This window comes from Acaryochloris marina MBIC11017, from assembly GCF_000018105.1.
GTDB lineage: Bacteria > Cyanobacteriota > Cyanobacteriia > Thermosynechococcales > Thermosynechococcaceae > Acaryochloris > Acaryochloris marina.
The window spans coordinates 4,670,443-5,131,815 of sequence record NC_009925.1; the positions used below are offsets into that span (position 1 = coordinate 4,670,443).

395 protein-coding genes, 3 tRNA genes, 3 pseudogenes and 1 riboswitch (2 of these 402 cut by a window edge) are annotated in these 461,373 nt (G+C 47.4%); of the genes and pseudogenes, 216 read left to right on the forward strand and 185 right to left on the reverse strand.

Annotated features, from left to right (window positions below; all coding sequences use genetic code 11):
- Positions 1-201 carry the final stretch of a glycosyltransferase family 4 protein gene (locus AM1_RS21015; protein WP_012164913.1) on the forward strand. It extends 981 nt beyond the left edge of the window, so only the last 201 of its 1,182 coding nucleotides appear in the window; the start codon falls outside the window, past its left edge; it ends in the stop codon at positions 199-201.
- Positions 202-211: 10 nt separating this feature from the next.
- Here the strand turns inward: AM1_RS21015 and queA are convergent, their stop codons facing one another.
- The gene (queA, locus tag AM1_RS21020) at positions 212-1,321 is read right to left on the reverse strand and encodes a tRNA preQ1(34) S-adenosylmethionine ribosyltransferase-isomerase QueA (RefSeq protein ID WP_012164914.1); all 1,110 of its coding nucleotides are present in this window, start codon (positions 1,319-1,321) and stop codon (positions 212-214) included.
- Positions 1,322-1,508: 187 nt separating this feature from the next.
- Between queA and AM1_RS21025 the strand changes: the two genes are divergently transcribed.
- The 3 genes from AM1_RS21025 to AM1_RS21035 all read left to right on the forward strand — a co-directional run bounded on the left by AM1_RS21025 (position 1,509) and on the right by AM1_RS21035 (position 4,238).
- Positions 1,509-1,898, forward strand: coding sequence for a DUF732 domain-containing protein (locus AM1_RS21025; protein WP_012164915.1), 390 nt, complete (start codon positions 1,509-1,511; stop codon positions 1,896-1,898).
- A gap of 676 nt (positions 1,899-2,574) precedes the next feature.
- Complete coding sequence (locus AM1_RS21030) at positions 2,575-3,246, forward strand: TVP38/TMEM64 family protein (RefSeq protein WP_012164916.1); 672 nt, start codon at positions 2,575-2,577, stop codon at positions 3,244-3,246.
- A gap of 218 nt (positions 3,247-3,464) precedes the next feature.
- A complete protein-coding gene (locus AM1_RS21035) occupies positions 3,465-4,238 on the forward strand; it encodes an ABC transporter permease (protein WP_012164917.1) in 774 nt (257 codons plus the stop codon).
- On the opposite strand, the gene AM1_RS21040 is transcribed toward AM1_RS21035, so the two are convergent.
- The 6 genes from AM1_RS21040 to AM1_RS21065 form a co-directional block, all read right to left on the reverse strand.
- Positions 4,235-5,824 carry a glycoside hydrolase family 57 protein gene (locus AM1_RS21040; RefSeq protein ID WP_012164918.1) on the reverse strand — a complete coding sequence of 530 codons (1,590 nt, stop codon included), beginning with the start codon at positions 5,822-5,824 and terminating at the stop codon, positions 4,235-4,237. The two genes, AM1_RS21035 and AM1_RS21040, sit on opposite strands and share 4 nt — an antisense overlap.
- A gap of 106 nt (positions 5,825-5,930) precedes the next feature.
- On the reverse strand, positions 5,931-7,322 hold the full coding sequence (locus AM1_RS21045; protein WP_012164919.1) for a gluconeogenesis factor YvcK family protein: 1,392 nt from the start codon (positions 7,320-7,322) through the stop codon (positions 5,931-5,933).
- A gap of 288 nt (positions 7,323-7,610) precedes the next feature.
- Positions 7,611-8,018, reverse strand: coding sequence for a cell division topological specificity factor MinE (gene minE, locus AM1_RS44280; protein WP_010481093.1), 408 nt, complete (start codon positions 8,016-8,018; stop codon positions 7,611-7,613).
- Between the two features lie 94 nt (positions 8,019-8,112).
- A complete protein-coding gene (gene minD, locus AM1_RS21055; RefSeq protein WP_012164921.1) occupies positions 8,113-8,910 on the reverse strand; it encodes a septum site-determining protein MinD in 798 nt (265 codons plus the stop codon).
- 76 nt (positions 8,911-8,986) lie between these two features.
- Positions 8,987-9,802 (reverse strand): septum site-determining protein MinC, encoded by an 816-nt coding sequence (minC, locus tag AM1_RS21060; protein WP_012164922.1) that lies wholly within the window; start codon positions 9,800-9,802, stop codon positions 8,987-8,989.
- Positions 9,803-9,814: 12 nt separating this feature from the next.
- Complete coding sequence (locus AM1_RS21065; RefSeq protein WP_071819956.1) at positions 9,815-10,717, reverse strand: hypothetical protein; 903 nt, start codon at positions 10,715-10,717, stop codon at positions 9,815-9,817.
- Positions 10,718-10,915: 198 nt separating this feature from the next.
- Between AM1_RS21065 and murG the strand changes: the two genes are divergently transcribed.
- Positions 10,916-12,016, forward strand: coding sequence for an undecaprenyldiphospho-muramoylpentapeptide beta-N-acetylglucosaminyltransferase (gene murG / locus AM1_RS21070; protein WP_012164924.1), 1,101 nt, complete (start codon positions 10,916-10,918; stop codon positions 12,014-12,016).
- Positions 12,017-12,051: 35 nt separating this feature from the next.
- Here murG and AM1_RS21075 read toward each other — a convergent pair whose 3' ends face one another.
- From AM1_RS21075 to AM1_RS21090, 4 genes are all read right to left on the reverse strand, one after another.
- Positions 12,052-13,032 (reverse strand): DUF1517 domain-containing protein, encoded by a 981-nt coding sequence (locus AM1_RS21075; RefSeq protein WP_012164925.1) that lies wholly within the window; start codon positions 13,030-13,032, stop codon positions 12,052-12,054.
- Between the two features lie 205 nt (positions 13,033-13,237).
- A complete protein-coding gene (locus tag AM1_RS21080; RefSeq protein ID WP_012164926.1) occupies positions 13,238-14,263 on the reverse strand; it encodes an ABC transporter permease in 1,026 nt (341 codons plus the stop codon).
- 8 nt (positions 14,264-14,271) lie between these two features.
- The gene (locus AM1_RS21085) at positions 14,272-15,921 is read right to left on the reverse strand and encodes an ABC transporter substrate-binding protein (RefSeq protein WP_012164927.1); all 1,650 of its coding nucleotides are present in this window, start codon (positions 15,919-15,921) and stop codon (positions 14,272-14,274) included.
- A gap of 183 nt (positions 15,922-16,104) precedes the next feature.
- Complete coding sequence (locus AM1_RS21090; protein ID WP_187152896.1) at positions 16,105-16,797, reverse strand: hypothetical protein; 693 nt, start codon at positions 16,795-16,797, stop codon at positions 16,105-16,107.
- A 206-nt stretch (positions 16,798-17,003) separates the two neighbouring features.
- Here AM1_RS21090 and cobA point away from each other — a divergent pair, with 206 nt between their 5' ends.
- On the forward strand, positions 17,004-18,632 hold the full coding sequence (cobA, locus tag AM1_RS21095; protein WP_012164929.1) for a uroporphyrinogen-III C-methyltransferase: 1,629 nt from the start codon (positions 17,004-17,006) through the stop codon (positions 18,630-18,632).
- On the opposite strand, the gene AM1_RS21100 is transcribed toward cobA, so the two are convergent.
- Positions 18,629-21,109, reverse strand: coding sequence for a CHAT domain-containing protein (locus tag AM1_RS21100; protein ID WP_012164930.1), 2,481 nt, complete (start codon positions 21,107-21,109; stop codon positions 18,629-18,631). The genes cobA and AM1_RS21100 overlap by 4 nt on opposite strands.
- Positions 21,110-21,253: 144 nt before the next feature.
- On the opposite strand from AM1_RS21100, the gene AM1_RS21105 reads away from it, so the two are divergent.
- The 3 genes from AM1_RS21105 to AM1_RS21115 are packed head-to-tail and all read left to right on the forward strand — an operon-like array spanning position 21,254 to position 22,763.
- Entirely contained in the window at positions 21,254-21,817 is a 564-nt protein-coding gene (locus AM1_RS21105) for a sigma-70 family RNA polymerase sigma factor (RefSeq protein WP_012164931.1), read from the forward strand.
- Positions 21,814-22,305: a hypothetical protein gene (locus AM1_RS21110; protein ID WP_012164932.1), complete on the forward strand. Its 492-nt coding sequence runs from the start codon at positions 21,814-21,816 to the stop codon at positions 22,303-22,305. Before AM1_RS21105 ends, AM1_RS21110 begins: the two co-directional genes overlap by 4 nt.
- Positions 22,293-22,763 carry a Spy/CpxP family protein refolding chaperone gene (locus tag AM1_RS21115; protein WP_012164933.1) on the forward strand — a complete coding sequence of 157 codons (471 nt, stop codon included), beginning with the start codon at positions 22,293-22,295 and terminating at the stop codon, positions 22,761-22,763. The genes AM1_RS21110 and AM1_RS21115 overlap by 13 nt, the downstream gene beginning before the upstream one ends.
- On the opposite strand, the gene AM1_RS21120 is transcribed toward AM1_RS21115, so the two are convergent.
- Entirely contained in the window at positions 22,747-23,295 is a 549-nt protein-coding gene (locus AM1_RS21120; protein ID WP_012164934.1) for a shikimate kinase, read from the reverse strand. The two genes, AM1_RS21115 and AM1_RS21120, sit on opposite strands and share 17 nt — an antisense overlap.
- 2 nt (positions 23,296-23,297) lie before the next feature.
- Entirely contained in the window at positions 23,298-24,350 is a 1,053-nt protein-coding gene (locus AM1_RS21125; protein ID WP_012164935.1) for a fatty acid desaturase, read from the reverse strand.
- 357 nt (positions 24,351-24,707) lie between these two features.
- Between AM1_RS21125 and miaB the strand changes: the two genes are divergently transcribed.
- The gene (gene miaB / locus AM1_RS21130; protein ID WP_012164936.1) at positions 24,708-26,072 is read left to right on the forward strand and encodes a tRNA (N6-isopentenyl adenosine(37)-C2)-methylthiotransferase MiaB; all 1,365 of its coding nucleotides are present in this window, start codon (positions 24,708-24,710) and stop codon (positions 26,070-26,072) included.
- A 33-nt stretch (positions 26,073-26,105) separates the two neighbouring features.
- Here miaB and AM1_RS42260 read toward each other — a convergent pair whose 3' ends face one another.
- The 5 genes from AM1_RS42260 to petB all read right to left on the reverse strand — a co-directional run bounded on the left by AM1_RS42260 (position 26,106) and on the right by petB (position 30,525).
- Complete coding sequence (locus AM1_RS42260) at positions 26,106-26,279, reverse strand: hypothetical protein (protein WP_012164937.1); 174 nt, start codon at positions 26,277-26,279, stop codon at positions 26,106-26,108.
- Positions 26,280-26,343: 64 nt separating this feature from the next.
- Positions 26,344-27,474 carry a DNA-processing protein DprA gene (dprA, locus tag AM1_RS21135; protein WP_012164938.1) on the reverse strand — a complete coding sequence of 377 codons (1,131 nt, stop codon included), beginning with the start codon at positions 27,472-27,474 and terminating at the stop codon, positions 26,344-26,346.
- A gap of 128 nt (positions 27,475-27,602) precedes the next feature.
- Positions 27,603-28,172 carry a peptide deformylase gene (def, locus tag AM1_RS21140; RefSeq protein WP_010471629.1) on the reverse strand — a complete coding sequence of 190 codons (570 nt, stop codon included), beginning with the start codon at positions 28,170-28,172 and terminating at the stop codon, positions 27,603-27,605.
- A 1,102-nt stretch (positions 28,173-29,274) separates the two neighbouring features.
- Positions 29,275-29,760, reverse strand: coding sequence for a cytochrome b6-f complex subunit IV (gene petD, locus AM1_RS21145; RefSeq protein ID WP_012164940.1), 486 nt, complete (start codon positions 29,758-29,760; stop codon positions 29,275-29,277).
- Positions 29,761-29,877: 117 nt separating this feature from the next.
- Positions 29,878-30,525: a cytochrome b6 gene (gene petB / locus AM1_RS21150; protein ID WP_010471635.1), complete on the reverse strand. Its 648-nt coding sequence runs from the start codon at positions 30,523-30,525 to the stop codon at positions 29,878-29,880.
- 208 nt (positions 30,526-30,733) lie between these two features.
- Here petB and ctpA point away from each other — a divergent pair, with 208 nt between their 5' ends.
- The 3 genes from ctpA to AM1_RS21165 all read left to right on the forward strand — a co-directional run bounded on the left by ctpA (position 30,734) and on the right by AM1_RS21165 (position 33,883).
- Positions 30,734-31,966: a carboxyl-terminal processing protease CtpA gene (gene ctpA / locus AM1_RS21155; RefSeq protein ID WP_012164941.1), complete on the forward strand. Its 1,233-nt coding sequence runs from the start codon at positions 30,734-30,736 to the stop codon at positions 31,964-31,966.
- A complete protein-coding gene (locus AM1_RS21160; protein WP_012164942.1) occupies positions 31,950-33,221 on the forward strand; it encodes an HD domain-containing protein in 1,272 nt (423 codons plus the stop codon). Before ctpA ends, AM1_RS21160 begins: the two co-directional genes overlap by 17 nt.
- Before the next feature lie 245 nt (positions 33,222-33,466).
- Positions 33,467-33,883: a CAAD domain-containing protein gene (locus tag AM1_RS21165; protein ID WP_010471642.1), complete on the forward strand. Its 417-nt coding sequence runs from the start codon at positions 33,467-33,469 to the stop codon at positions 33,881-33,883.
- Positions 33,884-33,975: 92 nt separating this feature from the next.
- On the opposite strand, the gene rnhA is transcribed toward AM1_RS21165, so the two are convergent.
- Positions 33,976-34,749 carry a ribonuclease HI gene (gene rnhA, locus AM1_RS21170; RefSeq protein WP_012164943.1) on the reverse strand — a complete coding sequence of 258 codons (774 nt, stop codon included), beginning with the start codon at positions 34,747-34,749 and terminating at the stop codon, positions 33,976-33,978.
- A gap of 92 nt (positions 34,750-34,841) precedes the next feature.
- Between rnhA and rdgB the strand changes: the two genes are divergently transcribed.
- Positions 34,842-35,417, forward strand: coding sequence for an RdgB/HAM1 family non-canonical purine NTP pyrophosphatase (rdgB, locus tag AM1_RS21175; RefSeq protein WP_012164944.1), 576 nt, complete (start codon positions 34,842-34,844; stop codon positions 35,415-35,417).
- On the opposite strand, the gene AM1_RS21180 is transcribed toward rdgB, so the two are convergent.
- Together AM1_RS21180 and AM1_RS21185 are read right to left on the reverse strand one after the other, a co-directional pair.
- Positions 35,414-35,941, reverse strand: coding sequence for a hypothetical protein (locus tag AM1_RS21180; protein WP_238549032.1), 528 nt, complete (start codon positions 35,939-35,941; stop codon positions 35,414-35,416). The two genes, rdgB and AM1_RS21180, sit on opposite strands and share 4 nt — an antisense overlap.
- Before the next feature lie 106 nt (positions 35,942-36,047).
- On the reverse strand, positions 36,048-36,818 hold the full coding sequence (locus AM1_RS21185) for a TIGR00297 family protein (RefSeq protein ID WP_041660088.1): 771 nt from the start codon (positions 36,816-36,818) through the stop codon (positions 36,048-36,050).
- A 20-nt stretch (positions 36,819-36,838) separates the two neighbouring features.
- Between AM1_RS21185 and AM1_RS21190 the strand changes: the two genes are divergently transcribed.
- Complete coding sequence (locus tag AM1_RS21190; RefSeq protein ID WP_012164947.1) at positions 36,839-37,291, forward strand: VOC family protein; 453 nt, start codon at positions 36,839-36,841, stop codon at positions 37,289-37,291.
- On the opposite strand, the gene AM1_RS21195 is transcribed toward AM1_RS21190, so the two are convergent.
- Both AM1_RS21195 and proB read right to left on the reverse strand, forming a co-directional pair.
- On the reverse strand, positions 37,288-38,199 hold the full coding sequence (locus AM1_RS21195; RefSeq protein ID WP_012164948.1) for a CPBP family intramembrane glutamic endopeptidase: 912 nt from the start codon (positions 38,197-38,199) through the stop codon (positions 37,288-37,290). The two genes, AM1_RS21190 and AM1_RS21195, sit on opposite strands and share 4 nt — an antisense overlap.
- A gap of 68 nt (positions 38,200-38,267) precedes the next feature.
- Positions 38,268-39,383 carry a glutamate 5-kinase gene (proB, locus tag AM1_RS21200; RefSeq protein WP_012164949.1) on the reverse strand — a complete coding sequence of 372 codons (1,116 nt, stop codon included), beginning with the start codon at positions 39,381-39,383 and terminating at the stop codon, positions 38,268-38,270.
- A gap of 763 nt (positions 39,384-40,146) precedes the next feature.
- Between proB and AM1_RS21205 the strand changes: the two genes are divergently transcribed.
- The 4 genes from AM1_RS21205 (at position 40,147) to AM1_RS21220 (ending at position 44,614) form a co-directional block, all read left to right on the forward strand.
- Entirely contained in the window at positions 40,147-41,058 is a 912-nt protein-coding gene (locus tag AM1_RS21205; RefSeq protein ID WP_012164951.1) for an esterase/lipase family protein, read from the forward strand.
- Between the two features lie 75 nt (positions 41,059-41,133).
- Complete coding sequence (locus AM1_RS21210) at positions 41,134-43,101, forward strand: tetratricopeptide repeat protein (RefSeq protein WP_238549033.1); 1,968 nt, start codon at positions 41,134-41,136, stop codon at positions 43,099-43,101.
- Positions 43,102-43,187: 86 nt separating this feature from the next.
- Positions 43,188-43,853 (forward strand): metallophosphoesterase, encoded by a 666-nt coding sequence (locus AM1_RS21215; RefSeq protein WP_012164953.1) that lies wholly within the window; start codon positions 43,188-43,190, stop codon positions 43,851-43,853.
- Between the two features lie 62 nt (positions 43,854-43,915).
- Positions 43,916-44,614: a class I SAM-dependent methyltransferase gene (locus AM1_RS21220; RefSeq protein WP_012164954.1), complete on the forward strand. Its 699-nt coding sequence runs from the start codon at positions 43,916-43,918 to the stop codon at positions 44,612-44,614.
- Here the strand turns inward: AM1_RS21220 and AM1_RS39920 are convergent.
- Positions 44,600-45,732 (reverse strand): IS630-like element ISAcma29 family transposase gene (locus AM1_RS39920; protein ID WP_148215688.1). Its coding sequence is split into 2 segments (ribosomal slippage): positions 44,600-45,306 and positions 45,306-45,732, totalling 1,134 coding nucleotides; the frame shifts between segments, so codons are not numbered across the junction. The two genes, AM1_RS21220 and AM1_RS39920, sit on opposite strands and share 15 nt — an antisense overlap.
- A 76-nt stretch (positions 45,733-45,808) precedes the next feature.
- Here AM1_RS39920 and AM1_RS41130 point away from each other — a divergent pair.
- The gene (locus AM1_RS41130) at positions 45,809-45,982 is read left to right on the forward strand and encodes a hypothetical protein (RefSeq protein ID WP_012164955.1); all 174 of its coding nucleotides are present in this window, start codon (positions 45,809-45,811) and stop codon (positions 45,980-45,982) included.
- Position 45,983: 1 nt separating this feature from the next.
- On the opposite strand, the gene AM1_RS21230 is transcribed toward AM1_RS41130, so the two are convergent.
- Positions 45,984-46,904 (reverse strand): acyl-CoA desaturase, encoded by a 921-nt coding sequence (locus AM1_RS21230; RefSeq protein WP_012164956.1) that lies wholly within the window; start codon positions 46,902-46,904, stop codon positions 45,984-45,986.
- Between the two features lie 148 nt (positions 46,905-47,052).
- Between AM1_RS21230 and AM1_RS21235 the strand changes: the two genes are divergently transcribed.
- Positions 47,053-48,147, forward strand: a complete 1,095-nt coding sequence (locus AM1_RS21235) for an ATP-binding protein (protein WP_012164957.1) — start codon at positions 47,053-47,055, stop codon at positions 48,145-48,147.
- Between the two features lie 2 nt (positions 48,148-48,149).
- The gene (locus AM1_RS21240; RefSeq protein ID WP_041660089.1) at positions 48,150-50,963 is read left to right on the forward strand and encodes an AAA family ATPase; all 2,814 of its coding nucleotides are present in this window, start codon (positions 48,150-48,152) and stop codon (positions 50,961-50,963) included.
- A gap of 21 nt (positions 50,964-50,984) precedes the next feature.
- On the opposite strand, the gene cobJ is transcribed toward AM1_RS21240, so the two are convergent.
- Complete coding sequence (cobJ, locus tag AM1_RS21245; RefSeq protein WP_041660090.1) at positions 50,985-52,823, reverse strand: precorrin-3B C(17)-methyltransferase; 1,839 nt, start codon at positions 52,821-52,823, stop codon at positions 50,985-50,987.
- 287 nt (positions 52,824-53,110) lie between these two features.
- Between cobJ and AM1_RS21250 the strand changes: the two genes are divergently transcribed.
- From AM1_RS21250 to AM1_RS43270, 37 genes are all read left to right on the forward strand, one after another.
- Entirely contained in the window at positions 53,111-53,818 is a 708-nt protein-coding gene (locus AM1_RS21250; protein ID WP_148215789.1) for a hypothetical protein, read from the forward strand.
- Between the two features lie 310 nt (positions 53,819-54,128).
- On the forward strand, positions 54,129-54,602 hold the full coding sequence (locus AM1_RS21255) for a hypothetical protein (RefSeq protein WP_012164961.1): 474 nt from the start codon (positions 54,129-54,131) through the stop codon (positions 54,600-54,602).
- 190 nt (positions 54,603-54,792) lie between these two features.
- Positions 54,793-55,437, forward strand: a complete 645-nt coding sequence (gene cobO / locus AM1_RS21260) for a cob(I)yrinic acid a,c-diamide adenosyltransferase (protein ID WP_012164962.1) — start codon at positions 54,793-54,795, stop codon at positions 55,435-55,437.
- A 10-nt stretch (positions 55,438-55,447) separates the two neighbouring features.
- On the forward strand, positions 55,448-55,972 hold the full coding sequence (locus AM1_RS21265) for a DUF2085 domain-containing protein (RefSeq protein ID WP_012164963.1): 525 nt from the start codon (positions 55,448-55,450) through the stop codon (positions 55,970-55,972).
- A gap of 19 nt (positions 55,973-55,991) precedes the next feature.
- Complete coding sequence (locus AM1_RS21270) at positions 55,992-57,284, forward strand: ABC transporter substrate-binding protein (protein WP_012164964.1); 1,293 nt, start codon at positions 55,992-55,994, stop codon at positions 57,282-57,284.
- Positions 57,285-57,376: 92 nt separating this feature from the next.
- A complete protein-coding gene (locus AM1_RS21275; protein ID WP_012164965.1) occupies positions 57,377-57,832 on the forward strand; it encodes a thioesterase domain-containing protein in 456 nt (151 codons plus the stop codon).
- Between the two features lie 61 nt (positions 57,833-57,893).
- Complete coding sequence (locus tag AM1_RS21280; RefSeq protein WP_083776732.1) at positions 57,894-58,415, forward strand: DUF29 domain-containing protein; 522 nt, start codon at positions 57,894-57,896, stop codon at positions 58,413-58,415.
- 353 nt (positions 58,416-58,768) lie between these two features.
- The gene (rplC, locus tag AM1_RS21285) at positions 58,769-59,407 is read left to right on the forward strand and encodes a 50S ribosomal protein L3 (protein ID WP_012164967.1); all 639 of its coding nucleotides are present in this window, start codon (positions 58,769-58,771) and stop codon (positions 59,405-59,407) included.
- A gap of 41 nt (positions 59,408-59,448) precedes the next feature.
- Complete coding sequence (rplD, locus tag AM1_RS21290; RefSeq protein ID WP_010469327.1) at positions 59,449-60,081, forward strand: 50S ribosomal protein L4; 633 nt, start codon at positions 59,449-59,451, stop codon at positions 60,079-60,081.
- Positions 60,074-60,376: a 50S ribosomal protein L23 gene (locus AM1_RS21295; RefSeq protein ID WP_010469320.1), complete on the forward strand. Its 303-nt coding sequence runs from the start codon at positions 60,074-60,076 to the stop codon at positions 60,374-60,376. The genes rplD and AM1_RS21295 overlap by 8 nt, the downstream gene beginning before the upstream one ends.
- 38 nt (positions 60,377-60,414) lie before the next feature.
- A complete protein-coding gene (gene rplB / locus AM1_RS21300) occupies positions 60,415-61,278 on the forward strand; it encodes a 50S ribosomal protein L2 (protein ID WP_010469319.1) in 864 nt (287 codons plus the stop codon).
- A gap of 41 nt (positions 61,279-61,319) precedes the next feature.
- Positions 61,320-61,598: a 30S ribosomal protein S19 gene (rpsS, locus tag AM1_RS21305; protein WP_010469318.1), complete on the forward strand. Its 279-nt coding sequence runs from the start codon at positions 61,320-61,322 to the stop codon at positions 61,596-61,598.
- A 9-nt stretch (positions 61,599-61,607) separates the two neighbouring features.
- Complete coding sequence (gene rplV / locus AM1_RS21310) at positions 61,608-61,970, forward strand: 50S ribosomal protein L22 (protein WP_010469316.1); 363 nt, start codon at positions 61,608-61,610, stop codon at positions 61,968-61,970.
- A gap of 35 nt (positions 61,971-62,005) precedes the next feature.
- On the forward strand, positions 62,006-62,731 hold the full coding sequence (rpsC, locus tag AM1_RS21315) for a 30S ribosomal protein S3 (RefSeq protein WP_010469315.1): 726 nt from the start codon (positions 62,006-62,008) through the stop codon (positions 62,729-62,731).
- Positions 62,732-62,794: 63 nt separating this feature from the next.
- Complete coding sequence (rplP, locus tag AM1_RS21320; protein ID WP_010469314.1) at positions 62,795-63,214, forward strand: 50S ribosomal protein L16; 420 nt, start codon at positions 62,795-62,797, stop codon at positions 63,212-63,214.
- A 3-nt stretch (positions 63,215-63,217) separates the two neighbouring features.
- Complete coding sequence (rpmC, locus tag AM1_RS21325; protein ID WP_012164968.1) at positions 63,218-63,412, forward strand: 50S ribosomal protein L29; 195 nt, start codon at positions 63,218-63,220, stop codon at positions 63,410-63,412.
- A 53-nt stretch (positions 63,413-63,465) separates the two neighbouring features.
- Complete coding sequence (gene rpsQ / locus AM1_RS21330; RefSeq protein WP_010469309.1) at positions 63,466-63,717, forward strand: 30S ribosomal protein S17; 252 nt, start codon at positions 63,466-63,468, stop codon at positions 63,715-63,717.
- An 11-nt stretch (positions 63,718-63,728) separates the two neighbouring features.
- Positions 63,729-64,097, forward strand: a complete 369-nt coding sequence (gene rplN / locus AM1_RS21335) for a 50S ribosomal protein L14 (RefSeq protein WP_010469308.1) — start codon at positions 63,729-63,731, stop codon at positions 64,095-64,097.
- On the forward strand, positions 64,097-64,444 hold the full coding sequence (gene rplX, locus AM1_RS21340) for a 50S ribosomal protein L24 (protein WP_012164969.1): 348 nt from the start codon (positions 64,097-64,099) through the stop codon (positions 64,442-64,444). The genes rplN and rplX overlap by 1 nt, the downstream gene beginning before the upstream one ends.
- Before the next feature lie 50 nt (positions 64,445-64,494).
- The gene (rplE, locus tag AM1_RS21345) at positions 64,495-65,040 is read left to right on the forward strand and encodes a 50S ribosomal protein L5 (RefSeq protein WP_010469306.1); all 546 of its coding nucleotides are present in this window, start codon (positions 64,495-64,497) and stop codon (positions 65,038-65,040) included.
- 35 nt (positions 65,041-65,075) lie between these two features.
- Positions 65,076-65,477, forward strand: coding sequence for a 30S ribosomal protein S8 (gene rpsH, locus AM1_RS21350; protein ID WP_010469304.1), 402 nt, complete (start codon positions 65,076-65,078; stop codon positions 65,475-65,477).
- Positions 65,478-65,515: 38 nt separating this feature from the next.
- A complete protein-coding gene (gene rplF, locus AM1_RS21355; RefSeq protein ID WP_010469303.1) occupies positions 65,516-66,055 on the forward strand; it encodes a 50S ribosomal protein L6 in 540 nt (179 codons plus the stop codon).
- Positions 66,055-66,411, forward strand: coding sequence for a 50S ribosomal protein L18 (rplR, locus tag AM1_RS21360; protein ID WP_012164970.1), 357 nt, complete (start codon positions 66,055-66,057; stop codon positions 66,409-66,411). The genes rplF and rplR overlap by 1 nt, the downstream gene beginning before the upstream one ends.
- Before the next feature lie 14 nt (positions 66,412-66,425).
- Positions 66,426-66,959 carry a 30S ribosomal protein S5 gene (gene rpsE / locus AM1_RS21365; RefSeq protein ID WP_012164971.1) on the forward strand — a complete coding sequence of 178 codons (534 nt, stop codon included), beginning with the start codon at positions 66,426-66,428 and terminating at the stop codon, positions 66,957-66,959.
- A 59-nt stretch (positions 66,960-67,018) separates the two neighbouring features.
- A complete protein-coding gene (rplO, locus tag AM1_RS21370) occupies positions 67,019-67,468 on the forward strand; it encodes a 50S ribosomal protein L15 (protein WP_012164972.1) in 450 nt (149 codons plus the stop codon).
- 42 nt (positions 67,469-67,510) lie between these two features.
- Complete coding sequence (gene secY, locus AM1_RS21375) at positions 67,511-68,818, forward strand: preprotein translocase subunit SecY (RefSeq protein ID WP_010469295.1); 1,308 nt, start codon at positions 67,511-67,513, stop codon at positions 68,816-68,818.
- Positions 68,818-69,378, forward strand: a complete 561-nt coding sequence (locus AM1_RS21380; protein WP_012164973.1) for an adenylate kinase — start codon at positions 68,818-68,820, stop codon at positions 69,376-69,378. The genes secY and AM1_RS21380 overlap by 1 nt, the downstream gene beginning before the upstream one ends.
- 82 nt (positions 69,379-69,460) lie before the next feature.
- Entirely contained in the window at positions 69,461-69,685 is a 225-nt protein-coding gene (infA, locus tag AM1_RS21385) for a translation initiation factor IF-1 (RefSeq protein ID WP_010469293.1), read from the forward strand.
- Between the two features lie 65 nt (positions 69,686-69,750).
- Entirely contained in the window at positions 69,751-70,509 is a 759-nt protein-coding gene (locus AM1_RS21390) for a C40 family peptidase (RefSeq protein ID WP_012164974.1), read from the forward strand.
- 114 nt (positions 70,510-70,623) lie between these two features.
- Positions 70,624-72,510 carry a serine/threonine-protein kinase gene (locus AM1_RS21395; RefSeq protein ID WP_012164975.1) on the forward strand — a complete coding sequence of 629 codons (1,887 nt, stop codon included), beginning with the start codon at positions 70,624-70,626 and terminating at the stop codon, positions 72,508-72,510.
- A gap of 1,339 nt (positions 72,511-73,849) precedes the next feature.
- On the forward strand, positions 73,850-76,465 hold the full coding sequence (locus tag AM1_RS21400) for a beta strand repeat-containing protein (RefSeq protein WP_012164978.1): 2,616 nt from the start codon (positions 73,850-73,852) through the stop codon (positions 76,463-76,465).
- Positions 76,466-76,569: 104 nt separating this feature from the next.
- The gene (locus tag AM1_RS21405; protein WP_012164979.1) at positions 76,570-77,130 is read left to right on the forward strand and encodes a DUF11 domain-containing protein; all 561 of its coding nucleotides are present in this window, start codon (positions 76,570-76,572) and stop codon (positions 77,128-77,130) included.
- Between the two features lie 242 nt (positions 77,131-77,372).
- A complete protein-coding gene (locus AM1_RS21410) occupies positions 77,373-78,908 on the forward strand; it encodes a DUF11 domain-containing protein (RefSeq protein WP_148215790.1) in 1,536 nt (511 codons plus the stop codon).
- The gene (locus AM1_RS21415; RefSeq protein WP_148215791.1) at positions 78,905-82,969 is read left to right on the forward strand and encodes a TonB-dependent receptor; all 4,065 of its coding nucleotides are present in this window, start codon (positions 78,905-78,907) and stop codon (positions 82,967-82,969) included. The genes AM1_RS21410 and AM1_RS21415 overlap by 4 nt, the downstream gene beginning before the upstream one ends.
- Before the next feature lie 123 nt (positions 82,970-83,092).
- The gene (locus AM1_RS21420; RefSeq protein ID WP_012164982.1) at positions 83,093-84,805 is read left to right on the forward strand and encodes a right-handed parallel beta-helix repeat-containing protein; all 1,713 of its coding nucleotides are present in this window, start codon (positions 83,093-83,095) and stop codon (positions 84,803-84,805) included.
- A 116-nt stretch (positions 84,806-84,921) separates the two neighbouring features.
- A complete protein-coding gene (locus AM1_RS21425; protein ID WP_012164983.1) occupies positions 84,922-87,381 on the forward strand; it encodes a DUF11 domain-containing protein in 2,460 nt (819 codons plus the stop codon).
- Positions 87,382-87,793: 412 nt separating this feature from the next.
- Entirely contained in the window at positions 87,794-90,853 is a 3,060-nt protein-coding gene (locus AM1_RS43270; RefSeq protein ID WP_238549035.1) for a DUF4347 domain-containing protein, read from the forward strand.
- Between the two features lie 134 nt (positions 90,854-90,987).
- Here AM1_RS43270 and AM1_RS21435 read toward each other — a convergent pair whose 3' ends face one another.
- The 3 genes from AM1_RS21435 to AM1_RS21445 all read right to left on the reverse strand — a co-directional run bounded on the left by AM1_RS21435 (position 90,988) and on the right by AM1_RS21445 (position 92,920).
- Complete coding sequence (locus AM1_RS21435; protein ID WP_012164985.1) at positions 90,988-91,419, reverse strand: pentapeptide repeat-containing protein; 432 nt, start codon at positions 91,417-91,419, stop codon at positions 90,988-90,990.
- 255 nt (positions 91,420-91,674) lie between these two features.
- Positions 91,675-92,157: an ester cyclase gene (locus AM1_RS21440; RefSeq protein ID WP_012164986.1), complete on the reverse strand. Its 483-nt coding sequence runs from the start codon at positions 92,155-92,157 to the stop codon at positions 91,675-91,677.
- 61 nt (positions 92,158-92,218) lie between these two features.
- A complete protein-coding gene (locus AM1_RS21445) occupies positions 92,219-92,920 on the reverse strand; it encodes a helix-turn-helix domain-containing protein (protein ID WP_012164987.1) in 702 nt (233 codons plus the stop codon).
- Positions 92,921-93,013: 93 nt separating this feature from the next.
- Here AM1_RS21445 and AM1_RS21450 point away from each other — a divergent pair, with 93 nt between their 5' ends.
- Positions 93,014-93,847, forward strand: a complete 834-nt coding sequence (locus AM1_RS21450) for a sulfurtransferase (RefSeq protein ID WP_012164988.1) — start codon at positions 93,014-93,016, stop codon at positions 93,845-93,847.
- A gap of 225 nt (positions 93,848-94,072) precedes the next feature.
- Here AM1_RS21450 and AM1_RS21455 read toward each other — a convergent pair whose 3' ends face one another.
- From AM1_RS21455 to AM1_RS21465, 3 genes are all read right to left on the reverse strand, one after another.
- Positions 94,073-98,902, reverse strand: coding sequence for a WD40 domain-containing protein (locus tag AM1_RS21455; protein WP_012164989.1), 4,830 nt, complete (start codon positions 98,900-98,902; stop codon positions 94,073-94,075).
- A complete protein-coding gene (locus AM1_RS21460) occupies positions 98,899-100,224 on the reverse strand; it encodes a glycosyltransferase family protein (RefSeq protein WP_012164990.1) in 1,326 nt (441 codons plus the stop codon). The genes AM1_RS21455 and AM1_RS21460 overlap by 4 nt, the downstream gene beginning before the upstream one ends.
- Before the next feature lie 235 nt (positions 100,225-100,459).
- Positions 100,460-100,885 (reverse strand): endonuclease domain-containing protein, encoded by a 426-nt coding sequence (locus tag AM1_RS21465; protein WP_012164991.1) that lies wholly within the window; start codon positions 100,883-100,885, stop codon positions 100,460-100,462.
- A gap of 515 nt (positions 100,886-101,400) precedes the next feature.
- On the opposite strand from AM1_RS21465, the gene AM1_RS21470 reads away from it, so the two are divergent.
- The 4 genes from AM1_RS21470 to AM1_RS21485 all read left to right on the forward strand — a co-directional run bounded on the left by AM1_RS21470 (position 101,401) and on the right by AM1_RS21485 (position 106,230).
- Positions 101,401-102,729: an AAA-like domain-containing protein gene (locus tag AM1_RS21470; RefSeq protein WP_012164993.1), complete on the forward strand. Its 1,329-nt coding sequence runs from the start codon at positions 101,401-101,403 to the stop codon at positions 102,727-102,729.
- Complete coding sequence (locus tag AM1_RS21475; RefSeq protein WP_049783764.1) at positions 102,716-105,313, forward strand: AAA-like domain-containing protein; 2,598 nt, start codon at positions 102,716-102,718, stop codon at positions 105,311-105,313. Before AM1_RS21470 ends, AM1_RS21475 begins: the two co-directional genes overlap by 14 nt.
- Positions 105,314-105,457: 144 nt before the next feature.
- The gene (locus AM1_RS21480; protein ID WP_148215792.1) at positions 105,458-105,739 is read left to right on the forward strand and encodes a type II toxin-antitoxin system TacA family antitoxin; all 282 of its coding nucleotides are present in this window, start codon (positions 105,458-105,460) and stop codon (positions 105,737-105,739) included.
- On the forward strand, positions 105,727-106,230 hold the full coding sequence (locus AM1_RS21485; protein ID WP_012164996.1) for a GNAT family N-acetyltransferase: 504 nt from the start codon (positions 105,727-105,729) through the stop codon (positions 106,228-106,230). Before AM1_RS21480 ends, AM1_RS21485 begins: the two co-directional genes overlap by 13 nt.
- Positions 106,231-106,308: 78 nt before the next feature.
- Here AM1_RS21485 and AM1_RS21490 read toward each other — a convergent pair whose 3' ends face one another.
- Positions 106,309-107,313: a sugar ABC transporter substrate-binding protein gene (locus AM1_RS21490; RefSeq protein ID WP_012164997.1), complete on the reverse strand. Its 1,005-nt coding sequence runs from the start codon at positions 107,311-107,313 to the stop codon at positions 106,309-106,311.
- A gap of 246 nt (positions 107,314-107,559) precedes the next feature.
- Here AM1_RS21490 and AM1_RS37695 point away from each other — a divergent pair, with 246 nt between their 5' ends.
- The 5 genes from AM1_RS37695 to AM1_RS38770 all read left to right on the forward strand — a co-directional run bounded on the left by AM1_RS37695 (position 107,560) and on the right by AM1_RS38770 (position 115,201).
- On the forward strand, positions 107,560-107,910 hold the full coding sequence (locus tag AM1_RS37695) for a hypothetical protein (protein WP_012164998.1): 351 nt from the start codon (positions 107,560-107,562) through the stop codon (positions 107,908-107,910).
- A gap of 72 nt (positions 107,911-107,982) precedes the next feature.
- The gene (locus AM1_RS21500; RefSeq protein WP_012164999.1) at positions 107,983-108,666 is read left to right on the forward strand and encodes a PspA/IM30 family protein; all 684 of its coding nucleotides are present in this window, start codon (positions 107,983-107,985) and stop codon (positions 108,664-108,666) included.
- On the forward strand, positions 108,663-110,204 hold the full coding sequence (locus AM1_RS21505) for a phosphate ABC transporter substrate-binding/OmpA family protein (protein ID WP_012165000.1): 1,542 nt from the start codon (positions 108,663-108,665) through the stop codon (positions 110,202-110,204). The genes AM1_RS21500 and AM1_RS21505 overlap by 4 nt, the downstream gene beginning before the upstream one ends.
- Before the next feature lie 4 nt (positions 110,205-110,208).
- Positions 110,209-110,649, forward strand: coding sequence for a hypothetical protein (locus tag AM1_RS21510; protein WP_012165001.1), 441 nt, complete (start codon positions 110,209-110,211; stop codon positions 110,647-110,649).
- A gap of 202 nt (positions 110,650-110,851) precedes the next feature.
- Positions 110,852-115,201, forward strand: a complete 4,350-nt coding sequence (locus AM1_RS38770) for a TIR domain-containing protein (protein WP_071819957.1) — start codon at positions 110,852-110,854, stop codon at positions 115,199-115,201.
- Between the two features lie 40 nt (positions 115,202-115,241).
- On the opposite strand, the gene AM1_RS21530 is transcribed toward AM1_RS38770, so the two are convergent.
- The 7 genes from AM1_RS21530 to AM1_RS21560 all read right to left on the reverse strand — a co-directional run bounded on the left by AM1_RS21530 (position 115,242) and on the right by AM1_RS21560 (position 125,364).
- Positions 115,242-117,173, reverse strand: coding sequence for a tetratricopeptide repeat protein (locus AM1_RS21530; protein ID WP_012165005.1), 1,932 nt, complete (start codon positions 117,171-117,173; stop codon positions 115,242-115,244).
- 109 nt (positions 117,174-117,282) lie between these two features.
- Positions 117,283-119,292, reverse strand: a complete 2,010-nt coding sequence (locus AM1_RS21535; RefSeq protein WP_012165006.1) for a tetratricopeptide repeat protein — start codon at positions 119,290-119,292, stop codon at positions 117,283-117,285.
- Positions 119,293-119,353: 61 nt separating this feature from the next.
- Positions 119,354-121,270: a tetratricopeptide repeat protein gene (locus AM1_RS21540; protein WP_148215793.1), complete on the reverse strand. Its 1,917-nt coding sequence runs from the start codon at positions 121,268-121,270 to the stop codon at positions 119,354-119,356.
- A gap of 422 nt (positions 121,271-121,692) precedes the next feature.
- Entirely contained in the window at positions 121,693-122,181 is a 489-nt protein-coding gene (locus AM1_RS21545) for a cupin domain-containing protein (RefSeq protein ID WP_012165008.1), read from the reverse strand.
- Between the two features lie 54 nt (positions 122,182-122,235).
- A complete protein-coding gene (locus AM1_RS21550) occupies positions 122,236-122,901 on the reverse strand; it encodes a glutathione S-transferase family protein (protein WP_012165009.1) in 666 nt (221 codons plus the stop codon).
- A 92-nt stretch (positions 122,902-122,993) separates the two neighbouring features.
- Positions 122,994-124,121, reverse strand: coding sequence for a Holliday junction branch migration DNA helicase RuvB (gene ruvB / locus AM1_RS21555; RefSeq protein ID WP_012165010.1), 1,128 nt, complete (start codon positions 124,119-124,121; stop codon positions 122,994-122,996).
- 58 nt (positions 124,122-124,179) lie between these two features.
- The gene (locus AM1_RS21560) at positions 124,180-125,364 is read right to left on the reverse strand and encodes an RtcB family protein (protein WP_012165011.1); all 1,185 of its coding nucleotides are present in this window, start codon (positions 125,362-125,364) and stop codon (positions 124,180-124,182) included.
- A 323-nt stretch (positions 125,365-125,687) separates the two neighbouring features.
- Between AM1_RS21560 and AM1_RS21565 the strand changes: the two genes are divergently transcribed.
- A complete protein-coding gene (locus tag AM1_RS21565; RefSeq protein ID WP_012165012.1) occupies positions 125,688-127,133 on the forward strand; it encodes a sugar transferase in 1,446 nt (481 codons plus the stop codon).
- Positions 127,134-127,171: 38 nt separating this feature from the next.
- Positions 127,172-127,258: riboswitch (cyclic di-GMP riboswitch) on the reverse strand.
- Positions 127,259-128,275: 1,017 nt separating this feature from the next.
- Here the strand turns inward: AM1_RS21565 and AM1_RS21575 are convergent.
- On the reverse strand, positions 128,276-129,073 hold the full coding sequence (locus AM1_RS21575; protein ID WP_010477573.1) for an RNA polymerase sigma factor SigF: 798 nt from the start codon (positions 129,071-129,073) through the stop codon (positions 128,276-128,278).
- 437 nt (positions 129,074-129,510) lie between these two features.
- On the opposite strand from AM1_RS21575, the gene AM1_RS21580 reads away from it, so the two are divergent.
- A complete protein-coding gene (locus AM1_RS21580; protein ID WP_010477580.1) occupies positions 129,511-130,242 on the forward strand; it encodes a Bax inhibitor-1/YccA family protein in 732 nt (243 codons plus the stop codon).
- A 132-nt stretch (positions 130,243-130,374) separates the two neighbouring features.
- A complete protein-coding gene (locus AM1_RS21585) occupies positions 130,375-130,962 on the forward strand; it encodes a hypothetical protein (protein WP_012165014.1) in 588 nt (195 codons plus the stop codon).
- A gap of 1 nt (position 130,963) precedes the next feature.
- On the opposite strand, the gene AM1_RS21590 is transcribed toward AM1_RS21585, so the two are convergent.
- The 4 genes from AM1_RS21590 to AM1_RS21605 form a co-directional block, all read right to left on the reverse strand.
- The gene (locus AM1_RS21590) at positions 130,964-131,875 is read right to left on the reverse strand and encodes a cation diffusion facilitator family transporter (protein WP_012165015.1); all 912 of its coding nucleotides are present in this window, start codon (positions 131,873-131,875) and stop codon (positions 130,964-130,966) included.
- A gap of 15 nt (positions 131,876-131,890) precedes the next feature.
- A complete protein-coding gene (locus AM1_RS21595) occupies positions 131,891-133,084 on the reverse strand; it encodes a 5-(carboxyamino)imidazole ribonucleotide synthase (protein ID WP_012165016.1) in 1,194 nt (397 codons plus the stop codon).
- A gap of 15 nt (positions 133,085-133,099) precedes the next feature.
- Positions 133,100-133,534, reverse strand: coding sequence for an SH3 domain-containing protein (locus AM1_RS21600; protein WP_012165017.1), 435 nt, complete (start codon positions 133,532-133,534; stop codon positions 133,100-133,102).
- Between the two features lie 91 nt (positions 133,535-133,625).
- Positions 133,626-135,149 (reverse strand): AAA family ATPase, encoded by a 1,524-nt coding sequence (locus tag AM1_RS21605; protein ID WP_012165018.1) that lies wholly within the window; start codon positions 135,147-135,149, stop codon positions 133,626-133,628.
- Between the two features lie 262 nt (positions 135,150-135,411).
- Here AM1_RS21605 and AM1_RS21610 point away from each other — a divergent pair, with 262 nt between their 5' ends.
- Positions 135,412-135,966 carry a hypothetical protein gene (locus AM1_RS21610; RefSeq protein WP_012165019.1) on the forward strand — a complete coding sequence of 185 codons (555 nt, stop codon included), beginning with the start codon at positions 135,412-135,414 and terminating at the stop codon, positions 135,964-135,966.
- Positions 135,967-136,225: 259 nt separating this feature from the next.
- Complete coding sequence (locus AM1_RS21615; RefSeq protein ID WP_012165020.1) at positions 136,226-136,816, forward strand: hypothetical protein; 591 nt, start codon at positions 136,226-136,228, stop codon at positions 136,814-136,816.
- Here the strand turns inward: AM1_RS21615 and AM1_RS21620 are convergent.
- Positions 136,776-137,357 carry a thioredoxin family protein gene (locus tag AM1_RS21620; protein ID WP_012165021.1) on the reverse strand — a complete coding sequence of 194 codons (582 nt, stop codon included), beginning with the start codon at positions 137,355-137,357 and terminating at the stop codon, positions 136,776-136,778. The two genes, AM1_RS21615 and AM1_RS21620, sit on opposite strands and share 41 nt — an antisense overlap.
- A gap of 266 nt (positions 137,358-137,623) precedes the next feature.
- Between AM1_RS21620 and glpD the strand changes: the two genes are divergently transcribed.
- The 3 genes from glpD to AM1_RS21635 all read left to right on the forward strand — a co-directional run bounded on the left by glpD (position 137,624) and on the right by AM1_RS21635 (position 141,679).
- Positions 137,624-139,294 carry a glycerol-3-phosphate dehydrogenase gene (gene glpD, locus AM1_RS21625; protein ID WP_041660097.1) on the forward strand — a complete coding sequence of 557 codons (1,671 nt, stop codon included), beginning with the start codon at positions 137,624-137,626 and terminating at the stop codon, positions 139,292-139,294.
- 28 nt (positions 139,295-139,322) lie between these two features.
- Positions 139,323-140,255: an NAD(P)H-dependent glycerol-3-phosphate dehydrogenase gene (locus AM1_RS21630; RefSeq protein ID WP_012165023.1), complete on the forward strand. Its 933-nt coding sequence runs from the start codon at positions 139,323-139,325 to the stop codon at positions 140,253-140,255.
- A gap of 266 nt (positions 140,256-140,521) precedes the next feature.
- A complete protein-coding gene (locus tag AM1_RS21635; RefSeq protein ID WP_012165024.1) occupies positions 140,522-141,679 on the forward strand; it encodes a cysteine desulfurase family protein in 1,158 nt (385 codons plus the stop codon).
- Between the two features lie 13 nt (positions 141,680-141,692).
- On the opposite strand, the gene AM1_RS42265 is transcribed toward AM1_RS21635, so the two are convergent.
- The 3 genes from AM1_RS42265 to AM1_RS21645 form a co-directional block, all read right to left on the reverse strand.
- Positions 141,693-141,845 carry a hypothetical protein gene (locus tag AM1_RS42265; protein WP_175307264.1) on the reverse strand — a complete coding sequence of 51 codons (153 nt, stop codon included), beginning with the start codon at positions 141,843-141,845 and terminating at the stop codon, positions 141,693-141,695.
- Between the two features lie 132 nt (positions 141,846-141,977).
- Entirely contained in the window at positions 141,978-142,484 is a 507-nt protein-coding gene (locus AM1_RS21640) for a gamma-glutamylcyclotransferase family protein (protein ID WP_012165026.1), read from the reverse strand.
- Positions 142,484-144,061: a histidine kinase N-terminal 7TM domain-containing diguanylate cyclase gene (locus AM1_RS21645; protein ID WP_012165027.1), complete on the reverse strand. Its 1,578-nt coding sequence runs from the start codon at positions 144,059-144,061 to the stop codon at positions 142,484-142,486. Before AM1_RS21645 ends, AM1_RS21640 begins: the two co-directional genes overlap by 1 nt.
- Before the next feature lie 207 nt (positions 144,062-144,268).
- On the opposite strand from AM1_RS21645, the gene AM1_RS21650 reads away from it, so the two are divergent.
- Both AM1_RS21650 and AM1_RS44665 read left to right on the forward strand, forming a co-directional pair.
- A tRNA-Gly gene (locus AM1_RS21650) sits at positions 144,269-144,339 on the forward strand.
- A 382-nt stretch (positions 144,340-144,721) separates the two neighbouring features.
- Positions 144,722-144,862, forward strand: a complete 141-nt coding sequence (locus AM1_RS44665; RefSeq protein WP_449222443.1) for a hypothetical protein — start codon at positions 144,722-144,724, stop codon at positions 144,860-144,862.
- 653 nt (positions 144,863-145,515) lie between these two features.
- On the opposite strand, the gene cas12k is transcribed toward AM1_RS44665, so the two are convergent.
- From cas12k to AM1_RS21700, 10 genes are all read right to left on the reverse strand, one after another.
- Entirely contained in the window at positions 145,516-146,454 is a 939-nt protein-coding gene (cas12k, locus tag AM1_RS21655) for a type V CRISPR-associated protein Cas12k (RefSeq protein WP_194290188.1), read from the reverse strand.
- Positions 146,354-146,926: a type I restriction endonuclease gene (locus AM1_RS21660; protein ID WP_012165031.1), complete on the reverse strand. Its 573-nt coding sequence runs from the start codon at positions 146,924-146,926 to the stop codon at positions 146,354-146,356. Before AM1_RS21660 ends, cas12k begins: the two co-directional genes overlap by 101 nt.
- Positions 146,927-146,936: 10 nt before the next feature.
- Positions 146,937-147,272: a type II toxin-antitoxin system RelE family toxin gene (locus AM1_RS21665; RefSeq protein WP_012165032.1), complete on the reverse strand. Its 336-nt coding sequence runs from the start codon at positions 147,270-147,272 to the stop codon at positions 146,937-146,939.
- The gene (locus AM1_RS21670) at positions 147,269-147,529 is read right to left on the reverse strand and encodes a hypothetical protein (RefSeq protein WP_012165033.1); all 261 of its coding nucleotides are present in this window, start codon (positions 147,527-147,529) and stop codon (positions 147,269-147,271) included. Before AM1_RS21670 ends, AM1_RS21665 begins: the two co-directional genes overlap by 4 nt.
- 104 nt (positions 147,530-147,633) lie before the next feature.
- The gene (locus tag AM1_RS21675) at positions 147,634-148,185 is read right to left on the reverse strand and encodes a Uma2 family endonuclease (protein WP_012165034.1); all 552 of its coding nucleotides are present in this window, start codon (positions 148,183-148,185) and stop codon (positions 147,634-147,636) included.
- Positions 148,186-148,251: 66 nt separating this feature from the next.
- Positions 148,252-149,193, reverse strand: a complete 942-nt coding sequence (locus tag AM1_RS37700) for a restriction endonuclease subunit S (RefSeq protein WP_071819958.1) — start codon at positions 149,191-149,193, stop codon at positions 148,252-148,254.
- A complete protein-coding gene (locus tag AM1_RS42270; RefSeq protein WP_012165036.1) occupies positions 149,133-149,534 on the reverse strand; it encodes a hypothetical protein in 402 nt (133 codons plus the stop codon). Before AM1_RS42270 ends, AM1_RS37700 begins: the two co-directional genes overlap by 61 nt.
- A gap of 95 nt (positions 149,535-149,629) precedes the next feature.
- Positions 149,630-149,968: a XisI protein gene (locus AM1_RS21690; protein ID WP_012165038.1), complete on the reverse strand. Its 339-nt coding sequence runs from the start codon at positions 149,966-149,968 to the stop codon at positions 149,630-149,632.
- Positions 149,956-150,369, reverse strand: a complete 414-nt coding sequence (locus AM1_RS21695; RefSeq protein WP_012165039.1) for a XisH family protein — start codon at positions 150,367-150,369, stop codon at positions 149,956-149,958. The genes AM1_RS21690 and AM1_RS21695 overlap by 13 nt, the downstream gene beginning before the upstream one ends.
- Entirely contained in the window at positions 150,362-152,785 is a 2,424-nt protein-coding gene (locus tag AM1_RS21700; RefSeq protein WP_012165040.1) for a type I restriction-modification system subunit M, read from the reverse strand. The genes AM1_RS21695 and AM1_RS21700 overlap by 8 nt, the downstream gene beginning before the upstream one ends.
- Positions 152,786-152,960: 175 nt before the next feature.
- Between AM1_RS21700 and AM1_RS21705 the strand changes: the two genes are divergently transcribed.
- Complete coding sequence (locus AM1_RS21705) at positions 152,961-153,218, forward strand: hypothetical protein (RefSeq protein WP_041660099.1); 258 nt, start codon at positions 152,961-152,963, stop codon at positions 153,216-153,218.
- A 584-nt stretch (positions 153,219-153,802) separates the two neighbouring features.
- Here AM1_RS21705 and AM1_RS21710 read toward each other — a convergent pair.
- A complete protein-coding gene (locus AM1_RS21710) occupies positions 153,803-154,177 on the reverse strand; it encodes a VOC family protein (protein ID WP_012165042.1) in 375 nt (124 codons plus the stop codon).
- Positions 154,178-154,819: 642 nt separating this feature from the next.
- Here AM1_RS21710 and AM1_RS21720 point away from each other — a divergent pair.
- The 3 genes from AM1_RS21720 to AM1_RS21730 all read left to right on the forward strand — a co-directional run bounded on the left by AM1_RS21720 (position 154,820) and on the right by AM1_RS21730 (position 157,873).
- A complete protein-coding gene (locus AM1_RS21720) occupies positions 154,820-155,371 on the forward strand; it encodes a 3'-5' exonuclease (RefSeq protein ID WP_012165043.1) in 552 nt (183 codons plus the stop codon).
- 82 nt (positions 155,372-155,453) lie between these two features.
- Positions 155,454-155,963: a hypothetical protein gene (locus AM1_RS21725; protein ID WP_012165044.1), complete on the forward strand. Its 510-nt coding sequence runs from the start codon at positions 155,454-155,456 to the stop codon at positions 155,961-155,963.
- A gap of 479 nt (positions 155,964-156,442) precedes the next feature.
- Positions 156,443-157,873: a reverse transcriptase family protein gene (locus tag AM1_RS21730; protein WP_012165045.1), complete on the forward strand. Its 1,431-nt coding sequence runs from the start codon at positions 156,443-156,445 to the stop codon at positions 157,871-157,873.
- On the opposite strand, the gene AM1_RS21735 is transcribed toward AM1_RS21730, so the two are convergent.
- From AM1_RS21735 to AM1_RS21755, 5 genes are all read right to left on the reverse strand, one after another.
- A complete protein-coding gene (locus AM1_RS21735) occupies positions 157,857-159,278 on the reverse strand; it encodes a WGR domain-containing protein (protein ID WP_012165046.1) in 1,422 nt (473 codons plus the stop codon). The genes AM1_RS21730 and AM1_RS21735 overlap by 17 nt on opposite strands.
- Before the next feature lie 109 nt (positions 159,279-159,387).
- Positions 159,388-162,054 (reverse strand): response regulator, encoded by a 2,667-nt coding sequence (locus tag AM1_RS21740; RefSeq protein ID WP_012165047.1) that lies wholly within the window; start codon positions 162,052-162,054, stop codon positions 159,388-159,390.
- Positions 162,051-162,446, reverse strand: a complete 396-nt coding sequence (locus AM1_RS21745) for a response regulator (protein ID WP_010480077.1) — start codon at positions 162,444-162,446, stop codon at positions 162,051-162,053. The genes AM1_RS21740 and AM1_RS21745 overlap by 4 nt, the downstream gene beginning before the upstream one ends.
- A 42-nt stretch (positions 162,447-162,488) precedes the next feature.
- Positions 162,489-164,045 (reverse strand): ATP-binding protein, encoded by a 1,557-nt coding sequence (locus AM1_RS21750; protein WP_012165048.1) that lies wholly within the window; start codon positions 164,043-164,045, stop codon positions 162,489-162,491.
- Positions 163,999-164,562, reverse strand: a complete 564-nt coding sequence (locus AM1_RS21755; RefSeq protein WP_012165049.1) for a heme NO-binding domain-containing protein — start codon at positions 164,560-164,562, stop codon at positions 163,999-164,001. Before AM1_RS21755 ends, AM1_RS21750 begins: the two co-directional genes overlap by 47 nt.
- Positions 164,563-165,527: 965 nt before the next feature.
- On the opposite strand from AM1_RS21755, the gene AM1_RS21760 reads away from it, so the two are divergent.
- The 3 genes from AM1_RS21760 to AM1_RS21770 all read left to right on the forward strand — a co-directional run bounded on the left by AM1_RS21760 (position 165,528) and on the right by AM1_RS21770 (position 168,218).
- Complete coding sequence (locus AM1_RS21760; RefSeq protein ID WP_012165052.1) at positions 165,528-166,295, forward strand: class I SAM-dependent methyltransferase; 768 nt, start codon at positions 165,528-165,530, stop codon at positions 166,293-166,295.
- On the forward strand, positions 166,292-167,002 hold the full coding sequence (locus tag AM1_RS21765) for a TenA family transcriptional regulator (RefSeq protein ID WP_012165053.1): 711 nt from the start codon (positions 166,292-166,294) through the stop codon (positions 167,000-167,002). Before AM1_RS21760 ends, AM1_RS21765 begins: the two co-directional genes overlap by 4 nt.
- A gap of 160 nt (positions 167,003-167,162) precedes the next feature.
- Entirely contained in the window at positions 167,163-168,218 is a 1,056-nt protein-coding gene (locus tag AM1_RS21770) for a TauD/TfdA family dioxygenase (protein WP_238549037.1), read from the forward strand.
- A 50-nt stretch (positions 168,219-168,268) separates the two neighbouring features.
- On the opposite strand, the gene AM1_RS21775 is transcribed toward AM1_RS21770, so the two are convergent.
- The gene (locus AM1_RS21775) at positions 168,269-169,960 is read right to left on the reverse strand and encodes an ATP-dependent nuclease (RefSeq protein WP_012165055.1); all 1,692 of its coding nucleotides are present in this window, start codon (positions 169,958-169,960) and stop codon (positions 168,269-168,271) included.
- A 217-nt stretch (positions 169,961-170,177) separates the two neighbouring features.
- Between AM1_RS21775 and hemB the strand changes: the two genes are divergently transcribed.
- Positions 170,178-171,158 carry a porphobilinogen synthase gene (hemB, locus tag AM1_RS21780; RefSeq protein ID WP_012165056.1) on the forward strand — a complete coding sequence of 327 codons (981 nt, stop codon included), beginning with the start codon at positions 170,178-170,180 and terminating at the stop codon, positions 171,156-171,158.
- 76 nt (positions 171,159-171,234) lie between these two features.
- Here hemB and AM1_RS21785 read toward each other — a convergent pair whose 3' ends face one another.
- Both AM1_RS21785 and trpB read right to left on the reverse strand, forming a co-directional pair.
- Positions 171,235-171,975, reverse strand: a complete 741-nt coding sequence (locus AM1_RS21785) for a sulfite exporter TauE/SafE family protein (RefSeq protein ID WP_012165057.1) — start codon at positions 171,973-171,975, stop codon at positions 171,235-171,237.
- A 90-nt stretch (positions 171,976-172,065) separates the two neighbouring features.
- Positions 172,066-173,322: a tryptophan synthase subunit beta gene (gene trpB / locus AM1_RS21790; protein ID WP_012165058.1), complete on the reverse strand. Its 1,257-nt coding sequence runs from the start codon at positions 173,320-173,322 to the stop codon at positions 172,066-172,068.
- A 330-nt stretch (positions 173,323-173,652) separates the two neighbouring features.
- On the opposite strand from trpB, the gene AM1_RS21795 reads away from it, so the two are divergent.
- From AM1_RS21795 to AM1_RS21810, 4 genes are all read left to right on the forward strand, one after another.
- The gene (locus AM1_RS21795) at positions 173,653-174,207 is read left to right on the forward strand and encodes a 2OG-Fe(II) oxygenase (RefSeq protein WP_012165059.1); all 555 of its coding nucleotides are present in this window, start codon (positions 173,653-173,655) and stop codon (positions 174,205-174,207) included.
- Between the two features lie 185 nt (positions 174,208-174,392).
- Positions 174,393-174,650: a ribbon-helix-helix domain-containing protein gene (locus AM1_RS21800; RefSeq protein ID WP_012165060.1), complete on the forward strand. Its 258-nt coding sequence runs from the start codon at positions 174,393-174,395 to the stop codon at positions 174,648-174,650.
- Positions 174,647-175,069 carry a type II toxin-antitoxin system VapC family toxin gene (locus AM1_RS21805; protein ID WP_012165061.1) on the forward strand — a complete coding sequence of 141 codons (423 nt, stop codon included), beginning with the start codon at positions 174,647-174,649 and terminating at the stop codon, positions 175,067-175,069. Before AM1_RS21800 ends, AM1_RS21805 begins: the two co-directional genes overlap by 4 nt.
- Before the next feature lie 708 nt (positions 175,070-175,777).
- Entirely contained in the window at positions 175,778-176,449 is a 672-nt protein-coding gene (locus AM1_RS21810; protein ID WP_012165063.1) for a DUF3318 domain-containing protein, read from the forward strand.
- On the opposite strand, the gene AM1_RS21815 is transcribed toward AM1_RS21810, so the two are convergent.
- The 5 genes from AM1_RS21815 to AM1_RS21830 form a co-directional block, all read right to left on the reverse strand.
- Positions 176,437-178,479: a ribonuclease R family protein gene (locus tag AM1_RS21815; RefSeq protein ID WP_012165064.1), complete on the reverse strand. Its 2,043-nt coding sequence runs from the start codon at positions 178,477-178,479 to the stop codon at positions 176,437-176,439. The genes AM1_RS21810 and AM1_RS21815 overlap by 13 nt on opposite strands.
- Positions 178,480-178,564: 85 nt before the next feature.
- Positions 178,565-178,780, reverse strand: a complete 216-nt coding sequence (gene rpsR, locus AM1_RS21820) for a 30S ribosomal protein S18 (RefSeq protein ID WP_010480754.1) — start codon at positions 178,778-178,780, stop codon at positions 178,565-178,567.
- Positions 178,781-178,812: 32 nt separating this feature from the next.
- Positions 178,813-179,001: a 50S ribosomal protein L33 gene (gene rpmG / locus AM1_RS38775; protein ID WP_010480755.1), complete on the reverse strand. Its 189-nt coding sequence runs from the start codon at positions 178,999-179,001 to the stop codon at positions 178,813-178,815.
- A 101-nt stretch (positions 179,002-179,102) separates the two neighbouring features.
- Positions 179,103-180,464 (reverse strand): four-carbon acid sugar kinase family protein, encoded by a 1,362-nt coding sequence (locus AM1_RS21825; protein WP_041660108.1) that lies wholly within the window; start codon positions 180,462-180,464, stop codon positions 179,103-179,105.
- The gene (locus tag AM1_RS21830; RefSeq protein ID WP_012165065.1) at positions 180,464-181,012 is read right to left on the reverse strand and encodes a pyridoxamine 5'-phosphate oxidase family protein; all 549 of its coding nucleotides are present in this window, start codon (positions 181,010-181,012) and stop codon (positions 180,464-180,466) included. The genes AM1_RS21825 and AM1_RS21830 overlap by 1 nt, the downstream gene beginning before the upstream one ends.
- 257 nt (positions 181,013-181,269) lie before the next feature.
- Here AM1_RS21830 and AM1_RS21835 point away from each other — a divergent pair, with 257 nt between their 5' ends.
- Positions 181,270-181,764 carry a hypothetical protein gene (locus AM1_RS21835; RefSeq protein WP_012165066.1) on the forward strand — a complete coding sequence of 165 codons (495 nt, stop codon included), beginning with the start codon at positions 181,270-181,272 and terminating at the stop codon, positions 181,762-181,764.
- A 126-nt stretch (positions 181,765-181,890) separates the two neighbouring features.
- Here AM1_RS21835 and AM1_RS21840 read toward each other — a convergent pair whose 3' ends face one another.
- Positions 181,891-182,493: an FxLYD domain-containing protein gene (locus AM1_RS21840; protein ID WP_238549038.1), complete on the reverse strand. Its 603-nt coding sequence runs from the start codon at positions 182,491-182,493 to the stop codon at positions 181,891-181,893.
- Between the two features lie 165 nt (positions 182,494-182,658).
- Between AM1_RS21840 and ahr the strand changes: the two genes are divergently transcribed.
- Positions 182,659-183,657 (forward strand): NADPH-dependent aldehyde reductase Ahr, encoded by a 999-nt coding sequence (gene ahr / locus AM1_RS21845; RefSeq protein ID WP_012165069.1) that lies wholly within the window; start codon positions 182,659-182,661, stop codon positions 183,655-183,657.
- Positions 183,651-184,550 (forward strand): SDR family oxidoreductase, encoded by a 900-nt coding sequence (locus AM1_RS21850; RefSeq protein WP_012165070.1) that lies wholly within the window; start codon positions 183,651-183,653, stop codon positions 184,548-184,550. Before ahr ends, AM1_RS21850 begins: the two co-directional genes overlap by 7 nt.
- Before the next feature lie 12 nt (positions 184,551-184,562).
- On the opposite strand, the gene AM1_RS21855 is transcribed toward AM1_RS21850, so the two are convergent.
- On the reverse strand, positions 184,563-184,895 hold the full coding sequence (locus tag AM1_RS21855) for a DUF565 domain-containing protein (protein ID WP_010480766.1): 333 nt from the start codon (positions 184,893-184,895) through the stop codon (positions 184,563-184,565).
- A 21-nt stretch (positions 184,896-184,916) separates the two neighbouring features.
- A complete protein-coding gene (cutA, locus tag AM1_RS21860; protein ID WP_012165071.1) occupies positions 184,917-185,237 on the reverse strand; it encodes a divalent-cation tolerance protein CutA in 321 nt (106 codons plus the stop codon).
- Positions 185,238-185,527: 290 nt separating this feature from the next.
- Between cutA and AM1_RS21865 the strand changes: the two genes are divergently transcribed.
- Together AM1_RS21865 and AM1_RS21870 are read left to right on the forward strand one after the other, a co-directional pair.
- Positions 185,528-187,687 carry an ATP-binding protein gene (locus AM1_RS21865; RefSeq protein WP_063710532.1) on the forward strand — a complete coding sequence of 720 codons (2,160 nt, stop codon included), beginning with the start codon at positions 185,528-185,530 and terminating at the stop codon, positions 187,685-187,687.
- 248 nt (positions 187,688-187,935) lie between these two features.
- On the forward strand, positions 187,936-189,567 hold the full coding sequence (locus AM1_RS21870) for a cyclic peptide export ABC transporter (RefSeq protein WP_012165073.1): 1,632 nt from the start codon (positions 187,936-187,938) through the stop codon (positions 189,565-189,567).
- Positions 189,568-189,603: 36 nt separating this feature from the next.
- On the opposite strand, the gene AM1_RS21875 is transcribed toward AM1_RS21870, so the two are convergent.
- The 3 genes from AM1_RS21875 to pds all read right to left on the reverse strand — a co-directional run bounded on the left by AM1_RS21875 (position 189,604) and on the right by pds (position 192,951).
- The gene (locus tag AM1_RS21875; protein ID WP_012165074.1) at positions 189,604-190,479 is read right to left on the reverse strand and encodes a 6-pyruvoyl trahydropterin synthase family protein; all 876 of its coding nucleotides are present in this window, start codon (positions 190,477-190,479) and stop codon (positions 189,604-189,606) included.
- A 104-nt stretch (positions 190,480-190,583) separates the two neighbouring features.
- Positions 190,584-191,525: a phytoene synthase gene (locus AM1_RS21880; RefSeq protein WP_012165075.1), complete on the reverse strand. Its 942-nt coding sequence runs from the start codon at positions 191,523-191,525 to the stop codon at positions 190,584-190,586.
- Positions 191,509-192,951: a 15-cis-phytoene desaturase gene (gene pds, locus AM1_RS21885; RefSeq protein ID WP_012165076.1), complete on the reverse strand. Its 1,443-nt coding sequence runs from the start codon at positions 192,949-192,951 to the stop codon at positions 191,509-191,511. Before pds ends, AM1_RS21880 begins: the two co-directional genes overlap by 17 nt.
- 247 nt (positions 192,952-193,198) lie before the next feature.
- On the opposite strand from pds, the gene AM1_RS21890 reads away from it, so the two are divergent.
- A complete protein-coding gene (locus tag AM1_RS21890; protein ID WP_012165077.1) occupies positions 193,199-193,738 on the forward strand; it encodes a GGDEF domain-containing protein in 540 nt (179 codons plus the stop codon).
- A 186-nt stretch (positions 193,739-193,924) separates the two neighbouring features.
- The gene (locus tag AM1_RS21895; protein WP_012165078.1) at positions 193,925-194,911 is read left to right on the forward strand and encodes a methyltransferase domain-containing protein; all 987 of its coding nucleotides are present in this window, start codon (positions 193,925-193,927) and stop codon (positions 194,909-194,911) included.
- Between the two features lie 37 nt (positions 194,912-194,948).
- Here the strand turns inward: AM1_RS21895 and AM1_RS21900 are convergent, their stop codons facing one another.
- Complete coding sequence (locus tag AM1_RS21900) at positions 194,949-196,115, reverse strand: glycosyltransferase family 4 protein (RefSeq protein WP_012165079.1); 1,167 nt, start codon at positions 196,113-196,115, stop codon at positions 194,949-194,951.
- A gap of 309 nt (positions 196,116-196,424) precedes the next feature.
- Here AM1_RS21900 and AM1_RS21910 point away from each other — a divergent pair, with 309 nt between their 5' ends.
- The 5 genes from AM1_RS21910 to AM1_RS21930 all read left to right on the forward strand — a co-directional run bounded on the left by AM1_RS21910 (position 196,425) and on the right by AM1_RS21930 (position 202,764).
- Entirely contained in the window at positions 196,425-197,585 is a 1,161-nt protein-coding gene (locus AM1_RS21910; RefSeq protein WP_238549296.1) for a DUF4832 domain-containing protein, read from the forward strand.
- Positions 197,586-197,657: 72 nt separating this feature from the next.
- The gene (murJ, locus tag AM1_RS21915) at positions 197,658-199,043 is read left to right on the forward strand and encodes a murein biosynthesis integral membrane protein MurJ (RefSeq protein ID WP_012165082.1); all 1,386 of its coding nucleotides are present in this window, start codon (positions 197,658-197,660) and stop codon (positions 199,041-199,043) included.
- A gap of 117 nt (positions 199,044-199,160) precedes the next feature.
- Positions 199,161-200,276: a glycosyltransferase gene (locus tag AM1_RS21920; protein ID WP_012165083.1), complete on the forward strand. Its 1,116-nt coding sequence runs from the start codon at positions 199,161-199,163 to the stop codon at positions 200,274-200,276.
- Positions 200,273-201,634 carry a hypothetical protein gene (locus AM1_RS21925; protein WP_012165084.1) on the forward strand — a complete coding sequence of 454 codons (1,362 nt, stop codon included), beginning with the start codon at positions 200,273-200,275 and terminating at the stop codon, positions 201,632-201,634. Before AM1_RS21920 ends, AM1_RS21925 begins: the two co-directional genes overlap by 4 nt.
- Positions 201,631-202,764, forward strand: a complete 1,134-nt coding sequence (locus AM1_RS21930; protein WP_012165085.1) for a glycosyltransferase — start codon at positions 201,631-201,633, stop codon at positions 202,762-202,764. The genes AM1_RS21925 and AM1_RS21930 overlap by 4 nt, the downstream gene beginning before the upstream one ends.
- A gap of 117 nt (positions 202,765-202,881) precedes the next feature.
- Here the strand turns inward: AM1_RS21930 and AM1_RS21935 are convergent, their stop codons facing one another.
- Complete coding sequence (locus AM1_RS21935; RefSeq protein ID WP_049783845.1) at positions 202,882-204,042, reverse strand: DegT/DnrJ/EryC1/StrS family aminotransferase; 1,161 nt, start codon at positions 204,040-204,042, stop codon at positions 202,882-202,884.
- Between the two features lie 2,344 nt (positions 204,043-206,386).
- On the opposite strand from AM1_RS21935, the gene AM1_RS21940 reads away from it, so the two are divergent.
- A complete protein-coding gene (locus AM1_RS21940) occupies positions 206,387-208,882 on the forward strand; it encodes a GumC family protein (protein WP_238549039.1) in 2,496 nt (831 codons plus the stop codon).
- 41 nt (positions 208,883-208,923) lie between these two features.
- On the opposite strand, the gene AM1_RS21945 is transcribed toward AM1_RS21940, so the two are convergent.
- Positions 208,924-209,235: an ArsR/SmtB family transcription factor gene (locus tag AM1_RS21945; protein WP_041660122.1), complete on the reverse strand. Its 312-nt coding sequence runs from the start codon at positions 209,233-209,235 to the stop codon at positions 208,924-208,926.
- 79 nt (positions 209,236-209,314) lie between these two features.
- Between AM1_RS21945 and trxA the strand changes: the two genes are divergently transcribed.
- Together trxA and AM1_RS21955 are read left to right on the forward strand one after the other, a co-directional pair.
- Positions 209,315-209,638: a thioredoxin gene (trxA, locus tag AM1_RS21950; protein WP_012165089.1), complete on the forward strand. Its 324-nt coding sequence runs from the start codon at positions 209,315-209,317 to the stop codon at positions 209,636-209,638.
- A 118-nt stretch (positions 209,639-209,756) separates the two neighbouring features.
- Positions 209,757-210,857, forward strand: coding sequence for an alkene reductase (locus AM1_RS21955; RefSeq protein ID WP_012165090.1), 1,101 nt, complete (start codon positions 209,757-209,759; stop codon positions 210,855-210,857).
- A 139-nt stretch (positions 210,858-210,996) separates the two neighbouring features.
- On the opposite strand, the gene AM1_RS21960 is transcribed toward AM1_RS21955, so the two are convergent.
- The gene (locus AM1_RS21960; protein WP_012165091.1) at positions 210,997-211,473 is read right to left on the reverse strand and encodes a nuclear transport factor 2 family protein; all 477 of its coding nucleotides are present in this window, start codon (positions 211,471-211,473) and stop codon (positions 210,997-210,999) included.
- 235 nt (positions 211,474-211,708) lie between these two features.
- On the reverse strand, positions 211,709-211,840 hold the full coding sequence (locus tag AM1_RS44020; protein ID WP_012165092.1) for a hypothetical protein: 132 nt from the start codon (positions 211,838-211,840) through the stop codon (positions 211,709-211,711).
- Here AM1_RS44020 and AM1_RS21965 point away from each other — a divergent pair.
- Positions 211,839-213,095 (forward strand): ABC transporter substrate-binding protein, encoded by a 1,257-nt coding sequence (locus tag AM1_RS21965; protein WP_049783766.1) that lies wholly within the window; start codon positions 211,839-211,841, stop codon positions 213,093-213,095. The genes AM1_RS44020 and AM1_RS21965 overlap by 2 nt on opposite strands.
- 39 nt (positions 213,096-213,134) lie before the next feature.
- Positions 213,135-215,243: a pentapeptide repeat-containing protein gene (locus AM1_RS21970; protein ID WP_012165094.1), complete on the forward strand. Its 2,109-nt coding sequence runs from the start codon at positions 213,135-213,137 to the stop codon at positions 215,241-215,243.
- Positions 215,244-215,273: 30 nt separating this feature from the next.
- On the opposite strand, the gene shc is transcribed toward AM1_RS21970, so the two are convergent.
- Positions 215,274-217,193 (reverse strand): squalene--hopene cyclase, encoded by a 1,920-nt coding sequence (gene shc / locus AM1_RS21975; protein WP_012165095.1) that lies wholly within the window; start codon positions 217,191-217,193, stop codon positions 215,274-215,276.
- Positions 217,194-217,513: 320 nt separating this feature from the next.
- Between shc and AM1_RS21980 the strand changes: the two genes are divergently transcribed.
- Positions 217,514-218,380: a DUF928 domain-containing protein gene (locus tag AM1_RS21980; protein ID WP_049783767.1), complete on the forward strand. Its 867-nt coding sequence runs from the start codon at positions 217,514-217,516 to the stop codon at positions 218,378-218,380.
- A gap of 84 nt (positions 218,381-218,464) precedes the next feature.
- Here AM1_RS21980 and AM1_RS21985 read toward each other — a convergent pair whose 3' ends face one another.
- A complete protein-coding gene (locus AM1_RS21985) occupies positions 218,465-219,475 on the reverse strand; it encodes an AI-2E family transporter (protein WP_238549040.1) in 1,011 nt (336 codons plus the stop codon).
- Positions 219,476-219,597: 122 nt separating this feature from the next.
- Here AM1_RS21985 and AM1_RS21990 point away from each other — a divergent pair, with 122 nt between their 5' ends.
- On the forward strand, positions 219,598-220,140 hold the full coding sequence (locus AM1_RS21990) for a dihydrofolate reductase family protein (RefSeq protein ID WP_012165098.1): 543 nt from the start codon (positions 219,598-219,600) through the stop codon (positions 220,138-220,140).
- Between the two features lie 578 nt (positions 220,141-220,718).
- The gene (locus AM1_RS21995; protein WP_012165099.1) at positions 220,719-222,041 is read left to right on the forward strand and encodes a S41 family peptidase; all 1,323 of its coding nucleotides are present in this window, start codon (positions 220,719-220,721) and stop codon (positions 222,039-222,041) included.
- Positions 222,042-222,267: 226 nt separating this feature from the next.
- On the opposite strand, the gene AM1_RS22000 is transcribed toward AM1_RS21995, so the two are convergent.
- The 5 genes from AM1_RS22000 to folD all read right to left on the reverse strand — a co-directional run bounded on the left by AM1_RS22000 (position 222,268) and on the right by folD (position 230,285).
- Entirely contained in the window at positions 222,268-223,368 is a 1,101-nt protein-coding gene (locus AM1_RS22000; protein ID WP_315875430.1) for a glycosyltransferase family 4 protein, read from the reverse strand.
- 517 nt (positions 223,369-223,885) lie between these two features.
- Positions 223,886-227,671, reverse strand: coding sequence for a magnesium chelatase subunit H (gene bchH / locus AM1_RS22005; RefSeq protein WP_012165102.1), 3,786 nt, complete (start codon positions 227,669-227,671; stop codon positions 223,886-223,888).
- Positions 227,672-227,827: 156 nt separating this feature from the next.
- A complete protein-coding gene (locus AM1_RS22010; RefSeq protein WP_012165103.1) occupies positions 227,828-228,292 on the reverse strand; it encodes a divergent PAP2 family protein in 465 nt (154 codons plus the stop codon).
- Between the two features lie 41 nt (positions 228,293-228,333).
- Positions 228,334-229,284 carry a geranylgeranyl diphosphate synthase CrtE gene (gene crtE, locus AM1_RS22015; protein WP_041660137.1) on the reverse strand — a complete coding sequence of 317 codons (951 nt, stop codon included), beginning with the start codon at positions 229,282-229,284 and terminating at the stop codon, positions 228,334-228,336.
- Between the two features lie 113 nt (positions 229,285-229,397).
- Positions 229,398-230,285, reverse strand: coding sequence for a bifunctional methylenetetrahydrofolate dehydrogenase/methenyltetrahydrofolate cyclohydrolase FolD (gene folD, locus AM1_RS22020; RefSeq protein ID WP_012165106.1), 888 nt, complete (start codon positions 230,283-230,285; stop codon positions 229,398-229,400).
- Positions 230,286-230,422: 137 nt separating this feature from the next.
- Here folD and sipA point away from each other — a divergent pair, with 137 nt between their 5' ends.
- Positions 230,423-230,650 carry a regulatory protein SipA gene (sipA, locus tag AM1_RS22025; RefSeq protein WP_012165107.1) on the forward strand — a complete coding sequence of 76 codons (228 nt, stop codon included), beginning with the start codon at positions 230,423-230,425 and terminating at the stop codon, positions 230,648-230,650.
- Here sipA and AM1_RS22030 read toward each other — a convergent pair.
- Both AM1_RS22030 and AM1_RS22035 read right to left on the reverse strand, forming a co-directional pair.
- The gene (locus tag AM1_RS22030) at positions 230,647-231,966 is read right to left on the reverse strand and encodes a M16 family metallopeptidase (RefSeq protein ID WP_012165108.1); all 1,320 of its coding nucleotides are present in this window, start codon (positions 231,964-231,966) and stop codon (positions 230,647-230,649) included. The two genes, sipA and AM1_RS22030, sit on opposite strands and share 4 nt — an antisense overlap.
- Positions 231,967-231,971: 5 nt before the next feature.
- Positions 231,972-233,279, reverse strand: coding sequence for a M16 family metallopeptidase (locus AM1_RS22035; protein WP_012165109.1), 1,308 nt, complete (start codon positions 233,277-233,279; stop codon positions 231,972-231,974).
- A gap of 228 nt (positions 233,280-233,507) precedes the next feature.
- Here AM1_RS22035 and thrB point away from each other — a divergent pair, with 228 nt between their 5' ends.
- Positions 233,508-234,437 carry a homoserine kinase gene (thrB, locus tag AM1_RS22040; RefSeq protein WP_012165110.1) on the forward strand — a complete coding sequence of 310 codons (930 nt, stop codon included), beginning with the start codon at positions 233,508-233,510 and terminating at the stop codon, positions 234,435-234,437.
- A gap of 48 nt (positions 234,438-234,485) precedes the next feature.
- Here the strand turns inward: thrB and AM1_RS22045 are convergent, their stop codons facing one another.
- From AM1_RS22045 to glmU, 8 genes are all read right to left on the reverse strand, one after another.
- A complete protein-coding gene (locus AM1_RS22045) occupies positions 234,486-236,825 on the reverse strand; it encodes a GumC family protein (protein WP_012165111.1) in 2,340 nt (779 codons plus the stop codon).
- A 979-nt stretch (positions 236,826-237,804) separates the two neighbouring features.
- A protein-coding gene (locus AM1_RS22050) for an IS630-like element ISAcma25 family transposase (RefSeq protein WP_076611737.1) occupies positions 237,805-238,678 on the reverse strand; the annotation gives its coding sequence in 2 pieces (ribosomal slippage) (positions 237,805-238,347 and positions 238,349-238,678; 873 coding nt in all).
- Between the two features lie 405 nt (positions 238,679-239,083).
- The gene (locus AM1_RS22060; protein WP_012165112.1) at positions 239,084-241,507 is read right to left on the reverse strand and encodes a glycosyltransferase; all 2,424 of its coding nucleotides are present in this window, start codon (positions 241,505-241,507) and stop codon (positions 239,084-239,086) included.
- A gap of 14 nt (positions 241,508-241,521) precedes the next feature.
- Positions 241,522-241,713, reverse strand: a complete 192-nt coding sequence (locus AM1_RS41140; RefSeq protein WP_012165113.1) for a hypothetical protein — start codon at positions 241,711-241,713, stop codon at positions 241,522-241,524.
- 20 nt (positions 241,714-241,733) lie between these two features.
- Entirely contained in the window at positions 241,734-246,368 is a 4,635-nt protein-coding gene (locus AM1_RS22065) for a DUF3131 domain-containing protein (protein ID WP_012165114.1), read from the reverse strand.
- 82 nt (positions 246,369-246,450) lie between these two features.
- On the reverse strand, positions 246,451-247,929 hold the full coding sequence (locus tag AM1_RS22070; protein WP_012165115.1) for a DUF3131 domain-containing protein: 1,479 nt from the start codon (positions 247,927-247,929) through the stop codon (positions 246,451-246,453).
- Positions 247,930-248,142: 213 nt separating this feature from the next.
- A complete protein-coding gene (locus AM1_RS22075; protein WP_012165116.1) occupies positions 248,143-250,149 on the reverse strand; it encodes a hypothetical protein in 2,007 nt (668 codons plus the stop codon).
- 117 nt (positions 250,150-250,266) lie between these two features.
- The gene (gene glmU / locus AM1_RS22080; RefSeq protein ID WP_012165117.1) at positions 250,267-251,634 is read right to left on the reverse strand and encodes a bifunctional UDP-N-acetylglucosamine diphosphorylase/glucosamine-1-phosphate N-acetyltransferase GlmU; all 1,368 of its coding nucleotides are present in this window, start codon (positions 251,632-251,634) and stop codon (positions 250,267-250,269) included.
- Between the two features lie 894 nt (positions 251,635-252,528).
- Here glmU and AM1_RS22085 point away from each other — a divergent pair.
- A complete protein-coding gene (locus tag AM1_RS22085) occupies positions 252,529-252,906 on the forward strand; it encodes an AbrB family transcriptional regulator (RefSeq protein WP_010470848.1) in 378 nt (125 codons plus the stop codon).
- A 502-nt stretch (positions 252,907-253,408) separates the two neighbouring features.
- On the forward strand, positions 253,409-255,541 hold the full coding sequence (gene topA, locus AM1_RS22090) for a type I DNA topoisomerase (RefSeq protein ID WP_012165120.1): 2,133 nt from the start codon (positions 253,409-253,411) through the stop codon (positions 255,539-255,541).
- A gap of 316 nt (positions 255,542-255,857) precedes the next feature.
- Here topA and AM1_RS22095 read toward each other — a convergent pair whose 3' ends face one another.
- Positions 255,858-256,121: a hypothetical protein gene (locus AM1_RS22095; protein ID WP_012165121.1), complete on the reverse strand. Its 264-nt coding sequence runs from the start codon at positions 256,119-256,121 to the stop codon at positions 255,858-255,860.
- A gap of 137 nt (positions 256,122-256,258) precedes the next feature.
- Here AM1_RS22095 and AM1_RS22100 point away from each other — a divergent pair, with 137 nt between their 5' ends.
- Genes AM1_RS22100 through AM1_RS42275 form a run of 3 tightly spaced genes read left to right on the forward strand, consistent with a single transcriptional unit; the run spans position 256,259 to position 258,817 of the window.
- Positions 256,259-257,983, forward strand: a complete 1,725-nt coding sequence (locus tag AM1_RS22100; protein WP_012165122.1) for an IS5-like element ISAcma17 family transposase — start codon at positions 256,259-256,261, stop codon at positions 257,981-257,983.
- 52 nt (positions 257,984-258,035) lie between these two features.
- Positions 258,036-258,632, forward strand: coding sequence for a CDP-alcohol phosphatidyltransferase family protein (locus tag AM1_RS22105; RefSeq protein WP_012165123.1), 597 nt, complete (start codon positions 258,036-258,038; stop codon positions 258,630-258,632).
- A 41-nt stretch (positions 258,633-258,673) separates the two neighbouring features.
- Positions 258,674-258,817: an SMI1/KNR4 family protein gene (locus AM1_RS42275; RefSeq protein ID WP_012165124.1), complete on the forward strand. Its 144-nt coding sequence runs from the start codon at positions 258,674-258,676 to the stop codon at positions 258,815-258,817.
- Here AM1_RS42275 and AM1_RS39925 read toward each other — a convergent pair.
- Positions 258,814-259,811: pseudogene (locus tag AM1_RS39925) on the reverse strand (IS1-like element ISAcma36 family transposase). The gene AM1_RS42275 and the pseudogene AM1_RS39925 overlap by 4 nt on opposite strands.
- Before the next feature lie 60 nt (positions 259,812-259,871).
- Here AM1_RS39925 and AM1_RS22120 point away from each other — a divergent pair.
- Positions 259,872-260,417, forward strand: a complete 546-nt coding sequence (locus tag AM1_RS22120) for an SMI1/KNR4 family protein (protein ID WP_083776735.1) — start codon at positions 259,872-259,874, stop codon at positions 260,415-260,417.
- A gap of 250 nt (positions 260,418-260,667) precedes the next feature.
- On the opposite strand, the gene AM1_RS22125 is transcribed toward AM1_RS22120, so the two are convergent.
- Positions 260,668-261,159, reverse strand: a complete 492-nt coding sequence (locus AM1_RS22125) for a hypothetical protein (RefSeq protein WP_012165128.1) — start codon at positions 261,157-261,159, stop codon at positions 260,668-260,670.
- 441 nt (positions 261,160-261,600) lie between these two features.
- A complete protein-coding gene (locus AM1_RS22130) occupies positions 261,601-262,944 on the reverse strand; it encodes an IS701-like element ISAcma24 family transposase (protein ID WP_012165130.1) in 1,344 nt (447 codons plus the stop codon).
- A gap of 381 nt (positions 262,945-263,325) precedes the next feature.
- Here AM1_RS22130 and AM1_RS44285 point away from each other — a divergent pair.
- Together AM1_RS44285 and AM1_RS22140 are read left to right on the forward strand one after the other, a co-directional pair.
- Positions 263,326-265,374 (forward strand): annotated as a pseudogene (locus AM1_RS44285) (prolyl oligopeptidase family serine peptidase).
- 351 nt (positions 265,375-265,725) lie between these two features.
- Positions 265,726-266,097 (forward strand): cyclic nucleotide-binding domain-containing protein, encoded by a 372-nt coding sequence (locus AM1_RS22140; protein ID WP_012165134.1) that lies wholly within the window; start codon positions 265,726-265,728, stop codon positions 266,095-266,097.
- A 29-nt stretch (positions 266,098-266,126) separates the two neighbouring features.
- On the opposite strand, the gene AM1_RS22145 is transcribed toward AM1_RS22140, so the two are convergent.
- From AM1_RS22145 to psb29, 5 genes are all read right to left on the reverse strand, one after another.
- Positions 266,127-267,212, reverse strand: a complete 1,086-nt coding sequence (locus AM1_RS22145; protein ID WP_012165135.1) for a hypothetical protein — start codon at positions 267,210-267,212, stop codon at positions 266,127-266,129.
- 9 nt (positions 267,213-267,221) lie between these two features.
- Complete coding sequence (locus AM1_RS22150; RefSeq protein WP_012165136.1) at positions 267,222-267,806, reverse strand: PAP/fibrillin family protein; 585 nt, start codon at positions 267,804-267,806, stop codon at positions 267,222-267,224.
- 108 nt (positions 267,807-267,914) lie between these two features.
- On the reverse strand, positions 267,915-268,562 hold the full coding sequence (locus tag AM1_RS22155) for a bifunctional 4-hydroxy-2-oxoglutarate aldolase/2-dehydro-3-deoxy-phosphogluconate aldolase (RefSeq protein ID WP_012165137.1): 648 nt from the start codon (positions 268,560-268,562) through the stop codon (positions 267,915-267,917).
- A 20-nt stretch (positions 268,563-268,582) separates the two neighbouring features.
- Positions 268,583-269,545 carry a DUF362 domain-containing protein gene (locus tag AM1_RS22160; RefSeq protein WP_012165138.1) on the reverse strand — a complete coding sequence of 321 codons (963 nt, stop codon included), beginning with the start codon at positions 269,543-269,545 and terminating at the stop codon, positions 268,583-268,585.
- A 24-nt stretch (positions 269,546-269,569) separates the two neighbouring features.
- Positions 269,570-270,313 carry a photosystem II biogenesis protein Psp29 gene (gene psb29, locus AM1_RS22165; RefSeq protein WP_012165139.1) on the reverse strand — a complete coding sequence of 248 codons (744 nt, stop codon included), beginning with the start codon at positions 270,311-270,313 and terminating at the stop codon, positions 269,570-269,572.
- Positions 270,314-270,688: 375 nt separating this feature from the next.
- Here psb29 and AM1_RS22170 point away from each other — a divergent pair, with 375 nt between their 5' ends.
- Positions 270,689-271,711 (forward strand): hypothetical protein, encoded by a 1,023-nt coding sequence (locus AM1_RS22170; RefSeq protein ID WP_012165140.1) that lies wholly within the window; start codon positions 270,689-270,691, stop codon positions 271,709-271,711.
- A gap of 51 nt (positions 271,712-271,762) precedes the next feature.
- On the opposite strand, the gene grxD is transcribed toward AM1_RS22170, so the two are convergent.
- The 3 genes from grxD to AM1_RS22185 form a co-directional block, all read right to left on the reverse strand.
- Positions 271,763-272,086: a Grx4 family monothiol glutaredoxin gene (grxD, locus tag AM1_RS22175; protein WP_010478029.1), complete on the reverse strand. Its 324-nt coding sequence runs from the start codon at positions 272,084-272,086 to the stop codon at positions 271,763-271,765.
- A gap of 57 nt (positions 272,087-272,143) precedes the next feature.
- Complete coding sequence (locus AM1_RS22180) at positions 272,144-272,416, reverse strand: BolA family protein (RefSeq protein ID WP_012165141.1); 273 nt, start codon at positions 272,414-272,416, stop codon at positions 272,144-272,146.
- 98 nt (positions 272,417-272,514) lie between these two features.
- Positions 272,515-273,159, reverse strand: coding sequence for a hypothetical protein (locus AM1_RS22185; RefSeq protein WP_012165142.1), 645 nt, complete (start codon positions 273,157-273,159; stop codon positions 272,515-272,517).
- Positions 273,160-273,486: 327 nt separating this feature from the next.
- Here AM1_RS22185 and AM1_RS22190 point away from each other — a divergent pair, with 327 nt between their 5' ends.
- The 4 genes from AM1_RS22190 to AM1_RS22205 are packed head-to-tail and all read left to right on the forward strand — an operon-like array spanning position 273,487 to position 277,953.
- On the forward strand, positions 273,487-274,869 hold the full coding sequence (locus AM1_RS22190) for a nicotinate phosphoribosyltransferase (RefSeq protein ID WP_012165143.1): 1,383 nt from the start codon (positions 273,487-273,489) through the stop codon (positions 274,867-274,869).
- Positions 274,870-274,909: 40 nt separating this feature from the next.
- Positions 274,910-275,542, forward strand: coding sequence for a nicotinate-nucleotide adenylyltransferase (locus AM1_RS22195; protein WP_012165144.1), 633 nt, complete (start codon positions 274,910-274,912; stop codon positions 275,540-275,542).
- Between the two features lie 38 nt (positions 275,543-275,580).
- The gene (locus AM1_RS22200; protein WP_012165145.1) at positions 275,581-276,234 is read left to right on the forward strand and encodes an NUDIX hydrolase; all 654 of its coding nucleotides are present in this window, start codon (positions 275,581-275,583) and stop codon (positions 276,232-276,234) included.
- Positions 276,235-276,243: 9 nt separating this feature from the next.
- Positions 276,244-277,953, forward strand: coding sequence for an NAD+ synthase (locus tag AM1_RS22205; RefSeq protein WP_012165146.1), 1,710 nt, complete (start codon positions 276,244-276,246; stop codon positions 277,951-277,953).
- A 19-nt stretch (positions 277,954-277,972) separates the two neighbouring features.
- Here the strand turns inward: AM1_RS22205 and AM1_RS22210 are convergent, their stop codons facing one another.
- Positions 277,973-278,401, reverse strand: a complete 429-nt coding sequence (locus AM1_RS22210) for a phage holin family protein (protein ID WP_012165147.1) — start codon at positions 278,399-278,401, stop codon at positions 277,973-277,975.
- Positions 278,402-278,733: 332 nt separating this feature from the next.
- Here AM1_RS22210 and AM1_RS22215 point away from each other — a divergent pair, with 332 nt between their 5' ends.
- Complete coding sequence (locus tag AM1_RS22215; RefSeq protein ID WP_012165148.1) at positions 278,734-279,768, forward strand: potassium channel family protein; 1,035 nt, start codon at positions 278,734-278,736, stop codon at positions 279,766-279,768.
- A 10-nt stretch (positions 279,769-279,778) separates the two neighbouring features.
- On the opposite strand, the gene AM1_RS22220 is transcribed toward AM1_RS22215, so the two are convergent.
- Together AM1_RS22220 and AM1_RS22225 are read right to left on the reverse strand one after the other, a co-directional pair.
- Complete coding sequence (locus tag AM1_RS22220; protein WP_012165149.1) at positions 279,779-280,381, reverse strand: ExbD/TolR family protein; 603 nt, start codon at positions 280,379-280,381, stop codon at positions 279,779-279,781.
- Positions 280,382-280,414: 33 nt separating this feature from the next.
- Positions 280,415-281,083: a MotA/TolQ/ExbB proton channel family protein gene (locus tag AM1_RS22225; RefSeq protein WP_010478008.1), complete on the reverse strand. Its 669-nt coding sequence runs from the start codon at positions 281,081-281,083 to the stop codon at positions 280,415-280,417.
- A gap of 299 nt (positions 281,084-281,382) precedes the next feature.
- Here AM1_RS22225 and AM1_RS22230 point away from each other — a divergent pair, with 299 nt between their 5' ends.
- The 3 genes from AM1_RS22230 (at position 281,383) to AM1_RS22240 (ending at position 283,948) form a co-directional block, all read left to right on the forward strand.
- Positions 281,383-281,685, forward strand: coding sequence for a YkvA family protein (locus AM1_RS22230; protein WP_012165150.1), 303 nt, complete (start codon positions 281,383-281,385; stop codon positions 281,683-281,685).
- A gap of 42 nt (positions 281,686-281,727) precedes the next feature.
- Entirely contained in the window at positions 281,728-282,165 is a 438-nt protein-coding gene (locus AM1_RS22235) for an acyl-CoA thioesterase (protein WP_041660166.1), read from the forward strand.
- Positions 282,166-282,643: 478 nt separating this feature from the next.
- Entirely contained in the window at positions 282,644-283,948 is a 1,305-nt protein-coding gene (locus AM1_RS22240) for a hypothetical protein (RefSeq protein WP_012165152.1), read from the forward strand.
- A 138-nt stretch (positions 283,949-284,086) separates the two neighbouring features.
- Here AM1_RS22240 and bchI read toward each other — a convergent pair whose 3' ends face one another.
- The 4 genes from bchI to trxB all read right to left on the reverse strand — a co-directional run bounded on the left by bchI (position 284,087) and on the right by trxB (position 288,359).
- Entirely contained in the window at positions 284,087-285,100 is a 1,014-nt protein-coding gene (bchI, locus tag AM1_RS22245) for a magnesium chelatase ATPase subunit I (protein ID WP_012165153.1), read from the reverse strand.
- A gap of 149 nt (positions 285,101-285,249) precedes the next feature.
- A complete protein-coding gene (gene lepB, locus AM1_RS22250; protein ID WP_012165154.1) occupies positions 285,250-285,846 on the reverse strand; it encodes a signal peptidase I in 597 nt (198 codons plus the stop codon).
- A 53-nt stretch (positions 285,847-285,899) separates the two neighbouring features.
- Positions 285,900-286,871: a solanesyl diphosphate synthase gene (gene sds, locus AM1_RS22255; protein WP_010477996.1), complete on the reverse strand. Its 972-nt coding sequence runs from the start codon at positions 286,869-286,871 to the stop codon at positions 285,900-285,902.
- 117 nt (positions 286,872-286,988) lie between these two features.
- Positions 286,989-288,359, reverse strand: a complete 1,371-nt coding sequence (gene trxB / locus AM1_RS22260; RefSeq protein ID WP_041660168.1) for a thioredoxin-disulfide reductase — start codon at positions 288,357-288,359, stop codon at positions 286,989-286,991.
- A gap of 146 nt (positions 288,360-288,505) precedes the next feature.
- On the opposite strand from trxB, the gene AM1_RS22265 reads away from it, so the two are divergent.
- Both AM1_RS22265 and AM1_RS22270 read left to right on the forward strand, forming a co-directional pair.
- Positions 288,506-288,853, forward strand: coding sequence for a DUF3082 domain-containing protein (locus AM1_RS22265; RefSeq protein ID WP_012165157.1), 348 nt, complete (start codon positions 288,506-288,508; stop codon positions 288,851-288,853).
- Positions 288,854-289,094: 241 nt separating this feature from the next.
- Positions 289,095-290,099 (forward strand): phosphoribulokinase, encoded by a 1,005-nt coding sequence (locus AM1_RS22270; RefSeq protein ID WP_012165158.1) that lies wholly within the window; start codon positions 289,095-289,097, stop codon positions 290,097-290,099.
- Between the two features lie 69 nt (positions 290,100-290,168).
- Here AM1_RS22270 and AM1_RS22275 read toward each other — a convergent pair whose 3' ends face one another.
- On the reverse strand, positions 290,169-290,924 hold the full coding sequence (locus AM1_RS22275; protein ID WP_012165159.1) for a metallophosphoesterase family protein: 756 nt from the start codon (positions 290,922-290,924) through the stop codon (positions 290,169-290,171).
- A 215-nt stretch (positions 290,925-291,139) separates the two neighbouring features.
- Between AM1_RS22275 and folB the strand changes: the two genes are divergently transcribed.
- The 4 genes from folB to AM1_RS22295 all read left to right on the forward strand — a co-directional run bounded on the left by folB (position 291,140) and on the right by AM1_RS22295 (position 294,910).
- The gene (gene folB / locus AM1_RS22280; protein WP_012165160.1) at positions 291,140-291,499 is read left to right on the forward strand and encodes a dihydroneopterin aldolase; all 360 of its coding nucleotides are present in this window, start codon (positions 291,140-291,142) and stop codon (positions 291,497-291,499) included.
- Between the two features lie 204 nt (positions 291,500-291,703).
- Positions 291,704-291,862, forward strand: coding sequence for a high light inducible protein (locus AM1_RS22285; protein ID WP_010477987.1), 159 nt, complete (start codon positions 291,704-291,706; stop codon positions 291,860-291,862).
- 587 nt (positions 291,863-292,449) lie between these two features.
- On the forward strand, positions 292,450-294,345 hold the full coding sequence (gene ftsH4 / locus AM1_RS22290; RefSeq protein WP_012165161.1) for an ATP-dependent zinc metalloprotease FtsH4: 1,896 nt from the start codon (positions 292,450-292,452) through the stop codon (positions 294,343-294,345).
- A 202-nt stretch (positions 294,346-294,547) separates the two neighbouring features.
- Positions 294,548-294,910: a hypothetical protein gene (locus tag AM1_RS22295; protein ID WP_012165162.1), complete on the forward strand. Its 363-nt coding sequence runs from the start codon at positions 294,548-294,550 to the stop codon at positions 294,908-294,910.
- A gap of 126 nt (positions 294,911-295,036) precedes the next feature.
- Here the strand turns inward: AM1_RS22295 and AM1_RS22300 are convergent, their stop codons facing one another.
- On the reverse strand, positions 295,037-295,675 hold the full coding sequence (locus AM1_RS22300) for an FMN-dependent NADH-azoreductase (protein WP_012165163.1): 639 nt from the start codon (positions 295,673-295,675) through the stop codon (positions 295,037-295,039).
- Positions 295,676-295,812: 137 nt separating this feature from the next.
- Here AM1_RS22300 and AM1_RS22305 point away from each other — a divergent pair, with 137 nt between their 5' ends.
- On the forward strand, positions 295,813-296,229 hold the full coding sequence (locus AM1_RS22305; RefSeq protein WP_012165164.1) for a universal stress protein: 417 nt from the start codon (positions 295,813-295,815) through the stop codon (positions 296,227-296,229).
- On the opposite strand, the gene AM1_RS22310 is transcribed toward AM1_RS22305, so the two are convergent.
- Positions 296,226-296,618, reverse strand: coding sequence for a hypothetical protein (locus AM1_RS22310; RefSeq protein WP_012165165.1), 393 nt, complete (start codon positions 296,616-296,618; stop codon positions 296,226-296,228). The two genes, AM1_RS22305 and AM1_RS22310, sit on opposite strands and share 4 nt — an antisense overlap.
- Positions 296,619-296,911: 293 nt before the next feature.
- Between AM1_RS22310 and AM1_RS22315 the strand changes: the two genes are divergently transcribed.
- The 10 genes from AM1_RS22315 (at position 296,912) to AM1_RS22355 (ending at position 302,305) form a co-directional block, all read left to right on the forward strand.
- Positions 296,912-297,199 (forward strand): hypothetical protein, encoded by a 288-nt coding sequence (locus tag AM1_RS22315; RefSeq protein ID WP_012165166.1) that lies wholly within the window; start codon positions 296,912-296,914, stop codon positions 297,197-297,199.
- Positions 297,200-297,290: 91 nt separating this feature from the next.
- Entirely contained in the window at positions 297,291-297,641 is a 351-nt protein-coding gene (locus tag AM1_RS22320; RefSeq protein WP_012165167.1) for a hypothetical protein, read from the forward strand.
- Between the two features lie 147 nt (positions 297,642-297,788).
- The gene (locus AM1_RS22325; RefSeq protein ID WP_012165168.1) at positions 297,789-298,199 is read left to right on the forward strand and encodes a cytidine deaminase; all 411 of its coding nucleotides are present in this window, start codon (positions 297,789-297,791) and stop codon (positions 298,197-298,199) included.
- The gene (locus AM1_RS22330) at positions 298,196-298,723 is read left to right on the forward strand and encodes an alpha-ketoglutarate-dependent dioxygenase AlkB (RefSeq protein ID WP_012165169.1); all 528 of its coding nucleotides are present in this window, start codon (positions 298,196-298,198) and stop codon (positions 298,721-298,723) included. The genes AM1_RS22325 and AM1_RS22330 overlap by 4 nt, the downstream gene beginning before the upstream one ends.
- 145 nt (positions 298,724-298,868) lie before the next feature.
- Positions 298,869-299,621 (forward strand): class I SAM-dependent methyltransferase, encoded by a 753-nt coding sequence (locus AM1_RS22335; protein WP_012165170.1) that lies wholly within the window; start codon positions 298,869-298,871, stop codon positions 299,619-299,621.
- 109 nt (positions 299,622-299,730) lie between these two features.
- The gene (locus AM1_RS22340; RefSeq protein ID WP_041660171.1) at positions 299,731-300,027 is read left to right on the forward strand and encodes a hypothetical protein; all 297 of its coding nucleotides are present in this window, start codon (positions 299,731-299,733) and stop codon (positions 300,025-300,027) included.
- 138 nt (positions 300,028-300,165) lie between these two features.
- Positions 300,166-300,417 (forward strand): DUF6984 family protein, encoded by a 252-nt coding sequence (locus AM1_RS42280; RefSeq protein WP_041660173.1) that lies wholly within the window; start codon positions 300,166-300,168, stop codon positions 300,415-300,417.
- Positions 300,386-300,493 carry a DUF6984 family protein gene (locus tag AM1_RS44455; RefSeq protein ID WP_390610016.1) on the forward strand — a complete coding sequence of 36 codons (108 nt, stop codon included), beginning with the start codon at positions 300,386-300,388 and terminating at the stop codon, positions 300,491-300,493. The genes AM1_RS42280 and AM1_RS44455 overlap by 32 nt, the downstream gene beginning before the upstream one ends.
- An 86-nt stretch (positions 300,494-300,579) precedes the next feature.
- Complete coding sequence (locus AM1_RS22350; RefSeq protein WP_012165173.1) at positions 300,580-301,398, forward strand: TlyA family RNA methyltransferase; 819 nt, start codon at positions 300,580-300,582, stop codon at positions 301,396-301,398.
- A gap of 634 nt (positions 301,399-302,032) precedes the next feature.
- A complete protein-coding gene (locus AM1_RS22355; protein WP_012165175.1) occupies positions 302,033-302,305 on the forward strand; it encodes a hypothetical protein in 273 nt (90 codons plus the stop codon).
- 27 nt (positions 302,306-302,332) lie between these two features.
- Here AM1_RS22355 and AM1_RS22360 read toward each other — a convergent pair whose 3' ends face one another.
- The 3 genes from AM1_RS22360 to AM1_RS22370 all read right to left on the reverse strand — a co-directional run bounded on the left by AM1_RS22360 (position 302,333) and on the right by AM1_RS22370 (position 303,913).
- Positions 302,333-302,794, reverse strand: a complete 462-nt coding sequence (locus AM1_RS22360) for a hypothetical protein (protein ID WP_012165176.1) — start codon at positions 302,792-302,794, stop codon at positions 302,333-302,335.
- Between the two features lie 42 nt (positions 302,795-302,836).
- Positions 302,837-303,478 carry a DedA family protein gene (locus tag AM1_RS22365; protein WP_012165177.1) on the reverse strand — a complete coding sequence of 214 codons (642 nt, stop codon included), beginning with the start codon at positions 303,476-303,478 and terminating at the stop codon, positions 302,837-302,839.
- A gap of 108 nt (positions 303,479-303,586) precedes the next feature.
- Positions 303,587-303,913 (reverse strand): hypothetical protein, encoded by a 327-nt coding sequence (locus AM1_RS22370; RefSeq protein ID WP_012165178.1) that lies wholly within the window; start codon positions 303,911-303,913, stop codon positions 303,587-303,589.
- Between the two features lie 145 nt (positions 303,914-304,058).
- On the opposite strand from AM1_RS22370, the gene AM1_RS22375 reads away from it, so the two are divergent.
- The 5 genes from AM1_RS22375 to AM1_RS22400 all read left to right on the forward strand — a co-directional run bounded on the left by AM1_RS22375 (position 304,059) and on the right by AM1_RS22400 (position 309,069).
- A complete protein-coding gene (locus AM1_RS22375) occupies positions 304,059-304,316 on the forward strand; it encodes a hypothetical protein (RefSeq protein WP_012165179.1) in 258 nt (85 codons plus the stop codon).
- Between the two features lie 42 nt (positions 304,317-304,358).
- Positions 304,359-305,159 carry a hypothetical protein gene (locus tag AM1_RS22380; RefSeq protein WP_238549042.1) on the forward strand — a complete coding sequence of 267 codons (801 nt, stop codon included), beginning with the start codon at positions 304,359-304,361 and terminating at the stop codon, positions 305,157-305,159.
- 316 nt (positions 305,160-305,475) lie between these two features.
- Positions 305,476-306,279, forward strand: a complete 804-nt coding sequence (locus tag AM1_RS22385) for a hypothetical protein (RefSeq protein WP_148215797.1) — start codon at positions 305,476-305,478, stop codon at positions 306,277-306,279.
- A gap of 429 nt (positions 306,280-306,708) precedes the next feature.
- Positions 306,709-308,190: a sodium:solute symporter family protein gene (locus AM1_RS22395; RefSeq protein WP_012165183.1), complete on the forward strand. Its 1,482-nt coding sequence runs from the start codon at positions 306,709-306,711 to the stop codon at positions 308,188-308,190.
- A gap of 15 nt (positions 308,191-308,205) precedes the next feature.
- Positions 308,206-309,069, forward strand: coding sequence for an NAD(P)-dependent oxidoreductase (locus AM1_RS22400; protein ID WP_012165184.1), 864 nt, complete (start codon positions 308,206-308,208; stop codon positions 309,067-309,069).
- 16 nt (positions 309,070-309,085) lie between these two features.
- Here the strand turns inward: AM1_RS22400 and AM1_RS22405 are convergent, their stop codons facing one another.
- The 5 genes from AM1_RS22405 to AM1_RS22425 form a co-directional block, all read right to left on the reverse strand.
- Positions 309,086-309,376 (reverse strand): cupin domain-containing protein, encoded by a 291-nt coding sequence (locus tag AM1_RS22405; protein WP_012165185.1) that lies wholly within the window; start codon positions 309,374-309,376, stop codon positions 309,086-309,088.
- A gap of 72 nt (positions 309,377-309,448) precedes the next feature.
- Positions 309,449-310,675, reverse strand: coding sequence for a DUF1501 domain-containing protein (locus tag AM1_RS22410; RefSeq protein WP_041660175.1), 1,227 nt, complete (start codon positions 310,673-310,675; stop codon positions 309,449-309,451).
- A gap of 44 nt (positions 310,676-310,719) precedes the next feature.
- On the reverse strand, positions 310,720-312,207 hold the full coding sequence (locus AM1_RS22415) for a DUF1800 domain-containing protein (RefSeq protein ID WP_012165187.1): 1,488 nt from the start codon (positions 312,205-312,207) through the stop codon (positions 310,720-310,722).
- A gap of 178 nt (positions 312,208-312,385) precedes the next feature.
- A complete protein-coding gene (locus AM1_RS22420; RefSeq protein ID WP_012165189.1) occupies positions 312,386-314,143 on the reverse strand; it encodes a putative bifunctional diguanylate cyclase/phosphodiesterase in 1,758 nt (585 codons plus the stop codon).
- A 7-nt stretch (positions 314,144-314,150) separates the two neighbouring features.
- On the reverse strand, positions 314,151-314,372 hold the full coding sequence (locus tag AM1_RS22425) for a hypothetical protein (protein WP_012165190.1): 222 nt from the start codon (positions 314,370-314,372) through the stop codon (positions 314,151-314,153).
- Between the two features lie 278 nt (positions 314,373-314,650).
- On the opposite strand from AM1_RS22425, the gene AM1_RS22430 reads away from it, so the two are divergent.
- From AM1_RS22430 to AM1_RS22440, 3 genes are all read left to right on the forward strand, one after another.
- On the forward strand, positions 314,651-315,238 hold the full coding sequence (locus tag AM1_RS22430) for a pentapeptide repeat-containing protein (RefSeq protein ID WP_010471163.1): 588 nt from the start codon (positions 314,651-314,653) through the stop codon (positions 315,236-315,238).
- A gap of 347 nt (positions 315,239-315,585) precedes the next feature.
- Positions 315,586-316,605: a response regulator gene (locus AM1_RS37705; protein WP_012165192.1), complete on the forward strand. Its 1,020-nt coding sequence runs from the start codon at positions 315,586-315,588 to the stop codon at positions 316,603-316,605.
- Between the two features lie 11 nt (positions 316,606-316,616).
- On the forward strand, positions 316,617-317,180 hold the full coding sequence (locus AM1_RS22440; protein WP_012165193.1) for a hypothetical protein: 564 nt from the start codon (positions 316,617-316,619) through the stop codon (positions 317,178-317,180).
- Between the two features lie 19 nt (positions 317,181-317,199).
- Here AM1_RS22440 and AM1_RS22445 read toward each other — a convergent pair whose 3' ends face one another.
- From AM1_RS22445 to AM1_RS22455, 3 genes are all read right to left on the reverse strand, one after another.
- Entirely contained in the window at positions 317,200-318,447 is a 1,248-nt protein-coding gene (locus AM1_RS22445) for a 4-hydroxy-3-methylbut-2-enyl diphosphate reductase (RefSeq protein ID WP_012165194.1), read from the reverse strand.
- Between the two features lie 169 nt (positions 318,448-318,616).
- Positions 318,617-319,465: a metal ABC transporter permease gene (locus tag AM1_RS22450; RefSeq protein WP_012165195.1), complete on the reverse strand. Its 849-nt coding sequence runs from the start codon at positions 319,463-319,465 to the stop codon at positions 318,617-318,619.
- A 21-nt stretch (positions 319,466-319,486) separates the two neighbouring features.
- Positions 319,487-320,230, reverse strand: coding sequence for a metal ABC transporter ATP-binding protein (locus tag AM1_RS22455; protein WP_012165196.1), 744 nt, complete (start codon positions 320,228-320,230; stop codon positions 319,487-319,489).
- A gap of 174 nt (positions 320,231-320,404) precedes the next feature.
- On the opposite strand from AM1_RS22455, the gene AM1_RS22460 reads away from it, so the two are divergent.
- On the forward strand, positions 320,405-321,382 hold the full coding sequence (locus AM1_RS22460; protein WP_012165197.1) for a metal ABC transporter solute-binding protein, Zn/Mn family: 978 nt from the start codon (positions 320,405-320,407) through the stop codon (positions 321,380-321,382).
- Positions 321,383-321,414: 32 nt separating this feature from the next.
- Here AM1_RS22460 and AM1_RS22465 read toward each other — a convergent pair whose 3' ends face one another.
- The 3 genes from AM1_RS22465 to AM1_RS22475 form a co-directional block, all read right to left on the reverse strand.
- On the reverse strand, positions 321,415-322,167 hold the full coding sequence (locus tag AM1_RS22465; protein ID WP_012165198.1) for an SDR family NAD(P)-dependent oxidoreductase: 753 nt from the start codon (positions 322,165-322,167) through the stop codon (positions 321,415-321,417).
- Entirely contained in the window at positions 322,164-322,898 is a 735-nt protein-coding gene (locus AM1_RS22470; RefSeq protein ID WP_012165199.1) for a DUF4079 domain-containing protein, read from the reverse strand. The genes AM1_RS22465 and AM1_RS22470 overlap by 4 nt, the downstream gene beginning before the upstream one ends.
- Positions 322,899-322,959: 61 nt before the next feature.
- On the reverse strand, positions 322,960-325,257 hold the full coding sequence (locus AM1_RS22475) for a glycosyltransferase family 2 protein (RefSeq protein ID WP_238549043.1): 2,298 nt from the start codon (positions 325,255-325,257) through the stop codon (positions 322,960-322,962).
- A 319-nt stretch (positions 325,258-325,576) separates the two neighbouring features.
- On the opposite strand from AM1_RS22475, the gene AM1_RS22480 reads away from it, so the two are divergent.
- A complete protein-coding gene (locus AM1_RS22480) occupies positions 325,577-325,954 on the forward strand; it encodes a hypothetical protein (RefSeq protein WP_012165201.1) in 378 nt (125 codons plus the stop codon).
- 103 nt (positions 325,955-326,057) lie between these two features.
- Here AM1_RS22480 and AM1_RS22485 read toward each other — a convergent pair whose 3' ends face one another.
- Both AM1_RS22485 and AM1_RS22490 read right to left on the reverse strand, forming a co-directional pair.
- A complete protein-coding gene (locus tag AM1_RS22485; protein ID WP_012165202.1) occupies positions 326,058-326,267 on the reverse strand; it encodes a hypothetical protein in 210 nt (69 codons plus the stop codon).
- A gap of 486 nt (positions 326,268-326,753) precedes the next feature.
- The gene (locus AM1_RS22490) at positions 326,754-326,987 is read right to left on the reverse strand and encodes a hypothetical protein (RefSeq protein WP_041660180.1); all 234 of its coding nucleotides are present in this window, start codon (positions 326,985-326,987) and stop codon (positions 326,754-326,756) included.
- A 309-nt stretch (positions 326,988-327,296) separates the two neighbouring features.
- Here AM1_RS22490 and AM1_RS22495 point away from each other — a divergent pair, with 309 nt between their 5' ends.
- Entirely contained in the window at positions 327,297-327,698 is a 402-nt protein-coding gene (locus AM1_RS22495; RefSeq protein WP_012165205.1) for a hypothetical protein, read from the forward strand.
- Positions 327,699-328,412: 714 nt separating this feature from the next.
- On the forward strand, positions 328,413-329,003 hold the full coding sequence (locus AM1_RS22500) for an LURP-one-related/scramblase family protein (RefSeq protein ID WP_012165206.1): 591 nt from the start codon (positions 328,413-328,415) through the stop codon (positions 329,001-329,003).
- 4 nt (positions 329,004-329,007) lie between these two features.
- On the opposite strand, the gene AM1_RS22505 is transcribed toward AM1_RS22500, so the two are convergent.
- Complete coding sequence (locus tag AM1_RS22505; protein ID WP_012165207.1) at positions 329,008-330,960, reverse strand: hypothetical protein; 1,953 nt, start codon at positions 330,958-330,960, stop codon at positions 329,008-329,010.
- 1,096 nt (positions 330,961-332,056) lie between these two features.
- Between AM1_RS22505 and AM1_RS22510 the strand changes: the two genes are divergently transcribed.
- The 6 genes from AM1_RS22510 (at position 332,057) to AM1_RS41150 (ending at position 343,638) form a co-directional block, all read left to right on the forward strand.
- Complete coding sequence (locus AM1_RS22510; protein ID WP_012165209.1) at positions 332,057-334,948, forward strand: beta strand repeat-containing protein; 2,892 nt, start codon at positions 332,057-332,059, stop codon at positions 334,946-334,948.
- Positions 334,949-335,713: 765 nt separating this feature from the next.
- Positions 335,714-336,949: a leishmanolysin-related zinc metalloendopeptidase gene (locus AM1_RS37710; RefSeq protein ID WP_012165210.1), complete on the forward strand. Its 1,236-nt coding sequence runs from the start codon at positions 335,714-335,716 to the stop codon at positions 336,947-336,949.
- Between the two features lie 32 nt (positions 336,950-336,981).
- Positions 336,982-337,623, forward strand: a complete 642-nt coding sequence (locus AM1_RS22520) for a hypothetical protein (RefSeq protein ID WP_012165211.1) — start codon at positions 336,982-336,984, stop codon at positions 337,621-337,623.
- A gap of 274 nt (positions 337,624-337,897) precedes the next feature.
- On the forward strand, positions 337,898-340,882 hold the full coding sequence (locus tag AM1_RS22525; RefSeq protein WP_187152899.1) for a two-partner secretion domain-containing protein: 2,985 nt from the start codon (positions 337,898-337,900) through the stop codon (positions 340,880-340,882).
- Between the two features lie 128 nt (positions 340,883-341,010).
- Positions 341,011-342,363, forward strand: a complete 1,353-nt coding sequence (locus AM1_RS41145; RefSeq protein ID WP_187152900.1) for a tetratricopeptide repeat protein — start codon at positions 341,011-341,013, stop codon at positions 342,361-342,363.
- A gap of 123 nt (positions 342,364-342,486) precedes the next feature.
- On the forward strand, positions 342,487-343,638 hold the full coding sequence (locus tag AM1_RS41150) for a CHAT domain-containing protein (RefSeq protein WP_148215801.1): 1,152 nt from the start codon (positions 342,487-342,489) through the stop codon (positions 343,636-343,638).
- Positions 343,639-343,657: 19 nt separating this feature from the next.
- On the opposite strand, the gene AM1_RS22535 is transcribed toward AM1_RS41150, so the two are convergent.
- The 3 genes from AM1_RS22535 to AM1_RS22545 all read right to left on the reverse strand — a co-directional run bounded on the left by AM1_RS22535 (position 343,658) and on the right by AM1_RS22545 (position 347,106).
- A tRNA-Phe gene (locus AM1_RS22535) sits at positions 343,658-343,730 on the reverse strand.
- A 214-nt stretch (positions 343,731-343,944) separates the two neighbouring features.
- Positions 343,945-345,237, reverse strand: coding sequence for a carboxyl-terminal processing protease CtpC (gene ctpC, locus AM1_RS22540; RefSeq protein WP_012165213.1), 1,293 nt, complete (start codon positions 345,235-345,237; stop codon positions 343,945-343,947).
- A 132-nt stretch (positions 345,238-345,369) separates the two neighbouring features.
- Positions 345,370-347,106, reverse strand: a complete 1,737-nt coding sequence (locus AM1_RS22545; protein WP_012165214.1) for a hypothetical protein — start codon at positions 347,104-347,106, stop codon at positions 345,370-345,372.
- Between the two features lie 311 nt (positions 347,107-347,417).
- Here AM1_RS22545 and hslO point away from each other — a divergent pair, with 311 nt between their 5' ends.
- Positions 347,418-348,317, forward strand: a complete 900-nt coding sequence (hslO, locus tag AM1_RS22550) for an Hsp33 family molecular chaperone HslO (protein WP_012165215.1) — start codon at positions 347,418-347,420, stop codon at positions 348,315-348,317.
- 57 nt (positions 348,318-348,374) lie between these two features.
- On the opposite strand, the gene AM1_RS22555 is transcribed toward hslO, so the two are convergent.
- Entirely contained in the window at positions 348,375-350,294 is a 1,920-nt protein-coding gene (locus AM1_RS22555; protein WP_012165216.1) for a vanadium-dependent haloperoxidase, read from the reverse strand.
- Positions 350,295-350,627: 333 nt separating this feature from the next.
- Between AM1_RS22555 and AM1_RS22560 the strand changes: the two genes are divergently transcribed.
- The 3 genes from AM1_RS22560 to AM1_RS22570 all read left to right on the forward strand — a co-directional run bounded on the left by AM1_RS22560 (position 350,628) and on the right by AM1_RS22570 (position 353,779).
- On the forward strand, positions 350,628-351,818 hold the full coding sequence (locus AM1_RS22560) for a hypothetical protein (RefSeq protein WP_012165218.1): 1,191 nt from the start codon (positions 350,628-350,630) through the stop codon (positions 351,816-351,818).
- Positions 351,819-352,031: 213 nt separating this feature from the next.
- Entirely contained in the window at positions 352,032-352,388 is a 357-nt protein-coding gene (locus AM1_RS22565) for a Rieske (2Fe-2S) protein (RefSeq protein WP_012165219.1), read from the forward strand.
- Between the two features lie 395 nt (positions 352,389-352,783).
- Positions 352,784-353,779: a diguanylate cyclase domain-containing protein gene (locus tag AM1_RS22570; protein ID WP_049783770.1), complete on the forward strand. Its 996-nt coding sequence runs from the start codon at positions 352,784-352,786 to the stop codon at positions 353,777-353,779.
- A gap of 40 nt (positions 353,780-353,819) precedes the next feature.
- Here the strand turns inward: AM1_RS22570 and AM1_RS37715 are convergent, their stop codons facing one another.
- The 5 genes from AM1_RS37715 to AM1_RS22595 all read right to left on the reverse strand — a co-directional run bounded on the left by AM1_RS37715 (position 353,820) and on the right by AM1_RS22595 (position 361,413).
- Entirely contained in the window at positions 353,820-355,634 is a 1,815-nt protein-coding gene (locus AM1_RS37715) for an EAL domain-containing response regulator (protein ID WP_012165221.1), read from the reverse strand.
- A 118-nt stretch (positions 355,635-355,752) separates the two neighbouring features.
- Positions 355,753-357,555 carry a putative bifunctional diguanylate cyclase/phosphodiesterase gene (locus AM1_RS22580; protein ID WP_012165222.1) on the reverse strand — a complete coding sequence of 601 codons (1,803 nt, stop codon included), beginning with the start codon at positions 357,553-357,555 and terminating at the stop codon, positions 355,753-355,755.
- Positions 357,556-358,164: 609 nt separating this feature from the next.
- Complete coding sequence (locus AM1_RS22585) at positions 358,165-359,019, reverse strand: M28 family peptidase (protein WP_012165223.1); 855 nt, start codon at positions 359,017-359,019, stop codon at positions 358,165-358,167.
- A gap of 15 nt (positions 359,020-359,034) precedes the next feature.
- Positions 359,035-360,441, reverse strand: coding sequence for a CHAT domain-containing protein (locus AM1_RS22590; RefSeq protein ID WP_012165224.1), 1,407 nt, complete (start codon positions 360,439-360,441; stop codon positions 359,035-359,037).
- A gap of 171 nt (positions 360,442-360,612) precedes the next feature.
- A complete protein-coding gene (locus tag AM1_RS22595) occupies positions 360,613-361,413 on the reverse strand; it encodes an RNA polymerase sigma factor SigF (protein ID WP_010468858.1) in 801 nt (266 codons plus the stop codon).
- Between the two features lie 256 nt (positions 361,414-361,669).
- Here AM1_RS22595 and AM1_RS22600 point away from each other — a divergent pair, with 256 nt between their 5' ends.
- Positions 361,670-363,013 (forward strand): glycoside hydrolase family 113, encoded by a 1,344-nt coding sequence (locus tag AM1_RS22600; protein ID WP_012165226.1) that lies wholly within the window; start codon positions 361,670-361,672, stop codon positions 363,011-363,013.
- A gap of 117 nt (positions 363,014-363,130) precedes the next feature.
- On the opposite strand, the gene AM1_RS37720 is transcribed toward AM1_RS22600, so the two are convergent.
- Positions 363,131-364,378: a PulJ/GspJ family protein gene (locus AM1_RS37720; protein ID WP_012165227.1), complete on the reverse strand. Its 1,248-nt coding sequence runs from the start codon at positions 364,376-364,378 to the stop codon at positions 363,131-363,133.
- 464 nt (positions 364,379-364,842) lie between these two features.
- Between AM1_RS37720 and AM1_RS22610 the strand changes: the two genes are divergently transcribed.
- The 5 genes from AM1_RS22610 (at position 364,843) to AM1_RS22630 (ending at position 372,840) form a co-directional block, all read left to right on the forward strand.
- On the forward strand, positions 364,843-367,032 hold the full coding sequence (locus AM1_RS22610) for an AAA-like domain-containing protein (protein WP_012165228.1): 2,190 nt from the start codon (positions 364,843-364,845) through the stop codon (positions 367,030-367,032).
- Positions 367,033-367,045: 13 nt separating this feature from the next.
- Positions 367,046-370,873: an AAA-like domain-containing protein gene (locus AM1_RS22615; RefSeq protein WP_012165229.1), complete on the forward strand. Its 3,828-nt coding sequence runs from the start codon at positions 367,046-367,048 to the stop codon at positions 370,871-370,873.
- 332 nt (positions 370,874-371,205) lie between these two features.
- The gene (locus AM1_RS22620; protein WP_012165231.1) at positions 371,206-372,060 is read left to right on the forward strand and encodes a methylated-DNA--[protein]-cysteine S-methyltransferase; all 855 of its coding nucleotides are present in this window, start codon (positions 371,206-371,208) and stop codon (positions 372,058-372,060) included.
- A gap of 36 nt (positions 372,061-372,096) precedes the next feature.
- Complete coding sequence (locus tag AM1_RS22625; protein ID WP_012165232.1) at positions 372,097-372,348, forward strand: DUF3303 domain-containing protein; 252 nt, start codon at positions 372,097-372,099, stop codon at positions 372,346-372,348.
- Positions 372,349-372,375: 27 nt separating this feature from the next.
- Positions 372,376-372,840, forward strand: coding sequence for a GNAT family N-acetyltransferase (locus tag AM1_RS22630; protein ID WP_012165233.1), 465 nt, complete (start codon positions 372,376-372,378; stop codon positions 372,838-372,840).
- A gap of 17 nt (positions 372,841-372,857) precedes the next feature.
- On the opposite strand, the gene AM1_RS22635 is transcribed toward AM1_RS22630, so the two are convergent.
- Positions 372,858-373,844, reverse strand: coding sequence for an NADPH:quinone reductase (locus tag AM1_RS22635; RefSeq protein ID WP_012165234.1), 987 nt, complete (start codon positions 373,842-373,844; stop codon positions 372,858-372,860).
- A gap of 300 nt (positions 373,845-374,144) precedes the next feature.
- Between AM1_RS22635 and AM1_RS22640 the strand changes: the two genes are divergently transcribed.
- The 5 genes from AM1_RS22640 (at position 374,145) to AM1_RS22660 (ending at position 377,538) form a co-directional block, all read left to right on the forward strand.
- Positions 374,145-375,881, forward strand: coding sequence for a PAS domain S-box protein (locus tag AM1_RS22640; RefSeq protein WP_012165236.1), 1,737 nt, complete (start codon positions 374,145-374,147; stop codon positions 375,879-375,881).
- A 168-nt stretch (positions 375,882-376,049) separates the two neighbouring features.
- Positions 376,050-376,259 carry a hypothetical protein gene (locus AM1_RS22645; RefSeq protein WP_148215802.1) on the forward strand — a complete coding sequence of 70 codons (210 nt, stop codon included), beginning with the start codon at positions 376,050-376,052 and terminating at the stop codon, positions 376,257-376,259.
- 22 nt (positions 376,260-376,281) lie between these two features.
- A complete protein-coding gene (locus AM1_RS22650; RefSeq protein WP_012165238.1) occupies positions 376,282-376,659 on the forward strand; it encodes a hypothetical protein in 378 nt (125 codons plus the stop codon).
- A gap of 84 nt (positions 376,660-376,743) precedes the next feature.
- The gene (locus AM1_RS22655) at positions 376,744-376,995 is read left to right on the forward strand and encodes a hypothetical protein (protein ID WP_012165239.1); all 252 of its coding nucleotides are present in this window, start codon (positions 376,744-376,746) and stop codon (positions 376,993-376,995) included.
- Positions 376,996-377,073: 78 nt separating this feature from the next.
- Positions 377,074-377,538, forward strand: coding sequence for a hypothetical protein (locus AM1_RS22660; protein WP_012165240.1), 465 nt, complete (start codon positions 377,074-377,076; stop codon positions 377,536-377,538).
- Between the two features lie 2 nt (positions 377,539-377,540).
- On the opposite strand, the gene AM1_RS22665 is transcribed toward AM1_RS22660, so the two are convergent.
- The 4 genes from AM1_RS22665 to AM1_RS22680 all read right to left on the reverse strand — a co-directional run bounded on the left by AM1_RS22665 (position 377,541) and on the right by AM1_RS22680 (position 383,118).
- Positions 377,541-380,357 carry an MFS transporter gene (locus AM1_RS22665; protein WP_238549045.1) on the reverse strand — a complete coding sequence of 939 codons (2,817 nt, stop codon included), beginning with the start codon at positions 380,355-380,357 and terminating at the stop codon, positions 377,541-377,543.
- A 37-nt stretch (positions 380,358-380,394) separates the two neighbouring features.
- The gene (locus AM1_RS22670; protein ID WP_238549046.1) at positions 380,395-381,528 is read right to left on the reverse strand and encodes a TIGR00341 family protein; all 1,134 of its coding nucleotides are present in this window, start codon (positions 381,526-381,528) and stop codon (positions 380,395-380,397) included.
- 48 nt (positions 381,529-381,576) lie between these two features.
- Entirely contained in the window at positions 381,577-382,581 is a 1,005-nt protein-coding gene (locus AM1_RS22675) for a YihY/virulence factor BrkB family protein (RefSeq protein WP_012165243.1), read from the reverse strand.
- Between the two features lie 354 nt (positions 382,582-382,935).
- Positions 382,936-383,118 (reverse strand): CsbD family protein, encoded by a 183-nt coding sequence (locus tag AM1_RS22680; RefSeq protein WP_010481357.1) that lies wholly within the window; start codon positions 383,116-383,118, stop codon positions 382,936-382,938.
- A 202-nt stretch (positions 383,119-383,320) separates the two neighbouring features.
- Between AM1_RS22680 and AM1_RS22685 the strand changes: the two genes are divergently transcribed.
- The 6 genes from AM1_RS22685 (at position 383,321) to ubiG (ending at position 388,072) form a co-directional block, all read left to right on the forward strand.
- On the forward strand, positions 383,321-384,475 hold the full coding sequence (locus tag AM1_RS22685; protein ID WP_012165245.1) for an ISAs1-like element ISAcma2 family transposase: 1,155 nt from the start codon (positions 383,321-383,323) through the stop codon (positions 384,473-384,475).
- Positions 384,476-384,812: 337 nt separating this feature from the next.
- Positions 384,813-384,968 (forward strand): high light inducible protein, encoded by a 156-nt coding sequence (locus AM1_RS22690; RefSeq protein ID WP_012165247.1) that lies wholly within the window; start codon positions 384,813-384,815, stop codon positions 384,966-384,968.
- Between the two features lie 317 nt (positions 384,969-385,285).
- Positions 385,286-385,822, forward strand: coding sequence for a helix-turn-helix domain-containing protein (locus tag AM1_RS22695; RefSeq protein WP_049783712.1), 537 nt, complete (start codon positions 385,286-385,288; stop codon positions 385,820-385,822).
- A gap of 109 nt (positions 385,823-385,931) precedes the next feature.
- Positions 385,932-386,534, forward strand: a complete 603-nt coding sequence (locus tag AM1_RS43285; RefSeq protein WP_049783824.1) for a transposase — start codon at positions 385,932-385,934, stop codon at positions 386,532-386,534.
- A gap of 45 nt (positions 386,535-386,579) precedes the next feature.
- Positions 386,580-387,281: a DUF547 domain-containing protein gene (locus tag AM1_RS22705; RefSeq protein WP_012165249.1), complete on the forward strand. Its 702-nt coding sequence runs from the start codon at positions 386,580-386,582 to the stop codon at positions 387,279-387,281.
- Positions 387,282-387,337: 56 nt separating this feature from the next.
- Positions 387,338-388,072, forward strand: coding sequence for a bifunctional 2-polyprenyl-6-hydroxyphenol methylase/3-demethylubiquinol 3-O-methyltransferase UbiG (gene ubiG / locus AM1_RS22710; protein ID WP_012165250.1), 735 nt, complete (start codon positions 387,338-387,340; stop codon positions 388,070-388,072).
- Between the two features lie 90 nt (positions 388,073-388,162).
- Here ubiG and AM1_RS22715 read toward each other — a convergent pair whose 3' ends face one another.
- Positions 388,163-388,933 carry a nucleoside phosphorylase gene (locus AM1_RS22715; protein WP_012165252.1) on the reverse strand — a complete coding sequence of 257 codons (771 nt, stop codon included), beginning with the start codon at positions 388,931-388,933 and terminating at the stop codon, positions 388,163-388,165.
- Positions 388,934-389,158: 225 nt separating this feature from the next.
- Between AM1_RS22715 and AM1_RS22720 the strand changes: the two genes are divergently transcribed.
- Positions 389,159-391,276, forward strand: a complete 2,118-nt coding sequence (locus tag AM1_RS22720; protein WP_012165253.1) for a hypothetical protein — start codon at positions 389,159-389,161, stop codon at positions 391,274-391,276.
- A gap of 53 nt (positions 391,277-391,329) precedes the next feature.
- Here the strand turns inward: AM1_RS22720 and AM1_RS22725 are convergent, their stop codons facing one another.
- Complete coding sequence (locus AM1_RS22725) at positions 391,330-391,827, reverse strand: DUF4112 domain-containing protein (RefSeq protein WP_012165254.1); 498 nt, start codon at positions 391,825-391,827, stop codon at positions 391,330-391,332.
- Positions 391,828-391,965: 138 nt separating this feature from the next.
- Between AM1_RS22725 and AM1_RS22730 the strand changes: the two genes are divergently transcribed.
- A complete protein-coding gene (locus AM1_RS22730; protein ID WP_012165255.1) occupies positions 391,966-392,442 on the forward strand; it encodes a hypothetical protein in 477 nt (158 codons plus the stop codon).
- A 68-nt stretch (positions 392,443-392,510) separates the two neighbouring features.
- Here AM1_RS22730 and AM1_RS44025 read toward each other — a convergent pair whose 3' ends face one another.
- Positions 392,511-392,645 carry a hypothetical protein gene (locus AM1_RS44025; protein WP_012165256.1) on the reverse strand — a complete coding sequence of 45 codons (135 nt, stop codon included), beginning with the start codon at positions 392,643-392,645 and terminating at the stop codon, positions 392,511-392,513.
- Positions 392,646-393,279: 634 nt separating this feature from the next.
- On the opposite strand from AM1_RS44025, the gene AM1_RS22735 reads away from it, so the two are divergent.
- The 4 genes from AM1_RS22735 to qhpG all read left to right on the forward strand — a co-directional run bounded on the left by AM1_RS22735 (position 393,280) and on the right by qhpG (position 398,502).
- On the forward strand, positions 393,280-394,323 hold the full coding sequence (locus tag AM1_RS22735; RefSeq protein WP_012165258.1) for a ferritin-like domain-containing protein: 1,044 nt from the start codon (positions 393,280-393,282) through the stop codon (positions 394,321-394,323).
- Between the two features lie 71 nt (positions 394,324-394,394).
- Positions 394,395-395,600 (forward strand): LodA/GoxA family CTQ-dependent oxidase, encoded by a 1,206-nt coding sequence (locus tag AM1_RS22740; RefSeq protein ID WP_012165259.1) that lies wholly within the window; start codon positions 394,395-394,397, stop codon positions 395,598-395,600.
- A gap of 59 nt (positions 395,601-395,659) precedes the next feature.
- Positions 395,660-397,072 (forward strand): radical SAM/SPASM domain-containing protein, encoded by a 1,413-nt coding sequence (locus AM1_RS22745; protein WP_148215803.1) that lies wholly within the window; start codon positions 395,660-395,662, stop codon positions 397,070-397,072.
- Positions 397,073-397,080: 8 nt separating this feature from the next.
- Positions 397,081-398,502, forward strand: a complete 1,422-nt coding sequence (gene qhpG, locus AM1_RS22750) for a flavin-dependent monooxygenase QhpG (protein WP_012165261.1) — start codon at positions 397,081-397,083, stop codon at positions 398,500-398,502.
- Between the two features lie 66 nt (positions 398,503-398,568).
- Here qhpG and AM1_RS44290 read toward each other — a convergent pair.
- The 3 genes and pseudogenes from AM1_RS44290 to AM1_RS22760 all read right to left on the reverse strand — a co-directional run.
- Positions 398,569-398,664 (reverse strand): annotated as a pseudogene (locus AM1_RS44290) (IS5/IS1182 family transposase); the annotation flags it as partial.
- Between the two features lie 78 nt (positions 398,665-398,742).
- Positions 398,743-399,384 (reverse strand): alpha/beta fold hydrolase, encoded by a 642-nt coding sequence (locus AM1_RS37725; protein WP_012165262.1) that lies wholly within the window; start codon positions 399,382-399,384, stop codon positions 398,743-398,745.
- Between the two features lie 39 nt (positions 399,385-399,423).
- Positions 399,424-400,362, reverse strand: coding sequence for a malate dehydrogenase (locus AM1_RS22760; protein ID WP_012165263.1), 939 nt, complete (start codon positions 400,360-400,362; stop codon positions 399,424-399,426).
- Positions 400,363-400,814: 452 nt separating this feature from the next.
- Between AM1_RS22760 and AM1_RS22765 the strand changes: the two genes are divergently transcribed.
- Entirely contained in the window at positions 400,815-401,846 is a 1,032-nt protein-coding gene (locus AM1_RS22765; protein ID WP_238549047.1) for a class I SAM-dependent methyltransferase, read from the forward strand.
- A gap of 58 nt (positions 401,847-401,904) precedes the next feature.
- Here the strand turns inward: AM1_RS22765 and AM1_RS22770 are convergent, their stop codons facing one another.
- The 3 genes from AM1_RS22770 to AM1_RS22780 form a co-directional block, all read right to left on the reverse strand.
- Positions 401,905-406,827, reverse strand: coding sequence for a DUF5724 domain-containing protein (locus AM1_RS22770; RefSeq protein ID WP_012165265.1), 4,923 nt, complete (start codon positions 406,825-406,827; stop codon positions 401,905-401,907).
- A 1-nt stretch (position 406,828) separates the two neighbouring features.
- The gene (locus AM1_RS22775) at positions 406,829-407,260 is read right to left on the reverse strand and encodes a hypothetical protein (RefSeq protein ID WP_012165266.1); all 432 of its coding nucleotides are present in this window, start codon (positions 407,258-407,260) and stop codon (positions 406,829-406,831) included.
- A gap of 89 nt (positions 407,261-407,349) precedes the next feature.
- Positions 407,350-407,553 carry a hypothetical protein gene (locus tag AM1_RS22780; RefSeq protein ID WP_012165267.1) on the reverse strand — a complete coding sequence of 68 codons (204 nt, stop codon included), beginning with the start codon at positions 407,551-407,553 and terminating at the stop codon, positions 407,350-407,352.
- 115 nt (positions 407,554-407,668) lie between these two features.
- Between AM1_RS22780 and recA the strand changes: the two genes are divergently transcribed.
- From recA to recD2, 4 genes are all read left to right on the forward strand, one after another.
- On the forward strand, positions 407,669-408,727 hold the full coding sequence (gene recA / locus AM1_RS22785; RefSeq protein ID WP_012165268.1) for a recombinase RecA: 1,059 nt from the start codon (positions 407,669-407,671) through the stop codon (positions 408,725-408,727).
- 76 nt (positions 408,728-408,803) lie between these two features.
- Positions 408,804-409,184 (forward strand): VOC family protein, encoded by a 381-nt coding sequence (locus AM1_RS22790; protein WP_012165269.1) that lies wholly within the window; start codon positions 408,804-408,806, stop codon positions 409,182-409,184.
- A 153-nt stretch (positions 409,185-409,337) separates the two neighbouring features.
- Complete coding sequence (locus tag AM1_RS22795) at positions 409,338-410,114, forward strand: VOC family protein (protein ID WP_012165270.1); 777 nt, start codon at positions 409,338-409,340, stop codon at positions 410,112-410,114.
- 28 nt (positions 410,115-410,142) lie between these two features.
- Complete coding sequence (recD2, locus tag AM1_RS22800; protein WP_012165271.1) at positions 410,143-412,374, forward strand: SF1B family DNA helicase RecD2; 2,232 nt, start codon at positions 410,143-410,145, stop codon at positions 412,372-412,374.
- A 124-nt stretch (positions 412,375-412,498) separates the two neighbouring features.
- Here the strand turns inward: recD2 and AM1_RS22805 are convergent, their stop codons facing one another.
- Positions 412,499-413,995 (reverse strand): amidohydrolase family protein, encoded by a 1,497-nt coding sequence (locus tag AM1_RS22805; RefSeq protein WP_012165272.1) that lies wholly within the window; start codon positions 413,993-413,995, stop codon positions 412,499-412,501.
- A gap of 322 nt (positions 413,996-414,317) precedes the next feature.
- On the opposite strand from AM1_RS22805, the gene AM1_RS22810 reads away from it, so the two are divergent.
- The 4 genes from AM1_RS22810 (at position 414,318) to AM1_RS22825 (ending at position 418,466) form a co-directional block, all read left to right on the forward strand.
- Positions 414,318-414,926 carry a TetR/AcrR family transcriptional regulator gene (locus AM1_RS22810; protein ID WP_012165273.1) on the forward strand — a complete coding sequence of 203 codons (609 nt, stop codon included), beginning with the start codon at positions 414,318-414,320 and terminating at the stop codon, positions 414,924-414,926.
- Positions 414,927-414,990: 64 nt separating this feature from the next.
- Positions 414,991-416,493, forward strand: coding sequence for an efflux RND transporter periplasmic adaptor subunit (locus AM1_RS22815; RefSeq protein ID WP_071819962.1), 1,503 nt, complete (start codon positions 414,991-414,993; stop codon positions 416,491-416,493).
- A 2-nt stretch (positions 416,494-416,495) separates the two neighbouring features.
- Positions 416,496-417,758 carry an ABC transporter permease gene (locus AM1_RS22820; RefSeq protein ID WP_012165275.1) on the forward strand — a complete coding sequence of 421 codons (1,263 nt, stop codon included), beginning with the start codon at positions 416,496-416,498 and terminating at the stop codon, positions 417,756-417,758.
- A 24-nt stretch (positions 417,759-417,782) separates the two neighbouring features.
- A complete protein-coding gene (locus AM1_RS22825) occupies positions 417,783-418,466 on the forward strand; it encodes an ABC transporter ATP-binding protein (RefSeq protein WP_041661007.1) in 684 nt (227 codons plus the stop codon).
- A 395-nt stretch (positions 418,467-418,861) separates the two neighbouring features.
- On the opposite strand, the gene AM1_RS22830 is transcribed toward AM1_RS22825, so the two are convergent.
- The 3 genes from AM1_RS22830 to AM1_RS38780 all read right to left on the reverse strand — a co-directional run bounded on the left by AM1_RS22830 (position 418,862) and on the right by AM1_RS38780 (position 420,115).
- Positions 418,862-419,437, reverse strand: a complete 576-nt coding sequence (locus tag AM1_RS22830) for a hypothetical protein (RefSeq protein ID WP_012165277.1) — start codon at positions 419,435-419,437, stop codon at positions 418,862-418,864.
- A gap of 63 nt (positions 419,438-419,500) precedes the next feature.
- Positions 419,501-419,821, reverse strand: a complete 321-nt coding sequence (locus AM1_RS22835; RefSeq protein ID WP_012165278.1) for a hypothetical protein — start codon at positions 419,819-419,821, stop codon at positions 419,501-419,503.
- A 93-nt stretch (positions 419,822-419,914) separates the two neighbouring features.
- Positions 419,915-420,115, reverse strand: coding sequence for a DUF1328 domain-containing protein (locus tag AM1_RS38780; RefSeq protein WP_012165279.1), 201 nt, complete (start codon positions 420,113-420,115; stop codon positions 419,915-419,917).
- 1,136 nt (positions 420,116-421,251) lie between these two features.
- On the opposite strand from AM1_RS38780, the gene psbU reads away from it, so the two are divergent.
- A complete protein-coding gene (gene psbU / locus AM1_RS22845) occupies positions 421,252-421,671 on the forward strand; it encodes a photosystem II complex extrinsic protein PsbU (protein WP_012165282.1) in 420 nt (139 codons plus the stop codon).
- Positions 421,672-421,800: 129 nt separating this feature from the next.
- Entirely contained in the window at positions 421,801-422,985 is a 1,185-nt protein-coding gene (locus AM1_RS22850; protein ID WP_012165284.1) for a peptidylprolyl isomerase, read from the forward strand.
- 483 nt (positions 422,986-423,468) lie between these two features.
- On the opposite strand, the gene AM1_RS22855 is transcribed toward AM1_RS22850, so the two are convergent.
- Positions 423,469-424,563, reverse strand: a complete 1,095-nt coding sequence (locus tag AM1_RS22855; protein ID WP_012165285.1) for a site-2 protease family protein — start codon at positions 424,561-424,563, stop codon at positions 423,469-423,471.
- Positions 424,564-424,954: 391 nt separating this feature from the next.
- Here AM1_RS22855 and AM1_RS22860 point away from each other — a divergent pair, with 391 nt between their 5' ends.
- Positions 424,955-425,452 (forward strand): universal stress protein, encoded by a 498-nt coding sequence (locus tag AM1_RS22860; protein ID WP_012165286.1) that lies wholly within the window; start codon positions 424,955-424,957, stop codon positions 425,450-425,452.
- A 129-nt stretch (positions 425,453-425,581) separates the two neighbouring features.
- On the opposite strand, the gene AM1_RS22865 is transcribed toward AM1_RS22860, so the two are convergent.
- Entirely contained in the window at positions 425,582-426,163 is a 582-nt protein-coding gene (locus tag AM1_RS22865) for an HdeD family acid-resistance protein (protein ID WP_012165287.1), read from the reverse strand.
- A gap of 367 nt (positions 426,164-426,530) precedes the next feature.
- On the opposite strand from AM1_RS22865, the gene AM1_RS38785 reads away from it, so the two are divergent.
- The gene (locus AM1_RS38785) at positions 426,531-426,671 is read left to right on the forward strand and encodes a photosystem II reaction center protein T (RefSeq protein WP_010480156.1); all 141 of its coding nucleotides are present in this window, start codon (positions 426,531-426,533) and stop codon (positions 426,669-426,671) included.
- 181 nt (positions 426,672-426,852) lie between these two features.
- On the opposite strand, the gene AM1_RS22870 is transcribed toward AM1_RS38785, so the two are convergent.
- The 4 genes from AM1_RS22870 to AM1_RS22885 are packed head-to-tail and all read right to left on the reverse strand — an operon-like array spanning position 426,853 to position 430,512.
- Positions 426,853-428,301, reverse strand: a complete 1,449-nt coding sequence (locus AM1_RS22870) for a sensor histidine kinase (protein WP_012165288.1) — start codon at positions 428,299-428,301, stop codon at positions 426,853-426,855.
- A 38-nt stretch (positions 428,302-428,339) separates the two neighbouring features.
- Positions 428,340-429,056, reverse strand: coding sequence for a response regulator (locus tag AM1_RS22875; RefSeq protein ID WP_012165289.1), 717 nt, complete (start codon positions 429,054-429,056; stop codon positions 428,340-428,342).
- A 44-nt stretch (positions 429,057-429,100) separates the two neighbouring features.
- Complete coding sequence (locus tag AM1_RS22880; protein ID WP_012165290.1) at positions 429,101-430,063, reverse strand: bestrophin family protein; 963 nt, start codon at positions 430,061-430,063, stop codon at positions 429,101-429,103.
- Positions 430,064-430,071: 8 nt separating this feature from the next.
- Positions 430,072-430,512: a tetratricopeptide repeat protein gene (locus AM1_RS22885; protein WP_012165291.1), complete on the reverse strand. Its 441-nt coding sequence runs from the start codon at positions 430,510-430,512 to the stop codon at positions 430,072-430,074.
- 236 nt (positions 430,513-430,748) lie between these two features.
- Here AM1_RS22885 and AM1_RS22890 point away from each other — a divergent pair, with 236 nt between their 5' ends.
- The 6 genes from AM1_RS22890 (at position 430,749) to AM1_RS22915 (ending at position 436,162) form a co-directional block, all read left to right on the forward strand.
- A complete protein-coding gene (locus tag AM1_RS22890; protein WP_012165292.1) occupies positions 430,749-431,669 on the forward strand; it encodes a protein phosphatase 2C domain-containing protein in 921 nt (306 codons plus the stop codon).
- A gap of 214 nt (positions 431,670-431,883) precedes the next feature.
- On the forward strand, positions 431,884-432,315 hold the full coding sequence (locus tag AM1_RS22895; RefSeq protein ID WP_012165293.1) for a response regulator: 432 nt from the start codon (positions 431,884-431,886) through the stop codon (positions 432,313-432,315).
- A gap of 8 nt (positions 432,316-432,323) precedes the next feature.
- Complete coding sequence (locus AM1_RS22900) at positions 432,324-433,568, forward strand: hybrid sensor histidine kinase/response regulator (RefSeq protein WP_041660187.1); 1,245 nt, start codon at positions 432,324-432,326, stop codon at positions 433,566-433,568.
- A 19-nt stretch (positions 433,569-433,587) separates the two neighbouring features.
- Positions 433,588-434,655, forward strand: a complete 1,068-nt coding sequence (locus AM1_RS22905; RefSeq protein WP_012165295.1) for a hybrid sensor histidine kinase/response regulator — start codon at positions 433,588-433,590, stop codon at positions 434,653-434,655.
- Positions 434,656-434,876: 221 nt separating this feature from the next.
- Positions 434,877-435,176, forward strand: a complete 300-nt coding sequence (locus AM1_RS22910) for a sll1863 family stress response protein (protein WP_010474211.1) — start codon at positions 434,877-434,879, stop codon at positions 435,174-435,176.
- 83 nt (positions 435,177-435,259) lie between these two features.
- A complete protein-coding gene (locus AM1_RS22915; protein WP_012165296.1) occupies positions 435,260-436,162 on the forward strand; it encodes a mechanosensitive ion channel family protein in 903 nt (300 codons plus the stop codon).
- A gap of 375 nt (positions 436,163-436,537) precedes the next feature.
- Here the strand turns inward: AM1_RS22915 and AM1_RS37730 are convergent, their stop codons facing one another.
- From AM1_RS37730 to AM1_RS39930, 4 genes are all read right to left on the reverse strand, one after another.
- Positions 436,538-437,848 carry a pentapeptide repeat-containing protein gene (locus AM1_RS37730; protein ID WP_148215804.1) on the reverse strand — a complete coding sequence of 437 codons (1,311 nt, stop codon included), beginning with the start codon at positions 437,846-437,848 and terminating at the stop codon, positions 436,538-436,540.
- Between the two features lie 504 nt (positions 437,849-438,352).
- A complete protein-coding gene (locus tag AM1_RS42900) occupies positions 438,353-442,972 on the reverse strand; it encodes a CHRD domain-containing protein (RefSeq protein ID WP_012165299.1) in 4,620 nt (1,539 codons plus the stop codon).
- A 428-nt stretch (positions 442,973-443,400) separates the two neighbouring features.
- Positions 443,401-444,816, reverse strand: a complete 1,416-nt coding sequence (locus AM1_RS22935; RefSeq protein ID WP_390610019.1) for an ISKra4 family transposase — start codon at positions 444,814-444,816, stop codon at positions 443,401-443,403.
- A gap of 77 nt (positions 444,817-444,893) precedes the next feature.
- Entirely contained in the window at positions 444,894-448,577 is a 3,684-nt protein-coding gene (locus AM1_RS39930; RefSeq protein WP_012165302.1) for a beta strand repeat-containing protein, read from the reverse strand.
- 452 nt (positions 448,578-449,029) lie between these two features.
- On the opposite strand from AM1_RS39930, the gene AM1_RS22950 reads away from it, so the two are divergent.
- Together AM1_RS22950 and AM1_RS22955 are read left to right on the forward strand one after the other, a co-directional pair.
- The gene (locus tag AM1_RS22950; protein WP_012165303.1) at positions 449,030-449,704 is read left to right on the forward strand and encodes a response regulator; all 675 of its coding nucleotides are present in this window, start codon (positions 449,030-449,032) and stop codon (positions 449,702-449,704) included.
- Positions 449,705-449,751: 47 nt separating this feature from the next.
- Positions 449,752-451,461, forward strand: coding sequence for an ATP-binding protein (locus tag AM1_RS22955; protein ID WP_012165304.1), 1,710 nt, complete (start codon positions 449,752-449,754; stop codon positions 451,459-451,461).
- Between the two features lie 322 nt (positions 451,462-451,783).
- Here AM1_RS22955 and AM1_RS44460 read toward each other — a convergent pair whose 3' ends face one another.
- The 3 genes from AM1_RS44460 to AM1_RS22965 all read right to left on the reverse strand — a co-directional run bounded on the left by AM1_RS44460 (position 451,784) and on the right by AM1_RS22965 (position 454,490).
- Positions 451,784-451,948: a transposase gene (locus AM1_RS44460; RefSeq protein ID WP_083776737.1), complete on the reverse strand. Its 165-nt coding sequence runs from the start codon at positions 451,946-451,948 to the stop codon at positions 451,784-451,786.
- A gap of 133 nt (positions 451,949-452,081) precedes the next feature.
- Positions 452,082-452,264: a hypothetical protein gene (locus AM1_RS22960; protein ID WP_012165306.1), complete on the reverse strand. Its 183-nt coding sequence runs from the start codon at positions 452,262-452,264 to the stop codon at positions 452,082-452,084.
- 2,154 nt (positions 452,265-454,418) lie between these two features.
- Positions 454,419-454,490: transfer RNA gene (locus AM1_RS22965), tRNA-Val, on the reverse strand.
- A 222-nt stretch (positions 454,491-454,712) separates the two neighbouring features.
- On the opposite strand from AM1_RS22965, the gene AM1_RS22970 reads away from it, so the two are divergent.
- From AM1_RS22970 to AM1_RS22980, 3 genes are all read left to right on the forward strand, one after another.
- Positions 454,713-455,105, forward strand: a complete 393-nt coding sequence (locus AM1_RS22970) for a hypothetical protein (protein ID WP_012165308.1) — start codon at positions 454,713-454,715, stop codon at positions 455,103-455,105.
- 105 nt (positions 455,106-455,210) lie between these two features.
- Positions 455,211-456,131, forward strand: coding sequence for a thylakoid membrane protein ThyD (thyD, locus tag AM1_RS22975; protein WP_012165309.1), 921 nt, complete (start codon positions 455,211-455,213; stop codon positions 456,129-456,131).
- The gene (locus AM1_RS22980) at positions 456,131-457,342 is read left to right on the forward strand and encodes a glycosyltransferase family 4 protein (protein ID WP_012165310.1); all 1,212 of its coding nucleotides are present in this window, start codon (positions 456,131-456,133) and stop codon (positions 457,340-457,342) included. Before thyD ends, AM1_RS22980 begins: the two co-directional genes overlap by 1 nt.
- 3 nt (positions 457,343-457,345) lie before the next feature.
- On the opposite strand, the gene AM1_RS22985 is transcribed toward AM1_RS22980, so the two are convergent.
- The 3 genes from AM1_RS22985 to AM1_RS22995 form a co-directional block, all read right to left on the reverse strand.
- Positions 457,346-457,762 carry a response regulator gene (locus AM1_RS22985; protein ID WP_012165311.1) on the reverse strand — a complete coding sequence of 139 codons (417 nt, stop codon included), beginning with the start codon at positions 457,760-457,762 and terminating at the stop codon, positions 457,346-457,348.
- Complete coding sequence (locus tag AM1_RS22990) at positions 457,759-460,092, reverse strand: hybrid sensor histidine kinase/response regulator (RefSeq protein WP_012165312.1); 2,334 nt, start codon at positions 460,090-460,092, stop codon at positions 457,759-457,761. Before AM1_RS22990 ends, AM1_RS22985 begins: the two co-directional genes overlap by 4 nt.
- 111 nt (positions 460,093-460,203) lie before the next feature.
- Positions 460,204-461,373: the 3' portion of a methyl-accepting chemotaxis protein gene (locus tag AM1_RS22995; RefSeq protein WP_012165313.1), read on the reverse strand. Its footprint extends 189 nt past the window's final position; 1,170 of the gene's 1,359 nt are visible here — the last part of the coding sequence; the start codon falls outside the window, past its right edge — the gene reads right to left on this strand; its stop codon occupies positions 460,204-460,206.

Consider the following 461,373-nt stretch of genomic DNA (forward strand, 5'->3'; position numbering starts at 1 on the left):
GTCCTCAATCCTCAACGGACCAGAGGCGAACTCCGGACCTTATTACCCGTTCTCGCGGAGCACCCTGAGATGGTGAAACTCTTGGGCCAAAAAGGTCGCCAGCGCGTGCTGGAACGATATTGCCTAGATCGAAACCTGGATCAATTGGAAAAGTTCTACGCTCAGATATTCCAGCAAACCAAGGTCGAAGTTTACCGCTAATCGGACGGGGCTAGAAAACAGGGTCTGGGGAACGTTCTGCAATCACGGCCTCCGGTAAAACCAGCATGGCGTCACCGAAGGAATAGAAGCGGTATTGTTGTGCGATCGCATCCTCATACAAGGCTAATAACCGCTCCCGTCCCACTAGCGCACTCACCAACATCAGCAAGCTCGATTTCGGCAAATGAAAGTTGGTGATCAAACCATCCACCACCCGCCATTGGTAACTGGGATAGATAAATAAATTGGTACGCCCCTGCCAAGGAACCAGCGGGCCATTCTGACAAGCGCCCTCCAGAGCCCTCGTTACAGTCGTTCCCACCGCAATAACGCGCCCCCCACTGGCCTTAGTTGTCCGAATAGCGTCTACCGTTGCTGCCGGCAAATCTACCCATTCCGAGTGCATATGGTGTTGCAAAATATCATCTGTTTCCACAGGCCGAAACGTCCCAATCCCCACATGAAGCGTCAGATGCGCCTGATTAATACCTTCAGATTGGAGACGGGCGAGTAACTCAGGGGTAAAATGCAACCCAGCCGTAGGGGCAGCAACGGCCCCGGGATGTTGAGCATAAACCGTTTGGTATTGTTCAGGCTGGGCAGTAGACTCTTGAATATAGGGAGGTAAGGGGACTTCACCCAGTTGTTCCAGAAGATCCTCAAACGGCTCTTCAACCAGAGACTCAAACTGAATAATTCGCCCCCTTGTGTCTGCATCAGTAGCCAGAATCTCTGCCCGCAATAAGGGACGTTCTGGGGGGCCAAACTCTATCTGGGCCCCCGGCTTTAACCGCCGTCCTGGTCGGACTAGAGCAAGCCAAGTATTCGGCTGTCGAGGTTCCAGCAAAAAGACCTCAACTGGCTGGGCCAGCTCAGAATTCAATTTGCGACCCAGGAGACGGGCTGGAATAACCCGGGTATCATTAAAAACCAGCAAATCGCCAGGCTGCAGTAGCGCGACTAAATCCTGGAAGATTTTATGCTGATGCGCTTGTTGTTGAACTACCAATAGCCGAGATCGGTCTCTAGGCACCAAAGGAGTTTGCGCAATGAAGGTCTCTGGCAGCAGATAATCATAGGCCTGGAGGGTTTGATCTAACTCGGGAGTGGGGCCCAGCATGCTTTCTTTGTTACTGACGGTGAATTGATTGCCCTGACTGCAATGATCAACCAGGTTGGGTATAACCCCCTATTAATTATGGGGATTCTGCTCTACCCATAAGCAGAGCTGATCGTGACAATAAGTATAGGCAGGTATCCCTGCTCACCGCAAAAACGCTGGGGTTAGTGCCGAGGCAGGCACAATTATGGATTACCTATATTATCTAGGAACAGCAAGTTTAGTTTTACGCGTTGTTCAGCATCTTCGCCGATCAACGGAATTACCCGTCGAGTTTATGACCGTTGTTCACCAACTTAACGGTTGGGTGTTGCGCATCAAAACGGCACCGGGCTGGACACAACAAGATTTAGACAATTTCCGTGCCTTTCTGGGCGAACTGGGCATCCCTTACCAAGTAGATACCCGGGTCAGCACCGTACTTCAAGCATTGGAAGCCGGCCAATCTCCGGTCGAAGTGATGAGCCAATACCAAGTTGCAGTTATTGCCCATGGCACGCCTGACATGACTGAAATTGAGGCATTCCGCCAGCAGTTTATTCAAGGTTTAGGTTATTGTCCAGAGACTCTGGCCTAACAGTGTTACAGACTTAATAGACCTCTTGCATAATTCAGCTACTGATATGGTAGAGGATTCAAAATTTAAGTCAGATCGCGGCATTCATTGAGTTAGTAGCACACCATGAAATGAATATTGCAAGAGGTCTAATCTTCCAAGCTCTATCGCTAAAATTATAGGGAATTAGCTTAGATAGGCTTTCCTTAGATAATTTGTGGCGCAAAGCTCAAAGTAAGGCCCTCTGAAAGGGCCTTCATGGTGCATCCTAGGCAGGGGGCAATGCTACACAAGCATTTTGGCAGTCAAACGGCTCACCTCCCCCCTAGAGATGTCCTCAATTAATGTGCATAGATTTAGATAATTGTTATCGTTTTGAGATAGCCATGGGCAATAATGCTCGCCTACGGGGCCTAACCATTGCCTCAGGATATCGGTATTAGTCATCATAATGGTTGTGTCGGTTCCCGAATAAGCTCTGTAATCGCGGCTGACATAAAAAATGGGCCACATTAAGCGCTCTAGGATGAGCCATTTTGGACCTGTGAACCGCTTCAACATCTTCCGACCAAAAGTTATCGTTTAAGTCGGCAAACAACCTGCCCAGTATTTTGTCCGAAAGTTGCATACACTTAATATTAAGCAAAGCTTAAATGCCATCGTTTAAGCCTCTTAAAAGACACTGTATTAACATTTCATGAATAAGAAGCTCAGCAAAATTAGTCTATTTGGGTTAGCTGTTGGCATCTTGGCCGTTTCTATCTGGCTGATCAGAAAGCTAGATGAAGAACCCCTAAAATCCCAAATTGAACTTTACGTTGAGCAACTGGGACCTTGGGCACCTTTGGGAATCTTTGTCCTTCGCTTGATCAGCGTTGTTATTCCTATCATCCCAGGTGTACCTCAGGCCTTACTTGCAGGGAAAATATTGGATTACCCCATTGCGTTAGGAACAATTGTTATTTCTGACCTTTGTTCCTGTAGCATCGCGTTTTATCTCGCCAGACGATTTGGTCGAAACCTGGTCGAAAAACTAGTGGGTAAAAAGTTCATGGGCAGAGTGGATGAGTTGAGTGCCAAACACTTAGAGAAAAACTTTTTCTTGTTAGCCGGTGCATTGATGACTGGAGCATTTGATTTTGTAAGCTACAGTGTGGGGCTAACAACCACCAAATGGAAAATGTTTTTGCCAGGATTACTCATCGCTTCCCTTGTCCGAGGCGGACCGATTGTTGCCATAGGCGCAACTTTGTTTGATAAAGGAACTGGATATTTATATGCAGGCCTCTCGATCCTCGGTGCTTTTTGTGTGGCGATCTTAGCAGGGTGGCTCCAACAAAGAGGAGCTACTTCAGCGACTAAAAAATAAAAGTGCTGCCTCATGGGACTCAGGTCTTTACAAAACGGATGCCTGATAATCCGTCAGATCTATTGAAAGCTGATATTTCATGTGCTTGCTATCCCATCTCTGAGGGAATCAATCTCTTTATGAACTGATTCCCTCAGAGATGCATTAAATTCAGCGATTATTTCCTCCAATCAGCTGGGTACTATGAGAAGTAGGTTGGAAGAGTTAAGTGCCTAACGATGAATCCTCAACGAATTGCAGTGATTGCATCCAATGTATTTCGTGATATTTTCCGTGATCGCGTCCTCTATCTAGCTGCGTTATATGCCATTGGCCTGATTTTAGTGATTTTATTTCTAGGTGAGGTCTCCGCTGGCACCGAGGGGAAAATCAGCATTGATGTAGGACTGGCTAGCATTAGTCTACTGGCGCTAGCCGTGGCCGCATTTGAGGGCGGCGGATTAATTAATAAAGAAGTCGAAAAGCGAACCGCATTAATTTTGCTAGCCAAACCCCTCAGCCGCACTGAATTTGTGCTAGGGAAGCATATAGGGCTATCAGGGGTTTTAACTCTCTTAATTGCCATTATGACGGCGATTTTAGTGAGTGTACTTAGCTGGCAGCAGTTTGCCTTCGAATTCAATAATATTCTCTTGAGCAGTAGCTTTCTGATTTTAGAGATGGCTTTGATTGCAGCCGTTTCCATTTTGTTCGGTGCATTTACCAGTTCTTTAATGGGGACTGTTCTCACTTTTGCCGTCTATTTCATGGGGCACTTCAGCCAAAACCTGCTTAAGCTCAGCGAATCTATTAAATCTGAAAGTGTACAGCAGATTGCCAAGGTGATTTACCTCATTTTCCCTGATTTATCGCGCTTAGACCTAAAAAATCAGGCAGTGCATATCATCACCATTCCGCCCTCACAAATGGCCATGAACGCGGTCTATGGCATCGTGTATATCACCTTACTCCTAGCCATCTCCACCATTATTTTTGCCAATCGAGAATTCTAGAGAGGGCGATAGACTCGATAGTTAATGCTAGGAAAGATGTTATCCATGACTTCTACTTTCTCCAGCCATCCACTATCTACCTGTTGCTTTTTAATTTCATGGTAGAGATGCTGGAATCGGGCCAAGTGGGACCGAGTCCGGCGGACCGCATAGGGAACCATAGTCCCCGTTCGCATGATAAATGCCCAGTCAGAAGACTGAGCCAACAAAAGTTCTCGGGCCGCTTGATTTAAGGCTCGCCATTGCAGATCATCTTCAGGCTCCAATTTAGCCAATTCAATCATTCGTTCGGCAGCCTTATGAAGATGGGGATAAATCCAGGCATTGGTCTCATTGAGCCAGTACTCATGAAATCCCTTGTACCCCCAACTGGACTGGGAAGGGCGACAAACTTGTTGATTCGGCTGCGCTTTCAAGTAATCCGCCAAGTGAGTCATTTCATAAGTCTGTTGATCATGCCAGGACTTTCGGAATAGATAATCAATAAACCAAGGCCCTTCATACCACCAGTGGCCATAGAGTTCGGCATCGTAGGGGGAAACCACAATGGGCGGGCGCTGCATCATCCCCTGCAAATTTCTGATTTGCTGTTCCCGATTAAACATAAAGTTATGGGCATGTTCTGCCGCTTTTTCCCGCGCCCAATAGGGATCATAAAGCGCTTTATCGGAAAGACCCCCACCGCGTCCTGTAATTTTGTGATACTTTATCCCGACATTTTTGCGCTGGCCGTTGGGCATAATGTAGGGCTTGATATATTCGTACTCTGCTTCCCAGCCGAGATCTTTATAAAACTCTCGATATTCCGGTGCTCCCGGATAACCCACCTCGGAGGACCACACCTGCTGGGAGGATTCATGATCACGGCCAAAGGCCGCCACCCCTGTTTCTGTAAAAATAGGCGCATAGGTGCCAAAGCGGGGGCGAGGCCTGGCATAGAGCAAGCCATGACCATCCATCAGGAAGTAGCGCAACCCGGCATCGGCTAGCATCCGCTCCAGTCCCTCAAAATAGGCGCATTCTGGCAGCCAAATGCCCTTAGGAGGGCGTCCAAACGTCTCTTCGTAATGCTCGCAAGCGACCTGTAGTTGAGCCCAAACCGCCTGAGGATACATTTTCATCAGGGGTAAATAACCGTGGGTGGCCCCGCAGGTAATAATTTCTAGGTTGTTCGTGTCTTGAAACTGTTTAAAGGCTGACACTACATCGCGATTGTAGTTCTCCCATACCTCTCGCACTGTATGGAATTCATTGACATAGTGCTCGGCCAAGTAGCGGATATGGCTATTGTGAACATTGCGCTCAACTTCTAGGGTGGCCAGCTCTTCTAATTTCGCAAGATGTTCATCGTACCGATCTTGGAGGAGGGGATCTTGCAGCATAGACACCAAGGGAGGAGTCATGCTCATGGTGATTTTGAAATCAATCCCATCTCGCTTTAATCCTGAGAAGACTTGGAGTAAAGGGATATAGGTTTCAGTAATTGCCTCAAATAGCCACTCTTCCTCTAGGACAAAATCACTTTCAGGGTGACGAACAAAGGGAAGATGAGCATGAAGTACCAGGGCAAGATAACCAAGAGTCATAAATTTTCGTTAGGAAGGGCAGACGGGACGACGGCCATTGACCGAGAGTATTAAATAATAGTAAAGAATGACGGCCCCAATTGAATAGATAGAAACATACAATTTTCTATCTTGATGCATGAGTGGGGTGTTCCATCCGGTTAACTCGCCCATACCATCGCAGTAAAACCCGCGCTAAGCGTTCGGGACTATGGCGAACATACTTGGTATTTTGATCTTCATCCATAACATTGGCCAGAATTACCCGACACCCCAGCCGCATCAGCATTTCTCGGTCTATCACGATGGGATGGGCATTTTCCTGCATATAGCGAGCTAGGGCCATGGAAGAGGGTAATTTTTTTTGCACTAGCACGGCATCAAAGACTCGCTTACCGCAGGCCGCATCGAGGGCCTTAATGTGATCGGCAACGGTGTAGCCATCCGTTTCTCCAGGCTGACTCATAATATTGCAGACATAGATCCGAGGCACCGTTCGACGGGCAATCGCCTCAACGATTTCTGGCACCAGAAGATTAGGGACAACGCTGGTATAGAGGCTTCCAGGGCCGAGAATGATGAGATCGGCATCAATAATCGCTCGAATAGCTTTAGGCAAAGCAGGCGGACGCTCAGGTGTGCAGCCCACACGAATGATTCTGCCTCCTGCAGCCGTAATATTGGATTCTCCCTCAATACAGCGACCATCTTCTAAATCTGCCCAGAGGCTCACGTCGCTGAGGGTGGCAGGTAATACCTGACCCCGGACGGCTAACACTTGGGAACTTGCGGCAATGGCTTGTTCCCAACTATCGGTAATCTCACTCATGGCCGTTAGGAACAAGTTGCCAAAGCTATGTCCAGCGAGTCCATCTCCTGCTTTAAACCGATATTGGAATAGCGCTGTGATCAATTTTTCTTGGTCGGCTAAAGCGGCAATGCAGTTACGCAGATCCCCTGGGGGTAGACCCCCAATTTCACGTCTTAGGCGTCCCGACGATCCACCATCATCCGCCACCGTAACGATGGCTGTGATATTTGAGCTATAAGACTTCAAGCCTCGAAGCAACGTAGACAAGCCGGTTCCGCCCCCAACCACCACAATTTTGGGGCCTCGATTCAAACGGCGATGGACGAGAAGGCGATCCACAACCTCTTCTTGGCTATCTGGGATTAAGACTTCAGTAATGGACCCCAAAGTTCGGGTTTGCCCCCACCACACTAAAAATAAACCCAATACGATTACGAGAGGGCCACTGATCTGTCTGGGTAAGACTTGGGCAAAGAACCGGAGTGCAGATTCGAGAAACTGAATAACATAAAAGATGGGGGTTAAACGGACTAGGATGGCTAATCCTAGACTCGTTAAGAGGACACCGATGGCGCTTAAAAATAACCACCGTTTAATTGATAGTCCAGGAGATAACCAGCGAATGGAACGACCTAACCGTCCGGGAAGATGCTGCAACGATTTGCCTTTATAAGAAGTTATCGTCTGTTTGGGAGATCCCATGAGCATCAACCACAAAAGTGTTTATGTCCAAATTATAGAGAGGTAAAACCGTCCCTATTCACCCTGAAGTCGAGATGTTGGGGCAAGGGCCTGAGTATAGCTTAGGGTACTTTGTCTCTAATTTTTTGGAAATAAAAGATAATTGCATTTCAGCCTGCCGCCTCAAGCATTTTCTCCAAAAATGTTACGGCTCAGCAACTGGTAGGAGAAGAAAAAGTTAGGCAGGATATGGAGGATGGATTCAGAAGAGGTAGGACCGCATTGAGTGATGTAACTTTCAATCCTCAACTTCAATTACAAAGACAAGTCGATGTCGGGCTTAGGGGGCGACTCATAGGAAGATGCAGCATCCGATAGCCTTGGTGCTGGTGCCTCTAGTGGGGGTTCACCAAGCTCAGGAGTATCTTCTAATTCTAATGAAGTTTGAGCATCGGGCTCAAATTTGATACGACGGATCGGTAAATTGGCGATTAAGGCCGTTGCCCGCTGATCGGATTCCAGACTGAAATTGAGTCCCTCTGTATCGATCTCTACATAGCGAGAAACCACTTCCAAAATTTCTCGACGCATCGATTCCATCAGCTCTGGCGGTAGGTTAGCTCGATCATGGGCTAAGACAATTTTGAGCCGACTTTTGACATCATCACGACTAGTCGTCATGTCTTGGCCGAGAAAAAGCCGTTCGAGAAAATCGCTAATCATAGAATTTCAACGTAAGCGTGAACGTCCACAGTCAGAGGTAATGGCTACAGTATGACGTGTAGCTTGGCTGATGTGCTGGAGGATATGCAAAGAATTACCGTTTAAAGAAACGTTTAACCCTCGAGAAAAGCGTATCGTAGGGGGCATTGAGATCTAAGAAATCGATGTCCTTTCCTTCAATCCGCTGAGCAATGTTTTGCAGAGCCATACCGCTAAGAGAAAAGTTCTCTGATAGTACTAAGGGTTCCCCACGGTTGGTCGCCACAATCACCTGCTCATCATCGGGAATCATGCCGATGAGAGGAATCGCTAGAATTTCTTGGACATCCTGAACCGACATCATGTCATTGGCCTGAACCATAGCGGGTCGGATGCGGTTCACAATCAAATTGATGGTTTTGACATGGTGCGCTTCAAGTAACCCCACCACTCGGTCGGCATCTCGAACGGCGGAAATTTCAGGAGTCGTCACAATTAAGGCTTCGTCTGCAGCTGCGATCGCATTCTGAAACCCCATCTCAATCCCTGCCGGGCAGTCGATCAAGACAAAATCATACTTTTTCGTCAACGCATAAGCGAGCTGCTTCATCTGCTCTGGCGTGACGGCATCTTTGTTGCGATTTTGGGCTGCCGGTAGAAGCACCAAATCATGGAGGCGCTTGTCTTTAACCAGGGCTTGTTCTAAGCGACATTGCCCAGCCAAGACCTCCAGGGCTGTATACACGACACGGTTTTCTAAACCCAGCAACAAATCAAGGTTGCGCAATCCAAAGTCAGCGTCTATGAGCGCGACCGAATGGTTTAGCCTTGCTAAGGCCATTCCTAAATTGGCTGAACAGGTGGTTTTGCCCACCCCACCTTTGCCAGAGGTAATAACTATAATTCGACCCATATAACAGAGAGCGTTACAACTTTCGTCAACTCAGCCAAACAAATGATTTATAGTGTATATCAATTTTGTGATTTCGCTAGGGTTGGATCATATTTTTGCTAAAGTCAGCAGCCCGGGCAATCTGGATCCCATCACTAGCGATATAGGCCACTTCTGGATAAAACTGATCCGGGGGAGATTCCGGTGCCCGAGCCACCCAATCCGCAATTCGCAATTGAGTGGGCTCCATCTGTAGAGCCATGATTTGACTTTGTTCATTGCCACTCGCCCCGGCATGGGTGATGCCCCGTAGACGCCCCCAGACCAAAATGTCACCATCCGCAACAATTGAACTGCCGGGATTTAAGTCCCCCATAATCACAACCGTTCCGGGGTGACGGATTTCGGCTCCCGAGCGTAGGGTGGTTTGTAAATAAAGGGGAGCTGAATCCTTCTTTTCGTTATCTAACGTGAACTGAGCAATGGTGGACTGGGCCATGGGCAAGATATGAGCTTGCTGTTCAATGGAATAACCTGAGGTTGCAGCGGCGACAGCCGTTTGCCGACGCTTGGTGTGAATGCGTGTGAGATGCAACTTCGCAGCCCCTAAGGCATTAACAATCAGCTGCAGCTGTCGATGATCGAGGAGGCGATCACCCGTGACCAGCTCCACCAAAGTATTGGGAGGCCAAAATCGCTCACCAGCCTCCAGCTGCTTTTTCACTTCTTTTAGTAAATCTGCCCATTCCAGGGTGGTTTCACTGGGAGCCGGTAAGTAGAGCAATAACTTGCCATCTTCAGCTTCCATATGGAGTTGGACTTCGGCAACCCGAGGCGACTCCTGTTCGGATTCTGATTCGCTGTTAGGGGGAGAAGTGGCGGCAAGTGAAGCCCTAAGCCGTTCTGGTTCCATAAACGCCCTTTTTTACTTGCGTGACTGTTCGGCCGATTTGTTCTTTGGAACGACATTAAGTCGCTGACTGATAATTGTCATGCCACCATCTTGCACCAAAATGGCAGAAATCCACTCGCTCATGGGCTTATTTCCTGCCGTACCGACCTTAAACAGGCCACCAGCGGGTAACAGCTCTAGCTTAAGCTCGGGCTGCTTCAGATAGTTTTCCATCGTGATCGCTTCTTCTAGGGCTAATCCCAATAATGGGTTATCCCCCAGAGGCTCATCCACAATCACATCAAATTCAAATTTTTCGCCAACCCCCACTTCCTGGGGAAGGTTGACCTGCACTTTAGGCGGTTTCCGTCCTGAAGTCAGCTTGCTTTGTTCAGCTAGAATCTCTTGCTTGGCAATCTGTTGTCCGACCCAATGCTGACGGGAGTGAAGGGTAGAGTGCAATTTTACAGGCCCCTGATCTAGGGCCTGAGTACCGGTGATGGTTGTTTTGGTCTCAACGGTATAGCCTTGAGGGGTTTTCTCCCAGGCCACTAACTCAGTTTTATAGGATAAATCCTGGTAATCTTCCCAAAATGTGGCAATCACCTGCTTCAAAGTTTTCCGATTCAGACCATCGCCACTCGTAAAATTGAAACTGTAAAAGCCCAGCAGTTTGGACAGATCTTTTTGGTTCGCCGCCATATCGACTTGAGCGAGCTGCTCTGTCAGGGCAGGTGGAGCATCCGGATCTAGTTGAGCTGTGTCTGGAGCCACGCTTTCAGCATAGGCAAGCTGAGGCAAGCCCCCCATTCCTAAAGCACATAGGCAGACCGTAGACAATCCAACCCCCAACTGACCCATAGCACGGCGGCCCCTATTCATCGGGCGGCGAGACTGAGAAGCAACGGATTGCAAAATGCGGATAAAGTTGTACATGGAATGGTGGTATGTAATGACAAGAACCAAGTCACTCTTTCAGATAGGGTCCCCTGAACTGATAGGAGAGGCTGCATCACCAGTGAGTGGTTCGCTTTGCCACGTTTCCCTGAAAGTAGCATCTCAATTCTAGATTAACTTTCCTATAGAAGGCGAAAACGCTAGAATTCTCAACTTCCACCTACAAGGATAGCAACAGTGAGCAATTCCGAATCGGTTGCCATAACAGAACAACCCCAGCGGTTCCTAATCGCTGCTAGCGGGACAGGCGGGCATTTATTCCCCGCGTTGGCCGTTGCAGAAGTCCTTGAAGCAGAGCAATTTCAACTGGAGTGGCTAGGGGTAAGCAATCGATTAGAAACCCAGCTCGTTCCTAAAAAATATCCCTTACGGACGGTCCCTATTGAAGGACTCCAAACTCGGATAGGTCCAAAGACTCCCATTCTCCTAGGAAAGTTAGCCGTGGCGGTTTGGCAAACCCGTCAACTTCTAAAGCGCGGCCAATTTAAGGGTGTGCTCACTACGGGAGGCTATATCGCTGCCCCGGCCATTTTGGCCGCGTGGTCCCTAGGGTTACCGCGAGTGATTCATGAATCGAATGCCATTCCGGGGAAAGTGACGCGATGGCTCAGTTCGATCTGCACGGGGGTGGGGTTGGGATTAGAAGATGCCACAACATACTTGCCCAAAGACAAAACTGTAGTGGTGGGTACGCCTGTCCGTCCTGCGTTTTTGACTCCTTGTGAACTGGATTTACCGATTCCGCCAGAGGCCACGCTGATTGTGGTGGCAGGCGGCAGCCAAGGCGCTGTCTCAGTCAACAAATTGGTACGAGCCTGTGCACCAGCTTGGTTAGAGACGGGAGCTTGGATCGTCCATCTCACGGGAGCCCAAGATCCAGATGCTCAATCTTTTCAGCATCCCCATTATTTGTCGATGCCGTTTTACGACAATATGGCTGGTTTATTGCAGCGGGCTAATTTAGCCATTAGTCGGGCAGGTGCAGGGACCTTAAGCGAACTTGCGATCGCATCCACTCCTGCCCTCCTAATCCCTTACCCCTATGCCGCTGAGGACCATCAAGCGTTCAATGCGGCCGCTTTTGTTAAAGCGGGAGCTGCCGAGATGTATCGTCAGGATGAACTAACAGAAGAACAACTGAAACAGACCGTGCTCCAATGGATACAGGAACCTCAAGTCTTAGAGGAGATGGCTGTAAAGGCTTACAGCTTAGCAGTCCCCAATAGCACAGAGCGCTTCGCCCAGCTCATTCTTGAGCAGATCGAAGCGTCTCCATGAAATAAATAGGTAACGTATCGCTAGAAGCCCAGCGTCTAGATCATTTTTAGGTGGGGATAAGCCGCAACTAAATCATCCGCACTGAGGGTGTCGGACTCCGCTTGGGGGGTCCATAACACTTCTAGGGCTAGGAGCTGGTCACTGGAAACAGAGCCTACTTGATTGAGAGCCTGGCGAAGATCTTGATCCGATTTAATATCTGGGAGCTTTTGCTTGCCCTGGGCAGCTACCACTAGGGTAACGACAATGTATTCACCAGGGGCCTGAGTCAGGGTATCTGGTGTCTTGGTTAATGTGCCAATGGTGTCTTGGATCTGCTGTTTCACATTCGACAAGGTTTCTGCTTGGAACTTGCTCCGCTCGGTTAAAGCTAAATGGTTAAATTTAGCCTCAGCAGAGACCAGGCGGGTTTGCTCCGATTCAGCACTGGCGTAAACCCAATATTCAGGGTGGCGTAACAGGGCTAAATTCGTTTCTTGCAGAACCTTCGCGAGACCTGTGCTAGATCCAGTATTGCCAGTTTGGGCAATCCGGTCGAGGTCCGCTTTCAGACCCCGGGCTTCGGCTAATAAACCCACTTGAATTTTGCTGACTGTAACAGAGGGGTTGGCAGCGTTTTGGTCATAACTGTTGCCTCTTAAGCTGATGCCCTCTCCATCCCCAGCAATATTTCGGAAGCTAGACACCAAAAAGTTAGCTACGGCAATCAGGATCAGGATGGAAAATAAGCCACCGCCGCCAAATCCAAAGAATGGGATGAGAAAAGGAAAGCCAAATCCACCGCCATAGCCGCCTCGAGCGTAACCGCCCCGAGAATAGCCACCTGAATAGCCCCGGGAAGGGCTGCTGCGATAGGAGCGAGACGGTACAGAACGACGGAAGCTCCCTCCGCTAATACGACCACCCGTGCGGGCTGCTAAGGCAGCATCGGCATTGCTGAAGACTAGGACACCAACGAGCGCGATCGCAACGAGTAGACGGGAAAAAGTTTTATAAATGGGACGTTTTTTATTCATCTTTCGCACTGAGGGCTTACATTAACGCAATCTTGGGAAGAATCGTAGTGAATAGGACTGACCCGATAATCGGTATGACAACCAGAATTATTCTGACAGTCATCGGCAATCCTCTGCCCCAAACCTTGCTTTGTCTTAAGTTTAGTTCTTCTATTTAGTCAAGGGGGAACCCCAACAGAGGGATTACCGAAAACCAACCGTAACCCTAATAGCGAATCCTTGGATCAACATAGGCATTGACGATATCAATGACGATGCTAGACATTACAGTGATGACCGAAACAAAGACGATAATTCCTTGCACTGTTGGATAATCTCTTAATGAAATTGCATCATAAAGTCGATTCCCTAAACCTGGCCAAGAGAAAGTAACTTCCGTTAGAACAGAACCACCCATCATTGCAGAAATTGTAAGTCCCAAAACAGTGATGACCGGAATTAATGCATTTCTCAATGCATGAAATACTAGAATTCGCCATTCAGGGATTCCTCTTGCCCGTGCAGCCTCTACATAGTCTGCTGTGAGTGATTGTTTGAGATTAACTCGAACAATACGCTCAAAAATACCGCTTAAGAAAATACCAAGGGTTAGGCTGGGCAAGGCCAAATGATAAATCGCAACGCCAAATGATTGAAAATCTCCTGCTAATAAGCTATCGACTGTATAAAGACTGGTAGGGCCTTGCGGTGCACTTAGGCGAGTTGAGAAACGAGTGCTATCAGGAAACCATCCAAGTTGAACAGCGAAGAATAATTTAAATAACATCCCTACCCAAAACATTGGTAAGGCATAAGTACCAATTCCAAATATTCTTCCCCAAAAGTCATAACTAGTATCGGGTTTAGATGCCGAAATAATCCCTACAGTAACTCCCAAAACAAACGCAACAGTGAGACTACAAAGAGCAAGCTCTAATGTTGCTGGAAAATGCTGCTGAATAATATTCCATACGGGCTCTCCACGACTACTTAGTGAAGTTCCTAAATCGAAGTTTAGTAAATCCTTCATATAGTTCGTATATTGATGCCAAAGAGGTTGATCTAATCCTAATTGACTACGTATGGCTAACTTCTGAGCTGCTGGGGCTTTCGGTCCTAGAATGGCATCAATAGGATCCCCAGGTGTTGCTCGCATGAGCAAGAATACGGCAGTAGTCACTGTCCATATCATCAAAGGTGCCAACAATAATCGGGCGACCAAATAGGAGCGAAGTGCACGAGAGCGAGACATAGTGACTCCTAGGTCGCTGAACGGCTAAGAGAGGCAAAAGGCATCGCTTGAGTTGGTTCCAGCCGCACGCCTTGGATATCAGGTCGGGCAAAGGCATACTCCTTCCGTTGCCATAGGGGAATAAAGGGAACATCCTGAGCCAGCAGATCCTGAATCGCCTCAAAGGTTTTCTGGCGTTTGTCAGGGTCTTGTTCCTGGCGCTGTTGATCAATCAGCTGATTCATTTTTTCACTGAAATAAAATGACCCTTGTCCAACGGTCGCGCCTTCTTTACAACCTTCCTCCACATTCCCTTCTGAACAGTCTAAGAAAGGATGGATATAGGTATCAGGATCATAGTAGTCCCCACTCCAGTCCAGCATAAACATCGGGTAGGTGCCTTTATCCAAGTTGTTATAGGCCGTTGCTGATTCGATGCTTTTGAGTTCCACCTTGGCTAAATCTTTCAGCTCTTTCTCAATAAAAGCTTTGATCGTCGTCGCTGCAGGGCCATCGCTGGGGACATTCGAGCGATACCAAAATTCCACTTCTAGAGGCTTTTCTGTGGTGTACCCCGCCTTATTCAGCAGCTCTTTGGCCTTGTCTACATTATCCTGATCATCCCCTTGAAACACTGGCTTGCTAGCCTCAAAAATACTAGGGACCAAGCTATAGAGCGGGTCAACCTGGCCATTAAACACTCGATTTTGGATCAGTTGCCGATTAATCGTCAGCGCCAACGCTTGGCGAACCTCTGGTTTCTTCAAGGTTTCATCCCGAAGATTTAGGCTGACATAGGTGATGTTACTACCGGGTCCGGTAATGGCCTGCCAGTCTCCTTTATCAGCTGCTTTCGCTAATAGCTCAATTTGTTCGGGATTCAAAGACTGATAGGCAATATCCACGGATCCGGTGCGAAAGGCGTTGAACAAGTTGGCACTGCTGGTAAAACTTTGAATATCAATCCCTGGATTTGTGGGTTTGTCTCCCCAATATTTGTCAAAGCGGTCTAACCGGATAGAGTCGCTGCGATTGTCTACCAGCTGGTAAGGTCCTGTCCCTACAAAGGTAGAAGGATTAAACTTTCCAGGCCCAATTTCATAAGCTTTGGGAGAAACAGCCACTAACCCCGAGAAGGCTAACAAGTCTGTAAATGCGGCAAACGGTTTTTTCAACTGGATCTCCAGCTCGGCAGCCGATTTCGCAGTGACAGAATCCACCACGTCAGATAATAGGAACGCTGGCTGCCCCCCATTCTGGATAAAGCGATTGAGAGAAAACTCCATCGCCTTGGCGTCAAAAGGGGTGTCGTCATGGAAAACAACATCTGTCCGCAAAGGAATGGTGTAGACCAAACCATCCTCACTGACTTTAGGAAGCTCTGTAGCCAACTGCGGTGCCAGTTCTGTTGTGCCGCTTTTGTATGCATATAGACGGTCTCCCATGTTGTAGAGGAGATTACCTGAAAAGAGTTCTAGGGCATCGGCTGGATCTAAGGTTCTGACTTTCCCCGTTGTGCCTAACGCTAAGCGAGTGTCTGCTCCAGTTGTGGATGGACTGGGTCCTGAATTGCGAGGCTGGCAACCCACAATCAATAATAGGCAACAACAGAACAGACTGAGATAGAACCTTGCCCCTCGCCATCGCCATCTCTGAGCCAGATAGTTGAGGGATTTCAATACAAGATGCGTCAAAAAGTTGGAAGGAGTCAACAAGGGCTTCTCTCGCAAATACAGAAAGACAGTAGGGGCTAGATATGTAAATCATCGAAGATGATTGATCCGGCTCTACTGTCTTGCCATTTTATAGTGAGAGGGCAAAATATGACGCGTCCCTACTCAGGAAATTTTCTAGGCGAAGCCCTATTTCTTGTCTTTATCCTGATCCGCAGATGCTAAGGCAATAGGCTCTTGACCCACACTGACTCTAACTTTCATGCCAGATTGTTCAAGGACAACCACTGGGGCTGCAGGATTACTAAGGTTAATTGACTTCACCAAAACTTGGCCATTGGCGATGCGTTCACCAACCCCCACAGTTCGGGTTGATTTTTCGCCGGGTGCCTTCAGAATGGCCTTAGGCCGACCTCCCAAATTAATCACCCCTGTTACTTTTACCCCTTGAGCCACCTCTGGTTTGGGCAAGGTAGGCAAGACAATCTTGCCAGGAGTCGTACTGGGTTTAGTAGATGGTGATGTAGAACTTGCTGTTGGCGCCGTTGCTTTCGGTGCAGTCCCCTTTGGTACATTCACCGTTGATGGGGGCTGAGTCGAACGAGGCGAGGAAGTATTCGGTACAGCTGGTACAATCTCGGCGAAAGGATCGGTACGACCACTCTTCACCACCCGTAACCGTTCATCAGGATTGGTGGGGCGAGTTAAGACTACCTTAGCCGCGGGGGGAGAAGGAATTTCCGGTGAGGCATCGGGGAAAGACTGTTCAGTAGGAGTCTCGGACGCCTGTTCAGCTTCAGGCTCATCACCCCCAGCTCCCCCACAACTTGCTATCCCCATGGATAACAGGATCAAAGTTACCCCTAATATTGTTTTTCGCATCCGTTTCTCCATCGTCTTAAGCACTATTGTTCACTACTAGAGAGCTGTCATTCTTACGATTTGGTGAGTGATCTGGTTGAGTTTTCCCCGGCACTGTCAGCTCAGGATATGGAAGAGACTGCTTACCAAACCAACATGTGGCCGCAGGAGAATCATCTCTTGCTAGCAATACAAGCTAGGATCGAAGCAGTTGAAATCCAATCGTTTTGAGCGAAAACAACTATTCAACAACTCAAACGCCTAAGTCACAGGGCAAGGTTTTTATCATTGGTGCTGGCCCTGGGGAACATAACTATCTTACGGTTATGGGACAAAACCTGCTTGCTCAGGCTGACGTCATCCTCTATGATGCCCTGATCAATCCTGAATTATTAAACCTCGTAAAGAAAACTTGCTTAAAAATCCCAGTTGGTAAGCGAGGTAAGGGTCCTAGCACTCCCCAAACAGAGATTGATCGCCGGTTAGTGGCGTATTGTTGCCAGGGATATCAAGTTGTCCGTCTTAAAAGTGGTGATCCCTTTGTGTTTGGACGCACCACGTCTGAAGTCCTCGCCTTACACGCAGCAGGTTGTGCGGTTGAAGTGTTGCCGGGGATTTCTTCTGCCCTAGCAGCACCTTTATTTGCTGGCATTCCCCTTACTGATGCCCAATTGGGCCAGCACTTTACGGTATTGAGTGCCCATGCCCCAGAGCGTCTGGACTGGTCTGTTTTAGCCCAACTCGATACCTTGGTGATTCTGATGGGGGCGCGCCAGTTAGAAACCATCGTCCATCACCTGAGACACCATAGCCAGCCCGAACAACATCCGATTGCCATTATTCGTTGGGGAGGTCGGCGTCAGCAGCAAGTTTGGACTGGCACGTTGGGGACGATTGTGGCCCAAACCCAAGGAGAGTCCCTATCGCCTTGTGTAATCGTGGTGGGCAAAGTCGTTAATCTCCAACCAACCCTGGGACTTTCTTTCCCGACCAACAGTGAATATGCTCATAGAAGTGATTCTGCACAATGTTCCATGGGTGCTACTTCTCTTCAGTCAACTTTACCGTTAGCAGGTAAAACGATCTTGGTGACGCGAGCCGTTGCCCAATCCAAGACCTTTAGTCAATCTCTTATGTCGATGGGGGCGACAGTCGTGGATATGCCGGCATTGGAAATTGGCCCGCCTTCGTCTTGGAAGGCGTTAGATGGTGCGATCGCATCTTTAGATCGCTTTGACTGGCTGATCTTGACGTCTGCCAATGGCGTTACTCGCTTCCTAGACCGTCTATTCCATGCCGGCTTAGATACGAGAGCACTCGCTTCCGTCAAGATTGCAGTGGTCGGTCGAAAAACAGCCAAAACTTTAGAACAGCAAGGATTAAAGGCGGACTATATCCCACCTAACTTCGTTGCGGATGCTTTAGTAGAGCATTTCCCAGGGGAAGCACTGACGGGGCAGACCCTGTTATTCCCCAGAGTTGAAAGTGGTGGACGAGACGTTTTGGTCAAACAATTGACCCAAAAAGGGGCAACAGTGGTGGAGGTGGCTGCCTATCAATCACGATGTCCAGCAACCATTGCTCCCCAGGCCCTCCATGCCTTGCGAACTCAAACCGTTGATATCGTCACCTTTGCCAGTTCTAAAACGGTTCGCTATTTTTATCAGCTTCTGCAGCAAGCGGTTGGAGAGGGTAAACCCCAGGCATGGCTTACTCCCCTCAAGGTCGCCTCCATTGGTCCTCAGACTTCATTGACCTGCCAAGAGCTGCTGGGACGAGTCGATATTGAAGCGGAGGAATATACCTTAGACGGTTTAACGCAAAGTATTGTTGACCACTATCAGACTCAAGATTAGGCCTCATTCCATACCAACATTTCCGGGAAATTCCCAGAAATGGTAAACCCCACCCAATACCAAGGGTGACTAAACGGACAAACATCTTGACCTGACTCCTGGGCTGCGGCCTGGAGTTCAGCTTCAATTCGTTCAAGGGTGTTTTTTTGTGAGCTGTCCAATTCTAATGTGTTGCCCAGGGTAATCCACCATTGAATCGCATGCCGGTAGGTGAGGTTGCGAAGCCAGTGCTGAGCCTGACGCAAGGCATGAACAGGATTGCCGTTTTGGTGCAATAGATGATGGACCTGGGTCATCAGCATGATTCGGGAACAGTGATTGACCTCCCACAAGCTGTTGAGCACATGCTGCACCCCTAATGAGAGCAGGCATGTTTCTAGATCTGGAATAGACCCTGGCAACGGTTTAAGGTTTTGGGGACCACCCGAGAGGCAAACCGTTGCATAGGATTGCCAATCCAATGCAAATAAGTCCTTTAGAGTCAATTGCTGGCCATTGGCTAGAACCCAAGCCGGTAAAGGGAGCGTTGAACGATTTGTAGCCGTCACTCCCGTAAAATGAATACTCCCTCCCGAGACCTTGAGCGCCGCCAAGACCGTCTTCTGAGTCAGCTGGAGTCCTCCCAATTGAATATGCTGTCGGTAGGATCGAGCGATGGCCAGGGTCTCTAATTCTGTGAGGTTATTATCTTTCTCCTCATTAGAGCCTTGGGGCGGAACAATGGTTAATAGATGGTCTTGGGGGGAAGACTTTGCGGTCAGTAAATTGAGGCCAATATGCAAACTGGGGAGGAGCGTAATGCTAATCTCTTCTGGGAAAAGGGCCGCCATCGGTAGGTGACGCCATTGCTCAGGTCGCACAAGAATCAGTTCTTGAATACCGGATAATGCGTTTTGGCATAAAGCCTCAATGGCTAAAATCTCTTTCAGTTGGGTTAAGAGTTGGACCCCTTGCCCTTTCAACCAAAAATTAGCCCCCAACCCTAAAACTGAATCCGAATTTTTCTGGGACAGATGCTGGGCTTTATCCCAGTTTTTTTGCCACAACTGCAGGCAAAAATGCTGATCGATCAGAGCAGTATCTAGATCCGTCAGGTGAGCCGATTCTGATTCCAAGGAGTGGGCACAAAACAGCACAGGGTCTTGGTTGGATTTGAGAATAAAGGTATACAGGTGGGCGGGACTGAGATGCCAATAGAGAATGGCTCGCTGAGGATTGAGGAGGAGGGTAAGGTCCGTATATTGATGCTGAACTGGATCGTGATCAGGACCAGATTGCCAATATCCTAAGGTGCGATCTTTGCAGCGTTCTGCCCACAGAATCGCGTCTTTCAATTGATTCTGCTGGACCAGCCAGTCGACCTGCATCTGTTGAAAACCAGCAAATTGTTCTTCTAGCTTTCGATCCTGCTCAGGGGATAGATTGACATCCCGCTTGATGGTTTGTAGCTTGATGGCACCTTCAAGAAGCATGGAGTGAACGGCAGCCGTTTCTTGCAAATGGAACCGCACTTGCAGTAGAGATTGCCAGATGGTTAAGTGATGCTGAGGAAAGGTTTGGAAATCCAGCAAATCTAGGGCTCTTAGATAGCTTAATTTTGCTGCTTTCCACATTTTGGTTGGCGACGGATCTTGCCAAGCCTGTTGAGCTTGAAAATCCCCTTTGCGCTGATGAAGACTGCCACAGCCTAGGGCATAATCATCAGCATCACACCACAGGGCATCAATACCTTGATTCCAAATCGCAATGCCAGCGTCTGCCCCCTGAAGATGAAGCATCGCCATCCCCAGATCGTCCCAAGCTTGCCACAATTGTTTATCGGTCCAGCGCAGGGCTTGCTCGTAGCTATGAATCGCGTCTTTGAAATTACCCAGCTGAATTAAAATGCTGGCCCGGTTATTCCAGGCTTGGTACAAATCGGGTTGATGCTCTAGGGCTTGATCAAAACTTGCGATCGCATCCTCAGATCGCTGTAAATTGAATAAAACCAGCCCCCGTTGATACCAAGCCTGGGCATGGTTAGGCTTAAAGGCCAAGACTTTATCATAGGCGGCTAAGGCAGCATCAAAATCTTTGGCTTTGGTGCAAGCCAGGGCGCGTTTTTGCCAAAAGTCATAATCTTTACCAGAGATTGCGTCAGCGGTGGCAGGCGGTACGGCCTCTGTTTTGACTGGCATAGGCGGGGCTTCTGGCTTGCCCTCGGCTTTGGCTAATAAAGACTCTAAGGGAATCATTTTGAGTTTGGCCTCTGGGCTGCCAAAGAGGCGTTGAGCATTATGGTTCGCCGTGATTGCCTCCCCATAAAACCCTAATTTCTGCAGCACATTGCCACATTGCAGCCAGGCATCTGCGTTCCTAGGGGTCAGAGCCAGACCTTGATGAATACAATTCAGGGCATCAATATACTGATTCTGTTGGAGATACGTTTTTGCCTGCTCCAGCCAAGTCAGGGAATCTGAGAAATCAGGGCTCGTCATACCAAATTTCTCCCTTACCTTGATACCCTGAAGGGGCAGTCAGCCTGCAGCGCTTTTTCGATGTCATTGAACCAATCCTTGCTGAATTCAGTCTAAAGGATAGAGAAGAGCTGCCGGTAATAAATTATTGAAAACAAGTTAAAGGTGAGTACCGAACAACTGTCAACCGACGATTCAGACCATGCCTTAATTCAAGGCTGTTTGCGGGGCAGTACCCAAAGTTTTCGGGTTCTGTATCGTCGCCATCAGGCCCGAGTGCGGTCCACCCTCATGTCTTTATGCGATCCAGAGGTGTTAGATGACCTCGTTCAGGATGTGTTTTTTCGAGTTTGGAAAGGATTACCCAAAATGGAAGGTCGGGCCAAATTTACGACTTGGCTCTATCGCATTACTTGGAATGTGGCCGCAGATTATCGACGGTCAGCAGCCCAGAAGCGGACGCGTTGGCAAGCCCTGATCCATCAACTCCCCAGCCAGTCCACAGAGCCCAATTGGCAGCATCTTCACCATCAGGATTTGATTAAACGTGGCATGGGTCAACTGAGTTTTGAACATCGCAGTGTGATTGTGCTCCATGACTTACAAGATCTTCCCCAGCAAGAGATTGCCGAGATGTTTGAGATTCCCGTAGGCACCGTCAAGTCTCGTCTATACCACGCCAGAGCGGCCCTCCGAAAATTTTTGCAACATGAAGGGATTTCCCTATGAACCACCCTCCCGATCCTGATCTGAACGGATCTGATGCCCATCAAGATTCATTCCCAGATGACGCTCCGTTGGTGAATTTTCTCCAGCGGTATCAACCAGATGTACCCGACGCATCCCCAGACTTGGAAGATAGGATTCTCCATGCTGTTTTGGATGAAGTCACCCAATCCCCTTTAGGTCAAACATCAGGGGAGCAAGGGGGATGGAAGTTGTCCCGATGGGGGATTCCAACGGCGATTGCAGCCACCATCGCTCTGTTCTGGGGCGGATCACAACTTTGGCAAACAGCCCAACAACCTGTTCCACCCGATGGAGAGTTGGAAGCCTTTGTCGCCGAAAGCTGGTCGGGCGCCTTTGACCCCTTCAATGACGAGGACACCGATTTATTGACGGATCCCTGGGATTGGTGGGGGCAGCCGCCTTCCACATCCGTTATTGCTGAAGCCCAAACCGTTATGTGCAAGAGGTCCAGACCATGTCAAGAATAACCAAAGGAGTTGTTATTTGCTTCGCCCTGATTGGAGTATGTTCCCTGGGGCAATGGGTGGGAAATACCTTGCAGCCTAGTGTGGCTCAAGCCCCTGAGCGTCCGCAAAGACGACGGCCTGGACTCTTCCGAGACTTGCAGCTTTCGCGGCAACAGCGTCGAGAGATTCGCGCGATTCGTCAAAAATATGGTCCCCAAACCCGAGAAAAGGCTCAGTTACTGCGACAAACCCGGAACGAGTTAAAAGCCATGATTGCCGGGGAAGCTCCTGAAGCGGAAGTGCGTGCCCAATTTCAGTCCTTAGAGGCATTGACTCAGGAGACCTTGAACCTGCGGTTTGAGAATATGATGGCGATTCGCAAAGTCCTCTCACCAGAGCAACGGCAGCGGTTAGAGCAAAAGCTAGCAGAGCGACGGCGGCAGCGACGGCAGCAGCGACGACTTAATCCTGAGGGCTAGCCTCGGGGCGCAGCACTTTGGTGATCTCTTGGACGACGGATTCGCAGACCGACTCAACGGACTGATCCGGCTTAAGCAAGATGTGAACATCGGCTTGTCGATAGAGGGGCCGCCGTTGAGTTAGCAATTCTTCTAAAACTTGTTGGGGATTTGGTTTTTGCAGCAAAGGCCGGGACTGGTCTGCCTGAAGGCGCTGCCATAGCTGTTCGGCTTCTACATCCAGCCAGATGACGAGGCCATGTTGCAAAAAGCTCCAGTTCTTTTTATCTAGAACAATTCCGCCGCCTGTGGCCACCACGAGGTTGGTGTGAGCAGCCACTTCGGACAAGACTTTAGATTCAACTTGGCGAAAATGGTCTTCTCCCGATTCAGCAAAAATATCGGTAATCGCTTGCCCCGTGAGTTGGGTAATTAGGTCATCCGTATCAACAAAGCCGTAGCCTAGTTGTTTCGCTAAGGCCCGGCCTGTTGTCGATTTGCCACACCCCATCATGCCGACGAGGTAAAGATTGACCCCTTTAAGGTTGAGCATTGCTAATCGCGCTTAGCTGCACGGTGATCTTTAAAGGACCGATAGGCTTTTTCAGAATCGTAGAGATGGCATTCTTCTGAAATTTCTTTCATCAAGGCCCAGTTGAATTCGCGCTCATACACGTACTGACCCCAATTGTCCTTCAGGCTTTGATGGGCCATGCGTAAATTGTAAGAAGGAATCGCGGTAGATACATGGTGAGGAATATGGACATTGATATCGTGGCAGAGAAACTCAACCCAACCTGGATATTTGCAGTGCACTGAACCCACCAGCTGAGCTTCTGCAGCGTTCCAGACTTCTGTGGGTTGAAACGGAATATCGGAGGCGGTGTGGTGAACGATAGTGAAGGTGCTCATCCAGAAGTGGTAGACCATCCAAGGAATCAACCAGAACTTGACGAAGCCCCAAATGCCAGTGAAGTAGATCAGAGTCGGGAATGCGATCGCAGCGAACACTACCACAACGCCGATAGAGAGCTTGACATCACCTTTATCTTTCTCATCAAAGGTGGTCCAGTTGAAGTGGAGATTGGCCCAATGAACAATGGAACCCACCCACCAAAAATAACCGCGAATCAGCTCATAAACCGTTCGAATTACCGGATCAAGGCTTTCATACTCAGCCCCATCAAAGGGCCGCCAGGCATTATCCACATCCAGCTCATTGGTATGGGTATGGTGGAAGTTGTGCAAAATCCGCCAGCAGTGAAAAGGATAGATCAGCGGCATCATAAATAGATGACCCACTACATCATTGACCCAGCGCTTCTTAGCAAAAGAGCGATGCCCGGCATCATGACCAATCACAAAGAAACCCGTTAGTGCTGTGCCCGTAAAGATCCAGGCTAGGGGCAGCAAATACCAAGGAGAATTAACAATTGCGACATAACCTAGAGCCACCATCAGCACATTGATGATCGCCCCTGTCCAAGCCTTTACTGCATTTTGCTTAAAGCATTCCTTGGGCAGAGATTTGATAACATCTTGAAGGGTTATGTCCGGATCGGTGAGTGTCCGCAGTTGAGGGTCAGACTTGACAAGGGATGCAGTCATAGCTGAATTAGGAATCTCCTGAGCTGAAATACGTGATCAAGCACCCTATGGCAGGGGACCAAGCAGGGTGTAATGCTTCAAGCTTGGACGGTTAAATCCATAAGAGGCTATATTGCAAGGCATTTGAGGGTTGAATTAATCGCAAGATAAATCAATATTTCTCAAAAGCACTTTACACAACTAAACCTCTGTTTTTATAACATGATTTGGGGATCAATCGGTGTTTTTGTTAGGGGATTCCTAGGACGGCAACCCGTTTATAGACAGTGACTTTAGCGAACCCTTTCCTGAGTGAATTACCATAGGAACGGTCTCCCTTTTAACCTCATCCAGCCTCTTACTTCGTTACATAACTTTATGAGCTTAGATTCGCGCCGATACCACATCACTACCTATGGCTGTCAGATGAACAAAGCTGACTCTGAGCGGATGGCTGGGGTTTTGGAAAACATGGGCTACCAATGGTCCGAGAACCCAGATGACGCCAATCTGATTCTCTGCAATACCTGCACGATTCGAGACAATGCAGAGCATAAGGTCTATTCTTATCTGGGTCGGCAGGCGAAGCGCAAACATGCGCAACCAGATTTAACCCTAGTTGTTGCGGGCTGTGTGGCCCAACAAGAAGGAGATGCCTTGCTGCGCCGGGTGCCCGAACTTGATTTGGTTATGGGACCTCAACATGCCAATCGGTTGCAGGATTTATTAGAACAGGTGGCCAGCGGTCAACAGGTGTTGGCAACGGAGCCCATTCATATCGTTGAAGATATTACGAAGCCCCGTCGAGATAGTGCTGTCACTGCTTGGGTGAATGTGATTTATGGATGCAATGAACGCTGCACCTATTGCGTCGTTCCTAATGTGCGGGGAGTCGAACAATCCCGTACGCCAGAGGCGATTCGAGCCGAAATGGTGCAGCTCGGAGAACAAGGCTTCAAAGAGGTCACCCTCCTAGGACAGAATATCGACGCCTATGGTCGTGATCTACCCGGCACAACCTCAGAAGGGCGGCATCAGCATACCCTGACGGATCTCCTCTACTTTGTCCATGATGTGCCGGGTATTGAAAGAATTCGCTTTGCCACCAGCCATCCTCGCTACTTTACTGAGCGTTTGATTCAGGCTTGCTATGAGTTGCCCAAGGTTTGCGAACATTTCCACATTCCCTTTCAATCGGGGGATAACGATGTTCTCAAGGCCATGTCCCGAGGCTATACCCACGAGAAATACCGCCGCATCATTGATAATATTCGCGCGATCATGCCGGATGCCTCCATCAGTGCCGATGCAATTGTCGGCTTTCCGGGTGAAACTGAAGAGCAGTTTATGAACACCATGCAGTTGGTCGAAGATATTGAATTCGATTTGCTGAATACAGCCGCTTATTCTCCTCGCCCTGGGACACCTGCGGCCTTGTGGGATAACCAGCTTAGCGAAGAGGTTAAAGCCGATCGGCTGCAGCGATTAAATCGTTTAGTTGGGGTGTGTGCGGAGTTGAGATCGCAACGTTATGCCAACCGCATCGAAGAAGTCCTCGTCGAAGACCAAAATCCCAAAGATCCTACACAAGTCATGGGACGCACCCGCGGTAATCGTCTCACTTTCTTCCCTGGCAATATTGAGCAATTACGGGGAGAAATTATCGCCGTCAAAGTCACAGAAGTGCGCTCTTTCAGTCTGACCGGAGAACCACTATCATCTGTGGCAACTGCCGTTCGCTAGGTGAAGTCTGTCCCCTAGATCATAGCATTGGTTTTAATGCGCTAAAAACTCCTCAACTTTTTTGGCACTCAAGATTTTTCTGTGCTGCCTTAATGCTTCTGAGGCACGTCTAAACTCTTCATCTGTTAAGGGATCTACTCCTTCTTTTAGCCGGAGTTCAATATAGGCATATACTTCTTCGGCACCCATATTATTGAAGTTTTTCATGAATTTCTTCAATGGAAAGTTTTATCGTTTAAATCCTCGCTCAGATCACATCTACTGCATAGTATTAGGAATTGGGCGCATATCTCATCCCTGGGAGTTGATTAACTAGCCCTTGTAACTCTAACTGCAAAATTTCACCCGATACTTCTCCTGCTGATAGTTCAACGGACTGAACGATCAAATCAAAAGGAACAGATCCATCTCCTGACTGCTGGCAAAGCTGACTCACTGTTTTTAGGATTTCTGCTTGTACAGATGGGAGGGTCGAAGGGATCTCTGAAATGCTCGGAGCAGGAGCTGATGACAAGGGCGGCATAGCTCCTAACTGGTCTAGCAACTGACCAATCCCTAAAATGAGTTGGGCACCTCGCTGTACCAATCCTAAACAGCCCATTGCCCGCGGATTATCTAAAGAACCGGGTAGAACATAAATGTCGCGATTGTACTCATTAGCCTGATAAGCCGTAATTAAAGCCCCCGATTTCGTTGGAGCTTCCATCACCAATAACGCACGACATAGGCCCGCTACAATCCGATTACGACGGGGAAAATGGGCTCGATTAGGTTGTGTACCGGATGGGTACTCGCTCAAGAGCAAACCCTGTTGCTCAATTTTTTGATACAAGCCTTGGTTTCGGGGTGGGTAAATCATGTCTACCCCCGTCCCTAAAACGGCAATCGTGCGTCCTCCACCCTCGATACACCCTAAATGAGCCTGGGTATCAATTCCTTCCGCCATCCCAGACACAACCGTAATTCCCCGCTTTGCTAGGGCATAGGCAATCTTTCTAGTCCACCGTTTGGCATATTCAGATGGATCTCGGGTTCCTACAATCCCCACCATTGGGGTACTTCCCTGATTTTCGGAAAGCTGCACTTGGCCTCGATAGTAGAGCAATGGTGGCGAATCCGCAATTTCCGTCAGCATGCGGGGATATGCCTGATCAGCCATGCACCAAAAACTGGGGTTCTTCTGTATATGCTGAGCTAACAGATCCGTCGGATTTGTTGATTGTCTATGCTTCTGAATGGTCTTCAGGGTTTGTGCCCCAATTCCCGTTACCGCTCCAAGGGTGCCGGAATCTGCCGACCACGCCGAGGATAAAGTGCCGAACCGTTGCTGCAAACGCTTGAGCACAACTGGACCGATACCTGGTATCAGAGACCAAGCCAACCAATAGGGGCGTTCTTCCACCTTCTCAGAAACTACCGATACTGTTTACGCACCTAAAATATCGCGTTTGTTCACCTAAAATAACGACTCTGATGGTGCACCAGATCGCGAAGGCTGAGACCAAAGCAAAAAACCTCGGCTCTAAAATCTTAGGCGGCTTCAACTGGCTTAACTGCTTGTTTTGAGAAACCCTGCTTCGTCAATTCTTGGTTCAGCAACAAGCTATTCTCTACTCGGTCTACAAACATAACGCCTGTTAGATGATCCATTTCATGCTGAATGACCCGCGCCAGCAGATCTGTCGCCACAATCACTTGCGGCCTACCTTGCTCATCTTTATAAGCAACTTCAATTTGGGCTGGCCGTCGGACATCTAAATATACCCCAGGGATACTCAGACAACCTTCCTGACCTAACGCTAAGTCATCGCTGTGGCGACGAATTTTAGGATTAAGCAGAATAATGGGTTGATTAGCCGGTTCTTCCGGGTCAGTATCCACTACGATTAGCTGCTTGCCTACGGCCACTTGGGGCGCTGCCAGACCAATACCGTCAGCGCTGTACATCGTTTGCAGCATTTGACGGGCCAATTCCCGGATTTCATCATCCACCTTGGACACTCGCTTGGCTGATTGTCTAAGCACGCGATCACCAAGGGTGTGAATATTTAGAGGAGGATTTTTAAGTTTGCGCTTTTCAACCAGAACTTCAGAAGACATAACCAAGCGTATAGGGTGGAACGATAAAAGACGTAGAGAATTTCTCTATCCTTCAATTGTACTCAATCCAGGCTAGACCCTCAAAACTGCTAAAGCTCAAGCTACCCCATTTATCCTGCAAATAGTAATAGCCGGGTGTATTGAATTCAACACACCCGGCTATTACCTAAGAAGGTCAAGGGAAATGGATTATTGATGTTTTAATCGCAGTTCCTATCTCCCTTGACTTAGGGTCTACGCAATTGATCGCGATTGTGTAGCAAACGCAACAGAAAATGGATGGACAAAAGATACAGAGATGCAATGGTCAGCAGCAGGACGGGGACAGGAATAGTTGGCATGGCAGACGGAGTGTAAGAAGGAAAAAGTAGATTTAGAATTAGCAGTATCAACGCAATGAGGTTGACCTAGCCTACTTTTTTAAGCATGCGAAAACTCTACGATTAATAGGATAGGTTCCTATAAACCGCAGCACGGCAACCTAGGGCAGGCCATTCTTTAAGCACAGGTGCACTAAAAGAATCTCATTACAAAACGGACAAGTTAACTGGCAAAAAAGCTCACTTAACTTATTACTCCCAACACCCAAGGTATACAGAAAAATCACGCAGAAACGTTACACAGTTTCTAGGCGTTTAGCTCTCTAAACAATCGGAAAAAGGTAGTGTGAGCCTCTTTTCCTTTCGGAGAGTATGAATATCAGTTTTTCTAATCCCTTGAATTCTAAGTTAACACAGCTCTCTAGGAATTGTCAGTCCCATTCCTGAGAATTATTAATAATAGTTAACAATCCCTGAAAATGTTCTTGGTTAACATTTTCAGGGATTGAATTTATACAGAAATATTATTCTTGAGAATAAAATAAGATGTTTCCTAGACTCGATGCTTGCCGTTTTTATGCAGATAGAGCTATAAGATTATTTAATGAGTAAGGCAAACACTGCTCAGTTAACTTGAAAAGCCGATAGACACTCGATCTTTCCCTAGCCCTATCAAGCCCAGGTAAGAAGACCTAGAACAAAAAGAGCACCCATTGCTCATTAGCAAATGGATGCTCAGAAAATTAATACCCCTATTGCTTATAAAGCTGAGGGTTCAGAACTTAGAACAATCCCAAGGTCAAAGACTTGTCAATGGGAAGTGTTGCACCAATTCCTAACCATAGGGTGAAGACTACGCTAAATAGGAAGACGCTAGTCGCAATGGGTCGACGGAATGGGTTCTGGAACTTATTCACGTTTTCAATGAAAGGAATAAGCATGAGTCCCAAAGGAATTGTGGTCTGAATGAGGACGCCCAACAGCTTGCTGGGAACTGTCCGCAGAATCTGGAAGACAGGATATAGATACCATTCAGGCAGAATTTCTAAGGGGGTGGCGAAGGGATTAGAAGGTTCACCAATCATGGCTGGGTCTAAGACCGCTAAGCCAATGACCAGGGAGATCGTGCCCATAATCACCACAGGGAAAATATAGAGCAGGTCATTAGGCCAGGCGGGCTCACCATAATAGTTATGGCCCATGCCCTTTTTAAGCTTTTCCTTTAACTGTGGATCGCTTAGATCAGGTTGTTTAAGTATTTTTGCCATGGTTGCGAGTGTTCTCCGTTCTATTTTTGGGTCAGCAGGTGAGGGTTCTCACAAAGACTTACGTCAAAAGTCTGAGACTCCGAAAACAGAAAACCCGATTCAGAGCCTAAAAAGTGTTTACAAAGGACCAGAAATACCTTGCTTCCGAATCATCAAGAAGTGAAGCAGCATAAACACTGCAATCAACCAAGGTAGAACAAAGGTGTGCAAACTGTAAAAACGTGTAAGGGTAGATTGACCAACGCTAGTGCCACCACGTAGCAGCTCAACGATGGAAGAACCAACTACAGGAATTGCTTCAGGAACACCTGACACAATTTTGACGGCCCAGTAACCAACTTGGTCCCAGGGCAGAGAGTAGCCTGTTACACCAAAAGTAACGGTAATCACAGCGAGGACAACGCCAGTGATCCAGGTCAGCTCTCGGGGCTTTTTGAATCCGCCAGTTAGATAAACCCGGAAAACGTGGAGAATCATCATCAAGACCATCATGCTGGCAGACCAGCGATGGATGGAACGTATCAACCATCCAAAATTTACTTCGGTCATGATGTACTGAATGGAGTTAAATGCCTCGGTGACCGTCGGTCGATAGTAGAAGGTCATCGCAAATCCAGTGGCAAACTGGATGATAAAGCAAACTAAGGTAACTCCACCCAGGCAGTAAAAAATATTGACGTGAGGCGGCACGTACTTGGTGGTGACGTCATCGGCAATCGCCTGAATCTCAAGGCGTTCCTCAAACCAGTCGTACACTTTGCTCATAAAGCTAGGGGTTCCAAAAAAATGTATCGCTCTTCATAAAAAATGTAACACAGTGCCTATACACCTTTCAGAAAATCATGGCGGTATTTTCCTGGCTCGCCGCAATTAAACTTATTTTTGAGAATTACGGAAAATAAAATCAACGTTACAAAGCGCTTTTGAGGAGCTGGAGGGGCAAGATAAAGCCGAATATCGTTAGAATTTACAAATGATTAAACGTATTGTTAGCTATATATTTATTCTGCAATTTGCCCTCTCCCTAGCGATTGCCCCTCCTGCCATCGCCTTAACTGAAGAGCAATTGCTCTATAACGAAGCTTGGCGTCTAGTGGATCAAGCTTATGTGGATGACTCCTTCAACCATCAGGATTGGCGGACGGTGCGTCAAAAGGCATTAACCACCCAAATGCCGGATCGGGAGTCTACCTACAAGGCTATCCGCGACATGCTAGATAGCCTTGGCGATCCGTTTACTCGCCTGTTACAGCCAAAGCAATACCAGAGCTTAAAGACCAGTACGTCTGGTGAACTCACTGGGGTTGGCTTACAAATCATTCAAAATGAAGAATCAGGCTATTTAGAAGTACTGGCTCCTATTGAAGGATCACCGGCTGCTAGTGCAGGGGTGCAAGCGGCAGATCAAATTCTCAAAATTGACAATATTCCAACTACGGACCTGTCCCTAGATGAAGCGGCTGAGCGCATGCGTGGTCCCATCGGGTCAACGGTAAAGTTAAAGGTGGAACGTCCTGATCAGGGCGTATTGCTGTTTCCCATCAAACGCGATCGCATTGCCATTAATCCGGTATTTGCTGAATTGCGTCCTCAACCCAACGGTCAAGATATTGGTTTTATCCGTCTACGCCAATTCAACGCCAATGCTACCCAAGAAATGCAGGCAGCGATTACCCGCCTTGAAGCTGAGGGGGCTGAAGGCTACATTCTAGACCTACGGAATAATCCGGGAGGCCTTTTGCAAGCTGGGGTTGAGATTGCCCAGATGTGGCTCGACCCCAGCCCCATCGTCTACACCGTTGATCGCCAAGGGATTCGCAATAGCTTTGACTCTAAAGCCGGTTCCCTAACGGACGCCCCTCTGATTGTTTTAGTCAATCGGGGTAGTGCCAGCGCCAGTGAAATCTTGGCAGGGGCTTTGCAAGATAATGGTCGTGCCCAATTAGTAGGTGAGCAAACCTTTGGCAAAGGTTCGATTCAATCTCTGTTTAATCTGTCGGATGGCTCCGGTCTAGCGATTACCATCGCAAAATATGAAACTCCTAGTCATCGCAACATTAATAAGGTGGGGATTAAACCCGATAAAATCGTTGCCCTCAAAACCCTGCGAAGTGACCAAGTGGGGACGGATGCGGATACTCAATATCAGCAGGCCCTCAAACTTCTGGCAGAACCAGCGGTGATTGCCAGTGCAACCTCTACCTAGTCGGACCTATCATGATCCCTTACATGGGAGTATTACCTTAACGGCCCAAGATCCGGTTGAATCTCTGTTGATTCAGTTGATCGATACCCCTGAATTCCAAAGATTACGGCGTATTCGCCAACTGGGAACCGCTAGCCTTACCTTTCATGGTGCTGAAGGCTCTCGGTTTACCCACTCTTTGGGGGTGATGCATGTCGCCCGGCTGGCCTTTGATCGGTTAATTCAGACTTATCCTCAATTATTGCCCTACCGTGCCCTCGTTCTTTGCGGAGCTTTGTTACATGATATTGGTCATGGCCCCTACAGCCATACTGGCGAGGATATATTTAATAGCCATCATGAGACCTGGACGCGCACCATTCTGAGGGAGTCACCCCGGATGCGCACCTTGCTGGATCAGTTTGACCCAGATTTAGCATCTCAGTTGGAACAAGTCTATTTAAAGACTTTTGAATTACCTATTGTTAGTCAGCTCGTGTCGAGTCAGTTAGACTGTGACCGTCTCGACTACCTTTTGAGAGATAGCTATTTCACGGGGGCGTCTTATGGCCAGCTCGATTTAGATCGCATTCTGATGGCGCTGGATTATGACCCCCAAACCCAGCAGTTAGTTGTGGAGCAAAAGGGGCAAGCCGCCATTGAGCATTATTTGGTGGTTCGCTACTTTATGTATGCCCAGATCTACAATCATCCCAAAAATTTGGCATCGGCTTGGGGCTTAGTGCAAGCCTTTCGGCGGGCCAAAGAACTGTTGAAGGAAGGAAAAATTAGCGCCGATCAAACCGTGAGAGCCTGGTTGTTTCAGACGGACGGTAATTTATCGCTGCAGGATTATCTCGCTGCGGATGATATTGTTTTCACCTACCATCTGCACCTGTGGCAGCAGAGTAATGACGCTATTTTGAGTAATTTATGTCGCCGCCATCTCAATCGAGATTTGCTGAAGGCGATGGATATTACCGATCTGACCGCAGCTCAACAACAAGACTGTTTAGCCCATAGCCAGAAATTGGTTCAGGCGCAAGGCTGGGATCCTAACTACTATACGGGGCTGCAAGTTGCATTGACTCGCGGCTATACCTTGTACCAACGAGGCATTAATTTACTCACGGGGCAAGGGCTGGTGGAAATTAGTGAAGTGTCGGTCCTTGTCCAAGCCTTAATTCAACCGTTTCGACGAGCGTGGATTATTTATCCCCTAGGGATTGAGAATGATCTCAAGCAGATTCCTGTTTTACAGGAGCAACGGCAGTAACAGCAGCTCTACTAAACATAGCTGAAATGGTTCAGCATTGGAGTGAATCATGACATCCATTTCCAGGCGAAGATATCTCTAAAAAAAATGGGTAACATGTTTAAATCACATACCTGCGTACAAGCAATCAATATGTGGTTCTAGGGTCATGTTAGGCTTAACCCGGATTAAGTAGATGATCTTGAGATATAGTTTTATTTCTGCTCGATAAATTATTTTGAAGTTGTTATTCCCTTAAAAACACCATGGATGCTGACCAGGAAACAAAGACGACTGCCAACTTGGATGTAAGTACCGAAACCTCTGGAAGCTTGTCTCCTCTTTCTGCGGACGACTCCACTTCGATTGATGTTAATGAGATTGGCAAGCAGTTAAGAGACTTTGTGGATACGTTCCCCAAACAGGTGGGAGAAACCTATTCCATTTATAAAAAACCTCTAAATCTGTTCTTAGTCATTTCTGCTGCAGCCGTTGCTGCAGCGGTTGCAAATGGCGTTTTAGACGTTCTCAATTCAATTCCTTTCGTTGCGCCACTGCTCGAACTGATTGGTCTAGGCTATTCCGCTTGGTTCGCCTGGAATTACTTAACCTATGCCGAAAAACGACAGCAGTTGGTAGAAGACTATCGTCAGCTCAAAGCTAAAGTTACGGGGCAAAGCTAAAGTTTCAAGTGGGTCTTGCTAACCCACCTCTTTAGACTTGATAGATTTGTGAGGCTGTAAATGCAGCCTCACTTGTTTTTTGGGGCCGATGCCTAGGAGTTAAGACGCTCTAACTGCCACAGAATCTGGTTGCCTTCCCGACGGACACGGGAGATTAGCCAATTGCGCCACACCCATTCATCCCCTCTGCTAGTGACCGCGTTGGCGTGGACCGCCATTAGATCTGCTAATTCAGAACTGCTGATTAGATAACCCTCTTTCGCAATGTGATCGGCAATTTCCAACGTTTCGACTAAATCCTGCAGATGAGAGATCCTCGATTCACTGGCAGGATGTTCTGCATGATCGGGAGGATGTTGATTCACTTCGGGAGAGTCTGGCATGGTACTGGGGGTAATTTGGTGAAGGTCAGGGGTTTGATACTGGGAAAAAGCACGAGCGATCTGATCACATCGCTCATTGCCTTCATGGCCTCCATGAGCGCGGATATATCGCCAGTCTATGGTCGCATCATTAAGTTGATCGAGCTGTTGCCACAAATCTTGATTCAGAACCGCTTTACCTTTAGCTGTTTTCCAGCCTTTACGTTTCCATCCTGCCAACCACTTAGTAATGCCATTTTTGACGTATTCGCTGTCAGTATAGAGGGGAATGGTCTTAGGTAACGGTTGGTCTTGCAACAATTCCAAGATTGCGATCGCAGCCTGCAATTCCATCCGGTTATTCGTCGTTTGAGGCACAAACCCGCCAATTTCATGGCAGGATCCATCTTTGAAGTAGATGACACTGCCCCATCCGCCTGGACCAGGATTCCCTGAACAAGCGCCATCAGTATAGATACTGTCAATATCAGAAAAAGCCGGCATGGTCCGTCATCATCAAAGCAAACGTCGCTCCTATCCTAGGTGATTGGTCGCAAGGATAACAGAACTGATTTTTAACAGAGGAGATCCACCCCATGCCCCCCTTGATTGTGGCTACCCAAAACCCTGGCAAATTGAAAGAGATGCAGCAACACCTGGCCGATTTGCCCTGGGAGTTACAGCTAATGCCCCCGGATCTAGAGATTGAAGAAACCGGCACCACCTTTCGGGAAAATGCCATTCTCAAGGCAACTCAGGTGGCAAAGCACTTGGGGCAATGGGCGATTGCCGATGATTCAGGCTTAGAAGTTATGGCTCTGGATGGAGCCCCCGGTCTTTACTCGGCCCGATATGGCAAAACCGATATAGATCGGATTCAACGTCTGCTGACAGAACTCCAGGGAAAGACCGATCGCAGTGCTCAATTCGTTTGCGTAATTGCGTTGGCCCGACCGGATGGCAGCGTAGCCTGTCAAGCAAAAGGCGTTTGTCCGGGAGAAATTCTGCAGGCTCCGCAAGGCGAGGGGGGCTTTGGCTATGATCCCATTTTCTATGTTCCCTCTCAGCAGCAAACCTTTGCCGAACTCTCGGCAACTGCCAAACGCCAGATCAGCCATCGGGGGGAAGCCATCAAGGTCCTGATGCCCCAGCTATTGGCTTTGGAGACTTAGGGGGAAATAACTAAATGCCACTCAGCATCCGTCTGTTTAAGGGTGGGCTGTGGGGTATCTCCCACCACATAAGGCCCCCAGTATTTTTGCGATCCATCGAGGGCAAAGGCCATCAAGACATCGCCTTGATAGAGCTGCATGGGACCTGAAGGCAAGGAGACTTTGAGGCCACCAATACTGCCTTCTTGGGGGGCAAAATCCCAATGAACTGGCTCTTTGAAGTGGGGTGTGTCAGGGGGGCTGGGATGGTTGGGATTGAGATGACTGCGCAGCACCACGCGAATAGGAAATTGGGTTTGATTACTGATGCGGAGGACATCGGAACGAGGGTCAATGGATAGGTGCGGTTCTTTGTTGGCAATGACCTTGGGCTGGTCTTTGGCCATCGCATCTGGAACTGTCGGTTTTACTTCCAACACCGGCGGCGCTTTTTCAGCGGTGATTGATGGTTCAATCCAAATACTGAAGTAAAGCTGCGTTAACAATAGAGCCCCTGAACCACCTACGACTGCAGCTAGCACCATTGGTACGATCCCAGATTTTGAAGCCATCCTTTTTTGGCCTCCGTATGTTATTGATGCATCATCCTATCGCATTTTCTTCCCCTACACATCTATGAGGAGGAATGCGTTACCGTACTAGCAGTCCTGCCCAAGCGAGGGCCATCCCCATGGCAGCGACTGATCCAATCAACGTATTAATCCCATTCACCACTTCATTGGTCAGCCACTTGAACTGTGATTGCACCGTGGCTCCAATCACACTTTCTAAATTAGTCGCAATAAAAGCCGCAATTACGCACCAGACCACGCCAATCCAGTCGATTAAGCCTACTGCCCAAGCCAAAAGAGCAATCACGACCGAAGCTAGCATACCGGCGACGGTCCCTTCTAAACTAACGGCCCCCTCGGTTCCCCGGGGCACGAGCCGCAAGGTTGTAATCAGAAAGGTGCGATTGCCATAGGCTTTGCCAATTTCACTGGCCGTTGTATCAGAAAGCTTCGTACTAAAACCGCTCACATAACCCAGGCACAGCAAAGGCCGGTAGGGTAGGGGAACCACTAAGGTAGCCAGAGCACATAGGGTTGAGCTGGCGGCAGACCCCCAAACATTCTCAGGGCCTCTAGCCCCAGACCGTTTCTCTGCAATACCAGCGGCTTCTTTTTCCGCCATGCCGATTTTCGTTACAGCGGATCCAGCCAAAAAGTAGAATAGAACGACCCCATAGCCTGGCCAACCCAAAACACCCCAGACGATTACCCCTAAAATCCAGGCATGGACTAATCCTGTAGGTGTTAAAAGCTTGGAGACGAGTTTCCAGCCCACCAAGCCTAACCCTGTATTTAACAAGGCAGCGAGGAGCCAGGGATTCAACTCTCCAATGGCATCAATCAAAGTCATTTTTGGGAACTATTGAAACTATGGATACACAACCGCCCACCACTGACTTCATCCTATTCCACCTGGCTTTTCCTGTCACGAACATCCCAGAGACGAAAGCCTTTTATCAGCAAGGCTTAGGCTGTGAGCTAGGTCGCGAAAGTCCCCAATCTCTGATCATGAGTCTCTATGGCCATCAGTTAGTGGCCCATGTCACCCGTCAACCGCCAGAACCCCAAAAAGGCATCTATCCACGGCATTTTGGACTGGTCTTCTCTCAGCAATCCGCTTGGCAAGAATTGGTTGATCGAGCTGAAAAGCATCAACTTAAGTTTTACCAACCGCCTCGCTTACGCTTTCAGGATCAGGCTCTAGAGCATTTCACCGTTTTCCTAGAAGATCCGTTTCACAATCTGTTGGAGTTCAAGCATTACCGCAATTCAGAGGTGATCTTTGGCGGCCATGAGTATAAACAAATTGGGGATATACCTTAGGTTTTTGAACTTTGGGCTTGAAGGCGCTGGGCCAGATAACGACGCCATCGACTCCAGCCAAATATCGCGACAAACCCGATAATAATCGCCACGATACTAATCACACCGGCTTCCGGACCAAACGCTCCTCCCGTAATCCAAACCGGGCCAGTTACCCTATGGTCAATCCAATGAAAGCTGGTAAACCCACTGACAGGGAAGCCAAACACCACGCCTTCAAAGAAGTTCCAACCTGCATGAATGCCAAGGGGTAACCAGAGTTGCTGGGTAACGAGCCAGGCAAACGCCAGCCAGAGGCCAGCGAGAAAAATAATAATGGTGGAGAGGGCACCAGCATTGGCATTACCGATGTGGCGGGCGGCAAAGAAGATGGACGTTAAAACAATGGCCAAGGCTAAATTGAGCCCTTCCTTGATATTTTGCAGGTAATAGCCCCGATAGGTTAGCTCTTCTTGCCAAGAGGGGCATAGCCCAAGAACTAATAAACCTGCCAAGGTCTCAGCGACAACGGTTCCCATCGAGTCTTGTTGCCACCGATAGCCAATGAACTTCAGCCAGCCAGCTTGGTATTCGATGGTATAAATCCCCCCCATCAACACCCCAGCCAGCAAGAATCCAAATAGTAAATCCCACAACATCCAGATATTCACTTCTAAGCCGATGGAGTCGAAGGAGTGGCGGTCGAGGTAACGACGGGCTAAGTAAATGGAAAGGGTGGTTGCGGCAACGAATAGCAGCTTGTCGAAGATAAAGGCTTGTTGAGTGGCATCTGAGACATTCCGAAAAAAAATAAAGTGAAGAAAGATGTAGAGAACAAGCTCTAGCCCATTCTGGACAACGATTCGCCAGCCCGCTCTTAGCCTACGGGGGCGTCGACCAAAAAATATAGTTCGAAGTTCAATACTCACAGGGCGTACCGGGTCTGTGGGGCGAATATTGAAGATATTTTGATGTATAAGGTCATAAATATGGGGCTTTATCCTGTAATAACCAGATTATCGCGATGCACGACAGTTTCTGCTCCGGCATATCCAAGCACCTGGGGAATATCCTCCGATTGACGCCCCTGTATGCGCTGCAGCTCATCACTACTATAGTTGACCAAGCCTCGGGCAATTTCTACGCCGGCAGAATCATAGAAGCAAACGGCTTCTTGGCTTTGAAACTCGCCTTCAACAGCTGTAATACCTGCTGCTAGCAAAGATTTTCCCAGCGTTGTAATGGCTTTTGCCGCGCCATCGTCCAAAATGAGTTTGCCCGTCGGTACTAAGGCATGAGCGATCCAATGTTTGCGGGCATTGTGGGGGCGAGGATGGGGTTGAAATTGGGTGCCGAGGGATTCTCCCGCTAAGATGCGAGGAATATTCTCAGGGGTTTTGCCTTGGGTAATCACGGTACGAACACCGGCATTGGTTGCGATCGCAGCTGCAGAAATTTTGGTAGCCATCCCACCCGTTCCCCACTGGGACCCTTGGGCACCTGCATTGACATTCAGTGCTGCCAATTCCTCCATCCGTTCGACGGTGACAATGGGCTGGGCATCGGGCTGGATACGCGGATCCGCCGAATAGAGGCGATCTACATCTGTGAGAATAAAAAGCCAGTCCGCCTGAACTAATCCTGCCACTAGGGCCGATAGGGTATCGTTGTCGCCAAACCGGAGCAGCTCATCTACGGCTACCGTATCGTTTTCATTCACAATCGGTATCACACCTAATTTGAGCAGCTCTTGCAAGGTATTGGAGGCGTTGATATACCGACTGCGATCCGCTAAGTCACCACGGGTCAGCAGGACCTGGGCAATAGGCTGCTGCAAACTAGTAAAAAAATCATCGTAGATGCGCATCAATCGCCCTTGACCGACTGCTGCAACGGCTTGCTTAAGGGCAATGGCTTTAGGTCGTTCGGCTAAACCCAAACGGGCACAGCCAATTCCGACGGCTCCAGAGGAGACAAGAATCACTTGGTTACCTTCTTGTCGCAGTTGGCTAAGGACTTCCACAAGGGAGGCAATGGTTGCTAAAGCCAAATGCCCAGTGTCTGGGTTGGTTAAGCTGGAAGTGCCAATTTTAAGAACTAAGGTTTGCGACATATAGTCTCTGGTCGTTTCTGGGGAAGACTAGGCCCACAGATACCTAGATTAAAAGAATACAGGTATCATGCCTTACCTATATCAATTTCAATCATGTCATTTCTAACATTGCCTTGAAGCTAAAGACCGAATTAAATTGAGAACATATGGATTCGCTCGTCCCATAGTGGTAATGGATAGCCTAACTCTAGCTAATGGTGAATAACCATCTTTCTATAGATGATTTGAAACGTTTTGGCGTCCAAATAACATCATCCTTCAATCCTGAATACAACAGCTCTGCAAAAATGTTTCCTGTATGTACATTTATGTACATTCCAAAATCAAAGAGGTCTTATGCATTTTTGGTGGAAGAAATTGAGTTCTAAGGTAAGTTATGGCTGACTAGGCGATACATCGGACCGCTAAGCAACCGGTTATTTGAGAAGTTATTTACCCTAACTCCCATCTCAGATCACCAAAAGAGGGCAAGTCCCAATTAGATGCATCCATTGTTAATGGTCTCATCCAGTGAACCTAGTTATCTTAATCTCAAAGCTTGCTGAAGACTCGCATAATATCAGGATTTTTCCTTGATAATTAGCCGATATCTGTTACGAACACAGCCATGCCTGAACCCTTTACCCTGACAGTCGCTTCTATGATCACAATAAATTCAAGTCACAAACTCAGAAAAGAGATAATGCATCGTGAAAATTGAGGCTAAAGGCCAAATTCCATATCTGATGATTTCTGTTTTATATTCAACATCTGGTGCTAAAACATGAATAAGCAAGGTAAATGGTTGAGAGAACCAAAGAATGGCCTTAACGTGGTGTTTATTCATGGGATTCACTCAAGCGATGATTGCTGGAGATCCAAAAACGGGACTTACTGGCCGAATTTACTAAAAGCTGAAGGTGAATTAGATGATATAGGAATCTACTTGTTTTCCTATCAAACTGGATTCAATGCAGGTTCCTATAGTTTGGGGGACATCGTTGACTCTTTATATGAGCATATAACTAATTTTGATCAGGTCTTGGATAGCGATCGAGTTATCTTTGTGTGCCATAGTATGGGAGGTATTATCGCAAGGCGATTCCTGGTTAGAGAAGAATCGAACTTAATTGATAAAGGACTAAAACGCATTGGTTTGTTTCTGGTGGCATCTCCCTCATTAGGTTCTGATTATGCCAATATGCTTGCCCTTGTATCAGAATTTTTCGGGTATACACAAGCAAAGACTTTGAAATTTTCCCAGAATAATGTCTGGCTCAATGATTTGGACAATGATTTTATTAACCTCAAAGATGCGAATAGATTAAATATTAAGGGGCAAGAACTCATTGAAGCTTTACCCATTAAAATCATTCGTTTCTTTGGCTTCAAAAAACAAATTGTGGAACCATTCTCAGGCGCAAGATATTTTGGCAGATCCTATAAAGTAGCTGGTTCAGATCACATCACAATCGCCAAGCCTGAGGATAAATATGCAGACCAGCATCGCTTACTGATTAATTTCATCAAGGATTTTGAAAAACCCTACAATTTATCTAAAACCCAAGCATCAGAGACACAAGACCTATCAAATCCCACAAAAAGAGATCAAGAAAATCAAATTAGATTGCAGTTCAATAATGAGATATCTGGTGGGGTAGTAAACCAAGCAGAAACTATCAATATTCAGAATTGACTAAAGTCGTCCGACTGGGACCGGACAGAGTTAAATCCCAATATTCATATCCCCAATAATCTTCCCCGTAGTGGTGTGATTGCTTTCGAGGGTCGGGAGGATCTGCTTACTCAACTCCAAAGCCAGCTCAAGAACAATGAGCTAAGTGGTATCACTGGAGTCAGAGGCATGGGTGGAATCGGGAAAACAGAGCTTGTCCTCCAGTACGCGATCTCCTGTTTTAACCAACAACTCTATCCTGGGGGTGTTTGTTGGCTTCGGGCGAGAGATCAAGAAATTGCTACTCAAATTATCAGCTTTGCCAAGGCTAATCTGGGCATCAAACCACCCGATAAACTAGAAACTAAGGAGAAAGTGAAATTCATATGGCAACGATGGCCAGAAGGAGATAGCCTCGTTATTGTGGATGATGTCACAGACTATGCTGCTATCGATCCCTATCTACCACCTGCCTCACAGAAATTCAAGATCCTGATTACCACACGCATCAATCTCGGTTCATCAGTTACTCAAATAGAGATTGAAAAACTCACTGATCAGGCTGCAATTAAAGTACTAAAAGCCATTGTGGGGAAGGATCGAATAGAGTCACAGCTCACTTCTGTGAAAACTCTTTGTCAAAAAGTCGGTAATCTACCCCTAGGTTTAGAATTATTGGGACGGTTTCTAGCAAGGAAATTAGATTGGTCTGTTCAAAAGCTGATTGAAAGACTTGAATCCAAGAAATTAGAAGCGAAAGCCCTCATTGAAACAGAATCAGGAATGACAGCCCGGTTAGGGATTGCCGCTGCGCTGGAATTGAGTTGGGTAGAGCTAAACGACGCAGAACAGAAACTTGCTTGCTTATTGGGGATGTTTTCTGTCGCTCCCATCTCTTGGCATTTAGTTGAGATGAGTTTATCTAAAAAGGATACGGATTGCCTTGAAGAACTCAGAGATGAGGGGTTAATCGACAATAGCTTGCTGAAACGAGTAGGACAAGGCACCTATCAACTCCATCAAATTATTCAGGAATTCTTTCGAATTAAGTTGAATGAGCGCACTGATAAGGGAGAATCTCTAAAAAAAACTTATTGCAAAGTAATGATTGGTTTTACAAAGGATATTAGTGACATTCCAACGATTGATGAGATTGATGAGCTGAAGAAAACTATCCCACACCTTGAAGAAATGATTAATCATTGGATTAGTTATCTAGCAGACGAAGATTTGATCTGGGCATTTGAAGGTATCGGTCGATTTTATGAAGGGCAGGGAGATTTTAGTCTGTCATTATTCTGGAGAAGAAAAGGCGTAAATCAAACTCAGAAAAAATTAAGTGCTAAGAACCCTGATTATTTACGTAGTCTCAGGCATCTAGGATTGTTTTACTTAAAACTGGGTAATGACAAGGAAGCACAACCGCTTTTAGAGAAGGTATTTGAAGAGATAAAAGACTCTGAAGAAGAAGGTGTCTTAGGTATAAGATTACGCAACGATCTAGGAGCACTTTACTTTAGGCAGGAACGGTTTTCAAAAGCTGAATCATTCTATAATAAGGCACTTGAATTAAGTCAAAAGTCATTATTTAAAGAAAATTCTGATATAGCATCAATCCTCAACAACCTTGCAAAAATCCATGAGAAAAAAGGTCTTTCTGAAAAAGCAAAATCTTTATATGATGAAGCTCTAAACCTAGAAGAAATTGGAGATTTTAATTTCGCACAGATCCTCGATAACTTAGGTAATCACTATAATATGAAAAAACAGTATCGAGAGGCAGAACCTTACTTTGAAAAATCTTTAAAAATAAGAAAGAGTACCTTAGGAGAGAAACATCTTAAAGTTGCTGAGAGTCTTAGTAACACTGCTGATAACTATTTTTTTCAAGGACGTTTTCAGGAGGCGGCAAAACTTTTTAAGCAATCGGCAGCTATTTATGAGGAGTTATTTGATTGCGAATATCACAAAACAGTTGAAGTTAAAAAAAGCTTAGAAATTTGCGATCTAGCGATAAGATTTTGGTTGATTCGACTAATAATTAAATTGAGATTATGTTTTTAAGGTTGTGAAGAATGTCTATTTTTGTAGACTTCAAATTATGAGTAATTATCTAACATGAATAGCTAGTAAACCTGAAAGTCATTCTGGTGGGGGATATTCATGTGGGTAAAAAAAGCATTGAGTGGATAAAAACTAGATTCCCAGATCAGGTTATTTATGTGTTGGGTAATCATGAGTACTACGGCAGGGCCTTTCCCAAGCACATTCAGGATCTTAAGCAATTGATCGCAGATACAAATATCCACCTTTTGGAAAATGATTGCTTAGTCATCAATGACGTGACATTCCTGGGGTGTACTTTATGGACAAACTTTAAATTGTTTGGTGAACCCAAAATTGCGGGCTACGAGGCGACTCAGACCATGACGGACTACCGTAAAATTCGTGTGAGCCCGGACTATCGTAAGCTGCGATCCCTTGATACGGCTATCATTCACCAAAAATCCTTGAGCTGGTTGTCTGAAGAGATCAAGCAGCTCAAGACGATGCGGAGCAAAGTTGTAATTGTGACGCACCATGCCCCCAGTAAACGTTCCATTCCCCATCCCTACCAAGAGGATATGTTGAGTGCGGCCTACGCTTCACATCTGGACCCGTTTGTTGCAAACTCCCACGCAACAGTATGGGTTCATGGTCATGTCCATGAAGAATATGACTATGCCATCGGCAATACGCGGGTGATTTGTAATCCCAGAGGTTACCCAGATGAACCTAATGAACGTTTTATCCCTGATCTTGTGATTGAAATTTGACCGCCATCAAAGGCGGTTTATATCATCCGCAGAAATTTTGCTCTTTCCGATGAAATGAACCCATGGCTAATTCAGCACTGACGCTTCCCTATTTCGATCTGATTCTGAAACAACTCGACCAGGGCGACGCTATTTTTGAGCAAGCTTTTGGTCGCCATGTTCATTGGGGCTATTGGGCCAATCCAGATCAGGCTACCTATACGGCCAAGGATTATGGGGCCGCAGCAGAGCAAATGAGTGTTGAAATTTATTCTGCGGCTCAGGTACAAGACCATCAAACCATTTTGGATGTGGGGTGTGGTGTAGGGGGCACCGTAGCCAGCTTGAATGAGCGTTTTACGAACGTCAGTTTATTGGGGCTGAATCTGGATGAACGTCAGCTAGCCTATGCCCAACAAACAGTGACTGCTCGGCCAGAAAACACCATTGAGTTTGTCCAAGGGGATGCTTGTGCGCTGCCCTTTGCCGATCAATCGGTAGATGCGGTGTTAGCGGTTGAGTGTATTTTTCACTTTCCAGATCGCAAGCAGTTTTTGCAGGAAGCGTTGCGGGTGCTTAAACCAGGCGGTTGGTTGGCGATTTCTGATTTTGCACCGTTTGAAATGGAAGGATGGCCCGCTTTTTTATGGCAGTCAAATCCTGTCTTGCCTAGTTTCTATGGATCGTTTGATGTCACCTACACCCTTCAAAAATATCGGATTTTGTCTGGGCAGGTTGGCTTTGGGGCAATGCAGTCTAGTATTCCGTCAAAGATTTATTGATGGGTAAAGTCTGTGTAATTTGACCCTGGCATCTTGCGTCGTGAACCGCCAGTCAATCCATGTTCCCTTTTGGTTTCGGTGCTCATTCCAAGCCCTCACATGCTTTTGTAAGGTTGGAAAATCAGCAATGCGTTGATCTAAACATTGACGAGACAGGATACTTAATTCAATCTCAGCCATATTGAGCCAGCTTCCATGCTTGGGGGTGTAGAAAAATTCGAACCGAGATAAAAGTCTCCTGGCTTCTTCAGGTTCAAAAGCTTTGTAGAGTGAGGAGGGGGAGTGAATATTGAGATTGTCTTGAACCAGCGTGAGGGTGTGGGCCTCAGGGTAAAACACATCCACTAATTCTTTGAGTAGATGAGCATAGTCAATGGCAGTTCGTCGTTGAGTTACTTTCACATATCGCGTGCCTACTATTGGCTCACACAACATAAAGAGATTGGCTGTGCCCTTACGTTCATACTCATAGTCAACACGTTCGGGTTGACCACGTTGAGCCGCGATGGGTAGAGTGATTTCCTCAACCAATTGCTTGGTGGCTTCATCCAGACAAATCAAAGGATTCCTCAAGTCATAAGGACGCTCATAAACCGTTAAGAGCTCCTCCATTCGCCAGACAAATTCTGCATTCTGCTGTGGGGGGATGACCCAACAGGTCTTTCGCCAAGGCTGCAACTCGTTTTTTTTAGAGTTTGTCGGACACTCTCATGACTGAGGTGGTCGATGTAGCCTAATTCCACCATCTGGTCTGCGAGTAAGCGTAATGTCCAGCGAGCATGACCAACGGGGGGTTCACTGCAGCGTAAGGCAATCAGATGAGCTTCTTGTTCTCCTTGTATTTTTCGCTTTCGACCTGCCCCAGAACGTTGATTGATAGCAGCTTCAAGGCCTTCTTCCACAAATCGCATACGCACCCGCTCAATTGTGCGTATGCTGACACCTATCGCTTCATGAATTTCTCGATCACAGCAACCACCATGAGTTTGGTTAGTATCCGCTTTCAGAAGAATGCGGGCATGATTGATTTGCCGAGCACCTCGTTTTCCCGTGAACGTGAAATTCTTGAGATACTGTTGCTCTGGCTCACTCAGAGTGACGATGTACCGTTTACCCATGACGTTCTCCTAGAATGCGTCCATTTCATTCTAGAAAATATACCTGTCAGTCTTTTCTTGACTGAACACTAGGGATGTGACTCAAAATACGCTGCCTACCTATGGATTTTTTCAGCGACTGCCCCTGGCTATTGAGATTTCACCGGATTTATTACCTGCGATCACACAGACACTACTGCTCGAAGGCACGAGTCGTTTAGGCTTACTTCGCTATATGATTTTGTCGTGGCAAAAGCCTGACAGCCGCTAAGTTATCCCTTTCTCCGAGGATCGATGGAGATAAGCTTAGAATTGATTTCGACATTCTGGGGTCGCTGAATATTCCAAGCCAAACCCAACATTTGTAAACTGCGAATTAACCACCAGCCTGGATCTACTTGATGAGAACCATGCCCTAACCGAGCTGAGTTAGGAAAGGCATGGTGATTATTGTGCCAACATTCCCCCATAGTGAGCAATCCCAAGCCTGGGACGTTATAGCCTTGCACCCCTGCGCCATCAATATGCCAATCACGATGGCCCCATCGATGGGCAAAATAGCCCACAAGCCAGTGCCCAGTGACACAAACACTCACGCGGACGCAGATTCCCCAGGCCACCCAAGACCAACCTCCAATGATGTAGAACACCATTCCCCAAGGCACCTGCTGTAAAAATCGAGTTTTCTCTAACCATTTGTAGAACCTGTTAGTTGCGACCCGCCTTTCATAGTGGATGGCCGGGGGGTATCGCAAATACAGATCGCAATGCAACAGCCAAAACCAGTCTTTGCAGAGGTTCTGGCGGCTGGCAAAATAATCATGACAGTGAGGGTGCCGTTGCGCCCAGTCACGCAGCTCATGCATTCGGATAATCGAAAATGGCCCCGCAAACCCCATCAAGGTGCCGCAGTAGACCATGGCTTGTTCTAACCATTGAGGACAGTCAAAACTGTTATGAATTAAGCGACGATGCATACCCACTGAATGCCCCGCACAGAGGGTGATCACGCTGGTGACGGCAAACAGTAGAAACGCATCGCCTGAAAAGGTCAGTGGTCCACCGATCAGCGCTCCTAGATACATGCTGCTGATCCAAGCTGATTTTTGAGGAGACCAGCGGACCTGGCCCAAGCAAGGATCAACTTTGAGATCGCAAGCTTGAATTCTGGCGATATCATGGGCAGTGTTCATCGGGCGGCACCAAATGCTTATCCCCTTTATCTAAACCGGGCTAAGGCTGAGATTACGGTTGGGCGAGAGGGGACTTAGGGGTGACTTGAGGTTGAGTTCGAGCCAATGGATGGACGATACAATTTGAGCAAAGCCTCTGCACGAAACAATGGCACGATCCCTGCGAGTCACCATCGACAACCTGCCGAAAGTGAAACTGGCTTTGCAACGAAACGGGTATCCCAGTCAAAAGGCCTTCGCCGCCGACATTGGCCCGTCCCTCTCCACCGTCAAGAATTTTCTGGGCGGTAAACCCATTGACTACGAAAACTTCCGCGAAATCTGCGATCAATTGGGGTTGGATTGGCAAGCGATTGCCTACACAGAGTCCCCATCGGCACTGGATGCTCCACCTGCTGCCCTGAAAGCGTCACCGTTTATCACCGGGACACCCATTCACCATCCCCGTCATTTCTTTGGTCGAGAAAGACAGCTCAAACGCTGCTTTACCCTGCTCAAACACCATCCATTGCAGAATATGGCGATCATGGGTCCACGGCGGTCAGGTAAAACCTCGTTTCTCCGCTACCTAGAGACCATCCCCACGACTGCACCGGATCAACTGCGACCCCACCAAAAGCAGAATTGGTTGCCTCGTCCAGATCTCTACAACTGGATTTTCGTTGATTTTCAAAATGCCCGCATGTCCAGCCAGGATAAACTACTAGGCTATTTACTATCGGCCCTCAGTTTGCCAGTTCCCGATGCCCTGGATTTAGATGGCTTTATGGATCGGGTCAGTGGTGCCGTCCATCAGCCCACCGTCATCCTGCTAGATGAGATTGGGGTGGGTTTGCAGCGATGTCCTGAGCTAGACGATGCCTTTTGGGAAAGTCTTCGGTCTTTAGCCACAAATCAAACGGCGGGCAATTTGGCCTTTGTTATCTCTGCTCCAGAGACACCCATGGAACTGGCCCAACATAGCGGATTTAGCTCGCCCTTTTTCAATATCTTTGGCTATTCCACGACATTAGCCCCTTGGCAGCAGCAAGATACCTTAGATCTCATTGCAAGTTCACCGATTCCCTTTACGGACGCGGATCAAGCTTGGATTTGCCAGCAGAGTGGGGGCTGGCCGTTTTTGGCTCAAATTTTATGTTCTGAACGTTTGTTTGCCTTAGAAAATGACGAAACCGGGACAGCATGGCAAGTCGAAGGGTTGAAACAGATTGAACCCTATCGATATTTGTTGGATCAGAAATAACGGTGTCGCGCTTACAGGGCTATACCCATGCTCCGCCCCTGCATCCCAACTTAGTTTTGGGGAGTTTGCATCTACTCTGTTGGTTCTTCTTCCATCCTTCGGCCTGGAAACATCACCTGCGCTCCATCAATCTGCGCCCTGATTTTTGTCTAGCGGAGATCAATTGGAGACAACCCCAGCCCTCAGCGCTCAAACGGTTGTTGATACAAGGGTATGTAATTCTGCCTCTGCTGGTTGGGGGTGTTGTTGGTCTGGGGCTATGGGGATTAAGTGTTTCTGGTGCTGATATGGCCTTTGGCATGGCAGTGGGCATGGCTGCAAGTGTCGCTGGCAGCTTAGCTGGGGGAATGGTGGTGGGCGTCGCCGTTAGTTTGGCCAGCAGTTTTATCAGCGGGATTGTGGTGGGACTCCTATTTGGGGTCATGCTGGGAACAACCACCCTCGCCGAGCTGGGTTGGGGGTTGGGGTCAGCTGCAGCGAGTGTGGGGGTGTTGCAGAGCTTTATTCACCCGGTGTCCTTGGTGGGGATTAATGCCTCGAATGTGGCGGCTAGTGTAGCTGTGAGTTTGTCGCCTCGAAAAAGCGATCTCATTCCCGTATCGCAAAAACTAGGTGGTGCAGTGTTGGGGATTGTCCTGAGCCTCAGCGGTCTATGGGCGGTGGCCCAAGCAACAACGCAGCTTCTCCGGCCGGGTGCAATTCCACTTAACACCGTCTCTTTTGCCCTTTTAGGGTTGGGAATGGGGTGCTTTTACGGTATTGCCCTGGGATGGCGAACGCAGCGATGGCGGATTGCAATCCCAATGTGCCTTGGTTTAGGAGCCTTCATTGGCACAGCAGTGGGACTGGGCTTAAACGTTAACAGTGCTGTGGTTCGGGGTATGGTGATTGGCGGTGGTAATGCCGCACTCTTAACCACCTTATTTGCTCTGCCCTATGTGCTGACGGAATCCATCGCTGGTCCTTGGATTGCCGCAATTGTGGGCACCATTGGCAGCGGCGGCGTGTATATCATTTTTGCCAGTCTGATTGGTGGGCTATCCCTGCAACTGACGTTACCGATAAGCCTGGTTTGCATCGCTTTGGGATTAACGATGGCCCAGTGGCGACCTATTTTGCTATATCCCGTACAAATCTTGTGGAATCAGTGTCTGTATCGCCTCGATACCCAAAGAACGGAGCATCAATCTAGCGTCCTACGATGGCATACGGTGTTCTGGGATGAGTTTCAATATCTGCCGTTAGTCGGGCTAGATCAGCATTTAGTCCTGGCTCTGGAGAGTTGGGCACAAGAGGGACAAGCGGCCATCGACTTTATTGATCGCACACCGCAACGATGGGCGGCTCACCAGGCTCAAGTGGAGCTGAATATTCGTAAGTTAGAGCAATGCAGAACAATCGCAGATATCTGCCAGGTTCAGAAGACGATTCTGGGTGAAGCAACGGAGGAGAGTCATCTATTCCGTATCTGTCAGCAGATCAGTTTGGATGTGGATGCCGCCCTACAGCAAAGGAGTTCCTACAATCAGCGGTTGGCTCTGAGCGCGGTCTTGGAACGATTGGATACTCAACGGCAGGTGATACGAGGGGATGCGGTCTATGTCCCGCGGCCAGCAAATAACGACTATCGCATCGCCGGATTCCGCACTATTTTTCAGGCCTGGCATCAGATCATTGCCCAACAGATTGAAACCCTCCAAACCGAGACGGACCAGAACCAAGAAATTGACTCGCCCTACATTATCGGTATCCCTTTAACTGGGCAACAGGCGCTGTTTGTTGGTCGGACGGATATTAGCCAGCGAATTGAACAGCTCGTGCGCGATGATCGCAGTCCGGCTTTGTTGCTGTACGGGCAGCGACGCATGGGCAAAACGTCATTGCTCAATAATTTAGGGCGTTTGCTCCCCCAGACGATTATTCCCTTATTTGTGGATTTGCAAGGGTCAGCATCACGGGCTCAGGATCACACGGGCTTTTTATATAACCTAGCCAAAGCCATGTCAGCCGCTGCAAAACAGTATCGAGGCGTTCAATTTCCCCCTTTGGAACGAAGCGATTTGGCGGTTGATCCTTTTACCCAGTTTGAAGAATGGCTAGATGAAGTAGGGGTGCTGTTGGGCAATCGGACGGCATTGCTAGCTCTAGATGAGTTTGAAGTTTTAGTGGGTGCCTTTGAGCAGGGAAGATTTGACGAATCTGCCATTTTGGGAATGCTACGTCATCTCATTCAGCATCGCCCTCAGTTTAAGGTATTGCTCTCGGGCACTCATACTCTGGAAGCATTCAAAAGTTGGGCTAGCTATTTGATTAATCTGCAAGTGGTTCCAGTCAGCTATTTGACGGAACCAGAAGCGCTGCAGCTGATCACAAATCCCATCCCTGAATTTGAGTTGCAATACGAGCCTGATGCGGTACAGCGGGTGATAGCACTAACCCACTGCCATCCTTTTTTGATCCAACTGCTTTGTGCTGAAATTATTGCCCTGAAAAATGAGCAGGGCATCACGATCCGCCGATGGGCAACCTTGGCAGATGTGGAAGCAGCGGTTCCCCAAGCTTTGACCAGTGCCAGTTTCTTCTTTACCGATATTGAGCAAAATCAAGTCAGTGTAGACGAATTAGCAATTCTGAAATATATGGCAGCTCGGGGAGAAGGGAATGCTATTACCGCTAGCGACTTAAACCAATATCTAAATAAACCAGTAGATAGCCTAATGCGTCACTTGAGACAGCAAGACCTCATTCAATCTGTAGATGGAGGGTATTGCTTTCAGGTGGAGTTGATTCGGCGGTGGTTTGCAAAGGTCTCTTAGACCTAGCTAGTTCGATCTGAGCTAAGTCGAGGGATTAGAAGGAGGGAAATACCCTCTGGGGGTAATCATCCAATCCTGGTGAAACCGAGTGGTGGCATTGCCGATAATCACGGTGCTGAGCATATCTACGGGCAGCGTATCCAGCTCTGATAGCGTTCCCAGATGAGTGGTTTGGTCTGGACGATAGACCGATCTCACCACGGCTACGGGGGTTTGTGGATCTCGATGTTGCAAACAGATTTGCTGGGCTTTGAGTAGATGTTCGATGCGTTTTTGCGATCGCGGATTGTACAGAGCCATGACAAAATCAGCAGCAGCGGCAGCCTCTAGGCGCTTTTCAATCACGGACCAAGGGGTGAGCAAATCACTGAGGCTAATGGCGCAAAAGTCATGCATAAGGGGCGTACCCACTTGAGAAGCAGCTGCTTGCAGAGCAGAAATTCCGGGAAAAATTTGGACGACTGGGGTCTGCCCATCCCAACCATTCTGCTGTAGTGCTTCCATCACTAAACCGGCCATGCCATAAATACCAGCATCACCCGAAGAAATCACGGCAACAGTCAGGCCCCACTGAGCTAAATCGATGGCCCGTTGGGCGCGTTGGCGTTCTTGGGTAATGGGGGACGGTTCAATGATTTGACCAGGACGAAACTGCGATCGCACCAAGTCCACATAGAGGGTATAGCCAATCACCACATCTGCTTGGGTAATGGCCGTTTTGGATGCAGGAGTCATTTGGTCCAGGTCACCAGGTCCCGTTCCTACTAGAAGCAGTTGCCCCCTACGCCCGGTATATTCTTGTTCAGCTTGAGCAATGGCAATGGTGACCGCTCCAGGTTGTGCCGGGTCTTTGAAGATTTGCTTGGTTGCCAGGAGGGTGAATTGCTGGGCAGCTTTAAGGGCAGCGGCTTCAGCCACGCTGGGGGTGCCCACTTCAGCCTTAACGACATCGGAAGGGGTGGGGACTGCTACGGCTTTTAAGTCTTCAGGGGAGTAGCATTTTAGAGGCCAGTTAGCCTGTTGGCAGAGATCCACTAACCCGACTTCATCGGCTTTCAGGTCTAGGGTGGCAACCCCAGCAATGGCTTCCCAAGCCAGTTGATGTTGTTCACAGACTTGTCGCAGGGCCTGTTCCATTAGCTGTCGGGAGGTGCCTCGCTCGCAGCCCATGCCAACCCAGAGAACGCGGGGATGCCATTGGACGCTGGATTGTTTTGGGGATAGGACTTTGGGGCTGATCCAAATTTGGGGCGCTTCAGTATCGCTAACGAATTGATAGGTGTGAGATGGGGGTAAATGAGCTTGCCATAGTTCGGAACCAGCGGCTTGGTGGACAGTGACAGTTTCACCTCGGGCAATGGCTCCAGCGATAGCGTTCCAATCACCAGCCCCTCGTTGCCAGCCGAAGGGGATGCCGAGGGTATCAATGCTAGGCAAGTTAGCGGCATTACTGGCCCCGGTGAGGATAGGGGTGGCCCCGATTTGTTGGGCGAGGAGTTGGGTAAGTTGATCCGCTCTCCCCAGGTGACCACTGCAGAGGCTGAGCACGAATTGGCCGGGTTCATCAAGGACGACAACGGCAGGATCTTGGGATTTGTCGGTTAGGAGGGGGGCGATTAGGCGGACGACGGCTCCGGTTGCAAGGCAACAGATCAGACCCTGATGGTCGTTCCACAAGGTTTGGAGATGGTCTTTGAGGGAGCCGCTATAGGCTTGGGTGTGAGGTAGGTGGGAGAGGGAGGCAGGGACCCAAAGGGTGGCTCCGGTTTGTTGACAGAGGGGATGGAGGGTGTGGACGGCGTTGGGGGTGGTGGCGATGGCGGCTAAAGGCTGGAAGGTTTGAAACAAACGTTGACTCAAGTGGAATGCCTGTAGGTGGAAGTATAGGAGAAGTCTACTATGGCCAATAGAGAAAACTGTTTACTTAACGCAGTTTCAGAATGGCCGAATTGTTTTGGGATATTGGAATACATCCAAGAGGAATGCTCATTGTCAAATCTTGGGGGCTGAATATGCGGACGATAGCGTTCTGCTAATTTATCGAATTGCACCACAGCTCTGGAAACGATTTTCAACCTCTCTAAACTGGGTACTTTGGGTGGAAGGGCACGCTTGCTACTTGTCCAGTCCTAAATCGAGCCATCCCAATGCTCATAGCCTTTATAAATTTCACCTTCCACTTACTCCTGGGGCTGTTTGTGATACTGATGGGTGGAGGAGCTTGCTATATCGGATTCCGAGGCTTAAAACTCACCATCTTTGCCCCCAGCTACCATCCTCGACGTAAAGGCCGAATGATGGCTAAAGGCAAAGCCTGCGCAACCCATCCCAATGAAGTGCAAACGACACCCATCAGCCAAACCGCTTGTATCGCCTATGAATTTTTTATACTAGAGCCACGCAATAATACAAAGGAGGGTGACTCATTCGCCTTCCTACATCGTCAATCTCGGGGACGGTGGAATCTGAGTGTGCAGACATCCAGAGGGCAAGTACAGGTCAAACCAACCGAATTAGAGCTAGATCATATTCATTTTGAAGATCGCCAAGATTTATGGAGTGAATTTACAGAATCCCGATCCGTATCTTTACTAGCCGAACAAAAAATCACATTAAAGCACAAACTAACAGGTACCCGTCGAACCCTAATTTTGAGAGAAAAGGTCATTCGCAACGGGGATGTTATTCGAGTCTTGGGTCGCCAAAAGCACAGCAATCAGTTGCCCTTACTAGAAGATGCCATTGTCACAGACAAACCCATAAGCAGAGTGATTTTAGAATCTTCTCTCGCTCTTCTGGCAGGCTTATTTGTGCTTGGGGTTGGCATTAGCCTCATTAACCATGCATTTCGTTAAAGGATGGCACAATTACTCAGCCTAATTTCATCGCTAGCAGTGATAAACGAGACCTCAAGACGGACCCATTTCGAGAGTCAGAGATAGGAGTATCGCAAACAGAATTTGCCTCTATGTCCTAATCATGCGGTTTTGCCTGGGACATAATCCCAATAAGAATAGTCCATGTTTTTGGCTGACTGCATCCTTACTGTAGGCTAGCCTTGTCATGCAATCGTTATCGGGAGTTCAGGAGCAATTTAGATCACTGCGACGTAAAGGATTTCATATTAGAGATCACTTATCCCTCCAGCTATTACTCGATTCTTGAATGCCCCATCGCCCCTTTCAATTGAGTCAAAGGATTGCTTCCGTTCCAGTGGCGACTAGTGTGGGCTTCTTGTTGGGACCCTTTCTGCTCGGTATTTTGATTAATCTATTTCTGAACAAACTTTTGGGGCCAGCCGTTTTGCCCTATCCCAGTGCTGAGAAAGTAGGAACTGATTATCTATCAGCCATCATTGCCAGAAATAAGAACTATATTCCTCAACACGATTCTTGCACCCACACCGCTTTAATCAACGACATTAATCAATATGGCGGGGCAAAGATTAAAGATATTTCAGTACAATCTGAGTGGCGATCTGGCAATAGTGATCACACCTTCGAAATCACCACCATCCGCTTTAGCTACCACCAACAGGAAGGAGCTTGGCAACCCGGTGAAATCACTGTAATGACCGCATCCAATTTGCTAGAACCCCCGCTCCTTCCTTTTCGCAAAATCATTTGCAGTGGGAGTTAATGCTAATCCACAGCCCCTAGTACTTCATCGCAAACGTTTATCCAGCCCCAAAACAAAGCGATAGGGAAGTCCTCCCTGGCGCTTAGATATTGAAGTTGGGCATAGGTCAAGGCCTCTAGCTAACAAATGATCCCTTTGACCGGAAACCATTACTATTTTAAAGAGCCCAGTCATTGTTACTGATATTCCTATGACTCAATCGGCCTCTTCCACCTCACCATCAACTGACTCGCAACTCACTGCAGAGCAGCATCAGCAGAAAATGCAGCGCCGCAAACAGGTGCAGGATCAGCGGGTCGCCGAGCGATCGCACGAGAAAGGCTTAGTCATTATCCATACGGGAAACGGTAAAGGCAAAACCACTGCCGCCTTGGGTATGGTCATGAGATCCCTGGGACATGGGTATAAAGTCGCCATTGTTCAGTTCATCAAAGGAGCATGGGAACCGGCTGAAAAAGCCGTCTTAGGAAACTGGCCCGATCAGCTTGTGTTTCATGCCATGGGCGAAGGATTTACCTGGGAGACTCAAGACCGCGAGCGCGACACCGCCAAAGCTCAAGCCGCCTGGGAGCAAGCCCTGGCTTATATTCAGAATCCTGACTATCGTCTAGTGCTCTTGGATGAGGTCAATATTGCCCTTAAGCATGGCTATTTGGACGTCACCACCGTAAACGCCGGATTGCAGTCCAAGCCTGCCGACACCCACGTCATCCTCACCGGGCGAGGAGCCCCCAAAGAATTAATCGATCAGGCCGATTTAGTCACTGAGATGACCCTGGTCAAACATCCTTTCCGTGAACAAGGCGTGAAAGCCCAACCTGGTATCGAATTTTAGGAGGATCTTAATGGTACGGACAGTGGAACGGCCCACCCAATCGGTGGAGTTCGTCAAACAACCTCGTCCCTGGCGCAGCATCATTGCCGACGTCATCTTAGTGGGATTAGTGTCTGGCCCACTGGCCGCTCCCTTCCTAGCATCCACAGGGTTACCCATCCTGCCTCAGATCGCCAGCATCATCTACTTTATGGGCGATCATGTTTGTCCCCAACCCGAAATGGGATTAGCATTAATGCCCCCTTATTTAATGGCTGTCTGTATGCGCTGTTTCGGCACCCTGATGGGACTAGTAACCATGCGTTATTTGTTTTCCGTCAATCAAGGCCAAGCGCCCTATTGGCTCAATCGCTATGGTTTGCCCGGTTTGGTTCTGACCATTGGTCTCTGTTTAGTCTATCCCTTTGAACTCTATGCCCAGTCTTGGGGGTGGTGGGAATACAACAACTTTGTGGTTACACTTTTTGGTTTAGTTTCGGGGCTAGGACTAGGGGCCTACATCATGCCGCCCCTCCATCGTGCTCCTCGCACCTAATCCCAACCTTCTGCTGACAATGCTGCAGAAAAATCATCAGTACCCAGCACTGTTCAAGTCCATTGGCAGATGTCTGGGTGTTGTTTTATGCACCTTTCTGTTGAGTGTCTCTTGCATCACTCCAGCCCAGGCAGACCCCATTACCCTCAGCTTTCTGGTCGCTGCCTTTGAAGTCCCCGTCTGGAAACCGCTGATCGCTGAGTTTGAAGCCCAGCACCCTGAAATTCATATTGAGGTGATTGAAGGCCCCAGCACCTCCAATATTGTCGAAGACCTCTACGTATCAGCCTTCCTATTAGGTAATGCGCCCTATGATTTGGTCTATATGGATATCACCTGGGTGGCTAAGTTCGCTGCTGCAGGGTGGTTGCAGGATCTGTCATCACGAGTCACCCCTGAACAGGAAGCCCAGTTCTTAACCGGTGCCTGGTCAGGAGGACAATTCCAGGGCAAACTTTATCGCTACCCTGCCGTACGAGCAGATGTAGGAGCCTTGTATTATCGGCAAGATTTACTCGATCAGTATGGCTATGCTCCCCCTGATACCTTTGCGGATTTGATCCAGATCTCCCAAGATCTGCAAGCCCAAGGAACGCCTTGGGGCTTTTTATGGCCAGGTAAACAGACCGAAGGCACAACCGCCATGTTCTTAGAGGTACTGTCAGGGTTTGGCGGCTATTGGATTGATCCAAAAACATTAGCAGTGGGATTAGATACGGAAGATGCAGTTACAGCCTTAGACTTCCTCGTCAACACCCTGAAAGAGGGGATTTCACCCCCCGGAACGGTCAGCTATCAAGAAGAAGAAAACCGCCGTCTCTTTCAAAATGGGCAAGCCGTCTTTATGCGTAACTGGCCCTATGCCTGGTCTTTGATCAATGCTCTCACTTCTCCAGTCCAAGGCAAAGTCGGCATTCATCCTATGGTGTCTCAACCCGAACAATTGGCAAGGGCTTGCCAAGGCGGATGGGGTTGGGGGATTGCCACCACCAGCTCCCATCCCGAAGAAGCCTGGCAAGCCATTCAGTTTTTCTCTAGCGAAGCGGCCCAACGGCAGGTGGTCCAACAGTTTGGATATCTACCTACCCTCAAATCTCTCTATACCGATCCAGATATCTTGGCTCAGTATCCCCACTTCGCCTTACTCCGGGAGATTCAGAAACAGACGGTTTTGCGCCCTGCCATTGCTCAATACGATCAGGCTTCAGATATCCTGCAACGGTATCTCAATGCAGCATTTACCCAACAACTCAGCCCCAAAGCAGCCATGGTCGCAGCCGCAAGAGAGACCCGTCAATTACTAGCTCACTGATGTCCATGAATCTAATGAGCCGATTATGAAGATAAGGGCTGAACCGATCACTATAAACTGAGGCAAAAAAACCTACCCTACGGACACCAATCGTGACTTCAGACTGTACAGCAGTAGAACAATATCTCCACGAACATATTCCAATTTCGGCAGCCATGGCTGTAACCGTCAGTGCCATACATCCTCAAGTCATCTTATCGGTTCCTCTGCAACCGAATATTAATCATCGCCAAACTGGCTTTGGTGGCAGTATCTCCACCTTAGCGATATTGTCAGCTTGGACTTTTGTCCATATTCAGCTTCAACCTTTACCAAAGCCTTACAGAATCGTCATCCAAGATAACAGCGTGGAATACCTACAGCCTGTCACCAGTGACTTTGAAGCACGATGCGCATCACCCTCACCAGAGACATGGCAACGGTTTCTCAAAATCCTGCAAAGAAAGGGCAAAAGTCGAATCCAACTAGCCGCTGAAGTCTATGCAGTGGATCAATTAGTCGGCACATTTACAGGTAACTACGTCGCTTTGGACATCCAAAAGGCTTAACGCCAAGACAGCTTTGGATATGTCACATTAGTGAGGTAGGTCAAGAGTCTTGGTGGCAATTATGACGGGCACCCAACTCCCCACCTCTGAACAATCTAGTGAGAGTAATGACCGCAGACCGATCAGGAATAATGGCCTAGTTCATCAGCAGTTGTATGACACTGACTTTGTTGAGTGGATCGATCAAGCAGTTGAACTGCTCAAACAAAGTAGATTTAGTGAGCTGGATCTTGAAAACCTGATCGAAGAGGTAGAAAGCTTGGGACGCAGCGAAAAGAATGCCCTCAGAAGTAATTTACGCATTCTTTTATTGCACCTATTAAAGTGGCGATACCAACCCGGCAAACAGAGCGGCAGCTGGCGAGGGGGTATCAGAGAACATCGCATCCGCATTCAAGAAGCCTTTACGGATAGTCCAAGCTTGAAAAATTACTACATAGATAGCTTTGGAGAAAGCTACAGAAAAGCACGACAGCTTGCGGCCGATGAAACAGAGCTAGGTATCAGCACATTCCCCACGGAGAGCCCTTATACACCCGAGCAAGTTCTAGAGAGAGAATTTCTACCAGAAGGGCAAGATTAAGTGCATGAACAGCTTACCAACCTAGAACTCTAATAGCCGCCTCAACCCTGTGAGGACCATGAACGGCCAGTGAATTGAAAATTTATGTAGACACGAATTCATTCCTAGTCTATGATGATTAATCGGTGCTTGTGCAGGATACTGGGTTCCGAAAATAACCCAAGTCCTAAGGGCCGAGAAGCTAATTTATGCTTCTGTTGTTTCTACAATTGACTTGCTCCTCAGATTGGCGTTAACTCTAATGTCTTCCTGGCTTAGAGTTTCGGCAATATTGCGTCTTTTAGGCGTCCTGAGGTCAATTTTTTTGTGTTATAGGGTTCCCTATTGTGTTTAGGTAAGGGAGTCTGCTCACTGTGTCTGTCGGTATTCTAGGAACAAAACTGGGAATGACCCAGGTTTTTGATGAAGCGGGTCGTGCGATTCCAGTCACCGTCGTTCAGGCGGGTCCCTGTCCGGTCACCCAGATTAAAACGGCCCAAACAGATGGCTACACTGCCATTCAGATTGGCTATGGCAGCACCACCGAAAAAGCATTAACACGTCCTGAATTAGGACACCTGAAAAAATCCGGTTCTACTCCTGTGAGACATCTGCAAGAGTACCGTCTCGCTGATGTCAGCGAGTATGAGCTTGGGCAAAGTATTTCCGCCGATCTTTTTTCTGAAGGCCAGCTGGTTGATATTTCCGGTACGAGCATTGGCCGTGGTTTTGCGGGTTATCAAAAACGCCACAATTTCCGACGAGGCCCCATGGGTCACGGTTCTAAAAACCACCGCGCACCGGGTTCAACGGGTGCAGGTACGACCCCTGGCCGCATCTATCCTGGTAAGCGAATGGCTGGGCAAATGGGGAACGTCAAAAAAACCATTCGTAAATTGACCGTTGTGCGGGTAGATGCTGAGCGCAACGTTTTGTTGATCAAGGGTTCAGTTCCCGGCAAGCCTGGTGCTTTGCTCAACATTCAGCCTGCCACCATTGTGGGCGAAAGCTAGTTTTGTGCCGAATGCCTAAAGACGCCTAAAGAGTAAAGAACATGGTTAATTGTGTAGTAAGAAATTGGCAAGGAGAGGACGCAGGTCAAGCAGAACTTGATCTGAAAGTCGCCAACGAAGAGAATGCGGCTCATATCGTGCACCGCGCCCTCCGTCGTCAAATGAATAATGCCCGTCAGGGAACCGCCTCTAGTAAGACCCGCTCTGAAGTTCGCGGGGGTGGCCGTAAGCCCTGGCGACAAAAGGGAACCGGTCGCGCTCGTGCAGGTTCCAGCCGTTCTCCCCTTTGGCGGGGTGGTGGTGTCATCTTTGGCCCCAAGCCTCGGAGCTATTCCACCAAGATGAATCGCAAAGAGCGACGGTTAGCCTTGAGAACAGCTTTTGCGAGCCGAGCCGAAGACTTGGTTGTAGTAGAAGATTTTGGCGATAACCTCTCTCGGCCTAAGACCAAAGATTTGCTAGAAGCAATGGGGCGTTGGGGTGTAAACGCAGACTCTAAAACCCTGCTGATTTTGGCGGACAAACATGACACTATCTATCTGTCTGCCCGTAATGTAGAAAAGTTGAAGCTGATTTTAGCCAGCAACTTAAATGTCTACGATTTGCTTGCAGCAGATCAGATTGTGGCAACCCAATCTGCGATCGCAAAAATTCAGGAGGTTTACAGTGACTAAGGTAACACCCACCAGTTTGGCCGACTTGATTCGGCGGCCCATCGTTACTGAAAAAGCCACCTTACTTCTGGAAAACAACCAGTACGTATTTGAAGTCGATCCCAGAGCGACCAAACCTCAAATTAAAGCTGCGATTGAAGAGCTTTTCGAAGTCAAAGTGACAGGCATTTCCACCAGCAATATGCCGATCAAAAAGAAGCGCATCGGCAAGTTTATCGGTCACAAAGCCCAATACAAACGGGCTACCGTTACCCTTGCACCGGAATTCACCATTAACCTGTTCCCAGAAGTTTAAGTGCCTCCCTCTGACGTCTTTTTTGAAGTGATATAGCAATGGGCATCCGCTATTACAGACCTTATACCGCTGGAACTCGCCAAAAGACGAGTTCTGACTTCGCCGAGATTACCCGCGATCGGCCCGAAAAATCCTTGGTCAAAGCCAAGCATCGAGCCAAAGGTCGCAACAATCGAGGAGTCATTACCAGTCGGCGACGAGGAGGCGGTCACAAGCGTCGCTATCGGATCATCGACTTCTATCGCAATAAGCTAGGTGTCCCTGGCACCATTGCCACCGTTGAATATGATCCCAATCGCAATGCTCGCATTGCCTTGGTCAACTATAAAGACGGCGAGAAGCGCTACATCCTCCATCCCCGTAACGTTCAGGTGGGTACCACCATCGTTGCTGGCCCTGACGCCCCCATTGAAGTGGGTAATGCGCTACCCCTAGAAAGAATTCCCCTCGGTACTGAAGTTCATAATGTTGAACTGATTCCTGGGAAAGGAGGTCAACTGGCCCGTGCTGCTGGAGCCTTGGCTCAAGTCGTCGCGAAAGAAGGAAAAATGGTCACCCTGAAGCTACCTTCTGGGGAGGTCCGGCTTTTCCAGAAAGAATGCTACGCCACCATCGGCCAAGTTGGTAACGTCGAGTCCAACAACATCACCATCGGTAAAGCCGGTCGAAATCGTTGGAAAGCCCGCCGTCCTAAGGTCAGAGGATCGGTTATGAACCCCGTGGATCACCCCCATGGTGGCGGTGAAGGACGGGCACCCATCGGTCGCAGCGGTCCTGTCACTCCTTGGGGTAAACCTACCTTGGGTTATAAGACCCGGAAGAAGAAGAAGCAGAGCAACAAGTTGATTGTCCGTCGCCGCCGCCGTTCTTCCAAGCGGAGTCGGGGTGGTCGCCAGTCTTAATCTATCGTTTGCACTTTATTTGACGTTTCATTCACTCAACCATGTCTCGTTCTCTGAAAAAAGGCCCCTTCGTTGCTGACCATCTTTTAACCAAGGTGGAGAACCTCAACGAAAAAGGCGAAAAGCAAGTTATTAAAACCTGGTCACGGGCATCCACCATCATCCCGCAAATGATTGGTCACACAATTGCCGTCCACAATGGTCGTCAGCACGTACCGGTTTACGTCAGTGAACAGATGGTGGGACATAAGCTGGGTGAGTTTGCCCCCACTCGCACCTTCAAAAGCCATTCCAAAGGCGACAAAAAAGCACGGATGTAGGATAACGCGATGACAACGCAACTCAAAGATATCAACGGCGCATACGCCAAAGCCAAATATATCCGCATGTCTCCTCGGAAAGTGCGCCGGGTTCTGGATCAAATTCGGGGCCGGAGCTACCGAGAAGCCCTGATTGTTCTCGAATTTATGCCTTACCGAGCCTGTGAGCCAGTCTTAAAGGTGTTACGTTCGGCGGTGGCCAATGCCGAAACCAATCGCGGATTGGACCCTGTAGATCTCGTAGTCAGTCATGCCTATGCAGATCAAGGTCCTCGCTTAAAGCGGTTTCGCCCTCGTGCCCAAGGACGGGCCTATCAAATTCAAAAGCCGACCTGCCATATCACCATTGCGGTGAGCGCTGAGGCTAGCTAACCACCTTTATTGAGCCATAGACAGAGGACATTTTTGTGGGACAAAAGATTCATCCAACCGGTTTTAGACTAGGGATCACACAAGATCACTGGTCGCGCTGGTTTGCCGATACCGATCGTTACCCCGAACTCCTTCAAGAGGACTTTAAAGTTCGCAATTACGTCAACAAAAATCTGAGCAATGCTGGCATCGCTGGTGTGCGCATCGAGCGCAAGGCCGATCAGATTGACTTGGAAGTGCGAACAGCTCGCCCCGGCGTAGTCGTGGGCCGAGGCGGTAGTGGTATCGAGTCCCTCCGAGTCGGCCTTCAAAAAGAGTTGGGAGATGATCGTCCCATTCGCATCAACGTCGTCGAAGTAGCTCGCGTCGATGCCGAAGCAACCTTGATTGCTGAATACATTGTCCAGCAGTTGGTCCGCCGAGTCTCCTTCCGTCGAGTGGTGCGTCAAGCCATTCAACGGGCGCAACGTGCTGGCGTCGAAGGCATCAAGATTCAAGTGGGTGGTCGCCTTAACGGTGCTGAAATTGCCCGGAGTGAATGGACCCGTGAAGGTAGAGTGCCTCTACATACCTTACGTGCCAACATTGACTATTCCTACCGTACTGCCAGCACCACCTACGGCATTTTAGGTGTGAAAGTTTGGGTCTTTAAAGGTGAAGTCATCCCCGGTGCAGATGAACAGCCCACCAACCGCGAACCTCAACAGCGACGACGTCAGCAACAGCGACGACGCCAGCAGTTTGAAGATCGTTCTGAATAAATCTTTTGATTCCGTTTAGCCGGCCGCTAGACACAGCTACTCCCTTACCCCCGATTCCTGATTATGTTAAGTCCCAGAAAAACGAAATTTCGTAAGCAACACCGGGGCCGTATGCGCGGTAAAGCCACTCGAGGGAACACCCTCAGCTTCGGTGATTATGGTCTTCAAGCCCTTGAGCCTTCCTGGATCACCTCACGTCAGATTGAAGCCGGACGACGAGCCATGACCCGCTACGTCCGTCGGGGTGGAAAGATTTGGATTCGTATCTTCCCAGACAAGCCGGTTACCATGCGTCCTGCAGAAACCCGGATGGGTTCGGGTAAAGGTGCGCCTGAATATTGGGTGGCCGTAGTCAAGCCAGGTCGGATTATGTACGAAATGAATGGCGTTCCTGAGTCAACCGCTCGGGAAGCCATGCGATTGGCAGCCTTCAAAATGCCTATCAAAACCAAGTTCGTTGCCCGTCCAAAGGAGGAATCTTAAGTCATGGCATTGTCAAAAATGGCTGATTTGAAAAACCTTTCTGTGGATGAGATCGATGCCAAGGTTCAAGAGTTAAAGAAAGAACTCTTTGATCTGCGATTCCAAAAAGCAACCAAGGAAACGATTCAACCGCATCGATTCAAGCACATACGGCATGAGATTGCCCAACTCTTAACTTTAAAACAGCAGCAAAGTTAGGTATTTAGGTTTGGGACTTTACATGTTGGATTTGGACGATTGGAGTTAAACACATGGCTATTAAGGAAAGAATTGGGGTTGTGGTCAGCGACAAAATGGACAAGACGGTGGTCGTCGCCGTGTCCAACCGCGTCCCCCATAAAAAGTATGGAAAAATCGTGGGTCAGACCCGTCGGTATAAGGCACATGACGAAGAGAATGCCTGCCATGTCGGTGACCGCGTACGCATCCGAGAATCCCGTCCCCTCAGTCGTACAAAGCGATGGGCGGTAACAGATGTTTTAGTGGCTGCTAATCGACCCTAGGGACCTGAATCATGATTCAACAAGAAACCACACTTAATGTTGCAGACAACAGCGGCGCTAAACGCTTGTTGTGCATCCGGGTTATCGGCGGCGGTAACCGTCGATATGGTGGCGTTGGCGATGTCATTATTGCCACGGTCAAAGATGCAACTCCCAATATGCCCGTCAAAAAGTCTGATGTGGTCAGAGCAGTGATTGTCCGTACTCGCAAATCCATTTGCCGAGAAAGTGGCATGAGTATCCGCTTCGACGATAATGCTGCCGTTTTAATTAACCCAGATGGCAATCCCCGAGGCACCCGTGTGTTTGGCCCCGTTGCCCGTGAGCTCCGAGACAAGAGCTTCACTAAAATTGTTTCTCTCGCGCCAGAGGTGCTCTAATGGCTAAGAAAAAGTCAACAGCTAAACGCTACAAGATGCACGTCAAAAAGGGAGACACAGTCCAAGTCATTGCTGGCAAAGATAAGGCCAAAGTGGGCGAAGTGATTGATGTCTTACCTAAACTCAGCCAAGTTGTGGTTGAAGGCGTCAACATGAAAACGAAGCATGTCAAGCCTCGCTCTGAAAGTGAATCAGGTCAGATTTCCACCGTAGAGTTTCCCATCCATAGTTCTAATGTGATGCTCTACTCCAACAAGGAAAACGTCGCTAGCCGGGTTTGCTACACCTTTGACGATTCAGGCCGTAAGGTCAGAATGCTGAAAAAAACTGGTGAAATTATTGACTAACGCTCATTTTTGCCCTGACCAAGCCCAGGGCGCTACAGGATAGAAAAGTAATGACAGTCCGACTAAAAACCCTCTATCTCGATACGGCCGTTCCGAAATTACAGGAACAGTTTAAGTATAAGAATGCCCATGAGATCCCTAAAGTCACCAAGGTTTCGGTTAACCGAGGTTTAGGCGAGGCATCACAAAATGCAAAAGCCCTAGAGCGCTCTTTGGAAGAATTAGCGGTCATTACAGGTCAACGACCTGTGGTCACCCGAGCCAAGAAAGCGATTGCAGGCTTCAAAATTCGGCAAGGGATGCCCGTCGGGGTCATGGTTACCCTCAGAGGAGAGCGGATGTATGCTTTTCTCGATCGATTGGTCAATCTGGCTTTGCCCAGAATTCGTGACTTTCGGGGAGTCAGCCCCAAAAGTTTCGACGGTCGGGGGAATTACACTTTAGGATTGCGAGAGCAACTCATCTTTCCTGAAGTGGATTATGACAGCATTGATCAAATTCGAGGGATGGATATTTCGATTATCACGACTGCCAAAACCGATGAAGAAGGTCGTGCCCTGTTAAAAGTTTTGGGAATGCCCTTCCGTGAAAATTAAGTTGTTTCGAAGGGGGCGGTTCATAAGGAGTAATTATGGCAGCTAATGACACTATTGGTGATATGCTCACGCGGATCCGCAATGCGAATCTAGCACGGCATCAAACGACACAAGTCATGTCGACCCGAATGACCCGAAGCGTCGCTTCGGTGTTGAAGGATGAAGGCTTTATTACCAGCTTTGAAGAATCTGGTGAAGGGGTAGAACGACGCCTAGTCATTACGCTGAAGTATCGTGGCAAAAATCGTCAACCGATCATCAACACGTTGCAACGTATCAGCAAGCCGGGGCTTCGAGTTTACTCCAATAGACGTGACTTACCGAGAGTCTTAGGCGGCATCGGCATCGCGATTATTTCCACATCCAGTGGGATTATGACCGATCGAGACGCTCGCCAAACTGGGGTTGGTGGAGAAGTCCTTTGCTATGTGTGGTAGACCCAACCCCCTTGCAGTTATTGATACGGAGTTAGACTATGTCTCGCATCGGTAAGGTACCCATTCCCATTCCTGACAAAGTGAATGTCACGATTAAAGGGCAAGCCGTGACTGTGAAAGGCCCCAAGGGAGAGTTATCCAGAGAGATAACCCCAGAGGTTGCCATTGAGCAGGCTGATAATCTGGTCACAGTAACGCGTCGGAACGAATCACGCATCGCTCGTCAGCGCCATGGTTTATCCCGGACGTTAATTGCCAATATGGTGGAAGGGGTATCCAAGGGATTCGAAAAGAAATTACAAATCCAAGGGGTGGGGTATCGAGCCCAAGTACAAGGTCGTAATTTGATCTTGAACGTGGGTTATAGCAATCCCGTCACCATTGAGCCGCCTGAAGGCGTGCAGGTGGCAGTGGAAAGTAATACGAATGTCATTGTTAGTGGCATCAATAAAGAAGTCGTCGGCAATACTGCTGCTCGAATCCGGGCAGTTCGTCCTCCTGAACCGTACAAAGGCAAAGGAATTCGCTACGCCGATGAGTATGTCCGCCGCAAGGTTGGTAAGGCAGGTAAGAAATAATGAAAACCACTCGCAGAGACGCAACCCGTAGCCGACATCAGCGAGTTCGCCGCAAAGTTGTGGGAACTGCTGAACGACCTCGGTTAGCTGTATTCCGATCGAACCAGCATATTTATGCTCAGGTGATTGATGATGCCCAGCAGCACACCTTAGCTGCAGCATCTACTGTTGAATCCGATCTCAAATCATCTTCTGGAGCAACTTGTGATGCCTCCACTGCCGTGGGCAAGCTGGTGGCTGAGCGAGCCATTGAAAAGGGAATCAAGGCCGTAGTGTTTGATCGCGGCGGTAATTTGTATCACGGGCGAGTCAAGGCGTTGGCCGATGCTGCTCGTGAAGCTGGCTTAGAATTTTAAGTAGGATATTATCCATGGCAAAGGAAAATCGTCGCAAAAACAACCGGAACAAGGAAAAAGACTCCACCTGGCAAGAGCGGGTCGTCCAAATTCGACGGGTCTCGAAGGTCGTCAAAGGTGGTAAAAAACTCAGTTTTAGAGCCATTGTTGTGGTTGGCAATGAGCGAGGCCAAGTAGGCGTCGGTGTCGGTAAAGCCAGCGATGTGATTGGTGCCGTTCGCAAAGGCGTTGCCGATGGCAAGAAGCAGCTGGTTGAAGTTCCTTTGACTCGGTCCAACTCTATTCCCCATCCTATGATCGGTCGGGGCGGAGCCGCCAAAGTGATGATGCGCCCTGCAGCCCCTGGTACGGGTGTGATTGCGGGTGGTGCGGTTCGTACCGTTTTGGAACTGGCTGGTGTTCGCAATGTGTTGGCGAAGCAGTTGGGGTCCGATAATCCTTTGAATAATGCCCGCGCTACCCTCCATGCCCTAGCCTCCCTCCGCACCTTTTCTGAGGTGGCCGGTGAACGAGGCATTGAAGTGGAAAAACTCTATGCTGCTACTTAGTGCTCTGATAGCCTAAGCGAATTAGTTTATTAACCCCTAGCCCCTGACTTAACAAGATCATGAGACTAAACGATCCTAAACCCAAAACCGGTTCCCAACATCGACGTCGCCGTGTTGGCCGAGGAATCGCTGCTGGTCAAGGCGCTAGCTGTGGCTTTGGAATGCGCGGTCAAAAATCTCGTTCAGGTCGTCCGACTCGTCCTGGATTCGAGGGTGGACAAAATCCTTTATACCGGCGAGTGCCAAAGTTAAAGCATTTTACGCTGATCAATCAGAAGCAATACACTACGATTAATGTAGGTAAGCTTAATGAATTGAAAGCGAAGTCCGATGTCACCCTTGAGTCTCTGATGGCCGAAGGCATCATTACATCCAATGATGGACCTTTGAAAGTACTAGGAGATGGTGAGCTAACGGTTGCACTCAATGTGCAGGCCGCAGCCGCAACCCAGTCTGCAATCGCCAAAGTCGAAGGGGCCGGTGGTAGCTTTCAGTCTACTGAGTCTTAACATCTTTCATTTTTAATCGGCTTTTAGAGAGGTATCCCTGACATGGTTGTCAGCAGAGGTAAAACACCATCCGCCCAAGAAACCTTTATGCAAATGGCCCAGGCAGCTGGGCTTAGAGGTCGGGTCTTTATCACCCTGGGACTGTTGATTTTGGTCCGGTTGGGTATTCGTCTTCCGGTTCCAGGTATCAACCGTGCTGCTTTTACATCAACCTTTGCTGGCAACCCTGTCTTTGGCTTTTTAGACTTCTTCTCTGGTGGTGGTTTTTCTGCCCTAGGGATTTTTGCTTTAGGGATTATTCCCTTTATTAATGCCTCGATCATTTTGCAGCTGTTGACCGCTGCATTGCCATCCCTGGAGCGTCTACAAAAAGATGAAGGGGAAGCGGGTCGCCGCAAAATTTCCCAAATCACTCGCTACGTGGCTTTGGGATGGGCCATTATCCAAAGTACTGGATTTGCCATCTTAATCAATAGTGCCGAGGGTGTTGTGTTCAATCCCGGCATTGTGTTTATCGTTCAGATGGTGGTGGCCTTAACGGCTGGCTCCATGTTTGTGATGTGGGTTGGTGAATTGATTACGGAGAGAGGAGTAGGAAATGGCGCTTCTTTGCTCATCTTTTTGAGTATTGTTTCGGGTCTACCTAGCACCTTAGGCAATGCGTTGCAGATTGCTGAACAAGGCGAGGTCTCTAAAGTCATCATCTTGATTTCTGTTTTCATCTTGATGATTGTCGGCATTGTGTTCGTTCAAGAAGGCACTCGCAGAATTCCTATTGTCTATGCTCGCCGCCAAGTGGGACGACGAACCTATCAGGAACAGAAGAGTTATCTGCCCCTCCGCTTAAACTCTGGTGGAGTGATGCCCATTATTTTTGCCTCGGCTATGCTGATTTTGCCCGGCACCTTGGCGGGGCTAACGAACAATGCAACTATCATTGAGTTTGCTGGATATTTAAGTCCCAATAGTTCTCTACCTTGGGTCTATGTGATTTTCTATCTGTCGATGATTGTCTTCTTCAGCTACTTCTACGCATCTTTGGTGGTTAACCCCATTGATATGTCCCAGAACTTGAAGAAGATGGGGGCCAGTATTCCAGGGATTCGTCCTGGGCGGGCAACGACAGAATATGTTGAAAAGGTTTTGAATCGATTAACGCTGTTGGGTGCTTTCTTCTTGGGAGCCGTTGTGTTGGTTCCAGTGGCCGCCGAGAGAGTGGTTGGTGGCGGTATCTTTTCTGGTTTTGGTGCAACATCACTTCTGATTTTGGTGGGTGTTGCGATTGATACGGCTAAGCAAATTCAGACCTATGTGATTTCCCAACGGTATGAAGGGATGGTGAAACAGTAGTGGCACGTTTAATTCTGTTTGGGCCACCTGGGGCAGGCAAAGGTACGCAAGCCGTTACCCTCGCAGCAGACTTTAGTATTCCTCATATTTCGACGGGAGATTTATTCCGAGCAGCTATTTCGGGTAAAACTCCTCTAGGATTGAAAGTTCAATCCTACTTGGATCAAGGGCAATTGGTCCCGGATCAAGTGGTGATTGATATGGTCCAAGAGCGATTGGCCCAGTCGGATACTGCTGGTGGATGGTTATTGGATGGATTTCCCCGGACTATTCCTCAAGCCCAAACGTTGGACAAGCTTCTACAGGAGATGAACCAAAGTTGCGATCGCGTCATCAATCTCCAGGTCCCTGAACAGACTTTGGTCACCCGGATGCTAAGCCGAGGACGGAAGGATGATACGGAAGCCGTTATCCAAGATCGTCTCCAGGTCTACCATACAGAGACTGCAACCATCTTAGATTTCTATCGTGAACGCAACTGCTTAGCGGATATCGATGGCGATACGACAGTGGAAGCCGTGACCGAACGCATCAAAGCGGCTTTGGCAGATCTCACATAATTCTTTATACTCTCTGTGTAGAAGCTGGATAACCTATCATTCGGTAAATCGGTTCAAACTCATCCCTAGGAGGATCAACTTTTTGGCTAAGCAAGATGCGATTGAAATGGAAGGTACGGTCACAGAATCGTTGCCGAATGCCATGTTTCGCGTGGACCTAGATAACGGGTTTAATGTTCTAGCCCATATCTCTGGCAAGATTCGGCGGAACTATATTAAAATTTTGCCCGGTGATCGTGTCAAGGTAGAGCTGACTCCCTACGATTTGACCAAAGGGCGGATCACCTACCGCTTGCGCAAAAAGTAACTCAACGACCCCAGGTACATTGCTCAAGATGCATTTGAGTTGCGATCGCAACTTTATCCATTGCTATGGTGTCCACTGATACCCTGAAAGCGCAGCTACAAGACGGCGTTTTATCTTCGGTTGAGTATCGTATTGTCGCTCCCCTTGATTTACTCGATGCCCCCAACTCCAAAGCTTTAGCAACCCAGGCTTGGCCAGGGCGTCATTTGACGTTTGGTTTGACCGACCTCCCCCAACCCGGGCAAGCCCTTTCGGTTCGCCTTTGCGAAGATGACTATCCTGGCTGGATTCGTCATGAAGCTCTCACGGCCCTCGAACCGGCAGCCCAGTCCTATCAAGCATCGTCTCTCACCCGCGATCAAATCTCGGCTCGCCTGCAATATGTCATTGCCTTTATGCTGGCAGCCATGGACCAACCCAATCAGTATTTATGGGGAGGCACCCTTGGTCCTAACTTTGACTGCTCAGGGCTAATGCAGCGTGCATTTGCCGAACAATGTATTTGGCTACCCCGCGATGCCTATCAACAGGAAGCATTTACCCAAACGTTAACGAACCCAGGATCTGAAATCCAAGACTTTACCCAGATTTTGGAAACGGGCGATTTAGTCTTCTTTGGTCCCATCGAGAAGGCCAATCATGTGGCCTTGTACCTGGGCGACGGCAAATATATACATAGTTCTGGTACGGATCAAGGCCGCAATGGCATCGGCATTGACTTCATTTCCCCTTCTGGAGATGCTGTCACCGAAGCTTATTATGGCCAGATCCATGGTGCTGGTCGGATCATCGAGAGCTATCAGCCCCAAACACAATCTTTCTAAACCTATTTCTGGCAGAAACCCAGGGTATCTGTCTAACCGTCGATATTTTTTGATAGGTCATCCCATCTATCTGGGTTCAATAAAGACATCAGCATTTAGAGGTCATGGGCTGGGATGTCTCCCACTCGATATCGCATTTTAGGGCAGGTTGGACAAGGACAATTTGGTCGAGTGCTTTGTGCACGCGATCGCAACACCGGATCATTAGTAGCCCTCAAGGTACTCAATAAACGAGAACTTCCAACTCGCTTTTTTCTACGAGAGTTGCGGTTACTCGCTAGTTTGCAGCATCCCAACATTGTCTCTGTGCAGACGATTACCTATACCGCCAAAGAACGATATCTGGTGATGGACTATTGCGAAGGCGGTACCTTACGTGAATTAATACAACATCCCGTTCATCTCAGCTTTCAGCAACGGTTGCAGATCATTATTGATGTGCTCAAAGGGTTGGAATATGCCCACCAGAACGACATCATTCACTGCGACCTCAAACCGGAAAATATCTTACTCACCTATACCAAGCAGGGGACAACCGCTAGAATCACCGATTTTGGTATTGCTCGGTTAGCCGAAGAAGCGGGATATGGAGTCTTGGGTCAAGGGGACACTGGGTCTCCCGCCTATATGGCACCCGAACGTTTTTATAGTCAACATTCCTACGCCTCGGATCTCTATGCGGTTGGCGTGATGCTGTATGAACTATTGGTGGATAAGCGTCCCTTTATCGGCCTCCCGGGCGAACTGATGACCGCCCATCTCAATGAAGTTGCTCAAATTCCCCAGGAAGTTCCTTTTCTCCTCCGTTCAGTCTTAAAAACGGCCCTACAAAAGCTCCCTCAGAAACGCTTTAAGAGTGCGACGGAAATGCTCAAGGCCGTCTCCCTGGCTGCAGATATTTTAGCGTCGGAAGATTCCAACTACACCCTTGCACCGAGTCAACAATGGCCAGAGCACTCGTGTCATCTCAATCTTCAACAAGAGCAATATCCGAGTCCCATCCACTGTATACATATACAGGACCATCAAGTTTACCTAGGCAGCCACAACAAAGTGATTTGCCGATCCTATGCCGCCGATTTTCCAGCACCTGGACCGTTTCAAGAGCAGCAGTGGCAGTTCGCATTACCGGTCAAGGACTTATTATGGGGAGGGAGCCAAGCCTGGGTCCGTACCATCCAGGGCAACACCTTTAAGCAGCCCTCTCGCCTACATCCCTTATCCCTTGAGAATACGCCAGACTCCCAACCCTGCGATCTACCTACGGTCGAAAATCTCTCCGGTATTGATTGGAGACAGAATAACAAAATTGGTTGGCGACCCGAACAGAACTGGCTAGCTATTACCTGTGGCCAGCAGTCTTTTGAAGCTGTTCAAGGAGCTGAGCTAGGCGGTCAAGCTCTCTTACAAATATATCAATGGCCCCAGATGCAGCCCATCCACCAGCCTGCTCTCATTCGTAAACCCAACTGGCTATTTGTATTGGACTCCCATTTTGGTGTCGCCATTTCTGTAGATGAAGATCAAAGTCATTTTCAGGGGTTTACTCGCAGAGGTAATGGCTTCCAACCCTTTTCGATGCCCATCCCGCTGCAACAAATGACTCAAAGCGTTGCCAATCCCTATCGATTGTTAGCTGTCAGTCAACATGACCCTCAGATGGCCTTCTTAATTGATTTAAAGCCCTGGCGACTGACGAAAATATCTTTAGCTCTGCAACCGGAACAGATTCTTCCCACCGCTTGGGGATACGTTTTATTGGCAACTCATCAAGTTCTTATCCTGAGTCATGAGGGCCATCCATTAAGCCACTTCCAGTTACCGACAAACCCCAGCGAGAAGATCGCGGTTTGCGCCTGTGCGGAGCAAGGATTTATGGTTAGCACTTGGTTAGATCAATCCGCAACCCTGTATACCGTTGATGTGCGTTCACATCTCCCAGAATGGTGTCGACAGACTCAACTCGATTCTCAAGCAACGACTCACCATAAAACAGCCTGAACCGGAACGCCCTCTAGCAGCAAGAAAAGCACAGCATAGGGTAACAGCATAGGTCTGGTCACAAGAGGTGCTGGCGAATCTGCGTGAACGGCATGATGTATTGCGATTTGCCGAAAAGCATGGACTTTAGGTCTCCTCAAGGCTAGGGTTAATCGACCAGGCTTTAACTATCGCTTTGGCTCCAGTCAGTTAAGGTTGGGATTAATTCTAACTGGCGATAGCTGGATGCGATCGTTTAAGGAACCACTGCTCAATCAACCTGAGCGTTCCGGGGGCCTTAGCCTAAATGGTGTTGGACTGAACGCCGATCCTGTACAGCTTAAAGGGCTAACAGTTTTACACCAAGTAACCGGACCTTTGATGCAGGGTGCTCATCAACCCTCAGGAATCCAGGCTGGGAACATCCACCGAAGTGTACCCATAACCATCCATAAACCCTACATAAAATCCTGCTAGCTTCTAAAGCATAATCAAGGTCTATCGTTCTTACTGCTTCAACATAACTAGAACCTCTAACCCCCTCCATTGACGGTCAATAAAAGCATGGAGCGCTCCAAACTGTAACAAAAGCTACAATCCTCTCCCTAAGCCAGTCATAGAGATTTATATATGGATGCAGGTACCATTAGCATCCGTATTATTACTGAGTGATTTATTTTTTCTATCCAAGGATTCAAATGTTTATGGGTGCTATTGAAGGGGTAACAAACTTTCTCTGTATAAATACGTAATCCAGAATTATAGCTTATTTAAAAAAGTAAGAATAAAGCTATTTAACCCTTGATTATTTAATTAGTTGAAAATGCGAATATATATAAATATTGCATGAAATTAATTCTTGAAAGTCCTTTTGAGTAAAGGCATTAAGAGGATTAATGGCGTAGATATATTTTACAAAATATTCTCATAAAATCTTTTTTGCTCAGGTAGGATAGTTTTTGATTATTAAGTGAGTGAATGTAATCAAACTGCTCGAATCACTGTCCAGAATTAGGTGTCATCCCGGATTTCAAAAAGGGCATACTAAACCTAGACTGATAAATAAGTTAATAAAACCTGGGTGCACTGATAATTCTGTACGGCGTTGCTTCCAACCCAAAAACAGGCTTTCAAGGAAAGGATTAGTCGCCACTATCAGCTCACTGGCTTATGCTCTTAATCTTAAAAATCTCACCTAGAGATGAAGGCAGAGAATGAGCCATTAGCCCTGAGTTTTGAGGATCCAGCTCAAAACAACAGGATATCGACCCAGCCTTAGGCGGGGCAATCACAGCTCATCTCTGCCGGAAGATGCCTATCTTCCTATTGTCCATTACCAAGAACTCAAAGACGACATCATATGACTCAAGATACACCAAAGTCCCCTAGACGACCACGGAAGATTGGCCCTGCCGCCATTGCAGCCTTATTGGCAAGTGGTCTTTTCCAACCTCTTCTTCCCGCCTTTGCCGCTGGAACAGCTGCTGGCCAACAAATCAGTAACACGGCCACTGCAACCTATTCAGAAACGAGTGGTGGACCTACTATCGATGCCACATCAAATACTGTTACCGTCACCGTTGCAGAAGTTGCTGGTGTGACTGCAACTCCTGCCGGTTTCACTGATACAGATGGTGGTGCGGTTGAGTCAGGTGACTTTTTATACTTCGACTTCGATGTTACCAACATTGGAAACACGCTTACAGATATCCATATTCCTTCAACGGTTACCCCTGAGAACTTTACCCTCACACCAGATCCCGCTCTAAATGCAACCGCATCAATTCTGGTCGATATCGGTGATGGGAATGGATTTGTTCCTTTGAGTGGCTTCCCCGGTGGAGTAATTCCCGACGTTGCGGTAGATGACACGATCCAAGTCAGGGTTGTAGGTACTCCCGCTGCTGGCACATCTGCAGGTGCCGATGTCGGCGTTACCTTGGGTAGCACTGGTCCTGACAACAATGGTCCTACCACCCAGAACCAACCCGACCTCCCAGATGGAGCCAATCCCAACGAAATTCGCACCGAGGACGCTGACCCCGGTAACGGTGCTCCAGTTAACGGCGAGCGAGAAGCGAGTGCTACGAACAGTATTGAATTTGCCAGTTCCGTCCGTCCCTTAGCCTTGGCTACTGTCACCAAAATTGCCTCTAACCTGGCTCCTGGACCAACGGCTGCTGCCAATGACGATGAGATTACCTATGACTTAGGTCTAACGGTAGAAAGTTCTTCTCCTAATGCTGCTTTCACACCAGCTGATCTAGAAGGTACAAATATTAGTGTTAATGGGTCAGTCGCTCCTCAGATCTTAGTGTCTGATGCGATTCCAGCTGGTACTGTGCTTTCAACAACTACTCTCCCTAGTGCTCCTGCTGGTTGGACTGTTGTATATACCGAAACAGCACTTACTACCACAGCAACTAACGCCCTATGGACAACTACCCTTCCAGCAACTCCCACTCGAATTGGTTTTATCCATAACGATCCAGGGTTAAGTGATACAAACCCACAGGTACTCCGGACAGATCCAGTACAGGGACCTTTTCAGTTCACAGTAGTCACCTCTGGCTTACCAGCTACAGGTGGACAGATTGCTAACATTGCCCAGGTATTTGGTGAAACAGTCGGCGATCCTGACAATGAAGTTATTTACGATGAGTCTGGCGACAGCAATCCCAACAACTTCAACGACGATGGTACACCACCGGATCCAACGGGTACTAATTATGACCCAACCGCTAATACTGGGGATACCGGTGTTGCAGACCCTGTAACCCAAGGAACGGATACTGGCAACAACAACACGGGTACTGGTCCAGATGGTGAAGACAACGTGGTCAATATTGGCGACGCTGCGGGGAGTGACGATATCCTTAATGGTCCGAATACGGTCCCTGGCGCTGTCGGTCCCACGGACGATAACGATGACTTCACCAACCAGACCACGGATGTTCCTGCTGGGGTTGGTCCAACTGATATCTTTGACCCCGCACCTGAAACCTTTAACAATACGATTCAGAATCCTGCTAGCTCTGGATTTATTTCAAATGTGACTTTACAACCTATTTCTCCCACCCAGGCAGAATCCACGGATGATAGTGCATTAACAGGTCAATATGGCGCTAACAGCGATATTCCTACTGGTACAACGGTTACGATTACTGCGACCGACGATGCTGGTGTTGTTCAGTCTGCTACATATACTTATAACGGTACAACCTTTGACCTGACCGGTAGCAGTACTAATGGTACTCCTGAGACTGCAGGTAACTTCAAACATGTTAATGTCGGTGACTTAAATGCAGGGCAGACCTTAAATTACACAACAGTCGTTGATTTACCTGATGGTAGCGCAGCAGGTACTGCTGATGATGTTGTCCCGAATGATGAGATTCCTGTTCCCATCCTGGCTTTTGCGGATGATGATCCTAGTGGCTCTCCTGGATATAACTTTGCCACTGGTACCCCTGAATCAACTACTAACATCACTCTTGATCGCCTCTATACCGGCTTTATGCGGTTGACTAAGGAAGTACAGATTCTGGATGAGAACGGTGTGCTTATCCAACCTTGGACTTCTGACCAACCCACCATTGATGGAGTTGATGTCCTTCCTAATTACCAAATCGAGTACCGGATTACCTACGAAAATATTTCGACTAATGTTGTCGGTAGTGGCAATACCACCCTAACCGCCTTTGACTTCGAAATTGTTGAAGATGGTAATCCTGTTGTCAACGCTGGCACTGGTGAGCAGAACGTCAACAATAACTGGGCGTCCTTTACTGACCACGAACAAAACACCAGCGCTGACCAAGGCATAGTGGAATATTTCACCAATAGCACTGACGGAACTCCTTTAACCACTTCAGACCCCATTGCTGGAACCAAAGTGGACAAGTATGAGAACCCCGTTGGTCAGGTCGATCCTGGCCAAACTGGTCAGTTCCAGTTCCGCCGCCGCATCCAGTAATCTGCTGCGTCAGGAAGTAGAAGCTATCTTCACTTCCTGACGCTTATCGCAGTCACACCAATTTTCTTAAAGCATTTTTTCTGAATTCAAAAGGTTTTCTCATCATGAAACGTCGTCTATCCATCGGTCTCGGTGTCTTAGCAGTTGCCGTAGCCGTTCCTTTCGCTAGCAGCACCCCTGTTCTTGCTAACTTGCAAAAAGCAGGCGAAGCCCTCGTCCAGCAAATTCTTCAGCCCAAGGTAAAGATGGTGCTCTCTGCCGAGAAGCAAATCGTTACCACTAACCCTGAGGGTGAGCAGGAAATTTCCTGGGAAGCCGTTGAAGGCAATGTTACTGTTCGCCCTGGTGATGTCCTCCGCTACACCTTGCTTAGCGAGAATGCTGGAGACAAGCCTGCTGCTGAGTTGAAAATCAACCAGCCTATTCCGACCAAGACAGCTTTTGTTTTGGATTCTGCCCGAGCCAATGGTGCCAAGCTCACCTACAGCATTGACGGTGGCCAGTCCTATTCTGAAAAGCCCATGGTTGAAGTCACTCAGCCTGACGGCACATTCAAAATGGAACCCGCCCCGGCTGAAGCTTACACCCATGTTCAGTGGGATTACAGCGAATCCCTCAAGCCCATGGCTTCTGTTAAAGCGGTTTACGAAGTAGCGGTTCAGTAATGGACTGAGAGCTATGGGTGAAACCAACTCTCTTTTCGGCTCACCCATAGCTCTACTATCACCGCCTTAAATTTAATTTCCCTTCGGGAAAATAGCATTCTTCAGGCTCAATTCGCAGCCTGATAGGGATCTTATGCCCAAAAATACTTCTTTTACACCCATTTGAACCTGAAAAACACTGTTTTTCAACCTTGTGAAAGAGTCAGCGATTCTATCCGATTGTTCCAGAGGAGATATCTCCCGTGAGACCACCTCACTTGCCATTCCCCAACCAACCCTTCCCCAGGTGGGCTCGTGCTCTGACTTCAACTTTAGTTTTGGGCAGCCTATTTTCGAGCTCTGCCATTTCTTGGGCTCAAACCACGGAGGAAGAAGACTCCAGAGATCTTCTGAATAACACTGCTTCTTATTCCTACACCAACTCCAATACAAACACGCTGATTGAAAGCTTCACCAATCCGATTTCAAATGTGTTGGATCCTTCGTTGCTCGATCCCCGTGGGCAAGTTTTAGGCTGTGGCGGAGAACCTCTCGCGGACTACACCGGGTTTACGGTCGGTCTCTACAATATTGACCCCAATGATCCGACCCAATCGGAACTAGGGAGCTTAGTGTTGTTAACCCGCACTGAAGTTCCTGACATTCCCAATAACGGTATTGCTCTGGGCATCACCCCCAATGGATCTAACATTAACCCATTCCCCCTCACCAATGCCGATCAAGGGACCTACAGCTATCTACTAGACCCCAACCGAGGACAGCTCGCCGTGGGTCAATCTTATATCTTGGTGGTTACGCCGCCGGATGCGTCCATTTACAACCAGCGTCGCGTTCGTCTAACCATTACCTCCATTATTCCGACGGGCAACCGCAACTTGGTGACCTATCGGGCTACTTCCCTCGATGGTTTGCCCATCGCCGCAGAAGGAGAGACCAACTTTGAAGAAACGGTAACCACGATTGGGGATGCTGAGCGAATCTCGTTGCAACTACTGGCCTTAAACTTCTCTTCGACCCTGTGCCAGACCAATCAGATTCAAATTAGTAAGTCTGGGGACCGAGCCAATGCCGCCCCTGGAGATTCGGTGATTTATCGTCTGACCCTACGTAACCTGTCCGATGGGCAGTTAGACACCATTTCTGTACAAGATATTTTGCCGACGGGCTTTAAGCTGCTTCCCAACTCGGTTAGAGGGGCTCTGAATGGAACTGAGGTTCCGATTACGGTTGAGCAAAATGGTCAGAATCTAACCTTTAGGACCGACGCAGTTATTCCTTTAGAAGGGGTCATCAACGTCGTCTATGCAGCACAACTTACCCCAGATGCTATTCGAGGCGATGGTAGAAACTCCGCCTCGGTTCTGGGATTCCGAGTCGATAACAACCTGGATGTTCGGGATGGCCCTGCAGTCCACCGAGTGCGGGTAAACCCAGGCATCTTAACAGACTGTGGCAATATTCTAGGCCGAGTCTTCGTCGATAAAAACTTCGATGGCGAGCAGCAAACGGGGGAACCTGGTATTCCCAATGCTGTGGTCTGGATGGATGACGGCAATCGCATCACAACCGATGAGAATGGTTTATTCCATGTCAGATGTGTATTGCCTGGACCTCGCACTGGTGCTCTGGATTTAACCACCTTGCCCGGTTACACCTTAGCCCCCAATCTCCACTTTATAGAAAGAAATAGCCCTTCGCGTTTGGTCAGACTCTCTCCCGGTAGCACCGTACGCATGAACTTCGGTGTCACACCTACCTTCCAGGAGGAGTCCAAATGATGAAACAACGTTCTTACCAGTGGATGCAAACTGGACTCCTCGGAATTGTCGCAGGTACCAGCGTGGCTTTAGCCCCAAATCTGGTTAATGCCCAAGTCATGGAAGAGGTCCAACCAGCAGATGAATCAACCCTGAGTGCAGATAAGCCAACCGTTCGTGATGCTGAACCAACCTTACATGCAGAAAATTCGGCTGTTAGTGACGCTGAACCAACCCTAAGCGTTGACCAGGAATCCATTAACGAAGCTCCTACTCAAGAGCTTGTTATTGAAGAAGCCGCCGCTGATTCTGCCGTGGCTGAAGAGCCTCAAGTTAATCAACCCCAAACAGCAGCTAGTGATCCTCAGCCAGTTGCTGCCGAAGAAAACATGACTCCTGGCTCAGAAGCTACCAGTTCTGAAAGCCTAAAACAAGATATCCCAGTTGTTGTTGAACAACCGGCTGAAGCTGCACCTAAAGTTGTCGCTGAAGAGGTATCCTCCCCAACGCAACCCACCGTTTCCACGCCTCAGCCCCCAGAATCGTTGATCAAAGACACTCCCCCTGTGTCAGATGAGTCTGAGGTACCCGCCCCTGCTTCTACAGAAGCGCCCACAACTGCTCAGACACCAGCTGCTACGTCAGCTTCAGGGATTTCAATCTTAACGCCTGGTTCTGGGAGTGTGGTTGATAAACCAGCAACCACGGTCATTATTGAATTTGGTGCTGATCAAAAAGTTGAGCTAAGGGTCAATGGTAAGGCGGTTGATAGCGCTCAAGTGGGTCGAACCGAGACCAATTCTGCCACCCAGAAAGTCCGGCAAACTTGGTATGGCGTCATCCTCGATGCAGGTGTCAATACCATTACCGTCAATGAAGTCGGTCAAGAGGCCCCTAGTGCATCGGTTCAGGTAGAAGTGCCTGGTGAGCCGACTCAAATTAAGGTGCGAACGGCTCAAAGTAAAGTTCCTGCCGATGGTCGGTCTACGGCCCAGGTGTTGGGTTACTTGCTAGATGCCAATGGCAACCAGTCGAACTGGGATGCCATTGTCACCCTAGAAGCCACATCAGGAAAATTCGTGGGTACGGATAACAAACCTGATGTTCCTGGATTCCAAGTGGAAGCCATTGATGGTAAATTCACCGCTGATTTACAGTCCAGCATTAGTGCAGGGCTGGTGAGAGTTCGGGCTACTGCTGCTGATATGGAAGGGTTCCATCAGTTTCAGTTTTCCACGCCCATTCGACCTTCGGCTCTACTAACCGGGGTTGTAGATGTGCGGATTGGTCGTCGGGGCACCAACTTCTATGACAGCTTCCGCGAGTTCTTACCTGTCGATGGCGATAATGGGTATGAAGTTGATGCCCGTGCCCAAGCCTTTGGGATTACTTCCATTGGCGATTGGTTATTAACGGGGGCTTTTAATAGTGCTCGCCCCCTGAATGAGGACTGTAACGGGGAATCTACCCTGTTCAAAGCCTCAGGTACAGAGTGCGATTACAACAACTACGCTACCTACGGCGATAACTCCACTACGGATGTAACGGCCCCGTCCACCGATAACTTATTTGTACGATTAGAGCGCACCTCACCCGTCCCCGGTGCTGGTAGTGATTACTTTATGTGGGGGGATTACAACACCGAAGAATTTTCTCGGTCCTCTCAGTTATTTACCGCCACCAGCCGCTCTTTACATGGCTTTAAGGGCAACTACAATATCGGCAATCTGCAGTTGACTGCTCTTTACGGCAATAACACTGAGGGTTTCCAGCGGGATACGATTGCTCCCGATGGCACCAGCGGATTTTATTTCTTATCTCGACGGTTGCTGGTTCCAGGGAGTGAGCAAGTCTTTCTGGAGCTTGAAGAACTGAACCGACCCGGTACTGTCCTGAAGCGGGAGCGGTTAAGCCGAGGGGCTGACTATGAAGTGGATTATGATCGCGGTACGTTGAAATTCCAACGCCCGATTCTACGCACAGATGTCGATGATGACGGCTTTGTGCTGGTTCGCCGCATTGTCACCACTTACCAATTTGAAGGAGAAAGTTCTGATACCAATACTTACGGCGGTCGTGCCCAGTACACCTTTTCTCGGAGCTTAGATCAGGAGAGCTGGGTGGGGGCCACCTACTTCCGTGAGGATCGCGGTAGCCAAGACTTTGAACTTTACGGTGCTGATGCTCTAGTGTCTTTCGGCAAGGATAGTTACCTGGTTGCAGAATATGCCCGGTCCAATAACTCGCTAGATTTCGCGACGCCCGTGAGCGGCAATGCTTACCGGGTTGAAATTGAGGCAAAGCCCACTGACAATATTTCGGGTCGAGCCTATTTCAAACGGGCTGATGTGGGTTTCTCCAACAATGCCACCACTAGCTTTGTTCCTGGCCAAACTCGCTATGGGGCAGAAGTCTTAGCTGCAGTCTCTAAGAATACTAAGCTGCGGGCCAGCTTTGACCATGAGGATAATTTTGGGGTTGCACCGCGTCCGCTTGATTTGTTTGAAGATCTAATCCAGCCCGGTTTCTCTCCCACTCCCGGTAATCCAGTCAATAACTCCCTGACGACGATTACAGCAGGGGTTCTGCAGCGGATTGGTGATTCGGAAGTGAGTTTGGACTACGTCCGCCGCGATCGCACCGATCGTCTCACGGGCCAGGACATCACCACGGACCAGATTCGCTCTACCGCCCGGATACCTCTGACGAAAAAACTGACCTTGCGGGCATTGAACGAGACCACCTTCTCTTCCGAAATTGATCCGATTTATCCCAACCGTACTTCCGTGGGGCTGGAATATGAGGTTTATCCTGGCGTCACCATTGGCCTGAACAACACTTACCTGACCGGTGGACAGTTCGATGATGACTTTATCACTAGTCTAGATATCGCGGGTCAACATACCTTCTCCACCGATACCACCCTCCGAGGTCAGTTCTCGATGATGGGTGACTTGGGGATGGCTGGCTACTTTGGTGTTGAGCAGGGCTTGACTATTGCTCCAGGTCTACGGGCGGATTTCTCCTATGAGCATGTGTTTAACACTGCCTTGCAGCAAACCGCCGCTAGCCAACAGTTTGCCCAACCCTTTGCCTTAGGGTCCGGTGCGTCTGCCTTAGGCTTAACCCCTGGGGATAGCTTTAGCGTCGGTTTGGCCTATACCGACAACCCTGATTTTCAAGCCAATGCTCGCTTTGAATATAGTGATACGGCTCAGGGCAGCAATACGATCATTACGGCGAACGCCTTAGGGCGAGCCACCCGCGACCTAACGGTCTTGGCCAGCTATCAGCAAGCCAGTGCCTCGAACCAAACCCTAGCAGGATTGGGCACCACCCGCGACTTGAAAGTGGGTCTGGCCTATCGGAATCCCGATAGCGATAAGTTCAATGGCTTGCTTCGCTATGAGTATCGCGAAAATCCTTCCACGATTCCTGACACCCTACTGTTTGCTAACGGTACCGGCTCTACGGATCATCTGATTTCAGCGGAGGCCATCTATGCTCCCAACTGGCGCTGGGAACTCTACGGCAAGTTTGGCTGGCGACATAGCAAGTCTTACCTGGCTCAGGATTTAATTGGCACCAGCAGCATTTCTCTGGCGCAAATGCGGGCCACCTATCGAATCAACTACCGTTGGGATATTGGCGGTGAAGTCCGCTGGATTCGTCAAAACAGCACTGGGTTTAATGAGGTCGGCGCTTCTGCAGAAGTGGGTTACTACCTCAATCCCAACTTGCGGTTGGCAGCTGGATACGCGTTTGGCGACGTGGGCGATCGCGACTTCGGTAACTCTCGCTCAGCCAGCGGTCCCTACTTTGGGGTCACCCTGAAGCTCGACAATAATCTCTTTGATGATTTTGGCTTCGGCAAAAATAAGGTGGCTCCTCCGCAGCAGCAGGAGTCTGTACCAGGGAACGGTCAGGTACAAGAAGCCTCAAACCCTGCTTCGACCTCTAAGGCTAAAGCGTCCAATAAAACCACCAAGCCTAAGGCTGAACTGGTCAATACCCAATCTGAAGCGGTTGCAGAGCCCGCGCCTGCACCCCAAACTCAACCTAGTTTTGAAGTCGTCCGATAGCTGAACCTCTAACCCTGTCGTTCTCCCGGACTACGGGGTTAGCGCTATCTCAGACTTCACACCTAATTAAATGACTTCACACCTATTAAATCTCTACCTAGTTTGTATCCCCAAGAGGTAATCATGAAATCTCGCGGCACGCTCCACTCCTCCCCCCGCCTTCCCCAGCCCTCTTCAGGAATGGCGATTGCCTGGGCTTCCTTAACCTCTTTGATCGCCATTTCAGGACTCCTTAGCCCTTGTCAGAAGGGGGACTGCACTGCCCATGCCCAAACCCCTAGGGCTACCCCTACCCCTGTTCAAGTCACGGTGAATAGTCCGTTGGATGGCGAAATTCAGGCCGATGAAGTGGTCACCCTACGAGAAGCGATCGCAATTACCAACGGCGTGCTCCATAAAGGCGACCTCAGCAAGGCAGAACGAGCCCAAATCTCTCCCAGCACAGATCATAGCCGGATCGATTTTGACTTGCCCAGCGATAACACCACGATTCGATTGCAGGCCCTGCTGCCCACCATCACCAACCCCGGTCTTTTGATTGATGGCACCAGCCAAGCGGGTTATGCCCTTGTAGATGGTGACGCCAGTGCCCCGGCACCGGTCGTTGCCCTGACCCCAGCCGAGGATGTAGAGGTGTTTCGGGGATTAACCCTAGCCGCGGATCAGGTCCATATCAAAGCCTTGAGCCTTTATGGATTTACCTCCATCCATAAAACCACTGCGACAACACCACCTGCGGATATTTTTATTGCCCATCGGCTCCTGCCGTCCAAGCGTCTCAAAGAAGACAACCCCCAAGTCACCTATCCCTACGATGACGAGCGGGATATTCCCCCCCAGGGCGTCATTATTGAGGATAACTATTTAGGGATTACACCCCAAGGAACTGCCCCTACTGCCCCTCGATCGGCCTTTGGTATATCCATTTACAACGCCATTGGCACGCGGATTCTCAACAACCGAATTGCTCAACATGATGGTAGCGCTGTAATTACCAGCATCCGCGCCGAACAAACGGAGATTGCCAACAACATCATTGAGCAGAATGGCTTGGCCGGAATGCCCGACGCCATCCGCCTAGAGGGGGATATTGATGGCACCAAAATCCATATGAATCAGATTCAACAGAATGCCGGTAGTGCTGTTTATCTCTTCAAGCCCGAAGGGTCAGTCATGGTTGAAAAGAACCTGATTGCAGACAATGGTCAACGTTTCCGTCGGGCCGCCATTTTGCTGATGGGGGATAATCACCATGTCGTCAACAACACCATTCAAGACCAACCGGGTCCAGGTGTGGTGATCACGTCTTATCCCACGAGCCAGCGCAACTATATCCTCGACAATCGATTTGCCAATCTTGACGGCCTCAGCATCGATTTGATTGCTCGTGAAAACCGTTTTCTTGACCGCTTCTCCCGCATCTCCATCAACCGCGTGGACTTAGCGGATCGATCCAGTACTAGAGTGCAAGACTACCAAGTCGGGGATGGTCCAAATCCCTTACGCAATTCAGACCAACGCAAGCGCGATACCGCCAACCGAGGCTTGAATACGCCTCAGTTTCTCAGCTCCGAATTTTACATTATGGATGGGGCGGTCAACCTGGATGGGGAAGCCGATCCAGGGGCTGAAATTGTACTGTATAAGGTGATGGAAGAGGGTAAGCAAGGTCCTCTTAATGAGCCTGTCACGATGGCCAAATCCGATGAAGAGGGGCGGTTTGCCATCACTCTCACGGACGCAAATCCAGGCGATCGGTTCAGTGCGATCGCAATTCATCCTGACTACGGCACCTCAGAGCCCGCTCGCAATGCCATTGTCTTAAATCTCAGATAAAGCCGTTGCCACGTCTGAATTAACGGCTCATTCCTGATTTGTCTAAATCTTTTCTCTGATCTCACTTAAGAAAAGGAGTGAGATCAGAGTGTTTTGTTCCTGTTCCTCAATGCATTATGTTTTCATTCAATTGTTTTACCCAGAATTCCTATTGCCAAAATTCTCTCAAAAAATTAAAATATGCACTACGCAGTGCAAAATGGTTACCCGTTGCAACGTTTGCCGCTACAGCATTCAGTATTCTTGTAGCTCCTTCCGCAGCACTAGCCCAACGTAACTTTTCCCCACGTTTTAGCACTCAAGCTAGGGGGCGAACCACTATCTTCGGAAATCCGGTTACCACCTGTTCTTCGACTATTGGTCCCAGAAGAGATATTTGTGCAGCGACTCAACAGGCGACGACAGGGAGTGGCATCGACTTCACCAACAACGGTTATTGGATGGACTATGTGGACATTGATAGTGATGGCTCAACATTCAACTCCTCTTCAGTTACTTACAATTTCCCTACCGCGAATCCTGGCTTTAATATCGTCTGGGCAGGACTTTATTGGGCTGGGGAAACTTCAGCTGGCGCTGCAAGCGGTGGTATTCCTGCTGGTGAAGCAGCTATCGATGCTAGCAAGCGGAACGAAATGTTACTGCGTATTCCCGGATCATCAACCTATCAAACTATCACTGCAAGCACCTTAGATACGATCAATACAACCCGATATAGTGCTTTTGCGAATGTCACTTCTTTGGTGCAACAAGGGGGGAGTGGAACTTACTTTGGGGCCAATATTCAAACGGGGAAAGGTCGCGATCGCTATGGTGGCTGGGCGTTAATCGTCGTCTATCAAGATGATTCGGAAATACTGCGAAGTATGACTGTGTTTGATGGTTTTATTCAGGTTGGAAATAATATCGTTGATACTACAATCAGTGGTTTTCTAACTCCAAATGCCGGGCCGTTTGAAGCTGCATTCGGGGCGTTTATCAGTGAAGGAGATGTAGGCCTAACGGGTGACCAATTTTTGATTGATGGGGATGGTGCCAACTCCGATGGCGATGCAACGGACCAGCCTTTCGTCAATATTAGCGATGCCAATAGCCCGACGACCAATTTCTTTAACAGTTCAGCTTCTTTATTTGAGACGCGAATTGGAACCAATACAACGGTCAACACGCCTGATGGCAAGACCCTCGGCCCCATTACCCGGAATCCCGATTATCCCAATTTGCTGGCCCTGGATATTGATATTGTGGAAGCAAAAGATGCGGCAAACAATGCGGTCATCCAAAACAACGCCACAGAAGCAGGACTGAGATTTACCAGTTCAGGGGATTTTTACTATCCCACCGCTTTCTTTTTCAGTGTTGAAGTCTTTCAACCCGTCTTGACCCAGAACTTCACCAAGACAGTGACGGATATCAACGGAGGCGATTTGAATCCCGGTGATATTTTGGAATACACGATCACTTACCGAAATACCGGGAATGATGCGGCGACTGACGTTGTTTTGACGGATGACATTCCCACTCATACGTCTTACGAACCCAACTCTCTGGTCATTACCACCGATCCTGATCCGACCCTGACGACTCCAGCGGCGATGGGAGATGGGACCGCAGATAATGATCGGGCTGAATTTGATAGCGTTAATAACCGCGTGGTTTTCCGGACAGGGATTGGAGCCAATGGGACCAATGGCGGAGAAGTTCCCTTTGACGACCCCAATACACCGATCGCAGAGAACGATACTGTCCAGGTCAAATTTAGAGTGAAAGTGGATGGTGATATTAACGTCTTTCCTACGACCATTTCTAACCAGGCCGCAATTGACTACAACGGTAAGTTCTCTGGCATTCCATTCTCCGGGGTCAGTGATGACCCCACCACTCCCAATGATCCGAATGATCCGACGGATATAGATGTGGTTGAAGCCTCATCGCCCAACCTGATCTTGGTCAAACGCATCACGCGGATTAATGGCAGCACAGTCAATGGTGCCGTGAACCTAGAGAACTATGTGGATGATGCCAATAGCCCTTACGACGATAACGTGGACGAAATCCCCCCCTTTGCTGGACAATCTGATCCAAACCAGGATGACACCACCCACTGGCCAGATGCAGATGCAGCCAATGGCCCTGATGACTATCTAAAAGGAGCGATTGCTGCGGGTGAAGTCAAACCTGGAGATGAGGTTGAGTACACCATCTATTTCTTATCTACGGGGGGTAAGGATGCGATTGATGTACAGCTTTGTGATAAAGTCCCTGCTTTGCAACGTTTTGTACTGGATGCTTATAACGCGGTAACGCCAGCGCCCAGTGGAGGTGTCGGGGCCAATCGGGGGATTGAAGTGGAGTATAACGGCACCATTTTGTCTTATACCAATGATGCCGATGGAGATACTGCTCAGTATTATCCACCTGGCTCAACTCTTCCTGCCCCTTGTAATAATGCCCCGGCTCAATCAGAAGACAATGGTGCTGTGGTGCTTGACCTAGGCACACTCCCTGAATCAACGGCTCCAGGAGCACCAACCGCCTCCTATGGCGCGTTGCGATTCCGGGCCAAGGTAAAGTAGGCTTCTGTAACTTTGCCCCTAAAACCAATACTTAGCTAAATGCAGAGGCATGAGTTCTAACAATGAACGGAACTCATACCTCGTTTATTTGTTTGTACTGGGCACACATTTGGCAAAAGTGAGTGGGGCTTTTTATTCACCCATGGCAAAAATGCGATTCAAAAGGTGAACTATAGCTATAGATGCGGACTATGGCTGTGGATAGTCAACTATAGCTATAAAAAGTCTGCCTTAGGACCTCGACTGAGGGATCAAGATTAATGCTCTGAGCGATCTGATTCGGGGTAAGAAGACTCTGGGATTTTCCTCTCAGAAAGCTCGTGCTGTCTTTGTTTCAGGTCGTTCAATATTAGCCAACATCCAGTAACTTATGATGTTTCTCAAATTCTCTAAGCCATACTTGCCCGCTTCAATGACATTTAAGAAAATACTGACAGGTCTTATTCTATCTGGGGCTTTGGAAAGTGTTGGCTATGGCGGAGCATTACTGGCTAAGGAAACATACCCACACGCTCAGAAATATCAAGTCTCTGCCCATACCCTACTCCAAACTGACTTGGAGCAAACTTCAAATCCTCTTCATTCCGCTCGCGCAACGGATGTGGTGATTATTGATGCGGGTGTCACCAATTCCCATGCGTTGCTAAAAAATATCCCCAGTCAAGCAGCCGTTCACTATCTCAGCCCAACTGGCGATGGATTGGAGCAGATTGGCGATATCCTCAGCAATTATCGAAATCTCAAATCAGTACATTTGCTGGCTCATGGCTCTTCAGCTCAATTGCAGCTAGGCAACTCATGGGTTAATCCCGCAACTCTCAACCATAGGGCCAAACAAGTTCAGTCGTGGCAAGCCGCGCTATCGCCAACAGCAGATATCTTTCTCTATGGCTGTCATGTTGCCTCTACTGTGGAAGGGAAAGCCTTTGTGTCTGACCTGGCCACTTTAACCGGCGCTGATATAGCTGCCTCAGATAATCTGACAGGTGATGCAACCCAGGGTGGAGATTGGACCTTGGAGTATCAGTTGGGTGACCTAGAACCCCATAGGATTTCTCAGCAACTAGCCCTGTCGAATTACGATCAGGTTTTGCAAGTTACCGTTCTCAATTTCAATGACCCAACGCCTTCTTTAGAGCCTGCCACAACGGACGTTTTTCGCTTTCAAAATGTCGCTACTGTGGGTGGACAAAGTATTGACGCCCTAGTCACGGTTAGCAATATCAATAATGCAACCCTCACTAACTTGGATGATAATGGCTCTTTCCCTGAGCGATTCCAACCTGTGATTCGTCATGATGGTGGAGCCAATGCCATCTCCTCTATCCGATTTGATTTTCAGCTCGTTCAAGCGGGAACAACAACTCCTTTAGCCGCGACCAATGTTTTTTTTAGTGCCCAAGACGTTGACGGTAATGGCTCTGCTAACTCTGTTAGAGAATTTGTAGAAGTCATTAACGCGGAAACTGTCTTTATCGACGACCCTACTTTTTTGGAACTCGCAGCCTCATTAGCAGGAGGAATCCGCCATCGAGTTATTAATTCCTCCAATGTGCAAAGTGGTATCGGTACGGACGATCGCTACGAAATTTACAGTTACTTGGGGGATACCGTTACTAACTTTTCGATTGTTGCTGGTAATGATGTGGGATCTGCCAACTGTTCCGGGGCAAGCTGCCCTCGCCAAAACTCTTGGACCTTTGATATTTCCGATATTCAAGTGATCGATTTCAGTGATGCGCCATCTACTTATGGCGTTCCTTCCCATGCTGGCACTGCAGTGACTACGCTTCGACTCGGGACTGCAAGGGATGGGGATAGTGGTCCTATTCCTTCAGCCGATGCTTTAGGAGACGATAACAATGGCTCTGATGATGAGGATGGTGTTACCTTAGCCCCCCTCAATGCCAGTGATACCTCCTATTCGATTCAGGCATCGAGTCTTTCCGTCACCAATAGTACGGGAGGTCCAGCAACCCTACACGCCTGGGTTGATTTTGATGGCAATGGTACTTTTGACTCCGATGAGTATACAAGTCAACCCGTACAGAACGGTATTAGTTCACCAGATGGAGCCTTAACCTGGTCGGGGGCTGGAGTAAGCGGAATGTCAGGGGGCACGACCACCTATGCGCGTTTCCGGATTACGACGGATGGGGGTATTAATGCCAATACTCCGGGTGGATTTGCCAGGGATGGTGAGGTGGAAGATCATGCCCTTGCGATCACAACTCCAGTCAATCCAGATATAGATAATAACTTCTGCCAGGTGAGCAGTGACATGATGTTTATCTTGGATAAATCGGGTTCCGTGAGTCTCAGTGAGCGACGATTACAACGAGATGCGGTTATGGCAATGCTCAATTACTTGGTCGATAACAATATTACGTCTCGGGTAGGTATTGTCCGGTTTGACTCTACAAGTGCCACAGTGATCGGTTATACCGATGTAACGGCTGCTAATCTGCCTACTTTTGAAAGCGCCCTCAATACTAACTATGTCAATATTGGTGGGGGCGCCACCAATTGGGAAGCTGGATTCCAGCAGGCTATTTCCCTGGGGGTATCACCGGGCAGCCCTGATGTCGTTTTCTTCTTCGCTGATGGCAACATCAATTCGGGAGGCAGCCCGAACGATGAAGCGTTGCAATTCAAGCAGGCGGGTGCTCATATTTATGGAATTGGTATCCAAAGTTTAGATATCGATGATTTCTTGGATATAACCGATGGTAGTAATACCACTCAATTTGACGCTGCGCTGGATAATGCTAATTCTGCCGATTATGTAGAAGTTAATAGCTATGACGACTTAGCGGACGATATGACCAGCTTGTTACGTTCACTTTGTCCACCTGCAACCAACAACCCCAATGTGTTACTGGTCAAGCGGATCACCCGCGTGAATGGCCTCACAGAGAATGGGGGCACTAACCTCAATGTTTACGTTGATGACCCCAGCTACGAGTACGATGACAATACCCTCGGTAGCCCTGCGCCCACTCCCTTGGATACCGAATACTGGCCCACTCCAAGCACCTTTTTACTGGGGGCCACCAATGGAGGTCAAACCCGTCCAGGGGATGAAGTTGAGTACACCATCTATTTCCTATCAACGGGTACTTCAACGGCCGTGGGTGTTCAATTCTGCGATAAAGTTCCTAGTTTCCAAACCTTTGTGCCTGATGCGTTTAACGCCGTACCCCCTGCACCTAGTGGAGGCGTCGGAGCCAATCGGGGCATTGCAGTCGAATACAACGGCAGTCTTCTCTCATTTACCAACGATGCAGATGGAGATACCGCTCAGTATTATCCACCGGGTTCCACCTTGCCCGCAGTTTGTGATAATGCCCCCGCCCAAACAGAAGATAACGGTGCCATCGTCGTCAACTTAGGTGATTTGCCCCAAGCAACGGGTGTAGGTACCCCGGCAACTTCTTATGGCGCCGTTCGGTTTCGGGCCAGAGTGAAGTAGGTCGTTGCTACTTCGCACCTATTAATTGAGGTGCAAAGGCTGAATTAATAGGTGTGAAATCCTAGGGGATTTAGAACTCATACCTCATCTTGACTGGAGTCATGACCCGCTCAATTGGCGATTGTTAGGGACTCCTATTCTCCACCGACGCTAATTGGCGTTCCCCACATTTTGACATCCGTGAGATTGATATCAGCAATCACCGCGCCCCGTGCTTCGACGTTGTAAAGGCGGGCTCGGGTCAGGTTCACAGACTCCAAGTGGGTGAGATTGAGGCTGGCATTGGTGAGAAAAGCATCCGTTAAATCGGCTTGTTTTAGCCGTGCCCCGGTTAAATCAGCACCTTCCAAATTCGCTTCTTGTAATTGAGCCCCGGTTAAATCCGCATTCCGCAAATCAGCGCCAATCAGGTGAGTTTGGCGTAGATCGGCATTGGTTAGATCACACCCTGGGCAAGTATTGGTTGCTAAGAGCTGCTGCACCTGTTCAGGATCTGCTGCCTGAACTGGACGTGCCCAAAGTAGGGGTGTGAGGAATGCAAAAGCCACTAATAGTGAGCGTTTCATCGCTTATCCTCCTTTAGCATCACTCTTCCTGGGTGTTTGCGATCGCTAAAATGATTCGGAAGAGAGGTGCCAGTTGGCGATACGGTAGAAGTCCGTACCCTTACATTTAAATCGTCCCATATTGCGAGGGGGAGAGGGGTGGAAATGTTGACACTTTTAACACAGTCATAACATTCCTCAATATTTGCCTAATTGGGGAAATATCCGTTTTTTATCCGTTAACAATCGAATAATTTTTTAAACCGTTGGCTATATCTAAGAGGAAAATCTTTTAAGCACCTTTGAGATGCCAACTTTCAACAACGTTGGGACTAACTTTGGCCCCGGTAGAAACACAATCCCCAATTGCTGCATTAACCCCAACGCGTCTCCCTGCCCCCAATGTTCGACTATTTCCCCCTGTTCTAGGCGGTCAATATGCATCACATCCAGCTTGACCCGTTTCCCCGTCGGTGGGAGTCCTTGGAATTCTCCCAAATGGGTGGCATGGAACGTCCCACAGGTAATCACTTGATCATTCGTTGCAATTACTTGTTCAAACTGATGGTGGCTATTGGTAAAGGCGGTATAAAAGTTCATCCCAAAGGCTTTAAAGGCTTCGGCATTTAAGGGTTCTGGCATGCCAACCATATGGGCGACAAAATTAGGAGCCAACATCTCTAAAGCTTGATCGATCTGGCGGTTATCAAAGGCAGCGTAAAACTCAAGGACGCGTTGTTGATTGTGATTGGCACTCATAAGGTTGCTCTGGATAGATACGCAAAAGGTGGAATCGATGGCCCCGAGGCTGACGCCTGATTCAGGATTTAAGACTGAGGTGATGGTTAGAGCCAGCCTTGTGTTGGGTCACCGTAAAGAGCTGGGCAACCAACTCTGCTCGCGATGATACCTCCAGCTTCCGAAACATCCGCTTGAGGGCCTGTTTAACGGAATTTTCCGTAATCCACAGTTCACGACCAATGGCCGCATTGGTTAATCCCGAGGCCACCAGCTCGGCAATTTCTAGCTCACGGGGGGTTAAGCAGTCTTGTTTCTGGGCATTTTCCTGGTGTTTAACGGCAGCAACCCAAGTCGACAGGTGCAGGCAAATGGCGCTTAAATCTGCTAAGTCTTGGCTATCAAAAGCAGGTTTAGCTTGCTCCCGAGTCAGCCCCACGGCCCCCACTAGCTGCCCTTGGTTCACCAATGGACCAGCCATCACATGCCAGTGATCTAAACGAGGGCAAATCATCCGCCAGACTTTGGGGGAAGTGACTAAGGATTCGTGAACGGGCGCATGACGCTCGGTGATATATCGAACCACAGGATTATGGTCAAGGGAGAGGGCGCGGTCCATCACTTTCTGCAGTCGAGGCTCTAGGACAGAAAGCTGCTCGAAGAAAAATAGCCCTTGCCGTGTACTAGCAAAGTAATGGCCCAGTTGGGGAATGACTTGTTGTCGTAATGCCTGTTCGGTGGGGGCTTGATGAATGGCGGCAAATAACGCTTGAATCGTGATCATCACAATGCCTCAAAGAGTACCCGATCGAGGACTGGGTCTGGGTGGCCTACTTCCCTAATCTTAGCGGTAGTTCTTTTCACGGGAGTACCGTCCATGTCTCAATACGCCCATCCCGAAGTCTTAGTGGATACCCAATGGCTGATGGAACATCTCAATGATTCCAATCTCCGCATTCTTGAAGTGGATATGAATCCAGAGGCTTATAACGATGCCCATATTCCAGGTGCCGTCTTTTGGCCGATCGCTGAACTGATGAGGCCAGACTTGTCCCTCAATTTAGATCCAGTCGCCTTTAGCGCATTGCTGGGCAAGTCTGGGATTAATGCCCATACAACCGTTGTTGCTTATGGCAGCTACCCTGGCACGGGGGCCTTTCTATTTTGGCTATTTCGGCTCTTTGGTCATCCAAATATTGTGGTGCTTAACGGGGGATATCAGCAATGGATCGCTCAAGGAGGAGCGGTAGTTTCAGAGCTTTCTACTTTCCCAGCTACGGAGTATCGGGTGCAAGGACCGGATGCTAATTTACGAGTTTTGTCTGCCGAAGTATTGGCTGCGCTAGAGAGACCCGATCAAATCCTGCTAGATGTGAGAACAGAGGCTGAATATACGGGTGAGTTATACCTGATGGAGCCACCCCAAGGGGATGAAGTGGGAGGCCATATTCCGGGTGCAGTGCATCTGGACCATGCCGAAACGTTGAATGAGGATGGCACATTCAAGTCAGCGGATGAGTTACATACACTTTTTCAGCAGCAAGGGATTACACCCGAAAAGGAGATATTTCCCTACTGTGCCATTGGTGGGCGATCTGCCTATATTTGGTTTGTTTTGACCTATCTGTTGGGCTATCCCCAAGTTCGGAATTATGATGGCTCTTGGCAAGAGTGGAGTCGATTACCCAACGTTCCCATTGATCAAGGATGAAAGTACTTTGGGAGTTTGAATGGCTAGCATTGTTTCAATCAGCTCTATATCGATCTGGGACGATACCAACCATTCGTTGGTTATCCAAGAAAGGGGAGTACAAATTGAGATGAGTGCAATCTTAAAGAAAACACTTGCCCAACCAGTAATTTTAGGCTTAGGGACTTTGATTGAAAATTGTTCTTACTAAAGAGCCATCAAAAATATCACAGAAAGTTTCATGCTTTAAGGCTCCCACAGCTTCACCGTCCGGTCGGAGCTGGCCGTGGCGATGGTGTTGCCATCTGGGCTATAGGTTACACTCAAGACCCGATTACTGTGTCCTTTGAGGGTTTGTAACTCCTTGCCATCGGCGCTCCACAGCTTCACCGTTTCATCATTACTGGCTGTGGCAATGGTTTTGCCATCCGGGCTATAGGTCACACTCCTAACCGGAGCACTGTGTCCTTTGAGGGTCTGTAATTCCTTGCCATCGGTGCTCCACAGCGTCACTGTCTGGTCATCACTGGCTGTGGCAATGGTTTTGCCATCCGGGCTATAGGTCACACTCCTAACCGGAGCACTGTGTCCTTTGAGGGTCTGTAATTCCTTGCCATCGGCGCTCCACAGCTTCACCGTTTCATAATTACTGGCTGTGGCAATGGTTTTGCCATCCGGGCTATAGGTTACAGCACTGTGTCCTTTGAGGGTCTGTAATTCCTTGCCATCGGCGCTCCACAGCTTCACCGTGCCGTCAAAACTGGCTGTGGCAATGGTTTTGCCATCCGGGCTATAGGTCACACTCCTAACTGAACCACTGTGTCCTTTGAGGGTTTGTACCTCCTTGCCATCAGCGCTCCACAGCTTCACCGTGCCGTCATCACTGGCTGTAGCAATGGTTTTGCCATCCGGGCTATAGGTTACACCCCAGACCGCAGCATTGTGTCCTTTGAGGGTCCGTAACTCCTTACCATCGGCGCTCCACAGCTTCACCGTGCCGTTATCACTGGCTGTGGCAATGATTTTGCCATCCGGGCTATAGGTCACACTCAAGACCAGAGCTTCAACAGTTAGTTGACTGATGCCATCCCGAATTTGAAAGCTTTCTTGGTCAAGTAATTTTGCTTTTGTATAAGGATCATAGTCTAGTGATGCCCCCCATTTTTTCGCTAGATTAAACAAATCAACCGCTGTTGTGATTTGACCTTGTTTTGCCGCTATTTCAGCCTGCTCAAGTAAAGCAGGTATAGCCTTAGCTCTTAGTGCAGGCTTAAGTCTAAGACAAACATCCAGATCTCTAAGCAGTAAAGGTTCTCGGATCAAATAATCGTCAAGCCAGTGACAAGCAATATTCAATAATTTCTCAACGTCCAGTATCCACAGCTTCACCGTGCCGTCAGAACTGGCTGTGGCAATGGTTTTGCCATCCGGGCTATAGGTCACACTCCTAACCGGAGCACTGTGTCCTTTGAGGGTCTGTAATTCCTTGCCATCGGCACTCCACAGCTTCACCGTGCCGTCAGAACTGGCTGTGGCAATGGTTTTGCCATCCGGGCTATAGGTCACACTCCTAACCGGAGCACTGTGTCCTTTGAGGGTCTGTAACTCCTTACCATCGGCGCTCCACAGCTTCACCGTATTGTCATCACTGGCTGTGGCAATGGTTTTGCTATCTGGGCTATAGGTCACACTATTGACCAAATCACTGTGTCCTTTGAGGGTCTGTAATTCCTTGCCATCGGCGCTCCACAGCTTCACCGTTGCATCATTACTGGCTGTGGCAATGGTTTTGCCATCCGGGCTATAGGTCACACTATTGACCAAATCACTGTGTCCTTTGAGGGTCTGTAATTCCTTGCCATCGGCGCTCCACAACTTCACTGTCTTGTCATCACTGGCCGAGGCGATGGTTTTGCCATCTGGGCTATAGGTCACACTCCTGACCGCAGAACTGTGGCCCAATAAGCGCTCTTGCTCACGCACCCCATAGATAACGTCTCGCATAGCAGCTAATGCTTGCATAGTCACAACGCCATCAAGATCCTCTGACTGGAGTCTTTGACCCGTTTTGACAGCTTCAATCACCGCATCTTTCTCAAAAAATGCCGCTTTATAGTTCAGCATCGCGAAGCTGGATGCCACTACCTGAGCATTCTTTTCTCCTCTAAGCGCAGCTTGTTGCCCTTTTATCGCAGCTTGTCGCATGGACAGCGCAATTCCTCCAGCAATGATTGCCAGAACTGCTAATCCACCTAAACCGACAGCAGCAAACCTTGCCTGTCGTAACTGCTTTGTTTCCGCACCCTGCCGACGTTCACGCTCTTCCTCTAGTTGAACCATCAGAGGTCGTTGGGTTTCCCGGATAAACGCAGCGATAAAGTCATGAAAAAGCTGGTACCGAATATGATCTTGATCTTGCAGCTCTAGTACAACACCTGACTTTAATAAGATTGTCGAGACTTGCTGCCACCGCGATTCATCTTTTTCTACCCCATTCCCCAATGGTTGAATCGCATTCAACAACTCGGATCGAGTCAGCAGGGGACGAGTGCCCTTAGCATCCGTTAAAGAAAATAGAATTAAGTCGGCAAGTTTCTGAGCATCAGCGTCGCCACATGCAGACACCACCGATCTTAGAAAGCGATCAACGAAAGTATTTTTATCACCTTGGCGTTGATAGGCTTCTAGGGTCTCAATCCCTTCTTCCTGTAGCTGAGTCCCAATTACTTGGAGTTCAACAGGGCGGACTTCTCCTTCAGTCGCTAAGTCTTCAACTAGCTCCTGAACTAATTGTTCCTCTAGTTGAAATTGAGTCTCCTGACTTAATTCATAGATAATTTTTTTGGCCCGCTGAACCGAAAAATTTCCCAGATAGTAGCGGTGACGGGGACTTAAAATATTTTGTAAGGCATCAGCACTGGTCTCGTTATTCGCCTCTAACCGCTCACACTCCAACAGTGTATGGAGATAGTCCTCCCGCAAGGACAGCGATATTTTGACATGATGTAGGGCATCAGAATCCATACAATGTCGTAGAAAAGCCCAAAATTGCTCACGAATGGCTAACGTCGTGGCAAAGAAAAATTCTTCAAATTGGTCAAATATCAACAGGACCTGGCAATTTCCTTTGCTTAGTGCCACCAGTCTATTAACTAATCCCGCGAAGCTTTCTTTTTGATCATCAGCTTGTTCTGCATCCGAAGTAACCGATGTAGCCATAACGGAAGCTAGGCTTTCCTCTTCCGCAAACGATTCTAAGCCGTGAATTGCTACACTTTGCCAATCGGTGTAGCGATTGATCAGAATGGGCGCAATACGTTGAGTTTCGATCCGCTGCTGCCTCAGCTTTGGCAACAGACTTGATCGAATTAAGGAGCTTTTACCCACACCAGACTGGCCATAAAGAACCATTAAACGGATATCAGAACGCAAAATCAGCCGAATAACTGCTTCCAAATCTTGCAATCGCCCGGCTGAAGTCACTTGACGTTCCAAAGACTCTAAGGGTTGGTTTTCAGTTGGTATCGGATCAAAAATTTGGGTCGTTGCCCGTAACGCTGGTAATTTGAACTCGAATTCATCAGAATGTTGAATCGCGTACAACAATCGCATTGAAAACGGTACAAATTTATATTGATATTGAATCCATCGTTTTTGCTGCTCAAACTGGAATGCTCTCACAACATTCCCTTTCTGGCGGTAAAGCTGGGCTAAACAATCGCAAATATCAATCTGCAATTGCGGGTCACGCTGCGGATCGCTTTCCTCACATAATTCCAAGCTCGCGATTGCAGATTCCAAGTTACCTTGATGCTGGTAAGCTTTGGCTAACAATAAGCGATAGAGAGCTTGGCGAGGAACGTGCTGAATATCGGCTTGCTCTAGGATTTCTAGCGCCTTTTGAGAATGCTGCACAGCCTGGTCCCATTGTTGACAATGCAAGGCAACCTCTGCCAGATACCCATAGTCACGAGCCAGATAAATTTCAGGATAAGTTTTCCTGGCGGTGATTTGCGTCCTACCCTCCGCTGCTCCAACATTAAGCTGCTGAGACTCTGCAATAAATGCTTTGGTCTGGTGAAATGTTAGGGCTTGTTGGGTGATCTTTTGCAGTTCATCCCATTTAGCCTGTTGACGCAGGATTTCACATAAGTCCCCCATAAATCTGGCGACTAAATCCTGGCGCTGCCCCTGTTCAAAGGCCCCTAGGCTTAATTCCATCAGCTCTTGGGCTTGACGCCAATCCCAGCGATTTCGCCACCAATACAGGCTTGGATCAGCGGCACATCGAGCCATACGAAAGTAGAGAATGCCGATTTCCCCGGACTGGTAGGCTGCCTCACTTCCATGGGCTTTTCGATAGCCCAGAACAGACTCAAAACAGGTTTTTGCGCTCTCCCGATCACCTGTTGATACTGCCCAATAGCCCTGGACTAAATCGACAGTGGCAATTTGTTCCGCAGATAGCTGCGATCTCCGTTCCGCCAAATCATTGAGGATTAGCCTTAGTTCGTTCTTCTGACTGCCCTTCACCGTGTCATCAACGGTTCCTTGCTGGTGCAAATCCTGTGCCAAAATCTGGTCTGCAACCGTTTCTACCGAGTCGTAGAGGGGCTCAATCGGTAAGGGAAAAGAGATCGTATCAGCCCAGCTAAATAAGTCTGACGCTAACCGAATCATTATTTGCAAACTTTCATCCGTTAGCCAAAGTACAAGGGGAAAATCAAATTGACGGAATTCTTCCCGGACAACGTTGGTCGCCGTCAATAGCTCTTCTACGCTGGTATGTTCTTCCAATCCCTCGACCATCAGCGCCGGAGGAGAAGTCTTGCGGGCTTGTTGCAAGATAAATTGCAGCAAGCGCTCCTCATCCTTTGGCAATATGGCGAGTTCAAAACTACTGGAGTGCTCAGTTCGTAATTCTTGCACCAGTAATCTACGCAGGCTAACGGAATTACAGATCGCCAGAACCAGCGTAAATTCACCTTGAGAAAACTGCAGGATGCGGCTCATCTCCCGCAAGGGTTGAGCATAAATCCCTAAATCAATTTGGGACCAATCAAACTCTAAACTCACCGCAGCTCCTCAGCATCCGTCAGGATGGGATTGATATCAAACCAAGACTGCTCTTCATCCCGATATTCAAAGACAAACAAGCTGCGCAGCAGGGTTTGATAGGCATCTTCACCTCGGACAGCTTTACTCTCTCTAACCTGGCGCAACAACTCCCATTCGTCAGCAGTAATGGGTTTGCTCAAATCATAACGACGTTGGCTAATCACTTGCTCTAGCAACTTGCTCGACACCGGGGGGTCATCTTTCTTTAGGCAGCCATGCATTAACACCAGTAAGTTGCGCACATGTCCCCCACTGGTTTGGCAAAGGCGTTCTAAAGTCGCTTCCGAATCAAACAGTTCTGATAACTGGTCTTGTCCAGCTCGTACTAAAATCATTTGTTTTAGCGCTGCCATCCCGGCCTCGCAGCTACTCTGATCTCGATTCTGCACACGCACCATCGGCAGCAGTTGAGGATCTGAACCAAACCGATTGGATAGCCGTTCTTTCTCGTTGGAAAAGGCAAGAACTAAGGGAATTGTATAGATAACGTGACAAGTAAGTTGCTTTAGTTGCTCACCCCGATCCACAAATAAATATTCAGGTTGAGAACGATTGGGCAGCTTTTCCAGATTGTCAATCCGGTCCAGATTATCCACAATCACGACGAGACCCGCTTTCCCTTGCTGTTGCAGTTGAGTTTTTGCTGGCACCATAATTTCAGTATTAATGGCTTCTAAGATGGTATTCACCCTAGGTTCCAAATGACTGCGCAACAGTGAGCGAACTTCTTTACTATCCCGAGACTTCGTCGTCAATTCGCCAATCCCAAAGGCCAGGGAATATTCACCATCCTTATGGCTCATTCCTACCTTGCTATCCAGGGCTGGAATATTTAATTTCAGGCCAGTCACTTCTGAGTTGAGTAAATCAACCGCACCGTGCAGAATTTTCTGGAAGCGTGTAGGTTCAAGGCAAATATCAGCCTGGGCCAAACTTTGGGTGATTTGACGGGCAATCACCAGCAAAATATCACTGATATCCACATCGGCCAGATCTAACTCTTCAGAGGATTCGAAAAAAACCACATGATAGTTTAAGTCTTCCAATTCCTGTTTCAGACGGGATAATTCCGTGGACTTCCCGCAACCAATATGTCCCGTAAATAATTGACAGGTGGCATCATCCCCAGACAAGTTAATGGTGCGCCGGAGTTCTTTCACCACATCGTTCCCCCGCACCGCAGCAAAATCGATATAGCAGGCACGGTCCTTTGCATCCCCATAATTTAGGGTTTTGCTGGGATTACAAGCCCGAAACAACTGCCCGACATTCAAAACCATGGTTCTCACTGGCAATACAATTTGCTTTCATCATGCCAAAAGTAAGTACAGAAGACTGAAAAATTTACAAGGTTATAGATGCCTTGTTCACAAAATCTCCATAAATCAGCAAGAGAGTATTTTTAGTACAGGACAACACTTTTGTGAGCTAGCTAGGGGTATGTTGTGAAGGAAATCACGAACCCTCACGACTAGATCCAATATTTTTCTAGTCAATAGTTCTAATTATGCTGCATTAGCCCCCTAAATCCCCCATTCTGGGGGACTTTGAGTGTCTATCAATGCTTTGCTCGCTCGCCTGTCGGATTTGCTGAAGTACATGATCGAGGTGGTGCATAACGTCTGAGTTATGGAATCGGATCACTCGGTAACCCAGCTGGTTGAGCTGTTCGGTACGGGCTTCATCATATTCCACCTGCTGATTGTGGATGTCGCCGTCTAGCTCAATCACTAATCGGCATTGGGGACAGTAAAAATCGACAATGAACGAACCAATGGCGTGTTGACACCGGAATTTCAGGCCGCTGAGTTGACGTTTTTGCAGTGCTTTCCACAGCTTTTGTTCTGCTGGCGTTAGATTGAGTCTTAGTTGTCGCGCGGCGGCAACGACGGCTGGGGTTGTGCCGCGAATGCGGTGGTGTTGTGTCTGTTTCTCTCGCATCGTGTTACCCCCAACCCTGTTTCCCATCTAGGATAATCATAAATCTCAAAGTCCCCCAGAATGGGGGATTTAGGGGGCGGATGCAGGGTTTAACGGAGCTTCCAAAACAACTTCTCAACACCGCTCATGATGACGGCAGAGGGTGATGGCTTTAAGTTTTGTACTGCACTGAGGAGAGCATTACACTCAAGCGCCAACCAACATTGGCGTAATATGACACAAAAAAGTGCTTAACCCCAGACAATGCGATCACGCTAGAAAATTTATAAATAAAGGGATAGCTCAATACATCGGCTGTCAATTCTGATTTTTGGTCACAAACCTGGAATATCAATCACATCTTCTCCAAAGTGATTTCAAAACATATATTGCGCGTTATTTCTTCCAGAAATACCTGAAAAAATCCGATTGCGGCAACAGCGCTTGTCCTCCACACTGAGAGTAGCTCAATGCAAGCGAATCACAGATTGACTGAGCTTGCAGAAAAGTACGAGGTCTAGAGGAGTGGAAATGCTGTGATACAGCCTGAACAGCTGATCGACGCTGCAACCGAGGCCATTTTTAAGTGCGATAACGAATACCTGAGAACCATCGAAGTCGATGTCCTGGACGCCTGCCTCGCAGGTCTCACCTACGAAGAAATGGCCGAAAAGCTCGACTACTCCAATCGCTATATTGCCGGTGATATTGCCCCCGCCCTCTGGGCAAAACTAACGCGAGCATTGGACGAAAAAGTGAGTAAGTCCAATTTGAGAGTCGCCCTGGAACGTTTGTATCAACGCCAGCCATCACCGGAAAAACAAACCGCCTATCGCCCCTATCCAGAAGGACCCGTCCCTTTAAATTCTTCCTTTTATATCAACCGATCTGAAGTAGAACGTCACTGCTGCCAAATCATCACCCATCCAGGGACATTAATCCGCATTAAGGCGGCCAAAGGCATGGGCAAAACCTCCTTAGTCAATCGGATCTTGAAAACGGCTGAGGCCCATCCTCTCCAGACCCTATACCTGGATTTTCAGTGGGCGAGTCAAGCCTCCATCAATAACTTAGAACGCTTTCTGCGCTGGTTCTGTTTCCAGATGGGGCGTCAACTCGGGTTAGACAATCAGCTGGATGACTATTGGGATACGGAGCTACTCACCAGTATTGATAACTGCAGCCAGTATTTTGAAGACTATCTGCTTCCGAATATAGAAGCGCCTCTCGTCTTGGCCCTTGATAGCGTAGAGCAGATTTTCCCTTACCCCGAAGTGGCGGGGGATGTTCTGAGGATGCTGAGAAGCTGGCATGAGAAGTCCAAGAGTTCGGCAATCTGGGAAAAAGTGCGACTGGTGATCACCCATGCTACGGAAGACTATGTGTCTCTCGATATCAACCATTCTCCCCTGACGAATGTAGGGGAGCCCATTACCCTAAACCCCTTTGAGATCGAACAAGTTCAATCCTTAGCGGCGCGCTATGACCTGCAGTGGCAGCCATCAGAAGTAGAAAGTTTACAGGGCAGAGTCGGTGGGCATCCCTATCTGATTCATTTAGCTCTCTATAAAGGGGCCGTTGAGCGCAAGACTTTTCAGGAGATTCTGGGGACCTCAGACCAAGAAACGGACATTTACTTTAATCACCTGCTCCGGTTAAGGGAAGAATTACTCCAATCCCAGGATTTAACGGCTGCGTATCGTGCGATCGCAAATTCACCCACAGGCATAGAACTCAATTCCCTCCAGATTTATCATCTGCAAAGTCTAGGCTTAGTCAAGCTCAAGGGTAATCTGGTGTTGCCCTCCTGTAGTCTCTATCAGCAGTACTTCCAGCGAGAGTTAAGCCGAGATGCGATCCCATAAGGTAGGGTTGGGGGAAGCGCAACCGGACTATCGGTATCAAGTCGGGGGCAGCCTACCCGCTTCAGCTCCCAGCTATGTCACCCGAACCAGCGATTTGACCTTCTATAACCATCTGCAAAGCGGCGAGTTCTGCTACGTACTGAATTCTCGCCAGATGGGTAAATCCAGTTTGCGGGTGCAGACCATGCATCAGCTGCGGCAGGAGGGGGTTGTTTGTGCCGCTATTGATCTGACTGGGTTTGGCACCCAGGGCATTACCCCAGAAAAATGGTACGGCGGCATGATCAAAGCCCTAGTTAGTGACTGCCAGCTCGATCTCAACTGGCGAGCCTGGTGGAAGCAGCAGGACCCGGCGACTCCGGTACAGCGGTTGCATACCTTTATCGAACAGGTTTTACTGCCGACGATTTCGCAAAATATCGTTGTTTTTATCGATGAAATCGATCTGATCCTGAGTCAAAACGTGTCCGCTGATGACTTTCTGGCTCTGATTCGGTTCTTCTACAATCAGCGGGTAGATCAGCCCGCCTATCGCCGCCTTACCTTTGCCCTATTGGGCGTAGCCACCCCCTCTGCCCTGATGCAGGACCATGAGCGCACCCCCTTTAATATTGGCAAAGCCATCTATCTAGAAGGGTTTCAGCTCCAGGAAGCCCTGCCATTGGCCCAGGGCTTTCGCGGTAAGGTGCAACACCCAGAACAGGTGCTCCATGACATTTTGGAGTGGACGGGGGGACAGCCGTTTCTGACCCAAAAGCTCTGTCAACTGATGGAAGTATCCCTGCGGGGCGATCCAGAGACCACCGTAGAGCAAGTGGTTCACACCCAGATTCTGGAGAATTGGGAGTCCCATGATGAGCCAGTACACCTAAGAACAATTTGCGATCGCATCCTCTTAAACGACCACAAATCGGTCCAACTCCTAGGGCTTTACCAGAAAGTTTGCAATAGCACCGTCACCACGAAAAGCAGCCCTGAACAAATTGAGCTGCGCCTGTCGGGGCTGGTGAAAGATCAAGAGGGCACCCTCCAAGTCTATAACCGCATCTATGGTCAAATATTTAACCAACAGTGGATCGAGACTACCCTCCAAGAACTCCGCCCCTACGCCGCTGCGTTTAATGAATGGGAACAGTCCAACGCCCAGGCGGACAAGCTCCTAAAAGGAAAAGCGCTAAAACAAGCCCTCAACTGGGCCGTGGGCAAAAGCCTCAGCGATCAGGACTATGACTTTATTCGCCTCAGCCAGGTCAAAGCTGAGCGAGAAAAACTCCAGCGCAATATTTTTCTGCGAAACTTACTGACGGCTATCGGTTTGGGAGGGTTATTGATCGGTGGTCTGCTCTGGGGCAGTGATCGCTGGCTGGCGGATCAAAACCAGCAGACCCTAACTACGATGACAACCCTTCATAAACAAGTGGCTCGGGCAAAGCGCAATCAAAATCAAACGGAGGCTCTGGCTCTAGCTATTCAAGCGGGACAGAAACTCCGCGACCTGGTGCAGGGGGAGCCAATTGTAAGCTATCCCACGACCACTCCCTTACTGGATCTGCAGCAGCTCCTAAAGGACCAAGAACGGCTAGACTCTAAGCAGAACAAAGAGGATCGCTGGAATCTACAGACCCTGAAAGAAGAGGCGATCTGGGATTTAGATATCAGCCCGGATGGCAAAACCATTGCTGTCTCCGGTTGGGGCAATTCGGTCCGACTGTTACAGAACAATCGTCAACAGCGCCTTATTCACCCCGATGCAGAGATGGTGATCAGCACGGACTTTAATCCCCAAACGGATCAAGTGGTCACTGCCTCCCTCAACGGCACTGTTCGCCTCTGGTCCGCCACTGGGCAGGCCCTCCAGCATTGGAATACTGGACAAGATGCCGTTTGGAGTACCCGCTTTAGCCCAAATGGGCAGTATCTGGCCACAGCAGGTTGGGATGGCACCGTTCGTATTTGGGATTTAGAGGGAACGCAGCGCTTTCAGACCTCGCAAAAGCACCAAGGCCCCGTCAAAGATATTCGCTTTAGCCCCGATGGTAAATGGCTGGCCTCTGCTGGAGAAGATGGGGCGATCCAACTCTGGAAACTGTGCGTAGGAGCTACCTGTCCCAACTCGGATGAGGTTCAATCCCTAGACCTTCAAAAAGCATGGAATGGACATAGCGGCTGGATTTGGAGTCTAGATATCAGCCCTGATAGCCAGGTTCTGGTTTCTGCGGGCGAAGATGGCATTATTCGATTTTGGGATCTCGATAACCCCAATGCCCCTCCCCAACGATGGCGATACGGACAAGGTCGTATCACTCAAATTCGCTTTAGCCCTGATGGCCAGTGGCTAGCGATTAGCGGTTGGGATGGCACGGTACAGATTCGCGATCGCAACGGCAGAATTTTTTCCCAATGGCAAAGCCGCCGCCCGGTCACCAGTCTTAGCTTTACTCCCGATCAACAAATGCTCTTGGTAGGAACTGTGATGGGAGATGTCCATCAATGGCCCATTAAATCCCTCGAACAACTCCTCAAGGAAGGATGTCAAACCCTCAAAGCCCTTAGCGACACTCAGGCGAATAAAGTGTGTTCCTAGAAATTTCTTCAGGCAACTCTTCCCAAAATTAAAGACATTATGGCTTGATTTATTCACCGATATCGCAACGCCCAAAAAACTGCATAGCGACAAATTTAATCTAGGGGTACAATGTACCTACGAACTTGTGCGAGAACTATAGCTATGTCCTCTCCGACACAAAGTACTAAGAAGAAGATTAACCTCAAGGTTGACCCCCATCGTGGAGATGTCATCGACAGAGCTGCGGCTGTGGCAGGCAAAACAAGAACTGAATTTATGGTGGATGCCTCTTACCGAGAAGCCCAAGAACTATTGCTAAGCCAAACGACTTTCTATCTATCGAATGGTGGGTGGGATGCCTTTATGGAAATTTTGGACAATCCCCCCGAACCCTCGGCAGCTCGGAAAGCCCTACAAGATCATCAAGCGCCGTGGGACAGCTAACCTTTACCCCTCCCACTGTTCTCAGCCAACATCATGATCTGTCAACCTTTAAAAGCAGTAGTGCCATACTCAATACCTGGCTACAAAAGAAAGCCAAACATAATCATGGCTATGGGTATTCCAGAGTCTTTGTCGTCACACCAAAAGGGTCAGATCAAGTGGCTGCCTATTACTGTTTGTCTGCGGGTAGTGTGCAACGGCAGTGGCTTCCCAATCGGGTTACCAGGAATGCCCCTGATCCAGTTCCAGCCGTTGTTCTAGGCCGATTAGCCGTCGATCAGAGGTATGAAGGCTTAGGTTTAGGACGAGGTTTAGTCAATCATGCTGTTGCTCAAACCCTCATTGCTGCTAATGCAATCGGAGTTAGAGTCTTAATTGTTAAAGCGAAGGATGAAAAAGCGTTTGCCTTTTACCGAGACAAATGTGGTTTTTTAGAGCTGCCTGATATCCCTCTGACCTTGATTGATCCACTACCTAAACGCAAAGTATAAAAAGCAATTTACATTTATGCCAGAATTGCCCAAACGCCTATCCGGTCCGCAGCATAAATGCACGTTTCACTCAAGTGATCATCTATATTCCCCTACCTGCTGCTGAATGAGATCGATATTGGTGCGATCGATAAAACTCGGTCCAGTGGAAATAATCTCGCTAGGAGGGCTAAACCCGTGGCGCTGAATCCAGGTAAGCCATTGCACCGTTAAATACCCTTCCAAATAGGGCTGTTGATCAATGGCAAATAGCGTCGTTCCCTGCTCAATGGCGGTCAGGATAGTCCGACTGAGATCAAAGGTGCCGTGTCGATAAGTGTCTTTTCGATTAGAGATGACCTCATAAAAAGGGACCGCTGCTTCCGGGCCAAGGGTCAAAAAGACATTGACCTCAGGCTTTTGGGCAAGATAGCGCTGCAAAATTTTCTTGGATTCCGCTGGATTAGGCGTAATATTGACCTGCTCAGCTGCCAAACCAGCTTCCTTCAAAGCGTCGAAAAAACCTTGGCAACGCGCCTCCAAATTCAAAGCACTGGGCTGGTGATTAATACAGGCTCCTTTTACTGCAGGGGGAGACTCGCCCAGCAAGCGCTTCCCAGCTTCATATCCTCCTTGTCGCTCATCCGGTCCGATATAGGCTCGGTAGGGAATATTGTCTTGGTCTGGCCCTGACCCTGCATTGTAGGCAATCACTGGAATATTGAACTTCCGCACCGCCCGGGTTAGGGGCGCTCGGAATCGCTCTGGATCAATGACGGCCACCCCAATGGCATCGGGTCGAGTCGGTCCATCGATGGCTGACTCAATCAATTGGGTCACGGCATCAGGGTCGAAGGTGTGGGGACGACGAATGGTGACTTCAACCCCCAAATCCTGGGCAGCATCATGGATGCCCGTTTCCACCACACACCAAAAATAAGCCCAAGGACAGGAGGCATGCTGAATTAACGTCAAATTCAGCATCTCAGTTGCAGGCTGCACCAGGGTGGGACTGTCTACGGGTGCTGTTGTCGTAGATCGCAGGGATGGCCGACAAGCAACCATCATCGCCACGAGTAGACCAATCACAATTATTCGGCGCACAGGACCCTCAGCAGAACTTCAGCACAGAGGAAATTATATCCTGCTCAAAATCGCAACCTGAAAAAACCTGAAAAAGCAGATTTCAATTCCTGAAACAGCAGAAAAAACCTCATTGTTGATCACAAATATCTTAAAGACAATGAGAAAAACAACTGCATGAGAGAGATCGAAAAACAGCTTTTCCAACTATGAAAAAACAGACAGTCAGGATTATTAATCAAAATCTTAGGTGAGAGGAGTCGAGCAATGCAAAGTACTCATTCAGGATGCACTTGGCAAGCATTAGCCACCGTCTCATTTATTGCGGTCCCCCTGATTGCTTATCCAGTTTTCCACTATGCAACCCAAGACCATGCCACGTTCACTGTTGACAAGGCAGAGCGGGTTGTTGATGGCAACTCATCTCGATACCTCATCTTTACTGAAAATGAAACGTTTGAAAATACAGACTCTATTGCCTTCTTTAAGTTCAATTCTTCCGACATCTATGGACGAATAGATGAAGGAAAAACTTATAAAGCAAAAGTCTCAGGAACAAGAGTTCCCTTTCTTTCTTGGTACCGAAATATTATCGAAATTCAAGAAGTGCCAAAATAATTCTCCATCGTTTTTCTGGGTTGAAAAAACGATGAAAATTTTTAGCTTTATTTAGAGGTTGATATCAAAAATATGAATCGCACAAAAACAGTCGTCAGAGCTACCTGGAATTGGCTATGGGGAATGCCCATCGATGCAGGCGGAGACATTGCTGCCCAAGTCAGCGAAGACAGTATCGATGATCTGACTCAGGCCTTTCAAACATTAGTCGATTCGGTGGGTCTGCAAAAAGGCGCTTTAGCGCAGGCCCTCCGGCTCCATGACGAGACGGAGCAACAGGTAAAAGCCCTCAGTGACCAGGCTGAAGAGTTAGTAGCTGCTGGTGAAGATGATGCCGCTCTGGCCGTATTAGCCGAACTGGATGTTCTAGAAGAGTATCGCCCTCAGCTTGAAGAACAGGTGTTATTTGCCAAACAAACCCTAGCGGAAGGAACAGCCCGCATGAAAGAAGCCCAACTGGAGCTGAAAAAGATGCAGGCCCAGCAAAAAATGGGAGCTTCCACCCTGCAGGTCACCCAGGCCTTAGAGCGGGCCAACCAAGCGGCAGGCATTGATAGCCAATCGGCAATGCGACGGTTTGAAAAATCCCAAGCCGCCATCCAACGGCGCAATATCCAAGCCCAAGCCACCTCAGACGTTCAGGGAGAGCTGAAGGGAACATCGAGAGCGATTAAAACCCTCCATGCCCAGGATCGCCTAGCCCAACTGAAGGCGAAGCTAGCCAACCCCACTGTAGAAAATAAGGAGCAATCATGACCGTTAAAAGAAAAGGATTACCCCCCATCGCCTATATCGGTGCCGCATTACTCGTATTTGGAGGTGGGTATATGGGCCTCAATGCCATCAATCTAGGAGCCCCTGCTCCCCTTAACCAACTCGCCTATGGCAATGAAGCCCGACAGCTTACGGTACTGGGCGATACCTTCTCCGGCTACAGCACCTTACGGGCCGACCCCTTCGCCGCCAAGATCACCCAAGCGGATCTAGGCATTCGCTATCAGGATGAATTCGATCAAGCCGCTAGAGCCAAAGCCCTCGGCCAGAAGGCTGACATCATTGTCACCACTCTTGATCAGTATCTAAAGCACCAACCCCAAGGTCGCATCGTCGGCCTGATTGATAAAACCGTGGGTGCGGATGCCGTGGTGCTGAATACTCAGCAATACCTGGAGCTAAAGGGATTGAATGATATTGCCAAGGTGCGTGCCTCCGCTTCAGCTCCCCTAAAGTTGGTTTACTCGGCAGGCACCCCCAGTGAATACCTCGCCAAGCTGCTGGATCTGAAGTTTGAAGGGTTGAGCTTGTCGGATTTTGAAGTGGTGGAAGTGGAAGAGTCCACTCAGGCTTACGAGTTGTTAAAGTCTGATGCAGGAGTTGCGATCGCAATTCTCTGGGAACCCTTCGTATCCAAAGCCCGCAAAGAAGGCAACACCGTCGTTCTCTCCAGCAGTGACGTTCCCGATGCCATTATTGACGTGATTGTAGCCAGCAATCAGCTGATTCAAAACCGTCCCGAAGACCTCAGTCAATTCCTCACCCTCTATTACCAACATGCGGATCAGCTCATTCGCGACTCAAGTGCCCTCAGTCAGCAAATTGGTAAAGACGGCAATCTATCCACCCAGGATGCCACTTCAGTCTCTAAGGGCATCGACTTTTTCACCGCTCTGGAATCCCATCAGTGGATGAATGCTGGCACCTTAGCCAAGCGCATTGAAGCAACTTCAGCGGTTCTTTCCCTCACAGGTGAGACGGCAGGGCTGGTCCAGAATCCCCGTGCCCTCTATACCCAAGACTTTATTGCCCAGGCCGTGACCAATTCTGAACAATTGGTGGCATCTATTGCCGCCACAGATCCTGAGTTGGCCAAAGTACTCCGGGGGCAGAAGTCCTCAACAACCAAAGCCCAGGTCACTCCCCAGCAAATTCAATCAGCTCCGCAGGTGGGTAACTTCAAGGTCAGAGGTGAGGTGAAATTTGCAACAGGTTCTGCGGTGTTATCGGGAGATAGCCAATCCACTCTCAAGGCCCTCGCTCAAGAAATCAACGAATTCAATCCCAGTACCATTGCCGTGAACGTGGTGGGACACACCTCAAAAACGGGGTCCGCTGCCACGAATCAGACGTTGAGTCAGCAACGAGCCCAAGTGGTGGCTAATTTCCTCCGGTCTCAAGGAGTCCGCCCTAATCTGGTGGCAGAGGGCAAAGGCTTCTCTGCTCAACTCCCAGGCGTTGACCCAGCCAGTCCTGCACAACAGCGCACTGAGATCCAGCTCAGACGGGTAGGGGGATAGGGGGATGGCGGAGTCTTTGCGCCAAGCCTACCAGCGCTTTGGCGGTATCCAGCAGTCAGAGGTGCCTTGGATTATCTGGCTCTTAGAAAATCCAGATAGTCCCCTCGCCCTGGCTGGAGCGATTCCCCTCAAGGAGCATGATTACCTACATCTCTTACTCAATCGGGGGAAGTCTCCGGAGGATGAAGCATTTATTATTGGCTTTACGATGGGAAATGATACCACCCTAAATCCCTTTCACCTCTGGGTGTTTAAGTTCGCCGCTCGATTTCTCTATCCCCAGGACTACCGATTCACTCAGCACCATTGCGACAATTTTGATGCCGGGGTCAGCCAGGGAAAGCGACTGCCAACTAAAAACTTGTGCCGCTTTGATTTCTCATCCGTTGAAGAATCCTCGTTAGAGGAGTTGAGAGCTGTCCTTACCATTGATCAAATTCTGTGAGTGAAAAATACTGCAATATCTGAATCTTTGAGTCGGGGTTGGGTAGAAAACAAGAAAACAGTCTCCTTTGGCCTACCCCCAGTTCCTCATCTAAATTGAGGAGAGGGGCAACGAGAGATTGAGATTAAAGGTGAATATTGCTATTTTTTGGGGTTGGATGCGAGGATTCTGGTGGTAGCTATCCATTTGTCAGTAATGCCTGATGACTGAGCGAAAGTTCAAATACGATGTCTTTCTGAGTCATAGCAGTCAAGATAAACCGACTGTTTTGGAACTGGCTGAGAAGTTGCGGGCTGACGGGCTTCGGGTTTGGTTAGACGATTGGATGATTCAACCTGGAGATTTAATCCCAGCCAAGATTGCCGAAGGGTTGGAGCAATCACACACTTTAGTCTTATGTATGTCCCAAAATGCCTTTGGCTCAGACTGGGTCACCCTCGAACATCAGACAATCTTGTTTAGGGACCCCATAAATAAGGAGAGACGATTTATCCCTATATTGTTGGACGAAGAGCCTATTAATGATAGCTTGCGGCCATTTGCCCATATTGATTGGAGGCAACCAACACTTGAACAATACAACCGTATACTCAAAGCATGTCAACCTCCCGCGCCAGTAGACAAATCTCCAAACCAAGAACAGACGACTCTGCATGAGAATGATATTCTTAACCCTACTACTACTGGGGTTACAGACGCGAGATTAGAGCGATTTTTAGCCGGACACACTGCTAACGTCTGGAGTGTTGCCCTCACCGCTGATGGCCGCCGTGCTCTCTCTGGCTCTGCTGACAAAACCGTCAAATTCTGGGACCTCGACTCCGGCCAATGCCTGCAAACCCTCGAAGGACACGACTCTGACGTCGGGAGTATCGCCCTCACCCCCGATGGCCGCCGCGCCCTTTCTGGCTCTGCTGACAAAACCATCAAACTCTGGGACCTTGACTCCGGGCAATGCCTCCAAACCCTTGAAGGACATATTGCTTACGTCGAGAGCATTGCCCTCTCCGCCGATGGTCGTCGTGCTCTTTCTGGCTCTGCTGACAAAACCGTCAAACTCTGGGACCTTAACTCCGGGAAATGCCTCCAAACTCTCCAAGGACACACCGATGACGTCAGTAGTGTCGCCCTCTCCGCCGATGGTCACCGTGCTCTTTCTGGCTCTGCTGACAAAACCGTCAAACTCTGGGACCTTGACTCCGGGCAATGTCTCCAAAACCTGCAAGGACACACTGCTAACGTCTGGAGTGTCGCCCTCGACGCCGATGGTCGCCGTGCCCTTTCCGGCTCTTCTGACCGAACCGTTAAACTCTGGGACCTTAACTCCGGGCAATGCATCCAAACCCTCCGAGGGCACACCGCTAGCATCGAGAGTGTCGCCCTCACCACTGATGGCTGCTGCGCCCTCTCTGGTTCCTCTGACCGAACCGTCAAATTCTGGGACCTTGACTCCGGGCAATGCCTGCAAACCCTTGAAGGACACACCGCTATCGTCGGGAGCGTCGCCCTCGCCACTGGTGGCTGCCGCGCCGTCTCCGGCTCTGCTGACCGAATTGTCAAACTCTGGGACCTCGACTCCGGCCAATGCCTGCAAACCCTCGAAGGACACACCGCTAACGTCTGGAGCGTCGCCCTCGCCGCCGATGGCTGCCGCGCCGTCTCCGGCTCTGCTGACCAAACCATCAGACTTTGGGACCTTGACTCTGGCCAATGCCTGCAAACCCTCGAAGGACACACCGCTAACGTCTGGAGCGTCGCCCTCACTGCCGATGGCTGCCGCGCCGTCTCCAGCTCTGCTGACCAAACCATCAGACTTTGGGACCTTGACTCTGGTCAATGCCTGCAAACCCTTGAAGGACACACTTCTGACGTTGGGAGTATCGTCCTCACCCCCGATGGCTGCCGCGCCCTCTCCGGTTCCTCTGACCGAACAGTCAAACTCTGGGACCTTGACTCTGGGCAATGCCTGCAAACTCTTGAAGGACACATCGCTTATGTCTGGAGCGTCACCCTCTCCGTCGATGGTCGCCGCGCCCTCTCCGGTTCCTCTGACCGAACAGTCAAACTCTGGGACCTTGACTCTGGTCAATGCCTGCAAACCCTTGAAGGACACACCGCTAACGTCGGGAGCGTTGCCTTCACCATCGATGGCCACCGCGCCCTCTCTGGCTCTGCAGACCGAACAGTCAAACTCTGGGACCTTGACTCCGGGCAATGTCTGCAAACCCTTGAAGGACATACCGCTAACGTCGGGAGTGTTGCTCTCACCGCTGATGGCTGTCACGCCCTCTCCGGCTCTGATGATCAGACAGTCAAACTCTGGGACCTCGACTCTGGCCAATGCCTAAAATCTTTCGAGGGACACACCGATTCTGTCAGAAGCGTAATTTTGCAACCGTGCTGCTATTATGCTGCGGCTCGGAACGGTCGGCTATTGGGATGGTCGACGGAAGTCCAACCAACGTCAGTACAGAGTTCTGCTGCGGCCCGTTATACCAATGCCAAGGTAGTCTTAGTGGGGGAAAGTGGAGTAGGCAAAACGGGGTTGGCCCTCCGGCTCACCCAAAATCGATTTGAAGCCACCATTTCCACCGATGCCCACTGGGCTACTCAATTACGACTCCCTCACGATAATAGCCCGGACGGAATTGATCGGGAAATTTGGCTATGGGATTTTGCCGGGCAAGCCGACTATCGCCTGATTCACCAACTGTTTATGGATGAAACGGCCCTGGCGGTCCTGGTCTTTAATCCCCAAAGCGAAGACCCGTTTGAAGGGCTGAGTCAATGGGATCGAGAGATTACTCGGGCTGCACAACGCCCCTTTAAGAAGCTATTGGTAGCGGGACGCTGCGATCGAGGCCGATTAATGGTGAGCCAGAGCCGCATTCAACAGTTTGCCCAAAACCACAGTTTTGTTCAATACTTGGAAACCAGTGCTCTCAGTGGTCATGGCTGTCAGGATTTAAAAACCGCCATAATCGATGAAATTGACTGGGACAGCATTCCCCACACCTCATCTCCCCGCATTTTCAAACTCCTAAAAGATGAAATTCTCCAGCTCCGAGACCAGGGATTTGTCCTGTTTCGCATCAGTGAACTGAAGCAGCAAATGGAGATGCGTCTACCAGAGGAGCAATTTTCCCTTGCCCAACTTCGAGCTGTGGTCGGATTGTTGGCAGGCCCCGGTATTGTCTGGAAGTTGGAATTTGGTGACTTTGTCCTGCTCCAGCCAGAGTGGATCAACAAATATGCCGCCGCCGTCATTCGCAGCGTCCGAGAAATTGGCGAAATTGGCATTATTAATGAAGACAAAATCCTTAGAAGCGACCTTAATTTCACCCTCGATTACCGTCCCACCGACAATAGTGCTCACGAAGGGAATGGAACCAACAGTACCCCCCAGCAAATGGACAGGCTCGATGCCATCCAAGAAGATATTATTCTGCGGGCCATGCATCAAACCTTGGTGGATCGGGGTATTTGTTCTAGAACCTCAACTCCTTCGGGGATGGAGCTGATTTTTCCCTCCTACTGTAAGCGAGAACTCCCTGAAGATCCGGGCCATCCGCCCGTACTGGTCACCTATCGATTTAAGGGGTTTTTGGAAGAAATTTACGCCACTCTAGTGGTCCGCCTGCGCAACACGCCCGTTTTTGAAAACGGTGACCTCTGGCGATTTGCCGCTGACTTCCATAGCCCAACGGGCGCTCGTATGGGCTTACTGATGGAACGCAAGCGGGACGGGGCAGGAGAAATCTCTGTTTACTTTGAGGCAGGTGTTACTGATGACCTGAAAGTGATGTTCACCAAATATGTCCACGAACATTTGCTGACCAAAGGCAAAGACACCCTGCGCCTACGTCACTTTATTTGTCCTCACTGTGGTCATCCCGTCCGCGATACAGAATTGGCGCACAAAAAACTAGAAGAAGATGGCCATCAAGCCCAAATCCGTTGCCAAAATTGCGACCAAAAGTTCGTACTTTGGGATTTGATGGAGCAGAAATTTGCCGATCCAGAGTTCCAACAAAAGGTTCGCGATTTAGAAGCTAAAGCTAAATCTAAGATCGACCACGATAGCCAGGAACTGATTCTGAAGGGACATGCCTTTAGCGTTGCCCAAGAAACAGGCCAAACCTTCCGTGTCCTTGCCCAAAGCAATTGGGGAGTCGATCATGAAATTGAATTTAAAGACTGGAATGGCAACCCTAGCGGCCAAAGAGTCTACCTGCAGCTCAAACCCAGAGAGTCTTTTGCCTACGAACATCAAGAAGGACAAGCAGTTCTGATCCACGCTAGCCCCGACCTTTGTAGCTATTGGCAGCAGCAAGCCTATCCCGTTATGCTGGTCCTCCGGGACAACAGCGGCGACATCCTCTGGATGAATGTCACCGCGGCCTGCCAAGACTCAGAGCGGGTTCGGCCCAATTTTGATCGGAGTGAGTCTACAACCTCAGGCCCCTTAGAGCAAACCATCATCTTTCAGGGCGAACCCTTTACAGCTCTGAACTTACAGCGGATTCGTGATCAGCTCTTGCCACCTCGATAATCATCCTCAGCAAATCCACTCTGTCCCTTGAGCCATGCAATTATTCCGTTTGAGGTGGATTAGACTCTACAGAAGTTTGGCTCTTCGCAAGCCGCAAATCTTCAGCAACTTGGGGATAGCCAGGATTCAAATCATAAGCCGCTTCCAAATGGGGAATCGCTGCCGATGGTTTATTTTGCTGAAGCAACGCTTTCCCTAGCCCGTGTAGTGCCTCAACATTGATGGCATTTAGCTGAGTTGCTCGTTCAAAATCAGCAATAGCCGCCGCCTCCTTGCCTTGCGCCAACAACGCCAACCCCCGTCCACTGTAGAACTGGTGAGTAAAAAATAAATTGCGTGGTTGTAGTTTTAGCGCTTTTTCATAGGCTGGAATCGCCTGATCGGATTTACCCTGTCGACGCAGAATATTCCCCACCGCGAAATGACCTACCGCAAAATCAGGGTCGATCTGAACTGCCTTTTGATAATGTGCGAGTGCCAAGTCATATTGTTTGAGTTCAAAGTAGAGCTGTCCGAGTACCGTCTCTAATTTCGCGTTAGGGGTTGTCTCAATTCCCACAAAAGCCAGGGGGAAACTCACCTTTTTCAATCCTGTTTGCAACAGTTGGCGAGCTTCTTGCTTTTGACCTGCTTGGAGTAGAACCTTACCGAGGGTCATCCGTATAAAAGGATTCTCTGGTGAGTCCTGTACAACTGGACGTAGAACCGTCAGCGCCTCCTCTACTTGACCATTACCAGCTAAAGCCCCACCCAGATTAATCACAATCATATCTGAACCAAAGGGGGCGGACTGCTCGGCCTGATTCGCCTGAAAAACATCCTGAGCTTTTCTCAGGACAACAATCGCCTCTTCCCACCGCTCCAATGTTGTGAGTACAACCCCCATTTCATTCAGTACATGGGCGTTTTTAGGTTGTAGAGCTGCGATCTTCTGATAAGCCTCAACCGCAGGTCCTAAGCGATTGAGTTTTTTGAGCGCTTTCGCTAACCACTTATAAGCATCAGCATCTAGCTCAGCATCGGGTTTAGTCGCGTTTGAACCTAAGAACTGCCGATATTGGGTAAACGCGCCCTCAAAATCTTGTTTTCGAATCAGGGCATCGCCCATCAGGGTATGGGTATAGACGCTTTTCGGGGAAAGTTTAAGCCGTTGGGTGTAATTGGTAATCGCTTCATCCCATCGTCTTTGCTGGGCATAATTTTGCCCCAAGACCAAATAGGCATCTGAGTATTGCGGATCGAGGGCAATGGCATTTTCTAGAAACGGTACACCCTCTTTGACCTTTTGAGTCGAGGTTAAATAGTGTCCCACCTGCAGGTAAGCCCGTGCATCAAGTTGCCTATCCGTTAACGACGCCGATTCTTTGATGAGGACTGCCTGACGGAAAGACTGGATGGCTGGGTCATATTTCTGGGCTTTGACTTGGGTTTTACCCAGGTTCCTCCAAATCGCAGCATTTTTAGGCGTGAGCCGGGTCGCGTAATCGAAGGTTGCGATCGCACGATCCAACTCACCCACCGAAACCAAATTTTCACCTAAATCATTGTAGGCAAGCCCATCAATTTCCTTAGCAGAGAGCTGCTTCGATTCAGATTGATGATATTGACGGTAAATATTGAGGGCTTGGGTTAATTTTTGCTGTCTAATACGGACTCTAGCAATATCGAACTTGTACTGGGCATGCCAGCTTTGTAAGGTTTTCCCCCGTTCAAAAGCAGCAATCGCTTCATCATATTTTTGACAGCTTTCTAACGCCTGCCCCAGGGCGTGATATCCCCCCGCTATTTCATGTTTGGGCGTTTTTTCTAATGCCTTTTCCAGCTCTTGACGCATCCCCGCCCAATCTTGATCACATTCAGCTTCTGTCGGTTGAGGAAACTGAGGGCCACTAATCTTCAGTTGTGACTGAGACCGGCCAGGCATGGCAGATAAGGCCAAAACCAAAGCGAGTGGAAAAGCCAATCGACGCATATTTTAATCCTTCGTATACAGCGGATGGGAAAGGGTTTGTATTCAACAGAGCGTTTTCCTTTTAGAAGAAGGCACCGGCATCAGACGTTCCTCTTCAAGTAGATCGCTACTATTGGCCTAAACGGCTTAATAAGCGACGCCTCCAGATGCTCGTGCGTGATCGTCTCTTCGCATTCTGTAGATCCTTGAGCACTTGAGGATGGCGAGGATTCATATCATAGGCTGTTTCTAGATGTTCAATCGCAGCCAACGGTTTATTATTCCGCAGCAAGGCTTTCCCTAACCCATGAGCAACCTCAACATCGAACGATCCAAGCTGGATTAACCGCTCCAAATCGGTAATGGCTGCATTAACTTTGCCTTGGGCCAGCAATGTGAGTCCTCGCCCCCGGTAAAACTGTTGGATAACCGATAAATCATGGGGCTTGAGCTGCACGGCTTTGTCAAATGCCAGAATCGCTTGCGCATATTGGCCTTGTCGGCGTAATGCCTCTCCAGCAGCCTGGTAACTCAAGGCGAATTTAGGCTCTAAACGAACCGCTTGCTGATAATGCTTGAGAGCCATATCATCTCGTTTCAGGTCGCTATAGATCTGGCCTTGGAGCATTTCCAGTTTGACTGCTGGGGTCGTATCCATATTCGCCACTTTCAGGTAAAAGTGATCTTGTTGGAGCCCCGTTTGCAAAATCTGGCGGGCTTCCCAAACCTTCCCCACCTGCATTAGCACTTTACTCAGGGAATATTTCACTTCACTGCTTATGGAATCTGCTTTAAGGCTTTGTTGAGCTTGTCGCAAAACCTGAAGCGCTTCTGTGGTAAGCCCCCTTTTTGCCAACGCCTCTCCCAGATGAACTGAGATAGTTTCAGCTTTGAACGAGGCTGTTTCCTCCGATTGGCCTGAGTTCACCAGATCTTGGGCCTGCTGAAAAACGTCAATGGCCTGATCCCAGCGTTCCAATTGACTCAGCACTTTTCCCATCTCATAAAGCACCTTGGCATCTTGGGGGTTTAAGGTTGCCAATTGCTCATAGGTTTTCACCGCAGCGTCTAATCGATTATGGTTTTTCTGGGCTTTAGCTAACCACAAATAAGTCTGTGTATCCAGCTCAGCATCGTCAGTAGGAGAAGAATCTGGGCCTAAGAATTTTCGGTAATGGGTAAAAGCCTTCTCAGCGTCTCCTTTACGGACCAATAGATTTCCCATTAAGAGATGGCTAGGACCATCCGTTGGAGAGAGTTTTAGCCTTTGAGTATAGCTGGCAATGGCTTCCTTCCACCGTCTTTGCTGGGTATAGCTGTGCCCTAAAACGAAATAAGCATCTGACAATTGAGGATCCAGTGCGATCGCTTTCTGCAATACGGGGATACTTTGCACCTCATCTATGGCAGTTAGAACGTTACCCATGTGGAGATAGGCACGGGCATTCAGTTGCTTTGCGGTTAAGTCAGTCGATTCCTGCAATTCAACCCTGCGGCGAAACGCTTTCTGGGCTGAAGAAAATTGCTGAGCGTGTAAATGAGCTTGGCCCAAGGTCTGCCAAATTTTTCCATTGTTGGGCGCCAGCTGGGTGGCCTGCTTTAAAGTTGCGATGGTCTTCGACCGGCCTTCGGCCATCGCACCCTCAACGTTCTCCAACGCCATCAAGACTTCCCCCAAACTTTGATGAGCAAGGGCATCAATCTCTTGCTCTGAAGGAGTCTTCGCCCCAGGCTGCTGGTGAGCTAGTATCTCAGCCTGTGACTGATGGAATTGACGATAGATATCGAGGGCTTGACTCAGTTTTTGCTGCTTAACCAGAACCCTTGCCGTACCCAAGCTATAGGGAGAGTTCCGTAAGCCTCGCTCTTGATCATATACATCAATTGCTTCCTCAAATTTATTGCACCGCTCCAATGTCCCCCCTAGATTGGAATATCTTCCTTCAAGGACAAGGGGAGGTGTATTGGCTGGTGCTTGTTCCAATGCTTGTTTCAATCCAGCCCAATCTTGATCACAAGCCACTTGAGGTAGTGGCGGCAATTTAGGTGTTCTTGCTTGCAACTCAAACTGGGGCATCGCCTGAGTCGGCAGCGCAGACAGGGCTAGACCTAATGTGATAGGAAGTGTTAATCGATGCATCTTGTATTTAGTCCATTTCGTAGAGTTTGTGGCGGCGTGATTTATGGTGTTGTAGCAGCCGCTAAGCGTTAAGTTGATCCTTTGCCTTTTGCAAATCCTCGGATAAACCAGGATGTCGAGGATTGAGTTCAAAGGCGGTTTGCAGATGCTGGATCGCTTTAGCGCTTTGCTGCTGGGTTAACAGTGCTTTACCCAGACCATAGTGAGCTGCACTATTTTGAGGATTTAACCGAATAGCTTGTTTGAATGCAGAAATCGCTGTTTCTACCTGCTTTCTCTCGAATAAGGACCAACCCAAGCCGTTATAGGTCTTGTGAGTAACATCCAAACTGTAGGATCTCAGCCTCAACGACGTTTGATAAGCTTCGATCGCTTGATCAAAGTGCCCCAACTGACGTAAGACATCGCCGCGATGATAGTGAGCCAACGGAAACTTCGGCTCTAACTGAAGAGCTTCGTCATAGTGCTGCAATGCCTTGTCATATTGCTGGAGTTCAAAATAAATTTCGCCATGCTTGGCAATCAGGCGAGCCTCATTAGAAATGGGAGGATCAGCATATTCAAATTGAGTCTTTGTGGGATAAACGCTTTGCAATATTTTGCGAGCTTCCTGATGATGCCCCACTTGCGACAGTACTTTGCTGAGGGTCGTTATCGTCAATGGTCCTGTTAGAGAGTTGGCTTGAGCTTGGCGGAGGATGCGAAGGGCGTCGTGTGGGCGGCCATGCTTCGCAAGGGTATCAGCCAACAGACTAGTTACCCTCTCTGGCATTGCATAGGAACTCCCGATAAAGAGGGGCGTTTTTGGCGTCGGTCGGTTTATCAACTTATGGGCTTGTTTTAAGTAAACGATCGCTTCATCCAAACGTCCTAGCTCTGATAGATAAGCGCCGAGTTGGGCATGAGTCCCAATATCCTCAGGCGTTAAGGCAAGAGCTTGCTGATAAGCCTTCACCGCATCAGCCGGTTTATGCTGATATCGGAGGGTCCCAGCTAACAGGACATAAGCCGCACTATCAATAGCTAGCCCTTTTCTCACTTCACGCTGATCAAGCTGAATCAAAGTCCGAAAATGGGAGAAAGCGTTGCCCAAATCACCTTTACGCACCAGTAGAGATCCCATATTCTGATGCACCACCGTATTATCGGGAGATAGCTCCAGGAAACGACGATAGGTAGCAAGGGCTAAATCCCATTGCTTGTCCTCAAAATAGTGCTCTCCCAAAATAAAATAGGCACCCTCAAGATCAGGGTCCAATTCAATAGACTTTTTCAGAAAAACAGCCCGTTGTGGAGATGGGTTATCAATATTGCTTGCAACGCGGTAATAAGCACGGGCATCTAATTGCTGTTCGGTCAGTGAGGTGGAGTCTCGAAGTTCTTCGACTTGCCGGAATGCTGTGAATGCCTGTTGATAACGCTTTTGCTGAATGTAAACCCTACCCAGGTTGTACCAACGCATATCGTTTTGAGCATTGATTTGGATGGCGTATCGATACATTGCGATCGCACGATCCAAGTTACCCTCCTGGACCAAGGCTTCAGCCAAAGCATCATAGGTCAGTGCCTCCAGCTCTAAGGCAGATCCTTTGGTATTTCCCGCAATCAACTGACCTTGTCGATAGACACTAAGTGCTTGAGTAAACTTTTGCTGTTTAACGAGAATTTTGGCAATCTGGTATGTGCTGTGGGAAGAAGCGTGAAAGGTCTGTCCTCGTCGGTAAGCAGACAGTGCAGCATCTAACTGTTTGCACTTTTGTAAGTTATGTCCCAAAAGCTGGTAACCATCTGCAACATGGCGTTTGTCAATGGTTAATGCAGCTTTTTCCAACTGTTGCTTAATAGCATCCCAGTTCTGATTACAAGTGGCAGGAGTTGAATGTCTAATGGGTTTTTGATCTGGAAGCTGTGCCCAAACTTGATAAGGCATTGACGAGAGACCCAGACCTATCAGTAGCGCGAGAGATAAGCGGCGCATGCAGTAATGTCCTTCTATAGTTGATAGCCAGTCGTGAGGAGCTTCGGTATTGGTCATCATCATTGAAAAGACGATCTAACCTGATGCCTTTTCAACCAATCCGAAATACGTTATGCAGATATAACTGGAATCATAGGAGTTTCCCTCACCACAAAACATGAGAGATATCACCCCCGCTAGTGGACTCGATCACAGACACTCTGCAATCGCTCAGGCACTCTAACCCCAACCGGCCAAGCCATAAGCGTCACCCTAACTATCCAAAACCCATGGGGCGATGCCACAGATACACAGCCACCCTGTCCAAGTGAGGTGCAGCGAGTCACAGTTAGCTTATCTCTGCTGTGGTCGTTGGGTATAGATAACCCCATTTTCTGCTCTCAACGGATGGCTGGAGCGTCAAAAATGGGGGAATGCTGGAGCTATTCTTTTTTCTTAGGTATAAAAGGCTGTGTAGCTTCAATGTCTACAAAGTAGGCATCATCACCATCTCGAATAATCCGTTTGCCCAAGCGAGGGAATTCACCAATTTCAGCATGCCTGTGTTCACCCCCCATCAGATAAACCAAATCCTCTTCAAACGGATTGCGAAGATGATGGGCCACAGAAGGGGTTGGAAAGCCCATAAAGTCTCCAGGACCCACTTCATATTCTTGATCTTCAATTTCGGCAATACCCCGCCCCGACAGGATATAGACAAACTCCTCCTCATGGTGGTGGGCATGATAAATAAACGATTCTTTGCCCGGTGGTACCCGACTAAGCCGCAGGACCGCTCGTTCCAAGCCGACCTTTGCTCCTAAATCTCGCAGATGAATTTCGGAATTAGGGTTTAGGGGGTGCTGAAAGGCAAACTCTGGGGTTTGTTCAATAGCATCTGCGCGCAGAAGATAAGGATTGGTTTCAGTCATTTCAGTCTTCCTTTGAAACTTGAGCGTTACACAATAAATTCAGCGCTAAACCAGCTATCTAGAAATAGGCTGGCCGCGCTCAGAGGCTTGAATAATTTCAGATTCGGTTGCTCCTGCCTGCAGCCATTCCTGCATATGCGGATTCTCGAAGATCGTGTGGATATAGTCCTGGGCGATCTGGGGTAAAGACACCCCATAGGTTACGAATCGAGACGCGACAGGGGCATACATAGCATCGGCAACCGAAAATTCCCCAAATAGCCAAGGCCCTGCTTCCCCATAGGTTTGACGGCAAGATTGCCAAACCGAGAGAATCCGTTCAATATTGGTTTGGCAGACTGCAGAAGGCTCCACCCCTGTCCGCCGTGCCCGACAATTCATCGGCATTTCAGATCGCAACGCCATAAAACCGGAATGCATTTCTGCCGCAACAGCCCGAGCTTGAGCCCGGATTGCTGGCGGTTGAGGCCAACCCTGTTGATGGGTCTCTGCCCCATATTCACAAATTGCCAGGGAATCCCAAATCGTTCCCTCATCTGTGATCAGGACAGGAACCAGTCCTGAAGGAGAATAGTTTGCCAGTTGCGATCTCGTTTTATCCGTAAACAAAGGCACCCGAACTTCCTGGAAGGGAACGCCTACCTGCTTTAGGAAAAGCCAAGCTCGTAACGACCATGAGGAATAGTTTTTATTGCCAATCACTAACGTTAGATCTGTCATGGTGACCTCCAAAATGGTGAGGGTTTTGCCTAGGTCTAAAGGATTCAGCGGTTCTGCAATGCAATGGTGCTTCGTTGTATTGAGGGGGCTTGCTAAGACAGCAATCGCATTTGTTCATCGGGGGGCTGATATCCCAGATGAGTCCAGGCTGCAGGCGTCGCCACTCGGCCCCTAGGCGTGCGGTTCAGATAGCCAATCTGCATCAGATAGGGTTCATAGACCTCTTCAATGGTCTGAGAGTCTTCCCCTGTCGCCGCTGCTAAGGTATCCACGCCCACCGGACCACCGTTATATTGCTCAATCATCACTGTCAGTAGCCGCCGATCCGTCCAGTCCAAGCCACAGGGATCGACATTAAATAGCTCTAGGGCTTCCTGGGCAATCGTTTGGGTAATCTCCCCTGAATGCTTGACCTCCGCATAATCCCGCACCCGTTTCAGCAAGCGGTTGGCAATCCGAGGCGTCCCCCTGGACCGCCGGGCCACTTCCTCTGCCGCATCTGAAGTGATTTTGGCCTTGAGGATATCTGCGGTTCGCAACACAATTTGCCCCAGCTCATCGGCTTCATAAAAACGCAACCGTTGGACAAAGCCAAAGCGATCTCTCAAGGGCGACGTCAATGCTCCCACCCGCGTAGTTGCACCGACTAGGGTAAAAGGCTTTAAAGGCAAACTGCGAATCCGTGCAGACTGCCCTTTCCCAATCGTGATATCAAGCCGAAAATCTTCCATCGCCGGATACAATAGCTCTTCCGTCATCCTCGACAGCCGATGAATTTCATCGATAAATAAGATATCCCGAGGTTGTAAGTTAACCAGCAAACCAACAATATCCCGGGGACGTTCTAGGGCGGGCGCACTGGTGACTTTACAATTCACCCCTAACTCAGCTGCCAAAATCAAAGAAATCGTCGTTTTTCCCAGCCCTGGGGGGCCATAGAGAAGGAGATGGTCCAGAGCCTCTTGCCGGGATTTCGTGGCCTGGATGGCAATATCCAAAACCTCTTTCAGTTCTCGCTGGCCAATATATTCGTCAAACCGCTGGGGTCTGAGCTTATCATCTTGCTTACCAACGAATTCTTCTTGCACCGCTTCCGGTTGCAACAATGCATCCGTCTGTTGGGGCTTAGAGTGCTCGACAGACTTCTTGACGGATTTTGCCTGAGAGGGCTTTTTCGACCCATCCGGTTGAGGAGATTGCTTAGAGGAGACAATGGCCATAATAGCCTCCATCATAGCGGCCAAAGGCAGTGGGTGGGAGATCCCCCCAAATCCCCCACTATCCTTTAACGCAGACCACTTGCTTCAGGGTGGCGACCACCTCTACCAAGTCAGACTGATTCGCCATCACTTCTTCAATCGGCTTGTAGGCCCCTGGAATTTCATCCAGAATTCCCTTGTCCTTGCGGCACTCCACCCCTTGGGTTTGTTCAATCAAATCATCCAGGGTAAAGTGCTTTTTCGCCTTGGTTCGAGACATGGTCCGCCCCGCTCCGTGGCTACAAGAGCAATAGCTTTCCAGATTCCCCTTGCCTTTGACAATATAGGACTTCGCGCCCATGGAACCGGGAATGATGCCGTAGTCTTCTTGGCGAGCCCGGACCGCACCTTTACGGGTGACATAGACCTGCTCTCCATAGTGCATCTCTTGCTCCGCATAGTTGTGATGACAGTTAACGGATAGCACCGGCTTGGTGGGTTTGCCCCCAGCCAAATGCTTCTCCACAATCCGCTTAAAGCGGGCCATCATCACCTCTCGGTTATAGCGGGCGTAGTCCTGGGCCCACTGCAAATCCCGCCAATAGGCAGCAAACTCAGAGGTGCCCGCTACAAAGTAGGCCAAATCTAGATCCGGCAATTTCATCTCAGCCAGCTTGGCTAGCTCCTTTGCCGTTCTGATATGGTTTTGAGCCAACATATTGCCGATATTGCGGGAGCCGGAATGCAGCATTAGCCACACCTGATCATCAGAATCCACGCAGACTTCAATAAAGTGGTTGCCCCCTCCCAAAGAGCCCATTTGGCGCAAGGCTTTCTTTTCCAGGTGCTGTACCCCGGTATGGAGATGCTTAAAGTCCTGCCAGCGCTGCCAGTTGTAGACCGACTTATCCGCTTCGTCGTTTTGGTTGAAGCCCACCGGAATCGTAGCCTCAATATCTAAGCGGATTTGCTTAAGGACTTTGCTATCCAGTTGATCGGCGGTGAAAGGCGTTTGCATCGCTCCCATGCCACAACCAATATCAACGCCAACGGCTGCTGGAATCACCGCATCCTTCGTAGCGACAACCGAGCCCACCAAGGCCCCTTTGCCCAGATGCACGTCTGGCATCAAGGCCACATGCTTATAGACAAACGGTAGGGAAGCCACATTCTTTGCCATTTGGGTTTCTGCTGGCCCCAAATCATGATTTGCCCAAGACAGGACAGACTTTGGTGCTGACAGCTTCAGTTGTTGGTAAGACATGGTTTCACCCCCATCCAGAGATCACAAAGATTAACAGCTCTATTCCCCAGCTCAAATCGAGACGAGTCGTAGAAATATCTGTAGTACATATACTACAAAGCTTTTTTGGATTCAGCAACCTTTCTTGTGCCCTGTTCTTCCAGTCTGATCGCCAATGTCAACACCATATCCCTGGGTGATGTTGAATTCCCTACACCAGAAGGGAACGATCACCTCAGGGGAATGGTTACAGCAATATGTCTGAAGTATGGCCAGTATGTTTGGGCAGCAGTTAGCTGCTAGGTTGAATTCTATAAGTTATGGCGTTGTCCCATTCAAGTGTTGTGGTTAAGTTACCTCACTCCTTAGAACCCTCCACTGGCGATATTCGAGCCCCTCAAAAACTAAGATTTGCTAAAGGCTTGATGGGACGTTGGCCCAGAATTAGCGCTTTGTTGGTGAGTGATTTCTTGGCCTTGGGCATTGCCTGGAAAATTGCGGCTCGGTTTAATCAGTTTTACGCGCCCATCCCACCGCAACTGGTTTGGTGGTCTTGGTTAGGGCTACCCAGCTTATTTTGGGTGTTTTCGAGCCTGATGGTTATTGTGCTGGCCTGTGGTGGACTTTACAACACATCAGGAGCCTGGAAACACTACGTTCGCGCCGGCCAGTTGGTCAGCTTGACGTATTTATGGTCCTTAGTGATCAGCTATTTTTATGACCCCAAGCTCGATGCTCCGCGATCGTTATTTTTTACGGCTTGGTTTGGCAGTGTGGTAATGGTGATCGGATTACGGCTGATGACCACCCTGGTCTTAGAACAAATTGGCCTCTTCCACCGCAACAAAATTCCGGTCTTTATTATTGCGCCTGCGGATCGCTTACCCGTGCTCGCTAAAGTGATTCAGCAGCAGTCACAGTATCGGATTGTTGGTGCCGCCCTTTCCTCCACCGCCAATGCTAATAGCATGATGCAGTTAATTTGCAAGACGCCTGCGGTCGAAGTGTTGGCAGAAGAGCTTCCCCAAACGGATTTGGCCTCAATGCTGTATTGGCAACTGAGACGAGAAGGAATTACCCTTCGCCTCTTGCCTTCCAGTGTAGAAATGCTGCATCGCCGAGGCATTCCCGAAATGTTTGCCCATATTCCCACTTTAAGGACAGAAGTCCCGCTATTAGGTGGACTCGATTATCAGGTCAAACGCTTGATCGATATTTTTGCGGCCCTTGGCTTGTTGGTTGTGTTGATGCCCGTTTTTATAGGAATTGCCATTGCCATTAAGCTCACGGCTCCCGGACCCGTGTTCTTCTGTCAAGAGCGGATTGGGCTGGGCGGACGGAGCTTCCAAATGTGGAAGTTTCGAACCATGGTGGTTAATGCAGAGGCACTACAGGCCCAGTTGGAATCTCAGAATCAAAATAAAGATGGCATTCTGTTCAAGGTCAAAGATGACCCCCGGCTGACGAAGTTAGGGAAGTTCTTACGTCGCACGAGCTTAGATGAACTTCCTCAACTGATTAATGTTTTACTGGGACAAATGAGCCTTGTAGGGCCTCGTCCACTGCCCATCCGGGATGTAGAGCGGTTTGACTCTTGGCATCATATCCGCCATCATGTTGTTCCTGGTATGACAGGGTTATGGCAAATTTCAGGCCGCTCCCAGGTGGGCAACTTTAATGAAGCCGCTCGCCTGGATCTGTATTACATCGATAACTGGTCCCTAAACCTAGATCTCGAGATATTGGTAGAAACTGCAAGAATTGTGTTGTTCGGCTATGGTGCGTACTAAAGCGTAGGGTAATGTACCCACCATAAAAATAAAGTCCCTTCGGTATTAACGACCATCATGCCTATAAAGGGTTAGACTCGTTAATTTGCGTCTTGCTCTTTCGAGACAAGTTGCCGTTTCGAGGACTTAACTGAGCTATACGGGGGGATCGATAGCCCATCTATATACGAGTATAAACCGATTTATTCTCCATGACTACAAAAAGCCATTAAATTTCTATTTAATTTGCCCTATAGAAATATACTAAAAACCCGAAATCCTTTCCAGAAAAGGATTGTGGCAAATTAACATTCCCTTACAAAACCAGTTCTCGCATTACAGGATTTCAGAATATTCTGCCAGACTTAAAAAGTGATATAAATCACATTCGATTATCTTCAAACTATCCAACATGTGCCTGTTGTCTACAGCAATAAACCCGCTGTAAATGCCTTAGCCTCAACATTGGGCTCAATCCACCTGTCGCTCATACTGAGGTCATTAAAGCTCTCTCCGGTCCATGTAAACCTGCAAACAAACAACGATGGCTTTTCTGAGAGAACTATCATTGCCCAACAGCCCCTGCTCCAGAAATCGCTGGTCATGATCACCACAACATTTCCATAGCGGTGGCAAGACACTTCTCACATTTCAGAACCAGCAATGGATGTACAACTCTCTTCTTCCCGAGTTGAAATCATATATCCCTAGTGGTCACTAGACAGTTCTTTCAACTGATGTTGCGATCTTTCGAAACCTCTAGCTGAATCCGAACCATAGTTGATGCATGTTTAAAACAGCCGATCTCTCGAAGTTGACCTCATAGGTGATCAATCTTGACGTATTGCCCTGATCCAGATGGGTCAAGATTGCCGACTTTGACGCTTCCAAAGTAGCATTCATCTTTACTGTGCAAGGCAGGAGTGATCACGGTGGCTACATTAATTAGGCAAGAAATATGCTCACTTGATCTGTCCTCGCAATATCAAGCTTGCCGTTTAGAGTATTCGTAGCGCTCTTCACTAAGGATGTGACCAAGGCCATTAACGAATAGTTGCTAGCAAGTTACCCTGCTATCTATCATCTCAGCGCACACTTATCCTGGGATGGTTTAAACCTTAGTTAAGGTAAATGGCTCAGCCATTTAGAGCTACCGAAATCAATTAGACTTCCATTTGTAATGCAGCAGATTTTTGCAAGAGACCGACTAACTCGTCAATTCCTTTCTTGATTCGTCGAGTAACGGTAACGGGGCTAACGCCAATCCGTTGAGCCACTTCTTGTCGAGACAGTTGATGGACAAAGACAGACTCGATCATTTCTCGGGTGCGATCTTCTAGTTGATCCAGTGCTTGCTGAAGTTCTAAGCGATCTTCTTGATTCGTTTGCATAATCTGGCACCGAGCATCCATCAGAGTATCCCCAAGGGTCATCATGGAATCAGACTGCTGATGATGGCCGGAAGAGACGCGGGCATTCAAGCTAAGAGGAACGCGGTTAGATGCTGCTAGCTTAACTGCTCGCCATTCTTGCATAGATAGATCGAGTTCGTCGGCGATTTCTTGATCGCTGGGATGGCGTCCTAGTTCCATCGTTAATGCCTGGCGAACTTTTGCGCCATCGCGACTCAGCTGTTGCCATCGACGAGGGATGCGAACAGTATTGGCACGATCCCGCAAGAAGTGGAGGATTTCGCCTCTAATGTAGGGAACAGCAAATGAGCTAAAGGCATAACCTTGGGTCGGATCAAAGCGCTCGATAGCGGTGATCAATCCCAGGAAACCACATTGTTCTAAATCTTCATAAGGCTCTGCACATTGATGAGCGAGACGGTGAGCCACCTTGCGGACTAATCCCATATTCAAGCGGACCAAACGGTTTCGGAGCTGAACAGAAGGTTTCTGGCGATAAGCAACCAGCATCTCCATTGTTTGGGACTGTAAGGAAGTTTGATAAGCCATAGTTTAATCGTCCTGATGTCCTGTACCTGGAAATCATTATCGAGATACTGAACTTGAAAAACCATCGTTAAAATACGGGACTTTATAAAAATAAATGGAAGAAGCCTACGCATTATTACGTAAGTAGATCCCCGGACAGTCTATTTACATTCGGTAATAATTCGGGAGAAATCAGTATTAACACGGAGTAGTAATGCTTTACCGAAGAAATAACTCCGTATATTTACATTACCTAGACTATCTGTAGCGTCGATGGTCTAGGCATTTATCCCTTTGCAGCATACCCAAAAATTCTCAGGGTTATATCCACTGTAATAAACACCTTATCTTTAGGGGTTACGGATAACCCTAAATTTGTTCCTCCCTACTAAAGAGGGAGATAAGGCAAAATGAGAGGTAGCAGACCAGTCAAAGAGTTTGTTTAAAAGAGGAAGTCCGTGAGTAATACAAGTAATTTTCGTAACGCTATTCAAGAGGCCAGACAGAACGCCCTTGTTGGCCCCAATGTTATTCCAAATGCTCTACCTTACCTAGGTGCAGGCTTAGTTTTAACTGCTGTCGGCGCATGGGGTGGTCTAGGAGTTATTTCTAGCTTTGGCCCCCAAACTTACAGGGCCACTAGTCTGCCAGCGATGATTCTGTTCTTTGTACTCTTCTTCGTGTCACAAAGAGCAGCCACTAAAGTCAATAACAACGTTGCTTTGCCCCTGTTGGCAACATTCAGCTTAGTTACTGGCTATACCCTATCCTTGCTTGTTGACATCGCTCTAAAAACATCCGGAGTAGGTGAAACGGGGTTAGCGATTGCTGCATTGAGTTGTGGCATTACCTTTATTGCCGCTCGTCCTATTGGAGCAAATCTATCAGATGAAGATGGATTTGCCCTCACCAAAACAATTCAACTAGGGGTGATCGCTTTACTAGTTGTCATGTTTGCCCAAGTCATATGTATGTGGTTTGGCATTATTTCTCCTAGCTGGTTGGAAATTGGGATTTCCGGCATTGGCGTACTGTTGTTTGTTGGAGCAGCTGTTGTTGACTTCTTTGTTCTGCCTAGAACTTATGAAGATGAGCAATATTTATCTGCTGCTCTATCCATGTACTTGACCTACGTCAATCTGTTTATCTTTATCCTCAGATTCTTAATCGCAATTAATAGTAGAGATTAACGATTGCAGCCGCTAGTGCTTTAGTTTCAGGGGGTTGGATAATTATCCAACCCCCTGAAACTTTTAAATTTCGAACAGAGTCTTTATAAATGAATAGGAAAAGCACTTAGAAAATATCGACCAGAGGGAAGAATGATCGGTCAAACAATTCTGATGATGGCAGGACTCAGTTTAGGCATGAGTTTGATGGCCAACAAACCGCAAATATCTCCCCCCAATCCCGTCTCTTCTACTGTGGCTAGACCTCCCTATAATTGCTTCACGCGTGAGGTTTGGAGTCCAGCGAAGCAGGCTTGGTGTGATCGCTTTGGTCCTCACTCTGAGAGGGAGCATTGGCCTGATGTAGCGAGACCGGAGGTATGGGAGAGAGATCGCAACCGCTATACGCCAATTAGCCTAGATTCATTCTCCACTGAGGCTGCTTTGACAGGGACTGATCCCAAGTCCATTGCTTTATCCTTGGTCGAGTTACCCGACACTGAGGGAGACTCCCAAAAACGAACCTCCGTCTCGATTCAAAAAGGCCAGTCAGCCGTGGTGATGCTGTCTCAAGTTGGCTTGGCAGATGATTCGGTGCAAGGTCTTCGATACCGCTTTGAATTTGAGCCTCAGGGAATGATTGAGGACGAGGAAAAATGGCAACTCGTTTGGATGGGGCGACAGCAACTCTGTTGGCCAGGCCGAGGGCCAGAAAAATGGACCAACCAACCTTGTCTGTAACTTAGGGATGTTGCGAGCGATCCAGTTCAGCATCTTCCCAGGACACTGGATCTTCGATGGGTTCTAAATGGGTCATCACATGGGTGCCAGGTAAAGCGGTCATAATCGATTGTTCCAAGATGTCGCATAGCTCATGGCCTTTTTGGACGGACCAATTCCCCGGCACTAGAACATGAAAAGAAACAAAATTTCGAGCCCCAGCCACACGGGTACGGAGGGCATGGAACTGAATACCTTGGGATTGGTAGGCCGTTAAAGTAGCGCGAATAACAGCTTGGTCTGCTTCAGGCAGCGCGCTGTCCATCAGCCCAGACATGGTTTCCCGAATCAGCTTGCTGGAGACCCAAGCAATATTCAAGGCAACTAATAGGGCCATGATTGGATCGAGAATCAGCCATCCCGTCAGCTTCACAATTACCAAACCCGCCACCACCCCAACCGATGTCCAAACATCGGTTAATAAGTGGTGAGCATCAGCTCTGAGGGTGATCGAACGTAACCGTTTACCAGCCCGGAGTAAAACCCAGGCCACACCAGCATTGACTAGGGATGAAAGGATGGATAAGCCTAAACCGAGTTCCAACTCTGCGAGGGGCTGAGGATTAAACAATCGAGGTATGGCTGTGATGGCGATGCTAATCGCTGCCACTAGAATAAGAAGCCCCTCTAGACCGCTGGAAAAATATTCGGCTTTAGAATGACCGAAGGTATGTTCTTGATCGGGGGGTTGAGCAGCAACCGTTAAAGCCCAAAATGCCGCTAATGCAGCAATTAAGTTCACACTGGACTCGGCTACATCTGAAAATAAGCCAACGGAAGAAGTGAGCTGATAGGCACCAAATTTCAGCACCATTGTTATCAATGCAGCCGCAATCGATAACAGGATATAAGCTCGGGCAGCCTTACTGCTCATAACGTTATCTACACCTCAGCCCCCATACCAAAGGGCTTCAATTTTATGGGCCATCTCTACGGCCATAACTGAATCTTCAGAGGATAATAACATTGTCGCATGTCCTAGCTTCCGCCCAGGCCGACTTTCTGTCTTGCCATACCAATGAACGAAGGTCTGGGGAAGGGCAGCAATGGCCTGCCGTTTTTGTAAATAATCATGGTGGCTGGTTTCAAATCCCAGTAGGTTGACCATGACGGCAGCGGAAGTGAGGTGAGTTGGCCCTAAAGGCTGACCACTAATCGCCCGTAGATGCTGCGCAAATTGGGAGGTGGTGCAGGCATCGATGGTGAGATGGCCAGAATTATGGGTGCGAGGGGCAATTTCATTGACCCACACTTGGTCGTCAGCGGTTTGGAATAACTCAATCCCCACAATCCCCACCATATCCAGATGTTCTAATATCTGGGATGCGATCTGATCAATTTGTGCCTGAGTTTGGGGCGATAGTTGCACAGGGGCAATAGCCCAATGACAAACCTGATCCTGCTGATGAGTTTCTACCACTGGGAACAGGGAAATCTCCCCCGTGGTAGAGCGAGCTGCCATAACCGCCAGCTCCCACTGAAAGGGGACATAAGCTTCCACCATCAATACAGACGGATCCTGTTTGGCTTGCTGCCAACATTGGGCCAAGTCTGCCGAAGTATGACAAATAAAAGTGCCCTGGCCGTCATAGCCATTGCGCCGCGCTTTAACAACGACGGGAAACTCGAAGGATGGGGGCAGGGAGTCAGATGTTAGGGTTGCAAATTGGGGGACAGATATGCCAAGGGAAGCAAAAAAGCTGCGTTGCTCATACTTATCGAGTAGGGGCGTAAGGCTGGCTAAGCTGGGGCGAAAGCAAGCCCCTTGGGCTTCTAGCTTTCCTAAGGCGTCTAAATCAACAAACTCATTTTCGAAGGTAATGACTTGGCACTGTTGAGCGAGTTGAGCGGTGGCGGCAGCATCCGTAATAGGGGCGAGAATGGCCTGCTGGTCTAGATCCGCCACACTTTGGAGGGCTGAGTCAGAGACGTTGGGGGTTTGGAAAACGAGGTTGAGGTCTAAGGATGGAGCTGCTTGATTTAACATCCAAGCTAGCTGACCACCGCCCAGAACACCAACGGTATGAATGGGGACTTGAGGGGATGTAGGAGCGGACGAAGTTGCGATCGCAAAATCAGACATAAAACCTAGTTATTTTTAAAAGGCTGGCTCAGGCTCTGCTTCTGGTGGTGTTTCCGAAGCGACATCGCCCTGAACCCGTTCAGTATTGCCCATGGACACCCAGCCTTCCACATCCTCGCCTTTTAGGTCAGCTTTAATCTTCTGCCATTTTTGGTCTGGTGATGTTTCAATCACGGTGACGGGCTCTTCGTATTCTAGGACTTTAATAACATCCGCATCCGAAGATCTTTCTTTTCTAAGGAATAAACCGTCGGGGTAAATGACGACTGCTGGATAGGGCTTAGGCTTAGCAGGCGTTGTGGGTTTAGCGTCGTTAGGAAACTTAGGTTTTTCAGGGATTTGGGAAAATCGGTTCAGGTACAAATAGCCAGCACCCACCACTGCTCCCCCAACAATTGTCAAACCCAAGATGATACCAATGACGATTTGAGCGATCTGAGACGGTTTCATACAGGCATCAAGATGACAAAGTTAGTCAAATTCTAAGGGTAGAGAACAATTAATGGTTATTCAAATAAAAATTATTTGCAGCACAGTCCGATTAATCCGGCTGTTGAAGTTGCCGCTGAATGCGCAAGCTTAGTGTACTATGCTTGGACGCTAATCGTGCTTTCCCTGATGCTGCCCAATCTTGGAGAAATTCTACCTGTTCTTGGGCCGTACGGGCTAAAGGAATGATTTGGCTGGCGGCTTCTAAGATATCATCCGTCGTAAAGTCTCGGTTCTGGCTAAATCCCAAATGCATCGCTTCAATAATGCTTTGTTCCAGCTCGGCTCCCGAGAAATCAGGGGTTTCGTAAGCTAATCGCTGTAAATCATATTGATTGAGGTTATGGGGACGTAGCCGAGATAAATGCACCGAAAAAATCGCTTCCCGTTCTTCCTTGGTCGGTAATCCCACAAAAAAGATCTCATCAAATCGCCCTTTTCGTAGCATCTCTGGGGGTAAAGACTGGATATTATTAGCCGTTGCTACGACAAAGACCGGAGAGGTTTTCTCCGCTAGCCAAGTAATAAAGGTGCCAAACACCCGGCTGGTTGTCCCCGAATCCCCCCGACCATCAATGCCTGCAAAGGCTTTATCAATTTCATCAATCCAGAGAATGCAAGGGGCAAGGGCCTCCGAAAGCTGAATCATTTGTCGGGTTCGAGACTCTGACTCTCCAACTAATCCGGCAAATAGACGCCCTACATCCAGACGCAATAGCGGCAGGTGCCAATGGTGGGCAATCGCCTTCGCCGTTAAGGATTTGCCTGTCCCTTGGATGCCGACTAACAATAGACCACGAGGATGGGGTAAACCATACTGTCGCGCTTTTTCAGAGAAGGCACCTCCTCGGCGCAGCAGCCAATCCTTAAGATTATCGAGGCCACCAATATCGGAAATATTTTCCCGAGCGGGATAAAAATCCAGAATCTGGGTTTGGCGAATGGTTTGTCGTTTCTCTTCCAGGATAAGTTCCACATCATCAGCGCTGAGTTGCCCATGGGTTGCGATTGCGCGGGACAATACCCGCCGAATCCGATCCATCGTTAACCCTTGGCAGGAACGGGCCAAATCATCCAAATCCTTACCCGTCAAAGGTTGAGTGGTGGCAGCCAATAGACGTTCCACTTCAGAACGAATGTCTCCTAAATCAGGTAGAGGAAAATCAATCACATGGACCACTTCCCCCAAATCACTGGGAATGGCTACCTCACTGGCGAGCAAGACGATATTCTTGGGCTGAGACTTTAGCAGTCGAGATAGATTACGAAGCTTCCGAGAAATGGCCACATCCTCTAAAAATCGATTGAAATCTCGCAGGATAAAAATCGCAGGGGCAGACGTGGGTAGCTGCTCAATAAGTTCTAGGGCCTGCAAAGGGTTGCGTTGACCAAACCCTGCATCCGTGGGGTTCCCTTGATAGCCATCCACAAAGTCCCAAGTATAGACCGCTCGATTCCCCTGACGTTGAGCCGAATCCGCAATCACCGATTCCACTCGTTCTTCCTCTTGCGTCGGAATATAAATTAATGGATATCGGGCTCTTAGGAGTAACTCAAACTCATGACTGAAACTCATGGGACTAACCCTGACATAGTGAATATTTTTTGAGAGCAAGCATAAATGGCCACGAATTCCATCAACAACCTGTGGATAGATCCCGCTTGCCAATTCTACCTGGGCATTGAGAAGGATTGCATCACGCTGGAATGTGGAAAACTGATGCTTCTCCCTGGGTAAACTGAGTAAACCACCTTATCCATAGGAGATCTTGCACCAACCCAGGCTATCCCAATATGGGACATGGATATGAGGCAAACAATCATCAGGGGGAAATCCCATGTCCATTATTCAATCGACGGATCTGGAAGCACGAGGACTGCTGAATGATCAATCATCAGCACTGCAAATTAAAGGCAAATGGTTTAGGCCTGGCCCTGCTTTTACTAAATCCTTACTACAAACAGCCCTAGAATTCTGTGAGGATGCCCGAAACCAGGGGCGACAATATTTACTCATTGAATTCCCCACCTATTTCATGGCTTGGCAACGCATTCGCCCTAAAAAATCCACATCACCCTCGCAGAAACCGCCCGCTTCCCCACAAGCCATTTCTTCTCAAACTTCACCGCCACCCAAGCCGACCGCTCAGCCTAGCCCACCCACAGAGCCACCCGATCTATCCACTAAAGCAACCCTGGCTAGTGTAAATCGGATCTTTATTAACCGTTGTAAAACGGAGCTGGCTATTCATGTGGGGCCAATGGCTGATTTCTTAACCGAACAGATTTTGAAGCAGTCACCTCAGCTGTCGCCCCAGCAGCTCATTGATGCCCTTGCCCAACAAATACCTGATCCCCAAGCGGCCCTAGCCTTTCGCAAAACCTTGGAGTAAGGTTACTTTTTAAACACAAAGTAAATATGTTCATTTTCTGATATCTACACCCTGGAGAATACTGTTAATCACGAACAGAAACTCTTCCAGGTTTTGATGATGATTAATTTGCGAGCAAGAGATTATTCAGACCATAGGTACTTGTTGCAAAGTAAGTTTACACTTACCGAGTTGACGTTTATACTCATCAATAATTAGCTCTGTTAGCAGAGTGGTTTAGGGGGGATTTGCTTGCTATCACTTCAGCAGGAGGATTCTCTTGAAAGTTATTCAAGTTCAAGATCTGCAAGCACAAGATATTCAAGGCATTAGTGAGCATCAGCTCTTATTTCACGGTCAATTATTTCAGTTAGGGCCTAAAATCTCCAAAAAATTAGAGAAAGCGGTTCTGGAATATTGCCAAATCTCCTGTAGATCCGGTCAAGCCTGCTTGCTTCAAGATGATGGCTCCCATTGGGTGGTCTGGAAACGGGTCAAGAAATCACCTGAACCATCAAGGGCTCTTCCATCCAACTCTGCGCCCAATGTTTTCCAACCGCGCACCCTCTCTCCTCAGTTCATTAGCCGCTGTAAGCAAGAGCTGGCGAACTGCATTGGCCCGATTGCTGACTTAGTCTTTGAACAAACTCTGTCCAGCCTCAACACAGATATCCTTAAACCTCAGGAATTTGTTGCGGCCTTAAGCCAAAATATTCCATCCTCCGCTTTAGCCTCTAGATTCCATGATCATTGCCAACCCGCCTCGGAGGCCGAGATGGTCGCATCTAGAGTTCGATTCATGAAGCATTCTACTCAAGCCGGCGATTATCTCAGCCGTAATAAGCGGGTTCATTCCCCGGTTTCCATTTAATATTGCAGCCAATACTGGGTTTCTGGTTTGCCGAAATCGGCTGTTCTGCCAAGGCAGCATCCAACGCTCCTCGCAAATCTTCCCCCGTCACCATCAGATTATTGCTGGGACGGCTATCGTCTAGCTGTCCTCGATAGACGAGTTTGCGGTGAGCATCAAAGACAAAAAAGTCGGGTGTACAGGCCGCAGTATATTGCTTGGCAACGTCTTGGTGTTCATCAAAACAGATGGGAAAGTTATAGCCGAGGCTGGTCGCCATGGCGGTTAAGTGCTCTGGATCGTCCAAGGGGTGGCTCTGGATATCGTTAGAGCTGATCGCCACAATTCCCAAACTTTGATCAGAATAATCGTGACCAATCTGAGCCAGTTCGGCTTGGACATGTTTCACAAACGGACAGTGCTGGCAAATAAACATCACTAGGAGAACGTTGCGATGGGCAAATGTCTCTAAGGAAATGGTTTGCCCACTGACCACATCTGGCAGCTGAAAGTTGGGAGCGGGTGTCCCCAGATCCAACATTGTCGAAGCGGTTAACACCATAATGTCTACCCTTGAGCAATTAGCACACTAAAACTTTATTCTGCCGTGACCCTACTCAGATTACCAAGCGGTCATTCTTAACCTGCCGCTCATCCATTCAAGACGGATGTCACAAAGCAATGGTGGTCTGTTCACCTTAAAGCTAACAGAATTGGTGAAAGAGATGAAGAAAACGCCTTAAATTAGAGATCTATGTCATCTTGTTGGCAGTGCCACAGCCCAAAATCCTGGGTTCAAATGTAAATCACAACAGAATGTGCTCACACATGAGAAATTGGCAAACGATTGAGAACACGGCCTTTGACCTCATCGTGATTGGGGGAGGCAGTAATGGAGCAGGGGTGGCCCGTGATGCGGCTCTGCGAGGCCTTAAAACTCTGCTGATCGATAAAGATGATTTCGGCAGCGGCACCACAGGCTGGTCGAGCCGGTTGATTCATGGCGGGCTGCGCTATCTGGAATACTTTGAATTCAACCTGGTCCGGGAATCCTTGCGAGAGCGGGAAGTGCTATTACGGGTGGCCCCCCATTTAGTCCGGCCTCTACAGATGTCGATTCCCGTCTATGCCAGCGGCTCGCGAGCTTTCTGGGAAATTCAGGCCGGAATGCTGCTCTATGATGTTCTCAGTTTTGATAAATCCCTACCCAATCACCGGATTTTGCCTCTGCAAAAGTGCTTGCAGCTATTTCGGCACCTGAATCCAAAAGGGTTAAAAGGGGCAGCCCAATATTTTGATGCCCAAGTCGTTCATGCTGAGCGCCTCTGTTTGGAATTAGTGCTGTCGGCCCAAACTGCAGGGGCGACAACCCTGAACTATGCCCAAGTGTCTCAGCTTCAAGTCGAAGGAGATCGAGTCACAGGCATTACTCTTGACGACTTGATTGCAGAGACCACCCATACAGTCCAACTATCCCCCCAAACCGTGGTGATTAATACGGCAGGTCCCTGGGTCGATCAGGTTTTACAAGGGATACAGTCTCCAACCCCGAAACAAGAGCGAAAAATCGGCGGTACTAAAGGCAGCCATATTATCGTCGATCCCTTTCCCGGAGCCCCCGACGCTGCCCTTTATGCGGAAGCCGAAGTCGATAACCGTCCCTTTTTCATTCTGCCCTGGGCCAATCAATATCTGATTGGGACTACAGATATTCGGTATAGCGGTGATTTAGATCGGGTTAAGGCCGATGACGCTGAAATTGATTATTTGCTGAATGAAACCAATCGAGTGATTCCCTGTGCCCAACTGTCTCGGGCTGATATTCGCTTTACCTATGCCGGTGTCCGACCGCTCCCCTATAGCGAAGGGAAAAAGACCAGCAGTATTACCCGCAGCCATGTTCTCTACGATCACTGCAAAGACGGCATTACCAATTTAATTTCTTTAATTGGCGGTAAGCTTACCACCTATCGGCAGGTGGCAGAAGAAATGGTGGATGCTGTGTTGAAGAAGCAAGGTCGCGGCCCAATTCCTTGTGTAACCAAGCAAGAGCTATTTCCAGGTGCGATCTCACTCAACGATACCTTGATCGAAACCATGATCAGCAAATACCAGTCCCTCGTTAGCCGAGAGACTGTCTTTCATCTGTTCTCTATCTATGGCAGTTTTGCTGTGAAGATTTTGGCTCTTATTGATGAAACCCCAGAACTAGCCGAGCCGATTACCCCATCCCTACTCGATATTAAGGCCCAAGTGGTCTATGCGGTCCAATCTGAACACGCCCACACCCTCGTCGATATATGCGTGCGGCGAACGATTTTGGCGATGCAAACCAATTATGGTTTTGATGTGCTGCCAGCAGTGACGGCAATTTTGAAGCAATACTGCAACTGGAGTGACGCAGATTGTGATCACCACATCCAACACTATCATCGGTTTATGGAAGCCAATAGTTTGCCTGATTTTGTGACGGCTCAGACAACAGCGCCTATCCGTTGACGTTCTCTCCAGTTAGGATTTTGCTTGCATGTCCACAACAGCCATCACTATCTTGGGCACAGGGGTGTGGGGGTCTGCCTTAGGAACCCTAGCTCAAGCCAATCACCATACAGTGACGGCTTGGTCCCGCCGAGGACCGTTAACTTTGACCCAGAGCCTTGCCCAAGCCCAGGTGCTGGTGGTTGCCATCTCCATGAAGGGCATTCCTGACCTTGCAGCCCAACTGCAACAACTCAAGCTACCGACCTCAACCATTATCGTCAGTGCGACAAAAGGGTTAGATCCGGCGACCCTCCGCACACCTTCCCAAATTTGGCAGGCCACTTTCCCCAACAACCCTGTTTTGGTTCTTTCGGGTCCCAATTTATCGAAAGAGATTGAGCAAAGGTTACCTGCTGCAACAGTGGTTGCAGGTCCTAATCAGGCTGCCGTAGAAACGGTGCAACAGCTGTTTTCCTCTGACTGTTTTCGGGTCTATACCAACCCTGACCAGCTGGGGACTGAATTGGGGGGGACCCTGAAGAACGTGATTGCGATCTCAGTCGGGGTTTGCGAAGGTCTTAAACTCGGCACCAATGCCCGTGCCGCCCTGATTACCCGAGCGCTGCCAGAGATGATTCGAGTCGGCACCCATCTGGGCGGACAAGCCGAAACCTTTTTTGGGCTATCCGGCTTAGGAGATTTGTTAGCCACCTGTACCAGTCCCCTCAGCCGTAACTATCAAGTGGGATATCAACTGGCTCAAGGCAAATCTCTACCTGAAATTTTGGATCAACTTCATGGCACCGCAGAAGGGGTGAATACCACCAATGTGCTGGTCGATTTGGCCAATCGAGAAGGCATCCCCATTCCCATTGCCCGCCAAGTTCATCGACTTTTGAAGGGACGAATTACCCCCCAGGAAGCTTTAGAAAGTTTGATGGATCGAGAATTAAAGCCGGAAGCTTGCGATTTGCTTTAGTGTGGCCCCAATCTATCCATTTCTTAGTATTGGCATCCCTTTAGGAGACTTACTGGATATAGGTTAGAGACTGTTGCAACTCCGTTGGACTCATAAAAAGCATCAACGTTGAAGTCAATATTCACTAGTGGATTAAAGAACGCTCTTATCCAGAAAGCTCAATATCTTCGGGTGACTATACCTTGCCTGCAGAATCCCGCTAGACTGTGAAGCAGACCTTCCCATGATCTAGAGGTAGTACAGTTGCCTGTCAAACGAACATCCCCATGCAAATCTACTTAGATTACAGTGCAACCACTCCTTGTCACCCAGACGTGATTATCGCCATGGGTAAAGTTTGGACAGAACAATGGGGCAATCCGTCTAGTTTGCATGAGTGGGGACAACGGTCTGCCACCGTTTTAGAGCAGGCACGCATGCAGATTGCAGACTTGATTCATGCTCCCGCTGAGTCGATTATTTTTACGTCGGGTGGGACTGAAGCCAATAACTTAGCGTTAATGGGGATTGCTCGAACCTTTACCCAACCCCAGCATTTAATCATCTCTAGTATTGAGCACTCTGCGATTACTGAACCAGCTCGCCTGTTAGAGCAACAGGGATGGCAAGTCACTCGTTTGCCCGTAGATTCCCAAGGTCATATCTCACCAGATGCTCTGAATGACTCAATTCAAAACAACACTGTTTTAGTCTCAGTGATTTATGGTCAGAGCGAGATTGGTACTCTACAATCGATCCACACTTTAGGGCAAATCGCGCGCGATCGAGGCGTGCTCTTTCATTCCGATGCGGTGCAGGTAGCGGGTCGTCTCCCCATTGATGTGCAAACCTTGCCCGTGGATTTACTCTCCCTCTCTAGCCATAAACTCTATGGTCCCCAAGGAGCAGGCGCTTTATATGTGCGTCCTGGGACTCACCTGATTCCCCTATTGGCAGGGGGCGGACAGGAACAAGGTATGCGTTCAGGGACACCCGCTGTACCCATTATTGCTGGGTTTGGTTTGGCGGCTGAGATGGCGGCGGAAGAGATGGAGGCAGAGGGGGTGCGACTGATGCAGCTGCGCGATCGCATGTTTGCTCAACTCAGCCACTCTCCCTACCTACTGCCAACGGGAGATCTGAGCCAGCGATTACCCCATCACGTCAGCTTTTGCCTCCCTCCTACCACGGAGATAACAGGTAAGACCTTAGTCCGACAGATGAATTTGGCAGGCATTGCCATTAGTGCCGGGTCGGCGTGCCATAGCGGTAAGCTATCCCCCAGCCCTATTTTGAAAGCCATGGGATACTCAGATCAACAAGCGTTATCCGGTATTCGCTTGACCCTAGGTAAGCAAACAACTCTCGAAGATATCGATTGGACCATTACAGCCTTAAATCAACTATTGCATCGACTAATGCCTCAATCGGCGGCAATTGTCTAAACCCCGTCGGATCTTAAGGCGATACGCTCACAGGCCGTTCGGACTGCATTAACTGCATGGCATTGAGTTGAGCATGGGCTAAGAATCCTAAACTGACCATGGCGCTGATATACAGGCCAATGGCCAAACTAGTCTTAGAGCAAAGTCGGGATGTGAAAGAATCCATGATCGTTTCTGAGGTAGCGACGGAGTGATGATGTAGTGAGATTCCCTTAGCATGCCAAGACTTAAGCTACTTTTGAAGTCTTTGCGATTAATCGTTATAAAACCAGCCCTAAGAGAAGAATAAAGTTAATGCTTACCCTAGTAAAGCTCTGTGATGCTGGCGACGTTCAGCATCGGGATCGGGGATGGATGGAATAGCCTGAATGTCCTGAATATAGGCTGCTGGCAGGCTTAAATTCAAGGCGCCTTGGACAATGTAGGCTTTGTACCAATGAAACGGACGCAAAGTTTGGTCTATCAGCAGAGCCAAGTAGGTAAACGCTTCAAGGCACCCCTCAGTGGTCAAAATACTGAGACATTGGCGTTCATAGCCTACCCCCAAGCTTTCAGCTTGGTCCAAGTAGTGAAGCTCAGATAAGTCCATCTGAAAAACGGCTCCCCAAACGATATCGTCTGGTTGACCAGTGGCTTGAATATTCGCTTTACCGGATTGATCTAAACCCACCTTATGGAACTGAAATTGATACCCCTGGAGGTGGCCCAGGGTGATGAAGCGAGCGGACGGGACGCGCGCTAGTAAGCGGGACTGATACAAATTAGAGCCGTAGGCAAAGTAATAGTCCGGATGATTCGTGACCATTATTTTGGCGATTTCATGGTTCCCTGGGTTTGATCGGTTAGGGACCGGGGATGGTCTCGGCGATCGCGATAGGTTTGCTTGTCCTGGTACATAGATTGATCAGCACAATGCATCAGTTCTGATAGGGTACAGCCGTCCTGGGGATGGCTGGCAACACCAATACTAGCGGTTATTTTGAGGGTGATATTCTCAAGTTTTAGGGGCTGTCGCAACCGGAGTAAGAGCCGTTCCCGGGTGGCATGGGCTGCATTTTGATTCACCTTAAACAACAAGGCTACAAATTCATCCCCGCCAATACGGGCGACAATGTCCCCCTGACGCACGCAGGTTTTTAAGCACTTCGCCACATAAATGAGTACTGCATCTCCGATCTGATGGCCATAGGTATCATTAATCGGCTTAAAGTCATTTAAATCTACGTATAACAAGGCCACTGGCCACAGTCCTTTGCCCGCGCTACTCAGGGACAATTGGCCTGAGATTTCCAATTGGCGACGATTACACAGCCCCGTCAGACTATCAAAGTAGGCAAAATGCTTGAGCTGCGCTTGTTTTTGGCGTTCAACGGTAACATCGCGAATAATGACCAAAGATCCTACTAGACGATGACCTGGGCTGTGCAACGTCCGGATTTTGACTTCTTTAAGGAGGGTTTGGGAAAATTGAAATAGCTTGACCGTTTCAGTGATTTCTTGGGTCAGGGGCGTTGTCAGCAAATGCTGATAGGCGGGAAAGCTGACGTGAAACGGTTGCCCCAAAATATTGTCAAACAGGCTTTCGCGATAAGCACTGGGATTGAGATCGACAATATGATTTTGAGTATCCAGAAATATCACCGCATCTTCTGTGTTGAGAAATACGGTGCGGTAGGAAATGGGGGAGACTTCAAATAGTTTGCCGCGAAACAGTCCCACTACCATGATCAAACCGCTGACCGCAAAGCTAATCGGGGTCAGGTCTAACCCGTAGAAATGAACCCTTGCTAACAGATACAACAGGCTAGAAAAGAAGGGAATGATCGACGCAGACAGCAATACCAAAATCTGTTGTCGATAGATTTGGGAGCTGGCGAAATAAGCGTTGAGGAGTACGCCGACGCCCCCTAGCAGCAGCAAGTAGTTGTAGGGCATCATCACATAGCTAAACCACCAGCCATGATCAATCATCAATTGAGGCGCAGGGGTATGCCCCAATTCCACAGATGCCCAAATCAGACCATGCCAAGGATCTGTAAAGGCAAAGATCATGCTCAGTAGGGGCAACACCATCATCCCTCTCGTTCTCTGGGTGTTCAGACGAGAATCGTTATGGGTGTATTGCAGGGTAAAGACAAGCCAAAAGACGGCGAAAAACGGAATGCCGAGGTATTGCAGTTTGCCAAAAACGATGCGGGGAGTGGCTTCAGTGCTGAGATATTCTAAGACCGCGAAAAAGCACCAAATAAAGAGGCAAAGAATACACCTAAAAAAGGATTTTGCCCCTGTAACGGACCGCCGTTGCCATACATAGATAGCAATACTGCCTGTAGCAAAAGCTGCGATCGCAGGTAGAAGCGCTAGGAGGTAGTGAATCAGCATGGTCGGTCTTGAATTAGCACCATCGTAGCCTATTCCACATCCCTCACTGGTGATCGGAAGTGAATTCTCTTGCGTGGGTGGTTTGCTTTACTGGAAAAACATGGTGCTATCGGTAGCAGATCGCAATTCAGAAGAAGAGGTTGGATTGGCTTGCAGAAAGTTAGTCAATTTGTGTTAGCCTAAATTGTGCTGAATATCCAGCGCTATGCGGGTGTAGTTTAGTGGTAAAACCTTAGCCTTCCAAGCTAATGATGGGGGTTCGATTCCCCCCACCCGCTTTGCTTTGTATTATGTACATTGCACAGCTATTTGTCCGTTTTGCACAGTTAGTGTCCAAAATCGACAAGAAAATATTGGCAGAATTTAGGGAACAGTAATTTTGAGCAACAGGCTGTAATCCTTATCCCTAGCCATTAACTGACTAAATTAAACTAATCAAGAGTGGACTCTGATTAGTTTAATATGCAGTACAATTCACATCTTGAGTAAAGAAAAAACTACTTATTTGCTCGTTTTGCACAGTTAGTGTCCAAAAGCACCCACACAAAGCCCTCAGCATATCAAGAGCTGTTGTTGGAAGGCTAAGGTTTCTTTCATCGCTCTAGACTCTCGCAATTATTCTAGGGCTATTCTGAGTGGGAAACACTAGAACAGGGAAGTATGCCTAAGCCTTTCAACTCCCAACACCCTCAAAAGGACGTTGCGACGGAACTCAACGTCATGCTCTGCAATCATTTCAGTTCTTTCAACCCCCAACACCCTCAAAAGGACGTTGCGACACTTTACCTGGAAGCGGCTTGAGGTCAGTCGCGAACTTTCAACCCCCAACACCCTCAAAAGAACGTTGCGACCTCAATTGGAAATTAGAGGAGCAAACGCAATGCATCTTTCAACCCCCAACACCCTCAAAAGGACGTTGCGACAGTACCCAGCTAGAACCAAGTCACCAAATAGGTTTCAAGGAGTGAAATCGCAAACCTCTTGAATGAGATGGAAATTAATGAATATACAGATCCTGGAGGCTAGCTCCAAAAGCCTGTAACTCATACTCGTCAATACTCCTAGGAATTGCGCGGACCTCTTGAATGGTTAGTGACCTACAAAAGCGCAGAGAGTCTAGGGCTCCCCCCGATTAGGTATTAACAACACCCTCCCATAGACAAGGAAGGCATGGTTAATTTCCTCCTGAGGGGCATTTTAGAGCTGCCACGATACGTATGCCTGTATCTTTGAAATAGGTAATGAAACCAATCTCAAAAACATTGCTTTCTGCAACAGGTGCGACCATGCTGCCCAGTTCTTGAAAAGAACTCAAAAGCAGACAACTACAGGGACTGGAAAGTAGTTAAACTGGCCCATAATTTTCACGGTATTCGGCTTTACAGCCTACTATCCATGCGCTGTCGTTAATTTTACTCTCCTAATCAGGAGTAAAATAACCACTTCGCAAATCTTCAGGAACTAGGGGCCTCATACTGAAGATGAGCATAAGCAATTTCTACAGATTGTTCAAAGGGACCAGCATTTTTATAGAATTTCAAGATGTTCACCTTCATCTCTCGCCTCTCAGCACAGTCTGCGATGCATTGAATTAAACGGGTATAGCTCCAACGTGGATATCTCAGGCGAATGGCTTTTGCATACCGTTTCTGGAGCTGTTTATTGTTGGGGAACTTGAGCTGAGCCAGAGACTGAACTCTGGCTTCAATGTGATCTTGAATGCCATGGGGAGATGGAAGGACGATGTCTCCAACTTGATGAGTTTGAGCCCATTGAATCAAATGATACGCAATAAGCTGGTCGCATTTTTTTCCAAGATTTTCTAGTCTCTTTGAACGGCGTAGCCTTCCTTTGGAGAATTCTTTCTTTTTAATCTTGCGCCAATAAACTCTTTGGCGATGTACACGGCCTATCAAATAGGCGAATTGACTTCTCTTAAAAGGTTTTAGCTTATCTTGATAGCCCTCCAATTTGAGTAGTTGAGGAGCCGTGATGGTTGCAACCAGCTTGCGGGTCTGATTATTTACGATTGAAGCTTGAAGTGGGAGCCCACAATAAAGGCTAACACCCATAGTTAATTCAGGGTTTCCAATGCAAGGAGAAACATGGGGCCTTCTGAGAGAAGCGTTCTGAAGACGATTAATGGATGATTGAGTCCGCTTTAGGTATGTTTTTTGCGTTTCCTTGAGTGTATTGAGCGATTTTCCCTCAAAAGATCGCAACTTCCCATTCTCCTCTTCGATTTTTTCAGCGCGGACCTCTGCAGTTCCTTCGTCAGAGAGCAGTCGTTCATCAATGGTGCCGTGAAAATACAGTCGATGAGTTACCCAGGGTTTCTTTGGGGTCGCGGTCCTGGCAGTATTGCTTTTTAGCGTGGTAGACGGTCTGGCCAGACCAGGGGTTCTTTAGCTCCATGGTGGCCAGGGCGATACCGTTGACGAACAGCACCATATCGAGGGACAGGCCCGGATCGCTTTCGGAGTAGTGGACTTGGCGAGTGACAGAAAAGATATTGCGCTCGAAATTTTCGCGGATGGCAGGGTTGGCGTCGTTGTAGGGGAGACTGTAGAGCAGGGTAAAGTCGGCATCGTTGATGGAAATGCCTTTTTTGAGCACGGCCAGGACACCGTCTTTTTTTGCCTTGCGGTGAAAGCGTTCGAGGATGAGGCGTTGCCAGTTGGGCTGGTCCTGGACTTTGGCGAGTTCGTTGGGCTGGGTAGTCTCTAGAAAGCGCCAGAATTTTTCTGTATCGATGGCAAATTCGCGGTCAAAGTCAGCCGGTGATCCTTTTTCGTAGCCTGCCCCCTGTACTAGTGCGTTTTCGATGCAGTTTTCTAGGGCTTTCTCATTGGTTTGGCTGACCATGAATTGTTTCTCACTCTTCTAGGGCTTCGGTTACGGCAGTTTGAATCTCGTTGATTCTGACATCAGCTTGGTCTGATTTAGCGTAGACCAGCAATAGGAGCACGTCTTCAGGTGATATCACTTGGTAAATGATTCGATATCCGCCACTTTTGCCGGTGGGAATATCGCTGTTCTTGGCACGAACTTTGAAGACAGTAGCTGTGGTTCCGGGAATTTGGTCACCGATGAAGTTACCTTGCTCTAACTGTTGAATAACGGGCTGGAGGTCGGATTGAATTTGGCGGTAGCGCTTTTTGAGGCTTTTGAGACGACGCTTAAATCTAGGGGTAAAGCGAACGGAGATCATGGTTCGTCTGCTAGATCATCCCAGAGCTGAGAAGCTGGGAAGGTTTGCCTAGCCGCGGCTTCTTGAAGAGAGATTTTAAGATCGGCTAGGAGCTGGGCGTTGGATTCGTGCTCATCGACCCAGGCTAAACCGCTAGCAGGATCTTTCAGGGTGCTGATCACTTGCTGCCACAGGGCGAGGGGAACTAGAACATCGGTGGGTTCTCCAGCAGCATTGGTCACGTATCGGACTTGGCCCTCAAGGGATGAATTCACCACGGTTAGGGATCTCCTGCTTGTGTCTCTCTATTTTAGTCGGGGCTATCCCTACGTTTTTATATTTTCTGTTCTTACACTGAGTTAGCTATCGGTTGGGCCTTGAGCTATGGGTGCATGAGGTAAGATATCTGAATTGTTATATCTTGAAAGGCCATGGGTGATACGGTGCCAGTTTTCAGGATGTTTTCGGTATCATAGTGCCCATTCTGCAGACTTTTGAAGATATGGAGCTGTTTATCCTTTAAATTGACGACCCAATATTCCTGTATTCCGGATGCAGCATAGGTATTTTTCTTAGTGGTCAGGTCTTGGGTGAGGGTGGCGTCGGAAAATTCGATGAGCCAGTGGATGTCGCTGGGGTAGGGATGATGGTCTAGATAGACGGTGCCCAGGGGTTTAACGATGGCTAGGTCGGGGATGGGTTCTGAGTCGTCGCTGAGGATGATGGGGTGGGCTTCGCGGACTTTGGCTCGGCTGCCCAGCAGGTTACGCAGGTAGTCACCGACTTCGCTGTTGTAGTAGGCGTGGGGTTCACCCTCTGGGGGCATGATGATGATTTCTCCGCGTAGTAGTTCGACGGGCTGGTCGTCGAATACGCCAGCTTGGATGGCCTGGTGGTAGCGGTCTATGGTCCATTTGTAGGTGGTGACGGTCATAGGGACCTAGCCTCAGACTGGGGAAAGGGCTGATGTATCAGTAGTTTTAGTATGGCAAATTTAAGTTCAGACTTTTATCTTGCCGGTTACAGCATGTGATATCAAAATTTCTCTAAATTCTTGAAGCTTATTGATTTGTTCTTCTGCTCTTACTTGAGCAGTTTCAAAACCAAGTAACCGATTATCTAGGAAATCTACAATTTGATTCTGCTCTTCTACAGGGGGACAAGCAGTATATAGAGCTCCAATGCGATCGACGTTTAAGTTTTCCTGAGTACTAACAATTGAGACTTCGTCTAGCCGAGTTTTCAGCACTCCAAACATGTAATAGAGAAAGTCTGCAGAAACTTCACCTGGATTTGGGAAAAAACCAACGGCACTATCAGGAAAGCAAGCATTAAAACCTAAAATTGAAACCTCTCCAGTCTTTGCTCCGGTAATAACCATTACAACTGTGCCAGCAGGAAATTCTTTGCTAACTGCATATCCTCTGGCATTGAGAGTCTGTGAATATTTTGTGATTCTTCTCCCAGCTTGGGATATGTCACCAGTTTGAATGAATGGGTATTGTCCACCATAGAACCTTGCATCGTTACGAGGTCTATGAGAAAACTTCCCTCTCAAGATTTGCGTAAGTCTTTTGACACTACACAATTTCCAATGATTAGGAACTTTTTCTAGTCCATGTATGCCGCGATCGCACATCGGCACATTGGGGTCTAGCCCTTTGGTGACGGCTTGATTGATGAGGATGGCTTTTTGTTCTTGTAGGAGTTCGATGAGGCGCTGTTTGGTTGCTATGGCATCATCAAGCTCAACAGTTTTCCGATCAAGAAACTCAACAATCCGGCGTTGCTCATCAATCGGAGGAATCGTTAAAGGTAAATATTTAAAGTCTGTGTAGTCTAAGTTTTGGCGTAACCCAGACCCCATACCGTAATAGACCTTCAGCAAATCATATGCATGTAAGTAAATCTTGGATCTATCTGCTTCGAAGGGGAAAGACATAAATAAGCAGATGTGATAATTCCATGGTCTTGAACTAATCCAATTCGAAGACTCGTTCGATCATTCTGTAAATCTGTTGCCCGAACAATAATGTCCCCTGGCTCAACAATCTGATAAGTCTCAAAGGATTCAGGTACTAAGCCATGTAGTTTTTCTTTGGGCTTAATTACAATTTTTCCATAACTCAGGGATAAAACGGTTTTAACGTGATTACCGATATTTTTTACATTTTTGGGCCTCAGATAATTTCTTCCAAGCTCTACTCGCCAATGGTTTGGAACCTCATTAAGCCAGGAAACTTGACTATCTTGATAAGTTTCATGTTTTGGGAAAGTCAACATCCTTTATACCTCCCCAAAACTCACCAACCGCTTCAACAAGCCTTCCATCTTCTGCTCCAGCACCAAAATTTCCTCAACCACCGTTTCCCAAATCCTCAGCCCACCGCATAGCCAGACGCTTTCCGCATAAACGGTGAGTGCAGCCCCAACACAATATTCTGTTTAGGAATGCCCTGCTCCACCAGCCGTTCAGCCAAATTAATCTCCGTATTATTGCGCTGAATCCAGACCTTATTGTCCTTAATATCAATGTGGACAATGGTGCCGTACACAAACTGCTTTTGCTCCCAGCCCACATCGATCAAAAGATAGTGATTATGCTCCGCATCAAACACTAGCTGAGACTCCACATCGCTATGGCTAGAGTGATCATAGCCGTGTAACTCCCTGAGCAAATCCTCAACTAAGCATCGATAGTCCTTTAACTCAGCCATTCTAAAATCACCTCCGTTTCAGGCTCATAAACAATCAGCCTAATTTGATATTTTTGAACCACCGACTTTGCCAACAAAGACTGAAAAAACGTACTGTAAATCTCTTCAGGAACAGCTAGATATAGCAGACGATTAGGCTCTTTATTTTCCAATGCTACCTGGTAGTTAATAAATTGACCGATAGCCAAATGAAAATCGAAAACCACCGAATCACTGGCAAAGGTTTTCACCTCGACGGCAATTTTTTCCTCACCTCGCTCTGCGGCCAAAATACGCTCCGCACCCAAATCAATATAGATCCGAGTATCGCCAAACTTTAGGCTTAGCGGATCGTCCGTCACCGTCCAGCCTGCACTTTCCAGACCACGCTTCACCGCATCATGAAAGATATCTTTAGCCATCGGTAGTCGCCCCAAAACTGACTAACCGCTTCAATAAGCCTTCCGTCTTCTTCTCCAGCTCTAAAATTTCCTCAACGACCGTCTCCAGCTTCCTCAACGGTTTGTGCTGATAAAAATACTTATTGAAATTAATCTCATAGCCAATCTTCGTACTATCCAACGCGATCCAAGCATCCTCAACATGGGGCCGCACCTCCGCCAAAAAATACCCATGGATCTGCGCCGTACCCCGCTCCAGTGCCTGCCCATAGTTCAACGGCACACTTTCCGTATCCCGCAGCTCACTATCCGTCTCATACTCAATCCACTGCCCCGCCGTTTCCCCAGGCCAGTACCCAAAGTCCGCCAGGTGCTCCTCCGTGGTGCCCAAATGCTCCAATAACTCCGCTAGCTTCTCACCCTTCAGCTTATGCACCTTTTTAATCACCCTGGCCGCCGCCTCATCCCGCCAACTCACCGCATTAAAAATTTGCCTCTTCTCACTAGCCGACAGCTTGCTGTCCAACTGTCTGGCCAAAGTTTTGAGCGTATCATTCACCCGCTCAGCAAAATCATTAAAATCATGCCAAACCTCCTGCTCCACCGAGGCCATGAGCTGCTCCGCTACCTGCATCAAATCCCGCTGATTTTCCCAGGTCTTCGCTGTAAACAACGCCTTGCGATTCTTCGCCGTCAGGCTAATTTCTTCCTTTTCCAGGTATTCCTCAATTTTTTGCTTATGGTCCGTTAGGCTCGTGTAAATCTCATCACCCCACTCACCATAGGCCCACTCCATTACCTCCGCCAGGACAGGCACATAGCGCAGCGTCGCCACCCGCTCCGGCGTAAACTGAGCTAACAGCCGCAGGGGCCGTTCCACAGTTACCTTGTAAAAGCCAAAATCCTGATTATCAAACACCTTAGAGATGGGCGGCGGTGGCAGCTCCCTATCTTCACTAGGCGGCAACGTCGGCTGATGCACCCGATCTAAATACAGGTGAGTAATCTTCTCAATCTGCTCCGGTGCAAACTCACAGTTCTTCGCCCCCAGATTCTTCCGCAGCTTGCGATACAGCTCCGACCTATCAATCAGCTGCACCTTTCCCTGCCGTTCCGGTGCCTTATTATTCGACAGCACCCACACATAGGTGGAAATGCCGGTGTTGTAAAACATATTCTGAGGCAACTGGACGATCGCCTCCAGCCAGTCATTTTCAATGATGTAGCGGCGAATATTGCTCTCCCCGCTACCCGCATCCCCTGTAAACAGCGAAGACCCATTGTGAACTGACGCAATTCTGGAACCTGCCGGACTCTGGTCCAGAGGCTTCATTTTGCTAACCATATCCATTAGAAACAGCAACTGCCCATCCGAAGAGCGGGGCGTTGCCTTCTCTAAACTTTCCTCATCCCAAAAATCCTTCAGTGGTAACAAAAACCGCTCATCCAGGACATCCTTGCCATCTAGGATATGTTTTTGATCCGCTGCGTAGGACTTGCCATAGGGTGGATTTTCCAGCATGAAATCAAACCGCATTCCGGCAAACTCATCCATCGCCAGCGTCGATCCCAGTTTGATGTTCTCAGGACTATTCCCCTTAATCATCATGTCCGACTTGCAAATGCCATAGGTCTCCGGGTTGACCTCCTTGCCATAGAGGTAGACCTGAGCATCTGATTTGATTCCCCCCTCCGGGTCGCTGATAAAGTTTTGGGACTCTGTCAACATCCCCCCTGAACCGCAGGCCCCGTCATAGATCAACATCACGGGCGGAAGCTGCTCCTTCACTGGCATAAACAGCAAGTGTGTCATCAGCTTGATCACCTCGCGGGGGGTGAAGTGCTCTCCAGCCTCCTCGTTATTTTCTTCGTTAAACTTACGGATCAGCTCCTCAAACACATAGCCCATCCCCAGATTGCTCAAACCCGCCAGCTTGCGTCCATCCGGATCTTCACCTTGAGTTGGGCTGAAATTGATATAGGGACTCGTAAACTTTTCCAAGACATCTAACAGTACATCCGCCTGCACCATCCGTTTGATTTGGTCCCGCAGATAAAAACTGTCAATGATCTCTTTGACGTTCTCGCTAAATCCATCCAGATAGGCTTTAAAGTTGGCCTCTAAAATTTGGCGGTTATTGGACGCCGTTTCAACTAATCTTTTCAGCGTCCAATCTGAAGTGTTGTAGAACACATAGCCCGAGGCATCCTTTAACGCACCAGACTCTAGCTCGGTCAGCCCCACGGATTCCCGCTGAAACCGAACCTCTTCCATGACTGCATCCTTGGTCTCCTCCAGCAGACAATCTAACCGCCGCAGCACAAACATCGGCAAGATGACATCGCGGTATTTTCCGCGAACGTAGACATCACGCAAGCAGTCATCTGCAATCGACCAAATGAATGAAATCAGCTTGTTTTGTGATGCTGCATCCATCAGCTACCTCTGCTAAGTCAAGTCATACTCAAAGAACATCCTCCACTATGCCCCCTTTTGGACAATTTCATCCTAGATACTCATATTCTTTTGGTTATCCTGGTCAAAATTGACTCAGTAGTGTTCCCATTAGCCCTGCATATTTATGTAGCGATCTCACCTTGGCCTTGTCTACTTGCCACAAGACCTGGTCCAATACATCAATAGTCCCTTCGCCTCTTGGATGGACCGCAATATTCTCGATCGTCCTGATAGCGCCCCATCCACAGAAACCGGCGAAATGGCCTACGCCCTAGTCCAGCTCGATCAAAAACACAAACAGCAATTTCTTGAGTCCCTGCTTCTGCAGGACACCGACGTTTACATCATTGATAATCGAGGGGTCTTTGATACCACCCAATCGGCTATACAAGCACGTCTCCCCCTTCATTAACCAGGCTGTACTCAAAAGGCTTCACCAAGCTGTAAGAAGACGATAAAGCTCCTCTATGGAAAAGAAACGACACTTAGCTACGCAAAGATCGATATTACGTAGCACAGAAATAACACTTAACGATGCAAATCCGCTCTGGATATGGAATATGAGCCGAATGCCTAAGAGCTTTATCAAATGATAGAGACAAGCATGATTGCCTTGCGACAGTAATTTCTAACCTGCTTCATTTATCCGTGCAATGTACAAATTTTCCAGAATTAATGTCACAAAACTAGAAATGTGACTGGTCGCTAGGGAATGTATACGATATCGTTTTGTGCGAGGATAAAACACAGAACTCTTCACCTTTTGGGCTTTCTAGGTATCTCAGGACCAGCCAGTCACGATGCTATATTAGTAATCTTTATGATTCTAGGTGGATAAAATAGAATTTTCTGGTTCGTTTCCCAGAAGTAGTGTTATGTAACGCCTCGCATCACTTGCTGACAAAGCGCGTAGCAGTTTGGCGGTCCGTGTGCGTGCGCTTGTTAGGCTGGGGGCAACCACTACTGCTCCTTTTTTCAACCAGTATTCCGACCGTGTTAGGTTTCGATCTCATGGCAGACCACTTCAATATTGTGTCCGTCGGGGTCAAGAACATAGGCCGCATAGTACCGCCCACTGTACTGAGGACGTTGTCCAGGCGGTCCGTTGTCTTGCCCGCCTGCATTGAGGGCGGCTCGATAGAACGCGTCGGCCTGATGCCGACTCTCAGCTACAAATGCAATGTGTAGATGCGCGGGTGTCTCTTCCGTTTGGTACAGGCATAGGGAACTCATGCCGGTTGGTTGACTAAGCTCAGCACCATTTGGCGGCCAATCCGTAACTACAGTCACCCCAATTGGTTCGAGTGCCTTAAGGTAGAAGTTCCTGCTCAGCGCAAAGTCGCGAACGCCGAACTTTATATGGTCAAACACAAGTCCCCCTGTTTTACTTCGTTGGGTCAGCGGTAGTGTTTTACATGGCCTAACTATGGTTAGACGACTGACTGACATATACTCCTCTACACAGAATATTAGATGTCAAGTGTCGTGTAATGCTCTGATTTGGATAGATAAAGTGACACATTGGTAGTTATCACTTATCTATTCACTCACTAGAAATATCTATCTCAAGAACAACAGTGCCATCAATAAAATTTGTAGATTTGGCGCTGCAGATAAGAAATGACGCCTAATTCTGGAAAGCCCTAAAAGAAATGACATGTAATTTTGGAAAGATAATCAGTTGAGAAAAAAGTTGAATTTCTCCGAAGTCTTCATCTGGTATATTCTTCAAGGATTTAGAGCTGCGACATTAATTCCGAAAAAGTGTCATTTAATTTTGGAGTGTATAACTGTCATCATCCTAGGGCTTATATCGAACTGGCTGGCCTACTGCGCCCTTAGAAACGGAGGTATGACGAGGGACGAAAGCCTTAGGGTTCTTGGTATGATGCGCGAAGAGACTGCCTCTGCTTTGACAGGGAAAGATCTAGAAACTACAAAAGAACTTATGTTTAGCTAGGCACCGAGTGTCCTATTCCTATAGGGGCCTGGGGTGTCCCCTTCACGACGTCAATGAAAATTAGCCAGAAATATTACTTGATTGTCGATCTTGAAGCCACCTGTGCAGATGATAATTCCATTCCTCGCCGCAGAATGGAGATGATTGAGATTGGAGCTGTGCTTCTCAACTCACAAACTCTGCAGATAGAAAGTGAATACCAGACCTTCATAAAGCCCATTCTTCATCCTGTGCTGACTGAGTTTTGCAAATCTCTGACATCCATCTCTCAGCAGGATATTGAAAAGGCCCCACTTTTCCCGGCGGCTCTAAAAGATTTTCAATCTTGGTTTTACCCCTGTGGGAGTTATCTGTTTTGCTCTTGGGGAGATTATGATCGGCATCAATTTGTGCAGGATTGCCAGATGCATGGCGTTGGCTATCCCTTTCCGGGGGATCATCTCAATTTAAAGCGAGCATTCTCTAGCGAGATCAACTCAAAAAAGAAGTTTGGTATGGCAGGCGCATTGACCGAATTAGGTCTAGAGCTTGAAGGGGTTCATCATCGGGGTATAGATGACGCTCGAAATATTGCCCGCATTGTTCAAACTGCTTTTTCTGAGTGAGTCTCTAGAAAGTTCACAACAGGTGTTTCGCAATGAGTCCCCCTATTCAGAACAATATTGACCGAGCCGTGAGTCTAAGAACATGCTGTTTACCATTGTCGAGAGTTTCTCTCCTAGAGACGGCGATCGCTGGATCACTTACTGCCGATGGCGGGGATTAGCCTTTACCTGTTTTGATTCGATAGATGGCATTCTCAGACCCAGCCTTTTTGATGCAACAGAGAAGGACGATTGGAACCATGTTGTTAATCAGGATTGCAAGACTCACCTAATAACGGATTACGACTACGCTGTTCACAAGCAGAGTGAGATAGGGCAGGGAGATCTGGTGGGTTTGAGATTTAGCGAGCATGATCAAAGCGATCCACGATTTTTAAGATTTGATTTAATCGATGGCTATTGCGACATCTCCTTGCTCACCAATTGGGGAAATGATGTGGATAGTATCAACCGTTCCTTGTCCCCTAATGCGCTAGTACTGAGTTATCAGACCGTTAAGGCTATCCAAAAGGAATTGTTGCAGACGAATGGTACGGATCCGCATGTTGAAGGATGTCAGATCGTGTCAATTTACCGACTCAACGAGACTTAACGAGTCGATGGAATATCCCTTTTGGGTGGGTTTGGACCTCCAGTGGAAACGGACGATGTTGGCCGTTGTATCTATGACGGTCCCGAGCCACTTCCAATGTTCATAGAAAGCTTTAAGACTGCAAACCCAACTTTGATATTGGGCATTCTACGAAGAGAGTGTTATGATACACTAACAGTACAAAAGTACTATATAGCTCGGTCAGTTTAGGTTTACCCCTTGCAACCCGAATGGTGCATCGCCATTCATGTGATTAGTCTAAACGCGCATCACTGGCTTGCTCTTTACTGTGCGGGGCTTCGCCCTACCATCGCTGTTACGGTTTAGTTTCCATGAAACTAACGAGCGATGGTAGGGCGGCCCCGCTCGAGTTGAGCAATCCAGTCCGAAGAGGTTTACGAAGAGGCGCTGAACTGACCGGGTTTATTTTTTTCTAAATAGACCGCTATTTATATCATCGAGTTCACCTTTCTGACTCCATGTCCAATCAACCCCGTACTCGCCAAGAACTCTACGATCGCGTCCGCCAAAGCTCCCGTGATGAGGTCATCCTAGAAGAAATGGTGCGGTTAGGATTTTGGCCCGCCGAAGGCGAGATGCCCCAAGATCCAACGGATGAGATTCGACGTAAAGGAGAAATTCAGCGAGAACTGGCAGCACTGCGGGCCGAGAACCGCAAACTGCACAACGAAGCCGCCATTAAAAAGCAGCTCTACAAAGAGCGACTCGCTGCGTCTAAAAAGAAACGCCAAGAAACCAAAGAACGGAGAGAGCAAGAACGACAGTCCCGAGCCGCTGCATGGCGGGATCGAAAAGCTCGGGATATTGTCTATCTGGGAACAGGAGTTTCCGGGGGCCTTAATCAGACCGAGTGCGATCGGACCCGACTTCAGCAATATGGACTTCCTGCTTACGGAACAGCAGAAGAGATTGCCAAGGCCATGCAGATTAGCGTTGGCCAGTTGCGCTTCTTAGCCTTTTCTCGGCGTACCGCCCAAATTTCCCACTATGTCCGCTTCAAAATCCCCAAGAAAACTGGGGGAGAACGGCTGATTTCAGCCCCCATGCCCCGCCTGAAGCAGGCCCAATACTGGATTGCAGAAAAGCTTCTAGCAGCCATCCCCCTCCACGAAGCTGCTCATGGGTTTTGTTCAGGACGCTCCATCGTTACCAATGCAACGCCACACTTGGGGGCTGATGTGGTGATTAACCTCGATCTCCAAGATTTTTTCCCGTCTATTTCCTATCCCCGGATTAAAGGCTTATTTCGTTCCTTTGGCTATAGCGAAGCTGCTGCCACGATTTTTGCCCTGCTCTGTACAGAACCAGATGTGGTGGAGGTGGGCTTGGATGGTCAGCATTACTATGTGGCCCAGTCTCAGCGACATTTACCCCAAGGGGCACCCACCAGCCCCATATTGACCAATCTGCTCTGTCGGCGTCTAGATCGTCGGTTGACGGCCATGGCGGCAGAGTTGGGATATCGGTATACGCGCTACGCCGATGATCTAACCTTCTCAGCCACAGGTCAGCCTCAGCAGCAGGTGGGCAAGCTGTTGCGAAGGACCCATGCCATTGTCACCCACGAAGGATTTACGATTCATCCCCAAAAGACACGGGTGCTTCGCAGTGGTCGACAACAAGAGGTGACAGGGGTGGTGGTCAACGAAAAGCTGAACGTTGACCGTAAAACCCTCAAGCGATTTCGGGCGTTGCTCCACCAAATTGAACAGTCAGGCTACGACGATCAACATTGGGGTGGCCAACCAGTATCGTTTGCTCAGATCCAAGGCTATGCCAACTTTGTGGAGATGGTGAATCCTGAACGCGGAGCCCAGTTCCAGGCTCAAGTTAAGCGAATTAAGCGCAAGTACCCACCCCGCGTTCAAGCCTTTAAACCAGCTTCTTGATTTCACCATAGGCACGATAGAAGCCACCGCGGGCAGATTCCCGCAGGTCTTCGACCACGTAGCGCGCTCCTGCTTCCCGCATCTCTTTGGGGAATTGGACATTCCAGTCGGTGTGATAACCCGCAGATTCCACCCGGACTCGCAATTTACTGCCGTCTTTTACACAGACTAAGATGATGCCCTGGCCAGCCTGGGTGGTGGTTTCTAACGTAGACGAAGCTGCGATCGCATCTAGTTTCGGCGCTTTCACATTCACCACATCCGGCACCGTACCAGCTTGAGCGGCTTGAATGGCGGCTTCACTAGCATCAATACAGGCCAACGAGCCATCCGTCGTCACAATATATAGACGATCTTGAATAAACTGCATGGAGAAGGCCGACCCACATCCGGTTCCCAGCTTCCAGAGACGTTTGCCGTCTGCATCAAAACAATAAATAGAAGAGGAACTGTCTCCCGCAAAGACATATTTGCCGTCTGCCGCCGCTGCACAGGAATAAACCTGGTTATCGCATTTGAGAACTTGTTCTTGCTGCCCCTGTTTTGTAAAGCAATAGACCTGGCCCTGACTGGTACCGGCATACACGGTTGACTCTTCCTGCCAGCCAAACAGGACCGCCCCCTGAGTTCGCTGATTCCAAATCACCTGACCGTCTTCCCAGTCATACATCGTCACTCCACCGACATGGCCATGGTAAACGCCGATCTCATCGCACCGGACCATCCAGCCGTGATCGCCACTACTGCGTTGATGCCACTGGGATTCTTCTTCATGGTTAATGGTGGTGACGACACCCTGGCGATCCGAGACCCCCAAAATCCCGTCGTTGATATCCAGCCAAAAGATATCGACATCCTCGGCAATAGAATAGGCCACTCGGGGGATTTTACCGCTTAGGTCGTAGACTTTGCCATCGTCACAACCGGCATAGAGCCAATCATCATCAGCCACAATGCATTTAACGCCATCGGGAAGTTTAAACTCTTGAATGACGTTGCCATCGGGGGTGAGGGTAAAAATTTGTCCCTTTTGATTGCCTACCCAGCATCGCGATTCATCAATAAAGATGCCAAAGGCGGAGGCACCAGAGGCAAACTTCCAGAGGACGGGCGCACGCTTGGCCGAGGAGCGGGTGCTGGTGATTTCCCGCCGAGTAATGGCCCGCTTCTTCCGTACCCCCTGGACTGCATGTTCATAGCCTTTGCGCAGCTTGGCTTTGATTTTCTTCTCGGCTTCTGCTTTGGCTTTTTCGGGGGTCGCCAAGGTTTTCTCTTGGGTTTGGCCCGCATTGCCAATCCGTCCATACCGGATTTTTAATTCGGTGCCATTCACCACCACTTCGTAAAACTTGTGGGCAACCCCTTCGTCTTCTGACAGCTCTAAATACGTTCTTTCTTCAGCCATGCTGATCCTCTCTAATCCTCTGTCCTATAGGATTCACCTATCAGATCCAGTTTGACGCAAGGGGGGATCAATTCTCGTAGATAAGCGTAAGGATGGCGATTGCACAGGCCTAGGCCATCACTTTGACGTGAGCATTCTCTAGATATCGATCCAGCGCGGCTTGTAGTTCCTCTGTGCGGATCGGCTTACTGACATAGTCTTGCATCCCAACTGCTAGGCATCGCTCTCGATCCCCCTGCATGGCATTGGCAGTCAGGGCAATAATATGGGGGCGATCCTCGGCGTCCCATTCCTTTTGAATGGTGGCTGCTGCCGTCAGGCCATCCATCTCCGGCATATGTACGTCCATCAAAACAATGTCATAGGTTTGGCGCTTTAAGGCTGCTAAGACTTCATGGCCATCATTGGCGACATCAGCGCTATACCCCAGTTGTTTCAGGATCAGTAAGGCGACTTTCTGGTTTACGGCCACATCTTCTGCCAGCAAAATACGTAGGGATGCCGGGCTGACTCGCTCAGGCTCCGGCGGCTGTTCTTCTGGTTCGGCAGGCTCTCCAAAAATATTAGCCAGAACATCATGGAGCCGTGACTGTTGAATCGGTTTGTTTAGGATAGCTGCGAAGTTGATATTCCCCTGCTGTTGAATCAACTCATCTTTGCCCAAAGAACTCAACATCACTAAGGGAAAGTCTGCCAACTGTTCCCGAATCCGCTTGGCCAAGGTTAACCCATCCATTTCTGGCATTTGCATATCCAGAACGGCCAGATCAAACCCATGATCGGCGGTGAGTAATGCTAGGGCTGCGGCTCCTCCCGGAACGGCCTCGCTGGTCATGCCCCAAGCTTTTGCTTGCAGGGTTAGAATTTTACGGTTAGTGGGATTGTCGTCCACGATCAGCAGATGCTTGCCATCCAAATGGGCGGGAGAAATGATGGGTCGCTGAGCGGGATCAGCAATGGGGACGGAAATCGTGAAGCAGAAAGAAGACCCTTTGCCCACGTCACTTTCGACCCACATGCGGCCACCCATTAGCTCGCACAGCCGATGACAAATGGCTAACCCTAATCCGGTGCCGCCATATTTGCGGGTGGTGGAGGCGTCCACTTGGCTAAAGGATTTGAACAATCGATCCATTCGATCAGCAGGAATGCCGATTCCCGTGTCTTTGACTACAATCTGGAGGATATGGTGACCCTTTCGGACTGGAGCGGCATGATCTGCTGTGACATCTTGAATATAGACCACCACTTCTCCCGTGTCTGTAAATTTGACACCGTTGGTGAGGAGGTTGACGATAATTTGTCGTAGCCGGGTCACATCCCCGATAATCCATTCGGGAGTATCAGGTTCAAATAGGTACGCCAATTCTAAGGATTTATCTACTGCTCTGGGGGCGACGATACGGAGGGCCTGTTCGATACAAATTCGGAGGTCAAAGGGTTGGTTCTCAAATTCCAGTTTGCCTGCTTCTATTTTGGAGAAATCTAAAATATCGTTAATCAGGCTGAGTAATGCATCCCCACTGCTGCGAATGGTTTCTACAAAGTCAGCCTGTTGCAGATCTAAATCTGTATTCAGAAGTAGACCGGTCATGCCAATGACGGCATTCATGGGGGTCCGCAACTCATGGCTCATATTGGCTAGAAACTGAGATTTAGCGGTGTTGGCCGTATCAGCGTCCCGCTTGGCCTGCACGAGGGCCGTATTGTTGCTTTCTAAGGCCTGGCGCTGCTGTTGCTCTTGCTCTAAGAGTTGGGCTTGGGCAATGGCAATGCCCACCTGACCCGCCACGGCTTCTAATAGTTCGATGTCTGCTTCGGACCAAGTGCGGTTGCGATCGCACTGATGTAGCACAATCACCCCATTGGCCTGACCCTGATAGGAGGTGCGAGTCGCCAGTAGGGACTGGAGCTGTGCCTGCTCACAAAATTGGATTTCTCCCTCGGTCATCTGGTCCCGATCTAGTTCAGGTATGGCCCATACGCGATCATGACCAAAGATTTCTGACAGCAGGGGATGATTGCCCATCTCCAGTTCCAGGCAAGAGGCGTAATCCATCTCCAAATACTCCGCCAGATCAGAGTCTGCTGAAATCTGGGCGGCATAGCTCTGAATAAAGCAGCGATTGGTTTCGAGGGTATAGCCCAACTGGTCAACGGTGGTTTGAAAAATATGCTGGGTATCAAGGCTGCGGCGAATGTCTTGGGTAATCTGCTCGATGAGTAAGACCCGCTGAATTTGCAGGTTTAAATTCTGGTTGGCGGCTTCTAAGGCGGCAGTCCGCTCTTGAATCACTTGTTCTTGTTCGGTGGTGAGTTGCTGCAGCTTTTGGTTCATTAACTGCAGTTCTTGGTTCTGCTCTGCGAGTTGCTGATCCGTCAGATAACTCTGAACCGCAGAGGCAATGGTTAACTTTAAATCGTCTGCCTGCCAGGGTTTGGCGATGTAGCGATAGAGATCGGCATGGGTAACGGCATTTGCGATCGCATCCACATCTGCTTGCCCCGTCAGCATCACTGTGATCGTCTCCGGGGACTTCTCATGAATGCGCTGGAGAACTTGATCCCCCTTCATGCCGGGCATGATGTAGTCAGAGATCACCACCGCCACTTCATATTCATCTTCTAGCAGTTCATCCACAATCTCTAGGGCTTCTTCGCCCCCCTGAGCCGTTTCGATGGCGCAGTCCTGGCCAATGGATTTCCGTAATTCGATTTTGAGGGACTCTAGAACAGTAGATTCGTCATCTACACAGAGGATAAAAGGCTTACTCATAGCGCTTCCAGATTTGACTTCAGCAGTTCAATTAATTCGCTTTTGCGCCAGGGCTTATGGATAAACCGATGGAGATCGGCCTCTTCCTTGGCCCGTTCAATCGCTGAGTGATCCGCCTGCCCAGAGAGCATGATTTTGATGATATTGGGATGATCTTGATGAAGTTTGACGAAAAATTCGTCTCCCTTCATCCCTGGCATGAGCCAATCACACAGCACCAAAACTACCTCAACGCCATCTTCCTGCAGCTCCTCCACAATTTCTAATGCTTCGTTGGCATTGATGGCTGCTTCTACATTGCAGAGGTCACTCAGCTCTTTTTTAATCTGTATTTTGAGACTGTCTAAAATAACTTTTTCATCATCTACACATAAAACGACGGGCTTAACCATCACATTGATCCATTGCTAGTCGAGTTCAAATTGTCTCCTGCCCTAAGTCAGGGGGATAGACACGGTAAATTGGGTTTTCCCAGGTTCAGATACCACGGAAATATCGCCCTCATGTTTCTTCACGATCTTATGGACAATATCGAGGCCCAAACCGCTGCCTTCTCCAGGGGGCTTGGTGGTGAAGAACGGTTGGAATATTTTGGGCATCACTTCTGCGGGGATTCCCTGACCGCTGTCGGCAATTTTGACCTGGACCTGATTCTCATGGTGCTGGACATCCAGGGTTAAGGTGCCTTGATAATCCATGGCCTGCAGGGCGTTATGAATCAGATTGGTCCAGACCTGGCTCAGCTCATCGTGGAAACAGGACACCGATGGAATGGGATCATAATTGCGAATGACCTCGACCCCATTTTTAAGCTGACTCTGGTAAAGGGTTAAAACCGTTTCAATATCGTAGATAAGGTTGGTGGGGGACTTTTGGCCGGTATGGTCAAAGTGAGAATAGCTCTTCAGGGCAAAGACGACTTTGGCTGCTTTGTCCGTGGCAGTTTTGATGGTCTTAGTGCTGTTTAACAAGGTTGAAAACTGATAGGCCATATCCAAGGTCTGGCGTCCTTCTGCAGACTGCAGTCGGGGGACGATGGCCTCGATCTCTTCTAGATAATTCAGCTCCGCTAAGGTATCCGCCACGTCATCCGCCTGATCAATCCCTTCCGCTTCTAGCATGCGGATATTTCCCCGCTTCAGCTTGCGCTTTTCGCGACTGCTCAAGATCACCAGATCCTGGTTGGCGGAATCCAACAATTCTGAAAATAATTGTTGGCAATCTCCCGTTAGAGCCTGGAAAAAGGTGGGGAGTGCCCCTAAATTGCGTTCTAAAAAGTCAGAAATATTTTCTACTGAGGATCGGATTGCCCCCAGGGGAGTATTGATTTCATGGGCGATCCCGGCAATCAACTGACCTAAAGAGGCCATCTTCTCCGATTGAATCAGTTGCTCCTGGGTGGTCTCTAATTGCTTAAGAGTTGCCTGCAAATTGTGGTTCTTCTCCTGGACCATCTGCAAGGTTTGCTCTAATTCCACTTGCTTGGCTGCTAACTCTTCTGCCATGTGGGTAGTGTCAGACAGGGCGGTGGACCGAGCCTGGAGCAGATAGAGAAAATCTGAAGTCGGTTCATGGGTAGCAAAATCCTTCAGTTTGACCCCATAGCCTTTGAGATCGGAGAGGTCTGTGACCCAGAGAGAGCCGATGAAAAATATCACATCTTCGGACTCAATGGGCATCAACTGGCCCTTCAACTGGAATCCCCGGTGAATCGATTCGATTAAAAACAGTTTTTTCGACTTTTTCAGCAGGGCATCAAACTCCAACGCTACTTTTGGACGCTGGATCTGAAAAAAATCATCTACCTGTCCGCCCATCAGCCCCTCAGGAGCAATGCGTTGCAGCACCTTGCCCGCTTGCAAAATCTCTAAGTTGCGATTGAAGACAAAATGGAAGGGAAAAACCTTGGCAAAACACTCGGGGGGTAAACTGCGCTCGATCCCATTAGTGGAAAGGACACTTGACTCTGTACTTAACTGAGAACTGATCATGGTCGGCGCCCTCCTCGCGGCTGTGGGTCTGGTTGATATCTACCTCTGTTTCAAATCGTTCCCCCAGCCCTTCTACCAATCCCATGACCATGGGGGCTAGTCCATCTCGCTCCGAGTGATAATGCAGGGTTAATTCTTCCTCATCCGCTTCATCGCAGTCAAAGGATGGGGGCTTCAACTTGGGAAACATCACCCCGACTCGGGCATGAAGATCATCCAGATTCTCCAGGAACTCAGGTAAATCTTCCCCATTCATTTCCATTAGCTCTCCATACCCTTCTTGGGCGGTGAACTGAACCCAATACTTACCGAAGGCATGCATAACGTCTGCAGGAGAGAGCTCCAATACTTCGCTAGCGGCTCCCACCAACCGGTAGGTCAACTCATCGGGGTAGCCTTCCATGCTGATAAAGGCTTCCGTTTTGATCTCAGCTTTTTGTTTGATCGCCTCCCAGGTTGCATCATTAAAATGGCTGCGCACCATCTTTTCGATGGCTTTATTGACTAGGCCATACATGAGAGCCTCCCTAACGATCTAAATTTCAACAGTTCTAGGGTTCCCAATCCACAAAACATGTTCCACAGGGGGTTTGTTTTTGGATTTTTATCTTTGAAAGGACTAATAATGCCCTGATCCTGGCTAAAAAATAATCAAAAGTTGGGGTAATTTTTTAGGAATATTTGCTGAAGATAATAATTTCTAGGCCAGCAGAGCGCCTCTATCTCGAAAACTAGATTTATTTGAAGCAGAAAGAATATATGTCTAGGGCTATGAGTATTCAGAAATCAATAATTAGCCTTTCTTTATTTATTATTAATAATGAATTAATGATAGAATTATAGTATTCATTTTTTAACAAAAACTAAATGATTTATTCTGAAAATAATCAAATTTAAGAACTTAAAGCATGCGTGTAATCACTCAAAAAAACCTTATCTATAGGTGTTTTCGTGCATTAAAGTTACGTGTTTACACTGATGCGACACCTAGATAGACCTAATATTCTCTGATTTATCGTTAAAGACTAATTCAGTTTTATCGATAAATTGACCCAGTCAAAATCACCTGAAAATTCTCCCAAAAAGATATTAATGAGTCGCTGATGATATTTTTTCGTCACAAGTAATTGGAGATAATTCCCCATATGCATTAATATCTATCTCTTTGGCGAAAGAGTATTTAAAAGTGATATTTCTACATATAGTGTAACTATGTAGAAAATATTTTCCATGTCAAAAATAGTGAAATATCTTTTTTTGAAATAATTCAGTCGAATAGTTAACAACGTCAGGCGGTTATTGGTTAATGGCTAATGCTAAACAGGATCAAAAAAGTGGGGATAATTCCCTATTTACTCATGTCTTCTTATCTCTATCTGAAGTAAAAGCAGATTGCAGATTTATGCCAAATTTTCGCTAAAAAGAAGTGTTCTCTAACCTTTCGTTTATGTTGTTAATCCATTTAGAACCCAAGAGGAATTCATGATTACGGCCAATAAACAAGTCACCCAAGCTCTGTACAACGATACAGCGGCTCGATGGGTTCGAGGTGGACCCAGCTCGCTGTCTGACTTCACAGCACGTCCCGCCATTTTGGAGATGTGTGCACCAGTTACAGAGCAAAAGATTCTGGATCTCGGATGTGGTGAAGGGTACTGTAGCCGTCAACTCCGACAGCTCGGTGCAGCATCCGTTTTAGGCGTCGACCTCTCCCAGAGGATGATTGAAGCCGCCCAGGCCCAAGAAGTACAAGAGTCTTTGGGGATTACCTATCAGGTGGGATGTGCCACGGACGTTCGGCATTACACCCAAGACAAGTTTGATTTAGTGGTGGCTGTTTTCTTGTTTAACTACCTAACGGTTGCCCAAACTCAGGCTTGCATGGCAGAAATTTTTCAGGTGCTGGAACCTGGCGGGCGGTTTATCTTTAGCATCCCCCACCCTGCTTTTCCCTATATGCGCCAAGCTGAGTTTCCCTTTTATTTCGAAGTGGATGGCAATAACTACTTCAGTGGACGGGACCAACAATGTCCAGGGCGCATTTGGAAGCGCGATGGTTCCTGGTTAGACGTCCAGCTGATTCACAAAACGATTCAAGATTTCTTTGAAGCGCTGCAAATGGCTGGTTTTACAAGCATGCCGACTGTGCGTGAATTACGAGTCTTACCTGAACATGTCGAACTTGATCCAGATTTTTTCGGACCGTTAGTTGATTACCCCTTACATATGGCGATTGAGGTGCACAAATGAAAACGATTACTGCCTACTCTATGGATTCCTATCGCAGATTGACCATGCGGCACCCCTTGTGGAAGCACCCTTTCCTAGAGCAATGCCGGTCTGGAGAGCTGACTTTGGCCGAAGTGCGTGTTTTAGCGGTACAGATGTACAAGTTTTCCCAATCCTTTAATCGCATCCTGGCGGGCATTATGTCTTGTTGCCCCGATGAGAATGCCCAAATGGTGATTATGGAAAATCTCTTGGATGAAATGGGGCAGGGCGATTTGACTCATGCTCATCCAGAATTATTTCGGCGGTTTACCCGGTCTTTAGGGATTGATGATGGGACATTACAAATGACTCCCCCGGAGCCGGAAACCCAGGCCATGATTGATACGTACCTTGCTCTGCCCCATAAGTATGGTTATTTAGCAGCAGTGGGAGCCGTTTGCTTTGCATCAGAAGGAATTGTGAATTCCCTATATACCCAAATTCGCCAAGGCATTGTCGGGGTATCTCCTTTCTCATCGGAAGCGTTGAGCTTTTTCGAAGTGCATATAGATCTCGATGATGACCATGCTGCTCATTTAGAAGCGCTGATCGAACCCCGATTAAAAACGGTGGAAGACTCCCTCTATTTGAATCGAGCGATCAAGAAAGCGATGGATTCGCGACTGAAATTCTTTAATGGTATTCAGCGTGCTTCTGAAGCTGTGTCTTATGCTTGGGCGGCCTAATGATGCTCTTGCCCTGAGCAAGGGTGTATGTTTTGCAGAGCCTCATCCCATGAGGCTCCAAATACCTAGCAAATGCTAGATACGACGAAGATAAGCGTTGCCATCGGCCTCAATTCTGTACCTGCCCCCTACGTTGCCTGTCGATTCGATCGTTATTGTTATGTCACTCCTTACTCGTATGGGTCATATCGAAGACTTATCTTCGGTGATGATCAAGGCTAAGTCACAGCCAAGCTGGACTAGTGCAGGTTTAGAAACCAATTCTCACTGGAGAATTACGCTCCCAGAGTCTATATTGTCCTCAACTTTAGTGTTGCATCACTGGTTGGAGGCGAGGGGATATACCTGGCAGTCGCCTGAAGCAAGGGGGATGAGAATTCAGAATCTTGATCTTCTGGCGAATGTGATGCGTTATCATCTCACCCAAACCACGGGCGTTGTCTTATTGTCTGGGTTTGATGTCGCTGAATACGGTGAGTCTGCAAGTCGACTGCTCCTGCTGCAGCTGGGCTATGTATTAGGGTCTGTGTTAGATAAACGTGGACTGTTGTATGACGTCTGCGATCGCGGCCAGGATCACCGGCAAGCCAATGTTCTCTTTTCCAGTACCTGTACGTCGCCTGGGTACCACACAGACAGCACGGATGCAGACCTGATGCCCGGTATTGTATCTTTGCTTTGTTTGCGAACGGCTCGCGAGGGAGGTGTCAACCGCCTAGCCAATACCCTGACTGCCTATCAGCGACTGCTTCGATCTCAACCCGAGGTGTTACGACGGCTTTGCGAGCCATTTATTCGCGACAAAATCATTGTCGGTGAGGTTGGCACCCGCTCCCACCTCGATCGATTACGAAATGCGTTCCCAGTGTTTGAGTGGGGCCGCTGGTATCCAGGGCTGACCTGTCGGTATATGCGCTATTGGATAGAGGCGGGCCACGATAAGGCGGGATTACCTCTATCGGAGGAGGATCTATTTGTATTGGATCAATTTGAGGCGACCCTCAATCAAGAGGACATTACCTATCAACTTCAGCTCCAACCGGGTGACATGATTTTTCTGAATAATCACCTGATTGCTCACGACCGCACGGAGTATCTAGATTGGGAAGAGCCAGAAAAGAAGCGACATCTAGTTCGCATGTGGGTTGGGAATGATGCGCTTCAGCGTCATGCTTCCAAACCAGATGATATGAAGCTGAACCATCTCTACGGCTAAATATTGGGTGTAAGTTAAGTGGGGTTGAGAAGATTTTTACAGCCCTACTGTTAATCATTCCATTGGGCAATCAACGTGTAAGCTTTTCGCAATTCCTCGGCGAGTGGCTCGGCAAAATCGCTAATCTTCTTATCGTTAGACCAGGAGGATGTGATTCGCTGGGCGCGCGGCTTCTTGCGTAAGGATGATGGTGCAGCAGATAGACTCTCTGCATCGAGGTAGTTTTCGATAGTACTTATCTGTTCATCCTTCTCTGGATACCACAAACCAATGTTCTGTCCCTTTGCCTCCGCCTTCTCGAACTCTGTCTTGATAAAGGTCTTTGCAGCCTGAAACTTCGATTTATCCTTCAATTTTCCGTCTGACCCGCGAACTGCATCACTGTCAATCACTACTAGAGCATTTCTAGAGAAGCGGAACATCGCGACAAGTTTCTCCAACGCTGCTGTATCTGAAAGGCTGTCTTCTGAAAGAGAAATGCTATCTAGTAGGGAACCCCCATACATTTGAAAATCAAAGTGAATGCCAGGCACGAGCAGTGGGAGGTTCTTTTCAATTGCATACATCTTGAGCCATTTGCGGATGTAGATGCAATCAGAAGGTCCTTCTACCCAAATGACCCCATTAGTTTGAAGGAGATCCGAGCCTTTAGCTCCTAATCCATCGAGGAGAGAACTGGGCATCCCAGTAGCTTCCCGAACTGTAGTGAAACAGGCAATGTACTGTTCAAGAGGCTTAACAGGTCCATTTTCTGAAAATCGGTAACGAGTCACCTCTGTCTCATTAGATGAGAACTCAAAAATAGCAGCCGTTTCTTCAAGCTCAATCGCTAAATTAATTAGTACTGGTGAGTGAGACGCTACAAATATTTGGCTGAGCCAAGAAATGTGCTGCTGCGTAGGAGGGACTATCCTGAATTTGTCACCTTCACTGGGCCATTTGGTATCCAAGATTGACTGGACTTGGCAAAATGCTTCTTCTTCTTTTGTTGTCCTGTCTTGCTTTCCTCTGACCATAAGCCAAAATATAAAAGTAAAAAGGCGTCTTATCACACGAGGTTCAAGGTGAAGCTCTGGCTCATCGAATAAAAGGACTGGCTTTCCATTCCTACGAAGAATAGAGGTTATTAGCTTCGCGCACTCGCGGACACCCGATGGCAGAGCTGATGGCTCGATCTCGTCAGGACCACTAGGATGCATCCGTCCTTGGGTAAATCGGCCGTTCTTATAGAAGGTGAAGTGTGCCCCGAAAATAAAAAAGAGCCCAAAATTTAAGAGTGGTAAAGCCGATTCAGCGCGATGAGTAATATCCGTGAGATCCTTCATAAATTGAAGGTCGTTTGGGATGTTAACAAGATGGGTTTTTAACGAAAACCCCTGCACATCTCCGTGGATGTAGCGCCACACTGGATTTTTCACGTCATACTCAAACAAGATCTCTTTGTCTAAGGTAGGACCGTCCAGTTCATCTACTTGGGAATACCCGATTCTGAGTATGCCAGAGATATTGGTATCTTGGGACCCAAGGTTATCTGCCAAATTGAAGGGAATCTCTGGTTGGTATAGATCTATACTTTTAGCAATTTTACGATAGTTGAACTGCAGTCCGTCGATGATACGAAGCAGATTCGTCTTGCCAGTCCCATTTGGGCCGATGAGAATATTGAACTGCTTAAGTGGGCCGACTACCTGCCTGGGACCGAACGTAAACAGTCTTCCCAACTCGATTTGCTTGATTTTCATGGAACACCTTTTGACGAGTAAGGCCCCGTTCTAGTGCTGCTTGGGTTTTAAAGTAGTGTGGTCGAACATTAGCACTCTCAAAGAATAAAACATCAAGCTTGGTTGAAGACCGTGAAGATAATGAACATCTCTTCATTGGGCGTTAGGAACTGTAATAAGATTTGGATTAAGGCGTCACAAGTCCCCGCCTATCGTTCATTGCAGAGTCTTACTGGTTATGTTTCCCACCCATCGCCCGCGCCGTCTTCGCAGCCATCCCCAATTGCGCCGCATGGTGCAAGAAACCGTTGTCACCACCAACGATCTGATTTATCCGCTATTTGCCGTGCCGGGTGAAAGCGTGGCTCAAGAAGTCTCATCCATGCCAGGGGTCTACCAGCTTTCCATCGATAAGGTCGTAGAAGAAGCCAAAGAAGTCTACGACCTGGGCATCCCCGCCGTGATTTTGTTCGGGATTCCCACTGAAAAAGATACGGATGCCACTGGGGCTTGGCATGATCATGGTATTGTCCAGAAAGCCTCTACTGCCGTCAAAGAAGCAGTGCCGGATCTAATCGTGATTGTGGATACTTGCCTGTGTGAATACACTCAGCATGGCCATTGTGGCTATTTAGAAACGGGGGATTTAACGGGCCGGGTTCTCAACGATCCGACCTTGGAGTTGCTGAAGAAAACCGCCGTCTCTCAAGCAAAAGCTGGGGCTGATATTATTGCGCCTTCTGGGATGATGGATGGATTTGTACAGGCGATACGGGCAGGACTGGATGAAGGAGGATTTGAAGACATTCCGATTATGTCCTACGCCGCTAAGTATTCCTCTGCCTACTATGGGCCGTTCCGCGATGCGGCTGAATCTGCGCCTCAATTTGGAGATCGCAGAACGTATCAAATGGACCCCGCCAATTCCCGCGAGGCCATCAAAGAAATTGAATTGGATATCGCCGAAGGGGCCGACATGCTGATGGTCAAGCCTGCTTTGGCATATATGGATATCATCTGGCAGGTGAAGCAAGCTTCTAACTTACCCGTTGCAGCTTATAACGTGTCTGGTGAATATTCCATGGTCAAAGCTGCGGCCCTCAACGGTTGGGTGGATGAAGAAAAAGTCGTGATGGAAACCCTAATGAGCTTTAAGCGTTCAGGAGCCGATATGATTCTCACCTATCATGCCAAGGATGCTGCCCGCTGGTTGGGATAGAATCAGACTTCGTTGAACTTAGAAAGCTGGCCTTTTCTTGTATAAAGGCCAGCTTTCTGCTTTTAGCAAGGGGCTGCTACCAAGCCATCAACACCTGGCGTTGTTCCCACAGCATCATGATGCCGCTGACTGCAATAAAGATAAACGTGACTTGTTTAAAAAGGTCGTTACTCATTTTGCTGAGCACCCATTGACCTAACCAATTGGCAGGAAATGCCGCCGCCCCAATCACCACGCCATAAATGACATATTCTCTGTTCAGGTTACCTAAGGATGCATAAGCGCACAGCTTAATCACATGGGCCAAAATAATATTGGCCGCTTTCGTCGCCACCATTGCTTCCTTTAGCAGTCCGTAATTAATATAGGCCGGGTTCATAATCGGTCCCGTACTGCCAATTAGGCCTGAAGCAAAGGAATTCCCAAATCCTAAAGGCAAAAATTGCCAGGTCTTGAGGGTAAAGGTACTTTCCTGATTGCCAAACCAATAGTTCGCCACCATCAACAATAAAGAGATGCCGATGACGAACTGCAGCCATTCTAAATTGATGTAGTTCAGGGTAAAGGCCCCCAGAATTGAGCCAACAATCACCCCCGGTAGCTGCCATAGGGTGACTTCCCACTCAATATCTTCCCAAAAATAAAAGAGTCGCTGGATATTTCCTAACAGCATCCCCGTTGTAATCACGGGAGCAACTGCCTGGGCACCGTACATAAAACTGACCAGTGGAATCAGCATTAAGGGGCTGCCGCCACCCGCCACCATGCTGATAAACCAGGACAGGAAACTCACCACTCCCAAAACGACAAAGGGCATGGAGTTGAAGCCTTAAATGAACCGCAACCTGATTTTAACCCTTTATTAACTTTTGTTGTTGCAATATCGGTGCTTCTCTTGCAGGTCAGTCTACTGGGGAGATTGCTGCTCTAAAAACTTAGCTACGGTTTGGACATCTTTATCGCCCCGACCCGAACAGGAAATAACAATCCGGGGACTGCCTTCTAGCTGGGGACAGAGGGTTTCCAGATATGCGATCGCATGACTCGTTTCCAGGGCCGGAATAATCCCTTCCAGTTCCGTTAGTCGCTGAAAGGCCGCAACAGCCTCTGTATCCGTGACGCTGTAATATTCACAGCGGCCACTATCCTTAAGAAAACTATGCTCAGGGCCCACGCCAGGATAATCCAGTCCCGCACTAATAGAATGGGCCTCTAACACCTGACCATCTTCATCTTGTAGCAGATAACTCATGGCCCCGTGCAGCACCCCAGCTTCCCCTTGGGTGAGCGTGGCTGCATGTTTATCAGTATTAACGCCAGCGCCAGCGGCCTCCACACCAATCATGCGGATTTGAGTATCAGGCACAAACTCATGAAATAAACCCATCGCATTTGACCCACCCCCCACGCAGGCGAGCAAGATATCGGGGGTACCATTCCATTGCTCTTGGCATTGCTGGCGAGTCTCTTGGCCAATCACGGCATGGAAATCTCGCACCATCATTGGATAGGGGTGGGGACCAGCCACAGAACCCAAAATATAGTGGGTGGTTTCTACGTTAGTCACCCAGTCGCGAATGGCTTCCGAGGTGGCATCCTTAAGGGTTCCTGTTCCCGCTTCCACCGGATGAACTTCTGCCCCTAATAGCCGCATCCGAAATACATTGAGGGCCTGACGTTCCATATCCTGGACCCCCATATAAATCACACAGTCAAAGCCAAAGCGGGCACAGACAGTTGCTGTTGCCACCCCATGCTGTCCAGCGCCCGTTTCAGCAATAATTCGCTGTTTGCCCATCCGCTTAGCGAGCAAGGCTTGAGCGAGGGCATTGTTGATTTTATGGGCTCCTGTATGGTTAAGGTCTTCTCGCTTTAAATAGATCTGGGGACCACTGCCATCGGGACGGGCATAGTGGGTGGTTAGCCGCTCGGCAAAATACAGGGGGCTAGGCCGACCTACATAGTCTTTGAGCAGTTGGCTGAGTTCTGCCTGAAACTCTGGATCGTTTCGGTACTGGGCGAGGGCAGATTCCAGTTCTGCCAGGGCAGGCATCAGAGTTTCGGGGACATATTTCCCACCGTAGGGACCAAAGCGACCCAAGGCATCAGGATATTGTTGTGCGCCAGAGGATTGGTCAGCAGAGGATAGGGGAGTAACAGCCACGATGAATACCCAAACAGATGATCAGACACTCATTATAGAAAAAGATGGTGTGTCGCTGGATGATTCTTCATGCGTAGTCGACCTATCGACTTGGAAGTTTAGCAAAGGGACCTATTATTCTTGGCTGCATCGCGAACTGTGTGGTTGGAAATTATGTATGGTGAGCTGGGTATCAAGGTCCTAGGCCCTTTATCCTAATGGCAAGCTGGCAATATGTTCCGGCATCAAGCCTTGGATTCTGTGATGCAGGCAGGCTGATAGATTTACGCTCTCAAGCAATTGTTTGAGCCCTTATGACTGGTATATTCGTTCGCTTTGTAATTAATACTGATGCCCATTGTTAATAAAGCAGCTCCATTAATTATTGAGATTCCCAATATTTTGACATTCAAAGAATGTGATGAATTAATGGGGAAGATCAATCAGCTTAACCCTAGTCTGGCAACGGTTCGTAATGATGGAGAGGCCGAGATTAATACCAATGTACGCAATAATGAGCGAGTTGTTTTCAGCGATTTCTCCCTTGCAGAGAAATTATTTTTAAAGGCACAAGAGTACGTCCCGCCAACAATGCAGGGAAGAATCTTGTTGAGCGCTAATGAACGCTTTAGATGCTATCGATATAAAGTTGGCATGAAATTTAGCCCTCATTATGATGGCTCACTTGAACGGAATGGAAATGAAAAGAGTTATTACTCATTTCTGGTCTACTTAAACGATGATTTTGAAGGTGGACAAACAAATTTCCTAACCGAGTCAATATGCTCAATTACGCCTCGAAAGGGTTTTGGTCTTTTGTTTCAGCATCTCATCCTTCATGAGGGGGTTGAGGTATCTAGAGGTGTGAAATATGTAGCAAGAACAGACTTAATGTATCAGAGGTAAACAGCATGGGGAACGTGGGAAAAGCTCAAGACATCGCAGTGCTATCTGGGTAAAACTAGGGGCATCACTATCTCTTCTAGACGGTTGAGGACAAGTCATAGAACCTGACTACGCTTTAGAGTTACCCAGCCCTCTGATCTAAGAAGAATGCTAGATTTGTCATACAACCTTATGACATCTATGCCATGCGTATTAACGCCCGACTTGATGACGAATATGCCTTCAAACTGAATTACCTTCAGCGGCAGACCGAAAAAAGTGTCACAGAAATTATCAAATTGGCGCTAGATGCTTATTACCAAGAATATGCCCAGCAGCATCCTATCGATCTCCTAACTGAAAGTGGATTTATTGGGTGTGGAGAGGCCGAAAGTAATCTATCGACCCATTACAAATTGGACTACGCCGATAGCCTAGAAGAGAAATATGGCCTAACTCAGTGATTATCGTCGATACAGGATTTTGGCTAGCTTTAGCCAACCGTCAGGATAGCTACCACTCCCAAGCCATTCAAGCGTTAACCCCAATTCAAGAACCCCTGATTACGACTTGGCCTGTCGTCACAGAAACTTGCCATTTTCTGCTGAAGCGTTTGGGGACCTCTGCTCAAGAACAGTTTATTCTCAACCTATCCCAAGAAGCATTTATCATCTTTGAGCTGACCCTTGCTCATAGCGCCCGAATACACGAACTTACTAGTCAATATCGAGATCTACCCATGGACCTGGCTGATGCCTCTCTCGTGATTCTTGCAGAGCATCTTGGACATGGCCGAATTTTGTCCGTTGATGAGCGTGACTTCAACACCTATCGCTGGAAAAACACACATCCTTTTGAGAATCTAATGTTCAGGACGATCTGAAATATCAGCCCTACACAGTCTCGAACCAGCCGAATTGTACGAACTGCAGAATATTGAGCGGCCAGTGCTTAACACAATAAGGTGTATCCTCGGGCCATCGTGCATAGACTTGAGCAAGCCGTTGACTACTCAAGAATTCAATGCCAGCCATAGAGCGCACAAACCTAAGCATAATGCTCTTTCCCCACTTGACCGGATTGCATAGCACTTGGATCGACCACTTCACCAATCAAGAAACAAGGGCGTTCATACTGGATAAGTCGGATCGTGGGACATAGCGTATAGCCTATCGTTGCCTTGTGCAGAAGAGCCTCAATGTAATGATGGGCTGTTGGGATTAACTCGACCTCTGACAATATTTATTTCAGGATGTGCTGATGCTGGCTTCAGTCCCTTAAGCTGCCAAAGATAGCTCGTGTTTATAGATGATTAGCAATCAAGTTACATTGCCGAGAGGAGCGACGACGATTGTGATAGTGCTCAGACAGAAGTCTCGTGTGTGAAGACTAATGATGACTTAGTTTTTAATCTTCTCAAGTTTGAGTAGAGAAAGGACTATTCTCCCATTTCCAAATCTTATAACCCAAGAGTTCAGAACATTCGGTATGATTCTGAGAACAGAGTAGAGCGGCTGAACCGAAATAAGCCAGCTATACTCCTAATATATAGATCTTTACGATTGTCGTTTATCATTCCACTTTTGAATTCATGGTCTACGGAACATCCTCTGCTCGGGCTGAAATGAGTGAACTGCGGCGTCTGCGGACGCTCCTGCCACCTGAGCTGCAAAGCTGGGTCACCGTAGAAGCGACAACAGCCACCAACTCCTCCCTGATTACCTGTGAAGAATTGGGGCAAGATGAAGTCGAAATTCAGATTGATCTTCTCAAGTGGGAGCAGTTTGCCAAAGACCAACGCAACCTCCTGTTTTGGCACCAAGTCGCTCGGATTCAGAACGATACTATTCCCCGAGATGGCTGGGAAATGGCTGCTTTGGCTATTGGTTTAGGGGGTGCGGTCGGTGAGCTATGGGTCCAAGATGGACTCTTGCTGATGTTGGCCTTGGCCCTATGTGGTGTATCTGGTTGGCGGCTGTATCAACGCAATAACTCCCAGAAGAGTGTTGATGATCTAACGGCTGCGGATCAAAAAGCGATCGCACTCGCGACTCGCTTTGGCTATACTCTCCCCAATGCCTATAAAAGCTTAGGGAGTGCCTTAAAAATCTTGATTGACCAATCCCCTAGTCGTCGTAACCGCAAACGCTATGAAACCCGGCTCCAGTCCTTGAAAGATAGTGCTGCAGAAGCAAAAGCGAGAAGTCAATCTATGCGTGCAGAGCAGCGGAATCGGATGCCCGATATGAACTATCCTTCCTGAGCATCATCAGGCGAAGCAGTAAAACATTCTTGCAGCTGAATCCGATCTAATCGGGGATTTACAGAGGCCACTTTGACATCCAGTCGGTCCCCCAAAACAACCGGGTGGTCCAGGCGCATCACCAGTTCCAGTCCTAAATCTTCTAGCAAAATTAGGGCTAAATTTTCATGTTCGCGCAACCACCGCAGCACCATTGCCGGCCAGACCGTCTGACCATGTTGTCGTAAATACTCCAAACTCCAGTAGCGATTGGTTTGCCGTTCCAAAAGGGTGGCCTCATAGGCGGCGGTAGTCACGCTGGGTATGAGGGTTGTTAAGTCCGTTTTACTAAAGGGCAATTCTTCGTCTCGAAGATGAGCCTTAATTTGAAAATGAGCAACTAAATCTGCATAGCGACGGATGGGGGACGTGACTTGGCAGTAACAATCCAGGCCCAAGCTGGCGTGACGAGCGGGACTAATGCTGACCTCACTGCGAGGCATACAGCTACGAATCGCGCAATAGCGAACAAATCCTGGTGCAAGCTGTAATAGCTCTTCTTCCGGCGGCAGTTCAGGCTGAGGCTGGTGGCGAAAGGGCAATGGTAAATCATTATCTTGACCATAACGGGCGGCCACTTCCCCCGTTAAGATCATCATTTCAGCGACTAGGTTACGGGCAGAAGAATCGTACAGAACCTGAATGTCGACCTTCTCTCCCTCCACTTTGATGGAGGATTCCGGCATCTGAATGCTGATAGCGCCTTGGGATTTACGCCAGGCTTGGCGTTGTTTGGCCCATTGGGCCAAAGCTAATAGTTCAGACTCTGCCTCTACTCCAAGCTCCAGCATTTCATCCACATCAGCATAGGTGAGGCGATAGGTAGGCTGGACCTGGCTACAGCGAATCTCATAGGATTCAATCGCCCCTTCTGCGGTGAGGATGACGCCAAAGCTGAGGGCACAACAGATTTGTCCCTGAACCAAACTCATGGGTCCCGTCGATAGTTCCGTTGGGAACATGGGAATCATGCCCGTGGGTAAGTAAACCGTTGTCCCTCGGCGTTGAGCTTCTTGGTCTAATTCATCGCCTAGAGTGATCCAGCGACTGGGGTCAGCAATATGGACCCAGACCCGCTGTTTACCGTCTGGGAGAAATTCTAAGCTAAGACCATCATCGATCTCGGACGTGCTTTCATCATCAATGGTATAGACTTTCAAACTGGTCAAGTCGTGACGTTCAGCATGTAAGTCTGGTGGCGGCATTTTCAGCAATTGATCAACGGCAGCGAGAACAGACGACGAAAATTGAACTGGAGTTTTGCTGCGATACAGATGTAAATTTTGGTGAGGATCCCAGACCTTCACATCGACTAACAACTGAAAAGCCGCATCTGGCGAGGTGCCTCGCTTCAAGGTCGACAATACTTCAGTGGCAGTTGAACGAGTGGTGGCCTCATCTCCTAAAGCAGCAAACTTTTCCAATGCTTGGAGATAGGTGCGATCGCATCCTTGCCACTCTACGGTATCACCCGCGATTGCTTGCTCTAGTTTTTGATAAAAAGCTTGTTGTTCTTGCTGACGTTTGGCTTGCTGCTCAAGCTGATGCTGGAGTTCTGCAACTTGGCTAGCAGAACGGGGCTCAAAGCAATCCCCTTTCTGCTTAAAGTAAATGCGGTCATCGCTTAATAGGCAGTGAGAGGCGTAGCAAAGAGGCGGGCTTTGGTCCGAAAACAATAGCTGGGCCAAATCGGCAGGCGCAACGGACTGGGAGTCTTCCAGTAGGATTTCCCAAGCGACTTCTAGGCTGCTTGGATCAATATAGGACTCAGCCTCTGACTGAAATTCAGCAATCTCAGAGGGCGTATAGGTTTTCCCCGAAACCACAAAGGTGAATTGTCGAGGATGAAGCGTGTGGGTTTGTCCCGTTTGATCAACAACAACCCAGTTCTTCTTTCCTTCAGGTCGATCTAATACGCCCAATTGAAAGGGACGCTGCCCTTCGGCACAATCGCCCCGTCTTTTGAATTCAATTAATGTTCCTTTCTCCACTCAATTGGCTCATCCAATTTCAGTAGTTATGGCAAGTACGAACTAGCCCACAGCAGGGGTAGTTCTATCAGTCGATACCTACCCTCTAACCTTCGCGGTTGATGAAAGGAAGGAGTGCCAGGACTCGAGCCTGCTTGATGGCCCGGGTCAAATCACGCTGCTGACGAGCGGTGAGGCCAGTAATCCGTCTAGGCAAGATCTTGCCGCGCTCAGTGATAAAACGACGGAGGAGATCAACATCCTTGTAATCAATCGGATCACCTGGCTTGATCGGAGAAACACGGCGGCGATAGTAAGGCATAAGGTCTTGATAAACGTCTAATAGGTGGACAACTACTTAATTTCTTTATGGTTTGTATGCTTATTGCAATGAGTGCAGAACTTCTTCAGTTCCAGCCGAGACGTAGTATTACGTCTATTTTTCGTGGTTGTGTACCGGGATACCCCTGGCGATCGCTTATTGGAGTTGGACCGACATTCGGTACATTCCAATGTGACGATGATCCGAACACCTTTTGCCATGTGTTTTTACCGCATCAAAATTTCTAATTGGACACAAACGATAATTATCTCATGATTAGTCGAAAATCAGCTACTTTTTTTAACGATGAACTAAGGTCAAGTTACGATTTACCTCTTTCATCGGCTTGGGCAGACCGCCAAGACAAACATTCATAGACCTTGACCAGATCTTCAGCTTGTCCGACATTCCCTGGGAACAAGACGACTGGTAGCTGAGAAAACCTATGGCCTGGTGCCGTTTGCACAATACAACATCCCGGTAGGATTTGGCCCAATAGTCGCACAGATGTCAGGGTGAGCCCTCGTGCCAAGATGGTATTCGAGGTCATTCCCCCCTTACTGACTAAGTACCCCAGACGAGTAGGTAGCTGTTGGACAATATTTGCCAACAGATCAGACACCAAACTGTTAAAGTACAGCCGCTCCGACAAGTCCGTAAAACTGAGAGGTGGTCGACTCGTATAAATGACCGGGGTATTGTGTCGGTGAAATATTGCATCCGCTTGTGCCAGAACTTGGCCTCTGATTTGGCTACTCTCAACTTCCCTATTTTGGAGAGGTGTTAGATCAATTTCGATGCCCTCAACTTGAGGCAAAGCCAGTAAATTCTTAAGCTGAACCGTCGTTTTCTGAACATAGGAGCCGACGATAAACACACCTGGGTGCGCGCTTTGCACTGTTTCCCCCATTGCTGCTGCCGGAATGGGTTGTGGGGGCAAATCTCCAAAGGCGGTCAGCAAACTCGCCGCACTTCGAAATAAGAAGCGTTTTCCCTGAGTAGAAGCCGACAAGGTGAGTTTTGCAAAACGATCCAGATCGGCTTGTTCAACTGCATCAACCACTACATATTGATTGTCTTGTAAGCTGAGTAACCACTGCAAATCCTGGGAAGTGGATGAAGAGAAATGTAGAACTTGTGAGGCAGGAATTCGCCCTTCTGTTTTCTCAGCTATGTAGTCTGGGAGAAAACTATGCCGATAACCAAAAACGGGATCCTGGGCAAATTCAGTCTCATGCACAGGGACAAGCTGATTTTGAGTTTGGATGTAGTGAATACCGTTTTGGGTAATTCTGCCGCCTTCTAGGAACGCCGGAACCAGAAACTGAGCATCAAAAGGTCCCAGCTCTTCCGTGATCACATCTGTTTCTAAAGGATAATGGCCCCGTAAGGTGGAATCTGAGCGACTGACAATCAAATAGGGTTGAAGGCAGGCTTTGGTCTTGATTGACTGAGCTTTTGCCATTGCCATCTTCAAGTTGCGGCATACCTCCCGTGTCACTTGAGCTGCTTCTGCAGCTGATCTGCCACGGGTATTGGTCAGAACAAATAAAAGCGGCGATGGGTCTAATAATCCCTGGCAAAGGGTTTCCACATCCCATTGCAACAACAATAAGCAACTATGAACGGTTTGCGATCCGGTTGGATCATCATCTAACACCACAATTTTGGGTGAGTCAGCCATCAGCCCTCTGCCATCAATCCGGTTGGATAGCCATCAATGCTGACTTGATTTTTCTGGGCTTGATAGTCTCGCAGACCCTCCTCCCCTTTTTGGGTTGCCCATTGGATCAGCTGATCTCGATCGCCTTGGTAGTCGTAGAGAGGAACACCAAACCCACAGGATATTTGTACAGATTCAATATGCAGCGCGACAATCTGTCGTGCTCCCGGCAGGGCATCGAAGGGTTTGAACCAGTCGGGCCAGGTGCGATCCCAGGGGCGAATCACCTCTCCTTGCCCGTACAATCGCAGAATTAATGGATCCCCTGCAAAGCTACAGAACATAATGGTTAACCGTCCGTTCTCAGCCACATGGGCACTCGTTTCATTGCCACTGCCTGTCAAGTCTAGATAAGCAACTTCATTTTTACCCAGACATCTGAAGGTATTCATGCCCTTAGGAGACAAATTGACACGGCCCTGACGTGGAGCCGATGCCGTAAAAAATATTTGTTGCTTTTGAATGAAGGCTTGTAACGCTGGGGTTAGCTCAGAATAAAACTTAGCCATGACACAGTTGAGGGCAACCTCGAAGATTCCTGAACAAAAATAGCAATATCAAATATAAAAAAAATCTAAAAATCAAGCGATATAGGTAAAGTTAAACGGCAATACGCTCTATTTGAGGCAGGGCATAGCTTAGATAGCTCAGAATCAGCTATTTCCTGGGTACCAATCTGATTAACTGTCCCAAATGGACTTGTGCAAATTTCCTATGTTCTCGATAATATTAGCTGGAAAGTATAAATGCTTAGAGAAACAATATTATGCTCCGACTCAAATCCGCCTTAATCATAGGACTTTTAAGTGCCCTTTCTCTGACTGCTTGTAGCGAAGCAGGTGATGCGGTTAAGGATACGGCTGACAAGGCCAAAGAAACCGCTGCTGAAACCACCGAGAAGGTAACCGATACCGCAACTGAAACCGCAGAAAAAGCTAAAGATACTGTTTCAGATACCGTTAACAAAGGTGCAGACCTCGTTGCCCTCAAAGATAACGTTTCCACCATGAAGGATGGCGTTACCTCAACCCTGGATGCTGCAAAATCTGGAGATTTTGACACTGCAAAAACAGAATTTGCCAAAGTACAGGATGCTTGGCCTGCGCTCAAGGACAGCATCAAGCCTGACTCTGCCCAATCCATTCAAGATGGTATTGAGACCGTCAAAGCAAGCCTAGGTGAAGGTGAGCCCAACAAGGACAAAGTTGTTGGCGAATTGACCAACCTGCTGAAGTCTGTCACAGGCATCAAGCTAGGCTAGCGTCTCATTAAACTTGTAATCAATGTTAAGGGCTAGAAATTGTAACTATTTTCTAGCCTTTCTTATCTCTTCTTCAGGGGCCATCGTTGCTAATCTGCAGCCAGATTGGCAGTCCAAGCTTCCAAGCTATTTAAAATCAGGACTAACTTGAAAGGCTGGATCGAGCAATCGGACTTCATAAGCTTCGTCTGGAGCAATGGTCCACAAGGTATCGGCAAAGGTAACGGATTGACCTGGCCCAATGGTGCTGGGTTTGGGTTGAGCACTGCCGGTTTGCAACAGATTTCCCCGTCTATCTAGAATTTCGTAGTTGACTGCAATGACGGTCACTGGCTGATCATTTTCATTGGTGAGAATTCCAGACAGATGAGATGATCCGTTGAGCTGAATGATGTAGTCCAAGTCAATATCTTCGACCTTAAGGTTACGAAGTATCTTCTGCAGCTTTAGGTCTCGATCGTCACGGGCAGCATATTTAGGCTGAACTGCCGATCTCGGTCTAGCACGTTCCGCTGCTTGGTTGAGATTGATTAACTGCTGCCAATAGGACTGAAATTGCTGTTTTTGCTCCGCTGTCTCACCAATAATGACAATATCCTGTTCAGCCTGAGCAACAGCGGGTAATGCGAGGGGAAACATCGTTAGCAAGCTCAACAGAGCTTTCAGCAGTGGAGTTGGAGAATTGCGGTTTATCATTTCGCTCTTAGCCTTTTCATCGCGTGTATTCAAGTCCCCTTTTCAACCCTAACGAACGGAAACTAGAATGCGTGTGATCAGTCATAAATCTTGCAATGCAGGATTTGAATTTCGCCAATTCTTAAAACAGTCCACAGGCCAAGTGTGGTGAGATTTTTTAGATTATTATCACCCCATCTGCTTCATGAGGATGAATGAATGGTCAACGCCTATGCGGCCTTTGAACAGGGGGGAGTCCTTCAGCCCTTTGAGTATGATCCTGGACCGTTAGGTCGCCAACAGGTGGATATCCAAGTTGAGTATTGTGGTATCTGCCACAGCGACCTCAGCATGATTAAAAACGAATGGGGGATGACCCAGTATCCCTTTGTACCTGGCCATGAAATTGTCGGTATTGTGGCTGAGATCGGCTCTGAGGTGACGACCCTGCGGGTGGGCCAGCGCGTCGGATTGGGGTGGTATTCGTCCTCCTGTATGCATTGCGAGTGGTGCATGGGGGGCGATCACCATCTCTGTCTATCTGCTGAAGGCACTATTGTGGGCCGACCCGGTGGATTTGCCGATCAGGTTCGGGCCGATCAGAGTTGGATTGTACCCATTCCAGAGTCCATTGATTCGGCGGTTGCAGGTCCCCTCTTCTGTGCCGGCATTACAGTATTTCAGCCAATCATTCAATGTGGCGTCCAACCCACGGATCGAGTGGCCGTGATTGGTATTGGTGGACTCGGCCATTTAGCCCTACAGTTTCTCAATGCCTGGGGATGTGAAGTGACGGCGTTATCCACCCAACCTGACAAGGAAGCTGAAGCCCGCAGATTAGGCGCTCACCATTTTGTCAATACTCGCGATCCAGCAGCATTGCAGGCAATCGCTAATTCCTGTGATTACATTATTTCCACCGTCAATGTGTCTTTAGAGTGGTCCATCTATCTCAATGCGCTTCGGCCTAAAGGTCGACTGCATTTGGTTGGGGTGGCTCCTGATCTGTCTTTACCTGTCTTTCCCTTATTGGCGGGACAGCGATCCATCTCAGGCAGCCCTGTAGGGAGTCCAGCCACCATCACTAAAATGCTGAACTTTGTAGCTCGCCATGGGCTTGCACCTCAGACTGAGGTTTTTCCTCTCGCTCAAGTCAATGAAGCGTTAGAGAAGTTACGCAGTCAGCACCCTCCCTATCGTTTGGCCCTGAAATGCTAAGTTCTAACGATTCCGCTCCAACCCCTAAGCTGTTAATAACGGGTGCCAGTGGCTTTTTGGGGTGGTATCTCTGCCAGGTTGCCCAATCCAGCTGGCAGGTCTTTGGCACCGCTTATTCCCATGCCGTCGAGATCCCTGGATGCTCGGTAGTGACGGTTGATTTACGGGATTTTGCTAGCCTCAAACAGGTTTTGCAAACGGTTCAGCCGGATGCGGTCATTCACGCTGCTGCCCAAGCACGTCCCCATGTCTGTCAAGCCGAGCCCCAATCGACCCATGCCATCAATGTAGAGGCGTCCTGGACCCTCGCTGACTTATGTGGGGAGTCTCAAATTCCATTGCTGTTTGTCTCAACCGATTTGGTTTTTGATGGGCAAGATCCTCCCTATCAGGAATCTGATCTGGTTTCCCCCATCAATACCTATGGAGAACAGAAGGTAAAGGCAGAGCAAGGCATGGTGGAACGCTACCCTTCCACAGTGATTGCTCGTATGCCTTTGATGTTTGGTGTGACGCCCCATGCAGCCAGTTTTATTCAACCGATGATCCAGAATTTAGAGGCAGGCATAGCGTTGCAGCTATTTGAGGATGAGTTTCGAACCCCTGTGAGTGGATTGGATGCGGCGCGTGGCATTCTGCTGGCGCTCGCCAAGGGGGAAGGATATATTCATCTAGGTGGCAAAGAACGCCTCTCCAGATTTGAAATGGGACAACAGTTAGTAGATTGCTTAGGATATCCGCCTACTCTATTAACCGGCTGTTCTCAGACAGATGTATCCCTGTCTACACCTCGCCCTGCGGATGTCTCTTTGGATAGTTCTCTCGCCTATTCTCTGGGCTATGCCCCCAATCTTTTTGGCCAGGCGCTTCGTCAGATGCTAGGTCAATCTTGAATTGGATTCAGGTTAACTACCCAACATAAAGGCAATCACAAATAAACCGTAAGTCAGTCCTAGTTTGAAGGTATTGAGAGCTTCTCCCCAGAGGGCTTTGCGAGCATTGCCGCGATTGCGATGAAAGATCCAGTTCACCACTTCTGTAAACAGGAGGACTAGGGCGGCGACGGTGATGTCGAGGTAGGCTAACTGACCTGCGATCGCAGCAAAGGATACGCCAATATAAATCCCAAACAGCAGCGCAATCACCAACACTGAAATCCGCCGCCAAGGGTTGCGCAACTCCTGCTTGAGTTGCTGACCTAGACCAGAGACTAAGGTATTGAGACGGGTATTCTGCATCAGAAATGCTCCCTGCAACAGTTATGACTGAACCTGGGTGGAAATCCAGTTGAGATAGGGCATCGAACCTGCCGTCACGGGCAAAGCAATGATCTCTGGTACATCATAGGTGTGTAATTCACGCACTTTCGTTTCTAAATCCGCAAATTTATCCTGTTGAGTCTTGATCATCAACTGCCATTCTGGCTCATTCTGCACCTTGTTATCCCAGGTATAGATAGATGATACGGGAAATAGACTGACACAGGCCGCCAGGTGATCCCGAACGAGAAGCGCTGCGATCGCAACCGCTTCATCTTCAGAAGAGGCAGTTACCATCACCACAATCGCGTCTGTTTCCATGCTCGAAAATCACTAGTTGGGTTCAACAATAGTGTATCGGCTATTGGGTCTAATCTGGCATGGCAAGCAGATCAATACCCAGGATTCGTAGGTGCGCCATCAACCTTAACTCTAAATATTTCTTATTTCGGGTTAATCCAGGTTTATACAGAAAATTCAAGGAATGAGAGCCAAAAATCTTATTTTTTACTCAAAACTGATAATTCACCACATTTAACGATGCCAGGCAAGCTGTACATCCGGGGCACCTTAATGGATATGCAGCTTAGATTAAGACCACATCCTTGAATATGGTCAACGAGTCCTTACCGAAACGCTGGAAATTCAGAGCCCAAGTCATTCCTGCGCTCTTTGCATCCGAAGCAGACTGTGACCTTCTTTTGCAGTCGTATCGTGTGCGTGCTGATGGCATTATGGTGGCCATGAACGGCTTTTTATGCCTTGTTTGTTTTGCCCTTGCTCCCCTACGCAATACAGGAGCTGCAGCATTAGCGATTGGAGTTCCGACATTGCTCATCTCCCTTTGGCTAAAACATCGCCATTCGGGTGAGTTAGGGACGCGACTCTATATGGCCTGTGGCTTTATGATCTACACGGCTTTAATTATTCATCAGAACGGAGGTGTGACCGAAGCCCATTTTTCTGCCTTTGGACTGATTGGGGTTCTCCTCTATTATCGAGACTGGCGCACCATTCTTACTGCTACCGTATTTATCTACTTACATCATTTCGTCTTGGGTTATGGCCAAACATTAGGTTGGCCCATTTATGTGTTTGCTGACTCCCATTTTTGGCGGATGTTTGTCAGTCATGTGCTCTATTTCCTTCCCTTTGTGGGGATGATGTCTTATCTCTCTATTTGGCTGCGACGAGAAGGCTATGAAAACCAACAGGATCTAATTGCCCTTAGACAGGCAGAACAGGAATTAACTCAATTTAATGAAGTCCTAGAAAAGCGGGTTGAAGAACGGACGTTTGAATTGCAAGCCGCAAAACTGGAAGCGGATCGTGCCAACCAGGCTAAAAGCGAATTTCTAGCCAACATGAGCCATGAACTTCGTACGCCTCTCAACGGCATCCTCGGTTACGCCCAAATTCTTAGCCGTTCCAAAACACTATCCGCTGAAGATAAAAATGGGGTAGGTGTCATATTAGATAGCGGTTCCCACCTATTGTCACTGATCAACGATGTCCTTGACTTAGCCAAAATCGAAGCCGGTAAACTGGAGCTTTTCCCGACCACCACCTCTTTGCCCAGCCTCTTACAAAGGGTCGTGGATATCTGCCAAATCAAGGCTACGCAGAAGGGACTTCAGTTTTTGTATAAACCTAGCCAGCTACCTGAAGGAATATTGGCTGACGAGAAATTGCTTTCTCAGGTACTGATCAATCTCATCGGCAACGCGATTAAGTTTACCGATGCGGGGACAGTGACCTTCCAGATTGAAGTTCACAAGGGGAGTGATGGCCAGGTTTCTCTCATGTTCAAGGTAATCGATACAGGCAGGGGCATTGCTGAAGAAGATATAGACAAACTATTTGAGGCATTTGAACAAGTTGGAGATCATCACAAACAGTCTGAAGGAACTGGATTAGGTCTCGCCATTAGCCAACGCATTGTGCAATTGATGGGGGGGACGATTCATATCAACAGCAAGCCGGGGGATGGTAGTGAATTCTGGTTCATACTAGACTTCCCACTGGTCGAAAGTGGGGAAAAGCGACAGCCCTTCCGATTTAGTCAGCGGATCATCGGCTACCAAACTCCCCACAACCGACAGGGCGAGATTCCCCTTACCCTTCTGGTTGTAGATGACCGTTGGGAGAATCGAGCTGTTTTGCTCAATCTGCTTGAGCCCCTTGGATTTACTGTAATCGAAGCAGAAGACGGTCAAGTTGGGTTAGAGCAAATCCGCCGACACCGCCCTGATTTAATCATCACCGATCTCGCCATGCCCATCATGGATGGTTTTGAGTTTCTGCAGCATATTCGTGAAGACGAGGACTTTAAAGCAACGAAAGTGATTGTCTCTTCCGCTTCAGTATCCCGGTCAGATCAGCAGATGGCCTTGGATCAAGGTGGAGATGCCTTTTTAGCCAAACCGATTGAGGCCAGCTTACTCTTTCAAATGATCACTGAACAATTAAACATCAGCTGGCTCTATGAGGAGGGGGAACGACCTCTTGCATCTGAGACGGTCCCAACTGAGATCATCCTACCCTCGACTCAAGTCCTCGAAGAGCTATTCGCTTTATCCCAATACGGTGACGTATTTCGTCTAAAGGAAAAACTGAATGGGTTAGTGGAATCAGATCCGATTTATACTCCTTTCGCTCAACCCATTTTGGAATTGACCCAGTTATTTATGGTCGAAGAAATTGCAGAGATGCTAAGCACTCAGTTAGAAGAGAAACTGGCTCTATCGGGTGCGAGTAACCCAACAGATTAAAAAAACAGGCGTTCTTCACTACACGTTCCTAGCCCTTTAGTAATGAAGCTGGCAAATCATGACGCGTGTAAGGATCAATCTCATATTTTTTGGCTAAGATAAATATTTCAAAATACCGGATAGTAAATCTTTCCCTAGGATCAGTATGATAAATCCCTCTCAAATTCCGTTTTCAATTTGATCGCGGACGCAGGGATTTTATGTTCATGCTTAAGCCTTAATTCCATCGCACTTCACAAAAGGCATCCATGCAGATTATCTGGCTTCTGATTAAAGCATCTTGGATCAGTGCGACCCTAGCGATTCTGACTGGGATTACCAGTGGGGTTTGCAGTGCCCGGCTGATTGCTTTGGTTAATTCTGCCATTAGCCAGAATGCGACCCAGTCACTGCTTATCTCCTTTGCCGGGTTGTCTATTTTGGCCTTTGTGACCGGGAGTCTGTCTCAGTTTCTACTGGTTGATCTGGCCCAAAATTCTGTCTATCAATTACGCCTGCGTTTGAGTCAGCGAATACTTGCATCTTCCCTACGACAGTTAGAACAGCTAGGTCCCAGCCGACTGTTTGCTGTCTTAACCCAAGACGTGCAGGCCATTTCTAATACCGTTTTTGTGATTCCATTCTTGTGTATTGACCTTGCGGTCGTGGGTGGATGCTTGATCTATCTGGGTTGGTTATCGATTTGGGTCTTTCTGATTGTGGTGGCCTTTATGGTCGTTGCGATTCCCTTGGTCCAGCTGTTGCTCAACTTTGCCTATCGCTATTTAAATCTGGCCCGCCAAGAAGATGACCAACTGTTCACCCATTTTCGCAGCATCACCGATGGTCTCAAAGAACTGAAGCTGCATTCTGTCCGCAGGCAGACTTTTTTTGCCGAAGATCTATCTGTCAGTGCGGCTAAATCCCGTCAATACCAAAAAAATGCCTTTAAGTTTGCGGCATTATCTAGTGGCGGTGGCCAGTTCCTATTCTTTCTACTGCTGGGGGTACTGCTGTTTGGTGTCCCCGAGGCTTTACCTTCCACTCAGGCCGTTTTACCTGCCTATATCCTCACTCTGTCTTACCTGATGGGACCTTTGGGAAATATTATCCAGCGCTTGCCCAATCTAGCCAGTGCCAATGTCTCCATTCAAAAAGTCAACCGTATGGGATTGAAGCTGGCTGAACATGCTGAGGTAGAAACGGTTGTAACCAAACCCACTCCCAAGGATTGGAACCAGTTGAAATTAGCAGGGGTTGTCCATACCTATCAAGATCCAGGGGCAGATCATCAGTTTAGGGTGGGGCCGATTGACCTGACGATTAATTCAGGAGAGCTGGTCTTTATTGTCGGGGGCAATGGCAGTGGCAAATCTACTTTGGCAAAGTTGATTACCGGTTTATACACCCCTGAGTCAGGAGAGATCCGTTTGGATGCTGAGCCAATTGTAGATACTAATCGTGAGTGGTATCGGCAGCTTTTTTCGACGGTTTTTGCGGACTATTATCTGTTTGAACGATTAATCAGCGAGGAGTTCTCTACCCTAGATGCCCAAGCTCGGGCCTATTTGCGCAAGTTAGAGCTGGAGCAAAAAGTCACTGTACAGGATGGACAGCTATCGACCACGGGACTCTCTCAAGGCCAGCGAAAACGGTTAGCCCTGTTGTCTGCCTATCTAGAAAATCGATCCATCTACCTGTTTGATGAATGGGCTGCGGACCAAGATCCGATTTTTCGGGAGATCTTTTACACGCAGCTATTAGCTGAACTCAAGCAGCGAGGCAAGACCATACTCGTGATCAGCCATGATGACCATTTCTTCCACCTAGCAGACCGGATTATCAAGCTCGATTATGGTCGAATGGAATCTGATGAGTATTTGGCTGGTGAACAGTGGTAAGGCAATCTCGACTAGCAGGGACTTAATGTCCGAAAATTAGCCCACTAATGCAGGTTCCCCCATTCGACCAGAGAGCATTGGCGCTGTATCAAATAAGTCAGAGCACAGCACTTCGCAGGAATTATTCGGACTTTCAATCAGCTTGATGCGATGAAGTTCTGCCCCAATTTTGAGGATCGGCTCTCGCAGGAGTTTGGCGATATAGAATGCAATATTTTCAGCCGTAGGAACGACCTTTTCAAAGTAGGGAATGTCTTTATTCAAGAAGGTATGGTCAAGGGGGTCTAGGACCACATCGTCGACCAGGCTTTGGAGAGCGACTAAATCCACAATCATGCCTGTCCGGGCATCCACCTCACCTTTAACGGTCACTTCTAGGTGGTAGTTATGGCCATGACCATGAGGTCGAGCGCATTTGCCATAGATTTCGCAGTTTTCTTCAAAACTCAGTTCGGGAAGTGCTAATCGATGCGCAGCACTAAAATGACTTCCAACAGTTAAATAGGCTTCCATGCCAGCTCCTTTGTAGTCGGCCCACAGTTTGGGATGTTCAAAAAGTTGAATGTTTACGATTGGCAAGTGGGGTTCTAACCGCTGCCAGATCACCCGTGCCAGATGCTCCGTAGTGGGTAGGGTTTCCTTAAACTCAGGCCATACCTCATTCAGATAGGAAAAATTAAGGGGGGCAGTAACCTCCCGCTTAATCACTTGCTTGACGTTTGAGAGATTTAAAACCATCCCATATTGATCGAGTTCGCCCCACATGGAGACAAACAATTCATAGTTATGGCCATGGCCCGGGGAACGTGTACATTGTCCAAATTTTTCCTGATTTTCTGATTTAGATAGCTCAGGTAACCAATACCGATGGCTGGCAGAAAACTCAGCGCGTCGGTGGATAAGACATTTCATAACAAGGCAAACCGTAGCAACAGCCGCTCTTCGTTGGAGACACGGCGATAACATTTCTTAAAATTTTAACCTATGGCTCAGGTTCTCTGGGTTAAGCCAGAAGCTTACAAGGATTTAAGCCAAGCCAGAGGTAAGGACATCAGCTTCCGTCGACTAGGAACGTAGGCCCGACGGGTAAAGACATCATATTGGTTCTGCTCAATCACATCCAGAATTTGGCGGTAGAGCACCAGAGCCGACCATACGGGCCAGCGAGCATCCTTTTGCAGGGTGCCAATTCCTGACTCCGCCTGAGCAAAATATTTGCGCGCCCGACGGATTTGGAACTTCATAAAGGCTCGCCAGCGATCGTCGATGACGCCATTGAATAAGTCTGCTTCGGTGTAGTCAAAGGCAGCTAAATCCTCTAGGGGGAGGTAGATCCGCCCTCGACGAGCATCTTCACCCACGTCCCGGAGAATATTAGTAAGCTGATTGGCAATGCCTAAATCAACGGCCTTGTTAATGGTATTGACGGGATTGTTAAGAACTCTAGGGGGACTCCAGGGAGCCTGTAAGCGATCGCAAAAGCGTTCCACTCCCATAATCTGGGCCGACATTAGACCCACCGTCCCGGCAACCCGGTAGCAGTAGAGGTGCAAGTCTTCAAAGGTTTCATAGCGATCGCGAACTAAATCCATTCGCTGTCCGGCAATCATATCCCGGAACGGTTGGATATCGAGGCCAAAGCGTTCTACGGTGTCCACAAGGGCTACATCTGGGTCATCCACAGGATGGCCTGCGAACACAGATTCAAGCTGTTCTTCCCACTTATCTAGCGTCTCAGAGGTGGTAAACGCCGCTTGGGGACCATCTACTAATTCATCCGTCAGCCGACACCAGACATAAATAGCCCAAACGCCTTGCCGCTTTTCGGGCGACATCAGCTGAGTGCCCAGATAAAAGGTCTTGGCATAATCGGCGGTTACTTGCCGACATTGCTCGTAGGAGTCTTCAAGAGACGCCAGTTTTTTTGTGGGTCTTGGAGTTTCAGGCAGTTGCAGCATTCGGGATTGACTGGGAAACTGGCTTGGACGTTACGGAAGCGTTATTTGAGGATGAAAGAGCTTTGGCACTGTTAATGGCTTGTGCTGTCAGCTTACCAGAAAGCACCGCCCCCTCCATACTGCCCAGATAACGTTGCATAGTGTAACTTCCAGACAAAAAGAAGTTGGAAATGGGCGTTGTTTGTACTGGACGGAACTGTTGCCGACCTGGAATCGCCTTGTAAACTGAGCGGGGCGTTTTTACCACTCGGGCTTTCAGAAGTTTGGCCTGATCGGGAATTTCATCCGGGAAAAGTTTAGCGAGTTCCGCCAGAGTGGCCTCAATAATATCTTCCTCTGATCGGCTGATCCAGTCTTCTGCTGGGGCTAAAACTAGTTCCAACATCGACTTGTCTGGATCAGAATATTCGCGGCAAGCATTACTCATATCCGCGTAGACGCTTAACAAGGGTGACCGAGAGAAGAGTAAGTGGTCAACATCGCTGAGCTTGCGGTCAAACCAGAGCTGAATGCTGATTACGGGCACCCCTTCCAACTCCTGGAGCTGTTGGAAATAGGGTTGAGCTTTCCACTCATCGGGCATCATCAGCTTCATGGCGTCTACGGACATGGCCGAGACATAAGCATCAGCAGTGATGGTATACTCTTCCGACTCAGTAGATCCTTTCATCAAGAAATGATTCACACTGCCATCTTCGTTGAGGACAATCTTTTTCAGAGGAGCATTGACTAGGACTTCGCCCCCCCGTTCCGTCACATAATCGACGATGGGCTGACAGAGCCGCTCCGGTGGCGCACCATCCAAAAAGGCAATCTTGGAGCCATAACGCTCTTGTAAAAATCGATTGAGAGCCGTTAGGGGAATGGTGGCTGAGACTTCATCCGGGTTAATAAAGGTTAGGGCTTTGGAAGCGGCAATAAAAATATCGGAATTAACCCGGTCGTCGATGCCCTGCTTTTCCAGCCATTCCAGCAAGGAGTAACGATCCATATCTTCAACGTATTCCTGTCCCCGAACAATCGCCGGCAGCAACCCGATCGCAAATCGGATCTTTTGCTCCCAAGTCAACATATCGTTGTTGCGGAGGATGGAAATTATCACGTTGATGGGGGACGGTAGGTCCGGCACATCAAACCGTGATAAGACTCCCGGCTTTTCCGGCTGATTGAAAATCAAGGCATGCTTTTTCCACTGCAGCCGATCTTCAATATCCAGCTCCTTAAGTAGCTGGAGCATATTGGGATAAGCCCCAAAGAAAGCGTGCAGACCTGTTTCTACCCAGTCTCCGTCTTCATCTTTCCAGGCGGCCACTAAGCCCCCCAAGACAGAGGCCCGTTCTAAAACGATGGGAGTATGCCCTTGGTCAACTAAATATTTGGCACAGGAGAGACCTGCCAGACCTCCACCTGCGATCGCAACTCGCATGAATTGTTATGTCCCTTGGATTACAGCGTCTTTTATTAACCACCGACCTGCCAAGTGGTGGCTCACAGCCCTAATTATACCTTTGCAAACTGTAACAATTCAGAAAATCTGAAAAAAATATAAAACTTTCTTCAATCAACCTGTTATCAAGCTCTGAAAATTAGCAGCTATATCATAATTAATTCGTTACCGGAACCCCAAGAGTTTGAGTGTAGGATCGAAAACCCAAAGACATAGGAATTTCTGGATGTCGTCGAATGAAAAAACTAAAGTAGGGAACGCAACAGATGCCCTAACTGGACTAATGCTACCTGACTTGATTCCCGACCATCTCATTCAGCAACCGCAATGCGGCATCACCATCTTGGACATCGACACATTTCGAGTTTTTACTGCATGTTATGGCTATCAGGAAAGCGATGCAGTCCTCAGAGACTTAGCTCAGACCCTGCAAAGAATGGCTCCTGAACAATGTCATATTTTTCGATCCGCAGGGGATGAGTTCACCATTCTGATGGAATACTTACCCATCAATCAGTTGCTAGATTTTGCATTTAAACTGAGTAAGGCGATTAAGGCACAGTTTGCTCATTACCCAGCGGGAAAGTATTTTTATTTGATCAAAGATAAGCCAAGTTCTCGGATTCAGAGTATTCCATTGACCGTTTCTTGCGGCGTCGCTCTTTATCCAGATCATGGAAACAGCTACGCATGGATAAAAGAAGCGATATATCAGGCCTGGTACATTCAAGGGAAGCGAGAAGTAGTGACTTCCCTGCCACTTTAGATTCTGTTCAAGACTTTGCTAAGCAATTATTTGTGGATGATCAGTCAATGAGTGTTGGTAAAAGTCAGTAATATCAAGGCTTAGCTGCATGGCAGTAAGTGTCAGCTCGTCCTTCTAACCCACTTTCCCAAGTCAAGATCTTGTTATATTTAAGAGCGACTTAAGCTTTTCACCCAGTCCCATTAAATGAACGTTTCTATCGTCCTAGTTGCTCTTCTCGTCCTGATTATCGTTGGTATTGCAGTTTATCTGCTCACTGCCCGTAGCTATAACTCTGCTGATTCCGTTGCCAACTCCTACGATCAGTGGACGGAAGACGGCATTTTAGAGTTTTATTGGGGCGAGCATATTCATCTAGGGCACTATGGCTCTCCTCCCCACCGTAAAAACTTCTTGAAAGCAAAATATGATTTTGTCCATGAGATGGTGGCCTGGGGAGGCTTGGATAAATTCCCAGCAGGGACAACCCTTTTAGATGTGGGCTGTGGCTTTGGTGGCAGTAGCCGAGTTTTAGCTAAAGATTATGGCTTTTCTGTCACTGGGGTAACCATCAGTCCGAAGCAAGTTGAGCGGGCTAGAGAGTTAACCCCAGACGGGGTAGATGCTCAGTTCAAAGTGGATGATGCCATGGCCTTGTCCTATCCAGATGCCAGCTTTGATGTGGTCTGGTCTGTCGAAGCAGGCCCCCATATGCCGGACAAAGCCGTATTTGCCAAAGAGCTGATGAGAGTCCTGAAGCCTGGCGGTATATTAGTGCTTGCAGATTGGAACCAGCGCGACGATCGGCAGAAACCCCTGAACTTTTGGGAACGGCCTGTGATGCGCCAGCTTCTAGATCAATGGTCCCACCCTACCTTTGCCAGTATTGAAGGCTTTTCTGAAGAACTGGCCGCCACGGGGTTTGTCGATGGCAATGTGATCACCTCTGATTGGACGAAAGAGACCCTACCGTCTTGGTTAGATTCCATTTGGCAGGGCGTAGCCCGTCCGGCTGGCTTAGTAAAGTTTGGTTTTTCTGGCTTATTGAAATCTTTGCGAGAAGTCCCGACAATTTTGTTGATGCGGTTGGCCTTTGGTGCTGGACTCTGTCGCTTTGGCATGTTTCGAGCCCAACGAGCCAATACTGCGATGAACTCCCATGCAGGCACGGTCAACGAAATTGCTCAGGTATAAAGTAGGTTTGAGTTCGGACAATTTTGCCCTACCTCTGTCAGGTAGCTGAAGCAATGCCTAAATCCTGATAGAAGGAGAATAGACGTTTGAACACCACATTTTCGTCGTATTCGGCTTCTACTCTCTGTCGCCCCGCGGCTCCATAGGCTGTTCTTAAGTCTGGATCTGCCAACAAGGGCCGTAGAGCGTTGGCCAAAGGCGTACTTGTTTGGGACGGTACGATTTCTCCGGTTTGGCCTGGAAGAACAGCCTCCCGACACCCCCGAATATCCGTTGTCACCACGGGCACACTCATAGCCATCGCTTCCAGAATGGAACGGGGTAATCCCTCATGGGCAAAAGTTGCCAGGACAAAAATATCCATTAACCCTAGCATTTCGGGAATATCCGTTCGATCCCCAGTAAACGTGACATGGGACTTGAGGTTCAGCTGTTCAATTTTTTCAGACAGCTGGTGGTAATAGGGTTCTGGATCAGACTTGAGTTCCCCACCCACCACTAAAATATGCAGTTGGGGAAATTCCTCTACTAACTGTGCTGCCGCTTCAATTAAATAGCCACTGCCTTTGGTTCGGGTTAATCGCCCAACTGTACCGACAATCAGTTTGGCAGAGGCTGGAATTCCTAACTCATCTCGCAAACGAGATTGGTGATCTGAATCTAAAACACTGCGACTAAATCGATCAATATCAACTCCATTACCGAGGTAGACCAGTTTCGATTCAGGGCACAACTTCTTTTGGGCAGCCGTCTCTATATCTTCATGGTTTTGGGACAGAATTAAGTTGGTGATTTTTGCACATCCATACTCAATCGCAAAATACATCTGGTATTGCAGAGGTGGAGTCAATTGATGAAACGGCAGACCGTGGGAGGTATACACAATTGTGGGCACCCCAGCCAGCTTTGCTGCAATACGTCCCAACACCGCAGCAATCGGGGTATGAACATGGACTAGATCGTAAGCTTGCGATCGCATCAACTGAATCAGACCCTGTATAGTCTTGAAGTTTAACAGGGGCGAAATCTTACGATCAATTTGAATCGGGTGAACCGTATACCCCTGGGCCTGTAGACGATCGACGGCACTATCGGGGGAGCAAGCAATATCAACCGTAAGATGTTGCGATCGCAAGTAATCAATTTGAGGCAATAACAACGTTTCCGCCGTGGCTCCCAAAGCGCAAACATGTAAAACTTTCATTCCTTCTTTGTTTACCCCTCTTCTTACTCAAGTAGACTTTTAAAAAATGGGCAAAGGACTGATGCGAAAAAAGATACAAAAAGCTATTTCACTACTATGGAGCTGTATTTTTTTATCAGCATACTTTAATGCTAGTACCAATAGAACCATTGCTGCTGAAATAACCAGCACACAATCTCGACAATATGAAAAGAGCAACGAAGACTTCCCCAATCCAGAACGCGGTTTTTTTTTCCATATAGCCCTTGGGGAACTCAACTTCGCCCTTCCCTTAAGCTACATGAGCTGCAAAAGTTAAGAACCCAAAACATAACATTAGCGCGAAGAATCTATCTCATCTCTGAGTTTAGAACACAACCTTTATCGCAATCATTCCTAGATAAAGTATCTACGGATCTTGCAACAGCCCGAAAGGCCGGGATAAAGCTAATCATCAGATTTGCCTACAATTGGCTGGGAGGAGGGGAAGACACCTCAGTAAAGAGAATAAGTTTTCATTTGGATCAGTTAGAGCCAATACTGAAAAACAATTATGACGCTATTGCTTATCTAGAAGCAGGATTTATTGGATACTGGGGGGAATGGAATCGATCAACTAATGGACTACGAACTAACCCTCAAGCAAGAAGAAAAATATTACAAAAATTACTATCCGTTCTGCCTCCCCAACGAATGGTCGCTCTAAGATATTCCTATTACAAAGGTGATATTTTTAACCAACAACGACCGCTCTCTGAGAGCGAAGCCTTCAATAGAAGCGGTAGAGCTAGAACCGGAGCACATAATGATTGCTTTCTAGCTGGAATCGACGATTGGGGTACGTATAGCCACACCGATCCGAAGATTATTAACCAGCAAAAGGCATTTTTGAACTCAGATAACCGATATCTAGTACAGGGTGGGGAAGTCTGCAATCCTAGCCCTTATGATGACTGTCCCAATGCACAAAAAGAGCTAGCCTACATGCGCTGGAGTACATTAAATGGCTTTCCTTCAGATGGGAAAAGTATATTGGCCGACTGGGTGACTCAAGGCTGTATGGCCAATATCAAGCGTCGCCTCGGTTATCGGTTTCGCTTACTCAATGCAGAAATGTCCAACAAAATTGCCGCTGGTGAACCGTTTGCCTTAAACCTTTCAGTCATAAATGAGGGCTGGGCTACTGCCTATAATCCTCGAAAGTTAGAAATTATTCTTCGCCACAAATCAACAAGACGGAACTATACTCTACTTACAGAAGAAAATCCTCAATTTTGGATGCCTGGGCAAAAGACCACTATCAATATCATTGCCAAAACTCCCAGTACCTTACCATCGGGGACATATGAAGTATTTTTGAACCTTCCAGATCCATCGAAGGAATTATCGCATCGGCCAGAGTATTCGATCAGACTAGCAAATAAAGGCACTTGGGAAGAAGATGATGGATTCAATTCACTACAAATGAATCTAATCATTCGAAGCAAGTAAATCGCATTCAAGAGCTTTAAAAAACACTTTATTTAACTTCTGATTAACCTCAGAAATATTTAGGAAAGGTAGATGGAGCAAAGTAAACCACAGAAACTATTTTCTTCCCTAAAAAAAATAAAGAATAGCTCCCTAAATAACCAGATTTTCAGTGCCACACTGATTGTAGTGATGCTGACAGTAGGTGTCAAAATTGCTTCATTTATTAAAGATCTTGTTGTGGCTTGGCGTTTTGGCACCAGAGATGAGTTAGATGCCTTTCTGATTGCTTTGGTCGTTCCATCTCTACTCAGCAATGTTGTCGCATCTTCTTTTAACTCTGCCCTTATTCCTACCTATATACAGCTTAGAGAAACTAGAGGAATATCTGCAGCAAATAAGCTATTCTCCAATTTGATGGTCTGTGTTCTTATAATACTAAGCCTACTATCAATATTGATGTTAGGTTTTGCTCATTTATATTTGCCACTTCTTGCAGCAGGCTTTGATGAACAGAAACTAGCTTTAACGTTTAGAATACTGTGTATCATTTCTCCTATCATTCTCCTAGACGGAATCATTTGTAATTGGCGAGCAGTATTGAATGCGGAAGAAAATTTTACTGTAGCTGGTGTTGCACCAATCTTTACACCCATTGTGACCATTATTCTCCTTATACAGGTTCATTCATGGGGTGTTTATACTTTAGCAGTTGGATTATGTGCTGGGATGATCTTAGAGATACTAGCAATAGGACTCACACTCAGTAGAAAAGGGATTCCACTCATCCCCAAATGGCAGGGGTGGGACGACAATTTAACCCATATTTTTAAGCAATATCTCTTGGTCTTATCTGGAGCTGTTTTGCTTTGCAGTGCCGTTCCAATTGATCAAGCGATGGCAGCAATGCTATCCCCTGGGAGTGTGGCCTCACTAAACTATGGGAATAAAGTAATTGCTGCTCCCATGGGGCTTTTTACCAGTGGTTTAACAGCTTCAATCATACCGTATTGCTCAAAAATGTATGCCAATGGAGACTGGATAAAAATCAGGCAAACGTTTAGACAAAACCTAGGCTTAATTGTCCTCATTGGCATCTCCTTAACTATACTAACAATTCTCTTTTCAGAGCCAATTGTTCAATTTATTTTTCAGAGAGGTTCTTTTGTTGAAAAAGACACTAAAATTGTTAGCCAAATACAATCTTTATACTCTCTGCAAATTCCATTTTATATCGGAAATCTATTTTTAATTCGTCTAGCCAGTTCGATCAAGCAAAATCATCTTCTCTTATGGGTTTCCGGTTTAGATCTCATCATAAATATAATCCTTAATTATATATTTATCAATATGATAGGAATCAAAGGAATAGCACTTTCAACTAGTATTGTCTATGTATTTTCTTTCTTTTTTCTCTTCCTAAAAATCAACAAGTACACGAGTCAAGAAGCCAATAATTTAAATGCTGCGAACCATTGAGGCAAGCATCTAGTGGAATTTTTATACTAAGAATAAACTTATAGATTTAAATAATTATTAGATAAAATAATCCATAAGCGAACCGACCTGCACAACTAATATTCCACATGTAAAGTCATGAAACATTTAGCTTTTTTTCTGCCAACTCTTCACGGTGGAGGTGCCGAGAAAGTAGTTATTGCCTTAGCCAATGGCTTTATTGAAAGAGGTATACCGATTGATTTAGTACTAGTCAATTCAGAAGGTGAATATTTTAATCAGATTAATTCCGAAGTTAATATTGTCGATCTCCAGCAAACCAGAGCTTTAAAAGCTGTAATACCTTTAGTTAAGTATTTACAAAGCTCTAAGCCATCTGTACTCATCTCCCACATGAGCCGGGCTAATCTTGCAGCCATCATAGCCAAAAAATTGTCCAGGGTAGATACGTCTCTAATCTTAGTGGAGCACAATACCCTATCTGCCACTCAGTCAAAATTATTCCGGGCTAAATTATTTCCATTCTTCATGAAACTGCTATATCCCCAAGCTGACACAATTATTGGTGTTTCTCAAGCAGCGTCAAGAGACTTAGAAAAATCATTAAACTTGAAGGCAGGGTGCATTCAAACGATATACAACCCAGTTGTAGATAAGACCTTAGGTTTAATGGCGGAGCAACCCATACAACATCAATGGTTAGAAATTGGATCCCCTCCTGTATTTTTGGCAGTCGGTAGATTGACTGCACAAAAAGATTTCGATACCGCCATCAATGCATTTGCAATTGTCAGAAAAAAAATTCCCTCCCGGCTCATGATTTTAGGTGAAGGGGAACTGAGACCACACATTGAATACCTTATTTCCACCCTCGATATTGCCCAAGATGTGCTTATGCCGGGTTTTGTGCAGAATCCGTTCGCATATATGAGTAAAGCAGCAGCATTTATCCTATCGTCTCGATGGGAAGGATTAGGGAATGTTCTGATTGAAGCAATGGCATGTGGCACTCCAGTTATTTCCACTAATTGCCCCCATGGACCAAAAGAAATCTTGGAAAATGGCAAATATGGCCAATTAGTGCCTGTCGGTGATGCGAATGCCCTCGCCAAAGCCATGCAGAACGTCTTAGAAACCCCCATAGATTGTGAACGTCTGATTGAAAGAGCTAATTACTTTTCAGTCGAGCGTGCAATCACTCAATATCTATCAGTTATTGGCATTAACGAACCCTTGAAACAATCAACTCTATGATCCTATTAGCTTATCTTGGGCTAGTCATTTTCATTGTTATATTTGAACTCATCAGGGATAAACAGACTTTAATTGATTTCCTAAGTTTTTTTAATGTTCTTTTCTGCTTGGCATTTCCTTTGCCAGGCATATTCTTACTTCTTTCAGAGCACAGCAACCTAAATACATCTATCCTCAAAGGAACGACGATTAACCTTAATAGTTTTCAAGTCCCTTTACTGATTTTTTTGACTTATTTTTTTGTTGCCATAGGATTCCATTTAGACTCTGCGACTAATTCTGCCAATAGAATTTATATCAAAGAAAAAAATAGTGGGCATTTTGTTTTCACCTATGCACTAATTTTATTGTTAATATCTTTTTCCTCGATCGTAGTCTATAGCGTTCAAAATGGTGGACTTATCAATGCAATTTCTAATGCATCTTTACTCCGTTCTACCGTTATTGAAACACCTCAATTCTCTTTAGTTAAGAGATTCTTCTTGCTATCTTTTATGGGATCTTTCTTGATATCTTCTATCCTATTCAATGATAAGTCAAAGGGAAGAAGTATTCAATTGTTGATTATATTTATATTTTCAATTTCTATTTCTCTGCTTTCTTTTTTCCTAATTGCAACCCGCGCAAATGTTCTAAGATATTTACTCACATTCTATTTGGTATATTCCATCAGAAAAGGTAAACACTCCTTGGGTGTTGTAATATTCTTTATTACATTACTGGCAATCATTTCTTCTTACGGGAAAGAAATATTTGGGAGTTTAATCTACCTTTCAGATGGTATTGATGCTGTTACGGATAATTTTCAGAATAGTGTTGATGCAAATATACAGTCAGAAAGCGACCCATCTAACGTACTGGATGAATTCAGTGCTCCATTTTTCTCAATATTTGCAGCTACAAACTCCACCTATGAACTCAGGCTGTTGAGTGACTGGTTCTATGGATTAGCATCCTTTCTTCCTGATCGGATTTATGAAGCACCACCAACTGTCTCTTATTACAATACAAATTTCTTAGTTAATACGGATAAATATGAAATTCCGTCTGGCTTTATCTCTTCATGTTTATATAGTATGTCTTGGCCAGGATTAATTATTTTTAGTTTATCCTACGGATGGATAGGGAGATTTATCCAGCAAGTCACTTATAATCATTCACTTGAAATTCATTGGATGCAATATATATATGTCTACTCTGCATTAGTTTGGTCAGACTATACGATATATGCAGATCCCAAAATATTACTACAAACACATTTTTGGTTTTTTATTTCATGTTTCTTTCTGATTGTATTATCAAGTAATTTATTTATATCTGATAAATATTCAATTGCAAGAATGAGGTCAGATAAGTGAAGAACACAAAAACGATATTATTTATAATCACAAACTTTGATAGAAATGGAGCGCAAGTCATACTCTATAATATCTTGTCCAAAATAGATCGCTCACTTTTTAGGCCAATTGTTATTTCTTTAATGAGTACCTCTGATTTCAATAATCAATTTCAAGAATTAGAAATCCCCATATATGCATTAGGGATGCAACAAAGACTTCCCAATATAACTCACTTTTCTAAATTAGTTTCAATTATCAAAAAACATCAGCCAGATATCATCCAAGGGTGGATGTACCATGGCAATATTGCTAGCTGTTTTGCCTCTTTATTCTGTTCTCACTCACCTCCAGTAATATGGAGTATCCACCACTCAATAAATGAACTCTCAGCTGAGAAATTACTCACTCGACTCTTGATCAGAATGGGAACCTTACTTTCTTCGTTTACCAGAGAAATAGCTTATGTTTCCAAAACGAGTCAAGAGCAGCATGAAAAACTAGGATATGCGACTCAAAAAAGTTGTGTTATACCCAACGGCTTTGATACTTCGCTATTTGTCCCTTCTGCTGAAAAAAGGAACGCTTTTAGAAATGAACTTAACTTAACAGAAGCAGAGACTGTGATTGGTATCGCTGCCCGATACCATCCTATGAAGGATCATCATAATTTTCTTACGGCTGCAGCGCTACTTGTCCCAAAATTTCCTAACGTCCATTTTGTCCTTGTGGGGGATGGAGTAGATGAATCCAACACAACCTTAACTGAATTAGTCAAAACAGCAAGACTTCAACAGCATGTTCATTTGCTTGGCAAGCGAATAGACATGCCAAATATTTTCGCAGCCTTAGATATATTGACCTCTGCTTCTGCATATGGGGAGGCTTTTCCATTAGTCGTTGGTGAAGCGATGTCTTGCCAAGTGACCTGTGTGGTAACAGATGTTGGAGACTCAGCTTTTCTAGTTGGGGATACGGGGATAGTGGTACCAACTAAAGATCCTGAATCCCTAGCGAATTCTTGGAGTACATTAATCACACGAACTCCCGAGCAGAGATTTCTGATGGGAAAAGCCGCCAGACAAAGAATTCTTGACTCTTTTTCATTAGAGTCAATTGTGAAACAGTATGAGGGCATGTATGTAAGCTGAGAGTATACCTATGGCCAAAATCTCTCAAGATTGAAGACCTCATAGAAAATTTACGCCTGGCCGGAAGGATAGTTTTCCCATCGCTGTAGAGATGAAACTATCAAATTATCTCAACCCTCATGAGGCAAGGGATGAAATAATGGCAATGACGCGATCCAAATCTGCATCTGTCATGCCAGAACCAGACGGCAAGCAAATACCATTATTAAACAAATCTTCGGACACTGTACCGCCAATATGGTCGCATTGAGCAAACAGTGGCTGCAGGTGCAAAGGTTTCCAAACGGGTCGGGACTCAATTTGATGATCCCGTAGAGCTTCTTGGACCCTATTTCGGCTCACTCCAAATTTGCGAGGGTCAATCAGCATACAGGATAACCAGTGCGTTGCCCGTCCGAAAGTGGGCTCCGGCATTAAGGTTAACCCAGGTAATGACCCCAGATCTTGAAGATATCGATGATAGATGCGACGTCGGGCAGCGACTTTTTTGGATAAGAGCCTGAGTTGGCCCCGACCTATACCCGCTAAGACATTACTAAGACGATAGTTATATCCCAAGTGGGAATGTTGGTAATGAGGAGCTATATCTCTGGCTTGTGTCGACAAGAAACGAGCTTTGGCAATTAACGTGGCATCTTCTGAAACCAACATTCCTCCACCAGAAGTAGTGATAATTTTATTGCCATTAAAAGAGAACACTCCCAGTCGGCCAAAGGTGCCCGTAGCTTTGCCCTGATAGGTTGCTCCCAGAGATTCAGCAGCATCCTCAATCAGGGGAATATCGTACTCATTGCAGAGTTCTAAAATCGGTCCAAGATCCGCACTTTGACCGTATAAATGGACTAAGACAACGGCCTTTGGTAATTTACCTAGGCGAGCTCGCTGTCTTAAGGCCTGCGAGAGTAAGTTAGGATCCATATTCCAGGAGGTGCGTTCGCTGTCTATAAAAACAGGCACTGCCCCTTGATACAGAATCGGATTCGCGCTAGCAACAAAGGTTAGCGTCGAACAAAATACTTCGTCACCCGGTTCAACGCCTACCAGCTGCAACGCTAGATGTATGCCAGCCGTACCTGAACTCAGGGCTGCTGCATGGGAAATTCCCACTGCTTCACTAAATTCCTGTTCAAAGGCATCTAAATGTGGCCCTGCAGGCGCAATCCAATTGGTTTCAAACGCATTCACCACAAAGCCCAACTCATCTGTACCCAAATGTGGTGGAGATAGAAGAATTGGGGGTGCTGTTTTTTGGATATCAAGGTCTGAATGGTCAGCAATATTAGGTTCGCTGGTATCGGGAGTTCTATTATCTGAGGTTTCAGATTGAAAGTGTTGCAAGAAAAAGTTAACGGTATCTTGCTGAATCCAACCTTTTCGCACAGAAATTTCCCCAAATTTGAGATCAGACTGCTCCTGAACTTGGAGAATTTCAGAAATTTGACGTTCATCTAGTAGATCAGCTGCTTGCAGATATTGTCCAATAGGCTGATAAGCAGATTGTGTTAGGAGTTGTGGAAATTTATCTACAAAAAAATGGATGGTGGACGTTTTTAAGGTACCTTGCGAAGCTAGAATTTCGCCAATTTTGAGATTGTTGCATTCTGCCTGCGTTTGCAACGCTTTTTCAAGCTGCTGAGTAGAAACTAAGCCCGCTTTTTTGAGAATAGATCCTAATGGTTTGAATGGAGTTTTAGTGATAGAGCGATCTAAAGGAGTATGTAACATCGATTTAGCAATCTCATGAAGGAAATGAACATGGACGCACACGAGAAACTAATTTAGAACTGGGAATCCCATGAGACTTGAACAAAAGATTTCGCCATTAATGCACTCAATCTTCGTGAAGTCCTTTTAGTGCATTATTTTGGCTAGGTGATCTAGCCTACATAGTCACTGTTCTAAATTTTAGATATCTTGAGGAGCTGATATTGAGTGACATAAGAGGCTCTCACTCAGAAAAGACCGCACTCAAATGCCTTGTGACACTTCACTCCGCTTGAATGACCGATGCTCACTCCGTAACGACAGTAAGGATATGAGCAAGGGGGATGATTAGAATGTTTGAACTAGTTGCGTCACCAAAACCATCACCCCCCAGAATTGTTGATGTAAAGAATAAGTTGGACGCTTTTTTATTTCAAGTCTTGTGGAAATATGAAGTATCCTAAATCAAATCTACCATAATCTTTGTGTTCCTTGGCACAAGAAACTGTGCTTTCGTCACCAAGATTTACTAATGAGCATCTAACTATCTGTTTTAGGGCAAAAAATGGATGTAGATTTTTTTGTACTGAAAAGTGGTTTTATTTCAGGATCAAAATTTAATCTATACAGAATTACATGTACATATTTTTTTAAGATCAAGTAAAATACCTAATAAGCTTAAAATACCTACGGCTAGCACTAAAAATACTCAACACGATTGTTGAGATAGCCAAATTTGTAATATGAATAGCTATTTATATAACTATCACCCTAGTTATATCCTCAAAAAAGTAAGATTTTTTTGGTCGGAATTATTATTGAATTTAGAGATGTGATATGAAAATGATCTAATTTGAAATAAACTCGTTAATACACTCTAATAATATATCTTGAAAATAAAATTCATGAGAAGCTGAATGTCAAAATCATCTATCTATTAGAAAATAAGATTTATTTAATGGTTAGTAAATGAAATTATGTGCATTCTTCTTATACTCATTTACCATTTGTACTAATACCGTTCTAGGCGATGAGGTTTTACTCAGACGACTAAAAATAAAGACTTATAAAAATAGTGGTATTCCAATTCCCCGTAGGACTTCATACAATTTACCTCTTCCATTTGGAATGAATATGTAGCAGGTATCATTATTAGATTGTCAATGCCTTATACTTGTAAGATAAGAATCCATAAAGTCAGCAGATGTGAAAATCAAGTTAGTAAGACCAATGATTACTATAAAATAGTGGAGGGAAGACCATACAAATTTTGAATACTATTCAAAATGTATTTAATACAAGAGATATGTCAGCTTCTATAACGATAAATCTCACTATGCTTAGGTTAATTGGATAACTAACTTAGTAAGTCTGAATACTCTTAAGAGTGAACTTGGATAAATATGAAATAAGCAATCAACTGCCTTTTTGTAACTAGCAATACAATTGAGATTCAATTCAGCAAAATCTTGGAACAGTCGCTATGGTTTCTTTGAGAGTAAAATATCCCGAGCGAGTTCAGGAACAACTACTTCACTTCTAATACTAAGATGACAGAGTCAATAGAATTTTATTGATGAATGATAGTGATCAAGTCCAGCATAAATATCATCTATATTGGGACATGCATTCTCTTGAATGCTTTATCTGACTAACTAATGATTGAGCATCAGCTTAAACATGTATAAGTAAATATATCCGCTTTTTTAAAAGCTAGATAAAAATAAGAGTTAGAGCTGAGGAATTAGAAAATTATTAATGTCTTTTTCTACATTTTTTTGCACAATAGGAGTTGGCATCAGTGTTAGCCTCCCAAATCAGTAAATCAAGGAAATTTAGGCTAATCCTTCAACGCCATTGGCTACCATCTTCAGTAGCGTTCACTTTGGTGCTAACCCTCGGAACACTCGCAATAAAGTTGCTGTACCAGCCTCTCTATGTCGCTGAGGGCCAATTGCGATTTACAAAAGTGAACCCCATTTCTAAACTCACTACATTAGGTACCGAAATTGGGAATTTAGATCCCCTTGATTTAGAGGGCAGGCCCCTGGAGACCGAATCTGCTGTCATCCAGTCCACGCCCCTTCTGCAAACAACCTTAAACAAACTAAGTACCCAGGAGGATATCGATTACTCACTAGATCTCAAAGGTTTTCGGCAAAATTTTGTTATTTCAGATGTAAAGGGAACAGATATTCTCCGAATTACCTATAAATCCATTAATTCTGAGCATGCTGCTGCTGCAGTCAATCTACTCATGCAGGTTTATCTTGAAAACCATCTTCAAGACAATCGCAATTCTATTGAGACTGCTAGTAAATTTATCTCAGAACGAATTCCTCAATCAGAAAAGACTGTTCAAAATGCTGAAAGAGCACTCCGACAATTTAAGCAGAAAAATCAGATTGTAGATCTTAGTAACCGGGAGCAAGATGCCGAAGCAAAAATTGCTGAATTACAAGGAAAAATCAGTGACGCCCAAGCTCAAATTGCACAACTCCAAACTGAAGCCAATGTACTAAGTAATCAATTGGGCATGACGCCGCAACAAGCCATGGCAGCAGTTAGCCTAAGCCAATCTGCCGAGATTCGCGATGTGCTCACCCAGTTACAACAAACTGAGTCTCAGCTCGCCCTACAGACTAACCAGCTTACGGCTACTCACCCTACGGTTCTTGGTTTAGCCCGGGATGTAAACAAATTAAAAGCTCTATTCCAACAACGTGCTGAGAAAATACTGGGGACAAAAGTAGCCGCCCCTGAATCCTTGATTGGTTCCCTGCAAGAAGAGTTGACTGCTGATCTCGTCAAATTAGAGGCTCAAAGACAGGGATTAGTCAGTCAGGTCATTGCCCAATCAAACACTTTAGAATCCTATAAACAACAACTCAACATTTTCCCTGGCTTGGCAGAAAAGCAGCGAGAATTAGAGCGAAAACTAGAGGCAGCACAGTCTACCTATGCTTTACTCTTACAAAAACAGCAAGAGATTTTAGCTGAGGCAAATCAAACAGTAGGGAATGCGAGAGTTTTGGTACCAGCCCAAATTCCAAAGTCGCCAGTTACGCCGAATCAAGCAGACTATTTAGCAACCGGATTATTAGGGGTGTTAGCCTTCTTTGCTACTGCCTACATATTGGAAACTCTGGATAAATCCATTCGGACTGTCGAAGACGCCGTTCATCAATTTGAGTATCCTCTATTGGGGGTCATTCCCGCGTTCGGGAATTCTAATAATTCACTATTTTACGATGGGGGATTACAACAGTTAGCTCCTAAACTTTTCCTCAGAGATTTTCCTGATTCACCAGTCAGTAACGCCTTTCGAATGCTACAAGTTAGCCTAAAATCGGTACAAACGGGTCGCCATTGCCAAACTTTAGTGGTGACGAGTACATCACCCCAAGAGGGTAAATCAACGGTGGTCGCAAATTTGGCTATGGCCCTTGCCCAGGCAGGAAATCAAGTTCTGGTTGTCGACGGTAATCTTCGAAATCCGTTTCAAGACCGTATGTGGGATGTCCTGAATGAATTCGGTTTAAGCAATGTCTTGTTTGGACAAGCTGATTTAGATTCAGCGACTCAATCGGTCACTGCCCATGTGGATGTGATGACAGCGGGTAATCTTCATGCCAATGCCATGGGGACCTTAGAATCCAAACACATGACTGTAATGCTAAATGCAGCAAAGTCCATTTATAACTACATTCTAATTGATGCGCCTTCGTTAAATTCAGCTGCAGATGTATCCATTTTGGGAGGGCAAGCGGATGGCATTGTGATTGTGGTTAAACCTGGTATTGCTAACCTTCCTAATATAGCTGCCGCAAAAGAGCTATTGATGCGTTCTGGGCAACGAGTCACGGGGCTAATTATCAATGGGGCTTTATCACAGGATCAACCCTATGGAGACTTCCAAGTTCACCCCATGAACGGTCAGGTGCCCCCCCAACCATTGCCAACCCCATCCCCTAGTATTTCGTTCAATCAAAATCCTTTCCCCAATTACACCCCTGAAGCCCCATCGCAGGTTTTAGTGCAGTCGAATGGCCCAACCCCAGAAGAACTCCCGTTGCGGGATTTGCAAGATCAAGTTGAACATTTGCGGGCAGTCTGGATTCGATCGGTTCAGTTTGTAGATGAACAAGAAGAAGAGCTTGTTCAACTGCACCATACAGTGTCTGACCTACAAGAGCAGATCCGCGACGCAGGAGGTTACTCCCACAGTTCTTCGGCAGCGACGGATCTGATTCGGTTAGAACTTCGGTTGGCCCATGAAAAAGAACGGTTACGCTTGTTTGAAAAAACTTTGGCTGGGCAACGGCAACGTTTACAGTCCCAGCAGGCGGTTTTTCAACATCACCTAGGACTACTTCAGCGACGTATAAAACGGATTGTAGGCCATCTCGATTAGATATCAGCATTTTTGGGTAACGGCTATATCTTAAGAGAACACTAGGCTGAAGCGCTGAGGCTACCTAAAACAGACGCTAATAAACCAGGGAATAGGTTATCAAGTTCTTCTCGCCGCAGAGAATTAAGATGTTGAGTCCCTTCTTTGCGCGAATAAATCACACCGGACTCCCGCAAAATTTTGAAATGATGGGAGAGGGTGGACTTAGCAATTTCACAATCGAAGGCATTGCAGGTCAATTCACCTGAGGCGGCCAGTTGATTCACAATATCTAATCGCACTGGATCTCCCAAGGCGTATAACACTGCCGCCAAGGAGATTTGCTGCGGTTCTGGGTGGAACAAAATTTTCATAGTTGCATTATGCCATGGGATGATTTATATTTTAATTGTTCGAGATTCTCGAATATACGAACAATAAGGAGGCCCCATTATGTCTTCTACTACTGCTATCAATGACACCACCTTTACTGCAGAGGTGCTTGAGAGCCAGCAACCCGTTCTCGTCGATTTTTGGGCCCCTTGGTGTGGGCCTTGCCGTATGGTCGGTCCCATCGTTGATGACATCGCTGCGGACTACCAAGATCAAGTCAAAGTCGTTAAGTTCAATGTGGATGAGAGCAGTGATGTTGCCAGCCGATATGGCATTCGTAGCATTCCAACGCTGATCGTCTTTAAGGAAGGCCAACCCGTTGAAACGCTGGTAGGGGCATCTCCTAAAGCAACCTTGGTTGAATCCTTAGACAAACATTTGTAAGACGCCTGATTTTTCGTTCCTGACGGTAAGGCGAAGCGCGCGCCGCCTTACCGTTTACTTTGTCCTGCTTGGCAGGCAAGTTCAGTTCTTATACTCCAAACCAACAGGGAGAGTTCCAATGTCAATTTCATCCGTGTTCGAACCCATTCGTCTGGGTGCGGTTGACCTCCGCAACCGCATGGTAATGGCACCGTTAACCCGAGGTCGATCAGGACCAGATCGAGTTCCCAACGCTTTAATGGCTGAGTATTACCAGCAACGGGCGAGTGCGGGTCTGATTATTACGGAAGCGACTCAGGTCTCTGAGCAAGCGGCGGGCTGGTCTGAAACGCCAGGGATCTACTCTGAAGCCCAAATACAGGCTTGGCGCCAGGTAACAGATGCCGTCCACCAGCAAGATGGCAAGATTTTCCTGCAAATTTGGCATACAGGACGGGCCTCTCATCCAGATTTTCAGTTGAATGGGGCACGACCGATTTCTGCCTCGGCGATTAAGCCAGCAGGTGAAGTCCATACTCCGCAGGGTAAGAAACCATTTGTCACCCCCAGAGCTGTGAGTCTGGACGAGATTCCAAGCATTGTTCAAGATTTTGCTCAGGCCACTGGCAATGCTCGAAAAGCGGGATTTGATGGGGTTGAAATCCATGGGGCTAATGGATACTTAATTGATCAGTTCCTTCGAGATGGCACCAACGAACGGCAAGATGCCTATGGGGGCACGATCGAAAACCGTACCCGGTTTCTGTTAGAAGTTGTTGAGGCAGCGGTAGCTGTCTGGAGTGCTGATCATGTAGGCGTTCGACTTTCTCCTACGAATGCCTTTAATGACATGAGAGATAGTAATCCGATCTCAACCTTCACACATGCAGCTCAAGCCCTCAATACTTACAATTTGGCCTATCTTCATGTCCTTGAAGCCTTGCAAGGGCATATGCTGGCAGTGGAAGGCGAGCGGGTGACTCCCTATATCCGACAGGTTTTTCAAGGTCCGCTGATGATCAACGGTGGCTATGATGCAGTCAGTGGTGCGGCTGCGATCGCAAACCAAGAAGCCGATTTAGTCGCCTATGGCGTCCCGTTTATTGCTAACCCTGACTTACCGGAACGCTTTGCAAAACAAGCCCCCCTCAATGAACCCGACCCATCCACGTTCTATACCCGGGGGGCAGAAGGCTATACGGACTATCCATTTTTAGATCCACTAATAACTGCCGCATAGCATTGGGCTTTTTATCCTGATACTTTCCTAGAACGTCTCGTGGTTTCCCGTTGGGGCACTACGAGGCTTTTTTGATCGGTGAGTTTGCACCTAAAAATTAACGGTGTATTTTTTAGGTGCATTGTCTAAATCGGGGCCATTACAACCCTAAGTCGGATAGGCCAGGATGATCGGCAGGACGGGGGCCTAAGGGCCAGTGGAATTTGCGATCGCCCTCCTGAATTGGCAGATCATTGATACTGGCAATACGGCGTTTCATAAGACCTAGCTCATTAAACTCCCAGTTTTCATTCCCATAGGCGCGAAACCAACTCCCCGAATCGTCATGCCATTCATAGGCAAAACGCACAGCAATTCGGTTATCGTGGGTGGCCCAGAGTTCTTTAATCAGACGATAGTCCAATTCTTTCGCCCACTTGCGCTGCAAAAAAGCCACAATTTCGGCACGACCTGAAACAAACTCAGCGCGGTTTCGCCAAACACTATCAACGCTATAGGCCAGAGATACTTTTTCAGGATTACGACCATTCCAGGCATCTTCGGCAAAGCGAACTTTAGCGGTTGCAGATTCGATATCAAAGGGAGGCAAAGGGGGTTTTGCAATATCTTCAGGCATAGAAAAACGATTCAAAGTAGAAAAACAATGAGCCTGGAGGGTTGGCTGGATTGCGGATTAGCCAAACCTAGAGCCACACTCAGTCCCCAAGGATAGGGAGTTCTGTTCCCTTAAAGGGTAGTCTATGATTCAAAATGCGATTTCCGAGGTAACATGGGCCGACATTTTACGCCTTAAGTCGTATTGAATTTTCTCAAGGGGCGTCTTTGAATAGAGGGGTTTAGTCTAGAACGCTTCAGCCAGTAAAGTCTCCGCTATCAGTGCTGAGTCGTTGAGACCCATAAACCAACCCACTATCCGGGAGACAAGCGTTATCGTCTTTAGAGAAGTGGCGATCAGCAAATGGATTGTTTTGGCTAGCCACCATGGCTTTCTCTCAAAGTAGAAGACAGTGTTTATCCATCATCCTGCTCATGGCCTTGGGATGGCTACCTGGATGTCAACTGCCTCGCCAGACTATACCTAATGAGGGAGCTTCGGGTAGCACGATTACCTTCGGTTCAGTCTTGGCTTTAGCTGGACAAGAAGAGGGGCTGGGCAATCGTATGAAGATCGGTTTAGAAACAGCCTTGAAGGATCAAAAAGTGAAAGGGCGATCCATTCGTCTGATCTTCAAAAACGACTATTACGAACCGGCTAGCACTCGACAAGCCACCCAAGAAATCATCCAAGACCAGATCTTTTTAATGATTGGCAATGTGGGGACACCGACGGCAAAAGTATCTCTCCCCATCCTGGCAGAACAGAACATTCCTGCGGTCGGTTTTTTCACCGGCTCGGGAATTTTGAGACCCGGCAAAGGCCCCATCGTCAACTATCGTGCCAGCTATGCGCAAGAAATTAAGGCGGTGGTTCAACTGGCAATTCGCAATGGAGTAACGCCTGAACAAATCTGTGCCTATGTCCAGAATGACAGCTATGGCATGTCTGGTTTAGCAGGGTTAAAGTCAGCCCTCATCGCGGCAAAGGGCGATGCAGCGATTATTCAATCCTTTGAAAAGATCCTCACCATGGCAGGGGATAATCCCCAACGTAATCATATTGGCCCTGTTGGGGTCTATGCGCGCAACACGCCGAATGTAGTCCCTGGTTATCAGTCCATCAAAGCCTGGGAAAAAACCAGTGGCGTCAAGTGCCGCCTCATCGTCACAGTCGGCTCCTACAGTAACATTGCTCGCTTTGCCAGCCACCTTCAACAGCAAGGTGAAAAAAGGATTATCTCAGCAGTTTCCTTTACCGGAGGCGATGATTTTATGCTCGATTTAGAAGAGTATGGCATTCGCGACCGCGTGATCATGACTCACGTCGCTCCTCTCCTGGATTCCAACCTGCCCATCGTTCAAGAAGCGAGAACGAAACTGGAGAATGAATTTGGCCATGTCTCCTTAGAAGGGTACATTGTGGGCAAAATGACTCTGCGTATCTTAAAAGATATTCCAGGAGAAATCACACGCGAAAGTTTTATGCAGCAAGTTGCCCGTTCTCAGTTTGATTTAGGAGGCGTCACGATTAATTTTGTTGAGAACCATAACCAAGGGTCAAATTTAGTGATCTTGAGCTACTTAACCCCTGAAGGATTCAGAACTTTAGACGCTGCAACCTTCAAAGCAATGCTCCAATAACAGGAGGTTAAGTGTGCATCCTACTAGACAGTGACGTTGATGAGTAAAACACCCCCAGGAGAGGACCCCCATCCCCACTATCCAAAGCCAGAGCTGAATCCAACGCTTCTAGAAGAGAACGAGGGTCAGCCCTTGGTAGAGAGCTTTCAGCGAGTTAATTTAATCTCCGAAGATTACCTGCGGTTAGCCGTCATTCAACAGGAAGCTAGCCAATTTCAGCTTTCTTTAGCCACCTATATTCATCAACTCGAACAATATAATCAGGCGCAACAGTCTACTAGCCCTCCCAAACCCCCTCTCCTCAAGCCGTTTTCGATTCTGGATGCCAAGGTAAGTGATTTTGTTGCTTGGCTTGAAATGATTTCGATCATCAAGCTGGCAACGGTCCTGGGGGAAGCAGCTATTCTCATTGCTTTTATTTCCTATCTTTTCTCTATCCCTTACCAACAGCAAAAGAAGATAGAAGATGCGCGGAATGTTCTAGTCGATCAAAAGGGGCAACAACATAGTGATGGCAGAATAGCGGCCCTCAAAACCCTCGATTCACTCTGCGCGAGTAATGCTGGCCTGCAGGCCCCCAAAGCCCAAATGGTTAAAATTCAACTGAATCAATGCCATAAACCCTCGGTCAGTTTCCGTAGTATTCAGCAATGGCCTTTCAAATTTTTCGAGCATCAAGGGATTGATTTATCCCATGCCAACTTAGAACAAGCCAATCTTGCCCATGCCAATCTCGAAAAAGCTAACTTAAAGGGCAGTAATTTAAAGGGAATCAACCTGAGTGAAGCTAATCTACAGGGCGCAAATCTGCAAGGGGCCAATTTAGAGGGAGCCAACCTGGAAGGAGCCAACCTGCAAGGGGCTAACTTTACGGATGCAGTATTGCATAAAAGCTTACTCAATAATGCCAACTTCACGAAGGCCAATCTAACCCGGGCAAAAATGCACCAGGTTCAAGGAATATGGACCAAATTCAACCATGCAATCCTCCATCGTACTGATTTATACCAAGCCAACTTGAATCGTTCCATCCTCAAGGGGAGCGATTTGTACAAAGCCAACTTGGAGAATAGCTCCCTCCAATCGGTAGATTTTTTAGACGATGCCAACTTGCGATCGACGAACTTAAGAAATGCCGATCTCTCTAAAGCTAGCTTTTGGGCACTCCATCAACTCAAACGGGCCAAGCACTGGCAGTCTGCCATCAAAAGTCCAAATTGGATGCAAACCATTGCCCGTCCTCGCTCACCTCGCTTACGAATTGGCCTGATCAAATCAGCCGATAGCACGATCTTTAAAGCCTATGAATTGGGGATGCGGCGGGCTGCCAATCGGCGGGTAGAAATTTGGAGTTTGCTATCCCCCTCCGGGGTTCAAAATGAAGCCCAAACTATTCAGGAACTGATTGATTCCGGGATTGATGCCATTGTGTTGTCTCCAGAGGATCCATTAGGGTCTATCCCAGCTCTTGAAAAGGCTTATCAAGCGGGCGTGGTGGTGATCACAGTGGATTTTTGCTTCGATAAAGAAACCGCAAAAGATATGGTGTTTGCCTGTTTCAACACCAATAGCTTAAAGATGGGAGCCGATTCGGCAGAACACCTCACCCAATGGGCGGCGACCCATCTCCAGGATCAGCCTTTAAATATTGGTGTGGTGGATAGTGCGGAATATGAACGGTATTATCCCAACTATCAAGGCTTCCTCAACGGCATGGCGGCTTCCGACGTTACCTGGAAAGAAGTTTCGTCCGTAGATGCAATTACTCAAGCTGACATCGCTCACATTAAAGAAATGCTATCGGAGAATCCTCAGATCAATATCCTATGGGGGGGATCCAACTTGGCCACAGAACTGTCTGTGGCAGCAGTGGAAGACTTAGGATTGCAAGCAAAAGTCAAAGTTTTTGGCATTCTAGATTTATCAAAAGACAAGGCTCGAATGCTGTTAGATCCCAACAGTCCTCTACAATCAATCATCGATCAGGCAGGCGTCAAAATCGGCTACAAAGCCGTCCATACCGCTGTGGAAGTTTTAAGACACAAAAAAACTCAGTACACTGAATATCCGATAGACCACCGGCTATTGACCCAGACCGATAAAGCGGCTGTCAAAGAGCTATTAACTGAAGCCAATAGCATTCAGTAACCCCATTTATGGGCCTCATTCTCAGATGACCTAACTCTTTTGTTGCAACATGGCCTGGTACCTGCCCAAAGCCGTTAAGGGAAAATGCTGCTGGTAAAGGTGATATTTCAGATAGAAATGGCCGGGAAAACCAGTCCCTGTGAAATAGTCTTCATCCCAAGTGCCATCCATCTTTTGCGTCGTCGTGAGGTAATTCACGCCCCGCTCAATTGCAGCCTCGGCATAGACAGAGGTCGCTTCCCCCGCCGACAATAGCCCCATAATAGCCCAAGCCGTTTGGGAGGCTGTGCTAGGACCTTGGCCTTTAAGCTTAGGGTTATCGTAGCTGGCACAAGTCTCGCCCCAACCCCCATCCGTATTTTGGCAACTTACTAACCAAGCTGCTGCTTGCTGAATTTGGGATTGCCAGCCCTGGGGATCGATCAAGGCTAGAGCAGCCAGTACGCCACTCGTGCCGTAAATATAATTAACCCCCCAGCGTCCAAACCAGCACCCCTCCGGTTCTTGCTCAGTTCGCAAATATCGAAGGGCTCGATCCACACTGTTTTTCCCTGTTGTTTGATGGCAACGACCGATCATTTCTAACACTCGGGCCGTGACATCGGCAGTATTGGGGTCAATCATGGCTTTCAGATCCCCGTAGGGCAAGGCGTTCAGCCAGTCTTGATCATTATTGATATCAAAGGCAGCCCACCCTCCAGGACGGCATTGCATCGTGGCAATCCAGTTAACGGCTCTGGCAATGGCTGCATCCTTAGCCTGCTCGTCCGGTAGCTGGACTTCGTTTAAGGCCATGACCACAACGGCGGTATCATCCACATCGGGATAAAAGCGATTGTCAAACTCAAAGGCCCAGCCCCCAGGTAAACCCCCTGGATTTTTCACGGACCAATCTCCGTAATCTAGGATTTGCTTATTCAGCAGCCATTCTCCCGCTTTCACTAGGGCAGGATGATCGGGCGCTAACCCGGACTCAGCCAGCCCTCGCACGACCAAGGCCGTATCCCATACAGGAGAGATACAGGGTTGAATCCAATATTGGTCTTCGGTTTCGAGGGCAAAGGCATCCAGAGCTGCCATGCCCCGTTCAATAATCGGATCGTGGACATCATAGTCCAGGGCCTTAAGACCCAAAAGAGAATTGAGCATGGCCGGGATAATCCCTCCCCAATCCCCCGTTGCTTCTTGACGTTCCAAAATCCAACGTTCAGCAGCGCGAATTCCTTCTTCTCGAAAGGGGACAAGATTGGTCGATTCAGCAAATTTGAATAGGCCATCTAAATAGATAAAGGCATCGGTCCATTCGTTGCTGAGGGGCAGATCAAACTGGGCGCGATGGCGGCCTTCTACATAGAGTTCATCCAAGTTGAACCCAGCTTCCACGGCATAGACTGGCTCCCGATCCATCACGATCAGCAAGGGGACGGTGCTGCCCCTGGCCCAACTCGACATCTCATAAATGGTGAAAGGAAACTGTTCGGGCAACAACATCACCCAGGGCGGAAGAGAGGGAATCCCTCGCCATTCATAGCAGCCAATCAGGGCTAAATGCAGCTTGGTAAACACGCGGGTGCGGCTAATTCCCCCATGCTCCAAAATAAACTGCCGTGCCCGCACCATGGCCGGATCTTCCATGGGCACGCCTAAGAGCTTCAGGGCCATGTAGGCTTCGACAGAGACGCTGATTTCTCCCCCGTCGTCGAAGTAGAGTTCCCAGCCACCGTGGTCTCGCTGTTGCGATCGCAAATATGTTTCCACCTTCTCCAAGGGCCGACTACGATCTGTTCCCCAAATCTTGTGCAGCAGCACCACTTCAGAAGTAATCGAAACATTGGATTCAAGCTCTGCCCACCAATAGCCCGTCTCGTCTTGTTGGGTGAGCAGATAGCTTTGCGAAGCTGCGATCGCAGCTTCAAGGGTTTTGGGATTCACTCTGTCTCGAACAGCCATAGCGCTTAAAACTCAGTCAATTGTGACGACGGTCGATTCATCTTACCGGATTCCGCAAAGGTACAGCACGATGGTGGTTCCACTCTCCTATCTGGAACACATTCTTGGGGGAAGGAGTCTATTTAAATAACCGTTTCCCCACTCACATCTCCCAAAACCCTGTACTCAAGCGATCGCCTTCCGACATTCTCCCTTCAATCCGTGAAGCGGTCAGGATATCGCTTGGGTATGATGAGGGAGTGCTTAGTGTCTGGAACATTTTGCAAGCTCCCCTTGAACCGTTCTGCACCCAACATTTTGAGAGGCCCAGCTGACTAACAATGTCTAAATATTGTTCTACCCCTGCAACACGGATCGCGACCTTAGCAGTGGGAGGCTTAGTGGGAGTTCTATGGTCTGCCTTACCGAGCCATGCTGGATTTAAGCCACCTGGAGATCTATCAAAACCTGGTAATCGTCGAGGGCTAGCGACACGAGCCGTCGAGCCCAGGAAAGGGCCATTAAACGAAAGTACACCTCGACGACCTTCCCGAGTGGTTCCGATTCCGTTACCCAGACCGGATGCACCCCCCATCTGGGAATTACCGGATGACCCTGCCATTTCGCCAGAACCGGGCCAACCCAAAACCTGTACGACCAGTGGTCGCCCCACTCTCACCACATTGGTGCCCAAAAGCAATATAGGCTTCAGTGCAACAGCTTATCCCACCTTTTATTGGTTTACTCCCACCCATAGTTACCGGATTGTTCAGTTCAGTTTGTACGAGGTGGGGGCTAACGGTCGCTCTAAGAAAGAAGTCTATTCCACGACTTTCCAGGCTTCAGGCCAAGCAGGGCTATCCAGAATTGCGATTCCTGATCAAGCCTCCACCCTCGCCTTAAAACCCAAGACAGATTATCAATGGGTCGTGGGACTCTTCTGTACCCGTAAAGGCCGAAATGGCATCATCGCCAATGGTTGGATTCGCTATGTACCGCCGACACCAGAAGTGGCTAAAAAGGTCTCAAAATCTAAACTCAGGGACCAAGCTGATGCCTTTGCTGAAGCGGGCTATTGGTATGACGCGGTGCAGGCCTTAGCTGCCGCACGCCGGGAGAAACCTGAGGATAAACGTCTCAGTAAGATATGGAAAACACTATTTGAAGCAGATGCCGTTCAACTGTCGGGGATTGCTGCTCAGAAATAGCCCAGTTCCAATAACATCTAGAGCATTGTCTAGGTGCATCCCTATGTTCTCAAGGGCAGTACGGAGGACTGGCATAGCGCTCTCTCACTTCAACCTGAATAATTTACGGATGGGTCGTGATGATCTGGCTTCTAGGGAGGTGATCAACTCATACTCTCCTGGGCGAAACTTTTTTTTAGAGGGTGTAATCCCTAAGGTAAAGGTTCCCACCTTGCGATCTAGCTCATTCGTTTCTCGAAACACTTGGATGGGGGGAATTTTGTCATCCTTGGTCTTGCCAAGATAGCGGAGGATATAAGTGATTTCAGAATCTCCTCGGAATTGCACATTGGCAATGCTGGGCAGTTTAGCCGTAAAAGCTAGTGTCTTGATTTCAGTGGAGAGTTCACTCAAATCCTCGGCACAGGGTTCTTCAGCATCGCTACTCCCCTCACAAATTTTGATGCTACTGACGCTGTTATTTAGACCCGCATCTTCAATGTCTCCTTCGTTGCGCTTGCTGACATCCTTAGGATCTGTCCAAACCGAAAAGATCTGCTCTTCGGACAGCGGTTTTTGATTACCAATTCCTTCCGGCGTTAACGTCACTCGATAGGTACCAGGCTGTAGGTCAACCTGATCCAGCTGCAGGGCCACTTCTCGTTTACCCTTCGGGACATCATAAACATTGCTAAACACCTCAGACTCTTGGTCAGGCTCTGGCCAATAATCCAGGGTGGCTTTAACCTGATTTGCTGTTTTACCTTTGCGGAGTTTTGCTCTGACTGTAAGGGTTTGAGTCTCTTCCAAGAAAGCAATCTCATGCTTTTTACACTGACCATCTACCGGCGATTTACAAACGGCCACATTGGTAAAGCGGACCAATTTCCCCCCGGTAATGCCAAGAGCAATGAATAAAATGATCACCGCCAGAAATATTTTCAGAAACCGAGACTTCAGCCAGGGCAAACGCTGATTGAGCCGATCCTGAATGGGAGGAGCCACAATGATGACGGCGAGTAGTGTAATGATAAAACCAAGCCACTCTCCTGAAATCAGCAAACCTAAACTCATCAGGAGCGCTATCACTGCTAGAAGCCACTGCAAAAATTTCATAGTTTTAGCAAAACATCACCAATCTTCCACCGTTTTATAACACTAAATTACCTATTTACTTTACTGAAAAAGTAATTAAGAACTCTGGGTAAAGTCAAAATTTAGCAGGTCATGCGTCACCTATGAGCACAAAAGTTTCTGTTTTTATTGCGACCAGCTTAGATGGATTTATCGCCAGAACCAATGGAGACATCGATTGGCTCAATGAGGCGAATGCAGCAGTCCCGGAGGGGGAAGATTGTGGCTATCAAGCCTTTATGGCCTCGGTGGATGTCTTGGTCATGGGGCGAAAAACCTATGAACAGGTTCTATCTTTTGGAGCGTGGCCCTATGGTCAAACCCGAGTCATTGTCTTGAGTCGAACTCCTATCCAATTCCCAGATGCTTTGCCTGCCTGCATTACGCACTCTGCAGACCCCCCACTCATGCTCTATAACCGCCTTGTCCAAGAAGGAGCCCAGCATTTATATATAGATGGTGGGGCTACAATCCAGCGATTTTTGGCGGCGGGTCTGATTGATGAACTCACCATTACCGTGATCCCTATTCTGTTAGGCGAGGGGATACCTCTGTTCGGTTCCTTGGCAAAAGAGATACCGCTGACCCACCTCAGCTCCTATTCCTATGACTTTGGATTTGTCCAACTTAAATATGCTGTTTCTTGAAATAGGCTCTCAGCTTTCGCAGATGCATGGACAGCATGGTGGTGCAATCTCAGATCTGTATTGCGGTAAGATCTCTCAGATGATCCCATCCTCATCACTGCCCCTTAACTCAAGGATGATGAGATCGTAAAGTTATGGCCAGCTGATCTCAGCACAATGCTTCAAGTGTTTGAATTCCTTTGAGAACTGCGTTTAAGAGTGATATAAACGATGCCGAACAGCTAAAATCTTCAATATCTTCTGGATATACCAAGATCACATCCCGCCGCGGCAAAGATGGAGCATGATCAAGACATCTCAACGGTTCATTAGTTAAGCCAAATCAGTTAAGACATTTGAGGAAGAAGATACCTGTAAACGCTGTCTCGTTATCATCAGTAGTCAGCATCGTCTCCATCCGTTAAGTGCGCTCTCCCATCCAACAAAGGAATTTAAGATCAAGAAGCAGATAACTCTAATCTTCAGGCTATCGGGAAACATCAGTTTTGACCGGTAGTCAGAGCCATCTCCCTCACCAACTTTAGGGTGATCCAGTCCTAACAATCCCAATATTGACCCATCAAACGCTCCTCACACTTATGGTTATTCTTCGACCCCAGGTTGCCCTGCTATCGACTGCCCTCTCAATTGCAACCCTCACAATCGCTTCCCCCACCCCTAAGACTTGGGCAGCCCCAAACTCCGACTCGTCCAAGGCCATCATTGACGAAGTTTGGCAGATTATCAAAAATGATTATTTAGATACATCCTTCAATGGTACAGATTGGCCTGCTATTCGCAGCCAATACTTAAACCGTACTTATACCTCCAAAGAAGAAGTCTATGATGCAGTTCGAGAAATGCTGGACCAACTTGAGGATCCTTATACTCGCTTTTTGGATCCTCAGCAGCTTAAAAACATGCAAATCAGTACTTCAGGAGAACTAACAGGTGTTGGGGTACAAATCACCCAGGATGAAAAGACGAAAGACATCACGGTCATTGCTCCGATTGAAGGCAGTCCTGCCGCCCAAGCAGGGCTCTTAAATCAAGATGTGATCATCCAAGTAGATGACACCAGCACCGAAGGGATGGATATTAATGAAGCGGTCCAGTTAATTCGAGGTCCCGTTAACTCTATCGTGACCCTCACCGTTTTACGGGGTCAGGAGCAGTTGAGTTTTAAGATCAAGCGGGCTCGTATTGAAATTCATCCAGTTCGATTTTCCTCTCAAACGAGTCCCTCTGGCCCAGTGGGCTATATCCGCCTCAACCAATTTAGCAACAAAGCCACTTCTGAGATGCGCGAAGCCATCCAAGACTTGGAAAAACAAAAGGTCACTGGATTTGTTCTAGACCTGCGCTTAAACCCCGGTGGATTGCTATATTCCAGCACTGAAATTGCCCGAATGTGGATGGGGGAAGGTACAATTGTGGCCACTGTGGACCGTGAAGGGGGCGAAGATAAACTCACTTCTGATAAAAACACCCTAACGGATAAGCCGCTTATCATCCTGGTGGATGGAGGGTCTGCCAGTGCTAGTGAGATTCTGGCTGGGGCCTTGCAAGATCACCAACGCGCCGTTTTGCTCGGCACTCAGACGTTTGGCAAAGGACTGGTGCAATCTGTACAGCCTTTAGAAGATAATTCGGGGTTATCTATAACTGTTGCCAAATACGTGACTCCCAAGGGGCGAGATATTCATAAAAAAGGTATTGAGCCCGATATCGAAGTAAAACTTACCGATAAGCAACGGAGCGACCTGTTCCAAAACCCAAACAAACTAGGCACAACTTCTGATCCCCAATATATGAAAGCTGTAGCCGAACTCAATAAGCAAGTTGAAAAACATCGTTGGGACAATGTCACCGTTGCCACTCAGTATCTGTGCTCATACCTAACATCCTTGATCGTGAATTAAGAATGTTTCGATCGCACCCGCTAAATCAGGCAATGCTACTCTCAGCAAAGGCAAGGCATATGATCAATCCCTACCTATAGGAGAAAAAATTTTGACTATCGGGAGTAACCGATGAATTGCTACGTTGGCTATAGGGCTAATATTGAATTACTTCATAGACCTAAAACACAAGATCTCAAGAATTCTGCATAGCAGTCAACGTCATAGTTTTTATTGTCCCGATAGTTTAAATCGCACTATTAGAGACTTTTAAATTAGTCATTTTAGAGGTCAATGAAAGATATATTTCTCTCAATTTTTTATAGGAATGGGTAATATCATACTGCTTGCATTTTTCTTTCGCTTCGCTACCCATAGATTGCGCCACTTCTGAATTTTTCAGCAAGAAAATTAGTTTGTTGGCTAACAGCTCACAATCCTTAAACGTAATAATAAAACCAGTTTTCTGATCGTCGATTGCAGATCCCATGCCTCCAGCAGTCTTACCCACAACCGGTTTGCTCATATTCATTGCTTCCACTAAAGCAATTGGTAATCCCTCCCATAGAGAAGGCATCGCCACAACATCAGCGAGGGCCAATAAGGTCGGAACATCTTCGCGATAGCCAGTGAAAATAACCTGATCAGCAATACCTTCACTTTGAGCAAAGGACTGGAGCATTTCTAAATCTGGACCAGCCCCGACCAACAAGAAACGGGTATTTGGAAACTCTTTTAAAATTGAGGTTGCAGCTTTCAGTAGGTAAATTTGACCTTTTTGAGTGTCCAATCGACCTACATTACAAATCACCTTCTCTCCAGGTAGAATACCTAGCTTTGATCGTTCATGATCGACGACTTCTTGAGCAGGAGCTTTAAACTCTTTTAGCGGTAAGCCATAAAATAATGTTTCTACTTTTTGGGGCTGAACTTTACGCGCGGTCACCATAAAGTCGCGTACAGGTTCTGAACAAGCTATTGCTGTTGTTGTCAAAGGCGATAATAGGGCATCCACTGCCGTCAGATAAAGTGGCTGTTTAGGAAAAACTGCATGTTCATGAACAATATTGGGCAAACCTTTTGCGGTTCCAACTAAGCGTCCAAATGTCGTAGAACCATATCCACTTAAGTGTAGAATATCAGGTTTTTCTTGCTCAATTAATTTTGAAAGATCTAGATAAGTCCTAGGATCAAATTTACTTCGGCCCAAGAAGAATACTGGAACCCCTTGACGTTCAAAAATCTGCGCTGCTTCCTCAGGTGCTCGTAAGCTACAAATGCTGAACCGAATCTCCTGTGAATTGAAGCAAGGAATCCACCGCTCGATAGCCTTAGATACACCATGAATCTCTTAGCCAGCAACGCTCAGCTTATCCATGATATGCATTACATGAATAGCCATATATAAAAAATTTTTAATCAATAGTTTACATATTACTATAGATCCTTTAATTCAGATTTTTTGTAACTTAAATTACAATCCTGAGTCATTTTTACCTAGCTACTAAATTTACCCATCGAGAAGTCATAACTGAGTATTTAGGTTGCAAAAAAATTGACAGAATTAAAAAATCGATAGTTCAAGCAGGTCTATTACTATCTAGTGAAAATCACTTTTTAGGTTCATTAACCCTCAACTAACCTTGAAGAAAATTCTAGCTTTTTATCGGAATATGTTGATAAGTAGTCTACAAACAAGTTTGATGACATTGAGGAGATGATGATGCGATCGCACAAGCTAAACCCGGCGATACTATCCTGATTGCGGGCAGTCATGAAAATTACCAAATTCTTGGCACTGAGAAAATCCATTTCAACGACCGCGAAGAGGCCCAAACAGCCCCTCCGCGCTATGGATACTAGAACTAAGCAGTAATGCCTTCTAGTTCCTCGTCCGTCAGTTCATACAATGCTCGGAGTTGATCCAATATGTCTTGGTCAGGACTCCAAAATCCACGACCATGGGCCTCTAGCATGCGACCGACGATATTACGGAAGGCTTCTGGATTAGCTTGGCGTAACTTCTCCGCCATTTCAGGATCTAGGGCATAGGTCTCTGCGGCTTGGTCATAGACCCACCCTTCTTGGAAATCAGCAGTGCCACCCCAGCCAATCAGGGCCGTCATCCGCTGAGAAATCTCATAGGCCCCGCCAGAGCCTTGATCAGCCATTGCATCTGCCCATTTGGGATTGAGCAGCTTAGTCCGATATTCCATCCGCAGTAGTGAATCTAAATCACGGGGGGTGGTGTCCTTGGAGAAACTCTCGACAAAATTGGCTTTGACCTTGCTGCCCCGCTGCTGCTCCGCCGCTAACTTCAGACCACCGGTGTTGGCGTAATATTCCTGAATATCAGTCAAACCATATTCCACTGAGTCAATCTCTTGGACAATCTGCTCGGTACTTTTCAGTAAGGTTTGCAGGACCTCAGGGCGGGCTTGGCCTTTGTCATTGCGGCCATAGCTAAAGGCATTCCGATCGCTCCAGGTTTGCCCCAACTCATCTGAAGATTCCCAGTTGGAGTCCGTCACACGGTCATTGACCAAAGAGCCGAAATCCCCAGCAGGGTTAGAAAAGAGACGAGCAGAGACATTCTCCACTCCCTGCTCTTTCAAGGCCAGGGCATGTTTACGAATAAAGTTCTGAGCCGGGGGCTCATCGGCTTCTGCTGCCCGTAAAAATAGATCGTCCAACAGCTCAATGATATTGACAAAGCTATCTCGGAATATGCCGGACAGGTTCGCCAAGACATCTACACGGGGATGATCGAGCTGCTCTAAAGGCGTCAGACCATAGCGAACAATCCGACCCGTGCCTTCTTTAATCGGTTCTGCCCCTACGAGTTCTAGAAGAATACCGATAGATTCCCCGCGAGTTTTAATGGCATCTAAGCCCCAAAGCATTACGGCGACAGTTTCTGGATAGGTGCCTTTGTCTTCCAGGTTCTGGGCCAAAATCTTACGAGCAATCTCCCGACCCCGCTCATAGGCAGCAGGAGAAGGCATCCGATAGGGGTCAAGGGCGTGGATATTGCGGCCTGTGGGTAAAACGCCGGGACCATCCCGGAGCAAGTCTCCACCGGGTGCAGGCGGCACATACTCACCGTTTAAGCCCCGCAGTAGGTTAGTGAGTTCATCCCCTGTTTGGGCCAGCAGGCTGCGGATTTGCAAGGCCTCTTCCAGCTTAGGCGTACTGCCATTGAGTTCAAATCGCTGGCGAATCTGATCGGATTCTTCGCCCGTAGCAACGGCTGCGATCGCATCTTCTGGTAACTCTTCTCCAAAATAAGCCTGAAGGTAACTTCCCAGTTTCTCAGCATCAGGAGATTCGCCCAATACATGCAGACCGGAAGAGAATAACCGCGTTTCTAAAACTTGCAGATACTCATATAGCTCCACTAGATAGTGGTTGAAGGCCTCAGCACTAAACATGCGAGCATTTTCAGGGGTAAATTCAATGCCCAACTGCTTGGCTTCTTGGAACGGACAATCTGCATCAATCCCCGCATCAATAATTTTCTTGCAGATAGCCTCCCGCAGCACCGCATTTTTTTCCGGGTCTTCACGGTATTCCTGAATCAGATCGCGTAAGGCAGCTAGCTCTTTATATAGCTCAGCTCGACCATAGGGGGGGACGTTATGGGAGATCAAAACGCCATAGCCTCGACGTTTCGCTAAAATCGACTCCGAGGGATTATTGGCCGCATAGATATAGAGATTTGGAATATTCCCCAGCAATACATCCGGCCAGGAATAGCCGGTATTGCCGAGAGGACTACCGGGCAGCCATTCCACGGTACCGTGCATGCCAAAATGGATCACCCCATCAGCCTGGAATCCATTTTGCAGCCATTTATAGAAGGCCGCGTATTGGGGATGGGGCGTTAGATCCCGCTCAAACATTAGGCGCATCGGATCACCCGACAAGCCTAGGGGTGGCTGCACCCCGATCCAGACATTCCCCATCTGAATGCCGCCGACGCTAAATTCCTCGCCATTGGTTTTAATTCCTGTTCCCGTTAGGGAGTCCCACTGCTTTTCTATCCGATGGGTCAGCAAATATCCCAGCCACCTTTCCAGCTGGCGGACATTGACGGAGGTGGTTCCAGCATGACCATTCATCTGGGCTGGATCAACTAAGCCATTATCTGCTTCCCGCACCCAGTTGACGATTTCCTCGCCATCCTCTGGTAAATCTCCCACGTTATAGCCTTGGGATTTTAGGGATCTGAGCAGACTTAAGAGAGATTTCGGTACATTCAGTAGCGCTGCAGTTCCAGTCGCCCCGTATCCCGGCGGAAATCCATAGAGGAGAATGGCTAACTTCCTTTCTGCCATTGGTTTCTGGCGGAGGGCAATCCATTGCTTCAACCGTCCGGTGAGGCGATCGACCCGTTCGGGCACAATGTAAATGTCATTACCAACCAGCCCGCCTAGGGGAATCGTATCAATTGCGCCATCGAGTTCCGGCAGGGCATAGAGCACCACGCTTTGCAGGCCACCTATTCCTTGGCGAGTCCAGGAATAAATATCCTGAATCAGCAGAGGGGCGGCAACGAGGTAAGGCACATTCTTAGCGCTGAGAATCTGCTTGGCCACGGCCACTTGCCGTCCCGCTTCCATGGATCCTGCGGGTCCGCCGACGAGGGGAAAACCAATTGTCGAGACAATCGCATCCACCTCAGCCGCTTTTTCAGACAAGGACAGAATTTCTTTGGTGCCCTGCTGGCGTTGACCCTGTTCGTGGCGGGTGGTCATTAAATCGCGCACGGCCACATGGCCTTCCACCCCGTTAATAAAAATGGGTAAAGGAATCAGCCCTGCTTCCTCAAACTTACGAATCATTTGGGGAATATAGGGCTGCTTGGTGATGACATGCTTGCGATACAGCAGAATCCCCACAACTGGAGGCTGGGCAAAGTGGATATGTTGGGTTGTGGAGGTTGCTCCCGCTTTCCAAAGGAAGGGCAGCCGATTAATTTTGTACCAGTCCAGATAGTCCTGAGGAGATTCAAAATACCCTTCATAATCTGGATGGAGTAGACCAATATTGGGGGTCTCAATGGGGGGTGGAATTTCCGCGTTGAGGGGTAAGTTGAGGTATTTCTCTGCCAGGGTCCAACACATGGCGGCCACATTCTCAGGCCCCCCAGCATTCCAGTAGCCGTAAATAATCAGCCAGTTACGCAGATCCTGGACCTTTTTGCCGGGGACATACTTGAGCAGTTTAGGACCGACCTTCAGAAAGCTGATATACCCGGCGAGTTTGTCTTCTTCTTTACCGCTACCAAATTTATCCAGGATGTATTTGACGGGCTTGGGCATCCCTTTGGGCTTCTCGCCAATTACAAACTTGCCGAGCTGGGTGAGGCTCATCAGTTCCAACGCCGATTCAAATACCAAGCGGATGGGAATATCCTGCACCCGCTCCCGTAGCCACAGCACTTGGTCGTAGTCGAAGACTAAGCTGCTAAAGAAGACATCCGCTCCTTGCAAGGCGGCGGTGACGGCTTCTGGGTCAGCGTTAATATCGCGATCGCTAAAGATCCGCACCTCCAAACCTGGACAGCGCGCCTGGGCTAGCTCGGCAGCTCTGATATATAAATCGATGTTAAAGGATTCAAATCCCGCAATCAGAACAATCCGTGCCATTGGTGCAGCCTAAAATCGGTTAAGGTCTCTTCCTAAATCTTAATGATCTTTCAGACGTTTTAGCAGCGGAGTTTTTGATAGTGCTAGGGAATAGCACCTTAGCCACTGATTAGAGAGTGGGCATTTTTCGGAAGATTGAAGACTTCAACCCATGATTTAGAGAAGTAAACCAGCCGGGCCGAGCAGTATGGCAATGGCAACTCCCAGAATTGAACCAACAATCACTTGCACTGGGGTATGGCCTAAGAGTTCTTTGAGGCGGTCTTCATTGAATTCGGGATGCTCTTGAAACATTTCATCCACAATCTGATTGAGGACTTTGGCTTGCTTGCCCGCGGCCTGCCGGACACCGGCGGCATCGTACATAACGATGATGGCAAAGACGGTTGCGATCGCAAACTCAGTACTGTCCCACCCCTGAACTTGCCCCACACAGGTAGCTAAGGTTGTCACCGAGGCAGAATGGGAGCTAGGCATGCCTCCCGTTTCCACCAACACTCGGAAATTGATTTTGCCATTTTGAATCAGATCAATAATGATCTTGAGACCTTGAGCAATTAAACTCGCCGCAAGGGAAACCAGCAAGACCTGGTTGTTGAGAATATTGCCAAAATCCTGCATATCTATTGTCGAAACTTAAACCAGGAGAGCATTGACAGCATCTAAGATTGACGAGACGTAATAAAATCAGCGAGGGCCTGTAACGGGGCTGACTGCTCTCCGTAAACCGCTAACTCTGCTTTCGCTTCTTCGATTAAATGCTGGGCTTGTCGTTTAGACTCTGGAATGCCCCACAGACTGGGATAAGTCGCTTTTTGAGCCGCCACATCTTTACCCGCAGTTTTGCCTAGCTTTTCGCTAGTGGCCGTCACATCCAATACATCATCAATAATTTGGAAGGCCAGACCGATATTACGCGCAAATTTAGAGCACCGATTCAAGAGGTCTTGACTCGCCCCTGCCAGCTCAGCTCCCGATAAAACCGATGCTTCTAGCAATGCCCCGGTTTTATGGGCATGGATAAAATTCAAAGTCGAGAGGGTGACATCTTCTGCGCCTTCCGACTCTAGATCGACGACCTGACCGCCCACTAGACCTGTCGCAGCCACCGCATGCCCCAGGCGAGCAACAACTTTCAGAACCTGTTCGGGCGGAACCTGCTGCGTCTCAATTGCCACATGCTCATAGGCATAGGCTAATAATCCATCCCCGGCCAGAATAGCAATGTCTTCCCCATATTTTTTGTGGTTGGTGGGCTTGCCTCGGCGGAAGTCATCGTTGTCCATGGCGGGCAAATCGTCATGAATCAGGGACATAGTATGGATCATTTCTAGGGCACAGGCCGTAGGCATTGCCATCTCAATGGTGCCGCCAGCCAGTTCACAAGCCGCCAAGCACAAAATCGGACGAAGGCGCTTCCCTCCTGCCAGTAAGGAGTAGCGCATGGCCTCATAAATTTTTTCCGGGTAAACCACGGGAATAGAGGCATCTAAGGCGGCCTCCACAAGTTCTCGCCGCTGAGAGAGATAGTCTACAAGGTTAAAGTTGGAGGGGGTTGGAGCAGACAAATCTTGAGTCGATGAGGTTTTCTGAGGGTTTTCAGCGGATATCATCCTGTTGATCCTTCGTGATCTTTGACGATGAAATGGTCACCCTAAGTCGGGCAAAAAAAGCCCTCCAGCTGTTGAAAGCAGTGATTCAGTGCGATCTCAACCATGAGGCTAGTTCAACTATTGTATGATCCTTTGTGCCGTTGCCTAAAACTCCACACGGTATTCTCCAAAAGCATAGACACGGTTATGGGACCGACGCCCCCTGGCACTGGGGTAATTAATGAACTTTGAGACTGGACTGAGGTAAACTCCACGTCTCCTACTAAGCGGGCTTTCCCTTCAATTTCTTGGCGGCTTATCCCCACATCAATCACCACAGCTCCGGGCTTAACCATATCTGCCGTGATCAGTCCAGGTTTGCCGACGGCCGCCACCAACACATCAGCAGTGCGGGTAACCGCGGCCAAATCAGGGGTGCGAGAATGGGCCATCGTCACCGTGGCATTGGCTGCCAACAGCATCAAAGACACGGGTTTGCCTACCAAAATACTGCGGCCAATAACAACCGCATGCAGACCGGACAGCTCCACATCATAGGCTGCTAATAAACGCATCACCCCCGCAGGGGTACAGCTGCGTAATCCTGCCTCACCTCGCACTAATCGCCCTAAGTTTAGGGGATGTAAACCATCTACATCTTTATCTGGATCAATCTCATACAGTAGTGCTGTGGAATCCAAATGGGCAGGCAAGGGCAACTGCACCAGAATGCCATCGACTTGAGGATTCGCATTTAAGTCGTGGATGGTTTGCTTCACTTCCTCAAAGGTCACCTCCGCAGGGAAATGGTGACCAAAAGAAGCAATCCCTAACCGTTCGCAGGCCCGTTCTTTATTCCGCACATAGGCTGCACTCGCCGGATTATCCCCCACCATCAGAACGGCTAATCCGGGTGGACGACCGATTTCGGCTTGTAAGGTTTGAATTTGGGCAGTCAGCTCCCCTTGAATTTTTTGGGCTAGTCCCTTGCCGTCTAGCAGCTTGGAAGACTCAACAGGCATCGGTAACGTCCTTCTGATGCAGTTAAAAGTGCTTCTCGATTGTATCGGCTTACCTTAGAATTCGGGATAGTCTTATACCTAAGGGGCAACGTTACAGTTTTATCTGGCCCTTTGCACTCAAGAAGTCGTGCCCAACTATGTCTGAATCTATTGATATTGGCGATCGCATTCGTATTGTTTCCCTCCCCCCCTATGTCAAAACGGCAGAACCGATGCCCATGTTGCGGCCTCCAGATGTCATTCGCATTGGTGAAGAAGGCACGGTCCTCAGCCGAGAACCGGGGGATTACTGGAGCGTGCGCATGGAGAATGGCGCGTATTTACTCAGCAGTCAATATTTAGAAAAAGTAGATTCCGCCGATTAAGACAGGGCGAGCCAAGGCTGTACAGCGGCCTCTGACCCGACTAAGGAAAGATGGGATTGCTGCAGATGCTGACCAGCAGCCTGATAGACGGTTTCAACATCTAAGCTGGCAATCTGTTTGGGGAAAGTCTGATCATAGTGAATCCCTAATCCCAGCGCTTCATACCAGCCCATCAGATGAGCCAGTTGGGCATTACTCTGTTTGCCCAAAACATATTGTCCTAGCAGCTTACTTTTGGCAGTTTCTAGCGCCTCATCTGCCAGGGGCTGTTGACTTAGGCGATGGATTTCAGCTTGTAGTTTCGCCAGTGCGATCGCAGTATTATCCGCAGCGGTCCCCAAATACACAACAAAATGCGATGGTCCTAAGCGAGTCGGATAGAACCCCGATACCTCATAGGCTAGACCCTGCTTTTCTCGCAGCTCCACAAACAAGCGACTAGACAGACCGCTACAGAGGTAGGTATACAGCAACTTCAAGGCAACATAGTCCGGCTCCTGAACTGAAGGGGCTAGATGCCCCAGCATGACAATACTTTGCTGGGTCGGTTGTGTCGTTATGGCAAGATTTGAACCAGTCTCCATCGAGCTGACTGGCTGTAACCCAATAGGCGGAAGCAATGGCTGCTCTGGGACGGGCCAATCTCCAAATATTTGCTGGCAATAGTGCACGGCCTCAGCCGCCTGCAAATTCCCTGAGAGACTAATCACCATATTGTCAGGCCGAAAATAGGTCTGATGGTACTGATGCAGATCGGCAGGTTGAAGCTGAGCAATCTGGTCAGGATCTCCGGGGCCGATTTGAGTGTAGGGATGGCCTGGGGGGAATAGGGACTGTCGAAGTCCTTTCAGGGCCAAGGTAAAGGGCTGTTCTTGCTGAGACCGAATCGATTGCAGGGCCAGCTTCTTTTCCAACTCCACTTCAGATGGGGGAAAAGACGGAAATTGGAGTAACTCAGCTGCCAGGGACAGGATATCTAAGAAATCTTCAGAAACGGTTTTCAGGCTGAGTAAGAAATAGTCCGGCGCGCGTTCAACTCCTAAGCTGGCCCCGACAGATTCCACCTGTTCAGCAATCTCAGCAGAGGACAATCGGTGGGTCCCTTTGGTAAGGGTGGCCGCCATCACGAAGGCAAGCCCGGCCTGCCCAGAGGTCTCACGAGTGCTACCAGCCCCGACGAAAATACGTGCTGAGACGATATCTGCAATGGGGTTTTCTGTGATTAGTACCGTCAGCCCATTGGCTAACTCAAACTTCTGGCAGAGTAATCCTGAAGTAACGGGAACCGAAGCGGTGGGAGCAGGGAGAGACAGCATTCAGATCAATAAGAGCAGGGTTGCAAGGTGGTGATGGCGTAGTGACTTGGGGACAAGTACTGGTGAACGAGATGTTGCAAGGTTGGGGGCTCAAGGGCCTGAATGAGCTGTGGATAGGCAGAAGCTTGCCCCAATTCGCCCAATATACTGTAATACCCATATAAGCCAGCCAACTGATTCACCATTTCTGTCCCAAAAATAAAGTCGTTGACTACCAGTTGTTGGCATCGATGCAACTCAGCCTCTGGAATGGAGGTTTCCCCCAATTGATACATATGCTCACGAATCACCGTCTCCGCCACCTCTAGATACTTCGGATCTAGCCAGACAGAGATGGTGAAACATCCCCCTTCTCGCTGCAGAAAAAATTCGCTGTGGACATCATAAATCCAGCCGCGTTGTTCTAATAAATCCGAGACTAATCGGGACGTGCGTCCTCCCGTTAATAGCACCGACAACAGATCAAATCCGTACCCCTGCTCTTTTTCCGTTACCCCTGGTCCTAGCCAGGCCATGGTCAACCGGGCTTGATCAATACCTGGAGTTTCCATGGCATGGTAACAGCGTTGACCCAAAGGGGTTAAAGGACTTGGCGTCGACAGAGGTTTCCTAGAACCCGAGGCAGGGGGCCAATCACAATGCCGATGGACTAGATCCATCGCTTGTTCATGGGTCAGATCGCCCACCAAGACGATCGTCATATTCTCTGGCTGATAAAGCTGATGGTGAAAATTCCGCACATGGTCTGCAGATAGAAAGGGAGGCAGTTCTGCCAAACCAAGCACTGGACGCCCATAGGGATGGTTCGGAAATATGAGCTGGCGCACCGACTGATAAACCACCCAATCGGGATTGTCGTAGGCTTGATCAATTTCAGTACGGATGATGTCCTGTTCCTGTAAAAATTCCGTTTCAGGAACTGCTGCATGGATTAAGAGTTCAGCCAGATGTGCAAAGCAGGGGCCAAGCTGATCTGCTAGGGTCACCATATAGAAATGAGCGTAATCATAGCCTGTGGAGGCATTGACCATTCCGCCCTGGCGCTCCAGCAGCCGATCAAATTCTTGGGGAGAAATAGTTTCAGTCCCCTTGAAAATCATATGCTCTAAAACATGAGCTAACCCAGGTATGGTATTGGGTTCCTGAGTAACCCCTGCATTAACCCAAATATCAACGGTTACGACTGGCGTAAACGGTAGGTATTGATGCACAACCGTTAATCCATTCTCCAAACGCGTTTGATGAACGGGATGGGCTGCCCCTAGGGTCTGGGCAGGCTGCCAATGCTTCGCAGGATTGGGATCAAACCACATCAACGAGGGTTAAGACAGGAGGGATAAGGAAATAGATGGTTTTAAAGGTCTGTATTCAATAACGAGAGTATAAAAGGGGATGCCGAACTGGAGGGGAAATCTATAATCTATTTCTCTGTTCCAGAACGTTTCTGTGAGAAGTTACTATATACCTTTAGTCTACTAGACGGCTGGAAGTCCCGTACTTCAGCCCCTTTCTATCTTTCACCTTCTCGGCGCTCCCGACTCATGTCGAATACTCAAACATTAACCATCCAAGTCCCGGCAACAACCGCCAATATTGGTCCAGGCTTCGACTGTTTAGGAGCAGCCCTCTCCCTCTACAATCGCTTTCAATTTACCCGTCTTGCAGATGATGCTGAAGCACCCATCATCCAGGCAACTGGACAGGGGGCCGAGCAACTGCCTACGGATGACAAAAATCTGGTTTACCGAGCGTTTGTGTCTACCTACCAACACCTGGGACAAACGCCCCCCGCCATCAAAATTGATATCCATTTGGATATTCCCCAAGCGAGAGGGTTAGGTAGCTCAGCCACGGCCATCATTGCGGGCCTGATAGGCGCTAATCAATTCGCCAACCAACCGTTAGACCCAGCGGATTTGTTGCAGCTGGCCATTGACCTGGAAGGCCATCCTGACAATGTGGTCCCTGCCATGGTAGGAGGTTGCTGTCTTGCGGCTAAAGACCTAGCCGGCAAATGGCAGATTTGCCCTATCGATTGGTCCCCTGAGGTGGTTCCCATTGTCGCGATACCGGATTTTGAACTCAAGACCGATCTAGCTCGCAATGCTCTACCCGATACCTGTGGATATGGGGATGCGATTTTTAATATGGCTCACCTTGGTTTTTTGATCAAAGGTTTAGAGCAAGCTGATCCAGCCCTTCTCAAAACAGCCCTTGATGATAAATTGCACCAACCCTATCGGCTTCAGCTGATTGCTGGATTTGCAGAGGCTTACCAAGCGGCCCTAAAGGCTGGAGCCTACGGCCTCGTGATTAGCGGTGCTGGCCCGACCCTTTTGGCTTTGGGTGATCGTGAATCGGCAGGTGCGATCGCATCTGCCATTCGCAATCAATGGCAAACAGCCAATCGGTCAGTAGAGACTCAGGTACTCAAGATAGATAGACAAGGGGCTATCGCTCAATTCACCTAAAGTCATTGCCCTCAGCCTCTACCCTCTAAAGGCGCTACTAGGTACTGCTTAGTTCTTAATGCCGTTGGCAACAACACCCAGGATAGGAATCTGAGCAATTTCCAGCATACGGAGGCTTTCCTTCAACAGGCTTCTGGGAACGCTGCCTAGATGGGCAACTACCATTAAGCCATCCGTTTGAGGTGCAATAATCGTTGGATCTGCCAGGTTGAGGGGTGGGCAGTCATAGATAACTAAATCAAACTGTTCAGCGAACACACCCATCAACTTCTGCATCTTTTGAGACGCCAAGATGCGGGTTGGATCCGATGGCAACATCCCTGCTGTCAGTACAAAGAGGTTCTCGGTCCCAGGCAGTGGATGAATGGTGGACTGAAGATTACCTTCCGTCGCCATCAGGTCACTCAATCCAGGGCTGTTGGGTAAGTTGAGGACGCGGCTAAGGCTGGGAGCTCGTAAATCAGCATCGACTAACAAGACTCGTCTTCCCATAGCCGCTGCAGCCTGAGCTAAGTGCATCGAGGTGGTGGATTTTCCTTCCTGGGGTGAGCAGGATGAAATAACCAGGGAAGAAATGGGTAAGTCAGGATTGAGAAGGTGCAGTTGAGAGTAAAGGGAGCGAAAGGCTTCTAGGAACGGTGAATAGGAGTACTCCGAAGCTTTCTTGTTATTGGCAAAATTACTCAAGTTAGCCAAAGAGAATTGCTCGTTATTTAGCAGTGAAGGCTGTTCTTTTTGCTCAAGCAGTGCTAGTCCAACTTCACTCTTCAGGAAGTCACTTTCCGAAGATAGGAAGGGCGTTTCTTCCAGTTGCTTTTGCTGAGGAATGATACCTAGGATTGGACGCTTTAATTCGGCCCGGAGATCCTGTAGGGAGTGAATGGCATCATTGGTTCTATCCAAAAGAATCGCAATGCCTACACCGAGTAAAAGACCCAGCATTGTGCCTAAAGCCAAATCACGAGGCAGATTTGCATTGGTAATGGTTCTAACAGATGGCTTCCCTAATAACTCCCAGGGAACCTCATTTCTAGCGGCGTTGATTAAGAGTTCTTCCCGCTTTTCTAGAAACTTACGATAAGTATCGTTGGCAATCTGAAGCTTCCGCTGCAGGTTTTCATACTGGCGGGTAATGGCAGGCAACTGCCCCATTTTCTGTTGTAGAGAGGATTGGGCTCTCAAAATTCCCTGTCGTTTTGCTTCCAGAACTTGAAGCTGTACCGCAGCATCTACAAATTGTTGACTCATCCCCTTCCGCAGGGAGTTTTGGTAAGGCAGCGCTGCTGTGTCGGGAATCGTACTAGATAGATTCCGGCCAAGGCTATTGCGGGCTGCCTGGTTGATGAGAGGCAACAGCTTACTACGCTGTTCCCGTAAGTCAACCACTTCCGGGTGATTACTGGTGAGTTCTGCCGACCGAATGGCGAGTTGAGACTCAATTTCCTGCAATTGCGCTCGCAACTTCTGATAGCTGGGAGACTCTGTCAGCACCGTGGCTGCTTCTGCACCAGATGGAGTCAATTTTAGTTGCTGTTGTAGGGTTGTATATAACTGCCGAGTCTCCATAAGCTGAATTTGATTTTCAGCTAGCTGGCCTTGAATGGCACCGGCCTGAGAGGAAACCTGACCACCAAACGTTGCCGGGTCCAGAAGCTGATACTGTTCACGGAACCGTTGCAGTAGCTGTTCAAATTGACGAACTTGACCTTCAGCTTTGGGAAGTTGCTGATCAACAAACTGAATCGCTCTTCTTAAGTTCGTTTGTCGCTCATTGACACTGTAATCGGTGTATTGCTGAGCTACTTCAGCGGCAATCACTTTCGCAGAGTCAGGATCGGCAGCATCAAGGGTCACTGACAATATCTTGGTGGGCGCCTTGTTTTCGGCAACTCGCTCAATTGTTAGGTTCTTAGCCAACTTTTTGTAGGACAAATTGGGATATTGAGGGCTCAATTTATCCGCAATGGGTTGAAGAATTTGAGGACTCAGAAGAATTTGGATCTGCGTAGGATAATCAAGAACTGTCTGGGAAGCCTGAGCGTTTCCTAAGTCTTGCGCATTAACTGGGGTATTGTTACCACTAATCGCGGAAACAACTTCACTTTCAGCAGTAACAGGCTCAATCAAGAGTCGAAATTGACCTTGATAGGATGATGGTCGGGTACGGCTCCAGTATAGGGTTGAAACCGCAACAGCAGCCGTCACTAAAACGACCACTGGGAAGCGCCGACGAATAGCTCCAAACAGTTGGCCAAGATTTAGGCCTCCTTCTTCTTCTACACCAGCTTGAAAAGATTGAGGAAGGAGAGTGAGCGATGGGGTAGGAGTTTCTTTAACGGTCTCCAATCGCTGTAATCTCGTCATTTTTGAGTTAGGGCTAGGTTTCATCGCCTTTTAGGGGGGTAAGTAAAGAACTTAAACTAATGCCAAACTTTCACATAGCCTGAGTTTCAAGTCAGACTGCAGATACCAAGGAATGAGGGATTAGTAAAATTTCACATATCTCTAGAATAACTTGTTTGTGAAGGGTTGCAATTGACTCAGATCACATGAACTTGGATACACGAGGCTAGTAGGCTGTTTTGAGGGAATGTAATCACATTATCTGTTAGCAATGGGTGCGTAAGAACAAACATTTAAGAAGCATATGAGGCAAAGGGAAAGCTGGATGTGACTTGAATCAACAGGGTTGCCATGAATTTAGTTTTCTTATGATTCAAATAAAATTTCCTGCAATAAGTCTCACGAGACCCAAAGGCGTTTCTAGCTCTAGAATGAGCGAAAAATGCTCTATATATTGATAATATCTCCCTCATTTTCAATATGGGTGCTGATCGTAAATCTATTGGCTAAAAATCGACCACTATCGGTTTCATTTTCTTAGCAGTAACAAACTCACAGCTATGTCGGTAGTATTAATTGATACAAAACTAATAATTATGGATGTATTCTTATTGTAGGCCTTTAGCATTAACAGAACGGTAAGATAAAGTCTGATTTAGTATGCATTAAGGATGTTTTTCACCTGTAATCTCTATATTTTTTATATTAAAAAAATAAGCAGGCAATAATTTTCCTCTTTTAGTAAATAAAAATTCTATAAAATAAAAACCTTTTATTTTATGTATTCCTCTAATCCTAAAATCCTGAATAATTATCTTTTTATATACAATCAGCTCATTTACTCATGATCAGCTAAACATATATTTCGGTTGAATTTATCTCGTTCTAGTGAGAATATTTGAATTGTGTTTTTATATAAATAATTTTACTGATCTTTAAGTGTGTCCAGTTTTTTTATCTGATTAGCACTCAAAGATAAAAGCAAAGATAGAAGTTCTCATAAGTATAGCAGTCGCCATTCTATTCAGGACACTAGATGTAGAACATGTTCCATTGCTTCTCTGAGAGATCCAAAATGTTCTAATTGGTGACGGATGCGACTTTTAATCCAAGACCAAGACCGCTCAATCTTGTTCAAGTCAGGGGAATAAGGCGGTAAATACCAAACCTCACATCCTGCTTTTTCCACTAATTCCTGTATTTGTCCTCCCTTGTGAAAAGTGGCATTATCTATCACCAGCTTCTGCCCAGGCTTGAGCACGGGTATCAAGCAACGCTCTAGCCAAAGTTCAAACACAGTCCGATTGCAAGCTCCTTCGATCGTGAACGGTGCCATCAACTGCTTTGCTCTCAACGCCGCAATCATATTGACTCGGCCGCTTCTACGCCCAGTCTTCAAAGCATAAACCCGCTCACCTTTGGGGCCATAAGCATAGTCATACTCGTCTCGATGATCCATGCCCGACTCATCCGCATAGACGATATCGTCTGGGTCCACGGTACTCAGACGTTTGATGAACGCTGCCCGTTTGTGCTTATCTCGTTCTCGGTACCCATATGTTTTTTTTTCGAGTAAATCCGATTTTCTGGAGGGCTCTTGAGATGGTTCGATCACTAATCTCTCCATCCCATAGTTGAGCCATCTGAGCTTGGGTTTTATGACGATGCTTGTGGGCAAACGCTCGAAACTTGTCCCAGTCAGTGATTTTATGGCTATGGCCAGGATGATGGACTGGCTTGGGATGCAAATCACCCGTTTCCGCCTTGAGGTGTTGCCATTGGTTAATGGTGTTACGACTGATATCGAACAGCTCACTAGCCTCAGAAGGGCGCATCCCATCTAGCTCAATCGCATCTATCACTTTGCAACGTAGGTCGTAACTATAAATTTTGGGCATCACACAGGAGAAGGAATAAAATACTTCTCTAGTTTAAGTCCTTCTCAATATGGCGACTGCTATACTTCCTAAGGCTGTCCTGCCACCTTCAAAATCACACTCTATGTTCTAGATGTTTTCTCGTGCTATTTCGGCTATATAAAATAGCACTTAGCATTCAGTGCATAACGATGACTCCAAATCATAGAGTTAATTCACCTGATTTATGAGTCAATGGTAGAGTAGGAAAGCTTTTTGGAGATATTTATTTTGTAGGGCTAATAGGTAAAATGGATGATCATTTAGAAAGATGCTTGCCACTTATCATAGAAGATGCATTATTTTTGTATAATTAAAAAATAATGCATCTTTGAGAAGAAAAGTATAGACAAAGTAGGTTCAAATCTCTGATTCTAAAGTGTAGATTTAGGTGTTTACTAACTCGGTAGAGGCTGATTCTGCTGTGGGAGGTTGCCAAATAGCAGCCTTGATCAAAGCCCAAATCAAAGAAACATTATAAATTGCCCAGGCAGAGTTCAGAAGATGCAGGCCAGGGTTATCTAAAGTACCCATTGCATACCGAATTAGACTCCAGGAAATCCCTAATATAGTCAGAATGACAACCGTGAGTTGAGGGATTACAAGACCAACATACATCCCAGATTGACGTTGTTTAGGAGTGACTTGAAACTTAACGGGTCTACCCGTGAACACACTCCACACCGCCTTGATAAAGAGTGGAAAGAGTGCGATCGCAAATTGTTCTGCTCGCCATAGTTCCTCCTTCTTAATGCCCCAAGCAGCGGCCATAAAGGTAATCCGGTTGAGAATGAAAGCAGGCACAAAATGGATGGCAAACGCCAGGCCATAGGTTTGCACGGGTATCGCTTCAGTAAAAAAGTAAATCAGCGGACAGGCAATGAAAATCAGAGTAAAAAATCCAGAAAAGTAGCTATACATCGTCTGGAAGTATTGCAGCTGCTGCCAAACGGTGAGCCCTTTTTTGGTGAGAGGATTCTCTTGTAGCAAGACTTGAACGGTCCCTTGAGCCCATCTCAGTCGCTGTTTTAAAGTAGAGCTGAGGTCATCTGGTGCCAGGCCAACTGCTAATACTTCATGGTGATACACTGACTTCCACCCTGCAGCATGAAGTCGCATCGCCGTATTCATGTCTTCCGTAATACTGGCACTGGAGACCCCGCCCACCAGCTCAAACTCCTCTAAGCGTTTTTGATCTGCGATATATTCATCGGCGAAATTTTGCAGCCCCGTTGTGACTAACGCTTCGCGACGTAAAACCGCATTCGTGCCTGTATAAAAGGCTGAACTCATGCCATCCTTCCCTTGTTGAATCGGGCCATAGAACAGACGCGCTTGATGGCCAAAGGGGTCACCGGGAGGAAGGTTATAAAAGTCTTGTGGGGTTTGAACAAAGGCAATATCGCTGTCTTTGTATGCCCCATCCTGCATACTGTAATCAAAGAAATAGGGCAGGGCTCGCTGGAGAAAATGAGGTTTAGGAATATGGTCGGCATCTAGGGTCAAGATGAGATCGCCGGTTGTTTCTCCGGAAAACAAGGCATAGTTAATGTTGCCTGCTTTAGCATGATGGGGTTTCCCTTTAGGCTTGGGACGAGCAATATAGCGACTGCGCGCTAGGTCAATTAAGTCCTGTTCCTTTTGCTCAATGGTGCGTTGTAGGGTCTTGATTTCGGCCTTGAGATAGTCCGTCACCGAGCCATATTGATGATTGAGTAGACGAGTGCTCTGTTGCAGGCTATGGAGATAACCGGCTAACTGCTGAGTTTGATCTTGAATCCCAGTGGATTCTGGTGAAAAGAACTTGATGGCAATTAAACACTGACGTTGATCGGGAGTCGGATTGTAGCTGATAAAGTCAGTGAATTGGCTCATAATGCCAAAGCCTCTCCCTCCTTCAGCCATTAGATCCACATCTTCCAGGGATTTGAAGATTTTGTCGGGGTTGTCTAGACCAGGACCTCGGTCCCAAATCTGCAGAACTAAGACATTGCTGGAAATGTTTAATTCCAAATCAATCGGTGTGGTGGGGGGAAGATCCTTATGGGCATATTTCAAGACATTATCCACACCCTCACCCAATACCGTTTGCAGCTCTAACCATGGTTTCATGGGAATGTGAGGTTGCTGAAGCTGGCTAAACCAGTCCAGGGCTACTTGGGCATTCTCTCGTTTGGTTTCTAGGGTCAACGTATGAGACTTTAATTTCTCCTCTCCAGCCGCAATTTCTGAGGCAAGACTTTGGAGATGCTGCAACTGTGCCTTGAGGTGTAGACGTTGCGAGTTGATCTCGTCTGCAGCGGCACGAAGCTGTGGTGTTTGCAAATCCCCAATACATAATTGCTCCGACATTTGCCGCATTTGAGGAGAATTTCCGTCATCCAGTACATAGACCTTCAACTTTGTCGCAGGATAGTCCATGTTTAGAGCTGCTTTCGCCGTTTCTCGAACCATCTCAACAGGTTCGTTGTAGCAGGTGATAAACACATCAACACTCGGCCATTCAGCTTCTGGCAATGCGGGGCGCATTTGTCTGAGGGGTTTGACATCTCGGACAATGGGCCGCCAGAGACCGATAAAGAACATGACGCCGCCGATATAGCTATAAATTTCCGCGAGTAATAGCGGAAGGGCTAACCACAGGGCATTGAAGTTAACCGAATTGAGGATCCGCCACTGCAAATACCAGCCCCCAAAAATGAGGTTTATGATCACCAGAAACCGAAAGAGTAGGGTCCTATCCTTTAGTCTGATGCGGATATTGCCAGAAAAAGCAGGGGTATTTTCAATAATGGGGACGGCATTAGTCATGAGACTGTGTATCCTTACTGCTTGACTAAAGAGTGATGATGTTGGGTGCTACTAACAATATTTTTGAGAATCACCACAGTACCGTTGCGGTTATGTTGAGTATTGACACTTAGATGCTCTTTCTCACAACATCTCGCAAAATATTTGTCTTGAGATGGTCTTGAATTGGTCACTAGACTATCGACTACTAAAGGGAGAGTTTCCATTCGTCTGTGGGTTGAAGAAGTTATTTATTATTGTTTTTGGACAAAGCGCTGTTGGGAGCCCCCCAATAGGTGCCGGTCGAATCAGTAATGAGCTGCAATTTGGGTTTGGGGGTTGGCGGTAGGCCTGTACCAATTTCTTCGTTGGCTACGGCTTTCCACCAGGGGGAGCTACGGGAGATATCCGCAACGAGTAACGGTTGGCGATCGCGCAAGCGATACAAGATAGACTGCAACACAATACTGTTGGTGGAGCCACTAAAACCAGGATTAGATTGGCCCGATTGCTCATTCACCCCTTCGTAAAAACCCAATACGGGGTTATACAGGTCTAAAGCGGACTGATATAGCTCTTGAGCATAGTCATTGTCAGGGAAAATCGCATGGTAGGCGAAAGCGGCAGCACTACTGATCACGCGTTGCTCAGACTTTAAGGCTTGGTCAGCGGATGAGGCCGCCCAAGCTTTTTTATCTTTGCTGATCAAGCTGCTATGGATCACGTAGGGGGCTTTCGTCGTTAAGGTGGTTCCAGCTGCCGTCAATACCCCTTCACGGTTATATCGTTCTTGTTGAGCTTGCAACATGGGTAGAACTAATTGCCGCATTTGGGGATCTAGGCCCAGTTCTAAGCCGTAAACCATAAACGGATTGCTAACGATCTGTTGATCCTTATCAGACTTCTTGCGAGGTCGGTCTCGCTCAATCGGAATTTGGAACCCTTCTAATTCGGCTGTTTTGTAATTCCCGCCTACCGCCGCTTCTGTTACATCAAAGCCCCAAAGCTGGAAGCCTCGGGCTGCATATTCTTCATAGCCCAAGCGAGAATCTGGTTTGACTCGGATTAAACGACGACCATTGCTGTCAGCTTCGACAAAGGCACTGTGGATACGACCGTCTCGAACAACCCGTAAGAACGACCAGTCCAACACAATCTCATCAATAATGTCGGTATAGCCCTTATGACACCCCTTGAGATTGTGGAGCGCCAACAAGAAACGGCCCACGTCTAAACCGGACCAGCCGATCCCTTCAGGAGAAGGGTTCATGCCGTAATCTACCGCCTCAAGGGTGCGAATATCATAGTTGCGATGGGGCAATTCACCACCATGTAACGGTAACCGTTTTATTGCACCTAAAAATAAGCGAACTCGCTGATCAAATTCTTCGATGGTAATCACATCCAGGGATTCAGCCGCTTGAAGCGCTGCGATATAGTCTCCCATCCCCCAAAGGGTTGCAACTTTCATGTCGCTGCGATCGCTCACCAGTCCCGTACTGGATTCATAATTCGCTTCAAAGTATTTCCAGGCTGCTTTGGCATACCGCTTCTCAGCTAGGTGAGGTCGGCGAGTTAAGTCCTGGCAGACCGAAGAATCTTTGGGTTTTCGTCCCGACAAGATGGGAGCCACAGCCACCTGAACGGGCTGATTCGGCGGTTCCGGCTGTTCTATTTTGCCGATGGGTTCTGGTGAAGGAGCTGGGGCTGGGGTTGATGCGACAACTGGAGCTGGGACTACAGTAGGTGCAAGAGTCGGCAAGGATGTCGTCGTTTGACCAGGGGAGAATTGGGGACTAGCACCATCCCCTTCAATAAATTGGCAGCAAACCACTAGGTTCGGATCAATTGCGCTAGGTTGAGATACCGTTTGCTGAGTGGGAGACTGAGCAACGACAGGGCTAGGTGCTGGCGCAGCACTTGGGCCAGGCGTTGGGGCTGGAGCGGGTGTCGGTGCTGGCGCAGGTGCCGGGGCGGGTGCTGGAGCTGGAGCGGGTGCCGGAGTTGGGGCGGGTGCCGGAGCTGGGACGGGTGCCGGAGTTGGAGCAGGTGCCGGGGCTGGGGCGGGTGCTGGAGCTGGAGCGGGTGCCGGAGTTGGGGCGGGTGCAGGAGCTGGAGTCGGGGCAGCAGCTACATTATCTGGAGCTGGATAACCTTCTGCAACGATTGTATTTTGGGGACTTCCAGTAGACGCATTAACACCATTCCCACCGATCAACGGTCGATATCCCCTGGCCTTGTAATAAAGGATTTCCATGATCAGTCCGTTGGTATTTCCGGTCAGAGCTTGATTAGGCTGATTGGTTTCTTCATACAATCCTGCATAAAAGCCGCCACCATCCGGGCTCATCAACCCCTTCGCGACTTCAAACAATTGATCTGCATAGGGTTCATCGGGAAAGATATACCGCCAGCCAAACGCAGCTTTGGTACTAATACTGCGCTTGTCAGGATGAAGCTCATTTTTTTCGGTAATCGTAGCCCAAGCCACGCCATTGGAAAAAACAGTGTTGTAAAGGAAGTAAGGCGGGCCATCAATATTGTCTTCTGTCACAGCTGTAAGCTGTCCAGTTGCTTGATATCGACGTTTTTGAACTTCTAGAACCCGAGCGGCATAGTCTCGCATTTGGTCGCCCAGAAAACCAAATTCAATCCCATCCAAAATATAAGATTCACTCACCACATAGTTATTGGCATTTGTTTCTTGATAGGCCCGAGTATCTACAGGAATCTGCACCCCATAGATTTCGACCATTTGGAAGGGTTCAAAGGATAGTGCTTTGGGGACAGAGAACCCCCATAACTCATACCCCCGAGCAGCATATTCTTCATAGCCTAGGCGGCCTTCTTGTACAGGTAGGGTTTGGCCATCTTCCAGTACCGTTGCCCCAAACATATTGCCATCTTCAATGGAACGTTCAATCGCCCAGCGATCCACAATAGCCTGTAACCAGTCGGCATACTGAGGATGGCAGGTACGGAGAACATGGAAAGCCGCCAGAATTCGACCAATATCAAGAGCCGACCAGCCAATCCCTCGCTCAATGGGATTGTTACCGTAATCCACCATGTCGCCATTGGCAGCGTTATAGACCTTATTCGGCAGGCTGTCTTCAAATAGTTTCAATCCGGCTAAGGACGTTAAAAACTTATTCAGTTTCTGATCCAATTCCTCTTGCGGGATCAGGTTCATCCACCGGGCTGCATTCAGAGCCATCAGGTAGTTGCCCATATCCCATAAGGTGCCGGAAGGATATCCTCCCGACGAATTGGTAAACCCAGTTGCTTCTTGATAGTTATTGACAAAATATTGCCAAGCAGTGCGAGCGTAGGTTTCTTCCTCTGGTGTTAAAGGATTGGTAATGCCCCCACAGGAATTATCGCCAGGTGGCGGAGGGGGAGCAGCAATAGGTGCCGGAGATGGAGCTGGGGTAGCCGCAGGTGTGGGAGAGGGGGCTGGTGCCGGGGCTGGAGCCGGAGATGGAGCTGGGGCTGGAGCCGGGGCTGGGGCTTGGGCTGATGCAGGTGCAGGAAACTCTTCCATGACCACGGTCGTTTCAGGGTTTCCAGTCGAAGCACTAACGCCATTCCCCCCAATCAGTGGCCGATTGCCTCTGGCCTTGTAATAGAGGATTTCCATAATCAGCCCGTTTGTGTTTCCGGTTAAGGATTTATTGGGCTGTTGGGTCTCCTCATACATACCAGCAAAAAAACCGCCACCATCCGGACTCATTAATCCCTTGGCAACCTCAAAAAGCTGTTGAGCGTAGGGATCATCTGGGAAAATATAGCGCCAACCAAATGCTGCCTTCGTGCTAATACTGCGTTTATCAGGGTGGAGTTCGTTCTTTTCCGTGATGGTGGCCCAGGCGACACCATTAGAGAAAACAGTGTTGTAGAGGAAGTAGGGCGGGCCATCAATGTTATCCTCAGTCACTGCTGTCAATTGGCCTGTGGCCTGATAGCGTCGCTTCTGAACTTCAAAGACCCGGGCGGCAAAGTCCCGCATTTGATCGCCTAAAAAACCAAATTCAATGCCATCTAAGATGTAGGACTCACTGACAACATAGTTATTCGCATTGGTGTCTTGATAATTACGCGTATCTACAGGAATTTGCACCCCATAGATCTCGACCATTTTGTAAGGTTCAAAGGACAATGCCTTCGGAACCTGAAAATTCCAAAGTTCGTATCCTCTGGATGCATACTCCTCATACCCGAGGCGGCCTTCCTGCACTGGTAAGGTTTGACCATCTTCAAGGACTGTAGCCCCATACATATAGCCATCTTGAACGGACCGATCCACCGCCCAGCGATCAATGATGGATTTTAGCCACTCCGCATATTGAGGATGGCAGGTGCGCAAGACATGAAACGCTGCCAGAATACGGCCAATATCTAGGGCGGACCAACCAATCCCTCGCTCAATAGGGTTGTTGCCATAATCCACCATGGCCCCATCGGCTGCGTTGTACACCTTATTCGGCAAGCTATCTTCAAATAGCGTTAACCCAGCCAGAGATGATAGGAATTTATTTAGTTTTTGATCGAACTCTTCTTGGGGAATCAGGTTCATCCATCGGGCCGCATTGAGGGCCATCAGGTAGTTTCCCATATCCCACAAGGTGCCTGAAGGGTACCCCCCGGTAGAGTTGGTAAAGCCTGTCGCTTCTTGATAGTTATTCAGAAAGTATTGCCAAGCCGTGCGGGCGTAGGTTTCCTCCTCTGGTGTCAGAGGATTTGTAATCGCACCACATTCATTGGCTTCTTGGGCATAGGCAACCTTCTCTGTAGTAAAAGGTAGCCACAGAGGAGGAGAAAGAATGCCTAATGCCAACCAGGCAACTAGTCTAACTATTGGCAGAGGACGACGTCGCTTCATCAGATAGGATGGCCCCAATCAAAAAATGTAAAGGAAATACAAACCCTGTTGTAGTCGAGCAGGGAAATAGGGCTAAATCCGATTAAGTTTCCAGCTCAGAAACACCAGCCCAAACGGCTAAAGGTTTGCCAACCTTTTTGAATAATAAGCACTCTAAGATAATGCCATTATTATTAGCTGTCAATACGGCATTTGGCTCATCTAAGGTCTCATAAAAACCACTGTACCAACCTTTTTTAGAACCGACTTTTTCTTGCACAAAAGAAAACAGCTTTTTGGTGTAATCCGTGTTGTAAAGAACATGCCAACCAATCGCCGCTTTCGTACTAACAAAGCGAAGATGATTGTAGTTTTCTCCGGTGTCACTAATGGTTGCCCAGGGTTTACCGTTTACATACAAGGTGTTGTAAACAAAATAGGGTTCCCGATCTAAATTATCTTCCGTGATAGCGGTCAATTGCTTCGTCGCTTTATAACGAGCTTCTTGAGCCGCTAACATCCGATCGGCATAGGCCTTAGGCAGGGCTTTAAAGCCTGTCTCAATGCCATCCAAGAAGAATGGCTCACTTAATACGTAATTATTCGCTTCCGAATTTTCGCGATCGCGCACATCAAATGGAATGCTGTGGCCATAGAGTTCAACGAAGGCCGATTTGTTGTCATAATCTAAAGCCTTATCAACATTGAGTCCCCAGAGTTTCAATCCATAGGCTGCATAATCTTCGTACCCTAAGCGTCCTTCCTGGTTGTATTGCTCTTGACCATCCTTGATACTGGTGCCGAACATTTGGCCATCTTTCGTCAACCGCTTGACATCCCAGGCTTTCCACACTGCCGTAGTTTGGGGTTCAAACTCGGGATATTTAGCAGCAATAATTTTTAACCATAGGGCAATTCGTCCCAGGTCAATTGCTGACCAGCCAATCTCTTCCCGTTTGTCTAGAGAACCATAATTTACCGGCATAAGGTTTTGGGAATTGTAGACCTTATTGGGAAGCTCTCCCTTATACAATTCCAGTTTGGCAAGAGTGGTCAACATCTTGCTCATGGTTGCTTTGAATTCCTTTTCTGAAATCAAGTCCAATTCTTTGGCACTGACCACAGCCGCCATTGCTGCGCTTTGATCCCAAAGGGTCACCGATTGAAATTGATCAACCGAATTAGCCAACCCTGTGTCTGGATTAATATTGGTCTCAAAATAGCTCCAAGCCTTCTTGGCGACCTTTAGCTCGGCAGGGGACAGTTTACCGACATGTGCTGGGATATAAGGTGTGGTTGTTTTTGCAATTTCTTGTTTGCTCACCCGATCACCTGGAAATTTAATTGAGCGGGAATCAGGTTTTTCATTCTTGGCCTTGGGTTTCGCCTTGGCGGTGTCAGAGGTCTTTGAACTAGGAGCGGTAGCAGTGGTCGTAGGGCCAGACTCTTGAGTCGATTCTTTTTGGGAAAGATTGCCCGATAACATTTCTAAACCTGCGATCGCAGCGACGGCTGTCACTACCCCCCCTAAATAGGTGAGAAAAGCAAGTTTTTTAGGTGGCATTTCGAAATTAGAATTCATGACTGCTCCCACTTGGAATAATGACTGAAATAGTCAGTGATTAGACAATATTGATTGGTGAATAGGACAACTGACTAGAGAAAGTTTTCTTAATTCTTGAAAATCAGAAAAAAATATCAATAATAATCGATTAAAATGAACTTTCTTCCGTTAAAAGAGGCTTGTCTGCTCTAGAATTCCCAACTTTACAATAGGTTTAACACTCTTAAAAAATTAAAAATCGATTCTCAACTGCCCAGAAAAGATATGGCTATTACTGGCCCCAGATCCACTTGAAATGATGTTGGTGAGAACATAACCAAAATCAAGCTCTACATTATCGGCCAAAGACGCTGTACATTTCGCTTGTAATCCTCGACCGGTACTTTTGCCCCCATTCACGACTTGGTTGCCAATAGAGGCAGCAAATTGGCAGGTTAAGGGGTCAAAAATTTTGCCTTTCCAACCCACTTCAGCGTTGTAGAGTAAAAAACTGAGGGGAGAAAAATAGCCACTCTCTGATTCTAGATCTTCCGCAAAGTTCCAGGTGAATACGTTTGCAGCGACAGAAAAAGGTCCGATTTTTCGTTCTAATCGGCTGAAAGACTGGATTTCTTGGTTGCCATCATTGAAAAATCCAGCTTGGAACAGCCCAAAGAAGGTGGTTTTACTATCAATTTGCCAAAATACGCTTGGACGAATCCGCCAATAGCTAATTTCATTCTCTAAAGTCGTGGTGTTGAATTTATAAGGACCATGCTCGACTTCTCCAGAAACCAAGACTTGTCCAAAAAGGGATGTTTTCGCTCCCACCTTAAATGTAGGCTGAGGATCTAAACGATTAAATACTTCAGCACCCGCCGCTACATTGATGGAAACCTCTCCAACTTCAGTCTCCCATCCTAAAATCAGCGGAATATTTTTGACGGGTTCTTGCCCTTCCTGGCTATAGGTGTTGACCCCTGTTGTAAAGGTGACAACATCTCCATTCCGAACTCGAAAAGTTATAATTTCTTCGATTTTTAAGTTTTCTTTGCCAAACTCATCGAAATCTAGCTTGAAGTCAGTTGTCGAACTCTCTAAGACAATAAAAGACACCTGTGGATCATCAGCGGCTCCAATCGGGGTTAATTCAGTAGGGAACCGATCTGGAGGTGTTTTTTGAGGCGGTTGAAGAGGGAGGTCTGGAGGTACCGTAGGCGATTGAGCGGTCGTTTGTGCAGGAACCTTAGGTGTGCCTTGCACTAGCACAGGCTGAGAGGTAGGTGAAATATTTTGCTGCCGGGCGGGTGAAGGTAGAGATCGAAAACGAGGGGTAGATGAAGGGGGCGAGCTGTCCCGAAAAGCTTCTGGAACAGTCGGTTGGGACCTTTGTTGCCGCGTTGGGGGCAGACCTGATGGACGGACAGCAGGGCTAGAATGAGGTGCTTGATGAGCAGGCGTTGTCGCACCCCCTGTCGCAGAATCCTTGGGAGAAGTAGCAGAGGGTATGTTTCGAGGAACGGGACCTGAAGGACGGACCGTTGGACTATGGATAGGGGCACTATCAACGGGAGTTACCGCCCCTCCCTCAAAAGAACCTGGGAGTGAGGGATGCTTTGGGAGATCTGTTGGTCGCGGAGCTGGACCTGAAGGTCGGGCCGCCGGACTATGGGCTGGTGTTGCTGCACCGCCTTGAAAATCATCGGGTGAGGAGCGAAGAGGAATATGGGTTGGCCGAAGAGCTGGACCTGAAGGACGAGCTGCTGGACTATTGGTAGGAGGTCTAGGGGTTTCCGCACCTCCGTGAAAATTATCTGATGGGGGCAGTGGTGAGGCTATTGGCCGAGGAGCTGGACCTGAAGGACGGGCCGCTGGACTAATAATTAGTAAGGGTGAATTAGGTGGAACTGGGGACGGAGAATATGGCTGAGAATTCTCCACTAGCGGAACTCCATCCGCCTCTGCTGGAATATTCACATCAGTTGGAAATGAAGCTCCGCCTTGGGGGCCTGCTCCAGATGGGCTGGTCGGGGTAATGGCTGGTGAGGAGGGGAAAGGTTGGGGAGAAGCCTGGGGACGTGCAGGCTTTTTCTGAGAACGGTCAGGTTGAACAATAGGCTGGAGCAAGCCGGGATTCAACTCATAGGGGCCTGCAACTAACATCGGCTGTTGAATCACAGGCGAGGATAACTCCTGAGCCTTTGGAGTATTGAGGTCAGTTTGACAGCCTAAGCATAGCGTTGCCAACACGGAAAACATGAGAGATGATCTACCACAGAACAGGTCATAAGGGGAATTCAGCTAAAAAATCGACATTTTCTGAGAAAAATCAATCTGCCCCAGCTTAGAGTGCCCTGTAAGTTGTGGACTAACGCATCATTTTTCTGTCTGTTTAGAGGAAATAGGTCGCCATCCAGGTAATACACTTTGCCGTTGACGCGCCACGACTAGGACATCATCATCGACATTCTTAGTAATTGTGGAGCCTGCCGCCACGGTAACATTTGCCCCTAAGGTAATCGGAGCCACTAAGACGCTGTTTGCACCTGTTTTGGTGCGATCGCCAATCTGAGTTGGATGTTTATTCACCCCGTCATAATTGGCAGTAATGGTTCCTGCACCAATATTGACCTGGGTTCCTAAAGTGGCATCCCCTAGATAAGACAGATGGGCGACGTTGGTGCGATCTCCAATGGTCGTTTTTTTCATTTCAACGAAATTACCGACCCGGCATTTCTCACCAATCTGCACATTCCCTCGTAGATGCGTATAAGGCCCTATCCGGGAGTTGTCGCCCACTCGGCTGTCCGAGATAACAGAATAAAGAACCTGCACATTGGTGCCAATATGGCTATTCTCAATCAAACTCCCAGGACCGATACGGCTACCGGTATCAATTTTGGTATCGCCCCGTAGGTGGGTTTGAGGCTCGATAATGACATCGGTCCCCAATTCAACGGTTTCATCTATGGTAATGCTGTCTGGATCCATAATTGTCACGCCAGCAACCAGCCAATCATCCTTAATCCGATCTTGCAAAATCTTGTAGGCGGTGGCTAATTGTTTGCGATCGTTAATGCCTAGAATTTCTTGATAATCATCGACATCCAGAACCATAACTGGGTCTAAGTAGTTAACTGCATCGGTCAGATAATATTCTTTTTGATCATTTTCAGCTTTCAGGTTTGGTAATACTTTGGCTAAAGCCGACCAGCGAAAACAATAGACCCCTGCATTGATGCGTTGATTTTGACGTTGGGCAGGGGTACAGTCTCGATCTTCAATAATTTCTTGCAAATGCATTTGAGCATCGCAAAAGACCCGACCATAACCTTTGGGATTGGGCAATTGGGCTGTCAAAATGGTCGCTGCATTCTGATGCTCTTGATGGGTTGCCAACATTTTTTGCAACGTCCCAGGTCGGAGTAAGGGGACATCGCCATTGAGGACGAGCAAGTCTCCTTCAAAGCCTTCCATCACAGGCAGTACTTGCTGGACGGCGTGGCCTGTGCCCAATTGCTCCGTTTGTTCCACAAATTCTAAGTTCGGCCAGCCTTGCATTTCTGTCCGCACTTGATCAGCGGAATAGCCCACAATCACAATCTGACGGGATGGAGAAAGGTTTTGGGTGCTGCTTAATACTCGCTCAATCAGGCTCTTACCCCCTAACTGATGTAGTACCTTGGGCAGGTTTGACCTCATACGTGTGCCTTTACCCGCTGCCAAAATTGCTACCGCGATCATGTCCTTGTCCTAGGGAGTCAACACTCACGGAGTATATCGTGCTTCTTCGCCAATAGAGACAACAGATTGTTGTTAAAGATAGAGTGTGGGTTGAGACAAGGTTGGTTGCCCCGGATAACCTTCCCAAAAGCATCTAATTTGAGTCCCCATCCTTGGAATTGTGAGCATAGAAAAATCAGGGTTTGAAATAACGGATTGCTCAATGTATATTCTGACGGATTCTGGTCAGAAGTATTTGAGATTAGAAATGTTCAAGTTTTATTCTAAAAATAATTTTCTCGACAGCCTCTGGATATGGGCTATTGATGCTAGAGATCTATAATCGTCATCCATTATGGGAGGTGATATCCTGGCACTCTTGCTGGTGGATGAGGACGATATCTTTTACACACAACGCAAAATTCTACTCCCTACCAAGTGGGCAATTGAAGCCTCTATTTCCTAGCATTTTTATGGCTATATCCTCAGACTGAATCTTGCAAATCATGGAAACAAGGGCTAACTCTTCAGCACTGGCTAGATAAATATCACTGGCTTAGAGAAGGCATGTATTTTTACCTATCATGTCTACTATGTCTTGCAGGCTACAACTTGTGGCATGGGAGAAAATAACCACCTCAAAAATCATTCTCCAAATTTTCACAAATCTGAGCTTATATAAGGCTAGCAGAACTCAAAGACTAAGGAATCAAGAGTAAAAAAAAGGAAATCTGTAAATCTGCGAAATTATTATTAATAATCTGAGGCGTTGTTAGAATCTGATTATTTTCCAGAATTACATAGTAAACAACTTTAAGCTGTGCTGATTTTCTTAATCCTTTGTTGCTCAAAACCCAAAAAAATATGGCAGTATTAATACATTCAGGTGATATTTATAGAGAGACTTGTTGATTTATGCCTAGGAAAAATAAGCAGACTAAGCCTTTAACAGGTGAAGCGTTAATTACGAAAGTCAAACAACTGAGTGATTTGACTCGTGAGGAGAAAGCGAAAGCCTGTGGATATATTTCCAATGAGTCAGATGGCTCAGAACGAGTGAAAGTGATGGCCTTCCTCAATGCTTTATTGGATGCAGAAGGCATTAATTTAGATCGGCATTCTGCTGATGGAGATGGCCGAGGTGGGCGCAAAGCCAGTTATAAGGTCAGTGTGCAGTCCAACGGTAATATTTTAGTTGGACGTACTTATACAAAAGCTTTGGAATTAGAGCCTGGGGATGAATTCGAAATCACCGTGGGTCGTAAGCATATTCATTTGAACAAGGTTGCTTAGTTGACACAGCTACCCCCTCAAATGCACTTATAGGCTCCGATGTAGTTGAGAGGCTAACGACTTCCGATATTCTGTTAAGTTTCGCTTACATTCAATACCTACAAATCAACGGATGGCTAGTCTTTGGATGCCATCCGTTTTTTCATGGGCGGTCTTAGTCTTTTATTTCGCGAAGAATTAATAATTCATTTCATTTAAAAATAGATGGGGAGCTATTCATACTTGAAGGGAGTTAGCTGACTACTCCAAATACTGCATGAGCTAGTGACAGCAAGCAATCTAAAGCCCATGAAAAATTCCTTTATCATCCCTATTGCCAGATGTATCAGACTTGCGATCGCACCCCCATCCTCCTCGCAAAAATCAAAACAAATGTACTATAATTTTTCAGTCTATATCCCCCTAACCTTAGCCTCACCACAGCTACCGCAAGCCTCACCACAGCTACCGCAAGCCTCACCACAGCTACCGCAGTCATTCACGCATCAATAGAGAACCCAATATGTCTCGCCTGCTCATTGTCGAATCCCCAGGAAAAATCAAGAAGCTGAGATCGATTCTTGGATCAGGCTGGCAGGTACGGGCTTCCGTGGGACATATCAGACAGCTCGCCAATACGGGTACGGGTAACTTAGGATTTGAAGCAAAAAATGGTCAGATCACCTGTAGCTATGAACCCAGGGATGACCGGGCCAAAAAGACCATCGCTGATCTGAAAACCGCCGCTAAACAGGCCGACGAGATTTTTATTGCCAGTGACCCAGACCGGGAAGGAGAAGTGATTGGGTGGCATATTGCCCAGGTACTTGGGATTAAGAAACCAAAGCGGGTGGTCTATCAAGAAATTACGGAACGAGCGGTTCAGCAAGCTATTGCCCATCCCAAATCTTTAGATATGGACTTGGTGGAAGCGGGGCGCTGTCGAGATTGCCTCGACAAACTCGTGGGCTATCGGGGGTCTCCCTTGATCTGGCGGTTGAACAATGGTGCAAAGTCCGTCGGTAGAGTCCAATCGGCAACCCTGCACCTGATTTGTCAGCGCGAACGCGAGATCCAAGTTTTTGTGCCTCAGGACTATTGGTCGGTATTTGTGGAATATTCCGAAGGGTTCAAAGCGTTTTATCACGGCAGCATGACTGGGAACGAGCCAGACGAAACCACCATTGAGGATGCGGGGTCAGAAGCTAAAACGGAAGAATCGACCCGAGTCACCTCCCAGGCTGCAGCCGATGCCTTGGTTGAAATAGCCCAAGCTCATCCCCACCACATCCTCTCTATCGAAGGGAAGATCACCCCCAAAAAGCCCCCTGCCCCCTTTACCACTTCAGCTCTTCAGCAAGCTGCTGGGTCGCGCCTTAAGTTCAGCCCTGAGCAAACCATGCAGGTGGCCCAAAAACTCTATGAAACGGGTCTGATCACCTATATGCGCACGGATTCAGTGATCTTATCCCCGGACTACTGTGCTGCCGCTAAAAAATGGCTAGAGCAAAATGATGCGGATAATGTTCCCAAAAAAGTCGCCAAGCAGAAAGGGGGCAAGCAAACTCAGGAAGGTCATGAGGCCATCCGCCCGACGGATATTTTCAAACCCTCTGCAGAACTCAAGCAATTCCTACCGGAAGAGCAGTTCAAGCTATATGTGTTGATTTGGACCCGGGCCTTAGCCTCCCAGTGCAAACCCGCTCAGATCCGTAAAACCATCGTCATTAGTCAGTCTGGTGAAGTTCAGTGGAAAGCCAAAGGCAATCTTGTAGAGTTCAAGGGTTACTCAAAATACTGGAAGGACATTAAAGCCGATACAGAACTGCCCACCCTGCAGCCCCAACAGTCTCTCACCCTAGCCCAAGCCGATTCCCAGCAGAAGCAAACCCAGCCTCCTGCTCGCTACAGTGAACCAAAGCTGGTGCAACTGATGGAGAAAAAGGGCATTGGTCGACCGTCTACCTATGCTCCCACGATCAAGACTATCAAGGCTCGGGGCTATGTCGATCTGATCAAGGGTAAACTCCAGCCCACCCAGATCGGCATGGAGGTGGATCAATTTATGGGGGGTGCTTTACCGGAGCTATTGGAGGCTGAATTTACGGCCCAGATGGAGAGTTCCTTGGATGCGATCGCACAAGGGAATCAGGAGTGGCAAAACTATCTGATCGACTGGAACCGCAGCTATTTTGCCCCGGCCTTGGCGAAGGCCTTGAAAGAGTTACCTGAACCGACTGGCAACTACGGAGGCAAAGTCTTACAAAAATCTAGAACCAAATGCCCAGGTTGCAGTCACCCCATGTCCAAGGTGCCCAGCAAAAAGGTGAAGAAGAAGTATTTCCTCAAATGCGAGAACGGCTGCACGGCGGACAATGGTCGAGGTCTAGTGATGTTCTGGTCCGATCGAGATAAAAATTGGCAAGTTCCCCAGGCCAAATCGGATCAACCTACGCCGCCAGCAGAACTCACGGATTATCCCTGTCCGGCTTGTCAGCAGAAAATGGAGATTTACTCATACCACAAGGATGGGCAGACCAAGCAGATGCTCCGATGCTCAGACCCAAAAGCTAGATCTGATAAGAAGCATAAGAATGCGGTCTATTTTCAAAGTAAAGGACGGTGGTGGAGTCCTAAATATGGGGAATTGGAATAAAAACGAAGAAATCCCCTGCAAAAAATCACAGGGGAAGTAAGGCTTTTGTAACTTTAGTACTTCCTCTTATAATGCCCATCGGGAAGCGGGTTTCAAGCTTGGTTCCGTCTGAAACTGAGGCTAATTCATCTTATTCAGAAGTGGCGTTATCACTCCCCTTGTTGAGATGCTGACAAAACATCCATTGGCTGGCATCCCCCCATTACGGAAAATTGATCCTAATGGGTGAGAGACAGGTACTCATAACATCACCAAAGGGCGAATGTCACTGGGAGAGTTTAGTGGCTGTCCAGAACAAGTTAAAGGGATAATTACGCTATTCAGCGAAAATCTTGTTAAACAAGTTGGTGACCTTGCTAAACGTTTGTGCTCTTCTGCGACGTCCCTCTGCTAGCCTCGCATCCAAATCATCACTAGGCTCTTCATCTTCAGCCCTTAGCAATTGATTTACTGCATTTTTAGTAGATGGAATCGTTGGCAATGAATTTTGCGTTCTGTCAGACTCAGATTTGGGGTTGGAAGCCTGTAAAGGTTCGTCTACTTTAAGCTCTGATGAAGCGACAGGGTTTGAGAGTTCCATCTTGAAATATCTCGATACTTAGGGCTTGCTTCGGAAGTCTAAGTTCCAATATTTGCAGTGTATCCAAGTGTTGAGGGCCCTTGAGAAGTGCAAGGAAAATCATTCAAAATATTTAAAACCCTTGCACCTGCAACCCGATGTATCGCCGTCCATCCCCCGGTCAACTGTCCTTTGAGAACTTCTACTTGCCCTTTGGAGGGAAACTTTCAGGAGAGAATCGCTGGGTCAAACTAGCCGAGTTGATTCCTTGGGAGAGCTTTGAGTCAGAATATGCAGACCAATTCAGTCAGACCATGGGGGCACCTGCCAAACCCTTTCGTGTGGCCTTAGGGACCTTAATCATCAAAGAGAAACTGGGTATATCCGACGCAGAGACCGTAGAACAGATTCGAGAGAACCCCTACTTGCAGTACTTTCTGGGGTTTAGTGAATATCGAGAGAGTGCTCCGTTTGATGCCTCCATGCTGGTTCACTTTCGCCAACGGTTGAATCTAGAGCTGCTAGCTCAAGTCAATGACGCAGTCGTGGACTCTGTGCTGGCATCCGAGGGGTCTCCTGTGGCGATGTCCCCTGAGTCATCTCCTCCCTCTGACGATGATGAAGATGAGCCTCCTGCCCCTCCCAACCAGGGCCAATTGTTGATAGATGCGACCTGTGCACCAGCCGATATTCGCTATCCGACAGACTTGGATTTGCTCAATGATGCCCGCAAAGCAAGCGAAGCCATCCTCGATGCTTTATATGCTCAAGTCATGCTGTCCCTCAAGTGCAAACCTCGCACCTACCGCCAGAAGGCCCGCAAAGCCTATCTGGCCATTGCCAAAAAACGTCAACCGAGCCGCAAGCTGATTCGTAAAGGGATTCGTCAGCAGTTGGGCTATGTGCGTCGCAATCTAGCCCATATTGATGGGTTGATAACATTGGGGGCTTCCCTATCCCAATTGTCCCGGCGGCAGTACCGTCTGTTGCTGGTGATTCATGAAGTCTTTCGACAGCAAGAATGGATGTATCAACAGTCAGTACGTCGAGTGGACGACCGGATTGTCAGTATGAGTCAGCCTCATGTCCGACCGATGGTCCGAGGCAAAGCTGGAACACCCGTTGAGTTTGGAGCCAAGCTATCCCTCAGTTGTGTGCGTGGATGTGTGTTTCTGGAGCGCTTGAGTTGGGATGCGTTCAATGAATCCCAGCATCTTCAACATCAAGTGGAAGCCTTTCGTCGTCGCTTTGGCCATTATCCTTTCTCAGTCCATGCTGACCAAATCTATCGGACTCGGGCTAATCGACGATGGTGTAAAGCTCGGGGGATTCGCTTGAGTGGACCGCCGTTAGGAAGACCTCAACAAGACCCACAAGTACAGACCCAACTCAAGCAACAAGCGTGTGAGGATGAAAAGGTGAGGGTCCAGATTGAGGGTAAGTTTGGGCAGGCCAAGCGACGGTTTGGCTTGAATCGAGTGATGGCGAAGTTAGCGGATACGGCTGCCAGTGCGATTGCTATCACGTTCTTGGTCATGAATCTGGAGCGGTGGCTCAGCCACTTTTTATCGTTCATTTTTGGGGTGGGATTGCTGGTTTTGGAAAGCGTTATGGAGCTGTCAGGACTTCCTTGGGGCTTTGCTAGGGCCAGTCAAAGGATATGGCTCTGGCCGTCACAAATGGGTTGCTTGTACGATTTGATGCATGGAATTTGCTCAATTTACTTTCTCAGCAAACCCTACTTATACAGTTCTTGTGGACAGGTTTGCTTTTGGGCAGACGCTGGTCAGCCTTTAGCAATCACGCCAGCATGTAACCTCTTAGGTCCTCAGTGTTCCCCTCTGCAAAGGCTAGAGAAACATTACGACTCCTTTGAGACCTGATCGAAACCGAAGTACAGTAGTGAATTCTTAGGCAAGTGTGGACTATCGGGCAATGCTAAACCTTGCGCAACTTCCTGGGCTGTTGGTCGGATTTCGTGTTCTGATCGCACCTTTATTACTCGTAGATGCGATGGACCATCAAACGAGCATTTGGTTCTTAGTGGGATATGTGTTGGCTATTCTGTCCGATATTTTCGATGGCATCATTGCTCGCCGCCTAGGAGTGAGTACGCCCCAACTTCGACAAGCAGACAGTTGGGCGGATATTTGGTTGTTTTCTTGCTTAGCGCTTAGTACCTGGTGGGTCCATCCAGACGTTTTGCAACAACTCCGCGTCCCTTTGCTGGTTGCGGTTGCCGCTCAATTTAGCCTGTTTGGGATCAGCTTGATCAAGTTTCGTAAGTTTCCGAGTTTTCATACCTATACGGCTAAAGCTTGGGGAATTGCACTACTGGTGGCTACGCTCTCGTTGTTTGGCTGGGGGGATTCCAGGGCATTGTGGGTTGCGATCACAGCCTGTCTCGTCAACAGTCTAGAAGAAATCGTGATGACCCTCGTTTTAGCCAAGTGGCACTGTGATGTCCTGAGCCTCTTTCATGCCCTTAAATTACGTCAATCTGAGCTGATAAACTCGGTGGAGAAAGGCTAAAGTGGTGGGGTACAACGCCAGGAAAAGCATATTCTGAAAAAATGCAAGAGATTTGGGAGCGAATTCATCAAGGTTTTGCCATCCATGCCCCCAAACTCATCTCTTGTCTACAACCTGGCGCTGCAGAAGAGGAAATTGAGCACACAGAAAAACTGCTAGGAATTCAATTGGCACTGGTCTACTAACAGGGCACATACCTAAACCCTTTATTGGTGAGGAGTTCTAAAGTACTCAGTGGGCGAGAACAAAATCCCATCTCCATGGCTGGTGTGGTCTGCTTACTGAGTCCCCAATGGGGTCTAACCCAGTTATGAATCAGGCGTTGTACGTCTAGCACTCGCTGTAACCCCAACCGCTTCTTAGCGTAGAGATTCTGCCGCCTTCGATAAGCACTACATCGTCTCCTCAAGGCAGCATTGTGAGCCTCATTATGATTGGCATGGATCTCAGACCTTGGACTGATAGCGGTAAAGGGATGCTCTGTTTTCACCCACTCTACTCGCCGATTCCCCTGAGACCCTTTAACTTTCATCACGACTTCTAACCCTTCTCGCCAAACCTTGCGATGCCCATAGTCAGGATGACACTCATCACCTTTGAGATAGACACTGGCAAGCTGCCAAAGTTCTTGTCCATAACGCCTTTCACCATCGGTAAACCATCGAATCCCATCACAGGCTTTCACCCACTCCCAAGCTGAGTAAACGCCATTTGCAAAAAGTTGTGCATCCTTGAGGCCAGCTAGTGCTGTCAACCAATAGCGGCTTTCGCGTTCAAGGAAGTGGATGGTCCAGCCCTGGGACTGGCTGGGGGGGAAGATTTTTGCCTACACGAGTGTATACTTCATCCCCTTCTACCGTCACATCAGAGGCTGCTGGTGCGGGGGGGTGACCAGTTCTGTGCTTGGTCTGCTAGGCGTTTTTCCCAACGCATAATGGTGGTATGAGATTTACCAAAGGTACGACCTGCTGAACGGACCCCCATTCCTTCGGTGCGAGCTTTGATGGCATAGCTCACCACTGAACTAGCGGTGCGTAAACGAGCCATTGGGGTGCCTGTGCGTTCGTTGAAACGACGATTGCAATCCTTACACTGATATCGCTGGACTAATGTCCCATCTTGCAGACTATCAAAGCCACGCTTAAGGATCTTCTCACTTTGACAGTATGGGCATTCCATTGATCTACATCAGGTTCCGTCGAAGGCATTATAGCTAGATCCTGCTAACAGACCAGTGCCATTCAATTCCCAGCAGATGTGCGTGCCTCCTACCGAATCCACAATGGTATGAGTGGTTCACAAGGATTTATCGACAATTGGCCAGAGTTTTATTCTTTATCCTCGATCCTTGAGCAGTGGGATTGCTGGAGAGATCTACTTGAGGCTGGAGAATTTCTAGAGTTTGAAAGCGAGCCAAAAGGCCCCATCAAAACAGATTGGTGGAATATAAAATGGATTCCCTTATTGGGGAATAGAGGCGGTGATCACTGTTGTTTGGATCTTGATCCACTCCCAGATGGCCAGTTGGGGCAAATCATTACGATGTGGCATGATATTGGGGCCGAAGAGATTATTGCTCCCTCCTTTAAAAAACTTTTGGCGATCCTTGCAGATGATTTGAATGCAGGGGTTTATATATTTTCCGAAGAATTTGGTGAACTGGTGACTGTTACTGAATTTGAAGAGCGGAATGTAGAACAACGCAAACAAGAACATATGGGTCAGTTAGGCCAATTTTTAAAACGAGCCCAGTTTATAAAGCAGTACGGCAAGAATTCGTCTTGAAGCCTTTCTACAAAAACACCTGCGGAGCTGTTCTGCTCTTTTAGATTGATCAGTCAGCTTTAAAGAATGGAGAAGCATCCAGCAATATCCCTCTATTTCTAGCAATACATGTCTGCTCAACTTTTATCAGTGTAGTGCTGTGATGCCCTGAGGCTCTTTCATGTCTTACAGTTGTGCCAATCAGAACTAGTGGAGCTAGATGAAGAACTTCAATTTCTATAAGACCTTGAGTGGCATCGGTCTCGCCTCATTAACCAATCCAAAACCTAAACCGAATATGTCTGGACTCAACCTTACCTAAAAACGTTGAGAAGTCTTGCAGATCTTGAACCACATACGTTAGTAATTCACCACTATTCTGGACCTGCGAATGGGCAAAGACATCAGGATTCTCCTTCAAGTACTGGATCAGCCCATGCATCGTTTTCATCGCAATTCCAGCATCGGCAGCACTAAACCAGTCAGCCTGTCCTTCCAGTTCATGCAATGTAGTTCGCAAACATCGCCGATCATCCTCAAGCTCAGCCCTATCTAATTCATATGCAGGGTTCAGTTCACCCAATGCATCAGCAATGTCCAGTTCATCTAGGGCTTCTAACCAATCTTTATAAATGTCAGGGTCTTCTATAACAAAATGACTTAACTGGGTTAATCCCTTATCTTTGGCTATTTGCTCCAATCTTTCCCATACTTTGGTGATGGCAAGAGTTTCACTAGGAGAATTCTCAGGTAAGGATTGCATCCATCTCTCGCACTCAAGAGCAATACCAAAGGCGGCACTTGACACTCTCTAAGCCCTATCAATTCTGAGCATATACAGTCGAACCATTAGATACTAAGGTGGATTCAATTCTAGCTAAATGCGGAATGATCTTTGATTTGGCTTCAGGGTGGAGAGCGCAGAGAGTAATTCTAGGGAATTCATGACTTCCCCTAAAAATGGCCAGAATACAGACATGCTCAGCGTGATGTATTGATTAGGGGGTAACCCAGCCTTGAGCAAGAGATACGAATTTGAAGCCTGTTGCAGAAAACGATGCAGTGCGATAGCGCAAAGACTGGATTCAATCTTGCTCTGTGGCGGATGGTTAATGCTGCGATTGACGGTTTTATAACCATTGAGCAAGCCTGACTAATGACGATACAGCGCTTGTCAGATGATAGTTATCGCTCTTTCATCACTCTAGGCAGATAAAAACGGCGTTTTCACCCCAGGCGCAGCCCTGGGTATGGCTCCATGGAGTTGATTCATCATCACAATCAATTGTGGAAATCCCAGTGATAATCTGGGAATGGGAAAAACCTCCAACCAAGGTTGAATCTGATCGAATAGAATCAACGATTGTATTATCACTAACCTCAAGTTGTTGAGCAGATGTTTCCACCCTTTCCCTGTCTGCCAATATCGGTGCTGCGAAAACGTCTCTATCACAGGAGGGACTTGCTGTTTCATGGATAATCCTGTCGGTAGTTCAAACCTATCAGAGTGAAGACTCACCATCAGGTACGCACTCATGACGACCTGCCACCATCGTTCAATCTGGTCATAATCCGTGACCCGAAAATCGGCCCAGCCTAACTCATTCTTGCTTTGCTTGAGACCATATTCGACCCAGTTTCTCAGACCATAGAAATTGCCTATTTGGTGATATTTGACGCCTTCTATTTCGCTCATTACATACCAGGTAGAGGCTTTAGGTAAGTTTTGTGGATCAGTGGTAATATCCCAAAATTGTTGGGCAAGACGCTGACCATAAATGACTTCTCGGATATAGCGAGTTTCACAGGAACCGTCTGAAAAAACATGTTCAAATGCTCGCCAGCGATTACATCGAACCCGTTGTTCTTTCGGCAACCACAATCCATGATTGCTGCGAATGGCAACGACATAAGGAAGCTGCAATGCTTGCAAGTGGGAGACGAAGGTACTACCACTTTCGCCATACAAACTATCCGCAAGTACCAAATCAAATTGACAACCATGAGCAAGGAGCTCATCAATCATCGAAACCGCAATTTCAGGTTTGCTGTGATAGACATCTCCTGACTGGAGGCGACTCTTGGGTTTGTACACTCGAAACATTAACGGCAAGGTCATATGCTCCACTACTCCATAAGCCGTGACAGCAACGATGCCATTGTCAACTTTGCCTAAATTACCGAGATACTGGCGTTGAACGTAATCCGTCTGTTTGCCCTTTTTGCGGTCTTCTGTCTCATCAATGATCAAGGTGAGCGGTCGTCCCGAAAGTACTTGCAAGATCAGGTTAAGTCTTGCTTGTTCAAGGGCTGAGGGACGCCAAGGAGATTCTGTCAAAAAATGGAGGAGACCTTGTTCATTGGCGAGACCACAGATACGAGCAATGGCAGGAAGACTCTTGTGTTTAATGTCAGACATCATTCCCAGATGCAAGTATTTGAACGCTTCATAGCTTCTGACATCTGTAAATAAAGGACGGTAGCACTGACAGTACTCATCAATGAAGGTCAAGGTGGTGGCGGCTGGACGTGGAGGAGTCATGAGCATCAAAACTCTTTGACGGCGTTGAACTCATTATCCTCCTCCTAGAGTGATGAAAGAGCGATAACTGCCAGATAATTACACCAGAAATTAAAATAATTTAATTTCACTAATTTTTTTGGAGTATAGTTTTCAGCTACTGAATATTGATAGATATTAAGCTGGAAAATAATTGTTTTCTGGATGAACAGATTAAATTACCCTTTCAAAAATATGAGAGCTTATCTACTGAAGTAGAGGAATCTCCAAGTGTTCCTAAGCCCATTTTTTCAAGGTACTTCTATTGAAGAATGTAATTCTGAGTCTATGCAAAAATTAGGGTTTTAGCTTATCCCAAACTCAGGTTAATTAGGCCATAACTGAGGTTCAGCTTAAAGGCAGAAGTGAATGGAAAAAATACAGTATCCGCCCTCTCCCCGTGGTCAACACGTAGATAACTATCACGGAGAAATCGTTTCTGATCCCTACCGATGGCTTGAAGATCCTCAAAGTGCTGACACTCAAGCTTGGATTCAGGCCCAAAATGCTTTGACGTTTGAGTTTTTGGAATCCATACCAGAGCGATCGCAAATCTAATCCCGTCTCACTCAGTTGTGGAATTATGAAAAGCTGAGTGTTCCCTTGAAAAAAGGCGATCGCTATTTTTTCTCCAAAAATAATGGTCTCCAAAATCAAAGCGTGCTCTATTCTCGAAAGAGTTTGACTTCAGAGCCCGAAATGATTCTCGACCCGAATCTCCTTTCCGAAGATGGCACGGTCGCCCTATCGGGATTAGCCCTGAGCGATAATGCTCAATATTTAGCCTATGGATTATCAGAATCCGGTTCCGATTGGCAAACCTGGCACATTCGAGATCTATCCACAGGCGAAGATTTATCGGAGCAACTGCAATGGATTAAGTTCTCAGGGGCAGCGTGGACCGCAGATCATCAGGGGTTCTTCTATGGGCGATACGATGAACCGGATGAAAATAATAAACTTGAAGGCGTTAACTATTATCAAAAGCTTTTTTACCATCGTTTAGGAACGCCCCAGTCGGCAGATCTGCTGATTTATGAACGGCCTGACCAAAAAGAATGGGGATTTCAAGCCGTCGTATCAGAAGATGGAGATTACCTCCTGATCCATGTGTGGCTGGGGACAGATGCCCGTAATTTATTGTTTTACAAAGATCTTAAATCGCCTGAATCTCCGGTTACTGAGTTAATTTCCATCTTTGAAGCGAGCTACAGTTTTATCGGCAATCAAAAGTCCCTGTTCTGGGTCAAAACGGATTTAAATGCACCTCGGGGGCGGGTGATTGCCATCGATCTTCATCACCCTGACCAAGAACACTGGCAAACGATCATCTCTGAATCCGCCGATACCCTGGAAGGGATCGGTATTCTCAACCATCAATTTGTCGCAACCTACCTCAAAGATGCGAGATCGCAAGTCAAATGCTTTGCCTTAGATGGGCAGGAGCTAGGAGAAGTATCGCTTCCTGGAGTCGGTAGTGTCAGCGGGTTCTATGGCAAGACAACCGAAACGAAAACCTTCTACAGTTTCACGAGCTTTACGACACCGACCTCGATCTATCGTTTTGATCTAGAATCTGGTGAATCAACCCTCTACTGGCAACCTCAGGTTGACTTTAATCCCACGGAGTATGAAACTCAGCAGGTCTTCTTTACCAGTAAAGATGGTACTCAAATTCCCTTATTTCTCAGCCATAAGAAAGGCTTGATCAAAGATGGGAAAACTCCTGTCTATCTCTATGGCTATGGGGGGTTTAATGTATTCCTGACTCCGTCTTTTTCCCCGGTTCAACTCGCCTGGATGGAAATGGGCGGTATCTTTGCCCTACCCACATTACGGGGTGGAGGCGAATACGGTGAAGAGTGGCATCAGGCTGGGATGAAGCATCATAAGCAAACGGTTTTTGATGATTTTATTGCAGCTGCCGAGTATCTGATTACAGCAGGATATACCTGTACAGACAAATTAGCGATCGCAGGGGGAAGCAATGGAGGATTGTTGGTTGGAGCCTGTATGACACAACGGCCAGATTTATTTGGTGCCGCTTTGCCAGCGGTTGGCGTCATGGATATGTTGCGATTTCATCAGTTTACGATTGGCTGGGCTTGGTGTGCAGAATATGGTAGCTCCGAAAATGCCGAGGATTTCCCTGTCCTATATGCCTATTCCCCCTTACATAATCTCCAAGGGGACACCTCTTACCCAGCTACTTTGATTACTACCGCAGACCACGATGATCGCGTTGTACCAGCTCATAGTTTCAAGTTTGCGGCTGCGCTCCAAGCCGCGCATTCAGGGATGGCTCCAACCTTAATTCGAATTGAAACGAAAGCAGGGCATGGTGCTGGTAAGCCAACTCAGAAACAGATAGAAGAAGCCAGCGATCGGCTTGCTTTTGTCAAGCATGTTTTAGCTTGAATTAGGGGATTGGTATTAGGCTTGATTGGTGCCACATCTAGTAAAATCGCATTGTCCGGCATTAGTTTCTGAACAGGATCTACAAGGTCGAACTGGGTTTTTGAGTAGACCTTTTGCAATCTTCATTTCACGATGGGCTATTCACTCAACCTATGCCGCAATCTGACTTGAATTTTTTAGTCCTCTACCCTGTCGTTAGCGGAATTATGCAAGAGGTCTAATCGTCATCAGAACAATAGTGAGCGATAAAATCCATTGAAATATAATTTATGAAATTAACCTGATGGGTTCAAAGCAGATCTGAAGATTATGGCGTACCCTTGAAATAATCTAAAGAGATTTATCGTTCCTATGTCAGAACCTGCAAGAACCGTCAGTATCTTTCATAAAGCCGATGCTCCCCTGTTTAAGAAAGCAGGAGAAACTATATTTGCAGAAGGTGAGGCCGGCGAAGTCATGTACGGGCTATTAACGGGAAAGGTCGATTTAGTCGTCAAAGGCAAAGTCGTCGAAACCATTCAAGCAGGAGATGTCTTTGGAGAAGGGGCTTTAGTTCAACCCTCCGGGACGCGAGCCTCAACAGCCATTGCCCGGAGTGACTGTAGCCTGGTGTACTTGAATCAGGAGCGATTTCTATTTGCGATTCAAAACACCCCAATGTTTGCCATTGAAGTGATGCGAAGTTACTCCGATCGACTTCGCCGACTGAAGCATTTGATCTAGCGTCCCTTCTTGAGTTACTCCTGATTGAGTTAATCCTGATACAGATAATTAATCACCGCCGTTGCCAGGGTATGGGTGCCATCTTTGGGCAAGGAGGTGTCTTTGCGTGGGGGCAGTAAAGGCTGAAAGAGGAATTCCCACTGGCTTTCGGTAAATTCGTTTTCTGCCAGCAAATAATGATGGTTATAGTCTTGTAGCCCGGTGAGTAGAAATTTCGCTTCGGCAAAATCATCCCTAGGGATGGAAATAATGGGAATATCCAGAAGACAGGCTTCGGAAAAGGTGCCATACCCCGGTTTGCTGATGATACGACCACATAGAGGCATCATATCTACGGGCCGATATTTGCTATCTGTCACTTTGATCAGGTTGCTATAGATATCTGGAGCAAGGCGATCAAAGGTAATAAATTGCCAATCAGGAAATTGCTGAAGGTTGCGGTAGGGAATCTTTGCCAGCCCCAAACCACCAAAGCTTAGCAGTACGGTTTTCTCGGGATCCGCCGTAATCCCAAACACGCGGCGTAATTCGAGGGTTGTATAGCGGGGTGAAGCGCCCGTCAAGCCAATATCAGTCACGTTTGCAAAAGCTGACATGGGTTCGTGAAAGGGGAGACGAAATAAGCGATCACATTTGCCGAAACACTCCCGCACCCATTCCACAATCTCAGCAAAATCCTCTCCCCACTGTTCATAGATCAAATCCCAACCAAAGTTGCTGGCCATCCAGCAGGGTATTCCTGCTTTTTCAGCAATCACGCTCGCTAAGGGGGGAATATCTGCTAAAACGAGCTGAGCTCCCGTCTGCTTGATATAGTCCACCTCTGCATCGACCAACCGCTGTTGATAGGTTTGAATCTCCTGCAATTGCGTTAGGGTCGCCGGAATATTCATATTCAGGCCATCCTTCTGAATCACGCCAACATCGAAGACCCGCGAACGGTAAATAAAATCTCCAGGCAGGTAGGACTCAATCAGCCAGCGAGGGGCACTCGTCACCACAATCAACAGCACATCGGGGACCAACCGCTGAATTTCTGCTAAGACCGCTGCAGTACGAGTGGCATGACCGAAGCCATGATTCGTGATCGCTGCATATAACGTGGGTCGGGCCATCCTCAACCTTTAGACTCTTGTCAACACAAAGAGGCTATCATTATTGCCTCGACCAATGCGTAAGTCCTCATCTAGATAGGTGGTTTCTAGCCAACCCGCCGAACGATCGGTATCTAAGGGAACAGAGAGGGCTGCAACTGGACTCTGGGTTTCCAATCGAGAAATCAGGGTATCCAGGGAGGGATAATTCATGAGCCCCTTCACCCCCACAATAGTCCGCTCAAAATTGACTTGGACTCGTCGCTCCGATACGGGGGTCAGCCGAGCTGCCACACACAACACTCCTTCTAAGAATGGGATACCCTGTAGCTCCAAAACGTTATAGAGCTTCAGCTCTTGTCCTCTAATGCATTGATGAATGGGCCCGGCAGGCACCACGGGCAAACGCGCCAAGCCCAACAGGTCAGGGCTCGTGGTATAAATTAACCGCCAAACCCCACTGAGGCGGTCTCGTTCATTTAAGGGCTTGGGGGTGGGATTTTGAACTTCGAGCTGAACGACTTTATCCAGCACTAGGCTACGATTGGCTTCGGTGGTGATCACGCCTCGATTTGTACCTGCGATCGCAGCCAGTAACTCTGCCTTGGCAATCATGTCTCAGCTCCCCAGTATCAACACGATAATCATCCATTCCCAACATATCGCTCCCCGTCATTGTAACCAACCTCACGAGAGCGCTGTTGGACCAGTTGTGCCGCTCCATTAATCGCAGCAGAGGTCCTGTAATTGTTGCAATAGCTGCTCTGTTCGGCGGGTGATAGCTGGCCAATCCTCAGCTTGGAGTGCTTCTTTGGGAAATAAGTAACTCGATAGCCCCACACCCACTGCTCCTGCTTGTATCAGGGCCACCGCGTTTTCTAGGGTTACGCCCCCCGTGGGAATCACAGGGATATGCCCTAAAGGCCCCTGCAAACTCTGGATATATTGGCTGCCTCCCATCATTTCCACCGGAAAAATCTTGACACTACTGGCCCCTGCCTGCCAGGCCGTAACGATCTCAGTGGGAGATAAGGCTCCAGGGATAATGGGGATATCTTGGGCCACCGCTGCCTGAATAATGTTCAAGTTGACATGTGGGCAGAAACAAAACTGTGCGCCCGCTGCGATCGCAAAATGTAGCTGATCAACCGTCAGAATCGTTCCCACACCAATTTGACAGTTGGGTAGAATTTCACGGAGCTGAGTCACCAGGGTCGCGGATTGATAGCTATTCCAGGCAATTTCGATTAGCGTCATCCCAGCTTGAGCAATCGCCTCCGCCATGCGAACACCAAGGGTTAACTCAGGAGCCCGAACTACACCAATTGCACGATGATGTCTCACCGTCTTTAACCAAAGATTTTGCGTCAAAGTGAAAAAGCTATCGTCACCTACCGCTGAGCATAGGCTGCCATCGGTTCTTTAATCCAGCGGATGTAGAGATGCTTAAAGGTCGATCTCAACACTCGTGGTGCGCCAAAATCAATAGGCATCAAATTATCTGGCAACCGCCAATCCCTGATCTGCAATTCATGGGGATGACATAAAGGGAACTGAATATCTTGCCAGTCTGGACAATATCCAAGGCGAAGCGCTGCCGCCATCGTGGGCACCAGTTCTGGTGCCACCTGCAACATCTCCAGAATCGCTCGGTCTAACGCAAAAACATCAGCAGAAGCCGCTATTATCCCTAGAGGCCTCGGATCACCGTTACTAGGACCATTCCCCTCATGGGCAATGATGCCATCCACAATGGTTAGATGAGGAGAGAGGGTTCGGGCGGTTTCCACTAACATTTCTCCAAACCGATCCACATCCTTACCGGCTTCCATATGCCACCAGGCCTTCATTTTGCCGGGGACGCAACCGAATAAATTTTTAACGCCCAACGTCATCGTCAGCTGAACATGGGATTTTACCTTCGGTAGGTTAATGATCACATCGGCTTCCATCGCTTCCTTCGACAGCCTCAGATGATCAAACGTCTGACTTTCCGTGGGATAACGGCTCCCATGTAATTCCACAATAGGAATATTGAGGGCCGTTAACATCGGCTCATAACCATTGGCCTCTGCTACCCCCCGAGCACTCCCAAACGCCGGACTATCCCCAATAAAAGGATGCCCCCCGGCTGCGATGACCATCTCTGCCACCCTCGCAACCACTTCCGGTCGAGTCGTACATTCGTTCTGGGGACGCCCCCCTGTCAATAAATTGGGTTTGAGCAAAACCCGATCCCCTGGGGTAACAAATTTTGCCATCCCTCCCAACGGTACCAGCACCGATTCTAGGGATTCCTTTAAGGAAGGTTGCTCATAGCTATGAGCCGGAGTAAGGCTGACAGATGAGGTCATGGCATGACTCCTTTACACAGCAAACTAACTAGAGACTTCAGAGGTGGGTTCAGAATCTGGGGTACTCGCCTCGGTAGTAGGCGTATCATCAGAGCCCTCTTTTTTAGCCTGGTCTGCTTCTCTACGTTTTTTCTGGGCTTCCAAAATATCATCCATGGCCTGACGAACTTGGGCAATTTTGTCCAAGTTACCTCGATAGATTTCTAGATCCTTTTGCAGCTTACTCTCAGAGATATTGAGCACTGTGCAAATATTAGGTAAAAACTCTGCCAAAGATTCTTCGTCTTGGGTGATGTTCCCTTCACTGAGTTCTAAAAGGGTAAACAACCCGATCGCAAATAGACGACTGTATTTAAACTTAGGGTTTTGAGCAATATTTCGTAGCTGCCATTGCAGCTCATCGCCCCCGGAGTTTGCCGCTTGGGTAATCCAATCCAACATTTCCTGGGCAGATTTCGACTGGGCCAATTCGGTTAAACGCTGGCCGTCCTTCTTCATTTGGACGGGATCGGCTTCCTGGGCCTTACAGATGGCGCTAAAGATTGCATCTTTATCATTCTCAGGCTGATACCCATCCATAAACCGGTCAAAGGATGTAGTCACGCCCAATGCAAAAATAGGATCGTAGCGAAAATCTTCATTCACCCGCAGTAGATGCATCTCTACCATGAGCTCCTCTACCACCCTTCGATACACTGAATTTACGGGACGGGTATGAATAGAGTAAAAAGCTCGTTTTGTGTCAGAAACAGTACGCAGGTTATTCACAATAAGGGAAAAAAGAAAAACTACAAATATTAACTCAGCGAAATCGGTGGGTCACTAGGTGAGAAGAAAACCATGAGGTCTTAGAATAATAAAACTTCAGTCTTTCTACATCAGTGTGGTCAATAACCTAGATTGGTTTTAGAATCTGGACAGACAGAGAACTAAACGTCCATTTATTGTTGTTGGCTATCGTCTGTTAGGTTAACAGATACTTGCGATTGAATGTTTAACCTCTCAAGGGAAACTAATCCAGGGCTAAATTCAGTCACCATAACCCACCATATTGATGATATTTCAAGAACTAGGATATTTCACACCCTGTAATGGGTAGGATAACTATAGGTGAGAACAGCAAATCTAGGGTAGAAATTTGTAGTGGACGTTGATCAAACAAAAATTCTGAAACTCGCTCAACAAGGAAATCAACAAGCTATTGCTGTGGTACTCAATCGTCACCTGATGCCCAAAGGTGCTCATATCAAAGTGAAGCATAAAGACGATTGCTTACAGATTCTTCTGCATACCCCTCAAAAAGCGCAGCAATCTACATTGATTCAAATGCTCCGGGATCAGCTGTTGATGCTCCACCCTGCTGGGTTTAGTGCAGTCAAGATCTATAACCCGCACCCTGGGAAAAAGACAGCCAGCCTTATTCACGAGTTTGGACTCAATACGGCAGCTTCCGCCCGCAACGCTGCACCTACCCCTAGCCCGCCTCAACCTGTTTCTCCCCACCGCCAGGCTGCACCAACCCCTCAGCGATCGTCTGTCGCTGAAGTCCTGCTCCACATGAGTAGTTTGGAGGATCTTAAAGTTCTCAAGGATCATCCATTCTTTACAGGTAAGTGTCCTCGGTGTGGTAGCCCTTACATTCAACAAGATCCACCGCCCGTTTATTGGGATTGTCAAGAATGTGGTTGGGAAGATAATTTAAGCCAGCTCGTCCCGCAAACGAATTCAGATAATACCAACCAAAAGAACTTTGCCGATAGCAAGAAACTTGGCAATTACCTAATGGAGGCGGGGCTATTAACCTCAGCACAGATCGAAGTAGCCCTGGCCGATCAGCAAATCACTGGTATGCGCTTGGGAGAAGTACTGGTCCGTAGAGGCTGGGTCAAAGAAGAGACCATTGAGTACCTGATGCAGAAGGTCATCTTACCTGAAAGAACCTCCTCCCAAGACCAATCGACGTCCTACATGGAACTCAGTCGGAAGCTCTTAAAAACGTTGATGAGCCAAGCTGGACCTACTTCTAGCGACAATCCAGAGCCAGACACCCCCCCTACACCTACTCCCGAAAAGCCCAAAGCACCCATTGCCAGTGAACGGGCGACTTTAGTGCTACCAGATGCAGATGTCAGTGACTATCTTGATGATTTCCCATCCATGAGCTAAGTCATTTTAATGACTGAAAAGCCCGTACCTGGAAAATCATGAGGACATGATTTACGAAGCTAGAGCAACCTCGACCAACTGCTGCAACTCACCCTGCTGATATAGTTCGATCAAGACATCGGAACCCCCTACAAATTCCCCATTGATATAGACTTGGGGAATAGTGGGCCAGTTGGAATACTCTTTAATACCTTGACGAATATCGTAGTCTTCTAAAACATCTACTGTTTCGTAAGGAACGCCAAGGCTATTGAGAATCTGAACCGCGTTGTTGGAAAATCCACATTGAGGCATCAGCTTAGAGCCTTTCATAAACACAAGGATTTTGTTGGTTTGAACTAAGCTATCCAGGCGTTCTTTCAATTCAGGTGTCATAACAGGATCCAAAAAATACGTCTAATCAGGAGGTTAATCATTGAGGTGGGTTCGCCTTTAGGAAGGCTGCACCACATCGGCTTGTTGGGTCTGCCACTTTTCAGGTGTGAATGTTTTCAGCGCTAGGGCATGCAACTGCTCACTGGCCATCACTTGGTTAACTGAGCGATAGACCAACTGATGTTGTTGGACTAGGGTTTTGCCTTCAAATTCGGCAGAAATGATCGTCGCTTGATAATGATCACCCCCCCCAGTTAGATCCTGAACGAACACTTCAGCCCCAGGCAAACCAGCTTGAATCATTGCAGTAAGGTCATCCGGGTTAATCATCTAGATGCTTGAGGAAAATAAGAACGTCACTAGTCTAGCTTTAAACTATGAGTCCATTATGCTGCCTCAATAGGCCAAAAAGCTGATGAGAAGAGGACTTACTTGGATTGTGCAGGCGCTTCAGAAGAGGTGTCAGGAGACGTAGAGGTTTTGGCTCCTGGGGTACGGGGATAGGGAATGTCAGAAAAGCCGAGTTCTACCAACTGCTGATAGGATTTTTTACCCAAATCACGAGACGGGTTTTGGCTACGGATAATCTCAATTAATAAGGGAATCGCTTTCTCGGGCTTATTTTGGGCGCGATAGACCAAAGCCAGCTGATAGGTTGATTTGTCTCTAAGCTGTGCCGTTTCCAGTGCTTTTTTCCGGTGGCTTTCGGAAACACGGCGGTCAACGCCTAAAAAGCTGGAGGTCAGGGTTGAGTAGAAGTTGGAAAGCTGGTTCATGATTTGACGAGCATCTTGAAGCTTGTTTGCCGCCAAATCGAAATTCTGAGAATCGTAGGCCCCCTCGGCTTCAGTCATCAAGCGTTTCCCCGCTGGAATACTGAACAACCCCCCTGTAATACTGGGACTCAATACTTCAACATTATCTAAATCAGAGGATGGTGTCGCACCAGATCCATCTAGATCTCCTGCACGTTGGGCTTGAACTGATACAGGCAAGAAGGAGGCAAAAGAGACAGACGCAACCAATAGGGCTAAATATCGGTTACCGGGGATGAATGAACGGGAAGGTTGCATAAACACTGTTCGATAAACTCTGTAAGGACGCTGACGTAATCAGTTCAGGTTTTGGTCATCTTATCATTTGCCGTCGTAGCAAAGATCCCTTGAATCCTTGACCCTGCACTTCAACAATCTGTTTGACGATCCGGGTCCCTAAAATTGTTCCGTTGGGGTGAATTAGGCTAAAGAGATTATCTGCCTAATTTTAAAGGCTCTTTGCGTTTATGGTAATTTTTACTATAATTAAGGCAAGCGCTTCTAAATCAATTGAAAATTGTTTTTTGCTCAGCGCTGATTCCTGGCTGTGCAGGAATTTTATGGATATTTACTAGGAGTCCAGTGATGTTAGAACTGGTTACGCCCCCTGAGGTAGCTGATCAATCTTTAAACCTCTCTGCCAGTGACTATAATCTCTTGACTGATTTATATCAAGCCACCATGTCTGCTTGCTATTTAAATGAGAATCTGGCGGAAATACCGGCAAGCTTCGAGTTAACGGTTCGGCGCTTACCTGACAAGTTCGGCTATTTAGTCGCCATGGGTTTAGCACAGGTTTTAGATTACCTACAAAACCTAAAATTTACGGCTCGGCAAATTCAGTATCTTCAAGAAACCGATTTATTTAGTCATGCCCCTACTCAGTTTTGGCGCATGTTAGAAGAAGGAAAATTTACTGGTGACGTGTGGGCGGTCCCGGAAGGAACAACCATCTTTGCCAACGAACCCTTTTTGAGGATTGAAGCGCCGTTGTGGCAAGCCCAGTGGGTAGAAACGTTTATCCTCAATACCATCAACTATCAAACCTTAATCGCCACTCGTGCGGCTCGGTTGCGAGATGTGGCCGGTCCTGATGCCACAGTTTTAGAATTTGGAACCCGCCGAGCATTTGGGCCGCAGGCGTCTGTATGGGCGGCCCGAGCTGCCTTGGCTGCCGGATTAAATGCCACATCGAATGTCTTAGCGGCCCAACTTTTGGGCCGACAGCCCAGTGGAACGATGGCCCATGCGTTAGTCATGGCCATGACGGCCACTCAAGGTACTGAACTTCAGGCTTTTACCGCTTTTCACCGCACCTTTCCTCAGGCGGCGCTGTTGATTGATACCTATGACACCCTCGCAGCAGCCCAAACTCTGGCGGAGAAGGTTAACGCGGGGGAACTAGAAGTACCGGCGATTCGCCTAGATTCAGGGGATTTAGTGGAATTATCCCAACAGATTCATCAGCTCTTGCCGGAAGCCAAAATTGTGGTCAGTGGAGATTTGGATGAACCAGAAATCCTCCGACTCCGCCAAGCGGGAACCCATATCCATGGCTATGGCGTCGGGACAAAGCTGGTGACGGGCAGCCCTGTCAACGGGGTATATAAGCTCGTCGACATCGACGGCAAGCCCGTGATGAAGGAGGCCAATGGCAAGATTACCTATCCGGGGCGCAAACAAATTTTTCGCCAGTTTCATCACGGGCATGTGAGTCAAGATCACCTGGGATTAGTCAACGATTCGGCTCCAGGGGGTCAACCTCTCTTGCAGCTCATGATGAAAGCAGGGCAACGACTCAAAACCCCAGAATCTCTAGAAACCATTGCCCAGCGAACCTTAGACTCTGTGCAGAGCTTACCAGCAGACGTCCGTTCTGTGGTTAATCCAGTTTCTTTACCTATGCAGTTATCGACCGATTTACAAGCCCTAACGGCGGCGACTCGCCGGACATCAAAGGCTGCTTAGCCCTTAACTTCTTGCCCAGTTCGCTCAGATGATTCGATCTATGACAAAAATTGCACTTTTTGGCACCAGTGCTGATCCGCCCACCGTGGGACATCAATCCATTATTGAATGGTTAACTGGGCTCTACGATTATGTGGCCGTCTGGGCCTCAGATAACCCCTTTAAACAGCATCAATCTATTTTGTCTGAACGCCAACGCATGTTGGCCTTGCTCGTTCAGGATTCACAGCAGCGACATCAACAGGTAGGCTTACGGCCTGAGTTAAGTCATTCCAAGACCCTGTTCACGGTGCAGCAGGCCCAACAGCTTTGGCCCCAGGCTGAGCTTACCCTGGTCGTCGGTTCAGATGTGGTGACAACATTGCCCCATTGGTACGGGGTTGAAACTTTATTCCAGCAGGTCCAGCTCCTGATTTTGCACCGCCCCGATGCACAGCTCGATCCGAATGCCTTAATAGCCTTGCAACGGTTGGGGGCTCAGTTTGCGATCGCAAATTTCCAAGGCCCACCTGTCTCCTCTAGCCACTACCGCCATACAGGGGATATTAACGATGTCCCGCCTGCTATTGCCGCCTATATTCAACAACATCATCTGTACTCATGGAACGTGCCCCATCCTCATCTCGACGAGAGTCCACAACCTCTACTCTTGACTACCCCACCCCAGCCCTAGCGGAGTTTAAGGTTGGCGTCGATAATGTCATCTTTTCTGTGGACACTGCTCAAAATCGCCTGCTGGCCCTACTCGTCAAGCGCAACAGCGATCCCTATGCTGGGGATTGGGCCTTACCCGGAACCTTAGTGCAGGAGGGCGAATCCCTGGAAGCTGCCGCCTATCGGATTCTGGCGGAAAAGTTACGGGTAGAAAACCTGTATTTAGAACAGCTCTATAGTTTTGGCGGTCCCCACCGAGATCCCCGAGAAGCACCAGACAGTTATGGGGTACGCTATCTATCCGTTAGCTATTTTGCCCTTGTTCGCTTTGAAGATGCCATGCTGATCGTGGATGAAGGCTGTGAAATCGATTGGCATCCGGTGGAGACTTTACCCACTCTCGCCTTTGATCACCCCGACATCCTTGCCTATGGCCATCGGCGGCTCTGTAACAAATTGGAGTACAGCCCCGTTGCCTTTGAGGTGTTGCCAGATTGCTTTACCCTGGCAGATCTCTATCAGCTGTACAGCACGGTTTTGGGGGAGAACTTTACGGATTACTCTAATTTCCGATCGCGACTGTTGAAATTAGGATTTTTGGCCGATACGGGGGAGAAAATCTGCCGGGGAGCAGGTCGTCCGGCCACGTTATATCGGTTTGATGTGGAAGCCTTTGCCCCTTTTCGAGATAAACCGCTAGTGTTTGTGTAGGAACGAAACATGAAGATTGCGATCGCACAATTGAATCCCACGATTGGTGATTTGGTCGGGAATGCTGAAGCTATTGCAGCGGCGGCCACGGCAGCCGAACAGGAGGGGGCTACCTTACTCTTGACTCCAGAGCTATCCCTATGTGGCTATCCCCCTAGAGACTTGTTGCTCGACCCCAGCTTTGTCGAGGCGGCCCAGACTACCTTGGACCAGCTCGCCACCCATTTACCGGCCAAACTCCACGTGCTGGTAGGCAGCGTGCAGCAAAACGCAGCTCAGGGGGGAAAACCCTTATTCAATAGCATTGTTCATTTGCATAACGGCGAGATTCAGCAGTGCTTTCATAAGCATTTGCTGCCCACCTACGATGTGTTCGATGAAGATCGCTATTTTGAACCCGGCCACCAGCCCAATGTGCTGGACCTGAAAGAAGGCAAAATTGGGGTCACTATCTGTGAAGATCTGTGGAACAACTCAGAGTTCTGGGAGAAACAAGCCTACGCCGTGGATCCAGTTGCTGAACTGATGAGCTACAACGTGGATTTGATCATCAACTTATCTGCCTCTCCCTTCTGCGTCGGCAAACAAGCACTGCGAGAAGCGATGTTACGGCACCATGCTCAGCAATACCACTGTCCCCTGATCTATGCCAATCAGGTGGGTGGAAATGACGACTTGATTTTTGATGGCCGCAGTGTCGCCGTCAACCGCCAGGGAGATGTAGTGGGACGGGCCAAGGGCTTTGCCCCTGACTTGTTGCTCTTTGATTACGAGGCCCATGATCTGCTGCCCAGTCGAATCGAGCCTGCGGTATCGGATATCAATGCTGAAATCTGGTCAGCCTTGGTATTGGGATTGCGAGACTATGCCCAAAAATGTGGATTTAGTCAAGCCGTTCTGGGATTGAGTGGCGGTATTGACTCTTCCCTAGTGGCCGCCATTGCCGCTGCCGCCTTGGGTCCTGAGAATGTATTGGGTGTGCTGATGCCTTCACCCTACAGTTCTGATCATTCCATCAAGGATGCGGAAGATTTGGCCCAGAACTTGGGAATGCCAACAACACAGTTAGCGATCGCATCAGCAATGCAGACCTACGACCAGATCTTAAGCTCCGTTTTTGCCGGGACCGAACCCGGTGTCGCCGAAGAAAATATTCAAGCCCGGATTCGAGGTAATTTGCTGATGGCCATTGCTAACAAATTTGGCCGTTTACTCATTTCCACGGGCAATAAATCGGAAATGGCCGTGGGCTACTGCACCCTCTACGGGGATATGAATGGAGGTTTAGCAGCCATTGCAGATGTGCCTAAAACTCGGGTGTATGAGCTATGCCGTTGGCTGAATACCCACACGCCACCCGAACTGGAAGAGCATGGCATCATCATTCCTGACTCTGTGATCACCAAGCCCCCTAGCGCTGAACTTAAGCCCGGCCAGGTGGATCAAGACTCTTTGCCTGATTATGATGTTCTCGATGATATTCTCTATCGCTATGTCGATCACCACCAATCGAGCCAACAAATAATCGCGGCAGGTCATCCTACCGCGATCGTGGACCGAATTATTCAAATGGTCAAAAGGGCTGAGTTCAAACGCCGCCAAGCCCCTCCTGGGCTCAAGATTACGGACCGAGCGTTTGGCACAGGTTGGCGTATGCCCATTGCGGCTCGAACCACCTGGCCACCTACAGCAGCTCAGCCGGTATCCGTTGAGACCTAATGGCTCGCCAGCGGAACGATTAACCGATTCCAGCCACCACCAATGCGGCTTTTGCCGTTCCACCAAAAGGGAGGAGGTGGTTAATCACTGTATTCAGTATGGTGAGTAGGATGGAGCCCACAATGGGATCTAAAATTTTATTTTTCAGGCTAAATCCAGGAACCAACGCTGCAGCCAGCGCGAAAATAATGATATTCAGAACAAAATGAATGGGGCCAGCAATCACAATATCGGTCAACTTCGGCCCCAACTCTAATAGAGCGAACAATGGCACGACCAAAGCATTTAAGATACCGAAGACAAAGGCAGAAAAGACAGCCTTACCGGGGCTATCAATCTCAACCCCCACAAATGGCAATTTGGAAATAATGAAGAGACTAATAGCGGTCACAATCAGTTTCAGGACGAGTCCCAGGATTGTGTTAACGCCCCATGCTAATGGAATCACTTGTCTATCCTCCTCGGGTAGAGTATTGGTTGATGACTAATAGAGTAGAGTCACTCGTAATAAGTCCCCCCGTGGATTACTCCACACTTAGTGACTACCGTTTTTGATTCAGATTCCTAATACTCCTACCGTATTATTTGCTACTAAACCCCAGAATATTTAGATTTGTTTATAAAAAAGCGAAATACTTCGTCATACTCCTAAGACCTGAAATTATCGAGACGCAACTCAAGCCACTCTCATCTGTAAACACGCCGATCTAGACATACTATTTAGAAGCGAATATCTTTGTCCCCAGATATTCAAGTCACTATTGTCGACGGACTATTGCCGTGTACTCGATCTTGGAGAAAAAATATCAACAGATTCAACGAGAGTTAGCTTTAGGAATCGGAGCTTTTGGGGGGGTCATTGCTCTAGGAACCCTTTGGTATTGGTTAGTCGAACATTGGCCCCTGACCGATGCCCTCTATATGACGGTGATCACTCTCTCCACTGTTGGCTTTATGGAAGTCAACCCCCTCAACGATCGCGGTCGAATATTCACGATTGTCCTCATTATTGTAGGAGTGACCTGGCTTGGCTATATTGCTAATCGTTTTACCGAAGCGATCATCCAAGGGTATTTCCGGGATGGGGTCCGCCTTCAACAGCAACGGCGATTATTAGAGGAAATATCGGGGCATTTTGTGCTCTGCGGGTTTGGTCGGACGGGCCAACAGATTGCCCAAGAGCTAGCCTCAGAGAACATTCCATTTGTGATTATTGATCAGGATGAAGCAGGGGTAGAAATGGCCCAAAACTTGGGCTATGTCACCGTCCAAGGTGGTGCGACCCAAGATCAAACCCTATTACAAGCTGGTATGGAACGAGCCAGCGGTATCGTCACCACTCTTGCATCCGATGCCGACAACCTATATGCGGTGTTGTCTGCAAAAAATATCAATCCTAAAATCAAAGCTATCGTTCGGGCGAATAGCGAAGATGCCCTTGCCAAAATGCAGCAAGTGGGGGCAGATGCGGTTGTTTCCCCCTATATGACCGTTGGTAAACGGATGGTTGCCGCGGCTTTACGGCCCCAAGTCGTCAACTTCATGGATGTGGCGTTAACAGGCAGTGAACCTGACTTTTATATTGAAGAACTGCTGATTAATGCAAATAACTGCCCCTATGTGGGTCAGACTTTGGGCGTTGCGGATGTGCGATCGCAAACCGGTGCCTCCATCCTCGCCATCCGTCGAGCTAACGGCGAACTGATAGGGGCGCCATCAGCACAAACCGAATTTCGCAGCCAAGATCTATTGATTTGCATGGGAACAACCCAGCAACTGCAAGCCCTCAACCAAGCCTTATCGCCTCAGAGCTAACGGCAATCTCTCAGGGTGCAGCCGGAATAGGTTGGGGTTGAGACCCCGGCAAAGGAGCAAGGGGTTGTCCTGGCAAAGGCGTCGTCGTAGATGGCTGATTGGGCACCGTAGGAAATGATCCTGGATTCGGACCATCCACAGACGGCACGGGTAGCACATCATTTTGACCGGGTGGTTGACCAGGGATCTGACCGGGAGGGGTGACTGGATCACTTTTCACTGTCTCTAAGGCAACCCGCTCTCCGCCCACAGACCGCAGCATATCCAAAACCGTAATCACCTGGTCGTAAGTAGCACCCCCATCCGCCTTCAAAATCACAACCCCTTGAGGGGTCGTTTGCAAATAGCGGCTCACCAACTGCTTCAACTGAGTTTGATTCACCGGTTGATTATTAGCCAACAGCTCCCCGAGGATGCCAACTTGCACCCTAAACTTACTGCTAAATTGGGGCGTTCCTGTTTCTGCCTTGGGAAGATTAAGGTTAATCCCTTCGGGGCGACTCAAACCTACCGTCCCCAAAATAAACACCGCCAGGAGACAAAAAACAACATCCAACAGCGGAATTAGTTCAACTTGAATGTCTGCATCTTCATTGTCTAAAAATGTTTTCATAGGAATTCAAACTGGCACTGAACAGGCAAAGTATTATTCTTGAGAATCGTTTTGAGGGGGCAGGGCAGGCCGTGTTTCGGAGGGCTGCAGCCAAAACTGTCGATAGACCAGCTCTAGTTCATTCCCCGTCCGTCGAAATATACGCGCCTGATTAAAGACCAATCCTTGAAACAGCCGATAAAAGGTCAGGGAAACAATCGCAATGGCCAATCCTACCAATGTACTGGTTAAAGCCTGGTCAATTCCTAAAGCTGGATTACCAACAATTTGACCAAATTCCTCAAAATTTAATTTACCTAGGGAATTTTGCAAGCCTAAAATAGTACCAAATAGTCCCAGTAATGGAGATAAAGCAATCACAGCTTCTAGGACTTTGCTTCCCTTTCGCATAGCCGTCAGCTCTTCATCCGCAGAGGCTTCTAGAGCTAATCGAAAAATTTCCGGTTCTTGATTCGCTAACCGTAAAGGAGTAAACAGAAATCGACCGATGGGTTGATTGCTAAATTGTCGAGCCAGGTGAGTCGCTTCATCCCAATCTCGGCGGGCAGCATCCAGAATTTGCTTCGCTGTTTTTCGTTCTCCTTTGAGAAGATTGCTCCAGAACCATAACCGCTCAAAAACAGTTCCAATCGCTAAAATGGAGAGTCCGAGTAATGGCCATATTGTGGGCCCTCCCTTCTCAAATAGCTCGATAATATTCACGATACTTCCTTTGCCCAATCCGACGATGAGATCAATAATGTTCGACGTTTTCTGTCTATTTCTGTCTCATCATGAAGTATAAGATATAGCATGACTTATTCATTTATGAAATAAATCTAGTCGACCATCAATTCCCCGATATTGCTCTATTAGAAGAACAAATATAAGTATTGCCGATTTAAAAAAACATATTAAGCCAATTTTGTCCCATCACAGGCAGAGAACACTCTGACGGGAATCCACACCAGATCTGTTATCTAATTTCTGACAAGATAGTAGGGCAAAGGAGATATAAGCTAATGAATTTTTCGATCAAAGCACTATATAACTGGTATCGAAACAGTCTGCGTAATCCGAAGTATCGGGGATGGATTATTGCCGGCACCTTGGCATATCTCTTAAGTCCCTTCGATATTTCTCCGGATGTCTTTCCCCTCATCGGTCAAATTGATGATCTTGCCTTACTAACGCTCTTTATCTCTGAACTCTCTCAGTTGTTTATTGAAGACTATAAAAAGCGCCAAGTAAACACACAGCCGGAGAGCAATGAGGCCGATAGCCAAGAAACCGTTGATGTTGATGCAGTGCCCATTCAGGACTGATGTATCTTAGGTGGGGCAAGCCGTTATTTGCCGCAATTTTTCATGAATGCTTCCCCTCAAGGTTCAAGTCCATGGTTTGAATATCCCGTTTGGGTTCAGCCTTGTCATACGGATTATGCCGGAGTGGTCTGGCATGGCTCCTACCTAGAATGGATGGAAGCTGCTCGCATTGCTGCTTTTCGTTCCGTGGGGCTGGAATATTCAGCATTAGTCCAATTAGGCTGCGATCTCCCCGTCATTGACTTATCCCTTCGATATCAAAAAGCCATCCGGATGGGAAATGAGGTCATCGTTAAAACTAGAATTAGCAAATTGGACAAGGTTAGACTTTTCTGGGATCAAGATATTTTCTGCATCAATACTGAAAAACCTTGTGTGTTGGGACGCGTTACCCTTGTACCTGTTAACTCTGAAAATGGACGGATTCTGCGGACCCCCCCTCAGGCCTTACAGGATGCCATTCACCAACTCATAAGTTAAAGAAACGCAATCTTACACCACCATTAAGAAAAAAAATAAGTCTTTTTGACTTTTTTCTGAATTTTTTTTAGCTAAAAATCAAGAAAGTCATCACTTTTGTAATTGTTAAGCCCATTTCAGGAAATGTCTAACTTACGTACATCTTATATATAAGATCTAGCTTTTTAGTCTTTTTTGATATTCAAAATGTCTCTTTCTTATACAGATAAATTAATCGCTAATTATGATTGGCAGATTAGTCTTTCTAGGCTGGCCATCTCCAGAACATTTCAGTGACCTGGATCACTCTTTAAAGTGCGTTTGATCACACCTAAATTAGAAACATATTTTGTAATTTGATTACAAGTTTGGGCATACTAATCACACGCTACATAATTCAGGAAGTTGGGGAGCACCTTGAATTAGGAAGCAGTTAACTCAAGCACCCGTGTTTGTTGTCCTGATCACTTAACTGTAAGCCCTATTCTCTAGAAATCCAGTGAACACCCAGTTGCCTTATCATCATCATTCCCGGTCTGTTTCTAATGAGCAGAGAGTTTATGATCATCTTCTTACTTGTGTCCGCTCTGAATCTCCACAAGATGTTTTATACCGATTTCAGTCTCTATTTCTAGGCACATCAGGATACCAAGAACCTGAGATTAGGCAAGCAATCAATGCCATTGTCAAATCTACGACTAAACAAGATGAGTTTTGTTTATTTCTCAATCGATGTTGCTATATTTTAGTCAACCGTTGGCAAACCCAATTTGATTGTCGTTATGCTATTTCACAACTGATTGATCTTCTAGGCCAGGCAAGCGGTATGCCAGCTAGCTTAGGTCGAACTCAGACAAAGACTCGGCTACGGTTGCTCGTCAAGCACTTTACTAAAAGCCAACACTTTCAGCGATTACGCCGATTTGCAGATTTTATGAATCCAGGGGGAGCCGCATCTGGGCAGCAACCCCTAGTCACTCTATTACAGCGATATCCTTACCTGTACAAGCATTGCTTGGTTTCGCAAGGGGATACCCAAGAACATCAGCAAGTGATTCATCAAGCCCAGGTTCAAGCTCAGCAAAAGTTTGAGGTGGATCTATCTCTGTACATGACGGATCTCTTAAAGCGACAAACCCGAGATCCTCAACCGTTAATTCAAACAGTTGGACAACCCCATCCACAGCAGGGAAAAATTATTCAGCCCGTTCATAACCCCACTCTGTTAAGTGATTCAGATCTGCGCAGCTCCTTAAAACATTTTGTCGGCAAGGTGGATGCGCGCAATACCCATCAGGACTTAGCCAAACAGTTCCTGATGCAGCAGCATGCCGCTACTTCAACCTATAAACATTTTAAAAATGACTTTTATGAGTATCTAGTCTCATCCATCGATACAAAGTTTGGCCAATGTCGGTTTAATAACCAGCTGTATCAATCCTTGCAGAACATGTTCCCTGAAAGCAACGATCGCACCATGAACGACTTTTTGATGGTGAGAACCTGCCAGCAGGTCTTAAATTTCCTAGTCATTGAGAGTCGTCAAAAACCCAAGCATTGGATTTTCATGGATTTGATTAATAATGTGGGGTCCACTTCTACCGTTAGCTTGGTGCTCAAAGTAGTCTTAATTTGCAAGAAAATTAAGCCCTACTTAGAAAAAAGATTTGCACTACTGTTTAACCACTATGAATCCCAGAAGCAAGCTTCTGTGCAATGGCTAGTGCACTGTTTTGAGAAGCTGAATCTAGCTTGGTGTGGTCTTTTCGGTAAATTTGATTATTCTTACGTATCCGTTCTTTAACCACCATCACTGCGGAATGGCTCTTCTGTACATGCAAATAGGGGATCGACTGTCCGACCTGAATAAATCAGGAGACTAGCAAATACGGCCCTTTTTCTTACCGAGAAGAGGTAGCCAAACATTGATGGGGGCTACCGTTTAAGCCGCGATGTCAGCTTCTTCCTCATCCGGCAAACCAAAGACTTGACGGAAGACCTTACTGACTTTGTAGCCAGAGTCGATTGATTCAAGAGGATCTTTTCTGAGGCGGTGGCGTAGACAAAGGGTGATCACTCGACGAATATCATCAACCGTGACTTCTGTACGTCCTTCGAAGGCCGCAATGGCTTTAGCTGCACGGTTAGAAACAATATCGCCTCGTAGGCCATCGACGTCCAGCTCGGAACAAACCTGAGAAATATTGACCCGCAGCTCATGATCAATATTGACGTTAGCAAGATTGTTTTGAGCATTAACAATCTGATCCTGGAGCGCCTTTTGGTTATCCGTATGATTGTCCAAATAAGCGTTGGGCTCTTGATCAAATTGAGAGCGCTCTTCCACAATTTGCACTCGCAGGGTTGGATCTTTCACCGTATGAATTTCGGCATGCATCCCAAAGCGATCGAGGAGTTGGGGACGCAACTCTCCTTCCTCTGGGTTACCAGACCCGACCAATACAAAGCGAGCCGGATGACGAATCGAAATCCCTTCTCGTTCTACGGTGTTCCACCCCGAGGCAGCTGAGTCGAGCAACACGTCAACCAGGTGATCATCCAGAAGGTTGACCTCATCCACGTAAAGAATGCCTCGATTGGCTTTTGCCAATAAGCCGGGTTCAAAGGCTTTAACCCCTTCAGCCAGGGCCTTTTCAATATCAATGGTGCCGCAGACCCGATCTTCCGTCGCCCCTAGAGGCAAATCCACCATGGGCACCTGCATTTGGGCGATGGCTGGGGTTTGGCCGCTTGCGGTTAAAGCTTTGACCTCATCACTCATCAGTTCTGGATCTGTGGGATCACTATTAAAGGGATCATCCGCCACCACATTAATCTCGGGCAGCAAATTGGCCAAAGCTCGAATGGTTGTGGTTTTGCCGGTACCACGATCACCCATAATCATCACGCCGCCAATTCGAGGGTCAATGGTGTTGAGGATCAGTGCCAGCTTCATTTCTTCTTGGCCGACGATCGCCGTGAATGGGAAAACAGCGCGTGTAGGCGCTTTGGTCGCAGTAGAACTCACAGAAATACCTGATTTAATAGCTTATATATCCAGTGTTTCCCATTGTGCCATATGGTTGTTCAGGGGCGCTAATCCGTTCAAGGCAATGGACTACGAAGCCAGTTGATATGCTCCAGGGGCCAGAATCGCAGATTGGCCCGGCCAATTACATTCGATAGGGGTAAAAACCCCCAAATGTGGGAGTCATTGCTGTTGTTACGGTTATCTCCCATCACGAATAGATTGCCTTCAGGCACTCGAACGGGAGCTAGTTCATATTGAGGGGCTTCGGCAATGTAATTCTCGGCAAGGGGTTGACCATCCACATAGACTTGGCCGTTTTGAACGGCAATGGTTTGCCCCTCTAAGCCAATCACCCGTTTAATAAACGCTTGTTCAGGCGCATAGCCAACAGCCTGCAAAGGCAACGGCGTATGGAAGACGACAATATCGCCGGCTTCAGGTTGGCGGAGTCGATAGGAAAGCTTTTCAACCACGATTCGATCACCAGGCGTTAAGGTGGGCTCCATGGAGACGGAAGGAATGTAGCGAGACTCCGCCACAAATCCTCGAATCAGTAGGGCGAGGATCAATGCGATCGCAAGGGTGAGGATATTGTCTTTCTGGGATTGCCACAGTTTACGCCACGGGGGAATGGGGGCTGCCTCAGGTGTGGGCCGATCCTCTGAGGTCATAGGGGTTCTCTCGTAAAATGGACAATCAATCTTCTAGATCACTAGGGTACTCCTCAGTAGAGTCGTTTGAGGATATATTCCGTTAAATCAATTAGAGCTTGTCGGGAATCAGAAGCGGGAAGGAAGTCCAAATGATGAACAGCCTGATGGGCAAATTGTTCAGCCAGGGCCCGAGATTTAGGAATTCCTTGACTATCATTCACAAGGGCAATGGCTTCGTCTAGGTCTTCTTCCTCTTCCAAATGCCGATCAATCAAGACTTTGAGGTAAGGCTTTTCTGCAATTGCAAACAGGACCGGGGCCGTTAAATTCCCGCTACGTAGATCCGAACAAGCGGGTTTGCCTAGGGCATTTGTCGACCCGGTGAAGTCCAAAATATCATCGACAATTTGGAAGGCTAAGCCGACACAGCGACCATAGGCATATAAATCTTGGTTGACCTGCAAGGAGGTGCCGCTCAAGACTCCCGCAGCCTTGGCGCTGTTTGCCATTAAGGAAGCGGTCTTATAGTAGGACTTCTCCAGATAGGCTTCGAGGGTCAAGGATGTGTCAAAGCAGTTGATACCCTGCTGGATTTCTCCTTCCGCGAAATCTTTAATCACTTCAGACAGGAGCTTGACCACCTCTAGGTTGTCTAAGTTCGCCAAATACCAAGATGCTTGGGCAAACAGAAAATCCCCTGCTTGAATAGCTATGCGGTTGCCAAACAGGCTGTGGACCGACGGTACTCCACGACGAACCCCTGAATCGTCTACCACATCATCATGGAGCAGGCTGGCGGTATGAATCATCTCGGTGATCTCTGCCAACCGTCGATGTCGAGGGGTGAGGTCTTGATCCGGGAGTAACGCTCTAGAGAGGAGGAGCACAATGGCTGGACGCATCCGCTTCCCTCCAGCTTGAAACAGATGTTCAGCCGCAGCGAAAAGAACTGGATGTTGGGCGCGTACCAGGTCTTTGAGGTTATCCACCAATATGGCTAAATCGGCTTCAACTGGATCAAAAAGGGATGTTACTGAGGTCATTGATTTGCTTATCTCAGACGGTTATGAAATAAAGATTACAAAATTTTACATATGCTTATCACATTGTAACTCTCTTCGTTTACAAGAGGGTTTATAACCCATCAGGAATTCAAATCTCTATGAAGTTGCCGCCAGCAGTTCGTTGATCGCGTCCCGGTACGCTTGCTTTGCTTTAATCCCTTTGAACTCCCGTAATAAGGATTTATCCTGGAATACCTGCACTGTTGGGGTCCCTGTTATGGAGGCAGATTCGGCAATATCTGGATCTTCGGCAATGTCAATCTCCACGTAGTGCACCTGTCCTTCAAATTCATCAATGACGCGACTCAAGATCGGCTGGAGGATATGGCAGGGGCCACAGGTGGGAGATGCATATTTGACTACGATGATGCGATCGCTCTCATGAAACAACTTCCGCAAGGCAAATGCCCCTTGATGGCGAGTGGTGTTGGGATCAAACGCTGCCGACAGCTTGTACTCTGGCGGATGGGTCCCATCTTCCGTTTGTTCAGAGGCTTCCGATTGGTGAAACTCGTTAATCAAATCCTGAGATGACAACCAGCGCTCTGCTAATAAAGCCGCCATGCACCCCGTTCCAGCAGCAGTAATCGCTTGTCTAAACTCATGCTCTTGAACATCTCCAGCCGCAAACACGCCAAAAATATTAGTGCTGACCGAATCGGGCTGAGTCAGGATGTAGCCCGTCTTATCCAAATCCAGCTGTTGGGTAAAGAGTTGGGTATTGGGCTGATGGCCGATGGCATAAAATAGCCCCCGCACCTGCAGTTCTTGGATCTCTGCAGTCTGACGGTTTTTGATTTTGAGTCCTTGGAGCTGTGTATCGCCAAAGACATCCACCACCTCGGTTTGCCAATGGACAGTAACTTTAGGATTTCGCATCACCCGATCCTGCATGGCTTTGCTCGCCCGCATCTGCTCTGAGCGAACCAGTAGATGCACATGAGAGCCATATTTCGTCAGATAAACCGCTTCTTCAGCCGCAGAATCTCCTCCCCCCACCACGGCGAGTTCCTCATTCTTGAAAATAGGTGTTGCCCCATCACAAATGGCGCAGGCCGAAATTCCTCGACTCCAAAACTCTTTTTCTGACGGCAAGCCCAATCGTTTGGCCGTTGCCCCGGTCGCAATAACCACGCTATGGGCCTTCACCGTTCTTTCTTCAGACTGGATCACAAACGGGAACTGTTGGAAGTCAACGGATATTACGTCTTCCGTGACAATCTCACTTCCCCAACGTAGGGCCTGTAGCTTCATCCGATCCATCAGCTGCGGTCCAGTAATCCCATCCGGGAAACCTGGGAAATTCTCTACTTCTGTGGTCGTCATTAGTTGCCCACCCGGCAGTCCCCCAGCCTGATATCCGGCAAACATAAAGGGCTTTAAGTTTGCTCGGGCAGCGTAAATAGCCGCCGTATAGCCAGCGGGCCCTGATCCAATGACCACCAAGTTTTCAATCGCTTCACTCATAAGAACAGTAAGGTAACGGCTGCGGATGGAGCATTGGCTTTTTGAGCCGTTTTGCAATTGTTCTAAAGCCTTTGACTCAAAAAATCTCCAACGCTTTACTATAGTGAAATTATTCTGCTGCCATCATCCGCTTAAAAAGTTTGCCCATGTCTGAGTCCCCCTCTACGAACAAGCCTACTCCTCCCAGCATTTGGCGAACCTTGTCTGGCGCTGTTGTAGCTGGCACCATTGCGTTTCCCCTGGCCAAGCTGTCTTCTAAGATTGCCCAGTCTTTTGCGGAACATCCCTTCACCTCAGATAATCAAACAGCCGTCAAAATCGCCATCGCCCTTAAGACCTTAGTGGTGGGGTTAAGCACCTTAGCCACCGGAATTTTCTGCATGGCAGCCCTGGGCTTAGGCGCTCTATCCATCCAGATCTTCTGGCAAAATCTCACATCGTCCCCTACACCTCCTGAACCTGACTCCGTCGATCAGTCTGAACAATCATCGTGAGTTAACCGCTCTAATCTTGGTAGCATAGGAATTACTAAAAATATTTGCGCTATCCCCAGTCTCTGAATGGACGGCCATACGATTGGGGTCTCTTCTAGGTTTGGCTATCCAGAGGGTACAAACGCCTAGTAATATCAGAAAGGAGCAATTTAATGCTCTATCTGTGCAAACCCCCTCTCATACGGGTTGGTGCCTGGGGTTAGTTGCTGTTGAGATAGGATTTATAAAGGAAATCGTAGTTATGACCACTAAACCAGACCGTGTTGTTCTAATCGGCGTTGCCGGTGACTCTGGATGCGGTAAATCTACTTTCCTGCGCCGACTGGAGGATCTGTTTGGGGAGCAATTCATCACGGTTATTTGCCTAGATGATTACCACAGCTTGGATCGTTATCAACGGAAGGAAACGGGGATTACTGCTCTAGACCCTAGAGCGAATAATTTTGATTTGATGTACGAGCAAATCAAAACCCTCAAAGGTGGTCAATCAATCGATAAGCCCATTTACAACCACGAAACAGGTCTCATTGATCCCCCTGAACGCATCGACCCCAACCACGTAATTGTGATTGAAGGTCTGCACCCTCTCCACGATGAGCGGGTTCGGGGGTTGATTGATTTCAGTGTCTATTTGGACATCAGCGATGAAGTCAAAATTGCCTGGAAGATTCAGCGAGACATGGCAGAGCGGGGTCATACCTATGAAGACGTTCTGGCCTCTATCAATGCTCGTCGTCCTGACTTTGAGGCTTATATTGATCCGCAAAAACAACATGCTGATGTTGTGATTCAGATCTTGCCGACACAACTGCTGAAGGAAGAGAAGCCCGGCAGCATTCTGCGGGTCCGACTGATTCAAAAAGACGGTGTGCCTGATTTTGCCCCGGTCTATCTCTTTGATGAAGGATCAACTATCAATTGGGTGCCCTGTGGTCGCAAGTTAACTTGTTCTTACCCCGGTATTCGGATGGCCTATGGTCCTGACGATTACTACGGTAACGCCGTATCTGTTCTAGAAGTAGACGGTCAATTCGAGAAGCTGGATGAGGTCATCTATATTGAAGGTCATCTCAGTAATACCTCTACTAAGTTTGAAGGTGAGATGACGGAGTTGCTGCTCAAGCATCGGGATTACCCCGGATCTAACAATGGCTCTGGCTTGTTCCAGGTTATTGCTGGATTAAAGATGCGGGCGACCTATGAGAAGTTGACTGCAACCAAGACGTCAGAAACGGTTGGCGTGTAACACATTCCTATCTATAGATTTCTATATTCAGGTGTTGGGGCTGCTCTCAACGCCTGATTTTTTTATGGGTTAACTAGACATTGGCATTGATAGTGTGTCCTGGCCATGGGGCAAAGACACCAACACATCTGCCAGGGGCTTGACCCGAGAGACATTGCTATGGACATTGATCTGATACACGGTGGACGAGGACAGTTCCAGGGCTGTTAACCAACCACTGCCTGGATGGTAAGCGCCAGTATCAATCCCGAGCCAGCCTGCACCTTGAACGATTTGGCCAGGTTCAACCCCTGAGAATGTGAAGGTCATGGTATGGCCGGTAATAATCATTCTGTCTGGGAAATAGGGCTGTGGCATATTGTGGAATTCCCGTCGAATCCAACAAAATTCCTGGGCCGTCTGACGTTCTAACGGCAGATCTGGGTTAATCCCAGCATGGACGAGCCAATAATCTCCTAAATCGAGATGATTTGGCAGGGTTTTAATCCAACTCAAATGCTCCCAAAGATGCTGTTTGGAGCTGTAGCTTTGCAGGGTTTCTCGCCCCCCTGCCTGCAACCACATTTGCAATACGGATGAATTTGGGGAAAGATTCGCCAAAGCCGCTACCATCAGCTGCTCATGATTTCCTAACAAACAGGTGTAAGACTGTTCTCGAACAAAATCTACGACTTTAGAGCTATCAGGGCCTCGATCAATAAGGTCACCTAAAAAGTAGATTTGATCAGATTCGCCAATCTCAAGTAGGGATACTAGATCAAGTAACCCTTGATAGTGACCATGAATATCCCCGATGACAAATCGACGCAGTTGTTGTGCACTCATCCACAAATGCTATGCAAGGTCCAGGGGTAACAATAGCCATGCTATACGTTGAAAAGACTAAAATCTAAAGACAAAATCGCTAAAACTACAGTTACCACTACTCACAAGTATGACTGATTTGAGGTTAATTCGAGTAGTTATTTCTTAAGTTGATTATTCATCTATCAACTTTATGTCTATGAGGGACTATAATCCACAACTTTAGAGGTATCCGGATGGATTGTATACACTTGAACGGCATCCGCAGCTACGGATACACAGGGTTTTTACCAGAAGAACAAGTTTTGGGGCAGTGGTTTGAAGTTGATTTAGTCTTGTGGGTAAATTTAGCCGCGGCTGGTAGGAGCGATCGCATTGAAGATACGGTGGATTATCGCCAAACTATTGAGCAGGTAAAACAGCTGATTCACCAGTCCAAATATGCGTTAATCGAGCGCCTAGCAACTGCCATCGCTGAACAGCTACTGCACCACTCCAGCCTTGAAAAGGTCAGCGTCAAACTGACGAAAGTTGCTGCTCCTATTCCTGACTTTTCGGGTCGTATCACCATCGAAATAACGCGAAACCGGTCTTGAGTAAAACTTTTCGCCCTGTTCATTTTTCTAGAAGAGGTCACCTCAAATCTAAGGGTGGCGAGCTATCTTTACCTTGAAGAAATTGATACTATTGGCTACGAGTGCCAATGTTCAAAGACGTATGTACTCAACCCACAAAAATCACACGTAATATCATATACTTAATATAAAGTTACATTAAGGTACTTACGGAGCCTTCATCCTATGAACCCATCAGATCCAGAACCAATGTGGGGCTTCACTGATTTTGCTGAAAACTTCAGCGGTCGCCTTGCAATGCTTGGTTTTTTCCTAGGCTTTGTTACTGAAGTCATTTCTGGCGAAGGAATGCTTGCACAAATTCTTTCCCTATTTAGTTACTAAAGCTTAGTAGCACAACTGTGTGACTCTTCTCATTGAGAAGCAGCATCGCTGCCATTCTCTAGCTGATTAGCCAATTTCTATCAAACTTTCAATATCTTTGCTCGCTTTGAGTAAGGATATTTTTTTTGCCAGCGATTATCCAGACATGGGGGGCAATCCTCGGCCCATATTCAACACCAGCATCATTACTTAGAGATTGGAACTTCGACTCTAGATAGAAACGGTTAATGCCCTAATCGTCTTCATGTTTAGGGTGTATTGCCCATATATCGACGATTGTGATCCCAATATATGAACTGTCAACTCCTGTCCTAATCCATATAAACAGGAATTCGATTGACGATTTGTAACAAAAACGTTAATATAGTTTACATAACGTTACAAAAATCATTTCGTTGTGGTCAGTATTGATGTCCATCCACTATTCAACTTTAGAAAAGGCGTCTTTACACTCTGCCTCTAGTTTTTCTGCCATTGAATAAGCCGCAATGCTAGCCAAGTTTGAGTCAAGCCCCATCTAATCACAATTAGTAACCTCATCTTTTAGTAGAAACATTTCAAAACTCTATCCCCAAAGGAAAGCCACAATGCCAGTCAATGAAAAGCCTCAACGTCCACGACCGAATCCCATCACCAGTATTTTGCTGTTTGTCCCTGCAATTCTGCTGATAGTGAACCTAGTTGTTCCTTTTATTACAGGACCACGCATTCCCAAAGTGCCCTATAGCTTCTTCCTTGAGCAAGTTCAAGATGAAGAAGTCGCCAGAGTTTCGGTTGGCCAGGACATTATTCGGTATCAAATCAAAAATGCGGATGATCAAGCAGGACAACTCTTAGAAACCACTCCGATATTCGACCTAGAGCTGCCCAAGCTTCTGGAATCCAAAGGCGTCGAATTCGCTGCCACCCCACCCCCCAGCAACCGCTGGTTCACCACCTTACTGAGTTGGGTTATTCCCCCCGTCATCTTCGTCGCCATCTTCCAATTCTTTAGTCGAGGTGGCATCGGTGGTGGTGGTCCCCAAGGAGCCCTCTCCGTCACCAAAAACAAAGCCAAAGTCTACGTCGAAGGCGATGACAACAAAGTCACCTTTGATGACGTCGCAGGCGTTGAAGAATCCAAAACCGAACTTGAAGAAATCGTCGAATTCCTCAAATCTCCCCAACGCTTCACCGAAATTGGAGCCAAGATTCCCAAAGGTGTCCTTCTTGTAGGCCCTCCCGGAACTGGTAAAACCTTAATGGCCAAAGCCGTTGCTGGCGAAGCAGGCGTTCCCTTCTTCAGTATCTCTGGTTCAGAATTTGTGGAACTGTTTGTCGGTACCGGTGCTGCTCGAGTCCGTGACCTGTTCGAACAAGCTAAAAAGAAAGCTCCTTGCATCATCTTTATTGACGAACTTGATGCCATCGGTAAATCTCGAGCAGGTGGAAATGGCTTCGTTGGTGGTAATGACGAACGCGAGCAAACCCTCAATCAGCTGCTCACCGAAATGGATGGCTTTGGAGCCGGAGATGCCACCGTTATCGTCCTAGCTGCTACCAACCGTCCTGAAACCTTAGACCCCGCCCTTCTGCGTCCCGGTCGCTTTGACCGCCAAGTCCTCGTCGACCGTCCCGACCTCAGCGGTCGTCTGGCCATCCTGGAAATCTACGCCAAGAAAGTCAAACTGGGTGACAACGTCGACCTTAAAGCCATGGCTACCCGTACCCCAGGCTTTGCTGGAGCAGACCTCGCTAACTTAGTGAATGAAGCCGCCCTACTTGCTGCTCGTCGAGACAGCAAGGTCGTTGAGACTCAAGACTTTGCCGAAGCCATTGAGCGCGTCGTTGCTGGACTAGAGAAAAAGAGCCGTGTCCTCAACGACAAAGAGAAGAAGATTGTCGCTTATCACGAAGTTGGTCATGCCCTCGTTGGCGCCAAGATGTCTGGAACTGACCAAGTCGAGAAGATATCTATCGTTCCCCGCGGCATGGCAGCCCTAGGCTACACCCTCCAGGTGCCGACAGAAGATCGGTTCTTATTGAATGAGTCAGAACTCAAAGGTCAAATTGCCACACTCTTAGGTGGACGAGCTGCAGAAGAAGTCATCTTTGGCAGCATCACTACCGGAGCCTCCAATGACTTACAGCGAGCCACGGACTTAGCCGAGCAAATGGTCACCTCCTATGGCATGAGTGAAGTGTTAGGGCCCCTGGCTTATGACAAAGGTCAGCAGAATAACTTCCTCGGTGGCGGTATGAATGCGAGACGAATGGTGAGTGATGAAACGGCTAAGGCCATTGATAAGGAAGTCAAGGGCATTGTCGAAACCGCTCATCAGGAAGCTCTGAGTATTCTCAAGGAGAATAAGGAACTGTTGGAGACCATCTCTGAGCAGCTACTGGAGTCAGAGGTGATTGAAGGCGAAGGTCTGCGACAGATGCTGGCTAAGGTTTATCCTGAATCCCATGTCCAGACTACTGAAGAGCCCGTAGCGGTCTAAGTTGATATAGAAAAACATTCCTTTGGGTGGCCCCATGCTTAGCATGGGGCCTTTTTCGATCGAGATGTGATTCAGAAAACTTTTTCTGTTGTCAGTATTTGCAGACAATTAGGTAGATCTAGATGAACGCTTTACAGTTGATTCCACAAAGTGGTAACCCATAAATAGGCGCGTGCATTACTTATAAACAAGGAAGGTTAATATGACTGCGAACGAAACCATGGCTCCGGACTTTCTGTTCCTCGCTTTCATAGCAGCTGTTATTCTCATTATTTTTTTACAATCTCGTTCAATTGTTAAACAGCAAGTTACGGAGAAAGAACTAGAAGAAACCCAAGATCAAATTTCGTCATTAACTAGCCAGATTGACAATATGACGGAAAATCGAGAACAACTCGCGGAGGCGGTGCAAAAAACCCAAGAAAAACTGGTCGTTATGTTTATGGCATTAGAAGAGTCGAAACAGATAGCTGGCCTTTTACCACAGGTGGAAGGCGATCAGCCTAATCTATTGGAAGGTGTGAAAGAGCAATTTGCAGGCATTCTTGAGCAACAAGACGATTGATCAAAATATCCATTTCAGTCTTGCTTCGCAATTTTGCTGGCAGGGTGACGGGTACAACTTACTGGAATTCAACCAATCAATGAGGCTGGGAAGTAGACGCTTTCCAGCCTTCCTGTTAGATAGCCATTAAAAGTTCAAAGCTAGTTGATGAATCATTTGGGTTGCCTTAGCCAGAGAGTGCTCTCGTTCAAGGGCTGATGCTAATTGGTCAGCATGAATATATGAAATATCAGTCAGCCCTATAACCTTAAAAATGGCACTGAGATATGGTTCTAGAAAATCTCGATCTTCTCGTCCTGACCCCACTCGGTAATTATATTTTCGGGTAGTAATCACTAAAAGTTTTTTGTTCGCTAGTTGTCCTTGGGGGATGCCATTGACGATTTGCAAGGTGCGATCGCGTCTAAATACCTGATCTAGATACGCTTTAAACGTAGACGGCACCGTTAGGTTGTACATGGGTATCCCCATCACATAGCAGTCGGCGGCGAACAGCTCATCGATCAGGGTATCGGAGAGTGCGATCGCAGCCTGCATCTCAGCTGTACGTTCCTCCGGTTCAGATTCATAAGCTGCAACCCAAGTCTCATCAATATGGGGGATGGGGAAACGGCCAATATCGCGATAAATGATCTGGTGATGGGGGTTGGCCTGTTGCCATTGAGAGACAAATTTTTGGGTAAGCTGGCGGGAGTAAGAGCCTTGGACGCGGGCACTCACATCCATGTGGAGTAAGCAACGGGGCTTGGAGTCTGGAGAAAGCATACCTAACAGTCTACTTCTCTTGCCAAAATTAAGAATTGTAGTTAATAGAACCTGAAGATGTCGAGACAGTGCAAGTCTATTGGGTGGGATAACTAATCTCAGAGTAAGAGTCGTTGGTTCAACAGGAGTGACGTTGAGTGTTCAATACCATCCTGGTCGCCTTAGATAGCCCTGAAATTTCTGAACGGGTCATGCTGGCTCTCAAAAGTTTCCAATTGGATACTGTGGGGAACGTGATTCTTACTCACGTCATTTCTACCAACGAAACAGGGGAAGAACAGCCTGCAGATCGCCCTTACTCCGATCCACAAGGCGTATTTCGGCATATCGAAGAAGAACTACAAACCTATAAAGCATCACTACCCTGTGACAGTAGCTTAGAAATCGTAACGGGTGATCCAGCCGAAGAAATTATTCGGGTCGCCAATATTTATGAAGCCGATTTGATCCTCATTGGTAGTCGAGGACTCACAGGAGTTACGCGAATTCTCCAACGTTCCGTCAGTAGCCAAGTGGTCAGTGATGCCTCCTGCTCAGTAATGGTGGTGCGCTAAAGGCTAGATTGCCGCCATTCCAAGAAGGCTTTTAGCCGCAAAAGCGTCAAACTCTGACCAGCATTGAGGGGTAGCAAGGAAACACCCTCTAGACGAGACTGCACCCATCTTTCGCCCCAAGACCATTCTTGAAAGCCATCCACGCCTTTGCTCAAGATGAAACGTATGGTGTTGCTATCCACCACATCTATATGGTGCTGAATTTCGACGGGACCCAACCAACTAGTAAAGACGACTCCTGGTTTTAAGGTTGTGGGCAAATCATCAGAAAAGGTCTGGGGCCATAGCCACTGTTTAATTTGTGATCCTTTGGTTAAGGCATCTTGCAAGGCTGCTTCAGAGGCATTAATTTCAATTCTGAGCTTACTGGTTTGAAAACTGCCAAACATAGGGATTATGTCAAAAATAGATCGGGTTGGTTTATCTAATCTGAGTTATGGATCAGGGAAGAATGAACTAATACTGAAAAATCAGTAGTCCTCTCAATATAGGTTAACCCTATGTATCGCTTAGAAGCTCTGCTTTGAGCAATATCACTAAGTCTTTTAACCACTTTGGATTCAGCTACAGTCAGAAATACTCATATTTGAACAGACCGACTGTTTAGAGTTCAAGGAGCTATCAACTGGCTGCATATTAGGAGGAAATTTACCTCCTGATCATAGTAAGGAGAAATATCAGAATGGATTCCAAGCATCTGATCTTGCAAAAGCATGAATGGATTAGACGTTTTCTATCCGCTAAAGACAACACCATTACTGCTGAGATTAATATTATTGGTCACACTCACAATGGTTACCTTTTGGGTTTCCAAGAGGCCCATCGCACTTGTTATTTAGCAGACGATGACTATGAATTCATCATCTTTAATTCAGGTAAAGGGAATCATCGGGCATCATTTGCCTCCATGGAAAAGTGGCTCAACGAAAATGAAATTAGTGATTATGAACTCATGGTTCGGATACATTAGCCGAATGTTCAAAACACCTAATAAAGCGCCGGAGAAGGCTTATATTAACCGCTCACCAACGGTAGACAATTGCTCGGACTAGGGGGAATTTATGTCATCACCAAAGACTCATTGCATCGATTGTAATGTTGAGATTCTCCAGTCAACCTACGATTATAATTGCGGCTATTGTGGTAAGTGCTACAAGAGAGAAATTCGTAAGGATGCATTAAAAAAAGCAAATTTGAATGCCAACAAAGCTATTGAGATAGCTGAAAAACATCTCTATGGTGAGCAGGTGGGTAAGCTTGATGCAGATCATGTATATTTTGACTACAACGAACGTGATGGAGGGCGTTGGGTTGTTTCTGTAAGCTTTGGATGGGAAAATACTGATCCTGATAGATTTTTCGTCATTATTGACGATGAATCTGAGGAGGTTGATATTCCTCAAGTTTTGTAACCATTAGATTCCAGATTGGATATCTTATTCAAGTCCAGCGTCGAATGAATCTTCCCCCATTATATCGGGTCAAAAATACCCGTTGATTTGGTGTTTCCTAACCCTGCACTGAAGTGGATACGATTATCGTGCGTTGATCACTTAATAATGGAACTAGATCAAGCACTCGTCGATGCTGCCATTGAACTTTTAGAAAAGCATTTTCCTGGTGAAGAAGGAATCGCTGCGGCTATGTACACCGAAGATAGGGAAGTCTTAACCAGTATATTTTTCGAACCTGAATGGGGCAGTGGAATGCTATGTGCTGAAACGGGTGCGATTTGTGGAGCGGAGAAATTAGGTAAACGTATCATTGCCTCTGTTTGTGTTTCCAGACAAACAGGTACTTCGCCCATTGTGATCTTGACGCCTTGCGGTATTTGTCAGGAACGTCTGTTTCATTGGGGGCAAGACGTAGAAGTGGCAGTTCCCACTATTGACGATGCCACCCAGTGGGAGGTTAAGACCTTGAAAGAGGTCCAACCTTATTATTGGGGTAATGCTTTTAAAAAAATATGAGTTTTGCCCCTCCAGATATAGATTTGCGCAAAGCTTTCTGGCCTAATCACCAGGACCTATTTTTCAAACTTTGCTCCACAGTGGTGTGGGATGTTCGAATGAAAGCTCGGAGAACAGCAAGCTTCGGAGTCGCCTATAACTACTCACAAATCACGTATTTAAAAACCGAAATGCACCCGGAGCTATTGCCGTTGTGTGCTGCTGTGTTAGAGTCGCTAGGGTTTACTCCGAATAACTGTTTACTCAATTTTTATACGGATGGTAGTTCATCCATGGGATTTCACTCTGATACGGCAGAGGAATTATCTCCAGGTACTGGCGTTGCCACTCTTTCTCTTCGAGCGACTAGAACCATTACTTACAAACATAAGCAGGCTCGAGAAACCCAATACAGTTACAGCTTGGAAAGTGGCGATTTGCTTTATATGTCTAACGAAGTCCAAATCGATTGGCTTCATGGAATCCTCAAAGAAGCGCAGGCAGGTCCACGTATCAGCGTCACGTTTAGAAGTATCATCAGCTAACCTCTCGGTAAGTTTTACTGCTATTTTTAGAGTGCCTACTGCCTAATCTCTAACACTAGCAATATAAATATCATCTCGGCAGCGCTTCCCACATCACGAGTTTCAAAGACGCTCAAACTAATATTGAAGAACTCGGAGAAATCTGGTGGAGAATCTAGAACTTTTAATCGATCTGCATCAGCATAATGACCGCCAAGGGCCTGGTGGAGCACTCGAAACTGAACTTGCCATTACGCTGGCAGCTCTCGATAGGTCGCGACCTTTGAAAATTGCGGATCTCGGTTGTGGCACTGGGGCCTCTACCTTGTGTTTAGCGAACAAGCTCAATGCAGACATTATTGCCGTAGACTTTCTACCTGAGTTTATTGAGATATTGCGACGAAACGCAGAAACGTGCAATCTGAGCCAATCTATCCACCCCCAAGTCGAATCGATCGATAATCTGACATTTGCACCCAACGAACTTGACGTTATCTGGTCGGAAGGGGCGATTTACAATATCGGATTTGAACAAGGCATTAACGATTGGCGGCCATTTCTAAAACCCCAAGGAGTACTCGCCGTATCGGAAATCACTTGGCTGACAGACCATCGCCCCAATGAAATTCAATCTTACTGGGACGCTCAGTACCCTGAAATAGATACGGCTTCGGCGAAAATAAAGCTCCTAGAAAAAGCGGGCTACGTTCCCTTAGGTTACTTTGTACTGCCAGAACATTGCTGGTTAGACAACTACTACCATCCCCTGCAAAGCAGATTTGACAAGTTTCTCAGTCACCATGCCCATAGCGATGATGCGCAAGCCCTAGTAGAAGCTGAAAAGCAGGAAATCGAAGTATTCAAACAGTTCAAAGCGTACTTTAGCTATGGCTTCTATATTGCTAGAAAGCTTGCATAGGATAATCCAGGTCGATTGATACTCGTACTTTGCAGAATTCCAACTCCGGTGAAACTCTGCAAGTTTGAATGATGTCAGAGAAATAGGAGAACTCTTGTTTTGGATTGTGATGAGTGATTCGCGACCGTTTGACCTTTGTGCATTGACTGCTGAAGAACAATTATTCCTCTCACAAAAAGCTTATCCTACACTTGAAACCTCGCTCAACAAGGATTGGATAGCCCTTGAGAGAAATCCTGAGCGGGCCTTGGCCTACGGCTGGGGATTTGTGGAAAACACACCCCGATTTTTGCGGTGGGAAGAGCGTAACTTCACAGATAAACTGCAAAAAGTGAGAATGCTTATCGATCGAATCGTCGTTAGTACCGATGTTTCAAAGCCATGGGCAGCAGAGGCGGTTTCTTAAGAACTTTACTTTCTTGTGCGCAGAACAGGGCATCTGTAGGCTGCCCAAAAGGCGTATGTTCAAAAATAGGACAGGGCACTGTAGCCATTCTGTCCCTCGGCATTGTCCTACAGATAAATCAATGGATGGTGGACAGAAATGAGGCAACCAGATGAATCAGAGCTTCTTATCCTTGAGTATTTGTTTGCTATGGCAGGACTTAAACAAACTCCGCGTAACCTTCGGATTGAATCCATGAATGATGGAGAAATGGGTAGTCTGCTGTTCGAGAATCTAGACGGGGTTAATCGTCGGCTAGGTGAGACGGTTGCCGAATGCTATTTCGAGGACTCGGAGCGGTATTTTGGTTTCAGCCACCTTGAACTTCGACCAGCAGGGAAAGCCCTTTGAGATTGATGTGTGGAAAGTGGATTTTAGCAATTTACAGCGGTGGCCTTTGAAGGAAGACATTCGCCCCCTGACATAGAAACGACCCTTAATCCATCGTTTTGATCGGCAGGGGTAGGCAGACTCTTAGAATTGGGAAAGTAGTATTTTCGTATCCTCTCTGCCTTGGCTAAACAGCGTCTGGACACCTTACTGGTTTCATTAGAGTTATGCACCTCTCGGCAGCAAGCCCAAAGGGTCATACGGGCTGGGGAAGTAAAGGTCAATGACCAAATTATTGATAAGCCGGGGACCGAAGTTCAATTAACAGCAGAGATTCAAGTCAAACAAAAATCTCCCTTTGTTTCTCGTGGTGGTCATAAGCTAGAAAAGGCTTTGGCTGAGTTTCCCATTCAGATACAGGATCGGATTTGTCTGGATGGCGGCATCTCCACTGGGGGGTTTACGGACTGTCTGCTGCAGGCCGGAGCCCAACAGGTCTATGGCATTGATGTGGGCTACGGGCAGGTGGCCTGGAAGCTCCGCAATGATCCTCGGGTCATCCTCAAGGAACGCACCAATCTCCGCCATCTTCAGCCTGCTGATTTATTTACCGAAGATGCGACTATTCCTGATTTAGGCGTGATTGATGTCTCGTTTATTTCTCTAACGAAAGTTTTGCCTGCCCTCTGGCAGCTCTTACAACCGCCACGGGAAATGGTGTTGCTCGTGAAACCCCAATTTGAAGTGGGAAAGGACCGAGTGGGGAAGCATGGCGTGGTACGAGATTCTCACGCGCATCGAGATGCGATCGCACAGGTCTACCAAGCAGCATCAGCGCTGGGCTGGCACTATGCAGGCGTTACCTGGTCCCCCTTACCTGGCCCGAAGGGCAACATCGAGTTCCTGTTATGGCTACAGCAAGAGGGCAGTGGTCCTTCTCCACAAACATTTTTAGAGATTGCCGTGGATGCTCAAAAAACGCTTTCCCAACAGCCAAAGTGATGCTGCTTCAATGGGTGTGGTACGAATGACAATTGTCTCGCTATTGCATCGGTGAGATGGTACTAATCGTTTTCCATCCAGAATCTTTGAGTCTGAGATAAGACCATATCAGCACACTAAACAAGAGTGCGCGCATCCAAACCATTATTCGGGGATGGCTGGACTTCGCCATTTCTTCCAGACTTTGCTAGTACACAATCCTCTATCCCATCTCCAGAATTTAAACCTATATCTCGTTCAGCCAGACATAAATAGAAAATTTGCCTATTTTTGCCATTTTTTGTTCATCCATACAAAAAATCATTCCAAATACTCGGATCAGGCCTTAGATAAAAATTTATTTTTAGGGCATTTATATCAGTTATTTTTCTGCAGTTAGAATGGAGGTCAGATCAATTTCTAGATATTTCCTTTACATGATCCTGTAATCCCAAGTAGCCTGCAGACAATGATTTAACAAAGTCTGGGGCTTTTAAGGTTTGGGCTATAGGTTGTATCAAGTTTTACAAGATAACCAAAACAAATCGATTTTGGCTCTTTACATTGATGCTGAACAGAAAAGGAGAGAAATGTTTGAGTTATCAACTATTCTCTGTTTAGAATGTAATTGTGTTGTTACACCCACTCACTCAATATGTCTGAGCAAGCAGTCTTTCCTCATCATGATCTAACTAAGGAAATCGCTGTGCTGAAAAAGCAGTTAGCCATTGCTCTCAAATTTCATCACAGCAAGACCATTGAGAAACTCCCCAAAGAGATTGCAATGCAAGTGATGGGAGAGGTTTGGGCATCTTGCCACCCAGAGGCAGAACAAGCGACTCATAACCCCAAAACAACCTATAGCGCACCTGAGCCTGTTATCTGTGATGATGTTCCCATCTCAAATAACGGAACGATTTATCTGTAGGTACTGGCATTAATGCACCTGGCTGGCCTATGGAGCTGGTTGATTGGTCGCAAAAGGTTTAAGCCATCCCCGTTGTAGCGCTTGGTCGAGGATGATGCGATCGCAACTAAACACCACCCAACTCTCTACAGCCATCAGCACAAACGGCAATACCGTATCAGTGATACCAAATCCCGTATCAATCTGAGCCAACCCTCGGACCAAACTAAAAGCCAACACAACGCCTGACTTAAGTTGAGGGTTGGTATCTTGGCGAATGGCATAGCGATACGTCACCCCAAATAGCAGCCCAGAAATAGCTACACTCGCAAGAGAACCACTCAGGCTAATCCAGCTTTCAGGCAATTTTGAGACCGCGATGGGCCATTGAGCCAGCCATTCATTAATGACTAGCAAAATCATAAAAACCAGTATGGCCCCACTGGCAGATAATCCCCCGGCTTTGAGCGACTCAACCCGTTCTTGCGGCGTAAAAGGGGTCTGTTCCACGGGGATGATGAACCGTTTAGGGGGACTAGTTCGGTAGGTGTACTAGGGCGCGTCAGACTCACTTGCTTCTTGTAAGGCTGTGCGGCGAATCAGGTTGTGGAGACGAGGCCAGAGTAGCCAAGCCGCAATTGCCAGTAATACAAATAGTCCAAACTGAGACACGCTGCTAACCAAGCGGGATAGGGGAATGATTTCACCGGCAAAGTAAGCCAGGGTTACCATCACCAAAGCCCACAAGCAGGCCCCCAAGGTATTAAAAAACACAAAGCGGGGAAAGGGCATCTCGGCAATACCCGCGAGAGGACTGGCAAAAATCCTCAGCAGCGCCACAAATCGTCCGATTAAGACGGTTCGAGCAGCATTGGTGCTGAACCCGTCTTTAATGTCTAGGAGGCGCTCTTCAGACATATTGACGAGGCGACCCGCTCTCGATAACAAAGACCAACCGCCAAAATGTCCGACCCAATAGCCACAGGTGCCGCCGATGGTTGAACCTGCGATCGCACTACCCAATACACCAAAATAATTCAGGTCACCTTCACCCGCCAGGAAGCCGCCCACTAGGACAATTGCTTCCCCTGGTATGGGTAATCCCAAGTTTTCAAATAATATGCCGAAGCAGACAACCCAATAGCCGTATTGGTGGGCTAATGTTTGCAAAGTGTCTAACGAAATCCAGTCCATAGACCTTTATACAAACTGTAAACAATTTTACGTTTCTCAATCTTGGCTTGTGGACTCTAACTTTGTCAATCCAAGTCCGTGCAAGCCTTAAAGCCACGTTAACTAATTTTACGAGATCCGGCGGTAGATCGCACAAAGGCGACTGGGGGAAAATACTTTGGCTTGGAACATAAAGTTGGGGGGCACGTTGATAATCACGTAATCTTCTGACTCGTGATACTGCTCAAACAGTTGAGGCATTCCTTTGGGGGTATTGGCGCTGTAGGGAACGGGCTGAAAAATTAATTCGGTAAACTCAATGGCTTCTGACTGAGATTCACGGGCGACTTGCTGGAGAAATCCTTCATTGTTGAGCAGATTAAACAAAGCTGCTTTGATCTCAGGATCAAGGGTGAAACTGCCATCAAAGTTATCAATGATTTTAAGGTTGGCCATGGGGAGTGACTAGCAAATATTACGTGGCTCACCTTTCCAGCGTAGAAGATTCTTGGATCCCTGTCAGCTGGATATTGCAGACAACTGTAAGCTAGTCAAAATAATTCGAGCATCTATAGTTGTCTTACATGTCGTACAAGCAGCCATGTTTACTGTCAGATTAGATCCTGAAACAGAGCAGCAACTAGCGGATCTCCTTGCCCACGCACCTGATAGCAATCGGAGTGAGTTAATTAAGCGATTGATCAAAGAGCGCTGGCTCACGCTTGATTTAGACCGTCCTTTTGTCGAACGCCGAGAAGGGCATCCCAAGCATCTGTTGCAAGATGCACCACCTGATTTATCAGAACGAGCGGTTCGCAAACAAGCGATTGCCAGCTATCTCAAAAAGCGGCATTCATGACTTATATGAACCAGAATGGATGGAGACAGAGTATCAAAACGAATGCTGATTACGAAACACACTAATAAAATTTTAAAGGTCGATTTACAGGAATGGTATGACCATTGTCGGGGCATATTTGTAATCAGAGCTTTTCCTGTTATTGGTGTGTTAATTATCCTTTGCGGAAATATTTTCTCTCCAAGGGTACATTTAAGTTGTAATCATACACCCGTTGATTCATTTTTTTCTGAGCGTACTCAAGTCGTTTGTAGACTTACCGAATCAAACATACTGAACGAGAAAATCACACAGATTGAGCATCTTCAGAGAGCTAAAGCTGGCCATCACAGATATCGTGATAATTATGGAATTCGTCGTGTTGTTCTTATTACTAATCGCAAAAAAATACCTCTCACTCCAGATTGTTACAGAAAATCAGTAGTTTCTCAACAGGTTGCTGAGATTAAAGAATTTATCAATAATCCTGGAGATGCCACTCTCAATATTTATGAGGAACATCGCTGGGGTTATTACCTAGCAGGATTTGCTACTATTATTTTAGGGATTTACTTTGTTTTTTATAAATCATTAAAATCCTGTACTTTTGACAAAAACTCCGATCGATTATATCTGGAATACCAGAATAGTCTGCTCCAAACAGCTGTTCGCGAAGAAAGTCTGGATGACATCAAAAAGATCAGCTTTACGGAATCCACTGATGGTGAGGGCAGGGAGGTTTACCATACAAATATTGTGCTCAGTTCAGGTGAGCTTATCTCTTGTAGCTCAGTCAAAGATGACTGTGAAATTACCCAAACTATCAACCAGTTTTTGGGAATAGGTGATTCCGTAGATAGCTGATTCAAAATTTAATACTTAGACCTAACTGGTGTTTTTTTAGTTTAAGATTGATCGCTATTTTTGATTGTTTATAAATTAGTGATAGTGTGACCTCTGATCGTGATTCTGATATCTAAAAAATATTAAAAACTGTCTTTTGAGCGTACTTCTATGTCGAGCTAAGGGTTATCTAAACTGATTGACAATCTCTTCATAAGTTAATCGCCAGAAATTAATGTTCTTTCTACAATATCCGTATTGTCATAAAGTACGCATCACTCAGTGGCAGTTATGTCTTCTATGAACCAGAATGGATGGAGGCAGAATATCAGAACGCATGCTGATTACGAAACACACTAATCAAATTTTACAGGTCGATTTACAGGAATGGTATGACCGTTTTCGGGGCATATTGATAATCAGAGCTTTTCCTGTTATTGGTGTGTTAATTATCCTTTGCGGAAATATTTTCTCCCCAAGGATACATCTAAGTTGTAATCATGCAACCATTGATTCTCTTTTTTCTAAGCATACTCAAGTTGTTTGTAGTCTTACCACATCAAACATACTGCATGAGAAAATCACGCAGATTGAGCATGTGAAGAACGCTAAATTGGACTATTGCAGATTTTGTGACAGCGGTGGAGTATTTAGAGTTGTCCTTGCCGCTAATCGCGAAAAAATACCTCTCACTCCAGATTATATTTATAGAAAGTCAGTGGTCTCTCAACAAGTTGCTGAGATTAAAGCGTTTATCAATAATCCTGGAGAAGCAACTCTCAACATCTATGAGGAGCATCGCTGGCTTTATTATCTAGTAGGATTTGCGACTACTATTTTGGGTGTCTATATTGCTTTTTATAAATCATTAAAATCCTGTACCTTTGACAAAAGCTCTGGTCAATTGCATTTGGAATACCAGAATAGTCTGTTTCAATCTGCTGTCCGAGAAGAAAGTCTGAATGACATCCATAAGATCAACTTCAAGGAATCAACTGGTGATGAGGGCAAGGATTATTACCATACAGAAATCGTGTTCAAATCAGATGAAATCATCTCTTTTCGTTCAGTAAAAGATGATAGTGAAATTGTCCAAACTATCAACCAGTTTTTGGGTGTAAGTGATTCTATAGATAGCTGAAGTAGAAGTTCAATTAGCAGACCTATCAGGTAGTTTTGTGAATTTAAGCTTAATCACTATCGCAGTCTCCTGAGATATCAGTGCGATTGCCACCCTCAACAGCAATTATGATATCTCCCCTGGAGTATGCCGTTAAGGCTCAATGATTAACCAACCCAAAAGATAATCCCACTACAGGTTAATCTGATTGGGTATGAATTTGATGGATTGATGAGCCTGCTGCACCGTCCCTATTTTTGGTTTTTCTCGTTTACCATTCTGTTTTTGCTATCCCTCGATTTTTGGCGATGGGATCAAAGGATATCCCTTGCTTTATTTCAGTTACCGAGCTGGCTGTTTTACTTTGTGATCTTGCAAGGGGGGCTAGTTCTGGCTGTAGCAGGGATCTCTTCTACCCTGTGGCAAAAGACAGAGAGGGACCAGTAGGCCATGGAAACACTGATTCCCTATATTGCCATTGCAACCTACTTGCTCGTTACCCTAGGCATCGGCCTGATCGGGTATCGCCAACAAAAGAACACCGTCGAAGATTTCTTCTTGGCCAACCGCAATATTGGCCCCATCCTTCTCTTTTTTACCCTGGCCTCCACCAACTTCAGCGCCTTCTTTTTCCTGGGATTTGCTGGAGCAGGCTATCGCATTGGCATTAGCTACTATCCAATGATGGCCTTTGGCACTGGGTTTGCCGCCCTCAGCTTCTACTACATTGGCTACAAAGCCTGGTTGCTAGGTAAACAGAAAGGCTTGATTACCCCCTCGGAACTGATTCAAGATCGCCTGCCTAGTCAGCCTCTCAAGCTCCTGTTTATGGCCGTAATGGTCATTTTTACCTTGCCCTATCTCACCCTCCAACCCATTGGAGCCGGATATCTCCTCGAAAGCTTAACGGGCGGAGCCATTCCCTATCTTTGGGGAGCTACCTTATTGACCGTGGCCATCGTCTTCTACGTTTTTTTGGGCGGGATGAAGAGTGTGGCCCTGACGGATGTGCTGCAAGGGGTGCTGATGTGTGTGCTGATGTTGGTGGCCGTGTTTGCCATTGCCCAAGGCTTAGGAGGCTTCTCTGTTGCCAACCAAACCATCTACGACCTCAAACCTGCGCTATTTTCGCGAAGTGGCTTAGATCAGTCCTTCACCCCCAAGACTTGGTTTAGCTACATGTGCCTGTGGTCCTTTACCCTGCCCATGTTTCCGCAGATGTTTATGCGGTTTTACAGCGCGAAAAGCCCTCAGCCCTTAAAGATCTCGGTCTTGCTCTATCCGATAGTGGCCGGAGTTCTGTTTATTTGCCCGGTGCTGATTGGCGTTTGGGGACATATTGCTTTCCCGGACTTAGTAGGCAAAGCTGCAGATCAGATTTTCCCAATGATGCTGACGAAATACACATCTACTGGGCTATCTTCCCTGGTGATGGTGGGGGCATTGGCAGCCTTTATGTCCACGATGGACTCGCAACTCCTGGCCTTAAGTTCCATGCTGACACGCGATGTCTATACCGCCTACTTTCGCAAAGACGCCTCTTTAACGGAACAGACGCTGGTCGGTCGGATTTGGGTGATTGTTTTAGCTGGCATCGGCTTAGGGATTGCAGCCAACCCCCCAGAGACCATTTTGGCCTTTGCAACCCAAGCCTTCACTGGATTATCGGTGCTGTTCCCCACTGTAATTGCGGCTTTGTATGGCCGCAACATCAGGGCTTCAAGCTGTCTCGTTTCCATTGTCGTGGGTGAGTTAGCGGTATTAGGCGTTCAGACCAAAATCATTCCCACTAGCTGGATGCTGGGCTTTTTACCCGTTGTCCCCATCGTGGCTCTATCGGCCTTGATCATCATCTTGGGGTCCGTCTTTTCCTCAAACCCGGTACAGCAGTCGAGCGACAATCACTACAGACCATCAGAAAAAACCTATTGAGAAAGAGGCAGGGCCATGCAGGTTGGATTTATCGGTACAGGATTGATGGGGGCTCCGATGGCGGCCCGGCTAGTGGAAGTGGGGCATTCCGTTATGGCCTACAATCGCACGGCTTCTAAAGTAGAGCCATTAAGAGGATTAGGCGTTGCGATCACACCCTCCCCCACCCAAGTTATTCAATCTGCAGACGTCATCATTCTGATGCTTACTAATGCTGCTGCTATTCAGGAACTGTTGACGCCCACGGCATCGGCCCTATCAGGACGGACCATTATTCAAATGGGCACCATTGCCCCCGCTGAAAGCAAAGCCATTCACGAACAGGTCCAAGCAGTCGGTGGCACCTACCTAGAAGCTCCAGTATTAGGCAGCATCCCCGAATCTAAAGCCGGAACGTTACTGGTGATGGCGGGAGCTGCCCCCCAAGATTTTGAAAATCAACTTCCCCTCCTCAAAGCCTTTGGCCCCGATCCTTTATTAGTCGGTCCGGTGGGCACCGCCGCTGCCCTTAAGCTCGCCCTCAACCAGTTGATTGGCGGACTGACCACGGCTTTTGCCACTAGCCTATCCTTCTGCCAAACCTATGGCGTCGAAGTTGAGACCTTTATGCAGATCCTTAGAAACAGTGCTCTCTACGCTCCCACCTTCGATAAAAAACTGACCCGAATGTTAGACCAAAATTTCGAGAATCCCAATTTCCCCACCAAACACCTGCTCAAAGACATGACCTTATTTCAGCAAGCTGCCCAAGCCGAAGGACTGCCTACCGAAAATACTGAAGCAATTCAAACCATAATCCAAAGGGCAATGGCTCAATTTGCAAATGCGGATTATTCAGCCCTCTACACAGCAGTGCAGAAGGCTGAGCCCAATGGGTGATTTGCTGCTAGAGAAATTAGCCAAACCGATAATGCTTGCGCACAGCACTTTGAATGGTCCAAGTACAAGACATGCCCGCCGGGAACGTCACCAAATCCCCTTTGCCCATCATTACGGGTTCACCGCCATCAGGGGTGACCACCACTTCGCCCTGTAAGAAATAGCAGGTTTCAGACTCATCATAGGTCCAAGGAAATTCTGATTCTTCTTTGGACCAAATCGGCCAGTTCAGGACCCGCAAATCTTGTAGGCGATCCACACTAGGCTGATGTTCGACCTGAATTTGAGTCTGTTGCTCCGTATTCATTTGGAATTCCCTTTAAACTTCTCACTAAAGCAGCTTAACATTCTGATTTAGTCAGATAGGCCAGTCCCTTTCCTAAATCAGCCCAAGCGGAGTCTGGGGAGAATATCCAGGGAAAATTTGGTTGAGGTGCTTTGATTCAATACCCATTCCTTTGGTGAGCAACGGTGCGATCGCATCTCTAAAATCCGTCGTAATTTCTAGGTCTCGTCCTTGATAGCGCTGGGATTCAGCTAACCCTGGCCACTCCCCATAAACCTTGCCCCCTTGAATCTGTCCACCCAACACCCAAAGGACATTGCCATGGCCATGATCCGTACCGCCATTGCCATTTTCAGCTACCGTGCGGCCAAACTCAGACATCACCACAATTGTCGTGTCATCAAAGGTTTTGCCCAGGTCTGCTTTGATTTGATTCAATCCCTGCCCCAAGGGTTTAAGCAACCGCGCTAGACGACCTTGGGAGGACCCTTGATTGATATGGGTATCCCAGCCTCCTAGAGAGACAAAGGCAATTTGGGTTTCGGCATCTCCACTCAACAGTTGAGCAATCCGACGACCATTCGTCTTCAGACTAGATGGCCCCGGTGCTCCCCTGGACGCTTTCATCATTTCTGTATTGAGTTCAGCTTTGAGGATCTCCCTCGCTTCTAAGCCTTCCTGATAGGCACGACTCAGATTGGTAGCGCCTTCATACAGGCGATCAAATGCAGATTGAATTGGCGGTCGATCCAAAGGCAAAGGCCGGATGGCCTGCCGTCCAAAGGCTAGGTTCGCCACCGACTTAGACCCCGACAAAATTAAGGGCGTCTGATTGCCCAGATTAAGGGCTTGGGTGGGGCGGCCTGCGGGTAAGTGAGCTAATACTCGATTTAACCAGCCATCTCCCTGTTTTTTATTCCCCGGTGTTCCCAGCTCCATATAATCCTGAGCATCAAAGTGGGAACGGGTTGGATCCGGCGATCCACAAGCATGGACAAAGGCTAACTGCCTCGATTTCCACAAAGGCATCAGATCTGCTAAAGCTGGATGCAAGCCAAACTGTCCATCTAAATCAATGGCCCCTCTCGCTTCGCCAGGTTTGGCGATGGCTAAGGTCGGTCGCGCATCGTAATAACCTGACTCTCGGTAGGGAACGACCACATTCAGGCCATCTACTGCTCCCCGCAAGAGAATCACAATTAGTTTGGGTTGACGCCCAGAGAAGCTTTGGGAATAAACGGGTTGCTTCCCTAACCAACCCAACCCCATCGCGGTCACACCTGAGGCAGCTGCATACTGTAAAAATTGTCGCCGTCTCATCATTATTTCTATTCTCAGGGTTGTCAATTCGTTCAGGAATCGGTTTAGCGATACATCATTTCAGGGCTGCCCAGCATCAATGCCGCCCGTAAATTTCGCGGACTGTTATCAATCACAGCTTTCGTTTGAGCAGAAAACCGATCTCCTAAGGTTTGCTCTAATTGGTCTGGTGGCACAGGTGTCTTTTGTCGGCCATAGCCCCGGGCAAACGCGGTCGCTAAACTGATTCGGCGAATGGTGGTATCCGGATTGAGCCAAGCCGCTTCAGTGTTGGCATACCCATTAGGGGGTTGGCATTCATACAGGGGCATACTGAACTGCCGTAGCGCTCTAGCCACCAAGAGAGGTTTCACCGTGGGACGCCCCGTGGCTCTCGCCACTGAAATCAGATATTCATAAGGGGTTTTAAATTTCTGTCCATAGTACCGAGGCTCTCTAAACTCAGGACTCTCAAATAAGGTTTCTAACACTGATCGAATATTGCCATCGGTTGCTAGGAATCGTTGAGCCAGACGATCTACTAAAGCTGGGGGAGGTGTATCCGCCACAAAATACTGGGCTAACTTATAGCTTATATGTTGGGCAGTGGCTGGATGGGTCGCCAATATATCTAGCAGTTCTTCCCCTTCTGCCATTCCTTGCCCCTGAATGGGTTGTCCCAGAAACGTTTTACGGCTATTGTCATGGCGTCTAGCATCAAAGACAAAGGCCTGTTTAGCTTGTAATCTCTGGCGGCCTCGGGGTAACCCCCACCCGGTTAATACTTTCGCGGCTGACACCACATCAGCCTGGGAATAGCCACCCTTAACCCCCATTGTGTGGAGTTCCAGCAACTCCCGGGCATAATTCTCGTTTAATCCCTTAAACCGACCTCGGGCTCCAGGGCTATTGGGGGCTGTATTTTGCCAATTATCAAGATAAAACAACATGGCCGGATGTTTGGCTGTTGCCCCCAATAAATCGCGAAAAGAACCGAAGACATAGGGGCGAATCGCCTCTTCTTCATAAGCACCGACCCATAATCGGGTTCTCCCTTTTTTGGCGGATACGTTGAAGTGATTGAACCAGAAGTTCACCATCACTTCTTCCAGTTGGTTCGGACTAGAAATCGCCCGAATCAACCGAGCTTCAGAGGCCTCGCGAAAAGGGATACGAGATCGACGTCGGCGCTGTTTGCGTTCTTGGGGGCTGAGCTTGGGCTTCCCCCTACCTGGTCGTCTAAAGCCATATTGCCGCTCTAGTTGTATCGGTGTGAGAGACAAGGTTTTATACTGCCGCAGTTGACGCTTCAGTCTAGGTGAATCTTGACTAGGTGAAAGCTGTTCTTGAATATAATCATCAATCCCTACCGTCTTCACATGCTGCAGATCCCCTGGACTGGGACCAAAGCTAAGGCGATTGATGACATGAACCGCATCAGCCTCCATCGAGGTAGCCAGCGCTGGTTCTCCGTTGGTACTCCCTATCCAAATTCCCACGGCCAGCATGAGACTAAGGGAGATTTTGAGTATTTTGTCTGAAAATTTTGCCATATTCTGTGGTGTAGCCTAATTCTTAGACAGCCGTTGTCCGAATTAGGTTCAATGACAAAACCATCAATATTTTGTTTCTGGTGAAACTAGTCGATAAATATCAGCTAGAACAGCAATCGATCAAAACTAGCAGATCTTTCGGTTGGACTTTGAGCTAAAAACTTTTAAGAGTCCCCAATTAAACTTGAACAGCGTCGAATAGAGAAGCAAAATTTTTGTGGAGAACTTTTTCTATTTGTCCTGGTTCCATAGGTTTAGCAAACAAGTAGCCTTGCGCATATTCACATCCCAAGTTTTTCAGCCGGTTGGCCTGCTCTACAGTCTCTACCCCTTCAGCTACCACATCAATATTCAAACTATGGGCAAGCTGAATAACGGCTTGAATAATCTCTGATTCTGTTCCAGAAGTATCAATGGTTTCCACAAAGGATCGATCGATCTTAAGATTATCGACGGGGAGTTGATGGAGATAACTTAAAGAGGCATACCCCGTTCCAAAGTCATCCATACTGAGTTGAATCCCCAAGCCTTTTATTTGCCGCAGCATTGCCGCCGCATATTCCAAATTGTTGAACACCATCGTCTCGGTAATTTCTAGCTTTAATCCCCTAGGGTCAAGCTGTGTTTCGGCTAAGATGCCTCGGATTGAATCCAGCAAATCTAGCTGATCGAGCTGTCGAGCCGATAAATTGACATGCATACTCAACGGCAAATGGGTTTGATTACGCCATTTATGGATCTGTTCACAGGCTTCTCTTAAGATCCAGGCGCCAATGGGAATAATCAGGCCGCTATCTTCTGCGATCGCAATAAACTGATCCGGTGACAACAACCCTAATGTGGGATGTTGCCATCGCACTAACGCTTCAAAGGCCTGCAGAGAACCATCTGCTAAGGAGATGATGGGTTGATAGCAAACCCGTAACTCATTTTGCCAAACCGCCCGGGACAAATCATGTTCCAACTGCATGCGGGTCAGGGATTGCAAATGCATCGTCTGGTGAAAAATCGCATAGTTCTCTGCCCCATGACTTTTGGCATATTCCAGTGCCGTACAAGCATCACGGATTAAATCTTCTGGTTGTTGATACAGAGACGAGCCCATGGCAATCCCCATATCAAACTGTATATGAATGTCTTGGGAGTGGATCGCGTAAGGGACCAAGAGATGGCGCTGAATTTTTTCGGTAATTTTTCGAGTCTCTTGTTCACCATCAACGGGCCGAAGGAGAACAACAAAATCATCTCCACCGAAACGAGCTGCGATATCATCGGGCCTTAAAAGCTCAGACAATCGCTGGGCAACCATCATCAATAGTTGGTCACCGGCCCATAATCCTAAGCGGGTGTTAATGGCCTTAAAGTGCTTAATATCAATGTAGAGAAGGGCAAAAGAGCCATCTGGCCCAGTTTTGGTCTGGGACAGAGCATCCACCAACCGCAATCGAATAAAGGACTGGTTGGGTAATTCCGTTAGCCAATCATAAAAAATACTATGGCGCAGCTGCTCGGCTGCTCGTTTACGCTCAGCACTTTGGGCCAGGGCATTTTCTCGACCTTGCTGAATTAAAACTGACTTTTCTGTATAGGTCGTCTGGGATAAAGCAATCAGTATGATTCTTTGGTCGTCTAAGCCCAGGGCTGATGCTTCCAGGGGAATTTCAGTTCCCGACTGATCCACCTCAACCCACAAGCCAGATTTTAGGACTTGTTCTTGCTCAGTTTGCCAAAACTGCAACGCATCGTCCAGAAAATAAGTCAGAAAAGGAAATGCATCCGCTAGATAAATCACTGCAGATGGCTCTTGATTCGCTCCCATTAAAGACCGATACCAGGATGGCAGATGACCAATCACCTGAAAAGATTGGTCATCTTGGTATTCCAGCACTAAAATCTCTAGAGCCGATAATACCTTTGCTAAAGCAGCCTTTGACATCGTTCAACTATTCCACATGTCTTCTGGCACCATTTTTTCTGGAAGCACTATTACGATTACAGGCATCCCAAACTTCTGCCATGACCTGGACGGCAACCTCGATAGGAAGCCTTTCTAAGGTACTGCTATGGTGAAATTTAAGGCTGATTGCCAGTTGTTTACGCAAGACTGACACTTCATCAGGAACATCAGGTTGGAAATCAGACTGGAAAACAGTTTCATTTTCCATAGGTTTTAAAGATACTCTATTCAGGTTTTCCCTAGTGTTCCCCAGTTGTCCCCTCTTTTTTGCGAGGGAGGCCAAATTCAACGTTCTATTAAATTTAGTCAAAGCAAAATTTGAGGTTTTTTGTTATCAATAGCTAATCTATATTTTGGCTCAAGGTATAGAGCCAAACCCTACAAATTGTCTCCAATTAGAGATTAAGCCCTCGACAGAGTTCTATAATTGACGGCGGTCAATCTGCTGAGGTTTGGCATACTCCCCCGGATTATAGAGGTCTATAAATGTTAAAAGCTGTTGTAAAACTTGCAGTCTTAGTGGCTGTGTTGTGGTTTGGGGCCATTCCCCCTGATCTTGCCCATGCCCAAATGAGAATGGGGCCCCTATCCAAGGAAGCCATTAAAAATGTGCCGGCTCTCCGTCAAACTAAAATCTGTGAAGGTTGTGATTTAGCCGGGGCAAACTTACGGAGTTTCGAGTTACAAAATGGCAATTTGAAGAATGCGGACTTAACAAATTCCACGATCCAATTTAGCGATCTAACGAATGCCACTTTAGAGGGAGCAAACCTCTCCAGTTCTCGTATCGAAGACACGATTGTAACGGGAGCAAATTTCTCTAAAGCCGATTTATCTGTGTCTAACTTAAACGGTTGTGACTTTAGTGGTGTCAACCTACAAGGCGCAATTCTCCGTGCTGCAACCTTGAACAAGACCAATTTTGCCAATGCAGATCTACGAGGTGCAATGCTACGAGCTGCAAATTTGAATGGCGCCAACCTTGAGGGAGCGAATCTTGAGGGAGCAAACCTCTGTAATACGGTCATGCCTGATGGGACCTTAAGCTTTCGCAATTGTCGACCCCCAGAATAATGTCATTGGAGATGTGCCTTCTCTTATCCTTTGCTGTTGAACGGGTATCCCCTTAACGATTTAAAAATTGCACTGAATCCATGACACTCCAGGAGTTACATTCTGGAGTGTTTTTTGCAGTTTCTAGCAAATTAAGAGTGGAGGATATAAAAAACTTGGCGAGTTTATTGGAACAAATAAGACTTTATAGATAGTATTTTCTAGAGGGGGATTTAAATCATCAACATCTTCATCAACGCATTCGGCCTAATTTTGATTAAGATGATGATCATTTAATCTGGTGGTCCATAATATGTGGACCAGGCCAGTGAAAGTAGCCCGATCTTTTTATTAGATAATCCCCAACAATGATCCGCATTCTTCTAGTTGATGATCAGAAAGTGATTCGCCAAGGACTCAAAGCCTTGTTGGAATCAGAATCTGACTTGCAGATTGTAGGACTGGCCGAAAACGGCAAAATGGGTGTGTCAATGGCAGAGCAACTTCAGCCTGATGTTGTTTTGGTTGATATGTATATGCCCATCATGGATGGCGCTGCAGCCACAGAGATTATTTGCCAGCGCTGTCCCGATACCAAAGTCTTACTATTGAGCAGCGCAGATGATGACAAATGCATTGCGGATGCTTTACGAGCAGGGGCAATGGGATATCTTCTTAAGAATGCATCTTCCGAAGAAGTTGCCAATGCAATTCGCTCTGTTTATAAGGGGTATACCCAACTGAGTCCGGGCCTCTTAAAGAAAGTAATGAATCGCAACCCTCCCACCACAGAGGCGGAGACTTCTTCTGCGGACCTTACCGCCCTGGAAAAGCGGTTGCTGCTCATCCTTAAGGACTCGGACACTTTAGACAGTTCCAGCATTGACGCTTTTACAGGCTTGATTTCTTCTCCATCTGAAGCGAAGAAGCTGTTGCCCCACTTGAAGCAAAAACTGGAGCGACAACCAGATCATGTTCTGGCTTATTATATTCTGGGCATTTTATTATTCGAGTATCAACATCAGGCCAAAGTCGCTTTGAACTGTTGGCGCAAAGGATTTAAACAAGCTCTGTCACAAGGGATATCTCTAGAAGGCTTATTTCTCTTTTGTCAGTCCATTTCTTTAATCAGTCCCGATGAAGCTTATATCGGCATCAAGCAAGTTCTAGACACCCATGGAAAGCTTGTTCCTGCATCCACTCTAGGAGCAATGGCAGAACGAGTGTTTGGCCCTGAATCTGAGTGTACTCAAGTTCTAACCATTGCATGGCAAATTAGACAGATGAACACTTTACTTGATGAACATTACCCCTTAAAGTCAAAGCTTGACGACTTAAATATTAGGTTTGCAATGCCTGGAAGAAAAAAACAAGTTTATAGCCTTTGAGGAGACGGGTTTTGAGTGCAATTGATCAACTGGAGAAAGAATTAGAGGATCTGCGAAGTCGGTTTAGTCAAGCTTTTCAGGTGTTGGATGGCTTTTCTCAACTGCAAACTCATTTTGAGCAACTCACTCAAACCCAGCAAGAGTTAGAACAATCTTTAAGCCAAGCTAAAAACTCTTTAGAGGACGCTTCTGCCCCCTCAGAACTACAAGAGCAATATACTGAGCTAGAGTCGCAATTCGAAGCTAAATATGCCCAATTACAATCAGATATTTTAGATTTAAGGCATAGTTTTGAAGCTACAACCTATGATCTCCAAGAGCAGCTTCACCACGATCGCAGTCAACTTAAGCAATTAGAACAAACAGCAGCTCCTGCTCCTGGTGCAGATACCAACAAGCTGGACTGGCTAGAGAATTCTATGCAAGACTTGAGCAATTTAATTTATGCCGACCGCTCTGCTTTGCAACATTTGGATCGACGCCTCAACCACGTCAAACGAGTCACCGACATCATCACGATTGTGGGTGCGAGTGGCTTTTTTGTGATGACGATTATTATGGTGGTGACTCGTTAGTCTGGGCGTTATCGAAGGATTATCTAACCCCCACCACTTCGGCAGAAGCACTCTTAATCGAGAAGATTTTTTCCACGATATCAGACACCACTTTGTCTGGTGTTGATGCCCCTGACGTCACCCCAATGGCAAGGGGACCATTCGGCAACCAATTGTCTGTAACTGTTAGATCGGCGTTAAGAGGTTTATGTTCAACTCGATTGCCTGGACCAATGCGATCGACACTATCAATGTGATAGGAAGGAATATTTTTATCAATTGAGATCTCTTGGAGATGGGTCGTATTGGATGAATTAAAGCCGCCAATCACGACCATTAAATCCAAGGGTTCATCGACCAATTGAAAAATCGCATCCTGACGCTCTTGGGTGGCATCGCAAATGGTGTTGAAACTGAGGAAATGCTCGTTGACCTGGGCAGGGCCATACTTACGCATAACGGTGCGTTCAAACAGCTTACCTATTTGCTCGGTTTCACCTTTCAACATCGTCGTCTGATTAGCAATCCCGACCCGTTCTAAATCTGTTTCTGGGTCAAAACCAGGGGAGTGAGCATTGGCAAACTTGGCCATAAAATCGGCCCGACGCTGCTCCCGTTCTGAGGGGGTGTCTCCTGGATTCAAAATATAGTCTGCGACATATTCTGCTTCTTCCAGGTTGAGTAAGACGAGATAGGTCCCTGCAAAGGAGCTTGTGGCAATGGTCTCCTCATGCTTGTACTTGCCATGAATAATCGAGGTATAGGACCCTTTCTTATGTTTTTCGACGGAGGTCCAAACCTTGGACACCCAGGGACAGGTGGTATCCATTATGGTGCAGCCTTTATCGTGAAGTAACTGCATTTCCTGAACACTGGCACCAAAGGCTGGCAGGATGACGACATCATTTTGGCCCACCACGGTGAAGTCTTTCTGGCCATCAGGTTGCACCGGAATAAACTCTACTTTCATATCCCGCAGGTTCTTGTTGACTGAGGGATTATGAATAATTTCGTTGGTTATCCAAATGCGCTCTTGGGGAAACTGACGGCGCGTTTCATAGGCCAAGGCAATGGCCCGCTCAACCCCCCAGCAAAAGCCAAAGGCTTCTGCTAAGTGAATGGTGACATCTCCCTGTTGAAGGCGATACCCATTATTGCGAATTTGTTGGATGAGCTTGCTATTGTACTCAGACTGCAGCAAGTTGGTCACTTCTTCTTCGTGACCAAATCCCTTCCGATGATACTGCTCTGATTTATGCAGCGATCGCTTAAAGGCTTTTGTATCCATGAATATATTCCTGCATCTAGGGGGAAACGCCCTTCAGATGAGTCCCTAAAAGAACTTTTAAGACACTGAAAGAGGCCAATTCAATCTTGCTGCAACAAGGGCAACTCTTTCATCATACTGGGAACAGATCACCTATACACGGTTGGCCTAGGGGAACGGACTGAATATCTCATTCCGTTTTTGCTAGGGATTGGGTGAGTAATCCTTGAGTGGGGCTAAATAGAAACGCCAATAAAAAGAAGCTGAATGCCACTAAAACGATGGCAGGTCCTGAGGGTAAATTGAAGTGAAAGCTCAGATACATGCCAGTGATACTGGAAATCACTCCGAAGGCAGCCCCAACAATCATCATCATATGCAGCCGATAGACCAGGAGGTAAGCTGTTGCCCCTGGGGTAATCAACATCGCTAACACCAAAATTACTCCCACGGACTTGAGGCTTGCCACAATGGTGAGGGCAATCAACACCATCAACCCGAAATTGAGTAGATTGGTGGGTAATCCTGCGGCTTGAGCACCAACGGGGTCGAAGGTGTAAAGCATCAGTTCTTTGAAGAGCAACACAATCACCACTAGGACAATCAGCGTAATCACCAAGGTATTGATCACTTCTGATTGGGTAACGCTGAGGATATTGCCAAATAAGAAGTGATTGAGGTCAATTTTGTTTTCTTTCTGAACAACGGTCATCAGAGTGATGCCTAGGGCAAAGAAGGCTGAGAACACAATTCCCATGGCGGCATCTTCTTTAATTTGTGATTGGGTATGAATCCAGGCAATCACAATGGTACTAAATACCCCCGCAATAAATGCCCCTAGGAAAATATCTATGCCAATGATGTAGGCAATAACAAGGCCAGGCAATACAGAGTGACTAATGGCATCCCCTAATAGGGCTAAACGCTGAACCATCAGGTAACAGCCGACGGTGGCACAAACGATTCCCACTAGAACCGCTGTGAGTAAAGAACGCTGCATAAATTCTGCTTGCAGCGGCTCAATTAAGAGGTCATACATTCTGATTTGTCGTGAATGGGGTTAGGCGGCGTTGGATTCAAAGAAAGGCACATGCCCGCCAAACGCGCGTTGAATATTGTTCTTGGTCAATACATCTTCGCGAGAACCGCTAGCAATCAGTTCACGGTTAAGCAAAATTAAATCATCAAAGTTGGTAATGGCTTGCCCTAAATCATGGTGAACCACCAGCACGGTATGTCCCGTATGGGCTAATTCATGCAAAATATTGAACACAATGGCTTCGGTTTTTTTATCAATGCCAGCTAGGGGTTCGTCTAGACAAAAAATTTCGGCTTCTTCCGTTAACGCTTTCGCTAGAAAGACGCGCTGTTGCTGTCCTCCAGAGAGTTGACCAATGGGGCGATGCTTTAAGTTTGCAATCCCCACTCGCTCTAATGCATCTGCAGCCAAACGTCGAGACACGGTGGAGTATCGCTTTAACCAGCCAGTTTTGCGAATCCGTCCCATAAGGACGACATCCCAAACCGTGGCGGGGTAGGTCCAATCAATTTGCGATCGCTGCGGGATATAGGCGACTCGATCGAGCTGCTGCTTGAGGGGCTTATCCCCCCACATCACCTGTCCACTCGTGGGCAAAACCAAACCCAGCATTGCTTTCAGCAGCGTACTTTTCCCAGCTCCATTCGGGCCAATAATACCGGTTAACCGTCCTGAGTTGACGGAACAAGTCACGTTGGTGAGGGCTTTTACCATACGGTATTGCACACCTAAATGGTCCACAGCCAGACTGCTAGCACTGTTCATGCACAAATTCTCATCGTTTCTAAGGAAGGACAAAGCGTTTGCACCTATAAATTGCGTTGAATTTTTAGGTGTAAACACCTGAGAAATGAAAGGAATGCAATTAAAGATGAAACGATTATGAAAATACTGTAGCATCAAAAAGTGAAAGCATTATGAAAAATTGATGGAAACGCCATGACAACTTCCTTCCTAAAGCGCCAATTTGATTCCTGGGCATGGGCGATCGGCGGATTATTTCTGGGGTTGAGTTTGGTCGGATGTACCGGAGGTCAAGACACTGAACCATCAGGGAAGCCCAAGGTTGTCGCGACCAACACGATTTTGCAAGATTGGACGGCAGAAGTCGCCGGGGATGAAGTTGAACTGGTGGGTATCCTGCAGCCCGGGGCAGACCCCCACGTTTATGAACCCGTCCCGGCAGATAATTTAAGAATTGAACAAGCGGATCTGATTTTCTACAACGGCTACAACTTAGAACCAGGCTTGATTAAGCTAATTGAATCGACCCAGAAATCTAAAGTGTTTGCTGTGGGGGAAGTGGTGACGCCCCTGGATTTCGATTATGAGGGTAAGCGAGAGCCCGATCCTCATGTTTGGGGCGATGCCAAAAATGCCATCAAAATGGTGAACGCTATTCGCGACCAGCTAATTGAGCTATCCCCGGAGGATAAAGAAGAATTTACTCAAAATGCAGCTGAATTTACGAAAGAACTGGCAGCGGTGGATCAATGGATTGGCCAACAGATGCAAACTATTCCCAGCCAACAACGACAGTTAGTCACGACCCATGATGCCTTTCAATACTATGCCAAAGCCTATGGCCTCACGGTTGCAGGCACCCTGATTGGCATGAGTACGGAAGAGCAACCCAGCGCTCAAACCGTCAAACGGCTTTCGGATGATATTGAAAAAGCCAAGGTACCGGCTATTTTTGCGGAAACTACCATTAACCCAGCTTTGATCAAAACCGTAGCGGCGGAAGCCAAGGTAAAGCTAGCGGAGCAAGAGCTGTACTCAGATTCCATTGGTGCCTCGGGAACTGAAGCCGATACTTATATCAAGATGCTTCAGGTGAATACTCGCACGATTGTGGAAGCGTTAGGGGGCAACTACACCGAATTTCAGGCAGCATTATCTGAGGAAAAGAAATAATGCCTCACCCAATTGATGCAGGCCAGCATACCCTACCAAGGCAACAGACTACCATCCCAGGAAAAGAACTGGCCACTGTCTTCTTTTCCCAGCCCGTCCAGAACCGTCAACAGTTGAGTGACGGTTCGATCAACCGAGAATAGTTTTTCCGGTGGGACATTCCGCTGAAAGGGTTTAGAGAGTTTGGTATCCGTCGTGCCTGGGTGTAGCGTCACCACAATGGTTTGAGGACTGCGACGGCGATACTCAATCGAAGTAGTTCGCATCAGCATATTCAAAGCTGCTTTGGAGGCTCGATACCCATACCATCCCCCTAAATGGTTATCGCCAATGCTGCCGATCTTGGCCGAGATAGTCGCAAAGATACTGGGATGATCATGCTTCAACAACGGCAATAGATGTTTAGCCCATAGAGCTGCCCCAATACTATTGACTTGGAAATATCGCGTTAACTGTTCAGCATTGAGCTGCCGCAATCCTTTCTCCGGCTGTAGATCGCCTTCGTGGAGAATGCCCACGCAGTTAATCACCCAGTAGAGCAGAACACCCTCAGATTGAATCTGATTACAGCAATCTGCAATTTGCGTCTCTTGAGTAATATCTACGGCAATGCAGGACACCCGTTCTGGATATTGGGCCGCTAGAGTAAGTAATCCTACAGCTGAGTCTTGGGAACGATAGGTGGCGTAAATAGTTTGAATATGGGGCCTCTGAAGCAGATGCTGCACAAACCCCAAGCCAATGCCTTGACTGGCCCCGATCACCAGGGCATTGGACTCACTCATACCAACGGTGGACTAACGATAGGAAGCTGGCTACTAACATCGGGGCAGGTTTGATTGGCAAAATCACAGCGATAGAGATGGGGCTTTTGCCAGCTTAACGGAATTTCCAAGAGATCGCGGGTGCCGGTGATTCCTTGCCCCAGAAAGAGAAGGGTGGCCACACAGTTGAGGAGAATATGGATCCGTCGCCATACTTGGGTGCGATCGCGATAAATGTCTTGCACCATGGCCAAAGACAGAATCATCAGTACCGTGGCAATCATGCCATAGTAAAAATGAGATACAAACCACTCATCATCCCGCCGGAATACCCCGTCTTGCAACCCCAGGACAATCACCCCCAGACTGGTTAATCCAGCGAAGGTTGCTCGCCAATACCAGGGCTTAGCCCGATAGAGCAGGACGAGAGAACCAATCGTCGCCAGGAACATGCAGACGATAAATACCACCTGAAAAGGGTTCGTGATCCACAGCTGTGTTTCCAAAATCTTGCGGCTAATGGGAGCGGCCAAGCCCAGCAGTGCCAAGCCCACCACAGATCCGGTTAGCCAACGCCCCATCTGCACATGTTCGGGGCCTACCTGAGGAGGAATTTTACTTTTTCCCGGAGACGTCTGGAGCCGTCGGCGACGGGTCAAAATCGAACGGTTTAATACCATTCCAATCAGTGGGAAGACCACAACCACGGCAAAAACAGGGTGCAGTAATAGAATGACATCATTGAGGGTCATGATTTGCTCCAATGCGCTCGGTCTGGGATCAGACCGATGGTCAACATAAGGTTTGAGGGCGTTAGGTTTTGGCAACTTCCACCGGGTTGATCTTCCTTTGTCGATCAAACAGAATCCGGGGAGTGAAGAAGCTTTTGACGAGTAAGTAGAGGGATTGCAACTCTCCAGGGGCCTGAGGGCTTTTCCACTGACCGGGACGACAGAACAGCATTTCGACTAACCTGCGGTATTGGGGCGTTGTTACCTCGGCAAATTTAAGCTGGACAATCGGGTAATCATCTTCCCGCTGCTGAATCTGAGTAATAACCGCCTGGAGACATAAGTTCTCTTCTTGAATCTCAACCTGGACGGATTCTCCAAAATAATGTCTGGGTAATCCAGCTTGGGTCAGGGCAATTTCTGCACCGCCTTCCGAAATCATGGTGGTGATTCCCCATAACTTCAGGTTTCCTAAGGTGAGTCGAACCGTGCGTCGTAAATCGAACCACTCGTAGAGATCGGGCTTAGGAGCATCCAGCAAAATTAGTAGGGCCACTCCTAACACAATCAGGTTGTAAGAACTCCAGAGCCAGCCCAGTTCGATCCCTTTAATTTGTAGGGCCACTTCTGGTTCAACAGTGGTTGACCAGGCTCCCTTCACCATGCACATGCCGAGATTACGCCAGAGGCTAACCGCTGTGAAGATAAACAGCACTACTAATGGAGAGGCCAATTTCCAGTTGAAGGTGTAGCGATCGCTAGAGACCCCTTTGGGAGTTACCTTAAAGCCTTTGGAAAAGGGATTAAATAGGGTCTGTAAAACCGTGAGCGCTACCGGAAAGCATTGGGATACCGCATAGATATCGGAGATGAGGGCAGAGCGACTGCGCTGATTCAGCCAAGAGAAGGTGAAGAGCTGCACCAAATAGTAGGGCATAAAGAAATACAGCATTTCTTGAGTGGTTGCCCGCCAAGGAATTACGCCAAAGAAGGCATAGGCCAGGGGCATGAGCAAAAACCCCACCCGAGACACACTGGTAAACCACTGCAGTAAGCCATCTAAATGGGCAAGCCGCTGAATTAACTTAAGCCCTCTAATTCTGAGGGGATTGGCTTCAATAAAGAAGGCCTGCAAGGTGCCCCTAGCCCAGCGAAGTCGTTGAGTGATATGGGCCGACATATTCTCTGCGGATAATCCCGCGCTCAGACTTTCCCCCAAGAAGATCACCCGCTTGCCTTTCGCGGAGAGACGAACCCCCGTAAAGTAATCTTCACTCAGGGTTCCTGTGGCAAAGCCGCCTGCCTCGGCCAAAGCGCTACGGCGAGCCACAAAAGAGCTGCCATAACACAGGGCCGTTTCCACCCCATCCCGTAGGGGCTGGTAATAGCGAGAGAAGATCTCAACTTCTTGGGGCAGAATATTTTCCAGGCCAATATTGCGGGCCACGGGATCGGGATTAAAAAAGCTTTGGTGGGTTTGCAGTAGAGCAATGCTGTCGTTCTGAAAGAAACCTACAGTGCGTCGGAGAAAGTTTTTGGTCGGTACAAAGTCTGCATCAAAGACCGTGAGCAATTCCCCGGACGTGAAATTCAGGGCATGATTCAAATTGCCAGCTTTGGCATGGAGATTATCGGGACGGATAATATACTCACACCCTAGCTCGGTCGCTAAAGCTTTGATTTCAGGCCGCCGTGTATCATCCAGCAGGTAAACGGTCTTGCGGGGATAATCCATCGCCTGACAGCCAATAATGGTGCGCTTCAAAATAAAGCTGGGCTCGTCATAGGTCGGAATCATCACATCGACCGTGGGCAGATAGTCTCCATCGAGGACGGCCATTTCATTGATGTCCGCTTCCCCCAGCCGATTGGTTGAACGAGACACCAGAATCAGTTGAATAACATTGGTGACGATGGTAATGATCTCTAAGGTCAGCAGACCAATACTAAAAATACTGTTGAAGGTATCTGAGAGATTGAGGGTCCAGAACAACCGCCACACCACATACTGCACAATCAGCAGTAGCAGAGATGTTCCCACGATCAAACGAGACCAAGGTCGCGGCGAAGACGATACCTGCATAACAATCAGGACAGCCACCAGCAAGAGAACCGATGGCACAGCCAAATAATTTCCTGCGGCGACGGGGACCGCTAGCCAGAGGGGGGGATTGGCAAACAGCAGTTCCACCTGCTTAAAAATGGCCGTGACTCGATCTTCTCGGATAAACCATAGGCCCACCCCCAGTCCAGTGGCTAGAAAAATTCCCACCATGGAGAATAGGGTGAGCCGAATTCGTCGAATAAATAAATTGGGTGATAGTGCAGATTTCTGCAGACTTTTGGGCAGATCGGGGAGGTGTGGCTTCGTAGCGGTCATATCAGCTTCCTTAACGGCCATAGCTTCAGCAGATAGCCTTGCGATGGACGTGTCCTATCCAGTGGGGGGGACTATTTAGGACCCTTCGCAAGGCTGTCAGTACTGTATCAAGGGGAAATCACCAACACGATGACCCAGAAACCAAGGATTGGTGAGCGTTACACCCCCTTGAAGTGATTTCCATCACACCTATTTTGCCGTGAAACGGGATAGGCTCTTCAAATCATCTAAAGCAGACCAGGGAATGGCTGTAGCCAGGACAGACGGTTCTTAATGGTTTCTGCCCCTAAAGCAAGACAAAATCGTGTTGATTTCAGACATGAATTCTTCTGATCAAGGGGTTAGGTTTTTGGGGCCGCACCGGGGGCAGCGTCAGGTTTTTGCCTTATCCATCTCCCATGCAGATTCGATCATGGGTGCTTTGCATGACCGGTATCGGCATTTACCAGACGCCAAGAAGATTGCTGTGATTCAATATTGGGCGGATATGGCTGGATGGTGGGAGTCAGAGGGGGATTGTGCGATCGCACCCCACGATACCGAAAGACTCATTGAAGGACTGGCCAGTCTGCAAGCAGAAGAGTTTGATAGCGACTATCATCTAGCATCAGACTTGATGGACTCTGTTCATGGTCTACATTCCTTCCTCCATCAACATTGGATTAAAGGAGAGATAGTTTACATCGAGAATCTATAGAGTTGCCTAAATGGAACATATTAATCCCCTGTTGACCACCTAGGCAATACCGTTCGCAATGGGAAGAAGATAAGGTGTATAATCGCTCAACGCGAAAAGGTGATTAGCTGACTAGAGCCATATCACGAATCAAAGTTAGACGGCTCTGAATATAAGCTTTAACCGTTTCTAATTCATCATCCGTTAGCTCTTGTCGTTCTGCCAATCGCTGGCTGAGCAAATCAACCAGAGCATGATCACTGGCTCGTAGAAGCTGATGGTGGGGAATCGTATCAACCAACTTCCAGACTTGATTTAGAAGAACTGGGGGCATTGCTCTTAATCTTGGGGTGTTAAAGAATGAATTGAAAACTGTTAAGTACCTTGATCAAGGGCTGGTGTTCTCTTCTGCAATGAAGCTATCACCCCATCACGGGATACTAGCCAACTCTCTTTATCCAGCCTAATGGGTTTGCGATCGCACTCAAGCAGTTGTCATATTTATTCCCAAACACAACAGCCACATTTAATATTTCTAGATACAGGGACCCTCGTCAGCAAAGTCAAACGATACCCAAAACCCTTGGTGTACATGCAGTTGAACGAACTCAATTCAATCGCTTCAGGAAGGAAGGATTAACGTCCTCTTCTCATAAATGCAACACAAGTTGTCAAGATAGATAACGCCCAAACAAGCTTCCCCCATACCTCTATGCCAACGAAATTTCATCCCATGGGGAAGCCATCCCCTTTTCAACTCATTACACGGTCGACTCTACAGAGTTTGAACGGGGCAACATGTCGCCAAGGGCCACCTTTGTCATACAACAAGAGCGCAATATTGGTTGGATTCAGCCATCTCTCGAATCAGCAATAGATGGGAGTCGAGATATTGTTCAAGGCTGGCGCGGTCTTCTTCTTTTAAACAGGACCGATGCTCGAACTGCTCTAGCAACCATGACACTATCCGAGTATCATCCCATCCAAGCAGGGAATAGGTCGGCAGTTCTTCAATCAATTGCCAAAGGTCATGGAGCAGGGAAGGAGACAACACAATAAAACACCGGATGATCTACGTCTGCATAAATTCGTTCATTGGATAATAGCTTAATTTTTTCTTTAGATTTATGCTGACCTGATCCTAACTCTGGCATTTAATGTCGACAGTATAAAGACATACATCTTTACAAGGTCATCAAAAGGCTAATGGAGGAGCAGTGATGTCTTCGGCAGGGCAATTTTATGTCTCTTTGATGGCTAGTAACTTTGTATGCAGGACTGCACTCATTGCATATCCAGAGAAATGGGCATCCTCTTGTTATAAGCCTCAAGGTTTAACGCTCCAAATTTCACATAACGATTTATGCCATTTGTTGCCATTGCTTTAAATGTTGGTTTGCTACTGGCCTTTTTTGCCATTCACCAAGGGGTTGTTCGCCTAATAGCTAGGAGAGATGGTTTTAGGCCAATCAAGCATGATCTAAAACGGCTGGGACCAGTACTTGCGGCTTACCGTTGGGGAAGTGTGCGGATTGGACCATCATCTCGCTGGGGCCGCACTGTGAATGTGACGCTGTTTAAAAACCATATCCACTTGAAGTTGATCAAGTTTTTTGGCGGTGGGGAAATCTTGATCCCGCTAGACTATGCCAGTTATTCCTTCTCGTATTGGATGCATGGTGAGGTTGTTGATATCACTGTCAATGGCAAAACCTATGCCTTTGGTCGAGATATAGCCAAAATTGCTAAACAATACTATTGCTGAGTTAGCTATTGGGAATTCCCATCCAGCTATCCTTAGTAGCTCGAAAACATCATCAATTTTTAGGTGAATAGGTCTCAAATGGTTGATTCGGAGGCATCCCCATCTCCAGCAATGTGGAAATAGGTCCAATAGTCTCGCCAATATTGAAGGACGACCAACAGTTGATCAGGACGGTATAATGTTTGGGGCCTCTCTGCCTTTGAGTGACCCAGGTGATGGGTGTCCCATGTGTAAGTTTTAAGGTTTGCTTTTTGACTCCAGTTCGTCTCTTAAAGTTTTTTGTGCTGAGCCTTTGAGCTGTTTCGCCATTCATCGGATATGGCGCTGAATAAGAAAAACATCAGGTTCAACACCATATCGCAAATCCAATATGTAAGAGGTCTATTGAGTCGTGGAAAATGAGCTTGTCCTGTCTATCGTCCGATGGTGATGGCCTAAGCTCGTACAATCCCAGGCAAGACCTGGTATGTGCTTCCCTCAACATTAACGATCCAGTCTTTAGGGCTGAGTGCTGAGATGAATTTTCAATTTACCCGGATGCTTAGTCATGCTGTGATTGGGGGCATACTCTAAAGGTCCGCTTTTTTGTCCCTATTGATGGTACTAATAGAGCCAAATCCTCTTTAAAAAGTGGGTGAGATAGTGGCTGCTTTTTTGCCTATCCCAGTTTTCAGTTTGTTGGATTGTTTCTGCTGACGAAATCCTTATCAACTCATGCAATACCCATTAACCCTTAAATTCAAGCTTTGGGCCCTCGCCCCTCAGATTTTTGTGACAGATAGTACCGGCAGTCTAGTACTTTATGTCAAACAGAAACTGTTTAAGTTAAAAGAACAGATTACTGTCTGTGCTGATGAGGCTCAAACCCAACAGCTCTATAGTATTAGTGCTGATCGCATTATCGACTTTTCGGCTCGGTATCACTTTCGCGATCGCTCGGGCCAAGAACTGGGCTCCGTCAAACGCAAAGGCATGAAATCTCTCTGGAAAGCCCACTATGACATTGCTGCAGGGCAATCAGAAGCCCCTGTTATGTCGATTCATGAGGAGAACCCTTGGGTCAAAGTCATGGATGCCCTATTTGCGGAAATTCCGATTTTGGGTATGTTTACGGGCTATCTTTTTAATCCCACTTATTTGGTGACCCGCTCTGATGGCACCGTGGTCATGCGCTTTAGTAAAGTCCCCGCTTTTTTGTCTCGAATTTTTACGATCAAACAGGTGGATCAGATGACGGAAGATGAGCAGCAAATGGCCGTCTTAAGCCTGCTAATGATGATTTTACTAGAGCGACATCGAGGCTAAAACCCTAATGAAAATCGGCGTCCCACACCCCGATATAGATCCGATCTTTCTCATTGCGCTGAATAATCCCTTTTAGCTCACCGACCTGAAACTCGTATTCACGGGCCTGTCTTTGGTAAATCAAAGTTAGTTGCTCCATCACTTCTACTGGAGGACGGTCTTTGAGCATGCCTTGCAAGGCCAAGCGGAGAGTGTCGAGTCCTGCTGATTGGGCAAAAGCGGCTTCCGTTTGTCGCAATCGCTGGGTATCTGCATCCAACAAGAAACCAAAGTCTGCTTGATGAGGGTGGAGGTTTTTGTACAACAGTCCATAACTATTCGGCCAATAACCTGGACTTTTCAAAGTGGGAGGACCTAAGGCAGCCTGGATATCTGTATCGGTTACCCCGACACTAAAAACCGGTACCCTGCTATTTTCGGCCAACAACACAACACCACCAGACGCATTAGGTGGTGTTGATTCTATTGGAGTCGGGGTTGATTTAGGTGAGGCGGATGGACGCTCCTCGATCTGAGTTGAGGGTACAGGAGATTCAGGGGAGATGGAGGGTTGATTGGCCGGAATCTGAACGTCTTGTTCAGGCGATGAAGCTAATTCTGTTTGGAGTTGGCGATGCCTAGAGACTGCCCAGATAGCACTACCGATGCCCAATCCGCTGAGGAGAAGGATGCCGATGAGTTTCCAAGATCGACGGATTGGTCCCACCGAGTGTTTAACCCCTGAAAGATGCTCAGAATGCAGAGGAACCTCTTCCGGGACTGTTGCTGCTGGAGTAGAATCCTCTTTGTCTAGGGGAAGGGGATTCAAAATGTGGGAGATATGTTGCTCCAGCCAAGTCTGGTCAAATACCAGTCGATAGATTTGGTTAGCCACTTTAACCTGCTGACCGTCTTGAATGAGAAGCCCCAAACGCAGCAATTCAGCTTCTTCTTCTCCCTGGATGGATGGGGCTTGCAACTGATGCCAAACAACTTGATAGTAGGTCAACAAATCAATGGGATCGCAGTTGGGATTTTGGAGAACTTGTTCTTCGATGCTGCTGAGATGTTTCGTGGCAAATCCAGATCGCCAATTATGAATAATTTGGCTCTGGACAAGCTGTTCTACAACAACGGATTCTTCTCCAGCTTCAACGAAGGAACTTGTGCGGACGAGGTGGGCGACTTTTTGGTTGAGTACAGAGTGATTGTTGGTCCAGGTAAGAATGGCTTCTAACAGTCGATAGGGATAAGCTCCAGCTTTACTTAGATTGAGAAATTGAAGTCTAATTTTGTCGTAGGGATGGAGCCTATTGCGTTCTCTCTGAATCCATTCAGCATTAAAAACGGACCGAAACAGGGGATGGGCAATGATAAGGCGGTTATGGCGAAGGGTGACCAGACCCAGGTTAAGTAGTGCCGTTTGTTCTAAGTCTCCAGTGAAGGGAATATCGTAATGGGTAAGAATTTGCTCGTAAATCTGGAGGAGGGAGTAGGGGTTGGCGAGTTCATTTTCTAGTAGGTATTCCCGCTGATGCTGCCAATATTCTGGGGTATCGAAGTTGATGGCCTGATCGGTTTCAGATGGCTGGGATTGAGGGGTGCCCTGGAGATGGGTCAGGAAAAAGTTAATTGTTTGGAGCTTAATCCAACCATTGGCTACGGCTAGGACACCAAACTTGAGTTGGGTTAGGTTTTGTTGCTCTAGGAGGTAGTCAATTTGGGTATCGGTGAGGAGGTGGGCTTGGCGTAAATATTGCTCGAGGGGTAGCGGATCAGGATCGTGAAAGAGGGTGGGCCATTGCTCAGCGAAAAAATCAGCAGTGGGTTCTTTTAACCAGCCATGTTCGCAAAGAAGATCACCAAGGCGATGCTGATTGATGGTTTGTTCTTGAAGGGCAAGACTGACTTGAGCAACAGAGATTAATCCGGCTTGTTGGAGGACTGCGCCAAGGGGCTTGGTGGATGCTGAAGGCATGATGATGATCAGCTTAGGGGCTGTCTCAGGGGGCTGGATACTATGACTCTAGTCCATGGAATAAGTTCTAGCTATAAAAATGATTTCAAAAGACTAAATTAGGTTATCAATTGAGGAATTATTGGCAGAAGAGAATTTAGTAGACCTTATCGGAAATAGCTGAAAGCCTTACTGGGAAAGCGTTTTATTTTTGGAGAAAAATCGACCTCAAAGACTTACGACATAGACGTTTGAAGTTATTCTCACCCATTTTATTTCCGATAAGGTCTAGTGGCTTTGCTGGATGTGGAAGGCTAATAGCTTTGTAAGGCAACGATTGAATATGAGAGTGAGCTGTACGGTCGTTCCTCCCATTGATAGCTTATTGGCAATTAACAAATGAAGTGCAAACGTTTGCATCTAATCTGATTTTCTGTAAGACGGCAACTAGGGAGCTGATCGTTATCCCTAGAGAAAAAGCTAATCTAAGTTAGATCATTATTCTTTTGCCAATACTGCGTAATTCTTTCTATTGACTCTGAAGAAAGAGTAGCACTTCAAATAGGGAATTAAAGCTGAGACAAGATGGTGTTGGCTGTTTCAATGGTCTCTAGAATCAAGAAATAACTTGAAACAATCAACATCTGCCCTCAAGTTACTTATCAACCCCCTGAAAGAAATGCTGATTGATTGTATAAATACTGAATTAAGGATGAATTATGGATGACCGACCAGTAACTGAATTAACTGATGGCGAGAAGAAAGAGCTTACTGCCCTTCTTTCTAAGTTCTTCCAGGAAAAGTCGATTGACACGAAATCGTTGATTGTTGATGTATCAACAAAAGTAGATCGTGATGAAGAACTATCCTCATCAACTAAAACAAAGCTCTTTTGCCGATGGGGGTGTTGGTCTTGCCAGGGGCCAGGCCCGTTCCCAGGAGACCCTTGTTTTCCATGGGGTAAATGTTGGGATTGTCGTTAAAAACGACTCTAAATCCAAAGAACAACTGAATTGTTGACGATATATACTTAGGATTCCGGTAGAGTCAAATATCTTCAAGGCGTAGTGTACAGTGATGTTGACTACGCCTTGCTTTTGGGGACTACAATTTTAAAATGACTCAACATATTCTGAGGTCATATGTACAACTGGGTAGTGCAAGTCTATTCATTGGCTGGACTATCTTCAGCATTGATGTTAGGCACGCTATAGCTCAGGCTTTACCAGATGCTTCCCTGGGAGCAGAGCGTTCTATAGTTACCCCCAATGTCAATGTTAATAATCGCCCTGCTAGTCTTATTCAAGGGGGAGCTGTACGCAATTCGACAACAGTTTTCCACAGCTTTGAGCGTTTTGATATCCCCAAAAATCAAGCCATCTTTTTTGATAATCCCTCAGCTATACGCACAATTATTAGCCGAGTAACAGGTAACAACCCTTCTCAGATTCTTGGGACATTAGGACTTTGGAACAACATTGCAGGGACAGTTGGTAATGCTGATTTATTCTTCATTAACCCTCGTGGCATTGCATTTGGTCCTCAATCCAGCTTAGACCTGAATGGTTCGTTTTTAGCTTCAACAGCAACCTCCATCAATTTCGGGAAAGAGTATCAGTTTAGTACTATCAATCCAGCTCCTCCTCCGATTTTGACAGTAAATATCCCCACTGGCTTGCAGTTTTCGGGTTCTGAGGCAGCTATTCTAAGTCAGGCTAACGTTAACCCTGTTAATCAAACGTTTGGATTGAATGTTCCGCCTGATCGAACCTTAGCGCTGGTTGGAGGGAACATCATAGTACAAGAGGGAAGGCTTTTAGCTCCTCAGGGGCGTATTGAATTGGGTAGTGTGAAAAATGGCGAAGTTGGCCTTCTGCCCCAATTCAATAGTTGGAAACTAGACTATTCCAACATCGAAAACTTTCAAGATATATTGCTTGAACAGCGGTCTGTTGTTAGTGCGACCGGCGTAGGGGGAGGTGAGATTCGTTTGCAGGGCAGGAATGTTCTTATTAATAACAATTCAAGGATTTTTGCGACAGTGAATTTTGGCTTTACCTTAGGAGGTACATTAGAAATAGATGCTTCTGAAATTTTTCAGATTAGTAATGGGAGCGGTGTTTTCACCTCTACTTTGGCAGATGGTGATGCGGGCAGTATTTTAGTCAAAGCCAATAAAGTGTTATTAAAAAATGATGCTGCTATTGTTACAAATTCTGCTTTTATAGATTTTGATTTTTTTCAAATACGGGCTAATGGAAATAGCGGCAATATTTATATTGATGCACCAGAATCAGTTGAAATTATCAATAATAGTCAAATCTCAACAACAACGAATACTCCTGGAGACGCTGGTCTAATCAGTATTAAGACAGGCAGGCTGATTGCCAGTGAGTCTTCATTATTCCCAGCAATAAACTCTGTGGCAGATATTGGTAGCGAGGGCGAAGCAGGTGATATTAACCTGTTGGCAACTCGATTTATTCAAATTGATAATAGCTCTGTTTCTACTTTTACGGCTGGTCTAGGAGATGCTGGAGATTTAACAATCAATACACCAAAGCTTCTTTTGGCAAATGGAGGCAGACTTGAGGCTTCAACATTCGGCTCAGGGAAGGGGGGGGACATTGCTGCTTTCGTATCTGATCAGATTAATATTTCAGGAAATACTCCAAATGCAGACCAACCTAGTGGCATCTTTTCCATAGTTGAGGTGGGAGCAACTGGTTCAGGTGGTCAACTTCTCTTAAATACAGGCCAATTAAGCATTGAAAAAGGTGGCCAAGTTTCAACCTCTACTGCTGGTCCAGGAGTTGCTGGCAAGATCGATATTAGGGCATTACAAGGTGTTAGCTTAGCTGATCCTGGAAGTGGGGTGTTTGCCAACACGACTGCGACCGGACAAGGGGGAACAATTTCATTTGATACCCCAAATTTCCTGATTGAGAAGGGGGCTGTCGTCAATGCCAGTACTTCTGGAAATGGTCGAGGAGGTAGCATTTTTGTCCAGGCTAATCGTTTCACGGCTCGTCAAGGCGGCCAGCTTCTATCTACAGCATCTGGTCAGGGGCCAGCAGGGGACATCACTTTACAAGTAAGGGACAACATCACCTTAACTGGGGCCAATAGTGGATTGTTTGCTAGCACTACACCAGATTCGACTGGGGCTGCGGGCAATATCTTTATCGATCCAATACAGGTGTTGATCGCCAATGGTGCAGCGGTGTCAGCGACTAGCTTAGGTATGGGTGAAGGGGGAGATATTCAGTTGCGCGCCCGTAATTTAACTCTAGACCAGGGACAGATTACGGCTGAAGCGGCAGTGGCCCCAGCAGGGGATATTCAGTTGAATATTGACAATTTCTTATTGTTACGAAATGGCAGTTTGATTTCGACGACTGCTGGAGGGGATGCTACGGGGGGCGATATCAATATTGATGCTCAACTCGTTGCTGCTTTTCCATTTGAGAATAGTGATATTACGGCGAATGCTCTTAGTGGTCCAGGGGGAAATATCACTATTACGACTCAAGGTGTTTTCGGCCTAGAGGTCCGAAACACCCTTACGAATGCCAGTGATATTACGGCGTTTTCTCAAACTAACCCCCAACTCAACGGTATTGTCGAAATCATCACCCCTGAAGTGGACCCTAGCGAGAATCTGTCTGAACAACCCGAAACGGTTGAAAAGCCGACGGAGATTGCTAGGGGGTGTAAAGCCCAAACGGCTAGTAGTAGTTTTGTGAGCAAGGGACGTGGTGGTTTGCCCCAAAATCCAGATGCTGCTTTGAGTGGTGAGGCTATCTGGCAGGATCTACGTGCCCAGGAAATCCAGCCTGCTCAGCAACCCATTAACCAAACATTGCCTCAATCTACTTCACAGACATTTCTTTCCTCGACATCCCAATGGGTAGAGGCTAAAGCTTGGCAAAGATTATCTAATGGAAAAGTAAAGCTTGTGGGCAATTCAATCAATCAAAATACTTTGCATCCTGTGCCCACTTGCTAGATCATGTTCTCTTTTTAGTGCTCTGTAAGGGAAAATCTAAAGCCGCTGTGATCTGAATTACAAACTTATGTTAATATCCGCATAATTTTTTGATGCTCCTCTGAGAGCTAAATAGCTTTGGTACTACTGAAAATAATCATCTATAAAAACTTAATTAGAAACCTAAGTTCTAGAAAATGTAACTTAACCATTGAATTTATCTCTCAAATAAATTCAACCTGGATTATTCATGACATTTTCAAAAACTTCCAAAATTCTTTCCCCATAATGTTTTTAGCGATCTAAAGAGTGTGACACCTTGATCTTTTTTAAGAATTCCTGAACTTCTTACCCATTAAGGACTTGAGAAGTGTTCTGTTGTTCCTCGTGAATAATCCAGGTTAAGCTCTCTTTTTAGACTCTTAAAAAAGTACACTATACAATTCCAATAACAAAAAATATAGATATCACCAATGCTTTTCTTAACAACTTCATGAGCACTTCAGACTCTTTATACAGATCATAAAATTAAATTGTAACTTCTCTAAATATAGCGGTTTTCAGAATTATAGAAACACCAAGAACCTTCCTAACAAGACTTTAAGCTGATCATGTAGTTTCAATAGTTATGAAATTCGCTATAAGCAAGAATAAATATAGAATCTCACTTACATTTCAATTTACCGGGAAATTATAGCTTATATAATGGAGGTTAGCTAAATATTAAAACCTATACAACAAGAGATAATCCTTTGATTTTACAAAAAATTATGGTTATTTTATAGTATGAATAGCTCAAAAAGTTGTTCAAGTTTTAGTTCCTCTTCTAGACTAATAAAAGTTTTGAGAGTGCTTTCTGGAGTTAGTGTTTCTATTGAAGAAATAGATTCAATAAATAGGGGTATTATTGATATAGTTAGTGGCTTCGTTTGTTCTCAAAGCTTTGACAGACTTACTGGATTAAAAACATTATTAATTCGGTCTGATAAGGATGAGATATTTCTGCTCTCGAATAATGGTGAATCTATCCTCAATGACAACATTATTTTTACTCTTGGTAATTTAGGATTCTTCAACAAGCCAAAAAAGATTTATGTCAAGAATATTAATGATTTTTATGATATTTTTAGAGATGCTGCAAAGCATAATCGTTTTTTAGACTGCATCTACAATCGTCTAACAAGAGAGTTGAATTATGTAAGATTATCATCAACAGATATCGCGATAAGCTCAGAATCAAAAATATCAAACTCGGATTCTTTACATCAAAATACTTTATCTCACATACCACTACCTTTAAAAATCTATTTTATTGGTGACTTTACTAAGAACCAAAAGGTTTGTTTTCAGCTTGCCGCTGAGCGTTGGGGGGAAATTATTCATAATAATTTACCAATAGTCAGATTGCATGGAGAGATTATCGAAGGTGTTTTGATTTACGCAGTAGCAGTTGCCCTTGATGGTGAGAGTAAAATACTTGCTCAGTCAAGTCCGCTTCATCTCCGGAAGGAAACTTTACTACCTGCAACTGGAATAATCGAGTTTGATAAAGATGATCTTTCTAGAATAGAGGATAGTGGAAATTTAGTTAGTCTTATATTTCATGAAATAGGGCATATTCTCGGCTTTGGAAGCCTCTGGGAGAAAAAGGGATTGGTGCAAGGCTTAGGGACAAGTAACCCCATCTATATTGGTAAAAATGCGATGCGGGAATATGCGAAATTAGTAGGGTATGATTTCCCTATTCCTATTCCTATTGAAAATTCAGGAGAAAAAGGATCACTTTATGGACACTGGCGAGAATCCATTCTTGGAAGTGAAATAATGACCAGCTATTTAGGTAAAGAGTACAACCCAATTAGTAATATTACCCTAGCAGCTATGGAAGATATTGGTTACTCAGTCAACTATAGTGCCGGAGATTCAGTTCTATTAGCTAGTACTGACAATTACAATAAAGATGGCAATAGGAAGGATAAAAGATGTTGTAGGTTCTTCAAAAGAGATTTTATTTTTGTATAACAGAAAAAAAGAAATTCTAGTAAGGAGACATTATGAGTGGTCCTCAAGATACTTCACTTACATCACATGGTTCCGGTGATGGTGGTACTTCAAAAGATTTACTTGATCGAGTAGTTTCTACTTCTATCTTACTGAAGTTTCTCGAGATTTTTGAAGGTGCAGAACTTAAGTTGTCGCAAATTATAGATATTTCCAATGGGGTCATTGATTTTGTTACTGGGCATGTTGTGACTCAAAACTATGCTACCAAGACAGATAAGGCAAGCGGCTCTAAAACTGTTGTTTCCCGACAAGTTCAGATCCAGACAGCACATGAAGGAAACTTTACTTTAACAACCAATGAATCTGTAAAGTTAAGTGATTCTGCCATCAAGAGCTTAAGAGATACAAATAACACCTACTTATTCAATAAAACAGATGATATTTATGTTAACGATAAAAGTCTTGAGTTTGCTCAAGATTTGCTACAAGAGGCATCAAGATATGGCCAACAAGTCACTTGCGTTTATGATCAATCCAATGGAGATATTCTTTTAGTTCGAATAATTTCAAATCCAACATCTATTTCAAATGACAATAGATCATTCCCTTATATTCTCTCAGCCAGTGGCCCCGGAGTTCCTTCCCCAACACCCCAACCAACCCCTCATCCAACACCTCATCCGCGCCGATAAGAAGACATAATTTAACTAGAGCTTGCTGAAAGATTAAAAAGTGCTAACTAGCTTGTAAGGAAAATATTTTTACAAAGCCAATTAACGATTTTTTCGGCGTTGTAATTGATTTTAACTTACATAAAGTTACTTAGCATAACTTAAAAAATGCGCGATCATACAAGTTTTTTAGCTCTTGATTTACTTCTTCAACAAGCTCTAATTAGCTCTGGGTAATGAGTAACATTTTTTTGTATTTAAGCGATTTATTATCTTGACAGATATGAGACTTATATTGAGAAAGGTTAGTGAGAATTTGGAAGCTCTGTTTTCTCTTCGAAATGTAGTTATTGCTTCAATAGCTACCAGCACTTTTTCATTTGGCCTTTTACATGACATTGGTCTAGGGGAAGCTCAATCTATTTCTATAGATGGTTCTACTCCTACAAATTTAACTAATTGTATTGATAATTGTACAATTAGTGGTGGTTCTTTGAGAGGTAACAACCTTTTTCACAGTTTTTCTGACTTCGGCGTTAACTCAGGCTCAGTAGCAACCTTTATTGATCCTGGTGTAGTTAATATATTTAGTAGAATTACTGGAGCAAATAAATCTAACATTGATGGCTTAATTAGAGTTTCCGGTGGGAATGGAAACCTATATATATTAAACCCAAATGGATTTGTTTTTGGGAAAAATGCGAGCCTAGATCTTAGTGGTTCGTTTATTGCTTCTTCTGCCAATTCTGTCCAGTTTGGCAATCAAGGCTTTCTAAATATTGCTACAAATCAGATATCAAATTTAACTATAAATCCATCAGCTTTAATTTATGACCAAGCTGGGAAGGCCATAAATGTAAATGGAGCACAGCTGACTGTAAATGACAATCAGAATTTACTATTGTTGGGTGGAGAGGTCAATATTAGTAATGGGGCAAGTTTGGGAGCTTTTGGTGGCCGGATAGAGATAGGAGGGTTAGATAAGCCAGGAGCTATTCGATTGAATCCCAATAGAGGATTTAGTTTGCAATATGTCAATGGTACAAGTCTTTCAAATATTTCAATTTCTGATGCACTTCTTGATGTTGCCGCTGGCAACTCAATAGGTGGAGGATCTTTGAGGATTAGTGCAAACAACATCAATATAGAAAATAGCAATTTTTTTGCTGGCCTGCTTTTTTTGGGAGAATCTGAAACACGATCTGGAGATATTGAGTTTTCTGCAACAAATGACATAAAAATTATTAATAGTTCCATTGAGAATCGTTTATTTGAAAACAATCAAGGATTCTCCGGAGATATTATTATAAATGCTAATAATCTGCTTCTAGACTCTAGCAGCGTAAAAGCTGATCTTGATTCTGGTGCCCAGGGCAGTAGTGGTGAAATACGAATAAAAACCAATTCTCTTAATTTATCTAATCAATCATTAGTCTCGACCAATATCTTTGGAATAGGAAATTCAGAAGGTATTAGTATATTTTCTAATGGTGGCATTTTCATAGAATCAAGTTCTATCCTCAGCAACCTTGAAAACAATTCGCAGGGAGTTGGTGGCAAAATATCTATTCAATCTAAGGAGATATCTTTATCAAATCAGTCATTAATATCTACAAATCTTTTTGGAGAGGGTGCTGTTGGAAATATTGGTATTGTTGTTGATAGAGCCTCTCTAAACTCAAGTAGCATAGTAAGTGATGTTGCTCAGAATGGGAAAGGTAACGGTGGCGAAATTTTTATTACAGTTCATGATTTATCTCTAGTTAACAATTCCTTTATTGGTTCCAGTACTTTTGGCGAGGGAAATACAGGAAAGATTTCTATCCTAGCTGAAGATAAAGTTAATCTTGAAACCAGTTTCATTCTTTCAAATATTTCTGCAGGTGGGAAAGGTAATAGTCGTACGATATCAGTCGATACTTCGAAGTTAATACTTTCTAACGGAGCACAAATAGGCTCTAATGTCAGCGCTTCATCTAACTTATTTCCAGGTGGGAATGGAAAAGGTGGGAATATAGAAATATTCGCATCAGAAATTGTTCATATATTTGGCGTTTCTAAGCTAGTAGGCCCATTTGAAGGATTCTCTAGTGGACTTTTCACAACTACGGATGAAGGAGCGATTGGTCCCGCTGGTAAAATCACTGTTACGACCGACATCTTTCGCATAACTGATGGTGCAAGTGTTAGTGCCCAAACATTCAACGCAAGCACTGGTGGTGATATAACCATAAACGCCAGGATTTTTGAAGCACTCAGGGGCGGTCAACTTGTTACCACCACAAGCAGTATTGGTGATGCAGGGAATATTAGGCTGAATGTTTCTGAGTCAATTTTACTTTCTGGCGATGATCCCACATTTTTTGTTCGTAAAGCAAAATTCCCTGATATAGTCCAAAATGAAGGATCGGCTAGCGGACTATTTGCTACCAGCCGTCCCAATTCAACGGGAAAAGCTGGGAGTATCATAATTGATCCTCAATCATTCTTTATTAGCAATGGGGCACAAATTGCTGTAAATAGCCAAGGCAATAGCCCTGCAGGTAATGTAAACCTGCAAGCAGGAAACTTAACACTTGACAAGGGAAAAATACTGGCTACCTCAACTAGTGGACAAGGTGGAGATATAAACCTTGATATTGATAATTTCCTCTTTTTAACCAATGGCAGTCAAATTTCTGCAACTGCTGGCAATCAAAATACTAGTGGTGATGGTGGCAACGTCACCATCAATACGGAACTTCTAGTGGCTCTCAATAATAGTGATATCACTGCAAACGCCTTCACAGGAAAGGGAGGTAATATTCAAATTACTACCCGTGGTTTGTTTCAATCCCCTGATAGTAATATTACTGCTAGCTCGGAAAGTGGTGTAAACGGTCAAGTTATTATCAATAACCCTGAAGTTGACCCTAGTGAAAGTTTGTCAGAACTACCCGAATCTGTAGAACCTCCTCAAGATATTGCCAAGGGGTGTCGCCCAGGTCAGACTCTTGGGGACAGTAACTTCGTTCATGTTGGGCGTGGTGGTCTTCCCCCAGGTCCCCACGAAGCCCAAACTCCATCCACCGTATGGAAAGACCTTCGCGCTAACAATCTCCAACCCTCTTACACAACCACTGTAGATACTTCGCCTACGCCTTCAGCCCCTGAAATCTCTAAAGTGGGTCCTGATATCGTAGAAGCAAAAGGCTGGAGCAAAGATTCCCAGGGTCGCATTTACCTAACCGCCAACGTTCCCCAACCTGTTAACAGCCCCCAACCCATTGCAACTTGCTAGACACCCCAGATTGACCGAAAATAAATGTCTAAATCGAGAAACTGGGCATTTGTCATTCGTTTGTGAACATGGGCAAAAGAATCTGGAAAAGCATCACACCATCAACAACCGTGAGGAAGGGAACATTAATGCTTCAAAGAAAGGCTCGAAGACTACTGCCTCTTACTCGTAAAAGATTACGCTGGGTGGGAGTGGCCCTTTGCAGTACCTGCCTAGTCCTTGGTCTCAGCCTTGGGCAACGTCCCGCCCACTCAACCTCAACTCTCCCCACCGCGAACCAACTAACCATCAGCACTCCCACAACCCCTCACCCACGTCTGGCTAACAACCCAACCCAACTAGTGGAACAAGGGAAAGCCTTTTACCAAGGGGGACAGTACGCCGCAGCCGCAGAAGCCTGGTCACAAGCTGCCCAAGCTTATAAAGGTCAGCCCCTAAATCAAGCCATCGTCCTCAATCAACTTAGCCTTGCTCAACAAGAACTGGGGCAATGGTTAAAGGCCCAAGATAGCCTAAGTAAAAGCTTAGATATTGTTGGCGACCCTCCAGCCCCAGAATATTTATCTATTTATGCCCAAGCCTTAAATGCTCAAGGCAGTTTGAACCTATCCCAGGGTGATCCCAAAAAGGCTATGAATACTTGGGGGAAAACAGCCAAAATCTATGCTCAACTGGGGGATGAAATTGGTCGCATTGGTAGCTTGATTAATCAGGCCCAGGCCCAGCAAGTGATGGGGCTCTACCTACAATCTCGCAAAACTCTGGAAAAAGTTACCGCTGAATTGGACCAGCAGGCTAATCCAGAAATCCGGGCCACTGGATATCGCAGCTTAGGGAATGTTTTGCGCTTAGTGGGTGATCTGGAAGAAGCAGAGAAATCCCTACTGCTAAGCTTACAGAACGCCGAAGCAACCGACGCGCCCCAAGAAGTAAGCATGACCTTACTAAGCTTGGGAAATACCGCTCGCGCCCGGAAATCCTATGACCTTGCCATTGACTATTACCAAAAAGCAGCCCAGTCTCCCATCCCTTCTACCCAACACCAGGCACGGCTGAATCTGCTCAGTGTATTAATCGAGAAACAGGATTGGTCCCAAGCTCAGAAACTCTGGCCACAGATTGAAACAGAATTGGCTGGGCAGCCCCCCAGTCGCCGTAATATCTATAGCAAGGTGAACCTTGTCAAAAGTCTGGTAAAGCTCAATCAAGACTCTCCTAGCCAGACACCAACTATTCTCGATATTGCCAAAATAACGGCAAAGGCAATTCAGCAATCTAACGACATTGATGATCCAAGAGCACAGGCATATGCGTTAGGCAATTTTGGACATCTCTATGAACTAAGCGAACAATGGTCAGAAGCTCGCAAGTATACAGAACAAGCTTTATTTATTGCCCAAGCCACTAATGCCAGCGAGATCATCTACCAGTGGCAATGGCAATTGGGGCGAATTATGGATGCCCAAATGGAAATTGACTAAGCCACCTCAGCTTATCAAGGGGCTTACCAAACCTTAGAGTATCTCCGCAAAGATCTAGTTGCCACCAATCCAGAAGCCCAATTCTCTTTCCGTGAGAGTGTAGAGCCGGTTTATAGAGAGCTTGTGGATCTGTTGCTGCGAGGAGGTAATCCTAGCCAAGAGAATCTGAAAAAAGCCCGTGAGGTGATGGAATCTCTCCAATTGACGGAACTGGACAATTTCTTTCGTTCTGCCTGTTTGGATGGCCAAATTATCAGTATCGAAGACATTGACCAACAGTCAGCAGCGGTGGTGTATCCCATTCTGCTGAAGGATCGCATTGAGCTGATAACCAGTTTGCCTCAGCAGGAAGACTTACAGCATCAATCGATGCCCATTCCTCAAGCAAAGGTAGAAGAGACCATCCAGCGATTTCGTGATGAGATTGGAAAACCCTACACTCATAATGAAACCAAGGTGTTAGGCCAAGTTATCTACAACTGGCTGATTCAACCCCTCCAAGCTGACTTAGAAGACAGCCAGGCTGATACCTTAGTGTTTGTATTGGATGGAGTCCTCCGTAACCTGCCTCTCGCGGCATTATACGATGGTGAGAATTATTTGATCGAGAAATATGCCCTAGCGTTAGCCCCAGGTATGCAGTTGATCAATACTGAGCCTCTACAAGGGCGAGAACTCCAAGTGATTGCAGCAGGGATTAGTGAAGCACGAGGTCCTTTTCCAGCCCTGAAATTTGTCAAAATAGAATTAGATAAGATTAGCAGATTGGTTACCAGTGAAGTGCTGCTGAACCGCGATTTTACCAGTACTGCCCTACAAGAACAAATCCAGTCCTTGCCCTATCCCATTGTGCATCTTGCCACCCACGGTAAATTTAGCTCTGAAGCAGAGAAAACCATTCTGCTGGCTTGGGACAAAGAAATCAACGTCAATCAGCTTAATGAGCTACTTCGTAGCAGTGAACAAGTCCGACCGGAACCTATCGAACTCCTGGTTCTCAGTGCCTGTGAAACGGCAGCAGGCGATGACCGAGCTGCTTTAGGTCTTGCGGGGGTTTCTGTTCAGGCTGGAGCCCGGAGCACCCTGGCATCCCTTTGGAGCCTAGATGATCAATCCACAGCCTCGATCATTGGAGAATTTTACGATCAGCTCGTTCAAACTGGTTCGTCGAAAGCGAAAGCGCTGCAGAAAGCTCAGGTCGCTATGATCCAAGATCCAGATTTCCGTCACCCGGCCCACTGGTCAGCGTTTGTGCTGGTGGGGAACTGGCTGTAATTTAGCTTTCATAAAAAAATGCCAGGAGCCAGAATTGAACTGGCGACACGAGGATTTTCAGTCCTCTGCTCTACCGACTGAGCTATCCCGGCGCGGTTAGTAACTTTTGACCTTTGTCATCGTAGCGAACTTATTACCACTTGGCAACCACAAACTTCTCTTAACTTTGAATTCGGTCCAGTCAGTTCCCAGTATGGGTTGCCCCTGACCTTTCATTTGACTGGGCCGCATTGGCACTACGACATTCCCATGGGAGAGATTCAGTACCTCCCATAGGGGGATAACGAAAGATTGCCCGCAATATTACTACTGGGAAGAGGAGGATTGCAGATTGCCGTTATTATTGGCCAGAATTTTCTCGTTGAGCACAGACAGGGCTTTGGCATATTGAGGGTCGGCTAGGGTACCAATTTTGTCTCGGTCCTGCGAGAGGGCTTCTCGCTGATCATCTGTGAGTTTAACCTCGATATCCGGTTCAATTCCTTTTTTATTGATATCTCGACCGCTAGGGGTAAAGTATTTGGCAACGGTCACTGCTAGGCCTGAGCCATCTTCTAAAGGATGTACGGATTGCACCAACCCTTTCCCAAAAGTCTTCGTGCCAATAAGAACAGCGCGCTTGTTGTCCTGCAGGGCACCCGCCAAAATTTCGCTGGCGCTGGCTGATCCGCCATCTACGAGAATGACGAGAGGTTTATCGGTGAGGGTGTTTTTCCCAGAGGTGAGCTTGTCTTCACCACCTTTCCGGTCAACAGTGGAAACAATGGTGCCTTTACCCATCCACATGCGGGCGATCTCCGCACTGGAGTAGAGTAGACCCCCTGGATTCGAACGCAGGTCAAGGATAAAGCCTGCCACCTTTTGTTTCTTCAACTCTTGAATCGCTTCGCGCATTTCCGAGGAGGCATTGTTGCTGAACTGATTGAGGCGAATATAGCCCACATTGCCAGCTGAATTCTTCTGGTTGGAAAAGCGGACGGGATGAATTTCAATCCGGGCTCGCTTAATCTTGAAACTGAGTTGTTCTTTATCCCGCAGAACGGTGAGGGTAACGTCTGTGTTGACGGGACCCCGAATTAAGCTGACAACACCATTAATATCCATTCCTTTGGTGCTTTTGTTGTCAACTTTGATGATGACATCCTTAGACAAAAGTCCAGCGTCGGCGGCTGGACTCCCTTCAATGGGGGAAATAACGGTGATTTCTTTGGTCTCTTCATCCTGGGTGATTTGAATCCCAACCCCCGTCAGCTCACCGGAGGTATCAATTTGCATACTTTTGAATTGCTCTGGATCCATGAAGCGAGTGTAAGGATCTTCCAGCTTGTCTAGCATTTCCCGGACGGCTTTATAGGCTTCGTCCCGAGAGGTGTAGTTGCGATTTAAATACTGGTTGCGGATGTCGCGCCAATCATTGCCATTGAAAGTGGCGTCAACATAGTCATGATTGATGACTTGCCAAACCTCGTCCACCACTTCTTTCGGACTTTCTTTGAACACTGCCCAGCTGGACTGCCAAAGGTTTGCACCAATGACTACAACGCCCGCTCCAACAAGGGCTGTTGTTCCTAATACTAATCCGTCTTTTGAATTCGCCATAAGCCTAACCCAATTGGTTTCGTGAGGCACTATCTCTTTTTTTATACAACAAAGAGACAGTGAGGTACGCCCACTCTAGCACAAGCATCTAGAAGGCTACATGAGTTTGAAATGAGTTTTGGATGATGCCATTTATTCTTGCTGTTGCCAGGTCTGAATTTGGAGTTGGGCAGAGTCATAGACACGACTATTACTCGGGATTTTTTGTGCGATCGCAATAGCTGCATCCCGATCCGCTAACGCCTGTCCCCGAGCCATATCTAGCAATTGCTCAGACCAGTTATCAATGGAAATTTTGGCCTGAAATTGGGCGGGGGACTCCGGGGCAATCTGATTGGCTTGTTCAATCGCGGCTGCTAAAGCTTTGGGGGTCCCTTGGCTGGCAATGGTTTCTGCACTCTTCAGCAGTTGATCGGGACCGTTTGTGGGTACCGTCTGTAGAGGCTCATCTAGAGGCGTACTTTCTGGGGGTTGCAGCTGATATTGCCAGTCCGAAATCCGAAGTTGGGCTTCATCGTATAACGCTCGCCCAGGTCGTATCCTTTGAGCTTCCGCAATAGCGGCTTGCAGATCTGTCGGTCCACCTTGTAGAGCCAATTGATCGGCTCGGTCAAGGATGGGTTGATCTTCCCGGAACTGAATTTGAGATTGCCACTGGTCAATCTCTTGTTGGGCTTCTTGCCAACGATCACTCTGGGATGAGATTTGCTGGGCTTGAGCAACCGCGGAGGTTAAATCGCCAATGTCTCCCGTTTGGGCTTGCATCTGAGCCGTTTGCAAAAGCTGGATATTGGTAATTTCTTGCTGCCAATGGGAGATTAAAGTTTGGGCCTTGCCATAAAGAGGACTGTTGATATCCAATTTACTAGCCTGGTTAATGGCTTCTTCGAGATTCACAATAGTGCCATTCCAGGCAGAGGCGCTGGCCTGGGCAATCTTCATAAAGTCTTGGGCTTGCGTCCAGACTGGCGTATCTTGCGGAATCAACTGCAAGGCATCCATGCTGGCATGGTAGTTGCGGCGCTCTAATGAATACTCCGCAATGGTAATCAGCTTGCGGGCTATGGTGTTTTGGGTCTTGCGAGCAGAGCGACGATAGACGCTATCTGAAATCAGCTCCTGCACGAGTCCTAGGGATTCCGATAGATTCTCCAGTCCCCCTCGTCGCATTAAGCGCTTGGCTTTGACCAATTTACGCTCATCTTTCTGGGCGACGATGATTTTCTCAGTCATAGAATCAAACTGGGTGCCAGACCAGTAGCGATTATCGACCTGCACCAGCTTGATCATAATGCCGTAGGCTTTGCGCCATTCCTCATTATTAAGGGCAGCCTCAGCTCTTTTATAGATGTCTTCTCCCTCTGCCCAAACCTGCTGCCATTCTTCTACCCGCTCTTTCACCACTTTATAGGCGGTGGTTTGGGCAGGGATACGCTGGGCATATTCAATGGCGCGGTCTAACTTACCTGCATGAAAGGCTTTTTCGGCCAAATCCAACGCTTGGGTGGACCATTGCTCAATGAGAGGATTGATGGCTGGACGCAGGGGATGGTTCGCATCGAGGGCATCCACTAATGCGATCGCAGCAAACAAATCTTCCAGCGTCTGCTTACTCGCTTTTTCTTGGGCGCAGTAAACCCGCAACGAACCGGATGCAAAGGGCCAAAAGACTTGAGCACAATTGGGCTTTGCAGGTTGGTGTAAAAGCAGTCGGTAGGAGCCAAAGCTAACCCCACCGGATAGTGCGATCGCCACCATGCCCCAAATAGGCCAATACTTTAAAAACTTAAATCGGCTGGCACCTCGATAGGGCACAGCTTCAGAGCTGATAGAAGAAGCAATAAGATTGGCTTTAGAATCAGTCGTCATCCTGGATTTACAAGACTAAGGTCTGCAATACCCAACAACACAGATCACCCTGTGATCCTACAACTTTGTTAAGGAGGATGTCCAAATGAACCTCGCTGATGAATTCACTAATTAATAATGTGGCCTGGTGAGGAAAAAAAGAAGTTGATTCTTCTTTAACCCTGTAATTAGTTCTCCCATGTTAACCAATGTAAACATCATCTAGGGTGATCTTGGCAACATAACGCTCTAATGTATCTACTTTCCAAGGCTTCACTTGAAGTTCATTGCAGTACAATTAAAAAGATTTATTAAGAACCTGTAGGGATTCTATGGCCGACCAACTTATTCGAGCCACAGCTGCTGATGATGGCATCCGAGCAGTTGGTGTGATCACCACTCGTTTAACCGAAGATGCAAGACAACGTCATGGCCTCTCCTATGTCGCAACTGCTGCTTTAGGCCGGACTATGTCTGCTGGATTATTGTTGGCGTCCAGCATGAAACAAGCAGAAGCAAGGATTAATCTCCGTATTCGTGGGGATGGGCCATTGCAAGGCATTTTAGTGGATGCTGGCTTAGACGGTACGGTCCGCGGATATGTCACCAATCCTGGGGTAGAACTCCCCCCCAATGCGAAGGGCAAGCTGGATGTGGGAGGGGCTGTCGGTAAAGGTTTTCTCTATGTGATACGGGATATGGGATATGGATACCCCTATTCCAGCACGGTGGAATTAGTCTCCGGTGAGATAGGCGAAGATGTTACTCACTATCTGGTCACTTCAGAGCAAACCCCATCTGCTCTTGCTTTGGGGGTTTTTGTCGGGGCTCAAGGAGTCACTGCGTCTGGGGGACTGTTGATCCAAGTTTTACCAAAAGCAGCTGAAGATCCGGCCCTTGTGGAATTACTAGAGTCTCGCCTTGCTCACTTGCAAGGCTTTACTCCCTTACTGCAAGCTGGCAAAACGCTTCCTGATATCTTTACGGACTTGCTAGGGGATATGGGACTTAAGATATTTCCCCAAACTCAAATGGTGCAATTCCAGTGCCGCTGCTCAACTGAGCGAGTGCTCGGGGCCTTGAAAATGCTCGGGCAAGATGAACTGCTAGACATGATTGAAAAGGATGATGGGGCAGAAGCAACTTGTGATTTTTGTGGTGAGGTCTATCAGGTTACCAGCGATCAGCTAGGAAAACTGATTGATGATTTAAAAACCGAAGCAGGGGCCTAGTTCTAGACCCCTGTCTTATTTCAAGCTAGAGACAGAGTAGAATCCCGTCTCTGTTCTCTAGATTTGAATGCTGCCCCCATCATAGAGGGGAACGGTCATTGTAAAGTTCTCTCCGTAGGTCAGCTTTTGCTCTTCTAAAATGCCGATCGCAATCTTTTCGCCTAATCGTAAGGATTCGATGTAATCGGTGAAGTAATGCACGCCAGCCCAATCCCGTCCAATAGAGATGTTAGCTGCAATCTTATTCAACTCACCTTCCACTGTGAGAGGGCAATCTAAAAGAACTTGTTGAAGACTGCTCCCATCTTGATTAGGTTCGTAGGATATGTATTTCCCATTCGCCATACCCAAATTCAGTTGCCAACCATGATCAAAGAAAGCTTTAAGCATAGTGACACAAGCTCCAGCCACAGTTGCATGTCCTGCACCATAACTAGGGTGCATAGGAGATCCTTCTGGGAAGGCCATTGGTAGGAAGTAATTATCCCCTGCGCTGGAAGGATCGCCACTGCGGTCAAGATTCTGATTTTGGAGTTGATTATGGGCTACAACTTTGCTGAGGAGACCAACATTCTCTAGCGCTTCAACTAAGGCTGCAACGGGTTTAAGTTCATCACCCGCACCTTTACCATGCTTATAGCGATCAACTAAACCACCTAGAGCTTCAGGGCGTAAACGACGATGAACATTGAACTTTTGGAAACGAACTGCTTTTAACCCTCTTGTTGCGGCCTCACAAACTAGGGTTAAGATTTGCGGTCCTCCAAAGTGGGCAAACCCTTGCTGTTTATCTTCCACATCAGGTTTTTGGAACGGAATACCGGGGTCGAAAGGAGCTCCCATACCCAGCAAAATCAAGCAAGCGTTTAAATAAGCTTCATATAGTGCATCGTAGTGAACATAGGTTGCTAAGTCCCGAGGTGTAGTGATGACTCGATAGGCTGGGAATTCACGACATTTTCCCGGATCAGCGTCAACGTAGGTTTCTAGACCTCGCAAATCTGCACCATTTTGCACATCTAACCAAGTTTCGAAGTTAGTCATGAAGTCTTTGCAGGGGGTAGCCTTTCTGACTCGCTGATCAATTCGTATTGCACCATATCCGATATGGCCGGCTTCTTGCCCAAATACCCCACCTCCCAGCGCATTATTACCAATCAGCAGAAACTGGGATAGATAGGGACCGACATCATCTCCAGGTGCGATGCCACGAAAGATATTTTGTCGAGTTACGAGTGGTCGCTGACGAGCCTGCTCATCATCTGTGAGATCGCAACAATTGGCAGAGAACCAATTTTGGCCTTCAATCTGGACAGTATTTAGAATATCTATTGCTTCATAAATAGAAAGTTGGGTTGGGCAAGAATCACAGGCATTCACTTGATCTCCCAAGCCAGGATCTCGTAATTGAGAGAAATGAATGTCCCGGAGCAATGCTTGTGAATAAACTTCTGCGATTTCTGAAGTAAGCTCTGGACTTTCTAATCTCGGAGCAGGGGGCATTGTTACTGCCTGGGCATCGGGACCTTCTAAGTCAAAAACTAAACCAGCCCCCGCACTTTCCCAAGCCCTAAGCTTGGCTCCATCACCACCCGCAGCTCCTTGAGCAATTTGTGACTTCCAGAATCCAGAACGGTGGTCATCATCACAGTCAATCTTTTGTTTGCTCAAACAACCATGAACTTTAGGTAATTCGGCAGGACCTAATGGGGTTCGAGCAAAATCCGTCGTGTCTCCAGATTGAATGCCTAAGACGAACTGGTCATAGTCGGCGGAATTGAGTAATAAGCCTGTATGTTCGTCGTGAGGCAACCCCTTGGTGAAATTAGCAATGTGGCTAGGCTCGTTGCCGTCTTTTTTAGGGCGGCGATATTCGTATTCCTCTTTATTATTTATATGTTGTGGGTGAGGTCGATTAGCAGCTAATTCAGCGGCATTATTGCGGATGTTTTGGGCTTGTTGTCGCCTAGTATTCATAGTTGAATGCTCCGTTAATTCAGGTAACGCTGGGTTTGAGGCAACACACGAAAAAAAGAAATAATTTTTCTCTAATTAGTGAGAAATAATTAATTTTTGCTAGATTTAAGCATCAAGACTGTCATAGATCTATCGGTAGTCAGAAATACTTTTATGCAAAGAATAATTTGCGTTATTTCTGGTTGAATTAAGTTTCATCCTGTAGCCATTTGTACGGTTTTGCTGTGACATTGATTGGACATAACGGTGAGCCACCAGACTGTAAAGCTGTGATCGGTAGCACAGGTATAGCTTGTTTGGGGAATACTAACGCCAGCATTTATTCAGGCAACTATGTCCTCTACTGACGGTTTTCAGCCTTCCCAGTCCCTCGCTCATTTAAGAGAATCTGCTGCCAGTAGGTCCGTAGAAGCGATGACCCAGCTTTTAAATCAAACTTTGGCTCACAAGCAGATTGAAACTGAAGTTTGGTTGGAAGCGGATGAACTACATATCTATCTACAGGGGGAACGGACACCAGATGAAAAGAGTTCGGTGATGTTGTGCTGTCGTGAAATGGTTCAGTGGCATTTACCAGGCGCACAAATTTTGTTGATTTCAGGTCAAGAGAATGGGGCTAGGGAGTCGTCCTGGTGTTGGCAGTTAAGCTTTCTAGCAAGTGATGGACAGATGCCAACACTGAATCAAGCTGCGAATGGAGAGCTTTGGCGACGGCCTAAGTTAGAGAAAACAAGTTGGGAACCCAACAGCCCACCAGATGATCTCTGGGAGCCACAATCTATTGAGCCGGAAGGATGGAAAGCGATCGCAGCCGGTATCGTTTTGGCTCTTCTAATTTTGGCATCTCAACAAGTGACTTTTCTTTTGAGCCCTGTCATCACTCTCGTCCATGAGCTAGGCCATACCCTAACCAACTGGATCTTTGGATATCCAGCGATTCCTGCTTTCGATTTTATGCATGGGGGTGGTTTTACGTTCAATGTTGAACGGATGCCGTTTTTAATGGGGTTGATGTATTGCGGATTTGGGTATCTGTTTTATGTGTATTGGCAGAATTATTTGACGGCGCGAGTGTTGTTGGGGGTTGCGATCGCATATACATTTTGTGCTTTTACAGGTATCCATGAGTTCTTTGTAATCGCTATGGGTCATGGATTTGAACTGATTTTTGGCGGAATTTTCTTAGCACGGGCAATGAGTGGATATGCCTGCCGCTATTCAGCGGAGCGCCCGCTGTATGCCATGTTGGCAGCTTATGTTATCTTCTACGATATTCAATTCAGCTGGCGACTCATTTTTGACCAAACCAACCGTGCTATCTATAACCAAGGTAAAGCGGGGATTGATCACGATCTTGTTCGAATTGCTGAGGATGTATGGAATGTTGATTTGAGCTTAGTGGCAAGTGGAATGTTGTTGGCAACATTGTTGACTCCTTTCGTGGTGTGGGGAATGCATCGATATTGGCGATGGATTGTTTACGGTATCAATCGGCTGTTTAGCTTGAGAGTGGCCCGTTCCTGACTTCATACCAATTCATTCTCTTGTCTGTGGTAAACAAAGGTTTGCCATCATGGACATGGTTGGGAGAAGGATCTGCAAGTTTCTATTGATTTTTATGGCGGTGAAGACGTCCTTCTCGATCTGACTGGGATAATCAGGTCAGAGTTATTACTCGCGCGGATTCAAGGCCAAATTACTCCCTAGACATGTGTTATTTAATCTCTGGAGGCTGCTATGAGTTGGGTTAAGGTTTTATCAGAAAGTGAACTCGACCCAGGGGATCGTCAAATCGTTAAGGTCGAGAAAGAAAAGATTCTTCTGGTTAATCATGGTGGAAGCATTTGTGCAGTCAAGAATGCTTGCCCACATTTAAAAGCGCCACTCAGCAAAGGAAAAATTACGGCAGATGGGGCAATTGTCTGCCCTTTGCATCGAAGTGCTTTTGACCTCGCTACAGGGATACCCAAATCTTGGATTCCCTGGCCGCCAGGGCTTGGTAAGCTCCTAGGGGCGATCTCAAAGGAAAAGCCATTACAGGTATATCCAACCCGCGTGGAAGAGGGGGATATTTGGGTAGAAATCGCTGAATAATTTGCTGGGCTGGATTCTAGTTTTTCAGTAACCCACATGGTAACGGGGGTGTTTTACTTTTTAGGAAGTGAATTAAATTCTTAAGGGCTTCATGAGTTTAAACCACTACTAAATCAATGGGTTTGAGCATAGCCTAAATATTCGCTCAAAAGGGTGATACACTCCCGAACTTAATATTAGTAATACTAGATAATTTTGATTTTGTAGTTATATAACTATTTGTCTAATCTAAAGTAGTTCTGAATAAAAGATTTTAGTCCAGATTTTGATAAATAGCTAGAACGATCATTGCGCCAGCACTGTTTGAGTCTTAAAGTGAAAGGAATGGTGAGTAGATAGTTCCTATCGGAAAATTACCCAGCTATATATGTGTCATTTTTATTAAAGGGGGGAAGATGGTGCAGATTAGTGATGTCCGGATTTTGATGATTGAAGATGATGAACAGGATGTAGAAATCATCAGAGAATTACTAGAGGGCCGTCATAGTTTCCCTGCAGCTCTTGAGCATCGAAGTTCACTTGCAGAAGGGATAGCCCGACTCCATCACGAACCTGCCATTGACCTTGTGCTTCTTGATCTATCTTTAACGGATGCTAGTAATCTAGAAGCGTTTCAACACATTCAACTTGTGTTCCCAGAAATGCCCCTCATTATTCTTAGTGGAAATTTAGATCCATCTAGAGCATTATATCTATTGCAGAAAGGTGCACAGGATTGTCTATTTAAAGGGCATTTTGATGCTACTATCTTACGCTGCTCGATTCAATTTGCTCTAGAAAGGCAGAATCTTTGGTTGGAGTTAAGAGAAAAGAATAAAATTTTAGAGAAACTTTCTAATGAACTCAAAGTAGCTAACCATAAACTCGAAAAGATTTCAGCTATAGATAGCTTGACCCACATTAATAATCGACGTCGCTTTGATTCGATATTTCTAGCAGAATGGATTCGAATGATGCGAGAAAGGCAGCCCCTGTCTCTGATTCTCTGCGATGTCGATCACTTTAAGGCCTATAACGATACCTATGGACATCCTGCGGGAGATAAGTGTCTACAGCAGGTTGCTCGAGCCATCTCTACGGTTGCCAAGCGTTCTGCAGACTGCGTGGCTCGTTACGGTGGAGAAGAATTTGTCGTAGTATTACCTAACACCGATCAATCCGGAGCGGTTCATGTTGCCGAAGCCATTAGAACGGAAATTGAAGCGCTCAGTATTCCCCATTGTTCTTCCACTGTAAGTCAGTATGTCAGCCTTAGCTTAGGGGTAGCCAGTATCATTCCCAGCAAAGCAATAGCTCCATCTCAGTTGATTGAGCTGACAGACCAAGCTCTATATATGGCTAAAAAGCGAGGTCGCAATCGCACTCACACTATGGAACTGATTCAAACGTAATTTTTGACTTTGACCTTTACTGGCTGCTGTATTCATGCTTCTAGGGTGAAAGACATGCATCTAAATTAGTAAGCCATCGGTGAGGGTTGCTACTGATGTACTGTTCAAGGGGAAGGGACTGTTCAAAATGATTCCCTTGGGCATAGTTAATTCCTAAGTTATCTAGCGAGTTAAGGGTCACCTCTGATTTAACTTGCTTGGCAATAATTTTTGAATTCATAACATCAGCCACACGCTTTATTGACCCTACAATTCCATGCAATATGGGATCTGTAGTAATGCTTTCAACCAATTCTCCGTTGATTTTTATGTAATCTGCGTTCATCGGTCTAAGCCGTCTAAGCGTCTTGAAATCTACACCAAAATCATCTATGGCAATCTGACAGCCTAATGCTTTAAGGGATTGTGCCAGCTGCACTGCTGAGGATAAATCCTTCAAGGCGACTGATTCTGAGATTGCAAAGCAAAGGTGATTCGCTGGGAAATCGTATAGATTGAGCTGTTGTTGTACCAGCTCAGATAGATTTCCTGCCTTACAGGTTGCTGCTGAGAGTTTAATAAAATAAACAGCGTCAAACTTTCTATTTGAATAAATCTGTGTATGTTCTAATAACAAGTTCTCAATCACCCACTGGTCAATCTGAGCCATAAAATCATACTGTTCAATCCTGGGCAGAAACATTTCGGGTGCATAAGCTCTGCCTGATTGATCACAGAGTCTGAGTAAGATGTCGAGACGCTCTATGCTACTTGTTCTATTTAATGGGTGAATGGGTTGAACATAGAGCTGAAACAGATCGTTTTGTAATGCCTGATGTAACTTGCTCACCCAATGTAATGTTTGGCGAGTGTATAACTCCGATTTGATGTCCCGAATGGTTTGCCAATTGACCTGATGCCTTCCACGCGCTTTAGCGCCTATCAATGCTTGGTGTGCAGCTTCAATCAATAAAGAGGGCGCTTCTGGATGCCTTGGGATATGGCCTGTGACTCCAAAACTGAGGGTGATGGGTTGATGGTATGGGCTAGAAAGATAAGCTATGCCAAGTTTTTGAACTTGAATGCGGATGGCTTCTGCAATGAAGGTTGCTCCCAAAATATCAGTATTGGGTAACAAGATTACAAATTGATTTTCACTATATCGAGCGACACAATCTGCTGGACGCTTAATGGTGTGGAACATGATCTCAGCGATTTTATGCAACGTATGATCTTCCCAGGTTGTTGAAACTGGATCCATCTCAGTCGCTATCGGGTCTAGCTCGCAAAGAATGAGAGCTAAGGGTTGTTCTTCTCGCTGTAGTCTTTTCCATTCAGATAGGAAAACGTCATCAAACTGAGTTCGATTATAAAACTTAGTTAGAGAGTCAATTGTTTTAAGTTTCTTGATTTCAGCCTGAGCTATTTCTAGTTGTTTCGATAATGATTGAAGAGTACTATTCTGAAGCTCTAGCTCTAGTTTTTGTTTCTGGAGTTCTAAAGCATGTTGAATGGAGTAACATAAAGAGGGGCTATCGAAAGTTCCTTTAATTAAGAAGTCTACTGCTCCCTCATGTAGGGTTTTTTTAATGATTTCTGGGTTTGAATTGCCACTCAGAATGATCAGAGGCTTTTGTGGAAAAGCTTGATGAATTTGATGGAATGTATCTAAACCTTTGGCATCAGATAAAGTGAGATCTAGTAGGATTAGATCAATAAAATCGTTGTTTTGTAAAACATGGATGCCTTCCCGTACAGTGTGCTTATGTTGGAGTATTAACGGTAGTTGAGGCATGTTATCTAAATAACGGCGAACGATATTGGCATCTTGTTCGTCATCTTCAATGATTAATACATGTATTTTTCTTGATCGCATTTTCTCCCCCTTAAATGCAAATCTACATTCAATAAAAAAAGACCTGCTTCCTATTCTCTGTTTTATGCGGTTTTTGATGCATTTGGAAGTAAGGTACTTCTCATTTCGGATGGAACGATTAACTTTCGGCTCCTTGACGAAATGGAATAGATTGATAAGTCACTAAGGTTTCAATCAGGGGTTGGGCTTGGGCATAATAATGACCTTGAGCAAAATCGATCCCAAAACTGGATATTGTGTCGAGGATAAGCTCAGATTCCACATACTCCGCAATTGTTTGCATACCCATACTTTTTGCAAGTCGATGGATGGCTCCGACAATTTCTGTAGCCACTGGATCAGAGCCTATATCTTTGACAAAGGAGCCATCAATTTTAAGATAGTCCGCGGGAATAGACTTAAGATGCATGAAAGAAGATAAGCCATTACCAAAATCATCTAGGGCAACTTGACAGCCGATTGCGTTTAACTCGTTACTGAGTTTGGCTGCATTGGCTATGTTCTTCAGGGCAACGCTTTCACTAATTTCAAAACAAAAGTCTTCTGGATATAAGTTGAAACGAGTGAGCTGTTGTTGCAAAAATTCTATAAGTTGTCCATTATTACAGCTTCTGGCCGATAAATTAATAAAAAATTGAGTATTTTGCTCCATAGTTGCTTTAATTTTCTGGAGATCTGCAAATAGATGCTCAATAACCCAATGATCGATGCGATTCATATAGCCATTTTGTTCTGCGATGGGTAAGAACAAACCAGGTGTTATGACTGTGCTGGGTTGATCACATAGGCGCAGTAAAATTTCAAAACATTGTTTCTCTCGATTTTGGCTGAGGGGGTGGATAGGTTGAGCATAGAGCTGGAAATAATCTTTTTCCAAGGCTTGCTCTATCCTCCGGGTCCACAATAATGTTTGGTTGGCTAGTTGTCTGGGATTTGTAGAATCAGATGTGTTTGCGGTGACCTGGTTTCGACCAAGATCCTTAGCTGTATACAAGGCTTGATCTGCAGATTGAATCAGGCTTGAAGCGGGAATGTCTTCGTTTGGTATTAGGCTGGCAACTCCCAAACTGAGGCTGATGTGCTTACTCACTGATGAATTGCGGTGGGGAATGTTGAGTTCCTCAACTTCTTCCCGAATTGCTTCTGCAACGTGTAATGCCCCAGAAAGATCCGTGTTAGGGAGCAACACTACAAATTCTTCGCCCCCGTAGCGGGCTACACAGTCTGCGGGACGTTGGGCAATTCTAGCAATGGCTTGAGCAACTTGCTGTAAACACTGGTCTCCTGCTTGATGGCCATAAGCATCGTTATAGGCTTTGAAATGATCGACATCGCCCAGAATTACTGATAGCGGTTGCTCTTCACGACATAAACGATGCCACTCTCGTTCAAAGACAGAATCGAACTGACGTCGATTATAAACTCGTGTTAACCCATCCATGGTAGCCAACCGTTCTAGTTCACGATTGGCAATTTCTAGTTGTTCTGAAAGGGCTAATAATGTTGTGTTTTTATACTGCAGCTCTAGTTGCTGTTTTTGTCTTTCTAATGCATATTGAATGGTGCGAGATAGAAGAGTGCTGTTAAAGCGTCCTTTGACTAAAAAGTCTTGAGCCCCATCCTGCATTGCTTCTATAGCTATCGTTTCATCTGTATTCCCAGAAAGGATAACCAGTGGCAGACTGGGGAACATTTCGTGAATCTTATGAAATGTTTCTAGACCCTGGGTATCTGATAGACAAAGATCCAATAAGACCAAGTCAATGGAGTTAACTTCATGTAGAAAGGTAATTCCTGTGGAGAGTGTCCGACGATGTTTGAGTGTAATTGCGCTTTTGTTTAAACTCAGCAATTTTCTAACAATTTCTACATCTTGGTCATCATCCTCAATGATCAAAATTTGAGTCCCACCAGCATACATTGGAATAAACCTGGATTTCGTAATAATGTCTTAAGGTATAACGCAATATCATGAGGAAAATAACCGCAGGAGTACGCAATTCTGTTTATGCTTTACCCTCCATCTCCTCCGTAAAACTAACTATTCTAGCTTCTTGATCTCATATAAATAGTTGACTGACCTCAGTGATAGTACTTATTTTTTAGCCTGATTTTTTGAAAAAACACTAGTCAGGACATGAATCAATTTCAATGGCGGAAAAATATCTATTAGCTAAGCTCCATTTGTTATTAACTTCTTATGGATAGAGAATTTTAATTACTGGTGGATGAAGAAAAAATATCGAGTTTTATAGTTTATGTTTCTTAGATTTGATTTTGTTAAATCTTTGAAATGGAAATATTCTCTTGAGATTTTTTTAGTGTGTGAAGATATAATATTTAGTCAATCAGGAAAGAATATAATGGTGTTTTATTGAAAATAAAATGACTTAAATTTGTGCCATGTATTGAACCTGTATTGAGTGCTGTTGGTTTTAGGTTTTCTCTATAAAATAGGTTTGATAAGGCTCATCGAAATCACCTGCTGCTTTACGAATCAAGCTTGATTTTCTGTTCGAGAATGACTTGACTACATTCCATTTTGGATGGCCTGCACCAAGCCAATGTAGATGGACTCTAGGAACTCTAGGTTGAGGGTGGCAATGGTATCACTGGGTTTGTGGTAGTGGGGATTCCTGGAGTCGGCTGTATCCGTCACCATCACTGCAGAATACCCATAATCCCAGAATGAGGCATGATCGCTACGGCGGGTATCGGGAATGGGAGTGCCGCGTAAGGGGACAGGAAGCCACTCGCAAGGTGCACCATTACGCTTGAAGTGAGTGGACATTTTGAACATGGTGGGAATGGAGCGAAGATTGCCAAGCAGGGCAATGAAATTGCCAGTGGAAGGATACAAATACTTAAGTCCCGGAGGATATCGCTGAGTATGCTTTCTTGCGTCAATATAGCCCAGCATCTCTAGGCTGATCATGGTGGTGATGCGGGTGTTGGTTTGCCTGAGTTCTTGGGCATAGGCTTGGCTCCCCAATCGTCCATATTCTTCTAGATCAAAGCCAATTATGTGGATGGGATGACGAGCGGGATGGTGATGGAAGTGCTGAGCGAGTTCTAGGAGGACGGCGACTCCGGTGGCATTGTCATCTGCTCCAGGCGATCCGGGGACGCCATCAAAATGAGCGCCAATCAGTATGGGGGGCAGAGACTGGCGGCCCGGTAAGGACAAGATCAGGTTTTCATGAATACTTTTGGCAACTTTTTTGAGGGTTCTAAAGGAATGGCGACGCACGGTTCCCCATTGACTGAGTTCTTGGTAGATGTACTCTTTGACAAAAAAATGTCCAGCTGTTGCGAGATAGGGATCGCGTTCTCGCGCTAGGTGAGATAAATGTTGTAGGAGCCGTTTTTGTAGGGGACTGCCCATAGACCGTCACCTGATTTACCAAGGACTACTGATCATCGTAAAGCCTGACCAATAGAAGGGGTGGGTGAAATCGATATTGGAAATATCTGAAACTTCGCTGGGTAAAGATAAAGGCGTATTGGAAAGGGTGAGTTGTCCATTTTGGGCTTGAATTTGACCTCGAAGCATCCGCAATTGGGCTTGACGCAGGGCTTCTGATTTGGTCTTGTGGCGAGGCAACTGTTGATAAAATTCGCTCATAATGGCTAGGGTGCCGACATCACTGACGTACCAGAGGCTTCCTAAAGCTGTTTTAACCCCTGCTTTGAGGGCGATACCAGCAAATCCTAACTCGGCAGTTTGATCCCCTAGTGCTGTTTTACAGGCACTTAGAACCAAGAGATCGAGGCTGGGCTTGGACCAGTCTAGGGTATTCATTTGGTCTAATCGGAGTTGGGTATCTCGGAACTGGATAAATGACTGGTGGGGTTGACCAGGATTAAATTCGGCATGGGTGGCGAGATGAATAATATTGTAGGTTTGCTCGCTTAACTGAGTTTTGAGGTTCTTGAGGGTGAAATTGCGATTGAGTAAGGCTTGGCCCTGCCACTGGGATTGGTTTGGAAGACGGGCCTGGAGAAAGGTCAAAATAGCTGCAATTTCTGTGGGAACGGATGGTAAAGACTCTAGTTGCAAAAATTCTGAGGCTCCACCGGCTAAGATTCTTCCCTGATTACGAGGGGTATATTCGGTTTGAATTAAGTTGAAGGCCGGAATATTGGTGAGGCTATACTGCTCGACGAGGTATTGTTCGCCATCGTGTAAGGCGGCTAAAGGTAGGCCTCGGAGTCCACTGCCTAAGCAAAACAATAAGGTATCAATATTGGCTGCTTGAAGATGCTCTTTTTCAAAGGGGGCAATCAGCCACTCATGAAGCTGTTGAGCAGGTGCTAGGTCCCACTGACCAGGATCTTTGGCTTGTTCTCGGAAGGTCGCGACGGTTTTCAGAAGTTTTGCGCGTGGGACATCGTAGAGATCTCGAATAATGGGCTGGCCGCCGGGTAATAGCAAGACTAGATGTAAATGATCTTCACGAGGCATGATCCACAAGACCCCTGGATGGGTTCCAGTGGTTTGACTAATACGGCTCAGGGTTTGGGCAACTTCTGTCGGATCTTGGGTAACATCTGCGAGATCTTCGCCAAAGTAAGTTTCAAATTCTTTTTCGAAGCTCCGCTCCATGGCCAAGAAATTTTGGGTGACTTTGGGAGGGATAAATGGGCGGTTATATTCGGCTGAACTTGGCAGAGCATAGGTCCAGATACTGCAGAGGCTAATCAGGCCAATAAGGCGGGGAAGATGAACTTGAAATTGGAGGAATCGTTGGTGCGATCGCATCCCCCTTCGTCTGGCTTGATTAAGGGTCGGATTCTGGCCCGGCATATCTAAACCCCGTGTAAAGTCTTACTTCTCAGTTTAAGGGTAAAGGCATGGCTAGACGATTCCAAATGGCGTCGTGAAGGATGAACCCTTGCAGATGGGGAACAAAAGAAATTCCCTGTAGGCTTTAAGCCTACAGGGAAGATGCATGTCCTATGTTTAGAGAGGAAGTGTTTAGTGTTCCGTTTGCAGAGCGTTAGGCTGTTGCTGTTGGAGTAAATCGATTAGCTTGTCGATGCCCTTCTTCATGTTGCGAGTAACAGTGACGGAGCTGACACCGATGCGCTTGGCCACTTCTTGGCGAGAGAGCTGCTGGAAAAAGACGGACTCAATCATAATTCGGGTCCGATCTTCGAGCTGGTTTAAGGCTTGCTGAAGTTCGATGCGATCTTCTTGGTTGGCCTGCAGGATTTGGCTATGAACATCCATCAGGGTGTCACCTAGGGTCATAGCGGAGTCAGACTGAGAGTGACCAGAGGAGACCCGAGCGTTGAGGCTAAGGGGAACGCGATTGGTGGTGGCGAGTTTAACCGAACGCCATTCTTGCATGGAGAGGCTAAGGGCATCAGCGATTTCCTGATCGTTGGGCTGACGACCCAATTCCATGGTAAGGGCTTGTCTGGCTTTGGCAGCATCCCGGCTGAGCTGTTGCCAGCGGCGGGGGATGCGAACGGTGTTAGCACGGTCGCGAAGGAAGTGGAGGATTTCGCCGCGAATGTAAGGCACTGCGAAGGAACTGAAGGCATATCCTTGGGAGGGGTCAAAGCGCTCGATGGCAGTAATCAAACCTAGAAATCCGCATTGCTCTAGATCTTCGTAGGGCTCAGCGCACTGGTGGGTCAGACGGTGAGCGACCTTGCGAACGAGACCCATATTCAATCGCACGAGGCGGTTTCTGAGCTGAACGGAAGGCTTTTGGCGATAAGCGACCAGAAGTTCCATGGTTTGCGATTGAAGAGAAGTTTGATAAGCCATCGTTTTTTAAAGTCCTGTTTTCCTGTATCTGAAAATCATTATGAAGATCCTGAACTCGGAAAACCATCGTTAAAACACGGGAATATCAAACTTTTTGGGTTGTGATTTTTCCGCATTTCTACGGAGCTTTGCATGAATATGAATCATGAGCTGAAAATAAGAAGATCCTGAAAAGCTTGTGAGAACTGGCATAGGGGGATCAGCGAACAATTTTATTTGGATAGAATAAAGGAAATGCAAGGAAAAAAAATTTTTAATGAAGTTTAGGTTTCGCTGGTTAATCCTGGCTATTTTATGGCCCATTGTGATTTTTTTGAGTCAGGCTAGTCCGGCGTGGCCGTTTTATTTAGGGGGAACTCAGGTTAATGAACCGGATGCATCCGTTTGGGTAAAGGAACTGAAATCAGCGGATATGAATACGGTGGAGGTGACGGTCTACGCCACCCAAGCCGAATGGGATTCACCTAACCTCAGATATGACGCTGAAGATGAGGGGGTGCTGCAAGAAATTCGGGCGGCTAAAGCGGCGGGACTAAATGTCGTTTTGATTTTGCGGCTGGCCTTGGATCATGCCTATCCTCACAATAATTTCATCTGGCATGGACTAACGATGCCGGAGACGGATGCCCAACTGGCTGATTGGTTTGAGACCTACACCACATTTGTCGCCCAATGGGCGGAAATTGCAGAAGCGGAGGGGGTCGATATGGTGGGAATTGGTAGTGAAATGAATGCCTTGACTTCCACGTTGCCAGTACAGGATGTGCCGGATTTAGAGCGCTACTACCTCGACCCAATTGAGCAGCGGGCGCTGATCCATAATCTGCTGAAGTATAAAGATCGGATTCCCTTTGCCGAACTGCAGCTGAAAGGGGGGTATCAATTTCCCACTTTAGAAGCGTTTTTAGAGGAGCGACTGAAGGCTTGGCAAGCCTGGGCTAAACAGGTGAGTTATCCAGGGGAAGTGGATCCGATTGCTGCGATTAACCGTCGTCGGCAACGTTTGGATCGGCACTGGCGGCAATTGATTCAGCACACTCGCCAGATTTATTCTGGCAAACTCACCTATGCAGCGAATTTTGATCAATATCAGTCGGTGGGGTTTTGGGATGCTTTGGATGTGATTGGGGTGAACGCGTATTTTCCGTTGCGATCGCAACCTCAATTCCGAAATCAACGCCAGTTAAAGCAGCAGCTCTCGTCAGGATGGCGGAAAATTCTGGGGGATATGGATGCCTTTCGCCGAGACCAGTCTATTCGAAATAAGCCTGTGATTTTTACGGAGTTAGGCTACACTCGCTGGGACCAAAATACTCTCGCTCCTTGGAGTTATAGGGGCTTTTCCTTAGTTGGGAAGCCAGGGCAACAAGAGGTGATTTTATGGACGATGCAGCCTACGAATGATCAGGAACGGGTATTGGCGGTGCAAGCCCTCTATCAAACCGTCAAAAAGCACTATCCCAATTTGCTGCAGGGCATTCTGTACTGGAAAATATCTACCCAACCCGATCACCAATCCTTGGAGCCCTTTGTGCTGATTTTGAATGACTCACCTGTCGATCCATTGCAAAAAATCTTGCAGAAGTTTTTGAAGAAGTAGATCACCCAGCAAGAGGGGGGCTGCAGGATGTGGAATATTTTCTTCTAGCTAAACAGCCCAGATTGGGGTGATTTGAGCCCATTTAGTCCTTTCTTTGGTTCCCACCTTCGAGAGGGTCTAATCAACACGTATCGTGAGTTTACTCAGCTCAGAACTGGGGACAACGGCCTGAACTGTGAAATTAAACCGTCCAAGGCGGGCACCTTGTAAATTTGCTTGCAGTGGATCAACGTTAATGGAGATATCACTGTCATAGACAATTGCAGTACAGGATTGTCCCACTAAATCATTGAGTTGAGCATTGCCTAAGGGCTGAATGTTCAGGACTTCATCGAGATTGGTTTGAGGCAGATTCCCAGCTAAAAAATCATTGAGGGATAAGGGGCCGTTTTGACCATTCAAGGTCTGGGGCAGAGAAAAGACACCTTCATCGCCTGTTTGCCCAGTGGGGATAGTCACGATGTCTCCGGTATAGCTGGTATTCCAGAGAAAAGTAGGATTCCCTAGCTGGGTCGGGTTATTTTTATTAATCAAGGCATTCACGCTAATGCCTTTGTTTTGGGCAGCGTCTTGAATGGTGGGGATATCGCTGTCTATGCTGTCTTCATCCATGACTAGAAGACATGCAGTTGAATTGGTTGTCCCCAATGAAGTTCCAGAAGTCTGGGCAAATTCTAGGGCACGGATAGCGGTTGTGGAGCTATATCGGTAAGTATCCGTTTGCGCCAAGACTTTGTTAATTCTGCCGGTTTGATAGACTTTGGCGATGTCGCCCGTGGCATTAACGCAGACATAGAATCCAGGGGTGCCCGAACCGACCCAGTTGGTTTCACAGGTGGGCAGGGAGCCTTCACTTTCAATCAGATCAATGAGGGGCTCATGGGGCCATTGGGTTGGGGCATCAGGATTGATATAGGTCCCCTGATCGTCATAGGCAGGCCCCCACCGATAGATTGCTTTAGGACCCTGCCAAATACCGTTAGGGGGTGTAGCGAGATAGTAGACGATGGGGATGAGGTTGGTCTGAGCCATTCTTAGCATCAGGACGGGCTGAACTTGGGATATGTCTGGGCTGATACCTGACAAGAATTCGATGGGTTGTTCAGAACTGATAGAGGCATCCTGGACAATTGTGGCGGCTGTTCTGATTTCCTGGGCTATAAAGTCTCCAGCTCGATTCAGTTCTACGCGACGTTCGTTTTGAGCGTTGGTGGTGGTGCTGGTGGTGATGATGGAGACCAAACCATAGCCACTTAGGGTGATGAGAAAAAAGCTGATGACACCCCCCACCAACAACTCCGTTAGGGTAAATCCTGCTATCGATGGACGGTCGATTTGCCTTTTATGCACGGGCTTGATAGCCATAAAATATTATGCCAAGAGAGTATAAAAGTAGATTTATTAAAGAGCGAATCGTTGTTGCTGATTTTTTTAGCTTTTTTAGAATAGCTAGATTTATTTTTTTGTGCCTTGAGAATAGCTGGATTTATTTTTTGCACCCTCTTCGATTGAAAAATGCCTATTAAATATGGAGTTGTGCAATCCGTTGTGAAGTGAAGAAGACGTTAACTTAAATGCTGGTTGCTATCCCTTGTGAGTAGGTTGATTGGATAAATGACTGTGTGGTACAGAGATGAATAAGTTTGGGAATTGGATGGGGATTGAGGGCTGAATTCTACTGGGCGTTTGCTATCAATATCCGTGCAAATGAATTAATGTCGCGACTCTGATCTTCTGAAGACTTTAAACGGTCTAGGTTTGCATATATTCTGAAAAAAAGACTGATAAGTCTTGGGTGATGTGACGGAACTGGAGGTTGTGGGGACTCGGTGAGAAAAATCCTGATTTTGGCAGCCAATCCTAAGAACACCAATCAGCTCAGATTGGATGAAGAGGTGCGGGAAATTCAGGAAGGGCTGCAGCGATCGCGCAGTCGAGACCAGTTTGAAATTGTGTCTCGGTGGGCGGTTCGTCCCAGCGATTTACGACGGGCGCTGTTGGATTATGAACCGCAAATAGTCCATTTCTGTGGCCATGGGGCTGGGGCTGAGGGATTAGCCCTGGAGAACAATGCGGGGCAGATAAAGCTGGTTACTGGGAAGGCGCTGGGCGGACTGTTTAAGCTGGTGCAAGCAAATGTGGAATGTGTCTTGCTTAATGCCTGCTATTCAGAGGCTCAATCGAAGGCGATCCACAAATATATTAGCTATGTGATTGGTATGAGTAATGCCATCGGCGACCGGGCGGCCATTGAGTTTGCTGTGGGGTTTTATGATGGCTTGGGCGCAGACCGCTCCTACGAAGATGCCTTTGAATTTGGGTTGTCGGCCATTGCCCTGGAAGGGATTGACGAGACGGCTACGCCGAAGTTGAAATCGCCAGGACCAGGCTCCTCCCCAAACTCTGTTCAACGGATTAACCCGTCATCTGCGCAAAAGCCTGAATCTGAGAATAAGACTGCCAACAACCCTTTGTCGGGGGAGGGAAAAGCCCGGATTTTTATCAGCTATAAACGGGATGCTGTACCGGATGAACAGTTGGCTTTGGCGATTTATCAGCATTTGGGCCAAAGCCATGAAGTGTTTATCGATCAGAGCATGGCGGTGGGCACAAAGTGGGCCGAGAAGATTGAGCGGGAACTCCGACAGTCGGATTTTTTGATTACGTTATTGTCGGCTTCGGCGGTGGGAAGTGAGATGGTTCAGGGGGAGGTGGAAACGGCGAATCGGCTGGGAAGTGAATTGGGTAAGCCTGCGATTCTGCCTGTTCGGGTCAATTATCGGGAGCCGTTTACCTATCCCCTCAGTGCTTACCTAAATCCAATTAACTGGGCGTTTTGGGAGCAGTCGGAAGATACGCCCCAATTATTGGCAGAACTGGAGCGGGCCATTGCTGGCGAATCCTTGTCGATTGCTTCGGATAGGGCCAAACAAGATCTGGTCCAACTGCCGACGGCAGATAAGGCTGAGATTCCGCAGCCCCTGCCTTCGGCCCAACCCCCAACGCTGGAAATGCCGGAGGGGTCGATGGACCCGGAGTCGCAGTTTTATGTGGAGCGCCAGGGGGACCAGATTGCCTTGGCAGCAATTCAGCGGCAGGGAGTGACAGTGACGATTAAGGGACCGCGCCAGATGGGCAAGAGTTCCTTGCTGCTAAAGACCGTCGATCAGGCGATTCAGGCAGATAAGCGAGTGGCTTATATTGATTTTCAGTTGTTTGATGATGCGGCTTTGGGGGATGCGGATCGGTTTTATCAGCAGTTTTGCCTGACGATTACAGAGCAGTTGGAACTGCCAAACCGAATTGAGGACTTTTGGCAGGATGAGTTGGGGAATAACCAGCGCTGTACTCGGTATATGCAGACTTATGTGCTGCGGGAGCTAAAGCATCCGTTTGTGCTGGCGATGGATGAGGTGGATCGGATTTTTGATCGCAAGTTTCGGTCGGATTTCTTTGCCATGTTGCGGAATTGGCACAACAATCGGGGGTTACCTTTGCCCGCGATGAAGGTGTGGAAGCAGTTTGATCTGGTGCTGGTGACAGCGACGGAGCCCTATCACCTGATCGCAGATTTGCACCAGTCGCCCTTCAACGTGGGGGAAGTGATTTCTCTGAAAGACTTTACGGCGGCGCAGGTGGCGGATTTGAACCAACGGCATGGTTCGCCTTTAACCGCCGAACAGGAGCGGGCGTTATTTGCTCTGCTGAATGGCCATCCCTATCTAATTCGCAAGGCGCTTTATCTGGTAGCCAGTGGTCAAAAGTCGATGGATCAGGTGTTGGCGAAGGCAGATCGGGATGATGGACCCTTTGGTGATCATCTGCGGTATCACTTATTTCGAATATATGATCGGCCCGAACTGGTGCAGGGGATGTTGGGGGCGGTTCAGAAGAATCGATGCGAGGATGAGCGGATTGTACGGCTGCTCTGTGCGGCGGGCCTAATTCGCCAGGAGGGGAAAGCAGAGTTGCCCCGCTGTCAGCTTTATGGGGACTACTTTAAGGCACATCTGGAATAGGTAGAGGGAGGGTATGGGGACTGAGATTTATACCGTTGGCGGTACCGTGCAGGCGAATGCCCAGGGGCTGTATATTCCTCGGCAGGCGGACCAAGACCTGTTGCAGCTTTGCCGAGACTCGACTTTTGCCTATGTGTTGACGCCACGGCAGATGGGCAAGTCCAGTTTGATGATGCGGACGGCAGAAACGCTCTATGAGGAAGGTATTGCTGCTGTAATTATTGACCTGACTACAATTGGGACTCAGTTGACGGCGGACCAATGGTATTTGGGATTGTTAACTGAAATTGCTGATCAGTTGGTGCTGTCGGTGAATGTCTATCAGTGGTGGCAAGCGCGTCAACATTTGGGAGGGACCCAGCGGCTGAGTCATTTTTTTGAGCAAGTGGTGATCCCAGAAACGACTGACCCGGTGGTGATCTTTATTGATGAGATTGATACCACGCTGACTTTGGGTTTTGCGGATGATTTCTATGCAGCAATCCGGGGATTATATGTGGCTAGGGCGAAACAGCCAGTGTTACATCGACTGTCCTTTGTGTTGATTGGGGTGGCAACGCCGAGTGATTTGATTAAAGACGCCAAGCGGACGCCTTTTAATGTGGGAGAACGGGTGGAGCTAACTGATTTTACCCAGGCTGAAGTGTTGCCAATGGCGACAGGTTTGGGATTAGAAAGTCAGCAGGCAGAGCAAGTATTGGGGTGGGTGTTGAAGTGGACGGGGGGACATCCTTACCTCACCCAACGGCTGTGTAAGGCGCTGGTAGATGAGGGGAAGCAGGATTGGCAAGAGTCGGATGTGGATCGGATAGTTCGCCGCACATTTCTGGCGGAGGAAAGCGAAAAAGACAATAATCTGCAGTTTGTGCGGGATATGTTGACGAAGCGGGCACCTGAAGATTTAGAAGAAGAGGTCCTCAAGTCTTATCGGGTAAAAGTTCTCAAGACCTATCGGGAGGTGCAAAGTGATAAGTCTCCTGTTAAAGATGAAGAGCAATCTCTGGTGATATCTCATCTGAAACTCGCTGGGGTGGTGAGAAAAGAGGGTGAACTACTTAAAAATCGTAATCTTATTTATATAACTGTTTTTGATAGGAGGTGGATTCAGCAACATTTACCAGAGAGTTTGTGGCAAAAACTCAAGCCAGCGATGCCATTGATTGCTTTTTTGTCAACTGTATCAGTTGCAGTGTCAGGCTTAGCAGTTTATGCGATTAATCAAAGGAATGAAGCTAGATTGGCAAAGAGTGAAGCTCAAAAATCTGAAGTAAGAGCTGAACAAAAAGCTAATGATGAAGAATATGCCAAAAAACAAACTGAAATTGCCCTTGAACAATCTCGCCGGAATGAAAAAGCAGCTAAAAACGCAGCGCGCGAAGCTCAACGGCAAAAGAAATTTGCTCAAAAGTCAGCGTTACTTGCAAAGCGTCGATTGCAGCAAGTGAATTCAGCACGCAAAGCGGAAGTTATAGCGAGAGAAAAAGCTCAAAAAGCCCAAAACTTAACTGAACGTCTACTAACCGAAGCTGAATTCCAGAAAAGCTTTGCAATCACACAAAGTGAAATAGCCAATCAAGAAAGAGCTGAAGCTGAAAAAGCAACAAAAATAGCAAAATACCAGACTGGCTTGGCCGAAATGAGGCAGCATAATGCTGAACTTTTAGCAGCAGCACTCAATGCTGAGAAACTTTTTGGAAGTGGGTTGGAGATTGCTTCACTAGTTGAAAGCCTCAAAGTAGCCCAAAAACTTAAGGATTTAATTGAGCTAAAACAAGTTCAACCTAGGGTGAGAATTCAGTCTATTGCGATCCTTAAAAATATTGTATATGGAATTAAAGAGCAGAATCAATTAACCGGTCATAGAGTCGGGGTCCGGTCCGTAACATTCAGCCCCGATGGCCAGACCCTCGCGTCCGGGAGTGCTGACGGCACCGTGAAGCTGTGGGATAGACAGGGCAAGGAACTGGCTTCTTTCACAGGCACGGGATATGGCACTAGCATCAATTCCGTGGTCTTCAGTCCCGATGGTCAGACCCTTGCTTCCGGGGGGTGGTTCGGCACCGTAAAGTTGTGGGACAGACAGGGCAAGGAACTGGCCTCCTTCAAGGGACATGGCAATTCGGTCATGTCCGTGGTCTTCAGCCCCGATGGTCAGACCCTCGCATCTGGGAGTAGAGACGGCACCGTAAAGCTGTGGAATAGAAAGGGCAAGGAATTGGCCTCCTTCACCGGACACTTCACTGGACGTTCCTGGTTGCATAGTAATGTGGTCAATTCTGTGGTCTTCAGCCCCGATGGCCAGACCCTCGCGTCTGGGAGCTCTGACGGCACCGTGAAGCTGTGGGACAGACAGGGCAAGGAACTGGCCTCCTTCACAAAACGTGGCGCTAGCATCAATTCCGTGGTCTTCAGCCCCGATGGTCAGACCCTTGCCTCCGGCAGTACTGACGGCACCGTGAAGCTGTGGAACAGACAGGGCAAGGAACTGGCTTCCTTCACAGGACATGGTGATGCGGTCATGTCCGTGGTCTTCAGCCCTGACGGCCAGACCCTTGCCTCCGGGAGTAGAGACGACACCGTGAAACTGTGGGACAGACAGGGCAAGGAACTAGTCTCCTTCACTGAACGTGGTGATTCGGTCATGTCTGTGGCCTTTAACCCCGATGGTCAGACCCTCGCTTCCGGGGGGATTAGAGGTGTTGTGAAGCTGTGGGATAGACAGGGCAAGGAACTGGCCTCCTTCAAGGGACATGGCAATTCGGTCAGCTTTGTGGCCTTCAGCTCCGACGGTCAGACCCTCGCCTCCAGGAGCACTGACGGCATCGTGAAGCTGTGGGGCAGACAGGGCAAGGAACTGGCTTCCTTCACGGGCGGTAGGGCCAAATCCGTGGCCTTCAGTCCCGATGGCCAGACCCTTGCCTTCGAGGATTCTGAGGGCACCATGAAGTTGTGGGACAGACAGGGCAAGGAATTGGCCTCCTTCAACGGACATGGCAATTTGGGCATGTCTGTGGTCTTCAGCCCCGACGGTCAGACCCTCGCCTCCGGGAGTCATTATGGCTCCGTGAAGCTGTGGGATAGACAGGGTAAGGAACTGGTTTCCTTCAAGGGACATGGCAATTCGGTCAATTCTGTGGCCTTCAGCCCCGATGGTCAGACCCTCGCCTCCGGGAGTGTTGACGGCACCGTAAAGCTGTGGGGCAGACAGGGCAAGGAACTGGCCTCCTTCAACGGACATGGCAATTCGGTCAATTCTGTGGTCTTCAGTCCCGATGGTCAGACCCTCGCCTCCGGGAGTAGAGACGGCACCGTAAAGCTTTGGAATAGACAGGGCAAGGAATTGGCCTCCTTCAAGGGACATGGCGATTCGGTCATGTCCGTGGCCTTCAACCCCGATGGTCAGACCCTCGTCTCCGGGAGTACTGACGGCACTGTGAAGCTGTGGGATAGACAGGGCAAGGAATTGGCCTCTTTCACTGGACATAGCTCTTCGGTTAATTCCGTGGCCTTCAGCTCCGACGGTCAGACCCTCGTTTCTGGGAGTGATGACCGCACCGTGAAGCTATGGAATATGGACCTCGAACACTTAAGAGAATTGGGCTGCCAATGGTTAGGCAACTATTTTGCCAACAATCCGACTGGTCAAAAGCAGAGAGAAGTCTGCAATGGCGTTACAGGATCATCTCAACTTCAAGATAGCCAAGCAAAATTTTTCTCGGTTCATCAAATTCCTTTCCAGCTAGCAATGCAATTGCAGAACTTACCCATGCATATAACTGAGAGCTACAGAAACTTAGAAACTTCGTTGAAATTACTTGAATTTCCTCACTCCAAATCTTGATAAAGCATTTCAAACCCAGAACGGTCTATTCTACGATTACCCTGTTTTGGAGAACGTTACCATCTGTACAATTTCAAGGCAATCAATGGCTGCTGAGTTGCGTTCAGAGGATGCTTGGCCTTATAGGTAATAAGCTGAAGGGCTAGGGAGAAAAACCTTTTTTGGTATAAAAATGGAGTCTGATGGCCCTTACCCTACCAATCTTGGGAGAGGGACTTTTAAGACTTCATTCTTAGAGAATGGAAAAAGTGTTGCCAGTTGCGCAAGAAACGGGTGGTTTTTACCGCTCAAGATCGATACCGTAGACGGAGAAAACTGACTGACTCAACACCATGCCTCCTCCAAATACCATTGCCAGCGAGATAGACACCTACGATCGCATCTCCGATGCCATTACTTTTATTCGCCAGCATCACCTAGAGCAGCCCAATCTTTCAACCATCGCCCAGCACGTCAACCTCAGCGACTATCACTTTCAGCGATTATTCACCCAATGGGCAGGGATTAGCCCCAAACGCTTTCTCCAATACCTGACTCTAGACTATGCAAAATCGAGAATCGATCAGTCCCAGAATCTGCTAGCCCTAACCGCCGAGTCAGGACTATCCAGCCCAGGACGACTCCACGACTTATTCATCACCCTAGAAGCCATGTCTCCCGGTGAATACCGAGCAGGAGGGGCTGGGCTCAATATCCGCTACGGTATCCACGAAACCCCCTTTGGATATTGCCTAATTGCCCTTACCCCCCGTGGTATTTGCAACATTCATTTTTTGCCCAGTGCCGACGAACAAGCGAGCCAAAAGCAGCTCCAAACAGACTGGCCCCAAGCCAAAATCATCCGTGATCAAACCGCAACGGGGAACGTGTGCGATCAAGTCTTCGCCGCCTCTCCTTCCTCCCCCTTAGCCCTCCACCTCAAAGGCACCAACTTTCAGATTCAAGTCTGGCAAGCCCTCTTGAGAATTCCCCAAGGAGAACTGACCACCTATCAAACCTTAGCCACCGCCATGGGTAAACCCACCGCCGCTCGCGCCATTGGTAATGCCGTAGGCCGTAATCCCATCGCTTATCTGATTCCCTGCCATCGGGTGATTCGGAGAACAGGAGAATTGGGAGGCTATCGTTGGGGATGCGATCGAAAAGCAGCCATGCTGGGTTGGGAAGCCAGCCAAATCAAGGAGTAACTCTGCAAAATCTTGACCTAGAGATCAGCGCTGATCATGCCAAAATTTATGGTGATCGAAACCTTCAAGCCTAATTGCCGAGACCTCGCCTACGAAAGATTTCATCAGCAGGGACGTTTATTACCGTCCGGTCTCCACTATTTGGATAGCTGGTTAGAAGCAAACGGCAATCGATGCTTCCAACTGATGGAAACTTCAGACATCGCCCTATTTGATCAGTGGATCGCCCACTGGGAAGATCTAGTATCCTTTGAAGTGATCGAGCTGGGCGAGAAGCCACAATTATGAGCCGATCGCAGAGTTTAGGACCATGCCATGATTCGACCGACCCAACCCAAAGATAAAACGGCCATCCTGGCCATTGCTAAAGCCATTGGGTTTCAGCCAGAGGAACAGGAAACCCTGGGGGAAATGGTGGCTGACTATTTCAAGGGCAACGGTGAACTGTGGTTTACGGACGATGAGCAGGGTCCCGTCGGGGTTGCCTACTGCGCCTCCGAACGGATGACCACCGGAACCTGGAACCTGCTGTTTATTGCCATTCACCCCGAACGGCAGGGGCAAGGACGAGGCACCGCCCTAATTCACCATGTCGAGCAAACCCTGACCGCCCAAGGTGTGCGTTTGCTCCTAGTCGAAACCTCAGGCGTACCAGATTTTGAACCTACCCGCCAGTTTTATCGCCACTGCGGTTATGAAGAAGAAGCCAGAATTCGTGAATTCTATGATGCTGGGGATGACAAGATCGTGTTTCGCAAGGTCCTTAAGACCGTGGACTAGGGTAACAGCGCCTCAATTTAGGCTACATCAACCACGACCTTGCCGATAAGTTGGCCACTATCCAACGCATCATGGGCTTGAGCCGTTTCAGATAAGGGATAGTGAGCCGCAATCTTCGCCTGCAGGGCACCATCATTAATGGCTTGATTGATATCTCTGGCCGCTGCGGCATGGGCTTCCTCACTCATGGCATATACCAGCACCGTTCGTAGAGCCGCATTCTTGTAGAGCAGATCGTAGAACGGAATCGTAACCTGGGGTGTGTTCCCCGATTCGTAAGTTGCAATCACCCCATTACGAGCCACAAGCTTGGCGTTGATTTCCATATTGGCCGCCAGAGCCACATCGACAATGCGATCGCATCCCCGTTTGCCAACGAATTCCCGCACCCTGGCGACAATATCCTCCTGGCGATAGTTGAGGACAAGATCGGCCCCGCATTGAGCTGCCGTCTCAGCCTTTTCTTCATTACTCACCGTGGTAATTGCTCGGGCACCGCCCCATTTAGCCAGCTGAATGGCATACATCCCCACTGCCCCTGCACCACCATGAACCAGAATGGTTTTGTCCTCGACGGCACCATCACTAAAGACCGAAAAGTGGGCTGTCATCGCCGGTACACCCAAACTGGCTCCTGCTGCAAAATCGAACGACTCAGGTAGCGGCACTGCTTTATAAGCCGGTACAACCACATAGTCCGCCGCCGTTCCCCAGGCAGAACCTCGTTGGGCTTCATAAATCCAGACCCGTTCTCCGACTCGCGAGGGTGGAACCCCCTCTCCCACTGCCTCAATCATGCCTGCCCCATCATTATGGGGAATGGTTCGAGGATAGGGTTGCTTTAACCCCATCCAACCGCTGCGAAATTTAGTATCCGAGGGATTAACCCCAGACGCATGGACGCGAACCAGGACTTCCCCAGGGCCGGGGGAGGGCTGTTCCAGGTCGCCATATTGCAAAACAGCGGCTGCTTCTCCCGGTTCCTCGTACCAAATCGCCTTCATATCATCTTTTTCCGTTGCGTTTGAGGGTCTCTTGAGGCTGGTTTTAATGGGTAAAGACTCGATAAATCGGATTGAATATGCAAGTTTACGGAAAAATTTCCATTTTCTTAGTGTTATGAATTGGGGGAAATTATATCGTCACTCTGACAATATCACTTCAGCTTTATGCCCCTAGGGATGGAGGCTTTATTGTGTTACTCAATGTTACCAATTGGTCCTAGAAGCTAAAGAATTATCAGGTAATTTCTTAGAGGCTGAAGGGTTTGGATGGAGAATTTTAACTAGCGCTTCGCCAATACCATGAACTCCGATTCTCAAGTCCCGCCCTCTCCGTCTCCAGGCCGATCACAGCCCGGCCAGAATAGCGCTCAGACTCAGCCCGTCCAGCCCCAGCAAATCCTAGATGCTTTGCCGGTTGTGGTCTGGCAAGCAGATAGCCAAGGAAGCATTATTTCCTTGAGTGCTCGGTGGCAAACTTTTACCGGATACTCCTCCCAACTCTCCCTGGGAGAGGCATTTTGGGATAGGGTGGCAGAACAAGAAGTAGCGTTAAGTCGGCAACAGTGGCAGACGTTCTGCCAACAACAGCAGCCTTTTACTCTTTATCTGAATGTGGTTCAGACAGGGGGGACGTTTAGTCGGGTTCTTGTCATGGGGGAACCCCTGCAAGATGAACAAGCACAGCCGATTGGTTGGGTGGGGACAATGCAGTTGGTTGATGAGTTGGAACCGGCGTCACCTGAGTTGGATTATGGTCAACATTTCTTGGCGGCCGTTTTAGATAACCTCTCCAATGGCATTGTGGCCTGTGATTCCCAAGGCGTTTTGACCCTTACTAATCGGGCCACCCAGGAAATCCATCAAAAACCCTTTCGTCAAATTCCGGCGGAACAATGGGCGGATTACTATCAGTTGTACCGACCAGATGGCATCACCGTTCTCGAACGGGATGAAAACCCTTTGTATCAAGCGCTGTTAGGGGAGTCGGTGCAAAATGCCGAGGTGATGATTAAGCCTGCTCAGGGACCACCCCATACGGTGCTGGCGAGTGGAGATCCCATCATTGCGAAAGATGGCCAAACCTTGGGGGCCGTGGTGATTCTGCAGGATATCACCGAACGGAAAAAGGCTGAACAGGAATTACAAGAAAGTGAAGAACGCTGGCAGTTGGCGTTGCAAGGGGCTGGTGACGGTATTTTTGATTGGAGTCTCGTCACCAATAAAGCGTTTCTCTCCCTACCCTGGAAGCAGACCTTAGGTTATGAAGCCCATGAGGTAGAGAACAGCTTTGAAGGCTGGCGATCCTTAGTACACCCGGATGATTTAGAGGATGCAGCGGCAGCGTTGGAAGCGCACTTTAAACAAGAAGAACCCTTGTACCAATCAGAGTTTCGGATGCGGTGCAAGGATGGTACGTATAAGTGGATTCTCGCCCGAGGTCAGACCCAAAGGGATGCAGATGGACAACCGATCCGCATGTTGGGATTGCACCAGGATATAACCCCTCAGAAACTGGCAGAACAAAAGCTGGCTGAAATGAACCGGGCATTAGAGTCTCGCGTCAACACCCAAGACTCCCAGTTAGCGGAGGCCAATCACCAAAACGAAGCATTAGCGGCCCAAGAACAGACGGCCCGTCAGCAGGCCCAAGTTGCCCAAGCAGAAACTGAACTCTACGAAAAAATTGTCAACAATATTCAAGTGGGTTTCCTGGTTTGGCATTCGACCGATTTAACCTCTATTGAATCCTTTGAGTTGCTCATGGCTAACCCAGCAGCAGAGCGGCTGCTAGAAATGGAACTGCAGGACAAAATAGGGGATCTGATTGGTGCTGTTTTCCCCGATTATGTCCAAAATCATCCCAACAACTTGTTGGCACTTTTGCAAGTGATTCGGAGTCAGCAACCCCGCACCATGGGCAATGCCAGTATTTTGCTACCAACCGGAGCAACACGAGTTCTGTGCTTGCGGGCTTTTCCCTTACCAGATGCGTGTGTTGGTATTGCATTTGAACCCACGGCTGATGCTTCGGTTTGAAGGGTGAGAGGGTAGCCGTCGATGTCTACTTCTTTCGGTAGATGCCGTGCAGAAGCAAACTCCTTCTCTTGCCAGATGGAATGCTAGGCAGAATTCCCTAGCCTGGAAGGGCAGCAGTATAAAGGGAGTTAAATCTAGGTGTTGGCAGGAATCCAACTTATTTTTGGAATGACTGATATTCGGTGGAGGAGACTATTGCTCTCCATCATCATTTGGGTGATTTCAGAGGTTGGATTGACTTGTCTGGGGTTGGATGACTTAGCAGATTGTGGTGAATACATCTATAAGCATCGAAACATTGCCGTTGAGATTGCACCGGTCGCCCAAGCATTCCCCACTCCTAGCCTCGTTATTCCCACTATCTGCAGCCAGTTGTAACGGATTAGAGATATAGCGTTTCATGCATTTTGAACAGGTAACTTATCCATTTATCGGCATTGATCAACAGCCTTCAACCTGTATTTTGACGATTTATCGTCAGCCTAATTTTGATGTTGTGATGATTCAGAATTCATCCCAGGAAGACGAGACATTAGCGATTAAGCGATTGGATGCGATCTCAACCGGCGTTACCCGAGATTATCACCTCGATCCGGATCGCACCTGCTGGTTGATTCAGACCCCAGAGCCCTTGAATCTACTGGGGGAATATCGCAAAATCCCGATTCAAAACACGCGAGAGGGGATGGTGCTCGCCAATCCTGAGCAGCGATGGTTCTATCTATCTGAAGTAGATGTGCAAGCCATGCTTGGCATCCCTGTACAGACTGTCGCTTAATCTCACATTCCATTCACTGAATAAATTTGACTGTTCCCATGCATTTGGGAAGAGATCTCACTGTTGTCCTTTAGGAGAAATATGATGGCCGCCTCATCCCCACTAACCGGTATTGAATTAATTAACTGTGCCAAGGCCAATGCCAAGAAAGGTACTAAATTTGCAGCGAAACAATGTGGTTATGGTGACCCGACGCAATTTCTAAATGCGGTTCAAGACGCCTGCCAGAGTATTGGCGTTGATATCGATGAACTCCAAGATTTAGTGTCTGATCCACATCCGGCAAAAGTGATTTCTGGAATCGAGATTGCCCCAGAAACACCTACTAGCCTGTAGCTGAGTGCCAGGTCTTTGCTTGATTGACCTGCTCAATACTCATGCCGATTTTTATAGCAATTGTTTCAGCCGCTTTTTATGAATTTTTTGCAATCCTCCCCCCTAAAATATTTACCCCCGTTACTGGCTGTGGGCTTAGGCTTCAGTTTTCAAGCCATGCCCGGTCTAGCCGTTCAGCCATCAGTGCAGGCGGAATCTCACCTCTACGGACAGTCTCAGAAGCCCAACCAACTTAAACAGGGGTATGTGGTGTTCGAGCAGTATGGAAACACCGTCGTTGGAGCCTCCTACTATCCCCGCTCAGAATTTCGATGCTTTGTCGGTAACCTCGACCCACAATCAGAGGCGGTAACCGGGGTAATGTTAGCCTCGATGCAGAGGTCACAGACCCCGATCAATATCAATCTGTCTCCCTTGCATCAGCTGGATCGGCTGAGCCCAAATGACCAACGGATGCTAGCGACTTGTAAACAAGCTGTGGTTAATCGACAACAGCAACTCCCAGCCCGATGGCAACCGATTCCTGCAGCGCTACTGCAGTAAGCCTACCGAAACCCCCTTACGGCCCAGTAGCCCGATAGGGCTGAAGTTATGCCAGAGGTGAGAGCAATGGCAAATAGCCACCAAGCTGCGATCGCAGCGGACTGACGAACTTTATCGGCCTGACGTTGGGTGTCTTGTTTCAATTCACGGGCCTGCTGTTGCAGCTCGGTTTGCAGTTGATCGACTTGGTCTAAGAGTTGCTGCTGGAGTGCTTCAGCCTGTTCAGACAGTTGGTGTTTGACGGTATCTTCTAAGTCATCGCGGGTATGGATGATTTGTTGGTAGGTGGATTGGGTCAGTACGGAGATGCGATCGCGAATCTGCTGCCAAGAGGATTCTGTCAGTAATTCAGTGGGTGCTTTTCGGGCAAAATCTTGAAGACTGTCCCCGATCTGAGAAACCTCGATATGGGGTAGGGCATCACTTAGCGTTTCCTGGAGTTGAATCGACCCTGCATAGGGAAGCGAACTCAGTATCTCTCGGACCTTAGTCGCTACGGTGTCCAGAGAGGATTGGGCTTGTTTCTGCAAAGATTGAGCTTCCTCTCCTAGCTTTTCCCAAGTTAAAGCAAGCTGCAATGAAATTTGTTCCATTTCTGCAGCCGTTAAATCTTTCCGCTCCTGGAGTAGAGCAATGATTTCAGACTGGCAAGGAAGCTGGGGGAATGGGTTTGGTGATGAACTTCCCATATTGACTTCCTCTAAAAGGCACTTCAAGTCTTGTTCTATAGATTCAATCTTTGTAAGCGCAGCGCGATCCTGATATTTGAGATAGCGTTGGAGCTGACCTTGCCAATCTTGAGCAGTGCGTTGCGTCCGACGAGCCCAACGGCGAGGAAATTTGGCAATCTGCTGCCATTCTTCTTGCAGGGTCGCCAGGATTGAGTTCAGATTTTGGGGGGTAAGATCGTACTCGTCTTGTAACTCCTGAGCCAGTGACATCCAGTCCAGTTGTCCCAGATATTGGTTGAACACAGTTAAACCAGATGTCGGTTGATCGATCAGTTGCATCAGTTGAGGCTTGAGGTCTTCTAAGGTTATGGACTGAACATCCGGCCCTTGCAACTGCTCAGCAATGATGGTCTTAAGTCGTTTGTGAATAGATGGTGGAGCTGGCTGAATCGAATCGGGTAAAAGATGTTGCCAGTTTTCAGAGATTGCAGCTAATAGTGCTTTTCGTTTCTTGGGTTGGAGACCTTTACGCCGTTTCAAGATTTTTTGCAGAGCGTCAAGGTCTGGCGGATAGGAAGCCAGCATTGGAGTTGGAATGGGAATCTCTTCAATTAAGGATTTCAGTTTCTGTTCAATCCCCTCTGGACTCAATTTGCTCAGGGTGGTGTAGCGGCAATAAGACTCCAGTTTTTGTTGGATCTGATGGAGGTGCTCCCGTTCAGGCGGCTTCAGGTCTGAAGAAGGCTGTACTTGATCCAAGATATTGAGGCGCACCCGATTAAGCACGTTGGCAATTTTAGCCAGTTGATGATCAGGTAAATCCTGCCGTTGCTGGAGGAATTCCTGGATCTGATCGGGGGTGAGGAGAATTAGCTGTTGGTGAACAAGTGATGGATCCGCTGCAGGGTCATAAAGAATATCTTTGAAGTCAACCTCAATAATGTCCGGCTGCAGATTCCATGGGGGTGTGTTTAATAGGTAGTCTTCAACGTCCAACTGGATAATATTGATCGGTTGCTTGGACTCAGATGAACCCGTCAGTTTTTGCTGAGTCGATTGCAGGACCTGCCAAATTCGCTGTACGTCCCAGTCCGATAAATCAACTCGTCGGAGAGCAGTGCGAAGTAGCCCTTTGAAATCAATATCCTGTAACGTGCTCCAGGAATGGGAGGTTTCTAAGGGGGCGAGTTGCGTGGATAAGGATTCGGATTGTAAGTCCGATGGATCTGCCGTTTGCAGAAAGTTTTTGAGATCTGTGACAGGGGCCGATTGCTGAGGGTGTTCTGGAACTGGGTGTGGGTCGTTTCCCACCTCTTGAGTTAGCTTTTGAAGCTGCTGCTGAAGTTCTTCCAGTATGGGCTGAGGGAGGTTTAGCCGATTTTGCAACTCTTCTACGATCTGCCCCAAATCGATCGTGTGATTTTCTGTCGTATTGGCAATCACCTCTTCTGCAATTTGCGAGAGATGGGTTGCTTTAGAGGGGGTTTCAGACTTCAGCTTAGCTAGAGTGCTCTCAAATACAGGAGAGAAGTCCATGTCCTCCAAAGCCTGGATTAGCTTAGAATGTCCTATCACGTCTGGATCTTCATCAGCAGAGCTTGTGTCTGATGATGTGGGATTGAAGAGTTGGCCGACGGCTGCAAACAGTCGTCGTAATCCTGCGCGAGTAAACCCCAAGACCGTATCGGCGATAGTCCCCACTGCTGATGTGCTCAACCAAGTGAGCAGAATCAGATAAACGGCCCAAACTAAGCCCCCTAAAATTGCCCCTAGCCATGGATCGCTTACCTGACTGAGTTTGACTGCTAAATAACAAGCCGCAAATAACACTCCATCAATGGAGAGCATAATGGCCAAGCCTGCTGCGACACCGATCAGCGCAACACTACCAAAGCTAGCGTCTTCAGGTTCTGGTGGCTTATCTGAAGTTGGGGGGTTGGGTTTCAGGTTAAATATGGATAACCCAATGGCAATACCAAAATTAGCCAGCAATAACTGGAAAGCGAGTCCGAATAAAAGACCCGCTAAAACAACAACGATAATCTGTCCACCGGAGAGTATAGTGGCAGAGTCTAGACGAGAATTTAGCAAGGCTCTGTTGACGGTACTGATCATGGCCCTCCCAGAGAATGCATAGTCCTGAAACATTCGGTCCTAGAAAGATTGAGCTGATAGGGGCAAATTCTTAAAACCCTGTTGAAGAATGATGTCTATTGGTGGAATGAACGACTTGGGAGTCACTCGCAGTATGGGATATTTCCTCAAAAATTTCTGTCGGGACGACCCGTACTTTTAATTGAATGGGCTGTCCTAACTGTTCTATCAAAAATTGTCTCACCAGTCGGACTTGGTATTGGGAAATGGAGTCTGCTTTAGCTGCTACCTCTAATTCCACCCGCAGGCCGTTTAGCTGAGGCTGAACCTCAATATTTTTGATTTCCGTATCGGCAAAGGTTAGGGTCTGCCGACGCAGGAGGGCAGCCACCTGTCGATGTACATGCTCTTCTACCAAGATATTTCGCAGCGACAAACCCAACGGAATACCGAGCAGAAACAGGGCTAGAAACCCTGCAAATAAGCCCTTCTTTGCTCGCTCAAGGGAACCGTACTGTTGCCAGAGAAAGACCAGTGCCCCACTGAAGATAATACCCGTCAGGTTGGTGGCAAACAGAATGCTGGCCCCCAATGCGACACGAGCATTCCACCAGGCAATACCGATGCCGATCACGCTTAAAGGGGGAACAAGAGCTACAGAGATAGCAACTCCGGATAAAGCATTCTCAACTTGACGACGAGAAATAGCAAAAGCCCCTGCAGCGCCAGCCGCAAGCGCAACCCCCAGATCAATCAGGGTGGGACGAACCCGAGCCAAGATTTCTGAATTGGTTTGAGTTAATCCAAACAGCAGCGTAATCAGGGTTGCCGCTAGGATGGACAGCAAGATTCCCTTAAATGTGGTCAGGGCAGACCGCTTGAGGAGGCGACGATTGCCCATCACAATCGCATAGGCGATACCAATAATAGACCCCATCAAAGGGGCTATAATCATGGCTCCAATAATCACTGCAGCGCTACCTGAGAGTAGTCCTAGGGTGGCAATAACGCTGGACAAACCCAACATGGCATAGAAGCTGAGGGAAGGCACGGAGCTTTTCCATAAACTCCGATTGACGGCGGCAACGGGTCGGGGCTTTTCGGCAGCCCAGCTCCAATCGCCACTGTTTTGGTGCCACAGCTCAGCGACTTCTTTTTGAGCTGAATGTAAGCCTCGACGGCTTTTGCTGAAGTAGGTGCGGAGCTTAGTCATCAGTTTAGTCATGGATCGAGGATCCGTTAACGGTTGTTGGACATGGCTCCACGGGTGAGTCTAGGAGCGAGGGGCGTTGCGATGAAATATTTTTTTCAACCACTGCGGCAATTGCTGGATGGGGGAGTTACCTGAAGATGAGGCCGCTTTTTGAGCGTTGGGTTGAGAGGATTCCGGCAGAGTGACGGGATCTTGGAGGGCGGTCGCATAATGGGCGGGGCGAATCTGGGAGCCAAAGCGATTGGTATAGACCTTGGTTAGCTCTGCGCCAAAAAAGAAAATCTGTGCTGAATAATTGACCCACAGTAAAACGACGGCGAGGGACCCTGCTGCTCCGTAGGTGGAACTGAGACTGTTTCGACTCAAGTAGAGGCTAATCAAAAACTTCCCTATAGAAAACAGTAGAGATGTAAGGAACGAGCCAATCCAGACATCACTCCATTGAATCTCGACATCAGGCAAATACTTGTAAATTAAGGCGACGATAAAGGTGATGATGCTTAAGGAAAATACTGAATCTAGGATTCGCCCCACATGGATCCAAGAGCTGACATAGGTACTAGCACTATTACTGACCGCCGTTAGCCAGGTGCTGAGTCCTAAGATCAGGATTAAAACCAGCCCAACGCCGAGTACCATGACAAAGGCAAAGAACCGATCCCGCACAAATCCTTTCCACCCCCGATCTGGTGCAGGCTGAATTTTCCAAATGGAATTCAAGGCATCTTTGAGGTTGGTGAAGAGTCCAGTGGAGCCGACAAACAGTAAAACCAAACTCCCTAAGGTATCTCTCATTCCAGATCCTTGTAGGTAGGTTCCCCGCACCATCACCCGGATAATGGCGGCACCATCGGGGCCTAACCATTCTTTGAATTGCGCCATCACTTGCCCTTGGACGGTGCTTTGGTTAAATGCCAAACTTGCGATCGCGATCACAATCACTAACACTGGGGCGAGGGAAAAAGCCGTGTAGTAGGCCAAGGCCGCTGCCAACCGAGAGGCTTTATCTCTCTGCCACTCTAGCCCGGTTACTTTAAGCAACCAAAAGACGTTATCAAAGGGCATGCTGTGTCTCCTGCAAGAGTTGACGACGATTGGAGCAAGGGAGAGTTTTAACAATAGGCTGGAGCTAAATGGTTATCCCTTGGGATGAGTAACGGTGCTTGCTTGGGCAAGAATATTCCCAAAATCAAGCTGTTGCCAAGTCACCACACCCATAATTCCCAAAATTAAAATCATCCCCATACCCAAAAGCCCCTGGGTAAACCCCTGGGCCTGCTGTCGCGGAGGCTCTGAGCCATCAATTGCAACAAGCGGGTTGAAGGGGGGAGAAATTCAGATAGGGATATAAAAAGGCTAGGTAGCCTGAGACTACCTAGCATCCAGAGACACAGGCGTGAAAATGGTTATCCACCATGGCTAGTCAATGGCTTGCTTAATGTCATCCTTAATATTCTCAACGGCATGTTGAGTCTCGGCTTCAGCCTGCTTGGCTCGACCTTCTTCGCGATCTTGAGGGTTGCCGGTGAGTTCTCCCATCATTTCCTGGCCTTTCCCCTCAAGGTTTTTGACCGTGGCGTCAATTCTATCTTCAATACTCATGGCTAAACTCCTTTATTGTCAGTAGTTTTGGCGACATCAATAATCTATCAATCGGTCCACTGGTCCAGGCTCTACCGCAAGATAGTTTGATGGGTCTATCAAAAGACAGAGATCCACAGGGCGACCGCACATAGAAGTTAACAAAGCATTCGAATTAGGAAGAGGTGGAGGATAATGCCTCAAAAGCAACGCTCAGCAAGCCATGACATCCTCTCCCTTTGCCTCAATTATTGAACACTTCAGCGACTTAGACGACCCGAGAGCAGCCCACCGCATAGAGTATTCGCTAGAAGATATCATCTTCATCACCCTATGCGCTGTCCTTTGTGGAGCAGATAATTGGGTGGAAGTGGCCAACTATGGTTGTTCCAAAGCCCAGTGGTTAAAGCAATGGATAGCATTGCCAAACGGTATTCCCTCCCATGACACCTTCGAGTGGGTCTTTGCCAGATTGAAACCTCAACAATTGCAGCAGTGCTTTCTCAATTGGACTCAAGCCATCTATCATCTGAGCGCAGGAGCACTGATTGCCATTGACGGTAAGACGCTGCGGGGCGCGATTGCAACCGGTGAGCAGCGCAGCTTGATTCACATGGTCAGTGCATGGGCCAGTCACAATCGTCTCGTTTTAGGTCAACGCACCGTTGAGGAGAAATCTAATGAGATTACGGCTATCCCTGAATTACTGAAAATCCTAGAGCTTGAAGGAGCTTTGGTCAGTATTGACGCGATGGGCTGTCAAACCGCGATTGCCGAGACGATTATTGAGGGCCAAGGGGATTATGTGTTGGCCCTCAAAGGCAATCAAGGTGATTTATATAACGATGTGGTGCAACTGTTTGACCATGCTTGTCAGACTCAATTTCAGGGGATTGAGCATGATAGCTATCAAACCGTCGAGAAAGGGCATGGGCGAATTGAGCATCGCACCTATTGGACAATGGGGCAAACCGATTACTTACTGGGGGCTGAGCGTTGGGCTCAATTGAAGTCGATTGGGTGCGTTGAATCGTGTCGTCGTCAGCCAGGACACCCAGGCACACTTCAGCGGCGCTATTACCTTTTGAGCATTGAGAGTGATGCACAACGGTTTGCCGATGCTGTGCGCTCTCATTGGGGGATTGAAAACCAGTTGCACTGGATTTTGGATGTGGGATTTCGTGAAGATAAACTGCGTGCCTGTCAGGGATACAGTGCTCAAAACTTATCCGTCATTCGTCATATTGCTGCTAATTTGTTGCAGCAAGAGTCAACGGCTAAATGTGGGGTTAAGGCAAAACGGCTCAAGGCAGGTTGGGATGATGACTACCTGGTCAAGATCCTCAGCGCTGCTGCCAAGGGAATACCTGCTTCATGAAGAACTATGTGCGGTCGCCCTGCAGAGATCCATCATGTATGGCTTAAAGCTCATGTTTGATCGCTAGGCGATGGGAGTTCGGATTACCGCTTTATGTAGTGAGATTGGTCCTCCTGGTTGCCCAAAAGCTCTGGTTGGCCTCAATGCAATTAAAGCCATTGAGAAAAAATTTTGTAGTTGGAGTGAGTAGCCCATGCTCAAAGGGTTTGAGGCTTAATACCACTGTGATCAATGCCATTAAGAAATGGTTGAGCTAAAGAAAAGTGTGAGAAGGGTTGACAAAACTTTACATTGTGTTACATTAATTTATACAAGCATTTTTTACGGAGTCAAACACATGAGTACTAAGAATCCAGTTTGGGGGTTTACCAGCTACGCAGAGACTTTCAGCGGTCGCCTAGCAATGTATGGATTTTTCATTGCTTTAGTCACTGAAGTTTTAACTGGAAAAGGAATCCTAGGCCAGCTTTCTGCTTGGTTCTTCGTTAATTAATTTTTTATTGGCGGCAAACGGTCGCTAATAGTCCTTAATTTCTTCTTCCTTGTTATAAGACCCCGGTTTTGAGCTGGGGTCTTTTTCTGTAACTGTGCTGGTATTGTGGGTGCGATCGCATCACTCATACCCTCAATCATTTGAGAACACCGATAATGTCCTCACAACAGCGTTGCCGTAAACCTGTTAGATCCGCCACTGCTGACTGCCCCGCCTAACTAGTCCTAGATTTTGAAGATAATCCGGCAGTTATACAAGATTGGTCATCAATCGGATAGTGTCAGAGAAACCCTCTTCACAAGATATGATTTCTGCCAATGCCAACTCCCAAAGCTTCTCCAATCGAACTATCGCAGCAACAACACCATTGTTTGACCCAAATCGTGCGACAAACCACCAATCCTTATCGCTTGGTACGTCGAGCAAGCATCATCCTATCAGCCGCCTCAGGCGAAAGTAACACCCAGATTAGCCGTCAATGGCAACTCGACCGCAACCAAGTTCGCTATTGGCGTCAGCGCTGGCTTGATAATCAAGAGCGTCTTGCCCTTTGTGAGCAGGTAGACGACAGCGAAACAGAATTGCACCAGCAAGTGTTGGAGGCTTTAACAGATGCCCCGCGTCCAGGTGTCCCACCCACCTTTACCCCAGAGCAGGTGATCCAAATTGTGGCTATTGCCTGTGAATCTCCCCAGGACTCAGCCCGACCTGTGAGTCAATGGACACCTGAAGAGATTGCTGATGAAGCGATTAAACGCGGCATCGTCCCTCACCTGTCGGCCAGCAGTGTGAGACGTTTTTTGGGGAGAGGCTCAGCTGCAGCCCCATCGGAGTCGCTATTGGCTCAATGCTAACCCTGAGGACCCAGAGGTGTTCGAGGCGAAAGTGCGTCAGATTTGTCAACTGTATGACTCAGCAGCTGAATTGGCAGCTCAACAGATTCACCTTGTCAGTACGGATGAAATGACGGGCATTCAAGCGCTTGAACGACTATACCTAGACCAAGCCATGAAACCAGGGCAACCACGTCGCTTGGAATTTGAATATAAACGGCACGGTACCCTCAGTTTGATTGCCAACTGGCACGTGGCTCTGGGAAAGGTGATTGCGCCTTCTATCGGACCCACTCGAAAAGAGTTTGACTTTGCCAATCATATTGCCAATACCGTTGAAACAGCACCGGACGATGGATGGATTTTTCTACTCGACCAACTCAATACCCATCGCTCTGCTTCCTTGGTGCGATGGGTTGCTGCTTGTTGCGGTATGGATTCAGAGTTAGGTGTTAAAGGTCAATCCGGTATTCTCAAATCGATGGAGACTCGCACAGCTTTCTTGAGCGACCCCAGCCATCGGATCCGATTTGTTTATATCCCCAAACATACCTCCTGGCTCAATCAGATTGAATGCTGGTTTAGTATTTTGGTGCGTCGATTGATTCGTCGAGGCAATTTCACCTCCAAGGATGATTTGCAACAGCGCATCCTCGAATTTATTGAGTATTTCAATCACACGATGGCCAAACCTTTCCAATGGCAATTTAAGGGATTCCAACCTCGACTATAGCTGATGAACTATTTACAGATCTCTGCACTAGGACACTCATAACCCATGACCCAACTGAATTTGGCTACCTGGGACAACCTGCTGCGGAAGTATGTCAATGACCAAGGCCAGATCGCCTATGACTCCTGGAAACAGAACTCCCTCGCAGAACTTGAACAGTGGTTAACGAATGTGAGGAACGTAGATCTGCAGGGGTTAGATAGACAACAAGCAATCGCCTTTCTCCTAAATCTATATAACGCCCTCACCATCCGCCAGGTGCTCCACCAGTACCCCATCGACTCCATTCGACCTCAGGTGTTGGGTATTCCCAACTGGCTCACCTTTCTGCGGTTCTTCACCCAAACGATCTTTACCCTCAACGGCCAATCCCTGAGCCTCAATACCATTGAGCACAAGATTCTCCGCCAGCAATATCCCGAGCCACGCATACACTTTGCCTTAGTTTGTGCCTCCGTTGGCTGTCCGTTGTTACGAGCAGAAGCTTATATCCCAGACAGACTGACTGCTCAACTGGAAGACGACTGTGAACGGTTTATCAACAACCCAGACAAAGTTCGTTACGACGCTGCAAGTCAAACCCTTTACTGCAGCAAGATTTTCAAATGGTACAAAACTGATTTCCTTACCGTGGCGGACTCCATGCCAACTTATATTGGCCGCTATTTCAAAGACCCGCTCCCCCCTGATGTGACCCTGGTTTATCTACCCTATAGTTGGGATCTCAATCAATGCCTATCTTCGTAACGGTGCTCGGCTGGGTTCAAGATCGAATACGATTAAGGACCTGATCGACAGAGAGTATGGAGCGCAACAACCTCGCCTTTTACGACCAACAAGCTGACCAGTGGTGGAATGAGACCGCAACCATCTTCCCCCTGAGTAAGCTGAATCCCCTGCGGTTTCAGTATTTTGATCGGTTTATCCAGGATTGGAATGGACTTAAAGTTTTAGATGTGGGCTGTGGGGGTGGATATACCTGTGAATTTTTGGCCCAGCGAGGAGCAACGGTGACTGGAATTGATCCGTCTGCTGCCTGCATTGAAGCGGCAAAACGCCATGCTGAACAGATGGGGTTGACCATTGACTACCACGTTGGCATGGGAGAAACCCTGCCATTCGGAAATGATTGCTTTGACGTCGTGGTTTGTGTGGATGTGTTGGAACATGTCAAGAGTGTTGCCACTACGGTGACAGAAATTAGCCGAGTAATAGGTCCAGGAGGGCTATTCTGCTTTGATACCATCAACCGTACTTGGCAGTCTCGCTGGCTGATGATCTGGCTACTAGAAGATGTACTGCGACAAATTCCTCGGGGAATTCATGATTGGCATCAGTTTGTTCCCCCAGAAGACTTGCATCAACAGTTGGTGCATGTTGGGTTTTCACAAGTTACCCTCCAGGGATTTGATCTATTTGGCCGAACACCTCTAGCCCAGATATCCAACTTGATTCACTTTCTAAAGACGGGGGAGTTTCGGGTTCAATTCGATGACAACACTGGAGTCATGTACATCGGTGCGGCTCAGATGAGTTAGTGATGGAACGTTAATTGGCCGATGCCAGCTGGAATGTTCAAGAGAAGTTGAAGGCTGGGGTAGGGTCTTTAGTTGTAAATCCCTCCATCATTATTCACAGTTCTGGGCAGTTAAAATCGCGACTCTAATCGCGCTATCAATTGCCAAATCTTTATGGTCGAGATCTATCTGTTCATGTCGTGTTCTCTGGGCTAAGACACCGCAGACACAAGCCGCAGCAAAATGATAGACACCCGCCATTTTGAATAAGGTGCCTGCTTCCATTTCGTAGTTGAGGATGTTTAATGCTCGGTATTCTTCTGTGATGTTTTGCAGAGAACGCAGCAGAGTTGGGTTTGCAGAATCGGTTCGTTCTTGGCCTTCATAAAACGTATCTACCGATGCCGTAATCCCCAGATGATGGGTGAGTTCTAGTTCTTTGGCGGCTTGAACTAAGGCGACAGTCAGAAATGGATCAGCAGAGGCCGGATATTCGATGGGTGCAATATCGTTGGCAGCTCCTTGGCGACAGAGTGCGGCCTGAGAAATAACGATACTGCCTGTTTTGACATGGTCTTGGATGGAACCACAGGTGCCGATGCGAATAATTTTCTTGATGCCAATTTGGACTAATTCATTAACGACAATACTCAAGGAAGGGGCACCCATTCCGCTCGTTGCAGATAATATGGGACATCCGTTGGGTAAGACTCCCCAATAGCTATGCAGACCACGATTTTCTGATAGTCGCTGCACATTTTCTAAATATTGGTCGGCAATTTGATAGGCGCGTTGAGGATCGCCCGATAATAAAGCCAATGTTGGGGGATTGCTACCAAGGTCATCCCGGTTAAAACCAATGTGGTACAGTGTTGAGCCCATTTCATATGATGAGTTGGGGGAATAAATCCAAAAGACCTGGGGGTATTCAATTCATACCTAATGGACTTTAGCAGAGATAACGACTTTTGGAGATAGTTCTGAAGTGATGCACCTCTATGGAAGTAACGTTTTGTTCGAGGTGGTATCACTAGAGATGAGGGGGGCCAGCTCAAGATCCAATCTCAGGTATTCACAACCTACTCCCTAGCAATTAAGAAGACACCTATGTTGAGTATCAGCATCAAAGTTCTTCCGCTAACGTCGGCTACATTGATTTTGCTGTCTCAATACACCCCTGCGATCGCAGCGTCAACCTGGATGCCGGAGTTTGATCCGGGCAAATCAGTCTATGTTGATCCAGCTTTGTCAGGGCATCCTATTGCCCCCTTCCAGTTCTCTCCCAAATTGGAGACTCAGCTCTCCCAGGAATCCAAAGAAGGTCTGCGCTATTTTGTGGTGGCGGCCCAACAAGGTAATGAGCCTATCCCTTCAGGTAAGCCCTTGGGAGTGGCAAAAGTCGATGAGCTGTTGTCAATCTGGACCACTCGCCCAGGCTTTCCCCGAGAGAACTATGTTGTCATCTTCTGGGTTCGTAAGCGTGTGAGTGTCTATAAAGGCTCAGTAGGAGTTAATGCGGGTAAAGCTGGTCGGGAAGCAGGTGTGCTTCCAGCACGGCTCTCCAGTCCCACTGGACTGGTCATTCCGGCGTTAAAAGCCAATATGCCTGCCGATCCTGAAGGGGCAATGATAGATATCGTCACCAATATTGAAAATCAAGTTACATCCTACCGAGAAACACAGGTCCGGCGTCAAAGAGCTGCTAAAGCCCGGCAAGAGCAGGAGCGGGTTGCTGCCCAAGAACGGGAGCAGTTTAACCAAAATCTTCAGTCCTGGTTGCAAGCATTCGTCAATGCGCTCCCATTTGTGGGAGGTATGGGTGGAATTGGCTTCATCCTGATGAATGGACGGCGGCGGAAAGCCAAGGCTCAAAAGCTAATTAATGAATGGTCAACCCTCTGCCAAAATACCTCAAATCTTTATTTAGAGGTAGAAAATAATGAGCTACCGAAACTCCAGGCACTCCCCTTAGACATTGATGAGATGCTCAAGGCCAAGTTTGACCTACTAGTGCATCGCTTAGCAGAATTTATGGCCTGGTCATCGGTTGCCAGCGAATTAGTCACCCAAGCTCAAGCCTTGTTAAACAAAGGGAAGTCTCGTCAAGCGATCTACACTCTAACGAAAGACAGTGTGATCGTTGAAAACAACAAAGTCCCAGTGGTTCTCGCCAGTTTACGTGGAGGGATCGATATTGCCCAAACGTTGATGGCTGATGAGCTTAAAAGTGGCCTAAACGATCAATGGCAATCCATAAAATCGGCTTTGAGCGAACTGCTCTCTATTCAACAAAGCTATTTGGAACTATCCCAGAAAGATATATTCACAGTCCTACTGAAGCGTCCAGAAGAAATTTTAGACAAGCATATTCCAGAACTTAATCGTTATGGACTCCATCAAGGGGCCTTTGTGAATTCATCTCATGGGTTTGAGAACTGGGTAAGCGAATATGGGCAACTGATTCAACAGACTGAACTAGAATTCACATCCTCGCAAATCGTGAATTCAGTAGAGAACCAAAAGAAAGCAATTGAAATGCTAGATCGACTGGCATCTCGTATTCAACAAGCCGTCATGGATAAGAGAAAATGCGAGAAGGTGACCCACCAGAATTTTTCTGGCAAGAAACTGGCAGAAAAAATTGCACAAGCTTCGACAGCCCTTGAGCAAGTAAAGACCCACTTCCCCCATGAGCCATACCTGCGATATGAAGCAAATGTGGAAAAAGCCTTAGCCGTGAAGAACGAGCAGTTTCCCCAGAACCACGCTCAATTTATTCAGGCTTATCAACAGAAGTATTTTAGTGATGCTCTCAAGCGACTAGAGCAGACTCGCACTCTAGAAAAAGATTGGATGATGACCCTTACCCGAATTGTTGACTATCCAGTGAGACTTCAGGAAAAGAAACGAATGCTGGAGAGGCAGCTAGAAAGCATTCAGCGCCGCAACCAAGCGTTGCAAAGTCGGCATCAGGTAGAGTTTGGCACCCTGGCTTGGAATTCATCATCTCTGGACAGTCTGGAGAGCAGAATCGATGCACTTGAATATTCTGTCTCACGAGCAGAGGACGAACAACAGCGGGAATCATCTTCAAGCAGCTCTCTCTGGTCTGACGATAGCTCTTGGAACTCAAGTAGTGGATCGGATTTTAGTAGTTTTAGTGGTAGTGACTACGGTAGTAGCGGCAGCGATTATGGTAGTGGCAGTGGGGGTGGAGATTATTAACCGGAGATTGCTAGAGGCATTCAATCTTCGGAGTCCCACCCCAGTCTTTTGTTCTAAAGCTGAAAAATTGTTTTGATCAACAGCAACGTCAAGAAAGCGCATCCTAGAACGATAAGCACAGTCAGTAGGGTAATTCCCAATACAAAGAGAGGATTACCTTTCTTAGGGGGGGATGACACGGTCAGGTGTTGATCTACTAAAGCCATATTGCGGGTGTTGGCTTTCCAGGTAAAGTCGAGGAAGTCACCTATCCCCGGCACAATCCCCACCAAAGAGTCGAGCAGAATATTCACCACCATTTGCCAAACCACATCCTTGGGGATTCCCATCTGAGCCGCTTGGTAGACAATATAGGCTCCAACCGCACCGCCAACAACATCACCACTCCCCCCCGCAATTCCTAGAAGGCCCAAGATCGGGTCTAGTCCAAAACGGAGTTTGGTACCCGGAATAGAGATGGAGTTGTCTAGCAAAAAGGCCAGACGATGAAGCCGCTGGACTTTATCTGCCATTGGCTGTGATGCAGAATTTAGGGATTTAGATTCGGACATGTTGCTCGCTTGCTATGCTGCTTTATCACTGAATTGGCTGCATTGCCATATTCCTGCTTGGAGACCGTATTTCTTTCCCTAATTTATACTTTTTCTAGTAAAATAGTACATATATACTATTAAAGGAATTGAATCGGCATGGTCCAATACACCCTGAAAGAAGACCCAGAAGCAGTGATCAAGATTCCTGGTAAGGACTCCAAAAAGGCTCGCGAAAAAGCTATGAATCAACTGATGGACTTGATGGATAGTGGAAAACTTAAAACCTCCCTCAATCAAGGCTTTAGTCCCAATGACTTCATTGAAGTCCAGACGACGGTTCCAACTAAGCCGTCTCCCCAGGAAGATGAAGTTGCTCAAGCGGTGCAAATCTTAAATCTCCTTGCCTCTCTCAAGTTGAAGATGCAGGAGTTGCAACAACAGGCCTTGAAAACTCGGGCAATTGTCGATTTACTATTCTCGGATGAACCCATTTCAGAAGAAGACGTTTTGCAGTTGAAAGAAGGGTTTAAAGTGCTGAAAAAATTTGCTCAAGCCAATATTCAATATCAGGAAACCCGGAAACGAGCTGAATCGGCAAGAGCTATTTTAGATCGGGCTTTGCAATCTAAGTAAAGGCTGGATAGGTACCGAGTATTGCGCCTCAATCATCCTGGGTCTGCTGGCAAGGCGACTGGCCGTTGTTAACGAGAAACTTCTTCACCCATCAGGGATGCGGCAATCGTCGCGAATTGATTGATGCTCAGAGAAATACGTCCTTCCTGTGGGTAGGTGATGAGTTGAGTGGTGGTTAGACTCTCTGTCAGTTGCCTAATCATTTTTATGGGCACGTTGCGGTCTTGTTCACCGTAGAATCCAGATCAAGGATATTTGAATTTCTTCTAAATTGAAGTCCCACTCATGGGTATATAAATACTTCTTTGGCAGTTTTGAAGAAGTTATCTATTTATCTTGCATTATCTTGAGCACATTTTTAAATAAACTTAATAACCAAAACAACACCAAAGAGCACAAAAAAGCATTTTTATTCTGATTCTTTACTTATAGGCTTCTATATAGATAGAAGCCCAATTAGATGCTGCGTTGGTGTTGAGGATTCTGTTAGTTATACTTCTGAGAGTGAATTTTGCCAAATTATTCGATTATCAATAGCATTTATCCCCTACTAACTCTGGGTTCTAGTCTAATAAACATCATGCAGCGCGATGCTCAGGAATAAGTATTGTGTAAGCGCTTTAAATTTCTGTTCGCGCCCCTGATGACATGGTTGCTAGGAGATGAGGGATGCAACCAGCTCATAACAAAGGACTCTAATTTATTGCATAAGTAATTTTGCTGTAGAGCTATATCTAGATACGGATGAACCAATCAAGTGGATTGCTGTAAACACAAGAAGGGAAATTTGAGTAAGCGCTGCGCCAAAGATTTTGCACTTAATAGTCAACTAAAAATATGCTATATCTTGAGCCCAAATATATAGATGCAGTAAAAAATGTTTCACAAGCTGCTGACTTATACTCTCTTTTGCAAAATGCGATCCAGCTTGAGCATTCAACTATTCCACCATACTTAACTGCAGCATATAGTCTGAAACCTGCAAACAGCGAAATAAGGCGAATCATAGCTAACATTGCTGCAGAAGAAATGTTGCATATGGCAATTGTTGCAAATATACTTAATGCGATTGGTGGATCCCCACAAATTTCTATTCCGGAATTTATTCCAAAGTATCCAACTACATTACCGATGGGCATCATTGGTGGATTAGAGGTTGGGTTAGAAAGATTCTCCAAAGACTTAGTAAAGAATAAGTTTATGGAAATTGAGCAACCGGAGAATCCTATTTTCGAAGAAAATGATTCTACCTCAACTGGGGCTTCAAGTTCTGATCTCGTAACAATTGGCGACTTCTATCGGGAGATCATAAATAAAATAAGTGAACTTGGAGATGATATTTTTACTGGCGATCCTGAATTACAGGTTGTCATGGGTGCGGGATTTCCCATTAGTCAGCTCTTTCCAATTACAAATAGTGATACAGCAATTAGATCTCTTGAGTGGATTATTAAAGAGGGTGAAGGGACAACTAGACTACCCTTCGATGATGAAGATGAGCCAGCTCATTATTATCAATTTGAGGCAATTTTTGAAGGCCGCCAGCTTGATCCAGATGCAGAAGAAGAAGAAGAAGGGTATCCTTACACAGGTCGAGAGATTCGCTTCGATCCCTCAGAAGTCTGGGACTTTCCTAGTAACCAAAAAGCAGCTAACTATCCAGACGGTTCAGAAGAACGCAGGAGAGTCGATCAATTTAACCTAGCTTATTCAAATATTCTACGAGTCTTACAAGAGGCCTTCAATGGTAAACCAGAAGAAATAGGTGAATCAGTTTTCCTGATGGGAGGACTTAGAAGATTTGCACGAGATGTTGTTTCTAGGACTGATCCAAGGACAAACATGAAATGCGGGCTTACCTTTGAATTTATTGAAGAGTGAGAAATGCATATTTTTCGCAATTATTCTAGATGTCAACAACACAAATAATGCAATCAGAATAGGAGAAAATAATGGCTTTCCCGAGCGATTTTAGCAATGTTGAAATTTGCAAGATTCATCCTGCAATTGGTATTGCTAGAGTATCTAATAATGACGATTTCTATATTTTCGGAAATGATCCAGGAAATTACAAATCAGGTGGCTTAATAAAGAGGCAGGCTGTTCAATTTAGAATTTTTGTCTATGGAGAAAATAATGTCGGTCTTGGAGAGTTGACACCTCAGGTCATGAGTGATCTCGGTATTACAGCAATTTGGTCTGCTAAGGTAGCAAATCGAAAGATTGCTAGATTGGAAGGTACCCCATTAAGCGGCAATGAGTTTGTCATCTCTGCTGAGGCCACATCAAACGATGCAAATAGTGGACAACTTGTTGGTTCGTTACCAGACTTTGATGAAGGCTCTGCAATACCTTTAGGCCAAATTACACGTGAAGGCGTGTTCATCCCTCCAAAAGGTGGTGTCTATAGGAAATCATCTGGTGTTGAAATTGAGCCTTATCCTGCATTATCTGCACAAGTTGCTGACACAAGTTGTGATGGTTCAGTATCAGTGAACCTCACTATAGATGGGGCTGGACAAATTGAAGTTCTACCTGCATGTATCATAGTTGCTCCACAAGACTTCTCTCCTGATACAAATGAAGGATATACACTAAATGAATATCTAAAGGATGCTTTAGATATTCCACTGAAAAGAGAGTTGCCACCTGTTGACAATATACATAATCAGACTGCACGTGAAATTGATGAAGAAGCTCTTAAAACTGGAAGTGCTGATTTTGCTCCTGGATATGAAGTTTCATTAGGTGGGCGTGGTGAAGTTTTAGATATTAGAAATCTTGTTTATAGAAGTCAAGATGATCCTAGGATTGATCCTCGAGAAGTAAGAATTCTCTACAAGAATAAACAAAACAAGTTAGAGCCTCGTGGAGCAGTACCAGGACAGTTGACTAGTGGTTTATGTTCTTCATGGCAAGGTGATTTTACAGCTTGTGTGGGCTATTGGGTAGAACATTTGCCACCAAACGCCTTCTTGGATGAGGACGCTTCAACAGAAGTTCGTGTTTTCAGAAAGCAATATTCTGATACATCTTCATCAGCTGAAGAATTGCGAACAGGTGAAGAATTTAATATAGGAGTAGATAAAGTTGGTATCGTTCGTTTGAGAGAAAGTCGAAAAGTAGAAACAGAACGTGATCCAGGAGATGATATCTAAGCTTAGAATCAATCAGTTGCTAATCCTTTACTGGAGAATCTTTCTTAGGCCATGGATAGGTGATTGCAACTGATTCTCCTTCGATACTAATCATTGATTGTAATCAGGCAATGATACAAATCATGTCCCAATACTCCTCTAAGTTAAAGATGCCGAATGTACATCTGTTTCGAGCAGAAGAGCATTCTATGCTGCTATCTATTGAGCAAGGTTCAATATATGAAATCGATGATATTTACGCTGAGATGCTCGATCGATGGATGGAATTTGGTGAAGTAGAAAGAGTGCATCAAGTATTATCGGCAAAGGGAATACATCTGAATTCAGTTCCTCCTGAGGCTCCACCTAAATCTATTCCAATTCATGCACTCTCTCTAGCCATAGCTCAAAAATGTAATCTTGGTTGCACCTACTGCTATGCCCATCAAGGTAGCTTTGGTGGCAATGAAGGTAGTATGTCTTTTGAGGTCGCGAGGAATTCTATTGATCTCTTGTTGAAAGGAACAGAATCTGGAGAAACAGTTTCCTTAGCCTATTTAGGAGGAGAACCTTTAGCCAATCGTTCTGTTTTGCAGAAAACAACAGAATACACTATTGCCAAAGCTTCTTCAGTGGGAATTAAGACAAACTTCTCATTGACAACGAATGGAACATTGTTGACTGTTGAAGATGCAGAGTTTTTTAATAATCATGGCTTTTCTGTCACGATTAGCATTGATGGAAATCAAGAAAAACATGATTTCCTAAGACCATTTAAATCAGGAAAGGGAAGTTACAAAACGGTCATAGAAAAAGTAAAACTTTTATTAGATATTCCTCACCGACGTTGTCGAGTATCCGCAAGAGTTACAGTGACACCTGAAAACTTGTGTTTGGAAGAGACTCTGGACAAACTCGTTTCACTCGGCTTTGATAATGTCATGTTCTCTCCAGTTCTGAAATCACCAACTGGCCTACATCAAATGGGAGAATTTGAATTTGAAGTGCTGCTAAATCAAATGATAGAGTGTGGCCAAAAATTTGAGCAGAATTTTGAAGATCACAAGATCTATCCCTTTGCAAATATACTGAACACGCTTCAACGAATACATCATTATAGATGTGACGCTTACCCCTGTGGCGCAGGAGGAGCCTATTTGGGTGTTTCTTCAAAGGGAGACTTGTATGCTTGTCATCGATTTGTTGATGATGCTCAAGGTTCAATGGGAAATATCGTAGATGGTGTTGATCCTGCTAAGCAAGAGAATTGGCTGGCGGCCAGAAATGTGCATACTCAGGAACCATGCAAGGCTTGCTGGGCACGATACTTGTGTGGAGGCGGTTGTCATCATGAATCAATTTACAGAGGTCGACCTGCCTGCGATTACATTCGCGGTTGGTTGCATTACTGTTTAGGCGTATATGTCAAGCTTCTTAAGATTAATCCTTCACTCCTGGATCAGATTTTGAACAACCAATCTGTTTCTGGATAGCTATCGAAATGGGAACCAAGGACCAAACCACTTTTGATGTCTGTGTGATCGGTGGTGGTCCTGCAGGCTCAGTAGTATCCCATCGTTTGGCATCGTTAGGATATAAAGTATGCATAATTGAATCCCAAAAGTTCCCTCGACCTAACCATATTGGGGCTTCACTACTTCCCAGTACTTTGCCTTTATTAGATTGTATAGGAGTACGAGAGTCTGTTGAAAATACGGGATTTCTCCTCCACGAGCGCACAATTGTTTGGTGGTCAGAGACTTTTCCTATATATAAAAATCAACATGAGCAGCCTGGATTCCATGTGGATCGTGGCCAATTCGATCAATTACTTTTGCAGAATGCCAAAGAGAATGGAGTTGAAGTCCATCAACCAGCTCATGCATTTCGTCCGGAAAGGATCAAGACTCAGAAATGGCAGATTCGCATCCGTCAAGATGGAATGCAAAGAACGATACTATCTAAAATAGTAGTTGATGCATCTGGTGGGCGAAGTCTAGTTCCCGGACGCCGGATTCTAGCATCAGCTCCTCTTCTAGCTTTGTATGCCTATTGGAAAGGCACAAATTTTCAGACAATTGAAGCACGTATTGAAGCGGGAGAAAGTGAGTGGTTTTGGTATGCACCTTTAAGTCAGAACAAAGCAGTTACTGCAGTTTTTCTTGATCCCAGTTGCTTATCTCTAAACTCAAAACAAGGAATTGAAAATATATATCACAAGTTACTGAATCGATTCAGATTGTTCCCTGCTAAATTTATCAAAGGTATTGAGGGTAAAGTAAAAATATGTGATGCATCAACTCGGTATGCAGAGAACCCTATAGGAGACAGCTTTATTCGAATTGGAGATGCCTGCTTATGTTTAGACCCATTATCTTCTCAAGGTATTCAGTCAGCAGTAGCTTCAGGCTTGCAAGCTGCAATTATCATCAATACTTTTCTCAAATATCCTGAAGATACAGAATTGGCAATTTCCTTTTATAATGCTCGCCAAAAAGAAAAAAGAAACGAATACATAACAAAAACGGCTAGTTTTTATCAACAAGTCGCTGCTGTTCGTAATAAACTATTTTGGCATCAGAGGGCTACTTTTCCTGAAGGTCAATTAGCTCCTATTCTTAAGACAAAAAGTTTCGATGGTAATTGTAAAATTCAACTATCAGATCATGCATATATGAACTCTACACCCATAATCGAAGGAAATAGAATTATCTCTAAGCATGCTTTATATCATGATATGTTATCTCGTCCAATAGCATTTGTTGGTGGAGTGGAAATAGTACCTTTGTTGAGAAAAGTTAGTCCAGGGACAACAATACAAGATATCTTACAGGTTTGGTCGAAGAATTTGCCAGTTGAGCTTAGCTATAATATTATGGCTTGGCTTTGGATTCGTAAAATCATTGTTCCTTTTCATCTATGATTGATACTCGATTCTCAGAGTTGATTTCTCAACAGAAACTAAAGTTACTGATTGATGCGTAAGTAGTCAAATAAAATAGCCATAAATCATGGCTTCACTCGTTTCTGGATAGAGTTCGTAATCCTTCCCCAAACGACGATAGCGATTCAGGCAACTAAAGGTCGTGCATCAAAAAAATGTGGGATCTCGATTTACAAAGGGTTTCAGTCTTTTTGGAGTATCTCCTGTAAGCCTTTAGTGTTAGATGCCTGAGCGATTGTTACAGATTTTTTCACACTTTTCTAATGCACAACCGATAGACTCCATGCAACCCACCTGCGCTAGGGCTGTATAGTCTGCTGGGGGCAGTTGGTTCTTGAATCTAGCTAACACTTTTTCTGGATCACCCTTGAGTGACTGTGCCAGGAAGGATTGCCAAAGTTGGTAGAGTATCGGCACTCTCTTCATAAAGAAGAACATTATGCGGCTCATTGGGGAAAGATCTTCAGCAAGATCCATCTGCCATGCCCCAGAAACAATAACAGCAGAATGGAGTCTTTCAGGCATCTTGGCGACACAGACTGCGACATATCCACTGCCGCCAGACATACCCAAAACAGAAAATTTATCTAAATTGAGTGCATTGGCAAGACACTCTATATCATTGACCCAGTCGGAGAATCCTCGGTGCGGTTGAAAATCAGATTGCCCAAGCCCAGGACGATCGGGGGCAATCAGCCTCATCCCAGCTCGCTGAATGTTCTCATTGCCTAATACCAATGGCTCTAAGCGACAGGAGGGAGAACCATGAAAATAGAAAACGGGATATCCCTGAGGATCACCATATTCAGCGTAGGCTAACTGTCGCTGATCCGGCAGGGTGAGAAAAGTGGTAATTTCCATGGTCATTTCTCCCCAATAGGCGTTCTGGCTAGAGGCCGTTCAATCTTCTGCTGAAGGTTGGTAACACGCTTGGATTTGCTGTTTAACGTGATGGGCGCACTTTTGAAAAGCCAGGATTTCTTCGGCATTGAGTTGGGTTTTTATCCGACGATGCACCCCGTCTCGGCCCACGATACAAGGAACGCTAAGACAGCAATCTGATACATCACAATACCCGTCAATCAAAACACTAACAGGTAGGGTATGTCGCAGATCCTCGACGATGCTAAACACAATCATCTCTACGGCCAACGCTACGGTGTAGTTGGTATAGCCTTTGGCTTGGAAGATGGTCCAGGCAGACCGCTTGGCATCTTCGACCATCTGTTGGCGTAAGGGGTTGGCATCAATTAATTCACCCCCGATCATGGCGGAACTGAGGGCGGCAAACTGGCTGTCCCCATGCTCTCCCAGAATATAGGCGTTGATATCAGAGGAATGGATACCCAACTGGGCAGATAACAGATCCCGAAACCGGGCAGAGTCTATCAATGTGCCGGTACCGATGACGCGTTGCCAAGGGTTGAGATGGGTGTGCTGCCTGATAATTTGCAGAATTTCGTAGTTTAGGGCGTCAACGGGGTTGCTGATATTGATAAAGATGGCATTCGGACTGTGTTGGAGAAGAGGCGGGATTAAGGTGTTCATGATCTGAATGTTCTTCGCCAGCAAGGCACTGCGGGCCTGCATCTGCTTGGGCATAGGAGCACTCGCAGCAATGACGATAATGTCGGACCCAGCGGTGTCCTCAAGATCGCCATCCCGAACCATTAGCCGATAGGGCGTCAGTGCGACGGCTTGCTGAATATCAATGGCCTCGGCATGGGCAATCTCCCTAGTGCGGTTATAGAGAACTAACTCGGAGGCTAACCCTTCTTTCGCCAGGATAAAGCTGATGGTTGAACCTACTTTGCCAATGCCGATTATAGAAATTTTCATATTACGACGCTGGGATGGAAATGGATTGTATATCTGCTTGATTCGTTAACTGCATAATTCTTCAATGGGAAGATGATGAATTGATAGAGGGGATCGAAGCGGGCATGATTGTCTCTATAACGTTGACGACAATTGCACTTATTGCGGGGGCTCAAAATCTGCACTGGGTCAGTCGTTCAGATAGGGTGAATCCTCTTAATTATGACAATCGCTGCTGCTGGCGTGTCTGAGAAATGATCAAACTGTGACCTCGGCATTGAAGAAGCCTAGCCTACCTTCGATTTGAGAAACCATCTGAGATGAACAGCTAGATCGTAATTCGGAGAAAAAGTCTCTGGCATCAGAGTCATTCAGACCAAAAATTAAATATTTTTCTGGCGCTTTCCTTCTCTATTGAAAGATTGCTTGGCTTCTCAGTGGTTCGTTTACCGTCTGAAGTTTTTAGGTAAGCAATGATGACGATTACTTTTAAGCAATATCCAAAGTGTATTTCTGATCTATTCAACTATGGATTAATGTACGCGGTGGCAGAATATAAAATTCATTCTCCACAACCCTTAACCCAGTCTGAAAGTTGGGGCTATTGGACTCAACCTAGATCACCATGGATGGAAGGGTTGGCAAGAATTTATCCGCTTAAGGCACAACGCATCTCTTTCCTAAATCGGATGCTTGCTCAAGATCATGCCAGCGGTATTGAAACTCATTACGATGTTTCCAATGAGTTCTATGCTTTGTTCCTAGACGAAAGATATCGGTTTTATACCTGTGCTGAATTTCAGTCAGAACAAGATTCTTTAGAAGAGGCACAAGCCCATAAAGCTCAATATCTCTTATCGTTAATGCAATTGCAGGGGAACGAGAAGGTTCTAGATCTCGGGTGTGGTTGGGGAGCCATGTTGAAGTTTCTCCAAGATTCAGGCCATCAGGGGCCATTAGCAGGATACACCCTATCAAAAGAGCAGTTAGCCTATGCTCAACAACGGTTAGGGTTAAACGTCTCTCTCACTAATTTTATTACGGATCAGTTTGTAGAAACTCCCTATGATTGCATCTTTTCGATTGGTGCTTTAGAGCATGTTCGCCCCCATGAACTCACAGATTTGTACCAAAAAATTTATGATGCACTCGTTCCTGGTGGCAAAGCGGTGCATCAATTCTTCTCTCTGGAGCGTGAGCCCTATCCAGCATCAATGGTTTTGATGCAACTTTTTTTCCCAGGGTCTCTATTGTCTATGCATAAGACTCATCTCCAAATCGCTCATGAGGTCGGGTTCCGTATTACCCATGACTCAATTCATGACTACAAACCCACTTTGAAAGCCTGGTATGAACGATTGGCCAAAAACCAAGATCAAGCGATTGAGCTAGTGGGGCTAGACATATTCAATCGCTATATGACCTTTTTCCCGATCGCATGGCTGTTCTTTGAGCAGCATGAAGCTGAACTCCATAGAATCGTGATGGAAAAACCAGAGACTTAAAAACTTAAATGAGAGGATCATGAACGAATCTTCACATTTTTGAGATCGAGAGGGATATCTAGAGTATCTGCTCTAAAATTGTTGGGTCTTTAATCTCATGATCTTTAGCCAGCATAATGGCCTTGGAAATCACCTCTGCCGTTTTTGGATCATTATCGGCAAAGGGCAAAAAGAGCCGTCCTCGATGTTGACTATGAACGGGCACCACACAAATTGCGCCACCGGGTTGACGATGCACCATTGCACTGCCCAGATGAACGCTATAGCTACCCATCTTCCCTTCGATTAAGGCATGAGAATTTTGCAGTTGAATATTATTAAGCTGGAGCAGGCGGCTGGTTTCTTGGAGCAGGGAAGCTCTCATTTCTACCGTCGAAGCACTGGCTTCTGGATCGACGCCGCCCTGGTGGGCCACGCTGACGACTAGATCTAGATCCCGCATCACTTCACTAAAAAGACGGGAGGGAACGGCGGATAATTCCAGGGGCTTGTAGGTGGTGCGATCGCAAAAGCAAATCTGATCTAAGGTAAACCCTTCCACCTCCGTCGGCGTATACCAGCCCTCTTCAAATTCAAGCCAGACCACAATCTGTTGATCATGAAAGGTACGCCGAATCCCTTCGTCTGGATGGGCGACCCAGCCCCGCTTGCCCAGGAGGGCCAAGGACTGCCGAGGGTTGACTTGATGCCCTGCATACCGACAAGAGCCAGAACCCCGGCCTTGTTGTTCTGCCGTAGTCAAAACATAGAGTTCTCGGAAAATCTGCTTAAAGGGTTGGACTAGCTCCGACTGGAAACAGTATTGCTGCCAGAGATGCCAATCATCCCGCTCGGCTAAATCAACGGAGTGAGCAATGCGTAGCTGCATGGATGCTGTGATGGCCACGGTCTGACCGTCATGGTTGAATAATCCATCCACCTGGGGCAATCCGGCTACCCCGGTATCACTCTCAATAAACACCAGGCGCTGTAATACGGGTTTTAACAGGGGATGGGCTAAGAGTTGCTTTAACTCGGTGCCAGTGAACTGATCGCCCCGGCACATGGATTGTTCTAAGGATTGAGTGATACGACTGGCCTGCTGGGTAATCTCTTTTTTGCGCTGTTGCAGGGCTTTGATCTCTGGATTTTTGCGGAGTTTAGCTGGGACTGATTTGAGGGATTTCCCATTTTTAAGCACCGAAATCTGGGGTTTACCATCAGGAGTGATGGTTAAACTGACGGTGACCGGATCAATCTCTACGGACACAGCGCCAGTGGCCAAATCTTGGATCGCCATCCCTTCCATGGCCCATTCCAGCCGCTGCGGATCGGGATACCCAGCGGTGCGCGCTAAGTTATCCATGCTAATGCGAGCGGCTAGCTTTTCACTGGCTTGACGCTGGGAGCCAAACTTACGGCTCTCCCGCAGAAATTCTTGGATGATTTGATAGCGTTCCAGGAGGTCTGCGTCTCGCTTTTTCCCTCTTGCTAAAGGCAGTAGGCCCAAGGCCCGCACACTATCTTGATGGCGCTTGGTTTGCAGCCGTTTAATCAGGCCAGCTCGATCGGTTACCCCGGTCATAGCCTCGGCAAAGAGTTGTGCTCGCTTATGCCCTCCACCGCCAGAGGTGTACTTGGCGGCTTCATTTAAGGCCGTCCACCGATCCGACTTCATGCCTTTGCGAATCCGCTGAAACCAGGCCACATCCACAGCGCCATCCAACAAATCCTGGCTAGAGAGGGGCGTCCGTTCGGCAATCTGAGCGGCCCACAGGTTGCGAATATCAGCATCCACCTGCCAAGCCTCATCTTTGGTATGGGCATGAAACCACCAAACGGCTTCCGCAAACCCTTTCCACCGCAGGGCATGTTCAATGTAATTCACCCATTGGGGCGCATACATGGCCAGCTCTACAAGCTGCTGGGTGGGGATAGCGGCAGCTTTAACGATTTTGGCAAAGTCCTGGGGCGTTTCGTCTTCTCCCGGAAAAGAAACCCGACATAGATGGCTTAATACCGCAGTCCGACTTTTACTATCCGAGACCCAACCCCGAATAAATTTTTCATTATCCAGCTTTTGCAGGAGGTTCACTACGGTGGCAATGCCTTCAATGGAACTGAGATTCTTGGCAACTTCAGTGGCTGCGGTGGGCAGTTCGCCTCGGGTAAGTTCGACTTCCAGGATGCGATCGCAACATTGATTCACGATCTGACCGATCTTGGGATTAGCCTGTATGCAGGGATGCGGCTTCCGTTGGGTCAACTCTCGCAGTTCGTTAAACCTCGAAGACATGGGGCGAGCACCAATTAAGTAATCGCAGAAATCTGCATCAGTAGCAGCTTCAGCACCATAGGCTAGGGTAATTTCCTGCAACTCAGGCCGATGGCGTTGAATAAATCCTTCTTGGACAGTTTCAAAGCGGTCGTAGCTATAGCGAGTTTCTCCTGATTTAACCCGCCAATAGGGGACACTCTTATCGCTAGGTTCATCAATCCAACGCAGGAGCTGCCAAAGGTGGCGAAACTGTTCCACAGACCATTCTGTCGGGTGATCACGGAAATGAGATCTGGCTAAATTTAGCCACACCAACAGTCTTGAATGACGCCACTCCTTCCGCTTGCTTGCCGTATGTTGATGGATGATAGCTAGGGTATATTGAGCTGCATTTAACAAGGCATCAATTAAATTTTGGGGTGGCTCCAAATAAATCAACCAAGATAGAAGGCCGGGTATCAAAGGGGAGGTTAGTTCAACTGGGCTAAACCACTGCTCAAAAAGTTCCAGTTGCCACTTGGGCGGTTGGTTGCGTCCACGATCCATTCCAAACTCGTAGTGAAATGGCTGGCTATTTGCACCATGACAAGCCGCAATGGCACGAATGATTTCCAATCCATCTGGATCTCGTAAAGCCTTTGGGCGATTCATTAACCAAGTCTGCCAAACTTCTGCCAAAGGAAGTCTTTTTAGATTCTCCTCCTGAGATAGCTTGAAATCGGGTGTTGGCAGCCAGTAAAGATTCCCCAATAATTGTTCCTGGGGATAGTCGCTATTGAGTACAACCTCCTCAGTCCGGTGCTCGTCAATTAGTGCATGTAAGGAGGCCAGTATTTCTTGGGCTGCCTCGGAAACCAAGGGAATGGGATGTTTGGGTTGTTTCGGGCATTGGGGATGCGATCGCAACTCCCAAGGCGCTAAACCCAAAGCATCATCCAAGGTGGGAATATCCTGTTGATCCGCCAGAAGCTGATCAAGCAGTTCTTGTTCACTTGCCGTCCGCTTGGGACGCTGGCTAGCGTAGGCTTCAGCGACGGGTTTGACCTGGCCCCGATCCGTTTGCTGAAGTTGGACAAGCAGTTCTAACCCGGCTTTGCGCTGAGGGGCTTTAGACTGGCTTAGAAGTCGTTGGGCACTCTCAATGACGGCATCATCTTCTTGTTTTAACAACAAGGACAGCACACCCCTCCTCAAGTCTGCTGCTTTGCGATATAGCATCGACTCCAGGGTTTGGGCTTCAGGGGCAGTTGGACAGTAGCGATGAGCGTTGAGAGCACTCATGATTTGCTCCCGGACATAGCTACTGCGATCGCGAATTAGTTCAAAAACAACCTCCCGAGTCTGATCATCCCAAGTTTGCTTAATTAACTGTTTCCCCACTTCAATGCGGCCCCATTCGCCCATCATGGTTCGATAAGGCATTAACTGCTCAACAGGGCGGTCACCTAAACTGCGAACCAGATTGTCGGCAACACTCTGCAGGGTAATGGTGTAATTCATCCATGACCACACCAGGGGTTCAATGGATGTTTCTTTCGCGGAAAAGCGGTTGATAAACGTTTCTAATGCTTCAAAGCCAGCCCTGCATCCCAAGGAGAGATAGGCTTGAACGGCAACTCGGATATCATTGTCGGCAAGACTGGGAATAAGGGCCTCTCGGGCTTGACTGGTATCTAATTGACGAAGCAGATAAGCCGCCACAAATCTTTGCTCAACGGTCCCTGTTTTCAGAAGTTCCACGGCAGGTGGAATTGCTAGATCGACATTTTCGAAGGCCAGAGACCAAAGGGCGAGATAAACCCGATTAGGGTCATCATTTTGGAGGAACGCAGTTCGTTGGTTCGGGTGCTCCAACACCTGGAGAAGCAGTTCTAAACTTTCTTGCACCCGACGCTGATGCTCCACCTCCCAACCCAGGCCAAACCATACATCCACGGCTCGGATCGTGGCACTAAAGCGGACAAGATTATGCTCTAGGATAACGCGGACGATCCGTTGAAAGGCTTGGGGATGGGCTTCATCAATGGTTTCTAAAATGGTTTGCCGTAGTCCTTCTTGGCGTTGGGCAGCCACTAGCAGATTCTCAATCAACTCCCAGCCCTCGGGGCGATTGGCGACTAGCAGGGCGCGAGTCACATGCCGCCCCATGGCACCAATCTCATGGTCACCCCGAGCGGAGTCACAGAGAGTCTCGAAAATCTGATCGCCTAAAGCATCGCCTTGGTTGATGGCTGCAGCGAACAAGCGCCCTAGAAGATCGGCACTATAGCCCAGATAAGGAGCCCAAGCTGCATACCAGTCCAGGGGCTGTTCATACCCTCGGACAATCCCCAGTAATGACTGAATAAAATTCCGACGGGCAAATTCATGATGTTCAGGATGGTCCGAGCGAAAGGCTCTGCGAGAGTAACCCACCTGATAGGGGAGGGTCGTAATCAAATCGTAAGCTAGCAACACATAGTCGCTGATTTGAGGAAAGAGAACCTCAAAAAGTTGGGACCGCTCTGATTCTGAAAGCTCAATCGCGTCTTGACAGGGCTGCCAGTAGGGCTCTCGGTTATAGGGGTGGTCCCACTCATAGAGTGAATCATCTAGGCGCAACATTCTCCGGCCAATATGATTCAAGTGGTCCGGTAATGCGGCCAGTTCAGTGGCTCGGCGATCCGACCATTCTTCAACCCGAAATTTCTTCAGGGATTCCTGCGCAAGTTCACGATTTAGCATGTTATCCCCCTACCAGTGCAACGAGTCGAATAAACGTTAAGCGGCTATCGAGCTTGAGATGCACGGTGGCATCTAACGCTTCCTGCTGCACATCATCCAGAAATACGTAGTACAGCCCATCAATAAAGCCCATAATGGCGGTCTCGATCGCCGCCGCCTCATCCACGCCTTGTTCAAAGTCGCGATCGCCCATGGTTACTTTGCCCTCAGCCAAGCCCTGATGGATCTCGTCCTTCCTTAGGAACCGCTGTAACTTCTGCTCCGTTTGCCGCGTTTGAAAAGCCTGGACTTCAGCCCTCACTACACAGGTAATCAGGTCACGGAGCGTGAGGGGAGAATCTTGTAGAGAAGGTGGGATGGGAATGGACCAATCAGAAAAGATGGGACGTCGTTTCCCAACGACTTTTCCCTCAACGGTGATACAGGAAGTCATGTGATTAGGAGGAGAAGTGAAACAAATGTACTATAGCCAATGAAAATTAAATTGTCATCAGTGAAAAAGCAGAATCTTGCGGGTGATACTCAATCTACTTCTAGGGAATGTTCAACCAGGAACCGCCCTGCTGATAATGCCCCTAGATTACTCTCATAGAACTCACCATCGGTATGGACCTGATGTTCGGGGGTGATCACCCAACATTGATATCCCCATTCCAATGCATAGGAGACACCAATTAGCCATCCACCGGGAAATCCAACTAAATCGGTTAGGGAGTCTATTGCCATTCAACCCTCCCTACAAAGAGGAAAAAGAAACTTTTTTTGCCCTGTTGACACAAGACTAGTACAAGTATACTATACTAGTCGAACAACCTCAAATTATCCTTTTGGAGACCCAATCATGGCCACCCATACCGACGCTTCCGAAAAGCAAAAAGCCCTGGACTTGGTGATGAAAAATGTGGAACGGACCTTTGGTAAAGGGTCAATTATGCGTCTTGGGGATGCCACGCGGATGCAGATTGAAACCATTTCTACAGGCGCTTTGACTCTGGATCTGGCGTTGGGGGGCGGGCTACCCAGGGGACGAGTGATTGAGATCTATGGTCCTGAAAGTTCTGGAAAAACCACCGTAGCGTTACATGCGATCGCACAGATCCAAAAAAACGGCGGAGTCGCGGCCTTCGTCGATGCTGAACATGCCCTAGACCCGGTCTATGCCGCTGCCTTGGGGGTCGATGTTTCTGAACTTCTGGTCAGCCAGCCTGACTCCGGCGAGATGGCCCTAGAAATTGTCGATCAGCTGGTCCGCTCTAGTGCCGTTGATCTGGTGGTGGTGGATTCCGTGGCTGCCCTCACCCCCCGTGCTGAAATCGAAGGGGATATGGGCGATTCCCACATGGGATTACAGGCTCGGTTAATGAGTCAGGCCCTCAGAAAAATCACCAGTAATATTTCCAAATCCGGCAGTACTGTTATTTTCCTCAACCAGCTTCGCCAGAAGATTGGTGTGACCTACGGTAGCCCCGAAGTCACCACAGGCGGAAACGCCCTCAAATTCTATGCTTCCGTTCGCCTCGATATCCGCCGCATTCAAACCCTCAAAAAAGGCACGGATATGTTTGGGATTCGGGCCAAAGTCAAAGTCGCCAAGAACAAAGTGGCTCCTCCGTTTCGAATTGCCGAGTTTGACATTCTGTTCGGCCAAGGCATTTCCACTACAGGATGCCTGGTTGATATGGCCGAAGAAACAGATGTGATTGTTCGCAAAGGGGCTTGGTATAGCTTCGATGGCAACAATATTGGCCAGGGACGAGAAAATACGATTCAGTACTTTATCGATAATCCGGAATTCGCTGAGAATGTCGAGCAACAAGTCCGCCAGAAGTTGGAGTTAGGGGCTGAAGTCTCTGCCAATTCGATCACAGCTGTGGAAGTTGAGGAAGAAGAGGCCGCATAATACCGGCTTAATCTCCATCCCCTATCATTTCAACGCTTAATTTGTCCGACCTGATTCTTACATTGAGGAACATTCAATGATTGGATATGTGACTTTAGGTACAAACGATATCGCTAAAGCAGCCCAGTTTTATGATTCTCTTTTCGAGGTGCTTGGCGGCAGCAGGTTTATGGAGTTCGAAAGTTTTATTGCCTGGAGTACGGGACCCGATCAGCCCAGCGTCTGTGTAACCAAACCCTTCAATGGCGAGCCTGCCACCGTTGGCAATGGCGTCATGATTGCCCTCATGGTGGATAGCAATGACAAAGTAGATGAAGTCTACAAAAAGGCCATTGAGCTGGGTGCCCAAGATGAAGGTCCAGCCGGGCCAAGAGGCGACATAGAAGGATTCTATGCGGGCTACTTCCGGGATCTAGATGGTAATAAACTCAATGTTTTTCATATGCCTTCGCCCTAAAAGGTTGCAGGCATTATTAATTGACTGCGTCTGATCGCAGAGGCAGCATCATTTCGGCCTTAATCTGCAGTACCTATTTTCCGAAATCGCACAACTAAACCACAGTAATTCCGCATACGACTGACTACTGCTTAAAAGCAAAAGGAGACAGCCATGGGTTTACAGGATCAAATCGGCAGTTTTTGCTGGTGGAGTTTAATGACAAAGGATGTGCCAAAAGCAAATGAGTTTTATCATCAGCTCTTTGATTGGCAGTTGAGTGAAATGGAAATTCCCGGCCATGACAATGCCACGATTTACGCTGCGGGAAAAGGTGGATTTGCCAATCCAGTCCCCATCGAGAACGACTTTCCGTTCCCCAGCCACTGGATTGCCTACATCACTGTTGCCAATGTCGAGCAAGCCTGTCAGCAGGCAGAAAAGTTGGGGGGCAAGGTCAGTGTTCCTACCTTTGAGATTCCATCCGTGGGCCACACAGCCGTGATCAATGATCCGGTTGGCTCCGCTTTTCATGTCTTCACCCCAGAGCAGGACAGTGACGATCTGAATATGATCGGTAATGGTCCTGGAGAGGTTTGCTGGATGGAACTTCTAGTCGATGATCCAACTGCTGCTTTACCCTTCTACTCCGAACTATTTGGCTGGCAGTTTTCCGCTCCTATGCCTATGAACGGTGGAGAGTATTACATCGCCAAGGTGAATGGTGAGGATGTGGGCGGGATTATGAAGCGACCGCCAGATGTACCCCAGATGCCCCCCGTCTGGATGAACTACTTCTCCGTCAACTCAGTGGATCAGTGGTCAGATAAGGTCCAATCCTTAGGGGGTAAGATTGTGGTACCCAAAACGGAAATACCGGGGACGGGATTTTTTGCCTGTATGGAAGATCCAACCGGTGCCCATTCCTATTTATTTGAGCTGGCCCGTTAAACTTTTAGCACGTCAGCGTGTTTGAATTATGACCTACGAGGCCGCTCATCCGACTCATCCCCCGACCGAACAGTTACAAGGGGTTGTAGAGCGGCTAACCTATCATTCCGATGAATCGGGATATACCGTGGCCCGCTTCAAAGCCCCTAGAACCCGTGAGTTAATCACCATTGTGGGCAGCTTTGCTAATATCCAAGCGGGCCAAACCCTCCAAGTTCAGGGGATTTGGCGGGATCATCCTAAATACGGCGCTCAATTTCAAGTCAAACAATACCAAGAAACGAAACCCGCTACCCTGACGGGGATTGAAAAGTACCTCGGGAGTGGCTTAATTAAGGGCGTGGGTCCGGTCACCGCCAAGCGCATCGTCGCTCATTTTGGCCTAGAAACCCTGGATATTATTGAGAACCAGATTGAGCGCCTAGTTGAAGTCCCCGGCATTGCCAAGAAGCGAGTCAAACTGATTCAGACCGCTTGGGACAGCCAGAAAACCATCAAAGAGGTGATGGTGTTCCTCCAGGGCCATGGTGTCTCCACTACCTATGCTGTCAAAATCTTTAAGCAGTATGGAGACGAAGCCATCGATATCGTCACCCAGAATCCCTACCGACTGGCAACGGATGTCTATGGCATTGGCTTTATCACTGCCGATCAAATTGCCCGTAGCTTAGGCATTCCTCCTCACTCAGAGTATCGCTATCGCAGTGGCCTCCTACATGTCCTTAGCGAGTCCGCCGATGAAGGGCATTGTTATCTACCTCAACCTGAGCTGATCACTCGGGCCGTAAAGCGATTGGCCCTCCCCGAATATCAGCCCAAGCCCGATCAAGTGGAATATTTGATCCATGCCATGGTCGCGGACGCTGAGCTGATTGTTGAACAGTTTGAACGGGAGGATGCAACGGAATTGTTGTGCTATGCTCCTCCCTTCTTTCGAGCGGAGTTTCATTTGTCTCGCCGATTACTCCAATTACTCGCCAATCCCCTAGAAGTCGATCAGGGTCGAGTCCGTCGTTGGCTCGATCGGTTTATGGAACAAACGAATGTCCATCTCTCGGAGCAACAGCAGCAGGCTGTGGAGTTGGCCGCTAGCCAGCGAGTTGTCATTCTCACGGGTGGACCGGGCACGGGGAAGACCTTTACCACCCGGACCATTGTCGCCCTCTGGAAAGCCATGGGGAAAGAGATTGTATTGGCTTCTCCCACCGGACGAGCTGCCCAGCGACTCAGCGAAGTAACGGGTCACGAAGCGAAAACCATCCATCGCCTTTTAGAGTTTGACCCTAAAACCATGAAGTTTCAGCGGGATGTAGACCACCCCATTCCTGCTGATGCGGTGGTGATTGATGAAGCATCCATGCTGGATTTGTTTCTAGCCAATTCCCTAATTAAAGCCATTGATACCAATGCCCAACTGTTGCTCGTGGGGGATACGGATCAGCTACCCAGCGTCGGACCCGGAAATGTGCTGCTGGATCTGATTACCGCCCAGAGAATTCCCGTCATGGAACTAACAGAGGTTTTTCGTCAAGCCCAAGCCAGTCAAATTATCCAAAATGCTCATCAGATTAACCAAGGCAAGTTCCCCCATCTAGAGTCTGTCAGCCCTGCGCCCAAGACGGATTGTCTCTGGCTTGGGGCACCTGAGCCGGAGCAGGGTCAGCAAGCGATTCAAGAACTCATCAATGATCTGATTCCGCAATTGGGATATGTGGCGGCACGAGATGTGCAGGTCCTTTGTCCTATGACCAGAGGAGAGGTGGGGACTCGCAAGCTGAATCAAGTTCTGCAGGCATTGATTAATCCCCCTAGTCCGAGTAAAGCTGAGTTAACCCGAGGGGGGCTGATTCTTAGGGTGGGCGATCGCGTACTTCAACAGGTCAATGATTACAATCGCGAGGTCTTCAATGGCGATATGGGGGTGATCGAGGCGATTAATCTAGAAGAGGTTGCCGTGACGGTTCGGTATGCTGAGCGGTCTGTTTCTTATGATCTGGCAGACTTAAATGAAATAGGGTTGGCTTGGGCCGTCACGATTCATAAGAGCCAGGGGTCAGAATATCCCGTTGTGATCCTGCCTATGTATATGCAGCATTACATTATGCTGAGCCGCAATCTGCTCTACACAGGTTTGACGAGGGCTAAGAAACTGGCGATTCTAGTGGGTCCCAAAAATGCAATCAGCATGGCGATTCGACAGGTGAAGGATAAGCAGCGATATACCTTGCTGGACAAGCGGTTGAGCTTTGTTGCTCAGTGATGAATTCAGCTATGGGGCATTTCTTACCGGACTCTGACGGGAGTCCAGAGTTAAACTCGATTCACGTTTATTGGATTTGAATAGGAGATAGGGACTGAACAAATACATCCTTAGAATTAAATTTTTAGTGGTTATCCCACTCGGCATAGAAACTCCGCAGATAGTGAGCTAGAGAACGGTTATCCTTGGCTTGCCCCTCTAATTCAGCGATATTCTGCTGCCTAAGCTGTTCCTGTAGACGGTCAATGATTTCTCCCTCATTGACCTGACTGGATTGCCCATCCCAGATCACCCAGTCTCCATTCACCATGACATGCTTAACATGTTGACGGGTTGCTCTACGAAGCAGGCCATCAGGGGCTGACAAGGGCCACATGCCTTGAATGGCTGCCCAATCAACGAGCACGAGATCTGCCATTTCGTTCTTGGCCAAGCAGCCAAGGGGGATATCCTCCCCTAACGTAATCCGTCTGCCGCCTACGGTGCCCATCTGCCAAATGGTCTGTGCTTCTAGGTTGGGCGAGGACGCCCTTGGTTGATTACCCAGGGTCCAAGCCAATCTCATTTCCCGTAGATAATCTTGATCATCATCTAATCCATGACCATCTAAACCAATCCCTAGGTTAATCCCGGCCTGATTCATCACCGCGATGGGGGCGATGCCGCTCCGGAGTCGCAAATTACTGCTGGGATTATGGGCAACGCCAACTCCTCGTTCTGCTAAGCGAGCTAAATCTGCTTCGTCTACCCAAACCATATGGGCACAAGTCAACCAGGGACCGAGCACACCTATTTCATCTAGATGTTGGACAAAACTTTTCCCCCAACGACGGTAGGCATATTGTTGTTGATAGCAAGTCTCCAGTAGATGCATTTGCACCCGAGTTTGGTGCTGTTGGGCAAAGTCAACTGCTTCCAGCAGTAATGGATCGCTACACCATTGCCCACCTGCAGGGCTGACATGAATTTGAACAGTATGCTGCTGATCATCGTGAAAACGGTTGTAGAGGTTGCGGCATAAACAAAAGTAATCTTTAGTGGACAACACCGAGGAAGCATCGGTCGGCTCGATCAAGGATCGTAGGTTTGCCGGTAAATGGCGGTGAAAGACTTCTGGGTCATAGGCAATAGGGTTTTGATCGACAATAGGGGGATGGAATGCAACTCGAATGCCCACATCTCGATAGCCTTGAATTGTCTGATCTGCCTCAGTTTCTAGCGTTTGCCAATTACGGGGATTGTGACTATGAGAGACAGTCCCTACTCCAGATTTCAGTAGCTGTAACCCATCAAAGGCTGCTGCAAGATAGGGATCAAGGGTGGGCTGAGCCCCTAACTGGAGCAGCCAAATTTCGAGTAAGTCATCGGCGATTCCAAAGGATCCTGTGCCAATGGCACGACCATGGTCATGACTATTCACCAGTGCTGGCATCAGCAGGAGGTGATCGCCACCCTTTTGTGGAGTATCAGGATAGCGATCCGTCAGTTCCTGGTGTGATCCAGCAGCGACAATTCGGTTCCCCTCAACACAAACACCAAAATTGGATTGAGCCGGAACATGCGGGTTGGGTAGTGCTGTTCCAGCCCAAATAATCTGCTGAGGATGGGGATTCTCTAACACCAAGGGATCTCAGCTCACACGCTGTTTGAATGGATTCCGTAGCATGGGGTTTAGGGTACATTGAAACAGAAAATAGCATCTGAAACCTTTACTGTCAAAGCATTATAGCCTTAGCGTTGCTTTTTATCCCTAATGTACTCTAAACCCCAGATTGCTGAATGCCTGAAAGTCCCGCTAGCCAACGTAGAGAATTCTGTCTGCTATATCGGGCATGGGAAGGATATGGTGTCGATCATAAATCACTTTCTGATGATGCACTGATTCTTTTGACATAATTAGCTTCTCAAAGCTATATTAGTAAGTACTTACTCACTTTAGAAAAATGGCACGCCCACCAAAAATCTCGAATGAAAATATTCTGGCGATAGCACGAGAGATCTTCCTGGAACAGGGGGTGGGGGCTTCAACCCTTGATATTGCTGAGCAGGTTGGAATTTCTGAAGCCTCCATCTTCAAGCGGTTCAAAACAAAGCAAACTTTATTTGCTGCAGCCATGGGCATTTTGGAGCAACCGCCATGGTTGTCTGTACTCGCAGATTATGAGCCCACAGCCAATGTCAAATCGGAACTTACCGATATTTGTGAGCAAATGTTGGCGTTCTATCAGGATCTAATGCCACGGGTTTTGATGGTAATGGCTCAAGGTAAAGTATCCGCTCCACTACCGATAGTGCCACCACCCATCCGAGATCGAAAGCTCTTAGTTGGCTTTCTTGATCGAGCAGTGCAAGCAGGCCATCTCCGAACCTGTGATACGCAGACTGTCGCACAGATGATTATTGGAACCATCATCAATACTGTTGTTACTCAGCATATGATCCACAAATTATCTATCCAGCCATCCATGCCAAATTTTGTATTTCCGCCTTCAGAAACGCTTATCAAAAATTTGATTGAGACGTTGTGGATGGGGATTGCACCTGATTCATAAATTTTTTATTCAATTCGTAAGTAAGTACTTACATTTTATCGCTTGAATATCTTGGAGGCCAACAGTGGTTTCGAGTCAAATACCTACGCAAGAGCCCCGTCAACCACCAAAAAAATATTCCTTATGGCGTAGGCTTCGATGGGGGTTGTTGGTGTTGATGATTGTCTTTGGTCCTGGTCGAACGAGTGTCCAATTTTTAATGGCTCGCAGGGAATCCTCTGGGACACAACTGTTGACTCAATCTGTAGAACGGAAAACGCTACCCGTGACGATTACGGCCAATGGGGAGGTTCATGCAGCTCGATCAATTAATCTTAGTCCCAAATCGGCTGGGGTGATTGAACAACTATTGGTGCAGGAGGGAGATCGTGTTCGTCAAGGTCAGTTGATGGCGATCATGGATGATGCCAATCTGCGAGGGCAACTGATCCAGGTGCAGGGCCAGCTTGCCCAGCAAGAAGCAAACCTCCAGCGGCTGCTCGCTGGAAATCGCCGAGAGGATATCGCTAAGGCCAAAGCTCAGCTCACGGAAGCTCGTGCCCAATTACAGCAATTGCAGTCAGGAAGCCGTCCCCAGGAAGTTGCTCAGGCGGAGGCCCGTCTACAGCAAGCCCAAGCTACGTTAAAGCTAAGAGAAACGGATTGGCAACGATACCAGCAGCTTTATCAAGCAGGTGCAGTCTCCCGAGAAAGTCGCGATCAAAAACGGACAGATCGTGATGTTGCCAAGAATCAGGTTCGGGAAGCAGAACAAGCCCTAGCTTTGCAACAGGCAGGCCCTCGCTCTGAAGAATTGACACAGGCAGAGGCCCGAGTCACGCAGCAAGAACAAACCCTTGCAGCCCTTCAGGCGGGGAACCGAACGGAGGATATAGCCCAGGCTCGTGCCCAGGTCTTATCAGCCCAAGGGTCACTCGCTACGATTCAAGCTCAGCTGCGGGATGCCAAAATCCTGGCTCCCTTCGATGGGGTGATCACCCAAATTTATGCGGATGTGGGGGCTTTTGTCAGCCCGTCTATGGCTGGGAGTGGCATCTCCGCTTCATCTTCTTCGATTTTGACCTTAGCGAGTGATCGCTATGAGGTCGTCGTCAATCTATCGGAAGCCCAAATTGCTCAAGTCAAACTGGATCAGAAGGTGAACGTGAAGATTGATGCGCTACCAAAGACGCCTTTGACGGGGACTGTTTCCCAAATTGCGCCCCAAGCCACCGTCACCCAAAACGTCACCAGTTTTGAAGTTAGGGTCACTCTCCCATCTACTACTACCGAGAAGTTGAAGGTTGGGATGAATGTAGAAGCAGACTTTGAGGTGGATCGATTGGAGAATGCACTCTTGGTCCCCAATGCAGCGGTTGTTCGCCAAGCTAACCAAGAGGGGGTTTATATATTAGCGGAGAATCGTCAACCGAAGTTTCAAGTGATTCAAACGGGAGCAACGGCCAACGGACAAACAGAGGTGACTTCAGGGCTGAAGGGGCAAGAGAGAGTGTTGATCAGTCCGCCTACAGAGTCAAAATCAGGACCTAACCGACGGCTTCCCTTTGGTCCGCGTCCTCAGGAGTAGTTATGGCAGTTTTCAAATCCAAGCCTCAGCGGATTTCAGCCTTTGAAATTGGAGAAATGGCAATTGTCGCACTCTGGGACAACAAGCTCCGCAGTGGACTGACGATGTTGGGCGTGATTATCGGCATCGGTTCAGTTATTTCAATTTCCTCCATCGGTCAGGGGATTCAGCAATCGACTGAAGATAGTATTCGCAGCCTGGGTACGGATGTGTTGCAGGTGATGGCAGGGTCAGCGAAAAGCGGTGGGGTTAGCCAAGGTCAGGGGTCGATCACAACCCTGACTTGGGAAGATGCTAAAGCGATAGAAGCCCAAGCACCCTCTGCAACTGTTGTTTCAGCATACTTACAGCGCAATACTCAAGTTGTCTATGGTGAAGAAAACACGGCCACCACAGTCTATGGTGCTGATCTCAGCTATCCCGAAGCCCGCAATACTTTCCCAAAAACAGGACGATTCTTTACTGCAGAGGAACTGGAAACCGCCGCTTCAGTAGTCGTAATTGCCCCTACCGTTCAAAGCAATTTATTCCCTAATCACGTCAATCCCATTGGTGAAAAGCTGCGGATTCAGGGAGAGATATACGAGATAATTGGGGTGATGGAAGCTAAAGGCTCTCAAGGTCCCATTGATCGCGATGATGCAGTCTATATCCCCCTGACCAGTATGTCGGCTCGGATTATCGGTAACAATGCCCTGATTGGTGTATCAGTAAATGGAATCTATATTAAGGGCCAGGACGAATCTCAACTCGATATTGTCAAGTTCCAGGTGGAGAATATCCTCCGCCTTCGGCATAATATTTCCTCTCCTGCAGAGGATGATTTCCGGATTACAAATCAGGCCGATATTCTGCAAACCTTCACCACAATTTTGGGTTTGCTAACAATCATGATTGTGACCATTGCTGGGATCTCCCTGGTCGTGGGAGGGATTGGCATTGCCAACATCATGTTGGTGTCTGTAGTAGAACGCACACGGGAGATTGGAATTCGCAAAGCGTTAGGGGCTACGGATGGAGCAATTCTGAGCCAATTTCTAACGGAGTCGGTGGTGATTTCCGTCGTGGGGGGTGTAATTGGCATTGTTCTGGGGGTAGGCATCACCTTTATTTCAGCGACTGCCTTTGGCTTTACTTTTATTGTGTCCAGTAGTGCGGTGGCGATTGGTGTTGGTTTATCCACTACGGTTGGCTTAGTCGCAGGGGTTATTCCCGCTCGCAACGCAGCCCGACTCGACCCCATTGAGGCTCTTCGCAGTGATTAGGTGTCTAAAGCGAGCGTGTCAGCCATGATTATTCTGGAAAATATTACCAAATGCTATCAACTGGGTGACAATCAAGTCCCCATTTTGAGAGGAATCGACCTTCACATCCAGCCAGGAGAGTATGTCTCCATCATGGGTGCCTCAGGCTCTGGTAAATCAACATTAATGAACATCATCGGTTGCTTAGATCAGCCCACGGATGGTCAATATTTTCTGGATAACCGCAACCTAACCACTTTTACCAAAGATGAATTAGCGCTAATACGCAATCAACAGATTGGCTTTGTGTTTCAACAATTTAATCTATTGCCTCGTTCCACCGCCTTGGAGAACGTGATGTTGCCCATGATCTATGCAGGGATTCCAAAATCAGAGCGGCGTTGTCGAGCTGTTGAGATGTTGGATCGAGTAGGACTAGGCGACCGCCTGATGAATCGTCCGAGTCAGCTTTCAGGTGGACAGCAGCAACGGGTTGCGATCGCACGAGCCCTAGTGAATAATCCTGCCTTGCTATTAGCAGATGAACCAACAGGAGCCCTGGATTCTCAAACCTCACAAGAAGTCATGAATTTGTTTCAGACTTTGAACCAACAGGACATTACGATTGTGGTAATTACCCATGAACTTGAGGTCGCCACCCAAGCCCAGCGTCGCATCACGATTTGTGATGGTCAGATATTGAATCATTCCAAAGGCGAGGTAACCTAAACGTCTAAAAGTACCTTTCAGAAAGGCTTTTAGAGGCTGAATAGATGAATTTTAAAGAAGTTATTTCTTTGAAACCTATACCTGAAGAACAATACGTCGATTTTGGTGCTTTAAAAAGCTCGAAAGTTATCGCCTGAAATCCATGCTGTCAAATCATTACAGCCTTAGCGTTGTTTTCTGTTCCAATGTAACCATAACCCCAGCATCAGCTTATCCCTCTTGCCGTGACGGTCAAAGCCTGTAACCAACGCTCTATCTAGATGCTAAAAAAGCCTCAGGCAAAAAGCTGTGTATAACCCTACGGTCCAAACTAATTAGCTTGGACCGTAGGGTTGATGGCTTACGGAATCCGTATGGGACTCCAGGCTCGATATCGTCAGTTTAAGCTACCAGACTTACGGGGCGGTTGCTGAAGACTCAGTAGATTCTTCACTGGTTGAGGGGTTAGAAGAACCAGTGGGTTCAGGAGAAGAAACTTTTGGATTAGAAGACGGTAGCGCCTCTTGACTGGAAGGATTCGTGGGTTGAGGAGGAGCAGGCTGGTTTTGGATAATGGTGGGTGGAGCAGCGGGTGTTTCGGTGCGTTCGGCTGCAGGTAGATTGGGTAAGGTGATGTTGATATCAGGCGGTGTTGAGGACTCTGAGGGCTGAGCGGGGATCACTTTTGGCGTCACTTCGGTGTTCTGTCGGTTCGTTAAGATGTACCAAGCTAAAATTCCCAGTCCGAAGAACGTGGTCGCGATCACCCCAACCAAGAGGCCCCGAGCGGCATTATCGTTATCTCGAATTTTGAGTTGGCGATCCATTTCGAGCCGGGCTCGTTCCAATCGTGCGTCCATCGCTGGATCATCACTGCTTACGGTTTCGCGATGTTTACGTACAGACCCATCAGAGTAGCGCACTTCTTGATCGATGATGATTTTTTCATCGGATGACGGTTGGGGATATGGACGGTTTGTAGAATGTGTCATAAAGGTTACTTCCAATTACTAAAGGACAGTGCATCTCTCAATGGGGAACATAGGATAGAGTGCCTAACTGCCAGAACTGGATTCAGTGTTCTCATTACTAGGATTAGGGATATCAATGTCAGGTTTAGGTAGATTAATCTCTGGTTTGGGGACATTGATATTGATGTCTGGTTGGGGTGCTTCCGGTTTGGGGACATTAATCACTTCCGTATCTCCCGTTGATGGCTGATTGGTTTGGGCAAACACAAGCCATCCGCCAATTCCCAATACTGCGACGGCAAAAACGCCCACAAATAGTCCAGTTGCTGGATTGCTTTGATTTGCACGACTGCCAGCTGCATAGCCTTGCTCGTAGCGAGCTTGTTCTTTCTCTAATTGATTCATAGGGTTTCCTTAACGTTCGGTTTCAGTGTATGGGGACCGATAGGGGGGCATCATCTTCCCAAAGTAGGAACTGGGGGGGTGACCGTTCTCCCCCTAAAGATGGAGACAAGACCGTCCTGGATACTCTTGGACAGGGACTAAACCCGTTTTGTTAGGCCAAACAAGAATGAAACAGACGATAAAAATGCAGAACAAGATTTTTGCGATCGCAGCGGCACTGGCAGCAATACCGCTAAACCCAAGAAAGGCGGCAATTAAAGCAACCACCAGAAATGTCAGAGTTAAATTGAGCATAAAAACGTCTCCCTTGTATTGATGTAAATGGTTGAAAGAGGTTAGTGAGAAAAGCGAGATCCGAGGTGCGATCTCATCTCCCTACAAATTGAAGTGGGTGCTTTGTCTGTCTGAGCTTTTCGTTGATAAACAAAATGATTTCTGTTTGTGATGGTCGCAGGCCGGTTGTAGACCATCGCACATCAACTCAATGTCGATTAAATAGGATAGGAGGGGTTCTAGCTCAAATCATCTGGATAGACTGTCGAGCAATGAAATGGCCAAATTGATGCGATTCAAATCTTCATCCTGGATATAGAAGAACTCTCAGCAATAATTTAGCCAGCTTGACTCTGATTGATCTATCTTCCTCACAATTGGAGCCATAAGTAATAATGCATAGATGGCATAAATTAAGCTTCCTAGAATGGAATGAATCTCAAACGACCATCTGGTAGTCAGTCTGCTATTTTTTAAATGTAAATTTTTATTCGAGTAAATACTATTTTAATTTTTTACTTTTGATAATTTATGAAAAATAATAGCCATGTTTTTGGTAGTATTCTTTAAAAGTTTATAGAACCCCTTTTTACAGCACTTAAGAGAAAAAACTAAAGTAAAACCTTGACTAAAGCTAGGTTATTTAGATCATGGTCCCTAGCGAATAGCTTCCACTAGCCAGTGCTTATTCCTATTCTTAGGAATGGCTATATTCTCAATTAAGAATTCTACTGAAATTTGGCTTTAGTAGCTATTTTGGATCGATTCTTGAGATTTAGACTAGTTGTCTAGGTCAAACATAACTACTAATTGAATCTCTGCCTGTCATTGCTATATAGGACTATCTTATAGAGCAATCAGTTAGTGCTGGATATATTTTGCTTTCCTTAAGTAAGCGCTCGGGGATACTGCATATAAATGCAGCATCCCCTCTTCATAACTTGACGATTTTTTCGATTCTTTAATGTCGAAAGAAATCCATCTGGAATCACTAGAAGTAAGTCAAACTCTTGCTTCAACAAAGTGCTGCCAACCTTCTACTGAACTTATTTAGTAACAAGATAGTTTAAATGTTCTTGTTTCCGAATATCTAGATTTTGAGTTGTTCAGTTTTGCTCGCTCGTTTACATCTGTTTATTAGGAAGGAATTCATTCTTATGCGACTATTCATGCGCCGTTTTGCTGTATTGACTTTAGTTTTAGCCAGCTGCTTGGGTTTGACGGGGTGGTTGCAACCTGCCAATGCACTGGATATTAATTTAGCTACAACGTACCGAAATCCTGTAGATGCCAAGCTAGAAACAGATTTTGGCCAAAAAATTGACTTAAATAACACCAATGTTATTGCCTTTAGCCAATATAAGGGTCTATACCCTACCATCGCCGGTAAAGTGGTTCAGAACGCTCCCTACAGTAGTGTCGAAGAAGTCCTAAATATTGATGGCTTAACGGATGTTCAAAAGAAAATGCTGCAACAGCATCTGGGTGACTTTACGATTACAGACCCAGATCCAGCCTTAGTTGGGGGGCAAGATCGCTATAACCCAGGGGCTTATTATCCTGTTCGTCGCTCATAATCACCAAGGCACGGGTGGGATATGGGGGAATTCCATCCGTTCATTCCATCATGAAAGTCACTCTTAAGACGGTTGATCACGGGTAAACCATTATTGCCCGCTTGTTTCCAATATTGGAGGCAATCCACCATGCAAGTATGTTCTAGGCAAGGCTGGCGAGTTATTTACCAGCGACTGATAAGACTTGTAATCAGCATTATTTTTATCTGGAACGTTATTTCTATAGGCTGGCTGAACCCCACGACCAAAGTGTGTTGGGCTGCTCTACCGGTTGGGGATGCCGTCAATCCCATGAGTATTTTGAGGCTGGCATTGCCCGTGGATAACGAAGCCATTCAAACTCTTCATCAATACTTAGAAGAGATGCCTCCTCAACTTGAGGATCCAGCTGCGCGATTACAACCCAAACAATGGTTTGAAATTGGCAATAAGGTCACACAGATCATTCAAACCTTTAATAAAGACGCATCCGATCTTCTTGCTGCCATTCCACCTTCCTTTCGGCCCCAGGCTTTGGTCCGCATGAATCAAATTAATGCAGCTCTCGCGGATCTTAAGATCCTATCTGACCAGCAAAATAAAGAAAAATTTGTGGCAAGACGCACCCAAGCCTGGAATTCAGTGGATTTGCTGGCAGCGTCTATGGAGCCACAAATTCCTGTCAACATACCGAATGACTACCAAACGCTGCCTCATCTGAAGGGAAGAGCAGTTGTGGTTCTTGACACTAGTAAGGGGCCAATCACCATGATGGTGGATGGTTATAACGCGCCTATTACTGCTGGTAACTTTCTGGATCTCGTTCAGCGAGAGTTCTATGACGATCTAACATTTACCCGTGAAGATGGGGCCTATGTGGTGCAAACAGGGAATCCAGGGGGAGCCCAAGCTGGATTTGTGGATCCAGAGACCAGCCAATATCGCTCTATTCCTTTGGAGGTTAGGGTCAAGGGGGATTCTGAACCGGTGTACGGATCCACTTTAGAAGAGTTAGGCTTGTCTGATCCTGTTCTTCCCTTTTCTGCCTATGGGACCGTCGCCATGGGGCATCCTGCTGGCGACCCTAATGGTGGTTCCTCTGAATTTTTCTTTCACTTATTTGAGCCTGAATTGACCTCTGCAGGACTAAATTTGCTGGATGGCCAATATGCCGTTTTTGGCTATGTGGTTGCGGGACAAGATGTATTAGCTCAATTACGTCATGGCGATCATCTGCATTCCGCCCGGGTGGTTGATATTTCTCCACCCAATGGCTTCACCTTACGCTATCTGGATTGGATTCTAGTGCAAAAGAGTCCGATGCCTTTGGCTTAAAACGTTTTTCCATTACCAAGAGCTGAATTGATTACATCAAAATTTATTTTCTATCCATAACTCATAACTTTAATCATGAATAATCAACAATCGAACTTTTCTATCATTTATAGCGGTGATAATAGTTACTCTTCTGTTTTTACAGTGGTGAGTATCGTCGTTTTTTGGCTTCTTTTAGTCTCTATCCTCATTACCATCCTCGCTTATTCAGCGTCCTCTTGTTCTTGTGAAACGACGGGAACCTATTTTGATATTTGGCGTATCGCCTGTCGCCCTTGTGCATAGGGAATGTGGACGATTCCCTATCAAAGTTAGAAACTGCTTGATTTGACTGTCAAGCTTCAATGACTCGCTCAAACAAATCCCCAGGTAGATCTTTTATAATGACCTGCCTGGGGTTTTTTAGCTGGGCTATATGAATAGCGAAGACGCTTATGCCTTGGGGGTTCACACCGGATAAGCAGTGATGGTGATAGATACCCCTTACGCGGTTGCTACTCTTTGCTGAAGAAGACGGCGGATAGCTGCTTTTTCTAGTAAACCGACGAGGGCACCACTTTCTTTAACGACTGCTAGGGTCTGAAGCTTTTCTCTATCCAGCAATGCCACAATGTCGAGGAGTGATTGAGTGGACTGCACCACTGGAGGCAGTACGGTTGGCTGCAAGAGTTCTTTGACGGACACTTGGGGCCATTGCATCGTAGCCACAGAATTTAGATCCTCTAAGTTGACGGACCCGACGAGTTGCCCTTGCTCATCCACAACCAGAAATCTAGACACTTTACCCTGATAAGGAATCGCCTGATTGGCAAGCTGGCGGAGGGAATCATGAAGGCCAATCACAAATTCACCTTCGATCACGACATCTGCTGCAGTGTATCGGCTCAGCTCTTCCTGAAGTTGGGAAGATTGGAAGGCTCGGCCTGCATTCTGGTATAAAAACCAGCCAATCAATGCATTCCAGACACTAAGGGAAAGGATACCGGATGCGATCGCAACCCCACCCACAACCTGGCCAGCACGGGCTGCTATTCTGATGCCTCGATAGCGATTGCCCGTAATTTTCCAGACGGCTGCTTTGAGGACATTACCACCATCTAACGGTAGCCCTGGAATCATATTGAACAAGGCTAAAAATAGGTTGATTGTGGCGAGAAACCCAACGATGGCGGCAATTGGGCCGCTCGGCAAACTCATGCTTCCGTAGGAGAGGAGCGCCCACAGGAGAACGCTAACAGCAGGACCTGCGATCGCAATGGCAAACGCTCCAAAGGGCGTTTTTGATTCCTCTTCCAGACTGGCAAGGCCACCAAACAGAAACAGCGTGATGGACTTCACCTCAATCCCTTGCTGCATCGCCACTAAGCTATGACCGAGTTCATGGGCAAGCACTGAACTAAACAGCAAAATCGCCGTGCCAAGGCCCAGGAGCCAAGGTGCAATTCCCATTAGATTTGGAAACTGTGCTGCGAGGCCGTTGCCATAGGTCCAAGAAAAAAACAGCAATACCAAAAACCATGATGCATTGAGATAGAAAGGGATGCCAAAGAGGCTGCCTAACCTAAAGTTACCGTTCATGAAAAGACTCCTAATCGATGGATGAGCAACCCTCCTCGAAAGGTTAACGGTAGGAATTGCTCCTTATTGAAATTGTAACGAAGTGTAAATTTATGCTTTTCCGTAGTAACCGCCCTGAATCGTTCGGTTCTCCTGTGGGGTGGTCGCCCAGCCCTTATCCAATTCAACGCCCTCGCTAGGATTGCCAGACCTGATGTGGTCAATCACTCGCTATACATTGATCTCGATGGAGGACCTTTCGTTGTGCATGACTCAGGTTCTAGGGGGCAAGCTTGCAGTTTGGCTGCATTCAGTTGGGAAAACTACGCTTCAACCTTAGACGGCTGAATTTTATCGATTGCCTCCAAAAAACTTCGTAGACTGTTGGTATTGCTATAAGGGAGAAATCCTGATGGGATACAATCGCATTCTGGCAGCGGTAGATGCTTCATCCTTGCGATCGATTGTGTATGAGCAGGCGTTGGAAACGGCTCAACTCCACCAAGCTGAATTATTGCTTCTGCATGCGATTGAAGCGGATATCAGTCCGTCGTCGGGTAATCCTCTCGATACCGGGTACCTCTCTCCATCTGTGGTGGATCTGCAGATGGCTCAGCAAGCGTGGGAGGTGCAACTTTCAGAAGCAAAACAATGGCTACAAGACTTTTGCCAAGCGGCTAAACAACAGGGGGTTGAGGCAACCTTTGAAGCGGAGTTGGGAAATCCAGGGTATCAAGTTTGCGATCTCGCTCGGGATTGGCAAGCTGACTTAATCGTTGTGGGGCGACATGGCCGCACTGGCATCACAGAACTCATATTGGGAAGTGTCAGCAATCACGTCGTTCACCATGCCCCTTGTTCCGTCTTGGTGATTCAGGGAGAAGAAAAGGTTATGGACGTGTCCGGCTAATTGTAGCCTTTGGAAGTTTAAAGGTGATTCAGTAGGATTTTCCAGTGCTATAGTCAGCTGCCACCAGCCTTAATGGTTGGTGGCAGATAAAAGGGAAAGGTCTAACTGATGCATGAAATCAGCCCTTTTCTAACTGGCTTGGGGTTGCTGGGGACCGGAGCCAAACAGATCGGTGTCTGTTAAGCCAAAGACCACCATTGGCCATCCATCAGACATCAGATTTAAGCCAATCAAGAGACCCAAGATCCAGGCAGAGTCAGCAGGCCAGCCCAACATAATCGAAAGACCAAACACAACGGCAAATACACCACTCCCTAGGGTCCAATACCAGCCAGACTCTTCCTCTCGCATACGAATAGCCATCATGGCTTGCAAAATACCTTCGATAAGAATGAAAGTCCCCACAGCGAAGGTTAGGCTCAGGACACCTTGAAGGGGATAGAACAGTAGCAATAAACTTGAGCCAATGTAGCCTGCACCTAATAGAAGTTTAAAGGCTAAGCTTTTCACATTAGTACGAGACTGATAAGCATAAATCAGTTGAATAATACCGCTACTAAAAAAGACGCCTGCAATCACTAGTTCCGTAGCTAATGTACTGACAAAGGGCATGGTAATGGCGACGAAGCCTAGGACAACGAGCAGTGTGCCCAGGGCGATAGACCATTTCCCGAATGAAGGCTGGCTTTTTTGAATATCTTGGTTACTCATATATGCATCCTTTTTGGTTGCGGAATATTGAAGTTTTAATTCCGCGAATTAATCTGTAATTATCATCTGTGAAATAGTGTTGAATTGAATCTACCTTTAGAGAGAAAGCCATGAGAAATTCACCTAACCTAAGGTGTATATAGCATTTCTAAAGGGACTATTGATGTTGATATTTTTTGTTAAAATATAGTTTATATCTATAAGGAATTGCAGGTGCTATGCATAACGAATCTACCTTCTCCAGAAAGATTGGATGAGGCCAAAATCTCTGTCTAAAGGTAGTTCTGTGACAACCTTTCTTGCTTATATTATTTATCTAGTTGTTCGATATTGATTGAGCAAAAACGCAGTTTTTTGAGGATTTTTAATGGACGTCATAGCCTACGTTTTTATCTTAGCCTGTATTATCGGCTTATTCTTTTTTGCTGTTTTCTTCCGCGAGAAACCCACCCTTGATAAAATTCAAAGCCGAAGTTTTCGTGAATCTTCTCAGTCTACTAGAAGATAAAATAGTGTATTGCGTGCCATCCAAGAAAAGGATGGCACGCAATAAGATAGAAACAAAAAGATGATATGAAAAATTTTGATTGGCCCAAAATCTGATTCAAATGATCAGTTTTTTGAGGTTTTAGGTAATTAAAGTATGGCTTTGAGATTTCCTGAAGGGAATATTTGTTTCTTGATATAAATTACTCTTCTTGAGGCCAAGTGAACTTGAACGTTGTACCATGATTGACCTCAGATTCGATCTGGATACTTCCCCCTTTAGATTCGATGATCTTCTTGACAATTGATAGGCCAATCCCTGTGTTTTCTGTTGCGTCGCGACTATCTAAGACTTGAAAGATTTTAAAGATCTTATCGTGATAATCCTCGGCGATACCTGGACCATCATCACTAACCATAAACTCATAAAAATCCAATTGCTTTTGCTCTGAGATACGAATATGCCCCTCTGATTGGTGATGATGTTTGATGGCATTGCTCAGTAGGTTGCTAAAGACCTGCTGTAATTGGAGGGTATCCGTTTTTAGAGTGGGCATTGGCCCCACAATCTCAATCTTGAATTCGGCAGGGGGAGCCAACGAATCGATGATGTCAGCCAGTAAGTCTCCGACCCTAACCGTTTCTATCGTGGATTGGCGGCGACCTACCCGAGAAAATTGCAGCAGCCCATTAATCAAGGCCTCCATACGATGAACCCGTTTTCGCAGCAAGTTCATCTGGTAGCGGTTTTCTTCGTCTAGTTTTTCGTCGAGATCTTCTTCAATCCACTCAGAAAGATTGGCAATCGCTCGCAAAGGCGCTTTCAGGTCATGGGAAACCACATAAGTAAACTGGTCTAGCTCTTTATTGCGATCGGCTAAGGTGAGATTTGCCGTTGCCAAAATACGGTTCGTGGCAGCTAATTCATCCCCTCGGCGCAGCATTTGTTTTTCCGTTTGCCGATACAAAGACAATGCGGCAGCAATCCCCAGCAGGCTAATTACACCAGACACCCCCAATAGGGCATCATTGACAAACCTAGCTTGGTTCAGACGGGTGCGACGTCTAACTAATATTTCTTGCTCAGCATCTTTAAAGTCTTGCAAGGATTGCCGAACTGCATCCATCCGGGCTTTCCCTTGTTCCACTAAAGCCCCGAGGCGAGGGGCCTGGGGTGCAAATCGAAAGTCATTTTCAATTTGCTTCAGGGTTTTAGCAAGAATATCCAGTTCTTGTTGGATTAAAAGTTTTAGCTCAGTAATCTGTTGGCTTTGTTCTGGGTTTTCTTGAACCTGTTGAGATAATGCCTGTAGCGTTGGCTCAATTTCAGGTAATGCCTCTCGATAAGAAACCAGAAATTTTTGGTCTTCGGTGAGTCCATAGCCCCGAATGCCTGTCTCTGCATTGATTAAGGCGTTTAAGAGTTGATCGCTGGTGCGCAATACCTTTTGGGTATGGACGATCTGTCGGTAGGTAAAATCTTCATTCTTGCGAGTGCCGATCCAGGCCGCCATCGTGATTAACAGACAGGTTAAAGGGATGGCTAAAATAACGGTTCCTTGGCGCGTTAGGGATAGGTTCGTCCAGAGGTACAGGATGGATTTTCCCTTTGCAGATTTTTTGGCTTTAGACGTTTGCTCGGCTTGTCCCATAGTGTTGCAACGTTAGATTCAGTCTCCCTGGAAACTTATTAAGTGACTAAGCCTGACCGAAGGGCTCTGACGGCAGCTTGGGTTCGGTCATCGGCGCAGAGTTTATTCAAAATGCTGCGCACGTGAGTTTTGACGGTGCCGACGGAAATATAGAGCTTGTCTGCAATCACGGCGTTACTGCATCCTGCCACAATCAGTTCTAAAACTTCTAATTCGCGATCCGTTAACGGTTCTGTTTCTAGGATGGCTTGGTATTCCGGATCGGTGGCTTTAATTACTGTGGTGTCGGTTTCAGCATCTTGAGGAGTCTTTTTTGACGCTTTAGCCTGTTGCAAGACAATCCGAGCAATGTTGGGATCAATCCAAGCATTGCCTTCATGGGTCAGCTGAATGGCGCTGAGTAAATCCTCGACACTAACTTCCTTGAGGCTGTAGGAATCTGCGCCAGCAGCAAAGGCCGCCAGTACGGCATCTTCACTGGTATTGGCTGTCAGCATCAGCACCTTAGTTTGCAAGCTGTCATCCGCTTGCTGGAATTGTTTGAGCTGTAGGGTGACTTCAATGCCGTCGATGTCGGGCAAGCCAATATCCAAAATGGCAACATCGGGTTTGTATTGCTGAATCATCTCCAAACCCTGGCGACCATTGGCCGCCGACCCGAGGACATCCACGGTCCCACTGTGCTGGAGCGCGGCGGTTAGGCCCACACGGCTGAGATCATGGTCTTCGATAATAACAACCTGAATTTTAGTCATGGATTCGCCTTGTTAACGGGTGAGTAAGAGGAGCAGGAAACGGACTAGGGTGCCGTTAAAGATAGGTCGTTCAGAGGAGAATGTTCGTTTGACTTCAATGGGGATATACCGATCGTGGCACTGATTGCTTTGGCTTGCTCAACATTGTCGGCAATCGTTTGGCAAATGTCATCGATGGGTAAATCATTGGCATCTTGGCCAAAGGGGTTATCCAATTCTCGTCCCACCTCTTCCAGTCCCAGCAGGATAAAGCTCACCACCGCCACCATGGGCACTGCCCATCCATGAATCTCAGGCACCCAACGGAAGGGTAAGCCCACACAGTAAATCAGGATCAACCGTTTCAAGTAAATTCGATAGGCAATGGGAAGGGGAGTAGAGCGAATGCGTTCACAGCTACTGATTCCTTCAATCATTTTGCCAAGAGCCTGGTCAAGATTGGAAGCTTGGTTACTGTCGATATAGCCTTGCTGCAGCGCCTGTTGCAGGTGCATCCCGATCCAAAACGTGATTTGCAAGGGAGGATGCTGGGCGTCTGCCAAAATTTGCGCTTGCTCAGGTGTAATTAGGTCTTGCAGGGTGTCACCGATGGGTTCTGATCGCAGGTGCAGTTTTGTGGCTAGGGCAATGGCAACGAGTAGATTGAGTAGGGTGTCTCGATCCGTGGATGGGGTGGCTTTGGGGGAGGGCCAAAGTAAAGCAACCTGACGAGCAAAGTTGCGGCTATTAACGACCAGTGTTCCCCAAGCTTTGCGGCCATCCCAAAACCGATCGTAGGCCGTGTTAGTGCGAAACACGAGCAGTAAGCCCAAGACCAGGTTGTAGACCACATTGGTGGTTAAGTCACCGATTTCTTGGAGGTAGATGGGGTAGTCAAAATAGTCAAGACTACAGATGGCCAAGGTAAACCCGGTAAAGGCCAGAATTCGAGGCAGGATAATGCCCGCGACGGAGCCGTCGAGTCTGAAAGTGGTTGCTAGCCAATTCGATTTGGTTGGAGTATACATAGTGTCGTTTAGCTGGAAAGATTGAGTTCGTCGGCTTGGGTTTCAATAAACAGCCGCATGCGACGAACGTTGCGATAGTTGGCGGCCTGGGATTGCGCTTGGTAAAGGGCTGCCGCTTGGTTTAAATCTGAGATCGCACGTTCATATTGCTCTTGCAAATAATGAACCCAACCTCGCTGCTCCAGAATTTGTGGGTTTTGTCCAGCGGAGAGATCTACCGCTTTATTAAAGGCTTGGAGGCTATTGATATAATCCTCGACAATCAAAGCATTCATTCCCACCGTTTGCCAGTCCTGAGCCGTTTGTAGCGTGTCAGGTAGAGGCTGGCGAACGGTGATGGGTCTTTTAAAGCTGCGGTGCTGCTCTGCAGGTGTTGCCGTTGCTATTCCAGGTAGAACGCTATTAAAGACAATTACTAAACATAAGGTTGGTACTAATCTCAAAGGCATAAATAGCTCGTGTCATTACTAATCTCCACCTTAGAAAATTCAGGAGCTTCATACATCTTCTAAAAGACAGGATTATGTCTCTCTCCAAAGATAGAGATGGATAAAAATTTGAGTCATTTATGGATCACAATCTCTACCTTAGGGAGGATGGCCAGAACTATAAGTTACGGCTAGAGGTAGAGGAGAGTCTTCGGTAGCTTCCTATTAAATGTAACTATCAGATTTAGCCTTAACTCATGAAATACGACCATCAGCTCTTAACCGATCCTCAGACATCTGCCCCTAAGACGGGTGGTATTGCTTACCAGGAAGCCCTCAAAAAATGGTCAGAACGGCCTACTCAGCTCTTATCGCCATCCCAGTCCTTGCTAAGTTTGGAGTCCGTTGGACGGACTGATGTCGGGCTTAATCGCTCCCACAACGAAGATTACTTTTCGATTGATCAGCAGCACTTTTGCACGCCTGATCTTCCTGATGGTGGCTATCGAGGTCTCTATATCCTTTGTGATGGCATGGGGGGCATGGCTAGAGGAGAAGTGGCAAGTGAACTGGCGACTAAAACCCTACGGAGTTATCTGAATAGCCGCTGGCAACGCCATTTACCTACTGAAATTGGTTTAGAACTGGCTATTAATACGGCCAATAAAGCAGTCTATGAACGCAACCAGAGAGAGCAGCGTGCTGGCTCGGGCCGCATGGGAACCACTGCCGTTGTGGTAATGGTAAATAATACCCACATTAGATATGTCCATATTGGAGACAGTCGCCTGTATCGATTGACACGACAATATGGTCTGCAGCAATTAACCACCGATCACAATGCCTATCAGCGGGCTTTGCAGCGGGGCTACTCCCCAGAAGAAGCGCAAGCCTTTGGGCCACAATTGACCAAAGCCTTAGGACCTTGGTCTGGGGAATCGCTCCGCCCTAAGTCTCAAACCTTAGCGGTGGAAGAAGATACGGTCTTTCTCCTCTGCTCTGATGGCCTCAGCGATCACGATTTATTGGAAAACCATGCCAATAGTCATTTAATGGGAATGTTGGATTTTCGTACCGATCTTGCGACTGGGATGGATCAACTGATGGCATTGGCCAACCAGAAAAATGGTCATGACAACATTACTGCGATCGCAGTTCGGTTACGGCCTCAGCCTTAAAGGCGTCAATACCCAGGAACCAGGCTGGTGCGAGATCTGACGTTAGGAGCCCAACCTCGCTTAAAGCTGCTGGTCTCCAGAATGGTGGGAGACCACAAATCTCTTCCTTTCTATAGAGGTAAAATCGAGCAACGGTCCGATAGTCTGGAAGAGTCTCACTTAAAAATAGGTCTGTTAAAACTAAATACAACGTACAGGGTGGCTTGAGAAGGAGATGAATGACAAAGCAATCAACATTTTGCTCGTAGAAGATGACGAAGTAGACGTGATGAACGTCAAGCGGGCTTTCAAAAAAGGCATGATTACAAATCCCTTGTATGTCGCCAATAATGGCCTGGAAGCCTTGTCCATGTTGCGAGGAGAAGCGGGGGAGAAACCGCCCGTACCGAAGCATCGCCGTCTGATTCTGTTGGATCTCAATATGCCCAAAATGAATGGGTTGGAATTTCTAGAAGTCTTGCGCAGCGATCCGGATCTGCAATCGATTCCGGTGGTGGTATTGACCACCTCCGATGAAGATCGCGATCGCATCGAGGCATACCACTACAATGTGGCCGGTTATATCCTGAAACCCGTAACGTTTTCCAACTTTGCAGAGGTGATGACCACCCTCAATAAATACTGGACCCTTTGCGAAATGCTGTAGTGGGATTGATGGACGAGACGCTCAAACTCCTAGTGATTGATGATGATGAAGTCGATCGGATGGCCGTTCGGCGGGCCTTAGGCAAAACCAATTTAGAGGTGGATCTGTCTGAAGCAGAGGATGGAGAAGCGGCCCTGTCTCTTCTTAAAAACCAGCAATTTGACTGTATTTTCGTCGATTTTTTACTGCCTGATCGGGATGGGTTGTCCTTAGCCAAGCAGCTGCAGCGATTGCAGGTAGACACCCCCTTTGTAGTACTGACGGGACAAGGGGATGAGCAAATTGCAGTAGATGTTATGAAAGCTGGAGCCGCCGATTATCTGGCGAAACATCGGATTACACCGACAACTTTGGCTCGAACGATTCGCAGTGCCATTCGCCTCCATCGAGCTGAACAAGCCGCCCGCGCTGCCAAGCAGAAATTGCAAATCACCAATGATCAGTTACGGCAACAGAATGAAGAACTGGCCCACCATCGGGCTCAGATTGAAGCCCAGAACCAAGAGCTGATTAAAGCCTATCGCCTCAAGTCTGAGTTTATTGCCACCATTTCCCACGAGCTGCGAACGCCCATGAATGCAATTATGGGATTCTCTCAATTACTCTTGCGCCAGTATCCCGATCCCTTGAGTGAGCAGCAGTTGGACATGGTGCAGCGGATTTTTGACAACAGCCGCAATTTGTTGACTATGGTCAATGAAGTGTTGGACTTCTCTAAGATTGAGGCCAATCGCCTCGAACTGCACCCCGAACCCTTTCAACTCTCGGTTCCCATCCTGGCAACGATACAAGAACTCCAGGCCCTGGCCGTAGAAAAGGCTCTGACCTTAAAGGCGGAGATCCCGGAGACGCTGCAATCCATCCAGTTGACCAACGACCCTGAATGCCTCCGCCGGGTCCTGGTCAATCTGATTTCCAATGCCATCAAATTTACCGAAGCGGGTGAAGTGACGCTCCAGCTCCACCAGCCCCAGCCCGACCAGATCAAAATTTCGGTGGTGGATACGGGCATTGGCATGACGCCTGAGCAGCTAAGCACCATCTTTGATCCCTTCTGTCAGGCCGATCAGTCTCTAACCCGCCATCATTCCGGGACTGGGTTGGGCCTTGCGATCACGGAATCCTTGGTTAAAGCCATGCAGGGGCAGATTTCAGTGAGCAGTCAACCGGGAGTTGGCTCAACTTTTACCGTTGAATTGCCCCTACAAGTGCAGACCTTGCCGAATGCCAAAGCTAAATCCTCTGTAATCTAGTGCCCCCTTTGAGAAGTTTATGTCGCCTGCTTTATTGTCTAACCGCTATATTCTGGCCGTTGACGATCTGCCAGATAATTTGATGCTGCTCAAAATGATGTTGGAGAGTGCGGGCTACCGAATAGAGCTGGTGGATAGTGGTCCGGCGGCGCTGGCACAGATCCAAAAAGCCCAACCCGATTTAGTGATTTTGGATGTGATGATGCCGGGGATGAGTGGCTATGAAGTCACCCAGAAGATTCGCAATGACCCTCAATTACCCTATATTCCTATTCTGTTGATATCCGCCCACGAGCGCTCAAGCGTGGTCAAGGGACTGGATGCCGGAGCCGATGATTTTATTCGTAAACCTGTGGAGTTAGAGGAACTGCAGGCGCGGGTGCGATCGCTTCTGCGTCTCAAGCAATCCATCGACCAGCGGGAGAACTTTATCTCTTGCCTCACCCATGATTTACGGACGCCGTTAATCGCTTGCGATCGCATGGTGGACTTGGTCCGCCAAGGGGTATTTGGAGACATCGCCCCAGCGGTTGAGGAAGCCCTGGCGGGCGTTAGCAGCAGCAACCAAAACTTGCTGCAGATGCTCAACAATTTGCTAGAGGTCTACTGCTATGAACTGGGGGAAAAGAAACTCAGTTTTATCTCCGTTGATATGCAGGAATTGATCACTGAGGTGGTTACAGAACTCCATCCCCTGGCCTTAGAAAAGAACCTAGAGCTAATCGGCAATTGGCAGTCTGAGGTGCGGGAATTGAGTTGCGATCGCATGGAGTTGCGCCGGGTAATCACCAACCTCATCAACAATGCCATAAAGTTTACGGACACGGGTTCTGTAACCGTATCCAGTACCTCCGACACGAAACACCTTCAAATTGAGATTCAAGATACCGGCGTTGGTATTGCCGAAGCGGACCAAGCCCAGATTTTTGAGAGGTTTAAACAGACCCAGCATAATCGCTCTGGCCACGGCCTAGGGTTGCATTTATGTCAGCAAGTGGTCCAGGCTCATGGCGGGGAATTATCGGTGAGATCGCAACTTGGTCAAGGGAGTACCTTCACCCTTCAGCTCCCTCTGGCTGACTCTTAATTGCTGGCCAACATTCCCTGCAAAAAGGATCTATGTCTAAAGGTATAGATCTGTGTATACCTACGGGTAGAACCCTTTCCCAGCTTGGGTTGATAGGGTAAGGATAAGCTTTCACACCTGCAACATTCATTCTGTACTCGATATTGCATCAATATTATCTGGAGAATGGCAAAGTTGCAGAGGAGGAGGATTTGAAGATTTTGCTATAAGGAGCGTTCCCCATGCCAATGACAACCGACAGCAGACAAGCCTATATCGAAAAGGTCAAAGCTCAACTAGATCAATACGATGCCCAACTCGCAGAAATGAAAGCCAGAGCCGATCAAGTGGCTGCAAGTGCTCAAGTTGAATACCATTCCATGATGGAAGAAGCTCTAGTGAAACGAGATGCCATGCAGGCTCAACTCACCAAACTTCACCGTTCCAGTGAGAGCGCTTGGGAAGAGATCCAAAACGGTTTAGAAAAAGCTGGACAAGAATTACAAAAATCTTTTGAAGCCGCTTTAGGAAAATTTCAGTAAAGAATTTGAGTGATCCATCATCCATTGCTTCTGAGAAAGTCAGCAGTGTCCCAGAATTTTGTAGGTAGAAGTCAATCACGATAATGTCCGATATTCTTAAGACTATTGAGTCAAGCTTAAATGAGCTGCTAGCAAGTTCAGTCAAGGTTTTCCCAGCGTTGTTAACGGCTGTCATTGTTTTATTCCTAACCCGATATATGGCGCAATTTGCGCAACGTGTAGTGGGCAAAGCGGGCAAAACTGCCTTTCGGAGTCATTCTATTCAAATCCTCCTAGAGAAAACGGCCTATGTTATGACCTGGGTGATAGGTGTTGTTTTTGCAGGGGTACTGGTGTTTCCTGGCCTAGATTTAGGAGATATTATTGCCACTCTAGGTTTAGGTTCTGTCGCGATTGGTTTTGCGTTTCAAGACATTATCAAAAACTTTTTCGCAGGTATTTTATTACTCCTACAAGAACCCTTCAGTATCAATGACCAAATCATTATCGATAGCTTTGAAGGAACCGTTGAGAAAATTAATTTTCGCACCACTCAGATTCGTACATATCAAGGGGAGCGGATTCTGATCCCTAATGCCAATGTGTTTACCAGTGCAGTCCAGGTGCAAACGGCTTATCCAAGTCGGCGGACGGATCTAGGGGTTGGGGTTGATTACAATACGCCTCTAGAAGATGCTGCAAGCCTCTTGCAAGATACGATTGAACAGTTAGAGGGAGTGTTGCCTTCTCCTAGAGTTGAAATTGACTTAGTTGGATTTGGTGACAGCTCGATTGACTTTATCGTTCGCTATTGGACGGAACCTCAGCAGGCCCAGGTGAGACGAATTCAAACCAAGGCGATTATCGTGATTAAGAAGGCCTTTGACAAAGCGGATATCAATATCCCCTATCCTATTCGGACGCTGTATTACTACAACCAAGATAATTACAACGATTACATGCCAACTAACAGGAATAGTAATAATCACCAGTTATCCAAGGTTTAGGTTGTTTACGCCTAATGGTTATTATTTTGAACCCCACATTTATGTGTGGGGTTTTTAGCTGTCTTGAAAACCTGATCCTGGTTTATGTTCAACTGCAGGACAATTTCTTCTACTGCCATCATCCTGGAATCTATAAAGAGCAATTATCAGTAGATCACAAACCACTAGTTTGACAATGCAATATCCATGGTTTCAGGCTGTGCCATCCCACTATAATATTGCGAACTTTTATACTCCTGAAGAAGTCGTACACAAATGCATAGCTAGAAAATGCCTATCTTCCATGGATCACAGCAGAATTTGGCCACTGATCCAAACGTACTATTGACAAGGCTTCTAGAGACGTTTTCGATCTACATAATTTTGGAAAGCTTACTATGGTCCAGTATGTTCGGACATCACTTCCACTATCCTCAAAAGTTGACTATTTCGTTGACGCTCATGCTGTAACTGATCTTCTTGAGTTTGTAGTTGAGCCTTATAGCTTGCCTCCATTCGTTGTAACTCACGACTGTAATTTTCCTTGGCTGTCGTTTCAATAACACTTTTATCCACCGCAAGCGACCCTTCTAAACGGATAATAAGTTCCTCGCCCTTCCTTTCAATAGCCTGGATGCCAATCGCTTGGTCACCAAACTGGGAGCAGAGCTTCTGAAAAGACTGAAGAAAGGCTCGCCAGTCAATACCATCCACAAAGATTAGATCGATGGATTCCAAAGAGGTCTGGACTAAGGCGGCGAATTCATCCAAACCAAAATTTTCTGTGAGTGGACGACGTTCTTGTTGGGAAGCCTTGAGATAGATATATTCACAAACCACACCAGCAAAGTCAGTCTCAGCATTAATTTTCCAATCTTGAATACAAGCTCTTGTCAACAATGCATTGCGCAGCTTGCTATTAAGGAGATTGGCATTGCTGAGATTGGCACCGCTGAGATTGGCGCCACTAAAGTTAGTATTGCTGAGATTGGCATTGCTGAGGTCAGCATCTCTAAGATTCGCATTGCTAAGGTTGGAACAACTCAGGTCTACACCTCTAAGATTGGCATCACTAAAGTTGGAACGAGCTAAGTCTGAATCACTAAGGTCAGCACCGATGAGGTCAGTACCACTGAGGTAGGCACCAATAAGGTCTGAATCCCTGAGATCAGCACCAATGAGGCCAGAACCACTGAGATTGGCACGACTGAGGTCTGAATCGCTAAGGTCTGAATCACTAAGGTCTGAATCGCTAAGGTTGACCTCCCTGAGATTGGCACCACTGAGGTCTGAGTCTCTAAGATCGGCACCACTGAGGTAGGCACCGATGAGGTCTGAATCACTGAGGTTAGCACCCATCAGGTCTGAACCACTAAGGTTAGAATCGCTCAGATCAGTATCGGTGAGGTTAGTATGGCTGAGATTGGCACCGATGAGGTTAGCACGGCTGAGATTGGCACCGATGAGATTGGCATGGCTGAGATTGACACAGCTGAGATTGGAATCACTGAGGTCAGCACCGATGAGGTCAGTACCACTGAGATCCGAATTGCTGAGGTTAGCACGGTTCAGGTTGAAATCGCTGAGGTTAACATTGTTGAGGTTGGTAGAGCTAAAGTCTATCTTTATGGCTGTATTCTTTGCTCTCCAAGAATTCCAAGCATCGGCACCTTGCTTTAGTAAATCAACCTGTTCCTGATCAGCCATCACACTCTCAAAATCTTCCCGAAACAATCAATATCACTCAAATCTATTTCCAATAGGTAAATGAAAACCATGTCAATTAAATTCAGCGGGTTGGTTCAAATTAGAGAAACATTTTTGCTGAAAGGATAAGGGCTACCACTACTGCTGTGCAAGGACTTTAAGGATTTTGGATTGTATAAAAGAGTTACCCTGGCATCTTAATACTTGGACTTTGCTGTTTTACGCTGAAGAAAAGAGACTCGGGTAGAGTGGCAGCGAGGGAAATCCATTAAAGGCCAACAGAGTATAGCTTAGGGCAAGTAATCAACCTATCAGAATGGTGAAGCCTCTCCCATTTGGCTACTCAGGACTGACAGATTCCGGTCAGCTCTGGCTAAAGGACTCATTTGAGTTCGAGATTAGCAAACTCCCCGATTCTTGCGTAGGGTAAACCCTACCTTCTTCCGTAGAAGGATCTTAGAAACGGACATACCCCGAACTCAGATTAGGCATTTGATGAATCACCTACTCAAAGATGAAATTGTCATCCCTGAGTGTTGTCAGATCAATATTGAGTAATAGAACAGAGTGATTGTCACCAAAGTCGATCGCGACGTCATTCCCTTTTTGACTGGCAGCGCCTAAAGTGGCGTCAAGATCGCTGAAGATGGCACTGACATCAAGGACGTCATCAGCAATATCAAAGTCAGTTACGATATTGGCACCGCTATCTGCTTCAAACACAAACACGTCATTACCAGCGCCACCCGTCAATGTGTCATTACCACCGCCCCCTTCAAGGGTATCGTTGCCTTCTCCACCTTCGAGTAAATCGTCGCCTGCATCTGCGATCGCCACCCGCTCAATGTTGATCCGCAGCAGTAGATCATCATCCGCCGTGAAGTCGCCCACCACTGGATCGATGACGGCACCTGGGGCAGTGGTTCCTCCCAAGATATTGACGGGCGTAGCATCAGGATTGCCCACTGAACCATTGAAGCCAGGATGAGCACCGACAACACCATTCTCATCCAGCCCGGTATCGCGGGCCGTTTGGTTGAGGAAGGCTGCATCTAGCTCATTATTCACTTCAGTTCCAGCATCAAGCACATCGCTACCGCGGCGTTCAATGACAACCGGACCAATAAAGTTTCCTGCTGCATCGAAGATCGGATCGGCCAAGGGATTATCGGGTACCGATAGGAAGGCATCATTAGACGGAATAATCATTGTGCCCCAGGTAAAGAACCCTAGCCCAACTTGATTGGCGTTGACATTTAGCGTCAAAGAGGCACTTTCACCCGGATCAATGGGGCCGGGTATACCTGCACCACCGATGATGGTGCCATCAACGCCATTGGCACCCGTTTGAGCATTGAACTCAGCGGCAATCCCTTCAATAGAACCATCCTCTGCCAGTCTTTCTAGACCAAGACTGGCCGCTTCACCCGCTGTAAACAGATCGAAGTTGGCACCATCATGAAAACCGAACCAAATGGGGGTTAAGAAGGTGCCACCTTCACCCAGCGTGTTGGTGACAGTGACGCGAATCGCTGTGCCAGAACCGATCTCGTCGCCGCGTAGCAGATCGTTGCCTGCACCGCCCTGGAGGGTATCGTTCCCTGCATTACCCGCCAATACATTGTCGCCATCATCGCCAGTGAGAGCATCGTTATTGGTGGAACCCGTCAGATTCTCAATATTGCTGAGCTGATCTTGAATTGGGTTACCGTTGGCGATGTACTGAGCCTGTCCTGTAGACAGATCAGCAGTCACATCAGCACCAATATTTTGGAAGTCAGCCGTGTCGATGCCGTCACCGCCATCCGTGAGGTCGTTACCGCCGCCACCTTGGAGCGTATCGTCACCGAGTCCCCCCAGCAGCGTATCGTCACCGCCGCCACCAGAGAGGAGATCATCGCCGTCGTTACCAGCAAGGGTATTGTCGTTTCCGTCGCCAAAGAGCTGATCGTTTTGGGCAGAACCGTCCAGATTCTCAAAGTTAGAGAAGTTCTCGAAGACGGTGCCGGACCCTACTTCGTAAGATGCGCTGCCACTGGCCAAGCTAGCCACGACCGGAGCACCGATATTGATAAAGGAATTGGTGTCGTTCCCCTCTCCGCCATCAAGCGTGTCGGTACCGCCTGCGCCCGCAATAAAGTCATCCCCTGCGCCACCCTCAATGATGTTACCTGCTGCACCATTGGCAATGATGGTGTCGTTGTTAGCAGAACCAATCACGCCCTCAATACTGGTGAATGTATCGGTGACCGTGCGGCCATTGACTTCATATTCTGCTGATCCCGTACCATCAGCATTGAGCGTGACGTTAACGTCCGCGCCGATATCGGCAAAGCTAGCAATATCTGTTCCTTCGCCACCGTCGAGGCTATCGTTACCGCCGCCCCCCTGGAGCGTGTCGTCACCTGCACCGCCTTCGAGGGTGTCATTGCCGCCGCCGCCCTGCAGCGCATCGTCACCATCTAAACCTTGCAGCGTATTGCTTTCACCATCTCCGATTAATAGATCGGCATCGTTTGATCCAATCACATTCTCAATGTTGGTGAGTGTATCGGTCTCAGCAATGGGGACGAGTCCTGTTGGACCGGCATCGGTGGCGATATTAATAACGACCGGGCCGTTGATACCCGCAGGTGCGTTGTGCAAATGGATGGGGCTGAGCGTTCCATTACCGATATTTACTGGCAACAGATCTTCGGGGTTGATGCCAACTAAGGAAGCACTGGTGCTATAGGTAACGGATCCATCCGGTGCAACTGTAAACAGGGCAGTCGCCGTCCCTGATGAATCAGTGCCAACCGGAGGCACTTCTTGATCACCACTAAGGTCTGTCGCGAACTCAACAGTACCGATGCCGTCTGCATCACGATTGTCGGCAATCAACTCAAGCTGACCACGCACTTCACCGGATGGGAAGTCGTTGGTGTGGAAATTGAAGTAAAGGTTACCGGCAACGCCCTCAGCAATGATTTGGTCAGCGCCAATCCCAGCATTGGGGTCAACCAGGGCCAGTTCCGGCACGGTGAGATTAAAGCCATCGGCACCAATTCCATCTGGTCCTGCATCGCTGGCGATATCGACAACTACGGGACCGTTGATGCCTGTTGGTGCGTTATGAAGGTGGATGGGGCTGAGTGTGCCGTTACCGATGTTGACGGGGAGCAGATCGGCTTGGGTGATACCCGACAGCGAGGCGACCGTGCTGTAAGCGACCGATCCGTCTGGCCCCACGGTAAAGGTGGTGGTGGCAATGCCTGAAGCATCCGTCTCAACGGGAGGCACTTCTTGGTCACCGCTGAGGTTGGCGGCGAACTCAACCGTGCCGACGCCGTTACCATCCCGGTTATCAGCAACCAATTCAAGCTGGCCACGCAGTTCACCGGAGGGGAAGTCAGTGGTATGGAAGTTGAAGTACAGATTTCCGGCAATCCCTTCTTCAACAATGGTGGATGGATCAATACCATCGTTGGGATTGACAAGTGCTAAATCTGCGATCGTGACGTTAAACCCTGTCTCTCGCTCAGCAGTCCCTGCACCCAAGTCAACGGTAACGCCCACATCGCTGTCGTCATAGCGAACCGTATCTGTCCCTCTGCCACCGACAATCGTGTCATCGCCAAGACCACCAGTGACGGTAACACCCGCCCGACCCGATTGAGTAAAGCGATCGCTGCCAGCCCCGAGGCGGACCTCACCGTCGAGCGTGCCATGATTCGTTACTTCAACACTGCCCAAAGCACCATTGGCATCAATCGCAAAGCCATTACCGCCTGCGATTACGCCGCGATTAGTAATCTGACCATCAAAGACAACCCCCGATTCAATCAAGAGGCCCGCATCTGTTTCAGATGCAATGACGCCACCTCTATTATTCGCAATCGTCCCTGAGAAGGTCGCGGTGTCTAAGCCAGAGCCTACGAATAGACGTACTCCTGCCGGAACGTTGTCGCTGCCACGTCCTCGAATCAGACCGCTGTTATCAATACTGATGCCTTCGCTTAAGCCATTTTCAGAAGAGCCGCCCACTTGAATAGAGATACCGCTACCCGAGTTACCAGATCCCGCGTCGATAACGCCCCGTCGCCAATTCCTGACACTAATGTCGTCTGCTGTTCCATCGAGATATAGGGTGCCGTTACGCTGATCCCCAGTACCGACTACATCGCCAGCATTAATGAATGTGACATTATCACCGTCCAAATTAACGGTGCGGCTGCCGGACTTAATGCGTCCATGGTTGAAAATCTCCAGATCGTGCTCAGCATTGCCAATGTAGAGTCCGTTACGGGGACCGCTAATCAACCCTCTGAAGCCATTGATAATGCGACCGTCAAAGGCCACACCGTCTTCCACCACGACGCCGCCAAGGAAACCAACGTTCACCTCTGCTGTAATCGTGCCACTGTTCCTGACCGAGCCGCTGATCGTTGCCTCTGAAAGCCCAGAGCCGTTGAAAAATCGCAGACCACTGGAGCCATTTCCGGTCACCCGGGTGCCATCTGCGAAGACTTCATCCCCATCCCCTCGGCCCTGTAAGCGCCCAAAGTTAACGATATTAATGTCTTCATTACTGGGATCGCCTGCAGCACCCACCTGTACGGAAACAGCATCGCCGAGATTGCCAACACCAGCATCAATCACACCGCGATGACCGTTAAATATCCTGAGGTCATCAACTGTGCCATCCACATACAGCGTCCCGTTACGCTGATTGCCAGTCCCCAAAATTCGACCGAAGTTGGTGACGCGAATACCGTCGCCATCACTAAGATCGATAGCACGGCTATTAGAGCTGATGGTCCCAATATTCGTTAGTCTGAGACCACCACCTGTAGAGCTGATGCCGTTGAAATGACCCGCGATGGACCCGAAGTTTGTAATCCGGGCATTGGCACCACTGACCAGGACGGCTGTATTACCCGAATCGGGAGCTGAAAGAGATCCGCGACGGGAGATAAACAAGGACGCATGGTTCCCTGTAATGTCAACGGCGGGAGCACCGACGGGTGCGATTAGATTCTTGCGGATATAGGCGCGGCCATCATTACCAAGGGTAATACTATTCCCTAATCTCGCTGGACCAAACAGATGGAAGCCAAACCTATTAAATCGAGCATTTGTCATGGCGTTACTATTCCCAATTAACCGCCTGTTGAAGGTTTGCAACAGCGGAGACCTCATATCATGCAGGCTGCAGCAGGCGCTGGGTTGAGACGACGATACTGTCGGAACCCACAAACCTCTGACTCAACTCTAGGGATGCCAGTGGGCATCAATGGATGCAATCACCCCAAACCACCCACAAACTAGAGTTGCAGTAACACAGTTTGTCCAGCGCCGATATCAGACACGTTAAAGCTTCAGCAGCTATCCCCCGTCAAACTATTGTCTGGCAAGGCTTTTGATGGCCATACTGCAGCACTACCGAGGCAAATTATCACACCCTTTGCCTGTCAGAATGTGGAGTGAAACACAGCACTGAATAATGATCTATGCATTAATGGAGAGTAAGATTTGCATGTCTGTAAATATTAATGATGGTCCACCGTGGCTCAAGAATTGTTCCTCATCATTAGCCTTGGCCATTGTTCATTCCACTTATCACTAGCCATCGCTGCTCTAATTTGCAGTAGATTGTGTGCTCCCTCCTGAGTCCACCGGACTTGACGCTGGCTGAGGTCTCTCGCTTCGATGAGTGTATCGATATGGGTTGCGAGCTCTTCACTGGTAAACGGCTTATTGTTCTTTTCCCATTGGCTGTAGTGTACAAGGTAGTCATAATTGATTTGTAAATAAACTTGTAAAGCACCCACCCGAAGCTGTTGCGCCGGATTCGACAGCTTAGCCTGCAGAAACTCAATTTTGGCGAGAGCCTCATCTGCTTGGCCGTGCCAGACGTCCAGCATTGCTCTCTCTATGAACTTCGTGAGCAATGCACTCAGGCCCTGTTGAGCCAGATCAAATTGTTTGGCGACATGAAACCAGTCCAGGACTTGCTCTAATGTCTGACAGTAGGGTTGTAACATCACTAGAAGAGTACCGCTATAACTGGCATGATCGACTAGTCCATAAACGTGGGTCGTTGGGGCCAGACCTTGCTGAAGGCATGCGTTGAAAAGATAGGTTTCAAAGGTTTTTTGATCGTCTGCGATCGCAGAAACGATGTACGTTGGTGTGATCTCATGGGTAACTGTTGCCCCATCTGGCTGCGGGTCCAACCGATAGATCATCCCTAGCAATACTTCAGCTTGATCTTGGTTCTGAACAGGAATGAATCCCCGTTCCAGATGAATCACGAGTCGAGGGGCAGGTGGACTGACTAGTGTTGTTGATTCACCATTTTGGGCGGCAAGGCATTCTCCAATACGGTTCGTAGTGGTGCGAATTTGCACATGATTATTGACGCTCCGCCGTTGACAGTTGAGTTTTTCGAGATTAGCCTGGGCAACCCGATAGCTGTTAGATGCCCCCTGTTCGCATTGCAGCTTTGCCAAATCAGGATGGGTATCAGTGCCAAACTCCGTTAGTGTCGTTGGTGTACTTTGCCAGCCACAGTCTGGGTTGGTGCAACGGTGTTTTTGTAGACGGAGCTTGTGATCGCTAAAGACGGCGTGGAAGATTGATTGCATAAAGCCGTTTTTGGAAGCTTTCTGGCCACACTTCGGACAGAGGGTGAGCTTGGGCCCGAATAGGGCAGCTTGTTCAGCCAGAAGCGCGTTTTGGATTTTGGTCAGCAGCGCAATCTGCTCCTGATGTCGAAGTCCCAGGTCTAAAATGGACGCTGGTTTCTTCAAGTCGTAGATCTTGACGGTATCTCGCTTGACAACAGTTTGGCTGGCATTCGAGAACTTCTCAAATACGATACGAATTTCATCTCCCATGACTGTACAATCCTCTATCGAATATTCAGAAAGCAGTTCCTGTAGCTGCCGTAACTCACTCACTTCACAATCAATCTTTACGCTCAAGTATTTTTGAGTGGTGACTATAAAGAGTTGTTGAGGTAAAGGCGGCAGGCTTGAGTCTGCCGCCGAAGTTTCTTTATCTAGGAAAGGAAGTCACTCGTGTCTAAAGCTTGAGCCTGCACACCTTCCAGCAAGACTGTGTTTTCCTGTGCGAAGGTTAGTAGTACATCACCGCCAATCTGCTGGGCGCTGCTGATCACAGACTGCAGCTCGGTGGTGCCGAGGCTAAAGGCACTCACGTCAAGTAGATCAAGGCCATCTTGAAAATCAGTCACCACATCTGCCCCCAATGCCTCAGGTCCAAAGACAAAGGTATCGGCCCCAAGACCGCCGGTTAGGGTGTCATCTCCTCCATTGCCAACGAGAACATTAACTTCTGCATTACCTAACAACACATCATTATTCTCAGACCCTGTCAGGTTCTCAATAGATATGAGCTGGTCAGTGACTAAACCGTTAGGTCCTTGGTAAGTAGCTGTACCGCGGCCATGCTCATCAATGCTGGCAGTTACAGCAGCACCAATATCAGAGAAGTCAGCAGTATCAATTCCCAATCCACCATCAGTTACATCGTTGCCGCCGCCGCCACGTAGAATGTCGTCACCAGCTCCCCCTAAGAGGGTGTCATTTCCAGCACCACCTGCTAGTTCATTTGCAAGCTCATTCCCAGAGAGCGAATCTGCATTAGCTGAACCGATTAGGTTCTCAATAGAGATCAACCGATCAACAACTCGACCGTTGGGACCTTGGTAGATAGCTATACCACGACCATGCTCATCAAGTCGAGCCGTTACAGCAGCACCAATATCAGAGAAGTCAGCAGTATCAATTCCCAATCCGCCATCGGTTATGTCGTTACCGCCGCCACCGCGAAGCGTATCGTTACCAGCTCCCCCCAAGAGGGTGTCATTGCCAGCACCACCTGCTAGTTCATCATTACCATCATTGCCTTCTAGACGGTTATTACCAGCCGCCGCTAGGATCACATCATTGTCGTTAGAGCCAACGACGTTCTCAATAGAAGCGAGAGTATCTGTCTCGATAATCTCAGTGAAGACATTGCCATCACCCGTATCAACCCCAGGAGCCTGAACAAGTCCAGTGATATCTCCACCAGCATCTTGAACAACGTCAAGAATGACAGGTCCGTTAACACCTGCAGGGGCATTATGCAAATGAATGGCGCTGAACCCAGCAACTGGGAGCAGGTCAAAGGTCGCTAGCCCAGTGGTTTGCAAACTTAGATCATAGGTAATGCTGCCATCTGGTGCGACTGTTAAAGTGACAAGACCTTCGCCAGTTGCTTCAGAGTCAGAAGTGGGTCCAGGTTCTTGGGCGGCATCTAGAACTGCCGAAAGAACGACAGTGCGAACGCCACCTTCTGTGACATCGCTCACGATGTTGTCTAACTGACCACGGATTTCACCACCGTTGAAGTCATTCGTGTGAATGTTGAAGTACAGGTTGCCCGCTAAAGCTTCTGACAAAAAAGCTGCATCATCTGCAACTGCTGCAGTATTCAAAGAATCGACTTCAATATTCTCGAAATGTAGAGCGAAGCCATTTTTGCGGGTTGCGGTACCATTACCATTGTCATCCAAGGTCACGTTGACTGGGACGTCAATATCATCAAAGCGAACGGTATCGCGACCTGTGCCGCCACTGATACTGTCGTTACCCAGACCACCCGTGATAACAGCTCCTCGGCGAGATGAAGAGGTGAAGGTATCATCAAACCCACTAAGGATGACATCCCCTTTGAGAGCACCACGATTGTTAACCGTGACAGCTGCCTCTGCATTGCTGGCATCGATGGCCGCTACTTCACCCGCAATCAAACCATCATTGTTAATTGAGCCAGCAACAGCGCCACTGATCTCAACGCCATTGTTCCTGCCAAAGATAATGCCTCTGTTATTGATATCCCCATCTAGCGTCGTCCCAGTCCGGATATCAATTCCATCGTCAGATCCTAGGATCCGCCCCCTGTTGTCAATATCAGAGGTCAATGTGGTATTGTCAGCACCTGCAAAGACACGAATCCCATCTCCTTCAAGGTTGCCTTCACCCGCTCCACGACCTTGAATCCGGCCAGCGTTGCTAATGGAGGCTGTGACGATATCACCATCCACCTCTCCAGTTTGGAGAGAGATCCCAGCACCTTGGTTACCGCGTCCAGCATCAATGACACCACGACGCTCGTTGACAATGGAATAGTTATCTGCGGTGGCATCAGAGTAAACGGTGCCGTTGCGCTGATTGCCTGACCCAATAATCCGACCTGAGTTGGTCAAATTAACGCCAGTTCCATCAATATTGACTGCGCGGCTATCGCTCGCAATAGTCCCCCGGTTAACAACGTTGGCATCATGGGCAGCATCACCAAAATACAAACCATTTTGAGCACCAGCAATCAGACCGTGTCGCTCGTTGGTGAGAGTTCCTTGATAGGCCAAACCATTGGAGAAGCGAATGGCAGCAGTGGGGCCTTGGGTGCTTTCTGAGAGGATTCTGCCGCTGTTGATGATGTCCCCCTGATAGGTTGTACCACCACCTGTAACACCAGAGAAAATGCGAAGACCGTCACCAGCTAGACCGCTGGTAGCAGCCGCCTGTCCACGGCCTTGGATGGTGCCAGCATTACGGAAAGTTACATTAACCACGTCACCCAAAACTTCACCTGTCTGAAGGGCGACCCCTGCACCTTGATTCCCTCGACCAGCATCAATAACGCCACGACGGCCGTTAATGATGGCATAGTCATCAGCGGTGGCATCGGAGTAAACAGTTCCATTCCGCTGATCGCCAGTACCAACGATTTGACCTGAGTTGAATAGGTTGACACCTGTACCATCAATGTTGACAGCCCGACTACCAGACTCAATGCGGCCTTGATTAATGATGTCTAAATCATGTTCCGCATTGCCGATATACAAACCATTGCGAGGACCAGAAATCAGACCTCGACGCTCATTAGTAATCCGTCCTTGGAAGGCGACGCCATCTTCAACTACAAGGCCCCCCAAGAAACCAACGTTTACTTCTGAGGTAATGGTGCCGCTGTTGGACACTGAACCTGAAATCGTCGCTTGGGGCTGACCAGAACCATTGAAAAACCGTAGACCACTGGAGCCATTACCGGTAACACGACCGCCATTGAATACTTCTGGCCCATCGCCTCGCCCCTGAAGTAGGCCATCATTATCAATGCGGATATTGTCGTTACTAGGGTCACCCGCAGCACCCACTTGAACGGAGATCGCATCCCCTAGGTTGCCTTCACCGGCATCAATCACACCCCGACGAGTATTATCAATCTTTAAATCATCAACCGTACCGTCAACGTAGAGTGTTCCGTTGCGCTGATTGCCAGTTCCTAGAATGGTGCCGGAGTTGCGAACCCGAATACCATCGCCATCGCTAAGGTCAACCGCCCGACTATCCGAACTGATCAGGCCAGAGTTGGAGAGTCTTAAATCATCCCCAGTGGAGCTGATACCGTTGAATGCCCCAGAAATGGCCCCCCGGTTTGTGATCCGGGCATCTTCACCACTGGATAGGACTGCAGTGTTACCGGAATCAGGGGCTGAGATGGAGCCTGATCGCGTGACCCGCAGGGTGGCATCTTCGCCCACAATATTGACAGCAGGTTGTCCCTGAGGAGCAATAAGGTCTTCGCGAATCGTAGCTCTCTCATTATCGTTGAGGACAATGGGGTCATTGAGCTGAGTGGGACCATTGAATCGATTGCTTCGATTAGCCATAAGTGATTTTCCTATCTTTTGTGGTGAGTAATAGCAACGCCCAAATTAGGACACGTCATCGTTGCTGTGCTCTGCGATCAATCCTGCTCGGTGGCAAGTGATACATCGCAATAGTCGAATCATAGGCAGAGCAAGCCTTAGCCGTCCTGAGGCGTTAGACCTAAACCTTGATTGGGACTTTAGACCTAGAATCGTGAATAATGGCGGGTTTCGTATTTGCCAAATGCTTCAGGTTAAGGTGTTCTAGCTTCCTAAGCAGTGGGGGAATGTGGTGTATTCGCAATCATTTACATACCAGTACAGCTGGTATGTATCGGTTGTCACAGTTTATTCACAGTGCTTTCTAAGTTAACTCTCATCCAGGGCTAGGAAACGCCTACTAAAATCCTTAGGTAGAGAGAGAAATACTGTTTTGATCTTTTGTTCAAAAGTGTGGAGCTAGTCGCACATTTATGATGACGCCTCAGAATCCAATTCGAGTATTGCTAGTGGATGATGAGGACATCGTTCGCTACGGGTTAAAAGCGATCGCGCAAGGCACACCTGAGATCGAAATTGTGGGTGAGGCTGGGTCGGGTAAAGCTGCGATCGCACAGGCCAAAACGCTACAACCCGATGTGATTCTGATGGACATCAACATGCCCCAGATGGATGGTGTGACGGCCACCCAAGAGATTAGTCGCATTCAGCCCCATGCTAAAGTCCTCATCTTAACCACCCATGATGAAGCTGAGTATCTAGTGGAAGCGATGCAGCAAGGCGCTGTCGGTTACCTACTCAAAAATACACCCCCAGAAGACTTCATCCAAAGCATCCAGCAGGCACACAAGGGATATCTACAGCTCGGTCCTGGCCTAGGTCAAAAGCTCTGTCAACTTCTGAAAACCCCAGTGCGGCCTCAAATTGAAGCCTTCGAGGGCATCACCCCCAGAGAACAGGACGTCTTGAAGCTGGTTGCGACAGGGGCGAGTAACCGCGAAATTTCTGAGACGCTCCACATCACCGAAAAAACGGTTAAAAATCACGTCAGTAGCATTTTGAGCCGAGTGGGTGTACAGTCCCGCACCCAGCTTGCTATCTGGGCTAATTCCGCTGGTGAAGAGACCTCTTCCTTTGCCGTGGCCTAGTAGAATTATCAATTAGACAGACTCTGAGGGGGATTGCATTACGAACAATGCCTTGGAAGCTCGGTGTCAAATTTAGTGTGTTCTTGGTGCTGATTTTCTTAATCGGCAGTAGCTTGAAAATTTTCACCCTCTCACAACATTTCAATTATCAGGCCGAGAAAGCTGTGCAAGAGCGGGCAGAGATCCTGCTAACCACGATGCAGGCCGTGCGGAACTACACTCAGGACAATATTCAACCGCGACTGGAAGACAGTCCTGAGTGGGATAGCAGTTTCGTATTAGAGAGCGTCCCCAATTTTGCCGCCCGGACTGTTTTTGAGGATTTTAGGCAATATGCACCAGACTATCAAGCATTTTCCTATAAGGAAGCGACCCCTAATCCCACCAACCCAGACGATCGCACTGATGAATTTGAAGCTAGCATTTTCAAGCAACTGCAAACCAGGTCAACGGAGCAGCCCGAACGCTTATCGGGCTACCGAACGTTAGGGGAGACAAAGCTGTTTTATATCGCTCGCCCTTTAATCATGACAGATGCCAAATGTTTGAACTGTCATGGAAAGCCAGGCGATGCCCCCCAAAGCCAGATTGAGATGTATGGTGATCAAAATGGGTTCGGCTGGCAGCTTAATGATGTGATTGCAGCCCAAATGATCTATGTTCCTGCCGACACAATTCTAGACCGGGGATATCAGAATCTGTGGGCTGTCACCACCATTTTGCTGAGCCTGTTCGGAGCGCTGTTCTTGGTCATTAATCTTTTACTGTGGCGAACTGTGATTCGCCCGCTTAAAATCCTCACACGCGTTTCGAAGCAAATTAGCAGTTGTTCACTGCAGGATGAACCGCGCATGAAATTGAATCCATCGCAGGGCTTGGACACGCTAACCAACCGACGGGATGAACCGGGACAATTAGCGAGAGCCTTTCAGTTTATGCTGCATGTCCTTGGTCAACGGGAGCAAGATCTTCAACTTGCGGTTCAGGAGCGAACCCAATGGCTGGAGCAGGAAATGCATGAACGCCAAACAGCCCAGGAGTCGCTACAGCTCTATTCCCATGCCATCAACCATGACCTCCGCAACTTGGTGATGGGTATTTCAAGTGTGGTACAAGGGATCTTATTTCAAACCTTTGGCAAAGATAAAGAGCAGCATTCAACATCAGAGACTTCTGACGTCATCACCATTGAGCCAGCGGCACTGACCCTGATCCAGACAAGTTGCGATCGCCAACTCAATCTTATGAATACTCTGATGACAGAAGAATCATCAGACATCTGGCGGGTTGCCCTCCAATTACAAACCATTCATCTTCAAAACCTCACAGCGGATCTCCAAAAGTCCTACAAAGCGAAGCTAGCCTCATCCACTATTCACAACTGCATCCCTAACGATTTGCCTCCTATTAAAGCCGATCCCAGTCAGCTCCAGCGGGTGTTTGAGAATTTAATTGACAATGCGCTCAAATATAACCCTAACCGCGTTGATATTACTTTAAACGCTCGTGTTGAGGCCAGTGACTCTCCCATGATCCGTTGCACAGTGCAAGATAATGGTGTTGGTATCGACTCTCAAAAAATCAATTCTCTCTTTGGAGTTTACACTCGTGGCCAATCTGATACTTGCGTTACTGGGTATGGTCTTGGCCTCTACATTTGTCGAAAAATTATTGAAGCTCACGGGGGTACAATTGGCGTTGAAACCTCTGCTGATGGCGGAGCTACATTTTGGTTCCTGCTGGAATTGTCCACTTGACTCAGTCAGTCCAGAAGGAGAACATCTGTATATTTTTGCGGGTTTTTACACTGCATTGATTTGAGGTAGCCTGAGCTAAAGTGTCAGGACTCAGTGACCAAGTTATCTATTGTCAATAATATTGACTATTGAATGAAATACTCCTGATATTTAAACGAGAAATCAACTATTTCAAGAATTGAGCTTTACTAGAATTCTCAATTAAAATCTTGGACACTGAATCCTGACACTTTAGCTTGACCCACCCCTTCTCGGCGCTGATGCCTTAAAGCCGTATGAATCGTCTGCCAGATCCCTTGACGGTGCCACTTTTTAGAAATACTTATAGACGGTCTCGTGAGGGGCAAAGCATTTCCCACTGGTAACCACTGCGTTGGACGTAGAATATGGCATTAAGGATTTCTCTGAGATTAACGGTTCGAGGTCTTCTGAATCCATTAGCAGGAGGCAGGAGAGGACGAAGTACATCCCACTCCGTATCACTCATATCGTTGGGGTAGGCTCGACGCCTGCTGTGGGCAATCTCAGGACGTCAGCTCATACATTTAAGTCAGTAGTTGGACTAGATGCACAGACGCCATCGCACACTTCTGGCCTAACTTGTTCGCTTTATACCTTCTTTAGAAATCAGCTCTCATACTTTCCGCTGGTAGCTGCATATAGACAGAGGGAATTAACTGTGGCTCCGTCCAACCGTCAGTGGGAACTATGCCAGAGGCAACAAAGCTAAGGCGGTGTGGAGCTGTTTCAAGAATTGACATCTGAATAGAGCGAACTTCAGGAATTAGTGTAGGTTTAGACATTTTTTCCTCCAATTACTATGAATCTAGGGGAAATAAAAGATTGGCAAAGAATTAGCAACATATCTCACCAGAAAATCTAGCTTTAAACTTTGTTGGAATAATTGGAATAAATTACTTGAGAGCAATCCATCCATATCAACCGGTTAGCTTTTTATGATTTTCTTGTCAGCCAATTAGAATAAAATCAAGCTCAAATCTATGCTTTCTTAACTCAAATATCTCTCCAGGATTTTTGGATATTTGAAAATACTCTAGATAGAGCTTGAGGCTAATAAATCCTGCTAGCTTCTCTTTCTTTAATAAGTCTTCAGTAGAAGCTAGCTAGTTTATGCCGTTTGACTAAAAAATTAATATTGATATTTAAAAATCCAGAACATAATTCTTAACCAGAAAGGCTAAAGCACTATCATGATTTATTTCTAGCCATCCTTTTAGCCTATCCAAAATTAATTTAGTTTTTCTGATAACCTTAAATGCAATATAAGAGAGATATTAAATAGAAACTAGATTAGAATAATGAGAATAAATCCCCTTAAATAAAAAGCACCAAGACAAAATGCTTTATCTTAGCTAGTCTTGGATCATTTGATAGTAGATCATTAAACATCAAGTGCATAATGCTTTTTATTGAGTATGTTGTTCAAAAAACACACTCAAAACTATCTGGTATAGGGAAATAATCCCTTGAAATTAATATTTTTAAAATTTCAATATCTTGAGATTAATAAATCTAAAATAAGAGAAATAAATATTGAGAATATCTTGAAGAAAGAGTTGAAATTTTAGTTATCTAATTTAGTTGAGAGGAAATTAATCGTGAGACACAATCTTTCTATAGCAAACATAATTAGAGTCATCAGTTCTTTGCTACTGGCCTTCCTTTTGTTGATATATTCACCAGTAGCATCAGCGAAACCTATCGGGGCCTGCGTCCAAGATCCAACAGGAATTTGTACAAGAGATATTAACCCTTGTGGTAATCCCAGCGTATGTGGATGTTCAGAAGGCTATACCTACAATGCATCTATTGGGAAATGTCTTATTGATGATATTGGACTAGCAAATGATGCTGGCGTCGAAGTAAAGAGTCGTTGTGCCTTAGAACCAAAGGGGATTTGTACACAAGATATCAACCAATGTGGGCATGCCAGTATTTGCCAATGCCCTGACAACACAACCTATAGTCCAGTCATTGGCCAATGCGTAAAAAAACTTGAAACACCGAAGGGTGAATATTAAGAGCACTAGAGTTACAGCGTGTTTTGAACATTTTTGAATAATAACTAACGGGCATTCTACGGTTCTATTGCTATGCAATGAATTAGCAAGCAGTTGCCTATACTGTATTTAAGAGAATCATTATAGAGATAAGCACCAACAAACAGTTTAGGAAGCTGCAAAGCCTGATTACCCTGACAGTTGGCGAAGTTCAGTTTCCTTTCTATTATCGATATTGGGAAGCTACAATTCTACTGCATAGCAATGGATCGATAATCATTTAAATGGAATAAGCAATGTCTCAATGCCTATGATCTTCTGGTGTTTTGGGAACTGTTTATCATCACTATAGTAAGCTTTTGGTGAGTAGTTCCTATAGGAGTTTTGCCCCTTTCTCTAGAGCTAAGACTAACCCAGAATCGACCATTAACATCAGAGTTGAAGAAGCAACAGATTGTCGTAAAGCCTGAAAAATTAAGCAGATTACAGAAGATGGGATGGAGCTGCACGGACAATGGGGAGTATCAAGCTTCACTGTGAGTCTTTATTAGTAAAAAAGTAGTGGACACGTTGCTTGCTAAGACAGGATTACTAATCTGCTAGAGGAATGCTGTGAAACGTACAATGTGAGGCTTTAATATCTCACTTCCCTTCAAGCTTATGTCCACTCCTCTGCTGCACTATCAACTGAGTTACTGGATCCTTCCCAGGGAGCATTGTAGAGAGCTTTTTGTGGCAGGTTCCACTTTAAGCGGAGCCTGCCACAGTGATTCTCAGTTTGTAAGTTGTTCATATAGGGACTGTTTTCGGGGGCAATTTCGTACCCAAAACAACCCAAAACGGTTAATTGATGCCTGGTTATTGACAATGAAAAATGACCTTTAGGAGTCGGTTCGAATCCCTAAAAGCCTTGCCAGGTATAATTTACCAGCTAAGTGGGCGATACTGGATTTGAACCAGTGACCTCTTCCGTGTGAAGGAAGCGCGCTACCCCTGTGCTAATCGCCCTTGGGCCAATCAATCTAACACAGTCATCTCTTTAGAGCAATAGCCAGCAACGATTGCTCCACAGCATAATGCTCTAGCCTTTAATTAGGATTGTGGGGTGAAAATTATTTGGCTAGTTAAATTAAGCAGAGGTAAACTAATTTAAGTTTTTATTTAAATGTATTGGGCTATACAAAAAAGCTGATTAGCCTATAAGGAAGCGGCTTGTGATGGATTTAGCTCATGAATACTGAAATCTCTAAGAAAAATGGTTTATCGTCGGCATTTGCCCAGCGACAAACCAACATAATGGCAAACTTACAAAATCGTATGGATGTTGCGGCAGCCAAACACGATCAGCATTTGCTTGAACTCCTGACCCATGAACGGTTCCAGCTGGAATACCATTGGCGTGATATTTCACCTCCCCCTCATCGACCGCCAAACGCTATCCGGCTTTGGCAACACATAACCCAGACATTCATCTCACGAAGGAAACTCAGCTTAGAGCGCCGAATCACCCCTAAAGGGGAAGAATGGTGGCATGTCGCAGATCCCCGCTCTGGCAAAACTTTCAATGCCGAATCATTAGGTGTTGCAATGCAGTGGATTGAGCAGAACCGGTTAGGACATTAATCGCAGCAGAGGAGCGCTTATTGCTAAAAAGTTCAGGTTTACCTTCTGTGTGAACTCAGGGCGAGCCTTCTGTATGATCAGAGGGAACAAGCAGCTGGCATCCCCATGAAAGTAGTCGTAACAGGAGCAACCGGATTTGTAGGCCAACGCCTCGTTGAACGGTTGCAAGAAGAAGGCCATCAGGTCTTAGCATTAGTTCGAAGTCCCGATAAAGCGGCTAAGCTTTTCCCTTCCCAAAAATTTCCAAATGTCGAAATCCAGGGCTATGAACCTCAATCTTCAGGGGATTGGCAAACAGCTCTCTCGGGTTGGGATGGGGTGGTCAATCTGGCTGGAGAACCCCTCGTGGGCGATCGCTGGACGACCAGCCGCAAGCAAGAAATCATTAATAGTCGTGCTGTCGGTACCCAGAAGCTGGTTGAGGCCATTGCCGCTGTGGACGAAAAGCCATCGGTGCTTGTGAATGCATCCGCCATTGGTTTTTATGGCACTAGTGAAACGGCTACCTTTGATGAATCAAGCAATCCCGGCGATGATTTCTTGGCAGAAGTGTGTCAATCTTGGGAGAAATCAGCGCAATCGGCCACTGATACTGGCACGCGATTGGTTATTTTTCGGATTGGCATTGTTTTAGGAGATGGTGGAGCCTTAGCCAAAATGTTGCCCCCGTTTCAGATGTTTGCCGGTGGTCCCATTGGTAGTGGCAAACAGTGGTTCTCTTGGGTGCATTTAGATGACTTGGTGAACTTTATTCTGACAGCACTGACGGATAGTAGTAAATCTGGTGTTTATAATGCCACAGCCCCCAATCCGGTAAGGATGAATGGACTGTGTGAATCTCTGGGCAAAGTGCTCAATCGCCCTTCTTGGCTGCCGGTTCCAGACATTGCTCTAGAGCTGTTGTTAGGGGAAGCGGCTCAGTTAGTTCTAGAAGGACAAAACGTACGACCAGAGAAAACTCAGGCCGATGGATTTCAATATAAATATGAGACCATTGACTCGGCCCTTAAACAGATCTTGACCTAATGGCACTCCAACGAATTCTGTTCCTTCACCCCAATTTCCCGGCTCAGTTCCGGCATTTGGCGATGGTGTTGGCGAAGAGTCCCAAGCATCAAGTGGTGTATGGGACGGCTCGGGAGGAGGGACAGATTCAAGGAGTCCAAAAAATTTTGTACAAACCGTCACGGGACGTCCGCCCCGAAACCCATCATTATGTCCGCCCTCTAGAGAGCGCGGTGTTGGAAGGACAGGCAGTATACCGGATTGCTCAGCAGTTGAGCGAGCGGGGATTTGTGCCGGATGTGGTCTATGCCCATTCTGGATGGGGACCGGGATTATTCGTAAAGGATATTTTCCCGAAGGCTAAGTTCTGCTGCTTTTTTGAGTGGTATTACCATGCCCACGGTACTGATGCTGATTTTGACCCTGCCGATCCCCTTGATGCCGATGCAGAGGCCCGTATTCGGATTAAAAATGCCCCCATTTTATTGGATTTAGCCAGCTGTGATTATGGCCTGTCTCCGACTCAATGGCAGCGTCATCAATTCCCGCCAGAATTTCACAGCAAAATCAAGGTATTACATGATGGTATCGACACGGAGTATTTCCAGCCTAAACCGAGAGCCAAGCTAGTATTGCCTGACATCAATCTTGATCTGTCGGCGGTGGATGAAATTGTCACTTATGTGGCGCGAGGTATGGAACCCTACCGGGGGTTCCCCCAGTTTATGGAAGCCATTGCCTTATTGCAGAAGCAACGACCCAATTGCCACGCGGTCGTGGTCGGGGCGGATCGGGTGGCTTATGGCAAAAAACTGCCCAATGGCAAAACTTATAAACAGCATATGTTGGAAACTTTGCCCCTAGACCGGTCGCGGTTACATTTTACGGGGCGGTTACCCTATAGCCAGTATTTGCAGGTGTTACAAGCTTCTTCCGTGCATGTTTATCTCACTCGGCCCTTTGTCTTGTCTTGGTCCATGCTGGAATCCATGTCTGCGGGCTGTTTACTGGTGGCTTCCAATACGGCCCCAGTGACAGAGGTGATTAAAGATGGGCAGAATGGCTTGCTGGTGGACTTTTTCTCACCGCAACAGGTGTGCGATCGCATCCAAGAAGCCCTCGATCACCCAGACGGCATGGCAGAACTTCGAGCCAATGCTCGTCAGACGATTCAGAAAACCTATGATTTGGCGAAATTATTGCCCCAGCACCTGGACTGGCTAACCCGCTAAGGGCTAACCCACTTTTTTAGACGCCAACACCTTAATTTTGGTGACTAGCGTCTTTTTCAGGATTTCGTAATCCGTCGCCGACCCAGAATTGGGTTTAGGAAAAAAGTCTAAGGCCCCCGCCTGCATCAAATTAAAAATATTGTCTACATCGGAAGGATGCACACTATTGCTGATGACTAGTATGGGACGGGGAAAGTCCTTCATCACCTTTTCGGTGAATTCTAAACCGTCCATATTGGGCATCTGCAAATCGGTGCAAATGACATCTGGCATGGTTTGAGCAATAACTCTTAACCCTTCATTCCCGTCCTGGGCAGTGCCCACAACGTTGACTTCTGGGGCAGAATCCAGCAATCGACTGAGAATCTGGAGGGCAACTGCAGAATCTTCAACTAGGACTACTTTGATCGGATCTGTCATGACGCAATTAACCTCCTTAAGGTCTCGATAAGCAATGTTTGATCAAAATCACCTTTGGTTAGGTAAGCGTTGGCCCCCGCTTCCTGACCGCGACGTTTGTCTTCTTCCTTCGCTAGGGTTGTGACCAATACAATGGGAAGCTGCTGGTATTCCTGTCTCTGACGAATCTGGGCCGTCATTTCTAGTCCAGTTAAATTGGGCATTTCCACATCAGACACCACCGCATCAAAGCGATCAGCCTGCAGCTTCTCCAATCCCTCTTGACCGTCTACTGCAGCAGTGACGTCATACCCAGCCCCTTGTAGAATCCGTTTCATTTGCGTTCGGATTGGTATGGAATCTTCAACCAACAACACCTTTGATGTCACGGCTTCATGTAAATGTTCGGACAAGGTGAGATCGTCCATGCCTTGGGTGGCTTGTAGGAAATCTTGGGGATTGAGTACCATACAGATCTCACCATTGCCCAAGATAGTGGCCCCGGTGATATTCCGAATGCGTTTCAGCAATTTACTCTGGGGTTTTAGCACAATATCCTGCTGATCTACGAGTTGATCGATAAATAACCCCAAGCGTTCTGAACCAATTTGGAGAATGACACAAGGAATATTGGTGCGTTCAGTTTCGTGTCTATCCTGTTCGGTTGGTAATTCAAGAACATCACTTAGCCACATTACAGATAAGGGTTGGTCTTGATCCGTAATAGTAGGATGCCCTTCCAACGAAAAGATTTGGTCAGGGGTGACACTGATCATCTTGTCCACATATTCCAAGGGAATCGCGTAAGGATGCTGATTTACCTCAACAATAAGGACTGCAGTGGTGGTTAAGCTAGAGCTGAGAGTGAGCTGAAAGGTGCAGCCCTGGCTAGGAATCGAACGAACTTGAATGGTGCCTTGTAGTCGCTCCACGTTGGCTCGGACCACATCCAAGCCGACCCCTCGCCCCGAAATCTCTGTCACTTGGGTCCGCGTCGAAAAACCGGGTGCAAAGATCAGAGACTGGACTTGGCTGGTGGTCATGCGGGCTAACTCGGTCTCAGTATGTAGCCCTCGTCTAATGGCCGTCTCTTGGATCTTGGTCAGCTCCAACCCTCGGCCATCGTCCGTGAGTTCAATGGCAATACTACTGCCCAATTGATACGCCCTTAAGCGGAGGGTAGCTGTTTCCGACTTACCCATCGCCATTCGTTCGGCTGTAGTCTCGATGCCATGGTCGATGGCATTGCGAACTAAGTGGGTTAAGGGAGCCTGCATCTGTTCCAAGATGTTTTTATCTGCCAGGGTATCTGTGCCTTCTAGAACCAGCTCAATCTGTTTTTGCTGTTGTTTGGCAAGATCCCGCACCATGCGAGGGAAAAGTTGAAATAGACCGGCCACGGGCAACATGCGCAAATTGCGAATGCCGACTTCTAATTGGTTAGCCGTAATATCCAAGCGAGTTGAATCTTCTCCCACTTGGGCCTTTAGATTTTCAATCTGAAAACTGAGGGCTGAGAGCCGCTGTTGATGAACTTGCAAGACCTGATCCACCAACATGGCATCGGCCGCAGAGAGTTGCTGTTTTAGCGGCGTTAAACTCAACTGTTGGGCCTGTAAATCAGTGGTCCATTGCTCCCTAAGGGTGGCTAATTGTTCCACTTCCCCAAGTCTCTGGGCAATTCGAAGTTTCGTAACAGCCAACTCACTCGCCTGAGTCATCAATTGATCCAGCTTGGCTGCCTCTACCCGCACGGTATCCACCTGATAAGGAGAGGTGGTCGGTGTTTCAGCGGGCTTAGATTGTCCCTGATCGGAGGGAGATTGTTTGAGAAGTTGATTCAGTTCAGCCGCTAAATCGGGCTCAGTCTCTTCCGCGACTTGTATCAAGGTGGCAGCAGGGTCAATCTCTACAGTTTCATCCCCTTGAATGATATCTAGGGTCGCTGCAGGCCCTGAAGGAATGTCCGCATCATCGCCAGCCATCAACTGGGCCATGACGTGGAAAACACTCACATCTGTCTGTTCCCCAGTCACTGCCGTATGGGCAATTTTACGAACTGCATCCAAACCAGAGTAAAGGAGATCGCATAACCCAGACGATAAAATTCGATCCCCTTGCTCAACCTCAGACAAAAGATCCTCCATCTGATGAGTAACGGTCTCGGCATCACCAACCCCCAGCATCCGCGAATCCCCCTTAAGGGAATGGGTTGCTCTTAGGAGTGCTTGTAACTGCTGTTGATCCTCTGGGTTTTTTTCCAAATGGAGCAAACCTGCTTCTATGGTTTCGATATGTTCGGCACTGGCAGCTTTGTAAAGTCCACGCAGTTCGTCATCTTCGATGAACATGGTTGTTATGCTTGCTTAGATAAAGGGTGGGGAAAAGCAGGAAAGAGCTTTCGCTTTGGAGTCGAAAGATCCCAGACAATCAAGGGTTTCTTTCCTAAAAATAAGGCGGTCTTAAACCGTAACAGCCAATTGTTGAGCAACGTCAGTCAGCTGTTCTGTAGTGGTATTCACCTCACTCACGGCAGAGGCGGTTTCTTGGGCACCCAGGTTAATGGTGTTAATCGCGGAAACCGCTTGCTGAACCACGACCGCCTGCTGTTTAGAACTCTGAGCAATCGTTTGACTACTTTCAAACACCTCCTGAATGGACTGGGCCATTTTGACAATCACGTCATTGGTGGATTCCGCTAGTTCAATCCCCTTCGTTGCCGTTTTGGTCCCTTCATCGGTTACCATCACAGTGCTATTAATCGAAGCTTGAATATCCGCAACCAAAGTATTAATCTTGTCAGCCGAACTGCGGCTTTGGTCCGCCAGCTTTCGAATTTCACCGGCAACCACCGCGAAACCTTTTCCTTCTTCACCAGCTCGGGCTGCTTCCACCGCTGCGTTTAGGGCCAGCATGTTCGTTTGGTCCGCAATGCCAGCCACCAGCTGAGACACCGTCGAAATCTGTCCCGTTTGTTCACTCAACTGCATAATTTGTTCAGCAATTTCTCCTACTTTGGTTCGGAGTTCGCCAATCCCTTCCACCGTCTCAGCCACGGATTGGGCTCCATTCTTAGAGAGTTCTAGGGCTTCCTGGGCCCCTTTGGCTGATAAATCAGCTTGCTGGGCCGCTTGCATGGAAGACATCCCTAGCCCTTCAATGGTGACCGTTGTATCTTTAACGGATTGGGTTTGTTCGTTGATGATTTGCTCTTGTTTGCCAACGGTTTCCGCAATGGCGTAAGAGCTGGTGGCCACAGATCCGACGGAATTGGTCAATACTTTTGAAGCTTGTTGAATGGTCCAGAAAATAAATCCTAGAACGATCAAGTTCAAGGCCAACACAACGTACTGGGTATTGCTTAGCCCTTGAACGTTATTGGTGGCTGCATTTTCAGCGGCAGACACAGCTTCGTTGGTTAACTCAAAAAATTTTTCGCTCTCATTAATGACCTGAGCTTTCATACTAGGATTTGACCGATATTGCTCAATCATCTGTCCCAATACTTGCCATTCAGCTTCTACAGCCTGAATTTTGTCTAGGAACGCGGCATCTGTGGCCTTGGGCAAACCCAGTTCAGCATCTCCGTTAATCAAGCCGTTGATGAGACCATCAATTTTCTGGCGAAGTTG

Coding starts and splice junctions, on each gene's coding strand:
- queA (WP_012164914.1), bottom strand. CDS start 1,321: ATGCTGGGCCCCACTCCCGAGTTAGATCAAACCCTCCAGGCCTATGAT.
- AM1_RS21025 (WP_012164915.1), top strand. CDS start 1,509: ATGGATTACCTATATTATCTAGGAACAGCAAGTTTAGTTTTACGCGTT.
- AM1_RS21030 (WP_012164916.1), top strand. CDS start 2,575: ATGAATAAGAAGCTCAGCAAAATTAGTCTATTTGGGTTAGCTGTTGGC.
- AM1_RS21035 (WP_012164917.1), top strand. CDS start 3,465: ATGAATCCTCAACGAATTGCAGTGATTGCATCCAATGTATTTCGTGAT.
- AM1_RS21040 (WP_012164918.1), bottom strand. CDS start 5,824: ATGACTCTTGGTTATCTTGCCCTGGTACTTCATGCTCATCTTCCCTTT.
- AM1_RS21045 (WP_012164919.1), bottom strand. CDS start 7,322: ATGCTCATGGGATCTCCCAAACAGACGATAACTTCTTATAAAGGCAAA.
- minE (WP_010481093.1), bottom strand. CDS start 8,018: ATGATTAGCGATTTTCTCGAACGGCTTTTTCTCGGCCAAGACATGACG.
- minD (WP_012164921.1), bottom strand. CDS start 8,910: ATGGGTCGAATTATAGTTATTACCTCTGGCAAAGGTGGGGTGGGCAAA.
- minC (WP_012164922.1), bottom strand. CDS start 9,802: ATGGAACCAGAACGGCTTAGGGCTTCACTTGCCGCCACTTCTCCCCCT.
- AM1_RS21065 (WP_071819956.1), bottom strand. CDS start 10,717: ATGTACAACTTTATCCGCATTTTGCAATCCGTTGCTTCTCAGTCTCGC.
- AM1_RS21075 (WP_012164925.1), bottom strand. CDS start 13,032: ATGAATAAAAAACGTCCCATTTATAAAACTTTTTCCCGTCTACTCGTT.
- AM1_RS21080 (WP_012164926.1), bottom strand. CDS start 14,263: ATGTCTCGCTCTCGTGCACTTCGCTCCTATTTGGTCGCCCGATTATTG.
- AM1_RS21090 (WP_187152896.1), bottom strand. CDS start 16,797: ATGCGAAAAACAATATTAGGGGTAACTTTGATCCTGTTATCCATGGGG.
- AM1_RS21100 (WP_012164930.1), bottom strand. CDS start 21,109: ATGACGAGCCCTGATTTCTCAGATTCCCTGACTTGGCTGGAGCAGGCA.
- AM1_RS21110 (WP_012164932.1), top strand. CDS start 21,814: ATGAACCACCCTCCCGATCCTGATCTGAACGGATCTGATGCCCATCAA.
- AM1_RS21115 (WP_012164933.1), top strand. CDS start 22,293: ATGTCAAGAATAACCAAAGGAGTTGTTATTTGCTTCGCCCTGATTGGA.
- AM1_RS21120 (WP_012164934.1), bottom strand. CDS start 23,295: ATGCTCAACCTTAAAGGGGTCAATCTTTACCTCGTCGGCATGATGGGG.
- AM1_RS21125 (WP_012164935.1), bottom strand. CDS start 24,350: ATGACTGCATCCCTTGTCAAGTCTGACCCTCAACTGCGGACACTCACC.
- miaB (WP_012164936.1), top strand. CDS start 24,708: ATGAGCTTAGATTCGCGCCGATACCACATCACTACCTATGGCTGTCAG.
- AM1_RS42260 (WP_012164937.1), bottom strand. CDS start 26,279: ATGAAAAACTTCAATAATATGGGTGCCGAAGAAGTATATGCCTATATT.
- def (WP_010471629.1), bottom strand. CDS start 28,172: ATGTCTTCTGAAGTTCTGGTTGAAAAGCGCAAACTTAAAAATCCTCCT.
- petD (WP_012164940.1), bottom strand. CDS start 29,760: ATGGCAAAAATACTTAAACAACCTGATCTAAGCGATCCACAGTTAAAG.
- petB (WP_010471635.1), bottom strand. CDS start 30,525: ATGAGCAAAGTGTACGACTGGTTTGAGGAACGCCTTGAGATTCAGGCG.
- ctpA (WP_012164941.1), top strand. CDS start 30,734: ATGATTAAACGTATTGTTAGCTATATATTTATTCTGCAATTTGCCCTC.
- AM1_RS21165 (WP_010471642.1), top strand. CDS start 33,467: ATGGATGCTGACCAGGAAACAAAGACGACTGCCAACTTGGATGTAAGT.
- rnhA (WP_012164943.1), bottom strand. CDS start 34,749: ATGCCGGCTTTTTCTGATATTGACAGTATCTATACTGATGGCGCTTGT.
- rdgB (WP_012164944.1), top strand. CDS start 34,842: ATGCCCCCCTTGATTGTGGCTACCCAAAACCCTGGCAAATTGAAAGAG.
- AM1_RS21180 (WP_238549032.1), bottom strand. CDS start 35,941: ATGGTGCTAGCTGCAGTCGTAGGTGGTTCAGGGGCTCTATTGTTAACG.
- AM1_RS21185 (WP_041660088.1), bottom strand. CDS start 36,818: ATGACTTTGATTGATGCCATTGGAGAGTTGAATCCCTGGCTCCTCGCT.
- AM1_RS21190 (WP_012164947.1), top strand. CDS start 36,839: ATGGATACACAACCGCCCACCACTGACTTCATCCTATTCCACCTGGCT.
- proB (WP_012164949.1), bottom strand. CDS start 39,383: ATGTCGCAAACCTTAGTTCTTAAAATTGGCACTTCCAGCTTAACCAAC.
- AM1_RS21205 (WP_012164951.1), top strand. CDS start 40,147: ATGAATAAGCAAGGTAAATGGTTGAGAGAACCAAAGAATGGCCTTAAC.
- AM1_RS21220 (WP_012164954.1), top strand. CDS start 43,916: ATGGCTAATTCAGCACTGACGCTTCCCTATTTCGATCTGATTCTGAAA.
- AM1_RS21230 (WP_012164956.1), bottom strand. CDS start 46,904: ATGAACACTGCCCATGATATCGCCAGAATTCAAGCTTGCGATCTCAAA.
- AM1_RS21235 (WP_012164957.1), top strand. CDS start 47,053: ATGGCACGATCCCTGCGAGTCACCATCGACAACCTGCCGAAAGTGAAA.
- AM1_RS21250 (WP_148215789.1), top strand. CDS start 53,111: ATGCTCATAGCCTTTATAAATTTCACCTTCCACTTACTCCTGGGGCTG.
- AM1_RS21255 (WP_012164961.1), top strand. CDS start 54,129: ATGCCCCATCGCCCCTTTCAATTGAGTCAAAGGATTGCTTCCGTTCCA.
- cobO (WP_012164962.1), top strand. CDS start 54,793: ATGACTCAATCGGCCTCTTCCACCTCACCATCAACTGACTCGCAACTC.
- AM1_RS21265 (WP_012164963.1), top strand. CDS start 55,448: ATGGTACGGACAGTGGAACGGCCCACCCAATCGGTGGAGTTCGTCAAA.
- AM1_RS21270 (WP_012164964.1), top strand. CDS start 55,992: ATGCTGCAGAAAAATCATCAGTACCCAGCACTGTTCAAGTCCATTGGC.
- AM1_RS21280 (WP_083776732.1), top strand. CDS start 57,894: ATGACGGGCACCCAACTCCCCACCTCTGAACAATCTAGTGAGAGTAAT.
- rplD (WP_010469327.1), top strand. CDS start 59,449: ATGGTTAATTGTGTAGTAAGAAATTGGCAAGGAGAGGACGCAGGTCAA.
- rplB (WP_010469319.1), top strand. CDS start 60,415: ATGGGCATCCGCTATTACAGACCTTATACCGCTGGAACTCGCCAAAAG.
- rpsS (WP_010469318.1), top strand. CDS start 61,320: ATGTCTCGTTCTCTGAAAAAAGGCCCCTTCGTTGCTGACCATCTTTTA.
- rplV (WP_010469316.1), top strand. CDS start 61,608: ATGACAACGCAACTCAAAGATATCAACGGCGCATACGCCAAAGCCAAA.
- rplP (WP_010469314.1), top strand. CDS start 62,795: ATGTTAAGTCCCAGAAAAACGAAATTTCGTAAGCAACACCGGGGCCGT.
- rpmC (WP_012164968.1), top strand. CDS start 63,218: ATGGCATTGTCAAAAATGGCTGATTTGAAAAACCTTTCTGTGGATGAG.
- rpsQ (WP_010469309.1), top strand. CDS start 63,466: ATGGCTATTAAGGAAAGAATTGGGGTTGTGGTCAGCGACAAAATGGAC.
- rplN (WP_010469308.1), top strand. CDS start 63,729: ATGATTCAACAAGAAACCACACTTAATGTTGCAGACAACAGCGGCGCT.
- rplX (WP_012164969.1), top strand. CDS start 64,097: ATGGCTAAGAAAAAGTCAACAGCTAAACGCTACAAGATGCACGTCAAA.
- rplE (WP_010469306.1), top strand. CDS start 64,495: ATGACAGTCCGACTAAAAACCCTCTATCTCGATACGGCCGTTCCGAAA.
- rpsH (WP_010469304.1), top strand. CDS start 65,076: ATGGCAGCTAATGACACTATTGGTGATATGCTCACGCGGATCCGCAAT.
- rplF (WP_010469303.1), top strand. CDS start 65,516: ATGTCTCGCATCGGTAAGGTACCCATTCCCATTCCTGACAAAGTGAAT.
- rplR (WP_012164970.1), top strand. CDS start 66,055: ATGAAAACCACTCGCAGAGACGCAACCCGTAGCCGACATCAGCGAGTT.
- rpsE (WP_012164971.1), top strand. CDS start 66,426: ATGGCAAAGGAAAATCGTCGCAAAAACAACCGGAACAAGGAAAAAGAC.
- rplO (WP_012164972.1), top strand. CDS start 67,019: ATGAGACTAAACGATCCTAAACCCAAAACCGGTTCCCAACATCGACGT.
- secY (WP_010469295.1), top strand. CDS start 67,511: ATGGTTGTCAGCAGAGGTAAAACACCATCCGCCCAAGAAACCTTTATG.
- AM1_RS21390 (WP_012164974.1), top strand. CDS start 69,751: ATGGTGTCCACTGATACCCTGAAAGCGCAGCTACAAGACGGCGTTTTA.
- AM1_RS21395 (WP_012164975.1), top strand. CDS start 70,624: ATGTCTCCCACTCGATATCGCATTTTAGGGCAGGTTGGACAAGGACAA.
- AM1_RS21400 (WP_012164978.1), top strand. CDS start 73,850: ATGACTCAAGATACACCAAAGTCCCCTAGACGACCACGGAAGATTGGC.
- AM1_RS21405 (WP_012164979.1), top strand. CDS start 76,570: ATGAAACGTCGTCTATCCATCGGTCTCGGTGTCTTAGCAGTTGCCGTA.
- AM1_RS21415 (WP_148215791.1), top strand. CDS start 78,905: ATGATGAAACAACGTTCTTACCAGTGGATGCAAACTGGACTCCTCGGA.
- AM1_RS21420 (WP_012164982.1), top strand. CDS start 83,093: ATGAAATCTCGCGGCACGCTCCACTCCTCCCCCCGCCTTCCCCAGCCC.
- AM1_RS21425 (WP_012164983.1), top strand. CDS start 84,922: ATGTTTTCATTCAATTGTTTTACCCAGAATTCCTATTGCCAAAATTCT.
- AM1_RS43270 (WP_238549035.1), top strand. CDS start 87,794: ATGACATTTAAGAAAATACTGACAGGTCTTATTCTATCTGGGGCTTTG.
- AM1_RS21435 (WP_012164985.1), bottom strand. CDS start 91,419: ATGAAACGCTCACTATTAGTGGCTTTTGCATTCCTCACACCCCTACTT.
- AM1_RS21440 (WP_012164986.1), bottom strand. CDS start 92,157: ATGAGTGCCAATCACAATCAACAACGCGTCCTTGAGTTTTACGCTGCC.
- AM1_RS21445 (WP_012164987.1), bottom strand. CDS start 92,920: ATGATCACGATTCAAGCGTTATTTGCCGCCATTCATCAAGCCCCCACC.
- AM1_RS21450 (WP_012164988.1), top strand. CDS start 93,014: ATGTCTCAATACGCCCATCCCGAAGTCTTAGTGGATACCCAATGGCTG.
- AM1_RS21460 (WP_012164990.1), bottom strand. CDS start 100,224: ATGGTTTTGAATGTCGGGCAGTTGTTTCGGGCTTGTAATCCCAGCAAA.
- AM1_RS21465 (WP_012164991.1), bottom strand. CDS start 100,885: ATGCGAGAGAAACAGACACAACACCACCGCATTCGCGGCACAACCCCA.
- AM1_RS21475 (WP_049783764.1), top strand. CDS start 102,716: ATGCGATCCCATAAGGTAGGGTTGGGGGAAGCGCAACCGGACTATCGG.
- AM1_RS21480 (WP_148215792.1), top strand. CDS start 105,458: ATGTCCTCTCCGACACAAAGTACTAAGAAGAAGATTAACCTCAAGGTT.
- AM1_RS37695 (WP_012164998.1), top strand. CDS start 107,560: ATGCAAAGTACTCATTCAGGATGCACTTGGCAAGCATTAGCCACCGTC.
- AM1_RS21500 (WP_012164999.1), top strand. CDS start 107,983: ATGAATCGCACAAAAACAGTCGTCAGAGCTACCTGGAATTGGCTATGG.
- AM1_RS21505 (WP_012165000.1), top strand. CDS start 108,663: ATGACCGTTAAAAGAAAAGGATTACCCCCCATCGCCTATATCGGTGCC.
- AM1_RS21510 (WP_012165001.1), top strand. CDS start 110,209: ATGGCGGAGTCTTTGCGCCAAGCCTACCAGCGCTTTGGCGGTATCCAG.
- AM1_RS38770 (WP_071819957.1), top strand. CDS start 110,852: ATGACTGAGCGAAAGTTCAAATACGATGTCTTTCTGAGTCATAGCAGT.
- AM1_RS21530 (WP_012165005.1), bottom strand. CDS start 117,173: ATGCGTCGATTGGCTTTTCCACTCGCTTTGGTTTTGGCCTTATCTGCC.
- AM1_RS21535 (WP_012165006.1), bottom strand. CDS start 119,292: ATGCATCGATTAACACTTCCTATCACATTAGGTCTAGCCCTGTCTGCG.
- AM1_RS21540 (WP_148215793.1), bottom strand. CDS start 121,270: ATGCGCCGCTTATCTCTCGCGCTACTGATAGGTCTGGGTCTCTCGTCA.
- AM1_RS21545 (WP_012165008.1), bottom strand. CDS start 122,181: ATGACTGAAACCAATCCTTATCTTCTGCGCGCAGATGCTATTGAACAA.
- AM1_RS21550 (WP_012165009.1), bottom strand. CDS start 122,901: ATGACAGATCTAACGTTAGTGATTGGCAATAAAAACTATTCCTCATGG.
- ruvB (WP_012165010.1), bottom strand. CDS start 124,121: ATGGCCATTGTCTCCTCTAAGCAATCTCCTCAACCGGATGGGTCGAAA.
- AM1_RS21560 (WP_012165011.1), bottom strand. CDS start 125,364: ATGTCTTACCAACAACTGAAGCTGTCAGCACCAAAGTCTGTCCTGTCT.
- AM1_RS21575 (WP_010477573.1), bottom strand. CDS start 129,073: ATGGCTTATCAAACTTCCTTACAGTCCCAAACAATGGAGATGCTGGTT.
- AM1_RS21585 (WP_012165014.1), top strand. CDS start 130,375: ATGATCGGTCAAACAATTCTGATGATGGCAGGACTCAGTTTAGGCATG.
- AM1_RS21590 (WP_012165015.1), bottom strand. CDS start 131,875: ATGAGCAGTAAGGCTGCCCGAGCTTATATCCTGTTATCGATTGCGGCT.
- AM1_RS21595 (WP_012165016.1), bottom strand. CDS start 133,084: ATGTCTGATTTTGCGATCGCAACTTCGTCCGCTCCTACATCCCCTCAA.
- AM1_RS21600 (WP_012165017.1), bottom strand. CDS start 133,534: ATGAAACCGTCTCAGATCGCTCAAATCGTCATTGGTATCATCTTGGGT.
- AM1_RS21605 (WP_012165018.1), bottom strand. CDS start 135,149: ATGAGTTTCAGTCATGAGTTTGAGTTACTCCTAAGAGCCCGATATCCA.
- AM1_RS21610 (WP_012165019.1), top strand. CDS start 135,412: ATGTCCATTATTCAATCGACGGATCTGGAAGCACGAGGACTGCTGAAT.
- AM1_RS21620 (WP_012165021.1), bottom strand. CDS start 137,357: ATGGTGTTAACCGCTTCGACAATGTTGGATCTGGGGACACCCGCTCCC.
- glpD (WP_041660097.1), top strand. CDS start 137,624: ATGAGAAATTGGCAAACGATTGAGAACACGGCCTTTGACCTCATCGTG.
- AM1_RS21630 (WP_012165023.1), top strand. CDS start 139,323: ATGTCCACAACAGCCATCACTATCTTGGGCACAGGGGTGTGGGGGTCT.
- AM1_RS21635 (WP_012165024.1), top strand. CDS start 140,522: ATGCAAATCTACTTAGATTACAGTGCAACCACTCCTTGTCACCCAGAC.
- AM1_RS42265 (WP_175307264.1), bottom strand. CDS start 141,845: ATGGATTCTTTCACATCCCGACTTTGCTCTAAGACTAGTTTGGCCATT.
- AM1_RS21640 (WP_012165026.1), bottom strand. CDS start 142,484: ATGGTCACGAATCATCCGGACTATTACTTTGCCTACGGCTCTAATTTG.
- AM1_RS21645 (WP_012165027.1), bottom strand. CDS start 144,061: ATGCTGATTCACTACCTCCTAGCGCTTCTACCTGCGATCGCAGCTTTT.
- AM1_RS44665 (WP_449222443.1), top strand. CDS start 144,722: ATGCCTAAGCCTTTCAACTCCCAACACCCTCAAAAGGACGTTGCGACG.
- AM1_RS21660 (WP_012165031.1), bottom strand. CDS start 146,926: ATGGTCAGCCAAACCAATGAGAAAGCCCTAGAAAACTGCATCGAAAAC.
- AM1_RS21665 (WP_012165032.1), bottom strand. CDS start 147,272: ATGATCTCCGTTCGCTTTACCCCTAGATTTAAGCGTCGTCTCAAAAGC.
- AM1_RS21675 (WP_012165034.1), bottom strand. CDS start 148,185: ATGACCGTCACCACCTACAAATGGACCATAGACCGCTACCACCAGGCC.
- AM1_RS37700 (WP_071819958.1), bottom strand. CDS start 149,193: ATGTCTTTCCCCTTCGAAGCAGATAGATCCAAGATTTACTTACATGCA.
- AM1_RS42270 (WP_012165036.1), bottom strand. CDS start 149,534: ATGTTGACTTTCCCAAAACATGAAACTTATCAAGATAGTCAAGTTTCC.
- AM1_RS21690 (WP_012165038.1), bottom strand. CDS start 149,968: ATGGCTGAGTTAAAGGACTATCGATGCTTAGTTGAGGATTTGCTCAGG.
- AM1_RS21695 (WP_012165039.1), bottom strand. CDS start 150,369: ATGGCTAAAGATATCTTTCATGATGCGGTGAAGCGTGGTCTGGAAAGT.
- AM1_RS21700 (WP_012165040.1), bottom strand. CDS start 152,785: ATGGATGCAGCATCACAAAACAAGCTGATTTCATTCATTTGGTCGATT.
- AM1_RS21720 (WP_012165043.1), top strand. CDS start 154,820: ATGAAAATTAGCCAGAAATATTACTTGATTGTCGATCTTGAAGCCACC.
- AM1_RS21725 (WP_012165044.1), top strand. CDS start 155,454: ATGCTGTTTACCATTGTCGAGAGTTTCTCTCCTAGAGACGGCGATCGC.
- AM1_RS21730 (WP_012165045.1), top strand. CDS start 156,443: ATGTCCAATCAACCCCGTACTCGCCAAGAACTCTACGATCGCGTCCGC.
- AM1_RS21735 (WP_012165046.1), bottom strand. CDS start 159,278: ATGGCTGAAGAAAGAACGTATTTAGAGCTGTCAGAAGACGAAGGGGTT.
- AM1_RS21740 (WP_012165047.1), bottom strand. CDS start 162,054: ATGAGTAAGCCTTTTATCCTCTGTGTAGATGACGAATCTACTGTTCTA.
- AM1_RS21745 (WP_010480077.1), bottom strand. CDS start 162,446: ATGGTTAAGCCCGTCGTTTTATGTGTAGATGATGAAAAAGTTATTTTA.
- AM1_RS21750 (WP_012165048.1), bottom strand. CDS start 164,045: ATGATCAGTTCTCAGTTAAGTACAGAGTCAAGTGTCCTTTCCACTAAT.
- AM1_RS21755 (WP_012165049.1), bottom strand. CDS start 164,562: ATGTATGGCCTAGTCAATAAAGCCATCGAAAAGATGGTGCGCAGCCAT.
- AM1_RS21760 (WP_012165052.1), top strand. CDS start 165,528: ATGATTACGGCCAATAAACAAGTCACCCAAGCTCTGTACAACGATACA.
- AM1_RS21765 (WP_012165053.1), top strand. CDS start 166,292: ATGAAAACGATTACTGCCTACTCTATGGATTCCTATCGCAGATTGACC.
- AM1_RS21770 (WP_238549037.1), top strand. CDS start 167,163: ATGTCACTCCTTACTCGTATGGGTCATATCGAAGACTTATCTTCGGTG.
- AM1_RS21775 (WP_012165055.1), bottom strand. CDS start 169,960: ATGAAAATCAAGCAAATCGAGTTGGGAAGACTGTTTACGTTCGGTCCC.
- hemB (WP_012165056.1), top strand. CDS start 170,178: ATGTTTCCCACCCATCGCCCGCGCCGTCTTCGCAGCCATCCCCAATTG.
- AM1_RS21785 (WP_012165057.1), bottom strand. CDS start 171,975: ATGCCCTTTGTCGTTTTGGGAGTGGTGAGTTTCCTGTCCTGGTTTATC.
- AM1_RS21795 (WP_012165059.1), top strand. CDS start 173,653: ATGCCCATTGTTAATAAAGCAGCTCCATTAATTATTGAGATTCCCAAT.
- AM1_RS21800 (WP_012165060.1), top strand. CDS start 174,393: ATGCGTATTAACGCCCGACTTGATGACGAATATGCCTTCAAACTGAAT.
- AM1_RS21810 (WP_012165063.1), top strand. CDS start 175,778: ATGGTCTACGGAACATCCTCTGCTCGGGCTGAAATGAGTGAACTGCGG.
- rpsR (WP_010480754.1), bottom strand. CDS start 178,780: ATGCCTTACTATCGCCGCCGTGTTTCTCCGATCAAGCCAGGTGATCCG.
- rpmG (WP_010480755.1), bottom strand. CDS start 179,001: ATGGCAAAAGGTGTTCGGATCATCGTCACATTGGAATGTACCGAATGT.
- AM1_RS21825 (WP_041660108.1), bottom strand. CDS start 180,464: ATGGCTGACTCACCCAAAATTGTGGTGTTAGATGATGATCCAACCGGA.
- AM1_RS21830 (WP_012165065.1), bottom strand. CDS start 181,012: ATGGCTAAGTTTTATTCTGAGCTAACCCCAGCGTTACAAGCCTTCATT.
- AM1_RS21835 (WP_012165066.1), top strand. CDS start 181,270: ATGCTCCGACTCAAATCCGCCTTAATCATAGGACTTTTAAGTGCCCTT.
- ahr (WP_012165069.1), top strand. CDS start 182,659: ATGGTCAACGCCTATGCGGCCTTTGAACAGGGGGGAGTCCTTCAGCCC.
- AM1_RS21850 (WP_012165070.1), top strand. CDS start 183,651: ATGCTAAGTTCTAACGATTCCGCTCCAACCCCTAAGCTGTTAATAACG.
- AM1_RS21855 (WP_010480766.1), bottom strand. CDS start 184,895: ATGCAGAATACCCGTCTCAATACCTTAGTCTCTGGTCTAGGTCAGCAA.
- cutA (WP_012165071.1), bottom strand. CDS start 185,237: ATGGAAACAGACGCGATTGTGGTGATGGTAACTGCCTCTTCTGAAGAT.
- AM1_RS21865 (WP_063710532.1), top strand. CDS start 185,528: ATGGTCAACGAGTCCTTACCGAAACGCTGGAAATTCAGAGCCCAAGTC.
- AM1_RS21870 (WP_012165073.1), top strand. CDS start 187,936: ATGCAGATTATCTGGCTTCTGATTAAAGCATCTTGGATCAGTGCGACC.
- AM1_RS21875 (WP_012165074.1), bottom strand. CDS start 190,479: ATGAAATGTCTTATCCACCGACGCGCTGAGTTTTCTGCCAGCCATCGG.
- AM1_RS21880 (WP_012165075.1), bottom strand. CDS start 191,525: ATGCTGCAACTGCCTGAAACTCCAAGACCCACAAAAAAACTGGCGTCT.
- pds (WP_012165076.1), bottom strand. CDS start 192,951: ATGCGAGTTGCGATCGCAGGTGGAGGTCTGGCAGGTCTCTCCTGTGCC.
- AM1_RS21890 (WP_012165077.1), top strand. CDS start 193,199: ATGTCGTCGAATGAAAAAACTAAAGTAGGGAACGCAACAGATGCCCTA.
- AM1_RS21895 (WP_012165078.1), top strand. CDS start 193,925: ATGAACGTTTCTATCGTCCTAGTTGCTCTTCTCGTCCTGATTATCGTT.
- AM1_RS21900 (WP_012165079.1), bottom strand. CDS start 196,115: ATGAAAGTTTTACATGTTTGCGCTTTGGGAGCCACGGCGGAAACGTTG.
- murJ (WP_012165082.1), top strand. CDS start 197,658: ATGGAGCAAAGTAAACCACAGAAACTATTTTCTTCCCTAAAAAAAATA.
- AM1_RS21920 (WP_012165083.1), top strand. CDS start 199,161: ATGAAACATTTAGCTTTTTTTCTGCCAACTCTTCACGGTGGAGGTGCC.
- AM1_RS21925 (WP_012165084.1), top strand. CDS start 200,273: ATGATCCTATTAGCTTATCTTGGGCTAGTCATTTTCATTGTTATATTT.
- AM1_RS21945 (WP_041660122.1), bottom strand. CDS start 209,235: ATGAAAATTTTGTTCCACCCAGAACCGCAGCAAATCTCCTTGGCGGCA.
- trxA (WP_012165089.1), top strand. CDS start 209,315: ATGTCTTCTACTACTGCTATCAATGACACCACCTTTACTGCAGAGGTG.
- AM1_RS21955 (WP_012165090.1), top strand. CDS start 209,757: ATGTCAATTTCATCCGTGTTCGAACCCATTCGTCTGGGTGCGGTTGAC.
- AM1_RS21960 (WP_012165091.1), bottom strand. CDS start 211,473: ATGCCTGAAGATATTGCAAAACCCCCTTTGCCTCCCTTTGATATCGAA.
- AM1_RS21965 (WP_049783766.1), top strand. CDS start 211,839: ATGGCTTTCTCTCAAAGTAGAAGACAGTGTTTATCCATCATCCTGCTC.
- AM1_RS44020 (WP_012165092.1), bottom strand. CDS start 211,840: ATGGTGGCTAGCCAAAACAATCCATTTGCTGATCGCCACTTCTCTAAA.
- AM1_RS21970 (WP_012165094.1), top strand. CDS start 213,135: ATGAGTAAAACACCCCCAGGAGAGGACCCCCATCCCCACTATCCAAAG.
- shc (WP_012165095.1), bottom strand. CDS start 217,193: ATGGCTGTTCGAGACAGAGTGAATCCCAAAACCCTTGAAGCTGCGATC.
- AM1_RS21980 (WP_049783767.1), top strand. CDS start 217,514: ATGTCTAAATATTGTTCTACCCCTGCAACACGGATCGCGACCTTAGCA.
- AM1_RS21985 (WP_238549040.1), bottom strand. CDS start 219,475: ATGAAATTTTTGCAGTGGCTTCTAGCAGTGATAGCGCTCCTGATGAGT.
- AM1_RS21990 (WP_012165098.1), top strand. CDS start 219,598: ATGAGCACAAAAGTTTCTGTTTTTATTGCGACCAGCTTAGATGGATTT.
- AM1_RS21995 (WP_012165099.1), top strand. CDS start 220,719: ATGGTTATTCTTCGACCCCAGGTTGCCCTGCTATCGACTGCCCTCTCA.
- bchH (WP_012165102.1), bottom strand. CDS start 227,671: ATGGCACGGATTGTTCTGATTGCGGGATTTGAATCCTTTAACATCGAT.
- AM1_RS22010 (WP_012165103.1), bottom strand. CDS start 228,292: ATGCAGGATTTTGGCAATATTCTCAACAACCAGGTCTTGCTGGTTTCC.
- crtE (WP_041660137.1), bottom strand. CDS start 229,284: ATGATATCCGCTGAAAACCCTCAGAAAACCTCATCGACTCAAGATTTG.
- folD (WP_012165106.1), bottom strand. CDS start 230,285: ATGCCTGTTGAGTCTTCCAAGCTGCTAGACGGCAAGGGACTAGCCCAA.
- sipA (WP_012165107.1), top strand. CDS start 230,423: ATGTCTGAATCTATTGATATTGGCGATCGCATTCGTATTGTTTCCCTC.
- AM1_RS22030 (WP_012165108.1), bottom strand. CDS start 231,966: ATGCTGTCTCTCCCTGCTCCCACCGCTTCGGTTCCCGTTACTTCAGGA.
- AM1_RS22035 (WP_012165109.1), bottom strand. CDS start 233,279: ATGTGGTTTGATCCCAATCCTGCGAAGCATTGGCAGCCTGCCCAGACC.
- thrB (WP_012165110.1), top strand. CDS start 233,508: ATGTCGAATACTCAAACATTAACCATCCAAGTCCCGGCAACAACCGCC.
- AM1_RS22045 (WP_012165111.1), bottom strand. CDS start 236,825: ATGAAACCTAGCCCTAACTCAAAAATGACGAGATTACAGCGATTGGAG.
- AM1_RS22060 (WP_012165112.1), bottom strand. CDS start 241,507: ATGACTAATGCCGTCCCCATTATTGAAAATACCCCTGCTTTTTCTGGC.
- AM1_RS41140 (WP_012165113.1), bottom strand. CDS start 241,713: ATGGAAACTCTCCCTTTAGTAGTCGATAGTCTAGTGACCAATTCAAGA.
- AM1_RS22065 (WP_012165114.1), bottom strand. CDS start 246,368: ATGAAGCGACGTCGTCCTCTGCCAATAGTTAGACTAGTTGCCTGGTTG.
- AM1_RS22070 (WP_012165115.1), bottom strand. CDS start 247,929: ATGAATTCTAATTTCGAAATGCCACCTAAAAAACTTGCTTTTCTCACC.
- AM1_RS22075 (WP_012165116.1), bottom strand. CDS start 250,149: ATGTTTTCCGTGTTGGCAACGCTATGCTTAGGCTGTCAAACTGACCTC.
- glmU (WP_012165117.1), bottom strand. CDS start 251,634: ATGATCGCGGTAGCAATTTTGGCAGCGGGTAAAGGCACACGTATGAGG.
- AM1_RS22085 (WP_010470848.1), top strand. CDS start 252,529: ATGCCTAGGAAAAATAAGCAGACTAAGCCTTTAACAGGTGAAGCGTTA.
- topA (WP_012165120.1), top strand. CDS start 253,409: ATGTCTCGCCTGCTCATTGTCGAATCCCCAGGAAAAATCAAGAAGCTG.
- AM1_RS22095 (WP_012165121.1), bottom strand. CDS start 256,121: ATGGAACTCTCAAACCCTGTCGCTTCATCAGAGCTTAAAGTAGACGAA.
- AM1_RS22100 (WP_012165122.1), top strand. CDS start 256,259: ATGTATCGCCGTCCATCCCCCGGTCAACTGTCCTTTGAGAACTTCTAC.
- AM1_RS22105 (WP_012165123.1), top strand. CDS start 258,036: ATGCTAAACCTTGCGCAACTTCCTGGGCTGTTGGTCGGATTTCGTGTT.
- AM1_RS42275 (WP_012165124.1), top strand. CDS start 258,674: ATGCAAGAGATTTGGGAGCGAATTCATCAAGGTTTTGCCATCCATGCC.
- AM1_RS22125 (WP_012165128.1), bottom strand. CDS start 261,159: ATGCAATCCTTACCTGAGAATTCTCCTAGTGAAACTCTTGCCATCACC.
- AM1_RS22130 (WP_012165130.1), bottom strand. CDS start 262,944: ATGCTCATGACTCCTCCACGTCCAGCCGCCACCACCTTGACCTTCATT.
- AM1_RS22140 (WP_012165134.1), top strand. CDS start 265,726: ATGTCAGAACCTGCAAGAACCGTCAGTATCTTTCATAAAGCCGATGCT.
- AM1_RS22145 (WP_012165135.1), bottom strand. CDS start 267,212: ATGGCCCGACCCACGTTATATGCAGCGATCACGAATCATGGCTTCGGT.
- AM1_RS22150 (WP_012165136.1), bottom strand. CDS start 267,806: ATGATTGCCAAGGCAGAGTTACTGGCTGCGATCGCAGGTACAAATCGA.
- AM1_RS22160 (WP_012165138.1), bottom strand. CDS start 269,545: ATGACCTCATCTGTCAGCCTTACTCCGGCTCATAGCTATGAGCAACCT.
- grxD (WP_010478029.1), bottom strand. CDS start 272,086: ATGACACCTGAATTGAAAGAACGCCTGGATAGCTTAGTTCAAACCAAC.
- AM1_RS22180 (WP_012165141.1), bottom strand. CDS start 272,416: ATGATTAACCCGGATGACCTTACTGCAATGATTCAAGCTGGTTTGCCT.
- AM1_RS22185 (WP_012165142.1), bottom strand. CDS start 273,159: ATGCAACCTTCCCGTTCATTCATCCCCGGTAACCGATATTTAGCCCTA.
- AM1_RS22190 (WP_012165143.1), top strand. CDS start 273,487: ATGTTAGAACTGGTTACGCCCCCTGAGGTAGCTGATCAATCTTTAAAC.
- AM1_RS22195 (WP_012165144.1), top strand. CDS start 274,910: ATGACAAAAATTGCACTTTTTGGCACCAGTGCTGATCCGCCCACCGTG.
- AM1_RS22205 (WP_012165146.1), top strand. CDS start 276,244: ATGAAGATTGCGATCGCACAATTGAATCCCACGATTGGTGATTTGGTC.
- AM1_RS22220 (WP_012165149.1), bottom strand. CDS start 280,381: ATGAAAACATTTTTAGACAATGAAGATGCAGACATTCAAGTTGAACTA.
- AM1_RS22230 (WP_012165150.1), top strand. CDS start 281,383: ATGAATTTTTCGATCAAAGCACTATATAACTGGTATCGAAACAGTCTG.
- AM1_RS22235 (WP_041660166.1), top strand. CDS start 281,728: ATGAATGCTTCCCCTCAAGGTTCAAGTCCATGGTTTGAATATCCCGTT.
- bchI (WP_012165153.1), bottom strand. CDS start 285,100: ATGAAGCTGGCACTGATCCTCAACACCATTGACCCTCGAATTGGCGGC.
- lepB (WP_012165154.1), bottom strand. CDS start 285,846: ATGACCTCAGAGGATCGGCCCACACCTGAGGCAGCCCCCATTCCCCCG.
- sds (WP_010477996.1), bottom strand. CDS start 286,871: ATGACCTCAGTAACATCCCTTTTTGATCCAGTTGAAGCCGATTTAGCC.
- trxB (WP_041660168.1), bottom strand. CDS start 288,359: ATGAGTGAAGCGATTGAAAACTTGGTGGTCATTGGATCAGGGCCCGCT.
- AM1_RS22265 (WP_012165157.1), top strand. CDS start 288,506: ATGTCTGAGTCCCCCTCTACGAACAAGCCTACTCCTCCCAGCATTTGG.
- AM1_RS22270 (WP_012165158.1), top strand. CDS start 289,095: ATGACCACTAAACCAGACCGTGTTGTTCTAATCGGCGTTGCCGGTGAC.
- AM1_RS22275 (WP_012165159.1), bottom strand. CDS start 290,924: ATGAGTGCACAACAACTGCGTCGATTTGTCATCGGGGATATTCATGGT.
- folB (WP_012165160.1), top strand. CDS start 291,140: ATGGATTGTATACACTTGAACGGCATCCGCAGCTACGGATACACAGGG.
- AM1_RS22285 (WP_010477987.1), top strand. CDS start 291,704: ATGAACCCATCAGATCCAGAACCAATGTGGGGCTTCACTGATTTTGCT.
- ftsH4 (WP_012165161.1), top strand. CDS start 292,450: ATGCCAGTCAATGAAAAGCCTCAACGTCCACGACCGAATCCCATCACC.
- AM1_RS22295 (WP_012165162.1), top strand. CDS start 294,548: ATGACTGCGAACGAAACCATGGCTCCGGACTTTCTGTTCCTCGCTTTC.
- AM1_RS22300 (WP_012165163.1), bottom strand. CDS start 295,675: ATGCTTTCTCCAGACTCCAAGCCCCGTTGCTTACTCCACATGGATGTG.
- AM1_RS22310 (WP_012165165.1), bottom strand. CDS start 296,618: ATGTTTGGCAGTTTTCAAACCAGTAAGCTCAGAATTGAAATTAATGCC.
- AM1_RS22315 (WP_012165166.1), top strand. CDS start 296,912: ATGGATTCCAAGCATCTGATCTTGCAAAAGCATGAATGGATTAGACGT.
- AM1_RS22320 (WP_012165167.1), top strand. CDS start 297,291: ATGTCATCACCAAAGACTCATTGCATCGATTGTAATGTTGAGATTCTC.
- AM1_RS22325 (WP_012165168.1), top strand. CDS start 297,789: ATGGAACTAGATCAAGCACTCGTCGATGCTGCCATTGAACTTTTAGAA.
- AM1_RS22330 (WP_012165169.1), top strand. CDS start 298,196: ATGAGTTTTGCCCCTCCAGATATAGATTTGCGCAAAGCTTTCTGGCCT.
- AM1_RS22340 (WP_041660171.1), top strand. CDS start 299,731: ATGAGTGATTCGCGACCGTTTGACCTTTGTGCATTGACTGCTGAAGAA.
- AM1_RS42280 (WP_041660173.1), top strand. CDS start 300,166: ATGAGGCAACCAGATGAATCAGAGCTTCTTATCCTTGAGTATTTGTTT.
- AM1_RS22355 (WP_012165175.1), top strand. CDS start 302,033: ATGTCTGAGCAAGCAGTCTTTCCTCATCATGATCTAACTAAGGAAATC.
- AM1_RS22365 (WP_012165177.1), bottom strand. CDS start 303,478: ATGGACTGGATTTCGTTAGACACTTTGCAAACATTAGCCCACCAATAC.
- AM1_RS22370 (WP_012165178.1), bottom strand. CDS start 303,913: ATGGCCAACCTTAAAATCATTGATAACTTTGATGGCAGTTTCACCCTT.
- AM1_RS22375 (WP_012165179.1), top strand. CDS start 304,059: ATGTTTACTGTCAGATTAGATCCTGAAACAGAGCAGCAACTAGCGGAT.
- AM1_RS22380 (WP_238549042.1), top strand. CDS start 304,359: ATGCTGATTACGAAACACACTAATAAAATTTTAAAGGTCGATTTACAG.
- AM1_RS22385 (WP_148215797.1), top strand. CDS start 305,476: ATGCTGATTACGAAACACACTAATCAAATTTTACAGGTCGATTTACAG.
- AM1_RS22395 (WP_012165183.1), top strand. CDS start 306,709: ATGGAAACACTGATTCCCTATATTGCCATTGCAACCTACTTGCTCGTT.
- AM1_RS22400 (WP_012165184.1), top strand. CDS start 308,206: ATGCAGGTTGGATTTATCGGTACAGGATTGATGGGGGCTCCGATGGCG.
- AM1_RS22405 (WP_012165185.1), bottom strand. CDS start 309,376: ATGAATACGGAGCAACAGACTCAAATTCAGGTCGAACATCAGCCTAGT.
- AM1_RS22410 (WP_041660175.1), bottom strand. CDS start 310,675: ATGAGACGGCGACAATTTTTACAGTATGCAGCTGCCTCAGGTGTGACC.
- AM1_RS22415 (WP_012165187.1), bottom strand. CDS start 312,207: ATGGCAAAATTTTCAGACAAAATACTCAAAATCTCCCTTAGTCTCATG.
- AM1_RS22420 (WP_012165189.1), bottom strand. CDS start 314,143: ATGTCAAAGGCTGCTTTAGCAAAGGTATTATCGGCTCTAGAGATTTTA.
- AM1_RS22425 (WP_012165190.1), bottom strand. CDS start 314,372: ATGGAAAATGAAACTGTTTTCCAGTCTGATTTCCAACCTGATGTTCCT.
- AM1_RS22430 (WP_010471163.1), top strand. CDS start 314,651: ATGTTAAAAGCTGTTGTAAAACTTGCAGTCTTAGTGGCTGTGTTGTGG.
- AM1_RS37705 (WP_012165192.1), top strand. CDS start 315,586: ATGATCCGCATTCTTCTAGTTGATGATCAGAAAGTGATTCGCCAAGGA.
- AM1_RS22445 (WP_012165194.1), bottom strand. CDS start 318,447: ATGGATACAAAAGCCTTTAAGCGATCGCTGCATAAATCAGAGCAGTAT.
- AM1_RS22450 (WP_012165195.1), bottom strand. CDS start 319,465: ATGTATGACCTCTTAATTGAGCCGCTGCAAGCAGAATTTATGCAGCGT.
- AM1_RS22455 (WP_012165196.1), bottom strand. CDS start 320,230: ATGAACAGTGCTAGCAGTCTGGCTGTGGACCATTTAGGTGTGCAATAC.
- AM1_RS22460 (WP_012165197.1), top strand. CDS start 320,405: ATGACAACTTCCTTCCTAAAGCGCCAATTTGATTCCTGGGCATGGGCG.
- AM1_RS22465 (WP_012165198.1), bottom strand. CDS start 322,167: ATGAGTGAGTCCAATGCCCTGGTGATCGGGGCCAGTCAAGGCATTGGC.
- AM1_RS22470 (WP_012165199.1), bottom strand. CDS start 322,898: ATGACCCTCAATGATGTCATTCTATTACTGCACCCTGTTTTTGCCGTG.
- AM1_RS22475 (WP_238549043.1), bottom strand. CDS start 325,257: ATGACCGCTACGAAGCCACACCTCCCCGATCTGCCCAAAAGTCTGCAG.
- AM1_RS22480 (WP_012165201.1), top strand. CDS start 325,577: ATGAATTCTTCTGATCAAGGGGTTAGGTTTTTGGGGCCGCACCGGGGG.
- AM1_RS22485 (WP_012165202.1), bottom strand. CDS start 326,267: ATGCCCCCAGTTCTTCTAAATCAAGTCTGGAAGTTGGTTGATACGATT.
- AM1_RS22495 (WP_012165205.1), top strand. CDS start 327,297: ATGCCATTTGTTGCCATTGCTTTAAATGTTGGTTTGCTACTGGCCTTT.
- AM1_RS22500 (WP_012165206.1), top strand. CDS start 328,413: ATGCAATACCCATTAACCCTTAAATTCAAGCTTTGGGCCCTCGCCCCT.
- AM1_RS22505 (WP_012165207.1), bottom strand. CDS start 330,960: ATGCCTTCAGCATCCACCAAGCCCCTTGGCGCAGTCCTCCAACAAGCC.
- AM1_RS22510 (WP_012165209.1), top strand. CDS start 332,057: ATGACTCAACATATTCTGAGGTCATATGTACAACTGGGTAGTGCAAGT.
- AM1_RS37710 (WP_012165210.1), top strand. CDS start 335,714: ATGAATAGCTCAAAAAGTTGTTCAAGTTTTAGTTCCTCTTCTAGACTA.
- AM1_RS22520 (WP_012165211.1), top strand. CDS start 336,982: ATGAGTGGTCCTCAAGATACTTCACTTACATCACATGGTTCCGGTGAT.
- AM1_RS41145 (WP_187152900.1), top strand. CDS start 341,011: ATGCTTCAAAGAAAGGCTCGAAGACTACTGCCTCTTACTCGTAAAAGA.
- ctpC (WP_012165213.1), bottom strand. CDS start 345,237: ATGGCGAATTCAAAAGACGGATTAGTATTAGGAACAACAGCCCTTGTT.
- AM1_RS22545 (WP_012165214.1), bottom strand. CDS start 347,106: ATGACGACTGATTCTAAAGCCAATCTTATTGCTTCTTCTATCAGCTCT.
- hslO (WP_012165215.1), top strand. CDS start 347,418: ATGGCCGACCAACTTATTCGAGCCACAGCTGCTGATGATGGCATCCGA.
- AM1_RS22555 (WP_012165216.1), bottom strand. CDS start 350,294: ATGAATACTAGGCGACAACAAGCCCAAAACATCCGCAATAATGCCGCT.
- AM1_RS22560 (WP_012165218.1), top strand. CDS start 350,628: ATGTCCTCTACTGACGGTTTTCAGCCTTCCCAGTCCCTCGCTCATTTA.
- AM1_RS22565 (WP_012165219.1), top strand. CDS start 352,032: ATGAGTTGGGTTAAGGTTTTATCAGAAAGTGAACTCGACCCAGGGGAT.
- AM1_RS22570 (WP_049783770.1), top strand. CDS start 352,784: ATGGTGCAGATTAGTGATGTCCGGATTTTGATGATTGAAGATGATGAA.
- AM1_RS37715 (WP_012165221.1), bottom strand. CDS start 355,634: ATGCGATCAAGAAAAATACATGTATTAATCATTGAAGATGACGAACAA.
- AM1_RS22580 (WP_012165222.1), bottom strand. CDS start 357,555: ATGTATGCTGGTGGGACTCAAATTTTGATCATTGAGGATGATGACCAA.
- AM1_RS22585 (WP_012165223.1), bottom strand. CDS start 359,019: ATGGGCAGTCCCCTACAAAAACGGCTCCTACAACATTTATCTCACCTA.
- AM1_RS22590 (WP_012165224.1), bottom strand. CDS start 360,441: ATGCCGGGCCAGAATCCGACCCTTAATCAAGCCAGACGAAGGGGGATG.
- AM1_RS22595 (WP_010468858.1), bottom strand. CDS start 361,413: ATGGCTTATCAAACTTCTCTTCAATCGCAAACCATGGAACTTCTGGTC.
- AM1_RS22600 (WP_012165226.1), top strand. CDS start 361,670: ATGAAGTTTAGGTTTCGCTGGTTAATCCTGGCTATTTTATGGCCCATT.
- AM1_RS37720 (WP_012165227.1), bottom strand. CDS start 364,378: ATGGCTATCAAGCCCGTGCATAAAAGGCAAATCGACCGTCCATCGATA.
- AM1_RS22615 (WP_012165229.1), top strand. CDS start 367,046: ATGGGGACTGAGATTTATACCGTTGGCGGTACCGTGCAGGCGAATGCC.
- AM1_RS22620 (WP_012165231.1), top strand. CDS start 371,206: ATGCCTCCTCCAAATACCATTGCCAGCGAGATAGACACCTACGATCGC.
- AM1_RS22625 (WP_012165232.1), top strand. CDS start 372,097: ATGCCAAAATTTATGGTGATCGAAACCTTCAAGCCTAATTGCCGAGAC.
- AM1_RS22630 (WP_012165233.1), top strand. CDS start 372,376: ATGATTCGACCGACCCAACCCAAAGATAAAACGGCCATCCTGGCCATT.
- AM1_RS22635 (WP_012165234.1), bottom strand. CDS start 373,844: ATGAAGGCGATTTGGTACGAGGAACCGGGAGAAGCAGCCGCTGTTTTG.
- AM1_RS22640 (WP_012165236.1), top strand. CDS start 374,145: ATGAACTCCGATTCTCAAGTCCCGCCCTCTCCGTCTCCAGGCCGATCA.
- AM1_RS22645 (WP_148215802.1), top strand. CDS start 376,050: ATGACTGATATTCGGTGGAGGAGACTATTGCTCTCCATCATCATTTGG.
- AM1_RS22650 (WP_012165238.1), top strand. CDS start 376,282: ATGCATTTTGAACAGGTAACTTATCCATTTATCGGCATTGATCAACAG.
- AM1_RS22655 (WP_012165239.1), top strand. CDS start 376,744: ATGGCCGCCTCATCCCCACTAACCGGTATTGAATTAATTAACTGTGCC.
- AM1_RS22660 (WP_012165240.1), top strand. CDS start 377,074: ATGAATTTTTTGCAATCCTCCCCCCTAAAATATTTACCCCCGTTACTG.
- AM1_RS22665 (WP_238549045.1), bottom strand. CDS start 380,357: ATGTTTCAGGACTATGCATTCTCTGGGAGGGCCATGATCAGTACCGTC.
- AM1_RS22670 (WP_238549046.1), bottom strand. CDS start 381,528: ATGACTAAACTGATGACTAAGCTCCGCACCTACTTCAGCAAAAGCCGT.
- AM1_RS22675 (WP_012165243.1), bottom strand. CDS start 382,581: ATGCCCTTTGATAACGTCTTTTGGTTGCTTAAAGTAACCGGGCTAGAG.
- AM1_RS22680 (WP_010481357.1), bottom strand. CDS start 383,118: ATGAGTATTGAAGATAGAATTGACGCCACGGTCAAAAACCTTGAGGGG.
- AM1_RS22685 (WP_012165245.1), top strand. CDS start 383,321: ATGACATCCTCTCCCTTTGCCTCAATTATTGAACACTTCAGCGACTTA.
- AM1_RS22690 (WP_012165247.1), top strand. CDS start 384,813: ATGAGTACTAAGAATCCAGTTTGGGGGTTTACCAGCTACGCAGAGACT.
- AM1_RS22695 (WP_049783712.1), top strand. CDS start 385,286: ATGCCAACTCCCAAAGCTTCTCCAATCGAACTATCGCAGCAACAACAC.
- AM1_RS43285 (WP_049783824.1), top strand. CDS start 385,932: ATGACGGGCATTCAAGCGCTTGAACGACTATACCTAGACCAAGCCATG.
- AM1_RS22705 (WP_012165249.1), top strand. CDS start 386,580: ATGACCCAACTGAATTTGGCTACCTGGGACAACCTGCTGCGGAAGTAT.
- ubiG (WP_012165250.1), top strand. CDS start 387,338: ATGGAGCGCAACAACCTCGCCTTTTACGACCAACAAGCTGACCAGTGG.
- AM1_RS22715 (WP_012165252.1), bottom strand. CDS start 388,933: ATGGGCTCAACACTGTACCACATTGGTTTTAACCGGGATGACCTTGGT.
- AM1_RS22720 (WP_012165253.1), top strand. CDS start 389,159: ATGTTGAGTATCAGCATCAAAGTTCTTCCGCTAACGTCGGCTACATTG.
- AM1_RS22725 (WP_012165254.1), bottom strand. CDS start 391,827: ATGTCCGAATCTAAATCCCTAAATTCTGCATCACAGCCAATGGCAGAT.
- AM1_RS22730 (WP_012165255.1), top strand. CDS start 391,966: ATGGTCCAATACACCCTGAAAGAAGACCCAGAAGCAGTGATCAAGATT.
- AM1_RS44025 (WP_012165256.1), bottom strand. CDS start 392,645: ATGATTAGGCAACTGACAGAGAGTCTAACCACCACTCAACTCATCACC.
- AM1_RS22735 (WP_012165258.1), top strand. CDS start 393,280: ATGCTATATCTTGAGCCCAAATATATAGATGCAGTAAAAAATGTTTCA.
- AM1_RS22740 (WP_012165259.1), top strand. CDS start 394,395: ATGGCTTTCCCGAGCGATTTTAGCAATGTTGAAATTTGCAAGATTCAT.
- qhpG (WP_012165261.1), top strand. CDS start 397,081: ATGGGAACCAAGGACCAAACCACTTTTGATGTCTGTGTGATCGGTGGT.
- AM1_RS37725 (WP_012165262.1), bottom strand. CDS start 399,384: ATGGAAATTACCACTTTTCTCACCCTGCCGGATCAGCGACAGTTAGCC.
- AM1_RS22760 (WP_012165263.1), bottom strand. CDS start 400,362: ATGAAAATTTCTATAATCGGCATTGGCAAAGTAGGTTCAACCATCAGC.
- AM1_RS22765 (WP_238549047.1), top strand. CDS start 400,815: ATGATGACGATTACTTTTAAGCAATATCCAAAGTGTATTTCTGATCTA.
- AM1_RS22770 (WP_012165265.1), bottom strand. CDS start 406,827: ATGCTAAATCGTGAACTTGCGCAGGAATCCCTGAAGAAATTTCGGGTT.
- AM1_RS22775 (WP_012165266.1), bottom strand. CDS start 407,260: ATGACTTCCTGTATCACCGTTGAGGGAAAAGTCGTTGGGAAACGACGT.
- AM1_RS22780 (WP_012165267.1), bottom strand. CDS start 407,553: ATGGCAATAGACTCCCTAACCGATTTAGTTGGATTTCCCGGTGGATGG.
- recA (WP_012165268.1), top strand. CDS start 407,669: ATGGCCACCCATACCGACGCTTCCGAAAAGCAAAAAGCCCTGGACTTG.
- AM1_RS22790 (WP_012165269.1), top strand. CDS start 408,804: ATGATTGGATATGTGACTTTAGGTACAAACGATATCGCTAAAGCAGCC.
- AM1_RS22795 (WP_012165270.1), top strand. CDS start 409,338: ATGGGTTTACAGGATCAAATCGGCAGTTTTTGCTGGTGGAGTTTAATG.
- recD2 (WP_012165271.1), top strand. CDS start 410,143: ATGACCTACGAGGCCGCTCATCCGACTCATCCCCCGACCGAACAGTTA.
- AM1_RS22810 (WP_012165273.1), top strand. CDS start 414,318: ATGGCACGCCCACCAAAAATCTCGAATGAAAATATTCTGGCGATAGCA.
- AM1_RS22820 (WP_012165275.1), top strand. CDS start 416,496: ATGGCAGTTTTCAAATCCAAGCCTCAGCGGATTTCAGCCTTTGAAATT.
- AM1_RS22825 (WP_041661007.1), top strand. CDS start 417,783: ATGATTATTCTGGAAAATATTACCAAATGCTATCAACTGGGTGACAAT.
- AM1_RS22830 (WP_012165277.1), bottom strand. CDS start 419,437: ATGACACATTCTACAAACCGTCCATATCCCCAACCGTCATCCGATGAA.
- AM1_RS22835 (WP_012165278.1), bottom strand. CDS start 419,821: ATGAATCAATTAGAGAAAGAACAAGCTCGCTACGAGCAAGGCTATGCA.
- AM1_RS38780 (WP_012165279.1), bottom strand. CDS start 420,115: ATGCTCAATTTAACTCTGACATTTCTGGTGGTTGCTTTAATTGCCGCC.
- psbU (WP_012165282.1), top strand. CDS start 421,252: ATGCGACTATTCATGCGCCGTTTTGCTGTATTGACTTTAGTTTTAGCC.
- AM1_RS22850 (WP_012165284.1), top strand. CDS start 421,801: ATGCAAGTATGTTCTAGGCAAGGCTGGCGAGTTATTTACCAGCGACTG.
- AM1_RS22855 (WP_012165285.1), bottom strand. CDS start 424,563: ATGAACGGTAACTTTAGGTTAGGCAGCCTCTTTGGCATCCCTTTCTAT.
- AM1_RS22860 (WP_012165286.1), top strand. CDS start 424,955: ATGGGATACAATCGCATTCTGGCAGCGGTAGATGCTTCATCCTTGCGA.
- AM1_RS22865 (WP_012165287.1), bottom strand. CDS start 426,163: ATGAGTAACCAAGATATTCAAAAAAGCCAGCCTTCATTCGGGAAATGG.
- AM1_RS38785 (WP_010480156.1), top strand. CDS start 426,531: ATGGACGTCATAGCCTACGTTTTTATCTTAGCCTGTATTATCGGCTTA.
- AM1_RS22870 (WP_012165288.1), bottom strand. CDS start 428,301: ATGGGACAAGCCGAGCAAACGTCTAAAGCCAAAAAATCTGCAAAGGGA.
- AM1_RS22875 (WP_012165289.1), bottom strand. CDS start 429,056: ATGACTAAAATTCAGGTTGTTATTATCGAAGACCATGATCTCAGCCGT.
- AM1_RS22880 (WP_012165290.1), bottom strand. CDS start 430,063: ATGTATACTCCAACCAAATCGAATTGGCTAGCAACCACTTTCAGACTC.
- AM1_RS22885 (WP_012165291.1), bottom strand. CDS start 430,512: ATGCCTTTGAGATTAGTACCAACCTTATGTTTAGTAATTGTCTTTAAT.
- AM1_RS22890 (WP_012165292.1), top strand. CDS start 430,749: ATGAAATACGACCATCAGCTCTTAACCGATCCTCAGACATCTGCCCCT.
- AM1_RS22895 (WP_012165293.1), top strand. CDS start 431,884: ATGAATGACAAAGCAATCAACATTTTGCTCGTAGAAGATGACGAAGTA.
- AM1_RS22900 (WP_041660187.1), top strand. CDS start 432,324: ATGGACGAGACGCTCAAACTCCTAGTGATTGATGATGATGAAGTCGAT.
- AM1_RS22905 (WP_012165295.1), top strand. CDS start 433,588: ATGTCGCCTGCTTTATTGTCTAACCGCTATATTCTGGCCGTTGACGAT.
- AM1_RS22910 (WP_010474211.1), top strand. CDS start 434,877: ATGCCAATGACAACCGACAGCAGACAAGCCTATATCGAAAAGGTCAAA.
- AM1_RS22915 (WP_012165296.1), top strand. CDS start 435,260: ATGTCCGATATTCTTAAGACTATTGAGTCAAGCTTAAATGAGCTGCTA.
- AM1_RS37730 (WP_148215804.1), bottom strand. CDS start 437,848: ATGGCTGATCAGGAACAGGTTGATTTACTAAAGCAAGGTGCCGATGCT.
- AM1_RS42900 (WP_012165299.1), bottom strand. CDS start 442,972: ATGACAAATGCTCGATTTAATAGGTTTGGCTTCCATCTGTTTGGTCCA.
- AM1_RS39930 (WP_012165302.1), bottom strand. CDS start 448,577: ATGGCTAATCGAAGCAATCGATTCAATGGTCCCACTCAGCTCAATGAC.
- AM1_RS22950 (WP_012165303.1), top strand. CDS start 449,030: ATGATGACGCCTCAGAATCCAATTCGAGTATTGCTAGTGGATGATGAG.
- AM1_RS22955 (WP_012165304.1), top strand. CDS start 449,752: ATGCCTTGGAAGCTCGGTGTCAAATTTAGTGTGTTCTTGGTGCTGATT.
- AM1_RS44460 (WP_083776737.1), bottom strand. CDS start 451,948: ATGAGTGATACGGAGTGGGATGTACTTCGTCCTCTCCTGCCTCCTGCT.
- AM1_RS22960 (WP_012165306.1), bottom strand. CDS start 452,264: ATGTCTAAACCTACACTAATTCCTGAAGTTCGCTCTATTCAGATGTCA.
- AM1_RS22970 (WP_012165308.1), top strand. CDS start 454,713: ATGAATACTGAAATCTCTAAGAAAAATGGTTTATCGTCGGCATTTGCC.
- thyD (WP_012165309.1), top strand. CDS start 455,211: ATGAAAGTAGTCGTAACAGGAGCAACCGGATTTGTAGGCCAACGCCTC.
- AM1_RS22980 (WP_012165310.1), top strand. CDS start 456,131: ATGGCACTCCAACGAATTCTGTTCCTTCACCCCAATTTCCCGGCTCAG.
- AM1_RS22985 (WP_012165311.1), bottom strand. CDS start 457,762: ATGACAGATCCGATCAAAGTAGTCCTAGTTGAAGATTCTGCAGTTGCC.
- AM1_RS22990 (WP_012165312.1), bottom strand. CDS start 460,092: ATGTTCATCGAAGATGACGAACTGCGTGGACTTTACAAAGCTGCCAGT.